Origin of the sequence: Shinella kummerowiae (genome assembly GCF_009827055.1) — a bacterium.
In the GTDB taxonomy this organism is placed as follows: domain Bacteria; phylum Pseudomonadota; class Alphaproteobacteria; order Rhizobiales; family Rhizobiaceae; genus Shinella; species Shinella kummerowiae.
Window position 1 is genome coordinate 1 of record NZ_WUMK01000001.1, and the last position, 456,795, is coordinate 456,795.

Sequence of the window (456,795 nt, forward strand, 5' to 3'; positions counted from 1 at the left end):
TACCCCGCCAAGGGGATTAAATTTGCATGCCGAAACACAGCGTATCCGCCGCTTATGCCGGTGATACCGATCTGGCGTGGCGTCCCGGTGACACGCTGCCATGCCCTCGATAAACCAGCCGTAGCAGTTCCACGACAGGCCGCTTTGGCCGGCAGCGTTTTCACCGAGGGCGCGACCACTCTGGACGCGGATCATTGCATCAACGTTGCCGTGGTGCACAAACCATGGCTCAATTCTCAATGGAAATTATGCGCCTAACCGGCGCAGTTCTGCGTGGAAACCAACAATTAATATACAAACGAGTGGTTCAAGATCCTCATACGACAACGCATTGCCTGCTCGATGAGTCGCTTTGGAAATGTCTGGGGCCACGCCGCATTGGAGAGCTACTGCTCATCATTGAAAATGATGAGAACTGCACGAAAGGTTAGCGCATGAAGAACGGCGCAAGAGCGGCATGACGGAGCTGGAGGAAGAGGGCCTGACAGGAGGTCAAGGCCCGGCGCTTTCAAAGCACCGCACAGGCACCGCCTACAGGGGGCATGCCAAGGACACCGAGAAGCGCGTTTTGAGGCAACCAAGTGTCGGTTTAGCCTTCAAGAGGGCGACGTAGGCGGAACTTCTTCGGAACAAGCGTTCAGAACAAAAAAAGGTTCGCCTTCAGAATGAAAGCTATTGCACACATCGTAGATTCGTTCTAAACGCCCGGCACCACTCGCTTTATAGCAAGACGGACGGCCTCGTGGCGGAGTGGTTACGCAGAGGACTGCAAATCCTTGCACCCCGGTTCGATTCCGGGCGAGGCCTCCAACTCTCCAAATAGATCCATACATTACGGTCATTTGCTCCAGCTCTTGCCTTTACGGCAGGCGCTCCTCTTACACGCATTTACGCGCGGACGCCCTAGCCGCCGCAGGCTTGGGGCAAGCCGATGGCATCAGGATGATCCCCGCGCGACTTGCGCGAGTCTTGCCCTTCTCGATCTCTTGGAAAGCCATCCGATGACCGAACCGAATACCGACCAACACGCTATGGCGCAGGCGCTGCTGTCTGCCGTCTATCAGGTCATTGCGCGCCCGCAAGGCGATGCGTTCAACCTTGATGTGATCGCCAAGCTCGCCGCCGGCATTTCATCCTCGCAATATCTCTACACCCGCATGATCGGCGCCAAGCGGACCGACAATGCGGGCGCGCTCATCGACTATGCCTGCTCGCAGGCGACCGTCGAAGGCTTGGTCGTCGAGTTCGGCGTCTTCTCCGGCCGCTCGATCAACCGCATCGCCCAGAACAAGCCGGGTCCGGTCTATGGCTTCGACAGTTTCGAGGGCCTGCCGGAATATTGGCGCGACGGCTACCAGAAAGGCGCCTTCGCGCGCCAGGACCTGCCGGCCGTGGCAGCGAATGTGGAACTGATCGTCGGCTGGTTCGACAGAACCCTGCCCAAGTTCCTCGATGAACATCCGGGCCCGGCCTCGTTGATCCATGTCGACTGCGATCTCTACAGCTCCACGCAGACGATTTTCACCCAGATGCGGGAGCGTATCGTGCCCGGCACGATCATCCTGTTCGACGAATATTTCAACTATCCGGGCTGGGAACTGCATGAGTTCAAAGCCTTCAAGGAGTTCGTCGAAAGCTGGGGCGTTCAGTACGAATATATCGGCCTGCACGCCAACCACCAGCAGGTCGCGGTGCGCGTGACGGGCATGTACAATCGATAAGGCAGCCATACTGCAAACAACAAGGCGGCCCGTCGGGCCGCCTCTACATGCCTGGAGAGCCGATTTAACAGGCTGTTTTCATTACAAAAATGTAATCTCTTATTCAGTTTTGGTTCATCAGGGCGACCCTAGATTCCTTGCATCAACAACGAGGAACTGCCATGAAACTCTTCACCAAAACCCTTCTTGCAGCCGTCGCCCTCTCCTTCGCTGCGGCGCCTATGGCACAGGCCCAGACCTATGGTCATGACCGCAAACCCGGCTACTCTTCGTCGTGGAAGAAGCACGACGCAAACAAGCGCCATCACTGGCGTCAGGGCGAACGCTTCTCCGACTGGAAACGCCGGCCGGCGGTGCGCGACTATCACCGCTACGGCCTGCGCAAGCCGGCCCGCGGCCAGCAATGGGTCAAGGTCGACAACAGCTATCTTCTGATGAGTATCGCCACCGGCATCATTCTTGGCGTGAATGCGGCCCGATAGAATGAATCGGACGCCACCACCGTCCCGTGGTGGCGTTTTCGCCCCCGGCGATCAGCGCATCAGCAAGGCCGTGCCGAAGAGGCCGAGCGCGAAGACCGTGTGCGAGACCAGGTTGAGAACACGCACCTTGTTGGCGTTCGGCAGTTTCGAGGCTGCCACACCGATGCCGAGGCCGGGCTGTAGCAGGAACCAGCCGGCGCCCACCGTGACGATGCCCAATATCCAGGCCGGCAGGAAGGTCGGCGCGGCAAACCAGCCGTCTCCCACGATCAGCGCCAGGATCACCCCATAGAGAATGCCGACGGCATAGTGGCTGAGCCAGCCGAGCGCCAGTTCATGGGCATAGGGTTCGGCCTTGCCGATATCATCGTGAAAAACGACGCCGTTCTTCAAATGCCAGAACCAGCGGCCGACCGGCGCCCAGTTCGGCCGGGATTGACCGAATGCCTTCCACAGAAGGATCGCCCAGACATCCATCAGAACCGTGGCGCCGAACCCCACGACGACACCCTTCACCAAAAGCCCCATAGTTTCCCCTCGCCCGAAAACACTGCCGGGCGGTTAGATCAGGTCCTGGAAGTCCGTGCAAGAATGGCGGCGGTCAGCGCGCATCGCGGCGCGCCTTGCGCGTAGCCCACCAGACGGAGAAGCGCCGGCGCAGGCGGCGAACGACATGGGAATCGTGTGACAGAACGAGAAGCCCCAGCGGAACCATCCAGAATCCCAGAATTGGAAGGAAGCCGAGAATGCCGCCGCAGACGAGCAGCACGCCGATCGTGGTGCGCAGCCAGCGCGATTCCGGCAGTTTCAAGCGGAAAGAGCCGATGACGATCTCCCGCGTACGAGGATCTATGCCGAAATGCATATTGTTTTTTCGCGTGGTCATTCACCGCTCGTTCTACTGAAAAGCCTGACTTTCCAAGGCTTGCCTCCTGCCCAAGTGGAGACTTCTCCACAATCAATCAAGCTTTGTGCATTTTTTTGTCAAAAATCGCTTGGCAAATCGATCAGGCATTTGTATTACGCGCTCACTCCGCAGCGAGCGGATGATCCCTGGTAGCTCAGCGGTAGAGCATTCGACTGTTAATCGACAGGTCGCCGGTTCGAATCCGGCCCGGGGAGCCAAATTCTTCAGCTAAGATGCTGATTTTATTTTAGGAGCCGGTTCTTGAATGAGCTGGCTCCTAATTTCTTTTCCGGATCTGCTTTCAAAAACGGTCTCCCGCTGCCTCCCAAGGAGGCCGGCCGCCATCATTTTAGCCGTTACCGCAGATTTTGCGGCGGGCGCTTGGTGGTCATCTGCAGCTCATGGCGGCTCGCGAAGCGACCGAACAGGAGAAGGAGCTTGCGCTCTTCCGCTTTGTCGAGCCCATTTTTGCGGCAGTGCTCGGCAACATCAAGAACGGTGCGGGTGTCCCGAGGGTTAAGCTGGCGGTCATTGACGTGATGGGTCATGGCGGGCTCCTCCGTTGCGCATGAGGAAAACACGCCGGGCAGCACTTTGTTCCCGGCGTTTCGCCTGTCAGGGCACCATGCCGGCGCCTGCCTGGCCGGCGACGCGCACCGCACCGTAATCCCGGTCATATGCCGTGCGGCGGAAGGACTGGCTGCGATCGCGCGGGCGGGCTGAAGGATCGTTCGGCAGCGTGCCGACCACGCCGTCTGCATAGGTGCCGGTGGCAGTATCGTCATCGTCGGTCGGATTGGCGTGAAAAAGCCCGAAAAACATCATGGTACCTCCAGTTTCCGTCCAAACGGCCAGCGGAAACCTTCGTTCCCGGCACCGCGCGCATAGACGCAAAATTAACCATGTTTGCTAACGCCGCGTTAAAGGCCGACCCTTTTGCAGCCGTCTCCCGCAAATTTCTAATCCCGACTGTCACGATTCACGTCTTGGCGTTCGAAACTATTGGCGTTAGCTTTCCGTTACGTCGGGTTGGCGCAGGGGCAATCGATGACGACTGAAATGATTTCAGAAAAAACCTATTCGGACCGTGACATCCTCACGGCAGGCAATTTCGCGGAGAGAACAAAGGGACTGCCGTTTCGCGCGCAGATGGTGTTGCGCGGCCTTCTCGGCCTCGAAATCGGTCTGCTGTCCCTGACCGTGCCAACGGGACAAACTTTCGTGATCGGCGGCAAGGCACCCGGCCCGCACGCTGTCGTAACCTTGCACAACTGGAGCCTGCTACATCGCGCCGTCAGCGAGGGGGCGCTCGGCGTGGGAGAGAGCTACATGGACGGCGACTGGGAAAGCCCGGATGCCGGCGCCTTCTTGGAACTCATCCTCGTCAACACGAATGTCGTGCGTGACTATGCGAACGGTCCGCGCGGCCTTTTCCTCCTCTTCGAGAAATTCCGCCACTGGCTGAACGCCAACACGAAGCGTGGCGCCCAACGCAACATTTCCGCCCATTACGATCTCGGAAACGCTTTCTATTCCGAATGGCTCGATCCAACGATGACCTATTCGTCGGCGCTCTATTCCCACGGTGCCAACGACCTCACCTCCGCGCAGGTGGCGAAATACCGCGCGCTCGCGGAAGCGACCGGAATCGGCCCCAACGATCATGTGCTGGAGATCGGCTGCGGCTGGGGTGGCTTTGCCGAATTTGCCGCAAGCGAGATCGGCTGCAAGGTCACAGGCCTGACGATCAGCCGCGAGCAATTGGCCTTTGCGCGCGAGCGCATGGCGAAAGCCAATCTCGCCGACCGCGTCGAACTGAAGTTCCAGGATTATCGCGACGAGACCGGCACCTATGACCGCATCGTCTCCATCGAGATGTTCGAAGCCGTGGGTGAAAAATATTGGCCGGCCTATTTTTCAAAGCTGCACGAATGTCTGAAACCCGGCGGGCGGGCGGGCCTGCAGGTCATCACCATCCTTCAGGAAGCCTATGTCGAATACCGGGCCAACCCTGATTTCATCCAGAAATATGTCTTCCCAGGCGGCATGCTGCCGACGCGCGAACACCTCATGTCGCTCGGCCACCAGTTCGGCTTCTCGACGGCATCCGACATGGGGTTTGGCCACGACTACGCCCGCACCCTCGCCGAATGGCGTCATCGCTTCTGGGGCGCATGGGAGCGTATAGTCCCCCTCGGATTCGACGAGCGTTTTCGAAAGCTCTGGGAGTTTTATTTCTACTATTGCGAAGCCGGTTTTCGGGCAAAGAACATCGATGTGCGGCAGGTGGTTTATACGCGGCCCCTCGCTTGACGTGCCATGGTAGAAAAAATCCCTCTGGAAGGCCTGTCTCGAGAAACAGCGTTTCTTGCAAAGCGACGCGTGCCGGCCGAAAAGACGCTTTCTACTCTAGGCACATAAAACGAGGCTCGTCCCCATGTCCATTCTCCCGTCCGTTCTGGATGCAATCGGCAACACGCCGCTGATCCGCCTCAAGGGCGCCTCGGAGGCGACGGGCTGCGAGATCCTCGGCAAGGCGGAATTTTTGAACCCCGGCCAGTCGGTCAAGGATCGCGCGGCGCTCTTTATCATCCGGGCGGCGGAACGCTCTGGCGCGCTCCGTCCCGGCGGCGTCATCGTCGAGGGCACGGCGGGCAACACCGGCATCGGCCTCGCGCTCGTCGCGCAGGCGCTCGGCTATCGCACCGTCATCGTCATCCCGGAAACCCAGAGCCAGGAAAAGAAGGACGCGCTGCGCCTGCTTGGCGCCGAGCTCGTCGAAGTGCCTGCCGTTCCCTACAAGAACCCGAACAACTACGTAAAACTCTCCGGCCGCCTTGCCGAACAGCTCGCCAAAACCGAGCCGAACGGCGCGATCTGGGCAAACCAGTTCGACAATGTCGCCAACCGCGATGCGCATATCGAGACCACCGCCCCGGAAATCTGGCGCGATACGGGCGGCAAGGTGGACGGCTTCGTCTCCGCCGTCGGTTCCGGCGGCACGCTGGCCGGCGTGGCAGCGGGCCTGCGCGCCAAAAATCCGAATATCAAGATCGCCCTTGCCGATCCGGATGGCGCAGCGCTCTACAACTATTATGCTCATGGCGAACTGAAATCCTCGGGCGGGTCGATCACCGAAGGCATCGGCCAGGGCCGCATCACAGCGAACCTGGAAGGTTTTACGCCGGACTACTCCTACAACATCCCGGATTCCGAAGCCGTTCCGCTGGTCTTCGACCTTATCGAGAACGAAGGCATCGCTGTCGGCGGCTCGTCGGGCATCAACATTGCCGGTGCAATCCGGCTGGCGAAGGACCTCGGCCCCGGCCACACGATCGTGACGATCCTCTGCGACTATGCTAACCGCTATCAGTCCAAACTCTTCAACGCGGACTTCCTCGATTCGAAGGGCCTGCCGGTTCCAGGCTGGCTGAAGGCGAAATCGGGGATCAAGGTCCCCTATCAGCCGGTCGAATAGGTCTCATGTCCCTTCCCACCACTGCCCTCTTTCGCGACGATTTTTATCTTTCGACAAACGAGGCGGTGGTGACGGCGGTGCACGAAGACGGCGGCATCGAGCTCGACCAGACCTGTTTCTACGCCACGTCCGGCGGCCAGCCAGGCGATACGGGCTTCCTCGAGCGTGCGGACGGCAGCCGTATCGCGCTTGGTCCGGCCGTAACGGGCGCGACCAAAGAGATCGTCATTCACCGTCCGCTGGAGGGCGAGACCTCGCCGATCGTCGGCGAGACCGTCGTTGCCCATATCGACTGGGCGCGGCGCTACAAGCTGATGCGCATGCATACGGCCTGCCACCTGCTCTCCGTCGTCTGCCCCTTCCCGATCACAGGTGCTGCCGTCGGCGAAGACGACAGCCGCGTCGATTTCGACATGACGGAGACCATCGACAAGGACGATGTGACGGCGAAGCTGATGAAGCTCGTTTCGGAAAACCATCCGATCTTCGTGCAGTGGATCACCGACGAAGAGCTTGCAGCCAACCCCGGCATCGTCAAATCGAAGAACGTGCGCCCGCCCATGGGGCTTGGTCGCGTCAGCCTCGTCTGCATCGGTGAGAACTCGTCGATCGACAGCCAGCCCTGCGGCGGCACGCACGTCTCCGAAACGCAGGAAGTCGGCGCCATCCACATCGCCAAGATCGAGAAGAAGGGCAAAGAGAACCGCCGGTTCCGCATCCGTTTCGGTGCGCCGGGGTCGGAAGGCTGAAGCTGTTTTTATTGCGCGATTCGCGGCACGCAAACGGCTGCGCACGTTTGCCGGAATTGCTTTGAGGAGAATGTGATGTCCAACGACAAGAGCAGGTTCGTCGTCTCGGCGGATTGGGTGGAAAAGCAGCTCGGCGCGCCGGCGTTCCGTATCGTCGATGCCTCCTGGTATCTCCCCGCGCAGAACCGCAACGGTGCGGCCGAATATGCGAGCGGTCACGTTCCCGGCGCGGTTTTCTTCGATCAGGACGTGATCGCCGATCATTCAAGCGCGCTGCCGCACACCGTGCCCTCGCCGGCCTTCTTTGCCACGGAAGTCGGAAAGCTCGGCATTTCGGATACCGATACCATCGTCGTCTATGACGGCCCCGGCATTTTCACGGCACCGCGCGTCTGGTGGCTGTTCCGCACGATGGGCGCGAAGAACGTCTATGTCATGGATGGCGGCATCGACGGCTGGAGGAAGGAGGGGCGACCGCTCCAGACCGACCTGCCCGAACCGGCACCGGCCGTCTTTCATACCAACTTCAATCCCTACGCCGTCACTTCGTTCGAAGAGATGCGCGGCATCGTCTCGACCAAGTCCAGGCAGATCGCCGACGCCCGGGGGGCAGGCCGCTTCACCGGCGAGGAAGCCGAACCGCGCGCAGGCATGCGCTCCGGCCATATGCCGGGTGCAAAAAGCATGCCCTCCGGCACCTTCTCCGTCGACGGCAAGTTCAAGGATCTCGCAAGTTTGCGCCAGCATTTCGAGGATTCGGACATAGACCTTTCCAAGCCGGTCGTGACAAGCTGCGGCTCGGGTATCACGGCCGCGATCATCACGCTGGCGCTCGCGTCGCTCGGCCATGACAACAACACGCTCTATGACGGCTCCTGGTCGCAATGGGGTGGCCGGGACGATACGCCGGTCGTGACGGGAAAAGACTGATGGCGAAAAAAGTCCAGCCGGCACCGATCAAGGTGCACATTACCGCGCTTGAAATGACGAGTGCGCCGAAACAGAGCCTGCCGGTGCCGGTGAACGTGCATACCGCCATCCTCAGCGCGCCGGATATCCCGCTCGCCTTCTACCGTTTCCTCTACCGGCAGGTCGGCAGCCGCTGGCACTGGGTCGACCGCTTGCGGATGAATGACGAGACATTGACGAAAACGCTCCACGACAAGCGCAACAGCGTCACCGTGCTTTACGTCAACGGTGCTCCGGCGGGTTTCTTCGAACTGTTGCAGGTCGACGGGGATGTCATCGAGCTTTCCCATTTTGGCCTGCTCGAACGCGCCCTCGGCCTCGGCATCGGTAAATGGTTCCTGCTCCAGACCCTCTATGCCGCTTGGGCGCTCGGGCCGAAGCGTGTGACGGTCACCACAAATGATCTCGATCATCCCCGCGCCCTCCAGCTCTACCAGATGTTCGGCTTCTCGCCCGTCGGCACATCGGATGCGGAGGTCGTTCCCCTCTCCGACGCCGAATTGCTGGACCTAGCAAAGCGCGACTGCCTGATGCCCGTTGAGGGCCGTTAAACAGTCTGAACGACGCCCAACGGCCGGTTCATGTTTCCTTCAGATCGTTCGTGGCAGGTTCCGCACGAAAGACGAAACAGAAGGAAATATCGCCATGCAACGCCGCGCCTTTCTGACCGCGTTTGCCGCTGCCCTCGCCACCCCGGCTCTTTCCGGCCTTGCGCTTGCGCAGGAAACGCCGTCCGAAGACATGATCCTGCGCCGCCTCGACGCCGCCCCCGCGCGCCGCATGCCGGAGAACGAACGCGTGACGGTGCGCGAATTCAAGCGCCGCGCGGACCTGCGCCGCGCCGCGCCGTCGATCGACATCCAGTCGATCAACTTCGCCTTCGCCTCCGCTGACATCCCGCGCTCGGAATATCGCAAGGTGCGCCAGATCGCCCGCGCCATGGAGAGGATTCTCAGCCGTCGCCGCCGCGCCGTCTTCCTCATCGAGGGCCACACGGATGCTGTAGGCTCCGCCGCCTCCAACCAGGTTCTGTCCGAACGGCGCGCCGCGTCGTTGAAATGGGTGCTCGTCCAGGAGTTCGGCATCCCGTCGCGCGCACTGGAAACGGTCGGCTACGGCGAGGAATACCTGCTGGTACCGACCCAGAACGAGGAATGGCGCAATCGCCGCGTCACGCTCCGCCGCATCGACGAATTCGTGCGCTAGTCCCGCCAGCCAAGCCTTCGCCGCCGGCCTTGTGCCGGCGGTTTTGATTCGGGCGGCAAGAAACGGGTGTCGAAGACCGGCGAAATGAGGGATCGTCGCGGCATGACAAACGGAGCCAACGCCATGTCCATCCGCTTCCTGCCCATACCGATGGAAACCGCCACCGCTTACTGGAGCGGCGGCAACGATGCCTATGACATGACACCGGAGCGCCAAATCTCCGACGGCGACGGTGTGCCCTGCCGGCACTGCCTGCGGCTTGTCGGTGCGGGTGAGCCCTATTTCATCCTCGCCCATTGCCCCTTCCCGGCACTCCAGCCCTATGCGGAAACCGGACCGATCTTCCTCCATGCCGAGCCTTGTGACGCCCATCAGCCGTCAGAGGCCATGCCGCCCATGCTGACCAGCCGCGACTATATCGTGCGCGGCTATTCCGAAGGAAACCGCATCCTCTACGGCACCGGCGCGGTGGTTGCGAACGCGGACATTCCGGATTATGCGGCGAGCCTGCTGGCGCGTCCGGATGTCGCCTACCTGCACATCCGCTCCGCGCGCAACAACTGCTACCAGTGCCGCGTCGAGCGCGCATGAAAAAGGCCCGGATCGCTCCGGGTCCTTCCTGTCTGGTCCTGATCGATCAGGCGACGTTCAGCACCGCCTCCGGCGCGTAGGACTCGTAGCCAAGCGCCTCGGCGACCGGCCGGTTCGTCACACGGCCCTTGTGCACGTTGAGGCCAGCCCGCAGATGGCGATCCTCGGCAATTGCCTTCAGACCCTTGTCGGCAAGCTGGAGGCCATAGTGCAGCGTCGCGTTGTTCAGCGCGTGGGCGGAAGTAACCGGCACGGCGCCCGGCATGTTGGCGACGCAATAGTGCACCACGCCATCGACCTCGTAGGTCGGGTCGGAATGGGTGGTCGCATGCGAGGTCTCGAAGCAGCCGCCCTGGTCGATGGCAACGTCGACGATGACGGCGCCCTTCTTCATGCCGGAGAGCATTTCGCGGGTGACGAGCTTTGGTGCCGCAGCACCAGGGATCAGCACGGCGCCGATGACGAGATCGGCGGCAAAAACCTCCTCTTCCAGCGCATCGATCGTCGAATACCGCGTGTGGATACGACCGCCAAAAATATCGTCAAGCTGGCGCAGACGGGGGATCGAGCGGTCGAGGATGCAGACATCCGCGCCAAGACCGGCGGCCATCTTCGCCGCATGCAGGCCGACGACACCGCCACCGATGATGGCAACCTTGGCCGGCAGAACGCCCGGTACACCGCCGAGCAGGATGCCACGGCCGCCATTGGCCTTCTGGAGTGCGGTCGCACCGGCCTGAATGGAGAGACGACCGGCAACTTCGGACATCGGCGCCAGAAGCGGCAGGCCGCCGCGCTCGTCCGTCACCGTCTCATAAGCGATCGCCGTCACGCCGGAGGCGAGCAGGCCCTTGGTCTGCTCCGGATCGGGCGCCAGGTGCAGGTAGGTGTAAAGAATCTGTCCGTCGCGCAGTTGCGCCCATTCGGAGGGCTGCGGCTCCTTGACCTTCACCACCATGTCGGACTTCTGGAAGACGTCGGCGGCAGTGGCGACGATTTTTGCGCCAGCGGCGCGATAGCTGTCATCGTCCGCGCCGATGCCGGAACCGGCCTTGGTCTCGACGATGACCTCGTGGCCATGGGCCACATATTCCCGCACGGCACCCGGCGTCAAACCCACCCGGTATTCGTGATTCTTGATTTCCTTCGGACAACCGACACGCATTCGCGTTCCTTTCCCAGTGCTGTTCCCGTCTCTTTGCCGCCGCTCCCGGCGGGGAGCACCATGCAAGCAGAGGACACGTGCAATGTCCTTGCAAAGCCAGTTTGCGAAACGGGCGATTGTCGAATATTCTGCGAATATCAGCAGAAATTTCGAAGGAAATTCGAATGGGGCAAAGAGATGCAATCGATGCTGCGATCCTGAAGGCAGTTCAGCAGAACGGCCGAATCTCCAATGCGGACCTTGCCGAACGGGTCGGCCTGTCGCCGTCCGCCTGTTCGCGACGGCTCGACATCCTCGAAAAAAGTGGCGTCATCAACGGCTATTACGCCCGCGTGTCGCCCAAGGCACTCGACTACAAGATGATCGCCATCGTGCACATCTCGCTCTCGGGCCAGTTCGCCAAGACGCTCAACGAGTTCGAGTCCGCGGTGAAACTCTGCCCCAATGTTCTGGTCTGCTACCTGATGTCGGGCGAATACGACTACATCTTGCGCGTCGCAGCCAAGGACCTCGAGGACTATGAGCGCATCCACCGCGACTGGCTGTCGGCCCTGCCCCATGTGGTGAAGATCAATTCGAGTTTCGCACTGCGCGAAATCATCGATCGTCCGAATGTCGGCGTCTAGAAACGAAGGCTGATGCCGGCCCGGCGCAACAGCCAGTAGAACAGCGCGGTGGCCGCGACACCGAGCATCACGGCCCAGCCGAAACCGGACTCGCCGCGACTGAACGGCAAACCCGCGGTGTTCATGCCGAAGACCCCGACGACCAACGTGCCGGGCAAAAGCAAGGCGCTCATCACAGCCATCGCTTTCAGGCTGCGGTTGGATTCGTCCGCCAGCTCCGCCGCCATTTCCTCCTGCAGCAGTCGCGCGCGGTCATTGAGCATGACGATCTCGCGATCCAGCCTTTCGAGCCGTGTCGACAGGCGTTGCAGCGTGGCATGCGCCGTTTCCGACAGCATCCAGCCGTCGCGATCCTCTTCCTCGAACAGCGCCACCATTCCGCCAACGGGCCGGTGCAGCGAAACGGCCAGCCGCCGGATTTCCTTGAGGCTGCGGCGTTCGTCGCTCAACCGCTCGGTGACGAGGCGATCCTCCACCGCATCGAGAAGTGCCGCCGCCTCCTTGAGGCGCAGATTGGTGTTCTTGCAGAACGCCGCGACAATCGCCTCGAAAAGCTCGTAGGCCGTCGCCGGGCAGAAACCTTCCCCAAAGGATCGCCGCACCCTGTCCACGGCCGCCAGCGGATGCCGCCGGGCGGTGACGAGAAGCCGGTCGGTCACCGCGAAATGCAGCCGGCCGACCGCGGTGGACGTGCGCTCCATATCCTGCTGCAAATCGACGACGACGCCATGCGTCGTGCCGGCTTCATGGCCGAGAACAAGGCTTTCGTCATGCCCGTCAAGCACAGCGCGCGCAGCGACAGGAAGCGTGCACCGGCCGGTCAACCAGCCCTGCATGCGTTGATCGACCAGATCGACATGCAGCCAGACCCAGCCGTCTTCAGCCGCAAGGGCCTCGTCGATCTGCGCCGGTGGAACAAGTTTTACCCGCCCATCGGCAGTGCCCCGCCAGGCGCCGACGAGGCCTGGCGGATGTTCCCTGTCCAATTGCTCCAGCAGATTCAAATGCGCGACCAGCGTCAATAGACGTCCGGCACGTACATTTCATCCGGCGGCTCGTGGCGGATATAGTCGTCATTGCGAACACGCTGCGGCAGCTCGATCGGCGACTTCGGCACGTCCTCGTACGGCACCTGCGCCAGGAGATGGGCGATGCAGTTCAGCCGCGCCCTCTTCTTGTCGACGGCCTCGACGATCCACCATGGCGCCTCGGGAATATGAGTGCGCGCCAGCATCTCTTCCTTGGCCTTGGTATAGTCTTCCCAGTGAACGCGGCTTTCCAGGTCCATCGGCGAGAGCTTCCACTGCTTCAGCGGGTCGTGGATGCGCATGCGGAAGCGGAATTCCTGCTCGTCGTCGGTGATCGAGAACCAGTATTTGACGAGGATGATACCCGAGCGCACCAGCATGCGTTCAAATTCCGGCACCGAGCGGAAGAACTCTTCCAGTTCGTCCGGCGTGCAGAAACCCATGACGCGCTCCACGCCCGCCCGGTTATACCAGGAGCGATCGAACAGCACCATTTCGCCGGCCGTCGGGAGCTGCGATACGTAGCGCTGGAAATACCATTGATTGCGCTCGCGCTCGGTCGGTGCCGGAAGGGCGACGACGCGGCAGACGCGCGGATTGAGGCGCTGGGTCACGCGCTTGATAGCGCCGCCCTTGCCCGCGGAATCGCGCCCCTCGAACAGCACGACCATCTTGAGCTTCTTGTGCTGCACCCAGTCCTGCAGCTTCACCAGCTCATGCTGGAGACGGAACAGTTCGCGGAAATAGACCCGGCGCTCCAGCGTCTGCGGCGCAGGTTCCGACATGCCCTCTGCAACGAGGTCGTCGAGCCGCTCCTCTTCGATCTGCATTTCCAGCTCCTCGTCGAAGCTGTCGGCAATTTCCGCCTTGATGCGGTTCAGATGGGTGTCTTCGAACATGATCGATATCCGTCGATGGTGAGGATTGTACCCTGGCGATCTGTGCACCACCGGGCCCGTTGAATGCGTTCTCGCGCGTCAGGATGTCTGACACAGGATTGCGGGAAGGATGAGGCTGACGATATGCGCCGGCGTATCGGGAAGTACAGCGCGCCAGAGACAATGACAGCAGACGCGGAAGATGCGCGTTTCGGCGAAGAATAGCTCGTACGGCGGCGAGGTCGCTTGTAGCCTCTCCCATCGCACCACTCCTCATCGACTGTCTGCTAGATTGCCGGGACCGCCCTCGGATTCGTATAGGAAGCGCACATGAAACTTTTGTGACGGCTCGAATATAGACCGCGCATTTGGCAGCGGACGGCAGCAGGACTAGTCGAAAATCACGCGGTTGCGGCCGGCGTTCTTGGCGGCGTAGAGCCGGGCGTCGGCGGCCGACAGCAGGGCATTCAGCGTCGTGCCGTCGCTGTAACTGTTCGCAACGCCGATGCTGACCGTGACCGGCGCACTGTCTGGCCGCCGGATCTCCGCCTCCACGGTGCGGCGCAGCGCCTCCGCCCGCCCGGCACCGACCTCAGGAGCGATATCCTCGCAGATCACCACGAACTCCTCGCCACCGAAGCGAAAGACCTTGTCGTTGCCGCGGACGGACCGTTGCAGGCAGGCGGCGATGTCCTTGAGTACGCCATCGCCCGCCAGATGCCCGAAACGGTCATTGACGTCCTTGAAGTGATCCGCGTCAAGGATCATGAGAGCCAGCGGCTTGCCGTCCACCAGCATCGCCGACAGCATGCGCGGCGCCTCGAATTCCAGGCGGCTGCGATCGTAGACGCCGGTCAGTGCATCCCTGCCCGAGCGGTCGAGCAGGTCCTCGTAGCGTTCCCGGAAGGTGAGATCGGCAAAGATGTCCGAAATCGGCCGCGGCGAGACCGGAATGGCCGAGATGCGCGAATAGGAGAGATAGATCGTGATCAGCACCGCGTAGGCGCAGGCCGCCATCATCTTGGCAAGCCAGCCACCCCAGAAGACCGCGGTGGGCGCGCCGTTCAGGAAGTGCAGAGCGGCAAAGAAACCAATCTGGTCGAAGGTGAGGACCACGACCCCGGACACAAAGAAGCGCATGGCCGTGCTGTGTTTGAAGACCCGGCCGAGGCGTTCGTAGAGCAGGATGATCGCCAGCGAATCGATGTAGAGCAACGTCGTGCCCCACAGCATCAGCCAGCCCATCTCGTCGATGAAAGCGAGATCGGCAAGACGGCCGGGCACGGCGCTGACGGTCTGGTGGTGCCGCAGGAGAAAACCGAGGCCCACGGTCAGAAAATTACCGGCAAGCAGCCCGTAGATCGGCGCCCGCACAACCGCCGCATCCTCCTTCACGTAAAGGAGGAGGATCATCATCAGCTTGCCGGAAAAAAGCACGGACGAGCCCGGCGAAATGACGCCGAAGGGCAACTCGATGTAAAAAACCGCCGCCAGATAGGTCTCAAGGAAGTGCATCACCCCGAGTGCTGCGACGAAGACACCGATGCCCAATTGATGGCGAAGGTGCAGGATGCCCACCATGAAGACGAAATAGAATCCCGCCTCGACGAGGAGCAGGATCAGATTTTCAGTACCCATGATCGGTCCGCAGATTCTTCGACGTGCCGCCAGCTAACAATACCGGCACGGTCGCAACAAGTCGTTTCCTGCGGATACAGGCAAATGCGCCGGTTCTCCAGCGCCTTCATACGGTTTGTATGACTTTTCACAAAGCGAAGCGGCTTTTGCTTCGCTTCGCCTCAGACCTGCCGGCTCTCCACGCCGTCGCTGAAAAGCGACGCGCCATGCTGGTCCGCGATCTGCTTGGCTTTGCGGAAGGTCGAGGCAACGGTGTCGTCCCGCGAAGAAAAGAGATCGGCGCGGATGAAGCTGCGGGTCAATACCCGCTCGCCGTCCCGTTTCTCGATCCGCCCGGCAAGGCGGTACTGGCCGCCTTCCGCCATGGGGGCTGCCACCAGGGTAAGATCGTTATAGGCCTCGGTTTCCTCCGCGACTTTCGCCGGAGTTGCCGAGCCGCCGCTGCGACCGAAGAGTTTTGAAAAGAACGATGCCATGGCCGATTGCTAACACAGGCCGCCGCACCCTCCAAGAGGAGAGCGCGCGGCCCGGTTCTCCCTAGATGATGAGGTTTGCGAGAATTTCGTTCTCGGTGATGTCCTGATAGCGCATGCCGGCGCCGTCGAAGGCCTTCTTAAGGGCTGCAAAATTCTCCGGCGCCTTTGTTTCGATGCCGATGAGGATCGAGCCGAAGTTGCGGGCGGATTTTTTCAGATATTCGAAACGGGCGATGTCGTCGTCCGGGCCGAGCATGTTCAGGAAATCACGCAGCGCACCGGGGCGCTGGGCGAGGCGCAGGATGAAATATTTCTTCAAGCCGGCATGACGCATGGCGCGTTCCTTGACGTCCGGCAGGCGTTCGAAATCGAAATTGCCGCCGGAGACGACGGCGACCACCGTCTTGCCCTCTAGTGCCTCGCGGCCGAGCGCATCCAGCGCCGTGAGCGACAGCGCACCGGCCGGCTCCAGCACCACGCCCTCGACATTCAGCATATCGATCATCGTCACGCAGATCGCGTTTTCCGAAAGCAGCATGACCTGGTCGGCGGAAAACCGGCTGAGCGCTGCGAAATTCAGCGCGCCGATCTGCCCGACCGCGGCACCGTCGACAAAGTTGTCGACCTGGTCGAGCGTCACCACGGCGCCGCTTTCCAGGCTGCGCTTGAGGCTTGGTGCACCCGCCGGCTCGCAGAACAGGAAGCTGGACGGCCCCATCTTGTCGGCCAGATAGCCGGTCACGCCCGAGGCAAGGCCGCCACCGCCAACGGGGAGCACGACGAGGTCCGGCAGCTTGCCGTCGCCAAGTTGCTCGACGATTTCCGCCGCTACCGTCGCCTGTCCTTCGATGATGTCTTGGTGATCGAAGGGCGGCACCATCAGCGCACCGGTCGCCTCCGCGTGGTCGCGGGCCGCCTTGTAGCATTGGTCGAAGAAGTCGCCGACAAGCTTGATCGTCACGAATTCGCCGCCGAAAATACGCGTCTTGTCGATTTTCTGCTGCGGCGTCGTCACCGGCATGAACACCACGCCCGGCACGCCGAAATGGCGGCAGACGAAGGCGAAGCCTTGCGCATGGTTGCCTGCCGACGCGCAGACGAAGCTGCGCGCCCCGTCTTCTTTCGCGAGCACCTTGCGGAAGAAGTTGAACGCGCCCCTGATCTTGTAGGAGCGCACCGGCGAGAGATCCTCGCGCTTCAGGTAAATATCCGCGCCATAGCGGGCGGACAAATGTTCGTTGAGCTGGAGGGGTGTTTCGGGAAAAAGCCCGCGCAATGCGTCACGGGCTGCGTCGACGTCCGGTTTCATGCCGTTCGATGCCATCCTTGAGTTTGGACAATGCAAAGGCTATTGCATATCGCAGTGGCGGACACCACCCGTCCCGGCCGCGCGGCCTTTCGAGACTTGACCTTAGCCTACAGCGCCGCATCAGGACAGATTTCCCTTGAACGCCACGATCTACCGCTCAGCCATCAACATCGCAGCCACATGCGGGATGTATCTCGCAGCCGCCATGCTCGTGCCTGCCTTCGTCGATGTTTATTACGGGCACAAGGACTGGCAGGTCTTCCTCCTGTCATCGGCGCTCGTCGGGGGCCTGTCGATGATTACCGCAGCGGCGACCCGCGCCGGCCCGCCGCCGTTCAACAAGAAGATGGGCTTCCTGCTCGTCAACCTGCTGTGGCTGGTCTTCTCGCTGGTCGGCGCCGTGCCTTTCATGATGTCGTCGCTCGACATGGATTTTGCCAAGGCGCTGTTCGAATCGGTTTCGGCGATCACCACGACCGGCTCGACTGTCATTTCAGGATTGGACAACGCGCCGCCGGGCATTCTCCTCTGGCGTTCGCTGCTGCACTGGCTCGGCGGTATCGGCATCGTGGCGCTTGGTCTTTTCGTCATGCCCTACCTGCGCGTCGGCGGCATGTCCTTCTTCAAGATGGAATCTTCCGATACCAACGACAAGCCGTTTGCCCGCATCGCCAGCTTCACGCGCGCCTTCGTCCTGGTTTATGTCGGGATCACGGTGGTCTGCGCTATCACCTATGCCGCCCTCGGCATGAGTCGCTTCGACGCGGTCAACCATGCCATGGCGACGGTAGCGACCGGTGGCTTTTCGACTCATGATGCATCTTTCGGCTATTTCAACAGCCTTTCGCTGCTGTGGGCTGGCACCTTCTTCATGACGCTGTGCAGCCTGCCGTTCTCTATCCTGATCGTCTTCCTGGTGCGCGGCCGGTTGGACGCCCTGCGCGATCCGCAGATCGGCGTTTTCCTCAGCTATCTTGTGCTGTTTTCGATCGCGATGGCCATCTACCATCGTATGCAGAACGGCGTGCCGTTCCACGAGGCGCTCGCCCACGCATTCTTCACGGTTTCGACGATCCTCTCGACCACCGGCTTTGCCAGCGAAGACTATACGCTGTGGGGGCCGTTTGTCGTCGCCATGGCCTTCTTCATGACCTTCATGGGCGGGTGTTCGGGCTCGACGGCGGGCGGCATGAAGGCCTATCGTTTCATCATCATCTTCAATTCCATTCGCACCGGCCTTTACAAGCTCATCTATCCGAACGGCATTCACACCGTGCGCTACGGCCGGATGACCGTCGATCCGGACGTGCAGCGCACCGTCTTCCTGTTCTTCGCGACCTACCTCATGCTCTGGGTCTTCGGCAGCGTGGCGATGGCCGCCATGGGCTACGATCTTGTCACCTCGGTCTCGGCCGTCATCACGGCGCTCTCCAACGTCGGCCCAGGCGTGGGTCCCATCGTCGGCCCTGCCGGTAATTTCTCGACGATCTCCGATCCGGCGCTCTATCTTCTGTCGCTGATGATGCTGCTCGGCCGTCTCGAAGTGCTGACCGTGCTGGTGATCCTGACACCACTCTTCTGGAAGAGCTGATCCATCATCCTTGACTGTTGTCCCGCTTCTTCGCATCCTGCCGCCACCCGGCTGGAGGAAGACTGAATGTTCGTGTCGAAGTCCCTGTTGCGTTTGAGCTTTATCGGCGCGCTTCTGCCAACGCTCGCCTTCGCCGGTCCACTTCAGGACGCGGCAAAAAAGGCGGAAGAGCAGGCCGCCGCCGGCGACACGGTCGGCGCGCATAACACGATCCGCGATGCCTATGGTGCCTTCGCCGCCACCCTGCCCTTTTCCATCGGCAAATCCGTCTTCGTCTCCGCCCCGCCGGAAGGCTACGGCATGTACACGGCGCGGCCGGAATCAAGTTTCAAGGCTGGCGAGGCGCTGATCTCCTATGTCGAGCCGGTCGGCCTCACCTGGCGATCCTCTGACGGGGGGCTGCTGGAATCGCATTTCACGGTCGATCTCGAACTGCTCGATCCCAAGGGCACCAAGCTGGCGGAACAGAAGGCCTTCGGCTCCTTCGACTTCAAGGGCAGCGTGCGCAACCAGGAAGTCTTCGCAAAGCTGACGCTGAACCTCACCAGTCCGCCGCCGGGCGACTATGTGCTGCGCTATCGTTTCCGCGATGCGGCAAGCGGCGCCGTCGCCGTCAGCGAGCAGCCATTCAAGATCGTACCCTGATCCGCCACGGAGCTTATCCACAGGCCGGCAGAGAATTGTGACAAGCCGGAATCCGCGCTTTCCAGCGCGTTGACGGTCAATTATGACAGCCGCATGACAACCCCAGCCATGTAAGGGGCATCCATGCTCTCGCTGTTTCGCAAACTTATGCCGCGTGAAGATCGCTTCTTCGATTATTTCGAACAGCATTCCCGCACTGTCGTCGGCGCCGCCGAAGCCCTCCAGCAGGTACTCGCCGGCGGGCCGGACATGGACAAACACTGCGACCGCATCGTCGCGCTGGAAGACCAGGCCGACGACATCACCCGCGAAGTCCTGCTTGCCGTGCGCCGCAGTTTCATCACCCCCTTCGATCGCGGTGACATCAAGGATCTGATCCAGTCGATGGACGATGCCATCGACATGATGCACAAGACGGTGAAAACCATCCGCCTCTACGAGCAGACGAGCTTCGAGCCCGGCATGCGGGAAATGGGCGACGTCGTCGTCAAGGCTGCCCACCTCATCGCCGAAGCCATCCCGCTGCTCGACAAGGTGGGCGTGCATGCCGGTCGCCTCAGCGCCATCACCGAAGAGGTCACCCGCGTCGAGGGGCGTTCCGACGAACTGCATGACCAGGGCCTGAAAAACCTTTTCACGCAATATGGCAAGACCGACCCGATGGCCTACATCATCGGCAGCGAGATCTACGGCGAACTGGAAAAGGTGGTCGACCGCTTCGAGGACGTGGCGAATGAGATCAGCGGTATCGTGATCGAGAACGTCTGATGGACGCCACCCTCGCCTTTCCGCTGCTGATCGGCCTCGTCGGCATCGCGCTGCTCTTCGACTTCCTGAACGGCCTGCATGACGCGGCGAATTCCATCGCCACGATCGTCTCGACGCGCGTGCTGCGCCCGCAATATGCCGTCATGTGGGCGGCGTTCTTCAATTTCATCGCCTTCCTGTTCTTCGGCCTGCATGTTGCCGAAACGCTCGGCAAGGGCATCATCGATCCTGGCATCGTCAGCCCGCTCGTCATTTTCGCGGCGCTGATGGGTGCGATCATCTGGAACGTCGTCACCTGGATTTTCGGCATTCCGTCGTCTTCGTCGCATGCCCTCATCGGCGGCCTTGTGGGCGCCGGCCTCGCCAAGACCGGCTTCGACGCCGTCGTCTGGAGCGGCCTCATCAAGACGGCGAGCGCCATCTTCCTGTCACCGGCTATCGGCTTCCTGCTGGCGCTCGTGCTCGTCCTGATCGTCTCCTGGCTGTTCGTGCGCCAGACGCCGTTCGCCGTCGACCGCACCTTCCGCGTGATGCAGTTCATCTCTGCCTCGCTCTATTCGCTCGGCCATGGCGGCAACGACGCGCAAAAGACCATGGGCATCATCGCCGTGCTGCTCTATTCGCAAGGCTATCTCGGCGGCGAATTCTACGTGCCGTTCTGGGTGGTCATCACCTGCCAGGCGGCCATGGCGCTCGGCACGTTGATGGGCGGCTGGCGCATCGTGCACACGATGGGCTCGAAGATCACCCGCCTCAACCCGATGCAGGGTTTTTGCGCGGAAACCGGTGGCGCCATCACCCTCTTCGCCGCCACCTGGCTCGGCATTCCCGTCTCGACGACGCACACGATCACCGGCGCCATCATCGGCGTGGGTGCCGCCCGCCGCGTCACGGCGGTGCGCTGGGGCATCGCCGGCAACATCGTTTGGGCCTGGATCATCACGCTGCCATCAGCGGCGGCGATTTCGGCCCTGTTCTTCCTGACATTCAACGCTTTCTCGGGCTAAACCTGTCACTGCGACGGACCGGTCAGAAGAAGGCAAACGATTGACGAACCGGCGCATTGGGGTAAATGAGGTCTGGCTAACCCGTATGTTTCAGAATTGGCAGCGAACCCTATGAACAACAAAGTTTTTGACGCTTTGACCGGAATGTACTTCACCGTCGACGATCCCGATGGAAGTTACGGCACCGGCCAGGTTGTTCGCCTTGCGGCCGAGGGGGTCTATTTCATACGCTTCGACGGCAACGAAGTGACGCTGCCGCTCGAACTCGTCTCCATCGGCGAGATGCTGGAGACCACCGACGAGGAGTTCAAGCTCTGGCGCTTCTTCGACACGATCGAGGAGCGGGACAAGTGGATCGAATGGCTGGACGCGCCCTCCAAGCCGCGCGTCATCTCGCTCGTGCGGCCAACAAAGTAGGCCGGCCGCCCCTACCGAACAGAACGCAAACTGCGGGGAAGCAAGGTTTCACAAAACGCCGCCTTGACGAAACGGACTAACTCCCTGAAAAGCAAAGCCATGCGGGCGTGGCGAAACTGGTAGACGCAAGAGACTTAAAATCTCTCGGCCTTGGCTGTGCGGGTTCGATCCCCGCCGCCCGCACCACCTTCTTCAGACCTGGAAAAACAAAAGGGTGCGGCCCCGGACGGGACCGCACCCTCTTTTTCAGCAACGCTTCAGGAGAGCGTCAGGCCGAAAGCTTTCCGGCGATCTTGGCGACGTGGGCGCCCTGGAAGCGGGCGGCCTCCAGTTCGACTTCGGAAGGCTGGCGCGAGCCGTCACCGTCGGTGATGGTGGAGGCGCCATAGGGCGAGCCGCCCTTGACGGCTTCAACGCCCATCTGGCCCTGGAAGGCGTAAGGCAGGCCGGCGACGACGAGGCCGTGGTGGAGGAGCGTCGGGATGAAGCCGAGGATGGTCGATTCCTGACCGCCGTGCTGGGTTGCCGAAGACGTGAAGACCGAGCCGACCTTGCCGACCAGCTTGCCGCCGGCCCACAGGCCGCCCGTCTGATCCCAGAAATTGCGCATCTGCGAGGCGACCGTGCCGAAGCGCGTGCCGGCGCCGACGATGATCGCGTCGTAGTCGGCAAGTTCGCCGACGGTGGCGATTTCGGCCTTCTGGTCGAGCTTGAAGTGCGAGGACTTCGCGACCTCTTCCGGCACCAGTTCCGGTACCCGCTTCACGGTCACTTCGGCGCCGGCCGATTTCGCGCCTTCCGCCACGGCATAGGCCATGGCTTCGATGTGGCCGTAGGCCGAGTAGTAAAGAACCAGAACTTTTGCCATCGTCGTCTCCTGTGTGTCGAAGGGACCTTTCCGCTTGATCGCGGCGTCGGCTTGGATGTAGCACTTTGTGATGACGGCGACATGAGCCGCCCGGTCGACAGACTGTTCACCCGCCATTGACAATGCCGCACCTTCGGTCGGTATTTCTGTCCGAACTTCAGAGAGCGCCCATGAGTACCCGTCCCATCGCCACCGCCGCCATGCTCGCCATCGGCGACGAACTTCTGTCAGGGCGCACCAAGGACAAGAACATCGGCCAGCTCGCCGACGTGCTCTTCCTCGCCGGCATCGACCTCAAGGAGGTGCGCATCGTCGGCGATGACGAAGAGGCGATCGTCGAGGCGCTGAACGCGCTGCGCTCGCGCTACACCTACGTTTTCACCTCCGGCGGCATCGGCCCGACGCATGACGATATCACGGCGGATGCCATCTCCAAGGCATTCGGCGTTCCCTGTCTCCACGATCCGCTCGCCATGCAACTGCTTGGTGCCATGTACGAAAAGCGCGGCGTGGAGTTCAACGACGCCCGCAAGCGCATGGCCCGCATGCCCAAGGGTGCGGTGCATATCGAGAATGCCGTCTCCACCGCGCCGGGTTTCAACATCGGCAATGTCTATGTCATGGCCGGCGTGCCGCAGGTCTTCACCGCCATGCTGAGCACCGTGGTGCCGAAACTTGAAGGTGGCGTGCCGATGCTCTCGCGCTCCGTCGCCTCGCCCTTCGGCGAAGGCGATATCGGCAGCGCATTGGCCGAAATCCAGAAGAACCACCCTGAGACCAGCATCGGCTCCTATCCGCGCTTCAGCGAGAACCGGTTCTCGACGGAAATCGTCATCCGCAGCCGCGAGGATGCCCCGGCGGAAGCGGCAGAACGTGATATAATGGCGATGATCGCAGAAATCGCCGCGAGCAAGGCTGCGTCTTGATCCGGATCAAGGTTTTGGCGGCACGACGGGTAGATGTTTCGCGTAACGGAAACAGGAGGCCGAAATGACCTACAAGACCATCGTGGCGGTGTTGAGCGCCGCCGAGGACGCCGGAAAAGTGACGGACCATGCGCTCGTGCTTGCCCGCAAGACGGGCGGCCATGTCGTCGGCATTCATGCGGAATCGCCGGTCGTGGTCACGCTCATCGCGCCGATGGAATATCCCGATCCGAATGCCGTGCTGGATCTGCAGGAGCGCGCCCAGCGCCAGTCCCGCGAGGTTGAGCAGGCTTTCAAGAGCCGCTGCGAGCGCGATGACATCTCCTATGAATGGCGCCTCTTCACCGGCACGGCCGGCTACGCCTCGGCGGGCATCATCGACAGCGCCCGTGGGGCCGATCTCGTGCTTGCCGGCCAGTTCGATCCCTATCTCGACGGTCCCGCGAGGGAGGATATCGAGGACCTGCTCTACGAGAGCGGCCGGCCGGTCTATCTCGTCTCCAATGCACCGGCAGGCCCCGAACCGATCGAGCGGGTGCTGCTGGCCTGGAACGGCTCGCGCGAGTCGGCGCGCGCGGCCTTCGACGCCCTGCCCTTCCTGACGGCTGCGAAGGAGGTCGAGATCTACACCGTCGACCCGCCGGAAAATGCCATGCAATCGCGCGATTTCTGCGGCGCGGAGCTTGCGGCCACCCTCGCCCGCCACGGCATCAAGACGACGGTCGCCTCCGGCGCCTCGGATGGCCGTTCGGTGGCCGACGCTTTGAACCGCCGCGCGACCGAAATCGATGCCGGGCTCATCGTCATGGGCGCCTACAGCCATTCGCGGCTGCGCCAGCGCCTGTTCGGCGGCGTCACCAGCGCCATGATGCGCGGCGCAAGGGTGCCCGTGCTGATGTCACGCTAGGGCTCAGAGGTCTGTGGATCGCCCGGGCTGCGTGACCGGGCGACGATTTCCTTGGGCGGCAAACTGCATTAGAGAGAAGGAATCTGCTTTTTCCGCCTATCAGGAGCCCGTCATGTCGCTGCCCGACAAAGCCTTCCCCGTATCCTGGGACCAGTTCCACCGCGACGCACGCGCGCTTGCCTGGCGGCTGGCGGATGGCGGGCGTGAATGGCGCGCCATCGTCTGCATCACCCGCGGCGGCCTCGTGCCCGCCGCCATCGTGTCGCGCGAGCTCAACATCCGCGTCATCGAGACGGTCTGCGTCGCCTCCTATCACGACTATGTCTCGCAGGGCGAAATGCATGTGCTGAAGGGCATCTCGCCCGAACTGTCGCAAGAAGGCGGTGAAGGCATTCTCATCATCGACGACCTGACCGACACCGGCAAGACCGCGGCGGAAGTCCGCGCCATGCTGCCGAAGGCGCATTTCGCCGCCGTCTATGCCAAGCCGAAGGGCCGCCCGCTGGTCGACACCTTCGTCACCGAAGTCAGTCAGGACACCTGGATCTATTTCCCCTGGGACATGGGCTTCACCTACCAGGAGCCGATCGCCAAGGGCACGCAAGGCTAAGCCACACCACATTGATTTGACGGTTTCATCGTCCCAAGCCCGCGGATGCAAAATACGCCTCCGCGGGCTTAATCTTTCCGCAATTCCTGCAAAAGATAATGCTCATATTCACTGTATGACACCGGTGAAGGGAGGCAATGGCATTCATGCGTTCTGCAAGCCCGGCATTCGCGGCAACCCTCGTCGGCGCTCTGCTCTTCTGGATCCCGGCCAACGCGCAACCGGACATCCGCATCATGGCCGTCACGGAATTCATTGACGACAATGTTCGCCCGTGGCTGGCCGAACCGGTCATCCTCAACGCCATCATCGCGCAGAACGCAGCCCACGCCCAACTCAGCCAGGCCGCGATCGACGACCTCGACGCCCGCTGGCGCACGGAACTGACCCGCGCCGAAAGGTCGATGATCGAGGCACAGCTATCCAATCCCCTGTCGCTCTACCTCAAGGGCCAGCAGCGCGCGGCGGGAGGGCTGATCACCGAAATTTTCGTCATGGACAATCGCGGCCTCAATGTCGGCCAGAGCGACATCACCTCCGACTACTGGCAGGGCGACGAGACCAAGTGGCAGGCAAGCTTTCGTGAGGGCGTGCTTCATATCGAGGAGGCGGAGCGGGACGAATCCACGCAGCTCATGCAGACGCAGGCAAGCCTTCCGATCAGGGATCCGCGGAGCGGCGCCGTCATTGGCACGATCACCTTCGGCGTCAATCTCGACGCGCTTTGACGCTACGTCAGAGAATCACTTTATCCACGGATCACAAGTCGCCGCCGCTGGCTATTGGTTGATGTCGGGGTGCAAAAAAACTCCGTCTTTTCACCCGTGATTTTTTTCGTTTTTCCACAGCGACGCGCCACGCCACCTCACCTTTCGGCGCGAAGCCGCTGATTCTTCAGGCGTCCGGCGCTGTCCCCATTTTCCACAGGCAGCAGCCACAAGATATGGGGTTCAAACTTCGTTCACAAACCAGCCCTTGACGGGAATCGCCCGGATGAGGTTAATGAAATCCAAGTTGCGGCGGCGGCTGAACCGTATTGTTACGAGGTCGGTTCTCATCACGAAATCGCGTTCTCATGCGCATGTGGCCGGGTGGATGATCCGCTCGCCGCACGAGGGTATTTGCGCAGGATTTCGTGAATGGTCGCCACGATCATGGGGCTGGAAAAAAGAAGCTGTTGATACTATATTTAGTGTTTGCAGCTAAACTCCTCACAAGATACAGGATCCCGAGGTCAATCGGGTTTCCCGCACGAACTGAAGATTTGGGCTGGCTGCAAGGGCTTTGCGGCTGGACGGGAATAATTGCGCCCTGTTTTCAAGGCAGGTTGCGGCAGCAGAGGACAACGGACAATGCGCATAGAACGTCGCTTCACCAAACCCGGCCAGTCGGCCTATGCGGAGATCGAGTTCCGCAAGGCCATCAGCGAGATCAAGAACCCGGACGGCTCGATCGTCTTCCGGCTCGCCGACATTGACGTGCCGGCGCAGTTCTCCCAGGTCGCCGCCGACATCCTTGCCCAGAAATATTTCCGCAAGGCCGGCGTGCCCGCGCGCCTGAAGAAGGTCGAAGAGAACGACGTCCCCTCCTTCCTGTGGCGCTCCGTGCCCGATACCGACGCCCTGAAGGCGCTGCCGGAAAATGAGCGCTACGGCTCGGAAACCGATGCCCGCCAGGTCTTTGACCGCCTCGCCGGCACCTGGACCTACTGGGGCTGGAAGGGCAAGTATTTCGCTTCCGAAGAAGACGCTGCCGCCTTCAAGGACGAGCTTGCCTATATGCTAGCCACGCAGCGCGTTGCGCCCAACAGCCCGCAGTGGTTCAACACCGGCCTGCACTGGGCCTATGGCATCGACGGCCCCGGCCAGGGCCACTTCTATGTCGACCCCTTCACCGGCAAGCTGACCAAGTCCAAATCGTCCTACGAACATCCCCAGCCACATGCCTGCTTCATCCAGTCGGTCGAAGACGATCTCGTTAACGAGAACGGCATCATGGACCTGTGGGTGCGTGAAGCCCGCCTGTTCAAGTACGGTTCGGGCACCGGCTCCAACTTCTCCTATCTGCGCGGCGAAGGCGAAAAGCTTTCGGGCGGCGGCCGCTCCTCCGGCCTGATGAGCTTCCTGAAGATCGGTGACCGCGCCGCCGGCGCCATCAAGTCGGGCGGCACGACGCGCCGTGCGGCTAAGATGGTCGTGGTCGATATCGACCATCCGGATATCGAGGCCTACATCAACTGGAAGGTCAAGGAAGAGCAGAAAGTGGCGGCGCTTGTCACCGGCTCGAAGATCGTCGCCAACCACCTCAAGGCCATTATGAAGGCCTGCGTGAATTGCTCGGCCGACGGCGACAAGTGCTACGATCCGGCAGAAAACCCGGCCCTCAAGCGCGAAATCCGCGCTGCCAAGAAGAGCCAGGTTCCGGAAAACTACATCAAGCGCGTCATCCAGTTCGCCAAGCAGGGCTACAAGGACCTCGAGTTCAAGACCTACGACACGGACTGGGATTCGGAAGCCTACCTCACCGTCTCTGGCCAGAACTCCAACAACTCCGTCTCGCTGAAGGACGATTTCCTGCGCGCTGTCGAGAATGACGGCGACTGGAACCTGACCGCCCGCAAGGACGGCAAGGTCATGAAGACGCTGAAGGCCCGCGACCTCTGGGAGCAGATCTCCTATGCCGCCTGGGCATCGGCCGATCCGGGCCTGCACTTCAACACCACGATGAACGACTGGCACACCTCGCCGGCCGCGGGCCCGATCCGCGCCTCGAACCCGTGCTCGGAATACATGTTCCTCGACGACACGGCCTGCAACCTCGCCTCGCTGAACCTGCTTCAGTTCAAGGATGCGGCCACCAAGAACATCAACATCGCCGACTACGAACATGCCGTCCGCTTGTGGACAATCGTGCTCGAAGTCTCAGTGATGATGGCACAGTTCCCGTCGCGCCAGATTGCCGAGCGCTCCTACGAGTACCGCACGCTCGGTCTCGGCTACGCCAATATCGGCGGCCTGCTGATGTCGTCCGGCATCCCCTATGACTCGACGGAAGGCCGCGCCATCGCCGGCGCGCTGACCGCCATCATGACCGGCGTTTCCTACGCCACCTCGGCCGAAATGGCGGGCGAACTCGGTACGTTCCCGGGCTTTGGACCGAATCGCGACAACATGCTGCGCGTCATGCGCAACCATCGCCGCGCCGCCTATGGCGAAACCACCGGCTATGAAGCCCTCTCGGTCAACCCGGTTGCCCTCGTCCATGACGAATGCCCGGACCAGACGCTGATCGTCCATGCCAAGGCCGCCTGGGACAAGGCCGTCGCACTCGGCGAGAAACACGGCTACCGCAACGCCCAGACGACCGTCATCGCGCCGACCGGCACGATCGGCCTCGTCATGGACTGCGACACGACCGGCATCGAACCCGACTTCGCTCTGGTGAAGTTCAAGAAGCTCGCCGGCGGCGGCTACTTCAAGATCATCAACCGCGCAGTACCGGAAGCCCTTCGCACGCTCGGCTATTCGGAAAGCCAGATCGCCGAGATCGAGGCCTATGCCGTCGGCCACGGTAACTTCAACCAGGCGCCGGCCGTCAACCCCGGCTCGCTGAAGGCCAAGGGTTTTCCGGACGACAAGATCGAAGCCGTCAATGCCGGCCTGAAGTCCGCCTTCGACATCAAGTTCGCCTTCAACCAGTGGACGCTCGGCGCCGACTTCCTGAAGGACGTGCTGAAGGTCTCGGATGCGCAGCTCTCCGACATGTCCTTCAACCTGCTGGAGCATATCGGCTTCTCGAAGAAGGACATCGAGGCCGCCAACATCCACGTCTGCGGTGCGATGACGCTGGAAGGCGCGCCTTTCCTCAAGGCCGAACACCTGGCAGTGTTCGATTGCGCCAATCCCTGCGGCAAGATCGGCAAGCGCTACCTCTCGGTCGAAAGCCACATCCGCATGATGGCGGCCGCCCAGCCGTTCATCTCGGGCGCCATTTCCAAGACGATCAACATGCCAAACGAGGCGACCGTCGAGGATTGCAAGAACGCCTACATGCTCTCCTGGAAGCTCGCGCTGAAGGCCAACGCGCTTTACCGCGATGGCTCCAAGCTCTCCCAGCCGCTCAACGCCTCGCTGATCGAGGACGAAGAGGACGAGGATGATGCGATCGAAGCCCTGGTCGCAGCCCCCGCTGCCGCCCAGGCCGTCACGGTCACCGAAAAGATCGTCGAGCGCATCATCGAGCGTGTCATCCGCGACCGCGAAAAGCTGCCGAACCGCCGCCAGGGCTACACCCAGAAGGCCGTCGTCGGCGGGCACAAGGTGTATCTGCGCACCGGCGAATTCGGTGACGGCCGCCTCGGCGAGATCTTCATCGACATGCACAAGGAAGGCGCTGCCTTCCGTGCGATGATGAACAACTTCGCCATCGCCATCTCGCTCGGCCTGCAGTACGGCGTGCCGCTCGAAGAATATGTGGAGGCCTTCACCTTCACCAAGTTCGAGCCGGCCGGCATGGTCCAGGGCAACGACGCGATCAAGAACGCGACGTCGATCCTCGACTACGTCTTCCGCGAACTCGCCGTCTCCTATCTCGGCCGCCATGACCTCGCGCATGTCGACCAGTCGGACTTCTCCAACACGGCCCTCGGCAAGGGCATCCAGGAAGGCAAGACCAACCCGTTCTCGACCGGCTGGACGCGCGGCCACAAGCCGACGCTCATCCAGGGCGGCCAGGCCGGCGATCGCCAGCTCGGCGAGCCGAAGGGTGCGGCAACCGCCGCCCCCGCCAAGGCCTCGTCGACCGGCAACGTCACCTCCTTTGCCGGCAACGCTGCCCGCAAGCTGGAGCCGGCGACCGCCATCTCCACCCACGAAATCGTCGCCTTCAAGCGCGATTACGAGGAGCGCGCCGCCGAGCTTGCCGAGGAAATCGCTGACGAAGTGGCCGAGGACATTGCGGACGAAGGCGCCCAGAGCGTCACCGCCCTCTTCTCCGACAAGGCCGCCGCCGAAGCCGCCAGCGCCAAGGCAGATGCCAAGAAGCTCGAAGCCGAACGCCGCATGCGCTCGATCGCCCAGGGCTATACGGGCAACATGTGCTCCGAGTGCCAGAACTTCACGATGGTGCGCAACGGCACCTGCGAGAAGTGCGACACCTGCGGCGCCACGAGCGGGTGCAGCTAAGTCCTGACAACACTGTTTCGTGCTGAAACATGGATCCCGCCGATGTCCCAGACGTTGGCGGGATTTTCTTTTGACAGATGCTGGGGGGAATCATGCAAGTGAGGGCGGTCGGCCGAGTCGAGCGGTCTACCCTCTAGCCGACAAAAGAACCTGGATGCGGGAACGCTACGTTGTCACGTAGCTGGCGTGCGAAGGTTGGCGGCGGCCCGGGCGATCGTGTCTGCCAGTTCGTTGCCTTCGATGCCATCGTGCCCTCGGCACCATTCAACGCGAAGGCCGGGGTTGGCGCTGAGCTGGCGGTCGAGCTCCTGCCATAGGGCTACGTCCGGTATCGTCCGCTTCCTCTTCCGGAAATTCGGCTCGATCCGTCGCCAATCATTGTTTCGCCAGATCGGCCGGAAACGCCGACAGCCTTCTTCTGCCCGGCTGGAGTCGGTCCATATCGTGGCTGCTGCGCCACGCCACTCCGTGTTGATCCAGATCGCCGCGTTCAAAATGGCCAGCACTTCGAACGTGTTGTTCGAGCTTCCCGGCGCAGAGCCATGGGCGCGATGGACCTCCCGCCCTGCCTGAAACACCACGAAAGCCCATCCTCCGGCCAACCGTCGGGGGTTGAAAGAGCCATCGGCGAAGACCTCGATCAAATCTCGTTCCATGAGAGACTCAGTCCGACAGACGAGGATTGAGACAAAGCCTAGATCGGCTTGGATACGCCCGAGCTACACATCGCCTCAAGCGTCCAGCATCTCCCGCACCGCCTCGGCAAGCTGCTTCAGCGAGAACGGTTTCGGCAGGAAGCCGAATTTGGCGTCTGCGGGGAGGTTGCGGGCGAAGGCGTCTTCGGCATAGCCGGAGACGAAGATGAACTTCATATCGGGATAGGTTTTGCGCAGTTCGCGCAAGAGCGACGGGCCATCCATTTCGGGCATGACGACGTCGGAGACGACGATGTCGACGGCGCCATTCAGCTCTTCCATGATCTCGAGCGCTTCGACGCCGGAGCCGGCCTCGTGCACCGTGTAGCCGCGGGTCTCCAGCATGCGCTTGCCACCGCGGCGCACGGCCTCCTCGTCCTCGACAAGGAGCACCACGGCCGAGCCGCCGGTGAGGTCGCGCGGTTCCTTTTCCACGATCTGCGCGGCCGGCTGCTGCGTCGTATCGGCAACGGCTGCGACATCCACCGGCACGACGTCTTCGATATGCCGTGGCATGAGGATGCGGAATGTCGTGCCCTTGCCGACTTCGGAATCGAGATAGATATAGCCGCCGGTCTGCTTGACGATGCCATAGACCATGGAGAGGCCGAGGCCGGTGCCCTTGCCGACTTCCTTGGTCGTGAAGAACGGCTCAAAGATCTTGTCGATGATTTCCGGCGGGATGCCGGTGCCCTGGTCGGCGACTTCGATTTCCACATAGTCGCCCGGCGGCAGGTCGCGCAGGTTGCGCGCGGCCGCCTCCTCCGCTTCGACATTGCGGGTGCGGAAGGTTATGGTGCCGCCATCCGGCATGGCGTCGCGGGCATTGACGGCGAGGTTGATCAGCACCTGCTCGAACTGGCCGAGATCGGTCTTCACCGGCCACAGATCCCGGCCATAGGCGACATCGATCTTGACGTTGGTGCCCGTCATGCGGTCGACGAGCATGCGCAGGTCGCCGATGACATCGGTCATGTTCAGCACCGTCGGGCGCATGGTCTGCTTGCGCGAGAAGGCGAGCAATTGGCGCACCAGCACGGCTGCACGGTTGGCGTTGCGCTTGATCTCCATGAGATCGGCAAAACTTGCATCGGCAGGACGCGCCGACAACAGCAGATGGTCGGAGGACAGCAGGATCGCCGTCAGCACGTTGTTGAAGTCGTGCGCGATGCCCCCGGCGAGCGTGCCGACCGCATTCATCTTCTGCGTCTGCGCCATCTGCGTCTCGAGCGCCCGCTGCTCGGTTATCTCGACGGCGTAGACGATGGCAGCCTCTTCCGGCGCTTCGTCGCTCTGGTCGATGACAGCGTTCACGTAGAAGCGGAAATGCCGGCCGTCATCGGCCGGATGCAGTGAATCGAGCGGTGGAATATCGCCCTGGCGATCCTTGGCCGCATCGAGCGCGGATTGCAGGCGCAGGCGATCCGTGTCGTGCACGATGGTTTCGAGTTTCGCGCCGCGGTCGATGTCGTCGCGCGACACGACCCCGGAAAACAGCTTCAGGAAGGGCGCATTGGTGCGCAGGATACGGCCGTTGCCGTCGACGGAAGCGATCGCCATCGGCGTGTTGTTGAAGAAGCGCGTGAAACGCATGGAGGCGATCGACGCGGACTGATCGCTGTCGCCACCCTCCTCCCGCGCCAGAACGATGGTGCGGCTTTCGCCGGGCGCCCCGTCGCGCATGGAAGAGACGCGGTGCACCATGCGCACCGGCAGGCTCTGGCCGTTCGTCTTGCGCAGGTCAAGATCCAGCGTCTCGGTGCGCTTCTGCCCCGGCTCCGCCTGGACAGACTGGATGAGGGAAAGCCCCTCGCCCGCCACGACATCGGCAATCGACAGCGACCCAGGCTGGAACTTGGCGAGATCGATGCCGAGCCATTCGGCGAGCGTGGCGTTGAGATAGACGATCTCGCCCTTGCGGCCGGCGGAAAAGAAGCCGGCCGGCGCGTGGTCGAGATAGTCGATCGCGTTCTGCAGCTCCTTGAAGAAGCGCTCCTGGTCGTCCCGTTCGGAGGTGATGTTGGAAATCTGCCAGATATAGAGCGGCTGCTTGGCGTTCTCGCGGTTCGGTAGAATGCGCGCCTTGAGGCGATACCACTGGGCGCCCGAGCCGTTGGCGCCGGATGCGTTGAGCGGCTTCTGGACCCGGAATTCCTCCGCCCCTTCCTTGCCCTCGTGCAGGCCGTTCGTCAGGCGATAGACCGATTCGGTGGCGTCGCGGTTGCGCGAGAGCAATGTCTCCAGCGTCTGCACTTCCGCATTGCCTTGTGCGCCCGTCAGCGCCCCGTAGGCGGTGTTGGCATAGACGATGCGGCCCTTGCGGTCCGTCACGACGGTTCCATCCGGGTGGGAATCGAGAAACGAACGCGCGAGATCGTCGGATCCCGTCGCCTGCGGCATGAATTCGACGAGGCCGATGAGTGCGGACACGACGAAGAAGATACCGGCCATGGCCAGCACGCCGAGCACGCCGAGCACGAGTTCGTTGTCGAGCTGGTTCTTGAAGACGATGAAGGCACCTGCAGAGGCCGCAAGCACAACGGCAAGCAGCACGACGCGAAACGCGACCGCCGGCCGCACGCCACGCTCCACGATCGGCCCATTGTCCTCGCCCGGTCGCTTCATCGTCGTCATCAATCCCTCATCTGCAACGGTCCGGCCTTGCGCTTCGCCCGCACCCGATGCCAGAATCATGTTTATCCGCCCGAGGGAAGCGCAGAAAGCCATCGAGGGAAAGCAAGATCGCGAATTCACAGGGAATATTCCGCCTGAACCATCGCAATTTCCATAGGCTGCCATAGTTAGGCGACGATGACGGCGGCAATAGGTGCTGGACAAGCGCGGCAAAGCGCTTGTACCACCCCAGGAAAAGCCGTCAAATGCAGCCGGCTTGGCGAAAAGCCAATCTGCAGAAAAGGAGTGAGCGCGCCATGTTCCAGGAGATTCTCACGGAGAACGGCACGAAGTTCGTCATCGCCGCGGTGGTGGTGCTGCTCGGTCTTCTCTGCCTCGCGCTGGTACTCTGGATCATCCGCGGCCGCCCCTCCTCGCCATTCATTCGCGGCGGGAGAAACCGCGCACCGCGCCTTGCCGTGCTTGATGCGGCCGCCATCGACACCCGCCGCCGGCTCGTGCTGGTGCGCCGGGACGATGTCGAACACCTCATCATGATCGGCGGCCCGACCGACATCGTCATCGAGACCCGCATCGCCATCCCCTCGGCAGAAAACGCCCAGCCCGCCGAAAAACCCGTCCAGAAGGTGGAGCGGGCCGAGCCGACGCCTGCGCTGCAGGAAACGCCTGCCAAAGTGGCAGCGGAAGCGGTTTCAGCAGCACGCCCGGCGACCGTGACCGTGACCGCCACGGAGCGTCGCCCGACCACCACGCAGGAAGGGGTCTCCGCCATGGCGAAGGTGCTCTATGCCGGCGACGATGGCGGCACCGCCGCACGCGCCGTGCCGACGCGCACCGCCACGCAGCCCGTCGTGACAAACCAGCAGCCCCAGACGAGCGTCCAGCAACGCACGCCCGAACACCGTATCGAGGATGTTCTGGAGCAAAGCCGTCAGCGTGTGCTGACACAACAGCCGGCAGCAACGACAACGCAGGCAGCGATCGGGCAGACCGTACAGCGCCCGGTGACGGCACAACCCCTCGCCAAACCGGTTGCCGCAGTCGACAATCCGGCGCTCGTCAGCGAATTCGAGAAGATTCTCGAAGCGGAAATCACCGGCGGCGGTGCCACGCCCGCCAGCCGTACGACCGCGCAGGCGACGTCAGGGCAGACGACCACCAATCCCACCCAGACTGCCAGTACGCTCGGGCAGGCACAGCCTGTTGCCAAGAGCCGTGAAGAAACCGAAGCGGAAATGGCCCGCCTGCTTGGCGAGATTGCGGCGAGCAGGAAAGCATAGCGCCAGACGCGCCGAGACGGGCGCGGACTTGCCCGTCCTTTGCGAACGGCTCAATGACCTCACAAAAGCGTAGAAACCCCATAAAAAAGCCGCCGGAAACATCGTTCCGGCGGCTTTAGCTGCTCAAGTCTCTGCGTCTCGTATTCCGCAACCGGCCGGCACCGGGATATCCGATGCTGGAGATCACGTCCTTTTCTGCCGGCCCTCTTCAAACCGGCAGAAACGGCTACTCGTCGCGATACACCTTTTCCCGACGCTCGTGGCGCTCCTGCGCCTCGATCGAAAGCGTTGCGATCGGGCGGGCGTCGAGACGCTTGAGACCGATCGGTTCACCTGTTTCCTCGCAGTAGCCGTAGGTGCCTTCGTCGAGACGCTGCAACGCCGCATCGATCTTGGAGATCAGCTTGCGTTGACGGTCACGTGCCCGAAGTTCGATGGCACGGTCGGTTTCGGAAGAAGCCCGGTCCGCGAGGTCCGGATGGTTAGCGCTTTCTTCCGCGAGATGGCCAAGGGTTTCACGCGCTTCGCGCAGAATGTCGTTTTTCCAGGCGTTCAACTTCGCTCGAAAGTAAGCCCGCTGGTTTGCACTCATGAATTCATCGCCCTCATCGAGGACGAAATTGCTAAGATCGATCTTCTCACTCAACGCGATTCTCCTGAAGAACATCTCAAGGCGCGCTGTATATCCCTACAGGTAAGCTGATTCAAGCCTGTTGGAACTTACCCACGGTTTTCGCGTCTGCCTCTATTTTGAACCATGCCAGACTAATATTTCATCAAGATTACAACGGGATGGAGAAACCTGCCTGCGGGCACCCCATCGCACACCACCCGCCGCCGGGCCCTGTGCCTGTCCGCCGTGTCGCTCTGCCCCAAATATAGGCACCGAGATTCCCGACTGTAATGGACGCTAAACCGATTTTCTTTCGCGAAACTGTCCCATCGGGCGATTCAGACTTATTTTAGCAACTCGTGCTTCTCTTCCTCCAGGCAGGAGCGCGCATTGAATGTTCAGCAGGGCGAAAGCTATTCTCACGATCGAATCCGGTAATCCGGAGCTCGTCCAGGCGCAGCTTGCCGCTTTTACCAAGCAGGTGCCGCTGCTCTACTTCATGCTGGTAACGAATACGGTTGCCCTCACCGTCACGCATTTCAACGCCGCTCCCCTCTATCTGACGCTGTACATTCCTTCGGCGCTCTATGCCGTCAGCCTTACCCGGCTGGTCCATTGGTGGTTCAGCCGCAACCGGCGCTACACGCATGACGAGGCGGTCGGCCGGCTTCGCTCGACCTATCGCCTGACGGCTCTCCTCGGCGCTGGCTTCTGCGCCTGGTCGCTCAGCCTGTTCTCCTACGGCGACGCCTACCAGCAGTCCCATGTCGCCTTCTACATTGCCAATACGGTGATCGGCTGCATCTTCTGCCTCATGCATCTGCGCGCTGCCGCCCTGGCGCTGACCGCAATCGTGCTTGGACCGTTCACCGTGTTCTTTGCCGCATCGGGCAACCCGGTCTTCACGGCACTCGCGCTCAATGTCGCGCTCGTGACCATGGCCATGGTCTTCATCCTGCTCACCTACTACCGGGATTTCGGCGCCCTGATACAATCGCAGAAGGAACTGACCGTCCGCCAGGCGGAAACCCAGCGACTGAGTGACGAGAACCATCGTCTCGCCAATCTCGACAGCCTCACCAACCTGCCGAACCGCCGCCAGTTCCGCGCCGAACTCGAAAGGCACATCATCGAGGCGGAGAAGAACGGAACCGGCCTGGCCCTCGGCCTCATCGATCTCGACGGCTTCAAGCCGGTGAACGACACCTTCGGTCACGGCATCGGCGACAAGTTGCTCATCGAGGTCGGCGAACGGCTCTCCGCCTTTGCCGGCCGGGGCCTGTTCCCGGCGCGTCTCGGCGGCGACGAGTTCGGCATCGTTTTCGAAGGCACGCCCTGCCCGGACAGGCTGCGGCTGCTCGGTGAGGAAATCTGCACCGCACTCCAGGAGCCTTACATCTTCAACGGGCAGACACCACGTGTTTCCGGCTCGCTCGGCATCTCCATCCTTGGCGATGCCGGCACGACCGCCGACCGGCTGTTCGACCGGGCCGATTTCGCGCTCTATCTTGCCAAGCAGAATTTCCGCGGCACGACGGTCGTCTTCTCCGCCGAACACGAGGCCGAGATCAACGAACAGGGGCGTATCCAGCAGGCCTTGCTGGGGGCCGATTTCGAAAGCGAAATGCATCTCGTCTTCCAGCCGATGGTCGACGCGGACACCAATGGCATTTCGGCCTATGAGGCGCTCGCTCGCTGGGAAAGCCCTACCCTCGGCCCCGTTCCGCCCGGCATATTCATCCGTGCTGCCGAACGCGCGGGCATCATCGGGCGGCTGACCGAAGTGCTGATGCGCAAGGCGCTGGAAGCGGCGCAGACCTGGCCCGCCCATATCCGTCTTTCCATCAATCTCTCGACCCGTGATGTGGTCTCCAACAAGACCGTCGATGCGCTTCTCGACATCATCGCCGGCAGCGGTGTCGACCCCAAACGCCTCGATGTCGAGGTGACGGAAACGGCGGTCATGCGCAACTTCGCGCTCGCCGCCGACAATATCCGCCGTTTCGCAGACCACGGCATCGGCATTGCCCTCGACGATTTCGGCACGGGCCATTCCAGCCTCAGCTACGTGCACAAGCTGCCGCTCACCAAGATCAAGATCGACCGCGGTTTCATCGTCGACATCACGACGAACGACCTCAGCCGCAGCATCGTCAAGACGATCGTCGACCTGTCGCGCAATATCGGCTGCGTCTGCGTGGTCGAGGGCATGGAAACGCAGGAGCAGGTGGTGGCGCTGCGCGCGCTCGGCTGCCGCATGATGCAGGGCTACTATTTCGCGCGGCCTCAGAAGCTCGAGGATACGCTCGCCTATCAGGTGGTATCCGACAGCATCGTGAACGCGCCCATTCGCAAAACCGGTTGATCTTTCCGGCAAGGAAAGACATGACAGGGGCAGCGGCAGATTTGCGGCCGCAGGCGAATGGAGGACAGACTTGGCATCTCTCGGCACGCCGGCCTTCCGGCTTTACATCCTTCGCCACGCCCGCGCCGCCTGGGCCCAGCCCGGCCAGTCTGACTTCGATCGCGCCCTCGATGACGACGGTTTTGCCGAAGCTGAGGTCATCGCCGAGGAAGCAGCCGACCAGGGCTACAAGCCGGCGCTCATCATTTCATCGACGGCCGTGCGCTGCCGACAGACGGCTGAACCGTTCCACCGCACCGTCAGCCAGGAATTGGCGATCGACTATGTCGATTCCCTTTATTCCGGCACCATCGACACCTACGCAGAACTGGCCTTCGCGAACCGGGCGGAAACCTCCGTGATGATCGTCGGTCACAACCCGATGATCGAGGAGTTCTTTCACCGCCTCGTCGGCAAGGAAATCGCCGAAACGGCCGTGCCTTTCGGCTTCCCGACGGCAGGTCTTGCCATCCTCGATTTCGACGAGCGTCCGACGCAGGAGAATTACGGCGGTGCCTGCCTGGCCGGCTTCATAGCGCCGCGCCCGGCCCACTGAGGAAACGGCAGCGCTCTTTTCTTGCCGGATTTCGTTTCCTATATCGTCATCGACGCTGGAAAGAGACCCTTGCCGCCTAGCCTGACCACCCTCACCGATGAAGCCCTGCTCGCGCTCGACGCGTTGACCGGCCGTGCCACCAATCTCGTCAATCCGTCGATCCGCCTCGGCGTGACGGGCCTGTCGCGCGCCGGCAAGACGGTTTTCATCTCCTCGCTGGTGCACAACCTGCTGAATGGCGGCCGCCTGCCCCTGTTCGAGGCCGGCCGCTCCGGCCGCGTCTCGAAAATCCGGCTGGAACCACAGCCGGACGACGCCGTGCCACGCTTCCAATACGAGGACCATATCCGCGCGCTCGTCGCCGATCGCCTCTGGCCGGATTCGACACGCGCCATCTCGCAGCTGCGCATCACGCTCGACTATGAAAGCGCGTCCGGCTGGGGCCGCCTGTTTTCGCCAGGGAAACTCGCAATCGACATCGTCGATTATCCCGGCGAATGGCTGCTCGACCTGCCGCTGCTCGCGCAGGATTTCCGAACCTTCAGCGCAAATACCGTGGCACTCGCCCAATCGGGCATCCGCGCCGAACTTGCGCGGGAATGGCTGGCATTGTCCAACACGGTCGATCCCGCCGCGACAGCGCAGGAGGCGACCGCCCGTTCGCTCGCCGACGCCTTCACCGCCTACCTCAAGGCCTGCAAGTCCGACGAACGTTCGCTTTCCACCCTGCCGCCCGGCCGTTTCCTCATGCCCGGTGACCTTGAAGGTTCGCCCGCGTTGACCTTCGCCCCCCTGCCGAACCTGCGCGACGGGCGCCCGGAACGAGGCTCGCTGCATGCGATGATGGAGCGGCGCTACGAGGCCTACAAGAGCCATGTGGTGCGCCCCTTCTTCCGCGAGCACTTCGCCCGCCTCGATCGGCAGATCGTGCTCATCGACGCGTTGCAGGCCATCAATCGCGGCGCCGAGGCGGTGCATGACCTCGAACGCGCCCTCGGCGACGTGCTCGATTGTTTCCGCGCCGGCCAGAACAGTTTTCTCTCCTCCTTCGTGACGCGCCGCATCGACCGCATCGTGATTGCCGCCACCAAGGCCGATCACCTGCACCACGAGAGCCACCCCCGCCTGGAGGCCGTCACCCGCCGGCTCGTCGAGCGCGCCATCGAGCGCATCGGCATGAGCGGCGCGGGCATCGAGGTGATGGCGCTCGCCTCCGTGCGCGCCACCCGCGAGGCTACCGTCAAACACGACGGCGAGGACCTGCCGGTCATCGTCGGAGTGCCGATGGCTGGCGAGAAGATCAATGGCGAGGTCTTTGACGGCGAACGGAAAACAGCGATATTTCCCGGGGACTTGCCAGCAAACCCGGATTCACTTTTCGAAGCGCTTGAATCGCATTCCGAAGGCCTGCTCAATTTCGTGCGCTTCCGTCCGCCGCATATTGAGGAGACCGGCGGCGGCCTGAAACTGTCCGTGCCGCACATCCGTCTCGACCGCGCGCTGCAATATCTGATTGGAGACCGGCTGGCATGACCGACCGTCCGCGCAAACCCGCCGCCTTCTCGCTCCCCCCGGATCCGGCCGCAAAACAGCCCGAGCGCGCCGCGCCACGCGCACCCGCCGCCTTCGATGATGCGATCACGCTGACGCCCGACGCCGACGATCCCTTCATCGCCACGACAGCCGACCTACCGGACCTCCTGCCGCCGGTCGCAACACCCCGACCGCGCCGCATCACGCTCGGCCGCATCGCCTTCGGCGCGCTCGGCCTGCTCCTGTCGCTCGCCATCGGCCTGTGGGTCGATGCCTTGATCCGCGACCTCTTCAACCGCAACGACTGGCTCGGTTATCTCGCCATCGCCGCCGCGGGTATCGCCGTGCTCGCCCTCCTCGGCATGGTCCTGCGCGAACTGATCGGCCTTCGCCGGCTCGCCGCCGTTCAGGATATCAAACACGACGTTGCCGAAGCCGCTCTATCGCCGACACCGGCGGTTGGCCGGAGTATTGTCGCCCGCCTCATGCACCTGCTCACCGCCCGGCCCCAGACGGCGCGCGGGCGGGCACGGCTCGCTGAAACCGAGGGCGAAATCATCGACGCCGCCCATCTCATCGACCTTGCCGAGCGGGAGCTTATGGCACCGCTCGACCGCGAGGCGCGCGCCCTCATTCTCGGCGCCGCCAAGCGCGTCTCCATCGTCACGGCGGTCAGCCCGCGCGCCTTGGTCGATCTCGGCTATGTCATCTATGAAAGCAGCCGGCTGGTGCGCAGCATGGCGGAACTCTATGGCGGCCGTCCGGGCAAGATCGGCATGCTGCGCCTGATGCGGGACGTCATCGCCCATCTCGCCGTCACCGGCTCGATTGCCATGGGCGACAGTCTCGTGCAGCAGGTGCTCGGCCACGGGCTTGCGTCCAAACTCTCCGCACGGCTGGGCGAAGGCGTCATCAACGGCCTGATGACGGCTCGAATCGGTATCGCCGCCATGGACCTGTGCCGCCCCATGCCTTTCCGTTCGCTGAAGCGGCCCGGCATCGGCGATTTCATCAGCGACCTGACACCCGGCACCTCGGGACGTCGCCGCGACGAAGCGTGACCGGCAAGCAACACCCCGGTTTCCCGGATGGACAAACCTGTCAAATGATAGGGGGCAAGGCCCCTGGAAACCGTCCATTAACCATTTTCGCGCAAATCTCGTGACACCAAAGCAGGCCAAAAGGCCGTCGCCTATCAAGGATCGTTCATGTACTCGCGCACCTCTTTGATCGCCCGCGCCTCCGTAGCGGCCTTTCTCGCAGCCACCACCCTCGCCTTGCCAGCCTCCGCCGGATCGCGCGACAAGGCATTTTTCGAGCAGGTCACCGGCAACTGGCAGGGCAAGGGCGAAATCGTCGCCGGCAAGTACAAGGGGACGAAATTCTCCTGCGACCTGACGGGTGATACCGCGCCGGCCAAGAGCGCCGGTATCCAGCTCGACGGCTTCTGCCGTGTCGGCGTCTTCAAGCAGCCGATGTCGGCGCTCATCACCAAGACGGGCAGCAGCTATACTGGAAAGTTTCTGGATGGCGCCTCCGGCAAGGGCCTCGACATCACCTCCGGCCAGGTCAATGGCAACAAGGTCGTCGTCGGCATCAACCGCCAGAAGCTGAACGGCGCGATGATCGCCCGCCTCGAGAGCGACAACAAGCTCAACATCACCATTTCGGTGAAGGTCGAGAACAGGATGATCCCAGTCATCGGCGTATCGCTCGACCGCAATCTCGACGACATCGCCGTCGGCTCGATCAAATAGCCATCTTCCACCATTCCGAGCCGGCGCTCGCCGGCTCAATGCCGGCAATATCAGCGTCTCCCAGCCAGGACTCCACGGTGCGTCCCAGCACGTCCAGTGTCGGCGCCATGTCGGCGAGCGGCATCAGCACGAAGCCGCGCCCCGTCATGCGCGGATGCGGCAATTCCAGCCGTCCGCCAGCCTGTTCCACACCCTCATAGGTCAACACATCGATATCGATGGTGCGCGGCCCCCAGCGCTCCTTGCGTTCACGCTTCATGTTGCGCTCGATGGCAAGGCAGGTGTCCAGCAGCGGCTCTGGCCCGAGCGCCGTTTCAATCAGCGCACAGGCGTTGAAAAACCATTCCTGGTCCGTCTTGCCCCATGGCGGCGTCCGATAGAGCCGCGATACGGCGACGACCCGGCAATCCGGCCGCGCGTCGAGCGCCCGCAAAGCCTCGGCCATTGCGCGGACGGGATCACCGATATTGCCGCCGAGGCCGAGCGTGGCCCGACGGAAAGTCTCAGACGACATGATCGACCGTGACCTGGACATAATCGAGCACGCCGGGCACCGGTGCATTCGGCTTTCTGACGGTGATCCGCGCGCGGGAAATCTGCGGGAAGCGGGCACAGAGAACGGTGGCGATCTCCTGGGCTAACGCCTCGATGAGATAACGGCGCTGGCCGGTGACGATCTTTTCGATCTCCTGGAACGCGACGCCATAATCGACGGTCGATTCGATCGCATCGTCCGAAAGCGGCTGCAGCGGCCGTACGTCGAGTTCGGCATCGACGAAGAAGCGTTGGCCGAGAAACTCCTCCGCGTCGTGCAGGCCGTGACGGGCGAAGAAGGCGCAGTTCTTGAGCGTGATCGTGTAGCTGGTGGTCATGATTTCATCCTGTCTGGCCGGGTATCAGGCGCGCTCCTCGCGCGCCCTCACCCTGCGCTCCGCGGCAAGCATAGCATCCGCCATGACAAGCGCATCCCTGTTGATTGCGACATCATGCACCCTGAACACCGCCGCGCCGGCGATACGCAAAAGCGCCGTCGTCGCGGCGGTGCCGACGTCGCGGTCCGCCGCCTCCCGCCCTGTGACGGCGCCGACGAAACGCTTGCGCGAGGTGCCGGCGAGAATGGGCAATTCGAAACCGTAAAGCTCGCCGAAGCGCGCCATCAGCTCGAGATTTTCATCGGTATCCTTGGCAAAGCCGAATCCCGGATCGAGCACCATGGCAGCGCGGGCAACGCCCGCCTCGCCGGCGATCTCAAGCGAGCGGCCGAGGAAGAGATACTGGTCTTCCACCACGTCCGGCCGTTTCTCACGGTCACGCCCCGTATGCATGATGCAAAGTCCCGCCCCCGTCTCCGCGGCAACGCGGGCGATAGCCGGCTCGCGTTGCAGACCGTGCACGTCGTTGACGATATGAGCGCCGGCGGCAACGGCAAGCCGGGCGGTTTCGGCACGATAGGTATCGACGGAGATGATGGCGTCGGTCGTGCCGACTAGCGCCTCGATGACGGGAAGGATGCGGTCCTGCTCCTCGGCCGCCGTCACGGATGCGGCACCCGGACGGGTCGATTCCCCGCCGATATCGACGATCTCCGCGCCCTGTTCCAGACAGAGGATCGCCTGCGCCACCGCCGCGTCAGCGCTGTCGAACCGGCCGCCATCGGAAAAGGAATCGGGCGTCACATTGACGATCGCCATGAGGATGCCGCGCGGTCCGAGCTCCAGATGCCGGCCATGGGCAAGCGCCCAGCGGAAGGGATCGAACGGCGAGAACATGGCGGTTTCCTCGGCAGTTAAGAAGCGCGCGGACGTGCGAAAAACGCCGTAGCACCTTGAATCTGGTGAGCAACCTTAGTTCTTAATCAACCGATCTGAAACTAGGGTTCCCCAGCGGCGCCCGGAAAGGGTGTTGCGCTTGCGGAGCCTATGCCCCAAGCTTAGAGGAAGTTCAACCGGTCCTTTGGCTGGCACACCATCGGGGAAACCCGATGGCGAAAGGAATGCTGATCCGAATGAAGACCATCGCCCGCCTGATGGCCCTTGCCGCCGTCGTCTGCCTCTCTGTCCAGCCGGCCGGCGCCGAGACGATCACATCGAAAACCTTCGCATATTTCTCCGTCGGCGGACGCACGGCAGCCGAACTCGACGAAGAACTGTCCAAGCGCGGCCCGATGATGAAACACAGCGGCTCACGCCACCCCGGTGCGACAAAGATCAAGTGGGGCGGCTCGGTCACCTATGTGCGCCGTGGCGACCGCTGCGCCGTCGGCGAGGCGAAAGTGACGCTGTCGACCCAGATCATCCTTCCCCGCTGGAAGAACCGCAAGCGCGCCACCGCATCGCTCGCCCTGATCTGGGACACGCTGGCGAGCGACATCAAGCGCCATGAGGAACGCCACGCCGAAATCGCCCGCACCCATGCCCGCACCCTGCAACGCACCTTGAAAACCCTGCGCCCGGAGGCCGACTGCGAACGCATGCAGGCCCGCGTCGATCGCGTGACGGCCGACGCCGTTTCCAAGCACGACGCCGACCAGGCCCGCTTCGACCGCGTCGAGTCCAAGAACTTCAACGACCGCATGATGCGGCTTTTGACGCATCGCCTGAAGAGCAGACTTCAGTAAAGGCCAAGCGGCCATTCATGTATTTCTGGAAAGAGCTTCAGTGCTTTCGGACCGGCGCAAGGCCTGGGCCTTCTGTATCCATGAAATGACTGGTTAGTTTTAGCGATAGCGCAATTCCGCAAATCACCGTATCTTCATTTCAACAGTGAACGGGAAGAGGGTTTTTCCTTCCCGCAGTAGCATGAAACAGTTTGTAACAGGTTCTCCTGGCGCGTCCCATTGAAGCAGCAGGTGTCTCCTCCCTCTCCTGTTGCGATGCGCCCTACTGGCCTCGCTCGTCCTGATCGACCGGCGAGGCTCTTTTTTTCCCCATCTATTCTTTGGCGGAACTTGCGCCTTCAATTCTCTTCTTCAGGCGTGAAGACGAGGTCGTGTATTCCAGCGTCGAGCGTCCGCCCGGTAAGCAGATGCGTCGCACCGCCTGCGTCATCAGCGCCACCTCGTGAAAGCCGGACAGGATAAGCCGCAGCTTCCCCGGATAATGGCAGGCATCACCGATGGCGAAGACACCCGGCTGCGATGTCTCGAAACGCTCCGGATCCACGATGAAGGCATCGCCCGAGCGTTCCAGCGGCCAGGCCGGCGCCGGGCCGGCCTCCAGCGACGGTTCCCCCGCACCGGGCACGAAGGTGCCAAGACCGGTGGCGACGACCACGACCCTGGCACCAAGCGACGCACCGTCGTTCAAAGCGACCTGAAAGCGCCCATCCGGCTGCTGCGCGAAACCGACAACGGTTGATGCAAACTGAAACCGGGGCGAAAAAGGCGCGATCTGCGCAAGCAGGCGATCGGTCAGCTCCAGCCCGTCGATCTTCGGGAAACCCGGCACGTCATAGATCGGCTTGTCTGGATACAGTACGGCGCACTGGCCGCCGGCGCGGTCGAGGCTATCGACCAGCGTGCATGTCAGCCCGTACAGCCCGAGCTGGAAGACGGCGAAAAGCGCGACGGGGCCGGCGCCGACCACAACCACATCGGTATCGGCGGCGAGCTCCATTCAACGCTCCGAAAAAGGATGATGTCAGGCCTGACGTTCCGGCACGTGAACCACGAGCCCGTCGAGCGCATCCGACATCTTGATCTGACAGGAAAGCCGCGAGGTCGGGCGGACGTCATAGGCGAAGTCCAGCATGTCCTCTTCCATCGCTTCCGGCGGGCCGACCGTCGCGCTCCAGGCATCGTCGACATAGACGTGGCAGGTCGCGCAGGCACAGGCACCGCCGCATTCCGCCTCGATGCCGGGCACGGAATTGCGCACGGCGTTTTCCATGACCGTGGAGCCGTTGGCGACATCCAGTTCGTGGCGTGTGCCATCGAAGGCGACGATGGTGAGTTTGCTCATGATGGGTTCCGGATCCTCAAGGCTGCCCGGAGCGGGCGAATGGCTGGCCGGCGGAGGGACGATACCGCCGGCTTTCGGCGGACGTTTCCAACAAAACCCATCCCCAGTCAACATCGCCCGCCCGCCCGGCTCTTCACTGGTCCGGGCGCGGCATCGGCTTTTCCCGCCGCGCCAGTCGATTGGCGGCGGGCCTGCGACGATCAGCGGCAGAGCTTGAGGATGAAGTTTTCCGCCTCGACGACGGCCGCAGTCACGCTGGCAAGGGCAATGGCATTGGCGGGGTTCTGCTCCAGCGCCTCGGCTGCCTTGCTGACGGCCGTGGCGCCGACGGATTGGGCCGAGCCCTTCAGCCGATGCGCGACGGCCGCGCGGGCAGCCCCTTCAGAGCCTACGATTTCCTTCATGCTTTCACGGGCCTGCCGCGCAAACATCTGCAGCACTTCCAGTTCCAGCGCCTTGTCGCCCATGGTCTGGCGGGCAAGGTGTATCAGATCGATCGGTCGTCCATTTGAGGGACACATGCCGCCTGCATTGTCGGGCGCCTCGAATGCGATGTTGAGCGCTGCCATTTGCCAATATCCTTATATACGCTACGTACGCTTGTTTCATTGTGATGCACGCAGATGCCGATGCGGGCCCGGTGTTTTCACCACGCTTCCGCAAGGACATGGGACAGCCATTCTGCGTCGCCGGCGCGCCTATCCGATTAAAAGACGGCGCAAAATGGGCATGAATCGCAAACTATGGTTAACGGCTGAAAATTCGCCATTTTCGCAAGTTTTCCATTGCGATACAGATTCGCCGAATCTTAACTTCCTGTTAAGTTTCGGGCGAAGGGAGATGGCAATGAATTGTGTGATACAGGCTAATGTGTCACTACGATACGACCGGATAATCCCGGTGGATAAACCGTGGGCGGAGTACACCATTTCGTCCTTCGGGGTTATCGAGCGAATTTGAAATGAACGGGGGCCTGGACGCTGCTTGCCATGAGGGTATGCAGCAAGACCGGCCACCAACCGGACGGTTCGAATGCGCCTGAGCAGCGGCAGCGCGCATGAAGCCCAATCCTGGACATGGTAACGAGGCGTATCCGCATGGCGACGAACAAGTCTATCGAGTCGATCGACGAAAAGGCCTTCCAGGCGCTCGAAGAAGCACTGAAAATCGACTTTGACGATCTCACGCCCGAGACACCTTCGAAGCAGGACGCTTCGGAGACCCATGCGTCTGAGCCAGCAAGCCGCACCGCGAACAAGATCCAGGACAAGACTGCAAGCCGCCCCACATCGGGCGAGACAGCGCGCAACCTGAGCCCCGAGCCCGCCCCGAAGGCACCGGCCTTCACCCCCGCCAATGACGGCTCGCGCAAGACGCCTGCTGCCATCCTGAAATCGCTCGACGTACGCTCGGGCCGCGCACCGATCCGCATGGCGGTCCTCGCCTCCATCCTCTGGGTCATCGGCGGCATTGGCGTCGCGAACCTGCTTTATGCACCGCAGATCTGGCAGATCCGGTCCATCGCCGATCTCGTGGCGCTGCCCGGCGCCATTGGCATGGTCGTCGCCATCGTCATGCCGATCATGCTGTTCTTCGCTTTCGCGATCATGATCGCGCGTGCCCACGAACTGCGCAACGCCGCCCGCTCGATGGCCGAAGTTGCCCTGCGCCTCTCCGATCCGGAAACGGTCGCATCCGACCGCATCATGTCGGTCGGCCAGGCCGTTCGCCGCGAAGTGTCGGCGATGAACGAAGGCATCGAGCGCACGATCGCCCGCGCGACCGAGCTCGAAACCCTCGTTCATTCCGAGGTCAACGCGCTCGAACGCAGCTATTCCGACAATGAAATGCGCGTGCGCACGCTTGTGCAGGAACTCGGCTCGGAACGCGAGGCGATCGTCAGCCACGCCGAGCGTGTCCGCTCCTCGATTTCCGGTGCGCACGAACAGCTCAAGGACGAGCTGGCGAGCGCCGGCGAGAGCATCACGCAGCGCCTTGCCACCTCGGGTGAGGCTTTCGCCTCCATGCTCGACACCCGCGCGGCGATGCTGATGGAAAAATCCGACAGCGCCACGCAGACGATCGGCGCCATGCTGTCGGCCCGCACGGACAGCCTGCTGTCGACGCTCAGCTCGTCAGGCCTCGCTCTCGCCAATGAATTCGACACCCGCCTCGACCAGCTCACCAAGAACCTCGATTCGCGCGGTCGCGATCTGCTTCAGCAGTTCGAAACCCGCGCAAGCTCGCTCGATACCAACACGGAAAAGCTGAACGCCGCGCTCAACGACCGCGCCAAGCAGCTCAACGAGACGCTGATCGCCCGCACCCGCGAGATCAGCGAAAGCCTGTCCGTTGGTCAGCACGCCGTCACCAGCGGGCTCGATCATGTCATCCAGTCGATGAACGCCGCGCTTGACGAAAAGGGCGCGCAGTTCCGCCAAAGCCTGAAGAACGCAGCCGACGACACCGTCATGGATCTCGACCTGCGCACGGGCTTCTTCGACGAGCGCATGCAGGCGACGGTCGGCCAGATCGCCGGCTCCTTCGACCAGCGCGTGGAAGAATTCACCCAGGCGTTCGACCAGCGTGCCGGTTCACTCGATTCCAAGCTGATGGAGAGCCTTGCCCGCATCAACGAGACGGTGGCAAGCGGCCGCGACTCGATCGATGGCATCCTGACCTCCAGCATCGAGCGTCTCGACAACACGCTGACCGACCAGTCCTTCGCGCTCGCCACCAGCCTCGGCACCAGCCAGGAGCTGTTCGAGAGCGCCGTCACCGGCCATGCCGACGCGATCAGCAATGCGGCAAGCAGCGCCCATGAGCGCATGACGTCCATTCTCTCGGAAAAGTCCTCGACGCTTCTCGGCGGTCTCGCCGACGTCCAGAACCGCATCGAAAGCGGTTTTGGCGTCCGCGCCGATGCGCTGGCTGAGAGCATTTCGGGCAGCGAACGCCGCCTGACGGAAGCGCTCGATTCCCGCGGCACGGCCATCGCCACCGATATCGAATCCGCACAGGCGCGCATGGAAGAGGCGCTTGGCGCCCGCAGCCAGGCCTTGGTCGAAAGCATCTCCGGCAGCGAACGCCGCCTGACGCAGGCGCTGGATTCCCGCGGTGCGACGATCGCCGACGATATCCAGGCCGCACAGGCCCGCATGGAAGAGACGCTCGGCGCGCGCGCCGACGAGATCACCTCGACGATTGCCGCAAGCCACAACCGCATCGACAGCGCGCTGTCCGAACGCACCGCGGCCCTGTCGTCGATGCTGAACGAGACCGGCAGCCAGTTGGAACAGTCGGTCGGCTCGGCCGCGAACCGCGTCGAGACCGCGCTGACTGGCGCTGCCCGCCAGATCGACGAAGTCATCACCGGCCGCACGGCAAACCTCGCCTCGGTGCTCTCCAACAGCGCCGGCTCCATGCAGTCGGCCATCGACACCGCAGCGGACCGTGTCGAAAACGTGCTTACCGAAGGCAGCCAGCAGCTCGGTGGCGTCCTGCACGGTCAGGCCACGGAATTCGCCGATGCGTTCTCCGGCCGCGCCGCCGAGATCGCCGAAGCCCTGTCCGGCCGCGCCTCGGAACTCGCCGGCTCGCTCGTCTCCACCCACGAGCAGATCCGCGCCACGCTCGACGACCGCATCAACGCCATCAACCTGGCGATCACCGACGGCCGCAACCAGCTGACCGAAACGCTCAACGATCAGGCGACCAATATCGGCACGTCGATCGCCACCAGCGCCGGCATGCTGGAATTGACGCTGGAGCAGCATGAAGAAACGCTGCGCCGCACGATCGACGGCAGTGCTGCCCTGCTCGACCACCGCGTGCGGGAAAGCGCCGGTGCCGTGGCCGAACGTCTCGGCGAGACCACCTCCAAGATCGCCGAGGCTGCCAATGCCTTCGGCGCACGCATGGAACAGACGGTCGACAGTGTTGCGACCCGCTTCGACACGACGGGCAGCAAGCTCGAAGAAAACCTCGGCAAGCTGGAAGCCCGCATCGAACACAGTGTCGAGAACGTTTCCGGTATCGTCGACACCGCCGCCGCCCGCATCTCCGACACCCTGGCCGACCGGCTTGCCGACCTTGATCGCGTAGGCAGCGACGTGTCGCTGCGCGTCTCCGACGCCCTCTCCCGCCCGATCGCCGAAGTCGACCGTATCGGTGACGAGACGACGGCCCGTATCGCTGCAACGCTTGCCGGCCGTGTCGGCGACATCGAGCGTGTCAGCGCGGATGCGGCCGAACGTATCGAAGGCGCGCTTTCCGGCCGCGTCTCGGATATCGAGCGCGTCAGCACCAGCGCCGCGGACCGCATCGAGGGCGCCCTCTCCGGCCGCCTCGACGATATCGAGCGGGTGACGGGCGAAGCCGCCCAGCGCATCGATGGTACGCTCGCCGAACGCGCCACGCAGATCGAACGCATTGCCAGCGAGGCTGCCGAACGCATCGACGGCACGCTCGCCAAGCGCGCCGGCCAGATCGCCCGTGTTACCGGTGAAGCCGCAGAACGCATCGACGGCACCCTCACGGAGCATGCCGGCCAGATTACCCGCATCTCCGGCGAAGCCGCTGAGCGTATCGGTGGCACCCTCTCGGAGCACGCCGGCCAGTTCGCCCGTATCTCCGGCGAAGCCGCGGAACGCATCGACACCACCCTTACCGAACACGCGAGCCACATCACCCGCGTCACCGGTGAGGCCGCAGACCGCATCGATGGAACGCTTGTCAGCCGGGCCAGCGATATCGAGCGCATTTCCGGCGAAGCCGCCGACCGCATCGCCACGACCATCGACGAGAAGACCGGTCGCATCGAGGAACGCCTCGGCACCATGGACCGGGCGCTCACCATCGGCCTCGACAGCGTCAACCGCACCATCGACGGCAAGGCTGCCGGGCTCGCCCAGACGCTGCGCGATGCCGTCACGCAGGCCGCCCAGGACATGGACGCCGAAGCAATCCGCTCGGCCCAGTCGCTCGCCAAGACCGGCGAGGAATTCGCCCATCTCAGCGCGTCGCTCCGGGGCGCCGTTTCCCGTGCGGCACAGGACATGGGTGCGGAAGCCCAGCGTACCGCCGACAACATCGCCCGCACCGGCGAGGAGTTCGCCGATAACCTGTCCGCCCGCAACGAAGCCTTTGCCCGCGCCGTCGAGGAAACCACCACCTCCGCCGTCGCCCGCTTCGCGGAAACGGAAGACCGTATTGCCAACCAGGCGCAGTCGCTGCGCGCGGGCCTGGGCGATGTCGAAAAGGCTCTGGAAACGCGTGGCGCCTCCATCCGCTCGACGCTCGACGATCGTACCCGCGAACTCAACTCCATGCTGGCCAGCCGCACGGAGGAACTGTCGCGCCTGATCAACGAGGAAGCCCGCCCGGTCATCGACGACTATGCGGCTGCCGGACGCGAAGCTGCCGAGCGCATCAGCGGCGTCGCCCGCGAAAGCGCCGATCGCCTGCGCAACGAGAACGCGGCATTGATCAATGCGATCTCGGCCCGCACCTCCGATACGCTCGCTGCAATCTCCGCCCGCACGGAAGAAGCCGCTGGCTCGATGCGCGCAATCGAAGACGGCCTTCAGGCAAATGTCGAAAGCCTGATCGCTCGCCTTTCGGAAAGCAACGGTGCAATCTCCGGCCTGGTCGATGCCGCCAGCCAGACGCTCGGCGCCATCGACGGGCGCCTGACGAACACGGCCGAACGCTTCAATGCCTCCGCCGAGCGCGCCTCCGACATGGTCTCCACTACGTCTCGCCTGCTGGAAGGCAAGGTCGATCGCCTCTCCGATATTTCGGCCGGCACGCTCTCGCAGATCGGCGGCATCGTCGGGCGCTTCGAGGATCATTCGAAGATCCTGTCCCAGGCCTCCGACCTGCTCGCCGCCGCCCAGTCGAACCTCGTCTCGACGCTGGAAGAGCGCCAGGATGCGCTGCGCTCGCTGTCCATCGGCCTGGTGCAGCGTTCGGAAGAGATCGAGAAGACGATGCAGTCGCTTGAAGGCATGGTCGAGGGCGCCTTCGGCCGCGCCGAAGAGCGCGCGAACCTGATCGCCGGCAATCTGCGCGGCGGCATCCAGACCTCGTTCGCGGAAGTCGGCCGCATCCTCGGTGAGACTGAAAAGCGCGCCGAATCCGCCGCGAACACGCTGCGCGACTCTCTGGTCAAGGCCGGTGAAGAAGCGGGCCAGTCCGTCGAAGGCGCCTTCGTACGCGCCGAGGAGCGGACGAAGGAAGTGGCAAACCGCCTGCGCGGTAGCGTCGGCGCCTCGCTCTCCGATGTCGATCGCCTGCTTACCGAATCCGGCAAGAAGTCCGAGACCGCCACGGCCGTCATGCGTGATGCGATGCGCGAAGCGGTCGAGGAAGCCGTCGGAAAGTTCTCCGGGGCGACCGAGGAGATCCGTCGCGCCGCCACCGAAATCCGCAAGGAACTCGACCAGACCCGCGGCGAACTGAAGCGCGGTGCCTTCGACCTTCCGGAAGAAGCCAAGGAAAACGCCGCCCAGATGCGCCGCGCCGTCAGCGAGCAGATCAAGGCCCTGCAGGATCTGTCCGACATCATCGGCAAGTCCTCCTCTGCGCTGGAAGTCTCCCGCCCGGCCGTGCAGGCAACCGTTGTCCAGCAGCCGGTGCAGCAGGCCCGCGTAGAGCCTGTCCGCGAAGAAGCGACGCCGCCGCTGCGTGGCAGCCTCGGCCTGGAGCGCGCGGCAACAGCAACTGTGCCGCAGCGCGCACAGCCCGTGCCCGCCGAAGCCGACAGCAAGGCGGCCGGCGAAGGCGGCTGGATGCGCGACCTCCTGCGCGGCGCCGTCTCGCGTGAGGAAGCCCAATTCGCCCAGCCGCGCGGCGACGGCCAGGCAGCCCGCCCGGCCGACAACCGCAATCCGCGTCACGTCGTCGAATCGCTGAACTCGCTCTCGGTCGATATCGCCCGCGCCATCGATCACGATGCTTCCGTCGACCTGTGGCGGCGCTATCAGCGCGGCGAGCGCGACGTCTTCACCCGCCGCCTCTACACGCTGAAGGGCCAGCAGACGTTTGACGAGATCAAGCGCAAGTACGAACGCGAGCCGGAATTCCGGACCGCCGTCGACCGCTACATTTCGGACTTCGAAAAGCTGCTCGCCGACGTTGCCCGCAACGACCGCGACAAGGCGATGACGCAGACCTACCTCACCTCGGATACCGGCAAGGTCTACACCATGCTGGCCCATGCCGCGGGCCGCTTCAGCTAAGCGGACCTGAAATCGAACAGAAGACGGCCGCCGACGAGGCGGCCGTTTTGTTTATGGGTTTGCCAGCGAACCGCGCCGTTGCGGGGCCAATCCCGCCGGGACGTGGCGCACATTGTCCCACTTTCCTCTTTTCCACGACGCAAACCTTATAATCCGCCCCCTCACCCTCTATATGCGGTTCGATATGCCGGAACGCGCATGGGAGAGAGTGAAGAAAATGATGTTGATACAGGGATTTGGACGCGGGCTGGCAATGCTGGCAATGGCGCTGATGGTGATGATGACGCTGGTGGACGTGGCCGAAGCCCGCCGCGCCGGCAGTGGTTTCGGCAGCCGGGGAACCCGCACCTTCTCCACGCCGTCGACCACCCGCACCTCGCCGACCGACGCCCAGCCGATCGACCGTACGATGACGCGCCAGCAGTCGGCTCAGCCTTCCGCAGGCCGCAACACCACTGCCACCAATCCGCGTCCGGGAATGTTCAGCGGCTTCGGCGGCAGGCTTCTCGGCGGCCTGATGCTCGGCGGCCTCGTCGGCATGCTGCTCGGCTCCGGTCTCGGCGGCGGTATCGGCTTCCTCGGCCTGATCCTGCAGGTCCTGCTGATCGCCGGCGCCTTCCTGTTCCTGCGCCGCATGTTCGCGCAGAGAAACGCGCCCGCCTATGCCGGCGCCGGCGCCCAGCGCAACGTCCATCCGCAGAATGGTGGTCCGGGCTTCGAAATCCCGCGCATCGGCGGCGGCAGCCGGCAGGCTGCGCCGCAGCCAAAGGCCGGTGACGAGATCGGCGTCAAGCAGGCCGATCTCGAGCAGTTCGAAAGCATGCTCAGGGAAGTGCAGGCAGCCTATGCGGCGGAAGATTTTGCGACGCTGCGCCAGATCACCACGCCGGAGGCCATGTCCTATCTCGCAGAAGAGATCGGCGACAACGCCACGCAGGGCCTGCGCAACGACGTGCGCGACATTCACCTCGTGCAGGGTGACGTCGCCGAGGCCTGGCGCGAGGGTGCCGACGAATACGCCACCGTCGCCATGCGCTACGAAAGCATCGACGTGATGCGCGACCGTGCCACCGGCCAGGTCGTTTCCGGCGACCCGGACAATCTCACGGAAGCCGTCGAAATCTGGACCTTCGTGCGCCGAGACGGCGGCCAATGGAAGGTTTCGGCCATCCAGGGCGTACAGAACGCCTGATACGACAAGGCCGTGCGCTGCAACAGCGGCGCACGGCCTTAGAGCATTTCCAGCCGAAGCGGCATGGCTTCGGCGTAGAACAATGCAGCTAAAACAAAAAACCTGAGCTTTGCTTGATCAGATCGAGCTCAGCGTCCAGCCGACGATATCGGCCGTGACGGCGGCAAAGGCCGCATCCAGCCCCTTCACAAATGCCGTACTGCCGGATCCATTCACCGGCACCGTCGCGCGAAACACCTTTTGCGCCCGCACCGTGCCATTGCGGTCGTTCAGCAGCTTTGCGGAAATTTCCACCACGGCCGTATTTCCGCCGGAGGTCTGCACCTCGAAGGAACGGATGTCGGTGGCGATCTGGTAGTCGATCGCCAGCCCCTCACCCGGTCGTCCCACGCCGCCGACGCGCCCGGTATTCTCGAACGCTTGAACCAGCTTGGCCTGAACCATCTTGCTCAGGCTGTCGCTCCATTGCGCCTGGGCGAGATACTGAATCTCCGAAGGCGACGGACGGATGACGATCTGTTCGCTGTCGAGCGCCTTCAGCGCCGAGGGTTGCGGCACAAGGATCTGCCGGTTCTTGGCAGACGGTCCTTCGACGGACGCCACGGTCGACAGGCTGAACGTGTCATTCTTCGCCTGCGTGCTCCCGCATGCGGCAAGCGTTGCTGCCAGGACGGCAATGAACGCGGCACGCGCCGCAGTCCCGTTCCGCAACAACTCCATACCCGATACCGTCATGTCGTCCTCAAACCCTTGTGCCCAGATGTGTAGCAGCGGCATGGCATGCTGTCACGGTTGCAGGATCGGACAAAGTCACGTCCGCCCATCAGCCGTTAACCATTGTGGAGATAGGGCCACACTTCCCGGCGCAATCAGCGGCGGGTGCGGCCGTCATACTGCTTGACCGTGTCGCCGCCGAACAGCAGACGTTGCGGATTGCGCTCGAAACCGGAGATCGCACTGTCGAGATTCTGGATCGTGCGGCGGGTATCGAGCACCAAGGCCTCGACATCCCGCAGGCCGGAGCCGGAGAATCGCTGAATCCCGTCGGCAATCGGTCCGATTCGGCCATTCAGCGTGTCGGCCGCTTGCTTGATCGATTGCAGCGTCGCCTTGGCCTCGGCGAACAGCGATTCGGAATCGCCCTCACCCAGGAAGCCATCGAGCTTTGCCAGTACGCCATCGACCCGCGACGACGCAGCGTTCAGCTTGTTGCTCATCTGCTGCACGTCGGTGATGATCTGGTCGATATCCTCTTTGCGCTGGCCGATGCGATCGGCAACGCCGGTGACGGAGGCAATCGCCTTGCGCGCATCCGCCGTCGCCACGGAAATGTTGTCGATCGCTCCGCCCACCTTCTGCGTATCGACGGCCGCGACAAGGCTGTCCACCTTGTCGAGCGTTGCCGTTGCCCGCTTGCCGAAAGTGTCGAACGTCTCGGCTGTCTTGCGAAAGCCCTCGACGGTCGTCTTGATGTCGCCCGAGGCTGCAGCGATGTCCTTGCTGACCTTGTCGACATTGCCGACGAAATCCTCGACCTTCTTCGGATCGACCGCCTTGATGAGATCATCGACTGACGCGAGCACCGTGTCCAGGCGGCTCGACAGATTCGTGAAGGTCTCAGACAGGCCGCCGACGCTTTGCAGGAATTCGTCGATTTTCTCGCCGTTGCGGGCAAGCGAACCGGAAAACTGATCGGCGTTGCGGATCGTGTTGGTGAGCGGGCCGCGGGCGTCGGCGACAAAGCCCTGGATATCGGTGATCGCCGTGTCGGCCCGCTTCAAAATCTTGTCGGCGGTGGAAAGGATGTTCGTCACGCTGGACTGCTCGGCCTGAAGCACGGCCGGCGTTTCGGTATCGAAGGCCTGGCGCAGGATGTTCTGGTCGGCCGCCGTGCCACCGGAGAGCTCGATATAGGCAGCCCCTGTCAGGCCCTGCACTTCCAGTACCGCCTTGGTGGACTGCTTGACCGGAGCGGAGGTCGAAACCTCCGTCATGGCGACGGAGAAGAGCGGATCCTTGGCGTCAATGGCAAGGCTGCGCACCGAGCCAACGGGGATGCCGTTGAAGCGCACCGGCGAGCCGACGGAAAGGCCGTTCGCCGAACCGGGAATGCGGATGGCAAGCTGCGCCATCTCGCCGCCGCGGCCATATTGCGACATCCAGTAGACGAAGGCGAAGGCGGCGGCCATGACCAGCACGGTGAAGAAACCGACGAGGGCGTAATTGGCTTTCGTTTCCATGCTTCAGGCTATCCTGCTCGCAGTTCCATCCGCCGGGACCAAAAAGGCCCGGTGCTCCTTATGTCTTCCGCACGATCGACCGTGCACGCTTGCCCCGGAAATAGGACTGCACCCACGAATCGTCAAAGGCCAGCATGTCCTCGATCGTGCCTTCAACCAGAACCTTCTTCTGCCCGAGAACGGCGATGCGGTCGCATACCGAAAACAGGCTGTCGAGGTCGTGAGTCACCATATACACGGTCAGTCCAAGGGTGTCGCGCAGTTTGGCGATCAACTCATCGAATTCGGCCGCACCGATAGGGTCGAGACCCGAGGTCGGTTCGTCGAGGAAGACCAGCGCCGGATCCAGCGCCAGCGCGCGGGCCAGCGCCGCACGCTTGATCATGCCGCCCGAAAGTTCTGACGGAAACTTGTCCGCCGCTTCCGGCGCGAGGCCCACAAGCTCGATCTTCAGGCGGGCCAGTTCGTCCATCATCGCTTGCGGCAGGTCGAGATACTCGCGCATCGGCACCTGGATGTTTTCCTTGACCGTCAGCGCCGAAAACAGCGCGCCGTGCTGGAAAAGCACGCCGAGCTTCATGTCGAGCGCCAGGCGCTGCGCCTCGGTCGCCTTGTCGAAATCCGTGTCGAAGATGCGGATCGTGCCGGAGCGGCGCGACAGAAGCCGCAGCACCGTGCGCATCAGCACCGACTTGCCGGTGCCCGACGCGCCGACGAAGCCGAGGATCTCGCCGCGATAGATATCGAGGTTGAGCTTGTCGAGCACGATGTTGCTGCCGAAGCCGACGGTCAGATCCTTGACCGAGAGCACCACATTATCCTGTTTTGCCGAAGTCGAATCCATGAATGTCCCTAGAAGTCGATTGCGGCATAGAACATGGCGAAGAGACCATCGACGAGAATGACGACGAAGATCGACTTCACAACGGAGGCCGTAACGTGGCGGCCGAGTGATTCGGCGCTGCCGCCGACCTTCAGCCCCTCCACGGAGGCGACAATGCCGATGATCAGCGCCATGAACGGCGCCTTGATCATGCCCGAAACGATCGTCGACAGGTCGATCGCCTCGCGAAGCCGCGACAGGAACGTGTCGAAGGTGATGCCGGAATAGGACCAGGCAACGAAGGCCGCGCCGAACAGTGCTGCAAAGTTGGCAATGATCGTGAGCAGCGGCAGCGCCACGGTGAGCGCCACGAGGCGCGGAAACACCAGCACGCCGATCGGGCTCAACCCCATGACCTTCAGCGCGTCGATCTCCTCGCGCATCTTCATAGAGCCGATTTCGGCCGTGATTGCGCTGCCCGAGCGGCCGGCGATCATGATGGCGGTCAGGAGCACGCCGATTTCGCGGAGCTGGAGAATGCCGACGAGGTCGACGACAAAAACCTCGGCGCCGAAATAACGAAGCTGGAAGGCACCCTGCTGGGCGATGATTGCGCCGATCAGGAAGGACATCAGAAGAATGATTGGCACGGCGCGCACGCCCATGCGGTCGATCTGGTGTACGATGGCTGCGGGCGAAAGGCCACTCTGGCGCCCGAGCTTCAGTTGAGCCCCGCGCACCGCCGAGCCGAGAATGAACATGGCGGCGACCGCGTCGTCCCAGACGTCCACCATAGCACGGCCGATCGGCGTGAAGATCCGCTCGAAGCGCGAGGCCGGCGGCCCCTTCTCCTCACGCGGTTCGGCAAGCTTTTCGGGCAGCGCGGAGATAAGGTCGGCATAGTGCGCGCCCTGGCGGTCGGTGACGCTTACCTCGCCACCGCCGGCCTGCCGCTCGGTGATCGCCCGGCGCAAAAGCCAGGCGCCGGCCGTATCCATTTCGGCGACACCGGTGAGGTCGATTTCGAGGGCTGATCCGGTTTTTCCGGCGATCTCGGCCAGCCGCTTGGCGGCGGCGACCGCGGTCATGTTCACCCAGTGGCCGGAGAGACGCCAGATCTCCCCGTCCTTGCCCGACAGGCTTTCGGTCACGATTTCGGCTGAGGGGCTGGCGGCGGTCAAATCTCTTGCATCTTCCCGTGCTTGGGACAACATGCGCCTGTCTTACCGGCTCGCTGGCCATCTGTCACCGAACGAACCGGTAAAAGCCCCGTCCCGCCTCGATTTTTTCAGGCCCGCCAGGATCGACATGATGCACCGACGCCTTCTTGCCGCCACCGAGAGCTTCCCGATTGCCGGCGCTTTCACCATTTCACGCGGCGCGAAGACGACGGCCGAGGTGGTGACCTGCACAATCGGCGCTTCGGGCCTGACGGGACGCGGCGAATGCGTGCCCTACGGCCGTTACGGCGAATCGGTCGCCAGCGTGCTGGCCGCGATCGAGGAGATGCGCGGCGCCATCGAAGACGGCATGGGCCGTGAGGACCTTGCCAACGTGATGCCGGCCGGCGCGGCGCGCAACGCGCTCGATTGCGCGCTCTGGGATCTCGAAGCCAAACTCTCCGGCGTGCCGACCTGGCAGGTGATCAATACCGCCGCGCCGCAACAGCTCGTCACCGCCTACACGCTTTCGCTCGGCGAACCGGAGGCGATGCAGCGCCAGGCGACGGAGCATGCCTGGCGTCCGCTGCTGAAGGTCAAGGTCGGCACGACCGACGATGCCGAACGCATCCGTGCGGTTCGCGCCGGAGCGCCCGAAAGCGCCATCATTCTTGATGCCAATGAGGGCTGGACGCCGGAAAACCTCGCCTACCATTTCTCGATCTGCGCCGAGGCGCGCATCGCGCTGGTGGAGCAACCGCTTCCGGCCGGCAATGATTCGGCGCTGCGCGATCACGCCCGCCCCATCCTTGTGTGCGCTGACGAGAGCGTGCACCGGACGGCGGATGTGGCAAAACTCGCCGACCGTTATGACGCGATCAACATCAAGCTCGACAAGGCAGGCGGCCTCACGGAAGCGCTGATGCTGCGCGAGATGGCCAAGGAGCACGACCTGAAGATCATGGTGGGCTGCATGGTCGGCACCTCGCTCGGCATGGCGCCGGCCGTGCTGCTCGCGCAGGGCGCCGATTTCGTCGATCTCGACGGGCCGCTGCTACTTGCCCGCGACCGGGAGCCGGGCCTGCGCTACGACGGTTCGGACGTCTACCCGCCGGAAGCCGCCCTTTGGGGCTGAGCGCGGGGCGCGACAAGCCGGCCGGCAATGATGGCGACGAGGCCGGCCGCGGCGACGAGCGACATCAGGTAAAAACCCTGAACGCCGTACCAGCTGAACGTATAGCCGGAGACGAACGTCGCAATCGCGGTGAACATGCCGGTGTAGAAGAAGTAGAGCCCCTGCGCGGCCGCCTCCTGCTCTTCTGCCACACGCTCCACGAGCCGGCTCTGCGCACTCATGTGGATGAGCGCGTAGGTGAAGGCATGCAGGCATTGCAGCACAAAGTAGCCAGCGAAAGACATCTCCATCGGGAAGAGGATCCAGCGCGCGACGGCCACCCCGCCACCGACGATCATCATCGACCACAGATTGAAGCGCTGCCTCAACTGGACGGCAAAGAGGAAGAACACCACCTCCGCAAGCACGCCCGCACTCCACAGGATGCCGACATCCACGCCGCTGAAACCCATCTTCTGCCAGTAGATCGCCGAGAAGGCGAAAAGCATGGCATGGCTGGCGTTGACGAGGGAGACACCGATCAGCATGAGCTGCACATCCCACTGGCGCAGCGTGCTTTTCGTTGGCATCGTCGCGATCGCCGATATCGGGGAAGGCCGGCGCGGCTTGCCGATCCGGGGCGCGATCATCGCGCCGAGCACCGTCAACACGAAGGCAGCCGCCATCGCCGGCAGCACCATGTCGCCGCCATAGAGGCCGGCAAGCCAGCCGCCGGTCATCGTCGCCAGAATGAAAGCGAGCGAGCCCCAGAGGCGCATCCTGCCATAATCGAAATTCCAGCGGCGCACACCGGAAAGCATAATCGCTTCGGTGATCGGGACGTAGGGCGAATAGACCGCACCCTGCAGGGTATAGAGCAGCAGAACGGGCCAGAAAGACCCCGTCGCAAACAGTGCCACCGCCGTCAGCAGAGACAGCAACCCCGACCAGATGAGCACGATCGACCGCTCGCCGATCCGGTCAGCCACCACGCCGGCAATGGGTGCGGTGAAGATGCGCACGAACATCGGCACGGCGAGCACGATACCGATCTGGAAATCGCTCATCTTCAGCGTTTCCAGCCAGATCGGGAAAAACGGCAGCGCAATGCCGTTGACCATCATCGGCGCGCAAAAAACGAGGGCAATGCGCGCGGCGAAGAACGGCGGCGCGCCGGTGGTCACGGAAAACCCGGAAGGGGCGGTCATTGGCGGGGAACCTGCGTTGGAACGCCCTCGGCTCTAGCACGCCGATGTACGTACGCCAATCCGCTATTTCTGCCCTTTGCCGACAATGCCCAATTTGTGAAAGCCGGCTATGCGGCTTCCGACTCGCGGGCCCCGATGGCCAGCATCTGACGCGACACCGGCACCACCTCCGCAGGCGTCGTCGCGAGCTTCTGCCAGGTGATCAGTTCCATCTCGCCGTCATGGTGCTCGGCAATCGCCGTGCAGCTCTCCACCCAATCGCCGCTGTTGATGTAGCGGATGCCGTCGATCTCGGTGATGATCGCGTGGTGGATATGGCCGCAGATGACACCGTCAGCCTCGTTGCGCCGCGCCTCTTCGACGACGACTTTCTGGAACTCGCCGATGAAGTTCACGGCCGATTTCACCTGCTGCTTGGCCCAGGACGAGAAGGACCAGTATGGCAGGCCGAGCCGGCGGCGGATGGCGGCGAAGACGACATTGATGGCGATCGCCGCATCATAGGCCCAGTCGCCGAGATAGGCGACGACGCGGGCATGGCGCACGACGACGTCGAATTCGTCGCCATGCAGCACGAGGTAGCGCTTGCCGTCGGCCGCTTCATGGATGATGCGCTCCGCCACCTCGACACCACCGAAATGGGTGCCGGGAAACTCGCGCAGGAATTCGTCATGGTTGCCGGGAATGTAGATGATACGCGTGCCCTTGCGGGCCTTACGCAGCAGCTTCTGCGTCACGTCGTTGAAGGCCTGTGGCCAGTACCAGTTGCGCTTGAGGCGCCAGCCGTCGACGATGTCGCCGACGAGCACGATCGTCTCCGCTTCATGATGCCGCAGGAAGTCGATCAGGAAGTCCGCCTTGGCTGCCTTCGATCCCAGATGCACGTCCGAGATGAACAGCGTACGGAAGTAGCGAATGTTCGGGTCAGCGGGGGTCACAGTCATGCGTGTTTCTCCGGGTGGCCGGCCGCCGCGAACATCGTCATAAAGGGCGGCTTTGATACTGTTGAAAACCAGACTCCTGTTTCAGATTGATGACACACCTATGCCTTTTCGATGCACAAATAGGCATTGCACAGGTCGATGAATGCGGCTTTATGGAAGGTTCCGAAAACTTCACGTAGCGGCGGTTTCATGTCAGGAATGGCCGCAACGAAAACAGCATATGACAGGGAGCACCATGAGCACGGGTGATAAATCGAGGACGCAGGACGGTCCGGTAAGCGGCGACATCGACCAACAGGCCCTCTTCTTCCACCGTTACCCCCGCCCCGGCAAGCTCGAGATCACCGCCACCAAGCCGCTCGGCAACCAGCGCGACCTGGCGCTTGCCTATTCGCCGGGCGTCGCCGCGCCGTGCCTTGCCATCCGCGACGATCCGAACACGGCCGCCGACTACACGGCGCGCGCCAATCTGGTTGCCGTCGTGTCGAACGGAACGGCCGTTCTCGGCCTCGGCAATATCGGCCCGCTGGCCTCCAAGCCGGTGATGGAAGGCAAGGCCGTCCTCTTCAAGAAATTTGCCGGCATCGATGTCTTCGACATCGAGATCGACGCGCCGACCGTCGACGAGATGGTCAACGTCGTCTCCGCGCTGGAGCCGACCTTTGGCGGCATCAACCTGGAAGACATCAAGGCGCCGGAATGTTTTGAAGTCGAACGCCAGCTGCGCGAGAAGATGGATATCCCCGTCTTCCACGACGACCAGCATGGCACGGCGATCATCGTCGCGGCGGCGGTGCTGAACGGCCTGGAACTGGCTGGAAAGTCCCTGCATGAAGCCAAGATCGTCGCTTCGGGTGCCGGTGCCGCAGCGCTTGCCTGCCTCAACCAGCTCGTCTCACTCGGCGCAAAGGTCGAGAACATCTGGGTGCACGATCTCGAAGGCCTCGTCTACAAGGGCCGCAAAGTGCTGATGGACCGCTGGAAGGACGTCTATGCCCAGGAGACGGACAAGCGCCAGCTCTCTGAAAGCATCGACGGCGCCGACGTCTTCCTCGGCCTCTCGGCCGCCGGCGTGCTGAAGCCGGAACTGCTCGCCCGGATGGCGGAAAAGCCGTTGATCATGGCGCTCGCCAACCCGACGCCGGAAATCATGCCGGAAGAAGCGCGCGCCGCCCGCCCGGACGCAATGATCTGCACCGGCCGCTCGGATTTCCCCAACCAGGTCAACAACGTCCTCTGCTTCCCCTACATCTTCCGCGGCGCGCTCGATTGCGGCGCGCGCACGATCAACGAAGAGATGAAGATGGCTGCGGTCCGGGCGATCGCAGCGCTTGCCCGCGAGGAAGTGTCGGACGTTGCGGCCCGCGCCTATTCCGGCGACACGCCGAGTTTTGGCCCGAACTACCTGATCCCCTCGCCCTTCGACCAGCGCCTCATCCTGCGCATTGCGCCGGCCGTCGCCCGCGCTGCGGCCGAGACCGGCGTGGCGCTGCGCCCGATCACCGATTTCGACGCCTATCTCGACCAGCTCAACCGCTTCGTCTGGCGCTCCGGCTTCATCATGAAGCCGATCTTCGCCGCCGCGAAGAAGGCCGAGAAGAAGCGCGTGATCTTCGCCGAAGGTGAAGATGAGCGCGTGCTGCGCGCTGCCCAGATCCTGCTGGAGGAAAACACCGCCCTGCCGATCCTCATCGGCCGTCCGCAGATCATCGAAACGCGCCTCAAGCGTTATGGCCTGCGTGTGCGCCCGAATGTCGATTTCGAGGTGGTGAACCCGGAAGACGATCCGCGCTACCGCGACTATGTCGAGGATTATCTGCGCTTCGTTGGCCGCAAGGGCGTCAACCCGGAAGCCGCCCGCACCATCGTGCGCACGAACCAGACCGTCATCGGCGCACTGGCCGTCAAGCGCGGCGATGCCGATGCCCTGATCTGCGGTGTCGAAGGCCGCTATGCACGTCATCTGCGCGATGTGAGCCAGATCATCGGCAAGAAGCCCGGCGTGCTCGATTTCTCCGGCCTCAGCCTGTTGATCTCGCAGCGCGGTGCGACCTTCTTCACCGACACCTACGTGACCATGGACCCGACGGCCGAGGAAGTGGCCGAGATGACCATCATGGCCGCACAGGAAATCCGCCGCTTCGGCATCACGCCGCGCGCCGCCCTGGTGTCCCATTCGAACTTCGGTTCGCGCGACAGTGATAGCGCCCTCAAGATGCGCCGGGCGATGGAGCTTGTGCGCGAACAGGATCCGGATCTCGAAGCCGATGGCGAAATGCACGGCGACGCCGCGATTTCCGAGGCGCTGCGCCAGCGCGTCATGCCGGACTCCACGCTGACGGGCGAAGCGAACCTGCTCGTCTTCCCGAATCTCGACGCCGCCAACATCACGCTCGGCGTGGTCAAGACGATGACGGACAGCCTGCATGTCGGCCCGATCCTGCTCGGTGCTGCGCTCCCCGCCCACATCCTGTCGCCGTCCGCCACCTCGCGCGGCGTCGTCAACATGGCCGCCCTTGCCGTGGTCGAAGCCTCCTACCCGGACGGTTCGATCTGATCGGAAAGATCTGCCTTACGAAACGGCCGCCGCTTCGGCGGCCGTTTTCGTTTTCGGCGCCGGGCGCGCTGCGTCATGCGCCTCCCACCAGTCGCCCAGCGCATCGATCAGCGGCATCACGGTGAGGCCCGCGGGCGTCAGGTCGTATTCGACGCGCAGCGGATAACCGTCGAAGACGGTGCGCTCGACAAGGCCCGCCTTTTCCAGCTTGCGCAGTTCCAGCGTGAGGATGCGATGCGAGACCGTCGGATTGTCGCGCCGCAGGTCGCTGAAACGCTTGGTGCCGTCCTTCAGATAGTAGATCAGCAGCGTCGGCCAGCGACCGCCCAGCACCTGCATGACCTCCTCGATCGGGCAACGGGAAACGAGATCCTTCATAGCGGGCTCCGGCGTGGTGACAAAAATGTGCGTAATTTACATGGGGGCGGGCAAGGCTTAGGTCCAGTGTCGCTGCGCAGCGTGGTCAAACGAAATCACGGAGAAGAACATTGGAACCGATCCTCATCTACGGCTTCCCAGCCGGAAGCTCCATGGGCCTCGTCGCAGCGCTGGAATGGCTCGGCAGGCCCTACAGGCTCTGCCGCGTGGATATGCTGGACGAGATGCGCGACCCCGCCTATGCCCGCATCAACGCCCGGCACGAGACACCCGCTCTCGTCACCGACGACGGCCGCGTCATCACCGAAACCATGGCAATCGCCCACTGGCTTGCCGCGCGCGATACGGAACGGCGCATCAGCTTCGATACCACCACGCCCGAGGCCGATCGCATGGTCCAGTTGATGGCCTATCTCAACACCGGTTTCACCGGCGCCTTCAGCCCGCTCTGGTCGGCGCTGGAGATGGAAACACCGGACCCGGTGCTGCAGCAGTCTTTGCGGACCTACGGACGTGACGCTGTCGTCGACCGGCACGACAAGCTGGAGGCCATGCTCGGCGACACACCCTATCTCGTCGGCGATCATCCCACGCTGGCGGACGGCGTGCTAATCGGCGTCGCCCGCTGGCTCGACTATCACGAGGTGGCGCCGGCAAGCCGCTGGCCACGCATCGAGAAGGTCCGCCGCCTGTTGGAAGCAAACCCCGCCGTTGCCTTCGCGACCGCACTGGAAGCCGGCGAGACGCCTGCCGGCGCAGGCGCCTTCAAGGGCCATGTCCCGCTCGCCGACGTGATCGAGCGTTTCGGCCGCGGCTGACAACGGAAGGCCGGGCCAAAGCCCGGCCTTCTCCTCAAAGGGGCACGAGTTCCAGTCGACGCGTGATGCCGATTGCCGCCAGAAAGGGCTCGTCATGGCTGACCACGAGGAGCGCACCGTCATAAGCCCGCAGCCCCGCCTCCACCGCCTCGATCGAATCGATGTCCAGATGGTTCGTCGGCTCGTCGAGGATCAGCAGCGGAGGCGGCGTGCCGCCGCCGAGCACACAGGCAAGGCCGGCACGCAGAAGCTGCCCGCCGCTCAGACTGCCGACGATCTGCAAGGCGGCATCGGCGCGAAACATGAAACGCGCGAGCGCCGCGCGGCAGGTGTTTTCATCCGCGCCGGGATTGAGCTGCCGGAAATTGTCGCGGATCGACAGGGACGGATCGAGCAGGCTCACGCGCTGGTCGAGCATGGCGACATTCGTGAAAACCCGCACGCTCCCCTGCGTGGACTGCAACTGACCGGTGACGAGGGCAAGCAGCGTCGTCTTGCCGGAACCGTTCGGTCCCGTCACCGCGATCCTTTCGGGCCCGGTCATCACCAGGGACAGGTCGCGCAACACCGGCTGGTCCGGCACATATCCGGCCGTCACGTTTTCGATCTTTAACACCGTCTTGCCAGCGGCCAGATGGGTCGACGGCACGGAAACGGTGAGTGGTTGAAGGATTTCGATGCGCTCCCGCGCCGCCGTCACTGCCTCGACCGCCTGGCCCTGCCGGCTTTCGGCAAGCCGGGCATTGGCAGCGCTCGTGAGCTCGCTGCGTTCCTTCATGGCGCCGAGCATGATGCGGGGAATATCGCCCCGTGCCCTCTTCCGGCGGCCCGTGCTGTCCTTGCGCGCCTTGCGCTCGGCAATCGCCTGCATGGTCCGCGCCACCTCCGCGGCCTGCTTTTCGGCGTCCGCCAGGTCGCGGTGCGCGGCCGCGAGCTCCAGCGCCTTGCGGGCGCGATAGGCGCTCCAGTTGCCGCCGTAGCGGGTCGCACCCAGCGTTGTCACTTCGACAATGGCATCCATAGCGTCCAGCAGTTCCCGATCATGGCTGACGACGATCGCACCGGCTCGCCAGCCCGCGAGCAGGTCGATGACCGCGAGGCGCCCTTCCCGGTCGAGATTGTTGGTCGGCTCGTCGAGCAGCAGGAAATCCGGCTCGCTGAAGATGAGGGCCGCAAGCGCCGCGCGCGTGCGCTGCCCGCCGGAAAGTGCCGTCAATGGCGTGCCCGGCTCAGCGGACAGCCCGACCCGGGCGAGTGCTGCGGCAAGCCGCGTCTCCAGCGTCCAGTCCGCGCTGGCCAGAGCGTCGGCGTCCGCTTCGCCGCGCGCCGCGCGGTCAAGCAGGTCGAGGGCCTCGACGATGCCGAAGAGACTTGCGACGGTTTCATCCGCCGCGACCTGCACGCTCTGGCGCAACAGGCCGAGCGTGCCGTCCACCGTGACAGTGCCGGCCTGTGGCGCAAGATCACCGGTGACGAGCTTCAGCAATGTCGTCTTGCCGACGCCATTGCGGCCGACAAGGCCGGCGCGTTCGGCACCGAAACTCAGGTCGAGGTTGGAAAGAAGGGTGTGGCCGTCAGGCGTGGACCACGTGATTTTGGAAAGTGTGATGGAAGCAGGCATGGCAATCCCCGAGAACAAAACGAAGTCGATTTGTGTTCGGGTTGAATTCCATGATGCACCAGCCGGTCAGCATTGACGATGCCGGAGATGTAGGGCCGAACCGGCCGGCTTGCAAGCCCAGGGCCGGTTCGGCGGTTTGAACGGCCTACTGCGCCGGCGGCTGATCCAGCCGCTTCGACCACTCGTCTGCCTTGCCGTTGCCGGCGGGACGCCAGGGCGATCCCTTGAGGCCGAGCTTGCCGCGCAGGCCCATTGCCGAGATGATCAGCCGGTTCATGCCCGACGCGATGAAGGGCAGCGAGGCAAGGTGCAGGCCGGTGAACGGCAGGAAGGGATTGCGGCGCAGCGAGCCGTAGATCTCGATGCGCGTCGTCGTCTTGTAGCTCGGGCTGCGCGCGTGAAAACCATGCGTATCGGCAACGATCAGCGTATTGGCCTTGACGGTCATCTTGACCGGCTGGCCATAACCGAGCGCACCAAGCTCATCCGGCATGATGCGCAGCGAGCCACGGGCGGAGTAAACGTTTTCGATAGCGTCGGCATTCTCGCTGATGCGGCGCTCCCAGGCCATGCGCTGCGGCGTCATCTCATGCGAGCCGGGCACGTAGGCAAACGGGCCGTCCTCCTCCTCGACATCGCGCAGGAAGAGCCAGGCCTTGGCCGTCGGTTGAAACGTATCGCTGTGCAGGGCAGTCTGCGGATCGGTCGAGCCCTTGGCGATGACCGACGGCAGTGCCATCACCACCTGGACAACCAGCAGCGGCTGGCCGGCATGGGACGACACATAACGCAGCAGGTTGGTGAGCCGCGGATCGTTGCGCGCAGCCTTGAAGCCGGGCAGGCTTTCGAGGTCGGTGTCGTCGATGATCGCGCGACGGGTGACCGTGGCACCCTGCTTCATGTCGTAGCGCTCGAAATCGCGCTCGGCGAGTTCGCGCGTCACCGCGGCAAAATTCTCGGCAGACAGGAAGTTCTCGATCTTCACGAAGCCATTCTCGGCATATTGCCGGCGATATTCCGGCGCGACCGTCGTTTCCAGCTTGGTCCGGCGCCAGGCGGCCATGCGCATGGCGAGCGAAACGCGCTTTTCGTGCAGGCCCTTCCTGTTCAGCCATTTGCTGCCGATGATCGGATTGTCGGCAAAGGATTTGGCGCCCGAGGCGAGCTGAAGCGCGTAGAGAGGACTGAGCAAGACTGAGGAAATCCGCATGTGCACCTGCCTGCAAGGGGGCCGGCTTCGCCTTGAGGGCGACTGCGCGAGAGGCGCGCAAACCGGCTGTTGTATGTGCCGAGAGTGCTACACCAAGCCCCGGAGGAGATCAATTACACAGCCCGAAGAAGAAGCTGAGTTGTGAAATCATATTTCCCCTTGCGCGTTAATCACAAATGCGGGAGCGCGTTGCGCTTCCCCTCCGGTAGCCTATGATAAGGGACGCATATGCGGCGGAATTGCCGCTCTGACGCACGTTCACGGGATCTTCGACTTGAAAAGACGCGCCAGTCTTCTTTTTGCCGTTGCAACCGGTCTGCCGCTGTTTTTCTTCGGCGGCACGGCGGCCGCGAACGTGTGTGAGCGTATCCAGGCCGAGCTTGCCAACCTGCCCCGGGTGCTGGTCGATACATCTAGCGCCCGCAAATATGCCGGCGCCATCGCACGCCAGAACATTCAGCTGCGCAAAGCCAAGGGCGACCAGCGCCGCCTCGGCTGTTCGGGCGGCAGTATCATCGTCGTCGGCGGGCCGAATGCGGAAGCATGCGACACGCTCAGCACGGTCATCGGCAAGATGGAGCGCAATCTCCAGATTCTCGACAGGAAGCGCCGCGAATTCGCGGGCGGCACCTCCACCGACGGCAAGCGCAAGCGCCTGCTCGCCTCGTTCGAGACGAACGGCTGCAACGACGAGGCGAAAGTCATGCCGGTGGCGGCGACCGAGACGCTGCGCACGCCCGATGACACGCGCAGCCTGCCGCTCGGCACCATGCCGGATGGCAGTGGGCGGCTGGAACTGCGATCACTTGGCGGCAGCAACGGCCATGGCAATTTGCGCACGGTCTGCGTGCGCACCTGCGACGGCGGCTTCTTCCCGATTTCCTCCGGTGCTACGCCGCTTGATTTCCGCCGCGACCAGCAGGTCTGCACCATGATGTGCCCGCAGACGGAAACCGAACTGTTCTACCAGTCGATGACCAACGGGCAGGAAACCGACCAGATGACCTCGACGGTCACCGGCCGCCCCTATTACGAACTGCAGAACGCCTTCGCCTACCGCACGCGCGACCTTTCCAAGCCCGGCGCCTGCGGCTGCAATCTCTCGGCCTATTACCAGGAGATGATCAAGCGCGAAAAGGCGCTGAAGGGCGACCCCGGACAGGCTGCAAACGATGGCGACGCCGGTTCGATCACGAGGATCGACACGCTGCCGAAAAAGGTGGAAACAGCGGTCAAGACGCCGGTGAAAATCGGGGAACGCGACTACGATCCGGCGACCAGCAAGGTGCGCACGGTCGGCCCGGTCTTCCTGCCGGCAAACCAATCCGCCATAGACCTCGGCCGCCCGACAGACGCCGGCGTCAACTGACACCGCTGTCCGGCCAGCGCTCCTCAAACACGAGCTCCTCCAGTGGCAGGCGCTGACGCCAGCCTTTCACCGCAAGCTCCGGCTCCGCATAGAGTTGATCGACAAAACCAACGCAAAGCCAGGCGACGATCTCGATATGCTCGGGGATACCGAGGATGTCGCGGACATCGCTGTCGTGAAAGATGCTGACCCAGCCAACACCCACCCCCTCCGCCCGCGCGGCAAGCCAGAGGTTCTGTACGGCGCAGACCGTCGAATAGACATCCATGCGCGGATTGTGCGTGCGCCCAAGCACCACCGTCCCGCCGCGCGTCGGATCACAGGTCACGCAGATCGAGAGCGGCGCTTTGAGGATCCCTTCGAGCTTCAGGGCGCGATACTGGCCCTGCCGTTCGCCTTCGAACATTGCCGCCGCTTCGGCATTGGCCGTCTCAAACGCGGCATGCACCCGACGCCGGGTCGCTTCGCTGCGCACCGTCAGAAAATTCCACGGCTGCATGAAGCCGACCGACGGCGCGCTGTGCGCGGCATGCAGGAGGCGGCCGACGAGATCGTCCGGCAACGGATCCGGCAGGAACTGGTCACGCACGTCGCGACGCGTTTCGATGGCACGGTAGACGGCTTGCCTGTCCTCGCAAGAAAAGGCGCCCGCCCGGACCAGAGGGTCCCACGGTTCGGTTCGCATCGTCTTCTCCCCAACAATGCGTACAACCTGCCGCCGTCCACGCGGTTCGGTCTATCTTGCCAGGCCGGTCTTCTGACTTCGGGTCACGCAGCACGCGCCTGCCTTCCCGGTTGAACAACCAGTGGCAAAAGCCTGAATCGATTCAAGCTTTTATGGCGCACGCCATCCCCGTCACAGCGTTGGGCACGTTCCGGACCTGGGTTTTTTCAAACCCGCACCGGATTCCCGATTCTCCCGCGCGATGCGGGCACCTGACGGAGGTGATATGCGCACGAGCCGACCCTGCGATCAAGCCCGCTTGCGCCGCAAACCGGTCCACCTGCGGCTCGCTAGGCGGCACGGATCTCGCCCGCCTCCGCGATCTCTTCGCTGCCCATATCGCCAGCATGGATGGCACGGTTGCGGCCGCCGTTCTTGGCCGCATAGAGCGCGGCATCGGCCATGACCATGACGTCGTGCACGGTCTTGCCATGGTGCGGGAACTGGGCGATGCCGGCGCTGCCGCCAATCAGCAGAAGCTGCCCGTCATAGGCGATCGGGATCTGCGTATCCAACACGAGACTGGCGGCAAGCTCCACCATATGGTCGCGGCTATGCTCGCCCGTCAGCAGGACGGAAAATTCGTCACCACCCAGGCGGGCGACGCAACCGTACCGGCCGATACGCTCGGAGAACCGCCGGGCGACGGCCTGGAGCACCGCATCTCCCGCCGCATGTCCGTGCCGGTCGTTGACCGCCTTGAACCTGTCGAGGTCGAGCGTGAGGATCGTAAACGGCCGATTTTCTCCCTTTCTGATGGCGCGCGACACTTCCTCGTCGAAACCGCTGCGGTTCTTGAGCCCGGTCAGCGGATCGTGCCGGGCGAGGAAGGCATTTTTCGTCTCGCTGCGCTGGAGTGCCCTGACCAGAGCGGAAAAGCGCAGCGTGACGAACAGCATGACGCCGGCGAAGACCAGCACGAACAGTGCGATCTGCGGCAGCGCCCAGCGCCAAACGAAGGAGCCGGGCATGTTGGGCCGCCAGGAGGTGACCATCGGATTGTAGGTATCGCCACCGACCGGCGTCATCAGCAGCCCCGGTTCCTGCGTCACGATCGGCGTGAAGCCGAGATCGCGCACGCCAAGGCGCCGCTCGGTATTCGCCAGCATCTTTTGCGAGACGGGTTTGACGGTGATCAGCAGCGTCGGCTCTAGCCGGCTCGCCGGGATGTAAAGCGTCTTGGGAATAACCGCCTGCACCACGACGATGCTCATCACCCGGTCGATCAACCGCATGCCGGAAACATGGATTTCAGGCAATGCCGGTGTCAGCAGGTCGGGATCCGCCTTGCCACCGGCGACCTGCCAGCCACCGCGATCGGGCGAGAGCGCCTCGCGGTAGGCGCGTTCGGCCTTGCGGGTAAGATCGCTCACCCAGTGCAGCTTTTCGCGGGCCTTGCGTTCGGGAACCTTTTCACCCCGGTGCACGCCAAGCACCTTCTCGCCATCCGGCGAGGTGAAGATCATCCAGGAAAAGCCGAAATCGGACCACATCCAGTCGCGCATCTGGTCGCGCACGAACGTATCGTCCGGCATGCCGTTCGCCAGTTCGTCGAACGTCTTGTCCCAGAAGGACAGTTGGCTCTGGTACTGCACGACCTGGTCGATCTGGTGGCTGAATTCGTTGCGCACCAGCGTGCGCTCGGTCTCGGCGACAAAACTGTCGGCCCGCTCGATCGCATAGTCCAGCACGAGATAGTTGGCGGCTCCGAACAGCAGGATGATCATCAAGGCTGCCGCCCGGATCGCCCAACCTACACCGCGCCGCCGCGTCGTGTGGCCCTCTTCAGCCTTGCCCGTCATCATGTCCCTGCCTGTCCCCCACCCTTTCCGGGCATTGTTCAAAGCAGGCTAACCGACAGTCGGCAAAATTCGCTTAAACGGGCTGGTGAGCGAAAACTTAACGTGCGCCCGCTGGATCGGGCAATCAGGCGGGCGGCGCGTAGCGCACGAAGGCGAATTCCGCACCGTCCGGCGACCAGTTCGGCACGTTCATCGTGCCCTGCCCACCGAAAAGTTCAAACAGAATCCGTGCGTTGCCGCCGTCCATGTCCATCAGGCGCAGGCGCACATCGAGATCACGCGGGTGATCGAAAACCTCGCCATCATAAGAAAGCACGAGCAGGTGCCGGCCGTCGGGCGAAGGATGCGGGAACCAGTCGCCATAGGGGCTGTCGGTGATGCGCGTCGGCTCGCTGCCATCCGGACGGACCCGCCAGATCTGCATGCGTCCGGTGCGGCTGGAATTGAAGTAGATCCAGTCTCCATCCGCGGAATAATCCGGCCCGTCATTGCGCCCTTCACCGAAGGTCAGGCGCCGCTCCTTACCACCGGCGACCGGGATGGTGTAGATGTCGAAGACATTGTCGCGAATGCCGCAATAGGCGAATGTTTCACCATCCGGCGACCAGCCGTGCCAGTAGGACGGCAGGTTCGGCGTTACCAGCCGCGGCGTGCCGCCCCCGGCCGGCAGCACGTAGATCGCAGACTTGCCGAATTCGACCTTGTCGCTGATGGCGAGCAGCCGGCCATCCGGGGAAAGCCCGTGGTCGTTGTTGCAAAGGGTCGCAAAGCCCGTGTCGATCTGCACGGGTTCGCCGCCATCGAGTGAAAGGCGATAGAGCAGCCCGCCACCGTTGATGACGAGGAAACGCCCATCGCGTGAAAAATTCGGCGCCTCGACGAGCCGCTCCGTCTGCCACACGACCCGTGTCTCGCGTGTAACGATATTGTAGATCTCGACGGAACTGCGCATGCCTTCTCCTGTCGTTACTGTCGTTACTGTCGCTCGTCGACCGTCGGCAACAGCTTCCGACAGATCGATTGCATCATCACGAAATTGCTGTGGTCACGCCAAGTCGAAACGAAACCCCAGGCCAGCAACAAAAGCATGCAGATGAAGGCCACGCCGGTGATGACGAGGCTGCCGGTCGCAAGCCCGTAGGCGCCGAACACTGCCGGCGTCGCGAAATAGGCGACCTGCGCCGAAACCTGCCGGCCCGCCGATACGTCGCTCAGCGACCACAAGCGGATGAGCCTGATTTCCTCCGGTGTGAACTCCGGGCGGTTTTCGCCACCGCCCGGCTCGCCGGCGCGCGCCTCCATATCCTACCCCCGATCCCGGAACCGGTTGGTGATCGGATAGCGGCGATCACGGCCAAAGTTCTTCTTGGTGATTTTGACGCCCGGCGCCGATTGCCGGCGCTTGTATTCCGCGATGTAGAGCAGGTGCTCGATGCGGTGCACGGTCGCCTCGCCATGGCCACGCGCGACGATTTCCTCCGTGCTCATCTCCTTTTCGACGAGGCATTCGAGAATGTCGTCGAGCACCGGATAGGGCGGCAGCGAATCCTGGTCGGTCTGGTTGGGACGAAGCTCGGCCGATGGCGCCTTGTCGATGATGTTTTTCGGGATCACCTCGCCCGTCGGGCCGAGTGCGCCCGGCGGCGTGTGTTCGTTGCGCCAGCGCGACAGCGCATAGACCTGCATCTTGTAGAGGTCCTTGATCGGGTTGAAGCCGCCGTTCATGTCGCCGTAGAGCGTGGCGTAACCGACCGACATTTCCGACTTGTTGCCGGTGGTGACGACCATCGAGCCGAACTTGTTGGAAATGGCCATGAGGATCGTGCCGCGCGTGCGGCTCTGCAGGTTTTCTTCCGTGATGCCTTCTTCCGTTCCTTCGAAGGTTTCCGAAAGCGCAGAGAGGAAACCCGCCACCGGCGCCTCGATCGGCACGATGTCGTAGCGGCAGCCGAGCAGCTTGGCGCAATCCGCCGCGTCCTTCAGCGAATCCTTCGAGGTATAGCGGTAAGGCAGCATCACGCAGCGCACCCGCTCCTCGCCCAGCGCATCGACGGCGATCGCCGCGCAGATCGCCGAATCGATACCGCCCGACAGGCCGAGCACGACGTTCTTGAAACCGTTCTTGTTGACGTAGTCGCGGAAGCCGAGCAGGCAGGCGCGGTAATCCGCCTCCTCCTTCTCCGGAATGCGCGACATCGGCCCACCGTCGCAAACCCAGCCATCACTGTGTTTTTTCCAGGTGGTGAGGGCAATCGTCTCCTCGAACTGGCTCATCTGAAAGGCCAGCGCCTTGTCGGCGTTGAAAGCAAAGCTCGCGCCGTCGAAGACGAGTTCGTCCTGGCCGCCGAGCTGGTTGGCGTAGAGCAGCGGCAGGCCGGTCTCGATGACCTGCTTCAGCGCCACCTGATGGCGGATATCGACCTTGCCGCGATAATAGGGCGAGCCGTTCGGCGAGAGCAGGATTTCCGCCCCGCTTTCCGCCAGAGTCTCGCAGACGCCAAGGTCACCCCAGATGTCCTCGCAGATCGGAATGCCGAGGCGGACGCCGCGGAAATTCACCGGACCGGGCATCGCGCCCTGGTCGAAGACGCGCTTTTCGTCGAACTCACCGTAATTCGGCAGATCCACCTTGTCGCGCACGGCAATCACCTTGCCGCCATCGAGCACGGCGACGGCATTGTAGCGCCCCGACTCATCCTGCCGTGGAAAGCCGATGATGACGCCGGGGCCACCGTCGGCCGTGTCTGCGGCGAGGTCGTCGATGGCGCGCCGGCAGGTGTTCAGGAACGCGGGCTTCAGCACCAGATCCTCCGGCGGATAGCCGGAGACGAAGAGTTCCGTCAGGAGAAGCAGGTCGGCACCTTGCCGGGCCGCGTCCTCGCGGGCGGCACGCGCCTTGGCGAGGTTGCCGGCGACGTCGCCGACGGTCGGGTTCAATTGCGCGACGGCGATGCGCAGTGTTGCCTTTTCAGTCTGGGAAGTCATGTCTGCGGACCCGTTTCCTTCAGAGCAATTCCAGCAAAACTGTTGGGCGGCTTTGCATCCGGAGTTGCGTAAAAACATCGAGACAGGGCGTTTCCGCGCTTCAGGGAAAGCGGAAAATGCCCTGGTGTCCGATCCTGCTGCCGCGCGTGGCTGCCGCACTCTCGAACGGTCGAGAAGCTGTTTAGAACATCACAAGCGCTTTGGGAATGAACCGCGACGCCGTTTGCGCGCGCATCGGCGCAAAACCCTCATTTTTCAGGAGGTTCCGTTGACCATTGCGGCAGTGCAACAGAGGGAACCAAAGCACCGGGAGAACGTTGCAGAAACCGTTCATCTCCTGTTCAAGATGACATCCGTATGACAGATAAACGAAACTTTTATGAAATCTGGAGACGGCCTTGGCCCTGTTCACCCCCGCAGCCGTGGCGGTCAATACCACAGAAGGCCTGGCCGTCGAGGCCGGCTTTTTCGCGCGCCACATCAAGGCGCTCGCCGTATTGCGTTCGCTTGCCGTTTCCGGGCTTCTGGCGCTCCTGACCGTCATCGTCATCGAGTTGATTACGCGCAGCTCAATCGCGCAGACGTGGATCTATTTCACCAATCTCGAACAGCCCGCCTGGACGACAACCGGCGTGTTCTTCCTGCTTTATCTCGCCATTGATGCGCTGATCGGTCGGCAGCACAAGGCCGTCCTGCTGGTATCTCCGCTTGTCATGCTGATGGGCGTCATTTCGCAGCAGAAGCAGGTTTTCCTCACCGATCCGCTCTACCCGACCGATCTGCTTTTCGGCCGGCAGATCATGGAACTGATGCCGGTGCTGGTGCAGGACCGACCATGGACCGCCGTGGGCCTCGCCCTTGCCGTCCTCGCTTCGGTCGTCGGCCTCATCAGCCTGTGGGTCTTCGCCTGGCGCCGCTTCCGTCCGCTGACCAGGAAAGAGCGCCTGACGCGGCTTGCCGTCGCGCTGCCGCTGCTCGCCGGCTTCGTCTCGATCATGGACTACAACGAATTCTCCTGGGTCCGTGACCGGCTCAAGGTGTTCCCGATCATGTGGGACCAGGCGGAAAACTATCGCCACAACGGCTTCACGATGGCCTTTGCCATCAACCTGCCGATGGCCAACGTGCAGGCGCCCTCCGGCTACATGATCGACGCGATCGACAAGATTCCGTCAAAGCCCATGCCGGTCGGCACGACGCACCGCTCCAAGCCCGATGTCATCGTCGTCATGAGCGAATCGCTCTGGGACCCGACGCGCCTTGAGACGGTAAAGCTCTCGGCCGATCCGATGCCGGTGATCCGCGAAAACCAGAGCGGCGGCGTGTTCTCGCCGGAGTTCGGCGGCCTGACGGCAAACGTCGAGTTCGAGGCGCTGACGGGCTTTTCCAACGCCTTCCTGCCGACAGGCAGCATTCCCTACCAGCAATATGTGCGCAAGCCGATCCCGTCGCTTGCCACCTTCTTCCGGGCGGAAGGCTATACGGCGCGCGCCATCCATCCATTCTCCGGCTGGTTCTGGAACCGCTCGAGTGTCTACAAGGCCTTTGGTTTCCAGACCTTCAAGGACGTCGACAAGATGCCGCCGCTGGCAAAACGCGGCAACTTCACCTCGGACGAGGCGCTGACCAAGGAGATCATTCGCCAGGCCGATATGCAGGAAGATCCGTTCTTCTTCTTCACCGTGACGCTGCAGGGCCATGGCCCCTATGACGACGGCCGCTACGCGAAGACCGACATCGACGTCGAAAGCAAGCTGGATGCACGCGATACCCGCATGCTCGCGAGCTATGCACAGGGCGTGAAGGAAGCGGACAGCAGCCTGAAAATGCTGATGGACTGGGCGAAGGAACGCGACCGCGAAACGATCATCGTCGTTTTCGGCGACCACCTGCCGCCGCTCAACACGGTCTACCAGAATTCCGGCTACATGCAGGGCATCACCGCCTCGCGCAAGGGCACGCCCGAGCAGATGCAGAAGGAGCACGAGACGCCGCTCGTCATCTGGTCGAACAAGACCGGCGTGGAAAAGGACGTCGGCACGATCAGCCCGGCCTTCCTTTCCTATTTCATCCTCAAGGAAGCCGGCTTCGAACATCCCTACTACACCGGCTTCCTGGGTGCTGTGCACGACAAGCTGCGCGTTATCGACCGCTACATGCTGATCGACGCCAAGGGCAACGGCACGGCCGGCTGGGCCCGCAAGAAGACCATCGACCCGCTGGTACGCGACTTCCGTTTCCTGCAGCACGACATCATGTTCGGCAAACAATACGGCCTGGAACGTTTCTTCAATTCCCATGCGGAACTGATGGCGGCGGGCTTCTGACAAACGGCCCAACCGCGCTAGGCTAGGGCTCCGATTCCCTTTCCGGAGCCCCGGCCATGAGACCTTTCGACGACGCTGCGCAAATCCTCTTCGGCAAACCCGCCGACGACCTCGACGAGACTGAACGCGACGTCCTTCTCCACTCCCGGGAGGGGCGAATCCTGTCGCAGGACAGGAACGTCGCATACCAATCGAAACAGTCGGTCGGTGAGCGCATTGCCGACGGCATTGCCCGCGTCGGCGGCTCATGGGCGTTCATCATCGGCTTCCTGGTGTTTCTCGTCCTGTGGACGGTCGTGAACACAATCGTGCTTTCGCGCGAAGCCTTCGACCCCTACCCCTTCATCTTCCTCAATCTCGTGCTGTCCATGCTCGCCGCCCTCCAGGCGCCCATCATCATGATGTCGCAGAACCGCCAGGCCGCACGCGACCGTTTCGAAGCCTCCAAGGATTACGAAGTCAATCTGAAGGCTGAGATCGAGCTGATGGCGCTGCATCACAAGATCGACACGCATTTCCTCGACGAGATCGCCGCGTTGAAGTCGGAGGTTTTGCGCCTCCAGGATGTACTTCGGCAAAATTGAATATTTCACCGACACAACTTTCGCTATACGCTACTTTCGGCTGAGCAATCTATAGAAGAAATTAAGATTCGGGGCGCACGATAAAAGTGCATCCACAACCTGGATGCGGGAAAACATTGCCGTCAGACAATCCCAAGGAGGAGATGTCATGCACGCCCTGTCCCGTCTGTCTAAGGATCGTGCCGGAACTTCGGCATTGGAATTCGCGATTATCGCGCCCCTGTTCTTCCTCGCGCTCTTCACCCTGATCGCCTATGGGGTCTATCTGAGCGTCACCCATTCGGTGCAGCAGATCGCCGCCGATGCCGCCCGAACGGCGGTCGCGGGCCTCAACCCCGCCGAGCGCGTCACGCTCGTCAACCGCTACCTCACTGCCTCCCAGCTCGACTACTCCTTCATCAACCGCAGGAAGATAAAGGTCCTGGTCACTGAGGACCCCAACAATCCGGACCAGTTCACCGTCACGATCTCCTATGATTCGAGCGATCTGCCGATCTGGAAGCTTTTCACCTTCGCGTTGCCGCAGGAGAAGATAGAGCGTTACGCCACCGTGCGCGTGGGAGGGTACTGATCATGAAGCGCCCACAAGACCTTATCACCAACCGCTCCGGCAACATCGCCACGCTCGCCGCCCTCAGCCTGCCGTTGATCATCTTCTCGACGGCCATTGGCGTCGATTACGGCTACCTCACGGTGCAGCAGCGCCAGTTGCAGGCAACGGCCGATCTCGCCGCCATCGCCGCCGCCGCCAATGTCGTCGAAGCGGAAAAGGCGGCTGCGACCTATTTCGCACTCAACAACCTCTCCGTATCCGTCACCGGCAAGGACGGCCTCGTCATTCCACCGGCAACGTCGGTGACGACGAAGTCCACGCAGGCGGCCGCCAAGGTTGAGCGCGGCCGCTACACGGCCGACCCCGATATCGCCCCCGAAGACCGCTTCAAGCCCGCCAGCACGGACGCCGATGCCGCCCGCGTGGTGCTGACGCGTCCCGGGGATCTCTTCCTCGCGTCAATGTTCGTGCCCAAACTGCCCGTGCTGACGGCGACCGGTTCGGCCTCGCGCACGAAGATCGCCGCCTTCTCGGTCGGCACACGGCTCGCCAGCCTGAATGATGGCATCCTGAACGCGCTGCTCGGCAAACTTCTCGGCACCAACCTGTCGCTCAAGGTGATGGACTACCGCGCGCTGGTCGATGCCGACATTTCCATCCAGCCGTTCCTCAAGGCTATTGCAACCCAACTCAACCTCACAACCGCGACCTATGAAGAGGTGCTGAATGCCGGCGTTACCATGCCGCAGCTTCTCGCCTCCATGCGCGCCGTGCATGGCCTCTCCGGCACGCTCAATTCGGCGCTGCGGTCGATCGAACAGGCGACTGCCAGCAGCAAGGTGAAACTGCCGCTCGCGCGCATCCTCAATCTCGATCCGAAAAAAGGGCTTACGGTTGCAACCGGCGGCGATTGGGAAATGTCGATCAATGCGATGCAGATGATCTCGACAGCCGCGGCCCTCGCCAACGGCAAGAACCAGGTCGCCCTCAATGTCGGTGCGGCCATTCCCGGCCTCTCCACGGTCACCGTCAATCTGGCGATTGGCGAGCCGCCGGTCGAGACACCGGCCCATCGCCTTGGCGCGCCGGGCAGCGCCGTGCGCAGCGCCCAGACGAGGCTCGCCGTCGAAGTGAACATCGACGGCCTTTCTGCCCTTGCCGGCCTGAAGATAAAGCTGCCGCTCTATGTCGAGGTCGCCGCTTCCGAGGCGAAGCTTGCCGATATCCGCTGCCTCGGCGGCACGGCCGTCAATGCCAATGTCTCGGTCGATGCAGTTCCGGGCGTCGCGGAAATCGCGGTCGGCAAGGTCGATCCCAGCGTTCTCTCCGACTTTTCCGATGAGGCGCGCGTGGAAAAGGCCCGCATCATCGATTCCGGCGTGCTACGCATCGATGCAATCGCCCATGTCGAGGCTAAGAACCTCAGCAAAAGCCACCTCGCCTTCACCCCGACGGAAATTGCCGCCCGCACGGTCAAGACCGTATCGACGCGCGACACGCTGACCGCGACCACCAAGACGCTGCTGGAGAATCTCGATGTCGACATCCAGCTTCTCTTCCTCACTCTCGGCACGCCGAAGGTGATCACCGCCGCACTTGCCACGACGCTCGGCACGGTCACGCCAGCTATAGACGAGTTGCTCTACAACCTGCTGCTGGTCGTCGGCGTCAGGATCGGCGAGGCCGATATCCGCGTCACGGGCGTACGCTGCCAGCGCCCTGCCCTCGTGCAGTGAACGCGCCGGCGCGCCTTACCGGTTCTGGGCTAGCTGCGGCGCGTCGTCATCGATCTCGTAGTAGTCGCCCTTGTCGGCGCAGAAGATGTGCACGCCGATCTTCAGCCCGGTCGGCTGGTCGAAGGTGCCGGCCATGAGCGACGTGTGGCGCGAACCGTCGCCCTTCCAGAACAAGGCGGAGCCGCAGGTACGGCAGAAGCCCCGACCGGCGCTGTCGCTCGCCCTGTACCAGGTGACGTTCTCCCCGCCTTCTACGGTCAGGTCCTTATCGAGCACATCGATCGCGGCATAAAAATGCCCCGTCTGCCGGCGGCACTGGCTGCAATGACAAGCGACAACCTCACGCAGCTCGCCGGACGTGCGAAACCGCACCGCGCCGCACAGGCAATGTCCCGTCCGTTCCTCGCCCATACTTTTCCCTCCCCAAACGAAAACCGGGCCAGCTTTGCCAGCCGGCCCGGTCCTGTCAAATTCACATTCCTGAATGCTTGCATCAGCTCCGCTAATTTACGGAGACGAAGCATGAACGGAAAGAGATCAACCGTTCACAACCATCCGCTTTTCGTCGCGGCCGCCCTTCATGCGCTCGGCAAGAAGGAAGGCAAGTTCGAGCGCCTGGTCGGCATTGAGGCGCGGATCGCAATGCGTGTGGTAACGATCGGCAAGGTCGTCGCCAGACAATGCGCGCGCACCGCCCGTGCATTCCGTCACGTCGTTGCCGGTCATCTCGACATGGATGCCGCCCGGATGGGTGCCTTCCGAACGGTGGATCTGGAAGAAGCTTTCGACTTCCGACAGGATCCGCTCGAAGGGGCGGGTCTTGTAGTTGTTGAGCGTGATCGTGTTGCCATGCATCGGGTCGCAGGACCAGACGACCTTCTTGCCTTCGCGTTCAACGGCGCGGATCAGGCGCGGCAGGTTTTCCGCAACCTTGTCGTGGCCGAAGCGGCAGATCAGCGTCAGACGACCGGCCTCGTTCTGCGGATTCAAGAGATCGATCAGCTCGAGCAGGCCATCACCGGTGAGCGACGGGCCGCACTTGAGACCGAGCGGGTTCTTGATGCCGCGGCAATATTCGATATGCGCATGGTCGGGCTGGCGTGTGCGGTCGCCGATCCAGATCATGTGGCCGGAGGTCGCATACCAGTCGCCGGAGGTCGAATCGACGCGGGTCAGCGCCTGCTCGTAGCCGAGCAGCAGTGCCTCGTGGCTGGTGAAGAAATCGGTCTCGCGCAGGTTCGGATGGTTTTCCGACGTGATGCCGATGGCCTTCATGAAGTCCATCGTCTCGGAAATCCGGTCGGCGAGCTTGCGGTAGCGCTCGGCCTGCGGCGAATCCTTGATGAAGCCGAGCATCCACTGGTGAACGTTGTCGAGATTGGCGTAGCCTCCCATCGCGAAGGCACGCAACAGGTTCAGCGTCGCAGCCGACTGACGGTAGGCCATGAGCTGGCGTTCCGGGTTCGGAATGCGGGCGTCTTCCGTGAACTCGATGCCGTTGATGATGTCGCCGCGGTAGGACGGCAGCGACACGTCACCCTGCTTCTCGATGTTCGAGGAGCGCGGCTTGGCGAACTGGCCGGCAATACGGCCGACCTTGACCACCGGCTGCTGGGCGCCGAACGTCAGCACCACAGCCATCTGGAGGAAGGCGCGGAAGAAGTCGCGGATCGTATCGGCACCGTGTTCGGCGAAGCTCTCGGCGCAATCGCCGCCCTGCAGCAGGAAGCCCTTGCCTTCAGCCACGTTGGCAAGCGCCGACTTCAGTCGACGCGCTTCACCGGCGAAGACGAGCGGCGGAAACTTCGCGAGGCGCTCTTCGGTCGCCGCCAATGCGGCGAGATCCGGATAATCCGGAACCTGCTGGATGGGCTTCTGCCGCCAGCTGGTCGGGGTCCAATTCTGTGCCATGATACTCACCTGTCCTGACGCGCCCGCGAAAGCCTGCGAACGCCCCTCCGTTTTGAAGATGCGGGCTTATAAACCGTTAGATGGTTCTTGCATAGCCGAACTTCCAGCGGCGGCGACGCATTTGCCACGGTTGACGCTCCCGCGCCTGACAGGCTGTAAAGCATGCCTTGGCCGGCCGTTCTGGCCTAGAAGCGGCGCGAGGCCATCCCCTGCGCGCAACTCCAGTCGGCAACCACGCGACGGGGCCGCGCTGCCGGCCTTTGTGTGCATCGGTTCAACAGCCATGCGGCAAGGCTGCCCACCCATTCCAGGCCGCGCCATTCGTCCCGTTCCAGCGGGTCGGACAGCGGCCCTGCTTCCCGCCGGTGGCCGCCCGACCGTTTCATCTTGTCGATGGCAATCATCCATTCCGGGCTCATGACAGAACTCCTTGTTTTCCGGTGTCCGGCATGAGGTAGCGCGTGCGCCCTTTCGATCGTAGAGGCGCAAATGAAACGCCCGTTTCACGGTTGAATGATGCGGGCAGCCAGGTTTTGCGTTATGGAAAGGGATCGAACGAGGATCCAGCAATGCCGGAAGTCGACTGGAGCGACCTGCAGCTTTTCTTCCATGTAGCCTCTGAGGGAGGTCTCGCCGGAGCCTCGTCCATCACCGGCATCAGTGCACCCACCATCGGTCGCCGCATGCTGGCGCTGGAGCGCAGCATGGGCCGCACGCTGTTCATCCGCAGCCAGCAGGGCTATCGACTGGCCGCCGACGGCATGGTTCTATACGAGCACGTGCAGACCATGCGACGCACCACCGCCGACATTACCCGATGGCACGGCGATGCGTTCACATTGCCGATCGTCTCCCTTGCCGGCGACATCTGGATGACCGGTTTCATTGCGGAAAACACACGCGAGCTGCGGGGCGTGACCGACAGTTTTCGCCTATGCTGCAAACAGCTCATGCCGGGCGAGGACCTGACCTATCGCCACGGCATGATCGCCTTGTTTCAAAGCGCACCAACGACCGGCAATGTCGCGGTTCGAAAGTCGGTGGACGTTGCCTACGCGATCTATCGCGCGGCGGACCTCGCATTCGAGGAGAGCTTGCCCTGGGTGTCAATCGGCACGGAGGTCGCCATGTCCGACGCCGAAAAATGGGTGTTCCGCAACCATGAACAGCATATCCACACCTGGACGAACGCGCCCGACGTGCTCGCACGGCTGATCACCGGCGGTGCAGGGCGCGGTGTCCTGCCGACATTTGTCGGCGATGCGATACCGGGACTGATGCGCGAAGGAGAGCCCCTTCCGGAACTCAGCCATTCGCTGTGGATCGCAGCCAATGACGACGATCGTCACCGCCCGGAAATGCGGGTGGTGATCGATCGCCTTTCGGCCCTGTTCAAGCGGAACGAGGACCGCTTCGCCGGACGTCTGCCGACATCAGACCGGCCACCTGTCAGATCCGCTGCCCGTTCCTGACGCGGTAGCTCGGCTGATACATGGTCACCAGCTCCTCCGACGCCGTCGGATGCACCGCCATGGTACGGTCGAAATCGTCCTTGGTGACGCCGGCCTTCAGCGAAATCCCCAGAAGCTGCGCCATCTCGCCGGCCTCGTGGCCCAGAATGTGCGCGCCGAGCACCTTGCGGTCGGCGGCATTGACGACGAGTTTCATGATGGTCTTTTCCTGCCGGCCGGACAGCGTCGCCTTCATGGGGCGGAACTCGGCGCGGTAGATTTCGAGATCGTCGAAAGCCTTTGCCGCCTCCTCCTCGCTCATGCCCACGGTGCCGATTTCCGGCTGCGAAAAGACGGCCGTGGCGATCATATCATGATCCGGCGACACCGGATTGCCGCGGAACTCCGTCTCGATGAAGCACATCGCCTCGTGGATCGCGACAGGCGTGAGCTGCACGCGGTCCGTCACGTCACCGAGTGCGAAAATGCCGGGCACGTTGGTGCGCGAATAGTCGTCGACGATGATCGCGCCCCTTGCATCCACAGCCACGCCCGCTGTCTCCAATCCAAGGCTGCCCGTATTCGGTACGCGGCCGAGCGCCAGCATCACCTGGTCGACGGTGAGCACCTCACCCGCCTTGGTCGTGACGGTACGGCGCCCACCTTCGCCTTCGGCAACGCCCGTGATGATGTCCTCGCAGATAACGCGGATGCCCTTGGCGATCATCGCGGCCTGCAGGCCCTGGCGCATATCCTGGTCGAAGCGCGACAAGATCTGCTTGCCGCGGTAGATCAGGGTCGTCTCGACGCCGAGCCCGTGGAAGATATTGGCGAATTCAACAGCAATATAGCCGCCGCCGGAAATCACAATGGATTTCGGCAGTTCCGGCAGGTCGAACGCCTCATTCGAGCTAATGCAAAGCTCATGACCGGGAAGGTCGACATGCGGCGTCGGATGGCCGCCAACAGCAATCAGGATGCGCTCGGCTGTCACCAGTTCGTCGGTCGCGGTGAGGCGGATCGTGTTCGGACCGACCAGCACGGCGCGGGTTGCCAGGATCGTGGCAGCGGAGTTCTCCAGCCCCTTGCGGTAGAGCCCTTCCAGCCGGGTGATCTCCTTTTCCTTGGCGGCCACGAGCGCCGGCCAATCGAAGCGCGTTTCGCCGACCTGCCAGCCGAAGCCGGCGGCATCCTCGAAATGCTTATGGAACTGCGAGGCATAGACATAGAGCTTCTTCGGCACGCAGCCGCGGATGACGCAGGTGCCCCCAAAACGAAACTCTTCCGCGATCGCCACCTTCTTGCCCATGCTGGCGGCCAAGCGCGCGCTGCGCACGCCACCGGAGCCCCCGCCGATGACGAAGAGGTCGTAGTCGAATGTCGGCATGGTGATCTCCTGCGGGCAAGCCTGGCCGGTCGGCCGTCTGACGGGTGTGCGGCTGGCGAATCCGCCGCCGGGTGCAACACATATAGGAACAGCGCAGGCAAAAGGAAAAGGCCGCTTTGCCACACGCGCAGGAACCCTTTTCGCTGCCTTCGGCGGTTTTCGGCCGTTCCTCCCATTTTTGGTAAGTGGGGAGTGACAAATCCCGTTTACCAAAGCAGGCAACAATCCTACGAATCCATCGCCCGCTTGTGGGCTAACTGGATGATCAATATGCACAAATTGAAATTCTTCGCGGCCAGCGCCGCGACACTCGTTCTGCTTGCAGGCCCGACCATGGCGGAAGACCTCGTCTTCCAGCTCAAGAACGGCACCGGTTCTGTGCTGACACGCTTCCACACCTCGCCGGTCGGCGTGGACCAATGGGAAGACGATGTTTTCGGTGAGCAGGTCCTGAACCCGGGTGAGACGATCGAAATCACCATCGGCGATGGCCGCAACGTCTGCAATTATGACATGCGCTTCGAGTTTTCCGAAGAATCCGACCTCGACACGACCACCGACACGCAGAATCTCTGCGAGCTCAGCACCTACACCATTCACGAATAGACTGGTTGGACGCGGCGGCTTTCCGGGGGTGGGAAGCCTGCCAGTGCTTCGAGAGAAGCGGACGGAATACGAAAAGGGCGGCTCACGCCGCCCTTTTGGAGATGATTACTGCTGCGGTTGCACCGTGCCATTTTCCAGCGTCACCGCTGGTGCGGCGTCGAAGATCGGATCGAGCTTCTTGCCGCTTTCCGTTTTCAGGTCGCGATCAACACCGACGGCCCAAATTTGCGCCGCCTTCGCGACCTCCCGAATTGCGATCGGTCCGTCGGAGAGCAGCTTCTTGCCGACCGGAGAATTATAGAAATCCGCAATTGCCTTCAGTTCTTCCTGCGTGAAGGTCTTTGCGTAGATCGTCGCGGCCTCACGCTCGAGATCAGCACGACGCGGGGCAAGTGCAAGCGCCTGCTCGTCGACAACCTTATTGATATCCGCCTCATGATTCGGCGACGACTGCACGAGCACACCCTTGGTGCGCTCGGCGAGGCTCGGAAGAATGTTGTCGAAGTTGGTTGTCGCACCGAGTGCATCGATCGCTGCCCGCGCGGCCTTGATCTGATCTTCCGTCACATCCTGCGCCTTGACGGCGCCGGCAAGGCTTGCCGAAAGGATGAGGCTCGCCACAAGGGCGCGGCCGAAACCAGCAAATTTGATCATGTCGGTCAGTGCTCCTGTCTATTCTTTCGCCGTCAGCGTGCGCGCACCCGCGGGTCCCGCGATGATGGCAAGCGACGCCATGTTGATGAAGAGTCCGTGTTCAACGACTCCCGGTATGTCATTGAGGTTGCTTGCGAGCGCATCTGCATCAGGAATGCGGCCAAAAGATGCGTCGAGAATATAGTGACCGCCATCCGTCATGAACGTGCCGTCACCAGAGGTACGCAACGCAATGCCGCCGGAAAGGCCGAGTCGGGCGGCCGTTTTTTCGATGGCGATGCGCGTCGAGACGAGGCCGAACGGGTTGACCTCAATGGGCAGCTTGAAGGCGCCGAGCGTCTCCACCACCTTGCTCTCGTCGGCGATGACGATCATGCGCGTGGAGGCGCTGGCGACGATCTTCTCGCGCAGCAACGCGCCGCCTCCGCCCTTGATGAGCCGGAGCCGGCCATCGACTTCGTCAGCGCCGTCAATGGTGAGGTCGAGTTCCGGCAACTCGTCGAGGGACTTCAGCGGCACGCCGAGTTCGACGCAGAGCCGCGCTGTCCGCTCGGACGTAGGCACGCCTTCAACCTTGAGGCCGCCAGCCACTTTCTCCGCCAGCAGCCGCACGAATTCTTCCGCAGTCGATCCTGTGCCGATCCCCAGGCGCATACCGTCTTCGACATGGGCGAGCGCGACCGCAGCGGCCTTGATCTTCATTTCCCGGGCGTCCATGCCCCTAAACTCCATAAACAATTCTGAGCCGGCGCACCGCAGGCGGCCGGAATTCCGGTGAGACACTTACACGCCCTGAATGGCAAACGAAAGCCAAAATCGCCGCACGCCGCACGGCCAACAAGGCGATTGCAAATACCCGCGCCTTCGCATACCGGAAAGACCGTCCCTCCCCGCCTCCCACAAGGTGCCCTCCATGTCCGCTTCTCTTGTTGTCTTCGATCTCGACGGTACACTCATCGATACGGCGCACGATCTCGTCGCAAGCCTCAACCACACGATCGGCCTCGAAGGCCTGGAACCGGTCGGTTACGGCGACCTGACCTATCTCGTCGGCCATGGCGGCCAGGTGATGATCAAGCGCGCCTTCTCGCTGCGAGGACGGGAGATTTCCGATGAAGCGCTGCAGCGCATGCTCGCAGTCTTCGTCGAGCACTATGCCGCTGCGATGCCGGGCGTCTCCGTTCCCTATCCCGGCCTCATCGACGCGATGGATCGTCTTGCCAGCGCCGGACACCGGCTCGCCGTCTGCACCAACAAGATGGAAGGCCTCGCGCGGCGCCTGGTCGACGGCCTCGGTCTCACCTCACGGTTCGCGGCGATTACCGGAGGCGACACGTTTGCGGTGCGCAAGCCGGACGCCGAGCACCTGCTAGGCACCATCCGCCTTGCGGAAGCCGATCCGATGCGCACGGTGATGATTGGCGACAGCCTCAACGACATGCTCGTTGCGCGCAATGCCGGTGTGCCGTCCATCGGCGTTCCCTTCGGCTACTCCGACGTACCGGTCGCCGAGCTTGAGCCGACGCATGTCATCACCCATTTCGATGAACTGACGCCCGATCTCGTCGCGCGTTTGCTTGCCCGCTGAGATCGTTTGCGAAAACCGAAAACGCTTCGCCGCCAAAAAAAAGAGGCGCCCGACGGGGCGCCTCGCATTCTCTCTAGGACCGGAACACTGACCTGGGGCTGACCGATCAGCCCTGGATTTCGCGCGCCTTCTGCGTGGCGGCAAACGCCTTGCGAATATAGTCGTCGCGGCCATAGACGTCGTCGAAATATTCGACCTTGCCATCCTTGTTCGGCCAGGCGGTAAAGTAGGCGACGTAGATCGGGATATCCGCCTTGACGCTGAGCGCCTTGTTGCGGCCGGCAGCAATCTCCTTGCCCACCTCGTCCTCGCTCACGCCCAGCACGGCGGCCGCCATCTTGCGAGGCTCGGCAAGACGCACGCAGCCATGGCTGAGGGCGCGCATATCCTTCTTGAAGAAGCTCTTCGACGGCGTGTCGTGCATGTAGATGGCATGGCTGTTCGGGAAGAGGATTTTCAGCTCACCCAGCGCATTGTCGCCGCTCGGCGGCTGGCGAACGGAAACGCCCGCCGTCGACCCGTACCAGTTGACCGAAGAAGACGGGACGGCCCGGCCACCCACGGCAACCTCGTATCCCATACGGTCGAGATAGGATGGATCATTCCTGAGCTTCGGCAGCATCTCGTTGACGATGATCGACTGCGGCACGCCCCAGTACGGGTTGACCTCGACGGTCTGCACCTGATCCTGGAAGAAATAGGTCTGGTTCGCCTTGGAACCGACGACCGTGCGCATCGAGAATTTTTCGGCACCGTCTTCGTAGTAGTAAACCTGGAAGGCCGGCTGGTTGATGAAGACGTGACGGGCGCCGAGATCGACAGGCAGCCAGCGCGCCTGCTCCAACGCCACTTCGAGCTTGCCGACCTTGTCGGCAACGGAATCGCCGCCGGTCATCTTGCGGATCGAGGCCTTGCCGACGACGCCATCCGGTTTCAGACCGTTTTCCTTCTGGAAGGCTTCGACGAGGGCGACCAGCTCCGGCGTGTAGTCCGGCGTGCCGGAATAGGTGGCGATCGCCACCGAATGATCGGTCTTCAAGGCATCGGAGCTGTGCTTGACGATGCCCTTGACGATGTTGGCGAGTTCCGGATTGCTCTGGCCCGGCTTCAAAAGCGTGCCTTCGGCAATCACCACACGGTCCTCGCCCTCGCTCTCCATCCGGAGCTTGGCAAGTTCGGCCTTCAGCGCCTGGAAATCGGCGCTCGCGGGCGAACGGCTTTCCAGGTAGCCCTTGATATTGTTGCTCATCGCCACGTTCTTCAGTGCTGCGACGAGATTGACGTCCTTGCGCTTGAAATCGTGATAGCCGGAAATGCGGTTCGGATCGATGCGGCCACGCACGGCGTCCTGCACATAGGTCGCGATGGCCGAGGACAGGGCGACTTCGAAAGTGGCAAGCTCGCTGTAGCGCGCATTCATGTCGGCGCTGTCGAAACTGTCCGACGGAATCTTCACCGCGTAGTCCCAGGGCGCGAGGCCGACGGACGCCGCATCCGCCAGCACCGCGATGGCCGCCTTCGCCTTGTCGTTGATGCCGGTGCCATCGATCCAGACGAATTTCTTCTGGGAACCATAGAAGGTCTCGACCGCCTTGGCCGCATCCGGCGTCGTGCGCACGTTCACTGTGGAGAAGGCGGCGCGGATGCCTGCATCACCTGCCGGCGGAACCTCTGCGGAAATCGAGCTGGTAACGACCGGATCGGCCAGCTTGTCGACGGCGACACGCGTCAGGGCGTCGGCCTTGTAGGTGTAGTAGCGCGGGCCGGTGACACGCGGCAGAGGCTTTGCCTCGCGCTTCACCTCGGCGCCGGGAAGCACGGTTCCGGAGGACACGCCGGGAAGCGGCTCGTACTTCGGTTCCTTTTTCTTGCCGCCGCGGATGATATCCATCAGCGTCAGGGCATTTGCGGGCGCGGCATTGAGCGTGACGGTGGCACAGGAAAGCGCCAGCGCGGCAGCCAGCAGGGCAGTCTTTGTAAGCTTCATCTGTATTCCATTCCCCGAATGACCCGCATGTCGCGGTCTCTGGCGGTGCCCGAACCAGCAGGCCGGTAAGTTATAGGAAAGGATGGTGAATGAAAAGGAAACGCCCTCCCCGCCAAACCCGCCAAACCGCACGAATCCGTTAAGTCCGCACCCGGCAAACCAGACGGATCAGGACGCGTAAAAATTTGAATTGGCGGCGAAATTTCCGAGAAACGTCGAAAAACGAACCTCCACCGATAAAAAAGTGCGAAAAAACAAGCGAGCGATTGTGATGGAAAAAGCACAGCCCTCGCAAGGGCCGGTCGACCCTCTTCGCCACGTGTCGCGGCCTAATCGATTTTAACCGAAAGTCTTGTCCTTGCGGGCAATCGGCCCCTTGCAACCCGGTCGCAGATGGGCCAGAGAATTGCGCGATTTCGCGCCAGCGCGGGCCTCCCCGGATTGCCCCCGCTCGCCCGGCCTGCCGCGCCCCATGCGGCGGCATCGCCGGCGGCAGGACGCAACGCATGGGCTTTAAGCGGGAAGCACAATGACATCGACGCGCACGGAAACGGATACATTCGGCCCCATCGAAGTGGACAACAGCCGCTATTGGGGCGCGCAGGCCCAGCGCTCGCTCGGCAATTTCAAGATCGGCTGGGAAAAGCAGCCGCTTTCGGTCGTGCGTGCGCTTGGCATCGTCAAGCAGGCCGCCGCCCGCGCCAATGCCGAACTCGGCCGCCTCGATCCGGCGCTGGCCAAGGCCATCACCGAAGCCGCGCAGGAAGTCATCGACGGCAAGCTCAACGACCATTTCCCGCTCGTCGTCTGGCAGACAGGCTCGGGCACCCAGTCCAACATGAACGCCAATGAAGTGATCTCCAACCGGGCGATCGAAATGCTCGGCGGCGTCATGGGCTCGAAGAAGCCAGTGCATCCGAACGACCACGTCAACATGAGCCAGTCGTCGAACGACACCTATCCGACGGCCATGCACATCGCCTGCGCCGAGCGTATCGTGCACGACCTGCTGCCGGCGCTGAAGCACCTGCATGCCGCCCTCGAAGCCAAGGTGAAGGCCTTCGATCACATCATCAAGATCGGCCGCACGCACACGCAGGACGCGACGCCCCTCACCCTCGGCCAGGAATTTTCCGGTTACGCCGCGCAGGTCGGCTCGGCGATCAAGCGCATCGAACTGACGCTGCCGGGCCTGTGCGAACTCGCCCAGGGCGGCACCGCCGTCGGCACCGGCCTCAACGCCCCGGTCGGCTTTGCCGAAAAGGTCGCGGACCATATCGCAAAAATCACCGGCATCGACTTCAAGACGGCACCGAACAAGTTCGAGGCGCTGGCCGCCCACGACTCGATGGTGTTCTCGCATGGCGCCATCAACGCCGCCGCCGCCGCCCTCTTCAAGATCGCCAACGACATCCGCTTCCTCGGCTCCGGTCCGCGCTCCGGCCTCGGTGAACTGGCGCTGCCGGAAAACGAGCCGGGCTCGTCCATCATGCCGGGCAAGGTCAACCCGACCCAGTGCGAGGCCCTCACCCAGGTCTGCGCCCAGGTCTTCGGCAACCACGCCTCGCTCACCTTTGCCGGCAGTCAGGGACATTTCGAACTCAACGTCTTCAACCCGCTGATGGCCTACAATTTCCTGCAGTCCGTCCAGTTGTTGTCGGATGCGGCGATCTCGTTCACCGACAATTGCGTGGTCGGCATCGAGGCGCGCGAGGACAACATCAAGGCGGCGCTCGACCGTTCGCTGATGCTCGTCACGGCGCTCGCCCCGAAGATCGGCTACGACAATGCCGCCAAGATCGCCAAAACCGCACACAAGAACGGCACGACGCTGCGTGAAGAGGCCGTCGGCGGTGGCTATGTGACGAATGAGGAATTCGACGAAGTTGTACGCCCGGAAAAAATGATTATGCCGGGTTGAAGAAGAAATTTCGAATATTCTCCTGACAAAGGCCGCAGATCATTGTATTTGCGGCCTTTTTTGTTTCTGGTCTGTGGCTACGGAACCTGCAACCGTTAATCATTCCCAAAGCATTTGCGCATTATTTTGCGGGTCGGGAGCCAACAGGTTGAAATCAGGAGCAGCCGAAATGAACACGGCCGTTGCGCAGAAGGTCCAAGTGCCGGATATCGCCGCACAGGTGACCTATGCCATGCGCGTGATGGGTATCGCGCCAATTCCGCGGAACTACGAGCTGTTCTATGAGGCCTATATTGGGTCGAACCCCAAGCTGACCCGCGAACTTGCAGCCCTTGGCAGCAAAGCCTCGCAGGAGGAGCTGGACGAGATCGGCACGCAATATTTCGGCCATCATCACGGCGCGACCGCCATCGACGGCGTACACTCGAAAATCGTCGGCGAACTGGAAGGCCTGCTTCGCCTGCTCAAGCAGGAACAGACCTCGCTCGAAAGCTACAACAAGCTGCTCGACGAGACGTACGGCCGCATCACCGGCAAGAATGCCGCCAGCGTCGACATCATCAAGAACGTCATCGGCGTGCTCACGCAGGCGACAGGTGACACCATCAGCCAGGGCAAGGAGATGGTGGAGAATGTCGCGCAGAAATCCATCGAGATGGACAATGTGCGCAAGGAACTCGATGAGTACAAGCGCATCGCCAACACGGATTCGCTGACGCAACTCTCCAACCGCCGCGCCTTCGACGACAAGCTTTCCGCCATCTACAATTCATCGATGGCGCACAATGTCACCGCGCTGATCCTCGCCGATATCGACCATTTCAAGAAGATCAACGACACCTATGGCCACCCGGTCGGCGACAAGATCCTCGCCTCCGTCGGCAGCCTCATCCGCGCTAATGTGCGCAAGGACATTCTCGTCGCCCGCACCGGCGGCGAGGAATTCGCGATGATCGTCGAGGGCAACACCGAGGAAGAGGCGATGGCGATCGCCGAGCGCATCCGCATCGCGCTCGAACACACGCCGTTCAAGAATTCCAAGACCGGCGTCAACTATGGCCCGATCACCATTTCGCTCGGCTTCTGCATGGCATCCTGGGCGGATGGTCCGGGCGAACTCTATTCGAAGGCCGATATCGCGCTCTATTGCGCCAAGAACGGCGGCCGCAACCGCACCATGGCGTTCGAGGACGGCATGAAGAAGGATTTTGCCAAGAGCTGGCTGATCTACCGCAAGTAAGCCGCCTCCTCTTATTTTTTTCAGACACGGCGCCCTCGGGCGCCGTTTTTCGTTTGCGGCGGAACCGTGGCGACCGTCGCGCGTTTTCGCGGCACGGGAGGAACGTGCCATGCAAACCGGATTTCTGGAAATAACGATGATCGCCGCCCTGATGCTGAGCAGCCTCGTCTGGATGCAGCCCTTCTAAAGGCGCGCGAACGGCCGGGGGGCGCCTGTTCCCCCCGGAACATCCCGCCAGACGGCGATGTCCTAGAACGTCCCCATCAGAGAACACCGAGCCGGGCATCAATGCACCGGCCGCTCCAGACAGGGACCAGGACAATGAAAAAGCTCGCTATCGCCCTCCTCGCAGGCTTTCTTTCCACCGCAGGCGGCGCGTTTGCCGCCGAAAACGCCATCGATCCGATCGAGGTCGCCTCGCTCTCTTCCTCCACACAGAAGACCGGCTGGCTGCAGGTGCTGTCCGGCGGCAAGCCGGTCGCATCGGAAAAGAAGATCGCCGCCGTTTCCCGCGCACCGATCGCCCGCGAACTCGTTGCCTTCGATGAGAAGGTCGCGCCGGGCACGATCATCGTCGACAATTCCGAACGGCGCCTCTACCACGTGCTCGGCGACGGCATCGCCATGAAATACGCCGTCAGCGTCGGCCGTGACGGTTTCATCTGGACCGGTTCGGAAAAGGTCACGCGCAAGACCGAATGGCCGACCTGGACGCCGCCGGAAGACATGCGCGCCCGTGAAGCCAAGAAGGGCAAGATCCTGCCAGTCTCGATGAAGGGTGGCCTCGACAACCCGCTCGGCTCGCGCGCCATCTATCTCGGCTCGACCATCTACCGCATTCACGGCACCAACCAGCCGTCCTCGCTCGGCAAGGCACAATCCTCCGGCTGCATCCGCATGGCGAACGAAGACGTCGAGCACCTCTATGCCCAGGTCACGAAGGGCGCGACCGTCATCGTTCGCGACTGACCTCGCTATCAGCGGCAGGCGGAAGCGCCCGCCGCTTTCGCTATGGCGATCAGGTCGGGCCGATACTCGAAATGCATCGTGTCGTAGTGATACCAGCGCCCGCCCCAGATGAAGCCGTGTTTCTCGAAGATCGCGACGATCTCCAGCGGGTATTTGTTGGCATAGTTCGGCACCTTGCCCGGCTTGCCGCCGGACCAGACCCAATAATCCGCAAACTTCGTATTGAGATCGAGCGCCGCGCCGAAGCTGTGCACCGACATGTTCTGCGCGCCGGAAACCTTGCGCCAGTTGAATGTCCCGGCGGAGGGCGTGAGGTAGCGCTTCAGCTCCGGCTTTGCCGCAAGCGCGTCGCGCACTTTCTCCAGCGCCGCGGCAGCACCCTGCCGCTTCGTCACACGCAGCGTTTCGCCGAACCATTTGACCGGAACGAGGTCGGCCTGAACGGCCTTCGCCGATTGGCCGTAGAGGCGCATCATCAGCGGGTCACTGCGGATGCGGCCGGGGTCGAAATCGACCACCGGCTTGGCCTCGCAGGCTCCAAGCGGATAGACCTGCCGAAGGCTGTCCTCGACGTCACCCTTGGCAAGCGCCGTCTGATGATCCTTCGTCTTGCCGTCGTCGATTTCGAGCGGCGGACCGCCGTCCTTGAAGACGAGCCTATTGCCGTCGATGCCAGCGAGACTTTCCGGATAGGCCTCCACCAGCAGCTTGAGGCGGCTCGCAGGATCAGGCTCCGCCGCGCCCGCAGCGGAGACAGTCACAAGGCAAGCGGCGAAGGCTGCAAGCAGGCCGCTAGTCGACAGAGATATTGATATAGTCGCCTCCCGCGCCGCGCCAGATTTCGACCTGGATGCGCACATCGCCACCCAGCAGGCGGCGCGCGGCCGCGCCCTCGATGCGGCCGCTGCGAAGCATGCGTTCGGCAAGCTCCCGGTTGCGCGCCGAAGCGAAGAAGCCGTCGACGTCATCGCCAGGCTGACGCACGCCGAAGCGGTGGACATTGGCGCGGTCTTGCCGGATGACTTGCCAGGGCTGCGTCAGGCGCTCGTTGCTGGAATTGTAGAGATCGTCCTGGCCGATATAGGCGCCGTAGCTTTCGATCAGCTCATCCGCTTTGGCAACGCCACTCGACACCGCAAGCCCTACGGCAACGGCCGCCGCAAAAAATCCTGTCCGCATTCCCTACTCCGCTCTGGGCTTTCACTGTTTACAATCAAGGACAAGACGGGCCGAGGCGCAGAAATATTCAGATCCGCCTACCACATGCTCTTGGCGGCCCGACCCGGCCATTCCCGATCATAGGCAACTCCATCGAACCCCTTCTTGGCCGAAGCGAGCATTTGCCCGACGGTCGGCAGGCAAGCGGTATCGCGAAACTTCTCCGGGTTCCAGAGGTCGGCGCGCAGCACCGCGCGGGCGCATTGCGAATAGACTTCCTCGATGGTGATCACAATGACGGAGCGCGGATGCCGGCCGTCCATCTCAAAGCGCCCGGTGATCGCCTCATCAATGCGCACCACCGCGCGGCCGTTGAGACGCATGGTCGTGTTCGAGCCGGGAATGAGGAACATCAGGGCGACACGCGGATCGCGCACGATGTTGGAGAGCGAATCGATGCGATTGTTGCCGCGCCAGTCGGGCAGCATCAGCGTGCGCTCATCCTCGATATGGATGACGGAGCCGGCATCGCCGCGCGGTGAGCAGTCGAGCCCTTCCGGTCCGACGGTGGCAAGCGCCATGAAGGGCGAGGCCTCGATCATTGCGCGGTATTCCGGCAGCAGGAAATTCGTCACCTTGACGAGCGAAGCCTCGCCCGGCTCACCGTAAAGCGCGTTCAACTGGTCGACCGAGGTGACGATGGTCATGCGTTTCTCCCGTGCTCTGCTCCCTGCGGCGCATCGCACCCTCGCATGACAGGTTCATGACGGAAAGCCCGTCAGGCCGCGATGCGCCGCCCGTCCTGCGAAAAGAAATCGACGATGCGATCGATCACCGGCTCGGCGGAAACGATGCGGCGATGACCAAGACCATTCGCCCATTCCAGCGTGACGTTCGAGCCGGCGGCGGCATAGCGGCGCGCATGCATGGCCGGCACTTCCTTGTCATCTTCCGCATGGATGACAAGCATGGGTGTGTTGAGACGCCCTGCCCCGTTTGCTGCATCGAAGGCCGAGAGCGGTGCGCCGGCGATACGCTCGACGTGATCTTCCAGCGCGACCTGGGCCTTGGCGCCGAGTTTCAGGTAGCGGCCGAGATCCTTGAACAGCCACGACATTTCGCTCGGCGAGCCGATCGTCACCAACCGGCGCGGCCGGTGCGCCGGCACGGACGGCACAAGGCCGCTTGCGGCACAGGCGAGCGACGCGCCGCCGAAGGAATGGCCGCAGAAATAGTCGAAGCCACCGAACCGCTGCCAGGCGGCGTCGATCGCCCGGACCGCCATCGGCAATGTCAGGGTCCGCCCCCGCGATGCGCCATGGCCCGGTAGATCGAGCGCCACGACTTCATGCCCGGCCGCAACAAGACCTTCCGTCAACGCGGAAAGATAGGCCGCCTGCGAGCCCCAGCCATGCACGACGAGGACCCGCCCTGCAAATGCCTCGCAAGGGCGTGCCGCGAAACGATGGGCGACGGCCGTGCCACCGGCAAAGGAGAGCTCGACGCGTTGCGCCTGCCGCATCCACCCTTCGGAGCGGGAAAACAGTTCCTTCTCCTTGGCGGTGCGCGGTCTGCGGCCGGGCGTCGTCGCGAAGAGACGGAAAGCGGCACGGCCGGCCGCTGCGGGAGAGACGGCGGCAACGCTCGAAAGCGCGAGCCGGATGACCTTCAAGCCAAAGGATGCCATAGTGGGAATCCATCAAAAATGTTCAATGCTGAACAATAAAGTACAACGATGAACAAAAAGCAAGCCTTTCCCTGGGATCATCCGCGCTTTCGTAGCTGGATCGGCGTGGCGCGGGCCTGCCAGCTCATGCAGCAGGCTATGACCAAGGCGATCGCCGACCTCGACATCAAGACCCCGCATCTCGACATCATGATCAACCTTTACCGGTTCGACGGTATTTCCCAGCAGGAGCTTGCCAGAAAACTGCTTGTCGGCCGCTCGAACATGAGCATGCTGCTGCCGCAACTCGAAAAGCGCGGCCTGATCGAGCGCAGGCCCGATGCGAAGGACAAGCGTGTGCTGCGCCTCTCCCTGACGCAGACTGGCCGCAGCCTCACCGAGGATGCGATGACCATCCAGACGGGCCTCATCGACCGCATCCTCTCCCAGACACCGGCCGACCGATGCCTCCAGGTGGCCGAGGCCATGGAAGACCTGATCCATATCCTCCAGACGATGGAGCCTGAAAGCGAGGCGGACGCCCTCTAGACTTGCGCCAGATCGTCCGCCCGCGTCGACTTCAGCGACAGAAACTCCCATAGCGCAACGCCGAAGAGCACGACAGCGGCGGCCATGAAGAGCTGGTAGGGTTCGACGATGGGCACGATGATGGAGAGGCAGAGCAGCGCCGCAATGCCAACGAGATGCGACAGCGGCGAGCGCCCACGGATCGCCGCCTTGAACCAGATGTTGCCGGCAAGGAAGACGACCGGTCCGCCGATGATGGCGCTCGCCGTCTTGAAATCGACAGCGCCGTGCGGATGCGCCAGCGCGAATTCTTCGGCAACCGCCGACAACACGATGCCAGCGACGATGGGGATATGGGCGTAGGTGAAGGCCATGCGTGCGATACGGCCGGGCGTTGCCGAATGCTCGATCAGGTGCGCCGCCTCGCCATGGCCGAAACGGAAGTAGATCCACCACATCGTCGCCGTCGACAGGAAAGCCACCGCGAGCAGGATGATCGTAAAGCCATCGAGCAGCTCCATGCCGGCGACGGTGCGCCCGGTCACCAGAATGGTTTCACCAAGGCAGATGATGACGAAGAGCGCGCAGCGCTCTGCCATGTGCTCACCGGAAACCTCCCAATCGCTGACCGTCGAGCGTCCGAGACCCGGCACCGAAAAGCCGAGCGCCGGCGAGAGATAGTCTATCGCGAGAGCGACGAGCCAAAGCACCAGCCGCGCCTCGTGTTCGACGAAAGCGCCGGCAAGCCAGAACAGGGCGGAAAACACCGTCCATGCGGTGATGCGGGTGAAGTTGAGGCTGTTTTCCGGCCAGTCCCGTCGCATCACATAGGCGGTGAAGGCCGAGCGGCCGACCTGCATGGCGACGAAGGTCAGCGCGAAAAGAAGGCCGCCCTCGCCGAACGCCGTCGGAATGGCGATGGACAACATCAAGCCGAGGAACATCAGCACGAAGAGCAGGATTCGTACCGGCGCCTTGTCGGGGTCGAGCCAGTTGGTCGCCCAGGTTGTATAGATCCAAAGCCACCAGACCGCCAGCATCAGCACTGCCGCCTCGACAAGGCCGGTCGGCGAGTAGTGCGCCGCCAGCGAATGTGAAAGCTGGATGATCGTCAGCACGAAGACGAGGTCGAAGAAGAGCTCCGCAAAAGCCACCTTGCCTTCCCTCGCCGTGCCGCGGGCGCGCAGGCAGGCGGATTCGGCGAAACGTTCATCGTTCAGCGCCGTCATCGCGGCTCCTTTCGTATTGGGCCAAGGACGTCCAAGCCGCCGGTCGGCTAACCGCGGCAGATAGGCACGACAAAACACGACCCTGTCATAGCGGGAAGTCGGTTCATTAGAAATGGCGCATACCGAAGAGAGTGGCTACAGCAAATAGCGCGCCGTCAGCTTGCCTCTTCCTGCGTCTGGCGTTGCCGTTCCTCCGCCTCTGCCCGCTCCCGCGCCGTGCGGGCGGCGACCAGGTCGGCCGGCTGGGCGTTGCCGCGGATAAGCTGACGGCCGGCATAGATGCCGCCGATCGTTTCAAGCTCCAGCCGCTCGCGATCGACATCGCGGAACTCTTCCACTACTTCGGCGGCCAGATCCTCGTCTTCGCCGAGCGCTTTCAGCGTTTCACGGCTGAACACCATCGCCGATTCGAAGGTTTCGCGGATCTGGAAATCGACGCCGGCATGCACGAGGTCGATGGCATGGCCGCGGTCATAGGCGCGGGCAAGCAAGGGAACGAGCGGGAACTCGTCCTTCACCACCTCCGCGATCTTCACCGCGGCCGCCTTGTCGTCGAGGCAGATGAGGATTGCCTTGGCGGTCGCGGCACCGGCTGCGTGCAGGATGTCGATGCGCGCGCCGTCGCCGTAATAGACCTTGAAACCGAAATCCGCGGCGTCGCGCACGAATCCCGCGTCCTTGTCGATCATGGAAAGCGTGTAGCCGCGCGCCAGCAGCGGTTGGCTGACGATCTGGCCGAACCGGCCGAAGCCGATCATTAGCACCGTGCCCTCGACATTTTCCGGCAGCGTCAGGCCCTCGGTCGAGGGCTGCTGTATCGGCACGATGCGGTCATGCAGAATAACCATCAGCGGCGTCAGGACCATCGAGATGATGATCGTCGCCGTCAGGATGGCGTTTTCCTCGCCGTTGAGAATGCCGGCCGCAACCGCCGCCGCATACAGCACGAAGGCGAATTCGCCGCCCTGCGCCATCAGCACGGCGCGCTCCAGGCTTTCCGCATGGCAGGTGCCGAGCAGGCGGGCAACCACGTAGATCAGCAGCGTCTTGGCGACCATGTAGCCGATGACGCTCGCCACCACGAGCTGCCAGTTCGCGGCAATGACCGTGAGGTCGATCGCCATGCCGACGCCGAGGAAGAACAGGCCGAGCAGGATGCCGCGGAACGGCTCGATATCCGCTTCCAGCTGGTGGCGGAAAGACGATTCGGACAGCAGCACGCCGGCGAGGAAGGCGCCCATAGCCATCGACAGGCCCGAGACCTGCATGGCAAGCGCCGAGCCGAGCACGACGAGCAGCGCCGCCGCCGTCATCACCTCGCGGGCCCCGGAGGCGGCAAGGATGCGGAAGAGCGGATTGAGCAGATAGCGCCCTGCCAGCACCAGCGCCACGATCGCCCCGATGGCGATGCCGATTGAAAGCCAGCGATCGGACGCATCCGTCGCCGCAGCACCCGTGCCGAGCAAGGCAACGATGGCGAGCAGCGGCACGATGGCAAGATCCTCGAAAAGCAGGATCGCTACGATACGCTGGCCCTTCAGCGTGGACATCGTGCCCTTCTCCTGCAGCATCTGCATGACGATGGCCGTTGAGGTCAGCACGAAGCCGGTGCCGGCGACGAAGGACGGGATGAGCGGGAAACCGAAGGAAAGGCCAATGCCGGTCAGCGCCGCCATGGCCCCCATGACCTGGATCGCCCCGAGCCCGAAAATATCCTTCCGCATGCCCCAGAGCCGCGACGGCTGCATTTCAAGGCCGATGATGAACAGGAACATCACCACGCCAAGCTCGGCGACATGGATGATCGCTTGCGAATCGGCAAAGAAACCGAGCCCGAAGGGGCCGATCGCAAGCCCGGCCGCGAGATAGCCGAGAACGGAGCCGAGCCCGATCTTCTTGAAAACCGGCACCGCGGCGACACCGGCGGCCAGGAGCACGACAACCTGCGTCAGATCGTTTGCGTTCGCTTCTGCTGCCAAAGGGCATCTCCCGTTCGGTTCTGGGTGGACGCTACCTCGGCAGGCAGGCCAATCTGTTATCGTGGCTTTTCTGACATATCGCGGCTCATGCCCTTCTCCGCAAGCTCGCGCTCGTAGTCTGCGAAAAGGTCGGCCCCTTTTTCCCCGAGTTCCCGGAGATAGGACCATGTGAAGATGCCGGTATCATGAAAATCGTCGAAGCCGATGCGCACGGCGTAATTGCCCGTCGGCGTCATGGCGATGATTGCGACATTGCGCTTGCCCGGCACGGTCAGCTTCTGTCCCGGCCCGTGGCCCTGTACTTCTGCGGACGGCGACAGCACGCGCAGCATCTCGGCGGAAAGGTCGAAGCTCGCGCCGTCGTTGAAGGTCACGAGGAGGCGCTGGCGATCCTTCGAGACGCGCAGTTCGGTCGGCCAGAGGTCACTCATGCCATGCCCTTTCCCATAAGAATTCGCGAAGGACTATGCCGCAAGCCGGGGATGTGCAAGGCTGAAAATGCTGTCATAATCGCCGCATCGACTTGACGCTGACGCCTACGCGCACGACATGTCGATAAGGAGGACGTGGTTTGAACTCGTATGCAGGCCCCTGGAACGGTGCGAACGCCATCGCGCAATCCGACGCACCGATGATCGACCCCTTCGGGCGGGCGATCACCTATCTGCGCGTGTCGGTCACGGACCGCTGCGATTTCCGCTGCACCTATTGCATGGCGGAAAACATGACCTTCCTGCCGAAGAAGGATCTCCTGACGCTCGAAGAGCTCAACCGACTCTGTTCCACCTTCATCGCCAAGGGCGTCCGGAAACTGAGACTGACCGGCGGCGAGCCGCTGGTGCGCAAGAACATCATGTTTCTGGTGCGCGAACTCGGCCGCCATGTGCATGACGGACGGCTCGACGAACTGACGCTGACGACGAACGGCTCCCAGCTCGCAAAACATGCCACCGAACTTGCCGATTGCGGCGTGCGCCGCATCAACGTCTCCCTCGACACGCTCGACCCGCAGAAGTTCAAGACGATCACCCGCTGGGGCGAGCTTTCCAAGGTGATGGAAGGCATCGACGCCGCACAGGCAGCCGGCCTGAAGATCAAGATCAACGCGGTCGCCCTCAAGGATTTCAACGACGGGGAAATTCCCGATCTGATGCGCTGGGCACATGGTCGTGGCATGGACCTCACCCTCATCGAAACCATGCCGATGGGCGAGATTGAGGAAGACCGCACCGACCGCTACATGCCGCTGTCGGAAATGCGCGCTCGGCTTGCGGAAGAATTCACCCTCACCGAAAATGCCTACCGCACCGGCGGCCCGGCCCGGTACGTGACCGTCGAGGAAACCGGCGGCCGCCTCGGCCTCATCACGCCGATGACGCATAATTTCTGCGAAAGCTGCAATCGCGTTCGCCTCACCTGCACTGGCACGCTTTACATGTGCCTTGGCCAGAACGATGCAGCGGATCTCCGCCTGCCGCTGCGTGCCGCCGATGACGATGCCTTGCTCTCGCAGGCGATCGACGAGGCGATCGGCCGCAAGCCGAAGGGCCACGATTTCATCATCGACCGCCGCAACCGCCCGGCGGTCGCCCGCCATATGAGCGTCACCGGCGGCTGACCCGGTAAAAGCGAGGGTTCGGTGAAGTTTCTTCTGGCTGCGCTGCTTTGCTCCACCCTGCCCGCCACCACGATGGCGGCCGAGCGCCCCGCGGGCATTCCCGCGGCCGAGGCCGTCGCCAAGGCTGCCTTCGGCGCGGATTGCGACATGAATGGCATGCCGGAAGTGCCGATGGCCGAACCGGACGGCGAAGGGTACGGCCATTCGGTCTACAGCTTCTCCTACAAGCCCGACTACGACCCCAATGGTCCGGGCGTTCAGGTCGAAGTCTACCAACTCTTCTGCGGCTCCGGTGCCTACAACATCCGCCACGCCTTCGTGCTGAAGAAGAGCGACGATGAATCGCCGAAACTCGCCGCCTTCGCCACGCCAGACCTCGACTACAGCTACGCCGACGAGGAGATGAGCAAGCTGAAGGCAGACCCGAAGGTGCGCGGCTTCCGCGCCACCGGCCTGCTGGTGAACGCCACCTTTGACCTGGAGAAACGCACGATCACCAGCCACGCCGCCTGGCGTGGCATCGGCGATGCCTGGGACAGCGGCGAATGGGTGTTCCGCAACGGCGATTTCATCCTGACCCGCTTCGAGGTCGACCCGACCTACGGCGACCCGGACCCGGCGGCAGAGAGCTACGTCGTCTACGACGTCGCCAAATAGCGACATCTTTGGCGAAGAACGGTAACACATAGAAAAACGGCCGGGCTTTCACCCGGCCGTGGTGTTTTCAGGGGAAGATTCCGGCCTACGCCGCGTAGTGCTCTCCGTAGGAACCGTCCTGCCGCATATCGAGATCACGGGTCTTGAAGTGGTCGATCTTCTGGTTGAGGCCTTGCACCCGGCGGCGCAGGCCGTGGATTTCGGCGGTGTTTTCCTCCACCATCGCGGCATTCTGCTGGGTGATGAGTTCGACCTGATGCACCGCCTGGTTCACCTCGTTGATACCCTCGTACTGGGCGGCGGCTGCCGCCTCGATCTTGCCGACCAGCCCATGGATCGCCGAAATATGATCGTTGATCACCGAAAGCGCCTCGCCGGTCTCGGTGACGAGCGCCACACCGTTGCGCACCTGTGTCGAGCTGGCGGAGATCAGGCTCTTGATCTCGCGGGCAGCACCCGCGCAGCGCTGGGCAAGCTCCCGGACTTCCTGGGCGACGACCGCGAAACCGCGGCCCGCCTCACCGGCACGCGCGGCCTCGACACCGGCATTCAGCGCGAGCAGGTTGGTCTGGAAGGCGATCTCGTCAATGACGCCGATGATGGTGCTGATCTTTTCCGATGAGCGGTTGATCTCGCCCATGGCGTCGACCGCCTTCGCCACGACCTCGCCGGAGCGCTTGGCATAGCTGTGCGTCTCATCAACGGACACGGCGGTCTTCTGCGCACTTTCAGACGTCGAACGGACGATGTCGGTCAACTGGCGGAGCGCCCGCGAGCTTTCCTCAAGCGCTGCCGCCTGCTGTTCGGTGCGGCGGGCAAGATCATCCGCTGACGCGGCGAGATTGTCCGTGCCGCCGTTGATCTCCATCGTCGTGGCGCGAACGTCCGAAAGGGTCAGGCGCAGCGCCTCCACGGCATTGTTGTAGGTGCGGGCCATCGCGACATATTCGGCGGCCAGAGCCTCCGTCATGCTTTCTTCCAGATTGCCGGCAGCAAGCTGGCCAAGCACCTCGGAAAGCGCGGTGAGCGCCTCGGTCTGCTCCGCCTCGATGCGGGCGCGCTCGCTGGAGCGGCGAGCCTGCTCCTCGGCCGTCAACTGCCGCTGGGCTTCGGCCTCGTGCTCCAGTCGCACGTTTTCGCGCGCGGCGTCGCGGAAGACGGCAACCGAGCGCACCATGTCGCCGATTTCGTCACCACGGTTGCGGCCGTCGATGCTGATGTCCAGGTCGCCGCTGGCAAGCCGCGACATCGCCTCGGTCACGCGCTTCAGCGGACCGCGCAGGGTTTCCACGAGCATCAGACCGCCGATGATGGCAAGCAGCGTGCCGGCGACCATGGCGATGAGCGAGACGTTTGCGGAGCGCTGGCTGTCCTCCTTGCCCGCCTCCTGGGCACTGGAAACGAATTGTTCGAGCGTGTTGCTGGCATCCGCCACCGAGGCATAGGCGGCAGCGCGCGCGGCCTGCCATTTTTCCCCGACGGTGATGAGGTCCTGCGTGCCCTTCTCGATGCTGGCAAGCGATGGCGCGAGCTTTTGCGAGAGGTCGCGCAGCGCCGCATTCTTCGTACCGAGCTTGGCAAGCTCGGTCGCGCTGGTCGCCACAGCCTTCACGTCGGCCAGCACTGCGTCCCGGCTGTCCTGGTCGAGCTTGCGGTGCAGCTCACTGATATGCAGTCGGGTCTCGTCGATGCCCTTGAACGTATCGCCCATCAGGGTGATCAGCGTCTTGAGGAGACTGATCTCCGCATCCATGCCGACAAAGCGCTTGGCAGCGGTATCGGAGTTCTTGCCCGCTTCCTTCAGGAAGTCGGCATCGAATTTCGTCAGCTTGGAGAGCACCGACACGAATTTCGTCTTCTTGCTCTCCGCGTCGTCGGTGCCGGCAAGTATCTCCTTGATCTTGACGACCTCAATCTCGAACGGCTTGATCTGCCCGAGCGCCTTCGTCGAGGCAATCGCCTTGGATTCATCGAGCTGCTTCAGCAACTGCGGCAAGTAGGTTTCGGCCGCCTTCACCTTGTCTTCTGGCTTCATCGCCAGCGCGACCGGCTTGCGGAATTTGCCGATGCGTTCGGCAAGGCCCTGATAGGCGGCTGCATCGAAAAGCAGCGCCTTGGCAAAGGCTTCCTTTTCGCCCGATTCACTGCGGATGACGCCGATCTGCTTTTCGGCAAATGCGCCATCCTTGGCCATCGCCGCCAGCGCGCCTTCAAGTGCTGCCGTCACGGCGTGACGCTCCTGGTCGATTGCCCAGAGCGTTTCGGCCTGGCCGCGCATCGTGCCGGCCAGCGCCACGACCGAGGCGATCTTGGCTTTTTCGCCGACATCCGGCAGCAGGGCGTCGAGATCCTGGATCCCCGCCTCCTGCTCGTCGATCCGAGCGCCCAGCGCGTCGCGGGTGTCCTGACCCGGCCGGTCAGCAAAATCCTGCAATCCGGTGCGCAGGTTCTGGAAGTGCGACAGGCTGTTGATCGTCTCGCGGGTGACCGTCATGTGGCCGTTCAGCGTGCTCGCGGTGAAATAACCGACAAGGCCGATGCCGGCAATCAGCACGACGAGAGGGATGACGAACAGCAGCACCTTGGTGACGATGCGACGCTGCTGGAGCAGGCGATCAATGAAGGACATGGGTTCCCCGACGTTTTTTGACGACCAAGATCCCTGCGGGTGTTCCTCAAAGCCGAAGCGGCCGCTGGCTCGTCGTTGCGAGCGCGGCCGGCCAGATGGCATGTCGGGGCTTCGGCCGATCTCACACCGGGCGGCCTGCCCTCACCCGTCGCATCATGCGATCGTTCATTGGGATAACACAACGATAGGTGGGGAAACTTAAGGAAGTCCTTCGGCAAAACGGCAGAAACCCAGCGTGTTGCGCCGAAATTTCAGGGCTTCCTGCCCAATATTCGCCCATCCGCCCTTTCCTTCGGCACCACCCCTGTTTGTTCCAATAGCCTGCAGCACACAATCAGCCTATTAGAGTGCATACAGGTTTGGAATCAGCCGCATGAATCTCTCCGGAAATGCTAGGGGTGCCCTGTTCATGGCCGTCGCCATGGCGGGCTTCACCTGCAACGATGCCCTCGTCAAATCCGTCACCGCGGCGATGAACACCGGCCAGATCCTCTTCGTGCGCGGCCTGATGACAACGATGCTCGTGGTGGCTATCGCCCACTGGATGGGCGCGCTGCGCTCCTGGCGGGTGATCCTGCAACCGGCGGTCATGCTGCGGCTTGTGGCCGAAATCTTCGCGTCGATCGCCTATGTTTCCGCACTCGGAGCCATGCCACTCGCCAACACCGCGGCGATCCTCCAGGCGCTGCCGCTTGCCGTCACGCTGGGTGCCGCGCTGTTTCTCGGGGAGAAAGTCGGCTGGCGGCGCTGGCTTGCCATCACGGCGGGCTTCGCCGGCGTCCTCATCGTCATTCGACCGGGTCCGGAGGGATTTTCGCTGGCTGCCGCCTATGTGATCGCTTCGGTCGTCGGCGCGACGGCGCGCGATCTTGCAACGCGGCAGATCAGCAGCGACGTGCCGTCCCTTTTTGTCAGCGCCGTTACCTCCGCCACCATCACGCTTACCGGTGCGGCCCTGATCGAGCCATTGGGCGGCTGGCAGCCGATGTCTGCGGAGACATTCGGCCGGTTGGTTGTGGCAAGCGCCCTACTTCTGATCGGCTATCAGGGAATAGTCAGCGCGATGCGCTCCGGCGAAATCTCCTTCATCGCCCCCTTCCGCTACACGGGCCTCCTGTGGGCGATTACCATCGGCTTCCTGTTCTTCGGCGAGTTGCCGGACCTCTGGATGACCGTCGGGGTCGCGATCATCGTCGCGTCGGGCCTCTACACCTTCTACCGCGAAAACCGCCACAGCGCGGCGGCGGTCGCCCAAGAGTCCAAACCGGAATCGCCGTGATATCGGAAAGGGTTGCGACCGAAGCCTTCACCGACTAGACCGAATGGCAGGCAAACCGGCCGATAGGAATGAGATGGCACTGGCGCATGCGATACCGGGCGTGATCCTCGCCGGAGGCCTCTCCTCCCGCATGGGGCAGGACAAATCACGCATCCGCCTCGGCGGCACCGCCCTCATCGACCGTGCCGCCCGGCGGCTTCGCCCGCAGGTTTCCGCCGTCGCCGTCAATGCCAATGGCCCCGTCCTCTTCGAGCGCGGCGAGGAGCTTCCGGTCTTCGCCGACCTCGATGCAGCCCGCGCAGGCCCCCTCGGCGGCGTGCTGGCTGCACTCGACTATGCACGCCGCGATCACCCGCACGCCAGCCACATCGCGACCGTTCCGACGGACAGCCCCTTTTTCCCGACCGACCTCGTCGCACGGTTTTCCCGCGTCATTGACGCGCCGGACCGCATCGCCGTCGCGCGCTCGGCAAGCGGCCTTCACCCCGTCTTCGCCCTGTGGCCGGTCGCGCTCGCCGCCGATCTCGCCGACTGGCTCGCGGGCGGCGGCGCCCTGCGCGTGCGCAGTTATCTCGAGCGCCATCAGGCGCGTGAAGTCACCTTCCCGCTGATCGAGACAGCGCGCGGCGATTTCGACCCCTTCTTCAACATCAACACGCCGGACGATCTCGACGAGGCGGAAAACTGGCTCTGGGTGCTGGAACGATGACACGACCGAAAATTTTCGGCATCGCCGGATGGAAGAATTCCGGCAAGACCGGCCTTGCCGTCCGACTGGTGACGGAACTGGTTGCACGCGGCTACCGCGTCTCCACGATCAAGCACGCCCATCACGACTTCGACATCGACAAGATCGGCGCCGACAGCTACCGCCATCGTCAGGCCGGCGCCCATGAGGTGACCATCGTCTCTGGCACGCGCTATGCCATCATGCACGAACTGCGTGGTGCCGCCGAACCGTCCTTCGAGGAAATCCTCGCCCGCCTCGCACCCTGCGACCTCGTGCTGATCGAAGGCTACAAACGCGAACCGATCCCGAAGATCGAGGCCCGGCGCCTTGAAGCCGCCAATCGCACGCCCCTCGCTCCCGAAGATCCCCATATCGCCGCTATTGCCGCCGACCATCCGGTGACGGACACGGCGCTCCCTGTCTTCGACCTAGACGACACAAAAACCATCGCCGATTTCGTCGTCAGCGTCACGGGTCTGGAGATGAAAGAGGACTGAGGGCCCTGCAGGCGGTTTTTCTGCCACATGACGGCATTGCCAGACACAAAGGGCCGCGGGATTTCTCCCGCGGCCCTTTTCATTCAAAGTGTCCTTCCTCACTCGGCCATTGCGACCGGCTTTACCAGCGGCGTCACGCGGCGGATGGTGACGCGACGGTTGAGCTGTTCCGGGCCATCCGTCTCGATCTTCAGGTAGCGTTCGCCATAGCCCTGCGTCGCAAGGTTTTCCGGCGCGATGTCGTAGACGTCGCTCAGGACGTTGGCGACCGCTTCGGCACGCTCGTCGGAAAGCACGAGGTTCGATTCGTCCGAACCGACGGCATCCGTATGGCCCTCGATGAGGAAGGTCTCGCCCGGATCCTTGTCGAGGATCTCGTTGATCGCTTCCGCCACCTTGCGCAGCGACGACGCCTGGTTCATCGAAATTTCCGACGAGCCGGTCGCAAAGGTGATCGTATCGAGGTCGATACGGCGCACCTTGTCGCGGATACGCGCGGAATACTTGACTTCGTCAAGCGTGTAGACCCGTTCCACCGGCTCCACCGGCGGCCGGTCGAGGAAGTCGCGATAATCGTGACGATCCTCGGCCGATGTATCGATGATGTAGTCATCAACAGGGATGGTCAGACGCATCGGTGGCAAGCGTTCACCCGGATCGACGAAAGTCGGCCGGCTGTCGCGGTCGATTTCCGGCGCATAGAACATCACATATTCCCGGCCTTCGCGATTGATGCGCGACCGCTGGATGATTTCGCCGTAGCGGTTGCGGATCGTCACCACACGGTCGCCGTTCGGCCGTATGACGACTTCGCGAACGCGACCGTTCGGAAGGTCTTCATAGTAGGTTTCCGTCGCGCGGCGTGACAGGCGGCGTCCATCGTCCGAACGCACGATGACGCGGTCGCCGAAGTTGATCACGAAGCGGTCTTCCACCTCGCGCTCGACGCGCCAGCCATCCCGATCGGCATAACGCGGGCGACGCTCACGGCGTTCACCTCGCTCACGCTCGGCCGGCTCATACCGAATACGGTCACGATCCTTCCAGCCGATCTGCGCATCCCGGTCGGATTCAGGAACGCGAACATCGACATTCCGCCGCTCTTCCGCGCGCTTGCGCCGACGTTCTTCGCGGGTTGAATCCCGGCGTCTGTCGGCGTCCTTGTCGCTGTCGAGCACAGCCGCACCATCGATGAACGGCAGTTCGATCGTGTCGGTCGTCTTGGAGGGATCCCTGGCAATGCGTTCACGGGCCTCATCGCGCTTGCGGCGCCGCTCTTCGCGCACCTTCTCACGGGCTTCCTGCTGTTGCTGATCGGCCTCGGCGTCACGCATCTTCTGACGGCGCTCTTCACGGGCCTTCAACCGCTCTTCCTGTTGCTGCTGCTCGCCTTCAGCCTCACGCTGCTTCTGGCGGCGTTCTTCGCGCGCCTTCAGCCGCTCTTCCTGCTGCTGCTGTTCGCCTTCAGCCTCGCGCTGCTTCTGGCGACGCTCCTCGCGGGCCTTCAGCCGCTCCTCCTGCTGCTGCTGTTCGCCTTCAGCCTCACGCTGTTTCTGGCGACGTTCTTCGCGCGCCTTCAGCCGCTCTTCCTGTTGCTGCTGTTCGCCTTCAGCCTCACGCTGTTTCTGGCGACGCTCTTCGCGCGCCTTCTGGCGATCCTGCTGTTGTTGCTGCTCGCCCTCGGCCTCGCGCTGCTTCTGGCGGCGCTCTTCACGCGCCTTCAACCGCTCTTCCTGTTGCTGCTGTTCGCCTTCAGCCTCACGCTGTTTCTGGCGACGCTCTTCACGCGCCTTCTGGCGATCCTGCTGTTGTTGCTGCTCGCCCTCAGCCTCGCGCTGCTTCTGGCGGCGCTCCTCGCGAGCCTTCTGGCGATCCTGCTGCTGCTCGCCCTCAGCCTCCTGCTGCCGCTGGCGACGCTCCTCACGGGCCTTCTGACGATCCTGCTGTTGTCCTTCGTCGCCCTGCTGCTCACGCGCCTGTTTGCGTTCGCGGCGCAAGCGGCGGATTTCTTCCTCCGAAAGATCACCTTCTGCCTGGACGGTCATGACGTGCGGCACGCCTTCGGAGACGGATGCAGGACGCATCACCGCCGCGTTCACCGGTTGCCAGACCAGCGACACGATCGGCAAAGCCACCGTTGCCAGAAGTGTTGTTCTCTTACCCATTGGCGTTTCCTCGTTGCCAGTCGTGCCGGCGTTGAATCAAGATTTGCAGGCGAATTTGTGTTGTCGCCACGCTAATCCACCGCAGATGAATCCGCGCTGAACAGAACAGGCCGCCGGTTGTACCGGCGGCCATGGTGAAACGCGCGAAGAGGCGATCAGTTCGCTTTCGCCATCGGACGCACCAGCGTCGTGACGCGGCGAATGGTGACACGGCGGTTCTGCTGTTCGGCCGTATCGGTGCGCACTTTCAGGAATCGCTCACCATATCCCTGCGTCTGGAGGTTCTCCGGCGGAACGCCGTAAACCTCGGTCAGCAGGCTCGCAACCGATTCGGCGCGCTCGTCGGACAGCACCAGGTTCGGCTTGTCGGCGCCGACGGCGTCGGTATGCCCCTCGATCAGGAAGGTTTCACCCGGGTCCTTGTCGAGCACCTTCTGCATGGCCTCCGCCACGCTGCGCAGCGTGCGCGCCTGCGACATCGGCACTTCGGCACTGCCCGTCGCGAAGGTAATCGTATCGAGGTCGATGCGGCGCACCTTGTCGCGCAGACGCGCCGAGTGCTTCACCTCATCGATCGAGTAGACCCGCTCCACGCGCTCGACCGGCGGCTCGGACAGGAATTCGTAGAAGTCGCGGTCCGGTTCGCTCGATGTGTCGATGATATAGTCGCTGACGGGGATGCGCAGGCGCATCGGCGGCAGTTCGTAGCCGACATCGACCAGACCGGGGCGCGGCGCATCGCCTTCAAGTTCCGGCGCGTAGACGAGAATATATTCCCGGCCATCCCGGCCGACGCGCGAGCGCTGGATGATGTCGCCGTAACGATTGTAGATCGTCACGATCCGCACACCGCCGGGACGCGTGATCGTCTCGCGGACGCGGTCGCGGGCAAGGTTATCGTAGAAAACCTCTTCCGAATCGCGGCGCAGGCGCGGCCGGTCGTCGCCGCGCACGATCAACTGGTCGCCGACTTCGAGCACCGTGCGGTTTTCGACCTGCTCGACCACATTGACCTCGGTGACGCTGTTGTCGATCGTCGTGTTGTTGACGGTGTTGTTGTTGACGATCGTATTGTTGATCACCGTGTTGTTGATGATGTTCGTCGTCTCGGGCACGGCGAAATCCGGTGCCTTCTCGACCCGCTCGCCCTCCTCCTTAATCGCCGCCTCGATCTTGCCGGGAACGGCCTCGCGAACCTCTTCGGAGATGTCGGCCTGCGCGGAATCGTCCGTTTCCGGCACTGGCACCGCCTCCTCCTGCGCCCGCAGCTCCTCGCGCTGCTTGCGGCGATCCTCACGGCCCTTCCGGCCGCCGGCCTTGTCGGCGTCCTTGTCGCTGTCGAGCACCGCGGCACCGTTTTCGACCGGCAGTACGACCGTCTCGTCCGTCTTCGACGGATCTTCGGCGATTTCCTGCTTCTGTTCTTCGGTCAGCGTCTCTACGACCGGCTCGCCAGCGGGCGCTTTGCCGGTCTCGGCGGTGGCAGGCTGATCCATACCGGTTTCGGCCGGCGTTTCCTCACCGGCAACGGCCGGCTTCTCGCCCTCCTCTATCGACGGTTGTTCGCTGGTCGTGGTTTCTTCCGCGCTGCCCTCCTGCTGCTGCACAGGCTGCTCCGCCTGCTGATCTTCGGCTGGCTTTTGTTCCTCGGCAGCCTTCTGCTCGGAAGCGGCTTTCTCGGCGTCCTCCGCGGCCTTCTGTTCGTCGGCCTGGCGCTGCTGCTCTTCGCCGGCAGCGCGCTGGGCTTCCTCTTCGGCGGCCTTCTGCTCGGATGCAGCCTTCTCGGCGTCCTCGGCGGCCTTCTGTTCGTCAGTCCGGCGCTGCTGCTCTTCACCGGCAGCACGTTGGGCCTCTTCTTCGGCAGCTTTCTGCTCGGAAGCGGCCTTCTCGGCATCCTCCGCGGCCTTCTGTTCGTCAGCCTGGCGCTGCTGCTCTTCACCGGCAGCGCGCTGGGCCTCCTCTTCGGCAGCCTTCTGCTCGGAAGCAGCCTTCTCGGCGTCCTCGGCGGCTTTCTGTTCGTCGGCCTGGCGCTGCTGTTCTTCACCGGCAGCGCGTTGAGCCTCCTCTTCCGCGGCCTTCTGTTCCGATGCCGCCTTCTCGGCGTCCTCGGCGGCGCGCTGGGCATCGTCCTGCTGTTGCTGCTGCTGTTGCAGGAGCAATTCTTCCTCGCTCGGCTGCCCTTCGCCGGTGTTCTCCTGCGCAACCTCGAACGGTTTCGTCAGGGCGTCTGCGAGCGTCGGCGTCGCAATCAGCACCGTCGACAGGACGGGCAGCGCAACGGTTGCAAAAAGTCTGGAGCGGAAAGTCATCGTTTTATCCTCACGGTGTCCCGTCTTTTCATTTGCGGCCCACGCGGCTCTTCCGGCCGGTGCGCGAACCCGTCACAATCCACCCAAGGCCTAGCCAGGAGCGTATTAACCGCGCCTGAATGGCTTGGATGAGGCACCAGATAGGTCGCCGCCTTACCCCGGCCAGAGGCGGGGCGTGAAATTGTCGGGGAAACCCGGCGGAAAAACGGCGCGAAACCAGTTGATTTTTGGGCGAAAAACGGTCGATTATCCGGCCCAAGCGGGCAGGCCTGCCCGCTTCACATCAAGGCCCGGACAACAAGAAAAACCGGAGAGCCTTCACAAAGAGAGGATCACAATGCGTATTTCCAAACGTTTCACGCTCGCAGCCTCGGCTGCTGTCATCGCCCTCTTCGCGTCTTCCGCGATGGCTGAAGGCGAGAAGATCGTGATCGGCACGGAAGGCGCCTACCCGCCCTTCAACAATCTCGAATCCGACGGCACGCTGACGGGCTTCGACGTCGACATCGCCAAGGCGCTGTGCGAGGAAATGAAGGCCGAGTGCACTTTCGTCACGCAGGACTGGGACGGCATCATCCCGGCGCTCATCGGCAAGAAGTTCGACGCCATCGTCGCCTCCATGTCGATCACCGCCGAGCGCAAGGAGAAGGTCGACTTCTCCAAGAAGTACTACAACACGCCGCCGGCCATCATCGTGCCGAAGGATTCCGAGATCAAGGAAGCAACACCCGAAGCGCTCGCCGGCAAGGCGCTCGGCGCACAGGGTTCGACGACGCACTCCAACTATGCGCAGGCGCATATGAAGGATGCCGACATCAAGATGTATCCGACGGCTGACGAGTACAAGCTCGACATCGCCAACGGCCGCATCGATGCCGCCATCGACGACGTGGTGGTGCTGTCCGAATGGCTGAAGACCGAAGCCGGCGCCTGCTGCAAGCTGCTCGGCACGCTGCCGATCGACCCGGTCATCAACGGCGAAGGCGCCGGCATCGCTGTCCGCAAGGGCGAAACCGCACTTGCCGACAAGTTCACCGCGGCGATCGCGGCAATCCGTGCCAGCGGCAAGTACCAGGAAATCAACGCCAAGTACTTCCCGTTTGACGTTTACGGCGACTGACACACGGCCGCATCTGTGTCATGCGGGTTTTTTCTGACCCCATCACCAGAATGCACGGGCGGGAGGGCTTGCTCTCCCGCTTCTTTTGTTTGAGAAGTTGCGAATAAGAAAAAGCAGGCGCGTTAAGCGCTTTAACAACAAGCGCAAAGCGCATCGGGGGTTTTTCTGGCATGAGCGGGTTTCTCACCGCCATCGTCGAGGCGGTAACCGCGTTTATCGGGATCATCGATCCCTTTTGCGGGCCGGTCGGCATCTTCAATCTTTTCCTGGGCAAGACGCTCCTGGCGTGTGGCGCCGCCGGTTGGGGCGACGAGATCGCCTTCGGGTTCCTGGTGACGGCAAGCCTCGCCATCGCGACCCTGCCCGTCGGCCTGCTGATGGGCTTCTTCATCGCGCTGGCAAAGCAGTCGGAAGAAAAGTCGCTCAGGCTCTCGGCCAACATCTATACCACGCTGTTCCGCGGCCTGCCGGAACTGCTGACGCTCTTCATCGTCTATTACGGCATGCAGATCCTCGTGCAGAACCTTGTCGCCGCGATGGGCTATGATGGCACGATCGAGATCAATGCCTTCTTCGCCGGCATGTTCGCACTCGGCCTGGTCTTCTCCGCCTATTGTTCGGAAGTGCTGCTTTCCGCGTTCAAGGCAATTCCGCGCGGCCAGTACGAGGCGGGTTACGCGCTCGGCCTGCACCATGGCCGTACCATGCAGCTCATCGTGCTGCCGCAGTTGATCCGCGTTGCCCTGCCCGGCCTCGGAAACCTGTGGATGGCGCTCCTGAAGGATACCGCACTCGTCTCCGTCATCGGCCTGCCGGACATCCTGCGCCAGACGGGCATCGCGGCGCGCGTCACCAAGGAAGCCTTCCAGTTCTACACCGTCGCCTGCCTGCTCTTCCTCGTCCTTGCTTTCCTCTCGTCTCTGGTCTTTTCCAGCATCGAGAGCTGGGCCAAGCGTTCGGAGGTCGCGCGATGAGCTACGTCACCACCCTCATCCCGCCGCAGGCCCCGCCCCCGGCCCCGCCGAAACCGTTCACCGCCGGCCGCTTCTTCGGCAATATCTTCATGGGCGTATGGCTGGCGCTCGCCGTCGGCATCTTCCTGATGATCACCGGCGGCTGGGATCCGGAAAAATTCGCGAAATACGGCCCGAACTACCGTTCCGGCCTCGGCGTGACGCTGCTTTTGGTGAGCCTTTCCGTCGTGCTCGGCGGTCTCATCTCTCTACCGCTCGCCTTCGCGCGCATGTCGAAGAACCCGGTTCTCTCCTGGTTTTCCTACGGCTATGTCTATTTCTTCCGCGGCACGCCGCTGCTGACGCAGCTCTTCCTCATCTATTACGGCCTCGGCAGCTTCTCTGCCGAGCTCAAGGCCTGGGGTCTGTGGTGGTTCTTCCGCGACGCATGGAACTGCGCGCTGCTGACCTTCACGCTCAACACCGCCGCTTACCAAGCTGAAATCCTGCGCGGCGCCATCGAGAGCGTGGCGCGCGGCCAGCACGAGGGTGCAGCCGCCCTCGGCCTGCCGAAAAAGGTCGCCTTCTTCAAGGTCATCCTGCCGCAGGCGCTGATCGTGGCCTTGCGCCCCTACGGCAACGAGATCATCCTGATGATCAAAGGCTCCGCCATCGTCGCCATCGTCACGGTCCTCGACCTGATGGGCGAAACCCGCCTCGCCTTCTCGCGCACCTTCGACCCGCAGGCCTATCTGTGGGCCGCGCTGATGTATCTCCTCATGGTGGAGCTGCTGCGCAATCTATGGGCCTGGCTGGAAACCCGCCTGACGCGCCATCTGAAGCGCTGAAATCCCTGGCAGCACTCACGTACGAGTGCTGCCAACTATCTGATTTCACGCAAATATTGTTACAGCGGATCAGAAGTTAACGTTTCATTCACCCTGCGAGCGCTCAATTATAGGGACCATCATTCACCACGCAATGAGGTCGCTATGACAAACGACATGGCAATGCAGCTCAAGGGCTACGGCGTCACCACAGCCCAGATCCTCTATCGCATGCCGGATCATCAACAGTTCCTGCAAGCCTATATCTGGCAGCACTACGATCTCGCCCCGGACTTCCCGGAGATGAAGAGTTTCCTGAAATTCTGGCAGGAGAAGCTGGACGGCCCGATCCACTCGGTGCGCTACGTCCACCGCCGGCTGATCTCGGCGACGGAATGGCGGGCACTCAAGGGCGAGTTCATCCTCAACTGACGGGAAGCGCCATGGCTACACGTGAACCGAGCCGTGCGCCAACTCGGTATCGGACATGTCCACCTTGAGGGAAAAGTAGGCGACGGCGGCATAGAAAACCGCCAGAAAGCCGAGCACAAAGCCACCAGGGATGGGCCCGAGCGCCGCTTTGGCGACCACATGCTCGAAGGCAAGCGCGATGTCCTTGCCCGTTCCCGTCTGACCTTGCATCGTCGACGACGAGATTTTCAGCCCCCAGGCAAGCAGCAGGATGAGATACATCCAGCAGTAATTCCGTCGCAGCCGCCGACAGGCCGCGTCACGGTAGCTGATCAGGAACTCCGGCTTGCGCAGACTTTTGGCGATCGGCGCTGCCCAATCGTCGGCAAGCTGCCCGCGAGGATTGAGGATTTCGGCAAAATAGAACCGCTCGAGCTGCCGCACCCGCGCCCGGTAGACATCGAAGAAACGATAGCGCCGCGCCTCGATCATCAACAGCAATGTCACCAGCAGCATCGCGAAAAGCAGCACGCCGTGATGCGAAGTCGGTGTCGACAACGAAACGGACAGCAGCGCCGCCACCACGGTGATTGCCCAGTTCGTCGTGCGGTCGATCCGGTCACGCCAGCCGGCCATGCGACCGAGCTCGCCACGATAGTAGTGCACCATCGTGTTGATCGTCTCCATCGGCGTCGCCGGCAGGGCGGGACTACCGCTCCGTCTGCCATCTACGGACAACGGCAGTGGGGACATATCGCCAGGCATGTCATTCCTCCGAAAGGTCTTTTTGGTCTTGCGAGGATCATGCGCCTCTTTCGGCGATTGATAAACGGCTATTTGCGGCCTATGAGACGCCCCATGACCAAGATCGACGAAGATGCGCTCGCGGAAGCCTATAACCGCGCCCTTTCGCTGGAAAAATCCGGCGATTTCGATGCTGCCGCCAAGGCCTATGCCGAAGTGCTGGCGCTCGATCCCGAGGACCATGGCGGCGCTGCCGTGCGCCTTGCCTCGATGGGCCGCGGCGAGACGCCGGAAAAGGCGCCGGACGCCTATGTCACCACCCTCTTCGACCAGCACGCCGAGGTTTTCGACAACGTGCTCGTCGACCAGCTCGGCTATTGCGTGCCGCTGCTCGTGCGCCAACGGTTCCAAGCGCTCGGCATGGGTCCGTTCAAGCGCGTGCTCGATCTGGGTTGCGGCACCGGGCTGACCGGCGGCGCGCTGCGCGACATGGCCGACGACATCACCGGCGTCGACCTCTCGGAAAACATGGTCGAGATCGCGCACGAAAAGGATCTGTACGAGACCCTTTACGTCGCCGAGGCTGTCGATTTCCTCGACGACAACGATGACGAGCCTTTCGACGTCATCACCGCGACGGACGTCCTGCCCTATCTCGGCGCGCTCGAACCGCTGTTCTTCGGCGCTGCAGAAAATCTCGTGGCCGGCGGTCACTTCATTTTCTCCTCCGAAACGCTTCCGGAAGAAACCTTTGCCAGCCGCCCCTTCATGGTCGGCCCGCACCAGCGCTTCGCCCATGCCGCCGATTATGTCAGGCAGCGCCTCGCCGAGACCGGCTTCGACATCGTCGAGATCACCGACATCACCGTGCGCATGGAAGAAGGCGAGCCGATCGCCGGCCACCTGGTTCTGGCGAAATATCGCGGCTGAGGACCAAACCGGTCGCGCTCAGGCGAAGCTTTTCTTGCGGGGCGCGACGGCCGGCGTGTCGCTGACGGCAGGTAGGCTCTGGAGCACGCGCTTGGCCGGCAGGATGGCGATCGCCTCGGTACCCTCGCGCAGCTTGGATTTCAGGATGAATTCGCCATTGTGCTTGGCAAGAATGGCCTGAACGATCGGCAGGCCAAGGCCGGTGCCCTGCTCGGCGCTCTTGATGGCGATGGAGCCCTGACCGAAGGCGGAAAGCACGATGGGGATTTCCTCTTCGGGAATGCCCGGGCCGTTGTCCTTGATCGAGACGTATTGGCCGCCACCGGCGGTCCACCCCGCCTTGACGATGATTTCGCCCCCCTGGGAGGTGAACTTCACGGCATTCGACAAAAGGTTCAGAATGACCTGGCGCAGCGCTTTCTCATCCGCCCAGACCGCCGGCATGCCGGCTTCGACCTGCTCGGCAATGGTGATGTTCTTGGCCCGGGCGCGCAACTGCACCATGCCGATGCAGTCTTCCGCAATATCCACCAGATGCACAGAGTCCTCGGAAAGGTCGTATTTGCCCGCCTCGATGCGCGACAGGTCGAGAATCTCGTTGATAAGGTTCAGCAGGTGCTGCCCGGAGCGGTGGATGTCGGACGTATATTCCTTGTAGACGGGATTGTTGAGCGGCCCGAGCACCTCGGTCGACATGACCTCGGAAAAGCCGAGAATGGCGTTCAGCGGCGTGCGCAGTTCATGCGACATGGAGGCCAGGAAGCGGGACTTGGCGAGGTTCGCCTCCTCCGCCCGGCGGCGCGCCTCATCCGACATTGATTTTGCCACTTCCAGTTCGGCGATCAGGTCATCCTTTTCCGACTGGGAGGAAAGCAGTTGTGCGCTGGTGTGGCGCAGACGATGCGTCATGAACACCAGGAAAACCATGGCCGACGCGATGATCCCGACCGTGCCGATGGTCGCCGAATCCGGACGCAGCGCCGCCGAGATACTGAGGGCGACAATGGTCGGCGTGAAGGCATAGAGAACCGCATGGCGCAGCATGAGCGTGCTCATGGCCGTCGCCGCAAGCGCGACAAGCAGCGCTGTTCCCTTGTAGAAATCAAACGTCACGCCGCCGCACTGACCGCAGGACTGCAAGGCGAAGGCCGCCCAGGCAAATCCCATGAAAACCTGCGCGATGAGGAAGCGCCGCTGCCAGCGGCGAACGGTTTCCGCGGTAATTTCCCGCCCACGCGCGCGCCGCGCGACGATCATGCCCAGCGCATGCATGCTCAAGGCCAGCACCGCCCAGGCGATGAGGCCGATTTCCCCGGTCAGGTAGATCCCGCCGGCTGCAATCAGCACAACGACAATGGGCACAGCAAGTGCGCTCTGCACGGTAGAAGCGATGTGGAGTTGCAGCATCTCGCGCTCGAAGCCCGGAGACAGGCCCGTCGCCGTCTGCAACCGTTCACGAGTCGCGCGGACAGCCCGCGAAACAGCCTTGTTTCGGTGGCTACGCGACTTGTCGACGATGATCTTGTCGGTCGATGTGCTGACGCCGGTACTCATCACAAATGCAACTGTTGCGGACAGCGTTGAATTCTAGGCTGGAATCCTTAAGAAGATGCTGCCGCGCATAAACCATTTGCGAACCATTCCGACATTTTCCGTAACGTGAACTCGGAAGCGTTCCGGCATATGACGGACATCAAGACTCTGGTTTAAGGAACGGGTTGCATGGGGCTTTCCAGGCGGGCGCGCGATCTCGGCGTCGCGGTGGCGATTCTGGCGCTGACGGCGCTGGTCGTGGCACGCGTCAGCGGCGAAAGCGGCGAGACGATAACCGGTACGGCACGGGCAGCGGACGGTGACACGCTGACACTCGACGGCCACCGCATTCGTCTTGTCGGCATGGACACGCCGGAAATGATGCAGATCTGCAAGCGTGACGGCGAGGATTGGCGATGCGGCGTCGCCGCGCGGTCCCGGCTTGCGGAGTTCCTGCGGGCGGGCGCCGTGACCTGCCGGACCCAGGGGACCGACAAATACAATCGCTGGCTGGCGCGCTGCGAAACCACTGATGGCGACCTCGGCGCGCGCATGGTGCGGGAGGGCCTGGCCGTCGCCTATGGCGGTTACGAGGGCGAGGAGCAGTTCGCCAAGGCCGAACGCAAGGGGCTGTGGGGAACGGAGTTCGACATGCCGCAGCAATGGCGCCGGATGAATGGCCGCCCGCAGGAAGAGGCACACCAGGCGGAACCCGGTATTCTCGGCGGCGTTCTGGCGACATTCGGCCTGAACTGAACGGACGGCGCGATGGATGACGAAAGACCAGCCCGAGACGTGGCGGCGCTGCGCGCGGCGATCGGCGCTTGTCGGCTCTGTCGCGACGCTCCGGCAAAGCCGGGCGATTTCCTGCCGCACGAGCCGCGCCCCGTCACCGTCATTTCCGAGGACGCCCGCATTCTCATCGCCGGGCAGGCGCCCGGACTGCGCGTGCACGAGAGCGGCCTGCCGTTCAACGATGCCTCCGGCGACCGGTTGCGGACCTGGCTCGGCGTGCCGCGCGAGGCATTCTACGATCCGGCGAAGTTTGCGATCGTGCCGATGGGTTTCTGCTTTCCCGGCTACGACGCGCACGGCAGCGACCTGCCGCCCCGGCGGGAATGTGCGCCGCTCTGGCGCGCCGAGGTGATTGCGGCCATGCCGCAGGTCGAACTGGTGCTGGCAATCGGCCAATATGCGCAGGCCTGGCATCTCGGTGCGGCAAAGGCCGCGAGCATGACGGAAACGGTCCGCGACTGGCGCTGGCATCTGGGTCGCAACGAGAAACCCGCCGTCCTGCCGCTACCGCACCCAAGCTGGCGGAATACCGGTTGGCTGAAGCGCAATCCCTGGTTCGAGGCCGATGTTCTGCCGGAATTGCGAAAGCGGGTGAAAACCCTTACGGAATGAAATGACATTCTTTCAATTTACCGATATCCCGGTATATGAGGGAATTAAATTTCACTGGAGAAGACAATGGATCGTCTGGACCGCAAAATTCTGCGCCTCTTGCAGGAAGATTCCACGCTCGCGGTGGCCGACCTCGCCAAGAAGGTCGGACTCTCCACCACGCCCTGCTGGCGGCGCATCCAGAAGATGGAAGAGGATGGCGTCATCCGCAAGCGCGTTGCGCTGCTCGATCCCGCCAAGATCAACACCAAGGTCACCGTCTTCGTCTCGATCCGCACCAATTCGCATTCCACGGAATGGCTGAAGCGTTTCTCCGAAGTCATCGTCGAGTTCCCGGAAGTCGTCGAGTTCTATCGCATGAGCGGTGACGTGGATTATCTCCTGCGCGTCGTCGTGCCTGATATCGCCGCCTACGACGCCTTCTACAAGCGCATGATCGCCCGCATCGAGATTCGCGACGTTTCCTCGGCCTTTGCGATGGAGCAGATCAAGTACACGACCGAACTGCCGCTCGACTACATGACGGTCGACAACCAGAAGAACGGCGACGACTGATCAGCGGCTGATCCGGGCGAGTGTGTTTTCCGCCGTCAGTTCGCGCACACAATCCTTGCCGTTCCACCGTTCCGTGCGATCGGCGCTTGCGGCAAGTTTTTGCGCAAGCGCCAGCGCCGGCCCATGGCAGGCGCGGCTTCGCTTGCCGATGCTCCTCAACGACCAATTGACCGCCTTCTTCACGAAATTGCGCGGGTCGGTGGCGTGGCTTTCGATGAGGCCGAGCCAGGCGATGACCGTCACGCCCGGCTCCTGCTTGAGATGAACGGCCGCGCCGGCAATCATGGCAAAGGCGGCGCGGCGCACGAATTCCCGCTCATCGGCGGCAAATTCCTCGACAAGAGTGAGAAGCCCGGCCTCGACAAACAAATCGGCGGCGGCATCGACGATTTCCCAGGATGCGAAATCCCCGGCCAGGCGGCGAGCTTCAACTGCCGTCAGCCTCGTGGGCTCCATGGTGAAGAGCGCCAGCAGACGGGCTTCCCGGATGCCGCTGTCCCACAGGGCAAAGGCGCGGACATGGTCCTTTCCGGCCGCCCGCGCGATTTTCCGCAAAACGGGATTGGAAATGCCGAGTGCCGCGTCGGTCACGATGCCATAGCGGGCAATCCCCTCAAGGCTCTCCTCGGACCGCAGCGTGTGCAGGTGGTCAATCAGATCGGCGGTCGAGGCGCGCTTGCCGATCATTTTTTCCCGAGCCGGGCAAGCAGCGAGGACGTGTCCCAGCGATTGCCGCCCATTTCCTGCACATCGGCGTAGAACTGGTCGATGAGGGCGGTGACCGGGAGCTTTGCGCCGTTGCGGCGGGCTTCCGACAGAACGATATCGAGATCCTTGCGCATCCAGTCGACGGCGAAGCCAAAATCGTATTTGCCGGCGATCATCGTCTTGTGGCGGTTGTCCATCTGCCAGGACCCGGCAGCACCCTTCGAAATGACCTCGATGACCGCTTCCATGTCCAGCCCGGCCTTCGTGCCGAAATGAATCGCTTCGGCCAGGCCCTGCACGACGCCGGCCACGCAGATCTGGTTGACCATCTTGGCAAGCTGGCCCGCGCCCGTCGATCCCATCAGGCCGACCATGCGTGCATAGGCTTCCATGACCGGCTTCGCCGTCTCAAAACTCTCCGCATCGCCGCCGCACATGATGGTGAGCACGCCATTCTCCGCGCCCGCCTGGCCGCCCGAGACGGGTGCGTCGACGAAGCCGAAACCCTTGTTTCTGGCGGCGGCGTCGAGTTCGCGGGCGACTTCGGCCGAGGCTGTGGTGTGATCGACGAGGATTGCGCCGGGCTTCATGCCATCCAGCACACCGTCCGCGGCGATCGTGACGGAGCGCAGGTCGTCGTCGTTCCCGACGCAGGTGAAGACGAGATCGACGCCGTTTGCCGCCTCGGCGGGCGTGCGAAACGCCGTGCCGCCGAATTCAGCAGCCCACTTTTCCGCCTTGGCGAAGGTGCGGTTGTACACCGACACCTCGTGGCCGCCCTTGACCTTCAGGTGGCCTGCCATGGGATAGCCCATGACGCCGAGACCGATGAACGCAACCTTTGCCATGCCGTAACCTCCTGCAATCTTTGGCAGGAGGTTTAGCGGATGATCGGTTTTGGTGAAAGTGTTTCTCGCTCAGCGGATAGAAAGGTGGAAAAATCCGACCGTATCAAACGAACTGGGAAATCAGCACATAACCGGCATAGACGGCGTTCGAGATGATCAGACAAAACACGGCGAAGGAGCCGAGATCCTTTGAGTGCTTGCCCATTTCGGAAATCTCCGGCGAGACGCGGTCGACGATCTCCTCGATTGCCGTATTGAGCGCCTCGAAGGCGACCATCAGCAGGAAGAGGATCGCCATCGCCACATATTGAAAGAAGGATGCCCCGACGACGGTGAACAGCACCATCGCCACACCAAAGGCAATCAACTCATGCCGAAAGGCCGATTCGCTCAGCAGCCGGCGCGCACCAGCTGCCGAATAGGTTGCCGCCGCGATCAGGTGGCTGAAGCCTGTCTTTTTCTCGATTGGTGCCTGACCCATTCCAAAATCCTGATTCTGCCGCGCCCATAAAACATGCCCGCATGACGGGAATGTCTTGGGTCTCCAATTCACACCCTTTGGGGCTTTTTGCCGACCGCCCTCTAGGAACGGTTGCTGACACCCGCCTGAACGAAGGTCGCCATGCCGGAATGGCAGGCCGCGGCCGCCTTGACGATGCCGGCGGCCAGCGCCGCACCCGTGCCCTCGCCAAGACGCATGCCGAGCGCCAGAAGCGGCGTCTTGCCGAGCTTCTCGATCGCCTTCATATGCGCCGGCTCCGCCGAGACGTGCCCGATGAGGCAATGGTCCAGTGCAGATGGATTGGCGGCGCGAAGGACCGCGCCGGCAACCGTTGCGACATAGCCATCGAGGACGACCGGGATCTTCTGCATGCGTGCGGCAAGGATTGCCCCCGCCATGGCGGCGACCTCGCGTCCGCCGAGACGGCGCAGCACTTCAAGCGGATCGGACAGATGGGCGCGGTGCAGGTCGACCGCCTTCTTCACGGCCGCGATCTTGCGCTGCAGGACCTCGCCTTCCGAGCCGGTGCCGGGACCGACCCACTCTTCCGCCGTGCCGCCATAGAGCGCAAGGTTGATCGCGGCGGCAATCGTCGTGTTGCCGATGCCCATTTCGCCGATGCACAGCAGGTCTGTCCCGCCGGCGACGGCCTCCATGCCGAAGGCCATGGTGGCCGCGCAGTCGCGCTCGGAAAGGGCGGCTTCCTCGGTGATGTCGGCAGTCGGATAGTCGAGCGCGAGGTCGAAGACCTTGAGGCCGAGATCATGCGTCACGCAGATCTGGTTGATCGCCGCGCCGCCGGCCGCGAAATTCTCGACCATCTGCGCCGTGACCGATGACGGATAAGGCGTGATGCCCTGCTTGGTGACGCCGTGGTTGCCGGCAAAGATGGCGACGAGCGGACGGGTCACGGCCGGCGGACGGCCGGTCCAGGCGGCAAGCCAGAAGGCGATTTCCTCGAGACGGCCAAGCGCACCCGGCGGCTTCGTCAGTTGTGCATCGCGTTCGCGCGCAGCCACGAGTGCTGCCGAATCCGGGCCGGGCAGATTGCGCAACAATTCACGAAAATCATCGAACGGCAGGCCGCTGGCACTCATCTTGGGGAATTCCTTGCTTGGGGCTTTCAAAGGCCGGTGTTTGGTGTCTCCTAATAGAGGCAGGGCGCGAATCCGACAACCGCATTTGCGGCGACCTTCATCGCCTTTTGCGCCTTAACAGCAGGGGCTCCTTCAACGTGACCATCCAGGACTATATCGACGACGTCGCCCGCTCGGTCGCCTTCCTGTCGCGCGTGCCGGTGCCGCAGCGCCACTTCATAGGCCATGACGGGCGGCTTTCGCGCGCCGTGCGCGCCTTTCCGGTCGCCGGCGTGCTGATCGTGCTGCCCGCAGCCGCCCTTGCGGCTGTCCTTTCTGCACTCGGCGCCCCGCCGCTTCTCAACGCCTTCGCCACGCTCGCCCTGCAGGTGCTGATCACCGGCGCGCTGCACGAGGACGGCCTATCCGACAGCGCCGACGGCATCGGCGGTGGGAAGGACCGGGAAAGCGCGCTCGCCATCATGAAGGACAGCCGGATCGGCTCCTACGGTGCGGTCGCGCTCATCCTGTCCTTCGGGCTGCGTGCTGCGGCGACAGCAGCACTCGCCACCGTCCTCACGCCCTCCGGCCTCGGCATGGCCCTGCTCGCCGTCGCTGCTGCCAGCCGCACGGCGATGGTCTGGCACTGGTCTCTACTGCCGCCCGCGCGCCGCGACGGCGTCGCCGCCTCAGTCGGCGAGCCCGACAGCAGCGCCACCATCACCGCGCTGGCGAGCGGCATGCTGATCGCCACGCTGCTGCTCTTGCCACATGGCACGGTGCTTTCCCTGGTCTTGATACTTGCCGCAGCCGCCCTCTCCGTCCTCGCGTTCAACCGTATCGCGATGCGCAAGATCGGCGGGCACACCGGCGACACGATCGGGGCAACGCAGCAGCTCGCGGAAATGTCAGTGCTGTTCGCCCTTGCCTTGGCGCTCTGAGCTGCCGATATAGGAGAAAACGTCCGCTGGAGCCGCGATGGAATCGCCCTGTATTCTCGTCTGTTCGATCGACATGGTGACCGGCTACTGTTTCGGCTGCGGTCGCACCCGCGACGAGATCGGCGCCTGGACGCTCTACACCTCCGAACAGCGCCGCGTGATCATGGCCGAACTGCCCGCCCGCCTTGACACCGTCGAACGCAAGCCGCGGCGCGAGACCCGCCGCACGCGCATGGCGCGGGAGCGCGGCGAAGCATGAGGCTCTACGTTCTTCTCGGCATCCTCGCCATCGGCCTTGCCCTGTTGATCCTGAACCATGACGGCGGGCGCACGATGGGCATGGACAACAACGATTTCGGCCGCCTCGTCACACTTTCGGCGATCGCCACGATGATGGCGGCCGGTGTGCTCGCCGGCAGGCGGCAGTTCGGCGAGAGCGTGCGTCAGGCCGGTATCTGGCTGCTGCTCATCCTCGTGCTGGTCACAGGCTATCTCTATCGTTTCGATTTGCAGGATTTCGGCAATCGTCTGACCGCCGGCCTCATTCCCGGCCGTGCGGTCGTCACGACAAGCGCCAGCGGCGAACAAATCCTGGTGATCAACAAGGGTATTTCCGGCCATTTCGAGACGGATGTGACGATCGACGGCACGCCGATCCGCATGATGGTCGATACCGGCGCCAGCTCCGTCGTGCTCTCCTATGAAGACGCGATGCGTCTCGGCATCAACCCGGACAATCTGGTCTTCTCCATCGACGTTTCCACCGCCAACGGGCGTGCGCGCGCCGCCCCCGTGACGCTCAGGGAAGTCGTGATCGGCCCCATTATGCGCGGCGCCATCCGCGGCATGGTCACCGAAGAGGGCCGTCTCGACCAGAGCCTGCTCGGCATGAGTTTTCTGGAAACGCTCGGGTCGATCGAAATCACGCGGGATGAGCTGCGGCTGAAGGACTGAGCCTTACTCCGCCGCCTCGCCCTTGATCACTTCCACAGCAGCGGCAAGCTCGTAGGAATAGCCTTCCAGCATGGCATAGGCCTGCTCGATGACCGCAATCTGGCCCTCAGCATTGCGGATCGCCTCCGCGATGGACTGCGAGCGGGCGCGCAGCATGGAGCCCAGAAAATCCGTGCCGGCCTTGCGGCCCAGGCGGTCGATGTGCTGGCGCACGCGATTGCGGTGGCGCTCCAGTTCGAGGATGTGGAACCGGCTTTTGACGATGTCGTCGGAGAGTTTTCGCCGCATCGCCGCCAGCGGATCGAAGGAACCGGGTTCACGCTCGTCGAGAATGACATCATTGACCAGCGGCTCGAGCAGCATCAGGCCCTTGAGGTCGCGTGGATCGGCAAGCTGCGGATCGAAACCGGTATCGTCAAAGACCTTGCGACGAATGGGATCGCGCAGAAGGTCGTAGCAGGTCTGAAGGCGGGCGAACTGGTCCGCATCGCCCCCCGAATCGGGGTGCATGCCCTTGGCGGCCCTGCGGTAGGCAGCCTTCACCGCGTTATCGTTGGCATCGCGCTCTATTCCGAGCATGGCGTAGGGATCGATCACGCGGTCACCTGTCCGTCTTTGTCATTTTCACGCAAGTCGCGGCAAGCAAAACCGTTGCGCGCTGTTGTCGGCCTTGCCATTTCGAGTTTACACCTAGCCCCGCCCCGCCACGCCATCAAGGGCGAAGCAGGCGAAGTTTCCAACTCGGAGAGGACGAAATTGTGGTCGCCGCGCGGCGATGCACAGAAAGCACTACTCCGCCGCCGTAGCCGCCGGCTCCCGAACGGAAAGCACCGCCGCAAAGGCCGCCTCGATTACCTCCGGCCCCGCTCCCGGCTTCGTCGCATCCGTCGACAAGATCTGGCGGTAGCGGCGCACACCCGGAAATCCCTGGAACAGGCCGACCATGTGGCGGGTCACATGCGCCACCCGTCCGCCCCGCGCCAAAACGCCGGCAGCATATACCATCATCGCGTCGCGAACACGCTCCCAATAGTCGATGGGAAAGCCCTGTGGAGAAACTGCTGCTCCGGAAGAAGCCCATGTTTCCTGCGAAAGTGGGTGCGGGAAAAGATCGTCGACGCCCGTCAGCACACCGCTATCCTGATAGGCCGCCCGTCCGAGCATGGCGCCATCGAGACCGTCGATTTCCTGCACAGCCTGACTCAATGTGTGAAGCCCACCGTTGAGACCGATGAAAAGATTCGGGTTTTCCGCCTTCAGCCGGCGCACCAGCCCGTAGTCGAGCGGCGGGATGTCCCGGTTTTCCTTCGGTGACAAACCTTGCAGCCAGGCCTTTCGCGCATGGACCCAGACGGCATCCGTGCCGGCGGCCGTGATGCGCGCGACGAGATCACGCAGCGCCACCTCGGGATCCTGGTCGTCGACGCCGATGCGGCACTTGACCGTCACCGGAATGGCAACCGCCGCCTTCATCGCCGCCACGCAATCGGCCACAAGCTGCGGCTCGCGCATCAGGCAGGCGCCAAACGTGCCGGATTGCACACGGTCGGAGGGGCAGCCGACATTGAGGTTGATTTCGGCGTATCCGAACCCCTCGCCGATCCGCGCCGCCTCCGCGAGCTTCCGCGGATCATTGCCGCCAAGCTGCAGCGCCACGGGATGCTCCACGGCATCGAAACCGAGCAGCCGGTCCGTGTTGCCGCGCAGAATGGCATCGGCAACGATCATTTCCGTGAAGAGCAGCGCGTTCTTCGTCATCTGCCGCGCGAACACGCGGTAGTGCCGGTCCGACCAGTCGATCATCGGGGCGGTGGCGAAAATCTTCGCCCCCGAGCGCACGGCCTGCTGGTAGAATGTGCCTGTAGTCGTCATGATCGGCCTCATACTCCATACACGGCAGAAAAACCACCCTTCGGCCTTTTCGACACCTGGCGGGCGGATGCTAGAGCACGTCCAGTTTAATCCGATTCATATCCTGCTGCCCTGAAGTAGTTTGCGCATTCGGCGGCGGTGAAGAGCTCAACGACGGAACTGACGCCGCTCCAGAGGGCGGATATGTTTCGTTCAGCCCTTGCCCGCATCAACGCCTTGAGCTTTGCGAATGCGTTTTCGATGAGATTAAAGTCGGGACGGTAAGGTGGCAGGTAGCGCAGGCTCGCGCCTGCCGCTTCGATGGCGTCGCGCATACCGGTGGCCTTGTGGGCGGGCAGATTATCCATGATGACGACGTCGCCGTGCGCAAGAGACGGAGCCAACACCTGCTCGACATAGGCGCGGAACACGTTGCCGTTCATTGCACTGTCGTAGACGAACGGCGCGGTCATGCCGGTCAGTCTGAGTGCGCCGGTGAAGGTGGTGGTTTTCCAGTGGCCGTGCAGCACACCGGCCCGACAGCGCTCACCGCAGGGCGCACGACCGCGCAAGCGCACCATCTTGGTCGACAGGTCGGTCTCATAAATAAAGACAAACTTGGCCGGATCGAGATCGGGTTGGCTGTCGAACCAGGCGCGACGGCGCTTCAGGATATCGGGGCGGTCCTCCTCCAGTGCATGTGCGGAGTTTTTTTGAACGTCCACCCGTGCCCGCTAAGCCAGTCGCTCAAGGCGCTTCAGCCGATGCGCATAGAGCGTTACGTATCGAGGCGCTCGACCATCTCGTTTAACATGATGTCCGGGTAAACTTCAATCATCCTGACGATGAAGTCTGCATGGCCGTCGAGGCGGGAGCCGCGACGACGCCCTTGGGCGCGCGGCGTCAGTTCGCCGATCTTCGCCCGTGCTATCCAGCGGATCGCACTCGGTATTCCAACGCCAAATCGGGCTGCCGCCTGCCGAGGCGATACCCCTTCACCCGTCGCTTTCAAGACACGCAACCGCAAATCTTCGCCGAGTGCTCTAGCCATAACCAACCTCCGTCAAAGCGGATGCTAAAGCAACAATGAGCCAGCGCGTCACATCTCAATCGATTCATCGATACCCGAACGGGCTCTAGAGTGGCGCCGGACGCGAACGTCATCGGCAAGGTGATCCTGGGCGATGATGTCGGCATCTGGGTTCGGCGCGACGCTGCGCGGCGACAACGAGCCGATCAATCCCGCACTGCCCGGAAGGCTAACAAATGAACACTGCATTTTTACTTATGGCCCAGTATGAAGGTTGGGCAATCGTGCCCTTGGAGGTGGTTCGCGCGGATTACTTCCCACATTTAACCACGGCAAAATTCCTAAGGAAGATTGCTTGCGCCGAAATCAAACTGCCGGTTGTCAGAATAGAGCTAGGCCAAAAATCTGCACGCGGTATATACCTGCAAGACCTCGCGGATTACTTGGGTCACGACGGGAAGCCGCTAAGCGCGAACTGATGCAGATGTCTTAGAACGCCTGTGCAGCCAGCTTCTCGGAGAATACACAAACATGACCTAGCCGATCACGCAAAACAACCAACTGTTCGCGAGTGACCTCGATGTTTGCAAACTGACCGGCGCCGAAGATTTTCAAGACTTTCGCGCGATCAGCATATTCCGCCAAGAGCTTCCCGACATTGTCAATGCTGTCGTCTGCCAACGCGCTCTTCAGGCTAACAGTGACAATCATAGCGATTCCAATCTCAATTCTAGTACCATCATACTGCATCACCACCTTTAAGGGTAGGTAAACCACACCCTTGCCGCAGAGGGTGAAGCCCTAGGTCGATGCATAGATTCCGGAACAGGTCCGTAGCGTAGAGCCATCGCGCCACACCGAAGACGTGTCGGTATGCCCGATCTTTGGCCAACGCGCAAGCCAACACCGCTGCGGCGATGGGTGAAGCAAAAGATGTCCCCTCGTACTCAATAACAGCATCGCCCTCTTCAAACTGAAGAAAAAGCCCTATTCCGGGCCCCACAGCGTCGAGTCCTTCGCCGGAACACGTCGATACGCAATGAAAATACCTCTCGGGTGAATCTGGCGGTGATATCCCACCTTCTTCATCTTCTGCAGCGAGTCTGCTCTTACCGAACCTGCTGTTTTCAGGTGCTACTCCGTCCAATCCCACCGCGCCAACGCCGACAACATCTGGTAGGCATGCCGGTGAGGCAGGTCGCTTATTTGAGTGGTTTCCAACAGCGGCAAACACCACCACCCCTTTGGATGCCGCGTATTGAACTTTATCTTCTATAACGTCGTAAGGCGTGCCGGCATCATCAATGCTCTTGCGGTAAGCTCCGCCGGAAATATTCACGATATCAACTTGATGGTGCTTCACCAGAGTGAGAATTGCGGCGCCGATTTTCGTGTAGTCCCACTGCGTTGGATCATCATCCTCAGAAACATCAACGAGAATAATCTCAGAGCCCGTCGCGACACCCTCCTGCCATATCTCCTGCCCCCTTTCGCCAACAAACCGGCAAACGCGGTGACCATGTGAAGCGGTTGGTAAGCTGCTCGGGTCAAGACGATTTCCATCAACGTCAAATACCTGCACATGCCCCAGGGTTCCGCTTGGCGCAAAAGCCAGGTCAATCACTCCGATCCGGACACCCATGCCGGCTTTGGGCTCCGACGTATCTCGGCCAATCACCTTTCTCCACCAAAGGAACGCATCAGGGACTGTGATCGAATTGAGCAGATGCGGCTTTTTATCTTCCCTCGGATTGGTGATGCCCAGATTCCAATGGCCTTGGAACGATCGAATGAGTGCGTAATTGGGCAACATACCGCTGATGGATGCAATTTCGAAACACCCATAATCATCACCAAACAGCGATGTTCGTGTATCTTCACCGTCGATGACGAAATGATACTCCGCGGCCCCCTTCACCGGTCTACCTAGTTCATCGACACAAATAAGTTGCATTCCTTGATTCCTTCGATTTTATTAAAAGAAAGCTAGAGGGCGAATAATGCAACTGTCAATCGAGCAAATAGATGCACTGCAAGGCCTTGGTTCCGAGCTGGAAAATGCTGGTTGGGAACCACGAATTCCGCTCGCCGAAGGTTTCGAAACTGGCTCGGCTGATCCTAACAAGAACCGGGTGCGCATCGCTCTTGTTTATCTCAGAGAGATCCACACCCGTATACATCCGGTCATCTGCGACGGAACGCAGTGCAGGCAAGAGATCCAGAGCAGCGCAGACGTCATTGCCACGATCGCGGATTCAATTCAGGCATTGGGTGGTTTTCCCGTGCCGACCTATACAATAGCGAAGACGATCGTGATGTACGGTGCGGCCCGGTATTGCAAACTGGTCCCCCAGTGACCACGAGTTTTCCTTAGCTGATGGTGGTCGATGCCTGCCCTCGAAGAAGGGCGGATGCTAGCATGGCAATGTGAGCCGAAATTCTCAATTGTTGATATCACCAAGCATAACGTTGTACTCAGCGGCACAACATAACAATTAAAACACCATTATCTATCGGAAATTATTATCAATTTTCGATCTTTGGCGTAGTCGATCATCGGGGCGGCGGCGAAAATCTTCGCCCCCGAGCGCACGGCCTGCTGGTAGAATGTGCCTGTATTCGTCATGATCGGCCTCATACTCCATACACGGCAGAAAAACCACCCTTCGGCCTTTTCGACACCTGGCGGGCGGATGCTAGAGTGGTGCCGAGGAATCAAACCACCGGAGGATCCCATGCCGCTCTACGCCCTTGACGACCGGACGCCCACGCTGCCCGCGGCGGATCGCTACTGGGTGGCGCCGGACGCAAACGTCATCGGCAAGGTGATCCTCGGCGAGGATGTCGGCATCTGGTTCGGCGCAACATTGCGCGGCGACAATGAGCCGATCATCATCGGCGCGCGCACGAATATCCAGGAAGGGGTCGTCGTGCACACGGATCCCGCAAAGCCGGTCGTCATCGGCGAAGACTGCACGATCGGCCACCGCGCCATCATCCATGGCTGCACCATCGGCAACAACTCCCTGATCGGCATGGGCGCAACCGTGCTGAATGGCGCCGTGATCGGCAACAACTGCCTCGTCGGCGCCAATGCACTGGTAACGGAAGGCAAGGTTTTTCCGGACAATTCGCTGATCGTCGGCTCGCCCGCCAAGGTTGCCCGCACGCTGGACGACGCCGCCATCGAAGGCCTGAAACGTTCGGCAGCAAGCTACGTCCGCAACTGGCAGCGCTTCAAGAAGGGGCTGAAGCTGATCGGCTGACGCCGATCAGGGCGCATTCTTGTTACGCACAACCCGCGCAGGTGCCGCGGATTTCGATCGTCGTCTTGCCAGTCTTGAAGTTGCGATCCTTGGCAAAACCTTTCAGGCGATCCTCGATCATGTGATCGTGGAATTCGGTTACCTGGCCGCAGGTCTCGCAGATCGTGAAGGCCGTGAGGCCATGGGCGTGGCAGCCTTCATCCGGATGGGCGCAGGCGACGAAGGCGTTGATGCTTTCAAGCCGGTGCACGAGGCCGAATTCCAACAGCTTGTCGAGCGCCCGATAGACCTGCAAAGGCGCGCGAAAGCCGTCGTCGCGCAGCTTGTCGAGAATGGAATAGGCGCTGAGCGGGCTACCTGCATGCGACAACACGTCGAAGACGAGGCCCTGGTTGCGCGTCAATGATTGCGTGGTCATGCCCGACCTCCCTGGCTCGCCGCCGAATGATCCGCTCCGCCCGTCCTCTGTTTTGTCAGCAGGCTCAGAACGAACAGGCCAAGGGCTGCCACGACGATCGAGGGACCGGAGGGTGTGTCGAATTTCAAGGACCCGAAAAGCCCGCCGACCACGGCCAGCGCGCCGATGACCGAGGCGAGCACGGCCATGATTTCCGGGCTGGTGGAAAAGCGCCGCGCCGTCGCAGCCGGGATGATCAGCAACGAGGTGATCAACAGGATGCCAACGATCTTCATGGCGATGGCAATGACCAGCGCCATCAGCAGCATGAAGGCCAGCCGCGCCCTTTCCGGCTGCAGGCCTTCGGCCTCCGCCAGTTCCGGGTTGACGGTGGAGGCGATGAGAGGGCGCCACATCCAGACGATGGCGAAGGTGACGAGAATGCCGCCGCCCCAGACGAGATCGACATCGGCACGCGAGACGGCGAGAATATCGCCGAACAGAAAGCCGACGAGGTCGATGCGCACCCAGGTCATGAACGACACCAGGACGAGCCCGATCGCCAGCGTGGCATGCGAGAGAATGCCGAGCAGAGCGTCGGTGGACAGCGTGCCACGCTTTTGCAGCACCAGAAGCAGCATAGAAATGGCCGCAGCGACGATGAAGACGCTGAGCAGGAGATTGAAATCCATCAGCAGCGACAGCGCCACGCCAAGCAGCGCCGAATGGGCCATCGTATCACCGAAATAGGCCATACGCCGCCAGACGACAAAGCAGCCGAGCGGCCCGGCGGTGATGGCGAGCCCCACGCCGGCGACGAGCGCACGCATGAAGAAATCGTCAAGCATCGCGCCGCTCCCCTTTACTGCCTACCGGCGCCGCGCTGTGATCATGGTCGCAGCCGCAGTTTGGCCCGTGCGTGTGCACGATGCGCATCGGCCCCGCCTTTCCGCCGGTCGGCAGGATTTCGACGTGATGACCGTCGTCCGGGCGGCAATCGTCGGTGATCGAACCGTCGGCATGCTGCACGCGGCCGTCCGGCAGGTGCGTATGGTCGTGATTGTGGTTGTAGAAGGCGAGCGTCTGGCCGGCCCGTGCGCCAAAAAGCTTCAGATATTCCGGGCTCTGGCTCACGATTTCCGGCGTGCCACGGCAACAGACATGGCCGTTGAGGCAGATCACGGTATCCGTCTCGGCCATCACGACATGCAGATCGTGCGAGATCAAAAGGATGCCGCAGCCTGTCGTGTTGCGGATGGTCTTGATGAGATCGTAGAGCGCGATCTCACCGGAAAAATCGACGCCCTGCACCGGTTCGTCGAGCACCAGCAAATCCGGCTTGCGGGCAATGGCACGGGCGAGCAGCGCGCGCTGGAATTCACCGCCGGAAAGATGCTGCACCTCGGCGCGCGCGAGATGGCGGATACCCGTCGCCTCCAATGCCGCGTCGATCTCGGCGCCCTTCAGCGGCGAGGTCAGCGTCATCAGTCGATCGACGGTGAGCGGCATAGTCCAGTCGACGGCGAGTTTCTGCGGCACATAACCGACCTTCAGGCCGGCCTTGCGCTCCACCGTGCCCTCATCCGCCTTCAGCACGCCGATCGCCGCTTTCGCAGTCGTCGACTTGCCCGAGCCGTTCGGGCCGATCAGCGTGACGATCTCGCCCGGCGCGATCGAAAATTCAACACCGCGCACGAGCCAGCGGCCCTGGCGGCGCACACCAACACCCGCAAGCGAAACGAGCGGCTGGACGGTCTTGGTCGGGGTTTGCAGCATCATTTTTCCAAAAAGCCTGTTGCCACCGGATATGGCACACGTTATAGCATAACGCAATTGATGTAATAACATTACATTCACATTCAAGACGGAGTTTTTGATGCAAAAGGCTGTACGCACCCTCCTCCTCTCCACCGCCATCCTAGCCGCCGGCGCCTCAATCGCGCGGGCCGAAACCCCAAGCGTGGTGGTGTCGATCAAGCCGATCCACTCGCTCGTTTCCACGATCATGCAGGGTGTCGGCGAACCCGGCCTGATCGTCGAGGGCGCAGCCTCGCCGCATACCTACTCCCTCAAGCCGTCGAATGCCGCAGCCCTGCAGGATGCGGACGTCGTCTTCTGGGTCGGCCACGGGCTGGAAGCCTTCCTGGCAAAGCCGCTGGAATCGTTGGGCGGCAAGGCAACCGTCGTCGAACTCGAAGACGCGCCCGGCCTCGAAAAGCTGCAGTTCCGCGAAGGTGGCCCATTCGAGGCGCATAGCCACGAGGGTGAAGAGGCTCACGAAGGCCACTCCCATGAGGAGGACGGTCACGATCACGCCAAGAAGGCCGAAGAGGGCCACGAACATGCCGGCGAAGAAGCCGGCCATGAGGGGCATGAACACGGCGAGTTCGACATGCATCTCTGGCTGAGCCCCGACAATGCGCGCGCCATCGCCACGGAGGTCGCGAAGGTGCTGGCGGAAAAGGACCCGGCCAATGCGGAGACCTACAACAAAAACCTTGCCACGCTGAACGACAAGCTCGCCGCTCTCGACAAGGAAATCGCCGAAACCATTGCACCGGTGAAGGAAAAGCCCTTCATCGTCTTCCACGACGCCTATCAGTACTTTGAACATCACTACGGCGTGCAAGCCGCCGGCTCGATCACCGTCAGCCCGGAAACCCTGCCCGGCGCCGAGCGCCTGACGCAGATCCGCGACAAGGTGAAGACGCTTGGCGCAACCTGCGTCTTCGCCGAACCGCAGTTCGAACCGAAGCTGGTGAATGTGGTGATCGAGGGTACCCCGGCCAAATCCGGCACGCTCGACCCGGAAGCCGCCACGCTGGAGCCCGGCCCGGACCTCTACTTCACCTTGATGAAGAGCATCGCTACGTCGCTGCGCGATTGCCTCGGCCAGCCAAGCTGAGCGGCGGCATTCCGGCTTGAAGCCGCAAGGGCGAACAACGTCGCAAGGAACGAGGCGGGGTCATCCCGCCTTTTTCAGCAAATGCATTGTAATATCATAACATAAAAGGCAATTCGCATGGATAACCGCCTCCCCGTCACCGTGCTCTCCGGCTTCCTCGGCGCCGGCAAAACGACGCTGCTCAATCATGTGCTGAACAATCGCAGCGGCCTGCGCGTGGCCGTCATCGTCAACGACATGAGCGAGGTCAACATCGATGCCGCCCTCATCCGCGATGGCGGCGCGGACCTGTCCCGCACGGACGAACAGCTTGTCGAGATGACGAACGGCTGCATCTGTTGCACGCTGCGCGACGACCTGCTCGCCGAAGTCCGCCGCCTCGCGGAGATGGGACGTTTCGACTACCTGCTGATCGAATCCAGCGGCATTTCGGAACCGCTACCCGTCGCCACGACCTTCGATTTCCGCGACGAGGCCGGCTGGAGCCTGTCCGACGTTGCCCGGCTCGACACGATGGTGACGGTGGTCGACGCCGTGAACCTTCTGAAGGACTATGGCTCCCAGGACTTTCTGGCCGAGCGCGGCACGACGGCCGGTGAAGGCGATACGCGCACACTGGTGGAATTGCTGGTCGAGCAGATCGAGTTCGCCGATGTGGTCGTGCTCAACAAGGCGGGCATGGCGCCCATCGAAGACCTCATTGCCGCCCGCCAGATCGTCGGTGGCCTCAATGCCTCGGCACATATTATCGAGACCGACTTCGGCCGCGTCGCGCTGACCGACATCCTCGGCACCGGTCGTTTCGATTTCGAGAAGGCGAGCCAGCATCCGCTATGGTTCAAGGAGCTTTACGGCTTCAAGGACCATGTGCCGGAAACCGAGGAATACGGCATCCGCTCCTTTGTCTATCGGGCACAGAAACCCTTCCACCCCGCCCGCCTCAAGGCCTTCTTCGATGAAAGCTGGCCGGGCGTCATCAGGGCCAAGGGCTTCTTCTGGTTGGCCACCCGGCCGCACCATGTCGGCGAGATGAGCCAGGCGGGCGCGCTCGTCCGGAGCGGCCGGCTCGGCCTGTGGTGGGCATCCGTGCCACGCCAGCACTGGCCGCAGGACAAGGCTGCACTCGACGCCATTGCCCGCTATTCCGATCCCGTCTGGGGTGACCGGCGGCAGGAACTCGTCTTCATCGGTGCGGACCCGATGGATGAAGCCGATATCCGCCGCCGGCTCGACGCCTGCCTCGTCGATGCCGATGCCTTCGAACCGGCACGCTGGTCGAACCTGCCGGACCCCTTCCCGCTCTGGATCCGCGAGGCAAGCTGATCAGGAGAGAGGTGTGTAGCTGAATCGCTCGAAATCCGCAGGCATCGCCCGCCCGGTGATGTCGAAGGCGAACAGACCGATGAAGGCACCGGTGAAGGAGCCGTGCTCTCCCCGCCCGCCCTCATCGGAAACGACGCCGGCATCGAGCACCGGGCCAATCGCCGCCCACACCTCCGCTCCGGCCGGACGCCAGAAGAACTGGAGGTCGTTGCCGCGCACCTCGCCCGCCAGTTCCAGAGCGCAGTCGCCAACCGCCACGCCGCTGCCGACCGGAAAGGTCAGGCTGCCGTTCGGATAGTCGCCGGGGCAGGACAGGATGGTCAGCACACGGCCGAGCGTCTCGTGCATCGTCAGGCCGAGCGCGTGGAACTTGTACCGGTTGTAGTAGTGCGTCAGCCCGGCGACCTGCTGGTAGACATCCGGCACCGCCTCGATCAGCGTTTCGGCGCGAAAGTCATGATGCTCCTGCCGCCGCGCCACCAGCGCCTGCTCGAACCAGCTGCCGATGCTTTCACGCCCGAAGAGCCGCAGGTGACCGGGCCGGGCGGAGAGCGAAAAGATCCGCTCCGGCTCCGGCGTTCGCAGCCACTGGAAATCCGCAGGCAATTCCCGTTGCGAGAAATCGTAGGAAACGCTTTCCGGCTTCTGGATGGCCACAGCTTCCCTCGGCGCCGGCACCTCAACGACCGGCACCGGCGCCCCATGCTCCAGGTAGAGCCAATCATCCTCGCGCCAGACGCATTTCTGCAGCGCCGTCTCGCGCCCCAGTGTGCAGCGACGCAAGGGCGCCAGCGGCCGGCCGCAGAGATGCGTATGATAGGCCTCCCCATCCGGTGTCTCGACATACTGCCCATGCCCTGCCCGTTGGAGCGGCGCCTCGGGATGGTCCTTGACGGTGATCAGATAGATATCCGGATGCGTCTCATAGGGACCAACGATCGTTCTGGAGCGCGCCATTGTCACGGTATGGTCATAGCCCGTGCCGCCTTCCGCCGTCGTGAGATAGTACCAGCCGTTGCGCCGGAAGAGATGCGGCGCCTCCACCAGGCCCTGCCGGCTGCCGGAGAAGATGTTCGTCACCGGCCCGACCAGCTGCCGTGTCGCAGCGTCCCATTCCTGAAGCAGAATGCCGTCGAAGGCATTGTGCGCAGCACCCGTATGGTTTTCCGGGCGATGGTTCCACTGCATGTTGACGAACCATTTTCGACCGTCCGCGTCATGGAAGAGCGACGGATCGAAGCCCGAGGAATTGACGTAGACCGGGTCCGACCACTCGCCCTCCACCGACGCGGCGGTGACGATATAGTTGTGCGCATCCTTGAAGTTGCCGTCGAAGCGTTTGACGTCGGTATAGACCAGCCAGAACAGCCCGTCGGCATAGGACAGGCACGGTGCCCAGACGCCGCAGCTGTCGGGATTGCCGCGCATGTCGAGCTGACTTTTCCGCTCCAGCGGTCGCCTGACGAGCGTCCAGTTCACCAGATCGCGCGAATGATGGATCTGCACGCCCGGATACCATTCGAAGGTGGAGGTCGCGATGTAGTAGTCCTCCCCTACGCGGCAGATCGAGGGGTCCGGGTTGAAGCCCGGCAAGATCGGGTTGCGGATCATCGTTTCCTCCCAAATGATGTACGTACGTCAGATCATAGTCGAAATAAGCCGCCCGGTTTTGCCGGGCGGCCGGACCTATTAGTCGATTTCCGCGGAGCTCTTCCAGAGATTGACGTCAGCGCCGTTGGAATAGGTCTCGATCTCGGCGAGCTCGGCGGCCGAAAATTCGAGATTGTCCAATGCCTTGACGCAATCGACGATCTGCGACGAGCGGCTGGCGCCGATCAGTGCGGAGGTGATACGCCCGCCGCGCAGCACCCAGGCAATCGCCATCTGCGCCAGCGTCTGGCCGCGCTTCTCGGCGATCCCGTTGAGCTTGCGGATATTGTCGAGGATTTCCGGGCGGATGGACTCAGACTTCAGGAAGTGGTTCAGCGCCGCGCGGCTGTCGCTCGGAATGCCACCGAGATATTTCGCCGTCAGCAGGCCCTGCGCCAGCGGCGTGAAGACGATGGAGCCGATGCCGAGTTCCTCGAGTGTATCGACGAGACCGTCCTCCTCGATCCAGCGGTTGAGCATGGAATAGCTCGGCTGGTGGATGATGCAGGGCGTGCCGAGGTCCTTCAGGATCGCCGCGGCCTCGCGGGTGCGCTGCGAATTGTAGGAGGAAATGCCGACATAGAGCGCGCGGCCGGAGCGCACGATGTGATCGAGCGCGCCGCAGGTCTCTTCCAGCGGCGTATCCGGATCGAAGCGGTGCGAATAGAAGATATCGACATAGTCGAGACCCATGCGCTTCAGGCTCTGGTCGCAGGAGGCGATCAGGTACTTGCGACTGCCCCACTCGCCGTAGGGACCCGGCCACATGTCATAGCCGGCCTTGGAGGAGATGATCAGCTCGTCGCGCAGGGGCTTGAAATCGGTGCGCAGGATTTCGCCGAAGGCAATTTCGGCGCTGCCTGCCGGCGGGCCGTAATTGTTGGCGAGGTCGAAATGGGTGATGCCGAGGTCGAAGGCGGTGCGGCACATGTCGACCTTGCGGTCATGCGGCGTGTCGTCGCCGAAATTGTGCCACAGGCCGAGCGACACCGCCGGCAGCTTCAGGCCGGAGCGTCCGAGGCGGTTGTAGATCATCTTGTCGTAACGGTTGTCCGCCGGCTGCCAGGCCATGAGCATGTTCCTTTGTCTGAATCGGACTACCTGCTTACTCCAACGCGGACCGCACGGACAAGGCACCCCCCTCTGCCCTGCCGGGCATCTCCCCCACAAGGGGGGAGATTGGATGGGGTGACGTTGTGCCTCTCTTCGACGCTGAAATTTAAGCGATGATCCCGCCTCTTGCCGGTCTCCCCCCTTGTGGGGGAGATGCCCGACAGGGCAGAGGGGGGTATCCCCGATATATCGCCTACCGCAGCAACGCCCGCGCCTCCTCTATGCCGAGCGCTTCCGGCTGGGTGCAGGTCGTCACGATATCGATGGCCCGCCCCTCGTCCGCCGAGCGCAGGATCGCCGTCAGAACATCGATCGTGTGCAGCGAGCGGTCGAGCGAGCAGCGATAGTCGCGGCCGGTCGTCACCGCCTCCATCATGTCGGCCAGGCCGATGCCGCGATAGTTGGCCTGTGTGCCCCAATCGAACTGGTAGTTCTGGGCGGTCAACGGATGATCCCAGACGTTCACCTCCTTCGACTCGCGGTCGTTGCCGGCCACTTCCACCTTGCCGCCGAAGAAGTTCGGGTCGGGCACGAAGACGGCGCCGTCGGTACCGTAGAGCTCCATGTTCTGGTGGCGGTGCGCCCAGACGTCCCAACTCGCCATCAGCGCGATCTGCGCGCCGCTCTCGAATTCCAAGATGGCGTGGATGTTGGTCGCGACGATCACCGGCACCTTTTCGCCAAGGCGCGGACCGTTGCCGATGACACGCTCCTCGCGCGCCCGGTTGGCGAGCGCCACCACGCGCTTCACGGGACCGACGAGATTGACCAGATTGTTGACGTAGTAGGGACCGAGATCGAGGATCGGCCCGCCACCTGGGGCGAAGAAGAAATCCGGGTTCGGATGCCAGCTCTCCATGCCGGGCGAGAGCACATGCGCCGTGCCCGACATGATCTTGCCGACCTGCCCGCTGTCGATGATGTGGCGCGCGAACTGGTGCGAGCCGCCGAGATAGGTATCAGGTGCCGAACCGACTTTGAGGCCCTTGGCGTCGGCGATGCGGCGCAGGTCCTCGCCCTGTTCGATGGAGAGAACGAAGGGCTTTTCCGAATAGACGTGTTTTCCCGCCTCCAGCGCCGCTTTCGAGACGGGGTAATGCGCCTCCGGCACCGTCAGGTTGACGATGACGTCGACCGCCGGATTGGCGAGCAGCGCGTCGATTGCCTGCGCCTCCACGCCGAACTCTTCCGAACGCGCCCTGGACGCGGCAGCGTTGATATCGGCGCAGGCGACAAGCTTCAGGTTCCTGAACATCGGGATCAGCTTGAAGTAAGCGCCCGAAATGTTGCCGCAGCCGATGATGCCGACTCCGTATTCCTTGCTCATGATGGTCAGTCCTCAGAATGCCTTGATGGTCTTGATCGAGCGCGTGGCAAGACGGGTGATGTCCTTGGGATTGTCATGCTCGACGATGAAGTGTTTGGCCGGCGTACCGGCGAGCGCCTTGGCGAGATCGCCCCAGGCAACCGTGCCGTGGCCGACATCCGCCCAGCCGTCCTCGTCCGTATTCTCACCCTCCGGCGCGATGTCCTTGACGTGCACGGCGGTGATGCGGTTGCCGTATTTCTGGATCCAGGCGAAAGGATCGGCCCCGCCGCGGATGATCCAGGCGATATCCGCTTCCCAGGTCAGATCCGGCCCGCCGGCAAAGATATGATCCTGCGGAACCGAACCGTCCGGCAACGCGAAGAACTCGAAATCATGGTTGTGCCAACCGAAGGTCAGGCCCGCCTTGCGGATCGGCGCGCCGGCCTTCTGCAGGCGCTCGCCGAAGGCATGCCAGCCGGCGGCATCCGTCGGGCGTTGCTCCGGCAGGAGATAGGGGCAATAGACCGCCTCAATGCCGAGCGTACGGCAAATTTCCAGCACGCGCTCCGGCTCCGCCTCCAGCATGTCGAGGCCGAAATGGGCGGTCGGCATGCTGAGGCCGTTTTTATCGAGATCGGCCTTCACTTGCTGGATGGCCGCATCGTCGAGCGAAGCATAGAGCGCGCCATAACCCTCAACCTGTTTGTAGCCGGCATCGGCAAGGATGCGGAACACTTCGGCGAAGGGCTGGAAATTGCGGGCGCTGTAAAGCTGGAAGCTGACGGTCTGCATGAATGTCTCCTCGTATCAGTCTTGGGAAGTGCATAAGTCTGGGGACGTCTGGCAGGAATGAAGATCGAGCCAATGGAATTCGGGCACCGCGCCGCTTTCTGCAGGCGTGAAGATCACGGTCTTCCGGTCGCCGGCGGTCAGATCGAAGGCATTGTCCGACCACCGGCCGGCAACGTCCGCTTCAAGCATCACGTGCAGCGCAAGCCTGGCCGCGGAGGCCGTGACGGCAAAGGTGCCGTCGTCGCGCGGCGCGACGTCGAGCGTCAGACCCGAGGCTTCGAGATCCAGCGCCTTGTAGTTGACCGCGACATGGTGCCCCTCGCCTTTCATGCCGTTCGACGCTTCGAAGGACCAGAAAAGCAACATGTCTTCCGGGAGGTCCGCGGCGAAGACCGAGAACAGCATCTCCGCCTTGTCCGGCCCGCACCGGCCTTCCGTGCCGCGATAGGGCTGACGCTCGCCGGCAAGCGAAACGAGCCAGGTGTCGAGCTTCACCGTCACCGTTTCCGCCGTGTCGTTGACGACGGAGAAGCCGATGGTCTCGCCGTCCTTCGACGGGATAGCGGCGACGGCGACAGGCTGGAAGAAGCGGCGCACCATATAGTGCATGGCCTTCCAGCTGCCGCCGTAGTCGAGGCTCGACCAGGAGGCAACCGGCCAGGTGTCGTTGAGCTGCCAGTAGAGCGTGCCCATGCAATGGGGTTTGAGCGAGCGCCAGTATTCGACGGCACTGCGGATGGCCAGCCCCTGCTGGATCTGGCTCAGATAGACGAAGCTCGCAAAATCCTTGGGGAAGCGGAAATAGCGGAACATCGTGCCGGCGATACGCTCGTTGCCGCCGGCATTCTTCTGGTGGCTCTCCATCACCGGCGAGGCGATGTTCATGTCCTTCGTGTCCGCGAAGGTCTTCATGACCGGCATGGAGGTGTAGGACTGGAAGCCGAATTCCGAGCAAAAGCGCGGGCGCACGGTGCGGTAATTGTCGAAGGATTTGTTCTCGTGCCAGACGGACCAGTAATGCATGTCGCCGGAACCGTCGGCATGCCAGGCGTCGCCGAAATCGAGATAGCCGGAAGCCGGGCTCGACGGCCACCAGATCGCGCCGGGCGCGGCCTTTTTCATCGCCACTTCGATGGTGCGGTTGAGGCGGTCGTAGGAAACGAGGTAGCGGTCGCGGTTCTCTCGGCTGGCATCGAACCAGGTCAGCGCGCCGACCAGTTCATTGTCACCGCACCACAGAACGATCGAGGGATGCGAGGCGAGGCGCTTGACCTGATAGTCCACCTCGGCGGCCACGTTGTCGAGGAAATCGACGGTCGAGGGATAGAGGTTGCAGGCGAACATGAAGTCCTGCCAGACCATCAGGCCGAGCTCGTCGCAGAGATCGTAGAACCAGTCCGGCTCGTAGAAACCGCCGCCCCAGACGCGCAGCATGTTCATGTTGGCATCGACGGCCGATTGCAGGAGATCGCGCACCGCGACGGGATTGATGCGCGACGGCAGCGCGTCGGCCGGAATCCAGTTAGCACCACGGCAGAAGATTTCGCGGCCGTTGACCTTGAGCGCAAAGCGGCTGCCCGGCTCGTCCTTGTCGATCAAAAGTTCGACCTGGCGCAGGCCGATGCGGCGCACCACGCTCTCCGTCGGCGTCTCGACGCGCGCGGCATAGATCGTCTGCTCGCCATGCCCCGCCGGCCACCACAATGCCGGCTTCTCGATGCGGAACATGTGTGTCAGCAGCGTCTCGCCGGCACTGACACCGATATCGAGCCGCACCCGCTCCTCGCCGAGGGCAAAATGCACCGGCAGGATACCCGGCGCCTCGGCGTGGAGGGTGGCGGTGACGTAAAGATCGACGGCCCCGTCGGCATGATGGAACTGCCGCGTTGTGACATGCTCGATGCGCGCGGCCTCGAGCTTGCGCAGGACGATCTCGCCGTAGATGCCGAGCGGCGCAATCGCGATGTTCCAGTCCCAGCCGAAATGGCATTGCGGCTTGCGCAGCATGTTGCCGTTCGGGATCGGCGAATTGCCCGTCGACCACGGAATGAAGAAAGGCTGATCCGCCTGGCGCGCGGCGCCGGCTGCGATGCTCGAATGGATCAGCACCTTCAGCGTGTTCTCGCCAATCTTGAGCGCATCGGTGACATCAGGCCGATAGCGCCGGAAGCAATTGTCGGTATCGAGCACCAGCACACCGTTCACATAGACGGAAGCGACGGTGTCGATGCTGCCGATATCGAGATACCAGTCGCCCTCCAGCATGCCCGGCGAGACGTCAAAGGTGCGCTCGAGCGCCCATTCCTTCTCTGCCACCCACTGCACGTCCCGCTCGTTGCGGCCGGTATAGGGATCAGGGATGAGGCCGGCTGCAAGCAGCGCGCTGTGCACGTCGCCCGGCACGCGCATCGGCGCCGCATGGGTGGCATCGACGCTGGCAAGCTGCCAGGTGCCGGAAAGGTCTATGGCGGTGATGGTGGATGTCTTGGTCATGACGGTATCTCTGACATTCGTGGGCGGGGCAAAGTGCCCCTCACCTGCCTATGGGGAGACGGTGGCCGGCTGGCCGGATGAGGAGCAGCGGGCTCTAGATCCGCTCTTCCGTGCCCGCATCGAACAGCGACGCCAGGCCCATATCGAAGGAGAGCCGCACCGCCGTGCCCGGCGCGAAACGCCGCGCGCCAGCGACACGAACGGACATGCTGTGGCCGGCATGTTTCAACCAGAGCAGGTTGTCGGCACCCATCGGCTCCTCGATGTCGACCGTGGCCTGATGTGCCTCCGCCCCGGCACTGTCCTCATTGACCTTCACATGTTCCGGCCGGACACCCAGCACGACCTTGCGGCCGGCCTGCAGCGGTTCGGCAGCGCTGTAGCCGTCGAGCGAGAAATCCACGCCGTTCGTATGGAAGACTGGCTTGCCGTCCTTCTCGACGATTTCTCCGCGCAGGAAGGTCATGGACGGCGAGCCTATGAAGCCCGCGACGAACATGTTCTTCGGCGCATTGTAGATCGTGTTCGGATCGGCAAGCTGCTGGATGACACCGCTCTTCATGATGGCGATGCGATCGGCGAGCGTCAGTGCCTCGATCTGGTCGTGGGTGACATAGATCATCGTGTTCTTCAGCGATTGGTGCAGCCGCTTGATTTCCACGCGCAACTCCGAGCGCAGCTTGGCATCGAGGTTGGAAAGCGGTTCGTCGAACAGGAAGACGTCCACATCGCGCACCAGTGCCCGGCCGATCGCCACACGCTGGCGCTGGCCGCCGGAAAGCTCCGAAGGCTTGCGCTTCAGGAGCGGGCCGATCTGCAAAATTTCGGCGGCCCGCTGGATGCGCTTCTCGATCTCCGGCTTCGGCATCTTGGCGACCTGCAGGCCGAACGACAGGTTCTTCTCCACCGTCATCTGCGGATAGAGCGCATAGGACTGGAACACCATGCCGATGCCGCGGTCCTTGGGCTCCTCCCAGGTGACGTTCTTGTCCTTGATGAAGATTTGCCCACCGGTCGGCTCCAAGAGGCCGGCGATGCAGTTGAGCAGCGTCGACTTCCCGCAGCCGGACGAACCGAGCAGCACGAGGAATTCACCATTGCCGATATCGAGATTGAGGTTTTCCAGCACGTTGACCGCGCCGAAACTCAAAGACAGGTCCCTGATGGATACGGAGTTCTGCATGGCTTAACCCTTGACTGCGCCGGCGGCGATGCCGCGGACGAACAGCCGTCCCGACACGAAATAGACGATGAGCGGAACCGCACCGGTGAGCAGGGTCGCGGCCATGTTGACGTTGTATTCCTTCACCCCCTGAACGGAGTTGACGATGTTGTTGAGCTGCACCGTCATCGGGTAATATTCCGGCCGCGTGAACACGACGCCGAACAGGAAATCGTTCCAGATGCCGGTGATCTGCAGGATCATCGCCACGACGAAGATCGGCAGCGACATCGGCAGCATGATGCGGAAGTAGATTTGCCAGAACCCGGCGCCATCGATGCGCGCCGCCTTGAACAGTTCTTCTGGCAACGACGAGAAGTAGTTGCGGAACAGCAGCGTCAGGATCGGCATGCCAAAGATGGTGTGCACGATGACGAGGCCGGTCAGCGTGCCGTAGATGCCCATTTCGCGCAGCACGATGACGATCGGGTAGATCATCACCTGATAGGGAATGAAGGCACCGACGATGAGGATGGTGAAGAACAGGTCGGCGCCCTTGAACTTCCAGTTGGCCAGCGCATAGCCGTTGACCGAGGCGACGAGGATCGAGATCAGCGTCGAGGGAACGGTGATGCGCACCGAATTCCAGAAGCCGCGCGAAAGACCGTCGCAGTTGAGGCCCGTGCAGGCCTGCGCCCACGCCTTCACCCAAGGCTCGAAGGTTACTTCCAGCGGCGGAGAGAAAATGTTGCCGAGACGGATTTCCGGCATGCCCTTCATGGACGTGACGACCATCACATAAAGCGGCAGCAGGTAGTAGAGCGCTGCCACGGCAAGCGTGCCGTAGAGCATGATGTTGCGGCCGGAGAGCGCGCGACGGGGTTTGGCGCCGCGTGGTTCGACGCCTGCCCTGGTGGCGGCGGCGAGTGCTGGGCCTGGGTTGAGGGCGACGGTATCAGACACGCTTGCGTCCTCCGAATTCGAGATAGGCCCAGGGCACGATGATGATGGCGACGGTGACGAGCATCATGGTGGAGGCGGCAAAGCCCTGCCCCAGATTCTGCGCCTGGAACATGTAGTCATAGACGTATTTTGCCGGCACTTCGGAGGCGATCCCCGGCCCGCCGCTGGTCTGCGCCACCACGAGATCGTAGACCTTGACGATGCCGCTCGCGATGATGACCAGCGTCGTGATGAAGACCGGGCGCATCATGGGAATGACGATGAAGAGATAGGTCTTCCACATCGGGATCCCGTCGACGCGGGACGCCTTCCAGATGTCCTCGTCGATACCGCGCAACCCCGCGAGCAGCAGGCACATGACGAGACCCGTGCCCTGCCAGAGCCCGGCGATCAGCACGCCGTAAATGACGATGTCGGCATTGTAGAGCGGATCGAAGGTGAAGCTCGTCCAGCCGAGCGAGCGCACCACCGACTGGACGCCGAACTCCGGATTGAGAATCCACTGCCAGACGAGGCCGGTGACGATGAAGGACAGCGCGAAGGGATAGAGGAAGATCGTGCGAAACGTGTTCTCGAAGCGGATCTTCTGGTCCATCAGCGCGGCCAGCAGGAAGCCGATCACCAGGCTGAACACCAGCGTGAAGGCGCCATAGATCGCAAGGTTCTGGATCGAGACGATCCAGCGCGGCGCATCCCACAGCCGCTCGTACTGGTCGAAACCGACGAACTTTGCGCGCGGCAGCAGTTTGGAATTGGTGAACGAATAGACGACCGTCCAGATCGTCCCGCCGAGAAAGATGACGACGGCGGTGAGCATCATCGGAATGGAAGCGATCTTGGAACTGAGATTGCGCAGCAGCTTGCTGGGGCGACCGGTGTGTGCCTGGCCCGTCATGGGTCACTCCTCCTTGGTCTCGATCAGGGGGATCGGCTGATGGCAGAACCACCAGCCGACATCACGCAGTCCTGATCACTCCGCCGAAGCGATGATATCGACAAAACGCTTCTGCGCGTCTTCCGGCGTCATCGAAGGGTTGGCGAAGAACTCGGAGAACAGGTCTTCCTTCTGCTTCTGGCTGTCGGCCGAAAGCAGCTGGTCGACCCACTGGATCACATTGCCCTTGGCCAGGATTTCCAGGCCTTTCTTCATGCAGTCGTTGGCGGCAGCCAGATCGACATCGCCGCGCACCGGAAGAGACCCCTTCTTCAGGTTGAAAGCCACCTGCACCGCCGGACTGACGAGCGTCGAGGCGAGCACCTCCTGCGCTTTCGACTTTTCCTCATCCTCGAGAAGCGGGAAATAGAATGCGTCGCCGCCCGTGGCGATGACTTCGGTCACACCGAGACCCGGCAGGCAGGTATAGTCCTTGCCCGCAACTTTGCCGGCGAGCGCGAATTCGCCCTGCGCCCAGTCGCCCATGATCTGGCCGCCGGCCTTTCCGGTGATGACCATGTTGGTCGCCTGGTTCCAATCCTGCACATTCGTGCCCTTGGACATGCGGCGGGCATCGTCGGCAGCCTTGAAGACCCTTGCGATGTCCGGACCGGCAGCGACCTCCTCGTCCTTGTCGCCAAAGACCTTCTGATAGACGTCCTTGCCGGCAATCGCCACCATCAGAACGTCGAAGGCCCCGGCGGCCTGCCACGGCTGGCCACCGACGGCGAGCGGAACGATGCCGGCCTTTTCGAGCGCTGGCGCGGCGGCAACGAATTCATCCCAGTTCTTCGGAACAGCAACGCCCGCCGTCTCGAAGGCGCCGTTGGACAGCCACAGCCACTGCCAGGAGTGAATATTGACCGGGGCGCAGTAGATCTTGCCGTCGATCGTGCAGCTATCGAGCAGGCTCGCCGGCTTGATGATGTCCTTCCAGTTTTCGCGCGTCGCGACATCGGTCAGGTCGCGCATCAGGCCGGCCTCGACCAGCTCCTCGGCCTGACGGCCGTGGTTGAACTGCGTGGCGGCCATCGGGTCGCCGCCAGTGATGCGGCTGACCATGATCGGCCGTGCCGTGCCGCCGGAGCCGGCGATGGCGCCGTCCACCCATTTGCTGCCCGTCGCGTCGAAGGCCTTTGCCAGCTCGGCGACCGCAGCGGCCTCCCCGCCGGACGTCCACCAATGGGTTACTTCCAGATCGGTCGCATTGGCTGCGGCGAACGGCAGAACCACTGTCGCTGCCAAGATAGCAGCCATAGAGCGAATTTTCATGAGTCTCCTCCCTCACTGAAACGTTGCAGTAAAAAGCTAACCCAATCGATTTAATCGCGCAACAGGGTCGACGCACAAATGTTGATTCCCACCCAACGACGAACGCGTTCCTGCCGTTAAAGGCTACGCAGCACACCGCATCGCGGCCTTCAAATAGACGACTAAAATATTGTATTAATACAATAATTTTTGAAGCAATCGAGAAAACCAACGAGAGAAATTTCGCTGTCGCACAAATTACGACTTTGCGGTGCAACGCCGGATTTCACGCACAAACGCACGTAAAACGCCCAATTTTCCTCTCGACAAAGAAACTGCATCGTTACAGATTTAAGGGATCGCAGGTGAGGAGTGGCGGCCGGTGCCAAAAAATGTATAACCGGGCGCTAATACGGAAGAGTGGCAGGCAGGGGATGAGCAAGAAGACAAGCGGGGGGCAGATAGCGTCACTTTCGCCGGGCAGCGAACGGCCGACGCTGAAGACGATCGCCTTCATGACCGGCCTCGGCATCACCACGGTGTCACGCGCGCTCAAGGATGCCCCCGACATCAGCAGCGAGACGAAGGAGCGCGTGCGCCTCGTCGCCCGCCAGATCGGCTACCAGCCCAACCGCGCCGGCGTGCGCCTGCGCACCGGCAAGACCAACGTCATCTGCCTGATCCTGAGCCTCGAGGAAGAGATCATGGGCCTCTCGAGCCCGATGGTCGTCGGCATTTCGGAAGTCCTCGCCTCAACGCAGTATCACCTCGTGGTGACGCCCTATCGCACGCAGGGCAACGCCCTCGATCCCGTGCGCTACGTCCTGGAAACCGGGGCGGCCGATGGCGTGATCATTTCGCGCACGGAACCCAAGGATCCGCGTGTCGCGCTGATGATGGAGCGCAACTTTCCCTTCGCCACCCACGGACGGACGGAAATGGGGCTCATCCACCCCTACCATGACTTCGACAACGAACGGTTCGCCTATGAGGGGGTCCGCAAGCTCGTCGAGCGCGGCCGCAAGCGTCTCGCCCTGCTCCAGCCGCCGCCATACCTGACCTTCCATCTGCACATGCAGGCGGGCTTCGAAAAGGGCATCCGCGATTTTGGCGCGACGGCCGTTCCGTTCAGCCAGGTCAACCTCGATTCCAGCCTCCTCGATATCCGCAAGGCGAGCGAAGCGCTTTTCAGCACACCCGACGCTCCCGACGGCATCGTCGCCGGCAGCGGCTCCGGTGCCATCGCCATTGTTGCGGCGCTCGAGGCCGTCGGTCGCAGGCTCGGCCACGATATCGACCTAGTCTCCAAGGAATCGCACATGCTCTTGCAATGGCTGCGGCCCGAGGTCGTGACCATGCGCGAAGACATCCGCCTTGCCGGCCGCGAACTGGCGAAAGCCGTCATCGCCCGCATCGAGGGCATTGCGCCGGAAGACCTGCAGACACTGAGTTACCCGATCTCGGTCGACGAGCGCTGACGCATCTGGCGTGGTGATTTGTGGCCGTTGCAGGTTGCCCATTTTTGCGGCATCGCAGTGCCATCGCATGAATCGGACGGTTCGTGACGAGCAGGCGAGACGCAACGGAGCGGCCGGGATGGAACACGAAAAGCAGAGATTGAATTATGTGCTGTTCCTCGTCGCCGGAGCAGGCTTTGTGAATGTCGCGCGGGCGATGACGCTGTCGTTCCTCGCCATCAAGCTGCAGCAATCCTTCGGCCTCGGGCCGGCCATGATCGGCGTTCTTCTGGGGATCGGCCCTCTGGTGGGGGCGATCGCCGCGCCGTTCGCAGGCTCTCTGTCCGACAAGGTCGGGCGCAAGACCGTCCTGACGCTCACCCTGCTTTCGATGGCGCTTGCCATGGTAGGAATGGGATTTGCCGAAACGGTTCTCGCCTTCTGCCTTGCCCAGATCGTCGCGGCCGTCGCCGTCGCAATCAACGAGCCGGTTTCACGCGCCCTGATGAGCGACGTCTGCCCCGAGCCGATGCGCCTCAAATATTTCTCCTGGCGTTATGCAGCGATCAATTTCGGCTTTGCCGTCGGTCCGTTGATCGGCATCGCCGCGGGTGCGGCGTCGACGATGCTTTTCGTCATTGCGGGCGTTGTCTACGCGCTGTTTGCGCTTGCCCTGTATCTGCTGAAAGTCCCTGTACATCAGGGTAATGAGGAAACCGCCTCCGCGACCAGGATCTCCATCCTGCAAAGCATCAAGACCGCGGTCCGCGACCCTCGCCTGGCCTTCTTCGTCGGTGGTGGCACCCTGCTGGTCGCCGTCTATGGCCAGTGGTCGGCGACGCTCGCGCCTTATCTCGCCGGCAACATCTCCGGCGGCGTGGAAATCTTCGCCTATATCGTCTCCATCAACGGTGCCGTCGTCCTGCTGGGCAACCCGTTAGCACGCCGCTTCATCGAGCGTGTCGGCGCGCGCAATGCAATGGTGATCGGTTGTCTGCTGTTTCTCGCCGGCGAACTCGGCTTCCTGGCGTCCAGCGGCCTCTGGAGCCTTGCGCTCTCGATGGCGATTTTCACGATCGGGGAAATCCTCGTCGTGCCGTCGGAATACATGCTGGTCGACGGCATTGCGAACGACCGCAACCGGGGCAGCTATTTCGGCGCGCATTCCTTCTCGACCGTCGGCAATTTCGTCGGGCCGACGCTTGGCGGCCTCATGCTTGGCGCGTTCGGCGGTCCCGGCATGTTCCTGCTTTTTGCCGCCTTTGCCGTCGGCAGTGCCGTGCTTTTTGCCATCGGCACGAGAATGCCGCCACCCAAGGCATCGGTCGAACTTGCCCCGGCTGCCGCATCGGAGGGTGTCGCCGGCCCTCACCTTCGCGGCCACTACGCCTGACACTGTTGGAAACGCTGATAAGAAAAAGGCCCGGTCTCACGACCGGGCCTTTGCTATTTTCAGGCGTTGAGGCCGCTGCCCCAAGGGCCGTGATGGCTATCCGCGCCATCGACGCGGTCAAAACCATGGGCGCCGAAGAAGTCACGCTGGGCCTGGATGACATTCGCCGTGCCGCGGGCGCGGCGGTAGCTGTCGAAATAGCCGAGCGCCGAAGCGAGTGCCGGAACCGGCAGGCCATGAAGCGCTGCGGTGGAGACGACGCGGCGCAGCGCGCCATCGGTGTCCTTCACCATCGTGGCGAAGGCCGGTGTGACGATGAGGTTTGCCGCATCCGGTGCCTTGGTGAAGGCGCTGGTGATCTCGTCGAGGAACTGCGAACGGATGATGCAGCCGGCGCGCCAGATCTTGGCGATCGTCGGCATCGGCAGGTTCCAGTTATATTCCTTCGAGGCAGCCGACATGACGGCAAAGCCCTGCGCATAGGCGCCGATCTTGCCGGCGAGCAGCGCGCTTTCGAGATCCTTGATGAAGGCGGCCTTGTCGGCCACCTGGAGGGCCGGCACATCCGGCAGGCCGAGGATCTTTTCGGCAGCTTCACGCTCCGTCTTGAAGGACGAAATGGAGCGGGCGGCGACGGCGGCCTCGATACCGGTCGCCGGCACGCCCATATTCTGCGCTTCGATGGCAGACCATTTGCCCGTACCCTTCTGGCCGGCCTTGTCGAGGATCATGTCGACGATCGGGTTGCCGCTGATCGGATCCTTGGCGGCCAGCACCGTTGCCGAAATCTCGATCAGATAGGATTCGAGGCGACCCTTGTTCCACTCGGCAAAGACGTCGGCGATCTCGGGGGCGGTCATCTTCAGACCGTCGCGCAGGATGCCGTAGATTTCGGCGATCATCTGCATGTCGGCATACTCGATGCCATTGTGGATGGTCTTGACGAAGTGGCCGGCGCCGTTTTCGCCGAGCCAGGCAACGCAGGGCTCGTCCTTGTACTTTGCGGCAATCGAGGTCAGCACTTTTTCGACACGCTTCCAGCTATCTTCCTTGCCGCCGACCATGATGGACGGGCCATGGCGCGCGCCCTCTTCACCGCCGGAAACGCCCATGCCGATGAAGGTGAGGCCGGAATCCTGCAGCGCATCGAAGCGGCGCATCGTATCGCGGAAGTTCGCGTTGCCGGCATCGATCATGATGTCGTTCTTCTCGAGATACGGACGCAGCAGTTCCATCTGCTGGTCGACCGCAGCACCCGCCTGGATCATGATGATAATCGGCCGTGGCGGACGGATGGCCGCGACAAATTCCTCAATCGTCTCGCAGGGCACGATCTGGCCCTGGAGCGCGCCGGCTTCCTCGTAGAACTCCTTCGTGCGCGCCACCGTGCGGTTGAAGACCGCGATCTTGTTGCCCTTCTCGGCAATGTTGAGCGCGAGATTCGATCCCATAACACCGAGACCGATAAGCCCGATTTCCGCCTGTGCCACGTTCATACCTCCGTAGGGTGGCGCGGCGTGGGATTTGTCCGGACCCATGCCGGAGACGCCGCGCAAAAAGAGAGTTTGGAGCCTCGGCTCCAGCCGTGGTGTTTTGGCATTCAAATCGATTTACGACAAGCAATTGTTTGCTTGAAGTACGACTTTAGAACCACTCGAAGCTACCGCCCGGGCTTGTCCTCGCCATCATCGAGAACACGCCAGGCGGCCCCCTCGACATCGTCGTACTGGCCGCTCTTCAGCGACCACAGGAAGGCGGCAAGCCCCAATCCGCCAAGGAAGAGCGCAATGGGAATGAGAAATATCAGCGTGTTCATGCGGCTTGTACCACAGGTGTCGTCAGGCGGGCTTCGTCCGTCGCACGCGTCGCGAAGGCCGGCAGTTCTCCGCGCAGGCGAAGCGAGTTCAGCACCACGATGATCGACGACGTGGACATGGCAATGGCAGCGATCAGCGGCGTCGCGTGGCCGAGAATAGCGACAGGCACGGCGATGACGTTGTAGCCGACGGCGAGCGCGAAATTCTGCCGGATCAGCCGGTCAGCGCGCCGCGCGGTCTCGAAAGCGAAGGGTATGGCTTCGAGACTTTCATGCAGGAATACGAAATCCGCCGCCTGCCGGCCGACATCCGCCGCCGTCGCGGGGGCAATCGAGACATGGGCGGCGGCCAGCGCCGGCGCATCGTTGATGCCGTCGCCGACCATAAGCACGCGGCGCCCTGCCGCGGTACGCTCGGCAACCTCCTCCGTCTTTTCGCGCGGCGACAGGGCAGCGCGCCAATGGCCGATACCGAGCATGCCGGCAACGCGCGAAACGGCCGGCGCACGGTCGCCGGAGAGAATTGCCATCTCGATCCGCTCGCGCTTGAGGGCGGTTATGGCCTCGGCCGCGCCGGTGCGAAGCGCATCCTCGAAGCGGAACGTCTCAAGCACCACGCCGTCACGCCACAACACCACCTCGGAAAGCCCATGCGCCTCCTCGCCCACCACGGCTTTGCCGCAGGCGAAGGCACGGCTGCCGAGACGAAGCATACCTTGCGACGTCGCGGCTTCGAGGCCGCCGCCGGCAATCTCGCCGACCGTTTCGATGACGGGCATCGGGCCGGCATTGGCAGCCGCCAGCGCCATCGAGAGCGGATGCCGTGAATGCGCGGCGAGCGCCGCGGCAAGGGCAAGATGGGAACGGTTCACCGCCTCCCGGTCTACGAGGCGCGGCTTGCCGAGCGTCAGCGTGCCGGTCTTGTCGAAGACAGCGGTGTCGATTTCGGCAAGGCGCTCCATGGCGGAACCGTCCTTCACCATGACGCCGCCGGCAAAAAGCCGCCCCGCGGCCACCACCTGCACCACCGGGACGGCAAGGCCGAGCGCGCAGGGGCAGGTGATGATCAGAACCGCGATGGCAACCAGCATGGCATGCTTCCAGTCGCCATCATAAAAACCCCAGCCGAGGAAGGAGACGAGCGCCAGAAAATGCACGACCGGCGAATAGATCTGCGCGGCGCGGTCGGCGATGCGGCGATAGCGCGCCCGGCCGCCTTCAGCGGCCTCCATGAGGCCGATGACCTCCGAGAGGAACGAATTGCGCGCGGTGGCGACAGCCTCCACCAGCAGCGAACCGGTAAGGTTCATCGCCCCCGCTTCCAGCTGGGTGCCGGGCCCCGCCGCCAGCGGATCGCTCTCGCCGTTGACGATCGAGCGGTCGACGTCGCTGGCGCCCGAAAGCACGCGGCAATCGACGGGAATGCGCTCGCCGGCGGAAATGGAGAGGTGCTCGCCCACCGCGATCTCCTCGACCGGGCGATAGTCGCGGGTGCCATCCGGCCGCACCACCATCGCACCGCGCGGGGAAAGACGCGCAAGACCGGTTATCGCCGAGCGCGCGCGGTCGCGCATGATATGGTCCAGCGCGCGGCCGATCAACAGGAAGAAGAGCAGGCTGACCGTCGCGTCGAACCAGACATGTTCGGCGCTGTGCAGGGTTTCCCAAAGCGAGACCGTGTAGGACAGCGTGATGGCGAGCGCGATCGGCACGTCCATGTTGGTGCGGCCGTGGCGCAGCGCATTCCAGGCCGACTGGTAGAAAAAACGACCGGCATAGATCAGCGTCGGGCCGGCGATGAAGGCGGAGATCCAGTGGAACAGGTCGCGGGTCGCAGCCTCCGCACCCGACCACACAGAAACCGACAGCAGCATGATGTTCGTCGCGGCAAAACCGGCAACGGCGACCGCGCGGATCAACTGGTTGCGCAGCGCGTCGTCCCCCTCCGTCGTGAGCGAGAAGAGATGCGTATCGTAGCCGGTGGCGCGAATGGCGGCGGCAAAGGCCTGCGGATCGGTGCGCAGGCCATCCATATCCTCCATCCAGACCACCGAGACCCGGCGGGTGGACAGGTTGACGCGCGCACGCACCACGGCCGGCAATGCTTTCAACGCTCCCTCGACAGCGGTGATGCAGGCGCCGCAATGCACGCCCGGCACGCTCAGCTCGCTCTGCCGCAGCCCCTCGCCCACCGAACGGCTGGCAAGCAGCAACTCTTCCGACGACGGCAAGGCGTGCGCCAGACGCGCCACCTCGGCGGCGCCTTCCGTGCCCGGTGCGCAGCAGCTCATTTCGCCCCTCCCGCGACAATGGTCCGGAGGGTCTGGTGGAACACCTTCGCGCCGTCCTGTTTCGTGCTGATATCAACGATCCACTGGCCGACGGGAACATCGCGTTCGGCAACGAACAGCCCCGGCCCATCCGGCTCCAGCGCAAGCGTGAAATCTTCGCGCTCATCGACCGGACGCTTGAAGGTGGCAGCAACCTCGGTGGCGACAACCGGCGCGCCCTTGGCGTCGACGACACGATAGGCGATGCGTCCGTTCTCGATCACGAGACTACCCTCGATGCCGCTCGCGGCATGCGCCTTGGCCTCGGCCACCTTGCCATTGAATTGCTGACTGGCGACATAGGTGTTCTGCACGACAAGGCCGCTCCAGCTGTTGGAGGCGTTCCACGCCATGATCATGTTGACAGTGATGATGGTGCCGAAAAACAGCACCATGATACCGAGCATGTGCCAGCCGGTGAAGACGAAACCCTGCTGCCTGTTTTGCATAACCATCACTTTGCTCCCGGCGTGTTGAAGTTGGCGGAATAGGTGTCGCGCTCGTGGCCCTGCCGGTCCTCGGCGACGATGCGGAAGCCTTCGGCCGCCTCCGCGAGATGGTCCTTCGGCAGGGTGACGAAAACGCGCAGCGCCGTCACCTTGTCCGGATCGACCGGCACATCGATGCTACGGCCGGCCGCACCGGCATGACCTGCGATCTTCATGGTGGCGCCGGGCATGCCCTCGATCGATACGGTGATGACACGCGGCTCCGGGATCATGTTGAGCAGTTTCACGGCATAGCCGTTGCGGATCGACCCGTCGGATTCGACGACGAACTGGGGATTGCGGTCGTGGATGACGTTCAGGTCGAGCCGATCACGCGACAGCAGTGCATAAAGCAGCACCAGCCCGGCCAGCGACCAGATACCGAAATAGAGCAGCGTGCGCGGGCGGAAGATGATGCGCCAGTTGAAGTGACGGATTTTTCCGTCGAAGCGGCCGTCGGCATCACGCACGCGCTTGGGATCGACCGGCACCGTACCACCCGCCGTGGCGAGCGCCATGTTGGCCGCATAGTCCGACAGGGTGGCATAGGCGATGAGGCCGCGCTCCTTGCCGATCTTGTCCATCACATTGTCGCAGGCATCGATGCAGAGCGCGCAGGTGATGCACTCCATCTGCTGGCCGTCACGGATATCGATGCCCATGGGACAGACGACGACGCAGGCATTGCAATCGACGCAGTCGCCGACGTTCTCGCCGGCGGCGGCCGCCTTCTTGGCGTGTCGGGTGCGCGGCTCGCCACGCCAATCATTGTAGGTGACGACAAGCGAGCTTTCATCTAGCATCGCCGCCTGGATGCGCGGCCACGGGCACATATAGGTGCAGACCTGCTCGCGCATCAGCCCGCCGAAAATGTAGGTGGTCGCGGTCAGGATCGCGACGGTGATGTAGGCAACGGGCGGGGCCTGCAAGGTCGCGAAACTGACGAGCAGTGTCGGCGCATCGGCGAAATAGAAGATCCAGGCACCGCCGGTCGCAACCGCAATCACCAGCCAGATTGTATGTTTGCTGACGCGCTTCCACACCTTGTCGAAGGTCCACGGACCCGTATCGAGCTTGATGCGCGCATTGCGGTCGCCCTCGATCGCCCGCTCGACGACGAGGAACAGGTCGACCCAGACGGTCTGCGGACAGGCATAGCCACACCAGGCACGCCCGACGGCTGATGTGACGAGGAAGAGCCCGAACCCCGCCATGACGAGCAGGCCCGCGACGAAGAAGAATTCCTGCGGCCATATCTCGATGAAGAAGAAGTAGAAGCGACGGCCGGCAAGATCGACAAGCACCGCCTGGTCGGGCGCATGCGGTCCACGGTCCCAGCGGATCCATGGCGTCAGGTAGTAGATGCCAAGCGTCACCAGCATGACCAGCCATTTGAACTGCCGGAAACGACCCTCCGCGCGTTTTGGAAAGATCTTCTTGCGCTTTTCGTAGAGCGGCTTGCGAACCTTCGCCGAATTGACGGGCTCCGCCTCATGGCGCTCGATGGACGTGTAGATCGTGGTGGTATTCTTTTGCATGGGACTCGGCCGCACCTGTCGTTGTGCCGCCACCATGACGCTAACAACCGCCGCCATCGTTGATCTACGTCAAGTTTCGCGCACACGGCGGCGTGGCGGGTTGCCGCATCACAGTCGAACGCGCATCGGTTTCGTACGCAACGAACGATGATATGTTCACTTTTCGTTCGACATTTGCCCGCCTTTTCCTCTATTCTCCGGACAGAGGAGACAGCGATGACCACCGTTCCCGCCCGCATCATCCACCGAACCATCGCGCGCGACTGGCGCACGGTCTACGCCTTTGCCGCCCGGCCGGAGGCGATGCCGCTCTGGGCCTCCGGCTTGGCCGCGGGCCTGACGCGGGACGGCGAGGAGTGGGTCGCCGATGGCGGGCCGATCGGCGATGTGCGTGTGCGCTTCGCACCGCCGAACGATTTTGGTGTGATTGACCACAAGGTAACGCTACCGAACGGCATCGTCGTCGACAATGCCCTGCGCGTCGTGCCAAACGGCGATGGCGCGGAGGTCATGTTCACGCTGTTGCGCCAACCGGGTATGGACGATGCGGCCTTCGAAGCGGATGCGGCGCATATCGCCCGCGATCTCGATGCGCTGAAAAGATTGATGGAAGACAAGGAGACCCCGCGATGAGTGGCAAGGGCACGGATCGCAAGATCGACTATATCGAATTCAATGTCACCGACATCACCCGGAGCAAATCCTTCTACGGCGGCGCCTTCGGCTGGACGTTCACGGACTACGGTCCTGAATACTGCGAATTTCAGGATGGCCGCCTCACTGGAGGTTTCACGACGCTCGCGCCGGTCTCGGCCAAGGGGGGACCGCTTGTCATCCTCTTTGCCGACGATCTCGAAGACGCGCTCGGCCGGGTGGAAAAGGCGGGCGGAACGATCATGAAACCCATCTTCGCCTTCCCCGGCGGCCGACGTTTCCAGTTCGCGGATCCAGATGGCTACGAGCTTGCGGTCTGGTCCGACCGGTAACCGACCTTCCGCAACGTCAATGTGATTGCCCTGACGACTTTTAGCGAAGGAATTCAGGCTTTTTCAATCAGACGCTCATAGGCAAGGCCTGCGATCAAACGAACGCGGGGCCGTTTCATGTACAAAATCCTCGGCAAGACACTGGCGGTCGCCGTGCTCTCCATGCTGGCGTCGCTGCTCATCAGCTTCGCCTTCGTGCCGCTGATGGGCGGTCAGGTTGCCGGCGCAGGTCTCGTCATGACGATCGTCTGTCCCATCGTCATCTCCATCCCGGCCTCGCTTGTGCATTTCTATCGTGGAGAGAAGCTGCGCTCGACCAATGCAGCACTCGCGGCGGCGCGGGACGAGCTGACGGAGGCCTACACCCGGCTACAACACCAGGCGCGACGGGATGCACTGACCGGCCTGCTTAACCGCGCCACATTCATCGCCGAGCTGGGGTCCGCAAGCCAGGCCGGCGCGCGTGGCGGACTGCTGTTCCTTGATGTGGATCATTTCAAGTCGGTCAACGACCGCTTCGGACATGCGACAGGCGACGAGGCTCTCGAACGTGTGGGCAGTACCCTCTCAGCGCTGACGTCGGAAGGTGATCTGGTCGGCCGGCTCGGCGGCGAGGAGTTCGCGATCTTCCTGCACGGTGCATCGCCCGAACGCATGCTCGACCATTCGCAGGCGGTGCGCGAGGCTGTGAGGGCCATCGAGCTGCTCTCTCCGACAGGACACCGTGTCCCGCTCGGCATCAGCATCGGCGCCTTCCACTGCGCGCCGCGCTTCGACCCGGCGGAAGCGCTTGCGGCCTCCGATCGCAATCTCTACCGGGCAAAATCGGCCGGCCGCAACACCGTCGTCGCATGAAAAAGGCCGCGGAGACCGCGGCCTTCTTACTTGAAAGTGTCCAGTGTTTACTCGCCGCCGCCCAGCGAATGGACGAAGACGGCGAGCTGCTTGACCGCAGGGTCGCCGAGACGCGGCAACCAGGCAGGCATGACACCATGCTTCGGCGACTTGATTTGCGTGGCGATGGCAGCCTCCCCCTCGCCTTTCAGCCAGATGGCGTCGGCAAGGTTCGGGGCGCCCATCTCGCGGTTGCCACTGGCGTCTTCGCCATGGCAGGCGGCGCAGTTGTCGGCAAAGATCTGCTTGCCGGGCTCGACCATGCCGGCATCCGCCGGCGTGCCCGTCAGGTTGACGACGAAGGCCGCGACCTGCTTGATTTCCTCCGGCTGGAGAATGTCGCCATAAGCGGGCATTTCGGAGACGCGGGTCTCGTCGTCACCCGGATGGCGGATGCCGTGGGCGATCGTCTGGTAGATGTCATCCGCCGTTCCACCCCAGACCCAGTCGTCGTCGTTGAGATTCGGGAAGCCGACGAAGCCGGCGGCACCCGAACCATGGCATTGCGCGCAGTTGACCTTGAAGGCCGAGGCGCCGCCAGCAATGGCGAATTGCGAGAGCTGCGGATCGGCCATGATCTCCTGCAGCGACGACTTGGCGATGCGGTCGACCATCCCGGCCTGTGCCTGCTTGGCGCTGGCAAGCTCGGTCGCGATATTGGCGCGGCTCGACCAGCCGAGCATGCCGGTCGTCGCATCGGAGATCAGCGGCCAGGCTGGAAACGCGATCGTGTAGCCGATCGCCCAGAGGATCGTGGCGTAGAACGTCCAGACCCACCAGCGCGGCATCGGATTGTTGAGTTCGCGGATACCGTCCCATTCGTGGCCGGTGGTTTCGACGCCCGAGATTTCGTCGATGTGTTTCTCGGCCATGATCAGTCCTCCTTGAGAGGGATTTCAGCAGCCCGTTCCGCGGCCTTGCGGGCGCCGGGGCGGAAGACGAAGGCGACGACGGCCAGGAAGAACAGCGTCATGGCGAGAAGCGCCCAGCTGTCGGCGAAGTGGCGCATGGCGGTATAGGTTTCCATGGGCCCCTCCTCAGCGGTAACCGGCGGCGTCGTCATAGGTGGAGAAGTCCACCAGCGTGCCGAGCATCTGCAGATAGGCGACGAGCGCATCCATTTCGGTGAGCTTGGCCGGGTTGCCGTCGAAATCGCCAAGCTTGGCCTTCGGGTAACGGGCCTCGATGCCGGACGTGTCGGCATTCGGGTCGGCCTGCGCCTTCATGTCGGCCACGGCGTTTTCCAGCATCTCGTCCGTATAGGGCACGCCGACGGCGCGGTTGGCCGACAGGTGCATCGAGATGGTCTTCACCTCGATGGGTGTCTCCTTGAGGAAGGCATAGCTTGGCATCACCGATTCCGGCACGACCGAGCGCGGCTCGATCAGGTGCTGGACGTGCCACTCGTTCGAGTATCGGTCGCCGACGCGGGCGAGGTCCGGCCCCGTGCGCTTCGAGCCCCACTGGAACGGATGATCGTACATCGATTCCGCGGCAAGCGAGTAATGCCCGTAGCGCTCCACCTCGTCGCGGAACGGCCGGATCATCTGGCTATGACAGGTGTAGCAGCCCTCGCGGACGTAGATGCCGCGGCCCGCAAGCTCCAGCGGCGAATAAGGCCGTACGCCCTCCACCTTCTCGATGGTGTTTTCGAGGTAGAAAAGCGGAGCGATCTCGACGATGCCGCCGATGGAGACGACGAGCAGCGAGCCGACGAGGAGAAGCGTCGCGTTGCGTTCGAGGATGGCGTGTTTATCAAGAATGGACATCGTGTCCCCTCCTATTCGGCCGGCTGGAGCGCAGGCGTGGCACCCGGGATCGGGGCCTCGTCACGCTGGTAGCCGAGGATTGTCATGGTCACGTTGTAGGCCATGATGAGCGCCCCCAAGAGGAACAGCCCACCGCCAACGGCCCGCAGCACGTAGTAGGGGAACATGGCGGCGATCGTTTCGGCGAACGAGTAGACCAGGAAGCCCTGCTCGTCGTATTCGCGCCACATCAGGCCCTGCTGGATGCCGGCGACCCACATGACGGCCGCGTAGATGACGATGCCGAGGGTCGCCAGCCAGAAGTGCCAGTTGACCATGCGGATCGAGTAGAGCCGCTCGCGGTTCCACAGTTTCGGCACGAGGAAGTAGACCGCGCCGAAGGTGATCAGGCCGTTCCAGCCGAGCGCACCCGAATGCACGTGGCCGATCGTCCAGTCCGTATAGTGGCTGAGCGAGTTGACCGACTTGATCGACATCATCGGACCTTCGAAGGTCGCCATGCCGTAGAAGGCGATGGCCATGACCATCATGCGCACGATCGGGTCGGTGCGGATCTTGTCCCAGGCGCCCTGAAGCGTCATCAGGCCGTTGATCATGCCGCCCCACGAGGGCATCCAGAGCATGATCGAGAAGACCATGCCGAGCGTCTGCGCCCAGTCCGGCAGCGCCGTATAGTGCAGGTGGTGCGGGCCGGCCCAGATATACATGAAGATCAGGGCCCAGAAGTGGATGATCGACAGGCGGTAGGAATAGACCGGCCGGTTCACCTGCTTGGGCACGAAGTAGTACATCATGCCGAGGAAGCCGGCCGTCAGGAAGAAGCCGACGGCATTATGGCCGTACCACCACTGGGTCAACGCGTCCTGCACGCCCGAGAAGGCCGAATAGCTCTTCACACCAAGGAACGAGACCGGGACGGCCAGGTTATTGACGATATGCAGCATGGCGACGGTGACGATGAAGGCGAGAAAGAACCAGTTGGCCACATAGATGTGCGGTTCCTTGCGGGTCAGGATCGTGCCGAGGAAGGCGATCAGATAGGCGACCCACACGACGGTCAGCCAGATATCGACATACCATTCCGGCTCGGCATACTCCCTGCCCTGCGTGATGCCGAGCAGATAGCCGGTTGCGGCCATGACGATGAAGAGCTGATAGCCCCAGAACACGAACCAGCCGAGATTGCCGCCGAAAAGACGGGCGCGCGAGGTGCGCTGCACGACATAGAACGAGGTCGCGATCAGCGCATTGCCGCAGAAGGCGAAAATGACCGCCGAGGTATGCAGCGGCCGCACACGGCCGAAGTTGAGCCATGGCTCGATATTGAGATCGGGGAAGGCAAGCTGCGCGGCGACAACGACGCCGACCAGAAAGCCGACGACGCCCCAGAACACCGTGGCGATGACGCCGTAGCGGATAACCTCGTCGAAATAGCCGTCGTCGTGCTCCGACGACCTGCTGGCGATCACCGGCGCAAAGGAGATGCGCCGGATCATGAAGAGCGTGCTGGCGAGCAGCACGAAGAAGAGAACCCACATATGGGCCTCGAAGAGCCTGTCCTGGGCGAATGCCGCGCCGAGCAGCGCGATGAACGCGCCGACGGCCAGGACGATCGTTTCCGTTACATATTTCATCGTTGGCATCCCCCAACTCGTCAATTTCTCGCTCGGACCGGTTCCCGCACGGAATCGGCCTTTGCGCTCGATTGAGGCTTCGCAGATGCGCACGGAAGCATCCTTGACATGGATCAAGGCGGGGACCGGAAGCGGACGGCATCAAAGGGACAGGTTGACGCAGCCGCGCGTCGAAACACCCGCGGCTCTTCCCAAACGAGGAAGCACGACATGACAGACTATGCAGATATCGCCCGGCTGCTATCCGATCGCCCGACGGACGCCGTCTCGCTCGACTGGCTGAAGAAAGCCCATGACACGCAGCTGACGCTTTGCACGGCGCTGGAGGAAATCGCCGACAGCCTCCCGGCGAACATCAACCGGCAAAAATGCATCTATGCCGCCAAGTCCCTGATTCCACTGGTCAACGGTGTGCACCGCTATGAGGAGGAAGCCCTGTTTCCGCTGCTGGAAAGCAAAGGCGCCGGCGACCCGGAACTGGCAGACTCCATCGCCCGGCTGAAATTCGAACATGTCGAGGACGAGTGCTTCGCCGAAGAGTTGACCGACACGCTGACGCGCCTCGGCAGCGGCGACGGCACCGTCAACGCAGAAGCCGCGGGCTACATGCTCCGCGGCTTCTTCGAATCGATCCGGCGCCATATCGCTTTCGAACAGCAATTCATGCTGCGCGGCGGTCTCGCCGCATGATGGCTCAGGCTGCCATCGGGTCGCGCACTTCGTGCAGTTCCTGAAGCACGAGGATGGCGCCGAGCGCGTTTCCGGCAGCCGACATGCAAGGCGTCATCCGGCAACGGATCATCGCATTGCCACGACGCGAGGAAAGATAGTCGTATTCGACCATCTCTCCCGCAAAACAGCGGTCCAGATGGCGCTTCACACGGCTTTCAAAGCGCTGCACACCGATGAACTCCACGACATGCCGCCCCACGAGATCAATGGGTTTCTCGCTAAAGCGCTCGGCATTGAGCGGGTTGGAATAGATATAACGGTAGTCCGTCGCAATGACGGCAACCCGGTCCGGCAAACTGTCGAGGATCGCCTCGTTGAGCAGCCCGTCCTCCACCACCCGCGGCACTGTCATGGGGCGCGCGACCTCCGGCAGTTTCAACCCGAACGGTGTTCCAGCCTCTTCGGTGCCGAAATAGCGGTCCAGCAAAACCTTGAAACTATGCGCCTGCCGGAGCACGCAGGCCCTGTCTTCCGACTCCTCCCGAAGAAGGTCCACCACGAACTGGAACTGCGACCGCAGCTCGGAAGCGTCATTGGCTTCCCTGTTCAACACAGCCGCCAGAGCGGGCTCTATTTCCCTGTCCAGCATGGAAATGAGTCTCTCATTTCCCGTCCTCACTGCATGCTGGAGTTGAGAATACTTAAACCAGAACAACTCTACAAGAGCTTTCAATTCATGCTCCCTGAATTGCTGAAATCTACAGCAATTGCATCACTACATTATTCAAACTGTCCAGAAATGAGATGCAGCTTTGATCTTACCTCCCCCAAATATGCTATCCAAAGCGCTTACATTAGCAAAATGGTAACAGCGAACAGAAGGATGTCAAACCCGAATTAGCCAAAAGTCGCATAAATCGGCAAACTGAACGTATTCAAAATTAGAATGCAAAGAAAAAAATGTAAGCACTCAAGTAATAAGGCTACGCTTGATATTCCACCGATCGTGATACCAAAGCCATTGGCCGGGATATTCCCGCACCCATTGTTCCACCTTGTCGTTGAGCATCTGCGCGGTCGCATCGACGTCAACAGCACCATTCTCCTTGCGGGGAACCTGCATTGCCGGTTCCAGCTCCAGGCGGTAGCGATTGCCGGGCAGACGAATGCACCGGGCCGGATAGACCTCGCAATCGAACTGGCGGACGAGCTTGGCGAGCAGCGGATTGGTCTGCACGTCGCGGCCGAAGAATTTCGTGTGCAGTCCCTTGTTGAACTTCTGATCGACCAGCACGCCAACCGGACCGCCCGCCTCGAGCTTGCGGGCAAGCGTGAAGGAAGATCCGGCGTGGGACGGCACGAGATTGCCCATGCGGGCACGACGGAATTCGAACACCTTGTCGGCAACATAGGGATTGTTCGGCGGCCGGAACAGCACCGTCACATCAAGCCCGAAGGACGCCCCGGCCACCGGCAGCAGCTCGAAATTGCCGGTATGCGCCGTGAAGACGATGAAGGGGCGCGGATTGTCGCGCAGGTCGAGGAACAGCGGAATGCCCGACACCTCGATCCGCCCCGGCGCAGTTCGCGAAGGGTCGAAATCGAACAACCGGTCGAGGAAGACATATTCGGCGGCAAGCCGGCCCATATTGCCCCAAGCGTCAAGCGCAATGGTCTCGATCTCCGCCTCCGGCTTTTCCGGAAAGGCGTTGCGCAGATTGGTCAGCGTCAGCGTATGCCGGCTCGTCTTCGGGCCGATCCAGCGTGCCGCGCGGTCGGCAAAGTTGATTGCCCGGTCGGCCGGCAGCAGCTTCAGAAGGTTGAGCAGGCCGAAGGCGAATTGCGCCACCAGCCATTGCTGTGTGTTCCGGAGCGCCAGGACAAGGCGTGCGACGAGCATTTTCACAAATATCAGTCCAGCTTCAGGACGATCTTGCCGAAGATCTGGCGTGATTCCATGCGTTCAAGCGCGGTTGCGATACCGTCGAAAGTGACTTCCGTATCGATGACCGGATGAACGACGCCGCGCGCCATCTTCTGCATGGCATTCGCCATGTTCTCCATGCGGCAGCCAAACGAGCCGAGCAGCTTCAACTGCTGCTGAAACAGCATCATCAGATTGAGATCGGTCGATACACCGGATGTGGAGCCGCAGGTGACGAGACGGCCGCCGCGCTTCATGCACAGCATGGAGCCGGCCCAGGTGTCCTTGCCGACATGTTCGAAGACGACGTCGACGCCCTTCTTCTTGGTCAGCTTGCGCACCACACCTTCGAAACGGTCTTCGCGGTAGTTGATGACGTGGTCGGCGCCGAGCGCCTTGGCCTTCTCGATCTTGTCGTTCGAGCCGACGGTGGTGATGACGGTGCAGCCGGTCTTCTTGGCGAGCTGGATCGCCGCCGTGCCGATGCCGGAGCCGCCGGCATGGACGAGGATCGTTTCACCGGGCTCGAGCTTGGCGTTGTCAAACAGCATGTGCTCGACCGTGCCGAAGGTCACGGGGGCCAGCGCCGCGCCAACGGCATCGACGCCAGGCGGTGCCGGCACCAACAGACGGGCCGGGAGATTGACCTTCTCCTGCGCAAAACCGTCAAGATGGAAGCCGTGCACACCACCGACATGTTCGCAGAGATTGTCGCGGCCTTCGCGGCAGGGCTTGCAGAGGCCGCAGGTGCGCGCGCCGTAGATGGAGACAAGCTGTCCGGGCAGAACATTGGAAACGCCCGGGCCGAGCGTCTCGACGACGCCGGCCGCTTCGGCACCGATAACCAGCGGCATCTTGCGCTTGGCGAAGGCCATGCCGCGCCAGCCCCAGACATCGATATGGTTGAGGGCGACGGCCTTCACGCGCAGCGTCACCTCGCCCGGGCCGGGAGCGTCCGGTTCCGGGATATCGGTCAGTTCGAGCTTGCGGTCGTCGAGAAGCTGGAGGGCACGCATTGTCTTGTTCCTATCAGGCCGGTTCGGCCGTCATGACGAGGCTGGCGTTCTGGCCGCCGAAACCGAAGGAGTTCGAAAGCACGGCAGTCACCTGCTTGTCGCGCTTCACGTTCGGCACGACGTCGAGCACGATTGCCGGGTCGGGATTCTGGTAGTTGATGGTCGGCGGCAGGGTGCCGGTCAGCATGGTCTGGATCGAGAACACCGCTTCGACCGCACCGGCGGCCGTCAGCGTGTGGCCGATCATCGACTTGTTGGACGAAACCGGAATGGCCGCCAGCTTTTCGCCGAAGACGGTCGACATGGAAAGATACTCCATCTTGTCGTTTTCCGGCGTCGAGGTGCCATGGGCATTGATATAGCCGATGCCGCTCTCGTCGATGCCGGCGTCTTCCAGCGCGGCACGGATCGTCGCGATGGCCGGGCCGCCATCCGGTGAAGACCGCGTGCGGTGGAAATGATCCGCCTTCTCGCCGCAGCCCTTGAGGATGCCGAGCACTTTCGCGCCGCGGGCGATGGCGGATTCGAGCGATTCCAGCACGAGCGTCGCAGCGCCTTCGGCGATGACGAAACCGTCGCGGTCCTTGCTGAACGGCTTCGACGCCTTGGTCGGCGGGTCGTTCTGCGTCGAGAGTGCGGAGAGCAGCGCGAAGCGGATCAGCGCTTCGGCGGTCACCGAACCGTCGGTGCCGACGGTGAGCGCCCGGTCGGTGCGGCCCTGGCGGATCGCCTCGACGCCGAGCTGGATCGCCGTGGCGCCCGAGGCGCAGGCGGTCGACAGCGTCACCGGCAGGCCGCGTGTGCCGTAGCGGTCGGCAAGGCGTTCGGAGATCGCGCCGAACGCCCAAGCCTCATGCAAGGCCGGCTCGGCCTTGTCCCGCAAGACGGCGAGGAAACGATCATAGGCATCGCCCGGACGCTGCGACGGCGGCGCGCGGTCAGCGAGCGCAAAACGGTCGCGCCAGTCGGGCTCGATCGGCGGGGCGGCCAGGAAGAGCGGACCGCCGAATTCGCCGGAAAGGCCGGCCTGCGCCAGCGCCTCGTCCGTCGTTTCGCGCGCATAGGCATAGGAGCGCTCGACCGGGTTTTCGACCGGCAGGTCGATGAAATCGACCGTACCGGAAATACGGGTGTTCAGGCCATCGACCGGAAAGCGGGTGATGTCGTGGATGCCGGACACACCGCCGGTAAGCGCGGTCCAGTTGTCCTTCAGCCCCTGCCCCAGCGAGGTGATGACGCCCATGCCCGTGACGGCGACGATCGGGCGACCGAGGTGATCCCTGTAAGCGGCGTTCATCATGGCCGGAACCTCATTTTTCTGCCGAAAGGATTGCGACACCTTCGCCGCGCGAATGGCCAACCGTCGTCACGACGGCGGTCGCGGCAGGCGCGGTCATGGCTGTTTCCACCGCCGTGTCGAACGGAGCGACCGTCGCGCCAGCGCCGAGGGTCAGCGCGGCAAGCGCCAGACCAAGCGGGAACTGGGCTTCGAGCGACTGGCCGATCACGGCGCTGTAGCCACGCACGGCACTGCCGGAAAAGCGCTTGCCGAGCCAGGCCTTCTCGCGCGTCGTCGCATCATGTGCACCGGATGCGCCGGAAAAGACCACCGTCTCGCCCCCTGCGGACGCGCCTTCCGCGAGTCGCTCAAGCCGCGCTTCCAACCGGCCCTCGTCGCGCGAACCACGGTCGCCGCCGATGGCGTCGATCGTCGCATAGATGCGCGCGCCGCGGGCTTCCGCATGCGCACGCGATTCAAGGATGAGGAACGCGGCAGCCGAACCGGTGATGATACCGCCACCGGCGTTTCCATCGCGTGACCACAACGGCGTCCAGCCACCGGTCGCATGCGCGCCGATGGCTTCATAAAGCAGGATGACGTCCTGTCGCTCGGCAACCAGCGCACTGCCAACGAGCGTATGCGTCGACTGACCGGCGCGAATGCGGTGGAAGGCCGTTTCGACGGCACTGATGCCGGCGGCTTCCTCACCCATGAAGGTGCGGGACGAACCGGTCACCTTGTGCACGATGGAAATATTGCCGGCGAGCAGATTGGAGAGCTGGGCAAGGAAGAGCGTCGGGCGCAGCTCCGTCGTCAACTTCTCGTTCAGAAGGTGTTCGCGGTCATTGCGCTTCAAGCCTTCGTCGACGATCAGCGAATCCACGGCAATGTCGCGCTCGCCACCACCGGCAGCCACGATCATGTCCATCGTGCCGCAGGCTTCCGCATTGTCCTTCAGCCCGGCGTCGTCCAGCGCGAGGCCGGCGGTGAAGACGCCGAGGCGTTGCCAGTTTTCCATCTGGCGCTGGTCGCCGCGCTTGGCGATCTGCTGGTTCCAATCGATTTCCGGCATGGGATGCACCGGATAGGGCGCAAAGCGCTCCGTCTCGATCTTCAGCTCCGGCGCCTTCGCGCCACCGAGGATTTCCACATGGGCCTCAGCTCCGACACCATGACAGGTGACGATGCCGACGCCCGTGATCACCACATCGTTGTTCGCCTTGGCCATGCTCATTTCCCTTCCGCCGACGCCGCGAGCGCCTCGAACAAACCCACCTCTTCCGCACGCTTGCGCACGATATCCGCGAGCGGCACTTCGGCAAACGGCATGGTGCGCAGCTTGAGCTGCGCATCGCACACCTTCTTGCCGGCGGAGGAGATCTTCGCCTTGGTCACGGCATAACCCGATCCGTCGTGTTCCAGCACGGCCTCGATGTCGAGCACCGCATCGGGCTCGACGAAGGTGCGCATCTTGGCGCCATCGACGGTCATCAGGAAGGGCATGGCAGCAAAATCGGACGCCGCAAGCACCAAGAAGCCCGACGCCTGCGCCATGGTCTCGATCAGGAGCACGCCCGGAACGAGCGGCATGCCGGGAAAATGACCCTCGAAAACCGGGCTCTTCGACGGCACGACCGAGCGGGCCTTCAGCACGCGACGCGCGCCGTCAACCGTCTCTACCCGGTCGATCATCTGAAAATATTCTAACAACATCGCTTATGCCTCCGGCGGGTTCCGGAAATCGAAAGGCCTGCCGAAGACGGCAGGCCGCAAGCCAAAGGCGCCGGGAACCCGGCGCAAAGCCGCAAAACGCAGCCGGTTGCCGTGGCCTCAGGCCTTGGCAGCCCGCAATTCGTCGATCTTGGCGCAGAGGTTCTTCAGGACGAAATACTCTTCCGTCGCGACCTTGCCCTCGTTGACGTCCTGCGTCCACTTTTCCAGCGGGATCTTGATGCCGAATTCCTTGTCGATCGCAAAGACGATGTCGAGGAAGTCCAGGCTGTCGATCCCGAGATCGTCGATGGTGTGGCTGTCCGGCGTGATCGTCTCGCGATCGATTTCGCTCGTCTCAGCAATGATGTCGGCAACCTTGTCAAATGTAGCAGTCACGCCCATACCTCATGAATCTATAGTTGGGCGATCCTATATGGAAATCCGACGCAATTGCCAATGGGCTTGATGAGGGCCCTGCATAGCCGGCAAAGCTGTGTTGCGCAAACGACATGCCCATGACGGCCGGTCAGACCGCGACGGAATGCCGGCCGCGGCCGCTGGCAAGATGCGCATCGAAGACGGCGGCGACCGTGCGAGCGAAGGGGCGACCTGTCGCGGTCAACATGAAACGACCCCCTTCAATCCGGGTAAGGCCATCCTTGTCCGACGCGACAAACTGGAGGGCTTCCGACCGGATGGTGCCGGCCAACTCCGGATACCGAGCGGTGATATCGACGAAGGAAAAGCCGAAATCGCACATGACGCGCTCGATGACCCAGGCGCGGCCGCGGTCCTCCGCCGTAAAGGAATAGCCGCGAACCGCGGCGAGGCCGCCCTCGCCCACCCGCCGCAGATAGTCGCCCGTCGCGGGCATGTTCTGGATGTAGCCCTGCGGCAACTGTCCGATGGACGACGCCCCCAGCCCGATCAGTGCATCCGCCGCGTCATCCGTATAACCCTGGAAATTGCGACGTAGCGTGCCGTTCCGGGCCGCGATCGCCAACCGGTCGGTCGGCAAGGCGAAATGATCGATGCCGATCGCCTCGTAGCCGGCGCCGACCAGCATCTCCGCCGCCATCTGCATCTGGTCGAAGCGCGCGACGACACCCGGCAAGGCTGCCTCGTCGATCATCGTCTGGTGCTTCTTCATCCACGGCACATGGGCGTAGCCGAAAAGCGCGATGCGATCGGGCGCAAGCGAAATAACGGCCAGGACGGTCTGCGCGAGCGTCTCCACCGTCTGATGCGGCAGGCCATAGAGAATGTCGCAATTCACGGAGCGCACGCCCCTTGCCCGCGCCGCCTCCACTACGCCGCGGGTCTGCTCGAACGTCTGGATGCGGTTGATGGTCTTCTGCACCGACGGATCGAAATCCTGGATACCGAGGCTCGCACGCGTCATGCCGATTTCCGCGAGCGCATCGTGCCGGGCGTCGTCGAGATCGTTGGGGTCCATCTCTACGGAGATTTCGGCACCGGCTGAGAAGGCGAAGTTTTCCGCAAGACAGGCTTTCAGGGCGACCATGTCATCGGGCCGCAGCAGGGTCGGCGAGCCGCCCCCGAAATGCAGCGCCGTCACCGGTACGTCCCGAGACACGCGACCGCCGATGGCGGCGATCTCCGCAGAGAGCCCCTTCAAATAGGCGGCGACCGGCTCGTAGCGCAGCGTCTGCTTCGTGTGACAGGCACAGAACCAGCAAAGCCGGTCGCAATAGGGAACATGCACGTAAAGCGAGAGGCGATTCTTCGCATCCAACGCGCCGAGCCAGCGCGCATAGACGTCCGCATCGATGCTTTCGTTGAAATGCGGCGCGGTGGGATAGCTCGTATATCGCGGCACCGGCGCCGAAAGGCGCTCCACGAGGGCGTCATGCATGGTCAATCTCCTTGCTCGCGAAGGAAATAAACCGGAAAGAGCCGCCGCCATTTGATTTTGATCAAGTGAAAGCGGGAAGGACTGGGCTAGGATTTGACAATAGTCAGGAAGCGCTATTTTGCCGCTGGGCGGCACGCTTTATGTTCGGGTCTGTGTGCGGTAGCACGGCAGCGTTGTGCCGCTCGACCGCCGGGCGAAAGGAAAAGCCGAAATGGAAGTTCGCCGCCGAGATATCCACAATTCCGATATCCCCATCGTGTGCCGCGCCTGCGAGGCACGCCACGGCGGCGTCTGCGGCACGCTCACCCCAGAACAGCTGACCGAACTCAACAAGCACTCCACCCGCCATCGCCTCGAAACCGGAGCCGAAGTGATCGGCCAGGGCGAGACCATCGTGAACTATTCCAACATCATGCGCGGCGTGGTGAAGCTGACCAAGGTGATGGCCGACGGCCGCCAGCAGATCGTCGGCCTGCAGTTCGCGCCCGATTTCCTCGGCCGCCCCTTCCTGGAGGAAAGCGCGATCACCGCGGAGGCTGCGACCGAAAGCGAAGTCTGCAACTTCCCGCGCCCCGTGCTCGACCGGCTGATGAAGAAGACGCCGGAACTGGAACACAAGCTGCACCGTCAGGCCTTGAAGGAACTGGACGAGGCACGCGACTGGATGCTGACGCTCGGCCGCAAGACGGCGCAGGAGAAAGTGGCAAGCTTCCTCTATCTCATCGCCACCCATATCGATCCAGAAAGCGTCGATATGTCGACCTTCGACCTGCCGCTGTCGCGCGCCGACATCGCCGACTTCCTTGGACTGACGATCGAGACCGTCAGCCGGCAGTTCACCAAACTGCGCAAGGAAAACGTGATCCGCATCGAGAACAACCGGCACGTGATCGTTCCCGACATGGACCGCCTGATGCGCTACGCCAGCGCCGACTGAGTTCCAGCGTTAGCGCGTGATCACGATGCGGGTCTTGGATAGCCCGTTGCTCTTGGCCATCTGGAAGAATGTCGCCGCATTGCTCGGATGCAGGCGCACGCAGCCATGCGACGCAGGGCGTCCGAGACGCTTCGTCTCGTAGGTCGCATGCACCGCATAGCCGCCCTTGAAGAACACTGCATAGGGCATCGGCGCGTTGTTGTACTTGCGCGAACGATGGTTTCGCGAGGTCCACTTCGCCGACCACGCGCCCGTCGGCGTGCCAAAACCCTTGCGGCCGGTCGACACCCGCCAGCGATATTTTACGATACCGTTCTGAGTAACGACCATGGTCTGCGAAGCAAGGCTGACCTGGGCGACAAGATTGGCGGAAAGAGCAGTTTGGGTTTGAAACAGTACAAGAAGGAATGCGACTGAAATCGCAAACAAGGTACGCATGACTTCCCCTCTACACGATTTGGGTATGGCTTCAACGCCATGTCTCACAGCGAGACAGAATATAGACGTTTCAGCCTTCCGCAATATTGACGAGGGTAACGAAAAGAAAACGAAGTTAAGGCGTAAAATTTTACGGAATGCAGGTTCCGGCGCTCAAAACAACAGAGCAAGAAAGAGTGCGAGCGCGACGGAACCGGCAAGTGCAGCGCAGGCAAACGAGAAAATCCGCAAGGAAAGATCGATATCCGCCGCCGTTGCCACGGTGCGGCCACTGGCATTCATCATCGGCTCGTCAACACGCGTGCCGCCATAGATACGCGGTCCGGCTAGGCCGATGCCAAGCGCTCCGGCCATCGCCGCCTCCGGCCAGCCGGAATTGGGCGAACGGTGCAGTCCGGCATCCCTCAGTGCCGTGCCGACTGCCGCGCGGGCGGCGCGCCTGCCCTTCGCCACGAAGGCCCCGGCAGCGATAGAAAAGATCGAGAGCCGCGCGGCCGGCCAGTTGGCGAGGTCGTCCAGCCGGGCGGAAGCCCAGCCGAAATCGAGATATTTCGCATTCTTGTGGCCGATCATCGAATCGGCCGTGTTCAGCATCTTGTAGGCAAACAGGCCCGGCAGGCCGAGAAGCGCATACCAGAGCGCCGGTGCTACGACGCCATCGGAAAAATTCTCCGCCAGGCTCTCGATGCCGGCACGGCAGACGGCCGGCTCGTCGAGTGTTGCCGGATCACGCCCGACAATCATCGACACCGCATGACGGCCACCGTCGAGCCCGCCGTTTTTGAGGCCGCTGGAAACGGCACGAACGTGGTCGTGCAGGCTCTTCTGGGCCAGAAAGATCGCGACGACGACGATCTCGACGACAACACCAAGAACGCCGAGCGGTACCAGCAGCCGGTGCAACAGGAAGCCAAGGAAAAGGCTGGTGGCAAGCAGCACGGCGATGCCAGCTGCGCCATTGAAGCGCTTCGTCTGCGCGGTCAGGCGCTTGCCGTTGAAGAGCGTGTCCATCAGGCCGATCGCCCGGCCGAAAAGCACGACCGGATGCGGCACACGGCGCCAGATCCTGTCCGGATCGCCGACGAGGCGGTCCAGCACGAGCGCGAAGAACAGGACGAGCAATGTTTCCGCCATCGTTCAGCCGATCACATCTGTCAGCGCCGCGGCAAGCCGGGCATCCGCCACGCTATCCGGCGCCAGGCCGAAGCGGAGCCAACGCGGATTGTAGTCGAAAGGACGAACAAGGATATGATGCCGGCAAAGTCCCTCGTGAAGCGTTCCCGCATCCGCATGGTCCACCAGAGAAAAAAGACCGGTGCCGCCGACGATCTCGAGACCGGCGCCGGAGAGTGTCACATCGAGCGAGGCTTTCCGCGCATCGATGCTTAGGCGGATGGCGGACGTATCGGAGGTCATGAGTTTTGTCGCTATCGTCAGCGCCGGCCCCGATACCGCCCAGGGTCCGAGCCCGTCCTCGATGCGGTCGAGAACCGCCGTCTCGCCGATGACGAAACCGAGGCGCAGGCCTGCCAGGCCGAAGAACTTGCCGAAGGAGCGGAAAACCAGGAGGCCGGGCGTCTCGTCACCCGCCAGCGGCGAAAGGCAGGTCTCTGGCCCCATGTCCCCGAAGGCTTCGTCGACGACGAGCAACCCGCCCGTGCGGGCAACACGGGCATGAAGATCGAGCAAGGTCGCGCGGGAAAACAGGCGACCGTCCGGGTTGTTGGGGTTGACGACGACCACGAGGCCATACGCATCGGAAACGGCATCGAGGTCCGTTATACGGTCCACCGGCAGGCCGGCATTTTCCAGCACGCGCGCATATTCGCCATAGGTTGGCGAAAGCACCGCGGCACGACGCCCGGCCGCGACAAATCGTGGGAGCAACTGGATGACGGACTGCGTGCCGGGCACGGGCAATGGCAGGGCATTCGCGGTGGAATAGTACTGGGCAGCAGCTAAGCGCGCCGCATCCTGCCGTTGCCGGTCCGGCAGGCGATGCCACGCCGCAATGTCCACATCCGGCAGGATGGCGGGAATGGGATTGATGCCCGTCGACAGGTCGAGCCAATCCTCCGGCCGGCCGCCAAAGCGCGCGGCAGCCGCGGCAATGCCGCCACCATGGGCGATGCGCGGCGCGGTCATACGGCCTCCGGCGCCAGATCGACGAGATGCATGTAGGAGCCGCTGACATTGCCGCGGCGCAGGCCGGTCCAGCCGAGATCCTCGCCCATCGCATCCGCAACGGCAAAGAGACGATCCGCCTCGCCCTCCTGCTGCACGGTCGAGTAGTGGAATTCATGGGCGGTCATCGGCGCGTCGAAGCCCGAGCCCGCAAGCGGCGTGACACGGCGATAGCCGAGATGACGGCGGCGTTCGGCAAAGCTGGTAACGAGCGGCAGCAGGCCCAGCATGCCGTGGCGTGAGCCATCCGCTGCAACCAGTGCTTCCCCCAGAGTCATGTAGCCCCCGCATTCACCATAGATGCGTGCGCCCCGGCGCGCCGCGTCCTGCATGCCTAGGCGGAAATGCTCGGCATTGGCAAGGGTTGCCGCGTGGAGTTCGGGATAACCACCGGGTAGATAGACGGCATCGGCATCGGCGGCCGGCGCTTCATCCGCCAGGGGCGAGAAGAAGGAAAGGCTCGCCCCCGCCTGCCGCCAGCCCATCATGAGATGCTCATAGGTGAAGGCGAAGGCGGTGTCGCGCGCAATGGCGATGCGCTGGCCAAACGGCGGCAGGCGCGAGACGGTCAGCCCGGCGGGCTGTACGACCCGTGTCGCCGCAAGCGCGACTAGGCGGTCGAGATCGCAGCACCGTGAGACGACCGCTGCCGCATGGGCGATGAAGGTTTCCAGCATCCCGTGTTCGCCCGCCTGCACGAGGCCCAGATGGCGTTCCGGCAAAACGAGTGCCGGGTCACGTTCGAGCACGCCGAAAATATCGACACCGCTCGCCTCGAGAGCACCGCGCAGCATCGCTTCGTGCCGGGCGCTGCCGACCTTGTTCAGAATGACGCCGGCCACGCGGATATCGCGGCGAAAATCCTGATAGCCCTTCACCATAGCGGCAACGGATTGCGACAGGCGGCTGCAGTCGACGACGAGCACGACGGGCAGGTCGAGCGTCACAGCCAAGTCGGCCGGCGCGCCCGTGCCATCGGCGGCACCGTCGAACAGCCCCATCATCGCCTCGATGAGCAGGAAATCCCCCTCACCGGTCTGAGCGGCGGCATTGGCGCGGATAAGGTCGGGGCGCATGGCCCAGGGGTCGTAGTTGAGGCAGGGTCTGCGGCTGGCGGCGGCATGAAAGGCCGGGTCGATATAATCCGGCCCCGCCTTGCCGGAAACGAGACGCACACCGGCATCGGCGAGCGCGCGCGCCAAGCCGAGTGTCACGGTCGTCTTGCCGGAGCCGGACGCGGGCGCGGCGATGAGCAGACCGCTCATGCCGGATCCTTGAGCCCGCGGGAACCGAACGGGTCGGGCAAAAGCGTGCGGCCCTGCGTCAAGGCGCCGAGCCAGTCGAGCGACGCGCGCAGGCGCACGACCTCGCCGACGACGACGATAGCAGGCGGCTCGATGCCGGCAGCCTGCACATCGGCTTCGGCACGGGCGAGCGTCGTTTCCAGCACCTGCTGTTCGGCGGTCGCGGCATTGCAGACGAAGGCGACGGGCTCGTCCGGCGCGCGGCCGCCGGCGATGAGGTTGGCGGCGATCTGGCCGATATGTTTCATCGCCATGTACATGACGATGACCGGCGAGCCTTTGGCGATGCCGTCCCAATTGATGCGGTCCGGCACGAGGCCGGACGAATCGTGGCCGGTCAGGAACGTCACCGCGTGATTGACCTCGCGGTGCGTCACCGGAATGCCGGCATAGGCAAGACCGCCGATACCCGCCGTGATACCCGGCACGATGCGGAAGGGAATCCCGTGCTCGATCAGCGTCAACGCCTCCTCGCCTCCCCGGCCGAAGACGAAGGGATCGCCGCCTTTCAGCCGCAGCACGCGGTGGCCCGCGCGGGCGAGTTCGACGAGCCTGAGCGAAATATCCCGCTGCTTGTGCGACGGCTTGCCACCGCGTTTTCCGGCGAATTCCAACAGCGCTCCGGGATGGGCAAGCGACAGGCAGTCGGCGTTGACCAGCGCATCATGCACGATGACATCGGCCTGCTGGAGGGCATTGGCGGCGTGCAGGGACAGAAGACCCGGATCGCCCGGGCCGGCCCCGACGAGCCAGACGCTGCCTTTCTCCATCGACGGCAGGGCCGAGAACAGGGCGTGCATCAGGCATACTCCCGGTTAGAATCAAAATGCGAGGGAGCGGATTCGGTCTCTGAACAAGCCACCGCAAAGCCTTGAAACGATTCGGCGACGGCGACAGTGGCATGGGCGGATTTCGTCTTCTCCACGAGCAGTCGCGCGTCCGGCCCCGCCTGCGCCAGCGCCGCCGCTTCGGCAACACCGTGGCAGCCCGTATGGGCGAAGACCAGGTCGGAAGGATTGGCAAGCCGTGACGTTTCAGCTTCAAGACGCGCGGCCGGAAAGGTCACGAGCGGCACGGAAAAATGCCGGGCGACGGCGAGCATGGCCGGTTCTCCTGCGCGCACGTCCAGCGTCGCGATGGCGACGATCTGCTCCGGGCAGGCAATGACGGAGGCGGCAAGGTCGATGAGTTCGGCAGGCGGTGTTCCGCGTTCGCAGCCGAGGCCGAGGACGAGCGATCGTCGTCCAGTATCCGGTGATGGGGCCTCAGGGCGCATAGCGGTCTCTCGCAAAATTCCACGCGAAAGGCCCGGCATCGCCGTCATCCGACAGTTCCGGATGAAGCCCCTCTGGGTCAGCCGCACCGGACACCGCTCGGCCCACCCGCGGGCACCGTCGCCCCTTCTTAGTATCGGAGGGCGGCAAGCCGGTCAAACCGGTTTGCGGCACCGGACACACCGGATGCGGCATGCCTCAGACCGAACGCAGATTGGCGAGAACGATCTCCCGCCAGATGCGCGTCGGCGACACCCAGCCATCCGGCGCATTGTAGGCGCCGGAATAGATGACACAGGCAATCCCCAGTTCCGGCATCAACCAGAGCCGCTGTCCGCCATTGCCGAAGCCGGCAACCCAATGCTTCGGCAGCCCAAGGACCGGCGCCTCGTCGTGAAACCAGAAACAGCCGTAGCGCAACCCGTCCCCGGTCGCGACCGAGGGCTTGAGCGACATCTCGATCCAGCGCTGCGAAACGATATGCCGATCATCCACACAGCCACCATCCAGCACGAGCTGACCGATCCGCAGGAGATCGCGCGCATTCAGCCGAAGTCCGGATGCAGGCGAGGCAATACCATCCCGCCCGCTCATCCATTCGAAATGCGCAATGCCGAGCGGTTCGAACAACGCCTCGCGCGCAAAATCCTCGATGCGGCGGCCGGTGCCGCGCTCGATGATGGCACCGACCAGCGCCGTCGCGCCGCCGGAATACACCCAGTTCGTGCCGGGCGCGTGAATGACCGCCTGCTCGAGCACGAAACGATAGCGGTCCGGCGCGTTCTCCATGGCGATCTCGCTGTTCAGCGGATCGGCATAGGAACGGTATTCGTCCCAATCGAGGCCCAGCGTCATGTTGAGCGCATGGCCGATGGTGAGGCCCACCCGCGCCGGATCGGCGGCAAGATCGGGATATTCGGGAAACTGCACCAGCAGGGGCGCCTCCGGCGGCGGGACGAGACCACGATCGAGCGCCATGCCATAGAGGAGGCTCACGACGCTTTTCGTCACAGATCGCAGATCATGCAGCGTGTGCGCATCGAAGGCGACGGTGCCGAGCGGCCTGCCCCAGCTCTCATCCGGCGCGTCGCGATAGTGCTCCAGCACCAGGTGTCCACCACGGCTGACGAGCACCGCATGCACATCACGCAGAAGGCCGGCTTCGATGCCGGCGAGAAGCTTGCGCTTCATTCCAGGGTCAAAGCCCATATCCGCCGCTGATTGCTTTTCGTCACCCATGGCCACCATCACTCGCCTCTTTCTCCACCATAGCCTACCCGCCGGCTACCCTGCCGTTTGATCCGTATTGCGCACATCACACAAGCGCTTTCCACGCGCAGCCATTGCGGGCTTTGCTTTTCACCGTGCAGTCTGACAGAAGATCAGCCAAATCTCCTCATCGATCTCCGAGTCCCGCCTTGGCCGATATCGCCCTCCACGTTCTTTTCTTCCTCTTCCTTGCCGCTTTCCTCGCAGGCTTCATCGATTCCATCGCCGGCGGCGGCGGCATGATCACCATTCCGGCCATGCTGCTCGCCGGCATTCCGCCGCTCGAGACGCTGGGCACCAACAAGCTGCAATCGCTGTTCGGCTCGGGGTCGGCGACAATGGCCTATGCCCGCGCCGGCCATGTCAAACTCAGCGAGCAATTGCCGATGGCCGCGGTCTCGGCGTTCGGCTCGGTGTTCGGCGCCCTGCTGGCGACCGTCGTGCCCGGCGATGTGCTGAAAGGCGTGCTCCCCTTCCTGCTGGTGGCCATCGCCGTCTATTTTGGCCTGAAACCGAATATCGGCGATGTCGACAAACACCGCCGCATGAGCGTCTTCCTGTTCACCGCCACCATCGTGCCGCTGATCGGCTTCTACGACGGCGTGTTCGGACCGGGCACCGGCTCGTTCTTCATGCTCGCCTTCGTGACACTTGCCGGCTTCGGCATCCTGAAGGCGACGGCACATACCAAGCTTCTGAACTTCGGCTCCAATCTCGGTGCCTTCGTCGTCTTCATTCTCTACGGCGTCGTGCTGTGGAAGGTTGGCCTTGTCATGGGCGCTGGCCAGTTCCTCGGTGCGCAGGCGGGCTCGCGAGTTGCGATGAAGAGCGGTGCAAAGATCATCAAGCCGCTCCTCGTCGTCACCTCGGTGGCGCTTGCCATCCGCCTGATGGCCGATCCGAGCCACCCGATCCGCGTGTGGCTCGGCTGGTAAGGGTCAGTATTCGACGCCCTGCTGCGCCTTGATGCCCGAGCGGAACGGATGCTTCAGAAGCTCCATTTCGGTCGCGAGGTCGGCGATCTCGATCAGCTCTTCCTTGGCGTTACGGCCGGTCAGCACGACATGGGTCATGTGCGGCTTCTCGGTCTTCAGGAACGCGATCACCTCGTTGACGTCGAGATAGTCGTAGCGCAGCGCGATGTTGATTTCATCGAGCAGCACCATGGAATTGCGCTCGTCACGGATCAGCTCCTTCGCCTTTTCCCAGGCCTTTTCAGCCATCGCCACGTCGCGGGCGCGGTCCTGCGTTTCCCAGGTAAAACCCTCGCCGAGCGTATAGAACTGGCAGATGTCGGAGAAATGCGTCTCGATCAGCTCGCGCTCGCCCGTCAGCATCGCCCCCTTGATGAACTGCACGACGGCGCACGGCTTCTTGTGCGCGATGTGACGGAAGATCATGCCGAAGCCGGCCGTCGACTTGCCCTTGCCCTTGCCGGTATGGACGATGACGAGGCCCTTCTCGTCGGTCTTCGTCGCCATGATCTTTTCGCGCGCCTGCTTTTTCTTCGCCATCTTCTCCGAGTGGCGGGCAAGCTCGGCTTCGGTCATGCCGGCGGTTTCGTCATGGTTTTCGGTCATGTCTCGTCCCTTCAGTCTTGATCTGTCGTCATGAGGCCATGCGGCGGCCGAGCCTATTGAGTTCGAAACGCGCGGAATTGGAACGCGGCGTCCAGAGTTTCCGGTCGATCGCCTCGGCAAAGCGCGCCGCCATTTCGGCAAGTGCGGCCGGGTTCTTCTGCGTGAGGAAATCACGCACGCGCTCGTCCAGCACATAGGCCTGATAGGCGGCCTCGAAATGATGATCCTTCACCGCCCCGGTCGTCGCGGCGAAGGCGAACATGAAATCCACCGTCGCGGCGATCTCGAAAGCGCCCTTGTAGCCGTGGCGCATGACGCCGTCGATCCATTTGGGATTGACCACGCGAGCGCGCACGACACGGCCGATCTCGTCCTCCAGCGTCCGCACGACGGGCTTTTCCGGCCGCGATAGGTCGTTGTGGTAGACGACGGGCTGCTGGCCGGACAGGTGTTCCACCGCGGCGGCCATGCCGCCCTCGAACTGGTAATATTCGTCGCTGTCGAGCAAGTCGTGCTCGCGGCTGTCCTGGTTCTGCACGACGGCTTGCAGGCTTTTCATGCGCGCCTCAAGGCGCTCGCGCATCGGCACGCTGTCGCCTTCGCCGTCATAGGCATGCGCACCCCAGGCAAGCCAGGCTTCGGCGAGGTCGCCGCGCTCGGTCCACAGGCCTTCATCCATCATCGTTTGCAGGCCGGCGCCATAACCGCCGGATTTCGCGCCGAAAATGCGGAACCCAGCCTGCTTCATCGCCTCCCCCTCGGCTACGCCCTTGGCAGCCAGTGCCGCAGCCTCGGCCCGCATGCGGGCGGCGATCGGGTTGTCCGAATCGTCCTCCTCAAGTGCCCCGACGGCGCGCACGGCGCGGTCGAAGAGCGCGATCTGTTCGGGGAAGGCATCGCGGAAGAAGCCGGAGATGCGCAGCGTCACGTCGACACGCGGGTGACGAAGCACGGCGGACGGAATGATCTCGAAGCCGGTGACGCGGCGCGATGCCATGTCCCAGGTCGGCTTGACGCCGATCAGCGCCATCGCCTGTGCGATGTCGTCGCCACCGGTGCGCATGTTGGATGTGCCCCAGGCGGTGATGCCGAAGGAGGTCGGCCATTCGCCGTGGTCCTGCGCATAACGGGTGACGAGCAGTTCCGCGGATTTTTTGCCCAGTTCCCAGGCCGCCGGTGTCGGCACGGCGCGGCTGTCGACGGAATAGAAGTTACGCCCCGTCGGCAACACATCCGGCCGTCCGCGAGTCGGGGCGCCGGAAGGGCCGGGCTCGATGAAACGCCCATCGAGGCCACGCATCAGGGCCGCAATCTCAGCCGGTCCACAAGCGGCAATGGCGGGACGGATGGTGCTGTCGATCACCGAAAGCACCGTGTTTGTCGCATGCCAGTCTTCCGGGCAAACAAGCGTACCATCCACCAAACGCGCTGCGAGAAGCTCGATGCGCTCCACCGTGTCGCCATTGCTGCGCCAGGGCGCATCGGTCTGCTGCACAAGGATTTCCGGGCGCGGACCGTTCCATGGGTCGGAGGCAACGCAGTCGAGCGGATCGAACGCCGCCCCATGCAACGCATCCGCCGCAATCGCCCGCTGCAAGCTCGCCTCGCCGCCCTCGCCAAGACCGCGCGGCACACGGGCGAGCGCGACGGTCAGATCGGTCAGCAACCGCCCTTCCGGCGAAACGCCGAAGACATGCAAGCCGTCGCGGATCTGCATTTCCTTGAGATCGCAGAGATAGGCGTCGAGCTTCTGCAACGCCGTCTCCTCGCCATCGGACTTGGCGATGCCAGCATCCCGATCGAGACCGATATCGCGCACCAGGTCGAGGATCTGCCGGGTGAGCAGCTTGATACGGCGCGGGTCGCCGCCGGAAGCCTCGTAATATTCATCCACCAGCGCTTCCAGATCCTTGAGGGGGCCATAGGTGTCGGCCCGCGTCAGCGGTGGCGTCAGGTGGTCGATGATGACGGCGGCGGAGCGGCGTTTCGCCTGCGTGCCCTCGCCCGGATCGTTGACGATGAAGGGGTAGAGGTGCGGCACCGGGCCGAGCACGGCTTCCGGATAACACGCTTCGGAAAGCGCCAGCGCCTTGCCCGGCAGCCATTCGAGGTTGCCGTGTTTGCCCATATGCACGATGGCATGGGCACCGTAATGCTGCCGCAGGAAGGCATAGAAAGCGAGATAACCGTGCGGCGGCACGAGATCCGGCGAATGATAGGTGTCCTTCGGGTCGATATTGTAGCCACGCGCCGGCTGGATGCCGACCAGCGTCTGGCCGAAACGCGCGAGTGGCAGGGCGAAGACGTCCCCCGTGACAAAGGGATCGTCTTCCGGCGCACCCCATCGGGCCGTCATCTCGGCTTGAATCGACACGGGAAGCCCGGCGAAGAACGCCCTGTAATGATTCAAGGAAAGCGTTTCGCGGATTTCGCGGCCGTCCTTTGCCGCGTTGGTCGGGCCGGCCATCAGGTGGGCGATCAGTGCGTCACCATCGGCCGGCAGATCGGCCACCGCGTAACCCTCTGCCGCCATGGCGCGCAGCACTTCCATCGTGCCGGCAGGCGTATCCAGACCCACGCCATTGCCGAGACGACCGTCGCGGTTCGGATAGTTCGCCATGACGATGGCGACGCGCCGTTCCGCCGGTGTCGTGCGCCGCAGCCGCGCCCAGCCGGCGGCAAGTTTTGCGACGAAGCGAATCCGGTCCTCGACCGGATCGAGGCTGACGATATTCGTCTCGACGCGCTCATCGTAGCGCGCGGCCGCCTTGAAGGAGATGACGCGCGACAGCACCCGACCATCGACCTCGGGCAGCGAAACGTTCATGCCGAGATCGCGCGCCGTCAGCCCCTGCCCCGATGCCTCCCAGGCCTCGCGCGACGAGCCGGAGAAGATCGCCTGCAGAACAGGCGCGCCGGTCTCGTCGAGTACGGTCGGTTTCCGGCCGGCACCCGGCGCGGAAACCGCAAAACTCGTGGCGTTCAGCACGACCTCCGGCCGGATATCGGCAAAGGTAGCACGCACCGTTTCGATGGAAACGGGTTCCTTCAGGCTGGAAACGAAGATCGGCAAAGCGCGAACGCCCTCGGCGGCAAGCGCTTCGATCAGCATTTCGACCGGACGGGTTTCGCCGCTCTGGACGTAGGCGCGGTAGAACGAGATTGCGGCGGTCGGAGGTTCGAATCCCTCCAGCTTAGGGACGCCCTTGGACTCCTCCCGCCACGTCTCGATATCGATAACACCCTTCCCCGGCCACCAGATTCCGGCCTTTTCCAGAGGCGTTGCCGGTTCCGGTTTCCCTCCGCCGAAAAGCAACGCATCCGCATAGGCGAGGAAGCGCTCCGCATTGTCGGCGCCGCCCTCGTTCAGATAGGCCCAGAGGCTCTGGCGGTCCTCGGCATCGATGCGGTTGAAGGGAACCAGGCCCTCATCCGGCCGGTCATCGCCGGGCAGCGCCACGAGCGTGATGCCATTGGCAACCGCCGTCGCCAGCAGCGCTTCCAGCACGTAGCGGAAATAGCTGGCGCCACCGAGCGCACGGATGACGATGAGCTTGGCGTGACGGGCCGTGCGCTCGATATAGGTATCGACCGACATCGGATGCGACAGCGGGGCAAGGCTGGCAAGGCGCAGCCGTGTCTCTGACGCCCGCGCGCGGTGCGCCGCTGCGATCGAGGCAAGTTCCGTATCGGCGGCGGAAAGAAAGAGCACATCGCCCGGCGTCTGGCCAAGGTCGATCGCCTCCTTGCCGTCAGCGATGGTGCCCTTCTGGGCTAGCAGGAGATGCATGCAGCGCCTCCTGTTGGCTGGCGTACCGTACCGATGGATCCTCGGGTCAAGCCCGAGGATGACGGAGGGTGTGGGTATGAAGCATCCCAAAACAGCCGTTTTCGCTGCCGGCATCTGACATGCTGAAAGGGTTGCCTCAAAAGACCAGGCGCACGATCAACCGGCAACCTCCCCTCCCCACCATCATCCTCGGGCATGCCCCGAGGATCCACCGGCACGCCGCGCCATGAATGGCCATGTCGCACCAGAAACGCCGAAGGGAGGGACTGCCGCATGCTCATGCCGAAATCAAACCGCAGCAGCGATGGCGGCTCGCACGGCCGCTTCGTCCATGTCGTGCAGGCCGATGACGACGAGGCGGGTGCCGCGGGTTTCGCCCGGGGCCCAGGCGCGTTCGAAATAGGTGTCGATGCGGCTGCCGACGGCCTGGATGAGCAGGCGCAGCGGCTTGCCCGGCACGTCGGCAAAGCCCTTGAGGCGCAGCACGTCGTGCTCGGCGATCACGCCCTTGAGGCGCTCCGTGAAGGCAGCCGGATCGGCGATGGCGCCGAGTTCCACGACGAAGCTGTCGAACTCGTCATGGTCATGCTCCTCGCCGTTTTCGTGCTCCAGCTCGTGGTGCGACTTGCGGTTGGCAATGTCGTCTTCGGTGCCGACGCCGAGGCCGAGCAGCACGGCGGCCGCAACTTCACCGTTCCTCGCCTCGATCATCGAAGGCTTGCGGGCGGTACGGGATGCAACTTCGTCACGCACGGCCTGGAGACCGCTTGCATCGATCAGGTCGGCCTTGTTGAGTACGATCAGATCGGCAGCGGTGAGCTGGTCTTCGAAGAGCTCTTCCAGCGGGCTTTCATGGTCGAGATTGTCGTCCTCGACGCGCAGCGCATCGACCTTGTCGTGGTCATCGGCGAAACGGCCGGCGGCGACGGCGGCACTGTCCACCACCGTGACGACGCCGTCGACGGTCACCTGCGTCTTGATTTCCGGCCAGTTGAAGGCGGCGATGAGCGGCTGCGGCAAGGCGAGGCCCGAGGTCTCGATGACGATGTGGTCCGGGCGGTTTTCCCGCTCCAGCAGCTTCGTCATGGTGGGGATGAAATCGTCGGCAACGGTGCAGCAGATGCAGCCATTGGTGAGTTCGATAATGTCGTCCTCGGTGCAGGCCTCTGCGCCACAGCCCTTCAGCACGTCGCCATCGACGCCGAGGTCGCCGAACTCGTTGATGATGAGCGCGATGCGCTTGCCGCCGGCATTCTGCAGCAGGTTGCGGATCAGCGTCGTCTTGCCGGCGCCAAGAAAGCCGGTGATGACGGTGGTGGGGATTTTCTGTTGCAGCATAGGTTCAACCCTTCATTTTCAGCGGCAGTCCGGCCGCAACGAAATAGACTTCTGGCACGAGGGCGGCGAGCCTTTGGTGCAGCCGCCCGGCATGGTCGCGAAAATCGCGCGCCATGCGGTTTTCCGGCACGATGCCGAGGCCGACTTCGTTCGACACGAAGACCAGCCGACCCGGCATCGTCGCGATGGCCTCGACGAGGCCGGCAAATTCGGCGGCGATGTCCCGCTCCTCCAGCATCAGGTTGGTGACCCAGAGCGTCAGGCAATCGACGAGCACCGCCCGGTCCTCGCGCGCCACATCGTTCAGACGCGCGGCGAGTTCTAGCGGCTCTTCATGGGTTTCCCACCCCTCGCCACGGTCTTCCCGGTGTCTGGCGATGCGCTGCCGCATCTCCTCATCCCAGGCGCGGCCGGTGGCGATATAATGACGCGAAAGGCCGGTCTCGGTGACCAGCCTCTCGGCAAAAGCGGATTTTCCGGAACGCGCACCGCCCAGAACCAGGACGGCTCCGGGCGATTTTTGCATCATATCAGGCAGCTTTGGCGACTTTCTCGTTGGCAAAACCCAGCGCGAGGCCGAGCACGATCCAGAAGAACAGCGTCGTGGCGAGAGCCGCAACCGCGAACTCGGCACCGAGAACGGCCGGAACGTTGCTGGAAATGTCGCTCGGCTGCGGCGCACCGTAAACCTGCGGCGCCGCAATCAGCACGATACCGGCGATCTTGGCGACGATGCCCGGCTTCAGGAACAGGAGATAAAGTCCCCCGGCCGAAAGCAGGACGGTCGCAACCCACCAGATCTGGCGTTGGGTGAGATCGGCAGCCGGGAAACCCGGAAGTTCCGGCGGCAGGCCGATGGCCGGCAGCATATGCACGGCAAGCCAGCCGGCCGCCCCCCAGAGCGCACCATTGGCAACGGTGATCGGGTGGCCGGAAACCAGGCTGAAGCCCGCCAGCAGAAGCGCAAAGCCGGTGCCGGTGACGAGGTTGGCCAAAAGCGTACCCGAGAAGCGGCTCATGCCGAACATGATGCCACCTTCCTCGTGCGCCTCGCCCTCATGGGCATAGGCGACGGAGACCGGCGACAGGTACGATGCGACGTCGAGAAGCACGGCGCCGAACGAGGAATGCTCCTGCGTCGTCGCAGCGCCACCCGTCGTGGGTGTCGTGCCGTCGGTTGCAGGTGCGGTTTCTTCGCCGCCCTCGAATTCTTCTGCATGAAGAATGAGCGGCACGACTCGCGCCTCCTGGGCGGCCGTCATCAGCGCACCGGAGAACAGCCCGGCCACCAGGGCAGCCAGGAGATAACGAACGATCATGTCAAAACTCCTTAGTGGCAGGGAAAGCCGTAGGAGTGACGCGTGTCGTGCGCCGTATCGTGCAGCACGGCCGAATTCGCGAGGCCAGCGCCGAATACGAGGAAGGCACCGAGCAGCAGCGCAAAAACACCGGCAACAAGGCGGTCGTTTGCGGAAAGGGTAACAGAAGACGTAGTAGAAACAGCCATGACAACCTCCGTGCAGGCGTTGGGGAAGTCCCTCCCCAGGTCGGGCGATATGCCCTCATCGGCTGGCAGGTCTCCTGGCTCGTGGCGTCCGGCGTTTTCACGCCTGCGGAACACTCTCGCCTTCCCGGGTTATCAGCATCGCGAAAGGTGGACGATTCGTAGAAAAGAGGCGTCCGTGCCTTGGCTTATCGCGATGCCACCCAGTGGCTTTTCCGGTTGGTTTTCTCGGTGCGGCCGGAGCACCATTGCCCCATATCCACACAAATCCTCCCCGCCGGATGAACGTTCCTCGCCACTCTACAGTCGCGGGGTCGGCCGTGATTGCAGCGCCCTATTTGGGTCCGCCGCGTCACATTCCCATTTACTCCCCGATCCGTTTCCGGATCCGGGAACCATCCAATACTGCGGATGATTATGCTTCCCGCCCCCTGGAGTCAATCGACCGGCAGCGCCATCACCTGTGCTGAAACCGCCGTCCGGCCGTCGCAATCTCAATAGCCGGGGATGATCACCATGCCGCCGCCATTGTTGTAGTAGCCGTCATCGCCATTGTAGCGCTCGTAGTAACCATCGACCGGGCCTTCCAGCACGTCGTAGTCCTGCTGATACTGACGCTGCTGGTACTGGCGCTGTTGATATTGACGCTGGCGATTCTGGCGCGCCTGAGCATATTGCGCGGCCTGCCGGAGTTCGCGGAACTGCGCACGCGACAGGTAGCCGTCGGCCCGATAGCCGGACGAGCCCTGCCAGGACGCGATCGCCGAGCGGGTGCGCGGGCCGAACACGCCGTCCGCACCGTAGGTGTTAAAGCCGAGAATGCTCAGCCAGCGCTGCGCCTGAACGCGGGTCGAGCGCTGCATATAGGCTTCGCGCGGATCGATGACCGGCTCCTCGACCGTCTTGCGCTCGGTTTCCGTGGTCGCAGTCTCCTGCTTCGGCTTGGTTTCCTGCGTTTGCTGGCGCGCGGTATCGGCGAGCGTCGCAAGCCGTTCACGGGCGTCCGCGAGGAATCGGCCATTCGGATAGATCCTCAGATAGTCACGGAACGCATCTGCCGAACCGTCGAGCACGGCTTCGCGGAAGATCTTCTCCTCGCGCTTCGCCGCATCGGCCGACTGCTCCACCGCAAGGCCCCGGTCCTTCGTCTCAGTGCCCTGCGCTTCACCTTCGCGGGCCGCCGTCGCGGCGCCGTCGTCCTCAGCCTGCTTCTTTGCCGCCGCAGCCTCTTCAGCGCGTTTATTCGCCTCTTCGGCAAGACGAGCCGCTTCCGTGGCCTTCGCCTCGGCATCCGCCGCAGCCTTGGCGGCCTCGGCCTTCAGCTTCTCCACCTCGGCCGCCTTCTCTTCCGCGAGCTTGCGGGCAGCGGCCGCCTCTTCCTCGATCCGGGCCTTTTCAGCAGCAGCGGCCTTTTCAACCTCGACGCGCTTGGCCTCGGCCTCGCGACGGGCGGTGGCCTCTTCTTCGGCGCGCACCTTTTCCGCAGCCGCGGCCTCTTCGGCCTTCACGCGCTCAGCCTCGGCCTCCAGTCGCGCAGCCTCTTCCGCCTTTGCCTTGTCCGCGGCGGCCTGTGCCTCGGCCTTCAGACGCTCGGCCTCGGCCGACTTTTCATCGGCAAGCTTGCGGGCGGCAGCTTCCCTCTCATCCGCTTCCGCCTTCAGACGGGCCGCGTCCTCGGCGCGGGCCTTCTCAGCGGCCGCAGCCTCTGCCCTTGCCTTCTCCTCGGCCGCCGCTTTTTCCTCGGCGAGCTTTTGGGCGGCCGCTTCCTCTTCCGCCTTCTTCGCCTCGGCTTCGGCCTGCAAGCGCGCGGCTTCCGCTTCGGCCTTGGCCTTTTCCGCTTCGGCAACCTTGCGCGCTTCTTCTTCGGCCTGCTTCGCCTCGGCCTCGGCCTTCAGGCGCGCCGCTTCCGCGTCGGCTTTCGCCTTCTCCGCTTCGGCGACCTTGCGCGCTTCTTCTTCCGCCTGCTTCGCCTCGGCCTCCGCCTTCAGGCGTGCCGCTTCCGCGTCGGCTTTCGCCTTTTCCGCTTCGGCAACCTTGCGCGCTTCTTCTTCGGCCTGCTTCGCCTCGGCTTCCGCCTTCAGGCGTGCGGCTTCCGCATCGGCCTTGGCCTTTTCCGCGTCTGCAGCCTGCTGGGCTTCCGCCTCGGCCTTTTTGGCTTCGGCGGCTGCGCGTTCGGCTTCGTCGGCCTTCGCCTTTTCGGCCGCCGCCGCCTCGTCCGCCTTCGCCTTGGCACCGGCCTGCTCAGAATTCCCGGTTGCCGGCTTGACCTTCGTGCTGGCCTGCAATTCGGCGATGCGCAGGCGCGCCATCGAGGCGAAGGTGCCGTTCGGATATGTCTTCAGATATCCTTCGTACTGCGTGACGTCGCTGCCGGCGGAAACCTTCTGCCAGAGGGCGAATTCCTCCTCCCAGCGTTTTCCCGCACTCGTCGTTTCCTTGGCCGTCGTCTGCGCGAAAGCGATCACCGGCAGGCCAGAGAGCGACAGCCCGACAAGGCTTGCAAAGCCGCATCTCACCAGAACGGAGCGTGCGAGAGGTCCAGAACCCATATATCTCACCCTTTCGGAGCGCGCGAAGGCTTAAAGCCCGATGACCGGGCGGATTTTCGTCAGTCCTCGCACCGAATTCTGGCGCAACTTTGGTGCGGCAGACCGGTGGCGAAGGAACCCGATGGCTCTACGTTTCAGAAGGGTAGTTTAATCAGCGCCGCCTAAAAGGCCATCGAGCCAGGCGCGATCGAGAACCGCCTCCAGCTCCGCCGCGACACCATCCAACGCCTCGTCGACACTCCTGCGATAGTCGAACCCGCCGCCCGCGATGCCGAAATCGGCAAGCAATTTGGCCCGGTAGGCGTCGCTGGAGAGGAGCCCGTGCAGGTAGGTGCCCATCACCCGGCCATCCGCCGAAACGGCACCATCGGCGCGCCCGTCGATACTGACCGAAGGGCGCAGCGTATCCGGCCCCGTCGTCTTGCCGAGATGGATTTCATAGCCTTCCAGCGGCACATCATATTGCAGCGAATGCGCCGTGCTGTTGCGCACGGTCTTTTCCGGCGCCATCTCCGTCTCGACCGCGAGCAGGCCAAGGCCTTCGACCTCCCGCTCATTGCCTTCGATGCCAAGCGGATCGCTCACCCGGTGACCAAGCATCTGGTATCCGCCGCAAATGCCGATGACACGGCCACCGCGACGCATATGCAGGGCAAGGTCCCTGTCCCAGCCCGCGGCCCGAAAATCACCAAGGTCGGCGATCGTCGATTTCGAGCCGGGCAGCACGACGAGGCCGGCATCGGCCGGAATGGGTTCGCCGGGGCGCACGAAGACAAGATCCACCTGCGGCTCGGCCTTGAGCGGATCGAGATCGTCGAAATTGGCAATGCGCGACAGGACGGGCACCGCCACTTTCAGCGCCCCCCCGCCCCCTTTGGCGAGACGCTCCAGCACGACGGAATCCTCCGCCGGCAATCGTGCCGCCTGCTTCAGCCAGGGCACGACGCCAAAACATGGCCAGCCGGTAAAGCGGTCAATCTCGGCGATGCCGCTATCGAACAGCGTGACATCGCCGCGGAACTTGTTGATGAGATACCCGGTGACCATGCGACGGTCTTCCTCCGGCAGGATGGCGTGGGTGCCGACCAGCGAGGCGATGACGCCGCCGCGGTCTATGTCGCCGACCAGCACGACGGGCACGCCGGCGCGCGTCGCAAACCCCATATTGGCGATATCCCCTGCCCGGAGATTGATTTCCGCCGGCGAGCCCGCCCCCTCGACGACGACCAGGTCGGCGCCGGTAGATATCGTCTCGAAACTCTCCAGCACGGCGCCCATCAATTTCGGTTTCAGCGCCTGGTAGTCCCGCCCCTTCGCCTGGCCAAACACCTTGCCCTGCACGATGATCTGGCTGCCGACATCGGATTGCGGCTTCAGCAGCACAGGGTTCATGTGCACGGAGGACGGCACGCGGGCGGCGAGCGATTGCAGCCATTGGGCGCGACCGATCTCGCCGCCATCGGCCGAAACGGCGGCATTGTTGGACATGTTCTGCGGCTTGAAGGGACGCACCTTCAAGCCGCGATTTGCGGCGATGCGGCAAAGGCCCGCCACCAATACCGTTTTTCCGACATCCGAGCCGGTGCCCTGAAGCATGATCGTTCTTGTCATGCGCCTCAACTAGCATTCACACCCGCCGCCGAAAAGCCCTGATTTACCGCAATTCCGCCCCAATTTCGCGCGGCGCGCAGATGCATTTTCGCAACAGCGCGCCATGCAATGCGGGCATGGCAGATTTGCTATTCATTTTGCGACATTTTGCGCCGTGAACGATCGTGACTTTCGGCCCGGACGCGCCTATATCCACGTCATCAAGCAGCCGGGGCATGTGGCTCCGGGTTTCAAGGACAAAGACAATGCTGTTCATCTTCAGCAAGCCGAACTTCGTACAGATCGCCTGGAACGGCGAAGCCCCCAAGAGCCAGTCCCGCGTGCGCAACACCGTCATGGACGCGCCGCTCGGCCCGCTCGGCTTCATCCGCACACGCTCCGTCGGCTAACTTTCGAGCGCGACGTCAGGTCCGCTCGCATGCAGCGTCGCCTCTCTCCGGGAGGCGGCGTTTTTTATTGCCTGTACGCTGCCCCTGAAACGGCGAAAGCCGCGCATCCCTTTCGGTGATGCACGGCTTGCCAAAAAACGCATGGCGGCTTCCGACAAAAACGCATCGGAGCCCAGGCACCCCGGTACGCAATACCTTTCCGGAGCGGGCGGCGGTGTCCCCCGCCGTGATGAAAGCAATAGCGGCACATCCTTACCGGACCGTTATTGAGACCTTAAGCAAAGGTGAATCGCGATTTTTTTTGAAAAATTGCGAAATATTTTTCGGACGTCGGAAGCGACGCATTCGGAACAGGATATGTCCGCAATCAACGACCATGCATCTTTCCTGATAAATCGGGCTGTGAACATTTGCCCGGATGCGAGCAAACGCCCAATTTTTCCACCGACAGGTTGCCGGATTTTCAGCACCTTACCCGCCCGGTACATCGTTTGCGACGCAGGAATGCCGCGCAGGAGGTTGATTTCTCTATGAGAACCCGTAGGCTGCTTCTTGTGACGCACGAGGATACATCGCCGGTGACAGGGTTCCGCCGGCAGATCAGAAAAAAGGCTCGGCGTCGTTGCAGCAGGGAGATTGGCTCGCCTCACCTGGCATCGAACCTCCATGGCTGCCGTAAAACTTTCGGGCAGACGGGACACCGCAGTAACCTGCGCTGCCTTCCGGGTTGATCGCTGCATCTAAGACTGGGAGGTCTTAATCTATGAAGAAGCTCCTTGCTTCCACTATCCTCGCTGCCGGCCTCTATGGCTTTGCCGGTTCTGCCCAGGCGGCAGACTGCGGTGAAGTCTCGATTGCCGAAATGAACTGGGCCTCTGCCGGCGTTGCCGCGCATGTCGACAAGCTCATCCTCGAAAATGGCTATGGCTGCACCGTCACGCTGGTGACCGGCGACACCATGCCGACCTTCACCTCCATGAACGAAAAGGGCGAACCGGACGTCGCGCCCGAAATGTGGGTGAACGCCGTGCGCACGCCGCTCGACGCGGCCATTGCCGAAGGTCGCCTGATCCAGCTCGCCCCCCTCCTCTCGGAAGGCGGCGTGGAAGGCTGGTGGGTGCCGAAATTCTTCGCCGACGCCCACCCGGACATCAAGACGGTGCAGGACGCGCTGAAACATCCGGACCTCTTCCCCGCTCCGGAAGATGCCTCCAAGGGCGCTGTGCACAACTGCCCGTCGGGCTGGAACTGCCAGGTCTCGACCGCCAATCTCTACAAGGCGCTCAAGGCCGACGACATGAACTTCACACTCGTCGACACGGGCTCGGCCGCCGGCCTTGACGGCTCGATCGCCAATGCCTTCGAGAAGAAGGCCGGCTGGCTCGGTTACTACTGGGCACCGACCGCCATTCTCGGCAAGTACGAGATGACGCGCCTGTCCTTCGGTGTCGAGCACAACAAGGCCGACTGGGACGCCTGCACCGCCGTGCCGGACTGCCCGGAGCCGAAGGTCAACTCCTACCCGACTTCGGACGTCTTCACCGTGGTGACCAAATCCTTCTCCGAGAAGGCCGGCGTCGCCATGGACTACATGAAGACCCGCCAGTGGGACAACGGCACGGTCGGCAAGGTTCTCGCCTGGATGACCGACAACCAGGGCACCAACGAAGACGCCGCAAAGCACTTCCTGGAAACCTATCCGGAGATGTGGACCAAGTGGGTTGCTCCGGACGTTGCAGAGAAGGTCAAGGCCGCTCTCTAACAAGCCTATCGCCGGCAGCCTTCCCCGGCTGCCGGCCTCTCGCGACCTGAACGAGGGTGCTGGCATTTTGCCTGACGCCCGCCCAAGAAACTGCAGAGGTCGCAAACAGCACAGTATCAAGCGGCAGTTCGTGCGAATACGAACTGCAAGCCGGGAACCAGAACAAGAATATCCCTGTGCGCATCGTTCCGTTCGCAATTGCAAACTCGTTTTATTGCGATGCGGGACAATAACTTCCGGTAGAAAGAGGGGAAAAGGATGGCAGGCATATGCGAATTGTTGCCAGGCTTTCTATGCAAGTTTCCGGCCTTCAGTGACGCCAGCGTCCGCGGCGCACGAAAAGTCATCGACGACGGCTTCAAGGGCCTCGTCCGAGAATATGTCAACCTTATCGACGCAATGGTCCAGCCATTGCAATGGTTCCTGAACTATCTCGAGCGGCTGTTTGTCAGTTCACCTTGGCCGATCATCCTGATCATCATGGTGGCGATCGTCTATTTCGGCAGCCGAAACATGAAGATTACCATCGGCACCGCGCTCTCCATGTTCGCCATCGGCCTTCTGGGTCTCTGGAACGACACGATGGTGACGCTTGCCATGGTGACGGTTTGTACGATGATCGCGATCGTCGTCGGCATTCCGATCGGCATTCTCATGGCGCGCTCCGATCGCGTGCAGGGCATCATCAACCCGATCCTCGACGTGATGCAGACGATGCCGAGCTTCGTCTATCTCATTCCCGTCGTCATGATCTTCGGCATCGGCAAGGTGCCGGGCCTGATCGCGGTCGTCATCTATGCCGTGCCGCCGATGATCCGTCTCACCAATCTCGGCATCCGGCTTGTCGACAAGGAAGTGCTGGAAGCCGCCGACGCCTTCGGCTCCTCCGGCTGGCAGAAACTGAAGAACGTGCAGATGCCGCTGGCCTTGCCCACCATCATGGCCGGCATCAACCAGACCATCATGATGTCGCTCGCCATGGTCGTCGTCGCCTCCATGGTCGGCGTCGGCGGTCTCGGCAAGAACGTGCTGCAGGCCATCAACAACCAGTTCTTCACGGTCGGGTTCCTCAATGGGTTCGCGCTCGTGGCCATCGCCATCATTTTCGACCGTACGAGCCAGGCCTATGGCAAGCGGCTGCAGAAGCATTCGGAGGTAATTCATGGTTAGTCATGCAATCGAGGTCCGCAATCTTTACAAGATTTTCGGACCTCGCGGCGGCGACTATGTCGATCAAGTCAAGAACGGCCTCGGCAAGGCGGAACTGAACGAGAAATACGGCCACGTTCTCGGTCTGCGCGACATCAACATCTCCATGCCGGCCGGCGGCATCATGGTGGTGATGGGTCTCTCCGGCTCCGGCAAGTCGACATTGATCCGCCATATCAACCGGCTGATCGACCCGACCGCCGGCGAAGTGCTCTATGACGGCGTTGACGTCTGCAAGATGAACGAGAACGATCTGCGCGAATTCCGCCGCCACAAGACGGCGATGGTGTTCCAGAAATTCGCGCTGCTGCCGCACCGCACGGTTCTGGAAAACACCGTCTACGGCTTGGAAATCCAGGGCGTCGGCCAGGAGGAGCGGGAGAAGCGCGCCAGGCAGTGGATCGCCCGTGTCGGTCTATCCGGCTTCGAGAACCACTACCCGAACCAGCTTTCGGGCGGCATGCAGCAGCGCGTGGGCCTTGCCCGGGCGCTGACCAACGACGCCGACATCCTGCTGATGGACGAAGCCTATTCGGCGCTCGATCCGCTTATCCGCGTCGACATGCAGACCGTGCTTCTCGATCTCCAGAAGGAGCTCAAGAAGACCGTCGTCTTCATCACGCACGATCTCGACGAGGCGCTGCGTCTCGGCGACAAGATCGCCATCCTGCGCGACGGCATGGTCGTGCAGCAGGGCACCGGCCAGGAAATCGTGCTGAACCCGGCGGACGAATACATCACCGCCTTCGTCAAGGAAGTGAATCGTGGCCGCGTCGTCAATGTCGAGACGATCATGGCGCCGCTGTCCGGCAACCCGGAAGGCATGCCGATCGCCAAGGGCACCGTGCTGGAAGTGGCCGCCCGCGCCATGACCGCGGTGAACCAGACACTCGCCCATGTCGTGGACGAGACGGGCAAGCCCGTCGGCGCCATCAGCCTCAGCGCCATCATCTCCAGCATGGTGACGCCGACGAGCCACGAGGCGAAGGCGGCCTAAAGTTCGATATCATGCAATTGAAGAGGGCGCCTAGGCGCCCTCTTTTGATTTGGGGCAGTCCTTCTCCTCCGTCATGGTCGGGCTCGACCCGAGGATCCACACATCACGGCACGCCCTATCCTTGTGGCATGGATACTTGGGTCGAGCCCGAGGATGACGCTAGAGAGCGTTGTAGCCTCCCCCGGGCGGCACGCGTCGTTTCCCTCAAAGCAGCGTTGCAATCACATAAAGAAATCTTTATATGATGTGGCAAACAGAAGGATACCTCCATGACCGCGACGAACCCGCTTGCTGAGCTTCTTGCCGAAAAGCCCTTCCTGCTTGCCGATGGCGCAACCGGGACCTCGCTCTTCGCCATGGGCCTGGAGGCTGGTGAAGCGCCGGAACTGTGGAACGAAGCCAAGCCGGAAAACATCACCAAGCTCCACCAGGATTTTGTCGATGCCGGCGCGGATATCATCCTCACCAACACCTTCGGCGGCACCCGTCATCGCCTGAAGCTACATCACGCGCAGGATCGCGTTCACGCGCTGAACAAGGCGGCTGCGGAAATCGCCCGCGCCGTCGCCGACAAGGCTGAGCGCAAAGTCATTGTCGCCGGCTCCGTCGGCCCGACGGGCGAACTGCTCATCCCGCTCGGCGCGCTGACCTATGACGACGCTGTCGCCGCCTTCGCCGAGCAGATCGAAGGCCTCAAGGCTGGTGGCGCGGATGTCGCCTGGATCGAGACCATGTCCTCGCCGGAGGAAATCCGCGCGGCTGCGGAAGCGGCCACCAAGGTCGGCATGCCCTTCGTCTATACCGGCTCGTTCGATACCGCCGGCAAGACCATGATGGGCCTGCATCCGCGCGACATCCACGGCGTTGCCGGCGATATCGGCGCAGGTCCGCTTGCGGTGGGCGCCAATTGCGGCGTCGGCGCGTCCGACATTCTCTCCTCGCTGCTCGACATGACCGGCGCCGACCCGTCGGCCACCGTCGTCGTCAAGGGCAATTGCGGCATTCCGGAATTTCGCGGCTCGGAAATCTACTATTCCGGCACGCCGCCGCTGATGGCCGAATATGCCCGCCTCGCCCGCGATGCCGGCGCCCGCATCATCGGCGGCTGCTGCGGCACCTCCTGTGAGCACCTCGCCGCCATGCGCGTGGCGCTCGATGCGCACGAGCCCCGCGAACGCCCCGCCCTTGTCGAGATCATCGAAAAGATCGGCCCGTTGCGTAACAAGACCGCCGATGAGAGCGCCGCCCAGCCAACCCGCGAACGCGGCAGCCGCCGCCGGAGCTGATATTCGCCCCTGTGGCGACAGATCAGCCGCCCCGGCCAGCGCCGCGGGCGGCTTTTTGTTGCGCGTAGGGATCGGCATTACCTGCAAGGTAATCGATCTGCTGCATCGGTCGTCATAGGGTCCTGTCAACGCCAACACCGACAGGAAGAAACCAATGACCACCTACGCCATCGCTCACCTTCGCAACGTCACACTCGGGCCCGAAATCATTGCCTATCTGGAAGCCATCGACGCGACCCTGGCGCCCTTCGGCGGCAAGTTCGTGCTGCATGGCGCAGGCAACAGACGCATGCTGGAAGGCACGTTCCCAAGCGACATCATCATGCTGTCGTTTCCCAACCGCACGGCGGCAGAAGACTGGTATGCCTCGCCGGCCTACCAGGCCATCCTGCCGCTGCGCACCCGCAACTCCGATGGCGACGTCCTGTTGATCGACGGCGTCGATGACGACCACAAGGCGACCGATATCCTGCGAAATGGGTAGGTCACGATACAAGGAGAAGAGAGATGGACTGGATCGACATGGGCGGCACAAAGGTGCTTTTGCTGCCGGTGAAGGGACCGCAGATCACAACGGAAGCCGATGGCAACGATGTCATCGGCGAAGCTTTCTCGGTCGAGGCGGAGCTTATCGCCATCCCGGTGGAACGCCTTGGATCCAGCTTTCTGCGGCTTGAGACCCGTCTCGCCGGCACGATCTTCCAGAAGTTCGTCAACTATCACCTGCGCTGCGCCATCATTGGCGACATCGCCCCGCTGCTGGAAGGCAGCAAGGCGTTGCGTGATTTCGTACGGGAGACGAACAAGGGACGATCGATCTGGTTCGTGGACGATCTCGACGGCCTGCGGGCGAAACTTGCCCGCGAAAAAGCCTGACACCTACACCGCCGCCAGAAGCGTCCGCCACGCCGCAAGCCCCGCATCCATGTTGCTCCGGCCGAATCCGACACGGAAGCGATCAACCGGCACCGGCAGCAGGTCCGACACGTAGAGGCTGGAGGGCAGCAGCAGCACGCCCTTCTCCTCGACCAACCGACGGCAATGTTCTTCCACGCCGTCATTGCCCAGATAGCGCGGGAAAGCGACGCAGCCGCCATCCGGCTCGGCCCATTCGTAGAGATGCGGATAGTCCGCAAAAAAGGCGCCGAGCTTCGCCAGGTTTTCCGCGCAAAGGGCGCGGTTGCGGGCGAAGATGGTCTCTCGCGCCTTGAGCGCGATGCCGGCCAGCACTTCCGAGGGCCGTGCGTTGCAGATGGAAAGGTAGTGTTTCATCTTCTCCATGCGCGCCAGCAGCGCATGGTCGCGGCTGGCGATCCAGCCGATGCGCAGGCCCGGCAGGCCATAGGCCTTGGACATGACATTGAGCGACACGCCCTTGTCGAACAGGTCGGCGGCCTGCGGCAGGCGTTTCGCGCCATCGATCTCCAGCCCGCGATAGACTTCATCGGAAAATAGATGGATGCCCCTCTCGACGCAGAGATCGACAAGGCCGCGGAAAACATCCTGATCGGCGATGACACCCGTCGGATTGTTCGGGAAATTGACGGCGATGAGCCTGGTCTCCGGCCGAAGGGCTGCCCGCACATCGTCGAGATCGAGTTGCCAGCGGTTCTCCGGCCGAAGCGCGATCCCCGTGACATTGCCGGTGATGGTGACCGGCAGGGTCTCCATCGACTGGTAGTTCGGTACGGTGACGATGGCGTGATCGCCCGGCCCGAGCAGCGCCAGCATCGCGCAATACAACCCCTCCTCCGCGCCGGCAAAGGTCAGGATATCGGCGCCGGAAAGCGTGTCGTAGGTCGAGGCGATGGTTTCGCGCAGCGCCGGCGCACCCCAGGTCTCGGTATAGCCGAGCGAGACGCGATCCCAAGCCTCGCGATCCTCCGGGTCGGCAAGGGCCAGGAGGTCGGACATGGTCATGGTTTCGGCGTCGCTCGCCGTCATGTGATGGCGCGCCTTGAACTCCCAGCGCGAGAAATGGGTTTCGAGGCGAAAATCCGGAAGCGTGGTCACGATGGCCTGTCCTTCTGGCTCTGGCGCCGGGCATCGGCGAGATAGTTGTAGATCGAGGCGCGCGAGGCGCCGATGAGGGAGGCCAGGTGGTCGACGGCGTTACGCGTCTGGAACAGGCCGCGTTCGTCGAGGGCGGCAACGAGCGCCACCCGGTCGCCCTTCTTGAGGGCCGTCAGCGCCAGGCCGCGCGTGCGCAGCCAGTCGTGCAGCGCGGTGTTGATTTCCTCCCGCCAGTCGCCGGCAAAGAGCGATGGAGGCCGCGGGGCCGCGACACCGGTGAAGCCGGAAAGCAGCCTGGCCGCCGCGTCGAAATGCGAGACGTCCATGTTGATACAGAGCAGGCCAAGTGCCTGGCCGTGGTCGTCCTGCAGCACGGCAGTCACCGATTTCAGCCGTCGCCCGTCCTCGCCGGTCTTTTCATAGGGACCGTAGACACCCGCCTCGCCGGCTTCCGCCAATTCGTTTTCGACAAGCGATTCCATGCCTGCTTTGCGGCCGGAAAAGGCGTTCCAGATGCCGGCAATGAGGCCCGTTTCGAGATCGTGCAGCACGACCTCGGCATGGGGATAGAGCAGGGTCGAGATGGCCGCGGCCGTCGCGGCGTGCTGGCGAAGCAGCAGATCGGCGTTTGATGAGTCGAACATGGCGACAAACAATCCAATAATAGACTTTTTGTCAATATTGGATTTTCAGTCCAAACATTTCCCGCAGACTTGCGAGGCCTTTTTCCGCGTCCTATCCAAGGACAGGACGATTCTCAGGGGGACGATCATGAGCGCGGATCTTGCAGCCTTTCCGGACCGGGACACCGTGGCCGACAAGCTCGCCGCCCTCGGCGAGGCCGAGCAGGCCTATCTCCGCCTGTTGATGGAAAACGCCAAGCAGGACGAGAACCTGCTGGAAGGTCTCGACCTCTATCTCAACCGGGCCGCCGGCGCCCGGTTCCTCAATTCGCTGAAGCTGGAAAAACTCGGCGAGTGGCTGGGCAACACGGCGCCCGCCCGCTTGCAGATGCGACTGGTCGAAACCGCCCGCTCCAGCCAGCACGCGGCCTTCGCCGCCTTCCGCACCGGGCTGACGCGCTCCGGCGGCCTTGACCGCGCTTACCCGAAAGCCTGATCCGTCATCGCCGCCAGCGGCCCGAAGGATTTGCGGATCAGGTCCGCCATGCCGTCGATCGCCGGCCCGCCGCGCCGCGGATTGCGCTTCAGCACGACGCGCGAGGAATCGACGGTTGGAAATCCGTCCGCAAGGGTGAGCTCCCGCGCACCCGGCGGAATGTTGCTGCGGGCGAGCGGCGCGATGGAAAGCCCGCTCGCAACGGCCGAACGCAGGCCGCTGCTCGTATCACTGGTATAGGCGACGCGGTACGGGATCGCGTAGCGCTCCAGCGAGCGTTGCGCAAATTCCCGGCACCAGACCGACCGCCGGTAGAAGGCGACCGGCACCGGGCGCTCCAGATGCAGGTTATGCGCACTGGACGCCACCCAGACGGTCGGGTCGATTGCCAGAAGCTCACCGGAAATTCCACCGTCCCATTCGAAGATGACCGCCAGATCGAGTTCGTCCGCGTCCAGGGCCTCCATCTGCTGGGCCGTATAGCCGCAGAACACCGTCACCTCGGCACCCGGATGGGTCTCCGCGAAGGCGGCAAGCGCATTGGGCAGGACCGTCTGGTTGTATTCCTCCGGAATGCCGACCCGCACCGGCCCGTCCAGCGGCAGGGTTCGCATCGCCGCCGTCGTCTCGTCGACCAGCCCGACGATGCGCTTGGCATAGGGCAGCAGCCGCTTGCCCTCCACGGTAAGCGCAACGCCGCGCGGGCCACGCTCGAACAGCGTGACGCCGACGGATTCCTCGAGTTTGCGCACCTGCATGCTGACCGCGGATTGGGTGCGTCCGAGCCTGTCTGCCGCATGCGTAACATTGCCGGCATCGGACACGGTGACGAAAATTCTGAGCAGATCGCTTTCAAGAGGAGGATACATGTGGCGCCATCGCTTTTCCTGATGCCTGCCATAATCGCTATTCGTTTGTGAAATGTCTACGCCTTTGCTTGGCTACTTCTCAGCAAGGGAAGGCAAGGCCATGGGAATTTTCGGAAAACTGATGGAAATGGTGGAACGCTATCGTCAGGCGCGGGCCGAACGGGAGGCTTTGCGACTGCTCATCGCGCGCAAGGACGCACGCTTGCTGCGCGATGCCGGGCTGGCACTGCCCGAAGACGGCGAGCCTCGGTGCACGCCGCTGCCGCAAACGAAGGAAAGGCGCTGGACAGCGCCTCTCTTCCGCCTGCCCGCACCGTCTCCCCGCAGGTGGAGCGATGGCGATGGAGCACCATCCTCCTCAAGCATTGCAATCGCAGGAAGACCATCCTGGCATTTCCCTTCTCCCCGGCCACGGGGAGAAGGTCGCCGGCGGGCCGGATAAAGCCGGACTGCCCTACTCCGCCTTCTCGCCGGAAAGACCGCCGGCAAGCTGGACGAGTTTGAGGAACTCCGCCCGGTAGCCGAACGGGTCGTTGCCCTTGGCGGCCTCGGCAAGGCCGAGGATCGACCCATAGGCGTAGTCCTGCAGGGCGGAAACACCCTTCAGCTTCTGCCCGAAGGCGGCGACCGCGACGGAGAAGCGGACATCCGCCGAGGCCGCGTTCACGTCGGTAACCGCATTGGCGTCCGTCACCGGCAGGGTGACGAGTTCGCTGGTGTCGCTATCCGGCTTCTTCCAGCGCATTTTCAGGAAGGCGAGTTCGGACGTGTTCCCGGCAGAGGGCGCCGTCGCCGCCTCTTCCTTGCCATAGCGTAGCGGGTCGTTCAGCACGGCCGGACTGCCCTTCGGCGTCACCTCATAGATCGCCGTCACCCGGTGGCCGGAACCGATGTCGCCGGCATCCACCTTGTCATTGTTGAAATCCTCGCGATTGAGCACGCGGGTCTCATAGCCGACCAGGCGGTACTCGGCGATGCGCTCGGGGTTGAACTCGATCTGGAACTTGACGTCCTTGGCGATCGGGAAGAGCGAGGACCCAGCCTCCTCCACCAGCGTCTTCTGCGCTTCGGCGAGCGTATCGATGTAAGCGGCGGTGCCGTTGCCGTTCTGCGCCAGCGTCTGCATCATGCCGTCATTGTAATTGCCGCGGCCGAAGCCGAGCACGGAGAGGAAGATGCCGCTCTTGCGGCGCTCCTCGATGACACGCTTCAGCTCTTCATCGCTTGCAGGCCCTACATTGAAGTCACCGTCCGTCGCCAGCATGACGCGGTTGACGCCATCCTTCTTGAACGCCTTCTGCGCCAGCCGGTAGGCCGCCTCGATGCCTTCGGCACCAGCCGTCGAACCGCCCGGCTGGAGATTGTCGATGGCGGAAAGGATCGTGTCCCGCTCCTTTGCCTGCGTCGGCTCCAGCACCACGCCGGCATTGCCGGCATAGGTGACGATCGACACCGTATCCGTATCCTTCAGCTTGCCGACAAGCAGGCGGAAGGCGCTCTTGAGCAGCGGCAGCTTGGCCGGCTCGTCCATCGAGCCGGAGACGTCGATGAGGAAGACGAGGTTGGCGGCGGGCTGCTCGGTCGCCACGGTCTCAAAACCCTTGATGCCGATATGGAGCAGCTCCGTGTTCTTGTTCCACGGCGTCGGCATGACGGTGACGGTGGCATTGAACGGCGTCTCCGCCGTCTCGGGCCCCTTCCAGTCATAGGGGAAGTAGTTGACCAGTTCCTCGACACGCACGGCTTCGGCATCCGGCAGGCTGCCGCCGAGCAACGAACCGCGCACATAGGAGTAGGACGCGGTGTCGACATCGGCGGAGAAGGTCGACACCGGATCGGTGGAAACGCTCTTTACCGGGTTCGGATCGGCGGAGGCGAAGCGCTCGCGATCTTCCGGGAGCATGACAATCGCGTCCGCAGTCGCCGAAGGCTGTACGATCGTGCGGCTGAGTGATTGCAAATTGGCGGCCCCGCCGACGGCAAGCGATTCCGACATGACGGCGGCGGCCTTTTCATCATCGCTTTCGGCAAGCGGCGCAGGCTCGGCGGCAAGCATGTCCGTGGCCTGGCCGCTATCCGCGTCCGCAGCGCTGTTGGCCTCCGCAGCCGCCTTCGATTTGGCTGTCGCGCCTCCGAGGTCTTCCGGACGGCTCACGATAACAGCGGTTTCCTCAGCGGTGATGTCGTTCTTCTTTGCCTCCTGCTTGCGGGCGCGAACATCCTGATTGACGGGCTTCGCCGCAATCTCCGTCTCCGCGGTCAGCGGGACGGTGCCGTTGCGCACCAGTTCATAGGTCACGAGGCCGGCGACGGGCACGGCGAGAAGCGTGGCAAGGGCCGAGCCGGCGAGAAGTCTGCGGTTCATGATGGGGCTCCATATCCAGTTGAACATGGAGCTTCGACGCCCGCCGTCGGTCGATCCTTGGGGAGCGGTCGCAATTTTTTCATCGCCGTCAAAAGCCTGCATCGCGGCGGCAAGCGCTTGCCCGCGCGCCGCAGGATCAGCGGCCGGCGGTGTGCGGCGGGCGAGTTTGTCCAGGTCGAGATCGGTCATCGTCTATCCTTCCGTCACGCGGCGGCATCGCGCAAAAGCACCTTCAGGCGCTTGCGGGCCTCGTGCACATGCCAGGAAATCGTCGTTTCGGCGCAGCCCAGCACCTCGGCCGCGGCGGCATGGTTCAGGCCTTCGCCGTAAATGAGCAGCACGGCGTCGCGCTGCTTGTCGGGAAGCTGGCGCACGGCCTGCCACAGGTCTTCGCTGCCGTCGTCACCGGGGCTGTTCTCTTGTACCGCCTGATCACGCAGATACGCCGCATCGCGCCATTCGGCCCGGCGGCGCTTGCGCATCTGGTCGCGCGCAGCATTCAGCGTCACGGAATAGAGCCAGGTGCCGAAACGGCTCGCCCCCTTGAAACCGCGGATGGCGCCGGCGAGGCGTATGCACACCTCCTGCGCCACATCCTCGGCATCCTGCCGGTCGCCGCACCATCGCCAGGCGACAGCATGGATGAAATCATATCGGCTTTCGATCAGCGCGGCGAAGGCCTGCCGATCTCCCAATGCCGCCTTTTCGACGAGTTCTGTTTCCACGGGTCCATCCCGATTGCAGTGCACTAACCTCTACGACGTCCGTCAGGCGGCAATCCTTGGGTGGCGGCGAAGATTTTTCTCAGCCCGGCAGATTTTTCACGACGGCGATGATCGTGCCCATCCTGGCATCACGGTCATGGCGCCGGATTTCCGGGGAGTAGAGACTGGAAATACTGCCATCGAGAAACAGCGCATTCTGGCATTGCAGCCGGTCGCGGAAGAGCGTCGCGAAATCGTGGAACCGTACCGGGTCGTTCGAGATTGCGAAGGCAACGCGGCCATCCGGCAGGATGCCGACGCCGTTGCGGATCTGCAGGCTCGTGCCGTCCGCCAGAAACCGTGGGTGGATTGCGCCATCGACGAGCAGCATCGGCCCGGATTGCGTCGCGTCTCGCGGCGAAAGCCCCGCCTTCGCATAGGCCTCCGTCTCCATCACGCCGGCCTTGCCGTCATGCACCCAGAACACACCATTCGGCTTGAGGAAGAAATTGCCGAATGCATCGCCCCTGTTGAGCGCGCCCGTTTCCCGGCCATGCTCGACCAGCAGCCCGACCGGGCCGTAATCCGCATGGTACATGCCGCCATTCATGGCAAAGCTCATATGCTGCCGGTTCCGCAGGAGATATGTGTTCAACTGGTCATAGCTCGCGCCGCCAGCCCCCAGCGTTGCCGCACCGTAAAGCCGGATCGTCGCCTTCGCCGGATCGAAGGTGCACACGGTATAGCGGCCGGAAAGATGCTCGATCGCGGCACAGTTCGGCGGCTCGGCCATGGCAGTGCTCCGCAAGGCTAAAGTGGCAAAGAAAAAGACGAAAAACAGAAGAACACGCATGCCTCTTGGCTCGTCTGCCAATGCGGCGAATTTAGCGACGCGGTTGTGCGAAAGATCACAGCGACAGCGCCGCCATATGAAAACGAAGCTGATCGCTATTGTAGCGGTAGGCTGCACCGACCGGACAGGCGGCACGGGCGAGACAGCCCGACCCCATGCAGCCTCCCTGCCCTTCCGGCGATCGCAAATGCCCGCGACAGGCCGGTACGTCAAAGACAGCCGGGCGCACCGCGCCGGCGGGACAGGTGGCGAGGCATGGTTTGTCGGGACAGTGCTCACAGGGATGCGGTGCCCCTGCTGCCGGGACATGGTCGACCCGGTCCGCAAAACCGAGCGCACCCCGATAGCCATGCCAGAGCCCATAGACGGGGTGAATGAGGATGCCAAGCGGCGAGGCTTTCAGGCCCTCCGCACGCATTGCCCATTGCTGGAACGGTTGCCAGGGTGGATCGGAGGGGAACCAGGGCGTGGCATTCGCTGTATCGGCGACGGCCCGGATGACGTCCTTCGACCAAGTATCAAGGGGGTCGCTGCCGCCCCGATCCGGCCTCTGCCCCTGCCAGCGCGAAAAGGCCGGCCAAAGCGAACTGCCGATATTGCCGATGAGCACGACGCTCGCCGCAGGGCTGCCATCCGACAGCGTCGGCACGGCCTCCCCTTCGGAAAAATTGACGCTACCGCGCAAAAAAAGACCGTGCGGCTCGAGAGCCGCACGGATCGTGTCGAGATCGGGGCGACGCGCCCTCACTTGGTCACGTCTCCCTTGAGTTCATAGTGCGGGCGCCAGACTTCCTTCTGGATCATGTCTGCCACCCGTGTCGCTCCGCCTTGCTCCCTGGCGCGATCGGGACCCTTTCAGGTGAAGGCGTCCGGCATCGAGTTCTTGCGGTTCGCGACATAGGCGAGCAGCGCATCGTCTATCGCCGGATCGAGATAGGGCGCCTCGAAGCTTTCCAGCCAGGTGCGGCAGAGCGCATTGGCCCGCTCTTCGATACGCTTCTGGCCTTCGATTTCCCACTGCTCGAACGAGTTGTTGTCGGCGAGCGGCGAGCGGTAGAAAGCGGTCTGGAAGTTGGCCTGGGTATGGGCGCAGCCAAGATAGTGGCTGCCCGGGCCGACTTCGCGGATAGCATCGAGCGCCTGCGCGTTTTCGGAAAGGTCCACGCCCTCGGCCAGCTTCTGCATCATGCCGAGCTGGTCCTGGTCGATCATGAACTTTTCATAGGACGAGACGAGACCGCCTTCGAGCCAGCCGGCCGCATGCAGCACGAAATTCGTGCCGGCGAGCAGCGTCATGTTGATCGTGTTGGCCGATTCGTGGGCCGCCTGCGCATCCGGAACCTTGGAACCGCAGAGCGAGCCGCCGGTGCGGAACGGAATACCCAGACGACGGGCAAGCTGGGCCGCGCCATAGGAGACGAGCGATGGCTCCGGCGAACCGAAGGTCGGTGCACCCGACTGCATGGAAATCGACGCCGCAAAGGTGCCGAACAGCACCGGCGCACCCTTGCGGATGAGCTGGGTGAAGGCGGCACCGGCGAGAACCTCGGCGAGAATCTGCGTCAGCGTACCGGCGACCGTGACCGGGCTCATGGCGCCCGACAGGATGAACGGCGAGACGACACAGGCCTGGTTGTGACGGGCATAGACCTTCAGCGCACCGACCATGGTCTCGTCGAAAACCATCGGCGAGTTGGCGTTGATGAGGTTCAGCGTCACGCAATTGTTCTCGACGAACTCGTCGCCGAAGACGAGCTTCGCCATGGCGATCGTATCTTCCGCGCGTTCCGGCGCGGTGACCGAGCCCATGAACGGCTTGTCGGAATATTTGATGTGGCTGTAGACCATGTCCAGGTGACGCTTGTTCACCGGAACGTCGACCGGCTCGCAGACGGTGCCGCCGGACGAGTGGATGGACGGCGCCATATAGGCAAGCTTCACGAAATTGCGGAAATCCTCGATCGTCGCATAACGACGGTTGCCCTCGAGGTCGCGCACGAAGGGCGGGCCGTAGACGGGAGCGAAAACGGTCGCCTTGCCGCCGATCTGCACGTTGCGCTCGGGATTGCGCGCATGCCAGGTGAAGCTGGACGGTGCCGTCTTCAGGAGTTCACGGCAGAGACCCTTCGGAAAATGCACGCGCTCGCCGCGCACGTCCGCGCCGGCTTCCCTCCAGAGCTGAAGCGCTTCCGGATCTTCGCGGAACTCGATGCCGATCTCTTCAAGAATGAGGTCGGCATTCGCCTCGATCAGCGCCAGGCCGTCCTCGTCGAGGACCTCGTATTCCTTGATCTTGCGGGTGATGTAGGGCAGCGACGGGCCAGGACCGCCCCCCGTGCGCGACGCACGCCGCGCGGCAGCACCACGACCCTCGCGCGAGCGGCGACCGCCGCCCTCTCCCTGTCCGGCTGCCATTTGAGATGTGTCGTCCATGTCAATTCCTCTCAAGCACGCCACCCTGGCGGCCCTGTAACCGCTTCGATCCTAAACAATGCCGCAAAAGGGACATTCCTAAAAGCGCCACGGGCGTCCCTGATAACGAAAAGCAGCCCGGCGCGGAATGGCGAAAGACCTGCCCGTTCAAAAACAGTGCTGGATAAAGGAGTGAGCGCTCAGCGGACGGCACGCAAGGTGCGCTTCTCGACCGGCAGGGGCTTGCCGAGCAGGAATGGCAACAACAGAAGCGGCTTCATCGGGCGGGCAAAATGGTAGCCCTGCGCGAACGGAATGCCGAGGCTTTGAAGAGCGGCAAACTGCTCCGCCGTTTCCACCCCCTCCGCAACCACATCCATGCCGAGATCCGCGGCCATGCGGCCGATCCCGCGCACGATGTCGACGGTGCGCGCCGAACTCGTCACGTTGTCGATCAACGACTTGTCGAGTTTGACGCGGCGAAACTCCAGGCCTGCCAGGCGCCCGAGATTGGAGTAGCCGCGCCCGAAATCGTCCACGGCGAAGTCGATGCCGCCGTCGCGCAGATGTTCGATGTTGCGTAGAACCGTCTCGCTTTCGTCCATCATCGCATCTTCGGTCAGCTCCAGCAGCAGGCCGCCCCTCTGAACGGCATGCCGGTGCACGACGTCGATCACCGCGTCCGAAAACCGTTCGAGCGTGAGAAGACGCGGTGAAACGTTGACGGCAACCTGAAGGTCGCGGCCACAGGCTCCGAGCGTGCTGCGGATATTGCAGGCCCGCTCGATGACGAACAATGTCAGCGGCAGGATTTCACTCGCTTGCTCCGCCGCGACGACGAGTTCATGAGGGTCGATCAGGCCGAGATCCGGATGCTCCCAGCGAACCAGCGCTTCAAGGCTGGTGACGCGCCCATCGGCGAGCGAAACGATCGGCTGGAATGCGACATCGATCTGCCCCGTCTCGATCGCGGAGCGGATCTCCACCTGGAGGGCCTGCTTGCGGTGGCTCATGGCCATGATGTCGGGCGTGGTAAAACGGATGCAGTTGCGACCGGCCGCCTTTGCGACATAGAGCGCGGCATCCGCATCCCTCATCATCTGCTCGGGCGTGGCGCCCATGCGGGCGTCGTCGATATGGGCGATGCCGAGACTGGCGGAAATGCGCACGGGCTTGCCATCGAAGAAACAGCCGGTGGAGACGCGCGCCACGGCCGCCTCCGCATAGTGGCGCGCCCGCTCCCGCGATCCGTCGAGCAGAATGGCGAACTCGTCGCCGCCGAGTCGAGAGACGATATCCCCCTCCAGGCGCAGGCTATCGAGAATTTCGGCGACCGCCTTCAGCACATGATCGCCGGCCGCATGGCCGAGCGTGTCGTTGACGCCCTTGAAACCGTCGAGATCGACGAGCACGACGGCAAAACTCCCCTGCATGGATTGTTCGGCGAGCGCCTCCTCGAAATGGCGGCGGTTCGCGATGCCGGTCAGATGATCCGACGCGAGCAGGCGCCGCTTGTCTTCAAGCGCCACCTTCAGGCGGCGATTGATCCGCCGAGACAGGGACAGTTCCACCAGGACGTAGATGAGCACGAGACAGGAAAGGCCGACGAACTCGATCTGTATCGACCGGAGATCGTCGAGGCTTTGTCTTTCCTTTTCCACCAGTTCCCGAAGCTGATTGCGCCGCGCGGTATACGAGCGATCGCTGTATTCCAGAAGCGGCGCCTGAAACTCCATGGCAAAGTCGCCGACCTGCTTGTAGCTCGCCGGATTTCCGGCTTCCAGGGCAAGAACCGCCGCGTCCAGCCTGGGAAGGCTCGCGAAGACGCGCGAAACGATCGCGGTCTCGCGCACCTCGCCGCTGGCCAGCGCATCCCTGTAGCTCGCGGTCCGCAGCGTATCCATCCGCGACCAGAAGATATCGAGCGCGAACCGCACATCCTCCCGGCTGACGGTGCCGTCGCCCTGGGTGAAGCGGTAAGCCTTGTTGAGAAGGTCGTTGAACTCCATCTCCGACCGCGTCGCTTCTTCAAAGCGCGCCGAGTTGAACAGCCGGAGATTGATGCCGTCCGCGACCTTCTTGACGCCGTCCTGCCCGACAACAAGCATCACCGCGAGAAGGCCAAGCATGGCGGGGAAGCGAATCCAGAGGAGGCCCGACGCGTTGAGCCGCGGAATTTTCATTTTACGACAAGGTCCTTAAGCTGCCAGATGCTGCGTGCCTCGTAGACCGGATCCTTCTGGAGCTCGGTATGCTTGCCGGTCGGATAAATGATCCAGGCAGGCCCCTTGCTCCGGACCGTGAGCCGCTCCCCGTCCATCTCGATCGCGGCGATCACGTCGAGCGTGGTGAAATCGGCCATTGGGATCTCGACCTCATATTTGTCGAGCGCAACAGCGGCAGCGGTCGTGCCCTCTACGCCCGCCGCCTTTAGGACGTCGCGTATCAGCGGCCCGCGCACCTGATGCAACGCATCGTCCATGCCGGGCGCCAGCGCCTTGTAGGTGACGGTGCCCAATTTCTCGACCACCGCTTCGGTCACCGGAAAATCCCCTTTGGCGCTTCGGACGGTAAACAGCACATCGTCAGCATGGGCGAACGGCGCACTTACGAGGAGTGTGGCAAGAACGAGCAGGTGTTGCAGGATGGAGCGCATGGGAGGATCCTTCGGTGTCATCCCATCAAATATTCATGAAGCCTTAAAAAGCGGTTATTACAATTATTAATACAGCAGAAGCTGGTCGGCGCCCCGGGCGCCGGTCGACGAAACTGCCGCTTCGCCAACTGACGAAAATGCGACATCGTCGCAATTCGCCCAGCACGGCGTCGCAATCGAAAACGCTTTGCAATGCAATGACGCTAACTGTATTCAACGATAGAACCCCGAAAGCACGCGTATCGCTTTCAATATGTGAGGATTGCCATGTCTGACGACGAAATCATTCTTGCCGATCTCTCCGACGAAGAACTTGTGCAGCAGATGCACGACGACCTCTACGACGGCTTGAAAGAGGAAATCGAAGAGGGCACGAACATCCTGCTCGAGCGCGGCTGGGCGCCCTACGACGTCCTGACCCAGGCGCTCGTCGAAGGCATGCGTATCGTCGGCGTCGACTTCCGCGACGGCATTCTCTTCGTTCCGGAAGTTCTGCTTTCGGCCAACGCCATGAAGGCCGGCATGCATATCCTTCGTCCGCTGCTCGCCGCCACCGGTGCGCCGAAGCAGGGCAAGATGGTGATCGGCACCGTCAAGGGCGACATCCACGACATCGGCAAGAACCTCGTCGGCATGATGATGGAAGGCGCCGGCTTCGACGTTATCGACCTCGGCATCAACAACCCGGTCGAAAACTATCTCGAAGCCATCGAGCGCGAGCAGCCGGATATCCTCGGCATGTCGGCGCTTTTGACCACCACCATGCCCTACATGAAGGTCGTCATCGACACGATGAAGGAAAAGGGCCTGCGCGACGACTACGTCGTGCTTGTCGGCGGCGCGCCGCTGAACGAGGAATTCGGCAAGGCCGTCGGCGCTGACGCCTACTGCCGTGACGCCGCGGTGGCTGTCGAAACGGCCAAGGAATTCATGAAACGCAAGCACAACATGCTTGCCGGCTGAGCCCAGACGTTAAATTCCGGACGGCGCCGCCTTGAAACGGCGCCGTTCGTTGACGACTTTTAGTTTGCGGCGTTTTCTACGCTTCGGCCGGCGTCCTGTGTCGCATCCACGGCATTGGCCGTATCCCGTCCCATGCCGCGAATGGTGTTGCCGCAGGCGCTGAGTGCCAGAAGTGCGGCGAGAACGATGCTGATGCGGGTCATATTTGTCCCAGTCATGGTCGGGGTCCCTCTACATGGATGTGGTTGACACAGAACTTCAGTTCGGAAGTCCGACGCAGGAACGCACGAACGCGAAAAAAGTTCGCGTGATCGCCTGCGGTGCGATCGCCCGCGAGATTCTGGCCATTCGCGACGCCAACGCACTCGATCATATCGACCTTCTCTGTCTTCCCGCCATCTGGCATGCCCATCCGGAAAAGATCGCCCCCGGCGTTGAAAAGGCCGTCGAAGAGGCCCGCGCCGAAGGCTTTGAGCGCATCTTCGTCGGCTATGCCGATTGCGGCACCGGCGGCCTGCTCGATAAGGTGTGCGAGCGGCTCGGCGTCGAGCGCATCGCCGGACCGCACTGTTATTCCTTCTTCGCCGGCAACGAGGCCTTCGCCGCGACGGATGACGACGTCACCGCATTCTTCCTCACTGATTTCCTCGCCCGCCAGTTCCGCGCCTTCGTCATCGAGCCGCTTGGCCTCGATCGCCACCCGCAACTGAAAGACATGTATTTCGGCAACTACACCAAGGTCGTCTATCTCTCGCAGATCGAGGACGAGGCGTTGCAGAAGAAGGCGAAGGAGGCCGCAGACTATCTTGGCCTCGCCTACGAATACCGCTTCACCGGCTATGGCGACCTGACGGGCGAACTCCTGCGGGCCCGCTAACCATTCCTTAGCCCTGCACTGTAAATCCGCCATCGCAGTTACCCCTTCCTAAGCCCTGCCTAAGATGATGCGCGCCCAAAGACATGGGCGAGGCAAGGACATGGCGGAACGCGACATACGGACGGAAACGGTGGCGGTGCTCATCCAGCCCGGCCCGAATCCGGAAACCGTCGTTAACGCCGTAAAGACCGTCTTCCCAAACCTCGTCGTCATCGAGGAGCAGCCGGAATCGAAAAAGCTGTTCATCAGGCGGCGCGCACGAAAGCTCGGCTGGGTGCAAACACTCGGCCAGCTCGCCACCATGATCGTGTCGAAATACGGAAAACGCTTCACGACCAAACGCGCGGCAGAAATCCTTGAGGAATTCGGCGCAAACCCTCTCGTCGACTCGACAATCCGCCGTGTGGCCGTTCCGTCTGCCGACAGCCCGGACTTTCTGAAGGTCCTTGCGGACATCCAGCCGGCGGTCCTGCTGCTTGTCAGCACCCGTATGCTGAAGGCGGGGACGCTGGATGCGATCTCCTGCCCGGTTCTCAATTTCCATGCAGGCATCAACCCGCAATATCGCGGTCTCCAGGGTGGGTACTGGTCGCTTGTCATGGCGGACGCGGAGAATTTCGGCGCCACGGTGCATCTCGTCGATGCTGGCGTGGACACCGGCGGCGTGCTCTACCAGCAGCGAATTCGCCCCTCCAAACGCGACACGATGCAGACCTATCCGCTACTCCAGACGGCGGCCTCTACGGGCATCATTCTCGACGCCTTGCAGGACGCCGTGACCGGCAACCTCAAGCCTTTGAAAATAGCGGCACCCTCGCGGCAATGGTATCATCCGCCGATCTGGACGTGGCTCTGGAACGGCGTGACGCGCGGCATCTGGTAAATCCCCGGGGACAGGGAAATCCCGCGTCGTTTTTGAGCATGGGGCAGTCGTGGCGAGTGAAGCCCGCGACGCGGCCACACAGCATTGTCAGCACGAGGAGAATTTTCGACATGGCAGACCGCATCATCGTCTACTGGCGTGACATCCCCGCCCAGGTCATCATCAAGAAGGGCCGCACGACGGCCAAGCGCGAACTGTCGCTACGCTTCACAGAGGCAATCGACATGTGCGCAATGCGCACGGGTGCCGCCGAAACCGACGATTACCTCGCCGAATGGCGCAAGGCTGATCCGGTGCAAGTTTCCGACGACCTCGAAGCCGAAGCTGACAAGGCCGCCGCCGAATTCGAGGAAGCCTACGACCGCGAACGCCTCGTCAGCCTGGTCAAATCCGGAGGCCGCGAGAATGGCTGACCCGAAACCCGGCAATGCCGCGCCTGCCTCGAAGGCCGCCACAGGCGCCTTCACACCGGCTGGCGTGTCGCCGAGCCGCCGCGCGCGCCGCAAATATACGGTCCGCCTCTGGGCCGTGCGCAATTCCCGTTTCCTGGAATGGTTCTACCACCGTTTCGCCGACGTCTTCCTGCTGCTGCATCCGGTGTGGAAACTCTTCGGCTACCAGCGCGTTGAACGGCCGATCACCTTCGTCGAAAAGCACGTGAAGGGTTTCCTCTTCGACTGTCGCATGTGCGGGCAGTGCGCACTGTCGTCCACGGGCATGTCCTGCCCGATGAACTGTCCCAAGCAGCTTCGCAACGGCCCGTGCGGCGGCGTTCGCGCCAATGGCAATTGCGAAGTGGAGCCGGATATGCCCTGCGTCTGGGTCCAGGCCTGGAAGGGCTCGCAGAACATGACCAAGGGGAATGCCATCATGAACGTGCAGAAGCCGGTGAACCAGTCGCTGCGCGAAACCTCCTCCTGGCTGCGCGTGACGGCCGAAGCCGCCGCGGCGCGTGAAGCCGCGGCAGCGGCCGGAAAGGACGCCTGATCCATGGCGCATATCGACGAGAACCCGCTGGGTGCCCACCTGCCGCTCGATCCCCTGCCCGGCCACTCCTCGCTTGGCCGGTTGGAACGCGTTCTGCGGCGCGGCGAGTTCGCGGTCACCACCGAACTCAACCCGCCGGACAGCGCCAATCCGGAAGACGTCTACGAACGCGCCGCGATCTTCGACGGCTGGGTGGACGGCATCAACGCCGTCGATGCGTCGGGCGCCAATTGCCACATGTCTTCCGTCGGCATCTGCGCACTGCTCACCCGCATGGGCTATGCGCCAATCATGCAGATCGCCTGCCGCGACAAGAACCGCATCGCCATCCAGGGCGACGTTCTCGGTGGTGCGGCCATGGGCGTGACGAACATGATGTGCCTGACCGGCGATGGCGTTCAGGCCGGCGACCAGCCGGGAGCAAAACCCGTCTTCGACCTCGACTGCATGTCCTTGCTCGAAACCGTGCGCATCATGCGCGACAACGGAAAATTCCTGTCGGGCCGCAAGCTGACCACACCGCCGAAGGTTTTTCTCGGCGCTGCCATCAATCCCTTCGCCCCACCTTACGATTTCCGCCCGTACCGCCTCGGCAAGAAGATCGAAGCCGGCGCGCAGTTCGTGCAGAGCCAATATTGCTTCGACGTACCGATGTTCCGCGAATACATGAAGAAGGTTCGCGACCTCGGCCTGCACGAAAAGTGCTTCATCCTCGTCGGCGTCGGCCCCATGGCGTCGGCCAAGACGGCAAAGTGGATCCGCTCCAACGTGCCCGGCATCCACATCCCCGATTCCGTCATCACGCGTCTGGAAGGCGCGCAGGACCAGAAAAAGGAAGGCAAACAGCTCTGCATCGACATCATCAACGAGGTGAAGGAGATCGAGGGCGTTTCCGGCGTGCACGTCATGGCCTACCGCCAGGAAGAATATGTCGCAGAGATCGTGCATGATTCCGGCGTGCTGAAGGGTCGCAAGCCCTGGAAGCGCGAACCGAACCCCGTCGACCAGCTTGTGGCCGAGCGCATCGAGAGAACACGCGAAGGCGTCGAACAGAACCAGCAGCAGATGGCGGAAAAAGCCGCCCATCACCCCCATTGATCGCGCGCCGGCCACAAGCCGGAACGCCGCTTGTAACACCGGAAATCGCGCGCTAGACGTGGTCGAGCGCCCCGCCCCAGAGGACACTAAATGACACGCACCATCGTCGCCTCGGCCACCCGCGAAATCATCATCGGTTTCGACCAGCCCTTCTGCGTCATCGGCGAACGCATCAACCCGACCGGCCGCAAGAAGCTCGCCGCCGAGATGATCGTGGGCAACTTCGACACCGTCATCAAGGACGCGCTGGAACAGGTCGCCGCCGGCGCGACGATGCTCGACATCAATGCGGGCGTCACCTCGGTCAACCCGAACGAGACCGAGCCGGGCCTGCTCGTCCAGACGCTGGAAATCGTCCAGGGCCTCGTCGATATTCCGCTCGCCATCGACAGTTCGGTCACCGCCGCCATCGAGGCCGGCCTCAAGGTCGCCAAGGGCCGCCCGCTGGTCAACTCCGTCACGGGTGAGGAAGAGAAGCTCGAAGCGATCCTGCCGCTCGTCAAGAAATACGACGTTCCGGTCGTTGCCATCTCGAACGACGAGACGGGCATCTCGATGGATCCGGACGTGCGCTTCGCCGTCGCCAAGAAGATCGTCGAGCGCGCCATGGATCATGGCATCAAGCCGCACGACATCGTCGTCGACCCGCTGGTCATGCCGATCGGAGCGCTCGGTGATGCCGGCCGCCAGGTCTTCCAGCTGCTCTATCGCCTGCGCAACGAGCTGAAGGTCAACACGACCTGCGGCCTTTCCAACATCTCCTTCGGCCTGCCGCACCGTCACGGCATCAATGCCGGCTTCATCCCGATGGTCATCGGCGCCGGCATGACGTCGGCCATCATGAACCCCTGCCGTCCGCAGGAAATGGAGGCCGTGCGCGCCGCCAACGTGCTCAACGGCACCGATGCGAATTGCTCCAACTGGATCATGACCTACCGCGATCACAAGCCAGCGGAAGGCGGTGCCGTTGCAGCAGCGTCTGCAAGCCCGGCGGCCGGCGGTCGCCGTGGTGGTCGTGCTGCCCGCGCCGGCGCCGGCGCGGCACGAGAATAACATGGCGAGCGGGCGGCAGTTTCCTCGCGATGCCTTCAGCCTCTGGCTGCAGGCCCCCCTCGTCATCGCCATGCGCTGCCACGAGATGCAGATGGCGGCGCTGACGGGCTCGAAGCAGGATACGGCCGAGATGAGCCGGATGATCACCGAGAAGATGGCTGCCGCGACGGAAAGCGTCGTGGCGGCCAATTTTGCAGTTGCAAAGGCCATGATGACGGCGGCTTCGCCCTCCGCCACGGCCCGCGCCGTGTCCGAAGCCGCGATCAAGCCCTATGGCAAGCGCGTGCGCCGGAACGTGCGGCGGCTCGCCGCCAAGAAGGGTTGACGGGTTCTACCCCACAGGAAAGTACGATCGATGCGCTACGAAGGTGAGAACGAGACCATCATGACCGAAGTTTCGGCAAAAGAACCACTGGTCCTCTTCATGCCCTCCGGCAAACGCGGCCGCTTCCCGATCGGTACGCCGGTGCTCGAAGCCGCGCGAAAACTCGGCGTCTATGTCGAGAGCGTCTGTGGTGGGCGTGCCACTTGCGGACGCTGTCAGATCGAGGTGCAGGAAGGCAATTTCGCCAAGCACAAGATCGTCTCCTCGCTCGACCACATCTCGGAAAAAGGCCCGAAGGAAGAGCGCTACGAAAAGATCCGCGGCCTGCCGGATGGCCGCCGCCTCTCCTGTTCCGCCCTCATCCTCGGCGACCTCGTCGTCGACGTGCCGCAGGACACCGTCATCAACGCGCAGGTCGTGCGCAAGGCCGCGACCGACCGTGTCATCGAGCGCAACGCCGCCGTCCAGCTGTGTTATGTCGAGGTGGACGAACCCGACATGCACAAGCCGCTCGGCGATCTCGATCGCCTGAAGGTGATGCTCGAGAAGGACTGGGGCTGGAAGGACCTGCTGATCGCGCCGCACCTCATTCCGCAGGTGCAGTCGATCCTGCGCAAGGGCAACTGGGGCGTCACCGCCGCCATCCACCGCGACATGGACTCATCGCGCCCCTTCATCGCCAGCCTGTGGCCGGGCCTCAAGAACGAGGCCTATGGCATCGCCTGCGATATCGGCTCGACGACCATCGCCATGCATCTCGTCTCGCTGCTCTCCGGCCGCATCGTCGCCTCCTCCGGCACGTCGAACCCGCAGATCCGCTTCGGCGAAGACCTGATGAGCCGCGTCTCCTACGTCATGATGAACCCGGACGGCCGCGAGGCCATGACCAAGGCGGTGCGCGAAGCCGTCAACGGTCTCATCGGCAAGGTCTGCGAAGAGGGCCAGGTCGACCGGCACGACATTCTCGACATGGTGTTCGTCGCCAACCCGATCATGCATCACCTCTTCCTCGGCATCGACCCGACGGAACTCGGCCAGGCGCCGTTTGCGCTCGCCGTCTCCGGCGCCCTGCAATATTGGGCACATGAACTGGATATCGACGTCAACCGCGGCGCCCGGCTCTACACGCTACCCTGCATTGCCGGCCATGTCGGCGCGGATGCGGCGGGCGCGACGCTCTCCGAAGGCCCCTACCGGCAGGATCGCATGATGCTGCTCGTCGATGTCGGCACCAATGCGGAAATCGTGCTCGGCAACCGCCAGCGCGTCGTCGCCGCCTCCTCACCGACAGGCCCGGCCTTCGAGGGCGCAGAAATCTCCTCCGGCCAGCGTGCGGCCCCCGGCGCCATCGAGCGCGTGCGCATCGACGCGCAGACGCTGGAACCCAAATTCCGCGTCATCGGCGTGGAAAAATGGTCGGACGAAGAAGGCTTTGCCGAGGCTGCGGCAAGCGTCGGCGTCACCGGCATCTGCGGCTCTGCCATCATCGAGGTCGTCGCGGAAATGTACCTTTCCGGCATCATCTCCGAGGATGGCGTCGTGGATGGCACGATGGCGGAAAAGAGCCCGCGCATCCTGCAGAACGGCCGCACCTTCTCCTACCTGCTGCATGACGGCGAACAGCGCATCACGGTGACGCAGAACGATATCCGCGCCATCCAGCTTGCCAAGTCCGCACTCTATGCCGGCATCAAGCTTCTGATGGAAAAGCAGGGTGTCGATCATGTCGATACGATCCGCTTTGCCGGCGCCTTCGGCTCGTTCATCGATCCGAAATACGCCATGGTGCTCGGCCTCATCCCGGATTGCGACCTCAACGAGGTGAAGGCGGTCGGCAATGCCGCCGGCACGGGCGCGCTGATGGCGCTGCTCAACCGCGATCACCGCCGCGAGATCGAAAAGACGGTCAATCACATCGAGAAGATCGAGACAGCGCTGGAGCCGAATTTCCAGCAGCTTTTCGTCAACGCCATGGCTCTGCCGAACAAGGTTGATGCCTTCCCGGAACTGGCGAAAGTCGTGATGCTGCCGGAGCGCAAGGTTCTGTCCGACGACGGCGGTGGTGAAGGTGGCGGACGCCGCAGACGCCGCAGCCGCGAGTAACCGCACCACGCTGGCGCGGTTACCATATCGATAAACCAATCCGACAAAATTCGCTTTGTTTTCGGCAGTTTATCGCCATGGTGCGAGAATAGGGCAAGGCGCTCGCGCGTTGATGAGGATATCGACGGCGTGATCCCTCGCCGTCCTCCAGCGCACGAAAGCCCGCCCATGTCGCTTGCACGCCTTGCCGCCGCCAGCCTCCTCCTTCTTGCCATAAGCGGCATTGCGCGGGCGCAGGAGGACTATGCCTTCACCGGCGAATGGGAGTGCGACGGCGCGCCCTTCGTCTTCAGCTCCACGGTGTACAGCATCGGGGACGACAGCTATGACATTCAGGAGGTCCAGGAAGGCTCCGACGGCTCCTACACGCTGTTCCTGTCGGACGAGGTCTACATCACTCTCTCCGAGATCACCTCGGACACCCTGGATTTTTCCTCGTCCGAGAGCAGCCGGACCATGAATTGCCGCAGATATTGACGTGCCGATAACAACGAAAGACTTTTCCATGACGAAAGCACGCCTGCTTGCCCTCGCCCTCTCCGTGACCATCGCCTCGCCTGCCCTCGCCGACACCTATGCGGCGATCAGCAACACGGCGATGGCGATCACCGGCGACATCGAGTTCGACGATTTCGGCATCACCTTCGAAAATGGCGAGCAGATCACCTTCGACGAGCTTATCGGCGATACGTTCGTGGTGGATGGCAAGACGGTGAATGGCTCTGTCTATAGCATTGCCGAACCAAAGGATCCGGTTCTTCTCAATGGCAACCGGCTGTGCGGCCAGCCCGTGACCTATGTCGCCTCCTGGGGCGATGCCGACACCACGACCGTTGCTGTCTTCTCGACGGACGATGTTCCGACAAGCAACGCGGAAATGTGCGCGTCCTACTCCTACGAATAGGCAGAAAGGCCGGGCTCACGCCCGGCCTTCAATGTCAGCAGGCAACCTGCAGCATATCCATCGGCCGGCGCTCGATGCGGGCGAAGGCCGCGCGGATATAGTCCGCCACGGCCAGTGCCGGCGTATCGGCGTCTTCGTTGACCACGAGGCCGATGAGGTAGTGGCCGAGATCCGGCAATCCGTCCTTCTCACCGAGCGCCACCATGTCGTCGCCGACGAGGAAGCGGGCGAGCGGCGCGACGGCAAGGTCGGCGCGGATCGCCGCACGCTGGCCCATATGGTGGGCGCAGAAATAGGCGACGCGGAAATCACGGCCCGAGCGGCTGAGTTCCTCGAGCGCCCGTGCACGCCAGATGCAGCCTTCCTCCCAGACGGAAACCGGCAGCGGGTTCTTCAGATGCGCATTGCCGCAATTCTTGCCCGCCCAGACAAGCTGCTCCTTCAGAAGAACCTCCCCCGGCACCGGCATCGTGCCATCGGCCGAGTTGAAGATGGCGAGGTCGAGCCGGCGTTCGGCAACGGCGCGGCGCAGGCTGCTGCTCGTCTCGATGGAAACATTGACCGCGATTGACGGATAGGTCTCGGCAAACCGTCGCAACACCTCCGGCAGGATAAGTTCGCCCACATCATCGGGCGCGCCGAGCCGCACCACACCATTCATCTCCGGCATCATGAAGCGCGATACCGCTTCGTTGCTGAGCGCAATCAGCCGGCGCGCATAGGAGAGCAGCACCTCGCCGTGATGGGTCAGCACGACCGAGCGCGCATCGCGACGGAAAAGCGAGCAACCGAGCAGCTCTTCCAGCTTCTTGATCTGCATGGAAACGGCCGACGGCGTACGGTGCACCGTCTCGGCGGCGGTGGTGAAGTTGCCGGTCTCGGCAATCGCCACGAAGGTCTTCAGGATATCGAGCTCCAGCAGGGGGAGCGTCTGGCGCATCAGCAGATTCATGCTTGCCTCCATGGATCAGAATTTCTGAAGCATAACGTCACTTCATTTCGTTTGATTGAAAACCGAGATGGGCGGATAGTCAACCTACAGAGACACCGAAGGAAAGGAAAAACGCCATGAAAACGCAAAAATCGTACGCAGCCGGCGCTGATCTTGCCGTTCGTGCCCGCGGAAACGGATTCTACTACGCAATACGGCGCTTCGTGGGCGACGCCATCGAGGCGCGCCGCAGGCGCAACACCGCCCGCCATACGGCTGAGGAACTGGAGCAACTGCCTGACTATCTGAAGCAGGACATCAATTGGCCGACCATCGTCAACCATGAGGAACGCTGATCTATCCAATCAAATATATTCGTTGGATTGATGTATGAGGTTGCGGCATAGTGACAATCAAGGTCGCGACCTTTCGAAACCTCCCAAGCTCGAAAGGAACCCTGAAAATGGCAATAGCATTGGAACATCGTCCGGTACGGCGTGCATCGAGCACCCGCGATGCCGGCAGCCTGTCGCATATCGTGCGTGAATTCGTCGAACGGACCGTAACCGCCTGGCAGCGCCATCGCGCCGAGCGCGAACAGGAAAGCATGCCCTATGATCTCCGCAAGGACATCGGCTACCGCTCCTGGGACAAGACCACACGATGACGGATGATTGTTGCGGCAATCCGCCGAAAGACGACGACGCCAAGCACCGCCGGAGCTGACCTTCAAAAGTCTCTCCGGCGGTTTTCTTTATGGGCGAATGACCGGCACGGTCGGCGCTGCGGTTTCCGGCAGCACACCCGTCAGCCGCGGATCGTCGAACACCTCTATCTGTCGCTTCACCGGCGTGAAGCCCGAGCGGATATAGAAACCCAGGGCCTGCGCCGAATCGAGCGTACAGGTATGCACCCAGAAGCGCTGGATGGGCGCATGTCCTTGCCGCGACCACGCCTGGCTGATCGCCCTGTTCATCAGCCACCGCCCCGTGCCGTTGCCGATCGTTGCCGGCGTCAGGCCGAAGAAGGCGAGTTCGCAGGTGCCCTCCTCCCGGAAATCGAGTTCCAGCAACCCCTCGGCGCGCCCATCCTTCATTACCGCATAGACCTCGACATCGGGATGATGGAGGATCGCAGCGAGATCGCCTTCAGCCAGGGCGAGGCGCGAGGCCCAGAGCCATTCGGTGCCGATACGGCTGTAGAGGTCGCGATACCAGGCGACATCCGGCCGCTCGATGCGATCCAGCGTGATTCCAAGCTGCTCGGGGTCTTTGCGCCCGGGTGGCGGCGCCTGCATTTCGAGGCACGTCACGACCGCGGCAAGCTTTCCCGCAGGCACGTCCGAATATCCGTCTGGCAGCATCTTCTCATCCCTCTGAAATCCGCTTCGTATTTGGCCGGAGCGCCCCTCATTGTCAAACCGGAACGGGCGGCAATGGCGGCCGGATTGGGCCTGTCGCAATCGGACAACGCATCCGCAGGGGTCGCAAATGTGCAAGCGCGAACAAAATGTCATAATTCCGCCCGAACGCCCTGACATTTCAACGATACGCGACGCAGCGCAGTCGTAACCATCCTTTTCTGTGTCGCAAAAATACTAGCATGGCGGCCATTCTCCCTGCGACCATTGCGACATCGTGCCTCCAGTATGGACACTCTGATGAACAAGCAGAACGTCAAGAAGCGCTCCCTCGTTTTTTTCCTCGTGCCCAACTTCTCCATGCTGCCCTTCTCGGCGGCGATCGAGACCTTGCGCATTGCCAACCGCATGCTCGGCTACGAGGCCTATACCTGGCGGCTTTCGTCGACGGACGGCCAGCAGGTGCTGTCCTCCAGCGGCATCGGCATCGAAGTGAACTCGTCGCTTGCCGACGAGCGTAAATATCTCGGCGGTGAGAACCGCCCCTCCATGGTGCTGGTCTGTTCCGGCATCTATGTCGAGGATTTCTCCAACAAGTCGGTGAATGCCTGGCTGCGCGAGGTCTATAACCGCGGCCTTGCGGTCGGCTCGCTCTGTACCGGCGCCCATGTGCTCGCGCAGGCAGGCCTGCTCTCGGGCAAGCGCTGCGCCATCCACTGGGAGAACCTGCCGGGCTTTGCCGAAGCCTTCCCGCAGGCCGACGTCTATGCCGATCTCTACGAAATCGACGGCAACATCTATACCTGCGCCGGCGGCACCGCCTCGCTCGACATGATGCTGAACCTGATCGACCAGGATTTTGGCGAGAACCTCGTCAACCGTGTCTGCGAACAGGCACTGACCGACCGCGTGCGCGGCCCGCATGATCGCCAGCGCCTGCCCCTGCGCGCCCGTCTCGGCGTGCAGAACGCCAAGGTGCTGTCGATCATCGAGTTGATGGAGAAGAACCTCTCCGAGCCGCTTTCCCTGCTGGAAATCGCCGACGACGCCGATCTGTCACGACGCCAGATCGAACGCCTGTTCCGGCAGGAAATGGGCCGCTCGCCGGCCCGCTACTATCTCGAAATCCGGCTCGATCGCGCGCGCCACCTCCTCGTGCAGTCGTCCATGCCGGTGGTGGAAGTGGCCGTTGCCTGCGGCTTCGTCTCCGCCTCGCACTTTTCCAAGTGCTACCGCGAACTCTACAACCGCTCGCCCCAGCAGGAGCGCGCCGAACGTAAGTTGACGCTGTCGGCCATCGCCCGCTGATCGAAGGAAAAAGACAAGAACCCCGTCCCCGTGGCGGGGTTTTCAGCTCGCGAGCGCGCTCATCAGGGAAAGTTCGGAGAAGACCCGGTTCCGGCCGGCGTGTTTTGCCATGTAGAGGAACTGGTCCGCGGCGTTCAGATAGTTGTCGAAGGTTTCCCGGCCGGAAATGGCCGCAAGGCCCGCCGAAACCGTGATCGTTACCGCCTCGCCATCCGCTTCGATCGGCTGGGCCGCCAATTCCAGACGCAGCCGCTCGCAGTAATCCAGCGCCTCTTCAAGCCCCAGACCACTGAAGATGATGCCGAACTCCTCGCCGCCGAGCCGGGCGAGCAGATGTCGGTCGTTGATCCGGTGTTTCAGCCGACGCGACACAGCCTTCAGAACGATGTCGCCGACCTCATGGCCGTAGGTATCGTTGAGCCGCTTGAAATGGTCGATATCGAGGATGGCAATCGACGCGAGTTCGCCGCGCCGCAGCGCCTGATCGACAAGCCGTGGGCCGGTCTCGAAGAAGTAGCGGCGGTTATAGATATCGGTGAGATAGTCGCGCGCGGCAATGCGATGCAGCGACTGAACGCGCTTCTGGATTGCGGCAACATGGAAGACGCGGCTGTTGAACTCTTCGACCAAGAAGGGTTTCTGGATATATTCATCGCCGCCGGCCCGCAGGAAGCGCGCCGCGACCATGCGGTCTTCCGATTTGCACAGACCGACCACCCGGACCGTGTCGTCGCCATGCCGCTGGCGGATCTCGGCGAGCAGCGCAAAACCATCCATGTCGGCAAGATCGAGGTCTGCAACCACCATATCGATATCGCCGCGGGTATCGAGCACGTCGAGGGCAGCGGCGCCCGTTTCGACCGCGATGATCTGAAAGCGTTGCTTTGCAATCAGGCTCACCTGCCGCTGCAAGCTCTCCGGATCCGAATCGACGACGAGAACCTGGGTCTTTCCGCTGGTGAGGATACGGTCGACGGCCAGGACGAGTTGCTGGATCGCCGCCGGATTGTCCTTGACGACATAGTCGAGCACGTTCTTGGCGAGGATCTGGTCACGGGTGGCATCGCTGAAGGATCCGGTGAAGACCAGCGGCGCAATGCCCTTGGAAATCACATAGTCCAGCGCCTCGCAGTTCGGCGCGTCAGGCAGGTTCAGGTCGAGAACGGCTAGCGCGAATTCCGGCGCCTCTCCTTGGAGGGTGCCTCGCAGCGCAGCCATGCTGGAGCAATGCGTGACGCAAAGCCCGAGCTCCTTCTCCAGCCGGTACTTGAGCGCCGTGGAGAACATGCGCGAGTCTTCCACGAGCAATACCTGCTGCCCCGAATGGCGCAGAAATGCAGGTCCTCGCTGCGGATTTGAATCCACTCCCACGTCGTCCAGTACCCTAGATGAAGTTCCGTCTGGCAAGCATTACAAACCACTGGTTTTACCAAGTGGTTAATACGTCGGCAAATATCTCACGCTACGTTAGGGACATATCCGGGTGCATTGCAGAAATTGCCGGAATTTCAGGCCGATAGCCGTTGCTGAGCCGTCTTGATCTGGGTCAGTGTGTCAAGATTCTGGTTCACCCGGCAGTAGAATTCCTCGTCGATAAACGGCCGCATGATGAAGTCGTTGCCGCCGGCCTTGAGGAAGCGCGCGGACAGCAGGCGATCCGTGGAGGAGGACACGCCGATGATACGCAACTGGTGCGATCCGATGGACCCGCGGATGCGCCGCGTCAATTCGAAGCCATCGATATCCGGCATGTTGTAGTCGGTGATCATCAGGCCGATATCCGGATTGGCCTTCAGCAGCGCCAGCGCACTGGCGCCATTGTCAGCAATACTGACACGGAAATTGAAGCGCTTGAGGCGGGTGGAAAGAAGGGCCCTCGCCGTCGCGCTGTCATCGACGATCAGCACATGATGCTGGTGATTGGTCAGGAAACGGCAGACCGATTCCGCAAGCATGTCGACGGCAAAGATGTTGTCCTTGAGGATGTAATCGACGATTTCCTTGGAGAGCAGCTGATCGCGCGTCTTCTGCTGGAATGTGCCGGTAAAGACAATCGTCGGAATACTCAGATCGACCAGGTAGTTCAGCGCCTCGCCATTCTCGGCACCGGGAAGATTGATGTTGGATATTGCCAGTGTAACCTTGTCACTGGACTTGTCATAGGCAAGTTCCAGATCCTCGAAGTTGCGGCAGATTTCGACATCGATGTCGAAAAGCTCCTTCAGGCGCTTTGAGATCATGGAGGTGAAGACATTCGAGTCTTCTGCGACGAGAATACGGTGGTGCGAAAGAGACGCGCCGGAATACTGCATCCCGGATATGCCGATAAACGCCATGACATGCCTTCGTAATTTGGATGTTCCCCAATCTATGGGTATCCGGCAACCCTTTGCGAAAGCGTTAAATTTAGAGGGCATGAAAACGCGTGAGGCCATGCGTTGCCGCAGGTCGGCAAACACAAAGAACGGCGCGGTTTTTCTTCCGCGCCGTTCTTCGTGTCCTTGAGAAATTACTTGACGGAGGCGGAGCCGCCCTGGATTTCGACCTCTTCACCGCCATTCAGCGCGATACGGTCACCGTTCGGCAGCGTGACGAAACAGCCGGAGGGGCAGATGGTTTCCGTGGCGCCGGGTTCCAGCGCGACTTCCACGCGGCTGCCGTCCTCGACGATGACGAGGACCTGCGTGTCGCCATCCTTGTTGGTCACCGAGGCAGCCACGGCCGGAGCGGACAGAACGGCCGACACCACCAGCATCATGATCATTCGCTTCATTTTCGCCCGGCGCCAAGCGCCGCCCCTGTTCAACAAGCCCGAAGGAACACTATCGTTCCTCGACCGGATTTGCATCACGTTTTATGCGGGGACGGCTGAATGCAGCGTGAATACGGCGTTCATGCGCCGGAAATCAGGCAGCCGGCTCGGCGTCCGGCCCTTCGTTTGCCGTCTTGCGGCGCCGACCAGCGGCAGGGGCACGCAGCTTCTCCGTCGCCTGATCGAGGAGCGCCGTGATAAGTTCAGCGCCCTCCGGCGAGATCTTGATCGGCACTTCCGGCGCCGCAGGCCCGCCAAGCGGGATTTCCTCTGCGCGAAACCGTTCCAAGATGGCGGCGCGCAGCTCCGATTTCACACCGGTGCCGTTGAGAATATCCGCAAGGAACGCGCGGATCTCGAAGTCGAGCGTGGTCGACGAGAACGCCTGAAAGACCACCATGGGCTCGGGGTTGCGCAGCAGCCCCTGCTGCGCCCGCACAACCTCCGTCAGGATGTCCTGCACACGGCGCGGATCGTTGCCGGCGTGAACACTGAGGGCCACCTCGATGCGGCCAAGCTTGTTGCGATGCGTCCAGTTGCCGACCTGGCCGTTGATCAGCACGGAGTTCGGCACGATCACCGTCTGGCGCTGGAACGTCTCGATCTCCGTGGCGCGCACGGAGATACGGCGCACAAACCCTTCCGTCGTGCCGGCAACCACCCAGTCGCCCACCTTGAACGGACGTTCGGCGAGCAGGATGAGGCCGGAGACGAAGTTCGATACGATGTTCTGGAGACCGAAACCGATACCGAGCGAGAGGGCACCGGCGACGACGGCAAGGCTGGAAAGATTGATGCCGGCCGCCGACAGGCCGATGAGGCCCGCAAGCGCCACGCCAGCATAACTGACCGCCGTGCGCACGGAGTTTCGCACCCCGACATCCACCTGGCTGCGGGCCAGCACATTGCCATCCACCCACTTCTGAAACCAGCGCGTGACGACAAGGCCGACGACGAAAAGCAGGATGCCGACCAGGATGCCGACCAGGGAAATCGTGATGCTGCCGATGCGGATTTCCGTGAAGAAACGATAGGCCCAGGATTCGATGTCGGCGACCTGGAAGCCCCATTGCAGCAGGATCAGCGGAATGAACAGGATGAAGATCAAGAGATAGATGCTGAGACCGGCGGCGAGCCCCACCTGATCAAGCGCGACCTGCCCGAGACCGAAACGCTCCTCGAGACGCTTGCCCACCGCCGTTTCGGCAAATGCGCTCGGGGCCGAGACGGCGCGCCCGGAGAGGAAGCCGATATACATCGTGACGATCACCGCGCCCGTAACGATGATCTGCGTCGCGATGAAACGCGCCATGCCGACGTAACCGAGCAAGGGCGCGAAGATGAGCACGAGACCCGTCAGGATCAGCAGGACGAAAATCGACCGTGGCCAGGGTCGGCCCTGCGAATCCGGCGCTTCGCCCTTGGACAATACCGGCTTGATGAAGGCCGTGACGAGGAGCAGCCCGCCGATGATGAGCGAGGCGAAGAAGCTTTTCACGACGGTCAGAACCACCGGCGAGCCTAGGACTTCGCTGATCGTTCCCAGAAAATAGTCGGCACCGTTGACGAGCGCCATGCTGCAGATCAGCAGCCACAAGAGCTGCGCGCCACGGTCGGAAACCCGCACCAGACGCCAATGGCCGTCGCTCGGCGACAGCACCGCATTGGCAAGCTGCGCCATGAAGTAGACCGCGACGGCCACCGCAAGCCCGATCGAAATGATCGGCGCGATGTCGGTGCGCAACACCTTGAACGCATCCAGGAAGAAATAGCTGGCCCCGGCAAAGGCGGCCGCGGCCATGGTCGGCAGCACCGTCGACCAGAAGGCGACTGACAGGCGCGTGATGTAGTGCGGTTTATCATGCCGCGCCGCGCGGGTGATGAGCGGTGCAAACAGCCGATAGCTGCCGGAGAGCAGGACAAGCGCCGCCAGCAGCGAGAGCGCGACAGCACCAAAAAGCTGCATCCGCTTGAATTTCCAGACGAACTGCATCCACGCCGTCACAGTGCGGTTAAGCGTCTGCGCTTCCTTCGTGATTGCCCCGGAAGCCTCCATGAACAGATCCGCGTTCACGTCGGTGCGTTTGAGGATCGCCTCGCTGAACAGTTGCCGGCGCATTTCAGTGATGCGGTTGGAAAGCTTGGTCGCTTCGATCGAGAGATTTTCCGCCTCGCCGGTCAGCGCATTGATCTCATTGCGTTCGGCGGCAAGTTTCTTGCGCTCCTCGACGACAACGGCCGCTTCCGCCGGAGCCCCCTCGCCCGGCGGATCGCCGAGTTCGGCCTGGCGGGCCTTGATGGCCTCCAGCCGGGGGCGCGTCGCAATCGAGATCGAGAGAATCGAGCGGTTGAGTGCCTCAGCCGCGACCTTCAGGTCGACGAGTTGCGCATCATCGTCCTTGTAGCGTTCGACCTGATCGCGGATGGTGTTGAGCTGCCCGCCCGCGCGGTCGAGATCGGTGCTCGCCTGCTCAAGCTGTGTCGTCGTCGTATCAGTGGCAGGCGCTGCCGCGGTCTGTGCGACGGCAGGCGCTGCGGCAAACGAGAGAACCGTCAGCAGGACGAACAGAAGGCGGGACATTGGCAAAAGGCCATCCTCGTTGGACAGGAAAAGACGACGCAGCGAAACCATGCGATTCCGCATCCTTCTAGCCATGATTGCGGCCATTTTAAACCATGCCGCCTGCGCGACTAGAATCCTGCCCCCGGTTTGGTGAGATAGGCCTCTTCCTCCGGTGTCGAAACACGGCCGAGGAAGGCGTTGCGATGCGGAAAACGGCCGTATTGGGCGATCACCTCATGGTGTCGCTGCGCATAGTCGAGATACATCTCATCGCCGTGTGCCTCGAAAAGAGCGATAGAGAGATCCTGGTCGGCAAGCACTTCCGAATGCTCGAACGGCATGTAGAAGAAATGCCGTCGATCAAAACCAACCAGCTTGTCCGCACCCGCGTCCAGCGCGAGCCGCGCCTCGCGCCGGGCGATCCAGTCCGTCGCAAACGCCATGGGAGAGGCGCGGTACATGTTGCGGGGAAACTGGTCGAGCACGATAATGGCCGCCAGCCGCGCCTCCGGGCTCGCCCGCCACGGCGGCGTCACGCCGCGCGAGAGCGCCAGGTGCGTTGCGGCAAACCGTTCGGTGACATGCACATCGAGAGCGGGCGCCGATTGCCACCAGTCCTTCGCCGTCAGCGTCTCGCACCAATAGGCAACCACCTCGTCCGGCGTTTCGATCGCCTCGTCGTTCATGTCCATCGCTCCTTTTGCTTCAAGGGCAATATGGCGGCGTTCGGGCCCATGACAAGAGGCAAAAAAGTGAGGCGCGACCATGCGCCGAATCGCATAAACCGGCAGCAAATCATTGTTTTGTCAGAAAAATAGACGAGAGTCGGCGGCAGGCATGTGCCTGTCGCCGCACCATAGATGCTTGAAGGGCCAGGGGCTTTTGCCTCTATGCGGCTTCTGGCGAGCTCGGCCGGCCTCACCCTGAGGCTGCAAGAAAGATAGGCTCCACGCACGAACCAAGAGGATTGCCTGCGAGGCAACCCACTTCTATCCATGTCATTCGACTAGGCGCGACGCCCAGCGTCCAAATGTGGAGTTTGCTGTGGATCAGCAGGAAATCGGCGAGGTCGTGGACTGGCTCGTGCAACTCGGTCTCGACGGGCTGGACGAAGCCGAGATGGTTGCTTCCTTCTGCCGTAAGGTGCGTTCCCTGGGTATCGAGCTGGAACAGGTTGCGGTCTTCCTCGATACGCTGCATCCGGCGCTGGAGGCCCAAGGCTACTACTGGGACGTTCACGACGAGGCCGGAACGGCACGAAGGGACTTTCTACGACTGCAAGCCGCAGACAATCTGCACCAATGGCGCAGCAGTCCGTTTCACTACATGCTGGAAAACGCGCTTGGTGAATTGCGCGTGTTGTTGTCGGACGGCGAGGAACAACCGTTTGACATTCTGAACGACCTTCGGCTGGCCGGGCACAGCGACTACTTCGTCCAGGTCCATCGATTGGGAAACGGAAACATCATCGGCGACGTCGACAACCTGTTTTCACGGTGGTCGACAAAACGCACAGGGGGTTTTTCCGAAGCGGACCTGGACTGCCTGCGGCGAACGGTGCCTGCGCTCGCGCTCGCCATAAAGTCAGCGGCGTTGCGCCGGATTGCCGGCTCGCTCGCCGAGGTCTATCTGGGGCGCGATGCCGCAAACCGGGTTCTGCGCGGCCGCATCGAGCGCGGCAAGGTCGATAGCATCCAGACAGTGCTCTGGTTTTCCGACATGCGGAACTACACGTCGCTTTCCGAAAAGCTGCATGGCAGCGACCTCATCGCCATGCTGGGCGGCTACGCCGAGGCGATCATTTCCGCCGTCCATAGCGCGGGCGGCGATGTGCTCAAGCTGATCGGCGACGGCACGCTGGCCATCTTCAACGATACGGACCCGCAGCAAGCAGCCTCCGCCAGCCTGAACGCCTGGCGCGACCTTGCGCAGCGCGTGGAGACGCTCAACCTGGAACGCCAGGAGAAAGGGCTCGCCACCACCACCGTGCATGTCGGGCTGCATGTCGGCGAGGTGTTCTACGGCAACATCGGCAGCGACGAGAGGCTGGACTTCACCGTCATCGGGCCGGCTGTCAACGAGGCATCGCGCATCGTCGCCACCAGCCGGAAGCTCAACCGCCCCCTCTTGATCTCGCAGGAGCTGTTGGAACTGCTCACGGCCATGGAAGCAGCGACCTTCGAGGACCTCGGGTCCTTCCGGCTGCGGGGCGTACAGCGCAAGAAGCGGCTGCACGCCCCGCGACACCCATGAGACCGCCGAGCCGTATGTCCGAGCTCGCCGGACGCCATCAGCGTGATCGCGTTGCAGGTCCACCCCGTCCCATCCGCTGCGAAGACACGCAAGGTCTACACCCAAAAAGCTTCCGCGAGGCAGCGCGTCAGGGGGCGCCATACCCATTTTTTCGCTCGAAGCTGCTTGCCCAACAACATTAGTGAACAACGCAGGACAGCAAAGGGGACTATGATGCAGCGGCGCCCATCCGAACCGATCAAGCGCGTGGTCTCGGCCTGAACGAAATCGGCGCCTTCCTGTCGTACTACCGCGCCGGCACGCTTTCCCAAGTGGGCCTCGTGGCCCTGGTCGTAGATCAACGAGAATGTCCGCTGGTCAGCTCGACCGAATCTATCAAACTTGCTGATCTCCTTGCGGCCAAGATCTTCTGGATCGAAACGAGCGAGACTAGCGACAATCCTGCTCATCGCCTACACGCATAGTCGAGGCATCAACGGCCGCGAGTGTCACTGCTGTCGCCTCATCGAGAGGCGTGCGCGTTTTCGCACCGATCACGGTTGTCGCGCCCGCCGTGGCACGCCACAAACCATCACCGTGCTCGCCTGCCACTACCTCCTCGGCCACAATGCGGAAAAGCCACGAGTCGCTCGATCTTCAACTGGCCGATATCATCCTTGTCGTTGAACGGATTGAGGGAGCTGGGCTGCGGACCGAGATCTTGTATCAGCACGATCACAACGCCAGACAAACCCTGGCGGTGGCGCCGGTCCGTCTCCATGGCACGCTGCCATTTCTCCTCGCTGCCACTGAAAATACCAACAGTGAAGCGCCCTGCGTTCTCGCCGCTATTGATGCGATACCTCACGCCGATCGCATCTCGTGTCCGCAAAACCAGGTTGGGCCGCTCGCAGCGACGATGTGGCTCAACCCTGCCTGCTTCATGCCTCTCGGCATGTGGCCTTCGCTTGGCTGACGGACTAAGGTGGCCGCCGGAGCGGGTCGGATAGGCTGAGTAATGAGAGACAAGTCTGACAATCCGGTTCGTGACCCCGCATCCGTGGTGATCGGCGCAATCGCCTTCCACATGATCGGCGGGGTCGTCGTCCAGATGTCGCCTTTTGTCGTGGCCGGACTGATGGCGGGGCTTTCGTTGTCCGAGCGCGATGCGGGTATCGTCGCCTCTGTCGAACTCTTTGCGCTTGGGGCGACAGCCATCGCCATCGCGCCGTTTCTGTCGCGGCTTGCCACCCGTCGCACCGGCCTTCTTGCGCTTCTCGTGACTTTGATTGCCCAAGCCGCGTCGATTTCGGACACGACATGGACGGTTCTGGTTCTATTGCGGGGCCTCGCGGGTATCGGAGAAGGCGTGCTCTATGCCATTTCCCTCAGCATCGTTGCCTCCCGATGCGGCAACCCCGAAAAAGTCTTCGGCTACTTCCAGTTCGCGTGCGCGATCGCCAGTGTTGTGCTTTTCAGCGTCGGCGGTGAGGTTACCGCCACGTTTGCGCATCGCGGCATCTTCGCTCTCCTTGCCGTGGTCATGCTGGTCTTTGCACCGCTTCTCTTCCTCGTGCCCAACACCCCCAAGGCCGAAGAAAACGACGTATCTAGCGATACCGGATCGCCTGCGTTCCTCGGTTTTTTGCTTTTTATCGCCATCGTCCTCTACGTGACGGTCTCGGCAGGGCTGTTCGCCTTCAGCGGGCCGCTGGGGCAACGGGTCGGCCTGAGCACCAGTGCCGTCGGATATATCCTGACGATTTCCGCCCTCGTGGGTCTCATCGGGGCGGGAGCGGCCACTGTTCTGAACGTGCAGTGGGGGAGAACATTGCCTATTTCGGCGTTCTGCTTCGGGTATGGGGTCGTTGTGCTTGTGCTGTGCCTGTGGCGCGATCCGCTGGCTTATGGAGTCGCGGTCGTCGCCTCGGCTATCCTCTATTATTTTTCGCTTCCCTATCTGTTCGGCCTGGCTGCCACCCTGGACCGCAGCGGGCGATGGGCTGCGGCGGCCGGGTCGGCGCATCTGCTTGGATTCGCTATCGGGCCCATATTTGCCGGCACCGTGATCGCTGAGACCGGATATGCACGCTTGGCGGCGTTCTCCGTGGCAATGACGATGACCGCCTGGGGGCTTGCGATGGTTGTGCTCAGCGGCGGCTTCGTTAGAAAGCACCGGACCGATCGGTATCCGGACGCAACGACCTAGACGTCCGCCGTTCCATACTCCGCCGACGCGGCAGGCAGGGTGAATGCGACCGTCGCGCCAGCCACCTCGTTGTTCGCCACCCAGAGCTTGCCTCCGTGCGATTCGACAATCGAACGGCAGATCGGAAGCCCCATGCCCATTCCGTTACTCTTGGTCGTGAAAAAGGGCTCGAAGACACGATTGGGATCGGCAAAACCGCCTCCGGTGTCCCGAACCTCGACACGGACGCCATCGGGATCGCTTGGATATGACGTGATGCTGAGTGAACGCAGCGGATTTGTACTGTCCATGGCCTGGATGGCGTTTCGGATCAGGTTTACGAGAACCTGCTGCACCTGCACGCGGTCGATTGGAATCTGCGGCAGGTTCACGGCAAGATCGGTATCGACGCGGGTCGACGTTCCGGCAATCTCGTCAGACATCAGGTCAAGGACTTCGACGACGAGTTGGTTCATGTCTTCGATCAGCCGCGGCTGCGGCTTGCGCTGAAAGAGCGCCCGAATTCGGCCAACGACGTCGACCGCCGCCAAGGCGTCTTGCGCGATGCGTTTCGCGGTGAATTTTCCCCGCTCGATGTTCGGCGGATCGGCCGCAAGCCATCGCTGGCATGCGTCGGAATTGGTGATGATCGCCGCCAGCGGCTGGTAGATCTCGTGTGCGATCGACGCGGAAAGCTGCGACAGGTTGGCCGCCTGACTGGCCAGGGCGAGTTTGCTGGCGGAACGGCGCAGCGCGGCGGCGGCCTGCATTTCGTCCTCTATGTCGTGGCAAAGTCCGAACCACGCAGTGATACTTCCACCCTGGTCGCGCATGGGCTCCGCACGGCCGGACATCCAGCGATACATGCCGTCCGCCCGCAGCAGCCTGTACCGCATCGAGAATCGTTCACCCGTGGCAAGACAGCGGCCCAGCTCCGTCTCCACAACGTCTGCATCCTCTGGATGAAAGATCGTATCCATCACGGATTCGATACTGCTCTTGTCGGAGAGATCCCGACCAAGAAAGTCCGCCATACGCTTGTTGACCAGCGTGGTTGTGCCGTCCGGCGTCAACCGCCACAGGTGGCTCGGAACCATGTCGATGAGCACGGACAGTTCCACCGAACGGTCGCGCAATTCCTCCTCGGCTTTCTTCTGGTCCTCGATGTCGATCGTCTGGCCGTGCCATGCCTCGATGACTCCATGGCTGTCACGAAAAGGGCGGCTCGACGTGCGAAACCACCGATAGGCACCATCTCCGCCGCATGTGCGGTGCTCGCTGGCGAACGGATCACCGATCGCAAGACTATGCTGCCATCCGGCAGCAACATGGTGGCGATCCACGGGATGAACACGCTGCAACCAGTCTTCCATCGTCCCCAGGCCATTGTCCGGTGTGCCGCCGAAAAATGCCCGCATGCTGGAATTCACATAGGTGAAACGCCCGTCGAGATCCGTCGACCAAACATGCCCCGGTATATTTTCGATGAGTTGCAACGCCAAAGATTCAGTGTTGGACACCAGTCACCCCCCGGTGAAATGCGATAGGACAAGGACGAGAAAACGGAGAACGAGGACGTGCGTGGCGCAGCGATCTCGTCGCAAGTTGTGCAAGTGACAATTCCATCGCGAGCGTTGTGCCGCAAGCCGTGATATTCGACATTCGCCGGCGCCGACTTGCGCACCGGCCGCTGCAGCAAACGGCCGACGGTGTCATGTCGTGGTGCCAATGCATACCTTCGTACAGTGATGCGCAGAGGCGTTCTTGCGTATGGTGCCCCTCATCACCACTTCCCGCCTCCCCTCCAAAGTGGTGACATGGCCTCGCGGCTGCCCCATCCCCGCGATGCGCCAACAGGCATGACCCGCTTGAACGGGCCGTCGGTTTCCCCTCGCCAGACGGCCCGTTTTTTTGGCGAACCGTCACCGTGGAGGAGACCTAAGCCGCTGCAACATGCGGCGCGGTCGAGGATGCGCCGAGCGGCAGAACAAAGACGAACGTGGTTCCATGGGGATCGTTCTGCTTCGCGAACAGGCGCCCGGCATGCGCGTCGGCGATCGTGCGGCAGATGGCAAGCCCCATGCCCATGCCCTGAAACTTCGTCGAGAAGAAGGGTTGGAAGATCTTGTCGGGGTGTTCCAGCCCGACACCACAGTCGCTGATGGCGATCTGAAGCGTGTCTCCGCAGCGCTCGACGGCGATTTTCAGGGTCCGGTCGCGTGCGACGAACTCCATCGCCTCCAACCCGTTGCGGATGAGATTGACCAGAACCTGCCGGATCTGGATGCGATCGACCGCAACAGGCGGTAGATCGGGCTCCACGTCGAGATCAAGCCGTACAAAATACCGCGACGCCTCCTCGGCCATGAGGTCGCGTGCTTCCGCGACAAGGTCCCCGACTGCGGCGGGTTCCCGCGTCTCGCCGGGCCGCCGCGACAGAACGCGGATGTGGTTCACCACCTCGCAGGCGGTATTCGCCGCCCGTGTGATGCGTTTCACGGCGATCAGCGCGCGTTCGATATTGGGCGGGTCTGCCGTCAGCCATCGTTCGCAGGCGTTCGAGGACGCCAGAACCGCCGTCAAGGGGTTGCTTACCTCATGGGCGATCGATGCGGACAGTTCGGCAAGATTTGCAACACGGCGCGCACGACCCAAATCGGCCGATGGATCGCCACGCCTTCTCTTGGATTTCACCATCTTGGTCTCCGGTAATGTCCGTTACCATTGACGCCTACGGTAATTGTGATTACCGGTCAAGCGGGATCATTGTCAGAGGAGGCGACAAACCTTGGTAAAAGTCAGTCTGGTGAAACCCGGCGCGCGCCGCGAAGCTCTCCTTCAAGCGGCGGCCGACGTGTTTTTCGAGCAAGGTTACGCTGCCACGAGCATCGATGCGATCATCGAACGGGCCGGCGGATCGAAGCGCAACATCTACAATGCGTTCGGAAACAAAGAAGGGCTGTTTGCAGCCATCGTCTACGAAAACGCAAGCAAGTTGCTGTCAACGCTGGATGTCGGGCTGATTGAAGGACATGACCTGGAGGAGATGCTGACGACGTTCGGAAAACGTCTTCTTGACCTCTACACGTCGCCCAACCTCATGGGCCTCTATCGTATTGTCGTTTGCGAGGCCCATCGCTTTCCAGGACTCGTGAAGGTGTTCCACGATCAAGGGCCTGGCCGCGCGACACAGCGGCTGGCCGAAGTCCTGGAAGCCGCCAAGGAGCGCGGCGAAATCCACACGCAGGACTGCCTGCAGGTTTCCCGGCATTTTGTCGGCATGATCCGCGACAATCTTCTTCAGGCGCTTGTCGGCGTCCATCCTGACCCAAAGCAAACCGTTGCTTCCGCCGTTGAACTCGTCCTGAATGGCATTCGCATTCGACGGGAGAGCTGACCGAAACCATCGGCGCGCCATGATGCGGGAACGTTCGGCAATCACCTCGACGGCATCGGCGTCGCCTTGGCGCGAGGTTTCCCGAGAGACAAAAGGGCGGCGCACCCCTGCGACGGGAGGGCGCAGCTACGCCCTCATGCCAGCCTCGTCCCTCCTCTCATGCGCGCTGCGCTCCACCGGGAGCACAGGCTGCCCTATCCTCGGGGCGTAGGCTTCCCTCTCCCCCAATGCGGTCGACCCTCCGCACGCTCCAACCTAGTGTCAACAGCGAGACCCCTCTCGATCCCACACACAGGAGCGCATCATGTCACAGGCAGAAGCAAAACCGCGCATGAATGGCCAACAGGAGGCAGCCGCCTCCGGCAAGCCTGACGAACTGGTTCCCTCGCGTTATCCGCTGCAGATCGGCGATATCGACGTGCTGATCGTCAGCGACGGCGTGCTGCCCCTTCCCACCGCCATGCTGGCCCATAACATCGACCCGTCCGAACGGGCCAAGTGGCTGAAAGACATGTTCCTGCCGCCGGACGCCTACGACTGGGCGCTGAACGTGGTGGTGGTGCGCAGCGGCGAACAGACCATTCTCGTCGACGCCGGTCTGGGGCTGGATCCAGACCTGAACCTGCCGCGCGCCGGGCAGTTGATCAAACGCCTGGCGTCCGCCGGCGTGGATCTCGCCTCCGTCACCGATGTGGTGCTGACCCATATGCATATGGACCATATCGGCGGACTGCTCATCGACGGCGTCAAGGAGCAGCTGCGTCCGGACCTGCGCATCCATCTGGCCGCCGCCGAAGTGGACTTCTGGCAGAAGCCCGACTTTTCTCATGTCTCGATGCCGCCCGGCTTCCCGGACGCGCTGCGCTCGGCCGCCAAGCGGTTCATGAAGGAATATGCCAGCCACCTGCGACCATTTGAAGATCGGTGCGACATCGCACCGGGCGTCATCGCCCAGCGCACCGGCGGCCACACGCCCGGACATTGCGTGGTCCGCGTGGCATCAGGCAACGACAAGCTGACATTCGCCGGCGATCTGGTCTTCGCGGTCGGCTTCGAACATCCCGAATGGTACAACGGCTTCGAACACGACCCCGAGGAAGCCGCCCGCGTCCGCATCCGTCTGCTGAAGGAACTGGCGGGAACCACCGAATACCTGGTGGCGACGCACTTGCCGTTCCCGTCTATTGGTCATGTCGCGGCCGATGGCGCCGCCTTCCGCTGGGTCCCGACCTTCTGGGATTACTGATCGCAGGTAGAGGCATTGCGTGGGCGGCTCCCGAGCGCAGGGTGCCGCCCATGTCAAACCCGGTCGGTCGCAGCCTTGTCCAATATCGGATGGGCTGCGATCGGCTTAAACGTCGTGCTGCCAGTCGGCTGGTGTTTGTTTGGCGATCATGGCCTTCAGGATGCCGGCGCCCCTTCGATGGGCAGGGTGAAGATGAAGATCGCTCCTTGCGGTTCGTTCGCCTCCGCCCACAACCGTCCGCCGTGGGACTCGACAATCGAACGACAGATCGCAAGCCCCATGCCCATGCCATGCGCCTTCGTGGTGAAGAAGGGCTCGAATACCTTCTCCGGATGTTCGATGCCCGGACCGTGATCGCTGATCTCGGTCTGGACGACGCCTCCCAACCGGCGCATTCGGATCCCGATGGTCCTGTCACCCGTGATCGCCTCCACAGCATCCATGCCGTTGCGCAGGAGGTTGATCAACACCTGCTGGATCTGCACGCGATCCAGGGAAACGGGCGGAAGATCACGTTCGACATCGGCGGTCACACGGACGCGCCGACGCGCCGCCTCCTCGGCCATGAGATTGTGTGCCTCCGTGATGACGCTGGCAGGCATCGTGCTCGTCCGCGTGCTGGCGGTGCGCCGGAACAAGGCGCGGGTGTGGCGCACGATGTCCGTCGCCGAATTGGCCGCCCGGACGATGAGCCCCAGCGTCTTCTGCGCCTTTTCGAGATGAGGCGGCTCGGCCGAAAGCCAGCGTTGGCAGGCGAGCGAATTCGCCACGACAGCCGTCAGTGGCTGGTTAACCTCATGGGCTATCGAGGCGGAAAGTTCGGCAAGGCTCGCCGCCCGGCTCGCGATGGCAAGGTTCTCCTGGGCGAGGCTCAGTTCCTCGCGCGAGCGCACCTGGTCGTCGATGTCGAGGGAAACGGCGTACCATTGCACGATCTCTCCGTGCTCGTCCCGCACCGCTTCCCCGCGGCCGTCGACCCAACGATAGGTGCCGTCCGCGTGCAGCATGCGATATTTCAGGGAGAACGGCTCGCCGGTCGCGACCGCCTTATGCACGGTCGCGAGCAGCTTGCCGGCATCCTCGGGGTGGACGAGCGCCTCGATCGCCGCCGTCAACCGGCTCAAGCCGGGCTTGTCCAGTTCCGATACGGAATCCAGGCCGAAGAAGTCCAGCAGGCGTTTGTTGAAGAAGGTCGGGTTGCCCTCCGGCGTCAGTCGCCGAATGTGAACCGGAACCATCTCCACAAGCTGCGAGAGTTCCCGCTCGCGCTCCCGCAAGGCCTCCTGCGCCTTCATCATGTCCTCGATATCGACAGATACGCCATACCACTGGACGATCGCGCCGGTCTCGTCGCGCAGCGCCTCCGCGCGGCTTTCCACCCACCGGTGGGGACCGTTGGCACGGCGCTGGCGATATCGCCACAGGAGGGGCTCACCCGTTTCAAAGGCGTGCGCATAGGCCTTTTCCGCGGCATCCCGGTCTTCCGGATGGACGATCGTCAATGACCGCGATCCATCGGGCGCAAGCAGGTCCTTGACGGTCGCGCCGATCACATCCATGGCCCGCTTGTTGAGGTAACACGGCACGCCCTCCGGCGTCGCACACCAGATGAGCGTCGGGACGGCGTCGATAAGCTGCTGGAGCTGCCGTTCGCTTTCGCGCAGGGTCAGCAGCGCACGCTGGTACTGCCGGGATATTGCGGCAACGATGAGCGCCGAGAACGCCGAAATGACCAGAAAAAGCTGCAGCATGATCTGTTTGTGCCGCTGGGATTCGGGGTCGCCGGCAAACTGGCTGACGCCGGACACCGTGAAAGCCGCGGTGATCAGCGCGAGAAGAGCGAGCGTGATGACCGCGCCCTTGAACTCGAAGCGCACCGCCGCCCAAAGAAGGGGCGGCATGATGATATAGGCGAAAGGCAGGTAGCCGCTCAGGGAAAGGCCGGCGACGGCAAGGAAGATCATCCCCAGTATGCCGGCTTCCGTCCACCGCGCAGCCGAGAGCCGGGCATCGCCGCGCCAGCTCTGAAAGACGACCAGCGCCAGCGGGGCGACGATCAGCACGCCCGTGGCGTCACCGATCCACCACAACGGCCAGGCCCGGGTAAAGGGCTGCATGCCGAACCAGGCGAGCGTCGCGCTGCCCATCGTCGCGCTGATGATCGGCGCGGCACCGGCGCCCATCACGATCAGGGCGACGACCTCCTGCACGGTTTCCATCCGGACGGGCCGCCCGCAGGTCCGCTTCACAAGCCATGCGCCGACCATCGCCTCCAGGGCATTGCCGGTATAGATCAGCACGGCGACCGGCAGCGGATTGTGGAACCAGAGGACGTTGGCCGAAAACTCCCCCAGGGAGCCCGCCAGCACCCACCATGGCCAACTCGGCGGCGTTGCGAGGATGAGTGTGGCAACGAAAAGCCCGCTCGGTGGCCAGATCGAAATGCCCGTTCCCGGCACGATGGCGAGCAGTTGCGCGAAGCCCGCGGCAAGCACATAGGTCACACCGAACAGCGCCAGATGGAGAAGCGAAGGGCGGTGCAACCAGACACTCGTCATCGGCGGCTCCTGCCCCAGGGGAAAGCCGGAGAGCCGTCAGCGCTTCGTGTCGCATGTGTCTGGGCAGGCAACATTGTCCCCTGGTCCCTGCGAGTCCGCTCCGCGCCTCATGGAAACCGGGATGGCGCCGGTGCACCACGAACGCCCTCTCGCAGGCAGCGCCGGAACGACGTCTGTAACCTGAAAGAACGCTCCCGCCTGCGGTGGGTCTCTGCGAATGTCGATGTTGGGTTGTGACAGCAAACCATCGAGAAACCGTTCTCGACTCGCGAGACGGGCGGGCCCTCTATCGCTTGCGGATTTCAACCACAGTGAGAGTAGCCGCTTGCATGAGCGCCACCACCGACTTCAAGTTGAAATATAAGAACATCCTTTTAAACGCCAGAAGTGAGTACGGGCTCCTGTTTCCCGGACGGGCCGCTCGCCATACCCATACTCATGGTTAACTACCGCCATTCCCGGTTTCGCGTCAGAAACATGCGGGGCGGGCAGTCGCAACATTCGCGCACCCACCAATCCCAAGGAGAATGACATGACCATCAACGCCACCCCCACCCCCGGCTCATTGCTTGTCACGCCCGGGGACCATGCCCTGATCATGATCGACTTCCAGTCGCAGATGTCCTTTGCGACGAAATCGATCGATGCCGTGAACCTGCGCAACAACGCAGCACTCGTTGCCCATGCGGCCGCCGGTTTTGGCGTCTCGACCATTCTGACCACGGTAGCCGAAAAGACCTTTTCCGGCCCGATGTTCTCCGAGATCACCGAAGCTTTCCCCGGTCAGGCGCTTCTCGACCGCACCTCGATGAACACCTGGGAGGATGCCGCCGTCATCAAGGAGGTCAACCGCATCGGCAAGAAGCGCCTTGTCATGTGCGGTCTCTGGACCTCCGTCTGTATCGTCGGCCCGTCGCTCTCGGCGCTCGACCAGGGCTTTGAGGTGTATGTCATCGCTGACGCCTGCGGCGACATCTCCACAGAGGCACATGACCGGGCCATGGACCGCATGGTGCAGGCCGGCGTCAAGCCGATGACTTCGCTGCAATACCTGCTGGAACTCCAGCGCGACTGGGCGCGCAGCGAAACCTACGAGATGACGACCGGCATCGCGAAAAAGTTCGGCGGCGCCTATGGCCTCGGCCTTGTCTACGCCAAGTCGATGTTCGGGGCCTCCGAAGGTCATTGAGGCGGTAGATCATTAGCCCCGACACCGCTTACGACGGGACCGGCGGTCCCCTCGCGCCCGCCCGCCGTGCCGCCCGTCCGCAATCCGCCTGCGGACGGGCGTTCGATCAGACTGAAGGGACGCCGCGATGAAACTCTATCTTCTCTCGCTCGGTGCCGGCCTTTTGGTGGGCGCCATCTATTCGTTCCTTGATATCCGCTCGCCCGCCCCACCCGTCGTGGCGCTGATCGGCCTGCTCGGCATCCTGATCGGTGAGCAATCGGTTCCGCTGGCGAGGCAGGTCCTGTCGGGTGAACCGATCAATCTCGGTTGGTTCCACCGGCACTGCAAGCCGCACATGTTCGGCCATCTTCCCGGCTGCACCCGGGCGGAGACCGTCAAGGCGAAGGACGCGGATAGCCACGGCCCGAAGGCCTGATGATCCGACCCCGAAGGTCGCCCCCGTTGCATTGGTAGGGCGCACTGGCGGAAGGTCTAGGGCCACCTAAGCCTTTGTCGAACGCGACCGCCGGTTCGCACGATAGCGACCACACCGCCGTTGCGCCATTCTTCCCACGAGGTGAGAACAACACGTCGAAGGAATCCAGCCATGAAGATCGTGGTCATTGGCGGCACGAGCCAACTGGGCTCGAAGGTCGTCACCATTCTGAAGCGCAACACTCCCCGCAAGATAAAGGCCGCACAGGACAGGAACGTCGATACGGTTTCGCACGATTGTCCCTCGGAGCGGGCCGGTATCACCGGAGATGCCGGCAAGCTAGGCTCCAGTGGTCCGGGATGCAGCGGCAAGGACTGCGCGCGCTGCTCGTCCTGCGCCGCCATCGCCAGGCTGACGATCGCAGATCCGGAGATTCACCGCCCCAACGAACCGGTTGCACGCGACTGCGACGACGATCCCGAGGCACGCTATTACGGCATTCGATTGGCCGACTTGCGGCTGCTGCCGGACTATCGGTCCATACGCGATGCGGCCCCCTGCGCCGGATGGCCCGCGTCCCTCCCCTCGCCGCGCGAAACATAGCTTTCGACCCGCGCACGAGAACACATGCGGGAGCGCCGTTCCCGATCCGGCAAATACGCTCGATTTGCGGCTGTCTCCGGACAATCCGCCAGACGATCTTCACCTGAAGCGCAAAGGAAACCACGATGAAATCCATGCTCCGCATCCTGCTCGTATCGGCCGCCTTCGGCATGGGCATCCTGCCCGCCGCCGCCGAAGACGGCGCGAAGGTCACGCCCGTGATGTCCAAGGACCTGCAGGACTATCCCGGCAAGGAAGCGCTGATGCTGTCGGTCGAGTATGAGCCCGGCGCGTCCTCCCCCAGCCATCGGCACGATGCCCACGCCTTCGTCTATGTGCTGGAGGGCGCGATCGTCATGCAGGTCGAGGGCGGCGAAGAGGTCACCGTCGGACCCGGCGAAACCTACTACGAGAACCCGTCGGACATTCATCTGGTGAGCCGCAATGCGAGCACGACGGACCGCGCCAAATTCGTGGTGGTCCTGCTCAAGAACAAGGACGTTCCGGCCGTCATCCCACTGAAGTGAACACGGCCTGATCAGCGGGAGGGAAACCGCCGGGTGCATTCCAACCTCCTCGGCCTCAACATAGCGGCCTGGGATGAGCGAGGGGGCGCAACTGACCTACCATTTCCTCAACTATGCCCTCGCCACGCTTCTGGGGCGCCATTGCCGGATTGTTGCTGGTGAGCCTCATGCGGGCCGCGCCGCCGGGACCCTGACGCCCGGCGGAATGCGCGTCAGAGCCACGCACGATACCGGCCGGGTCCGAATTGAGAAGGGTAGTGTTTTATGAGCGCGTACCACACCATGAACCCGACACCTGCCGACTATGGATCCTTCGACCTTCCGCGCAGGAGCGACTTCCCGGCCGCCCTGCTCGCCATGGCCGGACACGACTTGCGCCAGCCGTTGCAGGTGATCCAAAGCGCTTATGAATGGCTGGAGTACCGTCTCGCCCATGCGTCGGAGAAGGTCCAGCTCGCAAGGGCCGAGCGGGCGATCGGCAGACTGGCCGAGCAGCTCGACCGGCTGACCGGCGCGCTTCTGGTCTACGAGCAAAGCCAGAGGATCGAGCTTTCGCCCATCCCGCTGGCACCGCTTTTCCGGCGCATCGCCGCCGAAAACGAAGGCAGCGCCCGGGAAAAAGGCGTCGAAATCCGCGTCCATGTCACGCGCGGCCTGGTGGTCAGCAATCCCGTGCTGCTCGATAGCATACTGCGCAATCTGGTGCGCAACGCCGTCAAATATACCAGGCCGGGCGGGCGCATCCTCATCGGTTGCCGCCGCGCGGGGGAAAACGTCCGCATAGATGTCTGCGACACCGGCATCGGTATTGCGTCCGAGCATCTGTCACAGATCTTCGAGGCCTTCCGTCGGCTCGACGAGGCCGGTGCGGAGGGGCTCGGCATCGGCCTGTTCGTGGTGCGGCGGGCCGCCGAACTGCTCGGCCACGGCATCGAGGTGCGCTCGCGGGCTGGAGAGGGATCGCGGTTTTCGGTGCTGGCGCGCGCCGGCGAGTAGAATGTCGACGCGACCGCGCGACCTATACGAACGCATAGGCTCCTCGGGGCCTCTTTTGCATTATGTCTGTATCCCGCACGACAGGGCGACGTCCGATGATGCGATTGATGTATTGCACGTTGAAAACCTTCACAAAAACGCGGCTTTTCCGGTTCGCGTTTCTGGTGTTCCTGTTGCCTTGCCTTCTCCTGCCGCCGGCGTGTTCCTATTCAACGGAAACAGTCGGCAAACATCTCGCCGCGGGCGACACGTCCAAGGCCCATGTCGAACAGGATACGTCCTTCGACATCCTTTATGTGACCAACCGGGCGCCTTCCACCTCGGTCGAGGAAAAACTCTCCTACGGCGCAACTCGCGGCCATTCCATGGCCTACGGTTCGGTGACGCTCGCCCATCGGGGAGTGTCGGTGGAAGTCGTGCGCATCAGCAAACACGGCGAATTTCCGCAGTCGCCCTATCCCATCGAACTCACCGATCGCGGCCCACGCCGGGTGCCCGCCGTGGTCGACGCGCATCTGAGCGCAACCGCGGCCTTGCAGGGTGAGGTGAGCCGGCGCCTTGCGAAGGCGAAACGCAAGGAGGTGGTCGTTTTCATCCATGGCTACAACAACAGTTTCGACGACGCCGCGAAAGCCACCGGAAAGATATGCAACACGCTGTCGGCGGACTTTGTCTGCGTGTCGCTGTCATGGCCCGCCGGCGGGTCGGGCGGCGCATTCTACGGCTATAATATCGACCGGGAATCCGGCGAATTCGCCGTCCTCGATTTGAAGAAGGCCATTCGCACCCTCGCCACTGCCGATGGCGTCGAACGTCTCCACCTCATCGCGCACAGCCGCGGTGCGGATGTCCTGCTTTCCGCGCTCCATCAACTCGGGATGGAGAGCTACATGACCCGCACGTCCATCAGCGAACGCTACAAGATCAACAATGTCGTGCTGTTCGCCCCCGACGTCGATCTGGACGTCGCCACCACGAAATTGTTCGGCTTCGTGTCTGATCCGGATGCCCCCTTCGGAACGCGGGCCAGCCCCTACGGTCTCCTGCCGCCGGTGGGTTCGCTGCACCTGACCGTCTATTCATCCCCCAACAACCAGGCACTCGCGCTGTCGAGCGCGCTGTTTGGAAGCGTTATCCGGCTTGGGCGTTTGACGAGCGCCAGCATCGATTCCAAAGCGGCAAGCGCAAATGCGCTGTGGAACAACACGCAGATATCGGGGGTCGCCGACTTCGTCGAATATCAAGGAAATGCGAGCTTTACAGGCCACAGCTATTTCCTCGACGACCCAGCGGTTCAAAAGGATCTGGACGCCCTGCTGAGGGGGCACCTCAAGGCCGGTAACCCCGGTCGGCCATTGATCGAAATAAAGCGCCCGTTCTGGAAGATTATAGGCCGTACCAGCCAGATCAAGAGAGATTGAGGACCTGCCTTCCTGAGCCGAAAGACCCTTCTACGACGCGCTGCGGGCACACGGTCGAACCCGCAACCGGACACCGTATCCCTCGGCGCCATCGAGACGATGCGACCCGGACTTCCGACGCCTTGCCTATAGGCCGGCGTCAGGCGCCCTGCCCCAAAAGGTGCCGCGCGCTAGACCATCGGATAGTGTTGAAGCCGGCCGCCGTCTGAGACAATTCCTGCGAAAAATCAGAGGCCTGAAACGCGAGCAGCGAATCGAAGATCGCGACGCGCTTTGAGGGAGGGTGAGATGTTTATGGCACGCAAGCACCAGACCGCGCCGTCGGAAGAACAGGCCGTCGTCGTCATCGATGACGATGTGGACATCAGGTCCGGTATCGCCGACTTGCTTCAATCGGCAGGCATTGCGGCATCGTGCTTCCATGACACACTGGATTTTGTCGAGAACGGTTGCCTGTCCATGCCGGGCTGCATCGTTCTGGACGTGCATCTGCCCGGAATGAGCGGCATCGAGTTCCAGTCCCGGCTGGACGATCTCGGGTGCCATATCCCTGTTGTCTTCGTGACAGGCCATGGCGACGTGCCGATGAGTGTCGCAGCCATGAAGGCGGGCGCGGTGGATTTCCTGCTGAAGCCGTTTAGCAGAAAGGCCCTGCTCGGCGCGGTCGAAAGGGCATTCGAGACCGACCGGTTCCGGCGACAGGATGCGGTCGTGCGAGAAACCATCCGGCAGAAAGCCTCGACGCTCACCCCTCGGGAGCGGGAGGTGATGCAGCATGTAACCGATGGCCTCCTGAACAAACAGGTCGCCTACCAGCTCGGCATCAGCGAGATCATGGTCAAAATCCACAGGGCCAGTGTCATGCGCAAGATGGAGGCTCGCTCCCTTGCCGATCTCGTGAAGAAATCGGGATTCGTCTACGCCTAGCGCCGGTCTGCCGTCCCTCAACCGACCGGAAGGCTGACGGTGACGATCGCGCCGCCTCCGGGCGCATTTTCCGCCCAGATGCCGCCGCCGTGGGTTTCCAGGATCGAGTGGCAGATCGACAGCCCCATTCCCATTCCTTCCTTCTTGGTCGTGTAGAAGGGGTCGAAGATCCGCGCGACGTCGTCGATACCGCCTCCCTGATCGTGGAACTCGATCACCACCATGTCGCTGCCCCGCCGCCGCGACGCGATCTTGAGGGTCTTGCGGGATGCGTCTGTCTTCTGCATCGACTCGATCCCGTTGCGCAAAAGGTTGAGCACCACCTGTTCGATCTGGGTGCGGTCGGCAATGATCGAAGGCAAATCCGGGTCGAGATCCAGATGGAGTTTGATGGCGTTCAGCGACAGTTTGTCGGCCATCAGGCCGCAGACTTCCTTGACGACGGTCTCGACGTTGAGGGCTTGGCGTTGCGCCCCGTCCTGGCTGAACAGGGAGCGAATCCGGCTAACGACCTGCGCCGCCGCATCGGCGTTCCGGACGATCGATTCGGAGCTTCGGTTGGCACGCTCGAGATTGGGCGGATCGGTGGCCAGCCAGCGTTGCACCGCGTTTGCGTTGGAAACCATGGCCTGAAGGGGCTGGTTGAGCTGGTGCGCGATGGAGACCGAGAGTTCGGCAAGGCTCGCCGCGCGTGAGGCGCGCGCCAAACGTTCGTCCGCCAGGCGCAGCGATTCGTGTGCGCGCACTTCGTCGTCGATATCGAGGTTAACCCCGTACCACTGCACGATCACACCCTCGTCATCGCGGAACGGTTCGCTGCGGCCCTCGACCCAGCGATAGACTCCGTCCGAACGGCGCTGACGGTAACGCATCGAAAAGGACTGCCCGGCCCTGTGGCAATGGGCGAGCCTTTCGGCAACCGCATCCCGATCATCCGGATGCACGAGATCGCGAATGGCCTGCCCCGGCTCTGATCCGTGATATTCCATCAGCCGCTTGTTGACGTAGATCGGCTCTCCCTCGGGATCGGACAACAAAATCCCGACCGGCACCGTATCGATGAGATGTTGCAGATAACGCTGGCTCTCCCGCAACGCGTTCTGCGCCCGCACCTCTTCCTCGATGACGAAGGAGACGCCATACCAGCGGATGATGTTGCCCCTGTAATCCCGCAGGGGCTCGACGCGGGAATCGACCCAGCGATACTGGCCATCCCTGCGGCGAAGCCGCCCCTTGATGTGAAGCGGCTGGCCAGTCGCGAAGGCATCCTGGAAAGCGGCGGCCACCCGCGACCGGTCATCGGGATGGATCAGCTCGATATGGGTGCTCTGCCCCTCTCCGGCTGCAAGGTCTTCATCCCGCAGCTCGACACCGCTCCAATCGACAAAACGCTTGTTGAAGTAGTGCGGGATCCCGCTGGGGGTAATCAGCCAGATCAGGGCGGGAACCGTATCGACCAGCACGCGCAGCTCCCGCTCGCGGACCTGGACGGCCTGGTGCGCTTCGACCTCCTCGCTGATGTCGAGGCAGACACCGTACCATTGCAGGATGCTGTCGTCGGCGTCGCGCAGCGGTTCCGCCTTGCCGTCGATCCAGCGATAGACGCCATCGGCCCGTCGCTGACGGTATTTATGGGCGAACGGTTCACCGGTGGAAAAGGCGCTCGCCAGCGCTTCCACCAGCACATCTCGATCGTCGGGATGCACCGTGTCGATGATAATCGATGCCGGCCCATCCTCTATGCCGGGCTTGATCTCGTCGAGCGACAGGCCGGACCAGCTTGCCAGCGTCTTGTTGACGTAAGACGGCTTGCCATTGGGATCGGCGCACCAGATGAGGGCGGGCACCGTGTCGATCAGCCGGCGAAGCTGTTCCTCGCTGGCGCGCAGCGCAGCCTCGGCGCGTCTCTGGTCGTCGATATCGACCGTGGTGCCGTACCAGCCAGTGACGTTGCCGCGCTCGTCGCGCGATGCCACGGCGGAGTCGCGAAACCATCGATACGTGCCGTCGTGCCGGCGCACACGCTGTTCGTCGATCAGGGGTTCGCCGGTCCGCAAGCTGTAACGCCAGCGCTCGATGCTGCGGTCTATATCATCGGGATGAACGAAATGCCGCCACCACGCATGTTGGTCCTCGTCCATGATCCGGCGCATTTCCTCAGTGCTGATGCCGATGAAATCAAGCGCCGCCGGATTGACGAACCGCATGCGTCCATCCGGGTAGGTCGACCAGCCGAGCCCCGGAATATCCTCGATGGTCGGCTGGCTGACCCGATGCACCTGGTCGAAGAAGTTGACAGAGCGGAAGGTCTGCAACAGCAGCCAGAGCCCGAAGGCCGAAAGCGCAAACACGGCGATCCGAACGGTGCCCTCGTCCAGGGTGGTCGGCAATGGCAAGGTGGGCGCCGGCGAATGGAGGATGGCCGCAAAAACCAGGCTCGCCGCCGCGACCGCCGCAAGACCCGCCCGCCAACCAATAGACATCCACACCGCGGCCACGGCGATCAGCAAACTCGCCGGCTCGTGCGACAGCCAGGCCAACAACACACCGGCAGCGCCGGTCAAAGCGGCGAGCAGCGTGCGTTTGCCTTTCGATGTCGCCTCCATCGGACGTCCTTCATGGTGTTCCGTGCCGGCTTGGCGCTCCAGGAATTCGCAACGTCACGATGAAAAAAGCGCTAGTCGTCGTTCGCTTTCAGTTCATCGGGAAGCATGTTCCAGGCACTGATCAGTTGAGGGACCGAATTGGCTTGCATCTTCTTCATCATGCCGCTGCGATGCAGCTTGACCGTGACTTCGCTGATGCCCAGTTCGAAAGCAATCTGCTTGTTGAGAGCGCCGGCCACGACGAGCCGCATGACCTGTCGCTCGCGCGTGGTCAGCGATTTGTAGCGGCCGGTGTGAAGCCGCGACGTCGCTGCCTGCTCCCGGCGCGTGCAATCCGTTGCGATCGCCTTGAGGACGGCGTCGAGAAAGGTCTGGTCGCGAACCGGCTTGGTGAGGAAATCCAGCGCGCCGGCCTTCATCGCTTCGACGCTCATCGCAATGTCGCCATGCGCGGTGAGGAACACGACGGGCGTGTTGATGCCCTTGCTGGCCAGATGATGTTGCAGGTCGAGGCCGCTCAGCCCCGGCATCCGGACGTCGAGAACGAAGCAACCGGGTCGGTCGGGCAGTTTCGCGTTGAGGAACTCCTGGGCCGAGGCAAAGGCCATGGTTTCTATGCCGACGGAGTCCAGCAGGTTGCCCATGGCATCCCGCACATCGGAATCGTCATCCACAAGGGTCACGATCGGGACCGTCGAATGTTCTGAGACTGACGCCTTCATCCTCGCCTCCGATTGGGACTGCATGTCGCCTCCGCGCCCCTGTGGATCGTGCGAACCATTGCCGCCCCATACTAGAGCACCGTCCATCCCTGGTGAAGTCCTTGGGGCATGGCCGCACTGCATTTCTGGCGCGGATTGTTCAAGCTTTCTCGCCTTCTAAGGCTAGGTTTTTGTTGGAAGCAGGCCGGATTGGCGCCTCGCCATCAGCAGGACAAACGACATGCGGAGCAGTTGCGGCGATCACAGTGCGACGCGGTCCCCTGCCAGGCTTTGGACCTGCGTTTTGGGCGCGATACTTGGCGCGTGGGTCGTCGTCCTGCCGGTGCACGCGCAGGAGGTTCTGAGAATTCCGCTCTTTGGAGACATCGGCACTTTCGATCCGGACAACGGGTTCGAAATCGCAGGCATCGGCGTGATCAACAGTGTCTATGAAGGTCTGGTCGAATACGAACCGGGTTCCACCCGGATCGTCGGATCGCTCGCCAGGACATGGGACATTTCCGAGGACGGATTGACCTATACTTTCCACCTCGTCGAAGGCGTCAGGTTTCACGATGGAACGCCGCTCACCGCTGCCGCGGTGGTAAAATCCTTCGAGCGTCGCCGGGACCGGGGCCTGGTGCTCAGCTACTTCCTCAACAATGTGAAGGAAATCCGGGCGCCGGACGACGACACGATCGTACTCATCCTCCATGCGCCACAGGCCTCGCTGCTTGATTCCCTTGCCAGTCCCTGGGGCCCGAAAATCATCAGCCCCACCGCGCTTGACGCCCATGACGGCGGGAATGCCGCAACCGAATGGCTGAACGACCACGCCGCCGGCACCGGGCCCTTCAAGCTCGGAGAATTCCGGCCGGCCGAGCGCTACACGCTGGAACGGTCCGACGACTACTGGGGGCAGGAACCGTTCTTCAGCCGGGTGGAAATATCCGTCGTCCCCGACCTCAGCCAGCAGATCCTGAAACTCAAGGCGGGCGAGATCGACGCGGTGCCGAAAAACTATCCGATCGCACAGCTCTTCAGTCTGCCGCAGGACCTGGAGATAACGGCGCAGCCGAGCATGATGCAGTTCAGCCTCTTCACCAAACCGGGGTCGCCGCTCGACAATCCCGAAATCCGCGGCGCGGTTTTGACCGCCATCAATCCCGCGCTCTGGATCAAGGATGCCTTTGGCAAATATGCCAGCATTTCACAGTCTCCCTATCAGAACATGATGTTCAAGCCGAAGCAGCCAATCGCCTTTCCAACCGACGTCGCGGCCGCGAAAGCGGCGATCGCAAGGCATGGCGAGGTCACCCTGACGATCGGCCTGTTCAGCGCCGCTCCCAGCTACGGCCGGATATCCGACCTGATGATGGCGCAGCTTGCGGAAATCGGCGTGAAGGCCACGTCGCGCGTCCTGCCGCAAGGCGCCGCCTTCGCTTTAAAAGGCAAGGCCGACGCTCCCGATCTCCTGCTGACGATTTCGTCGCCGGATGCCGCCGATCCCGACAATCAGGCGGGCGTCTTCTTCATCAAGGACGCGCCGGGCAATTTTTATGGCCGCGTTCTCCCGCAGGCCGATGCCCTCGTCAAAAAGGCCAGCGGGCTGAAGGACGCCGCGGCACGCACTGCGCTCTACGAGGAATCGGGCCACATGTACTTCGACGCCGGCTATTTCATACCGCTCGTCGATGCGAATGACGTCGTTGTCCACGTCAAGGGCCTGAAGGACCTGGGCCTGCGGCCCGTCTACCCACCCGGTAACATTGATTTCGCCACCGTTCGCAAATGAGCGTGCGGGCGCCGGTCGAGGATGTTGCGATGCGCGAACCCGTTCTGACCATCGAGGGTCTCTCCGTCGTGCTGCACCGTGATGGTCATGCCAATACGGTTCTCGACAATATCGGCTTCGACGTCGCGCCGGGCGAGATCATCGCCATTGTCGGCGAAAGTGGTTCCGGCAAGTCGACGCTCGGGCTGGCGGTCCAAGGTCTCTTGCCGCGCGAACACCGGCCGTGGATACGTGGATCGATCCGGTTGGACGGCACAGAAATCGTCGGCGCGCCTGCACATTCACTTCAGGCCGCCCGCCGCTCCCTGGTGCGCGCCATCTCGCAGGATCCGATGGGTGCGCTCAATCCGACCATGACGATCCGCAACCAGTTGCGGGAATCGGCAGATAACACGGACGATGTGATGTTCGACTGGCTGCGCCGCACCGGCCTTGCGGACCCAGAGCGCATCGCGGCCTCCTTTCCCCATCGCCTCTCGGGAGGACAGCGCCAGAGGGTTCTGATCGCCATGGCGATGATGGCCCGGCCGAAAGTGCTCATTGCCGACGAGCCGACAACCGCACTCGACGCTTCTATCCAGGCCCAGATCCTCGCGCTTCTGCAGGATTTCGCCCGCGAGCAAGACACGGCGATCGTGTTCATCACCCATGACCTCGGGATCGCCGCGGCTTTCGCCGACCGCCTGATCGTGCTGCATAGCGGACGGCTCGTGGAAATCGGCGCAACCGGTGACGTCATCGAAAAACCGGGTCATCCCTATACCGCCGGCCTGCTTGCCGCGCGTTTCGACCTCACCACCGATCGGCATCGCCCCCTGCCGACGCTTCCCGCCGCCAGACGGCCCATCGGTGGGATGTCGCAGGGCTGCAATTACGCGTCACGCTGTCCGATAGCGACGGAAGACTGCAAGGTCCGGGTGCCGCCGCTGCAGCCACAGCACGCGCATTCGGGAGCGGTCGCCTGTTTTCGTGCCGCACAGATGCCCCCGCCCGATCGGCATCTCGCAACGCCCTGGCCCGTGCGGTCAACCATCCGGAACGATATCGCGCTGCAACTCTCGCAGGTCCGAAAGCGCTATCCCGTCGGCCCACGCGGTTTGCGGGCTGCGCGCTACCGAGACGTGCTGACATCGGTCGACCTATCGGTCGACCACGGCGAATGCGTGGCTCTTCTCGGAGAGAGTGGTGCGGGCAAATCCACGCTTCTTCGCATTGCCGCCGGGTTGCTTGCCCCTGATATCGGCGCGGTGTTCCGCAGCGATAACACGCCGCAAGTAATCTTCCAGGACGCCGTGTCTTCCCTTACACCCTGGCTGACCATAGGAGAGCAGGTCGGCGAGCGCCTCCGCCGCTCCGATATCTGCGCACGGCAGCACGCCCGCCGGATCGATGAGACGCTGGAACTGGTCGAACTCGATGCTGCCCTCAAAAATGCCCTTCCGGCGGAATTGTCCGTCGGCCAGTGCCAGCGGGCGGTGATCGCCCGCGCGGTGGCGGTTCCGCCGAAGCTTTTGCTCTGTGACGAACCGATCAGCGCGATGGACGTATCACTCGCTGCGGCAATCTTGAACCTCTTCGGGCGCCTTCGCCGGCGGCTCGACATGGCGATGCTCTTCGTGACGCACGAACAGGCTGCCGCGAGAATCGTCGCCGACAGGATTGCCGTCCTGAAGGACGGCGTCATCGTCATGGACAACGATCCAGACCACCTCATCGTGGCTGTACCAGCCCCGCTTGCAGCTCCGCGGCAATCGCAGGCACAAGGAGGCGTCCGGTGACGAGCATCCACGACCTTGCCGCTTTTTTCGCAGGCCCTGGCGCGCCTTGGCTGGCCCGTTTTGGCAGGATAGGAAGACTGGAGAGGGCCAGCATCGTCGGCCTGCTGCTGATCACGCTGATTGCCATCGGTGCGCCCTGGCTGACACCCTACGACCCGAACCTGCGTGTCGGCGACGGCTACCAGCCGCCATCCGGCGCATTCTGGTTCGGAACGGATGAAATTGGCCGCGACCTGTTTTCGCGCATCGTCATCGGCGTTCGGTATACCTGGCTTCCGGCGCTGGCTCTCGTCCTGTTCAGCCTCGTTCTCGGTTCGGCTATCGGCCTCGTTTCCGGCACCGCCGGCAGAAAGACCGACATGCTCATTCAGCGGCTCACCGACCTCGTCCTCATCTTGCCCGCGACGCTCATCGCGCTTGCGGTGATTGCGTCGCTCGGCCCCGGCCTTGCCAACACCATGATCGCGATCGCAATCGTCTGGTGGCCCTGGTACGCTCGCCTCAGCCGCGACGAGGTCCGCCGTCTGGTCGCCCGACCCCATGTCGAGGCTGCCCGTATTGCCGGCGCGCGCGGTTCCCGGCTCATGCTGCGCTACCTGCTGCCGGGTGTCGTGCCTTCCCTTATCGTGGCCGCTACCCTCGACATGGCCAATGTCGTCCTGACCGTTTCGCTTCTGTCGTTCCTCGGCCTCGGCCAGGCCGCGCCTGCCCCGGAGCTCGGCTCGATGACGGCCCGCTCGCTGGACAGCCTGACGGTTTTCTGGTGGCTGCCGATCCTTCCGGGCGCAGCGATCTTCCTCTTGTGTTTCTGTGCTAACCTCGCCGGCGATGGCCTGCGCGCCGCCTTGCGGGGGCGCTGACCGTGCGCCTTTATATGTTCAAGCACCTCGCCGGCCTCGTCGTTGTTGTTCTGGCGATGAGTTTCTTCGTGTTCTGCCTGCAAAGCATTCTTCCCGCCGATCCTGCCCGCGCCGTTGCAGGTCCGACCGCGCCGGTGGCCACCGTTGAAGCGGTCCGTGAGCGATTGGGGCTCGACCAACCGGTCATCGTGCAATACGGGCGCTTCCTGCTGCGTCTCGCAAAGGGCGATCTCGGCACCTCGTTCCGGACCCGCCAGCCGGTCACCGCCGATATCGGCAAACATCTGCCGGCAACATTGGAGCTTATGAGCGTCGCCGTCTTTCTCGGGGTCGTGCCCGCGGTCGCGCTGGCGCTGCTTCAGGCCTCGTTTCCCCGGCCCGGCCTTGCGCGCGTCGCCCTGATCGGGCTCGGATCGATGCCCATCTTCCTCACCGCCCTGTTGCTGGTCTATCTCTTCTGGTTCAAGCTCGCCTGGCTGCCGGGCAGCGGGCGCCTTGGCCTCACCGATTTCTCAGGCCCCACGGGCTTCAACCTCCTCGACGGTTTCCTCACCGGCCGGCCGGGCGTGAGCGTCGATGCCTTCGCCCATATCCTCCTGCCTTCGATCGCACTGGCGTTGCCGATTGCCGTTGCGATCGGCCGAACGATGAGCAGCGCCCTGCATGAGGTCATGCAGCAGGCCTATATCAGGACGGCACGCGGCAAGGGGATCGGCGAAGCGCGCCTCGTCTTCGCCCACGGCCTCCGGAATGCCGCCACCGCGCCGCTCGCCATGGTCGGCCTGCAGGTTCGCCTGCTCTTCGGCAATCTCTTGATCGTCGAACGGATTTTTGGCTGGCCCGGGCTCGGCAACTACATGGTTCAATCCCTTGCCAGCTCGGATCTTCCGGCCGTGCTCGGCGTCTCCATGGTCTTCGGCGTCCTCTATATTATCGTCAATATAGCCGTCGAACTCTGCCAGTCGCTGGCCGATCCCCGTATCGATCTCTGACGCGCGCCGCCCCAGACAGCCGGATAGGCGGATTACGCCTTTCGTATAGGTCCCGCATACGGCGGTGCGATGGATTTCGGGGGGCGCTTGCCGCTTACTCGGGATCGCCAGAGCCATTCGCGAGGATATGATGCCACCAGACGCCGGAGCGATCGACCAAAATGGCGTGATACCATCCGCCAGCACGCGTCTCTCCTACCGCGACAGGGCGGGTCTGTGTGACTGGCAGTTCAAGCGCGTCATGGCATACCTTTCCATCCGCATCGACTCCGCCGTGCGGGTGAGCGATCTCGCGGCAGAAGTGAAGCTGAGCCCGAGCCATTTCGCCCGCGCCTTCACCATCCGGCTTGGGCTTTCCCCCTACTCCTTCATCATGAAACTGCGCATCGAGCGCGCGAGCGCCCTGCTGCTCAACTCGGACAAGTCCTTGACCGAAATCGCCTTCAACTGCGGCCTGTCCGATCAGGCGCATTTCAGTCGGCTCTTTCGCCGTTTCGTGGGCATGACACCGACCCAATGGCGCCGGAAACACCTGACGGCGCGCGCCCGGCTGTCATCCCAGAACGACAACATGGGCCACGGCGAGCAGGATTTGCTCCGGATCAGCGCCTGATCCTGCTCACCCCGCGTTGCACATACCGGGTCAGAACCTTTGTGAGCGGACGCTGCGTTGTGACCGTATTTATGCGCCCGGCACCGACAACAGGATGGCATCCTTGGCCCCGTTCTGCGGGCGGACGTCCGTGCCGGATTGCTCGTCGGACGCCACCGTCGCGGGCATCAGAAGGCTTTCGTGGAATGGCGCTGCAAGCACATAAGAACCGGGCGGGAGGCCGAGCGCGACACCATTTGCCTTGCAATAGCGATAGACCGCGTCGATGACCTCGTTGCTGGCCGCAATGCGCTGGGCCGGGCTGGGAACATGGAAAAGCAACTCGACGTCCATCCCCAGACCATCCAGGTGTTTGAGCGACACGGCCGGCGGCATCACCTTGGAAACAGAGCCGCAGCTTTCGAGCGCCTGACGCAGAACCTCGATGGACCGTGCCGGCGGCTGCGTTGATGCAATCCTGATCGGCAGCTTGATCTGGTGTGTCTCTGTCGGGCGGCTGAAATTCGTCAATCCCAATTTTGCGAGAACACTGTTGGGAAGCACGACGAGATTGTTGGCCGGCGTGAGGATGCAGGTCGCCCGCCAGTTGCTGGCAACGACCCGGCCTTCCGTACCGTCGCCGAGGAAAATCCAGTCACCGATGACATAAGGACGGCCGATCGTCAGCGCGATGCCGGAAAACACGTCGGAGAGCGTATTCTGCGAGGCAAGACCCAGCATGATCGCGACGATCCCCGACGTGGCCATCAGCGTGCCAATCGGAACGCCGAAGACGAAGGCCATGATGGACAGCGAGATACCGAGATAGACGACCGCAACCACGAGATCCTGAAGGAGGCGCGCCTCCTTCGGTCGTTTCTCGAGGACAATGTAGATGCGCGTGAAGCCGATCAGAGCCCAGGCAAGATGGGTCCACCAGAGGACCTTGCCGCAGTCGACAAGAAACCGCGTGCTCGCGTCCGCGCCAGACCTCTCATACCGGAAGGGCACGATATGCGCCGCCAAAAGAGCCACCGTCATCGCCGCGAAAAACACGATCTGCACGATAAGCCGGGCGGTAGGGCGTCCCCGCCCCTGCAAAACCCAGACGGTGATGCCGGCCAGTCCGAGCACGTTCAACATTACGATGGACACGGCAGAAAGGGTCGTCGCCATGAGGTGCTCCGAAGATGTGTCTAGCCAGCATTGCGTGAAGGAGACCGGCCGAACCGGCGCCGTCCCGACCGACGATCTTAATCACGGGCCATGCGCTTCGAAACCTAACCGAGCGTATAGCTTGCGGAGAGAAACGGCGATGGCAGGGCGGCCGGTTGCCGATCGGCCGCCCTGCCCCCAGCTTACTCCAGACCGGCCTTGTCGAGACCGAACATCTTGTCGGCGGAGCCCGGCACGGCCTTCACGGAAAGGCTGACGCGATTCCATGCATTGACCGTCACGATCTGGAACGACAGGTCGGAAACCTCTTTCTCCGACAAATGTCCGCGAACCCTTTCGTAGAGTTCATCCGCAACACCGCCGTCCGAAAGCTTCGTCAGCGCTTCGGTCCATGCGAGGGCTGCGCGCTCGCGCGGCGTGAAGAGGGTCGAGTCCCGCCAGGCGGCGATATGGTGAAGGCGAAGCGGGCGCTCGCCGTGCAGCGTCGCTTCCTTGCAATGCATATCGAGGCAGAAGGCGCAGGCGTTCATTTGCGATGCGCGAATGCTGACCAGATCGAGGATCGTCTGTTCGATTGCGCTGTTCTGCACTTCCGCGCTCAGGGCCATCAAAGCCTTGAAGTGTTCCGGCGAGAGGTGGGCGTAGTTGAGCCTTTGGGCCATTGTCTGTCATCCAGTGATAATGGGTGGGATTGGCCAAGCGGAAGCGATCTCCGCTCGGCGCGCAGTCGGGTCGGGACGCCGCATGTTCGGCCAAGGAAAAGAGGCGCCGGCGGCGGCGCTCTTCAACCCGCGATGAAGTCGAGCAGGTCTTTGTTGAGCGTGTCGGCATGCGTTGTCGCCATGCCGTGGGGAAGCCCCTTGTAGACCTTGAGCACGGCATTCTTCAGGAGCTTTGCCGAAAGCAGGGCGGAATCGGCGATCGGCACGATCTGGTCGTCGTCTCCGTGCAGGACGAGAGTCGGCACGTCGATCATCTTCAAATCTTCCGTGAAATCCGTCTCGGAGAAGGCCTTGATGCCGAGATAGTGGGCGTTCGCCGCTCCAGCCATGCCCTGCCGCCACCAGTTCTGCACGACCGCGTCGGACCGCTTCACGCCTTCGCGATTGAACCCGTAGAAGGGCCCACCGGCGAGATCGAAATAGAACTGCGACCGGTTGGCCGCCAGCGCGGCGCGCAGGCCGTCGAAGACCGAGACGGGAAGACCGCCGGGATTGGCCGCCGTTTTGACCATGATCGGCGGCACCGCGCCGATGAGAACGAGTTTGGCAACGCGCCCCTGTCCATGGCGGGCGACATAGCGCGCCGCCTCGCCGCCACCGGTGGAATGGCCGATATGAACGGCATCGGCGAGCCCAAGATGCTGCACGACCGCGGCGACATCGGCCGCATAATGATCCATGTCATGCCCGTCGCTGACCTGAGCGGAGCGACCATGTCCGCGGCGGTCATGCGCGATGACGCGAAACCCCTTGCCGAGGAAGAAGAGCATCTGGGTGTCCCAGTCGTCACCGCTGAGCGGCCATCCATGATGGAAGACGATCGGCTGCGCGCTCTTGGGACCCCAGTCCTTGTAGAAGATCGCCGTGCCGTCCTTTGATTTGACATAGCCGCCGGACGACCGGTCTCCGGCCTCCATTGCTGTTTCCTCGGCCCGCGCCGCACTGGCGCCGGCCACCGCCGCCGTTGCGGCAGCAAGCCCCAATGTTCCCGTCATCATGTTTCGCCGTGTCGGCGTGATGGATTCCAGGTGCATATCTTTCTCCTGTTCGAAGAGTTTTATAGAAAATCTGACGCAGACTTCGAAATACCGTGACGGTATATACGCAATTTCTGCTCTACAACTCTATCGATGAGAGTACCGTTTTATAGCTATACGTTCGGTTGGTATAACTAAATCACCCATATATATTTTCCATCCTGCCGAACCGCAGGAATTTAAACATAATAATGACCAGTTCGGATCGACGTTATTTTTCAGCACAGGTCTTCGTCCTGTGAGCACCTGGCGATCAAGCCGCCCGCTTAGGCATTGCCCACGGCCGGCTCGAACCCGCGCATGACACGGCGACGACGGCGCCCTCCAGTTGAAGCCATGTCTACCACGGAACAGGTCGCCCACTCCGCTACACCTTTGTCTGCGCGACCTATACGCCGGGGCATGTCGGTCGAGCATCTCGTCGTGATCGGCCCCCTTGGTGCTGCGGTTCGTTCAACAACGCCGAGGAGGTCCAGAAGCGGTTCACGCACCTCCATCATCGGCGACAGACGCGACTGGCTCGGCTGCAGCCCTTCTGCCCGCGCGGGCTAAACCCGTTCAACTCGACCATTCGGCGTGGACCGGCAGGCACCAAAGGCCTCAGCTTCACCGGGATTTGCGATCTCCGCCCGCTCTCCGGACAGAGTAACCTGAACCTTCGCATAGGATGCCTCGGCCCCGCTTTCACGATAGAAAAAGCGTCAAGAGAATCCGCCGATCGGCTGGGGAGAAGACAGGGCTGAAACCAGAAAAGCCCCCCTCAAAAACCGATCCGATGACTGCCTGAAAGATCGACGGGCATATCGGGCGACGGAGATCGCCCTTGCCGATCGAACGCCTCGGCGAACCCGCGAGCATGCTTGCGGGCGTGAACACGCGTGTCGACGAAAATCGCCAACTTCGCTTCACAACTGTCTTCAACCAACGACCAGGAGAAAGAACATGTCCAGGAATATCGTGATCATCGGTTCCGGCTTTGCCGGGACGATGGCGGCGTTGGGCGCCTCGCGGCTGCGCCACGAAAAGGGCGTCTCGCCGGAAGAATTGACGATCACCGTGGTGTCGCCCACGCCGGAAATGGTCATCCGCCCGCGGCTCTATGAACGCAACCCCGAACAGATGGTCGCGCCGCTCAGCGAATTGTTCGCCGCCACCGACATCCGCTATCATCAGGGCAGCGTCGAGACGATCGACAACGCCACCTCGACGATCACGGTTGCCAGGGGAAACGGAACGTCGGCCACCCTGCCCTATGACCGGCTGGTTCTTGCGGCCGGAAGCGATGGCTTTGCGCCGCCGATCCCCGGTCTTGCCGAATTCGGCTTTGCCGCCACCCAGCTCGACGAAGCGGTGGCGTTGGATCGCCATCTCCATGCTCTTGCGCAAAAACCCGCATCGGCTGCGCGCAACACGGTGGTGGTCGGCGGCGCCGGCTTCACCGGGCTGGAGGTCGCCACCGAGATGCCGGGACGGCTGCGCGAGATCCTAGGCGAAGATGCGGATATCCGCGTCATCATCGTCGATCGCTCGGAACATGTCGCGCCGGCAATGGGCGCCGACCCGCGCCCCTTCATCGAGGCGCGGCTGCGCGCACTGGGCATCGAGACGCGCATGAATGTCGGCATCGCGGCACTCGACGACAAGGGCGTGACACTGGGCAGTGGCGAACGCATCGAGACCATGACCGTGATCTGGTCCGCCGGCATGCGTGCGTCGCCGCTGACCGCGCAACTGCCCGCCGAGCGCGACAATCTGGGCCGGCTCATCGTGGAACCCGACCTGCGCGTACCGGGAGGCAGCCGCATCTTCGCGACCGGCGACACCGCCAAGGCGCGGACCGACAGCGTGGGCAACTACGCCGCCATGTCCTGCCAGCATGCCCGCCGCCTGGGTTCCTTTGCCGGGCACAACGCCGCAGCGGACCTGCTCGGAGAGCCGACGCTTCCCTATGACCAGCCCATCTATGTGACCTGCCTCGACCTCGGCCCCGACAACGCGATTTTCACGCGCGGCTGGGACTCCAAGGTGGAGATCACCGGTGCACAGGCCAAGGCGGTCAAGAAGGAGATCAACGAGGTCTGGATCTATCCCCCGGCCGCCGAACGCACAGCCGCCTATGAAAATGTGCTCTACGCACGTACCGCCGATTTTTAGTATTGTCGTTACATGATCAAGCAAATCTGGCAGCGGGGAAGCCCGCTGCCATTTCAGTTTTGGGAAGGGAGAGCCTGACCTTCCGGCAAATCCAGCAGCTGAGGACCGCACACCGCGTCGATCTACGATCCCCGGCATGGCAGAGCCGCGACGGGTTCCACCGCCCGTAATGGCAACAAACCGGGGTGCACCCCTTCCCGAAGAGTGGCGTGCAGCGAAGCCCCGGCCGAGCTTTCGCCGGGAGGGCTTCAGCCTCAATCCGCCGCCTTGCTTTTCCGTCAACGCGTTTTCTGCGTGCAGTCGCGACGGACAATCTCGATCACCGTTTCGGTGGTGCGGTCGAGATAGCTGCGCCCGTCGGCAAGCCGTGCCGTTGGGCTGATATAGCTCTGCGGGCCGACATGGGTTGCCGGATCGAGCCTTTCCACCGTGATCTTGCCGGCAGCGAGCGCGCGGTTCCAGGCGCTTGTCCGCCACAGGCGCCAGCGCTGGGCAAAGAGACGGGTGCCCATCCGCTCGATCTGGTCGTTTGCGCTGGTGAGCTGGTATAAGTGCAGCGCATGCGTGAGGTCGTTGGCGCCATTGTGGAAGCCGCCGAGCGTGATCAGCCACAGCGGAGCACGCAACTGGTTGAACAGTTCCTCGACGGCGCCTGTCGCCACCTGGGCGCCACCGCTGTAGGAGAGCAGGACGATGGGTATGCCGCTGGCCGGGTCGTAGCCGGCCAGCCGGAGCTGATCGGCAATCTGGGCGCCGACCGCCCGGTTGTAGAGCGGGCGATACCGGCGGTCAGCGGCCACGAAGGTCTGCATGACGTTGTGCAGAAACAAGGTGATACCGATGTGCCGCCGGAGCCAGTCCCAGACCGGGCGTCCGGCCAGCGGGTCCGCCAGAGGCGAATAGGGCTGAATCTGGCCCAGCACGCGCAATTCCGGCGCACCGGCGAGGATGGCCTTGACGAGCTGGCCGCCGTCGCGCGTATCGGTGAAGCGCCGCTTGCCGATCCCGTCCAGGTAGACCAGATAGGCGTCCGGCGGCCTCGCCGGATCGGCCCCTCTGGCAAAGGGCATCTCCGGCGGCAACGTGGCGGCCGGTGCGCGCCGGCCGAGGGCGTAGACCATCAGCTCGTAGCGGGCGAGCAGGCCCTCGGCGAGCAGGACGGGGCCGAGCGCTAAAAGAGCTACAATCAACAGAAGTTCGCTCAAACCACCGCCTCCCGCTCGCGCGCACCGGCCATGATCCGCGCGATCAATCGCCGGACCACCTCAACGGTGGCGGCAAGCCCGATCCCCGCGACGGCGATGCACCCGACGGCAGACCACCAGCCCAGTCCCGACGCCGCCGCGAGCGGACCTGCCAGCCCTGCTCCGACACCGGCTACAAGCAGGGTATGAAGGAGCGGCCCGAGCAGCGGGAACGCCAGGATCGCGGCCAGCAGCAGCGGGGCGATCAGCACGGGCGTCCAGACCAGTCCGGCCGTGCCGGGCAGCGGGGCTGCGTCAGGCGCCACAAGCGGCTGCATCAGGTCGGCAACGGCCCACGCGGCGACAGGCCACAGCGCAATCACCGTGCCCTCGACAACGGTGCCGGTCACCATCAGTCCGGCAACGAGCGGTGGGGATAGCTTCGGCCGGCGCGCCACGAGCGGCAGCACCCGTCCGGCGCTCTCCGACAATCCGGCGAGAACCAGCAGGATGACGACGGTCACCGACATGGTTCACCGTCCCCGCGCGCGATCTGTCGCCGCGCCACCGGGTGAATTGTTTAGGTAACGCTCCAGCTCATCGACGGCACGCCGGGCACCGCCAGCCTCTTCCTGGGCTGCGCGCTGCGCGGCTGCCGCCGCACGGAAGCGCGGGTCCTCCAGCAGCCGTCGGGCAAGCGCGTGCACCGTCTCCTCTGTGGCGTCTTCCGTGCGAAGCGAAAGTCCGGCGCCGAGCTCGACAACCCGGCGGGCCACCATGGGCTGATCCGCACCCTGCGGCACGACGAGCGCCGGCACGCCGGCCCGCATCGCCTCGTTGACACTGTTCATGCCGCCATGCGTCACGAAGAGCGCCGCGCGCTCCAGCACCTGCAACTGCGGCACGGATCGGCGGGCCAGCACGTTGGCGGGCAGCGGCCCCAGATCCGCCGGATCCTCCTGCCCGGTCGACACGACAACGGTGCCGCCCAGCGGGGCGAGCGCGGTCGCGAAGGTCCGCAGCAGGGCCGGCCCCGCGTCGAACACCGTGCCCAGCGATGCGTAGAGCACGGGGTCCTGCAACTGGACGGCGTCGAATGCCGGATCGGTCAGGCGGGACCCGACGCTCGCCCCGACGAATCGGTAGGAGCGGTCGAACGCATCGGCTCCAGGCTGGAACGCGCCGGACGTGAAGACCAGGTTCAGCGGCTCGGGCGCGTTCATCAGGTCGATCAGCGGCCCGCCGCGACCGTAAGCGCGGTGCAAAGCCCAGCGCGCGCGGGCAAAGCCCCAACCGATGCGCGGATATTTCATCGCGGCGGCCACCAGTGTGCGGGAGAAACCGGTGGGGCTGGGCACCTGTTTGTTGAAGGCAAAGGTCGTGAACGTCGCCGCCGCAGGCACGCCGAGCGCGCGCGCCGCCACAGCACCCCATGGACAGGCCGCCCCATGCACGATGAGGTCGGGGCGGATGCCGCGGAGATCCGAGAGCACGTCCGGTAGCAGGCCGAGGGTGGTCCGCGCCAGCTCTTCCAGCAACGCAAGGGGGATCGGCGGATCCGGCACGGGCATGTCGCCGCCGGGATAAAGCAGGACCTTAGCACCGGCGGCCTCGATCTGGGCCGCGAACGCCGGGAACGTGTGGTAGGTGACCGAGTGGCCACGCCGGACGAGTTCTGCGACGATCGGCAGCGTCGGGTTGATATAGCCGTGCATGCCGATGTTGAGGAACGAGACGGTGCTCATCGACGGCCTCCGGGTGCCGTTACCGCTGGCTCACCCTGGCAAAGGCCCGGGCCGGCTTTGGTGATGAGGACCATTGCCCGCGGGGCGTCTTCCATCTGCTGCATTCTCCTGCTCGGGGTGATGGCGTACTCGGGCGAGAGCCACAGGTCTGATAGACCTCTTCGAGAATGCTCCACTGCGGCGGGCGAAACTATCAAACGCTGGTTTGGGTTGGGCGATGCCAAAGTATAGGGCGATCTGAACCGCCTAGGGCGCTAAACAACGAGCGCGCGCATCGCCCCAACGGGCGTCTCCGCGTATCACTCCCCATATACCTCGATACAGTTTCGCCTGCCTGTTTTGCCCCCTACTATCAGGTCGCTGGTGCCGCAGGCGCGACACATGCGGATGAAACGAGGTACTCGTGATGTCGTCACATGAAGTCAGATTTCCACCCCAGCCCGACGTACGACCCGTATTGGATGTGTCGGAATATTGCAGGCGCAGCGGTGTCAGCGAGGCCGAGGAGAAACGGTTGATCACATTGCTCGGCCGCTATGCCTCCCGGCATGAGCTGGAGATGAACATGGTTCGCTGGCCTTTGCGGACCCGCTAGAGCGACCAGTGCCGCAAATCATTGTTCTTGCTCGTGTTCTTCAGCGACGCTACGGTCGTCAAACACCGCTCACGCCGCGTTTCGGGTTGCCACAGAATACCCCTCGCCGATGGGCTATACCGTCACCTGGACGTCGTGCACCGAGGCTGGCAGCGTTTCCCATGCGCGGATCAAGGCGCTGATCGAGGCCACCTGCATCTTACGCATGGCATTGCCGCGATGCAGCTTGACCGTGACCTCACTAATGCCGAGGTCGAAGGCGATCTGCTTGTTGAAACGCCCGCGCGCGACCTCGGACAAGACCTGACGCTCCCGCTGCGTCAACCCGGCAAACAGCTCGACATTGCGTTTGACGGCAGCAGCCGCGGCACGCCGCGTCGCGTCGATCGCGATGCCCGCGGCCACGGCATCCAGCAAGGTCTGGTCGCGGACCGGCTTGGTGAGGAAATCGACGGCGCCGGCCTTCATCGCCTGGACGGACATCGGAATGTCGCCGTGTCCGGTAAGAAAAACGATCGGCTTGGGATTGCCCGTTTGCGCGAGATGGCTTTGCAGGTCGAGGCCGCTCGCGCCCGGCATACGCACGTCGAGGATCAGACAGCCCGGGCGATCCAGGGCGTCGGCGTCGAGCAATTCGCGGATCGAGGCGAAGGTGACCGGTCGCAGGCCCGCCGAGAGCATCAGTTCGGCAAGCGCTTCGCGAACGGAAGCGTCGTCGTCGACGATGATGACAATGGGTTGCTCCGGCTCGCTTCCCCGCCGGGGCATCGAAGGGATCGACGTTCGCAGAAAATGCTGTTCAGCTTTCATCATCGTTCTCCATTTGCTCCATCCGAGGCAGCGTCGCCGACGGCTGCAAGAAGCGCCGACCCGTCAAACGGTTTGCAGAAAAGCCTGGCCACGCCGCCGGCGCGAAGCCGGTCCGCGATTTCATGGCGACCGGTGATCAGGATGACGGGGAGATCCGGGCGCACCTTCCCCACCAGATCGCGAAGCTCAAGGCCACTGAGCCCGGGCATGCCGATGTCGGTGATAAGGACGGTCAGATCCGACAGCCCTTCGGCAAGCAGCGCCTCCGCCGACGAAAAGCTGCGGACGGCGTGTCCGTCCGACTCCAGAAGCTCCTCGAGCGACTCGAGCAGCCGTGGATCGTCGTCGACAATGGCCACGACAGGGATTTGTTTGCTCATGATCCATGCCCTCCCGTCCTGCGCGAATGGGTAATCGGAATTTCCAGCCGCTCGGCTATGCGCACGAGATCGGCGAAGGAGGCCGCCGCCATTTTCTGCATCACGTTTCTTCTGTGAATTTCCAGGGTAACCTCGCTGATCCCCAGTTCGGCGGCAGCCTGCTTGTTGAGCAGGCCGCTCACGACCAGAGGCAGCACCTCGCGTTCCCGCTGGGTGAGCTCGAGATAACGGCGCTTGAGGGCGTTGATATCCGCGCGCTCCGACCGCGTTTTCCAGTCCTGGGCAAGCGCCATCCGGATCGCCGCCATAAGGTCCGCCTCGCTGAAGGGCTTGGTCAGGAAATCAACCGCGCCGCGCTTGATTGCCTTCACGGACGACGGAATGTCGCCGTGCCCCGTTATGAAAACGATCGGCGGATGGTCTCCCTCGGCAATCTGCCGCTGCAGATCGAGGCCGTTGATATCCGGCAGCTCGACGTCGAGGATAAGGCAGGCGGGCGCGTCCGGTTTTTCGGCGCTGATATAGTCACCCGCCGATCCGAACGCCTCGACGCGAATCCCATGAGAAGACAGGAGCTCGATCAGGGCCTCGCGAATCCGGCGATCGTCATCGACGATGAAGACGATGTGGTCCTTTGTCATGGCGCACCCTTCGTTTCTACAGGCAGGGTAAAGATGAACTTCGCACCGTGCGGTTCGTTCCTCTCCGCCCAAAGCCGTCCATGATGCGCCTCAACGATGGAGCGGCACACCGCCAGCCCCATGCCCATGCCATGCTCCTTGGTCGTGAAGAAGGGCTCGAATATCTTCTCGGGAAACGCGATGCCCGGGCCGCGATCGGTGACCTCCATCTGGATCACGTCTCCCGCAAGGCGAAGACGCAGGCGCAGCACTTTCGCGTCCGTTGTGGATTCCATCGCCTCGATAGCGTTGCGCATCAGGTTGACAAGCACCTGCAGGATCTGCACCCGATCGACCGAGACGAGCGGAAGGCCGCTCTCGATGTCCGTGCTGATGCGCACGCGTCGCCGCACCGCCTCGTCGGCGATCAGACCTAATCCCTCGGCCACGACAGTGTCCAGTTCGACGAGGCCTCTCGCATCCGCCGAGCGTTTGAACAGCGCACGGATGCGGCTCACGACATCGGCGGCCGAATTGGCGTCGCGAATGATCCGCTCGGCAACGATTTTTGCACGCTCGAGGTTCGGGGGTGTCACCGACAGCCAGCGATGGCAGGCGTTGGAATTGGCAACGATCGCCGCCAGAGGCTGGTTCACCTCATGGGCGATGGACGCCGACAGTTCGGCAAGGCTCGCCGCCTGGCTCGCACGCGAAAGGCGCTCCTGCTCCTGTCGCAGTTCTTCCTGCGCCCGGACCTCGCCGTCGATGTCGAGGCAGACGACGTTCCACTGCACCGTCGCGCCTTCCGTGTTGTGCATGGGGGCCGCGCGCGTCTCAACCCAGCGATACTCGCCGTCGAAGCGGCGCAAACGGTGCCGGCGCGCATAGGGTTCACCGGTCGACAACGAATGGGCGTACGCCGTCTTGACGCCTTCCAGTTCGTCGGGATGGACGCCGGCATCGAGCGTGCCGGCAAGCCGGGATTTTCCGGTGCCATCCAGGGCATCGAGATCGTATCCCAGAAATTCACGAAGCCGCTGGTTGCGATAGATCGGCTCGCCGTCCTGCGCTGCGCAATCGACCATCGCCGGCAGCGTCTCGACGACCTGCCAGACGAAACGCTCCCGCTCGCTGAGGGCTTCCTGCGACGCGACGAAATCGTCGATATCGACATTCGCGCCGTACCACCGGATGATGCCGCCGCTCTCGTCGCGCAACGGCTCCGCCCGCCCTTCCGTCCAGCGGTAGACGCCGTCCCACCGCCGGTTGCGGAACTTCAACGCGAAGGGCTCACCGGTTTCGAAGGAGTGCCGCAGGGTATTTTGCAACAGCGCCCTGTCGTCGGGATGCACGATGGTTTCAATCGCGCTCGGCAGCCCGCCTTCCGCGTCGAAGTCTTCCAGCTTGAGGCCGATATAGTCGATCATGGTCCGGTTGATATAGGCCGGGTCCCCGCCGGGCGTGACGCACCAGATCTGCACCGGCACCGTATCGACCAGCTGCTGAAGCTGCAATTGGCTCCGCCGGAGCGCCTCTTCGGCACCCGACCGTTCGGCTTCCACGCGTTTGCGTTCCGTCAGATCGAGAATATATGCGACCCCTTGATCAGGCTGCCCCTCGAAGCAGACAGCCCCGATCAGGACAGGCACCCGGGTGCCGTCCTTTCGGAAGAATTCCTTCTCACGGGCCTGCATCTTGCCCGTTTCCCTGAGTTCGGCCGCCTCATCGCGGGCGTACACTTCCTGCCACTCCGGCGGCGTCATATCGAGCCATCCGGGTCCGGCCTGCAGATCTTCACGCTCGTATTGGACCATGCGAAGAAACGCGTCATTGGCCTCGAGAATCCGTCCATCCAGATCCCAGAAGACAATCCCGATAATATCCGAATCGACCAGCCGCCGGATCTTACCTTCCCGCTCCTCAAGCTCCTTGTACAGGCGCACCTGGTCGTCGATGTCGATGGACACGGAATACCATTGCGCGATCGTTCCATCCGGGTTGCGCAGCGGCTCGGCGCGCGTCTCGATCCATCGATACACCCCTTCGTGACCGCGCATGCGATACTTCATGGTGTACGCTTCACCCGTCGCAATGGCGTGGTGGATGGCATCGACAACGGCTACGGATTCGTCAGGATGGACATAGTTCCCGACGGCGGGCTCGAGCAGGCTCGCACCGGTCGCGTTTATGTCCTCCAGCTTCGTGCCGATGAAGTCGGTCAGCCGCTTGTTGAAGAAGGTGGGCTCCCCTTCGGGCGTCAGGCGCCGGATATAGACGGGAAGCATGTCGATGAGTTGCAACAGCTCCTGCTCGCGCTGGCCCAAAGCGCGCAGTGCCAACTGGTTTTGCCGGGATATGGCGGCCACGACGAGCGCGGAAAAAGCCGAAACAGCCAGAAACAGATAGAGCATGATCTGCTTCACGCCATGGGAACCCGCATCGTCCGCAAACGGACTGTCACCGGATATTGCAAACATCACCGCAATCAGGGCCAGCAGGACGAGGCTGACGGCTGCGCCTCGGAACTCGAACCGCACCGCAGCCCACAGCAGCGGCGGCATGATCAGGTAGGCAAAGGCAAAGTAGTCGCTGAGGGAGAAGCCGGCGACACCCAGGAACACCAGCCCCACCGCGGAGGCTTCGAACCAGCGGGCCTTCGGAAGACCCGCCCTGTCATGCCAATCCTGTAAGAGGACCAGCACAAGCGGCGCCACGATCAGGACCCCGGTTGCGTTTCCGAGCCAGAACAGCGGCCATGCCGTCGCGAAGGGCTGCATGCCGAACGCCGCAAGCGTTGCACTCCCGACTGTCGCACTGACGACGGGGGCAATTCCGGCGCCAAGCACGGTCAGCCCGAGCACTTCCTGCAAGGATTCCAGCCGGGCCGGCCTGCCGAAACGGGTGACAAGCCAGGCGCCGGTCATGGCTTCGAGAGCGTTACCGGAAAAGATCAGGACCGCGACCGGCAGCGGATTGTGGAACCATAGGATGTTACCGGACAATTCCGCAAGAAAGCCGGCCATCACCCACCACGGCCAGCTTCGTCTCGCTGCAAAGGCGAGCGTTGCCAGGAACAGTCCACTTGGAGGCCAGATCGAAATGCCCGTGCCGGGAACGATTGCCAGCGCCTGGGCGAAACCACCGCCTAGCAGGTAGACGATAAAGAACATCGCCAGATGCAGGAGTTCGGGACGATGGGGCCAAACGCGCGTCATGGGTTTCTCCTACCGAATATCGGCAATCTACGGACTGTTCGCGCGTGGTCTAGCATCCGCCATCGATATCCGGGTTGGTGAACGCATCCATTCTAGCAACGGCAATGCCCCGCCGCATCTTATGGAAATCCATGAGATGCGGCGGGGTCGGGGTTTGCGGCGCCCTGATGAAGCTCGCTTTCGCCTGGAGACGAGGGAGGAGCGCCGCGCCTCTGCCGGGCTTCGCGAAGGATCTGCCGTATGTCATCGGCGACGATCTTGTCGCTTTTCATCACGAGTTGGACGACGGGATCGGCCAGCATCTCCTCGACCGTCAACTCCACGATGGCAGGGTTCATGGCTCCGGCTGTGCCCTGTGGGCGCGTTTGGCAAGCGTGATCTTGATGGCGACCAGTACGGGCGCGGCGAAGAGGAAGAGAAGAGCAACGGCAAAAAAGGCCGTGTCGAAGGCGATCACCGTCGACTGGCCGCTCACCGTCCGGCCGAGAAGGCTGGTCGCCGCTCGACCGGCAGCAGCCGGGTCGAGACCCTTTGCACTGAACAGGGCCGTCGTGGCGGCCAGCCGCTCGACGACCGCCGGCGTTCCCGCCGTGACGCTGGCGCCGATGACGGCGGTGTTCGACACCATACCGTGGTCGATGAGCGTCTGGAGCCCGGCGACGCCCATCAACCCGCCAAGCTGGCGGCCGCTGTTGAAGAGGCCGATCCCGGCGGCAAGATTGCGTTTATCGAGCCCGCCGAACGCGATCAGGGTGATCGACAGGAACAGGAAACCCAGGCCGAAGCCGCGCAGCAGGATCGCCGCCATCATGTCCGGCGCGCCGCTTTCACCGCTCGAACCCGACAGCATCCACATCGAAGCCATGATCATCAGGATGCCGAAGGGCACGGTCGCGAAGGGAGCAACGCCCCGCCCCTGTACGAGGAAGGCGGTGACGAGCAATGCGGCAACGAACAGCACGCCGCTCGGCAGGAGCAGCAGGCCGGCATCGGTGGGCGTGAAGGCCAGCACCGAGACGGCGAAGGACGGGATCAGGAACGCACTGCCGAACAGCGCGGCACCGGCCACGAAACTGACGATGAAGGCAAAGGTGAAATCCGCCGACGCGAACAGGGTGGCATCGATGAGCCCGCGGCCACCGGCCAGCACCTGCCGGCCGAGAAACGTCAACAGGGCGGCGGCGCCAATCACCGCCAGCCACAGGAGATGCGGCGCCTCGAACCAGTCCCAGCGGCTGCCCTGGCTGAAAACATATGTGGCGCAGAGCAGCATGATGGCGAGGAGCACGAAGCTGGCCCAGTCGAACGGGCGCTGCGCCGTCCTTTCGAGGATCGGATCGTCCGCGGCGATCAAAAGCCCGGCCGCTGCCAGAGCGACGGGAACGACGCTGAAGAAGATCCACGTCCAGGAATGGCTATCGAGCAGCCAGCCCTCCAGCGCCGGCGCGATCGTCGCGGGGGCGACGACGGCGGCGATGGCGAACAGGCATTGCAGGAACGGCTGGCGGGATGCCGGATAGGCAAGGAAGATCGCCGCCTGCCCCGTCACCAGCAGGACGCCGCCTGAAAAGCCCTGCACGAACCGCAGGACGATCAGCAGGTCGAGGCGCGCCGTGACGGCGGCGATCGCACAGGCGCCCCCCATCACGAGGGTCGCGCCGAGGATCAGGTTGCGCGGCTTGAAACGGGCCATCAGCCCGGCCGCGGCCATGAAGCCGATCAGTTTGAGCGCGGTATAGCCGATATCCAGCCAGGCGAACTCATCGGGCGTCGCATAGGTGTCGCCGATCATATCGGCACGCCCGAGCGCGAGGATGGTGCTGGCGATCGCCTCCGTCAGCGCCGCCAGCATGATGCCGCTGACAAACAGCGGCCCTGCCATCGACCGCCCGCGCGGCGGCGCGTCTGCGATGATGACGGTCATGGCCGGTCTCCAAGATCGACCGAAACGCGGGCGGACAGGCCGGGCACCAGGCGGCCCGGCAGCGGATTGCCGGCAAAGCGGATCTTGACGGGAACGCGCTGCACGACGCGGACGAAGTTTCCGGTCGCATTGTCGGCGGGAAGCAGGCTGAAGGCAGAGCCGCTGCCCGGCGCGAAACTGTCGACCACACCCTCCAGCGCCTCGTCCGGATAACCGTCGATGGTGATGCGGACGCGCTGGCCCGGCTGGATATGCTCGAGCTGGGTTTCCTTGAAGTTCGCCACCACCCAGACGTCATGCACCGGAACGATATCGAGCAGCGAAACGCCGGGGGCGACCAGCCGGCCGACACGAACCTGGCGGTTGCCGACGACGCCATCGACCGGCGCGCGCACGACGGTGCTGTCGAGGTCGATCTCCGCGAGGTCGCGCGCGGCCTTCGCCTGCGCCACCGCCGCGACGGCGGCTTCGCGCTGGGCGGCCAGCACGGCGGTGCGTTGCTGCTGGGCCTCGACGGTTGCGGTGGCCGCGGCAAGGCTCGCCTCCGCACGCGCCCGCGCGGAATCGCTTTCATCCACCCGGGCCTGGCTGACGGCGCTGCTGCGGATGAGCCCGCGCTGGCGGTCGGACGCCTTGGTCGCAAGATCCAGTTCGGCGACCGCCGCCCGACGCTGCGCATCGGCCTGCCGGATCAGCGTGGCCTGAAGCCGGACTTCCGCATCGACATTGGCAAGCCGGGCGTCAGCCGCATCGACATTGGCCATCGCCTGGGCGAGCCGCGCGCGATAATCCCGGTCGTCGATCCGGAACAGCACGTCGCCGGCCGCGACCGCCTGGTTGTCCTTCACCTCCACCTGCATGACATAGCCGGAAATCTTCGGCGCAAGCGAGGTGACGTCGCCGCGCACATAGGCGTTGTCGGTCGAGGCCGCATCGCCCGAGCGGGCAAAAGCCCAGCCGCCGGCGCCGATCGCCGCGGCAGCCAGGCACAGCATCAGGCCAGCGATCTTCCGGCCCTTCCCGGGCTTCGCCGCCGGGGCGGCGGCAGACTCTTCCTGAAGCGGTTCCGTCATCTCAGTTCCCTCCGGCCTGCTGGCCAAGCCAGTCTGTGAAGCCGATCGTGCCAAGGCGCGGGTTCTTGCCGGGCGTCAGCGCGCGATCGTCGAGAATGGAGCCGAAATACCGCGCCCGGATATCGGCGATGACCTTGCGCCTGTCACCCGTCGCCTGCACGAAGCCGCGCACCGCTTCGTCCAGCGGAAGGGGCTGCGGGCCGGCAACCTCGACCGTGCCGTTCACTGGCGGTGCCAGCGCAAGGTCGGTAAGCGCGGCGACGACATCGTCCGATGCGACGGGCTGGAACAGCGCCGGCGACACGCGGATCTCCTCAGCGCCGGCGGTGGACTGCGCGATACCACCAACGAACTCGAAGAACTGGGTGGCGCGCAGGATCGTGTAGGCGATGCCGGAGGCCTTGATGAGGTTTTCCTGCGCGACCTTCGCCCGGAAATAGCCGTTGCCCGGCAGCCGTTCACTGCCGACGATAGACAGGGCGACGTGATGACGAACTCCGGCGGCGGCCTCCGCGGCGAGCAGGTTGCGCCCCGAGGTCTCGAAGAAGTCGAGCACGGCCGCATCGTCCCAAAGCGGCGCATTCGCCACGTCGATGACGACGTCTGCACCGTCAAGCGCTTCGGCAAGCCCCTTGCGGGTGATGGTATCGACGCCGGTTCTCGGCGAAGCGGCCAGCGTCTCGTGGCCGCGGTCGCTGAGGACCTTGACGAGTTTCGATCCGATGAGGCCGGTGCCTCCGATCACAACGATCTTCATGGTTTCTCTCCACATTTGCCGACCGCAGAATTGCCGTCGAAGTAACAAAACAATGCCTGCCGACCGCCTCGAAGTCCTTGGCGCGAGCTTGAATTCCTCTTGAAGAAGTCTTGGTTATTCGTCCAAAGGTGCGGCGGTGCTCGCTGCCCCTTGCCGGACCCGCACCGGAGTCTAGGCGTGGCTTCCACCGTCCGCCATCACACGGACGGATAGGATTCCCACGCCTACCGAATGACGCCGGCCAACTGCGGGCCTGTCAGGATGATGGTCGGCACGGCGGTAAGCGCGGGCGCTGTGCCCGTCGGCCCCCTCGCCCAAGATCCTCCGAGATGGGCTCTTCGGCGTTTGCGAGGAACACCTGTACGCGCAACGAGCCAAGCATAGACCCCGGCAGTGCCGGACCAACACCTCCGCTCAATGGCGATGGCAGGCGCAGCGGCCCAATCTGCCCATAGCCGTCGATTGTCAGTCCTTGGAGGCGCGTTCCAATCCAGGGGGCAGCGGCGGAGCAGAAACAGTCTGATCAAAGGAGATAGACATGGGTCAGGAACAGGCAGTGAAGAGCTCGGACACCGCAGCGCGCGCCGGCCAGTCGAGGCCGGACGAGCTGGTCCCGTCGCGCTATGCGGTGCGGGTCGGCGATATCGATGTGCTGGTGATCAGCGATGGCGTTCTGGAGCCGCCGGCCGAGTCGATGGCCACCAATGCCGATCCGGCCACCCGGGACGCTTGGCTGGACACCATGTTCCTGCCGCATGACACATTCGACTGGGCGCTGAACGCCGTCGTGGTGCGCAGCGGCAGCCAGACCATCCTCATCGACAGCGGCATCGGCGGAGAGGTTCCGGACTTTCCACGCGCCGGGCAGTTCGGCCATCGACTGGCCGCCGCCGGCGTCGATCTCGAAACGGTGACCGACGTGGTGCTGACCCATATGCATTTCGACCATGTCGGCGGGCTGCTTGTCGACGGGGTGAAGGAACGGCTGCGGCCGGACCTGCGGATCCACGTGTCTGCCGCGGAGGCGACGTTCTGGGAGGCGCCCGACTTCTCCCGCACCGGCATGCCACCCGCGCTCGCTGAGGTGGCGCGCAGCGCCGCCACGCGGTTCCTGAAGGAATACCGTCACCAGTTGCAGACCTTCGAGACGGAACAGGAGGTGGCGCCGGGCGTGGTTGTCGCGCGCACAGGTGGCCACACCCCGGGACACAGCGTCGTTCGCATAACCTCCGGCAAGGATCGCCTGATGTTCGGCGGCGATGCGATCTTCCCGGTCTCGTTCGACCATCCGGAATGGCACAACGGCTTCGAACACGATCCCGAGGAAGCGACCCGCGTTCGCCTGCGTTTGATGCGGGAACTGACGGAGACCGGCGCATGGCTGGTGTCGACGCACATGCCCTTCCCGTCCGTCGGCCGCGTGGCCGCCTCCGGCGACCTCTTCCGGTGGGTGCCCGCCTGGTGGGACTACTGACCGCACAACGGTTCACGTCCGGCAACGAAAGCCTCCCGACTCGATCGGGAGGCGACAGAATTTCACGCGTTGACGTTGATCGGCTTCGTCGGCATCTATCTCGCGCTCAGACAAGCGCCGCGCGGTGCACGTCAGGCTTTATCAGGAAAAGAGGAAATCAGCGTAAACCATTCATCTCAAAGAGAAAAATGGTGGGTGATCACGGGCTCGAACCGTGGACCCGCTGATTAAGAGTCAGCTGCTCTACCAACTGAGCTAATCACCCACACAACCGTTTCAGCGGTCTGGAGGGGCGTATAAAGGCCTTCGCCGGGGTTGTCCATACCGCGTCCGGAAAAAAATGCGTGGGCGCATGATTTTCTTTTGCAGCGCAAAACAAGTGTCACAAATCCAGCGTTCCGGACGCGATGCGCACGGCCTCGCCGCCGATGCGGGCACTGGCGATCGCCCCGCCCGACACATCGAGATGCAGATGAATATGCGACGGGCGCCCCATTTCGACGCCTTGTTCAATTAGATACGGATGGTGACCGTCCACCGGCTTGTCGAAAAAATGGATGGCGCCGGACAGGGCGGCGACCGCAGCCCCCGTCGCCGGGTCTTCGGCTATGCCCATGTCGGGCGCAAACATCCGGGTGTGGAAACGGGCATTGTGGTTCACGCCGCCGCGACAGTAGAGATAGGCCGAGGCAAGCCGCCCCTCGGCAAAGGGCGCGCAGCGCTCCCAGAGCATCGGATCGAATTCCACCGCGCTTGCGGCGGCAAGGTCATGCACCGGGATCATCACGAAGGCGACGCCAGCGCTCCAGAGCGAGGGCACATGGTTCTCGAAACCGATCTGGCCGGGTTTCAGGCTGAAGGCATCGGCGAGCGTCTGCCTGTCGAAGGTCGCATCGAGACGGGTGGATTTGCGCGGCACGTCGAATTCGGCAAAGGCCGCATTGCGGTCGCCGAGCCGCACGGCACAGCGCACCGGCCCGACATTTTCCTCCAGCACGCTCACCAGGTCGCGCGGCCCTACCCTGTCGCTTTCGCCCGCTTCGGCGATCGCCACCGCAGCACCCACCGTCGGGTGGCCGGCAAAGGGCAATTCGCGGCCGGGTGTGAAGATGCGCAGGCGCGCGCTGTGTGCCGGGTTTTCCGGCCTCTTCACGAAGACGGTTTCGGACAGGTTGAACTCGCCTGCAATGCGCTGCATCGTGCTGTCGTCGAGATCGTCAGCATCGAAGACGACGGCCAGCGGATTGCCGGCAAGCCGCGTATCGGTGAAGACGTCATAGATGGCATAGCGACGGGACAAGGCATTCTCCGTATTCCATTTTTGCCGCGCGGGCATTTCCTAAACGTGCCCGAGCCCTCCGCCATCGGCAAGCGGAAATGACTGAAAGCCTAGAGGTCGAGCGTCATGACCACCGGGCAGTGATCGGACGCCTTCGGCCGGTCCCAGCCGACACGCGGATAGCGCTCCACCTCCTGCCCCGGCGGAAAGATCGTGCGAAACGGCTGGCCGGCGCGAATGATTTCGGGAACATGCAGCGCATTGCGCTCGGCCAGCGACGGCGACAGCCAGATATAGTCGAGCTGGCACAGATGACGCTCCTCCGGCCCGCGGCTATGGTAGAGCGTCCAGCGATCCTCGACCGGCCGGCGCAGCACGGGATTGACCGCGAAACCATCGGCGCTGAAGACATCGAGCGCGCTGACCGCCTCGTCCTTCGGCACGAAACGATAGCCGGTACGCCGGTCCCCTTCGATCGCCAGCTTCGCCTGATAATCGTTCATATCGCCACAGATCGCGAAGGCCTTGCCTGCGGTCTGGCCGACGCCAAACCGGTTCTCGATGATCCGGCGCACCGCGCGGGCTTCCGCCGTGCGCACCGGCATGGTGGACTGGCGGCCATCCATGCCCTCCCGTCCCGGCCCCATCGACTTGAAATGCACGACATAGAGCGTCAGCGGACGACCGCCGATGCGCAGGTCCATCTCCAGGCAATCGCGTTTGAAAATCCTGTCGTCCGGCTTGAGACCCTGCCCGAGATCCGGTGTGTAGAGGTCGAAGTCGCGATAGGTGACGGAGGCATGGCTGCGGATGTCGACGCATTCGATGCGCTGGCCGTCACGCGTCTCCTCGCGCATCAGCACCGAGACGTCGATGCCGCGGCTGTCATTGCCTTCGATCAGATACTTCTGGCGGTAGCCGTTGCCGACCATGCGGAAGAGATAGCCGTATTCGAAGGCCTGCAGCGCCGCCATATTGTCGGTTTCCTGCAGGCAGAGGATGTCGGCATCCGCATCGGCAATGGCAAGCGCGGAATGCTGGCGGGCATCGTCGGTGTAGGCGATAGCGCGCGCCTCCTCCAGCCGCTGATATTCCGCCTCGTTACGGATATCGAACAGGCGCAGCACACGATCCTGGCGAACCTGGTTGCGGAAACCCGTGAAGTCGAAACGGGTCATGAGGTTTTCGATGTTGAATGTGGCGAGGCGTAGAGACATGAGGTCCTTCCGGGTATGCCGGCGGAGTGTAACCGGCTGTCCGGCAATGGAAAGTGCCTTTTCTTGGGAACACTCCCGCTGCTGGAATAAACCGGCTTGCAACGCCGTTACCCAGCACGGATGATGCGCATTCCGGTGGCAGACGGAGGAAATGCTCATGGGACGTCTATCCAGCGCGGTACGGGCATTGCTGGCGGCCTGGCTGGTCTTCCTGTTCTTCGCCGGCCTGCCGGCCCGCGCTGCCGAAAACTATATCACCGCGCCGGGCGAAGCGGCCCGGGCGGTCGGGCGTATCGTCGGGGAACTGCGCCGGACGCCCGAGGTGCACACGATCCGGATAACCGACAAGTCCGTTTCCGTTCTGCTCGGCGGGTCTCGTCCGGGCGACGTGGAGGAATGGCAGGTCCGGCAGGCATCCCGCCTCATCTTCTTCGAGACCGAAGTCATCGCCGGCCCCGCGGCACGCCCGGCACCCGCCATGGTGTCCGACCTTGCCAGCGGCCTGTTCTCCCTCGAGGCGATCGCGATCGGCGAGACCGATGATGTTGCACGGCGCGCCGTGGCCTATGCCAAGCTGGAGGGCGGCGGAAACGTCCAGTCGATCGAAATCGCCAGGCGCGTAAGCCTGCTGCCGACGCCCTCGTACGGCGATATCCGCTGGTCGATCTATGTCGCCTCGCCACGGGAAAGCGCGACGGTCTATGCGGATGCAGAGGGCGCGATCATCGGCGGTGACCTTTCCAATACCGCGCGCGCCCGAACCATGCATTTCATCAACGACGAGGATTGGCCCAAGGAAGCGGCGATCGAAAGCCTGACCGGGGTCATCGGCGGCAAACCGGTCATCCGCGATATCACGATCTATCCGAAATCCGTGCAGGTGAAGGCCGACCATCCGTCGCTCAAGGAAACCACTGTCGGCTATTCCTGGGACATATCCGGCGTGACGCGCTCGCCGATTGCCTCGCCGATGTTTCCGGGTACGGCGGCGGAGCCGGCCTTTTCGCTGGCCGATGTCGACCTCCGGCAACTGGGGAAAATTCGCGATGCCGCGAAAAAGGCATGGGGCAACGAAAAATCGACGATGAACTACATGATGCTTCGGCTTTTCTCCGGCGGCCCCGGCAAACCGGAACTGCGCTGGACCGTCCACTTCACCGATTGGACGCAGACCGGCGAGATCGCGATGTTTTCCAACAGCGGAACCATCGAACTGACCGCCGACGGCACGGTGCGCGCTGCCAATCTACCGGCGGCACGCCAGCCGAAGCGCAACTGGCTCGACCCGAAGACGACACATGACACGCTCGCCGTGATCAGCGAGCAGTTCGGCAAGAACGCGCGCTTCGCCGAACTCAACATCAGCCACGATTCGATGCAGATCCTTGCCGAAGTGCCGGATGCGCCGGGCAAGATGCGCAGCTACACCGCCAACGACCGCGGCATCACCGCCATGACGATGATGATGCCCTGGGATTCGGAATTCCGCCCGGAGCGGCTATACAGGATGAGCGACCTTGCCTTTTTCTCACCCGAAAAGCTCAACGAACTGACGGCGCGGACATTCTCCCGGCTACAAGTCGGCTCGGAGATGGCACTGTCGCGCTACACGTTCTCGATCGGCCAGTTGATGAGCCCGGACGGCAGCTTCATGGTGCCCTCGCCGGATGGCAAGGTGACGCTGGAAATCCGCCTCGAAAGCCCGGACGGCTGGAAGGGCGGCCGCGTCACCTATTCCTCGACGGGCGAGGAAATCGACATCGTGATGCCCTGACCTACAACGTGGTCAGCAACAGGCTGGTTTCGGATTTCGATACCCCGTCCATGGCGCGAATCCCGCGCAGCACCCGTTCGAACTCGACGAGATTGTCCGCCTGAATTTCGGCAACGAGATCCCAGGCGCCGTTCGTCGTGTGCAGCGCGCGGATTTCGGGGATGCCGCGCAGCGCCTTTATGGCGGAGAGCGTCTTCTGGCCGGTGATCTCGATCATCATGACGGCACGAACGGCATGCGGATCGTCGGCCGCCGTCACCCGCACGGTAAAGCCGGCAATGACACCGTCGCGCGTCAGCCGCTCGATGCGGTTCTGCACCGTGCCGCGCGAAACGTTCAAATCGGCGGCCAGCGCAGAGAGCGAAGCACGGCCATCCTTGCGAAGAAGGGCGAGGAGTTTTCGATCGATCGTGTCCATGCCTGCTACCGGAATGCCAGATAAGCGTGACAAAACGGCAATTCCGATAGCAATTTTCTCAGAAAATTACCATTTCGCTTGCCGTTCTCCTTGGCTAGCCTAGCGACAATCTCGACGCAACCGCTTCCGACAGGCCGCTTCCCATGACCGATGAAACCACGCTCTCCACCGCAGCCTTGCGCGCCAAAAACCTCTCGCTGCTGATGACCCGCTGGCCGAGCGTCACCGGCTCGCCGGACGAAGCCAGCTTCTCCGAAAAGCTGCGGGCGCATCTTGCTGAAACACCCTATTTCCAGCGCCATCCCCAGCAACTTTTCACCGTGGACAGCCACGGCGAGCCGATGACGCAGAACGTGGTGGCGCTGGTGCGCGGCAGCGGGCGGCGCACGGTGGTGCTGGCCGGCCATTTCGACACCGTCTCCATCGCAAATTACGGCACGCTTGCGCCGCTCGCCTGCGATCCCGAACCGTTGACGGAGGCACTCCTCAAGGAGCTTCGCAGCCGCCCGCTGAACGGCGCGGAGGCGAAGGCGCTCAAGGATTTCGAGAGCGGCGACTTCATTGCCGGGCGCGGCCTGCTCGACATGAAGAGCGGCCTTGCCGCCGGCATCGCGGCGCTGGAGCGTTTTGCGGAACTGACGGCGCCCGAGGGCAACATCCTGTTCGTCGCGACACCGGACGAGGAAAACCGCTCGCGCGGCATGCACAGCCTGCGCAACGCGCTGCCGGAGATCGCCCGTCGCTTCAGCCTCGATATTGTCGGCGGCATCAATCTCGATGCGTCGAGTTGCGAGCGCGACGGTGAAGAAGGCCGCGCGATCTATCTCGGCTCGATCGGCAAGTTCGCCCCCTTCGCCCTCGTCATCGGCCGCCCGACCCATGCCGGCTATCCGTTCAACGGCACGAGCGCCCACCGCATCAGCGCCGAGATCATCCGCGCGATGGACACCGTGCCGGAACTCAGCGACGAGGCGTTCGGCGAACGCTCCCCGCCGCCGGTGTGCCTGGAAGCCCGCGATATCAGGGACGGCTATGACGTGACGACGCCGGATCGTGTGTGGCTGTCTTTCAACTGGCTGACACACCGCCGCAGCGCTGCCGACATTCTCGGCGACTTCCGCACCCTGGTGAACGGCGCGCTGAACGCTGCGCTCGAAACGCAGGACGCGCATCAAGCGCGTTATCGGGCCACCTCGAAAGCGAAGACGCAAGGCACTGTGCTGACCTATGCCGAACTTCTCGAGCGGCTGAAGACGCGCGGCGGCGACGCGCTCGATCGCCTCTCCGCGCTCGACCGATCCCTCTCCGGCGGCACCGATCCCCTGAAGGTGAGCCGCGAGATCGTCGCGGCCGCAGCGACGGAAGCGGGCATCGAAGGCCCGGCCGTTATCATCGGCTTCGGCAGCCTGCATTATCCGCTGGTTCATCTGGAACGCGCGGGCGAAACGGGACGCACGATGCACGACCGGCTTCAGGCGGTCATGCAGGACGCCGCACGGCGGCATGGCACGTCGATCAAGTTCAAGCAGATTTTCGCCGGCATTTCCGACATGAGTTTCTTCGGTCACCGGCCGGACGCAGGAGAGACTGGCCTTCTCGCCGCCAACACACCGTCAGCGGCTTTCACGGACGATGCGCCGGAAGGGTTGCTGTCCTTCCCGACGGTCAATATCGGGCCGTGGGGACGCGACTATCACCAGAAGTGGGAGCGTGTGCATGCTCCCTATACATTCGAAGTGCTGCCGGATCTGGTCTTCGAATCTGCCGTGGCGTGCCTTGCGGACTAAACCATGTCGGGCAAATCGCGGTGCTTTTTAGGCGAATGCCCCCCTCATCCGCCTGCCGGCACCGTCTCCCGCAAGCGGGGCGAAGGGGTATGCCGCACCGGCTTCCTCAAGCAATACCCGTTCGTGGGGTAAGTGCCCTCTCCCCGCTTGCGGGGAGAGGGTTAGGGTGAGGGGCAGGCCCACCCACAATCAAATCAGGCGGCAAGACGCTCGTTGGTGAGCAGCCGGCCGAGGCGGGAGATGCCCTCCTCGATGGTTGCAGCGTCGGCGCAGGAGAAGCTGAGGCGCAGCGTGTTGGCACCGCTGCCATCGGCATGGAAAGCCTGGCCGGGCACGAAGGCGACCTTTTCCGTCTCGATGGAGCGGGCAAGCAGCGTCGCGCCGTCCATGCCGGCGGGTAGCGTGACCCAGACGAACATGCCGCCCTCGGGTTTCGTCCAGGTAACGCCGTCCGGCATATATTTCTGCAGCGCCGCCAGCATGGCGTTGCGGCGGGTGCTGTAGGCGGCACGGATCTTTGCCACCTGCGCATCGAAACCACGCTCGGCGACATGCGCGACGGCCATCTGGTTGATGGTCGAGGAATGCAGATCCGCCGCCTGCTTCATCAGCACGAGCTTGCGGATGACGGGGGCTGCCGCGACGATGTAGCCGACACGTAGGCCCGGGGCGAGCGTCTTGGAGAAACTGCCGCAATAGATGGTGCGCGCCGCGTCGATACTGCCCTTCTGGGCGATTTCCAGCGCCAGGATCGGCGGCACGGCCTCGCCGTCATAGCGCAGCGACTGATAGGCGGCGTCTTCGATGACAGGGATATCCAGCTCTTCCGCCAGCTCGAGCAGCTTTTCGCGGCCGACGCGGTCGACGGTTTCGCCGGTCGGATTGGCGAAGTCCGCCGAAAGATAGGCAAACTTGACGCGCCCGCCCGCTTCCGTCGCCGTTGCGCGGTAAGCGTCGGGCGTGCGGTTGCCGGAAAGGTTCAGCCGGTCATAGGTCGGCTCATAGGCGTTGAAGGCCTGGAGCGCGCCGAGATAGGTCGGCCAGGTGACCAGCGCCGTATCCTTCGGCGACAGGAAGAGTTTTCCGAGATAGTCGAGGCCCTGCTGCGAGCCGGAGACGATGAAGACGTTTTCAGCCGAACAGGCAATATCGAGCTTGGCCATTTCGCCGGCGAGCCATTCGCGCAGCGGCTTGTAGCCTTCGCTGACCGAATATTGCAGACCGGCAGCAGCGCCCTCACCGGCGAGGATATCGGCATAGGCGGCGGCAAAGTCTTCTTTCGGGAACAGCGCCGGATCGGGAATGCCGCCTGCGAACGAGATGATGTCGGGCCGTTCCAGCAGTTTCAGCAATTCACGGATTTCGGACGCCTTCATCCGCGACGCGCGTGTCGCGAAGGCCTGTTCCCATTTGAACATCGGGGTTTCCTCGGGCTTGTTGTTTGAACGCACCTCATCATGGCACGGTTTTTATGTCAATAATGCTGACCTAAATATTCGCGCCAAGACAAAGTACGCACGACCCAAGATTTCGTGCGAATTTATTCTCGTCGGAGCGGCTACGCTCCGACGGCCATTTCAGGCGCCTGCCACAATCAGGTGGCGCGGTCGCCGTAAAGGCTGAGCAGCACAAGCATGGCGATACTGCCCAGGATAAAAAGATCGAACCAGGCGAAGTATTGGACAATGGTGGTCATTGCACGATCCTCCTGACAACTGAACGAAACACTTGCGTATTTTGTTCCTGTTTGCCACGTCAGGCAAGCGTATTACTTGCTGCACCGCAGTAGGGAGCAAGGATGCAATGCATTATTTCAGGATCTCTGAAATAAAAGGCCAGACGGAAAGCCGCCCGGCCTGTCGCTCTGCAGGAAATGCAGGAGCGATTAGTTGACGGCCTTGTCGACCAGCTTGTTCTTGCCGATCCACGGCATCATGCCACGCAGCTTCGCACCGACTTCTTCGATCTGGTGCGAGTCGTTGTTGCGGCGGATGCCCTTGAAGCGTGCGCCGCCGGCTTTCCATTCCTGCATCCACTCGGAGGTGAACTTGCCGGTCTGGATGTCGGCCAGGACGCGCTTCATTTCAGCCTTGGTCTCGGCGGTGATGATGCGCGGGCCGGTGACGTATTCGCCCCACTCTGCGGTGTTGGAGATCGAGTAGTTCATGTTGGCGATGCCGCCTTCATAGATCAGGTCGACGATCAGCTTCACTTCGTGCAGGCACTCGAAATAGGCCATTTCCGGCGCATAGCCGCCTTCGACCAGCGTTTCGAAGCCGGCGCGGATCAGTTCCACGAGACCGCCGCACAGAACGACCTGTTCGCCGAAGAGGTCGGTTTCGCACTCTTCCTTGAAGTTGGTCTCGATGATGCCCGAACGGCCGCCGCCAACGCCGCAGGCGTAGGAGAGCGCCAGGTCAAGCGCGTTGCCCGAAGCGTTCTGGTGAACGGCAACGAGGCAGGGAACGCCGCCGCCCTTCTGGTATTCGCCGCGAACCGTGTGGCCCGGGCCCTTCGGCGCGATCATGACGACGTCGACCGAAGCCTTCGGCTCGATAAGGCCGAAGTGAACGTTGAGACCGTGAGCGAAGGCAATCGCTGCGCCGTCGCGGATGTTACCGGCGATTTCGGCCTTGTAGATGTCGGCCTGGAGTTCGTCCGGGGTCGCCATCATCAGGAGGTCGGCCCACTTGGCGGCTTCGGCAACGGTCATGACCTTGAAGCCATCGGCTTCGGCCTTCTTGATGGTCGGCGAACCGGCCTTGAGCGCGATCACGACGCCCTTGGCGCCGGAATCCTTGAGGTTGAGGGCGTGGGCACGGCCCTGCGAGCCATAGCCGACGATGGCGACATTCTTCGCCTTGATGAGGTTGAGATCGGCATCACGATCGTAATAGACGCGCATCGATGGTTCCTTCCCTTGCTGTCTGTTTAACCTGAACCGGCGGCTTGACCGCCGGCCTTACCCTTTCGCGCCGTGAAGCGTCAGGAAGGCATCCACTGCCTTCTCCGCGCGTGGCGAGAATTCCTTTTTCAGCCCTGCGGCATCTTCCCCAAGCAGCATGCGCAGATGCATGTCGGAGACGATCAGGCCGTAGAGCGTGCCGTATGCCTCGTCGGCACTGTCGAATGCAAGCAGCTTCGCCTTGCGGCCGGCCTCAAGCAGTACGGCGGCGCGCTTGCCGATCTGCCGGCGCCCGCGCTCCTGCAACAGGCGGCCGAGGCCTGCGCCCTCGCGGCTCGCCTGGCCGATCGCCAGACGGTTCAGCGCAAGCGACACGTCGCCGGACAGCACATCGATCAGGTCGCGCGCAAACGCCAGAAGATGTTTGCGCAGCGTCTCGGTGGTCAGAGCCCCCGCCGCAACCTCGACCGTGCGCACCTTGCCGGCCTGGTAGGTGATCATCGCCGAAATCAGCCCGTCGCGATCGCCGAACCACTTATACAGGCTTTCCTTCGAACAGTTCGCCGCACGCGCCACGCCGGCGGTCGTCAGCGCCCGTTCGCCGCCCTCGACGAGCAAGCCAAGCGCACGCTCCAGCACCGCGCCCTGACGTTCCGTCAGTCCACCTGCTGCACCTGCCCTGCTCTGCTCCGCGATCTGCAAGATGTCCACCCGTTGAATTTGCGTACCGTACCGTACGGTTCGGCATTTTCTAGCGATGTCTGGCTTTGTGGTCAACACCCTTCTTGCAAAGCAGGCAAATCAACTGATTTGCCCGACCAGATCGCGGCCCAATCGCCTGTTGCGTCACACAATTATGACCGCAACGCACAACGAAGCAGAAATTTTCTTTCCGCTATCCCGCTGATTTGAAACAGAAGTCCCCAGAAACCAACAAGTCAGTGCGGTCTGAACAAAATTTTTCGCTTCCCAAGACGTTTCCTGTTGTTAAGATTTGTGAGACCTGCGGTGCAGCAGACCGTTCACATTGCGAACGACAGCCGGCATCGAGGCCTCAGTACCGGAGTACGAAAGAGAAACGCCCTTACGCCAAGGAGACAGAAAATGTTGAATTTCCTGCCAGACCTTCACGAAGGACATGCTCCCATCACTCTGCAGCAAGCGTTCGGTGATGCCCTGGAAGCCTTTGACGCCTGGGAAGACGAACGCGCCGAACCGATGGTGATCTACGACGACAAGATCGTTCCCATCGGCATTGTTTTTGAACGCATGCGCGACTGCACCGATATCCTGCCACGCACCATGGCGGATCTCGTTGCCGATGCGCTTGCCCGCAATCCGGCAGCCGCGGCCGCGCAAATCGCCACCTTCGGTGATGCCGCCCGCCTAGCCACAGCCCTTGTCGAGCAGCGCCGCCTCTACGGCGAAACGGCCATCGCGACCTTCCTTGACCACCACCGCGTGGACAAGCGGCGCCCTGCCTGAGACATGACAATGAGGAGGCCCCGGTTTTCGGGGCCTTTTTGCGTCCGGTCCCCTGGCACACAAACCCACCGCCACTACGACGATCGCTTGCCGATCGAAATCAAATCACCTGTCCAGGATTGGCACAGAGCCCGGCGACGTTGCCGGACCCTTTACCATCGCGCGAGAATAAGCCGCCTCCATCAACCGTTCTCTGCTGGTACATTTCCATGTAATCTACGCGCTCCAGCACGGGACATCCGCCGCCATGCTTCGTCTCCTCGCAGCTCTCGTCGTCTCCACCCTGCCCGCGCACGCCGCCGAGGAACCACCCTATATCGGCACCTGGGATTGCGAGGTCTCGACCTTCACCTTCACCGCCGAGACGTATGATTCCGGCGAAGGACCGATGCCGATCCTCAAGAGCGAGAAGGACGGCAGCGCCTACATCCTGACCTTTGCCGACGACTATCGTATCGGCCTGGCCAACATCACCGACACGGACATGGACTGGGCCTCGGAAACAAGCGGCGACACATTCCACTGCAAGAAAACCGGCATGTGAGGGCACAATATGAAAAAACTGCTGGTATGCGCCCTTCTCGCCCTCGCCGCCACCGGCGCCGATGCCGCCGAAACCCGTTGCGGCTGGCTGCAGAACCCGACGCCCGCCAACTGGTGGCTGGATGACAGCGAGGGCACCTGGACGATCATGACGCAGGGCGGCGGCCAGGAACCGGACGGCATGGAGGCCATTCCCGACATCTCCGAGGGTGACTATGTGCGCACCAACGGCAACTACGGTTATGCCTGCGCCTGCATGACGGTGGAGACCGACGCCGGAGAGGGCCGCATTCTGGCGATCCACGCGTTCCGCCAGTTGCCGATCGCCCAGTGCGAGAACGACTCAGCACTTTCCGCACCGCAATAAAGACCTTTAATCGTCGTATTGGGCCATCTTGACCGAGGCCGACGAACCTCTTATTTCTCCCGCATCGAGATTTGAACGTTGACTTCCGCATTTGCAGGCCCTGTGCCTGCAGTTACGAACCTACCCTTCAAATTCGACCTACCATGGTTGCCGCTGTTGGCAGCCCAAGATTGATTTGACGGCTTAGGAAAGGTTTCGTCATGGCAACTGGTACCGTAAAATGGTTCAACACCACCAAGGGCTACGGCTTCATTCAGCAGGACAGCGGTGAGCCGGACGTATTCGTCCACATCTCCGCCGTTCAGCGCGCCGGCCTCGCTGGTCTGGACGAAGGTCAGAAGGTCAGCTTCGAGCTGATCCGTGACCGCAAGTCCGGCAAGATGTCGGCCGATCAGCTCGTCGCAGCCTGATCCGCCGCTTACGGCAAAACGAGAAAGGCCGGTTTCGACCGGCCTTTTTTGTGCCCGCGGTCACCGGACTTCGCTATTCCGCGTGCTCCACCGGCAAGCGTGACCCGCTTTTCAGCACTTCCATCGAGATGGACGCGGACACGTCGAAAAGCTCGACCTTGCGCACGATGCGCTTGTAGACCACGTCGTAGTGCTCGACCCGAGGCAGCACGATCTTCAAAATATAGTCATAGTTGCCGGTCAGCCGGTGCGCCTCGACGACCTCGGGAATATCCGCGATGGCGCGCGAAAACAGGTCGATCCAGTCGTCGCTGTGATGCGCTGTCTTGATGAGCGCGAAAACAGTCGTCGGCACGCCCATCTTCCTGCTGTCGAGCAGCGCGACCTTTCCGGCGATATAGCCGCTTTCCTCAAGCCTCTGGATCCGCCGCGCGCACGCCGACAGCGACAGATTCACTTTTTCCGCGAGCGTAGCGACAGGCGCCCCCGCATCCTCCTGGAGCAGCGCCAGCAATTTCCTGTCCCGCTCATCCAGCACGCCGAGATTCCCCTTCGATTTTTATCTATGCGCAAGAAAAGCGCGCGAAGTCATCAATACACGAGAAAGATCCTCTCGGCGTTGTAAAAATGCTCGAAACTTTGCGAACAATCACCGCCACACTCGCGGCATTCTGGTTGTCATCGAAACAATCACCGGGGAAACGACATGAAGACGATCGGCCTTATCGGCGGCATGAGCTTCGAAAGCACGGCGGTCTATTACCGTATGATCAACGAGGCAGTGCGCGCGCGGCTCGGAGGCCTTCATTCGGCGGAGGTCCTGGTGCATTCGGTCGATTTCCAGTCCATCGTCGACCTTCAGAAGGCTGGCCGCTGGGATGCCGCCGGTGAACGCCTCGGCGCGGTTGCCGCAGGCCTTGAAAAGAGCGGCGCCGAATGCGTCCTGATCTGCACCAACACCATGCATCTCGTCGCCGATGCCGTTCAGGACGCCGTCAAGGCGCCGTTGCTCAACATCATCGACGAGACCGCACGCGAAATCTTCGCGGCCGGCAAGCGCCGTCCCCTGCTGCTTGCCACGCGCTACACGATGGAGCACGGCTTTTATGCGGACCGCATGAAGACGGCCGGCCTCGACGTCATGGTGCCGGATGATGCCGGACGGACGCTGACCCACGACGTCATCTTCAACGAACTCTGCCAGGGCAAAGTGCTTGAGAGCTCGCGTCAGGGCGTTCTCGCGCTTATCGAGGCCGCACGCGCTGGCGGCGCAGACTGCGTTATCCTCGGCTGCACGGAAATCTGCCTGCTGCTCGATCCGGATGCACTTCCGCTGCCCGGCTTCGATTCGACAGCCATTCACGCCAAGGTCGCCGTCGATTTCGCCCTCGGCCCGATGGTCGTCAGCGAAGCCGCCTAAAAATAGTTGACTCAGTCCAATAAATTGCAATCATTGTGATCGAAGGAGATCACCATGATTGCAATGCCTGCCGGACAAGACGGCGCGGACACGATCGAAACCGTCCGCGCCTTCAACCGCTTCTACACCAACCGCATCGGCGTGCTCGACCGCGCCTATCTCGACACGCCCTACACGCTGACCGAAGCGCGCGTCATCTACGAACTCGCCGCCCGCGGTTCCACCTCCGCATCGCAGCTCACCGAAGAACTGTCGCTGGACCCGGCCTATCTCAGCCGCATGCTGAAAGCCTTTGCTGGCAAGGGCATGGTCGATGCCGCAAAGGATCCGGCGGATGGTCGCGGACGGCTTCTCAGCCTCACGGAAAACGGCCGCGCGGTCGCCGCGGATCTTGCAACCCGCTCCCGCGAAAGCATCTCGACCCTTATTGCGCCGCTCGACGAAACCGAGCGCCTTGCGCTCGGCGCGTCTCTTGGCAAGGCCACCAGATTGCTCGGTGGCGGCGAAAGCAGCCCTGCGATCCTGCTGCGAGATCACCGCGCCGGCGACATGGGCCGGGTCATTGCCAGCCAGGCGAAAAGCTATGTTGAAACCTATGGCTGGAACGCGGAATACGAGGCGCTCGTCGCCGAAATCTGCGCAAACTTCCTGCGCAATTTCGACCCCTCCCGCGAACGCTGCTGGATCGCCGAACAGCATGGCGACCTCGTCGGCAGCATCTTTCTGGTCAAGGGCGGCGAGAGCACCGCGAAGCTGCGCCTGCTGCATGTCGATGCGGCCGCTCGGGGCCACGGTCTCGGCACGCGGCTGGTGACGGAGTGCATTCGCTTCGCGCAAGAGGCGGGCTACGGGCGGCTGGAACTCTGGACGAACGACATCCTGACAGCCGCGCGCCGCATCTACCAGTCCGCCGGCTTCAGGCTGGAGAAGGAAGAAGCCCATCACAGCTTCGGCCAGGATCTCGTCGGCCAGATCTGGGCGCTGGACCTCGAGGGCTGGCAGGCGCCGGTCAGGCTTCCCGAAGCGCTGTCTCCGGCCAGCGGCACTCCTGCAACCCAGCCGGCGTGAAGGGATCGGCAAGCGTGCCGGAAACAATGGCGGCGAGTATTTGTGGTGCCGGCGGAATTTTCGCGACGGTCGCCACCAGCCGGTCGCGCAACCAGGCGATCGATCGGGAATCGGACTGGTAGAACGGTGTGAAGACGTAGGACAGCAGCTGGAACAGCCGCACATGACGGCGGCGGGCCGCAGCGTAGGCGGCCAGCGCCTCCTCCACGGAAGCCGCCGACGAAAGCGCATGCGCCAGCGTCGCCGCATCGAGCAACGCCATGTTCGCCCCCTGCCCGAGTTGCGGGCTGGTGGAATGGGCGCTGTCGCCGATGAAGGCAATTCCGTCTGCATAGGGCGGCAGCGTGGTGCGGTGGGCATAACGGGCGAGTGTCAATTGCTCCCAATCGGTAATCTGCGCAAGAAAGGGCGCCGTCTCCGGCCAATGGCCGGTGATGTCGGCCTTCCATCGCTCAAGGCCGGCGCGCTTCACGGTGTCGGCATCCGCCGTCTTGAGGCTCCAGAAGAAGGCGGCCTTGCGGCCCTCGCCCGGATGTGCCCGGCCGACCGGCAAGATGCCGATCATGACTTTCGCGGCATCGTAGCGCTGAACGAGGGCCCGACCGTCATGCGCGATGCCGTCGCAATCCAGCGTCGCCCAGAAGGCGCCCCAGGGCAGTTCCGTCACCTTCGGTGCGACCACGGACGCAGCAGCGAGCTGCGAGCGCGCGCCGGTCGCATCGATCACGAGATCATAGTCGCCAACGATCTCGCCGTCCGGATCGTGCAGCGCCGTGCGGGCCTGCCGGGTTTCGGCTTTCGCCAACGTGATCCCGGTGCGGATCGGCAATCCTTCCGCCACCACGGCATCATGCAATGTGGAAAACAGCGCCGCACGATGCACCGCCAGCCCATAACGGCCGCCGGCCAGCGCGTCGTAACGCACGTCGAGAACGGTGCGCCCGCTACGCGCATCCGCACCGTGCAGCCGGTCGATGCGGTTGCCAAGTGCGTGGATCGCTCGGGAAAGCCCCAGCGCATCGAGCACGGTGAGCCCGGTCGGCTGCATCAGCAGGCCGGAGCCGACGGGCGATGGTTGGTCGAACCGTTCAATGAGGTCCACGCGATGACCGGCGCGCGCAAGAAACAGTGCTGCTGCGAGCCCCGCAGGCCCCGCGCCGGCAATACCGATATCCAGTGGCTTCATGCCCTTCCCCGAAACGACCCGAAGGCCGGATTGTCAGTGCGCTTCTGCGTCGTAGACCGACCGGGCGGCCCGGATCGCAGCGTGGTTTTCGGTAGACCAGTGCACCAGGGAGCGCAGGAGCGCAAGGAAGGATTGACCGAGCGGCGTCAGCCGATATTCCACGCTCGGCGGCTGGGTGGGATAGACGGTGCGTGTGATGTAGCCATCGCGCTGCAGGTCGCGCAACGTCTGGGTCAACATGCGCTGCGAAATATCCGGGATGAAGCGGCGCAACTGCGAGAAGCGGCGCGGCCCGTCGGCAAGGCCGAGGATCATCAGCGAGGTCCACTTCCCGCCGACGCTGTCCAGCACGTCGCGCACGGGACAATCGTCCATCGACATGGCAACGCCGTCGATCATGATGACCCGCTCGCCTTCGGCCCGGTCGACCATCTTGTTCATAGTCGGTTCCCTTCAGGTAACCACCGCAGAAAAAACTGCCTCCTTTACAGCTCCTATCAGATTACCAGATAAGAGCAAGTCTCAATAAGAGACCAACGCCGCAGGATGGCAGGCGCCTCCCCGCCGCCCCTGCCCGAAAGGCCCCTGAAAGGCCCGAACAAAGGTAAAGACATGACCGACACAGTTCTCGTTACCGGCGCCTCCGGCCAGCTTGGCCGCCTTGTCCTCGATACGCTGCTCGCCTCCGGCAAGGTTGCGCCGGAAAACCTCATCGCCACCACCCGCGACACCGCGAAACTCGCCGACTATGCCGCCAGGGGCGTTTCCGTGCGCGCTGCAGACTTCGACGACCCGGCCTCGCTCGACGCCGCCTTCGCCGGCGCCGGCAAGGTGCTGATCATCTCCACCGACGCGCTCGACGCGCCCGGAAAGCGCCTCGCCCAGCACAAGGCGGCCGTCGCCGCCGCCAGCAAGGCCGGCGCTCGCCACATCCTCTACACATCCATGCCGCAGCCGGACGATTCGCGCGTCACCTTCGCACCGGATCATCTCGGCACCGAGCAAGCCATCAAGGCGACCGGCATTCCCTATACGATCCTGCGCGATGGCTGGTATGCGGAGAACCTCTTCATGTCGCTGCCGCACGCGCTTCAAACCGGCTCCTGGTATACCTCGACCGGCGAAGGCAAGATCGCCCACATCACGCGCGCCGACACCGCCGCCGCCCTCGCCGGCGCCGTCCTGAAGGTCGGCGACGAGAGCAGGACCTACACGCTGACCGGCACGAAGAGCCGCACGGCCGAAGAGATCGCGGCGATCGTTTCTGCCGCAACCGGCAAGCCGCTCGCGGTCGTCCATGTCACGGATACGCAGTTGACCGAAGGCTTGAAGGCGGCCGGCCTGCCGGAAGGCTTTGTACCGACCATCGTCTCCTTCGACGCTAATACGCGGGAAGGCAAGATCGCCATGGTCACCAGCGACGCCGAAACGCTCGCGGGTCGCCCCCTGACGGCGTTCGAAGACTTCGTTGCCGCCAACAAGGCAGCCTTTCTGGGTTGAGGAAAACGACGCGGCGCTCCTTCGGGGGCGCCGTCTCGTCAGACGTCCTGGCCGCAGGCGCGGCGGAAGCGGCGCACCGTCTCCGCCATGCCGTATTGCAGCGCATCCGACGTCAGCCCATGGCCTATCGAGACTTCCGCGAGCCGCGGGATGCGCGCGACGAGCGCCGGCAGGTTGGCAACCGTCAGGTCATGGCCGGCATTGACATCAAGGCCGAGATCGTGGGCGATGTCCGCTGTCTCGCCCAACAGCTCGACAAGGCGCGCGCCCTCCGCAGGATCGTCGTAGCAGCCACCATAGGGGCCGGTATAGAGCTCGATCCGGTCTGCACCGATATCCTTCGCGATGGCCAGCGCCTCGCGGTCCGGATCGCCATCGGCGAAGACCGAGACACGCAGGCCGAGCTTCTTCAGCCGGCCGACGACATTTCCAAGCAGGTTGTGGCTCTTGCGGAAATCCCAGCCGTGATCGGACGTCGCCTGGGCCGGATCGTCCGGCACGAGCGTTACCTGTTCCGGGCGATGCTCCTCGACGAGGCGCATGAAGCTCTCTTCCGGAAAACCTTCGATGTTGAATTCGGTGCTGGAAAACTCTGTGTCGATCAGCGCACGGATCGGCGCGAGGTCGCTGAAACGCACATGGCGCTGGTCCGGCCGCGGATGCACGGTCAGGCCGCTGGCACCGGCCTCGAGCGCGATCCGGCCAAGGTCGGTGACGCTCGGCCAGGGCAGGTCCCGGCGATTGCGCAGCATGGCGATGGCGTTGAGATTGACCGACAATTTCGCAGGCATGACGCGGCTCACTCCTTTTGCTGTGCACAGGTCTAGCCTGTTGTTTCCACAAGGGCAATCGCTGTGCGCCAGCGCTTGGCGATGCCAGCGCGCTATTTGTCTGGAGTACCGGTCTCGCCCCTTGCTCATGATCAAGAATCACCGGTAAACTCCCCCTGATTTTTGGGGATGCCGCGCCGTGGCGCCTCTTGTGGGAATGGAAGGAAATCGGACAGCGACGATGGCCCCCTCTGTGGCAACACCATGAGCAGGACCGACAGGCCGGCGTGCGATATCGTGCGGCGCGCCCTTCACGCCGTCATCGCCAGCGAGACCTTCGCCCGCTCCGAGCGCCTGCGTTCCTTTCTCTCCTATGTCGTCGAATGTGACCTTTCCGGCCGGGCGGCCCACTTGAAGGGCTACAGCATCGGCATCGATGTTTTCGGCCGGCCGCCGGGTTTTGATGCCGGCAACGATCCGCTGGTCCGCGTGCAGGCTGGCAAGTTGAGAAAACTCCTCGACCTGTACTACGAAACGGAAGGCGCATCAGATCCCCTGCGCATCCGCGTTCCGCTGGGCAGCTATGTTCCGGACTATGCCTTCACCGCAGCCCAGCCGCCGGAAGCCGACCCCGACGACGCGCCTCCGCCCCTCGATCCGGCCCGGCAAAAACCTGGACCGCGCCGGTCGTGGCTGCCGGCACCGATCTCCTCACCGATCGCGCTGTTCTCGCTGCTGCCGCTGTTCTTCCTGGCGCCCTCGGTCTACCCGGACACGACCAATGCGGCGATTGCCAAGGCGCAACTCGTTCTCTCGGTGCAGACCAGGTTCGCCGCCCAGACCCAGGCCTTGCCGAGCCTGTATGTCCAGCAATGCTGGCCGACAGGCGGCGAATGCAGCGCATTCGCCCGCGCTGTCACGAATTCCGCCGGCTATCACAGGACAGTGCATCTCACCGATTCCCGCAGAGCGGATTCATTGCACCCTCTCTCCTATGCCATTCGCATCGAGAATCGCGCCGATGGGCGCGGCATCTACGCCCGGCTGATCCACGAACAGTCGGGCGCCACGATCTATGTGCGGCACTTCTCGCGCGAACAACTTCGCAGCGAGGCCGGCATCGCTTTCGAGGCCGTCAATTTTGCCGCCCGTACGCTTTCGGCCAGCGGCGTGCTCTATCGCCACACGATGCAGATCGGCACGGCAAGCCGCATCATGCAATGTCTCGCACAGGCAGAGCGGCGCCAGGGCACACCCCGGGCCGGGCAGCGCGTGACCTGCAGTGTGCAGTCTCCCGCCCTTGCCGAAGCGGCGGCACCTGGCGAGGCCGACACCGTGGTGACGCGCTGATCCCGTCCACCGGGCAGACACAGAAAATACATCCCTAGATATAACGATAGGCACGATCCCCCCTTCGGTTTATTTTATGAACCTGGGCGGATTGGTAGTGTGTGCCGCCTCGGTTCGGAATCCGGAACATTTTTGTCAAGAAACGGATCGAGAATCTTCGCGCGATTGCATACAGTTTCTTCGGTCTGCACAGCCGATGGAACGGTGACAGGGCACTATCCATCGATTCAACATCCCGCCTTCACGGTGAAGCTGGTGTTGCGTCGGTGACCGGGGGTATTCACATGATCATTCTTCTTTTTTGCGAGCCGCTTTCATGATGACCAATGAGTCCAAGAAAGCGGACGGCCGGAGCGGCGCACGCAAGACCATCCGTTTCCTGCCCGTGGCACCGCTGCCGGAAAACCTGCCGGAAGGGCGTCTGGCCATTGCGGACATGGCGAACGCCTTCGGCGTGACCCATCGCACCCTGCATTTCTACGAGGAAAAAGGCCTGTTGCGGGCAGCCCGCGTCGGACCGATGCGCGTCTATGGACCGGAAGAGATCCAGCAGATGGCCGTCGTCAACACCTGCCGCGAGACCGGCATGCCCGTTGCGGTGATCCAGGAATTGCTCGATCAGCTTTCCGCCGCCGGCAGCCAGGATGAGGCCGATGTCATCTTCCGCACCGCCATGACCGCGCGCAAGCGGGAACTCGCGGCCCAGCAATCGACGATCCGCCGCCAGATGCAGCAGATCAACGAGTTGCTGGACTTCAGCGCCTCGCACGAGATCGAAACGAACGACAACGCACCGCCAGCCAGCTTCTCGCAGGTGGAGCTACGCTGCCTCACATTGATGGCGGAAGGCTACCCGACGAGCCGCATCGCGCGCGCGCTCGAAGTCGAGCCGGGCGAAATACAGGTGATGGAAAAGACCATCATCGCCAAGTTCAACAGCAACAACCGTTTTCAGGCCGTCGCCAAGGCGGTCATGCTCGGGATCGTCGGTCATTAAGACCGTCGTAAGCGGCCGGACATGATGATCGGCCCTTCCATCCGCTTCCTGGAAGCGGTCTATCGTACGGGTCCTGACTATCGTACGATGGTGAGCGTTTCCGCGGCGCGCGTAATGGCAGTGTAAAGCCAGCGTTCACGCGTGTCGCGGAAAGCAAAACTCTCATCGAACAACACGACATTGTTCCACTGCGAACCCTGCGCCTTGTGCACGGTCAGCGCATAACCGAAATCGAACTCGTCGTAGCGCTTGCGCGTCGACCACGGAATTTCCTCTTCGAGATTCTCGAAGGCGGCCTTGAGCAGTTTGATCTTGGCCGCGCCGCGGTCCATGTCGTCGTCTTCGGGCCGGATCATCAGGTTGATGCCGGGCTTCACCGTTTCCTTGGACGAACTCATCACCTGCCATAGCGATCCGTTGAGCAGCCCCTTGGCCGGATCGTTGCGCAGGCACACCAGCTTGTCGCCGGATTGCGGGTATTCGGTCGTAAAACCCTTCAACTCGCGCAGGCGCTGGTTGTAGCGCCGGCGCGTGCGATTGGTGCCGACCAGCACCTGATCAGCCTCGAGCACGAGTTCCTGATCCACCTCGTTGCGCCCGATGACGCGGGCCGCACCGTATTCGCCATAGCCGATATCCTTGCCTTCGCGCACCTGCATGGCGAGATGGATGATCGGATTGTCGCGCGCCTGCCGGTGGATATCGGTCAGCAGGTAATCCGGCTCCTGGTTGGTGAAATAGCCGCCGCCGGAAACGGGAGGAAGCTGACCGGGATCGCCCAGCACGAGGATCGGCGTGCCGAAACTCATCAAATCCTTGCCGAGCGCCTCGTCGACCATCGAGCATTCATCGACGACAACGAGTGCAGCCTTGGCGACCGGGCTCTGGCGGTTGATGGAGAACATCGGCGAGATCGAGGTTTTTCCCGTCTCCTCGTCCGACACCTCCTCCTCGCCACGCGGGCGATAGATCAGCGAATGGATGGTTCTTGCATTCGACGCCCCCTTGGAGCGCAGCACCTGTGCCGCTTTGCCGGTGAAGGCCGCGAACAGAACATCGCCATCGACATTCTCGGCGAAATGGCGTGCAAGCGTCGTCTTGCCGGTGCCGGCATAACCGAACAGCCGGAACAACGGGTGCCGCCCGTCCTTCAGCCACTGTGAAACGGCCTTGAGCGCTTCATCCTGTTGGGGTGCGAATTCCATCGTCGGACTTGGCAGGATTCGCACGGCCGAAGCAAGGGGCAGAGCGGGAAGTACACAAGGCTTGCGGTGGAACCGACCCTCCCCTGATTTGGCCCTGTTCCCCGGCTGCGCCGCGTTGTATGCAGTGCACACCCTCCCGGAGCCTTGATGTGTCCCCCGCCTCTTCAAATCCGAACGAGACCACACCAACCGGCACCGGCAAATTGCCGGCCTGGCTGCAATGGTGCCTTGTCGGCTGTCTCTCCGTCGCAACGACAGTGCCGCTCGAAATCGCGGGTTTCCCCGCAGCTCTCCTCATGGGGCCGATGATCGCTGGTATCATCGTGGCGCTCAGCGGCGGCACCATCCGCCTGCCGCGCATCTTCTTCTTCGGCGTGCAGGTCGTGCTTGCGCTGATGATCGCCACCATGATCTCACAGGATTTTCTCGGCACCTTCGCCGAAAACTGGCTGCTCATGCTGTTCGTCGTGGTCTCGGTGATCGGCGTCAGCACGCTCTCTGGCTGGATGATCGCGCGTACCGGCGTCCTGCCCGGCACGACGGCGATCTGGGGATCCTCCGCCGGCGCGGCCTCCACCATGATGATCATGGCCGAAGCTTACGGCGCTGACGCCCGCCTCGTCGCCTTCATGCAATATCTGCGCGTCGTCTTCGTCGCGACCTGTGCCACGCTCGTCGCCCATTTCGGCGGCCATGACGGCGCGGCGGTGCCGCCGCATGCCTGGTTCGAGCCGGTGCCGATGCTGCCCCTCATCGCCATGCTCGGCATCGGTATTCTCGCCGGCCTTCTCGGCCAGAAGCTGCGCGTGCCGGCCGGCGCCTTCCTGGTGCCGTTTGCGCTTGCCGCGGTGTTGAACTCGTCCGGCACGGTGGAGATCGCGCTGCCGCAATGGCTGCTCGTCATATCCTTCACGCTGCTCGGCTGGAACATCGGCCTCGGCTTCACGCGCGCCATTCTTTTGCATGCGCGCCGCGCCCTGCTACCGACCGTGGCTTCGATCATCGTCCTGATCAGCTTCTCCGGCCTGCTCGCCGGGCTGCTGATCCTCGTCCTCGGCATCGATCCGTTGACCGCCTATCTCGCGACCAGCCCTGGCGGCCTCGATTCCATCGCCATCATCGCCGCATCGAGCAATGTGAACGTCGCCTTCATCATGACGCTCCAGACGGCACGGCTGATCCTCGTGACCATCCTCGGGCCATGGCTTGCCCGCTTCATGGCGGACCGCGCCTAGAGTTAGTTAGGGAAAAGTGGAGCCCGGTTTTCCCGAAAAGACAAACGAAAACAAAAGATTCTAGCGCAGCATCGGCCAGAGGCTGGCGACAAGCAGCAACGCCATCGTGATGTTGAACCATTTCAGCCGAACCGGATCGGACAGCCACTGGCGCAGCGCAGAGCCAAAGCCGGCCCAGGTGGAGACACTCGGGAAATTGACGATCGCAAAGGCGACGCCGACGATGAGCACGCTCATCGTATAGTTCGCCGAATTGGTGTAGGTTGCCATGGCGGAGACGGCCATGACCCAAGCCTTCGGGTTGACCCACTGGAAGGCTGCGGCGGCGAAGAAACCCATCGGCTGCGCGCCGGTCTTGCCCTCGCCTAGCGTGCGCGAGGTGCCGATCTTCCAGGCGATCCACAAGAGATAGGCACCGCCCGCGAACTTCAGCACCGTATAGACCAGCGGCACGGCCTCTAGCAGCGCGCCAAGACCGAAGCCGACGGCCAGCAGCAGCACAAGGAAGCCGACCCCGATGCCGCACATATGCGGGATCGTGCGCACGAAACCGAAATTCACGCCGGAGGCAAACAGCATCATGTTGTTCGGGCCGGGCGTGATGGAGGTCGTGAAGGCGAAGACCAGCAGCGCCAGAAAGATTTCAATCTGCATGGTGGCTCTTGTTATCCGGATTGTTTTTTCCGATTGATAAGCCATCTCTTGGCAACGACCAGCCAATTCTTGTCATGCATGCAATTCCGATTGTGATGCATGCGGTTGAACATGGAGCGCAGCATGAAAGCGGAACTACCGGCAGTCACCCTTCCCGGCGGGCGGCAGATCCCGGCGCTGGGCCTCGGCACCTGGCACATGGGCGAGAACGGCGCCTCGGCAGCCGACGAGGCCGCAAGCCTGCGCGCCGGGCTCGACCTCGGCATGACGGTGATCGACACGGCGGAGATGTATGCCGATGGCGGCGCGGAAACCGTGGTCGGCGAGGCGATCAAGGGCCGCCGCGAGGAGGTGTTCCTGGTCAGCAAGGTCCTGCCCTACAATGCCAGCCGCGCCGGCACCATCGCCGCCTGCGAGGCCAGCCTGAAGCGGCTCGGCACGGACCATATCGAACTCTACCTGCTGCACTGGCGCGGCCAACACCCGCTCGCTGAAACCGTCGAGGCGTTCGAAACCCTGAAGGCGCAGGGCAAGATCGGCGCCTGGGGCGTTTCCAATTTCGACGGCAGCGACATGCGCGAACTGCTCGACGTGGCCGAGCCAGCGCGCCCGATCGCCAACCAGGTGCTCTATAACCTCGCCCGGCGCGGGATCGAATATGACCTGCTGCGCTGGAGCCAGGTGCAGGGCATCCCGATCATGGCCTATTCGCCGCTCGACGAGGGCCGTCTCATCGGCCATCCGGTGCTGGAAGAAATCGGCCGCATCCACCATGCCAGCTCGGCCCAGGTCGCACTGGCCTTCCTGCTGACGAAGCCGGGCGTCATCGCCATCCCGAAATCCGGCTCGCCGGAGCGCGTGCGCGAAAATTACCGCGCGGCGGAAATCCGCCTGACATCCGAGGATATGAACCTGCTGGACGAAGCCTTCCCGCCACCGACCCGCAAGCAGCCGCTGGAGATGATCTGAAACGAAAATGGAGCCTTCCACATCGGCGGAAGGCTCCATCAAAGCTTGGATGTTTTGCCGCGGCGGCTTACATGCCCTGTGGGCCGCGGTTCATCGCGGCAATGCCCGTGCGACACACTTCGGAGAGACCGAGCGGCTTCATGACGGCCACGAACTGGTCGACCTTGGACGACTTGCCGGTGATCTCGAAGATGAAGTGATCGACCGTCGCATCGACCACCTTGGCGTGGAAGGCGTCGGCCAGGCGCAACGTTTCCGCCCGCATCTCGCCCGAACCAGTGACCTTGACCAGCGCCACTTCGCGCTCAATCGGCCGCTCCTGCCCCATGGCCTTGGCGCGAACCGTGAGGTCGACGACGCGGTGGACGGGCACGATGCGCTCAAGCTGCGACTTGATCTGCTCGAGCACGCCCGGCGTGCCGCGCGTCACGATGGTGATGCGCGACAGGTGCGCCTCATGCTCGGTCTCCGAAACCGTGAGGCTTTCGATGTTGTAGCCGCGGCCGGAAAACAGACCGATGACGCGCGCAAGCACGCCCGGCTCATTGTCCACGAGAATGGAGAGCGTGTGGCTTTCCGCGACCTGGGTTTCCTTGGCGATGAAATAGGCAGAGCCGGTGGGCTGAAGGTGTGCGTTCATTGTCTGGTTCTACCTTTATCAAACGAGCTGGCGGCCCTTGGCGTCGATCGCATTGGCAACGGCTTCATCCGTGGCCTCGTCGGGCAACAGCATTTCGTTATGCGCCTTGCCGGACGGAATCATCGGGAAGCAGTTGGCGAGGTTCGCGACGCGGCAGTCGAAGATGACCGGACGCTTGACGTCGATCATCTCCTGGATCGCTGCGTCGAGGTCGCCCGGCTTGTCGCAGGCAATGCCGACGCCGCCATAGGCTTCCGCGAGCTTGACGAAGTCCGGCATCGCTTCCGTGTAGGAGTTCGACAGGCGGTTGCCGTGCAGCAGCTGCTGCCACTGGCGCACCATGCCCATGTACTGGTTGTTCAGGATGAAGATCTTGACCGGTAGATTATACTGGACCGCACAGCTCATTTCCTGGATGCACATCTGGATCGAGGCGTCGCCGGCGATGTCGATGACAAGGCTGTCGCGATGTGCGACCTGCACGCCGATCGCCGCCGGGAACCCGTAGCCCATCGTGCCGAGGCCACCGGACGTCATCCAGCGGTTCGGCTGCTCGAAGCCGTAGAACTGTGCTGCCCACATCTGGTGCTGGCCGACTTCCGTCGTGATGTAGGTGTCGCGGTCCTTGGTCAGCTCGTAGAGTCGCTGGATCGCGTATTGCGGCATGATGACGTCGTTGCTCTGCTTGTAGGCAAAGGAATTGCGCGCGCGCCACTTGGTGATCGAGGTCCACCAGTCGGCCTGGACCGTCTTGTCATAGTCCTTGCTACCGGCCCGCCACAGACGAACCATGTCCTCGAGGACATTGCCGACATCGCCGAGGATCGGGATATCGACGCGGACGTTCTTGTTGATCGAGGACGGATCGATATCGATGTGGATCTTCTTGGAGTTCGGCGAAAAAGCGTTCAGGCGGCCGGTGATACGGTCGTCGAAACGCGCGCCGATGCAGACCATGACGTCGCAATCATGCATCGCCATGTTCGCCTCGTAGGAGCCGTGCATGCCGAGCATGCCCAGCCAGTTCTTGCCGGAATGCGGGTAGGCGCCGAGGCCCATCAGCGTGGAGGTGATCGGGAAACCGGTGATCTCGACCAGCTCACGCAGCAGTCGCGAGGCTTCCGGGCCGGAGTTCACGACACCGCCGCCGGAATAGATGATCGGCCGGCGCGCCGTCTTCATGAGCTGGACAGCCGCTTCGATCTGGCGAGCATCACCTTGCAGCTTCGGCTGGTAGCTCTTCTGGATGGGAGCGGCGGACGGCGGCGTATAGGTGCCGGTCGCAAACTGCACGTCCTTCGGGATGTCGACGACGACCGGGCCCGGACGGCCGGACTGGGCGACGCGGAAGGCCTCATGGATGATGCGGGCGAGTTCGTTGACGTCCTTGACCAGCCAGTTGTGCTTGGTGCAGGGCCGCGTGATGCCGACCGTGTCGCATTCCTGGAAGGCATCCGATCCGATGAGTGTGGTCGGAACCTGGCCGGTGAGGCAGACGAGCGGGATGGAGTCCATCAGCGCATCCTGCAAGGGCGTAACCGCATTGGTCGCGCCCGGGCCGGAGGTGACCAGCATGACGCCGACCTTGCCGGTGGAGCGGGCATAGCCTTCGGCCATGTGGCCGGCGCCCTGCTCGTGGCGCACCAGAATGTGCTCGATGTCGTCCTGCTGGAAGATCTCGTCATAGATCGGCAGGACGGCACCGCCCGGATAGCCGAAGATATGCTCTACGCCATTGTCTCGCAGCGCCTGCAAGACAATTTCGGCGCCCGTCATCTGGTTTTCTGTTCCGCTCATCGGATATTCCCGTCCGTCTCTTTAGTATTTCCGGTGTGATTATCGAATTTCTGGGCATAAAAAAAGGCCCCTTGGAGGAGCCTGCTTACCGCGCATGGGTGCTTTCGCCGGATGGTTACACCATCCTGCCCATGCGCGTTCCCACCACAAGAATGTTTGCCGTCAGATTTTTCATGGGGCGAAGTGTTAGCCACAAAGTATACGCACGTCAACGCTTTTCCCGTCGTGTCGAAACGGCACGGAATCCGGGGCATAGGGCAAAACGCGATCCAGAAGCGCGCCAGGCCGAAACGTCTTATTAAGCGGCGACGGCTAGAATTCTCCTTTGATGGCAAGGAGTGCCGTGATTGCTGAACAGTGATTTCCAGAGTTCCATCGTGGCAGGCGAACAGGATCGCCGGGACGATATGTCTTCGGGCAACCGCCTGATGGGCAGGGTCGTTGCCTGCAATGGTTCGCACGCCACCATCAGCGCCGTCGCCGAAAGCGGGCAGACGGCGATGACGGAACTGTGGTCGGTCGGCCGGCTCATCTCGATTTCCGTCGGCCGCAACCGCATCGTCGCCCTCGTCTACTCCATGGCCACCGACCAGCAGAGCTGGGTGGAAAATCACGACACGGTCTTCCGCATCGAAGTCGAACTTCTGGGCGAGGTCTATGTCAGCCCGGACGGACGCGAGGAATTCTCCGCAGGCATAACCGACTACCCTCACCTCGGCGCCATTGCCCACCGTATCCGCGCCTCGGACCTCGCCAGGGTCTACGACACGGGCAAGAGCGACGTCTGGGCTATCGGCAAGCTGACCCAGGATGAGAGCCTCGACGCGACGATCCACGTGCCCTCCATGCTGGAGAAGCACTTCGCCATCGTCGGCACCACGGGGGTCGGCAAATCGACGGCGGTCACCTTGCTCCTGCACAAGGCCATCCAGTCCGATCCGCGCCTGCGCGTATTGATCCTCGACCCGCACAACGAATTTGCCTCCGCCTTCGGCAGTCTCGCCGTCATCATCGACACGGATACGCTCGACCTGCCCTTCTGGCTGTTCCGCCTCGAAGAGTTGGCCGAGGTCATCTTCCGCGGCCGCCCGCCGGTGCCGGAGGAAATGGATATTCTGCGCGACCTGATCCCGGAGGCCAAACGCGCCTTCCGTGGCACAAGCGACAACGGCCTGATGCGCCGCACCAGTGAGAAAAGCTCGGTGACGGCCGATACGCCGGTGCCGTTCCGCATCGCCGACCTGCTCGCCCTCATCGACGAACGCATCGGGCGCCTCGAAGGTCGTGCGGAGAAACCGCACCTGCGCTCGCTCAAGGTCAAGATCATGTCGGCGATCAACGACCCGCGCTATCACTTCATGTTCTCCTCGAACACCATCACCGACACCATTCTCGACACGATCGCCCGCATCTTCCGCATTCCGGGCGATGGCAAGCCGGTGACGACCTTCCAGCTCGCCGGCATCCCCTCGGAAGTCGTCAATTCGGTCGCCTCCGTGCTCTGCCGCATGGCCTTCGAAATCGGGCTGTGGAGCGGTGGCGGGGTCCATATGCTGGTCGTCTGCGAAGAAGCGCATCGTTATGTGCCGGCCGACCCGAAACTCGGTTTCACGCCGACGCGCCAGGCGATCGCCCGTATCGCCAAGGAGGGCCGCAAATACGGCGTTTCGCTCGGCATCATCACCCAGCGCCCCGGTGAACTCGACCCGACTATTCTTTCCCAGTGCTCGACGATCTTCGCGATGCGCCTTGCCAACGACCACGACCAGGAGATCATTCGTTCGGCGATCCCGAATTCCTCGTCCTCCACGACGAGCTTCATCTCGTCGATCGGAAACGGCGAGGCCATCGCCTTCGGCGAGGCCGTCGCCGTGCCAATGCGTATGCGTTTCTCGCGCGTCGAGGCCACCCGCCTGCCGAAGGCGAACGGCACCGGTGTGAAGATCACCGAGGAGACGCCGCAAAACGTCGATCTGCGGTCCATCGTCTCGCGCATGCGCGCGATTTCCGGACCGGATATTTCCGGCTTCCAGAGTTCCTACATCAGCGCCCAAGGGCAGAGTTCGCTGCCAACCGGCTACGAGGATGCGCCCTACGAGGACGAGGAAGACTATATCGATACCCTCCAGGCAGCGGCCACAGCAGCAGTCCCGGCACCACAGCCCTCCGCGCCGGAACCCTATCGGCCCGACATGCTGCCCGGCGCACAAGGCGCCTACGACCAGTCGCCACAGGAGCGCTTCGAGAGCATTCGCCGCGAGCTGACATCCGACCAGCAGCGGCCCGCTGCCGATCCCTACCGCCAGCCGACACGGCCGGCGCCGGCCTTCGGTGAACAGCAGGAGCCACGGCGCGAAGGATCCTCCATACGCGACCAGCTCCTCAAGAAACCGCTCAGCAGCCTCATCCGGCGCTAGAGGCCAGGGGATCGATCCGCGTCCAGCTCTCGTCGAGCTGGTTGCGGAACCAGGTCATCTGGCGCTTGGCATATTGGCGCGTCGCGGCGGCACTGCGCTCGATGACCGCCGCCTCGCTCATTTCGCCGGCAAACATCGCCGCAATCTGCGGCACGCCAATCGCCTTCATCACCGGCATGGCCGGGGAGAGATCGAGCGCCAGCAGTGCCTTCACCTCTTCCACTGCTCCGGATTTCAGCATCGCGGCGAAACGCCGGTTGATACGGGCGGCAAGCACCGTACGGTCGGGCAGCACCACAATTTTTTGCGCGCGATCGGGATCGATCACGGTCGGCCCGGTCGCCGTCTGGAACGCGGCAATCGACCGTCCTGCCGCCTCCAGCACTTCAAGGGCGCGGACGATGCGCTGGCTGTCGCCCGGCTTCAGGCGGCTGGCGACTTCCGGGTCCCGCTCGGCGAGTTCCCGATGCAAGGCCTCGGCGCCCTCGGCGACTAGTCGGCCGCGAACCCGCTCGCGAACCGCATCGGGAATGGTCGGCATGTCCGACAGCCCGCCCGTCAGCGCGCGAAAATAGAGACCCGTGCCGCCGACAAATACAGGCAGTTTGCCGCGCTCGCGCAAATGCGCCACGGTGCCGCTCGCCTCGCGCAGCCAGTCGCCGGTGGAATAGGCGCTGCCGGCCGGCACATGGCCGTAGAGCAGGTGCTCGATACCGCCCATATCGTCAGGCTGCGGGCGGGCGGTCAGGATATTCAGCGTGTCGTAAACCTGCATGCTGTCGGCATTGACCACCACGCCATCGTGCTCGGCCGCCAGTCGCACGGCAAGCGCGGACTTGCCGCTCGCCGTCGGGCCCGTTATCAGGATCGCGTCCTGCATTCGATCAAGGTTTCTCATCATGGCTTTCGTTGCCACGCTTGTCGCCAATCCGTCAAATCCTGTTCTGACGCCTGCCATCGCCGAAAAGGCCGCCGACCAGGTCCAGGCCGCCGGCCTCTACTGGCTCGCCGACGGCATCGCCTGTGACATTGCCCTGCGCGATGGCAGCGATATCCCCGCCGCCCGAGACACGATCCTCGCCGCAATCGGCGGCCAGCCGGTCGACGTCGCTGTTCAGGTGGCGGAAACGCGGCGTAAAAAGCTTTTGATCGCCGACATGGATTCGACGATGATCGGCCAGGAATGCATCGACGAGATCGCCGCCGAAGTCGGTCTCAAGGACAAGGTCGCGACGATCACCGCCCGCGCCATGAACGGCGAGATCGCCTTCGAACCCGCCTTGCGCGAGCGCGTCGCGCTGCTGAAGGGCCTGCCGGTCTCCGTCATCGACGAGGTCATTGCCAAGCGCATCACCCTGACGCCCGGCGGGCGTGAACTGATCGCGACGATGAAGGCCAAGGGCTACTACACCGCCCTCGTCTCGGGTGGCTTCACGGTCTTTACCAGCCGCATCGCCGCGACGCTCGGTTTCGACGAGAACCGTGCGAACCTGCTGCTCGACGCGGATGGCAAATTGACCGGCGAAGTGGCCGAACCGATCCTCGGTAAACAGGCGAAGGTCGATGCCCTCATCGAGATTTCCGAGCGCCTCGGCATCGCGCCGGAAGACGCCATGGCTGTCGGCGACGGCGCAAACGATCTCGGCATGCTGCATATCTCCGGCGCCGGCGTCGCCTTGCATGCCAAGCCCGCTGTCGCCGCGGAAGCGAAGATCCGCATCGACCATGGCGACCTCACGGCGCTGCTCTATTTGCAGGGTTATCGCAAATCGGATTTCGTCGTGACCTGATGATCATTGCCACCACAAAGCGCCTCTTGGTGCGAAACTGGGGAGAGAAGGATCGGGACCTCTTTCATGAGATCAATTCCGATCCCGTCGTGATGGAGTTCTTCCCGTTTCTGCGCACCCGCGCCCAGTCCGACGAACTCTTCGAGCGGCTCCGTGGCATCATCGCGGACACGGGCCTCGGCTTCTTCGCACTTGCCGATCGCGACACGGATTCGGCGATGGGGTTTTGCGGGCTTTCACACGTTACGAACCTCGAACCGCATCTGTCGGACGGCACGGTGGAAATCGGCTGGCGGCTGTCACGGCGATACTGGGGCCAAGGCTACATCACCGAGGCAGCGGAAAAGCTTCTGGAATTCGGCTTCGTGACACAGAATCTCGACGAGATCGTCTCGTTTGCGGTCGCCACCAATGAACGCTCCATCGCCGTCATGCAGCGCATCGGCATGATTGCCGCACCGCACCGCGATTTCGACATGCCGGGCATCGACGATGCCCGTGCCGAACTTCGCCCGCACTCACTCTACGCGATAGATCGGGCCACATGGCAAGCGAAAGGCCGCTGAAGCGACACTCCAACGGCCTGACTCAAACTCTCTACAGTGACCGGCAAGCCCCTGACGGGACTCGCCTTTCCGTCAGTCGATGCGCACGGTGATGTAACGCAGCGCGCCGGTGCGATTGGCGATCATCATGAGGACGTTGCGACGGTCTTCCGACTTCAGCTTGGTGATACGGATCTTCACCTCATCTGCCGTCGTGACGGCCTCCTGGCCGATTTCGACGATCACGTCGCCCGGCACGATGCCGCGCTCGGCCGCTGCTGAATCCGGCGCGACCTCGGTGATGACCACACCCTTGACGCTTTCGACGATCGAGAAGGTCTTGCGCGCGTCCTCGTCGAGGTCATCGATGCCCATGCCGAGAACGAGGTCGGCCTTTTCGGGTTCGGCCTGCGCGCCGGTGTCAGGCGTCGTCCCCTCGTCCTTCTTTCCCTCGTCCGGCGTCGCCGCGTCCTCGGCGTTCGCCTGCTCCTCGCCGTCCTCGAGCCGGCCGAGCGTCACCTTGACGGTCAACTCCTTGCCGTCGCGCAGCAGCACGACATCCACCGCCTTGCCGACCGGGCTTTCGGCCACGACACGCGGCAGGTCGCGCATTTCGTCGACATCCTTGCCGTCGAAGCGAATGATGACGTCGCCGGTCTCGATCGAACCGTTGTCGACCGGACCGCCCTTGATGATGCCGGCGACGAGCGCGCCCTTTGCTTCCGTCATGCCGAGGCTTTCGGAAATATCGTCCGTCACCGGCTGGATGCGCACGCCAAGCCAGCCGCGGCGCGTCTCGCCGAACTCGCGAAGCTGCGTGAAGATGTTTTGCGCCAGCTCCGTCGGCACAGAGAAGCCGATGCCGATCGAGCCGCCGGACGGCGAGATGATCGCCGTGTTGATGCCGATGACCTCGCCCTTCATGTTGAACAGCGGGCCGCCGGAATTGCCACGGTTGATGGCGGCGTCCGTCTGGATGAAGTTGTCGTAGGGACCGGCATTGATGTTGCGGCCGCGGGCCGAAATGATGCCGACCGTCACCGAGCCGCCGAGGCCGAACGGATTGCCGATCGCCATCACCCAGTCGCCGATGCGCATGGTGCGGGAATCGCCGAACGGCACGGCCTTGAGCGGCGCCTTCGGTTCCACCTTGAGAAGGGCAAGGTCGGTCTTCGGGTCGGTGCCGACGAGTTTGGCCTTCAGCTTTGAGCCGTTGGCGAAATTCACCTCGATATCATCGGCGCCTTCGATGACGTGGTTGTTCGTGGCGATGAAACCGGACGGATCGATGACGAAACCGGAACCGAGCGAATTGACCGTCTGCCCCTGGTTCGAACCCTCCCCGCCTTCGCCCTTGAAGAATTCGTCGAAGAAGTCCTGGAAGGGAGAGCCTTCCGGCACCTGCGGAATGGGCGCCTTGTCGTCGCTCTTGACGTTCTGCGAGGTGGAGATGTTCACCACCGCGTCGAGCAGGCCCTCAGCGAGATCGGCCACGGAATCAGGCCCCGCCGGCTGCACCTGTGCCGCCGCTGGCGCGGTAAACGGCATCGCGGTGGTCAGCGAAAAACTCACCGCCAGCGCAAGTGCCGCTTGCGCTGCACTGGACCTCGTCTTCAAAGCCATGTTCGGCATCCTCTTTGTCCTGATCATCGTGGTGAGTGTTTGCCGCGGATACGGCGAAAATCAGTCCGCCACGATGAATTGATGTGAACTCTTGCCCGTCTTCGCCGCCGGTCGCAAGGGCTGCGGCTCACGCACCCCGGATGAACCACACCATGGCTACACCGAGCGCCACGGCGACAAGCCCCGACACGCGCAACTGGCTTTCCGGAATCGTCGGCAGCATTTCCGCCATGCGCTTCAAAACCGAAGGGGCCAGTGCGTACACCAGCCCCTCGATGATCATGAAGAACGCGATTCCCGTGAGGAAATCGGCCACGGCCTCAGTTCGCCGTCGATGGCGTCGTTGCCGTGCCGTTCGTCGTTCCCGACGCAGCACCCGAGGAAGCCGGCGCAGTGCCCGCCGCATCCTCGAAGTAGCGGAAGAACTCCGACTGCGGCGACAGCACGAGTGTGGTGTCGGACGACGTCAGCGAGTTCCGGTAGGCGCTCATCGACCGGTAGAAGTCGAAGAAGGCCGGGTCCTGCGAGAAGGCCTGGCCGAACACGCGGTTGCGCTCGCCTTCACCCTCGCCTCGCAGGATTTCAGAATCACGCTGCGCAGCAGCCACGAATTCGACGACTTGGCGATCCGCGATGGCGCGGCGGCGCTGACCGGCTTCATTACCGCGGGCGCGGATGAGCTCGGCTTCGGCAAGGCGTTCGGCCTTCATGCGCTCGAAGGTTTGCTGCGAGACTTCCTGCGTCAGGTCCGTGCGACGGATACGCACGTCGGAGATCGTCAGGCCGAGGTTCGACGCATCGTTCGTCAGCTCGCCACGAACCTCGCGCATCATCGATGCACGCTCTTCGGACAGAGCGGATTCGAAGCCGCGCAGACCGTAGACGCGACGAAGAGCTGCGTCGAGACGCGTGCTCAGACGCGCTTCGGCCGATTCCCGGTCGCCCGAGACGGTTTCGCGGAAGCGACGGGCATCGGTGATCTTGTAGACCACGAAGGCATCGACTTCGTAGAACTTGCCGCCCGAAACCTGGACGCGGATGTTGTCGAGGTCGAAGCGCAGGGCCTGATCCTGGATGTACTGTACGCTGTCAGCATCCATGAAACCGAAGGGCAGCTTGAAGTACAGGCCCGGCTCGGTCTTGACGTCCTGAATCTGGCCGAAGCGGATGACGATCGCCTGCTGGCGCTCGTTAACGACGAAGACCGAGGAGTAGACGAGGAAAAGGAGAACGCCGACGGCGATCAGAATGGCTGGTATACGGTTGCCCATTACTGAGTGCCTCCCGTGCTCTGCTGCTGCTGGGTCGTTGCACGGCCGAGCTCATTGAGCGGCAGGAAGGGAACGACGCCCTGACCGCCCTGCTTCTCGTCGATGATGACCTTCTTCGAGTTCTTCATCACGCCTTCCATCGTTTCGAGGAAGAGGCGCTTGCGGGTCACGTCGGGTGCGACCTTGTACTGCTCGTAGATCGACAGGAAGCGTGCGGCTTCACCTTCCGCTTCCTTGACGACGCGGTCCTTGTAGGCGGCCGCCTCTTCGCGGATCTGCGCGGCCTGACCGCGCGCGCCACCCAGCTTCTGGTTGGCGTACTGGTTGGCTTCTTCGAGGAAGCGGTCTTCGTCCTGTTCGGCACGCTGCACTTCATCGAACGCATCGGCCACCTCGCGCGGCGGGGCCGCGTCTTCGATGGCGACCGTGTTGATCGAGATGCCGGCGCCGTAAGCGTCCATGGTTGCCTGGATCGTCGTCTTCACGCCCTCGGCAATCGCCTGACGGTTGTCGCGGAAGATGTCCTGTGCCGGGCGGCGGCCGACGACTTCGCGCATGGCGCTTTCGGAGACCTGCTGCAGCGTCTCGGCCGGATATTCGAGGTTGAAGAGGTAGGATTGCGGGTCGGTGACCGTGTAGAGTACCGAGAACTGCACGTTGACGATGTTCTGGTCGCCCGTCAGCATCAGGCTGGAATTGTCGGAGCTGGACGCAGCCGCGCGGCGGCCGATATTCTGCTGCTGCTCGGTGATCTTGACGAGTTCGACGGTTTCCAGCGGCCACAGGTGGAAATGCAGGCCGGGCATGGAGATTTCCTGCTTCGGCTTGCCGAAGCGCAGCTCGACGCCGCGCTCGTCCGGCTGGACGGTATAGATGGAGTTCATCAGCCAGAAGACGCCGACGAGCAGCAGCGCGATGACCACGACGCCGCCATTGATGCCACCGGGCATGACGTTCTTCAGCTGGTTCTGGCCGCGCCGGATGATTTCCTCAAGGTCGGGCGGGCCACCGTTGCCGCTGCCACCGCCGCCACCGCGGGGGCGGTTCGGTCCCTGCCCCCATGGTCCTTGATTGTTTCCGCCGCCGCCGCCCCAAGGGCCGCCGCCGCCATTTTGATTGCTCCAGGGCATCAATACCTCTTTCTTTCAAATCCCCAAGAAGCCCGTCCGTATTTCTCCGAAACGCGAACAGGCTCCAATTCCATGTTTCCGCACAGGTCGCGGATTGTTTCGCCGCGCTACGCAAGGTGAACCCGTTATAGGTATCCCCCGGGCACCTTTCAACAAATCCGCGAGGTCTAGCGCCCTTGTGCGGCAAAATAGTTCGTGATCGACGCGATTTATGGTTTACGCGGCCGTTTTCCGGCGCCAGGTGACGAAGCGCATGGCATGGCTGTCCTTCTCGCCCTGGGGAATGGGCTCTTCGACAAACTTCTCGAAAAGGGCAGGATCGATCTGCGGGAACCGGGTATCGCCGTCCACCTCGGCCTCGACATGGGTGACATGAAGCACATCCGCCCGGTCGAAGACCTGGGCGTAGATCTGCCCGCCGCCGATGACGCAGATTTCATCGACACCCAGCGCCTTCGCCTCACGCTGCGCAGCCGTAAGCCCTTCGTCCAGCGACGACACGACCTCTGCGCCCGGCGCGGAGAACGTCGCGTCACGGGTGATGACGATATTCGGACGCCCCGGCAGCGGCCTGCCGATCGACGCCCAGGTCTTGCGTCCCATCAGCACCGGCTTGCCGAGCGTCAGCTGCTTGAAGCGCTTGAGGTCCGATGGCAGGCGCCACGGCAGGTCGCCATCACGGCCGATGACGCCGTTCTTCGCCACGGCCACGACGAGGACGATCTTGGCTTCGCTCATGGTTCGGCTTTCCTGCAGATCAGACGGCGATCGGCGCCTTGATGGTTGAATCAGCTTCGTAGCCGATCAGGGTGAAGTCCTCGAATTTGAAGGAGAAAAGGTCTTTCACCTCCGGATTGAGCTTCATGAAGGGCAAGGGTTTCGGCCGGCGCGTCATCTGCGTGCGCACCTGCTCGAAATGGTTGGCATAGATATGCGCGTCGCCGAGCGTGTGCACGAAGTCGCCGGGCTGAAGCCCGCTCACCTGCGCCACCATCATGGTGAGCAGGGCATAGGAGGCGATGTTGAACGGCACGCCGAGAAAAATATCGGCCGAGCGCTGGTAGAGCTGGCAGGACAGCTTGCCGTTCGCCACGTAGAACTGGAACAGACAATGGCATGGCGGCAGCGCCATCTCGTCGACCAGCGCCGGATTCCACGCCGAAACAATGTGGCGGCGGGAGTTTGGGTTGCGCTTGATGCTGTCGAGGACGGCAACGATCTGGTCGAGATGCCGGCCGTCATGCGTCGGCCAGGAGCGCCACTGGTAGCCGTAGACCGGGCCCAATTCGCCAGCAGCGTCGGCCCATTCATCCCAGATGCTGACACCGTTTTCGTGCAGGTAGGCGATGTTGGTATCGCCTTTCAGGAACCACAGCAATTCATGGATGATCGAGCGCAGGTGCAGCTTCTTGGTGGTCAGCACCGGAAACCCTTCGGAAAGGTCGAAGCGCATCTGGTGACCGAAGACGCCGCGCGTGCCGGTGCCCGTGCGGTCACCCCGGTCAGTGCCGTTTTCCATCACATGGGCGAGAAGATCGAGATATTGCTGCATGGTCGCCGCCGATTCGTTGTTCAGCACAATATATAAGGGCGAGAGCGGCGGCGGCCAAAGCGTGAAATCGGGTTGTCCCGGTTTTCCTCAGGGCACCGCAGAAAGCTTTCCGAGTTCCTTGGCGGTGAGGTAGTAGAAGGTGACACGCGATTTCGTGCGGTCGTCGGCCACGGTCTGCTGCCTCCTGTGGGATTACGCGGCTGCCGTCGTCATCGCGGGCCTGCCGCAACGCCATGTCTTCCCATACATGGGGCAAGTCAAGCGCGAATGAGCGCCTCCCCGCAGAGGCCATGTCTTGCAGGACACCGACAGTCACCCGTCCTGGTTTCAAGAGACTGGCATTTTTGCACTTTCTGAAGGAATGTCCGGTAGGTTTGGCAATGCGGCTGGGCAACGCACCAGACGATAACGGACGGTCATCGCATGTGAAACAGGCTGAAGACTACTCGCACCGGTTCCGGCTTGCCTATGGCATGGCCGCGCTTGCAGTCGGCGCCCTGGCTGCAGGGTGGGCCATTGTCTTCGCTTTCATGCAGGCCTGGTCGCTGGTGGTGATGGACGGCGCCGTGGTGATGGTCGCGTTCATCAGCTTCGTCCTGGCACATCGCCATCAATTTTCCGCGGCACTGCTGTTCTCGCAGGCCTCGTTTTTCATCATAACCATCGTCTTCTGCCTGCTGTTCGATGTCCCGAGCGCTGCGGCCCCGCGGGTATCGCACCTTTTCCTGCTCGTCCTGGCACTGCTCGGCTACATCAACTACCGGCGCGAAAACTCCGGTCTTCAGCTTGGCATCGTCGGACTGTGCCTCGCCGCCTTCGTGATCTTCACCAGCACGAATGCCGTCCTGCCCTTCGCCGAGCCGATTGCCGATCACTTTCGCCTCTATGGCTCCTGGCTGAACACGATCATCGCCGTCATCATGCTGTGCGGCGGCGTCTATGTGATGCAGCGGGAATTTGCCCGCGACCTCGACCAGGCGCGCGAAATCAAGGCAGCGCTGACCAACCGCGAATTCGAGCTGTTCTACCAGCCGCAGGTCAATGAGACCGGCAGGCTCACGGGCGCCGAAGCGCTGTTGCGCTGGAAACGACCCGGTGGAACTTACACCTCGCCCGCCGACTTCATCCCCATTGCCGAACAGGCGGGGCTGATGCCCCGGATCGGCGGCTGGGTGCTCACCCAGGCCTGCAAGACGCTCGCAGCCTGGCAGCAGGAGGAGGCCACGCGCGGCCTGAAACTTGCGGTGAATGTCAGCGTCGACCAGTTCATGGAGGCGGATTTCGTCGATGCGGTGCTGAACCGCATCCGCACGCTGGAGATTAATCCGACCCTGCTCAAGCTGGAACTCACCGAAAGCATGATGGCGACGGATGTCGATGCGATTGTCGGCAAGATGCGGGCGCTGCGCGCCGCCGGCATCACCATCTCGCTCGATGATTTCGGCACCGGCTATTCCTCGCTCAGCCACCTGCGCCAGTTGCCGATCCACGAGATCAAGATCGACCGTTCCTTCGTGCAGGACGCACCCGGCAACAAGCGCAACCGCCTTCTCCTGAAAAGCATCTTCGACATCGCCAACATGCTGGAACTCTCGGTGGTCGCGGAGGGCATCGAGACGCAGGAGCAGCTCCTGCTGCTGAAATCCTTCGGCTGCACAGCGTTCCAGGGGTTCCATTTCGGCCGTCCCCTGCCCCTTGCCGAATTCCAGGCGCAATGGACGACCGACACATCGTCGCCCCTTGCCGAAACCGCCTGAACCGAATTGCGAATTCCTGTCACAAAGTCCTTTTCTTGGGCAGCGGGAATGCCTATATGTAGGTTGCTGCCTCGGCAGCTATGGCAATAAACGAGCGGTGTAATAAACCCATTGGACCCGGGGGCGGTACCCGGCGCCTCCACCAAAAACCGGTCAGGTCAACGGACCGGCTTTTGATGGGGGCGAAATAGGATCGACAAGGGCGTAAAGATCGACTTTTTGCTCGGCATTGTACCACCGTTATCGGGCTAAACTTGTAGTTGCAAACGACAACTATGCGGAAGCTCGTCTCGCTGCTTAATCGCGGTGTGACACTTCAAATCAAGTCCTAAGGGGTCGCACTCTTAGGCGGGGTCCGAAGGCACCTGGCAACAGAAGCCTTCACCTTCTCCAATCCCTTGAAATGGTCTATAGCTGTGCCAGATGACTCGTGCCGGAAGGCGTGAGACTGGAGCAATTCCGGCAAAGGTGCATAGCGATTTTGCCTCCGCGATTGCGTCGAAACAACGGATGAAGCATTTTGCGATTCGCAGAAATGCCCTAATACAATGCCTGAATACAAAGGCATGAAGAAAGACAGGAACGGATGGCGCAAGACCACATTCGATACGACATTCTCGCCCAGGACGCACTGCGGAGCGTCATTCGCAAGGTTTTGTCCGAAGTCGCGGTCACGGGGCATCTCCCCGGCGAGCATCATTTTTTCATCACCTTCCTGACCAATGCCCCCGGCGTGCGCATCTCGCAGCACCTCAAGGCAAAATATGCCGAACAGATGACCATCGTCGTCCAGCACCAGTTCTGGGACCTGAAGGTCACCGAAAGCCTGTTCGAGATCGGCCTGTCCTTCTCCGACACGCCGGAAAAGCTCGTCATTCCGTTCAATGCCATCCGCGGCTTCTATGATCCGTCGGTCAGCTTCGAACTGGAGTTCGACGTTCCGGCCGCAGAGGAAGAGGAAGAGCATTCCGCCGAGATCACCGCCTATCCGGCCGCCGCCGAAAAGACCGAGGATAGCAGCGAAGAGACGACGCCTCCGATCGATGGCGACGACAACAACAAAGGCGGCTCGGTCGTCTCGCTCGATTCCTTCCGCAAGAAGAACTGAGCCGTGCGATGAGCGGCGACGTCGTCAATCTCCGCCAGTTCCGCAAGCAGAAGGCGCGCTCCGAAAAAGAGGCGAAGGCCGAGCAGAACCGCGCCGCCTTCGGCCGCACCAAGGCGGAAAAGACGCTGACGCGCGCGTTGAACGAAAAAGCGCAAAAGACCCTCGACCAGGGCCGCCTGGAGCGGCCCGACGAGGATAAAGGCTGAATTTTCAAAGCCTTGCCGTAAAAATCCGATTCGATCTGCCAATCAACTGAATCAACGCTTAAAGATGGGCATGATCCGCAAATACTCCACCACGCTGCATGGCCACCGCACGAGCTTTTCGCTCGAACCTGCGTTTCACGACGAGCTGAAGACCATCGCCGAGGCACGCGGCATGCCGGTCGCAGCGCTCATTCGCGAAATCGACGACGCCCGCGGCGTCGATGGCAACCTCTCCTCCGCGCTCCGCCTCCATGTGCTCGATTGGCTGAAGCGGAAGGCTGGGGACGCCGTCGCTAATTGACGCCCGGCAGCGAGTCGAAATTCAGGGTCTGGCCGTCGCCGAGCGGCGGCAGTTCTCCGCCACGCTCAACGCCGTCCTCGGGCGACACCGGCAGCCGACGGCGCGTTGCCTCGTCTTCCGCTCTTTTGGCCTCTTCGGCGGCACGCTGCTCGGCAAGGCGACGGGCCTGTTCCTGTGCTTCCAGGAGAAGACGCGCATCGTCTGCAGCCTTGCGGCGGACCCGCTCGGCCTCTTCGGCGGCCGCGCGGGTCGTGCGCTCTTCGTCAGCCCGTTTGCGGGCTTCGACACGGCGGCGCTCTTCCTCTTCCATCTGAAGGCGCATCGCCTCGGCAAGCGCTGTCCGCGCCTCTGTTCGCGAACGGTAAAGCGCCGCTTCGCGCCGCAGCCGCTGCTTTTCGAGCACATTGGCCTGGAGCGTCTCCACGCGCCGGCGCTCCGTCTCGAAACGGCGAAGCGACAGATAGTTGGCGAGCGGCTGGACATCGAGTTCAACACCCGGCGCATCCATAGCGCCGCGATAGGAGAGCACGACCTCCGGCTCGGCCCCGGCAAGAGCCTCGTCGCCGGCCTTGTAGGTGACCGCAAGTTTTCCGGTCATCGTGTCATCGGCGAGGTCGATATCCGCATCGCCGACAAGCGACGCGCTTCTATCCTCTCCAGTGACGCTCTGGACGCGCAGCTTGCCGCCGGCTAGCGCGAAGGGAATACGCACCGCTCCCAGCGCAGCCTTGCCTTTCAAAACCGCATCCGATGCGAAATCCACCACGCGCTCCGCCGTGATATCGCCGTCGATGCGATCCGCTGCCGCCAGCAGCGCAGGCAATGCGCCCGTATCGAGCCCGTTCAAACTCAGGTCGGAGACCTGCACTCCGCCTGACCCGCTCGCCCCTTCAACCATGGCGCGCACGCTCTTGCCGGATGCGTCGATGGCAAGCGTCACATCCGCCTTGCCCGTGGCAACCGCGCCCTGCGGCCCGGCCCACACGACGTTCGAAAGGTCGGCACCGGAGAGCGTGGCGCGCGCCTCGAACAGCCCGTTCTCCTCCGCATTGGCGACCTTGATCCGGCCGGACAATTTTCCGCCCAGCCAGTCGCCGGCCATGTCGGTCAGCGTCAGTTCGGCACCCTTCCAGACAAGATTGCCCTTGAAAGCGTCCACTGCGCCATAAAGACCCGGCCAGAAGGAACCGGCCTCAAGGGTTATCGACATATCGGCGGTGTCCTGGAGCGGCTGCACAAGCGGTGCGGCATTCAACCCGCCCTCGACCATATCCGTCACCGGCCCTGCCACCGCCTCGGCGAGGAAGGCGAAGTCGACCGTATTGAAGCGCAACGCGCCGGTGCCCTTCAGCATCGCTGCCGTTCGATCGAGTGTCAGCGCGCCGGAAAAGCCGTTGCGGTCGGCCTCGCCGACAATATCGGTGATCGTGATGGCTTCGGCGCTGGTGGCCACGGCAGCCTGCAGGGTCAGCGGCAGGCCGGCGCCCACTTGCGGCAGGGCAATCGCATTCATCATCAGGTAGGGTTCGACATCATCGCTCTTGGCGGAAAGAACCAACGAACCGTTCAGGAAGTTTTCCGCGGACAACGCAGCCTTACCCTTCGCGGAAAACGAGGTGCTGCCGGCGGTGAAGGTGGCCGAAACATCGGCTGGCCCCTCTTCCGGCTGCGCGGCCCGGAAGGTTACGCTGGCATCCGGATCGGCATCGAACGGCAGCGGATCGAGCCCGATCTGCCCAGCCAGCACGACGGACTGCGGATTGAAGAGGCTGCCGTCCAGCTCGAAATTTCGGCCGCGCAGGAGATCGGCGAGTGTTTCGGCCGACAGTTTCAATTCGACCCGCCCCTCGTTGACCGGGCCATTCACCGCGATGGTCACCGGGTCACCCGCTTCGCCGGAGATTGAGGCGCGTACGGAAAGATCGGCATTGTCGTAATAGCCGGCATTGGCGGCAAAGCGGCCGAGCACGGGATGGGCGGGCAGATGCCGTGCCAGGAGATCCGCAACGGGCCGCATCGCAGCAGCCTTCACCGTCATGTCGAGCCCGGCACTCGGCGCGAGAAGCGTGCCTCCGAGCGTGCCGCTTGCCGACAGCTCTGCGCCCTCCAGCGCGGCGACCTTGAGCCGGTTCAATGTCAGCAGGCCGTCCTTGACCGAGAGAGCAGCGTTGACGCCCGCGGCAGTTTCACCAAAGGCGTTGAAATGATCGGCCCTGATATCCAGCGCAATCGAATGTTCGAGCACGGTCGAAAGCGACGCATCGCCTGCGAAGAGACCGACCAGGGCCTGAAGCGATTCCAGCTGGACCTCGTTGCCGTGCAGCTGGAGCGACAGGGTGGGCGACGCGTCTGAAGGGGATTCCCGTTCCAGCCGGCCCAGCAGCGACGCCTCGCCAATCGCGATCTCGAGATTTTCGAAGCGCTGCAACGCGTCCGTCAGATTCACCCGAGCAGAAAAGCCGGCCGTCTTCAGCTTGCGGATTTCCGGATCGACGGAACCGGCAAGCCAGGTCGCGAGCCCCGACGGCTGGTTTGAGGCAACCAGGAGATCGCCGACGAAGCCTCGGTTTTCCCTGAGCTTCAGCCGGCCCTTGGCTTCAAGTGCGGTGCGCCCGGGCAGAAGCGCATCCGCTCGGTCGATTTGCCAGCCATCTCCATCCGGCTTCACGTCGAGACGCACTTCCCGCACCGTCGTATCACCCACCACCACGGCGGGCAGGAAGAGGCTCGCGCGACCCGGCACCTGCGGGACGGGGATATCGGCGGCAATGGCGAGCAGCGCCTGGAGCCGCTGGCGCACGGTGACCTGCGGATTGCGGCCGGTCTTGCCCGCCTCGCCGCTATTGCCGATGCGGCTGACGTCGATCTGCTGGCCATCGGCGATCAGCAGGAATTCCGGCGCGCGCCCGGTATCGAGCGTCGCCTCGCCGGTGACGACATAGGGATCCTCCCGCGGCCCGGCTTCCAGGCGATATTCGGGGATGCGGATCCGCTCGTTGGAGAGTTCGAACTTGCCGGCAACGCGGATCGGATCAGCCGCCCCCTCGCCCTTCGGCCGCGGCTTTTCCGACAGGGTGAAAGCGCCGTCATAGAGCGGACGGAAATCGACCACCTTCACCGCCCCGTCGAGATCGGCGGTGAAGGAAAGCCGGTCGGGCACGACGCGGGCGCGCAGCGAGAGCGCCCCGTTCTCCAACTGTCCGCTCGAAAGCTGGAAAGCGCCGCTTTCGCCATCGAGCGCCGCGCGACCATCGATGCGCCACGGGCCGCCGAGCGACTTGGCCGAAACCTGTGCATCGAGCCCGGTAACATGGCGCGTACGGCCCGTCTGTTCGTCGATGAACTCTATCTCACCGCCGCTGATCGCGACATTTTCGAGGACGACGGTACGGGCCGGGATGTCGGATTTCCGGCCACGCGCCCAGTCCAGCGTGCCGTCCTGGAAGAGTTTGATACGCGCCTTCGGCCCCTCGATGCGCATGTCGAAGATCAGAGCCTCGCCAGACAGGAACGGCGCCAGTTCCGCATCCATGGAAAAGCGCGCGATTTCGACCAACGGCTTGCCCTCTTCTGGGGCGCCGACACGCACGTCGTTGAGCGTCACCGAGGGAAACGGGATCAGCCGCGCGTCGACGCTGCCATGCACGGTGACGGCACGCCCCATGATCTGGCTCGCCTCGCGTTCGAAATCCTGCCGAAAGCTGGTCCAGTCGACGAAAAGCGGCGCAAGCAGCGCCGCAAAGAGCGCCACGACCACCAAGCCGCCAACGAAGAGCATGATCCTAGATAGCACGCAGCCTGCCTTGAATTCCGTTTCGTTCCGTCAGGATAACGCGAACATCCGCTAGAGGGTCGAAAAAATCTTGCCCGGGTTGAGAATGTTGTCCGGATCGAGCGCCTGTTTGATCTGCCGCATCAGCAGCACCGAGCCGCCAAGCTCGCCCGGCAGGAAGGCTTGTTTGCCCTGCCCTACGCCATGTTCGCCGGTGCAGGTGCCGTCCATGGCCAGCGCTCGGGCATTGAGCCGGCCGACGAACGCCTCGACCTGCGCCACATGGGTCGGGTCCTTGTCGTCGAAGACGAGGCTGACATGGAAATTGCCGTCGCCGGCATGTCCGACGATCGGCGCCAGGAGCCCATGCTCCTCGATATCGGCTTCGGTTTGCGCCACGCAATCAGCGAGCCGTGAGATCGGCACGCAGACATCTGTCGCGATCGCCGCATAACCGGGGCGAAGCGCCTTGGCCGACCAGTAGACATTGTGCCTAGCCTTCCAGAGCTTTGCGCGCTCCTCCGCGTCCGCGCTCCACTGGAACGGGCCACCGCCGCACTCGGCGGCAATCTCCCCGAACTCATTCGATTGCAGATGCACACTCTCATCATTGCCGTGGAACTCGACGAAGAGCGTCGGCTGCTCGGGAAGCGTGAGGCCCGAATAGGCGTTGCAGGCCTTGATCTGCAACGTGTTGACCAGTTCGATCCGCGCGACCGGGATACCGAGTTGGATCGTCATGATCACGGCATCGCAGGCATCCTTCAAAGTCGGAAAACCGCAAATGCCGCCAGCGATCACCGAAGGAATGCCCTGAAGGCGCAGCGTGACGGAGGTCAAAACCCCGAGCGTGCCCTCGGCGCCGACAAAGAGGCGTGTCAGGTCATACCCCGCCGATGACTTGCGCGCCCGGCGGGCGGTGCGGATCTCCTCGCCGGTCGCCGTGACGGCGGTCACGGCCAGCACGTTGTCCTTCATCGTGCCGTAGCGCACGGCATTCGTGCCGGAGGCACGCGTGGAGGTCATGCCGCCGATCGAGGCGTTGGCGCCTGGATCGATCGGAAAGAAGAGGCCTGTATCGCGAAGGTAGGTATTCAGCTCCTCGCGGGTGATGCCCGGCTCGACCGTGCAATCGAGATCCTCGGCATTCACCTCCAGCACACGCTTCATATTGCTGAAATCGATGGAAATGCCACCCTGCGGCGCGTTCACCTGCCCCTCCAGCGAGGAACCGGTGCCGAACGGAATGACCGGGACCTTCAGCTCTGCGCAGAGGCCGACGATCGCCTTCACCTCGTCGGCAGTCTCGACGAAGACGACACCGTCGGGAAGCTGGGCGGGGATATAGGTGGTCGTGTGCGCATGCTGGGTGCGGATCGCCTCGCCGGTCTGGAACCGCGGGCCGAAACGCTCGGCCAGCCGCGGCAATATCTCGGTGATGCCCTGCTCGTTGCGCGCGCCACGCCTGATGTCCGCCAATGCCATCGTCTTACCCTCACTGCCTGTGGGGTTTACTCAGCAAATTGGCGCCCGGCTGTCCAGCAGCAATATCCGATCACCCGAATTTCCGCCGCACCTTGCCGGCCGTCACTCTGCCGGCTGCGGCAGGGCGTCGTCGCCGCGCTTGGCAAGGGTTTCGGCGTGTTGCAGCTCGGCGGCAAGGCGCCGTTCCTCGTCGGCATGCGGGCTCGTAAAGCGGGCGATCACCAGATAAGCAACCGGTGTGAGGTAGAGCGTGACGACCGTCGCAAGGCCGAGACCGCCGACGAGCACCCATCCGAGCGAGACACGCGCCTCCGCACCCGCCCCGCTTGCCAGCACCAGCGGCACGGCACCGACGACGGTGGCGATCATCGTCATCATGACCGGGCGCAGACGGATGTTCGAGGCATTTTCGATGGCGCTGCGGATATCCTGTCCGCGGTCGCGCAGCTGGTTGGCGAATTCGACGATCAGGATGCCGTTCTTCGCCATGATGCCGACGAGCAGGACGAGCCCGATCTGGCTGTAGATGTTGAGCGTCGTTCCCGTCAGGATCATCGCGAAGACGGCGCAGGCAAGCCCGAGCGGCACTGTCACCATGATGATGATGGCGCTGACGAAACTCTCGAACTGTGCGGCCAGCACGAGGAAGATGATGACGAGAGCAAAACCGAAGGTGACGGCAAGGCCGCTCGAATTTTCCTGCAGCGTTGCCGCTTCCGCCATCGGCATGATGCGCGAACCTTCCGGCAGCAGCGGTTCGGCCATCTCCTGCACCATTGCCAGCGCATCGCCAAGTGCCAGGCCATCCTTGAGGCCGGCCGACAGCGAGACGGCACGCAATTGCTGTTCACGCGAAAGCTGCGGCGCGACGGCCTTCTCTTCCAGCGAGGCGATGGAGGACATCGGCACGATCTTGCCGTCGCCGGTCTTCAGGAAAATGTTTTCCAGATCCGTCGGATCGTTGATCGGCTGGGTCGTCGAGGAGAGTTTGACGGGGTATGCCTGCCCTTCAACATAGATATCAACGACGCTCGTGCCTTCCAGCATCGCCTGCAAGGCGGTGGAAAGACCGGTAATGTCGATGCCGAGATCGGCGGCGCGTTCGCGATCGATCGTCACGGACAGTTGCGCCTGGTTGGCTTCATAATTCAGGCGCACGTTCTGGAAGCGGCCGCTATCCTCGATCTTGCGCACGAGTTCGGCCGCCGCATTGCCAAGCTTGGTATAGTCGTTGCCGACCAGCGCGACCTGGAGGCCGTTGCCGGCGCCGCGGATGCCGAGGCTGTTCGGCTGCATGGCGAAGGTGCGCACCGAAGGCACTGTCGCGACCGCCTGGTTGATATCCTGCACGATCTGCTGCTGGGCACGTTCGCGCTCGCTCCAGGGCGCCAGCGTCAGCACCATGAAGCCGCTGTTGGAGGATCCGCCCTGGCCGGAAATCGAGAAGACGTTGACGATCTCGCCGCTGTCGTAGAGCGGGCGGAGCTTGTTCTCGATCACTTTCATCTGGTCCTGCGCGTATTCGAGCGACACACCCTGCGGAGCGTTCACGCGCAGCATCACCATCGACCGGTCCTCGCTCGGCGTCAGTTCGGACTTGATGGTGAAGAAGGAGGTCGCGCCAGCCGCGGTGAACAGCAGCGCCACGATGAAGACGATGAAGGGCGCGCCAAGGCAGGCGCTCAGCGTCGAGCGATAGAAACGCGACGCCGCGCCCCCGATGCGGGCGAGCACGCCCGTGTGATCGTGCTTCACGTCCTTCGTCAGCATGCGGGAGGCGAGCATCGGGCACAGTGTCAGCGCGACGAACGAGGAGAGCAGAATGGCGAAGGCCAGCACGAAGCCGAACTCGCGGAAGAGCCGCCCTGCCTGACCCGGCAGGAAGGAGAGCGGGATGAAGACGGCGGCCAGCGTCGCCGTCGTCGCAATCACGGCGAAGAACACTTCGAGCGTGCCGAGGATCGCCGCCGCGCGCGGTTTCAGGCCCTCGGCCCGCCGCCGCACGATGTTTTCCAGGACCACGATCGCGTCGTCCACCACCAGGCCGGTCGCGAGAACGATGGCGAGAAGCGTCAGGATGTTGACGGAGAAGCCGGCCATGTAAATCGCGGCGATCGTCCCGATCAGCGCGATCGGCATGCTGATCGTCGGGATCAGCGTCGCCCGCCAGTCGAGCAGGAAGAGATAGATGACAAGCGTCACGATCAGCACGGCAACGACCAGCGCGATCTCGACTTCGTGGATCGCGCCCTCGATGAAGACGGCGTCGTCGCTGGTGATCTTGATCTCGGTGCCTTCCGGCAGGATGGTGCCGAACTGCGCCACCATCTGTTTCACGCCGGTGGAAATATCAAGCGTGTTCGATTGCGCCTGACGGATGATGCCGAGCCCGATGCCCTGCCGCCCGTTCGACCGCAACGCGGTGGAGCCTTCGTCCGGCCCGAGCGTCACCATAGCGATATCGCCGAGACGCACCCGGTTCTTGATCATCAGGTTTTCAAAGTCGGCCGGCGTGGTGAGGTCGGCCGTCGCCCGCACCGTGATATCCTGGCTCTGGCTCTTCAGCGAACCGGCGGGCACGTCAAAGGATGCGGTCGCCAGCGCGTTGCGCAGGTCCGCCACCGTGATACCGCGCGCCGCCAGCTTCGACTGGTCGACGTCGATGCGGAAAATCTTCTCTTGGTCGCCATAGACGACAACGTCGGCGACGCCCTCGACGGAGGCGAGCCTGTCGGTGATCTCGTTTTCGGCAAGCAGCGTCAGGTCTTCCAGCGACTGGCTGTCAGAAGTCAGCGCCAGGCGCATGATCGGCTGGCTGTCCGCATCCGCCTTGACGACGCGCGGCTCCTCGGCGCCGTCCGGGAGCTGGTTGGCCACGCGGCCAAGCGCATCGCGCACGTCGTTCGCCGCCTGGTTGACATCCGTCGTATCGGAAAATTGCAGGGTAACGCGGCTGCGGCCGAAGGAGGACTGCGAGGAAATGTCCTTGATGCCCTGCACGCGCGAGACGGCGCCCTCGACGATATCCGTCAGCTCGCGGTCGACCGTCTCGGGCGAAGCGCCCTCGAATTCCGTGGACACGCTGATCACCGGCTGGTCGACGGAAGGAAGTTCACGGATTTCGACGCCGTTGAAGGCGGCAAGCCCGGCGACGACGATCAGCGTGTTGAGCACGAGCGCGAAAATCGGCCGACGGATGAAAAGCGCGGTGAAGCCTGCCTTGCCGGAGGTGTCGAGCCCGTTCGCGTCCCCCGACATTACGAGCCCTCCGCCACGGCGGACGTCGCCTGCCGGTCCTGCTGCTCGGCGGTGCGCACCGCGCCACCGGGCCGCAGCGTCTGCACGCCTTCGGTCACGACCGCGTCACCCTCGGCAAGCGCAGCCTTGACCAAGACCTTGTCCGGATTGCGCTGGACGATATGGACCGGCACGCGCTCGACCTTCTCGCCATTCACGCGCCAGATGTAGGAACCGTCCGAACTCCACTGAACCGCGAGCGGATCGACGCTCGGATAAAAATCGCCGGCGAAGAGCATGTTGACCTGGAAGGACATGCCGGCACGCAGCACATCGTCGGGATTGTCGATGCGGGCGCGCACGCGCAGGGTCCGGCTTTCCTGGTCGATGCGGTTGTCGATCGCCTGCACTTCGCCCGTGAAGGTTTCGCCCGGCCGCGCGACGGCTGTCGCGGTGACATCGCCGCCGACACGCACGCTCGTTGCGAAACGCTCCGGCACCCAGAAATCGACGAGGATCTCCGAACGGTCGTCGATGACGGCAATCGGGCTCGACGTCGTGACATAATCCCCGGAATTGACCGAGATGATGCCGACCACGCCGCCATAGGGCGCGATGATATCGCGCCGGCGCAGCGTCAGTTCGGCATTCTGCAGCACCAGTTCGGCCGCCTTCAACGCGGTTTCGGCATCCTGCAACTCCGCAACACTCATGGAGGACTTGAGGTTCTGGATGCGCTTCAGCTTCTGATCCGCGCTCTCGCGCGCCACGCGCGCCTGGTCGGCGGCGATGCGCTGTTCGTCGCTGTCGAGACGGGCGATGACCTGCCCCTGCTCAACACGGTCGCCGGATTTGACCAGCACGTCCGTCAGGTTGCCGGTCGCATAGGGCGTCACCGTGACGGTGCGGATCGCCTCACCATTGCCAATCGCGTTGAGCCGGTCGTTGACCACGGCCATGGCGACAGGTTTCGTGGCAACGAGCACCGGCCCGCCACCAAAGCCGCCGCGCCGACCGCCCTGTTGTCCACCTTCCGCCTGCCCCTCGCTCGCAGGAGCGATCGCGGCAACGAGCGTGCCCGGCAGGCCTGCGGCCTTGAGCATGTCGTTTGCCCCAGGCACGAAGCGGCCCCAGAGCAAAACCCCGGCCGAAATAACGCCAAGGCTTATGAGGAGCTGTTTCCAAACCCGCATGCAATCTTTCTCCGATGAAAGCGAACCGACACCTGTCGAGATGCGGCATAGAGCAAGTATCCTGCTTTGGAAATGAACCGGCAATGAAAGAATCGGATCATTACCGAAATGTAAGATTGGCGGGCCGCTCTGTTACCGAAATGTAAGAAAACGTGGAGAAATCTTCTCTTCCCGCTCCTTTCGCGAGCATGGTCGTGACTGGACCATCCCTGCGCTTGTGGTACCGTTTCCATGGCCCGCGTGGCCAAGCCTATTTCAGTATTCTTTCATCAACGCATTGACCGACAGGGGGAAATCCATGTGTGACGTCTGCGTCATCGAATCCGTCAAGAACCGCATGCTTTCGAGAAGAAGCTTTTTCCGCGCCGCCGCCGCGGGGGCTGCAACCGTTGCCGCCGCAAGTTCGGGTGCACTAAGCCCGGCCTTGGCTCAGGCGCCCACGAAGGCGACAGACCTCACACACGAACTCTACGAAGAATTTCCGACCTTTTTCGGACAGCAGCAGTTCTGGCGCGAGCAGAAGTTCAATTACAAGGACCACAAGTTCAATCTGTTCGAACTGCGCGTCAACGAACACACCGGCACGCATCTCGATGCGCCGCTGCACTTTTCCGAAGACGGCAAGTCGGTTGCCGAAATCCCGGTCTCCGACCTCGTCGTGCCGCTCGCCATCATAGACATCCGCGCGAAGGCCGATGCCGATCCGGATGCGCAGCTGACGCCGGATGACATCAAGGCGTGGATTTCCGCCAATGGCGACCTGCCGGAAAAGGCCTGCGTGGCGCTCCTCTCCGGCTGGGGCAAGCACCTCGGCACGGACAAATTCCGCAATGCCGACGCCGAGGGCAAGATGCACTTTCCGGGCTTCCATGTCGAAGCCGTGCAGTATCTGGCGGAAAACTCGAGCGCCGTTGGCATCGCCGTCGATACGCTGTCGCTCGACTACGGCATCTCGCCGGACTTCGCCACGCACTATGCCTGGCTTGCCTCCGGTCATTGGGGACTTGAAGCTGCCGCCAATCTGGATGAGCTCCCGGCCAAGGGCGCGACACTCATCGTCGGCGCACCGAAGGTGCGGGGCGGCACGGGCGGCCCGTCCCGCGTCATCGCGCTGGTCTAAACGACATCGGCCGGCGGATTTTCCGCCGGCCTTTCCTCCAGGAGAAACCATGAGCACCGTCAAGCCCGCCGAAGACCTCGAAGCAGATCCGCGCGTCAAGGCGGTGTTCGACGACATCCGCACCACCCGCAAGTCGGATTTCGTCAACAATATGTGGCGCTACCTCGCCTTCGATCCGGCGCTTCTGGAGCGCACCTGGGCCGAGGTGAAGGCTGTCATGGCAACACCGTCCACACTCGATCCGCTGGTCAAGGAAATGCTCTACATCGCCGTCTCGGTGACAAACGGCTGCAGCTATTGCGTCCACTCCCACACCGCCGCCGCCAAGGCGAAGGGCATGACGGATGCGCAGTACGCCGAACTGCTCGCCGTCGTCTCGCTCGCCGGCAAGACGAACCAGCTTGCGACGGCCCTTCAACTGCCCGTGGACAATGTCTTCGATGCCGACCGTGCAAAGGCCTGAACGGGCGTCGCTTTCCACATTCTTTCGGGGTTTCCTTTCCTCGTAGGGAATAAAAGCAGAACAGAAAACTGGTCTTTCGAGCCCGAATCACTACATTGAGCCGCATGATCAGCGGTTACGACGACATTCCCTTCTTCGACGAAGACCCGCAGCTCGCCAGGAAACCCGCAGCGCCGGCGAAACCGGCCGGTGGCGGCATTGCTGCGCGCGCGATGGCGGCACGGGATTCCGGCCGGGCGCCGGACTATCTTTCCGGCCTCAATCCGGAGCAGCGCGAAGCGGTGGAGACGGTCGACGGCCCCGTTCTGGTGCTCGCCGGCGCCGGTACGGGCAAAACGCGCGTGCTGACGACGCGTATCGCCCATATTCTCGCCACCGGCCGCGCTTTCCCCAGCCAGTTGCTTGCCGTGACCTTCACCAACAAGGCCGCGCGCGAGATGAAGGAGCGCATCGGCCTCCTCGTCGGCGGCGCCGTCGAGGGCATGCCCTGGCTCGGCACGTTCCACTCCATCGGCGTGAAGCTGTTGCGCCGTCATGCCGAACTTGTCGGCCTGCGCTCGGATTTCTCGATCCTCGACACCGATGACGTGGTGCGCCTGATCAAGCAGATCCTCCAGGCCGAAGGCATCGACGACAAGCGCTGGCCGGCAAAACAGTTCGCCGGCATGATCGACGGCTGGAAGAACAAGGGCCTCGACCCGGCGCAGATCCCGGAGGGTGACGCCCGCGCCTTCGCCAATGGCAAGGGCCGCGAACTCTACAGCGCCTACCAGAATCGCCTGAAGACCCTGAACGCCTGCGACTTCGGCGACCTGCTCCTGCATCCGATCCGCCTGCTCCGCGCCAATCCGGACGTGCTGGCCGAATATCACCAGAAATTCCGCTATATCCTCGTCGACGAATACCAGGACACCAACACCGCCCAGTACATGTGGCTGCGCCTCCTGGCGCAACGCCCCAAGGGCACGCCGCAGAACGTCTGCTGCGTCGGTGACGACGACCAGTCGATCTATGGCTGGCGCGGCGCGGAAGTGGACAACATCCTGCGTTTCGAGAAGGATTTTCCGGGCGCGAAAGTCGTCAAGCTCGAGCGCAACTACCGCTCGACCGCCCATATTCTCGGCACCGCCGGCCACCTGATCGCGCACAACGAGGATCGTCTCGGCAAGACGCTCTTCACCGACCGCCACGATCCGGATGACGACAAGGTCGTGGTGCATGCGGCCTGGGATTCCGAAGAAGAAGCCCGCGCCGTCGGCGAGGAAATCGAGCAGCTCCAGCGCCAGAAACACAAGCTCAACGACATGGCGATCCTGGTGCGCGCCTCCTTCCAGATGCGCGAGTTCGAAGACCGCTTCGTCACGCTCGGCCTGAATTACCGCGTCATCGGCGGTCCGCGCTTCTATGAGCGGCTCGAAATCCGCGATGCCATGGCCTATCTGCGCCTTGTCAGCCAGCCGGCCGACGACCTCGCCTTCGAGCGTATCGTCAACACGCCGAAACGCGGCCTGGGCGACACGACGATCCGCAATCTGCACGACTATGCCCGCGCCCGCGACATACCGATGCTGGCCGCCGCCGCCGATATCATCGAGACCGACGAGTTGAAGCCGAAGGCGCGCAAGGCGCTGTTCGACGTCGTCACCGATTTCCGCCGCTGGCAATCGCTTCTGGAAACCATGCCGCATACCGAGCTTGCCGAGCAGATTCTCGACGAGAGCGGCTACACCGCCATGTGGCAGGCGGACAAATCGGCCGAAGCCCCGGGACGCCTTGAAAACCTGAAAGAACTCATCCGCTCGATGGAGGCCTTCGAGTCGCTGCGCGGCTTCCTGGATCACGTGTCGCTCGTCATGGATGCCGAGCAGAACGCAGACCTCGATGCCGTGTCGATCATGACGCTGCACTCGGCCAAGGGTCTCGAATTCGAAACGGTCTTCCTGCCCGGCTGGGAGGAAGGCCTGTTCCCGCACCAGCGCGCGCTTGACGAGGGCGGCCGCTCCGGTCTCGAAGAGGAACGCCGCCTCGCCTATGTCGGCATCACCCGCGCCAAACGGCGCTGCCACATCTGGTTCGTCTCGAACCGCCGCATCCACGGCCTCTGGCAATCGACGCTGCCATCGCGCTTCCTCGACGAATTGCCGGAAGCGCATGTCGAAGTGGCCGAGGTCGAGCAATCCTACGGTGGTTACGGCCGTGGCGGCTATGGTCAATCGCGCTTCGACAAGCAGGAGCCGTTCCAGAACAGCTATTCGACGCCTGGCTGGCGTCGTGCCCAGACGAACCGCACGGATGCGACCCGCGACAACTGGGGCTCCCGCTCCGGCCATGCGGTGGAACGCATCGGCTATGGTGAGTCCGGGCCGCGTTCGCGCACCATCGATGGCGAGCTGGTGGCAAAATCAACCACGACCGAGCCGTCGAGATTCTCCATCGGCGACCGCGTCTTTCACACCAAGTTCGGCAATGGCAATGTGGCGTCGATCGAGGGCAACAAGCTGACGATCGATTTCGACCGCGCCGGCCAAAAGCGCGTGCTGGACGGCTTCGTCGAAAAGGTCTGACGGGACCGCGAAAGCGGCCCCGTCGTCATCAAGGGTCTCAGGATGCCTTGCGCATCCCGCCGAGACGGACGGCGCGTTCCTCCGGCGTCCAGATTTCGCTTCCATCACGACGAAGGGCGCGGCGGTTGAGCTGGAAGCGGTTCACCAGCTCGCTCAGCGTTATCGCGCCTTCGGCAAGCGACTGGCTGGTGGTCGTGGTGTGCTCCACCATGGCAGCGTTTTCCTGCGTGATGCGATCCACGTCGCTCACGGCAGCACTGATTTCCTCCAGGCCACTCGCCTGCTCGGCAGCAGACGTCGCAATGGCGTCGACATTGTGGTCGATCTCTTCGACGAAACTGCCAATTTCACGCAATGCTCGACCGGTCTCGCCGACAAGGCGCACACCGTCCTGTACCTCGGCGCTGGAATTGGTGATCAGCGTCTTGATCTCGCGCGCGGCCTTGGCCGAGCGCTGCGCAAGCTCGCGCACCTCCTGAGCCACGACAGCAAAGCCACGCCCCGCCTCGCCCGCTCGTGCCGCCTCGACGCCGGCATTGAGCGCCAAGAGGTTGGTCTGGAAGGCGATTTCGTCGATGACGCCGATGATCTGGCTGATCTCGCTTGAGGCCGACTCGATCCGCTGCATGGCACTCACCGTGTCGTTCACGACATTGGCAGAGGTGTTGGCAGAGGCACGGGCATCCTGCACGAGCTTGCGGGTTTCCCGTGTGCGATCGGTCGAGGAGCGCACGGCGACGGTCGCCTGCGTCAGCGCCGCAGCCGTTTCTTCCAGCGCGACAGCCTGCCGGCGGGTTCGCTCGGAAAGATCTTCCGCTGCCTTGCGCATCTCCTGGCCGCTGCGGTTTTGCATATGCGTCTGGTCGAGCACCTGCGACAGGGTTTCCTGGAAGGCGCCGATCGAGTTGTTGAAGTCGCGGCGCAGCGGTTCGAATTCGGGCACGAACTGGTTATCGATCGTCATGCGGATATTGCATTCGGCAAGCCGGCCGAGGCCCGCGCCGATCTCCTCGATCGCCCGCACGCGCTGCGTCATGTCGGTGGCGAACTTCACCACCTTGAACACCTTGCCGTTGGCATCGAAGATCGGATTGTAGGAGGCCTGGATGTGGACCTTGCCGCCACCCTTGGCGATGCGGGTGAACTGGTCGGAAACAAAGTGGCCTTCGGCCAGTTGCTGCCAGAAGCGCTTGTATTCCGCACTCGCCACGTAGTCCGGCGCGCAGAACAGCGAATGGTGACGGCCGACGATCTCGGACAGGTCGTAGCCGAGCGCAGAGAGGAAGTTTTCGTTCGCCGTCAGGATGTCGCCTTTCGGCGTGAACTCGATAGTCGCCTGCGCGCGACCAAGTGCGGTGAGCTTGCCCTCGTCCTCCAGCACCTTCTGTTTCACAGCGGTGATATCGGTTGCGAATTTCACGATCTTGTAGGGCTTCCTGCCACGGAAGACGGGATTGTAGGACGCCTCGATCCAGATCTCACGGCCGCCCTTGGCGATACGCTTGTACTGGCGCTGGTCGAAGTGGCCTTCGGCAAGACGAGCCCAGAAAGCCGCATAGTTTGCAGAGCCTGCTTCTGCAGGTTCAACGAAGATGCGATGGTGCTGGCCAACAATCTCCCCCAGCTGGTAGCCGACGGCCTGCAGAAAATTCTCGTTGGCATGCAGGATCTTGCCTGTCAGGTCGAATTCGATGATCGCCTGCGAGCGGTTCATCGCGGCAAGCACGGCACGGGCATCCATTCCAAAATCGAAAGCGGTCACAGAAATCCCCAACATAAAGGCGGCTTTTCAAGCACACTGGAAGGCGTTGGCAAAATTTTCCCCAAATTTCTTAGAGATTTCTAAACCAAGCTATTCTTTCAAACGACATTCCAGAAAAATCCGCATACATGCCGATCAGGAGCCTGCGCAGGCTGTGGGAGAAGCCAAAAGCACAACTTATGAGATTGACGAAGCCGACAAGTCCGCCTTTCATACCGGATACTGACCAAAGGATCGGGGGGGCACGATGGTTCGGTTTCTGGAAATTCTCATCCTTGCCATTGTCATTCTCGTCCTGCCCGGGATCGCGGCGGCGAACATCCGGCAACTCGAAAGCTGCAAGCGCCCCATCATACCCGTCGACGATGTGTATGACGGAAAATGGGGTTTCAACGCCAATCTTGTCGCAACAGCGTTCGGCCCGTTCGCGGCGGCAAGTTTCGACGCTTATATGGACTACGAAAAGCAATTGTCGTTCCTCCCCGCCGACAAGCTTAAGCGCATCGGCTGGCACAGATTGCACTGGAACGCAGGAAGCCACCGGTTCAACGACGGGCTGACGGGACTGGTGTTCGACACCTATTACAAGAAAACGCGCCGCTGCACATTCGTCATCGTCGCGGTGCGCGGCACGGACGGACCGTCTCTACGCGATGCGTTCTCCAATGCCTATCTGATCACGCGCGCTCTGCCCGTACCCAATCAGTATCGCGCAATAAAAACGCAGTTCGCGAACGTGCGTGCGTTCGCTGAAAAAACCTTCGGCCGCGGGAAGGTCGTCTATGTCGCAACCGGCCACTCGCTTGGCGGTGGCCTCTCCATACAACTCGCGAAATGCTTCGATCGGGTGTCGGCCGTGGTGTTCGACAGTTCATTCGTCGAGGGCGACAGGTCCTGCCGGGGCTTCACCGGGACGACCGTGGTGGAAATTTACGACAAACACGAGATTCTCTCGCGCCTGCGCGCGTTCATGGGAAAATCGCGGGCCTCCCACGTCAACAATGCCAATCTCGCCACCTACGGGATAAATCCGTACGAACTCAAGGGTGGCCGCCCGATCGCCCAGCACGGGATTATCGGCATGGCGCTCGGTTTGCTACGTGCGCCGCTCGATTGCATGGCGAAGACCGCAAAGTGCGAGATCAAGGCCGCCTATAACGACCAGCGTTACGCCTACCAGCACATTCTCTTGTGTGACATCTATGCGAGGCGAACCGGAAAGGTCATCGCCTACGGGGATGTGTGCGTCGCGCCGAGGCCACTGGCCAGCAGACGATAGCGCCAACGCCCACCCGACGCCGTCAGGCGCCGGCCTTGCGGTAGAGGGCCGCGAGCCGTGTACGCGACGACGGCAGTTCCGGCACCACGACCATCATGGTGATGTGGCCACGCTTGAAGGCGTTCAGGAACGGTTCGTAGTTCTGGAAGGCGACGCAGCCGTGCGAGCCCTTCTGGCCACGCAGCAGATTGGTGTGCGTCAAAAGCCCCGTGCGGTTCTTCGGGTCGCGGCCGTCGATCGACGTCATGCGGATCGCCTCGACGCCGTGGAAGCGCCGTTCGCGCATTTTCAGGCGGTAGATGCCGGCCGGCGTCGGGCCCGTCATCTTGACGTGCTCATAGTCCGGATTGTCGCGCATCTTGCCGATGCCGGAATGGGCGCGCAGCTTCGTGCCGTCGGGCATGTAGACGGTCGCATTGGAGACGTCGTAGATCGCCACCTTCGTGCCCTTGCCCGGCCAACCCGTTGCGCTGCCCTTGCTCTTGAAGAAATCGTTGAAAAGTGAGCGCTCGGGCTTCGCAATGGCGACGTCTTCCTTGTCGTCCTGCTTGTCGCGCTTGGTACGGGCGACCGGCTTCTCTTCCACCGGCTTGCGCTCGATGGTGACGGTCTCAAGCGCAGGCTTGGCTTCCGGCAAGGGGATTTCGCTGAGGATACTCTCCTCTTCCGTCTCCGGCTTCTGCATGACGAGGCCGAAGGGCTGGATTTCCTTGCGAGCGGATTCGTCGGGAAGCAACGCCGTCACCATGGTGGGCTGGCCGGTAATCGCCTTTTCCTGCTCGACGGAGCGCTCGGCACGCGCAACGGCAGCCTCGATGAGGGCCGCCTTGGCCTTCTCCCGCTTGACGGCGGAGGCGAGCTGGATGGAAATCCGGCGCTGGTGCGCGATCTGGACCGCTTCGGCTGTCAGCTGCTTCTGGCGGCGTTCGCTTTCCGAAGGCTGGGAGAGCCGGGAGAATTTCGCGATCTTGATGGTGCGCTCGACACGCTCCCTCGCCGTCACCACGGACTTGTCGTGAAGGGAAGCGGCAATCGCCTTCTTACCTTCCGAAAGCGAGGATGCCGCTTCCTGCATCGCGCCGAGCGTCGAGACGATGGCCCAGGCGGATCCGGCGATGACGCCGCAGGCAAGCAATGCGCTGACAAGGATACCCCCGGAACGGACCCGACGGGATTTGGACGCGGAACGCGCGGACTCGTACACAGACGCCATGATACTCGTTACCCGAAACTCGTTACTCGACGCGGCCGCGGAGATGACACTCCGAGAGCCGTTACGCTGGCGGCGAGTGGCGCGACCTGCGCCGGACCTCTGCCGAACGAGCAAAGAATGACGAAATATGGTAAGCAATTCCTAAACGGCGCCTCGTGTTTTTGAAGGAGTCCGCCGGAAGGTCCTCAACATCCGGCAAGGCTGCCTGTCACGAGAATGCGGCGCTGGCGTGTCCGACCGCCTCGCCTCCCTAGAATTGGGGATGCCGGGCGAGCCAGTCTGTCGCCCTTTCGTAGCTTGCTGCCGCCGCGAGCACGTCTCGGTCGGCTCGTGCCCGGCCGATGATCTGGATACCCGCCGGCAACCCGTTCGTCCCGAAACCGGCCGGCATGGCGGCGACAGGAAGTCCCGCCAGCGTCGGCCCGATCACCACCTCCATCCAGCGGTGATAGGTATCCATCGCCCGCCCGTCGATGGCCTTCGGCCAGTCCAGCTCGGCGTCAAAGGGAAAGACCTGCGCCGAGGGCAGGATGAGGAAATCGTAGGTTTCGAAGAGCTCAGCGACATAGCGGTGCCAGTCGCTGCGGGCCAGCGAGGCGGCATAGACGTCCTTGGCGGAAAGCTGGTGGCCGTTCTCGATCTCCCAGATCATCTCCGGCTTCATGCGCGCCCGCCGTGCCGGATCGGCATAATCCGCCGCCTGACCGTTCGCGACGAGGAAGTGGCGAAGCGTGCGCCAGGTCTGCCACAGCCGCGCCATGTCGAAGCCGGGCGCAACCTCCTCGACCGTGCAGCCGAGCCCGCGGAAGACATCGAGCGAGGCGCGGCACAATTCCAGCACGCCGGGCTCGAAGGGCAGATAGCCGCCGAAATCGCCGAGCCAGCCGATGCGGACACCGGAAAGGTCGCGATGCGCATCCAGCGAAAGCGTTTCATCGGTCAACGACAGCGGATCGCGCGGATCGTGCCCCGCCTGCGTCGCGAACAATGCGGCGACATCGGCGACGGTTCGCCCCATCGGGCCGTTCACCGCGAGCTGGCCGAGGAAAAGCTCGTTGCCCAGCGATGGCACCCGGCCGAAGGACGGGCGGAAACCGACAACATTGTTGAAGCCGGCGGGATTGCGCAGCGATCCCATCATGTCGCTGCCATCGGCGACCGGCACCAGCCGTGCCGCAAGCGCTGCCGCTGCGCCACCAGAGGAACCACCGGCGCTCTTGCCCGTATCGTAGGGATTTCGGGTCACGCCGAAGACCGGGTTGTAGCTGTGCGAGCCGAGGCCCATTTCCGGCGCGTTGGTCTTGCCGATGATGATGGCGCCCGCCGCGCGGATGCGCTCGACATGAATGTCGTCATAGTCCGGCACGAAATCCGCATAGTTCGCCGAGCCGAAGGAGCAGAGGATACCCTTGGCCTCGGAGAGATCCTTCACCGCAAAAGGCATGCCGTGCAACCAGCCGCGATACTCCCCCGCCGCCAGTGCCCGGTCGGCTGCCTCCGCCTCGGCCAGCAATTCCTCTTCGGGACGAAGGCTGACAATGGCATTGATCTGTGGATTGATCGCCGCGATGCGGGAAAGGTAAGCCGCCATCACGCTGCGGCAGTCGAGCCGGCGTTCGGAAATGGCGGCGGAAAGGGCAAGGGCGGAAAGGGCGGTAATGTCCTGCAAGGTCGGCTCCGGCGTTCGTCTGACAGAAGAGCTAGCAGGCCCGACAGAATAGCGCCAGCCCGCCTCAAAGCCCCTGGCGGAAGGCCAGCGCGAAAAGCCCGACCGCGGCGAGCGAACCAAGCGTGCGCACATGGTTCCACATCGTCCAGACATCGAGATAGCGCTGCCAGAGGGCTGCCTGTTCGGCGCTGCCGGCGGGGGCTACGGCCAGCGCGTTGTTGAGCGGCACGTTGAAGACGATCGTGACGCCGATGACCGCGACGAGGAAGATGATACCGCCCGCCGCCGCCATCAGCCCGCCAGCCCCACCCTGCATGAAGCCGAGCACAGCCAGCACCAGCGACAGCAGCGCGCCGCCGAAGAAGGCAGAGAAGAACCAGGGGTTCTGAATGACGACATTGATGGCGTTCATCGCCGCCGCCCCCTCCGCCGGTGTCAGGCGCGCGAAGGCAGCCATGATGCAGACGGAGAAGATGAAGAACAGACCGGCATTCAGCGCCGTCGCGAGGATGGCGAGAAAGGTCAGGATGGGAAAGGCGCTTGCCATGATCAGGTCCTCCAGAAACGGGTTTCAGCAACGTCGCGGGCGAAATCTGCAAAATCGCGCGGCGGGCGGCCGAGCACACGCTCGATGTCACCGGTAAGCGTCTCGTTACGGCCGTCGAGCACCGAGCCGAACAGATAGGTGACGAGCCAGATGACATCCTCCGGCATCCGGGCCTCGCGCAGCGTGGCAGCATAGGCGTCGATCGTGACCGGCGTATAGGTCACCACGCGCCCGCCGGCCGCAGAAAATTCGGCAACCGCCTCACGGAAGGTCATCAGACGCGGGCCGGTCAATTCATAGGTCTTGCCGGCATGCCCCTCCTCCGTCAGCGCCGCCACAGCGACGTCGGCGATGTCGCGCGTATCGACAAAGGGTTCGCGCACGGTGCTGGAAGGCAACGTGAGGTCACCCGCAAGGATCGGCTCAGCAAACAGGCCTTCGCTGAAATTCTGGAAGAACCAGCTGCCGCGCAGGACCGTCCAGGCGATGCCGGCCTCCTTCATCGCTTCCTCGCTCACTTCCGCGGCATCCTCGCCACGGCCGGAAAGCAGCACGAGGCGCGTGACACCCGCTTTCGCGGCCAGGCGAGAGAGCCGGCGAATATCGTCGTCCGAGCCCGGCACGGCGAGGTCCGGCTGATAGGCGATGTAGACGGCCTCGACGCCCTCCAGTACCGCCGGCCAGCCGGAGGCGTCGCGCCAATCGAACGGGATCGCCGCCGAGCGCGAACCCATCCGCACCTCATGCCCCTTTTCGCGCAGCCGCTCGGCAATCGGTCGTCCCGTCTTGCCCTCGCCACCCAGAACCAGAATGCGTGTCATTTGCTTACCTCCAAAACATGAGTAATCCTCATGTTTGCAAAATGTGAGGAATCCTCGTATTTGTCAAGCAGATTTGAGTGGCCTTGGAGAAAGCGATGAACGACACACAGATGCGCCGCGCGCCGAGCCAGAAGCGCAGCCGCGAACGGGTGGACGCCATCCTTACCAATGCAACGCAGATCATTGCCGAAACGGGCAGCGATGCGCTGCGCATGAGCGAACTTGCCCAGCGCACGGGTATCTCGATCGGCTCGCTCTACCAGTATTTTCCGGACAAGAGCGCCGTGGTGCGGGCGCTGGCCGAACGCTGCAACGAGGACAGCCGCGCGTGCATCGCCGAAGGCCTCGCCACCGTGACCAGCATGGACGACCTCGCCACCGCCTTCGCCGCGCTGATCGACACCTACTACGCGATCTTCCTCGGCGAACCCGTCATTCGCGACATCTGGTCCGCCGTACAGGCGGACGGCGCATTGCGCGTCATGGAGGTGGAGGAAAGCCGTCGCAACGGCGCGCTGCTTGCCGATCGGTTGAAGGCACTGCAGCCGGCCGGCGATCCGCAGAAAATCGACGCAACGGCCCTGCTCGTCATGCATCTCGGCGAAGCGACGATGCGCCTTGCCGTCTCGGTCGCGCGGCCGGAGGGTGATGCACTGGTCGAAGCCTACAAGCGCATGGCGATCCGGCAATTGACGACGCCGTAGCGGACGCTTCGCCCGCAGCTAGCGTGGCTTTCGCCCTTTCAGAACCTCCGCCGCTTCAAGCAACGTGGCGAAGAGATAAGACATCTGGTCGCTGCGCGTTTCGCCATACCATATCTGCGGCACCATCACCCGAAACCGGGTTTCGAGCAGGTCGGCGAGCGCTTCGGTGTCGCCCATCCATTCCAGCGTGTCGGCATAGAGGTTCATTACGCTGGGTGCAGGAAAACGGTCGAGCAGGTCCTCGAAACCCTGTTTGACCAGGTCGGGATCGCACAACGTGTCGGCAAGCTCATGATCGCCGACATCGGTGTTCGCCTGCTGGATCAGCGCATAGAAGCCGAGGCCGAAACGGTCCTTCGTTCGCTCCGCGGCGCGGCGCGCAAAATCTTCGAGATCCTGCGCGTCACGGCCGAGCCAGCGCGGCATGATCATGCGGGCATGCGAGCGGCAAAGGTCTATGTTGTAGCGGTCGAGCAGCCAGGCCTGCTCGAAGCGCGCCTTGAATGTTTCGAAATCGCCCTCGTTGGCCGAGCGTCGATAGTCGCTGATCCGCCAGCTGAAATTCTCAGGATCGGCATGGCCGTCGAGCACGTCGTCGGCCTCCTTCAGCAAGGCCTCATAACCCTGCCATTGGTCGGCCCGCACATCGCGCCCCCAGCCGGTGCCACGCCGCACGAAGGCGGTGACGCGCAGGGCATCGGCATAGGTGGCGGCGGAAAAGGCCGAGGGGCTGCGATGGAAGAAATCCCGGAACGGTTTCAGCATGTCTTCATGCTCCGGCGCGGCCGCCTCATCATCCGGCAGCGCCATGAAGGGCTCGAGGAACCAGTCCTTGACGAGCAGATAGAGCGGCTTGCCGTTTTCCGCGATGATACCGCTTGCCCGTGCCGCCTCGAAAGCCCGCTGGTAGGCCTCGAAATCCCCCTTGCGCCAGGTCGCACGCATGCCATCCCGCTGCGGAATGAGGCTCGGCAACTCATCATGGAGATCGACCAGATAGAGGTCGTAGTCGCGGACCAATTGCTCTTCCGGGGAAAGCGGTGTCGCCGGTACGGCGCCCGCGCCGGAGATCCTGTTGCGAAACCGCGCGAAAATATCCTTGAAACCCATGTGACCCGTTCTCTGCCCGAAGCGGAAAGTCCTGTTCGACACCCGCAGCCGCGGGTCATGAGGCAACGGATGCGGCCCGCACGCTATTCGCCGGACATCACCGATTTTTGAAGACCGCATGCCCTTTTCAACCGTCCATCGTGCACCACTTATGGAATGGGTTGTGCACGGATGGGTGATGGTCATGCTGACGACGCTTACCTTGCTGATGAGCCTGACGGCGGGTGCCGAGATCGCCGCTGCTTCCGGAGAGGAGGTGGATGTCGAACTGGTGCTGGCAGTCGACGTCTCCGGCTCGATGGACCTCGAAGAAGCGCAGGTGCAGCGCGCCGGCTATGTGGACGCGTTGCGCCACCCCGATTTCGTAAATGCCGTGCGCGAGGGCCTGACCGGCCGCATCGCCATCAGCTATTTCGAATGGGCGGGCACGATTCAAGACAGTTCGCACCTGCCCTGGCAGATCATATCCGGCCCCGAGGAGGCCAATGCCTTCGCCGCACGGCTGGAGGCGCGCCCGATCGCCACGCGCCGCGGCACGTCGATCTCCGGGGCCATCGCCTATGGCGCAAAACTGTTCGATGCCAACAGCTATTCCGGCATGCGCCGCGTCATCGATGTTTCCGGCGACGGCCCCAATAATTTCGGCCCGCCGGTGACACCGGCACGGGATGCCGCGACCGCACTCGGCATCATCATCAACGGCCTCGCCATCATGATCCGCCCCTCGGCCGCCTACGGTTCGCTCGACGATTATTATTCCAACTGCGTCATCGGCGGACCCGGCGCCTTCGTGCTGCCGGTGCAGGAGCCCGAGGATTTCGCCATCGCTATCCGCCGCAAGCTGATCCTGGAAGTCTCCGGCGCCGAACCGCCCGCCCGCCTCATCCGCACCGCCGGAACCGACGCCGATTGTTTGATCGGCGAGAAACTGCGGCCGAGCAATATGGAGCGCTACTACCCCGAACTCGACCGGTAAGGCCTGTTCCACCCGAAACAGCGCCGCCCAGTCCCTCGTGCGACAGTGATCCTACGGATGAAATGGTTCATCCCTTCACTGGAAGAGAGGAGACTGAAATGCGCCAATTCCTCATGTCCGCCGTTGTCGCGACCATCGCAGCGGTATCCTTCGCAGCCCCGTCTCAGGCGAGCGGTTTCTACTTCGGCTTCGGTGGCGGCCACGGCTGGGGCGGCCATCACGGCGGCTATGTCAGCCACTATTACGGCCACCACCGCCATTGCTTCTGGAAGAAGATCAAGCGCTACGACCGGTGGGGCAACCTCATCGTCAAGCGTGTGAAGGTCTGCCGTTAAGCCCCGGCACCGCCGTGATTTTCCACCGGACATCCGGCCTGCCCCGGTCGCCCCGCGACCGGGGTTTTACCATTGCCGAAGCAGCGTTTTTTCTCAAGCTATTCCTTTTGCACGGAAATCGTGCTTATATTGAATGAACGTTCAGCAAAATAAGGGGAGCACCATGAACGAGATGATCCGCGATATCAGCGTTCCGAACGACTGGGACAGGAGCGGACTTCCGGGCTGGTGCTATCACAGCCCCGCCCTGCTGGAGCTCGAAAAGCAGCATGTCTTCCGCGAGCACTGGCAGATCGCCTGCCACGTCTCCGACATTCCCGAGCCCGGCAACTACCTCACCATGGATGTCGTCGGCGAACGCGCGCTCATTCTACGAGGACAGGATGGCGAGGTCCGTGCCTTCCACAATATCTGCCGCCATCGCGGCTCCCGCCTCGTCGCCGACGACAAGGGAACCTGCCGCAACGCGCTGGTCTGTCCCTTCCACGGCTGGGTCTACAATCTCGACGGCACGCTGCGCGGTGCCGCCCGCCCCCGCAGCTTCCCGCCGCTCGACAAGAATGAATTCGCGCTGAAATCGCTCGAATGCGAGATCTGGCAGGGTTTTGTCTTTGTCCGCTTTGCGCCCGGCCCGCAGCCCTCCGTCGCCGCGCTGATGAAACCCTTCGAGCAGGAGCTTTCCCATTACCGCTCCGAGGAGATGGCGCCGGCCGGCACGATCTGGACGCAGGAAACGCCGGTCAACTGGAAGTCGGTGCGCGACGTCGACAACGAGGGTTACCACGTCGCCATGGCCCATCCGGCTTTGCAGGACCTCTACGGCTCCACCTACTACGACGAGCCCTTCGTCAATGGACTTTGCCGCTCCTTCGCGACCTACAATCCCCATGCCGGTCGCCGTTGGAGCGTGCGCAACTATGTGAAGATATCGCCGGAGAACACGCACCTGCCAGAACAGCTGCGCAAGGCCTGGATCTATTTCGGCCTCTTCCCGAACTGCGTCATCGCGGTCACGCCGGAGACCGTGCAATTCTACCAGGAATTCCCGGTGGCTGTCGGCAGGACGATGCTGCGCGGCGGCATCTATCGCTACCGCGCGGAGGATCGTGCGCATCGTCTCGCCCGCTACCTCGCCTTCCGTATCGATCGCGATACCCAGGCCGAGGACGTGCAGCTCACCGTCTGGTCGAACGAGGCCATGACCTCAAACGCCTTTGCCGGCTTCTACCTCTCCGACCTCGAATATGGCGTGCGCACCCATCACGATCACCTGCGCAAGGTGCTGCCGGTGACGACTCTGAAGGACGCGCCAGAGGAAAAGGCGATGGCGGAAACCAATGCCGACCTGAAAAACCAGGGATAGGCTTTAGGAGGGCCGCGACTTCGGCAGCGGCACGTCTTCGAGAAGCTCGGTGGGCCAGGTGGCGATGGTGTGGACCTGTTCGGTTATCCGGTCCTTCAGATAGGTTTCCTGCCCCGGCAGGCCCATCGGATAAAGCGCATCGCGGCTGGCCTCATAGGCAGCACTCTTGTCGGTGCAGAGACGGATGCGCATGTCTTCCGGCGCCACGCCGGTTTGATTCTGCAGGCCCTCGACAGGCCCGGCACCGGTTGGCAGGCGGCCATCGAATGCCTGCGTCAGATACTGTGCAGAGCGCTCGTTGCGCTCGCGCTCCGTCGTCGCACCAAGCACGACCACCATCATGCGCCGTCCGTTGCGCGTCGCCAGCCCGACGATGTTTCGCCCCGACGCGCAGATGAAACCCGTCTTCATGCCGATCGTGCCGCTGAAGCGGGTCAGGAGCAGATTGTTGGACTTGATCTCCTTGCCATCGATCGTCACGGCAGACGCCTGGAAGAAGCGCCGGTATCCGGGAAATACCTGATCGACTTCCATGCCGAGGATCGCGAGATCGCGCGCGGTCGTATAATTCGTCTTGTCGAACAGGCCGTTCGGATTGGAATAATGGGTGCCGGTGAGGCCAAGGCGCGCCGCCGTCTTGTTCATCCGGGCAACGAAGGTTGCCTCGTCGGTCGCAACGGCTTCGGCAAGGGCGACGGCAACGTCATTGGCCGATGCGGTGATCACGGCATAGAGCGCGTCTTCGAGCGTCATCGTCCGCCCAAGCGTCAGGCCGGATTCCAGAAACGCCTGCTTTGTCGCATTGCGGGTCATCACTACCGGTGTCGACATGGTCACTTCACCGGCTTTCAGCGCCTCGAACACGACGAGCGCCGTCATCAGCTTGGTCGTGGAGGCCGGATACCAGGGCGCGCCGGCGTCTTCCTGGTAAAGCACCTGACGGCTGTCGGCATCGACGACGAGAACAGGCGTAGCATGGGCCGGTATCGCGGCGGCAAGCGGCGCCCACGCAAAAAGCGATGCGATAAGGGCCAGTCTCCTCCACGGCCGTCCTGCTGTTCTGTCTTTGCTCATGTCCATTCTCCGAAGAATGGTGCCCTAATGCCATCATGCGCCGCGTCTGCGCAAGCTTTTGCTGCGGCGACACGCTGGCGCAGACCGCCCGGCCGCCTCACGCCAACGGCGTAAATACAGGCGCATAAAAAGAGGCCCGCTTACGCGGGCCTCAACATGTTTGGACCGGGGAATGGTCGCTCCAAACAAGCCTTTTGAAAGACTTAGCCCCGCCAGAGCCCTTCCCGAACAAGGTCGTCCATGGTGAGTTCGATGCCGCGGCGCAGGATCGCCGTCATGTCGTCGATCTGTGCAAGCGAGATGGTGAGCGGTGGCGACATCACGCACATGTTAATGAGCGGGCGCACCAGGAGGCCGAGTTCCTGGCAATGTTTGTCGATGCGCTTGCCGACTTCGAGGTCGAGCGTCAAAGGGTTGTTGCTGGCGCGGTCGGCAACGCATTCCACGCAGGCCATCAGCCCGAGGCCGCGCACCTCGCCGACCAGCGGCAGATCCTCCAGCGCCTTCAGGCCTCTCTGGAAGTGGTCAGACACCGCCCGCGTGTGCTCGAGAAGCCCGCCTTCGAGAATATCGAGGTTCTTCAGCGCCACGGCGCAGCCGACTGGATGGCTGGAATAGGTGAGCCCATGCGCGAACATGGCTTCCGAGTGGTTCGAGCGGCGTAGCTCCTCGAAAAGCCGTCCGGCGATCATCACGCCGCCGAGCGGAAAATAACCCGACGTGACGCCCTTGGCGAAGGTGATCATGTCCGGCTCGATGTCGAACACATCCTTCGAGGCGAAGACATGGCCGAGCCGCCCGAAGGCCGTCACCACCTCGTCGGCGATGAACAGGATGTCGTTGGCACGGCAGAGCGCGTGCATGCGTTTCAGGTAACCGGGCGGCGGCACGATGACACCGCCGGAAGCCATGATCGGCTCGGCGATAAAGGCGCCGAGCCTGTCCGCGCCCCTCTCCTCGATGACCTGCCGGAACTCCTCGACGAGGAAATCGCAGAAGGCCTCGACGCTCATGCCCTCCGGCCGGCGGAAGGGGTTCGGGCAGGAAAGCTTCACCACGAGGTCGGACGCGCTGTCCATCCAGTCATGATCGCGCGGCCGGCCGTTGAGCGAGGCGGATAGATAGGTCGAGCCGTGATAGCCGCCCTGCCGGGACACGATCAGCTTCTTCTCCGGCCGCCCCTTCACATTGTTGGCGAATTGCATGAAGCGCAGCGCCGTCTCAACCGCCGAAGAACCGCCTGTCGTGTAGAAGACATGATCGACACCGTCAGGTGCATGCTCCGCCAATCGCGCCGAAAGCACCGCAGAGGGCGTGTTCGTCGTGTACCAGGGCGAATTGTAGGAAAGCTCCATGGCCTGCGATGCCATGACGTCGGCCAGTTCCTTGTTGCGATGGCCGGCATTGACGCACCACATGCCGGCAGGGCCGTCGATCAGTTTCCGGCCGGCAGCATCGGTCACATAGATGCCCTCCCCGGATTCGATCCGCCCACGCGCCTCCGCACCGATGGAGCCGGAAACCGGCCAGGGCTGCACCAGATGGCGCTCGGCAAGCCGGGTGACCTCGTCGCCGGCCGGCTCTTCGGGACGCATGCCTTCGTTCGCCGTCTTCGGAATTGCCGCCATCTCCCGCTCCATTGATTATTAACCAAAGAAAATCTGCGATCAACAATATGAAAGATTTTACATTTCCCGATCATATTGAATGTTCGTTCAATCAATATTGCAGAAACAGGGCTTGATTTCAACGGGGATTTGGGCGCATGTTGCTGCCAGGGAACACGAGAGGCCCCGACAGCGGCCCTCCTCAAGCCGAAAAGGCGCACACATGGGAATGGGAAGCCTCACACTCTATGAATGTTGCCACGACCGGAGTTCTGCCCGATGACGGCGGCGGCGTTCGGCGCGGTTGCTGAAACGCCCTCTCCGCCCAGGCGCCGGGCCTGGATGCGGAGCGAAGAGGCCCGCGGCCTCGCCATGGTATCGCCGACCTTCCTCTACGCGCTGGCGCTGCTTTTTCTCCCGGTCCTCATCGTCATCGCCTACAGTTTCTGGACACAGAACTATCTCGACATCGACCGCACCTTCACGCTGGAAAACTACCGACAGGCCCTCACCGAGCCGATCTACCGCGACCTCTTCGTCCGCTCTCTGTGGATATCCTTGACGGTCAGCATCGTCACCGTCGTCTTCTCCTACCCCGTCGCCTGGTTTATTTCCTTCCATGGCGGCGTGCACAAGAACCTCTGGCTCTTTCTCGTCACCGTGCCCTGCTGGACGAGCTACCTGCTGCGCGTCATGTCGTGGAAGATCATTCTCGGTTATGGCGGCGTCATGAACACCGGCCTCATCTCGATGGGCCTCATCGACAAGCCGGTCACCTCGCTGCTCTACAATTCCAATGCCGTCGTCATCACGCTGGTGCACAGTTGGGCGGCCTTCGCCATCCTGCCGATCTATGTGTCTCTGCAGAAGGTCGACCGCACCCTGATCGAAGCGGCGCGCGACCTTGGCGACAGCCGCGTGCGCGCCTTCTTCCGCGTCACCCTGCCGTTGTCGCTGCCGGGCGTCATCTCGGCCTTCCTGATCGTGATGATCCCGACGGTCGGCGACTACGTGACGCCGCGCCTCGTCGGCGGCAAGGACGGCGTGATGATCGCCACCGCCATCCAGGCGCAGTTCGGCAAGGGCGCGAACTGGCCGCTGGGCGCGGCTCTCTCGGTCACCACGATGATCCTCGTGTCGCTCGCAGCAGCAGCCGTGGTTCTCGCCCTGAAATTCACCGTGCGGAGGATCAAATGACCCTCTTCACGCAGCGGCTGCGCTTCATTCCCTGGCTGCCGGTCTATGTCGCGGTCTATTTCCTGTTCCTCTACCTGCCGATCCTGCTGTTGCCGGTCTTCTCCTTCAACAACGCGGCGACCACCACTTTCCCGCTCGCCGGCTTCACGACTAAGTGGTACGGCACGCTTGCCGGCAATTCGGTGATGATGGAGGCTGCTTGGAACAGCCTGATCGTCGGCATCTCGGTCTCGCTGCTGTCGACCATCCTCGGCATCTGTGCTGCCCGCGCGATCACGCGTTACCGTTTTCGCGGCCAGCGCGCGGCAACGGGCTTCATCATGGCGCCGCTTTTCCTGCCGGAAATCATCGTCGCCGTCTCGCTTCTGATGATCGTGCTGGCAATGGGCGTCGAACTGTCGCTCTTCACCGTCATCCTTGGCCAGACGGTGTTCTGCGTGCCCTATGCCATGTCGGTGCTGGTCTCCGGCTTCGAGGGCTTCGACCGCAGCCTGGAGGAAGCCTCCTACGATCTCGGCGAAACCGCCATCGGCACCTTCCGGCGCGTGACGCTGCCAGTGGTGGCGCCCGCCATCGTCTCCAGCCTGCTCGTCACCTTCACCATCTCGCTCGACGAATTCATCCTCGCCTTCTTCCTCTCCGGCACCGAACCGACGCTGCCGGTCTACATCTGGGGCCAGCTGCGCTTTGCCGCCAAACTGCCGGGCGTGCTGGCGCTCGGCACCATCATGCTCGTCGCCTCCATCCTCATGCTGACCCTCGCCGAAATCCTGCGCCGCCGCACGGAACGCCGCACGCAGATGGCGCACATGCTGCCCTAGGAGCCATCCATGTCCGACCGCGCGATGATCCAGATCGAAAAGGTGTCGAAATTCTACGGCATCTACATGGCGCTCGACGACGTGTCGCTGTCGATCGGCGAAGGCGAGTTCTTCTCGCTGCTCGGCCCGTCCGGCTGCGGCAAGACCACACTGCTGCGCTCGATCGCCGGCTTCGAAACACCGACGGCCGGCGAAATCTACATCGACGGCGTGCCGTCGCTGGCGCTGCCGCCGAACAAGCGGCCGACCAACATGGTGTTCCAGAGCTACGCCATCTTCCCGCATCTCGACGTGGCGGAAAACGTCGCCTACGGCCTGAAGCGGCTCAAGCTTTCACCCGAGGAAGAGAAGAAGCGCGTCGGCGATGCGCTCGATATGGTGCGCCTGTCAGGCCTCGGCCAGCGCAAGGCGCATGAACTCTCCGGCGGCCAGCGCCAGCGCGTGGCGCTCGCCCGTGCCCTCGTCATGCGCCCAAAGGTGCTGCTGCTCGACGAGCCGCTTTCCGCGCTCGACAAGAAGCTGCGCGAGGAAATGCAGGTGGAACTGCGCACGCTTCAAAAGGCCGTCGGCATCACCTTTATCCTCGTCACGCACGACCAGTACGAGGCCCTGGCGCTTTCCGACCGCATCGCCGTCATGTTCGGTGGCCGCATCGCCCAGATCGCCAGCCCCAAGGAAATCTACCAGCGCCCGCGCACCCGCAAGGTCGCGGACTTTCTCGGCGGCATGAACTTTTTGAACGCCAAGGTGCTCGGCGAACAGGCCAATGCGGTCTCCGTCGATGCCGCCCGCTTTGGCGCCGTCAATCTCGTCAAGCCGCAGGGCTTTGCCGCCGCCAGCGGCCACGTCACCGTCGGCATCCGCCCGGAACGCCTGCGCCTCCTCTGGGACGACGACCGTGCTCCGCACGAACTCACCGGCCGCATCGAGAACCGTGCCTATTTCGGCGAGGTCACCCACCTGACGGTCGGCATCGATGGGCTGGAACAGCCGCTCTCCATGGTCGAGACGAACAATTTTGGCGCGGACGACCTGCCTGTCGGCGCAGAAATCCGCCTCGCCTACGATCCGGATGCCTTCGTGCTTCTGGCGGAGGATCCGCCGGTTTCGCGGGTGTAATCGAAAGTCTACTTTTCGCGCACGAAAACGTCAGCCTCGACGGCGGCGGCGATGAAGGCGTTTCGCGCCTCGGACGGAGGCTTCTTGCCGTCAAGTACGGCTGCGCAGGTCTTTCGCGCCGCCTTGAGTTGCCGCCCCTTCTGGAGAGGCCAGTCGTTCACCAGCGCCCGCACCGCCTCCTGCGTGCTGACTATCGTTCTGTACTGGCCAAGATTCGGCGTCTCGAAGGTGATCGGTTTACTCCAGCGTTTCGGGTCCATGACACAATACCTCACGCGATACTGAACCGGACTCAACGCAAAACGCTCGCGGGTCGTTCCGCGAGCGGGAAACATGGATCCATGGCAGGGGCGAACAAAAGCCCTCAATAGCCCGATTTGATCTTCTCGAACTCGGCGATCATCTTCTGCCGAAGATCGGTCGGAATCGGTGCCTGGAACAGCGTGTTGGCGACGAAGGCGTCGACATCCGCATAGCCCTTGTCCTGGAGAATTTTCGGATCGACGGCGGCCATGCCCTTGGCGTTGGAATGGCCATATCCCCAACTCTCGACCATGTAGGCGGCGACGGCAGGGTCGGTGACGGCGTTCAGATAGTCATAGGCAAGATCGGGGCTGCCTTCGGCCCCCTTGAGCCGCGAGTAGCCGCAAACCCAGGTGGATAGCCCCTCCTTCGTGTCCTTCTTGATAGCGACCGGCTGGCTTTCCGCCTGCAACGTGGTCGCGGTCTCGTTCCAGGCCCAGGCGAGATCGACTTCGCCACTGGCGAGCGCCTGACTGAGATCCGTATTGTCGGTCCAGTAAAGCCGCACGTTCTTGTGCACCTCGCGCAGGAAGGCGGAAGCCTCCTGGAACTGCGCGTCCGTCATCGCCGTCAAGTCCTTGAGGCCGATGGCGAGGCCCGCCAGCGCATAGGCATCGTCGACATTGTCGCCGATCGACACGCGGTCCTTGAACTTCGGATCGGCGAAGGCTTTCAACGAGGCGATTTCTTCCGGCTTCACCGTATCCGTGCGGTAGGTGAGTACCGTGTTACCCCACTCGAAAGGAAGGAACCATGCGGTGCCGTCTTCCGACGTCATCAGATTCTTCATCGCCTTGAAATTGGGCAGCATGTCGTTCCAGGATGTCAGCTTCGACGTATCCAGCGGCTCCAACAGCCCAGCCTCGCGCCATTTCACGATGCTCTGCGCGCAGGGATGGGCGATATCGGCCTTGAAGCCGGACCGCAGCTTCTGGAACGCCTCTTCCTCGTCACCGAAGAAGGAGAAGTCCGGCGAGCCGCCGTGTTTTTCCGTATACTTGGGGTGGAAAGCGGGATCCTCGTAACCGGACCAGTCGAAGACGGTGAGCGTATCGGCGGCGAAGGCGGGAAGCGTGGTTCCGAGGGCGAGGAAGGCGGCCAATGCCGCTGTGGTGTGCCGCCTGGCCGTGTTTGTCGTCTTCATGCCGTGCTCCTTCCCCGTTTTCGGGTTCCCTATTGTGATTTTGGTCCTTGCAAAGTCAGATGGTTGGGGAAAACCGCGACGACGAAGGCGATCGCCGCCTCCAGCGCTTTTTCCCGCGTCGTGCCGTCACCCATCATCAGGCGCAGCCAAAGGCCTTCCAGCATGGCGCAAAGCGACAGCGCCATCGGCTCCGGCTCATAGGCATAGTTGCCCTCCGCCTTCAGTTCGGCGCAGAGCGCAATCACGGTTTCCTGGTATTTGACGTCGCGCGCGCCGCACAGCGCCTGGTAGGTCGGCCGCGATTTCGCCTCGCCCCAGAAGGCGCACCAGGCGGCAAGCTTGCGCTTGGTGCAGATCTTACGGTCGAAATCGGCATGCACGACGGCCCATATTCGGCTCGCCACGCTTGGCCCGGCTTTCTCCAGCGCCGAATTCCAGTGATCGCCATACTCTTCCGACATGAATTGCAGCGTGGCGATGAGCAGGTTTTCCTTGCTCTCGAAATGGAAGTTGACGATGCCGCGCGACAGGCCGGCGCCATCCGCCACGTCGGCGAGCGTCGTGTCGGAATAACCGCGCTTGGCAAGCGAATCGATCGTCGCCTCGATGAGCTGCTGCCGCCGCGTTTCCTTGGAGGCCTTGCGGCCCCGCTTCTCGCCGTCGCCCGAGCCCTGTTCAGCCCCGCCTGCCCGCATCTTCACCGTCACCTTGCCTTTGGGATTTTTCATGAGCACGGTCACAGGCGTTCTCCCGCGGCCGGCTTGTTTGCGCGCAGATGAGTGGGACAATGCTCCCCGCTGTCAAGAACCTTCTGCATGGCGGTCCAGGTGCGGATGTTCTTCTCCACATAGGCCGCGCCGACAGCCGCGACAGCCTCGTCATGGAGCGGACCTTTCAGGCGTGCCAGCTCGCCGCGCGCCACTTCGCGATACCAGCCGTTGCGGCTCTCGGCGGTGCAATCGACAAAGCCTGCCGCCGCCATGGCCCGCAGGTAACGGCGGGAGGATGCCATGCCGAAACTCAGGCCCTCGGCGGCGATGTAATCTTTCATATCGGGGCTCGGCTCACCGTCATGGCCGATCAGCCAGTCGGATGCAGCGAAGACGCCGCCGGGTTTCAACACACGGAAGAGTTCGGCAAAGAGCGCCTGCTTGTCCGACACATGGATCATCGCATCCTTGGAAAACACGACGTCGAATTGCTCATCGGCAAACGGCAGGCGTCCGGGCGGGCTCGACACGAACTGCGCGATGGAGGAAAGCCCCGCCGCAACGGCGGCCGCCCGCGCCCGGTCGATCACCGGCTGCTCGACATCGTAGCCGACGATGTCCGCCGACCTGTAGGTCTTTGCGATATGGAGCGTAATGCCGCCGGCGCCGCAGCCGAAATCGAGAACACGCTTCCCGCCAAGATCGACCCCTGCCAGCACACGATCGACCTCTGCCGGCCCGCCGGGCGAAAGATAGCCCTCGCCCCACAACACGCCGAGGAAGCGGATCGCCGCCTCGTCATATTCCGGCTCTGCCGCCGCGCCGTCCTCGTCTGTTGCCACCATGGCAATCCCTGCTCCAGCGGCCACAGAACCGGCGCGCTTGTCCATAGGTCGAAATTCTAGCGCATAATCAGGCGATTGCAAGATACTTGCTGAATGATCATTCAGAATATCTGGACAACATTTTGCTTTTGATGCAGCTTTTAGAAACAAGGGAGACATCAAAAATGCAAAAGTACGATGCCCTGATCGTCGGTGGCGGCCACAACGGGCTGGTCACGGCCTGTTATTTGCAGCGCGCCGGCCTGAACGTCGTCGTGGTGGAAAAGAACGGCTGGGTCGGCGGCGCCGCGACCAGCCGCGAACTGACCCCCGGCTTCCTCTATTCCAACTGTTCCTATGTCTGTTCGCTGTTCCGGCCGGAGATCATGCGCGATCTCGAACTGCCCAAACACGGCCTTCAGGTCATCGCCTATGAGGGCGGCGCGGTCTTCACCCGCGACGGCGATTATCTCGCCTCGTACCGCGACCACGACAGCCATCGCCGCGAATTCGCTCGCTACTCGAAACGCGACGCCGAAGCCTATGAGCGCTATGCCCGCGACGTGACGCGCCAGTGCCGCTTCATCCAACCGTTGCTCATGCGCACCGCGCCGGACCCGTTCGGCTTCCGCCCGCGCGACCTCTCGGAATTCCTCTACCTCGCCAAGAAATTCGGCGAGTTCAGCCCGCACGAAATGGCCGAGACGCTGCGCTTCTGGACCATGTCGATCTCCGATTTCCTCGACGAATATTTCGAGACCGACGTCATCAAGGCCTATCTGGCGCTCTCCGGCATCATCGGCACGGCGCTCGGTCCCATGTCGCCCGGCACGGCCTATGTGCTGCTGCATCACTATATGGGGGAAGTGGACGGCTCCGTCGGCGCCTGGGGCTATGCGCGCGGCGGTATGGGCGCGGTGACACAGGCGCTTGCCCGCTCCTTCGAAGCGGTGGGCGGCACGATCCGCACCGATGCCGAGGTGTCGAAAATTCTCACCCGCGGCGGACGAACCACCGGTGTCGTGCTGGCGAATGGTGATGAAATCCGCGCCGACCTCGTCGTCTCCAATGCCGACGTGAAGCGCACCTTCCTGAAACTCGTCGACGAGGACGCCCTGCCCGGCGACTTCGTACACCGGGTCAAACACTTCAAGATGCGCGGCTCCTCCGGCAAGGTGAACATCGCGCTCGACAGCCTGCCGGAATTCCCTGCTTTGCCGGAGGGCTCCTCCTGCCTGCGCGGCGACATGCATTTCACCGATTCCATCGAGCGCATGGAGCGCGCCTATGACGACTGGAAGGACGGACGATGGTCGGCCGACCCGTTCCTCGACATGGTGATCCCGACAACGCTCGACCCGACCATGGCCTCGCCCGGCAAACATTTCATGAGCTGCTTCGTGCAATATTGCCCGCCCAAGGTGGAGGGCCGCGACTGGACGGATGCCGACCGCGACGCCTTCGCCGAAACCGTCATCGGCCAGATCGCCGATTATTCACCCGGCTTCCGCGACCGCATCGTGCATATGGAAGTGCGCACGCCGCGCGAGATCGAAAACGAAGTGGGCCTCACCGAGGGCAACATTTTTCAAGGCGAGCTCACCTTCGACCAGCTTCTCTTCAACCGCCCGGTGCCAGGTTATGCGCAATACCGCAGCCCAATCCACGGCCTCTATATGTGCGGCTCCTCCACCCATCCGGGCGGCGGGGTGATGGGCGCGCCCGGCCGTAACGCCGCCGCCGAAATCCTGCGTGACCTGAAGCGCACCCCCGAACAGATGAGCAAAGCCCATGACGTCATTTGATGCGATCGTTATCGGCGCCGGCCACAACGGGCTCGCCGCCGCCGCCCGCCTCGCCAAGGGCGGCCGCAAGGTGCTGGTGCTGGAAGCGGCGCATGCGCCCGGCGGCGCAACGCGCGGGCACGAATTTGCCCCCGGCTTCCGCTCCGCCGGTCTTGCGCATCTGGTCAACCGGCTCGATGCGGACGTCGCCCGTGATATCGGCCTCGACCTGAGCGGCGAGGGGACGCTGCTGCCGACGACGGTGCTCGATGGCTCCGGCAAGGCCATCACGCTGCACGGCGCCTATGGCGAAAGCATCGCCGGTATCTCCGCGGAGGAAGAAGCCGCATTCGTTGCCCTGCGCAAAAAACTCATCTTCCAGGCCGGCATCCTGAAGCGTTTCCTGCGCCGACCGCCGCCGCAGATCGGCGCAATCTCGCTTGGCGACCTCTCCACATTCGCCGCCGCCGGCTTCGGGCTGATCCGCAAGGGCCGCAGCGAAGGCCGCGATTTCCTGCGCATGCTGCTGATGAACGTCGCTGACGTGTCGGACGAATATCTGAGCGACGACCGGTTGAAGGGCCTGCTCGCCTTCGACGCAACGCTCGGTATCCATCTCGGCCCCCGCTCGCCGACCTCGCTGCTCGGCCTCTATTATCGCCTCACAGGCGAGGTCGCCGGAAAGACCGGCGGCCAGTTCGTGCCGTCCGGCGGCATGGCAAGTGTCGCGCCGGCCTTTGTCCGCGCCGCGGAAAAGGCCGGCGTCACCATTCGCTGCGGCACACCAGTCGGCCGCATCCTGGCCGATCGCGGCAGGACGAGCGGCGTCGTCACCCGCGACGGCACGGAGATCACCGCCCCCATCGTCGTCTCGGCCATCCATCCGCAGACGACGTTCCTCAGCCTCGTAGATCCCGCCGAAAGCGGTACCGGTTTCGTGCGCTCGGTCAAGAACGTGCGCAGCTACGGCAATGTCGCAAAGCTCGATCTCGCGCTGGATCGCATCCCGACCTTCGAGGGCCTGCCGATAGAAAGCCGCCATGGCCGTATCGTGCTGGTACGATCGATGGAGCAGGTCGAACGCGCCTTCAACCCGGCGAAGTACGGCGAATTCTCCTCCGACCCGGTGATGGAAGTGACCCTGCCGAGCCTTGCCGACCCGTCGCTTGCGCCCGCGGGCGGCTGCACGCTTTCCGCGCTCGTCCAATACGCCCCCTATCGCCTCAAGGCGGGATGGGAGACCGGCAAGCCGGCGTTCCTCAAGATCATCCTGGAGACGCTGGAGCGCCACGCCCCCGGCATCGGCACGTCCGTCGTCGCGGCCAACCTGATGACGCCGGTCGACATCGAAGCGGAATACAATCTGCCGGGCGGCCATTGGCATCATGGCGAATTGCAGGCCGATCAGTTGCTCATCAACCGGCCGACAAGTGCTGCCTCCGGCTACACGACGCCGATCGAGGGCCTGTATCTGGCCAGCGCTGGCGCGCATCCGGGCGGCGGTATTTCCGGCCTGCCGGGCTGGAATGCGGCTCGCCACATCCTTTCGGCAGCAAGGCTATGAACGCCATGACGAAATCCGCCGCTGAGCTGCGCCGCGCCGCCCGTGACCATATCCTCGCACCACGCCTGGAAACGCCGTTTCACGACCGACTGATGGCACTCAGTGAAGTCAACGACTGGTACAATTGGGCCGGCTACAAGGCGCCCCACTCGCTGTTCGACAGCGAGCTCGAATATTTCGCCATCCGCTCCACCGCCGCGCTCTTCGACATCTCGCCGATGGTGAAGTACCGCATCGCCGGCCCGGATGCCGAGCGCTACCTCAACCGCCTGACGCTGCGCGACGTCATGAAGCTGGGCGTCAATCGCGTTCATTACACCGCCTGGTGCGACGACCATGGCCATGTGCTGGACGACGGTACGCTCTTCCGCCTCGGCGCACAGGAATTCCGCCTCTGCTGCCAGGAACGGCACCTCCCCTGGCTGCTCGACAGCGCCTTCGGCTTCACTGTCGATATCCGCGAGGAAACGGAGGAAATAGCAGGCCTCGCCTTGCAGGGGCCGACCAGCTACGCCGTGCTGCGCGATGCGGGCTTTGCGGATGTCGAAAAGCTGAAACCCTTCGATATCGCCGCCTTCCCGCATGAGGGCAGTGACGTGACGATCTCACGAACCGGATTCACCGGCGACCTCGGCTACGAACTCTTCGTGCAACGCGCCAAGGCGCTCTCGCTGTGGGATCGCTTGTGGGCCGCCGGGCAGCCGCACGCCATCCGCGCCATCGGCTATGGCGCGTTGAACCAGACACGCATCGAAGCCGGCTTCATCGTCGCCAATGCGGATTTCGTCACGGCCGAAGGCTCGCTGCGTGCCCTCCGCGTGCGCATGCCGGACGAAATCGGCCTCGACTGGCTGGTCGATCCGGACAAGCCCAACTTCAACGGGCGCAGGGCGATCCTTGATGCGCGGCGGAATCAAACTCTCAAGCACATCCTCGTCGGCCTTGAAATCGAAGGAAATATTCCCGCCGAGCATGCCATCGTCTACCATCGAAAAAAGCACGAGGCGGGGCTCGTCACCGCCGCGATCTGGTCGCCGACGGCCAAGCGCAACATCGCCATCGCCAGCCTCGAACGGCCCTATGGATCGAAGTTCACCGATGACCTCTGGGTGGAGATTTACGCGATGCGCGAGCTGAAATACCAGAAGATGATGAAGCGCGCGAAGATCGTGCCGCGGCCCTTCGTCAAGCTCGCACGCCGCACGGCGACACCGCCCGGCCTGACGTAACATGGACGAGGAAACCCGCCGCAACTGGGAGATCATTGCCCTGCCGCCCGGCGCCGAATGGTCCGGGCGCGCGCGCTATGCGGCAGCCATGTATTTCTGCCAGCGCGGCGAGATGGCGCCGGACGTACTGGAGATCTACCGCATCTGTTCGCGGCTTGATGCGGAAGATCCTGTCTCCGTGCTGAAGCGCTGGAAGCTCGGTGAAGAGTGGATCCTGCGCCTGAATGCCTTCCGCGGCGGATCAGGTTGATGGCGCGTGCGACCCATAGGTGGCGAACAGGCGACGCAAGGCGTCCTTGCCTTCGCTGGCGATATCGAACCGGCGGCCGAACAGCAGCCATTCCGCGCACAACCCCTTGATAACCCAACGCAGCATCGAGGCGGCCGACCGCGGCGTCCATGCGCCGCCGAGCTTGCCCTGCCCCTGCGCCTTCGCGAAGGCTGCTTCCAGCGCCTGCATATGTTCGTCGTCGAGGTCGTTCTGGCGCTCGGAGATGGCAGCAAACTCACCGGTATTGTCGCAGCGCAGAAGGATTGAGAGGATGCGCTGGCGGTGTTCGTCCGTCGCAAGCATGTCGAGCCATTCCCGGCCCACACGTTCGAGCACGCCGAAAACGTCGGCATTCTCGGCTTCCAGCTCGCGGGCAATCAGCTCTTCCTGCGGCATGGGCAGCGAATTGTAGAGTTCCAGCACCAGATCCGCCCGGTTGGCGAAGTGCCAGTAGATGGCGCCGCGGGTAACCCCCGCGGCGCGCGCCACATCCTCCATCGAGGCATGGGCGACACCCTTTTCGTAGAAGACCCGCTCGGCCGCCAGCAGGATCTGCTGGCGGGTTTCCTTGGCCTCTGCCTTGGTCCGGCGCATGGCGGCTACTCCGCCGGGCTTGCCGCCGGAGCCGGCTCCTCTTTCTTTTTCCCGTAGCCGAACAGCTTCATCACGAAGACGAAGAAGACCGGAACGAAGAAGATGGCGAGCACGGTGGCGGTGATCATGCCGCCCATCACGCCAGTACCGATGGCGCGCTGGCTGCCCGAGCTTGCACCCGTCGCGATCGCGAGCGGCAGAACGCCGAGCGTGAAGGCGAGCGAGGTCATCAGGATCGGCCGGAAGCGCAGGTGGCAGGCCTCGATCGTCGCCTCCATCAGCGACTTGCCGTCTTCCATCAGTTCCTTGGCGAACTCGATGATCAGGATCGCGTTCTTCGCCGACAGGCCGATGATCGCGATCAGGCCCACCTTGAAGTACACGTCGTTCGACATGTCGCGCATCGTCACCGCAAGCACGGCACCGATGACGCCGAGCGGCACGACGAGGATGACGGCGAACGGGATCGACCAGCTTTCATAGAGTGCTGCAAGGCACAGAAACACCAGGAGGATCGAAAGGCCGACCAGGATCGGCGCCTGCGAACCGGACTGGATTTCCTGCAACGACTGGCCGGTCCACTCATAGCCGAAGCCCGGCGGCAGCTGGGCGGCCAACCGCTGCATCTCGGCAATCGCATCACCGGATGAGAAGCCCGGCTTCGTATCGCCGCTGAAGCGAACGGACGGATAGCCGTTGTAGCCAACCGTCTGGGTCGGCGCCATCGTCCATTCCGCGGTTGCAAAGGCCGAGATCGGCACCATGCCACCGTTCGAGTTACGCACATTGAGGTTCAGCAGATCAGCCACCTGCATGCGTTCGTTCTGGTCCGCCTGGACCGTCACGCGCTGCATGCGCCCGGCATTCGGGAAGTCGTTGACATAGGTCGAGCCGAGATTGGTCGAGATGGTCGAGTTGATATCGGCAAAGGTCACGCCGAAGGTGTTGGCCTTCTCGCGGTCGATGAGAACATTGACCTGCGCCGCATCCGGCATGCCTTCGACGCGCACGCCCGCCACGACGCTGCTCTGGGCCGCGAGGCCGAGAAGCTGGCCGCTTGCGGCCGAAAGCGCCTGCTGGCCGAGGCCGGCGCGATCCTGCAGACGGAACGAAAAACCGCCCGTCGTGCCGAGACCCTGGATCGGCGGCGGCGACAGCGCGAAGCTGATCGCATCCTTGATCTGGCTCATCGCCATGCTGGCGCGCCCGGCAATCGCCTGCGCCGAGTTTTCCGGCCCGCGCTCGCTCCAGTCCTTCAGTGTCACGAAGGCAAGACCGGCGTTCTGGCCCGAACCGAAGAACGAGAAGCCGTTGATGCCGACGATCGTCTCCACGGCCGGTTCCTGGCCGAAGATGTGCTCGACCTGTGACAGCACCTCGTCCGTACGGTGACCCGTTGCCTCGGAGGGAAGCTGCATCATGACGATGGCGAAGCCCTGGTCTTCGTCCGGCAGGAACGAGGACGGCAGTTTCATGAACAGGTAGCCGAGGCCGACGAGGATGGCGAGGTAGATCACCATGACCCGGCCGGCGCGTCGGATCAGCCAGTCGACGCTGCCGCTATACTTCTTCGACGTCTTGTCGAAGCCGCGGTTGAACCAGCCGAAAAAGCCACGCTTGACGTGATGGTGCCCCTTGGGAACCTGCTTCAGGAAGCTGCCGGCAAGCGCTGGCGTCAGCGACAGCGCCAGGAAGGCCGAGAACAGGATCGAGACGACCATCGTCAGCGAGAACTGCTGGTAGATGACGCCGACGGCACCCGGGAAGAAGCCCATCGGGATGAACACCGAGGCAAGCACCAGCGTGATGCCGATGACGGCACCGGTGATCTGCTTCATCGCCTTGCGGGTCGCTTCCTTAGGAGGCAGGCCCTCTTCCGACATGATGCGCTCGACGTTCTCCACGACGATGATCGCATCGTCGACGAGAATGCCGATGGCGAGAACCATGGCGAACATGGTCAGCACGTTGATCGAGAAGCCCATGGCTAGCATGACGGCACAGGTGCCGAGAAGGGCAACGGGAACGACGAGCGTCGGGATGATCGTGTAGCGGATGTTCTGCAGGAACAGGAACATCACGAGGAACACGAGGCCGACGGCTTCGAGCAGCGTGTGCAGAACCTTCTCGATCGACACCTTGACGAAGGGCGAGGTGTCATAGGGCGTCGAATATTCGAGGCCTGGCGGGAAGAACTTCGACAGTTCCTCCATGCGCGCCTTGATCGCCTCGGACGTCGCCATGGCGTTGCCGGTCGGCGAAAGCTGCACGGCAACGGCGGCCGAAGGCTGGCCGTTGAGGCGCGTCGAGAACGAATAGCTCTCGCCGCCCACCTCGACGCGGGCAACGTCACGCAGCCGCACGGCCGAGCCGTCCGCATTGGCCCGCAGCACGATGGCGCCGAACTCTTCCGGCGTTGTCAGCTGGCCCTTGATGTTGACGGGAGCCGCGATCTGCTGGGTGATCGGGTTCGGCTGTGCGCCGATGCTGCCGGCAGCGATCTGGGCATTCTGGGCCTGGATGGCGGCATTGACGTCCGCAGCCGTCAGGTTGAGGCCGAGCATCTTGTCCGGATCGAGCCAGATGCGCATGGAACGCTGCGTGGCGAACAGCTGCGCACGGCCGACGCCCGGCACGCGCTGAACTTCACTGAGGATGTTGCGGTTGACATAGTCGCCGAGGCTGATGGCGTCCATCGAGCCGTCGGTGGAGGTCAGTGCCACGATCAGCAGGAAGCCGGAACCGGCCTCTTCGACCGTCACACCCTGGCGACGCACCGCATCGGGAAGACGCGGCTCGACGCGGCTGACGCGGTTCTGCACGTCGACCGACGCCTGGCTCGGATCGGTGCCGGGCGCGAAGGTGATGTTGATCTGCGCGGACCCTGCGGCATCCGAGGTCGACTCGAAATACAGCATGCCCTCGACACCGTTCAGCTCATCTTCGATGAGCTTGGTGACGCTCTGATAGGTGTCCTGCGAGGATGCACCGGAATAGGAGGTCGACACCGTGATTTGCGGCGGCGCGACGTCCGGGTACTGGGCAATCGGCAGAAGCGGAATGGCGATGGCGCCGGCGATCATGATGAAGATCGCGACCACCCAGGCGAAAATCGGCCTGTCGATGAAAAAACTGGGCATCGTTCAGATCCTTACTTCGCCTGTTCGGTCTGTTCGGTGTTCGCAGCACCCTCGCCGCCCGCTGCCTTGTCGGCCTCACCGGTCTTGGCAGCACCTTCACCGCCTTCGGTCTTACCCGCCTCGCCCTCGGCAGCCTTGGCCACCGCGTTCGGGTCCCACTCGGCCGGCACGACTTCACCGCCCGGCTGAACCTTCTGGAAGCCTTCGACGATGATCTTCTCGCCGTCCTTCAGGCCGTCCGTAATGACCCAGCGCGTGCCGGCCGCACGACCGACGCGAACGTTGCGGGTGCCGGCCTTGTTGTCGGCGGAAACCACGTAGACCAGCGCGCTGCCCGAAGCGTCACGCTGAACGGCCTGCTGCGGCACGAGCACCGCGTTCCGTTCCAGGCCCTGCACGATCTGCACGCGCACATACATGCCCGGCAGGAGATCGCCGTCCGGGTTCGGGAACTCGCCGCGCAGCGTCACCTGGCCAGTCGTCTCGTCGACGGCGGCTTCGGAGAACAACAGCTTGCCCGGATGCGGGTACTCCGAACCGTCGTCGAGCATCAGCTTGACGTCGGCGGAGTTGTTCTCGGCCATCAGGTCGCCGTCCTCGAGCGCCTTGCGCAGGCGCATCAGGTCGGTCGCCGACTGAGTGAAGTCGGCATAGACCGGATCGAGCTGCTGGATCGTCGCAAGGTTTTCCGTGCCATTGGCCGAAACCAGCGCGCCTTCGGTGATGAGCGCGCGGCCGATGCGACCGCTGATCGGCGCCTTCACGTCGGTATATTCCAGATTGAGCTTGGCGGTCGCAAGGCTGGCCTCGGCGATCGCGACATCGGCATCGGCCTGCGCGAGCTGGGCGACGGCATCGTCATAGGCCTGTGCAGACGCGACGTTCGACTTGCGCAGCTGTTCCTGACGGTCAGCGGTGGTGCGTGCTTGGGCCTGCACGGCCTTGGCGCGGCGCAACGTCGCCTCGGCGCTCGTGACCTGCACCTGGAACGAGGCGGGATCGATGCGATAGAGCACGTCGCCTTCCTTGACTTGCGAGCCCTGCTCGAAGATGCGCTCGATGATGATGCCGGTCGCCCGCGGACGGACTTCGGCGGTGCGGGTCGCAGCAATGCGGCCCGGCAGGTCGTTGGTGATCGGCACGTCCTCGGCCTTCACGGTCGTGACGGACACTTGCGGCGGCGGAAATGCAAAGCCCGCCTGCTGCGTCTGCTCATCCTGGCAGCCAGCGAGAATCAAAAGGGCGCCAAAGGTCGCAATCGAAATCGGTCTCGTAAAACGCATGGGTTCTTCCATAGGCAATGCCGGCCGGAATGGCGGCAGGGTGCAAAAAACGAGTCGATGCGGTGATCGAAAGACCACCGCATCGCAACATACAAACAAGGCTGTATGTTAGTTTCTGACGTTTGACAACCGTAGACGACAGTTCGATTTGTCGCAATCACGGACTTGTTATGAGGGGCCTCAACGTATCGCCCGGCCCTCTGCATCGAAGCGATGTGTCTGGCCGGCCGTCGGCGTGGCGAAAACGACGTCGTCCACCGCATAGTGATGTTCGCCGAACAGGCGAACGGTCAACAGGCCGACTTTTTCCGATTCGAGATAAACGATCGTGTCAGCGCCGAGATGCTCGACATGCACCACCTTGCCCTGCCAGTCACCGCTATCGCGCGACAGCGTGAGGTGCTCCGGCCGCACACCGATGGTCTTCGCGTCCGCGATGCCAAGACGGCTCGCCTCGACGAAGTTCATGCCAGGCGAACCGATGAAGCCGGCGACGAAGAGGTTGGCCGGACGGTTGTAAAGCTCCATCGGCGAGCCGACCTGCTGGATCACGCCGGCATCCAGCACGACGATCTTGTCCGCCAGCGTCATCGCCTCGACCTGGTCGTGCGTGACGTAGATCATGGTGGCCTTCAGCTCGCGGTGCAGCCGGGCGATCTCGAGGCGGGTGTTGACGCGAAGCGCCGCATCGAGATTGGACAGCGGCTCGTCGAACAGGAAGAGCTTCGGTTCGCGCACGATGGCGCGGCCGATCGCGACGCGCTGGCGCTGGCCGCCGGAAAGCTCGGCCGGACGACGGGCCAGGTATTTTTCCAGCGACAGCATGGCCGAGGCCTTGTCGACGCGCTGCTCGATCTCCGCCTTGGGCGTGCCCGCCTGCTTGAGGCCGAGGCCCATATTGTCCTTCACCGTCAGGTGCGGATAGAGCGCGTAGGACTGGAACACCATGGCGATGCCGCGCTTGGCCGGCGGCACGGTCACGACTTCCGCGCCATCGATGGTGATGGAACCGGAGGTCGCATCCTCGAGGCCGGCGATGATGCGCAGAAGCGTCGACTTCCCGCAGCCGGAGGGGCCGACGAAGATGACGAATTCGCCGTCTTTCACGTCGAGGTCGATGCCCTTGATCACGTCGACAGTGCCGAAGGACTTGCGTACGGATTTGAGTTGAAGAGAGCCCACCTGATTTCCCCTTAAAGCTTGACCGTTTGACCGGTTCTGACACTTTCATCGGCCGCGAGGCAGATCCTCAGCGACTGCACCGCATCGTCCATATGCCGCGTGAGGTCGATATCCTCGCGGATGGCTTTCAGCACGAAGGCCTGTTCGCGGTCGCAAAGCTCCTGATGGCCGGGTTCGCCCGCCATTTTCAGGTCCTCGTCCGCGGACAGGAACTTGCCGTCCGGCCCCGTCGCCGCGTTGTGCACGCGAATGACCGCCGTCTTGGTGTGCGTGTCGATATCGTCCGACTTGGCATTCGGATCCATCACGATGGAAACCGAGCCGTTCGGCGACATGACGTCCTTCACGAAGAAGGCCGTTTCGGAGATCATCGGTCCCCAGCCCGCCTCGTACCAGCCGAGCGAACCGTCGTCGAACAGCACCTGGAGATGGCCGTAATTGTACATGTCCGGCGCGATCTCGTTCGAGAGCCGAAGCCCCATGCCACGCACCTCGACGGGCTTGGCATCGGTGATCTGACACATCACGTCGACATAATGCACGCCGCAATCGACGATCGGCGGGGTGGTCTGCATCAGCGCCTTGTGCGTGGCCCAGGTCGGCCCGCTCGACTGCTGGTTCAGGTTCATGCGGAAGACGTAAGGACCGCCGAGCTTGCGAGCCTCCTCGATGAGCCGCACCCAGGACGGATGATGGCGCAGGATATAGCCGACGACGAGCTTGCGGCCGTTGGCCTTGGCGCAGGCCACGACCCGTTCGGCATCCGCCACCGTCGTCGCCAGCGGCTTTTCAAGGAAGACGTGCGCACCGGCTTCCAGTGCCATGATCGCATAGTCGGCATGGCTGTCCGAATAGGTGCTGATCGAGCAGAGTTCCGGCTTCAGCGCCTTCAGCGCGTCCGGAAAGGACGGATGGATCTCGTAGCCTTCCAGACCGGCCGGCACCGGAACCTTCGAGCGGTTGACGAGCCCGACGATCTCGAAACCCGGATTTTCGTGGTAGGCGAGCGCATGGCTCCGGCCCATATTGCCGAGACCGGCCGACATGACGCGGATGGGGGTATTGGCAGAACTCACTTGACTGCTCCCGAGGTGATGCCGCGGATCAGCTGCCGCGAGAAGATGAAGTACAGGATGAGCACGGGCAGGATCGCCAGTGACAGGGCGGCAAGCACCGCATTCCAGTTGGTGACGAACTGGCCGATGAAGATCTGCGAGCCGAGCGTCACCGTCTTGGTCGCCTCGCTCGGCGCCAGGATCAGCGGGAACCACAGGTCGTTCCAGATCGGGATCATGGTGAAGACCGCGACCGTCGCCATGGCCGGCCGCACCAGCGGCAGCACGAGGCGGAAGAAGATCGAATATTCCGAAAGCCCGTCGATGCGCCCGGCATTCTTGAGGTCGTCGGAGACCGTCCGCATGAATTCCGACAGGATGAAGACCGCGAGCGGAATGCCCTGCGCCGTGTAGACGAGCACCAGCGCCGTCAGCGTGTTGACGAGGCCCGTCGCCACCATGCCCTGCAGGATCGCCACCGTGCCGAGACGGATCGGGATCATGATGCCGATGGCAAGGTAGAGGCCCATCAGCGTGTTGCCACGGAACCGGTATTCAGAGAGCGCGAAGGCAGCCATGGCGCCGAACAGCAGCACCAGCGCGATGGAGACTACCGTGACGATAAAGCTGTTCTGGAAGTAGGTGGCGAAGTCCCCCTGCCCCAGCACTGTATAATAGCCGACGAGATCGAAGGTCTTCGGTGTCGGGATCTGCATCGGGTTGCGAAAGATCGCGTTGCGATCCTTCATCGAATTGATGAGCGTCAGGAACACCGGGAAGATCGAGATCACCGCATAGCTGATCAGCGCCAGGTGGACGAGTGACGTGCGGGTAAGCGAAGCGCGTGCTTTAGACATGTCGGCCCCTCCCGATCAGAACTGGTAGCGGCGGATGCGCCGCTGGATGACGAAGAGATACAGCGAGACGCCGGCGAGGATGATGAGGAACATGACCGTCGCGATCGTCGCCCCCATCGAACGGTCCCCGAGCTGGAGCTGGAAACCGAAGAAGGTGCGGTAGAGCAGCGTGCCAAGGATGTCCGTCGCCCCGTCCGGCCCGGCAAGCGCCCCTTGCACGGTGTAGACCAGGTCGAAGGCGTTGAAGTTGCCGACGAAGGTGAGGATGGAGATGATGCCGATGGCCGGCAGGATCAGCGGCAGCTTGATCTTCCAGAACTGGCTCCAGCCGGTAACGCCGTCGCATTCGGCCGCTTCGATCACCTCTTCCGGGATGTTAAGCAGCGCGGCGTAGATCAGCATCATCGGGATGCCGACATATTGCCAGACGGAGATCAGCGACACGGCGATCAGCGCCGAATTCGGCTTGCCGAGCCAGGGCGAGAAGAACGACTTCAGGCCGACGAGGTCCATGAGATAGGGCGAGACGCCCCAGATCGGCGACAGGATGAGCTTCCAGATGAAGCCGACGATCACGAAGGACAGCAGCGTCGGCAGGAAGATCGCCGTGCGATAGGCGGCAGCGAAGCGCAGCTTCGGCAGCGATAGCATGGCCGCGAGCGCCACCCCGATCGGGTTCTGCACCAGCATGTGGATGATGAAGAAGATGACGTTGTTCTTCAGCGCGTTCCAAAAATCGTCCGCCCAGCGTTCGTCGCCGAACAGCACCTGGAAATTGCCGAGGCCCACGAACGTCGACTGGCCGTCCACCGTGTTGAACAGCGACAGGCGCAACGTTTCGATAAGCGGCAGGATCATCACCGCCGAGTAGACGATAAAGGCCGGCAGCAGGAATACGCCGATATGCCAGCGTGTCGGGCGCTTGATCGGCCCCGTCGTATCATGGGTAGAAGGTGTGTCGCTCATGGCCCAGCTGCCCCTCTCGGTTGGTGTTCGTTGATTTTGCATGCGCAAATGCCTTGCGCGGCAGCCCCGCCGCACATGACAATTTCAGCATACACATTAGTAACGGGGCCGCGCCCCGAATTTGCCCATGGGCACCCTCTGTCCACCGGGACAAGGAGGGATACGGCATGCGCCGGTCATTTCGAGCCGCGCCGCCTAAAGTCCCTCCCCCCGGATTTTACGGGGAGAGGGCCGGAGCAGGGAAACCCCTGCACCTCAAGCAGAATTCAGCGACTGAGGCCGATGCTTACTTGGCCGGCTTGTACCAGCTGTCGAGGCCCTTCTGGAGCTTCTCGCCAGCCACTTCCGGCGTATCGGTGCCGTTGATGACGTTGGCGGATTCCGTCCAGGTCTCGTTTTCAAGGTTCGGCGTGCCGCGCGACAGGATCTGGTAGGTCGAGCGGATCGTCGGCTTGCACTTTTCACGCCAGGAAACGAATTCCTGCGCCAGCGGATCCGCCATCTTCACCGCCGTCGAGTTCAGGCTGAAGAAGCCCGGCAGCGAGTTGGCGTAAATGTCGGCGAATTCCGGCGAGGCAACGAAGGTCAGGAACTTCTTTGCCGCTTCCTGGTTCGCGCCCTTGGCATTGAGGCCAACGCCGATGTCGTTGTGGTCCGAGATATAGCAGCTGTCGCCGGCATTCTTGACCGGCGGCGGGAAGGCGCCCATCTTGAACTGGGCCTGCGTGTTGAACAGGCCGATTTCCCACGAGCCGGCCGGATAGATGGCGGCGCGGCCGAGCGTGAAGAGGTTCTGGCTGTCCGGATAGGTCTGGGCTTCGAAACCGTCGCCGAGATAGTCCTTCCACTTGGCGAGAACGCGGTAGGGTTCGACCCAGCCCTCGTCGGTCAGCTTCTGCTCGCCCTTGATCAGCGCCTTGCGGCCTTCCTCACCCTTCCAGTAGGTCGGGCCGATGTTCTGGTAGCCCATGGTCGCGGCTTCCCAGAGATCCTTCGTGCCCATCGCCATCGGGATGAAGCTGCCTTCGGCCTTGATCTTGTCGAGGGCTGCGAAGAATTCGGCTTCCGTCGCCGGAACCGTGATGCCGAGCTGGTCGAAGGCATCCTTGTTGTAGATGAAGCCGTGGATAACCGAAGCCATCGGCACGCAGAACGCCGTCGCGCCGTCGTCCGTCGTCCAGGCGGACTTGGCGACGTCGGAGAAGTTCTCCATGCCCGGCAGATCGTTCAGGCTGGCAAGATGACCCTTGTTGAAGAGTTCCAGCGACGCGTCGAACGGACGGCAGGTGATGAGATCGCCTGCGGAACCGGCATCGAGCTTGGCGTTGAGAGCCGCGTTGTATTCGGTCGGCGCGGTCGGCGCGAAGACGACCTTGATGCCGGGGTTCTTGGCTTCGAAGGCCGGAATGATCTTTTCCTGCCAGATGGCGAGGTCGTCATTGCGCCAGCTTTCGACGGTCAGCGTGACATCCTGTGCCTGGGCAAACCCGGCCGTGCCGAGGATGCTCGAAGCAAGGAGCAGGCCCTTGATTGCGTTGCGTGTCATTTCATTCTCCCCTTTTATGCGCCGCAGCGCGTTTTGAGACTGTTATCCGAGAGCCTTGAGGGCGCGCCGGAGACTTTGCCCCGACCGGTCCAGCACCTCCTGCGCGGCACCGGCATCCTGAGCTCCCGCAGCGAGCAGCACGGCCGCCTTGACCGACCCCTCGGAGCGCGCGAGAAGGCGCTCCGCCTCGTCGAGCCCGACACCGGAAATGTCGGAGACGATACGGCAGGCGCGCCCTTTCAATTTGATATTGTCGGCCTTGAGATTGACCATGTGCCCATCGTGCACATGGCCGAGATGGATGCCGACCAGCGTGGAAAACATGTTGAAGGCGATCTTCTGCGCCGTGCCGGCGCCCATGCGCGTCGAGCCGGAAATCACCTCCGGCGGCGTCTGCAACAGGATCGAGACATGGGCACCATCAAATAGCTGGGCACCGGGATTGTTGGCGAATGAAACGACATGCGCGCCCTTCTCCCTCGCGTAAGCCGCGATGGCGAGCGCATAGGGCGTGCTGCCGCTGGCGGAGACCGCAATCACGCAGTCGCCGGAGGCGATCTCGGCCATTGAGGCATCGGAGACCGCGAGATCACGATCATCTTCATACCCACCCGCAAGATCTTCAAGGCTCGCGCCGCCGCCGGCGAGCAGGATGACGATGCGGTCGCGGGAAATGCCGTAGGTACCGGGAAGTTCGAGCGCGTCGGCCATGGCCATCAGCCCAGAACTGCCGGCGCCGACATAGACAAGACGACCGCCGGAGAGCAGCGCATCGGCAGCAAGACGGGCCGCAGCGGCAATATCATCAAGCGCAGCATCGACCACGGCGGCCGCGGCCTTCTGCGCATCCGCAAGCACTTTCAGCACATCCACGGGCTGACGCTCGTCGAGCCCGCTTGCCTCATCGTGCCTGCCTTCCGTCTTGCCTGCGGCCATCATCATGTCTCCTCTGCCCGAAATTAATGCCAAAAAAATACCAATTGTCCATAGGAAATTAATTTTTGAGACCACTTTTTTGCAGTCCAATATTTTTATTATTTAAAATCAATAATATAGAAGAAAGCTTATTTTCGATACCACCATACCCCTTGGTTAATGGTATTTTTTTGGTATCGTTATTCATGGAGGTGCCCATGACGGACTACATTCTCGGTATCGACGGAGGGGGAACGAGTTGCCGTGCGGCGGTCGCAAGACCGGACGGCACTGTCCTCGGGCGTGGCAAGAGCGGTGCGGCCAATATCCTGACCGACCCCAACAATGCGATCATTTCGATTACGGAAGCCGCCAAGGCCGCCTATCGCGACGCCGGGCTCGACGAGGCAGGCATCAACGGTGCCTCCGCCTTCCTTGGTCTTGCCGGCACCAATGTCGGCGACCTCACCCGCTATGTGCACGACCGCCTGCCCTTCCAGCACACCGATATCGATTCGGATGGCCTGATCGCCCTTCAGGGCGCGATCGGCGACGAGGACGGCGCCGTCGCCATTCTCGGCACCGGCTCCATCTATATGGGACGCAAGAACGGCACGGTCCGCTATATCGGCGGCTGGGGCTTTACCGTCGGCGATCTCGGCGGCGGCGCACGCCTCGGGCATGCCCTGTTGCAGGAAGCCCTGCTTGCGCATGACGGCGTACATGCACGCTCGGCCGTCACCGACGCCGTGCTGGAGGAGTTCAAACACGACCCGCGCGGAATCGTCGAATTCGCCCGCCTTTCCAAGCCCGGCGATTTCGGCCGCTTCGCCCCCCTGCTCTTCGATCATGCGCGCCAGGGCGACCCGCAGGCCATCGCCATCGCCAAGGCGGGGGCTGCGACGGTCAACGAATCCCTCGACGCCATCATGGCGCTTGCCGGCGCACCGCGCCTCTGCCTGCTCGGCGGGCTGGCGCCGCTCTATCCGGATTGGCTGTCCGAACGGCACCGCTCCATTCTGATCGAGGCCCAGGCCGACGCCCTGACCGGCGCCGTGGCCCTTGCCGCCAACCGCCGCAAGGACCGAACGGGAGCGGCGGCATGACCACACCGCTCACGGCGATCCTCTCCCCCGAAAGCCTGCAGTCCGGCGTGCCCGGCCCGCTTTACGTCAAGTTGCGCCAGACGCTCGAGGAGGCGATCACCTCCGGCAAGCTCAATTACGGCGATGCCCTACCAGCCGAACGCGACCTTGCAGACCACGCCCATGTCAGCCGCGTCACCGTGCGCAAGGCGGTCGACGATCTCGTCAAGGATGGCCTGCTGGTGCGCAGGCACGGCTCCGGGACCTTCGTCGCCAAACCGGTTTCCAAGGTGCAGCAGTCGCTCTCCCGCTTGACCTCGTTCACCGAGGACATGGCACGGCGCGGCCTCACCACCCGCGCGGAGTGGCTCGATCGCGGCCTGTTTCACCCCTCGCCCGACGAGATGATGATGCTCGGCCTGCCGCCGGATGGGCTCGTCGCCCGGCTCGGCCGCCTGCGTGTTGCAGACGACATGCCGCTCGCCATCGAGCGCGCCTGCATATCTTCCGAATTCCTGCCGGATCCGATGCAGGTTCAGGGGTCGCTCTATGCGGCCCTGGAAAAACATGGCTGCCGGCCGGTACGCGCCGTGCAGCGCATCTCCGCCTACAACATGAAAGACCCGGACGCCGCCATGCTCGGCGTCCCCGCCGGCTCCGCCGGGCTCTCCATCGAGCGGGTATCCTATCTTCGCACCGGCCGGGTGGTGGAATTCACCCGCTCCATCTATCGCGGCGACGCCTATGACTTCGTCGCCGAACTCACGCTCTCCGAGACGTGAGCACCAACCATAAAGGGACGTCCATGCAGACCAACATGCGCCGAGAAATCAACGAGATCCCCGAAGCGGCCGAGCGCCTGCTGACAGGCTCGGCCAGCGCGATCGCCGCCGCCGGCAAGGCGCTGCGCGAGCGGGATCCGCAGTTCTTCGTCACGGTCGCGCGCGGTTCGTCCGATCATGCCGCACTCTTCCTGAAATACGCCATCGAACTGACCGCCGGCCGGCCGGTGGCCTCGCTCGGGCCTTCGCTCGCCTCGATCTACGGCGCCAAGCTGAAACTCGGCGGCGCTGCCGCCATCGCCATCTCCCAGTCCGGCAAGAGCCCTGATATCGTCGCCATGGCCGAAGGCGCGACGAAGGGCGGCGCGGTCTCGATTGCGCTCACCAACACCTTGCCCTCGCCGCTTTCCGAAGCCTGCTCGCATTCGCTCGACCTTTCCGCTGGCCCCGAGCTGAGCGTCGCCGCAACAAAATCCTACGTGAACTCCATCGTCGCCGGCCTCGCCGTGCTGGCGGAATGGACGGGCGATGACGCGCTCGACCGCGCGGTGAAAAATCTGCCGGAACAGTTCGCCAAGGCGGTGGCGCTCGACTGGTCCGAGCTTGCCGGCGATCTCAAGGACCCCCAGTCGCTTTACGTGCTCGGCCGCGGCCCGGGCCTCGCCATCGCCAGCGAGGCGGCGCTGAAATTCAAGGAAACCTCCGGCATGCACGCCGAGGCCTATTCCTCGGCCGAAGTGCTGCACGGCCCGGTCGCCCTCGTCGGCCCGTCCTTCCCGGTGATCGCGCTTGCCGCCCGGGATGCGGCGGAAGCCTCCGTCACCGGCATGGCCGACAGCCTGGCCGAGCGCGGCGCCTATGCCTGTGTCACCGGCGCCGGTGCGAAAAGCGCGCGAAAACTGCCCTTCGTCACCACCGGCCACCCGATCACCGATGCATTGGCCCTCATCGTGCCCTTCTACTGCTTTGTCGAAGCCTGGTCGCGCGGCAAGGGCCTCGATCCCGACAAGCCGGTCAACCTCAAGAAAGTGACGGAAACCCGATGACAGCGCTCACCGCCATTACCGGCGCCCGCATTTTCGACGGCGATCTCTGGCACGAGGGCAGCGCATTGCTGATCGATGACGGCAAGGTTGCCGCCATCGTGCCGCACCGCGAGGTGCCGGCCGATGTCCGCGCCGTGCCGATGGACGACCTCTCGCTCGTTCCCGGCTTCGTCGACCTGCAGGTCAATGGCGGTGGCGGCGTGCTGCTCAACGAGCAGCCCGACCTCGAAGGCATTCGTACCATCTGCGCCGCCCATGCCCGCTTCGGCACGACCGGACTGCTGCCGACGCTGATCACCGACAACCGCACGGTGACGACGCAGACTATCGCCGCCGGCCTCGCCGCACAGCAAGCGGCGGTTCCGGGTTTTCTCGGCCTCCATCTCGAAGGCCCGCATCTCTCCGTCGCCCGCAAGGGCGCACATGACCCGGCGCTCATCCGTCCGATGGAAGACGCCGACCTCGCCCGCACCATCGACGCCCGCAAGGGCCTCGATGCCCTGCTGATGACGCTTGCGCCGGAAAACGCCACCAATGCCCAGATCGCCGCCCTGCATGCGGCGGGCGTCACCGTCAGTCTCGGCCATTCCGATTGCGGCTACGACACCGCATCGGCCGCGGTCGAGGCCGGGGCGCGCATGATGACCCACCTGTTCAACGCCATGAGCCCGCTCGGCCACCGCGAACCCGGCATGGTCGGCGCCGCCCTCGATCTCGGCCACCTCAATGCAGGCCTCATCGCCGACGGTTTCCATGTGCATCCGGCCTCGATTGCCGCAGCGCTCCGGGCCAAGCGCGGCCCCGGCCGCATCTTCCTCGTCACCGATGCCATGTCGACCATCGGCACGGACATGAAGAGCTTCTTCCTCAACGGCCGCGAGATTTTCCGCGAGGGTGGGCGCCTGACACTCGCCGACGGCACGCTCGCCGGCGCCGATATCGATATGGCCTCCTGCATCCGCTACATGCGCGATCACGTCGGCATCGACCTGGAGGAAGCGCTGCGCATGGCGTCGCTCTATCCGGCCGAGGCGATCGGCATGACGGGCAGGAAGGGCCGCCTGACCCATGGCCACGATGCCGACTTCGCCGTCATCGACGGCAATATCGACGTCCTCTCCACCTGGATCGCCGGCACGCCGGTCTTCGCCGCCTGATGCGCCGTCGCGGTCCTTGCAGGCCGCGCCGGAATCGGCTCTACCGGCCGGGCAAGGATAGGAGCGGCACATGCAATTGATCTTCGACGGCCACAACGATGTTCTCCTGCGCCTGTGGGAACACGCGCAGAAAGGCGCCGACCCGATCGCCGAATTCGTGGACGGCACCGACCAGGGCCATATCGACGCCCCACGCGCCAAGAAGGGTGGGCTTGCCGGCGGTTTCTGCGCCATGTTCATCCCGCCGAACGAGGACTACCCCGCCCGGGAGGTCGACCAGAACGGTCACTACAACATCCCCATGGTCGGCCCGCTGGAGCAGCCCGCAGCCCTCAACACCGCCATCGGCATGGCCGCCATCGCCTTCCGCCTGGAACGTGCCGGCGCGTTGACGATCTGCCGCTCCACCGCGGGCATCCGCTCTGCCATGGCGGCCGGCCGCTTCGCCGCCGTCCTGCATATCGAAGGCTGCGAGCCGATTGCCGAAGACCTCTCCACCCTGGAAGCGTTTTACGCCGCCGGCCTGCGATCGCTCGGCCCGGTCTGGAGCCGTCACAATCGCTTCGGCCACGGCGTGCCCTTTGCATACCCCTCCTCACCCGATACCGGCCCCGGCCTCACCGATGCCGGCGTCGAACTCGTGAAGGCCTGCGATCGCCTCGGCATCATGATCGACCTCGCCCACATCACCGAACAGGGCTTCTGGGACGTCGCGAAAACCAGCACCCAGCCGCTTGTCGCCACCCATTCCAACGTCCATGCCCTGACGCCGATCTCGCGCAACCTGACCGATCGCCAGCTCGACGCGATCCGCGAGCGCAAGGGCATTGCCGGCCTCAACTACGCCACCACCATGCTACGCCCGGACGGGCTGGAAAACGCCGACACGCCGCTATCCGAGATGGTGCGCCACATCGACCACATGGTCGAGCGCATGGGCATTGACTGCGTGGCGCTCGGCTCGGATTTCGACGGCGCCACAATCCCCGCCGCCATCGGCGATGCCGCCGGCGGCCAGGCGCTGGTCGAGGCGCTGCGTTCTGCCGGCTACGGCGAAGATGATCTTGCAAAACTCTGCCGCGAAAACTGGCTGCGGCTCCTGAAATCCGTCTGGCGCGAAGCCTGACCAACTGCGGAAGCAATCATGACCAAGCCCCTCATCGAACTCTGCGTCGAAGGCGTCGACGGTTTCCTTGCCGCCCAGGAGGCAGGTGCCGACCGTGTCGAACTGTGCGCGAGCCTCGTCGAGGGCGGCCTGACGCCGAGCCTGGCGACGATCCGCGCCGCGGTGAAGGCGGCAAGTATCCCCGTGCACGTCATCATCCGCCCGCGCGGCGGCGACTTCCTCTATTCGGACACCGAGTTCGAAACGATGGTGGAGGACATCAAGGCGCTGCGTAACGAGGGTGTTTCCGGCGTCGTCATCGGCTGCCTGACGCCGGATGGCAGGATCGACGAGCTGCGCACAAAGGATCTGGTCGAAGCCGCGCGGCCGATGTCCGTCACCTGCCACCGGGCTTTCGACATGACGGCGGATGCCCGCGAGGCGCTGGAAGCGCTGATCCGCTGCGGCATGGATCGTGTGCTGACCTCCGGCCAGCGCGATACCGCGGTCGAAGGCACGGCGATCCTGAAAGCCGCCGTGGAACAGGCCGCCCGCCGCATCGTCATCATGGGCTGCGGCGCGCTCGATGCGGACAACATCCAGAAGGTCCGCGACGAGACGGGTCTTACTGAAATGCACTTCGCCGCGCTGACGACCGTGCCGAGCGGCATGACCTTCCGCAACCCGCATGTCGGCATGGGCGGCAGCGAGAAGGACCGGGAATACGAGCTGACCTTGACCGACCGGGACGCCGTGCGCGCAACCATCGCCGCCGCAAAATCCTGAGCGGCGTCTTGCAAGCGGCCGGCGGTCCCTTACGTGTAAGCGAAACAAGGAGACCCGCCATGCCGTTTACGCCTTCCGTTCCCCACCTGCGCACGCTCGCCACCGCTGGTCTTCTGGCGCTCGCCGCGATCCCCGCCGCTGCCGAAACCGTCGGCAAGGTCGGCGTCGACTGGATCGGCAACGATATCTACATCGACGCGGTGACCGACCCGGAGGTCTCCGGCGTCACCTGCCACGTCACCTATTTCGACCGCAGCGTCATCGATCGCCTGAAGAAGGGCAATTGGTTCGAGGACCCGTCGAACAACGCCATTTCCTGCCAGCAGACCGGCCCGATCACCATTGGCGACATCGACTTGGACCGCGAAGGCGAGGAAGTCTTCAAGTCCGGTCTTTCGCTGATCTGGAAATCGCTGATCGTCACGCGCATCTACGACAAGAAGAACGATACATTGATCTATCTTGCCCATTCACGCGAACTGACGGAAGGGTCTGCAAAAATGTCGATCTCCACCGTCCCGCTCTATGGCGAGACCGTCACCTGGAGCAACGGCAAACCGTGAAACGCCCCGGCGTAGAAAAGTCCGGGGCGTTTTCTTGCGGTGAATGACGGATTACTTGACGTAGACAATCTTTCCGCCCGTCGCAGACGTCTTGATTTCGACGACATTCTGCAACTGGACGTCCTTGGATGCCAAGGTCTCGAGCAGCGCCGGGTCTGACTGCAATTCAGCCTGGACCTTTTCCATCTGCGAAGGGTCGTTGGCCTTCAGTTTCAGGCGTTCGGCCTCGGCGGTCTCGGTCTTGTCATCCTCCAGGGTGGTAATCTGGACGATACTCACATCGGCGGCGGCGATCGATCCGGTCGCCACACCGTCGGAGGTCATGGGCGCCGTGGCATCCTGAGCATAGGCGACGCCAACGACCGGGGACACGGCAAGAAGCGACGCGAGAGCGATAGTAACAGTCTTCTTCATAACGTTTCTCCAATGTTTCTCTTTCGGGAAGCATGGATAAAACGGCAACCTCTTCGGTTGGTTCCTAATAAAATAATATGTCATCACGCATATGCGGTGCCGATATACGATATTGCCCCACAAAAGAGCTTCGGACAGCCGAAAGCGCCCGGCCGGAAAACGGCCAGGCGCTCAAACCCGAATTCCGTCCCTTCACCGCGAACTAGGCGGCCTGGGCAAGCTCGTCGGCGATGACCGTGTCGAGGTTGAGGAAGCAGACCATCGACTTTTCCAGCGCCACGATGCCGCGGCAGAAGGCGCGCTGGGCTTCCGGAATGATTTCCGGCGCCGGCTGCAGCGCCTCGCTCTTGATGGTCATCATATCGGACACCTGCTCGACCAGCAGGCCGACCAGCTTGCCGGCAATGTCGGTGACGATGATGGCGGAGCGCTCGGACGGCTCGGTCATCTTCATGCCGAGGCGGCAGGCCATGTCGATGACCGGGATCACCGCGCCGCGCAGGTTGATGAGACCGAGCACGTAGGGCGGCGTATGCGGCATCGGCGTCACCGGCGCCCAGCCGCGGATTTCGCGGATGGCCATGATGTCGATGCAGAATTCCTGCTCTCCAAGATGAAAGGAGACGATTTCGAGATAGGCGCCGGACTGCTTGATGGCGTTGGACATGTCAGAATTCTTCCCAGTTTTCTGCGGCGGCAAGGGCGTTGCCCTTCACCGCGGCATGGCTTTTGAATGCCCCGGCAACCTTGGAAACAAGGCCTCTTGCCGGAGACGGGGCGGGACGGGAGGCGGTGGAGGCCGCCCTCGGGGTACCGACGGGGGCGCGCACGCCCTCGTGGATCTGGAACTGGCCGACAAGACGGGTAAGGTTTTCCGCGTCCTGGGCCAGCGTATGGCTGACCGCATTGGATTCTTCGACCATTGCGGCGTTCTGCTGCGTCACCTGGTCCATCTGGTTGACGGCAACGTTGATTTCCTGGAGGCCGCTTGCCTGTTCACGGGCGGCGGTGACGATGGAGGCCATGTGTTCGTGGATACGCACCACGTCGCCGCCGATGCGGCCGAGCGACTGGCCCGTCGCCTGCACGAGGCGGGATCCGGTCTTCACCTCTTCCGACGAGCGGGTGATGAGGCCCTTGATGTCCTTGGCGGCGCCGGCGGCGCGCTGCGCAAGTTCGCGCACCTCCTGGGCGACGACCGCAAAGCCCTTGCCGGCCTCCCCTGCCCGTGCCGCTTCGACACCGGCGTTGAGCGCAAGCAGGTTTGTCTGGAAGGCGATCTCGTCGATGACGTTGATGATCTTGCCGATCTCGCTGGACGCACCCTCGATGCGCTCCATCGCCGACATGGCGTCGCTGACGATGCGCTCGGATTCCACGGCACTTGCCTTGGTGGAATCGATCATCTGGCCGGCTTCTTCGGCGCGCGCCGTTGCGGTGCGCACGGTTGTCATGATCTCCTCGAGGGCGGCGGAGGTCTCTTCAAGCGAGGCGGCCTGCTGTTCCGTGCGTTTGGCGAGATCGTCCGCGGCCGCGCGCATCTGGCCGCTGTTCGACTGGATCGAGCCGGTATTGTCCTTGACCTCGGTCATGACGTTGCGCAGGCGCTCGACCGTATTGTTGAAGTCGATGCGAAGCTTTTCGAGGTCGGCGCGGAACGGATCCAGCAACGCGACCGTCAGGTCGCCTTCGGACAGGCGATTGAGGCCGTGACCAAGCGCTTCGACGGCCACCCGCACCTGCCGTTCGTCCTCATGGGCGGCGGCCTCGCGACCGTGCCGTTCGGTTTCGATACGGGCGCGGCTGTCTTCGTTCGCCTGCTCCAGGTCGCGCTTTTCTATGGCCGCCCGGCGGAAGGCCTCTGCCGACCGCGCCATCTCGCCGATCTCGTCGCCGCGTTCGGTCGCCGCGACTGGCGTGGCCACGTCACCGGAAAGGATACGCTGCATGCTGTCGCGAACGGCGACAATGCCACCGCGCAGCTTGTTGCCGTGATAGATGATCAAACCGAGCAGCGTGATCATGCCGACAAGGCCGATGCCGATCTGATAGAGGATGGACTGGCTGGATGCGAGCTGCGCTTCCTGGACGCGCGCTTCGAGCAGAGCGGACCCTTCCTCGGCGAGCGCGCCCAGCGTTGCCGTTATCCGTTCCCCACCGCCGTCGATGGCGTCGTCGAGCGCGGCGAAGGCTTCGAACGGTGCGCCATCCTCGATCATTTTCTTGAGATCGACGGCAATCGCCTTCTCGACCTGCTGCAGATCACCTTCGAACGGATCGAGCATGGTCGGCTTGCCAAGTTCGGCGGCCAGCGCTTTGGCGGCGCCTGCGCCCTCCTTCAGCGTTTTCAGCGAGCCGTCGATGATCTTCAGCCGCTCCGGCTGGATGGCCTTTTCCTCGCGGTCGATGATGCTGTCCATCGCCACGAGCACGAGATCGACATTCGCCAGCCGCATGGCCTGAACGGTGTCGACCTTGTTCTGAATGCCGACGGCAGCCTCGGAGGCGTCGCGGATCGTCGTGCCGCCGTACCAGCCGGCCGCAAGCATTGTGCCGAAGCCGAGGAAAGCGGCAGCGCCAAGCGTTGCGAGGCGGGAACTGACGGAAAGGGTCCTGCGCTGTGCTGTAATTTCGTGAGACATGATGCGGTTCGCCCGATCGAGCCGGGCCCTCGCCGCGGCATCCCTTGTGGATCCTGGGTGAAATACGCTTCTCGCCGTCTCCCCCGGTCGGCGGACATCATGCCCGGTGAGCCGATTCCGGCCCTTTGCGCGTATTGGGACCGTGACAAAGAGAGATTAAACAAAACCTAAAGCGGGCACGCTGAAACGCGCATTTTAGCAAAATTTGATGAATTCCGCTGCGCCGGATTACCTGGCGTTGCGCGCGGCAGCCCCGGTTCCAAAACCAGCCGTTTCATGCTATGCTCGACGCATGGACAAACGCCGCCGATATACACCCTTGCTCGCCGCGCTGATTGCGCTCGGCCTCGGCGTTCTCGCCGCCAAAGCAGCCTTTGCCGGCTGGCTGGAGCACGGACCGGCGATCTTCCTAAGCCTTGCCGAATCCGGCATGTCCTGGTGCTTCTGATCACAATCCCGCGAGCCACCGCCCCGCACCCCCATTGCGGCAATTGGCGCGTTTGCGCGACCCGAAACGAAGGACTATGACACCGGCATGCTGCGACAAGCCGCACCGTGCTCTCGAAGGATCGCCATGAAGACCCTGCGCCTCGTACTCTGGATCGCCGTCGCCCTCGTTGCGGCCCTGCTTGGTTGGCTGACCCTGGAAGCGACCCGGACCAAGGACCAGGTCACCGGCGGCCCGTTCGGCGTCCCCTTCGAACTCGTCGCACAGGACGGCAAGCCGATCACCGAGAAGGCGTTTACCGGCAAGCCGACCGCCCTTTTCTTCGGCTTCACCCATTGCCCGGAAGTCTGCCCGACGACGCTGTTCGAACTCGACGGCTGGCTCGCCAAGGTCGATCCTGACGGCTCCAAGCTCCAGGCCTACTTCGTGACCGTCGACCCCGAACGCGACACGCCGGACATCATCGGCCAATATGTCGGCAACGTGTCGAAGCGCATCACCGGCATTTCCGGCGCGCCGGACAGGGTGTTGGAAATGGCCAAGGGTTTTCGCGTGTATTACCGCAAGGTGCCGCTCGACGAGAAGAAGCCCGACGGCGACTATACGATGGATCATTCGGCCTCCGTCCTCCTGCTCGACGCCGACGGCCGCTTCACCGGCACGATCGCCTATGGCGAGAACGCCGAGGTCGCCGAACAGAAGCTTGCCAACCTGATCAACAGATAAGCGCAACGGCGGGCGATCCGCCTTTGCCCTTGGCTTTCGGACATGCTAGGCGGACCTGAAACAACAGGAACCGAGCCGTGAGCGAAATCCGCCTCTATATCTCCACGACCGAGAAGCGCGCCGAGATCGCGCTTTCGCTGATGAGCGACGCCTTTGAAGACGAAGGCTACGCCATCGCGACGATGGAGATCGACGAGAAAAACGATATCTGGGAAGCCTCCGTCTACATGTTCCGCGAGGACGAGGCGGCGATCCACGATCGCTTCGCCGCCCTGCTCGCGGGCGATTTTCCCGAGGCGGTGATCCAGCGCGAGGTGCTGCCGGATATCGACTGGATCGCCAAGTCGCTGGAGGGGTTGAAGCCCGTGCGGGCCGGCCGTTTCATCGTGCATGGCTCGCATGACCGCGGCACCGCCCGCCCCGGTGAAATCGCCATAGAGATCGACGCCGGGCAGGCTTTCGGTACCGGCCATCACGGCACGACGGCGGGCTGCCTGGAGGTGATCTTCAACGTGATGCGGTCACGCAGAGTCAAGCGCGTGCTTGACCTTGGGACAGGCAGCGGCGTGCTGGCGATCGCCGCGCGCAAACTCGCGCCTGTCCGCGTTCTCGCGACAGATATCGACCCGATTGCCACCCGTGTCGCGCGCGAGAATGTGCGTATCAACGGCATTGCCTCCGGCGTCACGCTGGAAACCGCACCCGGTTTCCATTCCACCGCCTTCCGCCGCCACGGCCCGTTCGACCTCATCATCGCCAACATCCTCGCCCGCCCACTAATGCGCATGGCGCCGCAGCTTGCCGCCCAGCTCGCGCCGGGTGGCGGCGATGTCATCCTGTCGGGTATCCTCGCCTCGCAGCGCTGGAAGGTGTTGGCCGCCTATAACGGCGCGGGCCTGCGCCACGTGAGCACCATCTGGCGCAACGGCTGGGTGACGATCCACCTCGACAACAGACGATAAGAACAGCATTTCAGCGGGATGCTCACATCCCGCTGAAATGCATCAGAAAAACAGGCAAAATAAAAAGGCGGTGCCAGAGGCACCGCCTATAGTCGGCAAGCCGACCTGCCCGCGAGCTTGAGGAGGAGGAGCGCTCGAGCGGGCCTATGTGTTCCGAGCGCCTTCCCGGAGGAGGGAGGAGGAGTGACCGGCAAGACGCCTGATCGGAACACCTAGCTGTTTGCGACACGAAGGACTGGAGGAACTTTCACTTCGTTTCGCTTGAAGCGCGTTTTACGTTCGCTTCGTTGGCGCCGCTTATAATCGATTCCGAAATTCGAGAAAGCCCCCTGGGCACATGGGTGCCATGCGCAAGGCGCATAAGTCCAATCCCAGACCTCTTGAACCCCTTCCCGAGACGACTTGACCATGGCCGCGACCATCATCCCTCTCATCGCCTTAGCCGTCATCGTCTTCGTGCTCTGGACGGCCATTCGCGCCACGATCGCGTCAGGCAAGCCACCGCCTCACAGCGACAACACGACACGCTCGCTGGAAGAGCGCCACCGCGTCGCCCTTTCGCTGCGTGACCGGCTGAGCCGCAAGCCGCTTGGTACGCTGCTTGCCGAAGGCGTCTGGCGCAAGCTGCTCAACGAGGTCCCCGGCAAAGGTGTGATCTACGACCATCACCGGGATTTCTGCGGCCAGGGACTTATCCGCACCGAAAACGGTGTGATGCTCGCGGACGTGCAGGACGGTGGCCTCTATTTCGGCCCGCCGATCGCCGAATGGTCGACCGAAACGGATTTCGTCGCCTTCCTCGCCCGCCAGTCCGATTTTTCGATGAGCGGCTGGGAGGCGGCGGAGCCCTTCTTCTTCAGCGAGGACGACTGGCACCGCAACAATCAGCGCCTTACCCGCGCCGTGCTGGAACGCTATCTCTCCCGCCTTTGACCTGAAGGGCCAATGGGCTAGATTGCCGGCACGATTCATTGCCTTACCGAAAGCCTCGTCATGTTCCAGAGTTTCGACGTCAAATCCACGCCCCAGTTCGGCCGCAAGCGCGCAGATGCGCTGCGTGCCGCCTTCGATGCCCTCGGCATCGACGGCTTTCTCGTGCCGCGCGCCGATGAATATCAGGGAGAGTATGTGCCTGCCTCGGCCGAGCGCCTGTCCTGGCTCACCGGCTTTACCGGGTCGGCGGGCGTGGCGCTCGTCATGCGCAACCAGGCGATCGTTTTCGTCGATGGCCGCTACGTGACGCAATTGGCTGAGCAGGTCGACGGCAGCGTTTTCACCGGCGGCGACCTCGTCGGTGAGCCGCCGCATCTCTGGCTGCAAAACCACGCCCCGAAGGGTTTCAGGCTCGGCATCGACCCGTGGCTGCACACCGGCGCGGACGTGCGACGGCTGGAAAAGGCGCTGACCGGCACCGGTGGCGCGCTCGTCCTGCTGCCGCACAATCCGCTCGATCGTATCTGGACCGACCGCCCCGCCGAACCGCTCGGCCGCGTCACCATCCAGGCCATCGACCATGCGGGCGAACTTGCCAAAGACAAGCTGGTGCGCATGGCGGAAGCCACGGCTGCGGCCGGCGCCGATGTCCTCGCGGTCACCGACCCCTCCTCGATCGCCTGGATCTTCAACATCCGCGGCAGCGACGTGCCGCACACGCCGCATCCGCTCGCCCGCGCCATCATCCCGGCAAGCGGCCGCCCCCTCCTCTTCCTCGACAAACGCAAGACCAGTATCGAACCGGAAGCCTATCTCACCCAGCTTTCCGACCTCGTGCCGCCGTCGCAGTTCGACGAACGCATTGCCGCGCTGGCGGCCGAGGGCAAGCGCATCCTGATCGATCCCGACCAGGCCCCCTTCGCGCTCGCCGAGATCGTGCGCGCCAAGGGCGGCACGCTGGTCGAGGCGATCGATCCGGCCCGCCTGCCCCGTGCCTGCAAGAACGCCGTGGAGCTTCAGGGCTCGGCCCGCGCCCACCTGCAGGATGGTGCCGCCATGGTAGAGTTCCTCGCCTGGCTGGACAGCACCACACCCGGTTCGCAGACCGAGATCAGCGTGACGAAGAAGCTGGAGGATGTTCGCCGCAGCGTCGGCGAGCGCCAGCAGAACCCGCTGAAGGACGTGTCCTTCGACAGCATTGCCGGCGCCGGCGCGCATGCTGCCATCATGCATTATCGCGTGACGACCGACAGCGACGCGACCATCGAGCCCGGCACGATGTTCCTCATCGATTCCGGCGCGCAATATATCAACGGCACGACAGACATCACCCGCACGGTCGCCATCGGCGCAGTGCCGGAGGAAGAGAGACGCTTCTTCACGCTGGTATTGAAGGGCATGATCGCCATCAGCACGGCCCGTTTCCCCAAGGGCACGCGCGGCTGCGACCTCGATCCGCTCGCCCGCATCGCACTCTGGAAGGCAGGCGCCGACTACGCGCACGGCACCGGCCATGGCGTCGGCTCCTATCTGTCCGTGCATGAGGGCCCGCAGCGCATTTCGCGGCTTTCGACGCAGGAGCTGCTAGAAGGCATGATCCTCTCGAACGAGCCGGGCTACTACCGCCCGGGCGCCTTCGGCATTCGCATCGAGAACCTGATCCACGTCCTGCCGGCGGCCCCGGTAGAAGGTGGCGACCTTGACATGGCGAGCTTCGAAACGCTGACCTTCTGCCCGATCGACCGCCGCCTCATTCTGACAGCGCTGCTGACGGAGGAGGAGCTTGCCTGGCTCAACGCCTATCACGCGGAAACGCGCGAAAAGCTCCTGCCGCTGCTGTCGGATGACGCAACGAAAACCTGGCTCGAAAAGGCGACGGCGGCGATCAGCCGATAAGGTGACGCAAAGTCATGACGACGATCCAGCCGATGCCCAGCATCGGCAGGAGCGAGACGCGCAATCCGGCAAAGAAGGCGACCGCCATCGTCAGGCTCACGTCGAGTCCACCCGTTACGGCAGCCGGCGCCACCAGCGTGGTGAGCACGGCCGCCGGTACGGCGTTCAGCGCTGCTTCTGCGCGCGGCGGAATGCGTTTCATGCGCGTGATGAAGATGTAGCCGCCCACGCGGGTCAGGTATGTCGCGATCGCTCCGGCTGCGATGATCAGGAGCGTCTGCAGGTGGAACATGGTGTCCATTGTCACGCCTCCCCTTCCGCTGTCTTGCCGATCGCCACTTCGCTCTCCTTGCCGTCGAGCGGCATGAGCGCAGCCACCACGACGCCGGCAAGCGCGCCGAGGCTGACATGCCAGGGCGAACCGACAAAGTGCATGGCCAGAATTGAGCCTGCCCCTGACGCGAGCACCACCGGCAGCCAGTTTGCCCGGCTGCGAAAGCCAAGTACGAGGCCCATGAAATAGATCGGCAACAGCACATCGATGCCGATCGCCTTCGGGTCGCCGATCAGGTTGCCGAGGAAGCCGCCGACGATCGTCAGGCACAGCCACGGCACATAGACGCTGAGGCCGAGCACCATGGACCAGACATAGCTGACGCGGATGCCCGCATCGGCGCGGCGCTCGGTTTCGGCGAATTGCGGGTCGGTCAGCAGGAAGAGCGACGTCGCCTTCTGCCAGAAGGTCAGATGGCGGATATGGGCGGCAATCGCCGCCGAATAGAGCACGTGCCGGAAATTGACCGCGAAGATGGACAGCACCACCAGCCATGGCGCGACATTGTGGTTGAACAGCTCGACACCGACAAGCTGGCTCGCGCCGGCATAGAGCGTGGCGCTCATCAGCGCCGTCTCGGCGATGGTCAGCCCGTTGTCGACGGCAACGGCGCCGAACAGCACGGCAAACGGCGCGGCTGCAATCGCAACGGCAATGCCACGCCGGAAGGCGTCGCGGACTTCATCTTTGGTGGCGGGGGTCATGGGTCTGCTCTGTGTTGCAATGGCGCAGCCATAGAACAGCGACGCTCCACCAGCAAACCAATATACCTGATGGACCGTTCAGTTTCATTGATCGATCAGCGCCGGTCATCGCCTGGCGCTGATTGATGATCAGCCCTTCTTGAGCTGGAACGTGTGCTCCGGGCCCGGGAAGCTGCGTGCCTTCACCTCTTCGGCGTAGGTCGCGAAGGCTTCGCTCATCACCGGCGCCAGATTGGCGAAATGCTTGACGAAGCGCGGCTTGAAATCGGTGAAGATGCCCAGCACGTCGTCCACCACGAGCACCTGGCCGTCACAGGCCGGCGATGCGCCGATGCCGATGGTCGGCGCCTTGACCTTGCCGGTGATCTCGCGCGCCAGCGGTTCGACTGTGCCCTCGATGACGATGGCGAAGGCGCCGGCGTCGTCGATTGCGGCGGCGTCGCGGCGGATCTTTTCGACTTCCTTGTCATTGCGCCCGAGCGAGCGGTAACCGCCGGTCGTGTTGATGAGCTGCGGCATCAGACCGACATGGCCCAGAACCGGGATGCCGCGCTGGGTCAGGAAATCGACCGTCTCGGCCATTTCCGCCCCGCCTTCGAGCTTGATGGCAGAACAGCCGGTTTCCTTCAGCACACGGGCGGCGGTGGTGAACGCCTGCTCCTTCGATGTCTGGTAGGAGCCGAACGGCAGATCGACGACGACGCAGGCGTTGGACGAGCCGCGCATGACGGCCTGCCCGTGTGCGATCATCATCTCGATCGTCACGCCAACGGTGGAATCGAGGCCGTACAGCACCATGCCGAGGCTGTCGCCGACCAGCATGAAATCGACATGCGGGTCCATGAGCTTGGCAACCGGCGTCGTATAGGCGGTGAGGCTGACGATGGGACGTTCACCCTTGAGGGCCTTGATGTCGGACGGCGCCAGACGGCGTTTCGCAGTGTGTACGCTCATGTCACGCTACCTTTGCAGTTTTCACGTTTTTTGGGTCGATGACCCGGTTGTCGAGGAGTTTCGTGCCCCCAAAGCGCACGAAAAGCAACAAAAGAACCGGCTTTTCGCCGATCCTGTCGATTTCGGCCAGCGTTTCCGGATCGCGGATGGCGACCACTTCCGGCCTGGCCAGCGGCTCGGCGCGGAGGAAGGCGGTCACGCTCTCCTCCAGCGCCTTCGCGCCGGTCACGCCCGCCGCGATCAACCGTGCGGCCTCATCCAGCGCGCGCGGCACGATGGCGGCGGCAGCACGCTCTTCCGCCGAGAGATAGACATTGCGCGACGAATAGGCGAGCCCGTCCGCCTCGCGCACCGTCGGCACGCCGATTACCTCGACGGGCTGGGCAAGGTCCGCGACCATGCGACGGATGATGGTCAGCTGTTGAAAGTCCTTCTCGCCGAAGTACGCGCGATCCGGCCCGGCAATGTTGAAAAGCTTGGTGACGACCGTCGCGACGCCCGCAAAATGGCCGGGGCGCACGGAACCTTCCAGCTCGGCGCCCAGCGTCGGCACGTCGACCACGGTTTCCATCGGCCGCGGATACATGTCCGCGACGCCCGGCGCGAAGAGATAATGCACGCCTTCCGCTTCCAGCATCGCCTGGTCGCGGGCGAGATCGCGCGGATACCGCGCAAGATCCTCGTTCTGGCCGAACTGCAGCGGATTGACGAAAATGGTGGCGACGACGATGTCGTTGTCGGCGCGCGCCCGGCGGGCAAGCTCCATATGGCCGACATGAAGGTAGCCCATGGTGGGCACGAGGCCGATCGTGCGGCCGTCCAGCCGGTGCGGCGCCAACGCCGCGCGCAAATCCGCGATGGTGGTGAAAGTCTGCATCGACGGGCTCCTCCTTGCTCTCGCCCTCTCCCGCGGGCGATACCACCCGTACGACCTCTGCGGACCGCTTCAAGGGGCGCCGTTTTCTATCTTGTGCAGCGCAAAAAGACAATCGGCAAACGGTTTTGCGCCCCTTCGCTTAACCGGCTGGGCAGCTTTGCGTTTTGCGCACTGTACATTTCGCCCAATGCCGAGTAGAGAGCGCGTCAGCACGCCCGATATGAACGAGCGCAGAGTGCGGCGCCAGATCGCCGCGGAACCCGAATTCCGAAAGACCCCATATGACGAGTTTTGCAGGCCTCGCTCCGGCGATGGCAAAGGCGTTGGACAAACGCGGCTATACCACTTTGACCCCGGTGCAGGTCGCCGTCTCCGATCCGAAGATCGGCAACGCCGATGCGCTGGTATCCGCCCAGACCGGCTCCGGCAAGACCGTCGCCTTCGGTCTCGCCATCGCCCCGACGCTGCTTGACGGCGAGGAGCGCTTCGATCGCGCAGCAAGCCCGCTTGCGCTCGTCATCGCGCCGACCCGCGAGCTTGCCATGCAGGTCAAGCGCGAGCTTGAGTGGCTCTATGAGATGACCGGCGCCGTCATCGCCTCCTGCGTCGGCGGCATGGACGTGCGCAACGAGCGGCGCGCGCTGGAACGCGGCGCGCACATCATCGTCGGCACGCCGGGCCGTCTGCGCGACCACATCACCCGCGGCAATCTCGATCTCAGCGCCATTCGTGCCGTCGTGCTCGACGAGGCCGACGAGATGCTCGACCTCGGCTTCCGCGAAGACCTCGAATTCATTCTCGAAGCAGCACCGGAAGATCGCCGCACGCTGATGTTCTCGGCCACCGTGCCGAAGGAAATCGCAGCGCTCGCGAAAAATTACCAGCGCGATGCGATGCGCATCTCGACGGCTGCCGAACGCGAGCAGCATGTCGATATCGAGTACCGCGCGCTCGTCTGCACCCCCTCGGACCGCGAGAACGCCATCATCAACACGCTGCGCTTCTACGACGCGCAGACGGCCATCGTCTTCTGCTCCACCCGCGCGGCGGTGAACCACCTGACGGCCCGCTTCAACAATCGCGGTTTCTCGGTCGTTGCCCTTTCCGGCGAGCTCAGCCAGAACGAGCGCACCCACGCGCTCCAGGCGATGCGCGACGGTCGCGCCCGCGTCTGCATCGCCACCGACGTCGCCGCCCGCGGCATCGACCTGCCGAATTTGGAACTCGTGGTCCATGCGGACCTGCCGACCAATCCGGACACGCTGCTGCACCGCTCCGGCCGTACGGGCCGCGCCGGCCGCAAGGGCGTCAGCGCCCTCATCGTGCCGCTCAGCGCCCGCCGCAAGGCGGAACGCCTGCTCCAGATCGCAAACCTCAAGGCCGACTGGGCAAAGCCGCCGTCGGCCGAGGACATCCTGCGCCGTGACGACGAGCGCCTGCTCGCCGACCCGATGCTGACGGACACGATCAGCGAAGACGAGGGCGAAACCATCAACGCCCTGCTCGCGCGCTTCGATGCCAGGCAGCTCGCCGCCGCCGTCGCCCGTTTCTTCAAGGCCGGTCGTTCGGCGCCGGAAGACCTGGTCGAGGTCTCGCTCGAGCAGCGCAAGCCGCGCGAGCGCGGCAACGATTTCATTCCGGCGGAAACCAAGCGCCCGCGTGACAGTTTCGGCTCCAGCATCTGGGTCTCCATCTCCGTCGGCCGCAAGCAGCGTGCCGAGCCGCGCTGGCTGATCCCGATGCTCTGCCGCAATGGCAACATCACCAAGAACGAGATCGGCGCCATCAAGATGCAGCCGGAGGAGACCTATGTGGAAATCTCCGCCGATGCCGCCGATGGCTTCCTCGGCGCACTCGGCCCGGCCAGCATGCTGGAGCGCGGCATCCGCGTGACCCGGCTCGACGGCCAGCCCGATCTCACGCCGCAGGCCTATAGCCGCACGCCGGGCGAAAAGACCCAGCGCTACGACAAGCCGGCCCGCAGCGAGGAACGCCGCGCCGACTGGAAGCCCAGGGGCGAATTCGAGAAGAAGGGTGGTTTCGACAAGAAGCCCCGCTTCGAGAAGAAGCGTGACGGCGACCGGCCGGAAGGTGCGGCGGCAAAGCCGCACTGGAAGGACCGCGACGACGGCGCCAAGAAGCCCGCAAAACCCTTTGCCGGCGCAAAACCCTTCAAGGGCAAGCCGGGTGAAAAATTCGCCAAGCCGGAAGGCGGAGCGAAAAAGCCGAAGGGCAAGCCCGATCGCTTCTGACGACTGCAGTGGCGCGGAACTTTAGTCTCCGCGCCACGTTACCTTCGCGCTTTGCGCGGGGGATTTCATGGCACAAGATGCGGTAAACGCCGACGGCGACAGACCGGCCGATGGCGACAAGGACGAATTCAACCGCTTCGTGACCGGCCTCGGCCGCGGTGTCGGCGGCGCGCTCTTCCTGGCGCTGCCCATGCTGATGACCATGGAAATGTGGTATCTCGGCTTCTACATGGCGCGCGAACGCCTGCTGCTGCTTCTCCTCCTCAACATTCCACTGCTCATCCTGCTTGCCCACCGCATCGGCTTCGAGGAGACGTTTACCTGGCGAGAAGCGGTCCGCGACGCCGTCATTGCCTATGGCATCGGCATCATGACCAGCCTCGTGGTGCTGACCGCACTCGGTCTCCTGCGCGGCGGGATGCCGGCAAGCGAACTCGTCGGCAAGGTCGCGCTGCAATCGGTGCCGGCCAGTATCGGCGCCATGCTCGGCCGCAGCCAGCTCGGCCATGACGACCAAGATGGCGACGACACAAAGGAGACGCGCTATCACGGCGAACTGCTGATGATGGCCGCAGGCGCCCTCTTCCTCTCGCTCAACATCGCTCCGACCGACGAGATGATCGTGCTCGCCTACAGGATGACGATCTGGCATGCGCTTATCGTCGCCGTCTTGTCCATCGCGCTCATGCACGGCTTCGTCTACGCCGTTTCCTTCATCGGCGGACATGAGCTTTCGCCGGAAACACCCTGGTGGCATGCCTTCGTGCGCTTCACGCTGCCGGGCTACGTCATCGCCCTGTCGATCAGCATTTTCACCCTCTGGATCTTCGAGCGCCTTGGCGACAGTTCCGCATTGGAGATCATGCTCTCTGTCATCGTGCTCGGCTTTCCCGCCGCACTCGGCGCGGCTGCCGCGCGCCTGATCCTGTGAGGCAAGCATGACAAGATCCGAACAGGGCCGCCATCGCGAACGCCACGATCCGCACTGGGTCGAATGGCTGACGGGCATCGTTTCCGCCCTCCTCGTCGCCGGTCTGCTTGGCTGGATCGGCTGGGAAGCCTTTACGCGGGAGGCAACGCCGCCGGACCTCACGATCGCCGTGCTGACGACGGAGAAGACCGGCAACGGCTATCGCGTAGCCTTCGACATCCACAACGCCGCCACGACGACAGCCGCCTCCGTCACCGTCATCGGCCGGCTGATGGATGGCGACCGGGTGATCGAGGAAAACCACATCGTCTTCGACTATGTGGCAGCCGAATCCAAATCGACCGGTGCCATCCTTTTCCGGAACGAGCCGGCCGGCCGCAGGGTCGATATCCGCGCTGCGGGTTATACCGATCCCTAGAAACGACGGTAAGTTGTGGAGGATCCTCCAGAAAGCGGAACCAATTTCGCCGGCATGGGTTGAGCAAAGGTCAAATGCCCGTGTCCAGCGGTGAGGAAGGACATGGCTGATCCCGCAAGGTTCGAACCATGGACATGCCAATTCTCATCCTGTTGACGACCCAGATCCTCCTGCCGGCCTTCTTCCTGGTCTGGCTCTGGCTGCCACGCCCGGCCGACAGGCTGGCATGGGCGATGCGCGTGTTCTACGGCGCCTGCTACGTCGCCTTCATCTCCGTCATCGGCCGCTGGGACTTTTTGAGTTCTGCTCTGGCGGTCGCTCTGCCCATACTCTTCCTCGCCTGCGCTGCCCTCTCCTTTACGCGCGTCTACAATCGTGCGTGGGACACATCCACCTCAATGGTCCGCAGCCATGGGTTCACTGCAGCGATGGCCGTTTTCTTTCTGGCACTGACGGCGCGGGCGCTTTCGGGCTACGGCTATCAGGAAACAGCGGTGAACCTCGCCTTTCCCTTCGGTGCTGGCACCTACTACATCGGTCAGGGCGGTAGCACGACATCGATCAATCATCACCACGCCGACCAGAGCCAGCGCTTCGCGCTCGACATTGTCGCACTCAACGCTCTCGGCGCGCGGGCCAGCGGGCTCATGCCGAAGAACCTCTCCGACTATGTCGTCTATGATCGGGAGGTGAAGAGCCCCTGCACCGGCGTCGCCATCTCGACCCATGATGGCGTGGAAAACAACCGTATCTCACAGACGAATACAGAGGAGCCGCCCGGCAACTACATCATCCTCGCCTGCGGTACGGCACGCATCATGCTTGCCCATTTCGAGAAAGGCTCGATTGCCGTGACCGGCGGCGGGATCGTCACGCAGGGCCAAACATTGGGCCGCGTCGGCAATTCAGGCAACTCGACCGAACCTCATCTGCACATGCACGCCTATATCGGCGGCACGGTCGACTACAATGCCGGCCAGGGCGTCCCCATGACCTTCGACGGCCGCTTCCTCGTGCGCGGCTCGACCGTCACGATCCCTTGATGAGATCGAGCCAGCCGTCCTCGTCGATCACCTCGACATTGAACTCCTTCGCCTTGTCGAGCTTGGAGCCGGCCCCCGGTCCCGCCACCACGAGGTCCGTCTTCTTGGAAACCGAGCCTGCCACTTTCGCGCCCAGCCGCTCGGCCATGGCCTTCGCCTCGTCACGCGTCATCTTTTCCAGCGAGCCGGTGAACACCACCGTCTTGCCGACAACCGGGCTCGAGGTCACGACGACAGCCTCGGCGGCCTCGGGCGTCACTTCGTCCAGCAACCGGGCCATCACGTCGAGGTTTCTCGGCTCCTTGTAGAACTCCACCATCGCCCGGGCCACGACCTCGCCGATGCCGTCGATGCTGTTGAGCTCGGTCCACGCCTCGCCTGTCAGTGACGCGGAAGCCTTCATCGCCTCCTCAAACGCCGCGTAGGTGCCATAGGCACGCGCCAGAAGCTTGGCGTTCGTTTCACCGACATGGCGGATGCCGAGCGCGTAGATGAAACGGTTGAGCGCAATCGAGCGGCGGGCGTCGATGGCGTCATAAAGCTTCCGCACACTGACCTTGCCGAAACCGTCGATGTTTTCGAGCTTGGTCAGAGAATCGGCCTGCCGCTTCTCCAGCGTGAAAATGTCCGGTGCGGTGCGCACCGCAAGCGACGGATCCTCCGCCTCGAAGAAGAAGTCGATCTGCTTGGCGCCCAGTCCCTCGATGTCGAAGGCATTGCGCGAGACGAAGTGTTTCAGGTGCTCCACGGCCTGCGCCCGGCAGACGAAGCCGCCGGTGCAGCGCGTGACGGAATCGAGCCGGCCCGTCTTCTCGTTGCGCTCGCGCACGGCATGGCTGCCGCAGACCGGGCAGGTTTTCGGGAACTGGTAGCGCTCCGTCCCGGCCGGCCGCTTTTCCATCACCACATCCAGCACCTGCGGGATGACGTCACCGGCGCGCTGCACGATGATGGTGTCGCCAATGCGGATGTCATGGTCTTCCGCGCGAATGCGCTCGCCACTGTTGCCGATGCCTTCGATATAGTCGGCATTGTGCAGCGTCGCATTGGTGACGACCACGCCGCCGACCGTAACGGGGGTTAGGCGAGCGACGGGCGTCAGCGCACCGGTGCGCCCCACCTGGATGTCGATCTTCTCGACAGTGGTGAAGGCCTGTTCGGCCGGGAACTTGTGCGCCGTCGCCCAGCGTGGCGAACGGGAGCGGAAGCCCAGACGTTCCTGAAGCGCCAGTTCGTCGACCTTGTAGACGACGCCGTCGATATCGTAGTCGAGGTCCGGGCGGGCAAGGCCGATCTCGCGGTAATGCGCGATGATGTCATCGACGCGGGACAGCCGCTGCGTCATCGGATTGACGGGAAAACCCCAGGATTTCAGCACCTCGATCATGCCGTACTGCGTGTTCGCCGGCATTTCCGACATTTCGCCCCAGGCATAGGCGAAGAAGCGCAGCTTGCGGCTGGCCGTCACCGTTGCATCGAGTTGGCGCAGCGAGCCGGCGGCGGTGTTGCGCGGATTGACATAGGTCTGCTTGCCCTCCGCCGCCATCTTCTCGTTGAGCGCCAGAAAGTCGCTCTTGGCCATGTAGACTTCGCCGCGCACCTCGACGACGGCGGGCGCGCCGGCCGGCAGGCGGTTTGGTATCTCGCCGATCGTCTGCACATTGGCAGTGACGTTCTCACCCGTCGTGCCGTCGCCGCGCGTCGCGGCGCTGACAAGCCGTCCGTTTTCGTAGCGGATCGACATGGAGAGGCCGTCGATCTTCGGCTCGGCGGTAAACGCGATCGATTCGTCCGGCAGGCGGCCGAGGAAGCGGTAGACCGAATTGACGAAATCCCGCACGTCCTCGTCGGAAAAGGTGTTGTCGAGAGACAGCATCGGGCGGGAATGGGTGATCGGCGCGAAGGTCGGCAGCGGCGCCGAGCCCACCCGGCGCGACGGACTGTCGTCACGCACAAGGGCGGGAAACCGCGCCTCGACCGCCTCGTTGCGCCGCTTCAGCGCGTCGTAGTCGGCATCCGAAATCTCCGGCGCGTCCTGCCCGTGATAGAGGTCGTCATTGCGCGCGATCTCCGCCGCCAGAAAGGCAAGCTCCGCCGCGGCTTCGTCTTCGGTCAGGTTTTCGACAGGGGTTTTTGCGTTCGCCATGACGTGCTCCGGATTCGCATCAGGTTTTAGAGCAAAGCTGGCGAAAGAAAAGATGCGAGCGCCGCGCGACGCTCACAGACCGCCGGAAAGCAACCGCGCTGCCGCCGCACGCGCCTCATCCGTCACGGACGCGCCGGCGAGCATGCGGGCGATCTCTTCCGTGCGTGCGCTGTCGTCCATGCGGGCGACACGCGTGGCGACGGTCTCGCTGCCTTCGACCGGCCCCTTGGAAATCAGGAGATGGGTCGCGGCGCGCGCAGCCACCTGCGGCGCGTGGGTGACGGAAAGCACCTGCACGGTGGAGGACAGCCGCTTCAGGCGCTGGCCGATGGCATCAGCCACCGCGCCGCCGACGCCCGTGTCGATTTCGTCGAAAACCAGCGTGGGCGCCGAACCACGGTCGGCGAGCGCGACCTTCAGCGCCAGCAGGAAGCGCGACAGTTCCCCGCCGGAGGCCACTTTCATGATCGGGCCGGGACGCGTGCCGGGATTGGTCTGGACGTGGAACTCGACAGTGTCGATCCCCTCCTCCGCTCCGCCTTCCGGATCGGTGGTGATCTGGACGGTGAAGCGGGCGCGCTCCAGCTTCAACGCCGGCAGCTCCGCCATCACCGCAGCGGCAAGCGCATCGGCGGCGTGGTGGCGCTTTTCCGAAAGCGAACGAGCCGCCATCTCGAAGGCAAGGCGTGCCTCGCTGAGCCGGGCCTGAAGCTGCACCAGCTTTTCCTCGCCGGCGTCGAGATCGGCAAGGTCGGCGATCATCCGGGCGGCAAGTGCCGGCAGGCCGGTGACGGGAACGGAATATTTGCGGGCAGCGGCGCGGAGTGCAAACAGCCGTTCTTCCGTGCGCTCCAGCTCCTTGGGATCGTATTCCGTCTTGCGCAGCGCCGTCTCGACGGCCATCTGGGCGTTGGAAAGCTGGTTCAGCGCCTCGTCGAGCAGTTCGACCGTTTCCTCAAGGAGACCCGGGGCTTCATGGCTCTTGCGCTCCAGGCGGCGGACCAGCGCGGCGATGAGCGGCACCGGCGAGGCATGGCCGTTCAGGAACTCGCTCGCCTCGTTGATGTCGCCGGCGATGCGCTCGGCTTTCATCATGCGGGCGCGGGTTTCCGCAAGCGCGTCCTCCTCGCCATCCTGCGGCGAAAGAATTTCCAGCTCCTCGACCGAGGAACGCAGGTAGTCGGCCTCGCGGGCGGCAGCCTCCACCTTGTCGCGGTGGCGGCGCAACGTGCGGTCGGCGTCCTTCCACTGGTGATAGAGCGTGCCGACGTCCCCCGCCGCCTCGCCGAGACCACCGAAGGCGTCGAGCAGCAGGCGGTGCGCATCGGTATCGACGAGCGCGCGGTCGTCGTGCTGACCGTGGATTTCGACAAGAAACTGCCCGGCCTGCCGCATCAGCTGCACCGATACCGGCTGGTCGTTGACGAAGGCCTTGGTTCGACCGTCGGCAGATTGCTGGCGGCGGAAAATGAGATCACCGTCGTCATCGATGCCGTTGTCGCGCAACAGCGCACGGGCGGCATGGCTCAGCGGTACATCGAAGACGGCCGTCACCTGGCCGCGCTCCGTGCCATGCCGCACGAGAGACCCGTCGCCCCGCCCGCCAAGCGCCAGCGAAAGACTGTCGAGAAGAATGGACTTGCCAGCACCGGTCTCGCCGGTCAGCACGGAAAGGCCCGGCTCGAAAGCGAGATCGAGCCGTTCGATCAGGACGATATCGCGGATCGATAGCTGCGCCAGCATGGCCCTGTCATATCTCTTGCGTCAGGCGCCGAGCAGGCTCTTGCCAGCACGCGAAATCCAGGAACCCGAATTTTCACGCGGCTCGAGACCCTTCGACTGAAGGAGCTTGTAGCTGTCGGCATACCACTGGCTGTCGGGATAGTTATGGCCGAGCACCGCGGCGGCTGTCTGCGCTTCGGTGTCCACGCCCATGGCATAATAGGTCTCGACAAGACGGGCCAGCGCTTCCTCGATCTGGTTGGTCATCGGATACTTCTCGACGACAACGCGGAAACGGCTCGCAGCCGCGATGTATTCCTTGCGTTCCAGATAGTAGCGGCCGACCTGCATTTCCTTGCCGGCAAGCTGGTCGCGGGCAAAACGAATCTTCGTGTTTGCGTCCTCGACATATTCCGATTCGGGATATTTTTCGACGACGGCCTGCATGGCTTCCAGCGTCTGCTGCGAGGTGCGTTGGTCCTGCGTCACGCTGGGGATCTGCTTCCAGTAGGCAAGGCCGATAATATACTGCGCATAGGCAGCATCCGAGGAGCCCGGATAGAGATTGAGATAACGCTTGCCGGCCGTGATGGCCTCTTCGTTGCGGCCCTGGCGATAATTCGTGAAGGCCGACATGACGAGCGCCTTGCGTGCCTCTTCCGAGAACGGATGCTGACGATCGACGGCCTCGAACTTGCGGCTGGCTTCCGTGACCTTGCCGGAATTGAGGTTGGCGAGGCCTTGATTGTAAAGCACATCGGCGGATTCAGTCTCGCCGGCCAATTTCGAAATATCGATGTCCGGATCCGACTGGCATGCGGAAAGAACGACAGACGACGCCGTAGCGAAAAGCGTAAGATAGACAATGCGCGCCGTCTTCTTCACACCAACAGACCCTGCAACAACCATGTGATAATCCCAGTTCAACGGCGCCCCAAGCGGACGGGCCGCACACGCGCCCCGCGTTTTATCTCCAAATATGTGAAGACCGCAACGCCATGCCGGCGCATTAACGCATTTTTATGGCGGAGATGCCTGGAAAGAAGCAGGAGAAGCCATCCCACAGCGCCGCGCGCCCTTTATGACGCACAAGGAAGGACGCCGTCGCCTTTCTTGAAAGGCCTCAAAGAGACCAGGGCGCGAATTCCGGTGCGTTGACGGCGATCAGTTCGCGCTGGCCGGCGCGCGAGCGCGGTGCAGCGGCTTCGACGACTTCATAGGCCGTGCGGTCGCTCAGCAGTGCCTTGAGCGCATAGGCGTTCATCTTGTGGCCGCCGCGATAGGAACGGTAGCAGCCGATGAACTGCGCGCCGGCGAGCGCAAGGTCACCTACGGCATCGAGCGTCTTGTGGCGGGCGAACTCGTCCTTGGCGTAACGCAGACCTTCGACATTGATCACGGTGTTGTCATCGGAAATGACGACCGAGTTCTCCAGCGACGAACCGAGCGCAAGGCCGGCCGCCCAGAGCCGCTCGACGTCCCGCATGAAGCCGAACGTGCGGGCACGCGACAGTTCGCTGCGGAAGGTGGCGGGCGACAGGTCGCCCTTCCACGACTGACGGCCGATCAGCGGGCAATCGAAATCGATCTCGACTTCAAAGCGCGTGCCGTCATAGGGCGAGAATTCGGCCCAGGAGGCGCCTGCTTCGACGCGAACCGGCTTGATGATTCGGATGTAGCGACGCTTCACCTCGAGCGGGACAAGTCCCACCTCGTCGATGGCATCGATGAAGGGAGCAGCACTGCCGTCCATGATCGGCATTTCGGCGCCGTGCACTTCGATCAGCACATTGTCGAGGCCGAGCGCGTAAAGCGCGGCCATCACATGCTCGATCGTGGCGATCGACGTTGCCGGGTTGAAGCCGAGCACGGTGCAGAGGTCCGTATTGCCGACCTGCGAGGAGACCGCGCGGTATTCGCTGACGGTGCCGTCGTCGTGCTGGCGCTGGAAGACGATGCCGCTATCGGCTTCGGCCGGATTGAAGGTGATCGATACGGCCGCGCCGGAATGGACGCCCGTTCCGGCAATCGTCACCGGGCTGGAAATCGTCGTCTGGAAACCGAGCATACCGATCGTCATCTGCTTTTGCCTTGTCTTACTGTCGGCTCATTCTTCGCCAACATTCATAGTTCACGGCTCAACAGAGCCCTTGGCCGGACGCGCTGCATCCGCCGACAAAGTTCGCCCAAACGTCTGTGTGATTTGATGCTCCGGCGACGCCGGCGACCCGAATCCTGACTGGCTCCTGTGCCTAGCCTGAATGTAGTAGGTCCCTCAGTGTCATACAAATCACTGTTTCTTTCGCTTTGTTACGCTTTGAATCCTCAATAACCCGTTGAAAAGATGACAAAATAGAAAATGCCCGGACCGAGGTCCGGGCATCCTGTTACAATGCCATTCGCGTAGCGTCAGTTGGACTGGCGACGCAGGAAGGCCGGGATTTCCAGCTGGTCGTCCTCACCGAGCGAACGCGGCTGCGGGTTGGCGCGGCCGTGGTCGTCAAGCTGGCCACGGCGCGGTGCGTAGAGGCTGGCTTCCTGCGACAGCGGGCGGCGCTGCTGCTGGGCGACGGGGGCTGCTTCCTGGGCGACCGGTGCTTCTTCGTGACGGCCGAGCGACGAGGTCAGGCGCTTCAGAAGGCCCATCGGACCGCGCTCTTCCTGGTGTGCGACCGGCTGCGGAGCCGAACGGTGATCGATCTCCGCCTTCACGACCGGAGGAAAGTCCTCGATCTTCGGCATGCGCATGGTCTGCGGCTCCTGACGGATGACCGGAGCGGCAGGCTCGACGCGCTGCTGCATGACCGGAGCCGGCTGGGCCTGCGGCTGCACCGGAACCTGACGCTGGACCACCGGCGTTTCGGCCGGAGCCGAGAACAGGCGGTTCTGCAGGCGGGCTTCTTCCTGGACCTGCGCAACCGGCTGTACCGGAAGCGGACGGCTTACCGGAATGGCCAGCTCACGCTCGAGGTTTTCTTCCGAGGCGCGGATCGCTTCGGCAACCGGGTCGAAGGTCGGCTGCTGGACGATCGGCTGCTGCATGACGGGCTGCTGCTGCAGGACCGGCTGCGGAGCAGGCGCTACCGCCTGGACAGGAACGGCGGCGGACGGACGAACTACTGGCTTGCTCGGGCTGCGAAAGTCAGCATTACGTGCAGCCACCTCCGAGGCCGCGCGGTCGATACCGGTTGCAACAACGGAGACGCGGATCAAGCCTTCAAGCTCTTCGTCGAAGGTTGCGCCGAGAATGATGTTTGCGTCCGGATCGACTTCCTCGCGGATACGGGTTGCGGCTTCGTCGACTTCGAAGAGCGTGAGGTCACGGCCACCGGTGATCGAGATCAGCAGGCCCTGTGCGCCCTTCATCGAGGTTTCGTCGAGCAGCGGGTTGGCGATAGCGGCTTCTGCGGCGGCCATTGCGCGGCCTTCGCCCGAAGCTTCGCCCGTGCCCATCATGGCGCGGCCCATCTCGCGCATCACCGAGCGAACGTCGGCGAAGTCGAGGTTGATGAGGCCTTCCTTGACCATCAGGTCGGTGATGCAGGCAACACCCGAGTAGAGCACCTGGTCGGCCATCGCGAAGGCGTCGGCGAAGGTGGTCTTGTCATTGGCGATGCGGAAGAGGTTCTGGTTCGGGATGACGATCAGCGTATCGACCGACTTCTGCAACTCCAGGATACCCTCTTCGGCAAGGCGCATGCGGCGACCGCCTTCGAAGTGGAACGGCTTGGTGACGACACCGACGGTCAGGATGCCCTTGTTGCGGGCTGCCTGTGCGACGACCGGAGCAGCCCCCGTGCCCGTGCCGCCGCCCATGCCGGCGGTGACGAAGCACATATGTGTGCCGTTCAGGTGATCGATGATCTCGTCGATGCACTCTTCAGCGGCTGCACGCCCGACTTCCGGCTGCGAACCGGCGCCAAGACCTTCGGTTACCGCGACACCCATCTGGATGATCCGCGTTGCCTTGGTCATGGAAAGGGCCTGGGCATCAGTGTTGGCGACGACGAAATCAACGCCTTCGAGGCCAGCGGTGATCATGTTGTTGACAGCATTGCCGCCGCCGCCACCGACACCGAAGACGGTGATGCGGGGCTTCAGCTCAGTGATGTCCGGCTTCTGCAGCTTGATAGTCATTCCAGTGTTCCTTTCGTTTCCGGCCGCTTCGCCCAGCCGGTCTATTCACAAAACTCAGATGTCGGTCTCTTCCGGCCTGTCGCCGGAAAACCCGTCAGAAACTCTCCTTCAGCCACAGACCCATGCGGGCTATGCGGCCGTTGCCACCCGTCAGCTGCGAGAGCATGCCGCCCTGCACAGCGTGTTCTTCCAATTCCGCGACCTGCGGATAGATCATCAGGCCGACTGCCGTCGAAAAGGCCGGCCCCTTCGCCGCCGTCGGCAGGCCGGACACGCCAAGCGGGCGGCCGATGCGGACGTTGCGGGCGAGGATGCGGCGGGCGACTTCCGGCAGGCCGGTAAGCTGGCTGCCGCCGCCCGTCAGCACGATCCGCTTGCCGACGATCGGCGAGAAGCCGGAGCGCTGGATGCGGTCGCGAATGAGTTCGAGCGTCTCTTCGATGCGCGCCCGCACGATGCGGGACAGCAGCGCGCGCGGCACATGGGTCGGCTGGTCGCGGTCGTCCTCGCCGATCGGCGGGACGGTAACGATATCGCGCTCGTCGACAGCGTTCGGCAGCGCAGAACCATGCACGACCTTCAGGCGTTCGGCATCCTCGATGCGGGTCGAAAGACCACGCGCAAGGTCGGTGGTGACGTGGTGGCCGCCGAGCGAAATCGCATCGGAATGCACCAACTTGCCTTCCGCAAAGACCGAGATCGTCGTCGTGCCACCGCCCATGTCGATGCAGGCGCAGCCGAGTTCGACTTCGTCGTCAACAAGCGCCGACAGGCCGCTGGCATAGGGCGTCGCCACCATGCCCTCGACGGAGAGATGCGCACGGTTGATGCAGAGCTCGAGGTTCTTCAGCGAGGCCCGCTCGGCCGTCAGCACATGCATGTCAACGCCGAGCACGTCGCCGAACATCGAGAGCGGATCACGAATGCCGCGCTCGCCATCCAGCGAGAAGCCGGTCGGCAGCGAATGGAGGATCGCGCGGTCCTGGCGCAGCGACTGCTGTCCTGCGACGGCCAGCACCTTGCGCAGGTCGTTCGCATCGACTTCCTGGCCACCGAGATCGATAGTCGCGGTGTAGACGTCGCTTTGCAGGCGGCCGGCGGAAACGTTGACGATGAGGCTCTCGATGGTGAGGCCGGCCATGCGCTCGGCGGCATCGACGGCCAGGCGCACGACGCTTTCGACCGCATCGAGATCGGTGATGACGCCGTTCTTCACGCCGCGCGACTTCTGGTGACCGATGCCGATGACCTCGACATTGTGCGTGCGGCCCGGCAGGAGTTCACTCTCGGCACGCGGCGTCAGCCGGCCGATCATGCAGACGACCTTCGTCGAGCCGATGTCGAGGACCGAAACGACATGAGCCCGCTTGGAAGACAGCGGCTTCAGGCGGGGCAGACCGAAATGGGACGAACCGAAAATACTCATGTGCGCTTCGCTGCTTTCTTGAGGTCCTTTGCCCGTTGCTCGACCGCCGCATTGCGGCGTTCCAGCGCGCCTTCCGTCAGGCGGACCGTCGTACGGTCCTCCAGCCGGAGATCGACAGCCGCGACATCCCGTTCCAAGAGCCCCTGCTCCGCTTCCAGCGTCGCCAGCACGTCCATGGCGCGCGGTACGTTCATCTCCGGCAGCTTCACGACGATGCCATTGTCGAGGCGCAGGTCCCAGCGGCGTCCGGCGACCCGGATATAGGCCTTCACCCGCGACTTGATTTCCGGCCAATTGTCGAACTCGTCGGCAAAACCGGCGGCGGCGGTCTCGGCATCGCGACCAACAAACAGCGGCAGCTTGGAGAACTTGTTGTCACGTAGCGGCGCGATCACGCTGCCGTTCTTCTCGATGAGCGACAGGTCGGTACCATGCTGCCAGATGGCGAAGGCCTCGCGCTCCTTCAGCGCAATCTCGATCGTGCCCGGATAGATCTTGCGGACGGAGACGTCCTCGACCCAGGGAAGATCCGAAAGCTTCTGGCGCGCTTCCTTGACATCGAGGGCGACCAGCGAGGTCGTACCGTCGAGGCCGAGGCGTTCGAGGATATCGATCTCCGACGTCTCGCGGTTGCCGGAAACCTTTACGTCCTCGATGGCAAAGCCGATCGCCGTGGTCGAGGCCTGCGCGAAATCCTGCGAGTGGCCGCCAAGCGACATGCCATAGAGGCCTGTCGAGCCGAGAAAAAGCACGGTTGCCACGCTGCCCGAATGGCGCGGGATATGAACACGGCCAGCCGCAAGGCTGACCAGGAAGCGCACGATCCGGCGCAACGGGCGTGGCAGCACGCGGCCGGTTTCCGTGTCCGGAAGCCCGACGGGGCGCAGCCTGCTCTTCTTGGCGCTCAACGCAAACACGACGCGTCCTCCACCATCCACCTCAAGAATTCACCAAACGAATGGCCGGCATGGACGGCCATTTCGGGCACCAGGGAGGTAGGGGTCATGCCGGGCTGGGTGTTGACCTCCAGCCATACAAGCTCGCCAGTCTCGGAGAAACGATCGTCGTAGCGGAAGTCGGAACGGCTGACGCCACGGCACCCGATCGCTTGATGCGCCTTGAGGGAGAGTGTTTGTATTTTTTGGTAAATATTTGGTGAAATTTGCGCCGGAATGACGTGTTTCGAGCCGCCTTTCACGTATTTGGAATCATAGTCATAGAAGGCGTGTCCTTGCGGCACCACTTCCGTGACGCCGAGCGCCACGTCACCCATCACGCCGCAGGTGAGCTCACGCCCATAGATGTAGCGCTCGACCATGACGCTATCGCCATAGCGCCACTCCGAGGAGGTGATGATCTGCGGCGGATGCGACTGGTCTTCCTTGACCATGACGACGCCGAACGAGGAGCCCTCGCGGACCGGCTTCACCACATAGGGCGGCTTCATCGGATGCGCGGAGGTGAAGTCGAATCGGCTCATCAGGCGCTGTTCGGCGACGGGAATGCCCGCAGCCTTCGCGATGATCTTCGCCTGCGCCTTGTCCATGGCAAGCGCCGAGGCCAGCACGCCGGAATGAGTATAGGGGATTTCGAGAAATTCGAGGATGCCCTGGATCGTGCCGTCTTCACCGAAGGGGCCGTGCAGGGCATTGAAGGCGACATCCGGCTTCAGTTCGGCGAGCACGCTGGCAATGTCGTGGCCGACATCGACACGCGTGACCTGGTAGCCCTCGGCCTCAAGCGCGTCGGCGCAGGCATTCCCCGACGAAAGGCTCACCGGCCGTTCCGACGAAAAACCACCCATCAGCATCGCGACATGCTTTACGCTCATAGAACCCCCAACTGTATTCCGCACACTGCCCTCCGTCGCTTGCGCGGACCTGATTTGCTCGACCGGTCCGACTCGACGAGCGAGATGGGACCACTAGAGCGCCATTAAGGTTAACGAAGCGTTTACTTTCATTAACCTGACCCGGCTCAGGACAAATTTTCCTGTGTCGAATCAAAACTGCACTTCGATTCCTCTTCTGGAATCAGAGAGTTGCAACTGGCGCAAGAGCAGCGGTTAAATTCAGCACCTTCGAATACGCAATCCGGGCGGCAGCACCGGGGCGCAGCGTTCGTAAACGAAGGGCTTTGCAGCAAGCACGAAAAGTACGATTTTTCGGCCGCGAACGTACTTTAATTGTTTCATTGACCGATAGGTTGGCGTATCAGACCCCCGCTGCCTCCCAAGACGGCACAAGAAAATCAGAAAGGCACCCCCATGAGTGACACACTCGCTTCCGGGTCGCCGACCGCACCGCATGCCAACCGCGCCGGGCTCAATTCCCCGGCTCGCGTTCTCTTTGCAAGCCTGGTCGGTACGACCATCGAATTCTTCGATTTCTACGTCTACGCAACAGCCGCCGTGCTCGTTTTCCCGACGCTGTTTTTCCCGAACAGCGACCCGACGACGGCACTGCTGGCCTCCTTTGCAACCTTCTCCATCGCCTTCTTCGCCCGTCCGCTCGGCGCCATCGTGTTCGGCCACTATGGCGACCGTGTCGGCCGCAAGACGACACTTGTCGCGGCACTGCTGACCATGGGCGTCTCGACCGTGATCATCGGCCTCCTGCCCTCCTACGAAACCATTGGCGTGCTCGCGCCGCTGCTCTTGGCGCTTTGCCGCTTCGGTCAAGGTTTCGGTCTTGGCGGCGAATGGGGTGGCGCGGTCCTGCTCGCCACGGAAAATGCCCCGCCCGGCAAGCGTAGCTGGTACGGCATGTTCCCGCAGCTCGGCGCGCCCGTCGGCCTCTTCCTGTCTTCCGGCGTGTTCTGGCTGCTGCTGCATGTCATGCCGCAGGAATCGCTGCTGGCCTGGGGCTGGCGCGTGCCCTTCATCGCCTCGATCATCCTGATTGCGGTCGGCCTGTGGGTCCGCCTGTCGATCACCGAAACGCCGGCGTTCCAGAAGGCCATCGAAAAGCAGGAACGGGTCGACGTGCCGGTGGTCGAGCTCTTCCGCAACCACAAGCGCAGCCTCGTGCTTGGCACCTTTGTGGCGCTCGCGACCTTCGTGCTGTTCTATATCGGCTCGGCTTATCTGCTGTCCTACAACATCAAGGTTCTCGGCATCCCGTTCGTCGAGGCGCTCGAAGTCCAGCTCCTGGGTTCCGTGCTGTTCGGTATCTTCATCCCGATCGCCGGCAAGCTGGCGGAAAAATTCGGCCGCCGCGAGGTACTGATCGCCACCACGGTGCTGATCGGCATCTTCTCGTTCTTCCTGCCCGGCCTGATGACCAGCGGCGAGACCGCCATCTTCGTCTTCGTCATCCTCGCGATGGCGCTGATGGGCATGACCTACGGCCTGATCGGCACGGCGCTCGCCGCCCCCTTCCCCACCAAGGTGCGCTACACCGGCTCGTCGATCACCTTCAACTTCGCCGGCATCTTCGGTGCGTCGCTTGCACCGTACATCGCGACATGGCTGCAGGCGAACTACGGCATGACCTATGTCGGCTACTACCTCGGCATCGCCGCGCTCATCACGCTGGCGTGCATCCTGCTTTCGGGCAAGGAAGAGGTCTGAGCCGTAAAAGGCTCCAATAAAAAACCCGCCGTGTCGCCACGGCGGGTCTTTTTTATGGGCGGATCAGCCGATCAATCGTTTTCGCCGACGACCTTCCAGATCACCGCGCCAATGACGGCGCCGACGATCGGAGCAACCCAGAACAGCCATAGCTGCGAGAGCGCCGCCGTCTCGGCAAAGAACGCCACACCGGTCGAACGGGCCGGGTTCACCGACGTATTGGTGACCGGGATCGATACGAGATGGATCAGCGTCAGGCCGAGGCCGATGGCAATCGGCGCGAAGCCGACCGGGGCGCGGCCATGGGTGGAACCGAGGATGATGATGAGGAAGAATGCCGTCAGCACCACTTCGGCAACGAGCGCCGCGGTCAGCGAATAGCCACCCGGCGACAGGTCGCCATAACCATTCGAGGCAAAGCCGCCCGCCTGATAGCCTGCCTTGCCGGAGGCGATCAGATAGAGCACGGCAGCCGCCACAATCGCGCCGACGACCTGCGCCACGATATAGGGCACGAGGCTTGATGCCGGGAACTTCCCGGCAACCGTCAGGCCCACGGAAACGGCCGGATTGAAATGGCCACCGGAAATGCCGCCGACCGTATAGGCCATGGTGAGGACCGTGAGGCCGAAGGCGAAAGAGACCCCGACAAAACCGATCCCGAGTCCCGGAAAGCCGGCAGCGAGCACGGCACTGCCGCAACCACCGAAGACGAGCCAGAACGTACCGAGAAATTCGGCAGAAAGCTTTTTGAACATGAATGCCCCCTGATCAAAAACCCCGCTGGAGCGAGGCTGAGTCGCGCAACCATCGCGCGACCGAGCATACCATGCCCTAAACTTCCTTGAATGGAGGCTGAACGAAATTCGAAATTTGCGAAAACTCTAATTAAGCAGACAATTTCTTCGTCGCCGGCAGTCTCCTTCCCCTCCCGATCAATCGTTTTCGCCGACCACCTTCCAGATCAGCGCGCCGATGACGGCGCCGAGAATCGGGGCAAGCCAGAACAGCCAGAGCTGCGAGAGCGCCGCCGTCTCGGCAAAGAACGCGACACCCGTCGAGCGGGCCGGGTTCAACGACGTGTTCGTTATCGGGATCGAAACGAGAAGGATCACCGTCAGGCTGAGGCCGATGACGACGGGCGCAAAGTCCGTCGCGGCGCGCCGATGGGTCGAGCCGAGAATGATGAAGAGGAAGAGCGCCATCAACACCACTTCGGCGACAAAGCCCGCCGTCAGCGAATAGCCGCCGGGAGAGAGATCGCCATAGCCGTTCGACGCAAAGCCGCCCGCGTGGAAACTCGCCGTGCCGGACGCAATGAGATAAAGCACCGCTCCCGCCGCTGTCGCGCCCGCCACCTGCGCCGCCACATAGGCTGGGATATCTGCGGCAGGGAATTTTCCGGCAACCGCCAGGCCGACGGAAACGGCCGGGTTCATGTGCCCGCCGGAAATGCCGCCGATCGCATAGATCATGGCCATCAGCGCCAGCCCGGCGGCCAGTGACACACCCACAAGGCCGATGCCGATCTCCGGAAGGGTGGCCGCCAGCACACCGCTGCCGCAGCCGCAGAAGACAAGCCAGAACGTGCCAATGAACTCGGCGGAGAGTTTTTTGAACATGAATACCCCATCCACCCCGCACAGCGGGGTTCGTCGCGCGGCGAGCGCGCGATCTCACACAGTTTTTGAAAAACTTGCCTGATGGGGGAGAGGGAGTGGCGCGACGTCCGCAGACGCCCGCGAACTCCCCAGCAAGATGACGACGGATCAGGCCGTTGCGCGGCCGAGGAATTCCTTCACCTGGTAGCCCGGCATGAAATTGCCGAGGCGCTTGATTTCCCATTGCAACGCGATGCCGGAATGTTCCAGCACACGGCTGCGCACCGTCTCACCGAGATATTCGAGCTCATAGCCCGTTGCCTGCCCGGTGTTGATCATGAAATTGCAATGCATCGGCGACATCTGCGCGCCGCCGATCATCAGGCCGCGGCAGCCGGCCTCGTCGATCAGCTTCCAGGCGGAATGACCTTCCGGATTCTTGAAGGTCGAGCCGCCTGTCTTTTCCCGGATCGGCTGGACGGTTTCGCGGTGCTGACGCACCGCATCCATCCTGGCGCGGATCTCGGTCTTGTCGCCGGCCTGCCCCTGGAAGACGGCATGGGTGAAGATCAGGTCCTTGGCGGCCGTGGACTGGCGGTAGCTGTAGCCCATGTCCGCATTGGAGAGTACATGTTGGTTGCCCTTGCGGTCAACGGCATGCACCTCGACGACGAGGTCCTTGGTCTCGCCACCATTGGCGCCGGCATTCATGCGCAGCGCGCCGCCGATGGCCCCGGGAATGCCGTAGTAGAACTCGAAATCGGCAATGCCGTGATCAAGCGCCATGGCGGCGATGTTCTTGTCCGGGCAGATGCCGCCGGCCTTGATGCGGTTCTCACCGACGAGCTCGACATCGCCGAACCCCTTGGCCGACAGGCGGATCACGATACCCGGAATGCCACCGTCGCGAACAAGCAGGTTCGAGCCGACGCCGATGACGGTGAGCGGAACCTCTTCCGGTACGATTTTGAGGAAGGTGGCGAGGTCATCGACGTCATGCGGATGGAACATCAGCTCGGCAAGGCCACCGGCACGGAACCAGGTGACTCGATCCATCGGCGCATCAGGCGTCAGGCGCCCGCGGACCTGGCTGATCCCCTCACCCAACGACGCCAGAAGTTTCTCACCATCGACCTGCTTCATGCCACCTGCCCCGAAATGCCCGCCAGTTCCTTCGGCAGCGTCTGCGCCCAATACGTGATACTGCCAGCCCCCAAGAGAACCACAAAGTCACCCGGCTTTGCAATGCCGGCGACGATCCCGGCCAATGCTTCCGGCGACGGCAGCAAACGCGCGTCGCGATGACCGCCGGATTTGATGCGCGAAACCAGCTCTTCCGCCGTCACACCGTCGATCGGGTCCTCGCCCGCCGCATAGATCGGCGCGATCATGATCGTGTCGGCATCGTTGAAGCAGCCGGCGAATTCCTCAAACAGGCTCGCCACGCGGCTGTAGCGGTGCGGCTGGTGAACGGCGATGATCCGGCCAGAGCAGGCCTCACGCGCCGCGCGCAGCACAGCCTTGATCTCGACCGGGTGATGGCCGTAGTCGTCATAGACGCTGACGCCGTTCCAGGTGCCGGTCAGCGTGAAGCGGCGCTTGACACCACCGAAACCCGCCAGCCCCTTGGCGATCGCCTCCGGCGACATGCCGAGGCGCTGGGCGACGGCAATGGCGGCCGTCGCGTTGGAGACGTTGTGGCGGCCCGGCATCGGCAGGCGCAGGTCCTTCAGCGAAATCACCTGGCCGGTGCGGCGACGGCGGATTTCCACGTCGAAGACCGAGGTCGCGCCATCCATACGGATATTGGAAAAGCGCACGTCGGCCTGCGGGTTCTCGCCATAGGTGATGACCTTGCGGTCCTCAATGCGGCTGACCATGGCCTGCACTTCCGGATGGTCGAGGCACATCACGCCGAAACCATAGAACGGCACGTTCTCGACGAACTGGCGGAAGGCCGCGCGCACGGCGTCGAAATTGCCGTAGTGGTCGAGATGCTCAGGGTCGATGTTGGTGACGACGGCGATGTCGGCCGGCAGCTTCAGGAAGGTGCCGTCCGATTCGTCGGCCTCCACCACCATCCACTCGCCCGCGCCCATGCGGGCATTGGTGCCATAGGCATTGATGATGCCGCCATTGATGACGGTCGGGTCGAGCCCGCCCGCTTCGAGCAGCGTCGCGACCATCGAGGTGGTCGTCGTCTTGCCATGCGTGCCGCCGATGGCAATCGCATTGCGGAAGCGCATCAGTTCGGCCAGCATTTCGGCCCGCCGCACGACCGGCAGCAGCTTTTCGCGCGCCGCGATGAGTTCCGGGTTGCTCTTCTTGATGGCGGTCGAGACCACCACGACTTCGGCATCGCCCAGGTTTTCCGCCGCATGGCCGACGAAGACCTCGATGCCCTTTTCACGCAGCCGCTGCACATTGGCGCTGTCGGCCTGATCGGAGCCCTGAACCTTGTGGCCGAGATTGTGCAGCACTTCGGCAATACCGCTCATGCCGATGCCGCCAATGCCGATGAAATGAACGAGCCCTATGCTCTGCGGCATCTTCATGGCCGTTCTCCCTTGAATTGTGCGCCCTTAAACTGTGCAATGGGCTTTCCGCCCGCAATAGCCTCAACCATCAAGGCGAGCAAGCGCGCGGCATCCGGTTTGCCCGCCTTTCTGGCATTCGCGGCCATGGTCGCCATGCCGGCCGGGTCGTGCATCGCCTTGGAAACGATCTTGGCCAGGCGCTCCGTCGAAAGCTCCGCCTGCGGGATGACCTTTGCCCCGCCGCCGGATGCCAGTGCCGCGGCATTCGCCGCCTGGTCGTGATCCAGAGCATAGGGATAGGGCACGAGGATGGCCGGACGGCCGATCACCGAGACTTCTGAAACGGTCGAGGCGCCGGAACGGCTGATAACCAGATGGGCATGGCCGATGCGCGACGCCATGTCGGTGAAGAAGGGCGAAACGTCGGCGGGAATGCCGAGATCGGCATAGGTCCGAACGACCTCGTCGCTATCTTCCGGCCGCGCCTGCTGGGTGATCTTCAGCCGTGAACGGTCAGCGGGTTCCATCGCGGCAATCGCCGAGGGGATAGCCTTCGAAAAGAACTGCGCGCCCTGGCTGCCACCAAAGACGACGAGGCGGAATTCACCATCCGTCGAGGCTTCATAGGCAAGGGCCGCGGCCTCAAGCACGGCCGGACGCACCGGATTGCCCGTCGTCACGGTCTTTGCCGCATATTGCCCGCCGGTCTCCGGCAGGAAGCCGCCGGCAATCGCCTTGACGCGGTTGGCCAGCGCCTTGTTGGCGCGGCCCATTACGGCGTTCTGCTCGTGGATCATCGATGGAATGCCCATGCCGGTCGCGGCGAGAAGCGGCGGCACGGTCGGATAGCCGCCAAAGCCGACGACGACCTTCGGCTTCAGCCGCGCCATCAGCTTGCGGGCGACACGAATGCCTTTCCACAGCGTAAAAAGCGACCGCGCGACGCTGACCGGGTTCTTCGAGCCGATCGTCGCAGAGGGAACCACATGGATCTCATCCGCCGGGAATTTACCGGCAAATCGCTCGGCGCGGCTGTCGGTGACGAGATGCACGGACCAGCCGCCGGCCTTCAGCTCGTGCGCCAGCGCCTCTGCGGGAAAGAGATGGCCGCCGGTACCACCGGCGGCGAGAAGAACGATGCCTTTGTCCATTCGGACTCCTTATTCGGCAGGCGCGACGATACCACCGCGAAAGAGGCTGCGCTCCGAGGCGCGCTTTTCCGGGCGATGGCGGGTCAGCGCCAGGATGAAGCCGGCCGTCACGCAGATCGCGATCATCGACGAACCGCCGTACGAGATCAGCGGCAGCGTCATGCCCTTGGCCGGCAGAAGTTCGAGGTTCACACCGATATTGATCATCGACTGCGTGCCGAGCTGCAGCACGAGGCCCGCGACGGCGAAGCGCGTGAAATCGTTGCGCTCCTTGAAGGCGTGATTGAGGCCGCGCATCACCACGAAGGCGAAGATCATGACGATAACCATGCAGAAGAGGATGCCGAACTCTTCCGCCGCGACAGAGAAGATGAAGTCGGTATGGCTGTCCGGGATGATGCGCTTGACGGTGCCTTCACCGGGGCCCTGGCCGAACCAGTCGCCGCGGATGATGGCCTCGCGCGCCGTATCCATCTGGAACGTGTCGCCCTCGCCGGTCATGAACTTGTCGATACGCCCCGCCACGTGCGGCAGGAACGTATAGGCCGTCAGCAGGCCGCCGACGGCTGCACCTCCGAGCACGATGATCCAGAGCCACGGCATGCCGGCCATGAAGAACATGCCGCCCCAGACGGCCGCCGTAAGGATCGTCTGACCAAGGTCCGGCTGGGCCACCAACAGGGCCGCAACGATGCCGAACAGGATGATCGCAAAGAGGTTGCCGGGAATTTCCGGCTGGCGCGCATGCTCGGCAAACAGCCAGGCGCAGATGATCACGAAAGCCGGTTTCATGAACTCCGAGGGCTGGATGGAGAAGCTGCCGATCGAAATCCAGCGCCGCGAGCCCTTGACCTCGACGCCGAAGAACAGCGCGAGCACCATGGCCGCAAGCGAAATCACCAGAAGAATCATCGCCGCACGGCGTACCTGCCGCGGCGACATGAAGGAGATGCCGAACATCACCGCGATCGCCGGCAGCAGGAACACCGCATGGCGCTTCACAAAGTGAAAGCTGTCGAGGCCGAGACGCTCGGCCACCGGCGGGCTTGCCGCGAAGGACAACATGAAACCCAGCCCCATCAGCAGGATGAAGGCCGCGAGGAAGAACCGGTCTATCGTCCAGAACCAGTCCGCCAATGCACCACGTTCGGCACGACTAACCATGTCTCTTTCCTCTGTTTCCTTGCAGTTCCGAACGCAAACCGCCGCATGCGTCTGCCGGAACCGCTCTCGTCTAAACCTCGACCAGCATGGACACGCCGGGCAGCGCCGCGACATGTTTCACGAAGGCATCGCCTCTGACCTCAAAGTTCTTGTACTGGTCGAAGCTTGCGCAAGCCGGGGACAGCAGAACGGCGACGGGACCGGCGCCATCCTTTCCGGCATCCGCCGCCGCATCTTCCACAGCCCGCTCCAGCGTTCCCGACAGGACATGAGGCACCGCGGTCCCCAGCGTCGCCGCAAAGTCGGGCGCCGCCTGGCCGATGAGATAGGCCTTGGCGATCTTCGGGAAGAAGTCGCCGAGCGTCGAGATGCCACCTTCCTTCGGAACGCCGCCGGCGATCCAGTAGATGCGGTCGAAACTCGACAGCGCCGGTGCTGCGGCATCGGCATTGGTCGCCTTGGAATCGTTGACGAACAGCACCTCGCCCTTGCGGCCGACCGGCTGCATGCGATGCTTCAGGCCGGGGAACGAGGCAAGCCCGGCGCGGATGTCCGGCTCGCTGACGCCCACCGCAAGGCAGGCGCCGACAGCGGCTGCCGCGTTCTGGGCATTGTGACTGCCGCGCAAGGTCTGGATGGACGAAAGATCGGCGATTTCGCGCGCTGCCCCGGCCTGCGCCAGGATGAGGCGGGAACCATCCGCGTAAATACCGTCGGCGAGCACGTTGCGCTTCGAAATGCGCATGACCTTGGTGCCGGCCCGTTCGATGCGATCGGCGATCCGCTCGCAATAGCTGTCATCGACACCGACGATCGCTGTGCTGCTCGCCGCAACCAGCCGCTCCTTGACGTCGGCATAGTGCTCCATCGAGCCATGACGATCGAGATGGTCGGGTGTGAGGTTCAAGAGGATGCCGGCCGACGGGTTCAGCGTCGGCGCGAGATCGATCTGGTACGACGAGCACTCGACCACATAGAAGCGGCCGGCCTTCGGCGGATCGAGCGTCAAAACAGCCGTGCCGATATTGCCGCCGAGCTGCGTGTCGCGCCCGCTCGCCTTCAGGATATGGGCGATCAGCGCCGTGGTGGTCGACTTGCCGTTCGTGCCGGTAATGGCGATGAAGGGGCAATCGGGTGCATGCGCCCGACGTTCGCGCGCAAAAAGCTCGACATCGCCGATCACCTCGACGCCCGCGGCGCGCGCAAGATCGGCGCTCCAATGCGGCTTCGGATGGGTGAGCGGCACACCGGGCGACAACACCAGCGCATCGATGCCCGTCCAGTCGAGCGTGCGCAGGTCGCCGGTTTTCACACCTGCGGCAGCGGCGTTCTCGACGCTCGCAGCGCTGTCGTCCCAGGCAGTGACATCCGCACCGCCGGCGGCAAGCGCCATCGCCGTCGCAAGGCCTGAGCCGCCGAGCCCGAAGAGCGCGACGGTCTTTCCCTTGAAGGTGCTGACGGGGATCATGGTCGGCTCACCGCAGCTTCAGCGTGGAGAGGCCGACCAGCGCCAGCACGACGGCGATGATCCAGAAGCGCACGACGACCTGGCTTTCCGTCCAGCCCTTCTTTTCGAAATGGTGGTGGATCGGCGCCATCAGGAAGACGCGCTTGCCGGTGAGCTTGAACGAGCCGACCTGGATGATGACCGACAGCGTCTCGATCACGAAGAGACCGCCGATGATCGCCATGACGATTTCGTGCTTGGTCGCGACCGCAACCGTGCCGATCAGGCCACCGAGCGCCAGCGAGCCGGTATCGCCCATGAAGATGGCGGCCGGCGGCGCATTGAACCACAGGAAGCCGAGGCCGGCGCCGATGACTGCGCCAAGCACGACGGCAAGCTCGCCGGTGCCGGGCACGAAATGGATCTGCAGGTAGTTCGAGAAGACCGCGTTACCGGCGAGGTAGGCAATCACGCCGAACGAGGCGGCGGAAATCATCACCGGGACGGTGGCGAGGCCGTCGAGGCCATCCGTCAGGTTCACCGCGTTTCCGGCTGCGACGATGACGAAGCCGCCGAAAAACACGAAGAAGAAGCCGAGATTGAACAACAGGTCCTTGGCGAACGGAAAGGCGATCGAGGAACCGAAGGTCGAGCCGTGGGGTCCGGCCGAAAGCGAGGCGCGCATCATGAAGTAGGTCGCAGCACCCGCGATGAGAAATTCGAGGCCGAGGCGGGCCTTGCCGGAAAAGCCCTTGTCCGTCTGTTTCGTCACCTTGAGGTAGTCGTCGTAGAAGCCGATCGCACCAAAGCCGAGCGTCACGAGCAGCGTCGCGACGACATAGACGTTGGAGAGGTCAGCCCAGAGCAGCGCGCTGCCGACGATACCAGCGAGAATCATCAGGCCGCCCATGGTCGGCGTGCCGGCCTTCTTGAAATGGGTCTGCGGACCGTCCGCGCGGATCGGCTGGCCCTTGCCCTGGCGGATGCGCAGCGAGGCGATGATCATCGGCCCGAACAGGAAGACGATCGTTGCCGAGGTGAACAGCGCAGCGCCCGTCCGGAAGGTAATATAACGAAACAGGTTGAACACCTGAACGGTGTCAGCCAGCTCGACGAGCCAAAGCAGCATTGTCACCCTTTCCCCAAAAGGTTCCCCAAGTCATCCGCGGCGTGACGGGCCGACGGACAGAGAAGCAAATTCCATAAAAGAGAAGGTCCGGCGGACATCTGCCCGGCCGAACCCCTCTCAACTCTCGCGTTCCCTCTCCGAGAACGCCGGATATTTGTCAAGCAGGGCGGCCACGATGCGGCTGAATCCCGTGCCTTTCGACGATTTCACGACGACAACGTCACCCGCGCGCACCGCGCCAAGCGCAAAGGCGGCCAGCTCGTCCGCCGTCTCGCGATACTCCCGCTCAACGCCTTCCGGCAACGCATCCCTGAGCGCCGCCATATCGGGACCACCGAGCCAGACATCACCAATGCCCGCTTCGACAAGCGGCTCGGCAAGGCCGGCATGAACGGCCTGCGAATGCTCACCCATTTCCAGCATGTCGCCGAGCACCGCGATGCGCCGGCCGCCGTCCTGTGGTTCGGCATCGCGCAGAAGCGCGATCGCAGCCCGCATCGAGGCGGGGTTGGCATTGTAGCTTTCATCGATCAGTGTGAACCAGCCGCCATCCTTGGCCAGCCGGTAGCGCCGCCCCCGGCCCTTTTCCGCCTGCATGGTGGCAAGCCCGGCCATCGCCTTCTCGATGTCGCCACCGGCAAGGTGCACGGCACCCAGAACGGCAACGGCATTTTCGGCAATGTGCCGGCCGGGCGCGCCCATCGGCACTTCTAGCGTCTGCCCGCCGACTGCGGCTCTGAGCAGGCTGCCCTCGCCGTTCGCAATGAAATCGAGCAGTCGGAATTCGGCACTCGGATCAGCACCGAAACTGTGGATATGCGAGACGCCAGCCGCCTGTGCGGCCGCTTCAAGGAAAGCGAACTGTTCGTTGTCGCGGTTGAGAAGCGCATGGCCACCCGGCACGACACCTTCGAAAATCTCCGCCTTGGCAGCCGCGATTTCTTCCAGGTCGCGGAAGTTGCCGAGATGGGCCGGCGCGATCGTCGTGACGATCGCCACATGCGGACGCACCATGGCGACCAGCGGGCGGATCTCGTTGGCATGGTTCATGCCGATTTCGAAGATGCCGTAGTCGGTGGTTTCCGGCATGCGCGCGAGTGTCAGCGGCACGCCCCAATGGTTGTTGAAGGAGGCGACCGAGGCATGCACGCTGCCGGAGGGCGCAAGCGCCTGGCGCAGCATCTCCTTCGTCGTCGTCTTGCCGACGGAGCCGGTAACCGCGATGATTCGTGCCGCCGTGCGGTCACGCGCCGCGCAGCCGAGATCGACCAGCGCCTGAAGCACATCCGGCACCACGATCATCGGCGTGACGAGACGACCGAGCGCCGGCAGCTTGCCCTCGGCGACCACGAGCAGCCCCGCGCCATTGGCCACGGCAAAGCTCGCGAAATCATGGCCGTCGACGCGATCCCCCTTGATGGCGAAGAAGGCTTCGCCGGGCGCGATCGCCCGGCTGTCGATGGAAATGCCGGTGATGCCTTGCGGCAGGTTGCCGATGGGGCGGCCGTGCAGGGCCGCAACGAGATCAGCGCTGGTCCAGAGCCATTTCACCGGTCGAGTTCCTCCAGTGCCTTGCGCAGTTCGGCATGGTCGGAGAACGGCAACGTTACCGAGCCGACGGTCTGCCCCTCCTCATGCCCCTTGCCGGCGACGATCAGCGTATCACCGGACTGCAACATGCCGACGGCGCTGCGGATCGCCTCTGCGCGGTCGCCGATTTCGGTCGCGCCTTGTGCCGCAGCCATGATCTCCGAACGAATGACCTCAGGCACCTCGGAGCGCGGATTGTCGTCGGTGACGATGACCACATCGGCCAGCCGCGTGGCGATCTCGCCCATGATCGGCCGCTTGCCCTTGTCGCGATCGCCGCCGCAACCGAAGACCACGATGACACGGCCGGTCGTGAAGGGGCGCACCGAGGTCAGTACGTTTTCCAGCGCATCCGGCTTGTGGGCGTAGTCGACATAGGCGAGCGCGCCGTTCTTCGCGTGGCCGACCAGTTCAAGGCGGCCGGCGGCACCGATGAGCTTTTCAAGCGCGGCCATCGCGACAGCCGCGGGAACCCCGGTCGACATGGCAAGACCTGCCGCGACCAGCGCATTCGCCACCTGAAAATCGCCGGCGAGCGGAATGTGCACTTCAAAAATGTCGTCGCCGACATGGACCTCGGCCGTCTGCTTGTGGCGGAAATGCTCAACGCGCTTCAGTGCGAGATAATCGCCCTTGCGGCCGACCGTGCGCACGTCGAGCCCGGCCTTGCGCGCCGCATCGATGGCCACACCCGACCACTCGTCGTCGGCATAGATGACGGCCGGCGCGCCCTTCGGCAGCAGCGAATCGAACAGCCGCATCTTCGAGGCCATGTAGTGCTCGACCGTCGGATGGTAATCCATGTGGTCGCGGCCAAGATTGGTGAAGGCGGCCGCCGCAAGCTTCACGCCGTCGAGGCGCGATTGGTCGAGACCGTGGCTGGAGGCTTCCATGGCGGCGTGAGTAACGCCCGCATCGGCGAGTTCAGCCAGCAATTCATGCAGCGACACCGGATCGGGCGTCGTCAGCGAACCATAGTCGTTGCGGCCGGGCGCGACCACACCGGTGGTGCCGATCATCGCAGCCGCATGACCGGCATGCGCCCAGATCTGGCGGGTGAAGGAGGCGACGGAGGTCTTCCCGGCCGTGCCGGTGACGGCGACCATGGTTTCCGGCTGGCGGCCGTAGAAACGGGCAGCGGCCAGCGCCAGGAAGCGGCGCGGTTGCGCTACGGCAATGACCGGAACCGAGGCATCGACCGCAGCACCCTCGGCAACGACGACGGCGGCGGCACCACGGGAGACGGCATCGGCGACAAAGGCGCTACCATCGGCCTTGGTACCGGACAGAGCAACGAAAAGATCCCCCGGCCTCACCTTCCGGCTGTCACTCGCAATGCCGCTGACGTCTATCGTGGCTGCGGCGTTCGAGGGGTCGATGTCGGGTCCGGTGAGGTCGCTGATCTTCATTGTCGCTCTGCTGCTTTCTGTTGGCAGCCGGTTCGTTTCCGAATCGGCGTCCCGTCTTCTCCATTCAATAAGACACAAGCAAGGCGGACCCGTCCTCACCAAATTTCGGCTTTACACCAAGAAGGGATGCCGAACGGCGGATGATCTCGCCGACCATCGGCGCAGCGTTGAGGCCGGCGGTGCGGCCACCGCCCTCACCCGTCTGCGGCGCATCGATGAAGGTGAGGACCACGTATTTCGGATCGTCGATCGGGAAGGCGGACAGGAAGGCGTTGAAGTTCTGCGTGTTGGAATAGCGCCCGCCGACGACCTTGTTGGCCGTGCCCGTCTTGCCGCCGACATTGAAGCCAGGGACCAGCGCACGCCGCCCCGAACCGTCATTTGCGTTGAGCTTGAAGAGGTAGCGCATCTTATCGACCGTGTCGGGATTGACGACGACCTTGGCGATCTCGTTTGCTTCTTCCGCGGTGCGCGGCAGGAAGGTCGGGTTGATCAGCCGGCCGCCGTTCATCAGGGCGGCCGCGGCCACTGCCGTCTGCAGCGGCGTCGTCGAGACGCCGTGGCCGAAAGAGATGGTGATGGAGTTGATCTTCTTCCATTCGCGCGGCTGCGACGGCGTCTTCACTTCTGGAAGCTCGGTCTCCATGCGGGTCAGCAGGCCCAAACGGGTCAGGAATTCCTTGTGGCCGGCGATGCCGACGACATCGGCCATCTTGGCCGTGCCGATGTTCGACGAATACTGGAAGATTTCGGGCACGGTCAGCACACGGTGCTTGCCATGGAAGTCCTTGATGGTGAAGCCGCCAATGCGGATCGGCGCGCGCGCGTCAAAACTGTCGGTGATCTTCACCTTGCCCGAATCGAGCGCCATGGCGGTGGTGAAGCTCTTGAAGGTCGAGCCCATCTCGAACGTGCCGTTCGACATGCGGTTCATCCAGCCGTCCTTGGCGCCGGCGGCCGGATTGTTCGGATCGTAGTCCGGCACGGAGGCCATGGCGAGGATCTCGCCGGTGTTGACGTCCATCACGACGGCACCGGCGGCAAGCGCCTTGTACTTTTCCATGCCTGTCGCCACGACGTCTCGTACGATCGCCTGTACGCGAAGATCGATGGAAAGCCGCACCGGCTCCAGCTTGGCATCGCTCGTCATGCCGATCGCGGCAAGGTCGGCGAGCCCCTGGCTGTCGATATAGCGCTCCATGCCGGCAATGCCGCGGTTGTCGATATTGACGTGACCGACGACGTGCGAGGCGGTGACGCCGCCCGGATAGAAACGGCGCTTCTCCGGGCGGAAGCCGACGCCGGGAATGCCGAGCGCCAGGATGCGGCTCTGCTGCTTGGGGGTGAGCTGGCGCTTCAGCCACTGGAAGCGGGATTTCGAAGTGAGCTTGCGGTAGATGCCACGGCGGTCGAGGTCCGGCATCACTGTGGCGAGCATTTCAACGGCTTCGTCCGCGTCGACGATCTTGTGCGGCTCGGCATAGAGCGAAACGGTGCGGATGTCGGTGGCGAGGATTTCGCCGTTGCGATCGACGATATCGGGGCGCGAGGCCATCAGGTGGTCGGCCGGGCCGATCGAGGAGACCGTTTCCGGCGAGGCCATGCCATACTGCACGAGGCGACCACCGATAACCGCATAGACCATGCCGAAGCAGCAGATGATGACGGCGACGCGGCTGCGGGCCTGCGAGCCGGAGCGCTTGCGCGTGCCTTCGAAGACCTGCCGGTTGGCGCCGGTCCGGTTGTTGTTGCCGCCGGCGCTGAAATGCGCCTTGCTCTTGAGGTCCATGATGCGGGAGAGAAACGACATCAGTTTGCCACCGATCCAGTCTGGATTGCGTCCGTGCCCGAGGCCTTCTTCTTGTTCTTGGCGACCTTCTCGTCCTTCTTGCCGTCCTTTTCAGGCTCCAGCGCCGGCAGTTCGGCCATCGGCATCGGCAACTCGTTCGGCTGCGCAAGCTGGGTCGATTCGGTCGGCACGAGCTTCAGGTCGGTTTCGAAGGTCTTGACGAGACGGTTAAGGCGGTTCGGCTGGGTGAGAAGCGCCCAGTCGGCCTTGAGCAGGTCGATCGTGTCTTCCTCAAGCTTGATCTCGGCGTCGAGCTTGCGCACCTCTTCCAGCTTGTTCTCAGCCTGATGCTTGATCGAATAGGTGACGGTGGCTGCTGCGGTCATGACAGCGATCATCACGACATCAAGGGTACGGAACATCACTCAGCTTCCCATCTTCTCAAGGGCGGCAAGGTTGGGCAGGTTGAAAATGGACAGATCATCCGTCCCGGCAGGGGCGCTGGTGCGCTCGCCTGCCCTCAGCTTTGCGGATCGGGCACGTGGATTGATCGCACTCTCTTCGTCGCTGGCCGCCACCATAGGGCGCCCGACTGGTGCGAAGGTTGCGGCCTTGTCGTGAACTTCCGGCAGATGGCGCGATCCGGCGGCCTTTCCGGCACGATCCTGGAAGAATTTCTTGACGATGCGGTCTTCGAGCGAATGGAAGCTGACGATGACCAGGCGACCGCCCGGCTTCAGCGCACGCTCGGCGGCAAACAGCGCCTCGGCGAGTTCGCCGAGTTCGTCATTGACGAAAACGCGCAGCGCCTGGAAGACGCGCGTCGCCGGATGGATCTTGTCTTTCGCCTTGCGCGGCGTCGTCAACTCGATGAGGTTGGCAAGCTGGCGCGTCGTGGTGAAGGGTTCTTTCTCGCGCGCCTTCTCGATGGCGCGGGCGATGCGGCCGGCCTGCTTCTCTTCGCCGAGAAAACCGAAGATGCGGATAAGGTCGGAGACCTTTGCACGGTTGACCACGTCGGCTGCCGAAACGCCTGACGCGGACATGCGCATGTCAAGCGGGCCGTTCTTCTGGAACGAAAAACCGCGCCCGGCCTCGTCGATCTGCATGGAGGAAACGCCGATATCGAGCACGACGCCATCGAACCCGCCCGCGGGGGCATGCTCGGCAAGCGCGGAAAACCGCGATTGGATGAGCGTCAGACGCCCACCGGACGCTTCGACCAACGCCTGGCCGCCGGCAATGGCATTCGGATCACGGTCGAGCCCGATGACATTTGCGCCTTCGGCGAGGATGGCCGATGTATAGCCGCCCGCGCCAAACGTACCGTCGAGAATGACCTGGCCGGGTTTCGGCGCGAGCGCCGCGATGACCTCGGAGAGAAGAACCGGAATGTGACGGACCGGTCCGCCATCGGCATCAGAAAACCCTCCGCCAAGATCCGCCGTCATTCCGATTCTCCGTCTTACCCCGAGCCCAGACCTCGCAACCTGAACTCTTCCCGGGCCGCCGCCTGCGTGGCTTCGAATGCCTGCGGTGCCCAGAGCTGAAAATGATCCGCCCGACCGACAAAGGTCACGTCCGTGGTGATGCCCGTATAGTCCCGGATGAAATCCGTGACCGGCAGGCGCCCTTCCGAATCGAGCTTCATGAAGACCCCGCCCCCGTGAATGAGGAGCGACATCCGATTGGCTTTCGGCGAAAACGCATCCTCGCTGGCGATCTGGCGCTCGAAACGATCGAGCAGATCCAGTCCACCGACGCTGATCGCCGGAAACAAAAAATCCTGGAAGCAGTACAGCTCCCGGATGTCGCGGTGCGACAGGACGGATCGAAAAGCCGAAGGAACGGAAACCCTTCCCTTGGCATCGATCCTGTTCGTCGCATTCGACAGGAAGCGGTTCATGACACGATACAGCCGTTTCCCCTACCCCGACGCTGTGCATCCGCCCGGGCAAATCCAACACAACACAACGCGCACGAACCAGCCTTGATGCAGCGCGTTCGCGCCACACCGTCCCCAGCCGGCTTGCCTCAAAGCTTTGCGATGATCGGACGCTCATGCGTCCTCGTGCAGTGTGATTTTGGGATACCATGGGACCATATGGGCGTCAATGGGAAGAGACCTCATCCCCCGTGTTCAGACCGTCAAATGTTTATAAGGCGTTAAGTTTAACAAAAGGTTAGGAGAGACCTGCCAACGCCTTGTATTTGCAAAGCATGAAACACCATCCGCGTGCGTTTCGACGCGCAGCAAGGTATGCGCGAACCTCAAGGAATTCAGCGCATTAGCATGTCATAAAAAATCGTCTTCCGGAGAGAGATTTTTTGCCAGTTGGCCTGTAAGCCGGGTTCTGTATGGCCCCGGTTTGCACCGGAACGTGGCAGCCATTCATCTGGGACCGGACTTGCGCCCGGCCTCTTGCAACCCACCCGGATGACCGGCCCGGAAACGGGCTGAAACGCTTGCGCGTTTCGCGTCATCCCTATTCGGTTTTGCTCCCGGTGGGGTTTACCTTGCCAGCCCTGTTGCCAAGACCGCGGTGGGCTCTTACCCCACCCTTTCACCCTTACCTTCCAAGGAAGGCGGTTTGCTTTCTGTGGCACTTTCCCTGGGGTCGCCCCCGCCGGACGTTATCCGGCACCGTGTTTCCGTGGAGCCCGGACTTTCCTCACCTTGCGGCCTTTCGACCCTTGCAAAGCGCGGCTGCCCGGCCAACTGGCAGGCGCTGACTAGCCGATACCGGACCGAAAGACCAGAGATAAACGTGGCTTAACGGAAATGAACCGCAAAATCCGTCGCGTAGTCCGGCTCGTTGAGCCGGCCGCGAATCACCAGGTCGGCGCCGATGCGGCCGATCTCGTCGGAACTTTTCGCCGCCGCTCCGTTGCCGCCGGTCAAAAGCGCGATGCGATCGCTCTCGACGAAGCCTGCATAGGGATAGCCGTGCGGCGTATAGGACGTGACGCAGGGGATGGAAATCAGCCGCACCGGATCGAGATCCGGGATGGCGCGCGCCAGCAGATGCTTGAGATGCACGATCGCCTCCGACCGGCCCTCGCCGCGGAACCAGTCGCGGACAGCCTGCTCTTCCTCGATCTCGACCTCGGTCGGATCGCCGCCGATCTTGAGATAGGTCTGGCCATCCGGATAGACGATCGGCGGCAGGAAATAGAAATGGTCGGCGGGATCCGCACTCTCGTCGATCCACGACGGCATGTCGCGATAGGCCTCCGCCTGCGCCGGCGTCAGTTGCGCCAGCACGACGGTGCGCGCCTTTACGACGAGATCAGGTACCTTCGGCAACAACCCCGGCGCCCGCGAAAAGCCACCGGTCGCGACGAGGACACGTCCTCCGGTGACGGCGTCGCCAGACTTCAGCGTTACCGAAGCGCGGTCCCCCGCATCGGTGACCGAAACCACATCATCGAGGATGGAAATGCCGCCAGCTTTTTCCATGCAGACGACCTGCGCGGCGACCAGCTTGCGCGGATCGACATAACCCGCATTCCTCGCTTCGAAAACGCCCGCCGAGGTTTCCGGCAGGTCGAACCACGGAAAGCGGGCTTTGAGCGCAGCACGGTCGAGCAAGGGTGCATCCAGCGCATAGCGGCCAGCGACGGCCTCGACATTGCTAAGAAAGGCGCCGCCCGCCGCACCGGTGATCAGGCAGCCGGTCTCGCCATAGAAGGAAATACCGCTTTCCGCTTCTATGTCGCGGTAGCGGGCAATCGAGCGGTTGGCGAGCAAGGCCCAGTCCGGATTGCCGTCGATCGTGCGGGTAATGCGGCCGCTGTCGTAGTGGCTGGAAAAGACGCCGTCATGGGTCTTCCAGTCCGCCGGCTCTCCGCGCCCGACGAGCGCCATGGAGGCGCCCGTTTTTGCCAGGTGGCGCGCCGCCGCCGCCCCCATCATGCCCCTGCCTACAACGACGAAATCGAAATGCCGATCCATGCTTCATCCTCTTGCTCTACGGATGGATAGCATGGGCGCGGGCTGATTCCAGCCCGCGAAAAATCGCGCAGCGACGTGCTCAGTCGATGATGCTCTGGACCTTGCCGCAATAGCGCTTGGACACCGGGTTCATGCGCTTGGCGCCATGGCCGGCATTGTATTTCAGGATGGTGCCACAGGTCGTGCCGCCGGAAAGGTCATGCGCCATGGCGAGATACTTCATGCCGAACTTGATGTTGGTTTCCGGGTCGTACAGCCCCTTGGCACCACCGCGATAGCCCATCATGCGCGCTGTCGCCGGCTTGATCTGCATCAGGCCGATTTCGCCGGCACTGCCGCGGGCCCGCGGATTGAAGTTGCTCTCGACGCGAACGACGGCATGCGCGAGATCGACCGGAACGCCGTAGCTCTTGGCATAGGTCTGGATGAGGCTGGAATAGCTTGCCGCCTTCACACCTTCCGTCAGCGGGTTTTCCGCCTTGGGGTAGCCGGTCGTGCTCTTGAAGGTCTTCAGCTTGCCGACGACGACGCCGTTCTTGTTGACCACGGTCTTGCGCTTGTTGCGCTTGCTGGAAACCTTGCGGGGCTTTTCCTTGGCGGCAACGTCCTTCTTGGCGGAGGTCTCGAACAGATATCGTTTCTTGGCCGGGCCATTCTTGGCTTCGGCATGTGCCATACCGGCGGAAAATACAGACACACAAAGGCAGGCCGCGCTGATGGCAGCAAGAAGTCTTCTCATCTAGTTCCAGTCTCCAAAAGGCGCAAAGGCAGAGCCTTGGGCCGCGGCGGCATCCAGCCGCGCACCCTGCGCTGACGTCTCGATCCATGTTGATTGCGATCAGGCCCTGACCGCATGCTGCGCTGCAATGAACGCAGCCGGAAAAGACATGGCCAATCGGGTCAGGATGTGGCGAAGCGGTAAACTTCTGTTACAGACCGTAATATTCCAATATTCGGAAAGGCTGTCAGGCCGCCAAACGCGGCAGCGCGGAAAGCAGCCTGTGCAGGGTGTCTATGGTCGAAAAATCGGCGATGCCATCGACCCGATCCGGCCGGAAATGACGCTGGAAAGCGGCGACATCCCCTTCCGTTTTTTCCGAATAAAATCCATTGATTTCCGTGCCATAGCCGTAAAGCGACAGCATGGTCTGCAGCGCCTCCACCGGCTGCCCGGCATCCCCCCGCTGGAAGAAGCGCCCACCGGCAATCGGCGATGGCTCCACCCAGTGCCCGACACCCGCCGCGTGCAGGCGGCTCCATGGGAATTTTTCTCCCGGATCGACCTTGCGAATCGGGGCCACATCGGAGTGCGCAAGCACCCGCTCCGGGGCGATTTTCCACCTTCTGCCACAATCGAGACACAGTTCGACGACCGCATTCACCTGTATTTCAGGGAAATCCGGTAGTCCGCCGGGGTGGCCGGCATTGGCGATCTCGATGCCGATCGAGGCCGAGTTGATATCGACTTCGCCCTTCCAGGCGCTTTTCCCGGCGTGCCAGGCGCGGTCCGCCTCGCGCACGAGTTGCTCGATGCGGCCATCCTCATGCACGAAGTAGTGGCAGGAGACCTGGCTTTCTGGCGCACGAAGCCATTTCAGCGCCCCGTCCGCCGTTTCCATGCCGGTATAATGCAGGAGGATGATGTCTGGTTCCCGGCTGCCAGCGCGCTCGCCAAAATTCGGCGACGGCGCGGCGGTCGCACCGGAATAATCACATGTGAATGCGCTCATGCAGCGCAGCGTTCCTTCTCGATCGCCTCATAGGCAGCGTTGAGCGCGGCCATGCGGTCGTTCGCAATCTGCTGGAACTCGGCCGGCACGCCACGCGCCACCAGCCTATCAGGATGGTTCTCCGAGGCAAGCACGCGATAGCGCTTGCGGATCTCGGTGAAGTCGTCGCTCGGCTTCACGCCGAGCACCTTGTAGGGGTCGCGGCCGCTGACATGGACATGGCGCGCGGTAATCTGCTCGAAGCGCTCGTCGACCATACCGAAGATTTCCGCGACGCGGCCGAGGAAGGCCATTTCCTTGTCGTGGATCAGCCCGTCCGCCTTGGCGATATGGAACAGGCCGTCGACAATATCCTCGAGGATCGGGCAGTTCTTCTCGCAGGAGACGCAGAGCGCCATCATCTTTTCGGCATAGGCCTCGTAGCCGGCGACATCCTGGCGCGCGAGGTTATAGAGCCGCGCGACATTGGCCGCCTGGTTATCCGGGTATTTGAAGATGTCCTTGAAGGCATCGACTTCGGCAGTCGTGACGATGCCGTCGGCCTTCGCCATCTTGGCCGAAAGCGCGATCATCGCGACGGAAAACGCCACCTGCTTGCGGGTTTCCGGGTCGCCTTCGAACAAGGTGCGCACAGCCTCAACCACGCCGGACAGCACATTGCTGGCGGCATCGGAGACCATGCCGACGAGACGATCCCACACGGCACTGATGAAGCAACTGGGCGAATTCTGGAACATAAGGTGATTTTGATCAGACAATTGCAGGGAAAGCAAGGCATGAAGCCGCCATTTCGCCCCGAATGACAAAATTTTGATGGCCCTCATGAAGTGGCGCCATCGAAATATGATGCGATTGAATTTTCGCCTGCCGGGCACAGCAGACAATCCGTCATGGAATGCGGATAAGTTCGCCGCGCCGTTCCCCTTCAGGGGAATTTGCGCTACGAGCAACACCAGCAAAAGTGCGAAGCGGTTTTGCGTCCGGCGCTGCGGAAACAAAGACCGGAACGCCGACCATCGAGACTGCCGAAACCGAGGAGGAATTATGGCCAAGCAGAAAGTCGCAATGCTGACCGCCGGCGGGCTCGCGCCCTGTCTGTCGTCCGCTGTCGGAGGCCTCATCGAGCGTTACAGCGACGTCGCCCCGGATATCGAGCTCGTCGCCTATCGCTCCGGCTACCAGGGCCTGCTCCTTGCCGACCGTATCGAAATCACCAGGGACATGCGCGAGAAGGCGCCCCTCCTCCACCGTTATGGCGGCTCGCCGATCGGCAACAGCCGCGTGAAGCTCACCAACGCGGCCGACTGCGTGAAGCGCGGCCTCGTCAAGGAAGGCGAAAACCCGCTGCGCGTGGCGGCCGAGCGCCTCGCCAAGGACGGCATCACCATCCTGCACACGATCGGTGGTGACGACACCAACACGACGGCGGCCGACCTCGCCGCCTATCTCGGTGCCAACGGCTACAACCTCACCGTCGTCGGCCTGCCGAAGACCGTCGACAACGACGTCGTGCCGATCCGCCAGTCGCTCGGCGCCTGGACGGCCGCCGAAGTCGGCGCCGGTTTCTTCGACCATGTCAGCAACGAGCAGAGTGCCGCGCCGAAAACCCTCGTCGTGCACGAAGTGATGGGCCGCCATTGCGGCTGGCTCACCGCCGCCACGGCCCGCGCCTATATCCAGAAGACCAACGGCAACGAATATGTCGATGGCTTCATGATGAACAAGCAGCTGAAGAACATCGACGGTCTCTACCTGCCGGAACTGGACTTCAACCTGGAAAGCGAAGCCGAACGCCTGAAGTCGATCATGGACCGCGCCGGCTTCGTGACACTCTTCGTCTCGGAAGGCGCCTGCCTCGACGCCATCGTCGCCGACCGGGAAGCTGCTGGCGAAACCGTCAAGCGCGACGCCTTCGGCCATGTGAAGATCGACACAATCAATGTCGGCAACTGGTTCTCCAAGCAGTTTGCAACACTGCTTGGCGCCGAACGCGCCATGGTGCAGAAGTCGGGCTACTACGCCCGCTCCGCTCCGGCCAACCGTGATGACCTGCGCCTTATCCAGAGCATGACCGACCTTGCCGTCGAAAGCGCGCTGAACAAGGTGTCCGGCGTCACCGGCCACGACGAAGGCCAGGGCGGCAAGCTGCGCACCATCGAGTTCCCGCGCATCAAGGGCGGCAAGCACTTCGACACCTCGGCCAAATGGTTCGGCGACGTCATGGACGTCATCGGCCAGAAGTGGAAGCCTGCCGCTTAACGCACACCGCGCGATGTGCGTCGCGGTTTTGCGTGACACACGCGAATATCGGGCTTGACGACAAAAAATTGCAATGGCTTGCTCCCTGGATTGCACTCGATCCGGGGAGTTTTTCATGTCCTTCGAACATTGGCTTGCCTTTGCCGCCGCATCCGCCGTCATGCTCGCCATTCCAGGCCCGACGATCCTCCTCGTGATCTCCTATGCGCTCGGCCATGGCCGCCGTACGGCGGGCGCGACCGTCGCCGGCGTGGCGCTCGGCGATTTCACGGCCATGACCGCCTCGATGCTGGGCCTCGGCGCCCTGCTCGCCACCTCGGCAACGATCTTCACCGTCCTGAAATGGGTGGGGGCCGCCTATCTCATCTGGCTCGGCATCAAGCTGTGGCGCGCACCGGTCTCGGCTGGCACAGAAGGCGAGGCCCCGGCGGAGGAAAAATCCTTCCGCATCTTCGCCCACGCCTATGTGGTGACGGCGCTGAACCCGAAGAGCATCGTCTTCTTCGTCGCCTTCCTGCCGCAGTTCCTCGATCTGTCGCAGCCCATGCTGCCGCAGATGGTGATCTTCGAAATCACCTTCCTCGTGCTGGCGACGCTGAACGCCTTTTCCTATGCCCTGCTCGCCTCCGCCGCGCGCAAGACGATCCGCAAACCATCCGTCCAGAAGGCCGTCAACCGCACCGGCGGCACGCTTTTGATCGGCGCCGGATTGCTGACGGCGGGGCTCAAGCGAGCGACCGCCTGACGCATCGCGAGGCCTACGGGTTGCCGCGTCCCGTCCGATCGGTTAATGACGGGACACGGCCACGGCCGGTTGATTTGCAAAACGCCCGGGCGTTCCAGCGCCCAGCACCCCGGCAAAGCGAGAACGACGACCATGGCTGACACTTCCGCTCCCCGTCCGGCACGCTTTGCAGCGCTTGCCTGCGCAGGCCTTCTTGCAACGCTTGCAGGCTGCGCCAGCGTCGCCGACGATGCGACGACAGCGAAGGCCGTGAAGCCCACTACGGCGACGACAGACATTGCCGCGGCCGATGGCACGACGACCGAAGTCGCCTATGCCGCCATGCCTGCGGCAAAGCCCGGTACGGAAAACACGCCGGAAGCCTTGCCGACGCCGATCGTAGTGGCGGGCGAGATCGCCGGCGCCGCCGTTCCGGTCTCGGCGCTTGCCGAGGCGAAGCCGGTTACGGGCGCTGCCGCCGCCACCGCCGCCCTTGCCGGCAACACGGTTGAAACAGCCAGCGCGGCCGCCGGCATGCAGCAGGGTTATGATACCGTCATCGGCGTGTCTGTGATGGAGCCGGGCTTCGACAGCGGGGAGCCGGAAGGCCTCGAACAGCTCGTCGCCACCCGCAAGATCGTGCCGATGGCAAAACCCGCGCTGATCAGCAATGCGGTTCTGACCACCGAAACGCGCCTCATGGTTCCGCAGGCGGAGCAGCCATTCAAGAAATCCGGCACGCCGATCGACGCGCTGATCACCAAATATGCGGCCCTCTACGGCATTCCCGAATCGCTTTTGCATCGTGTCGTGAAGCGTGAAAGCACCTACAATCCGAGGGCTTACAATCGCGGCCACTATGGCCTGATGCAGATCAAGTACGCCACGGCGAAAAGCATGGGCTTCGACGGCCCGGCCGAAGGCCTGTTCGACGCCGAGACGAACATCAAATATGCCGGAAAATACTTACGCGGTGCCTGGATGGTGGCCGACGACAAGAATGACGGCGCCGTGCGCCTCTATGCGGCCGGCTACTACTACCACGCCAAGCGCAAGGGCCTGCTCGACGAGACCGGCCTGAGATAAGCCGGCCTCCCGGTCAGCGCGCCGGCTTCAGCCAGAACGACATCGGTTTTTCCGTTTCGTCCGCCTCACCGATATCCTGCCAGGCGAGCATCGTGCGCAAATCGTCGCGGTGCGCATAACCGCGCTTGCCCCAAAAGTCATCGAGCGGCACATAGTCCGCCGGGCGCAGCGAATGATCCTTCGGCCGTTCGACGGCACAGAATGCGCACCAGTCGAAACGCCCGAGGCGTCTTGCATAGCGCTCCCGTTCCTCGAAGAAGCGCACGCCGAGCCCCCTGCCCCGATAGCTCGAAAGCAGGACGGATTCACCGAAATAGAACACCGTCTCCGGCGCGATACCCGCCGTGACGAACGGCGCTCTGAAGACGTCCGAGGCATCCGTCATCGGCACGCCCGTCGAGGCGCCGACAATGCGCGCGCCATCGAGCGCCAGCACGAAAAGGCTTTCCGGTGACTGCGCATAGGTCGCAAGATAGGAGGCCTCATAATCCTCGCTCCCCTCGTAGAGATAGGGAAAGGCGCGAAAGACCTCGGTGCGCAGGCGCGCAAGATCCGCGATGTAGGGTGTCACCTCCTGGCCATGGACAATCTTGACCTGCATGATCCTTGAATGTTCCCAAAGGTTTGAGCAATGTTATAAGGCGATCGGGTTCGCCCGTGCGACAACACTATGAGGGATGGCATGCCAGCAAAAGAGACGATCCGCGCCTACTACGATGCTTTCAACAGGCAGGACATGGAAAGCTTCTTCGATCTCCTGCATGACGATGTCGTGCACGACATCAACCAGGGCGGACGCCAGGTCGGCAAGGCCGCCTTCCGCGATTTCATGGCGCACATGAACCGCAGCTACCGCGAGACGCTGACCGACATCGTGATCATGTCGAGCGAGGACGGCCGGCGTGGCGCTGCGGAATTCGTCGTCAACGGCCAGTATCTCGCCACCGACGAAGGCCTGCCGGAGGCAAACGGCCAGACCTATGTGCTGCCGGCCGGCGCCTTCTTCGAGATTCGCGACGGCAAGGTCGCACGCATCTCCAACACCTATAATCTCAATGACTGGATCGCTCAGGTCGGCGCCTGACCGGCCTGAAGGTCGCCCGACTCGATGAGGTCGAGGACGCGCTTGATCAACGGTTGGGGCTGGTAGCCGAGTTTCGACGGCGTCAGCCCCAGCCGGATCACCGCGAGCTTGCGTGACGGAATAATCGTCGCCGACTGGCCGTCATGCCCGCGCAGCCAGAACGTATCGGCCGGCAGACCATGCTCCGCATCGGTTTTCGGTCCCGGCCCGCGCAGCCAGGTTTGCATGCGGCTGTAGGTGCCGTTCGACGCTTTCGTCGGTGTCGCCATGGCCGTGACGAAACCGTCCGGCAGCAGCCGGTCTCCCTTCCACACACCATCGTTCAAAAGCAGGAGCGAGAACCGCGCCCAGTCGCGCGCCGTCGCATAGAGATAGGACGAGCCGGCGAAGATGCCGGTCTCATCCACTTCCATCACGGCGCTCGCCATGCCGAGCGGCATGAAAAGGGCACGCGACGGGAAGGACAGCGCCTGGCTTCGCCCGCCAAGCACGCCCATCCAGATCCGCGACAAGAGCACTGAGGTGCCGCTCGAATAATTGAACTTTTCGCCGCGATTGGCCTCGAGCGGTAACGACAGCACGAAGCGCGACATGTCCGGCTCGAGGAAGAGCATGCGGGTGACGTCCGTCACTTCGCCATAGTTCTCATTGAAGGCCAGCCCGCTCTCCATGGCGAGCAGATCGCCGAGCGTTATCTCCGCTCTCGCATCGCGGCGCCATTCAGGGAAAAACCCCTTCATGTCGGGCGAGAGCGCGCCCGCCTGCATCAGGCGGCCGATCAGCGCCGCGTTGACCGACTTGGTCATCGACCAGCCGAGCAGCGGCGTCGTTGCGGAAAACCCCGCCCCATACACTTCTGCAACGATACGACCATCGTGCACCACCACGATTGCCCGCATGCCCGGGCCCGTGAGCGCTCCATCGGCCAGGAGCGCCGAGAACCGCTCATCCGACGCCACAGCTTCACCATCGGGCCAGGCGACGGCGGGATCAGCCGGCGGGATTTTCGGAATCACCACGTCCGAAACGGCTTGCTGTGCCGCCCGGAAATCGCCATCCGGCACGCTGGCGCAGCCGAAACCGTCATGCCAGGCGGCATAACCCGGCGCGAAGAGACCGAGTAAATGAACCGTCACGGTCTTTTCGGAGAGATCGACATCCTGCCGCATGAGTTTCAGCAGCGGATGACCGGGGGCCTGAACGTCTTCGGCAAGCACCTGCTGCGCATCGCGGCCGGAAACGAAGACATTCGAGCAGACGATCTTGGCGGCATAACCGGATCCGACGCTCAGCAAGGCCGGCGGCGATACGATGAGCCAGCTCGCCCCCACGATGAGGGCAACAACAAGGACGGAAAGCGTCCAGGCGGCCAGCCTGTAGAATCGTCTCATAGCGGCCTCTCCTTCCACCCCGGAAGACAATCAGGATTTGACTGTCATGGAAAGGTTTTTCGCGCGTGTGACAGGCGTCACGCCGACAGCCGGTTTTCTTCTGGTGACAGGAAGCGCCCGACCTCCGACGCAGCCACCGGTGCGGAAATCAGATAACCCTGCGCCTCGGACGCGCCGCGCCGGCGGATAAAATCGAGCTGGCTCTCGCATTCGATGCCTTCGACAGTGGTCGTTACCTGGAATGTCTGGCCAAGCTTGAGGATGATATCGACAAGATCGGCGTCCCGCTGGCTCTCCATCATCGCCCTTGCGAAGGAACGGTCGATCTTCAATTGGTCGATCGGAAAGGCCCTGAGATTGTTGATCGAGGAAAAACCGATGCCAAAATCGTCGAGTGCCACACGCACGCCATGGCTGCGCAGGTCGCCGAGGCTTTCACGGATCACCGTTTCATCGACCGAGAAGACGGATTCCGTCACTTCGATCGTCAGCCGTCCCGGTGCCAGCCCGGCTTCGGCAAGGCACTGCTTCACATAGTCGACGAAATCGCGATCCTTGAACTGGTCGCCGACCACATTGACGGCAACACCGGCCGGCCCCGGCCACTTCGCCGCCTCGAGGCAGGCCGCACGCACCACCCATTTGCCGAGCGGCAGGATAAGGCCAGTTTTTTCCGCCACCGGTATGAACAGGTCCGGCATGATCCGGCCCTTCTCCGGATGCCGCCAGCGCAGCAGCGCCTCGAACGAACGCACGGTGCGGCTCTCCACGCCGACGATTGGCTGGTATTCGAGGAAGAATTCATCCGCCTTGATCGCCCGCGCAAGATCGTGCTCGATGGCGGTGCGTTCCTTCACGTCCGCGGCCAGAGCTGCATCGAAGAAGCGGAAGCCGCTGCCAGGCGTCTCTTTCGCCTCGTAGAGCGCGACATCGGCGCGCTTCAGAAGCTCCGACATCGAAATATCGTCCGCCTCCATGAAGGTGACGCCGATGCTGCAACCGCTGGTAATGCGGGTTCGCTTCAAGTCGAACGGGTCTTCGAAAAGGCCGCAGATCGTGCGGCAGACGTCCTCGACCTTGCCGGTGGAGGGGCGTCCGCAGATCGTGACGACGAACTCGTCGCCGCCGAGCCGGTAGACGCGGGCCGTTGCCGCAAGCCCGCGGCGCAGACGCTCGCCGATCGCCGTCAGCAATTCGTCGCCGGCATCATGGCCGAGGCTGTCATTGACGAACTTGAAGCGATCGAGATCGAGCAGCAGCAAAGCCGGCCGGTTGTCATCGTCCCGCGCCTCGACGACCGCCTGGATATCCCGCTCCAGGCAGAAGCGGTTTGCAAGCCCGGTCAGGCGGTCGTGATAGGCATCGTGCGTCAGCTGCTGCTCGGTCTGCCGGCGCTGGTTGAGCTCTGCGAGCAACTGCGCCTTCGAACGCCCGATCTGGTAGAACCCGACGCCGAAAAAGACGGGCATCAGCGCCAGCGCCGTCGCGGTGGGGGCGGAAAAACCGAAAAGACTCGCCTGTGCATTGTCCCGCACAAGTTGGTCGGCGGCGATGCAGATGGTCGGCAGGAAAGCTCCGAAAATCGATCCCGCCAGCGCGTAACGCTGCTCGGTCTTCGGCAATAAGGTCTTCAACATCATGTAACCCTAAACCGTTGTTATCATGACAACAGGGCGCACCGGCCGGATATCGGCCTGTCGATGTTCTAGAGGACAAAGAATGACAGAGTGTTAAGGGACAGTTCGCGTCCGCCCCCCAGATTCAACGGGATTTCTAGGCCCTGGAACCATGGCGCGGCTCAAACGTTGGAATTGATGTTGTCATTCGTGCGTGGGGCTTCGCGCGTGTAACGAGTGGGAAGGACCATCAGATGAAATCCATGCTTTTCGGTGCCGCCGGCATTCTCGTCACGGCCGGGACACTCCCTGCTTTTGCAGCGGACGTAGCCATCTCCGAGCCGCCGGTGGAGACGCCGATCGTCGAAACGGCGGCCGGCGTCTACGACTGGGGCGGCTTCTATGTCGGTGTGAACACCGGCTATGCCTGGACCAATGCCAGTTCCGACGGCCCCGCACCCGCAATCGACCAGAGCCTCGACGGCTTCGCGCTGGGTGCCTTTGCCGGCTACAACATCTACAACAATGGCTGGGTCTACGGTGTCGAAGCCGATATCAAGCACGACTTCAACAATGACCGGTTCTCGTCGGGCGGCACGGACTATGAGGCGGAGACGAACTGGGGCGGCTCGGTCCGCGCCCGTCTCGGTTATGCCTTCGACCGCACGCTGATCTACGCGACGGGCGGTTGGGCCTTCACGCGGGCCGAACTCGAGAACAAGGATACCGGTGTGCGCGAGAAGGATACCGCGCATGGCTGGACGATCGGCGCCGGTGTCGAGCAGGCCATTACCGATACGGTGGCCGGCCGTCTCGAGTACCGCTACACCGACTATCGCAACTCCGACATCTTCAACGCTGCGGGCCGCGATGGCGATCTTGATTCGCATTCCATCATGCTCGGCGTCAGCATGAAGTTCTGATGTTGAAGCCGGGCGGTTCCCCCCGCCCGGCTTAACCGGCCGCTAACCATAATTTTACGCAAATATGCGAAAGGTCGAGACCCTGTCTCGCGCGCTCCTCTTTACGGCCCGCCGTCTTCAAGGCAGGATTAGGAAACGCGCGAACAACGGGACCCCCATGCGTCGGCTCATTCTGGCTCTCCTGCCCCTCGCCCTTCTCGCCACGTCCTGTTCCACCACCGACTACGACCTCGTATCGACCGCATCGGTGCCACCGCGTTTCGAGGACAAGGACCCGCAGGATTTCGGCGCTCGCACGCCGCATCGCCACCAGGTGCACGGCATCGACGTTTCCAAGTGGAACGGCGATATCGACTGGCCGGCCGTCAAGCAGGGTGGCGTTTCCTTCGCCTTCCTGAAGGCGACCGAGGGCACCGACCGGCTGGACAGCCGCTTTGCCGAATATTGGCGCGGTGCGCGCACGGCCGGTGTCGCCCACGCGCCCTATCACTTCTATTATTTCTGCTCGACGGCGGATGCGCAGGCGGACTGGTTCATCGCCAATGTGCCGAAGGAGGCCGTACAGCTGCCGCCGGTGCTGGACGCCGAATGGAACCCCGCCTCGCCGACCTGCAAGCTGCGCCCGCCGGCCGACGAGGTGCGCACGGCGCTGCAGCGCTTCATGGACCGCCTCGAAAAACATTACGGCAAGCGGCCCATCATCTACACGACGGTCGATTTCCACCGCGACAACCTCGTCGGCCATTTCGAGGGCTATCATTTCTGGCTGCGCTCGGTAGCAAACCACCCGGAAAACATCTATTCGGCGCGTAAATGGGCCTTCTGGCAATATACGTCCACCGGCGTGGTACCGGGCATTTCGACGGATACCGACATCAACGTCTATGCCGGCTCGGCGAAGAACTGGAACACGTGGGTCGCCTCGGTTTCCCGCTGATTGCCACAACATTTGGTGAGAAAGGGCGACAGCACGCCGCGGTTGCTTTTTTCTTCTTGCTTCGGTCACATTCATCTGAGACAGCCGGGCTCAATCCGAGCATGTCGCACAAACCTGTGCAGCGGCGTTGCGATGACGGCATGCTGAACCCAAAGACGGCAGGGCAACGGCCCAAGGAGCACTCAAGATGCGGCAAAACCTGAAGACGACACTTGCGGCAGGCCTCGCGGCCTTTCTGCTGGCTGGCACCGTGCAGGCCCAGACGGCGCCGGCAGCGGCCTGCGGCGGCGACCTCGCTGCCTTTCTCCAGGGGGTGAAGGCCGAAGCGCTGACGCGCGGCGTATCCGCCGATGTCGCCGACCGGGCGCTTGCGGGTGCTGCGATCGACCAGAAGGTGCTGTCGCGTGACCGAGCCCAGGGCGTCTTCCGCCAGACCTTTCTTGAATTCTCCAAGCGCACGGTCAGCCAGTCGCGCCTCGATATCGGCCGCAAGAAACTGAAGGATCTCTCCTCCGTCTTCGCCCGCGCCGAGCAGGAATTCGGCGTCCCCGGCCCGATCATCGCCGCCTTCTGGGCAATGGAGACCGATTTCGGCGCCGTGCAGGGCGATTTCAACACCCGCAACGCGCTGGTGACGCTCTCGCATGACTGCCGCCGTCCGGAACTCTTCCGCCCGCAGCTGATCGCCGCCGTCGAAATGGTCGGTCATGGCGACCTCGATCCGAACGGCACGACGGGCGCCTGGGCGGGCGAGGTCGGCCAGGTGCAGATGCTGCCGAAGGATATCATCGAATTCGGCGTGGACGGCGATGGCGACAGCCATGTCGATGTCAAGAAAAGCGCTCCCGATGCGATCCTGACCGCCGCGAAGTTCATCCAGCATCTCGGCTTCACCAAGGGCCAGCCGTGGATCCAGGAAGTCTCGGTGCCGGATGTGCTGCCCTTCGAGAAGACCGGCCTGCAGCCGGGCATGAAGGCGGCCGACTGGTTTGCCCTTGGCGTCAAGCCGCGCGACGGCGACACTTCCTTCGGCAATCTCGAAGCGTCCCTGGTGATCCCGCAGGGCCGTAAGGGCCCCGCCTTCATCACCTACCCGAACTTCAACATCTATCTCGAATGGAACCAGTCCTTCATCTACACGACCTCGGCCGCCTATTTCGCGACCCGTCTTGCCGGTGCACCGCCCTATGAGCGTGGCACGCCGGAAGAAGGCCTTTCGGAAGACAGCATGAAGCAGCTTCAGACCAAGCTGCAGGGCCTTGGCCATGACGTCGGCAAGATCGACGGCATTCTCGGCTCTGGCACGCGCGCCGCGATCCAGAAGGAACAGCTCCGCCTTGGCCTCCCGGCGGACGGCTGGGCGACACAGGCCCTGCTTTCCGGTCTCTAACGGAAATCGGGTGGCTGAACGCCCCCCGGGTGCTATAGGCACAAAGAGACCCAGAGCGGCATGCCCCGGTCAGACCGGGCTTGCCGCTCTTTCTTTTTCCCCTGACGCCTTATTGGCGCAGGAGGCCTCGGGAGGACAGGATGGAGCAGACCGTACCGGCACCCACACGCATGAGCGCGCAGACCTGGGGCCTGCTCGCACTGCTCGGCATGATCTGGGGCGGCTCCTTCTTTTTTGCCCGCGTCGCCGTCGCCCATGTGCCGCCGGCGACACTCGTGCTGCTGCGCGTCGGTATCGCGGCGCTGGCGCTGCACATCTATATCGCCGGCCGTTTCGACATCTACCCGACGCTGCGCGCCCGCTGGCGGGAATTCCTGCTGCTCGGCCTCGTCAACAATGCCGTGCCACATATGCTGATCTTCCTCGGCCAGACCCAGATCGGCGCCGGCCTCGCCTCCATCCTCAACGCGACAACGCCGATCTTCACCGTGCTCATCGCCAACCAGATGACCGCGGATGAAAAGCTCTCCTCCAACAAGATCGCGGGCTGCCTCATCGGCCTTGCCGGCACCGCCGTGCTGATCGGCCCTCGAGCGCTGGCACCCTTCACCGGCGACGGCGGCCCGCCGCTCTGGGCGGTGATCCTGCCGGTGCTCGCGGCCGTCTCCTACGGTTTTGCCGCAACCTACGGCAAGCGCTTCCGCGGCATCGCGGCGCCGGTTACCGCCGCCGGTCAGCTCACCGCCTCGACGCTGCTGATGTTGCCTGTCTCCCTCGCCCTTGATGCGCCCTGGCAGCTTCCCCTGCCCCCGCTCAGCGCGATCCTCGCCGTGCTGGCCCTGGCGCTGCTCTCGACAGCCTACGGCTACATCCTGTTCTTCCGAATCATGGCGGCCGCCGGCGCGACCAACACCTCGCTCGTCACCCTGCTCGTGCCGCCGAGTGCCATTCTCGCCGGCATGCTCTTCCTCGGAGAGCAACTGACGCCGCTCGGCATGCTTGGCATGGCGCTGGTCCTGCTGGGTCTCGTGGTGCTCGATGGCCGTGTTTTCGCTCGTATCCGGGTCTCGTGAAAAGAATCGGGAACAAAATGCCTATCCGGTCGTTTCAAGACGATACGCCGTATTGCGGCGCCGACATTTCGCCACATTGGTAAATGCACACTGTCGGCATTCGTCATTCGGTAGGGATTGTGAATTTTTTGTGGCGTGCACAATAGCATAGGAAATTCAGTAGATTAGCACTGTGAATAACCATCCGGCAAAGACCGGATGTTGCAATGCAGCAACAAAATGCCTTTCCAACCCGCTTTTTTCGGTCGTAATATCCGACCGTCAACGCAAGGAGGTAAGCCGATGGGACTCACACATTCCTTGAATGTTCTGATGATCAGTGCAGCATTCCTCTTCGTCGCAACGATGATTTTCATCTAAAGGCGACCTAAGCGAAGCAGAGAGAGGCAAGGGACAAGATCAAGAAACCCTGCCGAAGCTCATTATAAGAATGCATGGCCCCGGAGACGGCGCCATGCATTTTTCATTTCCAACTGAAAGAATGCGAGATCAGGCGGCGGCGCCCGTCGCACGCTGGCGGTCGATCCGCGCAAAACCCACGCCATCGCAGACCGCCGAAACCATCGTTGCTCGGTTCATCGTGTAGAAGTGGAATTCGCTGATGCCGTGGGCGATGAGGTCGCTCACCTGGCGAATGGCCAGCTCCACCGCCACGGCGGCCCGCTCCTGCGGCCGGTCGTCGACCGGGCCGAGCCGATCGGCCAGCCAGCCGGGCACGGAGGCGCCACACAGGCCGGCGAACTTCTGCACCTGCGCGAGGTTGTGCACCGGCAGGATGCCCGGCACGACCGGAATGGTGATGCCCGCCTTGCGCACGCGCTCAAGGTAACGCTCAAAATCATCATTCTCGAAGAAGAACTGGGTCAGCGCGCGGGTAGCGCCCGCGTCCACCTTGCGCTTCAGCATGTCGATATCGGCCGCGACATCCGCGCTCTGCGGATGCTTTTCCGGATAGGCCGAAACGGAAATCTCGAAATCGGCCAAGCCATGCAGACCGGCGGTCAGCTCGGCTGCATTGGCGTAGCCGTCCGGATGCGGCTGGTAGGCAGCACCGACACCGCCCGGCGGGTCACCGCGCAGCGCCACGAAATGTTTGACCCCGACGGCCTGGAACTCGGCGACGACGGCATGAACCTCTTCCTTCGTCGCACCGACGCAGGTGAGATGCGAGGCGGCCGGCAGGCCCATTGTCAGGAGCTGGCGCACAGTCGCAAGCGTCGGCGCCTTGGTGGAACCACCGGCACCATAGGTGACCGACATGAAACCCGGCGCATAGGCCGAAAGTGCGATCGCCGTCTCCCAGAGCTGGCCTTCGGCCTCCGCCGATTTCGGCGGGAAGAATTCGAAAGACAGGCGGATGTCCTTGCGGCTCAAGCTTGCGGTCGCCGGGTTCATGTCAACTCCTCCTGCGGATTGCGATAGGGTCGGCCGCCTGTTCGCGTTGATCGCGGGCAAGCCAGATGGTGACGGTCAGCGCATCGGCGGTCGACGACGCGGGTTTGAGATCGACGATCTCCTCAACGGCCAGCCCCGCCTTCTCCAGCCATTCGGAGAGGGTCTGGTGCGAGAAGCCGAGGCGGATATGCGCGTGTTCGTCGCGCAGATGCTCCAGCGCATGCGGCGCAAGGTCGATGATCGCGAGCCGCCCGCCGGGCGCCAGCATGCGGGCCGCCTCGGCGACCGCCGCTTCCGGCTCCTCGAGGAAGTGCAGCACCTGGTGGATCGTCACCACGTCGAACTCGTCCCGCTCCAGCGGCAGGTTAAAAATGTCCCCGTGACGGATCGAGGCCTTGGTGATGCCGGCACGATCGAGATTGGCGCGGGCAACCGCCAGCATATCGCGGCTGGCATCGACGCCGACGCCGCGTCGGTAAAGCCCTTCGAACAGTTGGAGGATACGCCCCGTACCAGTGCCGAGATCGAGGAAAGCGTCGACCGGCGCGGTGCCGATCATCGCGGCGAGCTTCGCCTCCACCTCGGCCTCGCTGACATGCAGGCGGCGCATCGCATCCCAATCCGCCGCGTTGCGGCTGAAATAGGCCTGCGCCTTGTCGGAGCGGATTTTCTTGAGCGCGCGCAGCCGCTCGTCATCGCGGGCGAAAACGGCATCCGCCGGGTCGATGGCATCGAGACACTGGCGGACAAGCGCCACGGCCGGACCACCTTGGCTCAGCCGGAAGAACGCCCAGGCACCCTCCTGGTAGCGATCGACAAGCGTGGCTTCCGCAAGCAGCTTCAGATGGCGCGAGATGCGCGGCTGGGACTGGCCGAGGATATCCGTCAGGTCCGTCACGGTCAGGTCGCCGTGGAACAGGAGCGCGAGAAGGCGAAGACGCGTCGGCTCGCCCGCCGCCTTCAGGATCTCGACGATGTCATCCAGTTCAAGTTTCTGCGTGTCGCCCATGACCAATCCAATCAAGACATAAAGATATGTTTATGTGATTACCCAGCATCATGCAAGGGCAAATCCCTGTCACCGATCTTCCCATCAACAGGCCCAAAGAAAAACCCCGGCAAGCCGGGGTTTTTCAGAGGATGCGAATGAGCGCCGATCTATTTCGACGGCGTCAGAATGCTCAGCGCGTCAGGCGCTTGTAGGACTGGCTGCCGGGGTTGAGGGCGTCCGGCCCAAGGCGGCGAACCTTGTCCTCTTCGTAGTCCTCGAAGTTGCCTTCGAACCATTCGACATGGCCATCGCCTTCAAAGGCCAGGATATGCGTCGCCAGACGGTCGAGGAACATGCGATCGTGGCTAATGATGATGGCGCAGCCGGCAAAGTTTTCCAGCGCGCTTTCAAGAGCACCCAGCGTTTCCGTATCGAGGTCGTTGGTCGGTTCGTCGAGCAGCAGCACGTTGCCGCCGGCCTTCAGCATCTTGGCCAGATGCACGCGGTTGCGCTGACCACCCGAAAGATTGCCGACCTTCTGCTGCTGGTCGCCGCCCTTGAAGTTGAAGGCGCCGCAATAGGCGCGCGAATTCATTTCGAACTTTCCGAGCTTGACGACTTCCGCACCGCCGGAGATTTCCTCCCAGACGGTCTTATTGCCGTCGAGCGCGTCGCGGCTCTGGTCGACATAACCGAGATGCACGGTGTCGCCGATGCGGATCGAACCGGCATCCGGCTGTTCCTGACCGGTGATCATCTTGAACAGCGTCGACTTGCCGGCGCCGTTCGGGCCGATGATGCCGACGATACCACCCGGCGGCAGCTTGATCGACAGGTCGTTGATCAGCGTGCGGTCGTCAAAGCCCTTCTTGATGCCTTCCAGCTCGATGACGACGTTGCCGAGGCGTTCGGAGACCGGGATGATGATCTGCGCATCGCCGGGCCGGATGTTTTCGGCCGCATCGACCAGCTGCTCGTAAGCCTTGATACGCGCCTTGGACTTGGCCTGGCGGGCCTTCGGGCTGGAGGCGATCCATTCCTGTTCGCGCGACAGCGCCTTCTGGCGGCCAGCTTCTTCACGGCTTTCCTGCTGCATGCGCTTGGCCTTGGCCTGCAGGTAGGCGGAGTAGTTGCCTTCATAGGGGATGCCACGGCCACGGTCGAGCTCGAGAATCCAGCCCGTGACGTTGTCGAGGAAGTAGCGATCGTGGGTAATCATCATCACGGCGCCCGGATAATCGCGCAGGTGCTTTTCCAGCCAGGCGATGGTTTCGGCGTCGAGGTGGTTGGTCGGTTCGTCGAGCAAAAGCAGATCCGGCTGCGACAGCAGCAGGCGGCAAAGCGCGATACGGCGGCGTTCACCACCCGACAGCAGCGTGACGTCGGAATCCTTCGGCGGGCAGCGCAGGGCTTCCATTGCCATCTCGACCTGCTGTTCGAGATCCCAGAGGTTCTGGCTGTCGATGATGTCCTGGAGCTTGGCGCCCTCGTCCGCGGTCTCGTCGGAATAGTTCATCATCAGTTCGTTGTAGCGGTCGAGCACGGCCTGCTTGTCGGCCACGCCCTCCATGACGTTCTCGAACGCCGTCTTGGCCGGATCGAGCTTCGGCTCCTGTTCCAGATAGCCGACGGTCGCGCCTTCGGCGAGCCAGGCTTCACCGGTATATTCCTTGTCCTGGCCAGCGATGATGCGCAGCACGGTCGACTTACCGGCGCCGTTCGGGCCGAGGATACCGATCTTGGCGTCAGGATAGAAAGACAGGTTGACGTTTTCGAGGATTTTCTTGGCGCCATAGGACTTGTTGAGCCCCGACATGTGATAGATGAACTGACGTGCCATTAAGCGTGCTCCGCATGGAAATTTGCCCGCTATGTAGGCGAATTCTGCCGCCGCGGCAATCGTGGAAAGCCGCAGTTACACGAGGCCACCGGAATCTTTCCGCCTTACTGCCTGCCCCTATCGCAAGGCGGCGTGGTCGATGCGGAAGAGCTGAAAGTCGGATTCGTGCGGCGATTGCATGCGCACGAGGCCCGGCCAGTCCCGTCCCGCCGACAGGGCGGCATAGAGCGGCGCACGTTCCGCGTCGACTTTCAGTGGAGACCGGCACACCGCGACATAGTCGAACGGCGCCAGTGCTGCCCTGCGGGTGGCGGAATCGCTGGACAGAAACGCCTCGTACATCCGCTTCATGCCGGGCGAAGCCCGGTGGAACGGCAGCGCCGCGACCGAAAATCCATCCGGCGCGGAAAACAGGATCGACATGCCGACGCCATTCGGCGCGGCGATCCGCCCCGGCGTGGCGGTAGCAAGCACGGAAAAATCCTGCCCGGCGCATTGATCGCTCGCCATGTAGTCCACGACATCGGCCGCGGGCTGGAACGGCGGCACGACAAAGAACAATCCGGCCAAAATGGCCCAGCAAAGGGTTACGGCCGCAATGATCGCGCGGCTGCTGTACTTCCGCTCGGCACCATCAGACGCCCAGCCAAGCAAAACCGGCAGGAACAGCGGCGCGAGCGCAACGGGAAAGCGGATATAGCGCGTTTGCAGGATGGTCAGGACGAGAGCGAGCACGGCCAGGCCATAGACAACCAGCCACGGCGCAAAGGCGACACGGGCCTGCCGCACGGCCAGAGGCATGACGGCAAGCAGCGCCGCCGCCAGCAGGGCGAACAGCACGATGAGGCTATAGCGCTCGCCTGCATAGAAAGACAGGATGCTGTGCTCCTGCCATATCCTGTCGAACCAATAGGCCTGCGACAGCGGGTCGATCACGGCATAGGGGCCGGCAAGGCAGGCAGGGAAGCTGAAGCCGGTGGCGCCGAGAAGAGCAACAGACGGCACGGCCAAGGCAGCAAGGCGCACCAAGGCGTGACTGCGCACCAGAATGCAGCACAGTCCGAGAATGCCGGAAAAGCCGAGCATCAGGGCAATGTAGGGCGCCGAAAAGGCGTCGCATTGCACCGACAGCATGCCGGGACCACCGAGAAAGGCGACGGCACCGACCACCGTTGCGGCGAACATGGCAAGCGAGGCCGCCCACACCACCGCTCGCGCGCCGCGAACTTCAAGCACAAAGGCAATGACAAGTGCCGAATAGGCAAAAGCAACGAATGGCAGGCCTTCGAGGCCAACGATGAGAGACGCGGCGCTTGCAAGGCCGATCAGAACCCCACCCGTCCGGTCCCACCGGCAGAGACCGAGAGCCATCGCAAGCAGGCAGAGGATCTGCACATTGTGGTGATCGATGCGCCCAGGCACGAATTCCAGAACCGCGATCGCCATGAACATGGTCATCAGGGCGAGCGTGATCATCCGCGTGCGCTGCGGAAGCGCCGATCCACCGAACAGCCGCGTTGCAAGCGATGTCACAAGCAGGCTGAAAATCGCCAGCATGACCAGCGGCCAGATCCAGAAGGCCGCCTGCAGCGCCTGCCCCGCCGGCATCACAAGCGACAGGCCCTTGGCGATCACGACATAGGGAAGATCGACGAGGCGCGACCAGGGAGAGAGATAAGGATCCGGCATCGCGATAAAGGGCAGCGTCGGATCGTACCAACTGCCCTTTTCCGACAGCAGGAAGCGGATCTGCAATTCGCGAAGCTGGTCATCGACATCGACATTGAAGAGGCTGCCATCGGCGAAGTCAGCGAGCACGATCAGGAGGCTCGTTGCGAAGACGACACCGAAGGATCGCGTCGCGGAGACGGCATCCAGCGTGCCGGCCCCAATGTCCGCCTCGGAAACACCACCCGCCATCACCCTGCCCCGCATCTCTTGCGATCCGGACGATAGGGCGGGCCGGCTTAAAATTGCGTTGCAGGCTCCCATTCCTGCCGTCGAGGCCAAAAGCAACGGCGCCTTCGCGGAAACATAGACCCGGGCGGCGGCTAGCCCGCCTGCCCCATGCCCAGGTCCCCTTCGGTGCAACGCGACTTCGTCGGCGATGACCCATCGATCAACTGCGCAAGTTTACCCTCGCCCGCGGCAAGGCCGATCGTCAGGCCGACGATGAGCGTCTTGCCGTCGGCCTTGCGGCAGCTGAGCCGCACCCGTTCGCCAGCGCCGGCGCCGAAGGCCTGGTCGAAAGCCGCCCGGACCTGCGTAAGCGACAGGGTGCCGCCGGCCTTTTGCATGAACAGCGCCCGCACCGGCGAGGCATTCAGCTGGTCCATCAGGTCCAGCGAACGGCTGTAATAGACTTCTGCCGAGGCGGCGACGCAGCTGCCGCTTCTCAGCCATTGCTGACGGTCGAGGCCAAGGCGCGCGGCGGGCATGGCGGCCAGCAGGCGCTCTTTCGTGCCGGAGGCGAGCGTAATCTCCGGCAGATCCGTCCACTTGCCCTTGCGCGCCTTCTGCTTGAGGTCGGCTTCGATGCCGCAATAGCTCTTGCGCACCTGGAAGCGGCTGAGCAGCGACAGTTGCCGCGCGGACGCGGACGCCGCGGAAAAATCCGCACAGCCGCGGCTCTTCGGCCGTGCTGCGCAATAACCGGGCTGCCAGCTGACAACGAGGACCTCTCGTTGGCCGCCGCCTGCGGGCGCCGACTGGGCGACAGCGAGACCGGCGCCCGCGATAGAGAAGACACACACGACGCAAAACAACAAAACGGCGTTGAAAATCAGTGCAGCATTTGTCTTCATGACCAGCCCTCCGCACGAGAACAAAACAAGATCATATGCAACCAAAAATCAGGAAAATGCAACCAGGAATCTGAAAAATCGCGAAAAACGGGAGAGCTTCAAAAAATACACGTCGCATCCCATTGTCTTTGCACGGCAAATCGCGTTGAGCTTTGGCAAACGGGAGGAACAGCCGTGTTTTCAGAAGCCGAGACGCTCAAAAGCCCGAGCGGGGCGACGCTTGCGCTGCGGCACGAGGCAGCCCGTGGGGAGGCGCGCGGCATTCTCCTCATCAGCCATGGCCTTGCCGAGCACAGCGCACGCTACGCCCGGTTTGCGTCGCATATGGCCGCACAAGGTTTCCACGTCTATGCGCATGACCATCGCGGTCATGGCTTTACCACCGCACCGGATGCGCCCCTCGGGCAGTTCGCCCCACGAGACGGCCTAAGCCGCGTCATTGCCGACATGCATGCGGTGCGCGACCATGCGGCCAGCCGGCATCCGGGCCTGCCAATCGTGCTCTTCGGCCATTCGATGGGCGGACTGCTTGCCCTCGCCTTCGCCGAAGCCCACCCAAGCGACATCGATGCACTCGCCGTCTGGAACTCGAACCTGGAACCAGGGCTGGCGGGACGCATTGCACAAGCCGTGCTGGCGGCAGAGCGCATGCTGAAAGGCTCGGACGTTCCAAGCAGCGTGTTGCCGCGCCTTACCTTCGATGCCTGGGGCAAATCCATCATCGGGCGGCGCACGGCATTCGACTGGCTGTCGCACGACGCCGCCGAAGTCGACGCTTACATCGCCGATCCGCTCTGCGGCTTCGACGTCAATGTCTCGATGTGGATCGATATCTTCGCCGTCACCTTCGCCAACGCCTCCGCGGTGGGCCTCGCCCGCCTGCCCAAGCGATTGCCGATCCACCTCGTCGGCGGCGCCGAGGACCCCGCGACCAATCTCGGGCGCGCAACCCTGGCGTTCGCCGAGCGGCTGAAGAAATCGCGGCTTGAGGACGTCACGACGATCGTCTATCCCGGCATGCGCCACGAAACGCTGAATGAAAGCCCGGCGTTGCGCGACCCCGCCATCGAAGCCTTTGCCGGCTGGTGCCAGCGCGTCGCAGGCGAAAGGCCCCGAACCCCGGAACACGCATGACCCAATCCGCCATCACGCCGCTGCGCCACGAGATCGGTCTCGGGCTTTTCCTCATGGTGCTTTCGGTGCTGATCTCGCCGATCATCGACATTTTTGCCAAGCTCGCGGTCACCTCGGTCCCCGCAACCGAAATCACCTTCGTGCGCCTGCTCTTCCAGATGACAGTGCTGGGGCCGATCTGCCTGCTGCGCGGCACGCTTTTCGACGTGACCTGGAGGAAGATGGGCCTGCATGCCACGCGCGGCCTGCTGATGGCCATCACCATGATCACCTTCGTGACGCCGCTTGCCGTCATGGAGGTGGCCGATGCCATCGCCATCTTCTTCGTCGAACCGATCATCCTGACGATCCTCGGCTCGATCGTGCTGAAGGAAACCATCGGCTGGCGGCGCTACACGGCCTGCGGCGTGGGGTTTTTCGGCTCGCTGCTCGTCATCCAGCCGAGCCTGCAGGAAGTCGGCCCGATTGCGCTGCTGCCGGTCGTCTCGGCCTTCTCGCTTGCGCTCTTCTTCATGCTGACCCGCCTCGTCGCCCAGAAGGAGGATCCCTGGTCGATGCAGTTCTATGCGGGCCTGTGGGGCGGGCTTTTCTCGGGCCTGCTACTCCTCTTCGGCAACAGTGTCGGCATCCCGTTCCTGACCCCGGTCATGCCGGACACAACGAACACGCTCTATATTGCCGGTGCCGCCGTCGCCGCCACCATTGCCGGCGTGCTCGGCGTCTATGCCTATCGTTCGGCCCCCGCCTCCACGCTCGCCCCGCTGCAATATCTGGAGATCGTCTCGGCCACCATCCTGGGCTGGTGGGTGTTCGGTCACCTGCCGGACGCGGTGAAATGGCTCGGCATCGCGATCATCATCGCCTCCGGCCTCTATGTCATCTGGCGCGAGCGGCAACTGAACAAGATGGCGACGACACCACCCGTCTCCGCGCCGATCTGACGAAAACGCATGAGGCATCATGTCAGTCTCAGCCGTCATGATGTCCTGATCCCCTCCCGCTATCGTGCCCGCCGGCTTTTTGTTATCCAGAGTGAAAATGGGCGAAAAGCCCGGCGGCGTGCTGCGTCGCGGCCCCGTCGAGGAGGAGTGCACGATGGAGAAAACGAACCTGCCGCTTGCCGGCATCCGGGTTATCGAACTGGCGCGGGTTCTCGCAGGCCCCTGGGCCGGCCAGATGCTGGCCGATCTCGGCGCGGACGTCATCAAGATCGAAAACCCCGATGGCGGCGACGATACACGCGCCTGGGGGCCGCCCTTCGTGACGGGCAAGGACGGCGAAAACCTGTCCGCCGCCTACTACCACTCCACCAACCGCGGCAAGCGCTCCATCGCCGTCGATCTCAAGACGGAAGAAGGCCGGGATGTCGTCCACCGGCTGATTGCGACCGCCGATGTTGTCATCGAGAACTTCAAGGTGGGCGGCCTCGTGAAATACGGGCTCGACTACCGGAGCCTCGCGCAAAAGCACCCGAAACTCGTCTATTGCTCGATCACCGGCTTCGGCCAGGACGGTCCCTATGCGGCCCGCGCCGGCTACGACTACATCGTGCAGGGCATGTCCGGCTTCATGTCGGTGACGGGCGCGCCCGACGGCGAGCCGATGAAGGCAGGCGTCGCCATCGCCGACATCTTTACCGGCATCTATGCCGTCACCGCCATCCAGGCTGCCCTCATTCATGTCATGAAGACCGGTGAAGGCCAGCATGTCGACATGGCGCTGCTCGATGTGCAGTCGGCCGTCATGGCCAACCAGAACATGAATTTTCTCGCCTCCGGCACCGCGCCGAACCGGCTCGGCAATGCGCATCCGAACATCTCGCCCTACGAGGTCGTGCCGACATCCGACGGGCACATCATCCTCGCGGTCGGCAATGACGGGCAGTTCCGAAAGCTCTGCGGCATCCTGAAGCTCGATGGCGTGGGCGAGGACGAACGCTTTGCGACGAACCGCGCCCGTGTCGCCTACCGCAACGAGGTTCGCCGCCTCGTCACGGGCGCGACGGCCGGCATCACCAAGGCCGACCTGCTCGATGCCTGCGAGCGCGAGGGCGTGCCGGCGGGGCCGATCAACTCCATTGCCGAAACCTTCGACGATCCGCAGGTGAAGGCGCGCGGGCTGCGCGTCGATCTGCCGGATGCCGAGGGCAACCTCATCCCGGGTGTGCGCACACCCATCGTGTTTTCCGGCACACCGCTCGCCTACATCCGGCCGAGCCCGCGGCTTGGCGAACATACCGCTGCCGTCATGGCGGAGCTCAGCACTCTCGAAGCAGGAAAGAACAGCGCATGAAGACCGGTGGCCAGTTGATCGTCGACGCCCTCGTAGCCAACGGCGTCAAGCGTGTCGCCTGCGTGCCGGGCGAAAGCTACCTCGCGGTGCTCGATGCGCTGCACGATACAAATGTCGACGTGCTCGTCTGCCGCCAGGAAGGCGGCGCGGCGATGATGGCGGATTGCTGGGGCAGGCTCACCGGCGAGCCCGGCATCTGCATGGTCACGCGCGGCCCCGGCGCCACGAACGCATCGGCCGGCCTGCACATCGCGCGGCAGGATTCCATTCCGATGATCCTGTTCATCGGCCAGGTGCAGCGCGACGCGCGCGAGCGCGAAGCCTTCCAGGAGGTCGAGTACCGCCGCGCTTTCACCGAGGTCGCCAAATGGGTGGCGGAAATCGACGATGCACGCCGCATTCCGGAATTCGTCACCCGTGCCTTCGCTGTCGCCACCTCCGGCCGGCCCGGCCCCGTCGTGCTGGCACTGCCGGAAGACATGCTGACGGATACGGTCGAGACGGTCGCCGCGAAGCCCTATATGCCGGTCGAGGCGCATCCGGGCCGCAAGCAGATGGCGGAACTGGCAAGCCTGCTCGAAGCGTCCGAACGCCCTCTCGTCATCCTCGGCGGCACGCGCTGGTCGGAGGGAAGCGTTGCGGCCTTCACGGCCTTTGCCGAACGCTGGTCGCTGCCCGTCGCCTGTTCTTTCCGCCGGCAGATGCTGTTCGATCACCAGCACCCGAACTATGCGGGCGATTCCGGCATCGGCATCAATCCCGCGCTGGGCAAGGAGATCCGCGAGGCGGACCTCGTCGTCCTGCTCGGTGGCCGCTATTCCGAAATGCCGTCCTCCACCTACAGCCTGCTCAAAGTGCCCTACCCGCAGCAGAAGCTGGTGCATGTCTATCCCGATCCGTCGGAACTCGGCCGCGTCTATCGCCCCGATCTGGCGATCTGCGCCGCACCGGACGATTTCGTCGCAGCACTGGAAGGCCTCGCGCCGAAGATGGCACCGCGCTGGGCTGACCGCACCGCCGCCCTGCATGAAAGCTATCTCAAATGGTCGACCCCGCCGATGACCGGTCCGGGCGACGTGCAGATGGGGCCGATCATGGCCTGGCTGGAGAACAACACCGCGGAAGACACGATCTTCACCAACGGCGCCGGCAACTACGCCACCTGGGTGCACCGCTTCCACCGCTTCCGCCGCTTCGCCACGCAGGCCGCCCCGACCTCCGGTTCGATGGGCTACGGCCTGCCGGCCGCGGTCGCCGCCAAGCAGCTTCACCCCGATCGCGAGGTCATCTGCTTTGCCGGTGATGGCTGCTTCATGATGCACGGGCAGGAATTCGCGACCGCCGTGCGCTACAAGCTTCCGATCATCACCGTCATCGTCAACAACGGCATCTACGGCACGATCCGCATGCACCAGGAACGGGAATATCCAGGCCGGGTCAGCGCCACGGACCTCACCAACCCTGATTTCGCGGCACTCGCCATCGCCTATGGCGGCCATGGCGAGACGGTGGAAAAGACCGAGGATTTCGCGGCCGCGTTCCTGCGTGCCCGCGCCAGCGGCAAGCCGGCAATCATCGAGGTGAAACTCGATCCGGAAGCGATCACGCCGATGCGCACACTCTCGGATATTCGCAGCGGGAAGTAGGCTGGCGAGGGGTGTCAACGCCCCTCATCCGCCTGCCGGCACCTTCTCCCCGCAAGCGGGGCGAAGGGGTATGCCGGACCAAACATCATCCCATGAGTGAGACTGAGACAGTGCCCCATCTCCCTTCTCCCCACTTGCGGGGAGAAGGTCGCGGCAGCGGGATGAGGGACTAGCTAACCCTCAGTCGCGAAGGCGCTGGGCCTGCTCGTAGGTTTTCGTCGAGCGCATGCCGGAACGGCAATATCCGAGCATCGGGCGCGGCAGGTCATCCAGCGCGTCGACCATGCCGTTCACCGCTTCGGCGGTCACGCCCATCGGGCCGACGGGCACATGCGCCGTCCCGATGCCGAGTTCCTTGGCGCGGGCAGCAATCACCGAGAAATCCGGCTGGCCCGCTTCCTCGTGATCCGGGCGGTGGCAGACGATGGATTTGAAGCCCAAAGCGGCAACAGCGTCGAGATCTTCCACGGTGATCTGGCCGGAGACGGAATATTCGTCGTTGATCGCGCGGATATCCATGGGTGGGTCCTTTCGAAATGGGTGCGCTCACCGTTTAAGCGTGCACTGCCAGAGCGTCAATCGTGCGAAATCTAGCGGATCTCGAAGGCAAGGCCGTAGCTGGCACTTTCACCGGGATTGAAATCCGGTGCGTCCCCTGCTGCAATCAGCGCGTCGCGCGGCGCAAACCGGTGCGAGACCGGCTCGATACCCAGCACGGCCGAACCCGGCGACTGGTTTCGCCAGACCTGAAGATAAGGCAGGCTATCGGTACGGAAGCGGATATGGACGCTGCGCCCGTCCAGCGCGGCAATCGGCCCGACCGTGACTTCCGCCCAGCCATGCTCCGCTGTCTCGGCCGCCGGGACGCAGAATATCTGCGTATCGCCATCACCGAACCGCCACGGCTGGCTACCGCCCGGCAGCATGGTGCCTGTCAGCCGGGTGTTTTCGTCGAAGAGGCCAGTGCCGAAATTGATGTGATACATGGCGAAGCGCGGCCAGGACGTGTCCCCGGTGTTGCTGATGACGTCGTCGAGGGCAATGTGGCCAACGCGCCGGTCCGCACGCCAGCGGCGGGCAAGCGTGGCCGACCCGCCCTGCGCCACCGAAACCGCAACATGTCCCTCGCAGATCACCTCCCCCTCGTCCTCCTCGATCAGGATATCCTGCGCCGGGTTCGAGCACAGCGAGCCGTGCAGCGGGTAACGCCGCCCGTCGGATGCTCCCTCAATCGGCACGGGATGGCGGATATGATCCGGCCCGCAGGTGAACAGGAACCCTCGCAGCGCCTTGTCGATGCGCGGATCGCCATCCGTGGGAACGGTGGAGCCCGGCGAAAGATCGACACCGTGGAAAACCGCGCTTCCAATATCGAGCACCGATTGCGGCGTCAGGTCGATGCGAAACGATTGCTCGGGCGTGTCGGCAGTCAAGGCGAAGGTCATCCGGGGCTCCGGTGGAAAGCGGTGAGAGGCATGCATGCTAGTGGCAAGGCGTCCGCAAGACCATGGGTCGCGCCACCTCTGCCTCGATCTTTCCACGGAACCATCACGGCCGGTCACAAGTTTTTGCAGTCTATGTTGACGCAACGTTCACCATCGATTCAGTTTTTCCATATTAAGGTCTGAATTGAAGTGTTCCGTCCGCACGATACGTGCAAGCTGGCAGGTCAAGAGCCGTGAATTCTATTTTTAAAACAAGCGTTTCACTCCTCGCAGCGGCATCCATTCTGGGAATCGCCGCCATGCCCGCCTTTGCCCAGCAGCGCTATTCGTCAGCCGATACCGTGCTGATCACGCCGAATGGCGATATTCTGGACTATGTTCCCGACGCCGGTATGCGCGTGATGCGCGACAACCGCGGCCGCACGGTCTACGTCGACGACTGGGGCAATGTGGTTGCCACCGCCATGCCCGCCAACCGCTATTTCGCCCGTGGCGGTGATGACTATCGCCCACGCCGGGACCGTTACCGCGCGGTGCCCGGTTATCCCGAAACCAGCCCGGATTATTTCCCGCCAGCACCCGAATCCGACTATGGCGACGAACTGACGACCAGTTCCGTGCCGGAAATGCGCGAGGCCCTGCCGGGTGATATCGAACGCCAGACGCTGCCGGACGCCGATTTCGGCGGCTCGCAGCCCTTACCGGACCTCAACGGAAACGACGACAGCGCCGCCCTGCCCGAAAACGGCATCGATCCCAATGCCGAATACGTGCCCGGTCCGAAATTCGAGCCGGCGACGGCGCTCGGCAAGCTGTCCTCCGCGGAAATTACCGCCCTTCAGGTCTTTCTCGACCGCGAAGGCTTTTCGCCGGGCGTGATCGACGGCAAGAAGGGCTCCAACGTCATCAAGGCGATCGAGGCCTGGCAGAACAGCACTGGCGAAACGCTGGACCCGAACAATGCCGACGATATTCTGGAGCGCCTGCGCCTCTCCGGCGGCATGGCCTTCACCACCTACGAGATCAGCGCTGCTGACGCGGCCGGCCCCTACGTTGCTTCCATTCCGAGCGACTATGCGGAAAAGGCCGCGCTGCCGCACCTCTCCTTCACCTCGACGATCGAGATGCTGGCCGAAAAGTTCCATATGGACGAGGCCTATCTCAAGGATATCAACCCGGGCGTCGATTTCACGATCCCCGGCACGATCATCAAGGTCGTCGATACCGGCGAGAAGAAAACCGGCAAGGTCGCGAAGATCCTCGCCGACAAGGGCCGCAAGCAGGTGCTCGCCTATGATGAGAATGGCACGCTGATTGCCGCCTACCCGGCCAGCATCGGCTCCGCCGACACGCCGTCGCCCTCGGGCTTGGTGACGGTCGAGCGTATCGCGCTCAATCCCGGCTACACCTACAATCCGAAAATCAATTTCCAGCAGGGCGCCAACAACAAGGTGCTGACCCTGCAGCCCGGCCCGAACGGCCCGGTCGGCACGGTCTGGATCGCCCTTTCCAAGCCGACCTACGGTATCCACGGCACGCCGGACCCGTCGAAGATCGGCAAGACCCAGAGCCATGGCTGCATCCGCCTGACCAACTGGGATGCGACCGAACTTGCCAAGATGACAAGCGCCGGCGTCACGGTCGAATTCGTCGACTGACAGCGCCGGAAATGAACAGGCAAAGCCGGCTTTTCAGGGCCGGCTTTTGTTTTTCCGGTGGAAAATCCGCTTCCGCCATGATGCAAACCGGAAAACGCCCGTTTTGGCGGCGAAGCAGCGACGGCCACAAATGGCGTGGCCCCTCGCCTATCCCCGCTAATTCGGTATCCCATGCTGCAAAAATTCCGCTCCGCCGTCCTTTGCCTCGCGCTTGCCGGCGCGATGCCGCAGGCCGCCTCCGCTGCCGATCTCATGACCTTCTGGGACACGCCGCAAAGAGGCGGCAACAGCTTCAACGCCAGCGAACCGGACAAGGCCTACTTCGACGCGCTCGCCGCAACCGGCGCGACCTGGGTGCGCCTCACCTTCAGCAAATGGAAGGGCGAAGGCCGCGACACCCTGCTCGGCGATGCCGACCACTATAAGGGACTGCCACCGAAAGACCTCGCCAGGCTGCGCGAAACACTCGATGCCGCGCACGCAGCCGGCCTCAAGGTCGTGCTGACGCCGCTCAGCCTGCCCGGCGCGCGCTGGAAGCAGCAGAACGACGGCGCATTCGACGACCGGCTCTGGTCGGATCGAGCCTTCGCCGATCAGGCCGTAGAATTCTGGAGCGATCTCGCCACCGCGCTGAAGGACCACCCCGCCGTCGCCGGTTACAACCTCATCAACGAACCGGCACCGGAAAAGACGACGGGGCTTGCCGAAAACGGCACGATGGCCGACATCCGGGCCTGGCAGGAGAAGAATAGCGGCGGGCCGCGCGACCTGCCAAAACTCTATACGCGCATCATCAAGGCGATCCGCAAAGTCGATCCGGTCACGCCGGTGATGGTCGATGGCGGTTATTACGCCAATCCGCGCGCGCTCGCCGCCTGGCCGAAGCGGCTCGCCGATGACAAGGTGCTCTATGCCTTCCACATGTACGAGCCTTATAACGCGACGAGCGCGCCAAACATGAAACGCGAGACGCCGCTTCGGTATCCCGGCGCCACCACGAATTATGCTGGCGGCACCATGACGTGGGATCGCAATGCGGTCGCGGACCATATCAACACGGCCTTCGACTGGGCGAAGACGCAAGGCCTGCCGCCAACGCGCGTCGTCGCCGCTGAATTCGGCTGCATGCGGCTTTGGGCCGATTGCGGCACCTACCTCACCGACGTCATGGATGCCGTCGAGGCAAAGGGTGGACACTGGGCCTTCTATTCCTTCCGCGAAGACGAATGGGAAGGCATGGATTACGAGCTTTCGGCAAAAGTGAAGCCCGGCCAGTTCTACTGGCTCAAGGAACAGGGCAAGGCCGCTTCGCTGCCACGCGACGGCGCCCTGATGGACCTTCTGAAAACGCGGATGCAGAAATAACAAAGGCCGGGCAGCGTGGCGCTGCCCGGCCTTTTTGCGCCGTCCCAAGGGCTTAGGCGGCGCGGCTGTAACCTGAGCCGTGCGCGGGCTGCGCTGTACCGCCGGTGCGGAAAGCGCTGAGCTGGGCGGCGATGGAGGCCGCCTCCTGCGTCAGCGCCTGGCTCGCGGCATTGGCCTGTTCGACCATCGCGGCATTCTGCTGGGTGATCTGGTCCATCGCGTTCACCGCCTGATTGACCGCCTGGAGACCCGTTGCCTGCTCCGCGGTGCTGGAGCGGATGGTGTTGAAGACCGCGCTCACGTCCACGACCTGCGACACGATCTGGCGCAGCGACTGCGCAACCTCGTTGACCGAACGCACGCCGTCCTCGACCTGGCCATGCGACTTGGCAATGAGATCCTGGATGTCCTTTGCCGCATCGGCACACCGCTGGGCAAGCGCACGCACCTCCGACGCCACGACCGCAAAGCCGCGACCCGCCTCGCCCGCGCGTGCGGCCTCGATGCCGGCATTCAGCGCCAGGAGATTGGTCTGGAAAGCGATTTCGTCGATGACCTCGACGATGTTGGCGATGGCCGAGGACGAGGCCTGGATTTCGCCCATCGCGACAATCGCATGTTCAACGACTTCGCCGCCGCGCTGCGCATTGTCACGCGCCGCCATGACGAGCGCATTCGCCTCGTTGGCGCTCTGCGCCGTCTGGCGCACGGTGGTCGTCACCTCTTCGACGGCGGCCGCGGTTTCCTCGAGATTGGCGGCCTGCCGCTCCGTGCGCTTGGCGAGATCGTCGGAGGCGGCCGCGATCTCTTGCGCACTCAGGTGGATGGAGCCCGCGCCGACGCCAATGTTGCCGATGGCCTGCGAGAGCGTGGAAATGGCGTGGTTGAAATCCTCGCGCAACGTCTCATAGGCTTCCGGCAGCGGCCCGGTGATACGCGCCGTGAGGTCGCCATCCGAAATCCGCTTCAGCGCCGCACCGAAACTGTCGCCGACGATCTTGCGCTCCTCGGCAACGACCTGCGCCTGCACCGCCTTCTGCTTGGTGACGTCGGATGTGTCCATGTAGACGGAGATCGAGAGATCCATATCGAGGAACACGGCCTTGAGCAGGCTGGAAAACTTGGCGGCGAATTCCTCCGGCCCGATCTCCTGGCGGGCAAAAAACCCCGGCTTCGGCCAGAGCGACTTCGCCGCTTCGGCCAGCAGGTGTTCGACGATCAGCGCGTAGCCGCCGATATACCAGCGCGGCTCCAGGCCGATGCGCGCATGCACATGGCCGATCGTCTGCACCTTCGCGGCATAGTCATGGGTGAAGTCGCCGGCAGCGATATTTGCCCAGTGACCGAGCTGCGCAGTCTTCGCACGGTCGATATGCGCGTCGTTCGAAAAGAGGTGGCTGACTTCCGGGCTCTTGCGCACGATGGCGTAGAATTTGTCGAGCGCCGGACCGAGCTCCTTCTCGATGAAGGGCTTCAGGCTGCGCAACCGTTTCAGCGCCGGTTCGTCCAGGCCGAGATAGTCCAGACGGCGCGCGATATCGTGGTTTTGGCTGGCGGTTTGCGGGGCTGGCTTCATTCCGATTGGGTATCCTGGCAACACGAGAAACTGGGGAAAGCGACAACGCTCTATCGGGACGGCAATGCCAGATGGCTCGCTCGCGCCCGCGATCCCTCATGGATCACGCCGAAGACAAAGAGCCTTCGAGGACAGCTTTCAGACGCAATATCACTAGGTTGGGCATGGTAAATTGTTTCTTACCAGGCCTTGCATCGAATGGGGGCAACGGCTGCGCATTTGGTCGCAGCCGTTCCTGCCTTTCGTCAAATCTGCTGACTCAAGCCGCGCGCGAAATCGTGCGGAAGAAGCCGCGCGCCGGGGAAACCCGCGTGCGCGTCGGCATGAGGCGCTGCACTTCCTCGGCGAAGAGCCGGGCGTTTTCGCGGGCCTTATCGAGGTTGCTCACCCTGGCCGGATCCATCGAATACAGCGTGCCGCCACAGTCGAAAATATCGCGGAAAGCGGTACGCTCGCCGATCGGCGTGTCCAGCACGGCTACACCACGCGATGACAGCAATGCCTTGATGGCGGTCATGGCGCGTGTCGTCACCATCGAATTCATGCGGGTGAGCACGACCGAATGGCTGATGCGGATGCCCGCCTTCTCGTCCAGTTGCTTCAGCAGTTCGAGGATCTGTGCGGCACCGCGCGCATCCATCGCACAGCCCTGCACCGGGATCATCACATGATCCGAGAGACCAATGGCGGTGGCGACCAGCGCATCGCGGGCACCGGCGAGGTCGATGATGAAATAGTCGGTCGTGTCGCGATTCTCGCGGATATGGCACTGGATGGACGCCATCGAGACTTCCGAGATGACGGCGATGTTGTGCTGGCGGCCGGAAATCTCGTGCCAGTGGCTGATCCAGCGCTGCGGGTCCGCGTCGAGAATGGTGATGCGGTGGCCCTGGCTGGCAAGCTCTGTGGCCAGGATGAGGGCCGCGGTGGTCTTGCCCGCGCCGCCCTTGGCATTGGCAAATGTGATGACTGGCATGTCTTTCCCCGTGAATGCTGCGAGCGTGCTCATCGCTCTCGTCAGGCGACCCTGTGCAAATGGCGCCCGCTTACTTAAACCTTTCAAAACATGGTTAACGAAATGGAAATTTCCGCATCGCGAAGATTAATGAGACGAAGACCGACGCGTGCCGATTGCCGGAAGAAAGCCTGGAAAACCAGCGTTCTGCGCGCACGTGTCAATTGTTAACGGTAAGAAATCAGGGCGCTGCCGGCAGGCCCACCGGAGCCGGAGAAGGCAAACCGACGCGCGCCGGAGCGGCAGGAACCGCCCTCGCCCAGATCTTGCTCGCCTCCTCGACACCGACGAGACGCAGCACGTCATCGGCAAGAACCTGCATGTTGAGGATCGCCTTGTCGAGATTGCTCACCCGGCCACCATTCATCGAATAGAGCGTGCCGCCCGTCTCGAACATGTCGCGGAAGGCGCTGCGTTCGATGACAGGCGTGCCGACGACGGGAATTCGTGCCGCGTCCAGCACGGCCTTCACATTGCGCAAGGCGCGGGTGGTGACGAGCGGATTGACGCGCGACAGCACCACCGCCCGCTTGATCGGCACATGCGCATTGGCGCTGACGAGTTCGATCAACTCCAGCACATGCGCCGCGCCACGGCTGTCCATCGCACAGCCCTGCACAGGCACCAGCACGAGATCGGAAAGGCCGGCGGCAAACGCGACCAGAGCATCGCGCGCGCCCGAGAGGTCGATGATGACGTGGTCATGGCTGCTTCGCAAGGTTTTGAGATGAGCCGCAAGATTGAAGACGGCGACATTGTCCAGCAGCGTCAGCCCCTCGCCGAGCCTTGCGGCACGCACCCAGCTTGCCGCCAGCTTCAGTTCATCGCAATCGAGAAGCGCGGTGCGCAAACCGCGTTGCGCAAGTTCGGTGGCCAGCAGGACCGCCGCCGTCGTCTTGCCCGAACCGCCCTTGGCGTTCGCTATCGATATGACTGCCATGATCGTACCGCCGCATCAAACCGCCATGAGACGCCGGAGCGGCGCAGATCATGACGGTTGCATGACATTCTGATGACAATCATCATGCGGCGCAATTCGTAATAATTGTAATAAAAAATCGGGGTGGCGATCGGTTGATCGCCACCCCCGGTTTTAAAAGCGCTGTCCTCAGATGCACTCGGCGAACAGGCGCTTGGCCGCGTCGAGCGTCAGCTCCACCGGATTGCCGCCAGCCGTGGGGTCGACGATCGCCATTTCGGACATTTCATCGATCCGGTCCGTACCGACGCCGAGCGCCGACAGCTTGTCCGGCACGCCGAGCTCTTCGCGCAGGTGCAACACATAGTCGAAGAAGCCGTCGAAGCCGCCGGCAATCCCGAGATAGGCAGCTGCGCTGACGATCTTCGCCTCGATGGCCGGGCGGTTGAAGGTCAGGACCGGCGGCATCACGACGGCATTGGTCATGCCGTGATGCGTGTTGTAGATCGCGCCGACCGGGTGCGACAGCGAGTGGATGGCGCCAAGCCCCTTCTGGAAGGCGACGGCCCCCATGGCAGCGGCCGACATCATATGCGCGCGCGCCTCGATGTCCGTGCCGTCCTTGTAAGCGCGCGGCAAAAATTCCTTGACGAGGCGCATGCCCTCAAGGGCGATGCCCTGGCTCATCGGATGGTAGAACGGCGAGCAATAGGCTTCGAGGCAATGGGCAAATGCGTCCATGCCGGTGCCGGCCGTGATGACCTTCGGCATGCCGACCGTTAGTTCCGGGTCGCAAATCGTCACCGAAGGCAGGAACTTCGGATGGAAGATGACCTTCTTGGTGTGCGTCTCGGAGTTGGTGATGACCGAGGCGCGACCGACTTCCGAACCGGTGCCAGCCGTTGTCGGCACGGCGATGATCGGCGCGATGCCATCGGAATTGGCGCGGGTCCACCAGTCGCCGACGTCCTCGAAATCCCAGACCGGGCGGGTCTGCCCAGCCATGAAGGCGATCGCCTTGCCGAGATCGAGGCCCGAGCCGCCGCCGAAGGCGACGACGCCGTCATGGCCGCCATCCTTGAAGGCCTTGACGCCGGCCTCGAGGTTCTTGTCGTTCGGGTTGGGATCGACCTCCGCGAACATCGCACGGCCGAGGCCGGCTGCGGCGAGGATATCGAGCGCGCCCTGCGTGATCGGCATCGTCGAGAGGCCGCGGTCGGTGACGAGCAGCGGCTTCTTCATGCCGACCACCTTGCAGTGGTCGGCGAGTTCCTTGATGCGGCCCGCCCCGAACTTGATCGCGGTCGGGTAGCTCCAGTTGGCGGTGATAGTCATGCTCTTTAAGCTTTCCTGAAGTGATAGGATTTCGGTCGGGTGAGGTTGTGGAAACCGATGACGGAGAGCGAACCGCCACGGCCCGTTTCCTTCACGCCGGTCCAGCAGAGCGCCGGGTCGAGGTAGTCGGCGCGGTTCTGGAACACGGTGCCGGTTTCGAGATCACGGGCAATCGTCGCCGCGCGATCAGAATCCTTCGTCCAGAGCGAGACGGTGAGGCCGTATTTGCAGTCGTTCATCAGGGCGAGCGCTTCCGCGTCGTTCTTCACCTTCATGATGCCGACGGCCGGGCCAAAGGTCTCTTCCGTCATGAACTCCATCGAATGGTCGACATCGACGAGAACCTGCGGGGCGACATAGGCGCCGCCATCATCGGCCGGGAAGAGCTTGGGATCGATCAGCGCCCTGGCGCCCTTCGAAACCGCATCGGCGATCTGCGAGCGCACGGTCGCGGCAAAGCGCTTGTGCGCCATCGGGCCGAGTGTCGTTTCCGGATCGAGCGGATTGCCGAGCTTGTAGTTGGATATCCAGGCGACCGATTTCTCGACAAAGGCGTCGTAGAGCTTCTCGTTCACATAGACGCGCTCGATGCCGCAGCAGCATTGGCCCGAATTGTAGGTCGCGCCGTCCATCAGCGTGTCGACGGCGGCGTCGAGGTCCGCGTCCTCCATGACGTAGCCCGGGTCCTTGCCGCCGAGTTCCAGGCCGACCGGCGTGAAGGTGCCGGCAGCGGCGCGCTCGATCGAACGGCCGCCTTCGACGGAGCCGGTGAAGTTGACGAAATCGAACGCATTGCCGGCGATCAGCGCCGAGGTCGTATCATGGTCGAGGAAGACGTTCTGGAAGACGTCTTCCGGCACACCGGCTTCGGCAAAGGCGCGCACGAGGCGCTCGCCGACGAGCAGCGTCTGGGCCGCATGCTTGATGATGACGACATTGCCGGCCATCAGCGCCGGCGCGATCGTGTTGATCGCCGTCATGTAGGGATAATTCCACGGCGCGATAACGAAGACGACGCCGTGCGGCTCGCGCTCGATACGGCGCTCGAAGCGCTCGCTGTTCTCGATGACGATCGGCGCAAGCGACGAGCCGGCGATCTCGGCAACGTAGTTGGAGCGTTCGTTGAAGCCTTTGAACTCGCCGCCATAGCGGACCGGGCGGCCCATCTGCCAGGCGATTTCCGGCACGATCTCTTCGGCCATCTCGTTGACGCGGGCGACACCCTTCAGAACGAGCTGGATACGGTCTTCCAGCGGGCGTTTCGCCCAGGACTTCTGCGCCTTTTTGGCGCGAGCGACAGCCTCTTGCGCGGCGGCCAGCGGCATCGCCTCACGCTCAGCGTAAACCGAGCCGTCCACGGGGGATATGCATTTGATCACAGTCATGATCGATTTCCTGTTTCCGATATGAATTTTCGCGCCGGACAATAGCCGATCCGGCCACATGGCAAATATCCCTGGAGGCTTATTCGCCGGGGCCGGTTCAACCTTGACTGGCTTGAGCCTTACGCTCTCTCGAAGCCGCGCGCCACCTCCCAATCGGTGATGCGGCGGTCGTACTCTTCCTGCTCCCATTCGGCGGCGCGGACATAGTGGTCGATGACGTCATCACCGAAAGCTTCGCGCAACATCTTGGACTCGGTCAGTGCGGCCGTTGCGCCGCGCAGCGTCTTCGGGATCTCGCGGGCGTCCTTACCGCCATAGGCATCGCCGACGAAGGGTGCTTCAAGCTCCAGCTTCTCCTCGATGCCGGCAATGCCGGCCGCAAGCAGTGCAGCCATCGCGAGATAGGGATTGAGGTCGGAGCCGCCGACGCGGCACTCGATGCGGATGCCCTTGGTGCCCTCGCCGCACAGGCGGTAGCCGGCGGTGCGGTTGTCCTTGCTCCAGATCGCCTTGGTCGGCGCAAAGGTGCCAGCGACGAAGCGCTTGTAGGAATTGATATAGGGCGCGAGGAAGTAGGTGATCTCGCTTGCATGGGCGAGCAGGCCGGCGACATAGTTCCGCATCAGCTCCGACATGCCGTATTTGGCGTCCTTGTCGAAGAATTTTGCCTCCTTGCCGTCCAGGCTCCACAGCGACTGGTGGATATGCGAGGAGGAGCCGGCGGCGGTGTAGTTCCATTTGGCCAGGAAGGTCACGGACTTGCCGCGCTGCCAGGCGATTTCCTTGGTGGCATTCTTGATGATCGAATGCCGGTCGGCCATCGTCAACGCCTCGGCATAGCGCACGTTGATTTCCTCCTGGCCGGGCGAGGCCTCGCCCTTGGAGTTTTCCACCGGGATGCAGGCGCCCTGCAGGCCGTTGCGCAATGCGCGCATGACGTCCTCTTCCTTGGTGGTCTGGAAGATGTGGTAGTCCTCGTTGTAGCCCGAAGCGAGACGCAGGTCGCGGTAGCCGCTTTCGCGCGCATCGTCGAAGGACTGGTCGAAGAGGAAGAATTCAAGCTCGCTTGCCATGAAGGCCTTGAGGCCCAGGGCCTCCAGCCGCTTCACCTGCTTCTTCAGGATGGCGCGCGGCGAATGCGGCACTTCCGCATGTGTGTGATGATCGAGCACGTCGCAGAGCACCAGCGCCGTGCCTTCGAGCCAGGGCAGCTTGCGCAGCGTGGCGAGGTCCGGCTTCATCGTATAGTCGCCGTAGCCGGCGGCCCAGCTCGTCGACTTGTAGCCGGAGACGGTCTCCATCTCCATGTCGGTGGCGAGCAGGTAGTTGCAGCTATGCGTTTCCTCGTAGGCGCTTTCGACGAAATATTGCGCCTGGAAACGCTTGCCCATGAGGCGGCCCTGCATGTCGACGAGGCAGGCGAGAACGGTGTCGATGCGGCCCTCGGCAACATCCTTCTTCAGGTCATCGAATGTGTAGGTCATGCTCATGGTTCTTGGTCCCAGAAATGGTGCCCGGCAGTCGCCGCGCGTCGGTCGGAAATGAAAACGGGGGCCGCACGCGCGGCCCCCGCGCTGAAAATGATCAGACCTGGCCGACAGCCTTTTCGGCGGCGGCGATTTCGGCCTTGCGGCGGACGACTTCGTCGCCGATCGGCGGGCCCTTGAAGCGACGGCTTTCAAAGCCGAACCAGATGACCGCGGTCAGCACCAGGAAGCCCACGGTGATGTAGAGCGCCCAGTCGTTCGGCGGCTGGATGCCGAGGATGAAAATCAGCGCCATGGCGATGATCGACAGGATGGCAAACAGCTTGAAGACGCCTTCGCCGAGGTTCCACGGACCCATCTTGTCCCACTTCGAGGTGCCCCAGGCGAAGAGGCCGAGCGCGATCGGGATCGCGAACGAGAAGAACAGGAAGATGACCGTGCACGACACGACGACGGTGTAGA

Annotated in this window: 423 protein-coding genes, 4 tRNA genes, 2 other RNA genes, 2 pseudogenes and 2 riboswitches (1 of these 433 only partly in view); of the genes and pseudogenes, 188 read left to right on the forward strand and 243 right to left on the reverse strand. The window is 63.0% G+C overall.

The features are described from left to right. The 5 genes and pseudogenes from GR138_RS30420 to GR138_RS00015 all read left to right on the forward strand — a co-directional run. Positions 1 to 258 (forward strand): hypothetical protein (locus GR138_RS30420; protein ID WP_210253445.1); only part of this gene is annotated, 258 nt, incomplete at its 5' end. A gap of 33 nt (positions 259 to 291) precedes the next feature. Further along, positions 292 to 429: pseudogene (locus tag GR138_RS30445) on the forward strand (IS3 family transposase); the annotation flags it as partial. A 307-nt stretch (positions 430 to 736) separates the two neighbouring features. Further along, positions 737 to 810, forward strand: a tRNA-Cys gene (locus GR138_RS00005). 191 nt (positions 811 to 1,001) lie between these two features. Continuing rightward, positions 1,002 to 1,721, forward strand: coding sequence for a class I SAM-dependent methyltransferase (locus tag GR138_RS00010; RefSeq protein WP_160856574.1), 720 nt, complete (start codon positions 1,002 to 1,004; stop codon positions 1,719 to 1,721). A gap of 161 nt (positions 1,722 to 1,882) precedes the next feature. Beyond that, positions 1,883 to 2,203 (forward strand): RcnB family protein, encoded by a 321-nt coding sequence (locus GR138_RS00015; protein ID WP_160856575.1) that lies wholly within the window; start codon positions 1,883 to 1,885, stop codon positions 2,201 to 2,203. A 51-nt stretch (positions 2,204 to 2,254) separates the two neighbouring features. On the opposite strand, the gene GR138_RS00020 is transcribed toward GR138_RS00015, so the two are convergent. Together GR138_RS00020 and GR138_RS00025 are read right to left on the reverse strand one after the other, a co-directional pair. Then, positions 2,255 to 2,731 (reverse strand): DUF2938 domain-containing protein, encoded by a 477-nt coding sequence (locus GR138_RS00020; protein ID WP_160856576.1) that lies wholly within the window; start codon positions 2,729 to 2,731, stop codon positions 2,255 to 2,257. A gap of 73 nt (positions 2,732 to 2,804) precedes the next feature. Then, complete coding sequence (locus GR138_RS00025) at positions 2,805 to 3,089, reverse strand: hypothetical protein (protein ID WP_160856577.1); 285 nt, start codon at positions 3,087 to 3,089, stop codon at positions 2,805 to 2,807. Between the two features lie 164 nt (positions 3,090 to 3,253). Between GR138_RS00025 and GR138_RS00030 the strand changes: the two genes are divergently transcribed. Continuing rightward, positions 3,254 to 3,328, forward strand: a tRNA-Asn gene (locus GR138_RS00030). 138 nt (positions 3,329 to 3,466) lie between these two features. Here the strand turns inward: GR138_RS00030 and GR138_RS00035 are convergent. Together GR138_RS00035 and GR138_RS00040 are read right to left on the reverse strand one after the other, a co-directional pair. Then, a complete protein-coding gene (locus GR138_RS00035) occupies positions 3,467 to 3,658 on the reverse strand; it encodes a hypothetical protein (RefSeq protein ID WP_160856578.1) in 192 nt (63 codons plus the stop codon). 67 nt (positions 3,659 to 3,725) lie between these two features. Next, positions 3,726 to 3,935 carry a hypothetical protein gene (locus tag GR138_RS00040; RefSeq protein ID WP_160856579.1) on the reverse strand — a complete coding sequence of 70 codons (210 nt, stop codon included), beginning with the start codon at positions 3,933 to 3,935 and terminating at the stop codon, positions 3,726 to 3,728. Positions 3,936 to 4,157: 222 nt separating this feature from the next. On the opposite strand from GR138_RS00040, the gene GR138_RS00045 reads away from it, so the two are divergent. From GR138_RS00045 to GR138_RS00075, 7 genes are all read left to right on the forward strand, one after another. Beyond that, entirely contained in the window at positions 4,158 to 5,423 is a 1,266-nt protein-coding gene (locus GR138_RS00045) for an SAM-dependent methyltransferase (protein WP_160856580.1), read from the forward strand. Between the two features lie 124 nt (positions 5,424 to 5,547). After that, positions 5,548 to 6,588 carry a cysteine synthase A gene (locus GR138_RS00050; RefSeq protein WP_160856581.1) on the forward strand — a complete coding sequence of 347 codons (1,041 nt, stop codon included), beginning with the start codon at positions 5,548 to 5,550 and terminating at the stop codon, positions 6,586 to 6,588. Between the two features lie 5 nt (positions 6,589 to 6,593). Continuing rightward, positions 6,594 to 7,337 carry an alanyl-tRNA editing protein gene (locus tag GR138_RS00055; protein ID WP_160856582.1) on the forward strand — a complete coding sequence of 248 codons (744 nt, stop codon included), beginning with the start codon at positions 6,594 to 6,596 and terminating at the stop codon, positions 7,335 to 7,337. Positions 7,338 to 7,412: 75 nt separating this feature from the next. Further along, positions 7,413 to 8,267: a 3-mercaptopyruvate sulfurtransferase gene (sseA, locus tag GR138_RS00060; RefSeq protein WP_160856583.1), complete on the forward strand. Its 855-nt coding sequence runs from the start codon at positions 7,413 to 7,415 to the stop codon at positions 8,265 to 8,267. Then, positions 8,267 to 8,857, forward strand: coding sequence for a GNAT family N-acetyltransferase (locus GR138_RS00065; RefSeq protein WP_160856584.1), 591 nt, complete (start codon positions 8,267 to 8,269; stop codon positions 8,855 to 8,857). Before sseA ends, GR138_RS00065 begins: the two co-directional genes overlap by 1 nt. A gap of 94 nt (positions 8,858 to 8,951) precedes the next feature. Next, positions 8,952 to 9,512, forward strand: coding sequence for an OmpA family protein (locus GR138_RS00070; RefSeq protein WP_160856585.1), 561 nt, complete (start codon positions 8,952 to 8,954; stop codon positions 9,510 to 9,512). 102 nt (positions 9,513 to 9,614) lie between these two features. After that, a complete protein-coding gene (locus GR138_RS00075; RefSeq protein ID WP_420853597.1) occupies positions 9,615 to 10,103 on the forward strand; it encodes a DUF1203 domain-containing protein in 489 nt (162 codons plus the stop codon). Between the two features lie 46 nt (positions 10,104 to 10,149). Here the strand turns inward: GR138_RS00075 and ald are convergent, their stop codons facing one another. After that, positions 10,150 to 11,268, reverse strand: a complete 1,119-nt coding sequence (ald, locus tag GR138_RS00080; protein ID WP_160856586.1) for an alanine dehydrogenase — start codon at positions 11,266 to 11,268, stop codon at positions 10,150 to 10,152. 164 nt (positions 11,269 to 11,432) lie between these two features. Between ald and GR138_RS00085 the strand changes: the two genes are divergently transcribed. Continuing rightward, positions 11,433 to 11,894, forward strand: coding sequence for an Lrp/AsnC family transcriptional regulator (locus GR138_RS00085; RefSeq protein WP_160856587.1), 462 nt, complete (start codon positions 11,433 to 11,435; stop codon positions 11,892 to 11,894). Here GR138_RS00085 and GR138_RS00090 read toward each other — a convergent pair. The 5 genes from GR138_RS00090 to ilvA all read right to left on the reverse strand — a co-directional run bounded on the left by GR138_RS00090 (position 11,891) and on the right by ilvA (position 17,223). Continuing rightward, complete coding sequence (locus GR138_RS00090) at positions 11,891 to 12,880, reverse strand: CorA family divalent cation transporter (RefSeq protein ID WP_160856588.1); 990 nt, start codon at positions 12,878 to 12,880, stop codon at positions 11,891 to 11,893. The genes GR138_RS00085 and GR138_RS00090 overlap by 4 nt on opposite strands. 32 nt (positions 12,881 to 12,912) lie before the next feature. Further along, positions 12,913 to 13,821: a polyphosphate kinase 2 gene (gene ppk2 / locus GR138_RS00095; RefSeq protein ID WP_160856589.1), complete on the reverse strand. Its 909-nt coding sequence runs from the start codon at positions 13,819 to 13,821 to the stop codon at positions 12,913 to 12,915. Positions 13,822 to 14,190: 369 nt separating this feature from the next. Beyond that, a complete protein-coding gene (locus GR138_RS00100; protein WP_338091034.1) occupies positions 14,191 to 15,441 on the reverse strand; it encodes a GGDEF domain-containing protein in 1,251 nt (416 codons plus the stop codon). 158 nt (positions 15,442 to 15,599) lie between these two features. After that, entirely contained in the window at positions 15,600 to 15,914 is a 315-nt protein-coding gene (locus GR138_RS00105) for an HlyU family transcriptional regulator (protein ID WP_160856591.1), read from the reverse strand. A 61-nt stretch (positions 15,915 to 15,975) separates the two neighbouring features. Further along, entirely contained in the window at positions 15,976 to 17,223 is a 1,248-nt protein-coding gene (gene ilvA / locus GR138_RS00110; RefSeq protein WP_160856592.1) for a threonine ammonia-lyase, read from the reverse strand. Between the two features lie 136 nt (positions 17,224 to 17,359). On the opposite strand from ilvA, the gene GR138_RS00115 reads away from it, so the two are divergent. From GR138_RS00115 to GR138_RS00140, 6 genes are all read left to right on the forward strand, one after another. Continuing rightward, positions 17,360 to 18,814: a TrkH family potassium uptake protein gene (locus GR138_RS00115; protein ID WP_160856593.1), complete on the forward strand. Its 1,455-nt coding sequence runs from the start codon at positions 17,360 to 17,362 to the stop codon at positions 18,812 to 18,814. Between the two features lie 66 nt (positions 18,815 to 18,880). After that, positions 18,881 to 19,459 (forward strand): hypothetical protein, encoded by a 579-nt coding sequence (locus tag GR138_RS00120; RefSeq protein ID WP_160856594.1) that lies wholly within the window; start codon positions 18,881 to 18,883, stop codon positions 19,457 to 19,459. 123 nt (positions 19,460 to 19,582) lie between these two features. Further along, complete coding sequence (locus tag GR138_RS00125; RefSeq protein ID WP_160856595.1) at positions 19,583 to 20,227, forward strand: DUF47 domain-containing protein; 645 nt, start codon at positions 19,583 to 19,585, stop codon at positions 20,225 to 20,227. After that, the gene (locus GR138_RS00130) at positions 20,227 to 21,234 is read left to right on the forward strand and encodes an inorganic phosphate transporter (protein ID WP_160856596.1); all 1,008 of its coding nucleotides are present in this window, start codon (positions 20,227 to 20,229) and stop codon (positions 21,232 to 21,234) included. Before GR138_RS00125 ends, GR138_RS00130 begins: the two co-directional genes overlap by 1 nt. 111 nt (positions 21,235 to 21,345) lie before the next feature. Further along, on the forward strand, positions 21,346 to 21,651 hold the full coding sequence (locus GR138_RS00135) for a hypothetical protein (RefSeq protein WP_160856597.1): 306 nt from the start codon (positions 21,346 to 21,348) through the stop codon (positions 21,649 to 21,651). Between the two features lie 101 nt (positions 21,652 to 21,752). After that, positions 21,753 to 21,837, forward strand: a tRNA-Leu gene (locus tag GR138_RS00140). An 82-nt stretch (positions 21,838 to 21,919) separates the two neighbouring features. Here GR138_RS00140 and wrbA read toward each other — a convergent pair. Next, positions 21,920 to 22,519, reverse strand: coding sequence for an NAD(P)H:quinone oxidoreductase type IV (wrbA, locus tag GR138_RS00145; protein WP_160856598.1), 600 nt, complete (start codon positions 22,517 to 22,519; stop codon positions 21,920 to 21,922). Positions 22,520 to 22,689: 170 nt separating this feature from the next. On the opposite strand from wrbA, the gene GR138_RS00150 reads away from it, so the two are divergent. The 5 genes from GR138_RS00150 (at position 22,690) to GR138_RS00170 (ending at position 30,145) form a co-directional block, all read left to right on the forward strand. Continuing rightward, complete coding sequence (locus GR138_RS00150; RefSeq protein WP_160856599.1) at positions 22,690 to 23,445, forward strand: competence/damage-inducible protein A; 756 nt, start codon at positions 22,690 to 22,692, stop codon at positions 23,443 to 23,445. Positions 23,446 to 23,509: 64 nt separating this feature from the next. Continuing rightward, positions 23,510 to 24,352 (forward strand): universal stress protein, encoded by an 843-nt coding sequence (locus GR138_RS00155; RefSeq protein ID WP_160856600.1) that lies wholly within the window; start codon positions 23,510 to 23,512, stop codon positions 24,350 to 24,352. A gap of 112 nt (positions 24,353 to 24,464) precedes the next feature. Further along, complete coding sequence (gene gpt / locus GR138_RS00160) at positions 24,465 to 24,962, forward strand: xanthine phosphoribosyltransferase (protein WP_160856601.1); 498 nt, start codon at positions 24,465 to 24,467, stop codon at positions 24,960 to 24,962. Positions 24,963 to 25,108: 146 nt separating this feature from the next. Next, entirely contained in the window at positions 25,109 to 25,690 is a 582-nt protein-coding gene (locus GR138_RS00165; RefSeq protein ID WP_160856602.1) for a hypothetical protein, read from the forward strand. Between the two features lie 624 nt (positions 25,691 to 26,314). Further along, the gene (locus tag GR138_RS00170) at positions 26,315 to 30,145 is read left to right on the forward strand and encodes a vitamin B12-dependent ribonucleotide reductase (protein ID WP_160856603.1); all 3,831 of its coding nucleotides are present in this window, start codon (positions 26,315 to 26,317) and stop codon (positions 30,143 to 30,145) included. A gap of 173 nt (positions 30,146 to 30,318) precedes the next feature. Here the strand turns inward: GR138_RS00170 and GR138_RS00175 are convergent, their stop codons facing one another. Both GR138_RS00175 and cckA read right to left on the reverse strand, forming a co-directional pair. Continuing rightward, on the reverse strand, positions 30,319 to 30,801 hold the full coding sequence (locus GR138_RS00175) for an RNase H family protein (protein ID WP_160856604.1): 483 nt from the start codon (positions 30,799 to 30,801) through the stop codon (positions 30,319 to 30,321). A gap of 75 nt (positions 30,802 to 30,876) precedes the next feature. Then, positions 30,877 to 33,639 (reverse strand): cell cycle histidine kinase CckA, encoded by a 2,763-nt coding sequence (gene cckA, locus GR138_RS00180; protein WP_420853598.1) that lies wholly within the window; start codon positions 33,637 to 33,639, stop codon positions 30,877 to 30,879. A gap of 131 nt (positions 33,640 to 33,770) precedes the next feature. Between cckA and GR138_RS00185 the strand changes: the two genes are divergently transcribed. Next, positions 33,771 to 34,754, forward strand: a complete 984-nt coding sequence (locus GR138_RS00185) for a flagellar biosynthetic protein FliO (protein WP_160856606.1) — start codon at positions 33,771 to 33,773, stop codon at positions 34,752 to 34,754. A 226-nt stretch (positions 34,755 to 34,980) separates the two neighbouring features. Here the strand turns inward: GR138_RS00185 and dksA are convergent, their stop codons facing one another. Further along, positions 34,981 to 35,400 (reverse strand): RNA polymerase-binding protein DksA, encoded by a 420-nt coding sequence (gene dksA, locus GR138_RS00190; protein ID WP_069058579.1) that lies wholly within the window; start codon positions 35,398 to 35,400, stop codon positions 34,981 to 34,983. A 361-nt stretch (positions 35,401 to 35,761) separates the two neighbouring features. On the opposite strand from dksA, the gene GR138_RS00195 reads away from it, so the two are divergent. The 5 genes from GR138_RS00195 to GR138_RS00215 all read left to right on the forward strand — a co-directional run bounded on the left by GR138_RS00195 (position 35,762) and on the right by GR138_RS00215 (position 41,617). Then, a complete protein-coding gene (locus GR138_RS00195; RefSeq protein WP_160856607.1) occupies positions 35,762 to 37,732 on the forward strand; it encodes a putative bifunctional diguanylate cyclase/phosphodiesterase in 1,971 nt (656 codons plus the stop codon). 70 nt (positions 37,733 to 37,802) lie between these two features. Continuing rightward, positions 37,803 to 38,327 carry a SixA phosphatase family protein gene (locus GR138_RS00200; RefSeq protein WP_160856608.1) on the forward strand — a complete coding sequence of 175 codons (525 nt, stop codon included), beginning with the start codon at positions 37,803 to 37,805 and terminating at the stop codon, positions 38,325 to 38,327. A gap of 69 nt (positions 38,328 to 38,396) precedes the next feature. Continuing rightward, entirely contained in the window at positions 38,397 to 39,860 is a 1,464-nt protein-coding gene (locus GR138_RS00205; protein ID WP_160856609.1) for a YcjX family GTP-binding protein, read from the forward strand. After that, the gene (locus tag GR138_RS00210; protein WP_160856610.1) at positions 39,857 to 40,921 is read left to right on the forward strand and encodes a YcjF family protein; all 1,065 of its coding nucleotides are present in this window, start codon (positions 39,857 to 39,859) and stop codon (positions 40,919 to 40,921) included. Before GR138_RS00205 ends, GR138_RS00210 begins: the two co-directional genes overlap by 4 nt. Before the next feature lie 147 nt (positions 40,922 to 41,068). After that, on the forward strand, positions 41,069 to 41,617 hold the full coding sequence (locus tag GR138_RS00215) for a hypothetical protein (protein ID WP_160856611.1): 549 nt from the start codon (positions 41,069 to 41,071) through the stop codon (positions 41,615 to 41,617). On the opposite strand, the gene folK is transcribed toward GR138_RS00215, so the two are convergent. The 3 genes from folK to folP are packed head-to-tail and all read right to left on the reverse strand — an operon-like array spanning position 41,610 to position 43,386. After that, complete coding sequence (gene folK / locus GR138_RS00220; protein WP_160856612.1) at positions 41,610 to 42,131, reverse strand: 2-amino-4-hydroxy-6-hydroxymethyldihydropteridine diphosphokinase; 522 nt, start codon at positions 42,129 to 42,131, stop codon at positions 41,610 to 41,612. The two genes, GR138_RS00215 and folK, sit on opposite strands and share 8 nt — an antisense overlap. Then, positions 42,121 to 42,489 carry a dihydroneopterin aldolase gene (gene folB, locus GR138_RS00225; RefSeq protein ID WP_160856613.1) on the reverse strand — a complete coding sequence of 123 codons (369 nt, stop codon included), beginning with the start codon at positions 42,487 to 42,489 and terminating at the stop codon, positions 42,121 to 42,123. The genes folK and folB overlap by 11 nt, the downstream gene beginning before the upstream one ends. A gap of 24 nt (positions 42,490 to 42,513) precedes the next feature. Beyond that, a complete protein-coding gene (gene folP, locus GR138_RS00230) occupies positions 42,514 to 43,386 on the reverse strand; it encodes a dihydropteroate synthase (RefSeq protein ID WP_160856614.1) in 873 nt (290 codons plus the stop codon). Between the two features lie 227 nt (positions 43,387 to 43,613). Between folP and GR138_RS00235 the strand changes: the two genes are divergently transcribed. Beyond that, positions 43,614 to 44,234, forward strand: a complete 621-nt coding sequence (locus GR138_RS00235) for a DUF922 domain-containing Zn-dependent protease (RefSeq protein ID WP_420853607.1) — start codon at positions 43,614 to 43,616, stop codon at positions 44,232 to 44,234. A 313-nt stretch (positions 44,235 to 44,547) separates the two neighbouring features. Here the strand turns inward: GR138_RS00235 and GR138_RS00240 are convergent, their stop codons facing one another. From GR138_RS00240 to GR138_RS00250, 3 genes are all read right to left on the reverse strand, one after another. Next, positions 44,548 to 45,231, reverse strand: a complete 684-nt coding sequence (locus GR138_RS00240) for an NAD(P)/FAD-dependent oxidoreductase (RefSeq protein WP_160856615.1) — start codon at positions 45,229 to 45,231, stop codon at positions 44,548 to 44,550. Between the two features lie 24 nt (positions 45,232 to 45,255). Then, positions 45,256 to 45,576 carry a 2Fe-2S iron-sulfur cluster-binding protein gene (locus tag GR138_RS00245; RefSeq protein WP_160856616.1) on the reverse strand — a complete coding sequence of 107 codons (321 nt, stop codon included), beginning with the start codon at positions 45,574 to 45,576 and terminating at the stop codon, positions 45,256 to 45,258. Between the two features lie 200 nt (positions 45,577 to 45,776). Then, on the reverse strand, positions 45,777 to 46,145 hold the full coding sequence (locus GR138_RS00250; RefSeq protein ID WP_160856617.1) for an Hpt domain-containing protein: 369 nt from the start codon (positions 46,143 to 46,145) through the stop codon (positions 45,777 to 45,779). Between the two features lie 528 nt (positions 46,146 to 46,673). Here GR138_RS00250 and GR138_RS00255 point away from each other — a divergent pair. Together GR138_RS00255 and GR138_RS00260 are read left to right on the forward strand one after the other, a co-directional pair. After that, entirely contained in the window at positions 46,674 to 52,817 is a 6,144-nt protein-coding gene (locus GR138_RS00255) for an apolipoprotein A-IV repeat region-like domain-containing protein (RefSeq protein WP_160856618.1), read from the forward strand. A 220-nt stretch (positions 52,818 to 53,037) separates the two neighbouring features. After that, positions 53,038 to 54,009, forward strand: coding sequence for a Tim44 domain-containing protein (locus tag GR138_RS00260; protein WP_160857377.1), 972 nt, complete (start codon positions 53,038 to 53,040; stop codon positions 54,007 to 54,009). A gap of 117 nt (positions 54,010 to 54,126) precedes the next feature. Here the strand turns inward: GR138_RS00260 and GR138_RS00265 are convergent, their stop codons facing one another. The 4 genes from GR138_RS00265 to GR138_RS00280 all read right to left on the reverse strand — a co-directional run bounded on the left by GR138_RS00265 (position 54,127) and on the right by GR138_RS00280 (position 58,286). Further along, on the reverse strand, positions 54,127 to 54,744 hold the full coding sequence (locus GR138_RS00265) for an ABC-type transport auxiliary lipoprotein family protein (RefSeq protein WP_202402458.1): 618 nt from the start codon (positions 54,742 to 54,744) through the stop codon (positions 54,127 to 54,129). Between the two features lie 134 nt (positions 54,745 to 54,878). Next, positions 54,879 to 56,249, reverse strand: a complete 1,371-nt coding sequence (locus GR138_RS00270) for an MlaD family protein (protein WP_160856619.1) — start codon at positions 56,247 to 56,249, stop codon at positions 54,879 to 54,881. Between the two features lie 58 nt (positions 56,250 to 56,307). Beyond that, positions 56,308 to 57,093 (reverse strand): ABC transporter ATP-binding protein, encoded by a 786-nt coding sequence (locus GR138_RS00275; RefSeq protein WP_160856620.1) that lies wholly within the window; start codon positions 57,091 to 57,093, stop codon positions 56,308 to 56,310. Between the two features lie 8 nt (positions 57,094 to 57,101). Then, positions 57,102 to 58,286 (reverse strand): ABC transporter permease, encoded by a 1,185-nt coding sequence (locus GR138_RS00280; RefSeq protein WP_338091024.1) that lies wholly within the window; start codon positions 58,284 to 58,286, stop codon positions 57,102 to 57,104. 97 nt (positions 58,287 to 58,383) lie between these two features. Here GR138_RS00280 and dgcA point away from each other — a divergent pair, with 97 nt between their 5' ends. Next, entirely contained in the window at positions 58,384 to 59,367 is a 984-nt protein-coding gene (gene dgcA / locus GR138_RS00285; protein ID WP_160856621.1) for an N-acetyl-D-Glu racemase DgcA, read from the forward strand. Here dgcA and GR138_RS00290 read toward each other — a convergent pair. Together GR138_RS00290 and GR138_RS00295 are read right to left on the reverse strand one after the other, a co-directional pair. Further along, the gene (locus tag GR138_RS00290) at positions 59,337 to 60,554 is read right to left on the reverse strand and encodes an MFS transporter (RefSeq protein WP_160856622.1); all 1,218 of its coding nucleotides are present in this window, start codon (positions 60,552 to 60,554) and stop codon (positions 59,337 to 59,339) included. The genes dgcA and GR138_RS00290 overlap by 31 nt on opposite strands. A 107-nt stretch (positions 60,555 to 60,661) precedes the next feature. Further along, positions 60,662 to 61,498, reverse strand: a complete 837-nt coding sequence (locus GR138_RS00295; RefSeq protein WP_160856623.1) for a UDP-2,3-diacylglucosamine diphosphatase — start codon at positions 61,496 to 61,498, stop codon at positions 60,662 to 60,664. Between the two features lie 235 nt (positions 61,499 to 61,733). Here GR138_RS00295 and GR138_RS00300 point away from each other — a divergent pair, with 235 nt between their 5' ends. Then, a complete protein-coding gene (locus GR138_RS00300) occupies positions 61,734 to 64,055 on the forward strand; it encodes an NADP-dependent malic enzyme (RefSeq protein ID WP_160856624.1) in 2,322 nt (773 codons plus the stop codon). 15 nt (positions 64,056 to 64,070) lie between these two features. Here GR138_RS00300 and GR138_RS00305 read toward each other — a convergent pair whose 3' ends face one another. Further along, positions 64,071 to 64,433, reverse strand: coding sequence for a winged helix-turn-helix transcriptional regulator (locus GR138_RS00305; protein ID WP_160856625.1), 363 nt, complete (start codon positions 64,431 to 64,433; stop codon positions 64,071 to 64,073). Between the two features lie 110 nt (positions 64,434 to 64,543). Here GR138_RS00305 and GR138_RS00310 point away from each other — a divergent pair, with 110 nt between their 5' ends. Then, entirely contained in the window at positions 64,544 to 65,251 is a 708-nt protein-coding gene (locus GR138_RS00310; protein WP_160856626.1) for a glutathione S-transferase family protein, read from the forward strand. A gap of 34 nt (positions 65,252 to 65,285) precedes the next feature. Here GR138_RS00310 and GR138_RS00315 read toward each other — a convergent pair whose 3' ends face one another. Together GR138_RS00315 and GR138_RS00320 are read right to left on the reverse strand one after the other, a co-directional pair. Then, positions 65,286 to 66,872, reverse strand: coding sequence for an ABC-F family ATP-binding cassette domain-containing protein (locus tag GR138_RS00315; RefSeq protein ID WP_160856627.1), 1,587 nt, complete (start codon positions 66,870 to 66,872; stop codon positions 65,286 to 65,288). A gap of 145 nt (positions 66,873 to 67,017) precedes the next feature. Beyond that, positions 67,018 to 68,082, reverse strand: coding sequence for a phytanoyl-CoA dioxygenase family protein (locus GR138_RS00320; protein WP_160856628.1), 1,065 nt, complete (start codon positions 68,080 to 68,082; stop codon positions 67,018 to 67,020). 274 nt (positions 68,083 to 68,356) lie between these two features. Between GR138_RS00320 and GR138_RS00325 the strand changes: the two genes are divergently transcribed. Then, complete coding sequence (locus GR138_RS00325; RefSeq protein WP_160856629.1) at positions 68,357 to 69,451, forward strand: DUF2865 domain-containing protein; 1,095 nt, start codon at positions 68,357 to 68,359, stop codon at positions 69,449 to 69,451. Here GR138_RS00325 and bluB read toward each other — a convergent pair. The 5 genes from bluB to GR138_RS00350 form a co-directional block, all read right to left on the reverse strand. Next, a complete protein-coding gene (gene bluB, locus GR138_RS00330) occupies positions 69,444 to 70,136 on the reverse strand; it encodes a 5,6-dimethylbenzimidazole synthase (protein WP_160856630.1) in 693 nt (230 codons plus the stop codon). The genes GR138_RS00325 and bluB overlap by 8 nt on opposite strands. 45 nt (positions 70,137 to 70,181) lie before the next feature. Further along, positions 70,182 to 70,406: riboswitch (cobalamin riboswitch) on the reverse strand. 59 nt (positions 70,407 to 70,465) lie between these two features. Continuing rightward, positions 70,466 to 71,980, reverse strand: coding sequence for a diguanylate cyclase domain-containing protein (locus GR138_RS00335; protein WP_160856631.1), 1,515 nt, complete (start codon positions 71,978 to 71,980; stop codon positions 70,466 to 70,468). Between the two features lie 121 nt (positions 71,981 to 72,101). Beyond that, a complete protein-coding gene (locus GR138_RS00340; RefSeq protein WP_160856632.1) occupies positions 72,102 to 72,929 on the reverse strand; it encodes a TolB family protein in 828 nt (275 codons plus the stop codon). A gap of 23 nt (positions 72,930 to 72,952) precedes the next feature. Beyond that, on the reverse strand, positions 72,953 to 73,279 hold the full coding sequence (locus GR138_RS00345; RefSeq protein WP_160856633.1) for an ammonium transporter: 327 nt from the start codon (positions 73,277 to 73,279) through the stop codon (positions 72,953 to 72,955). Positions 73,280 to 73,282: 3 nt separating this feature from the next. Beyond that, entirely contained in the window at positions 73,283 to 74,962 is a 1,680-nt protein-coding gene (locus GR138_RS00350; RefSeq protein ID WP_160856634.1) for an NAD+ synthase, read from the reverse strand. Here GR138_RS00350 and GR138_RS00355 point away from each other — a divergent pair. The 5 genes from GR138_RS00355 (at position 74,961) to GR138_RS00375 (ending at position 80,162) form a co-directional block, all read left to right on the forward strand. After that, complete coding sequence (locus tag GR138_RS00355) at positions 74,961 to 75,323, forward strand: hypothetical protein (protein WP_160856635.1); 363 nt, start codon at positions 74,961 to 74,963, stop codon at positions 75,321 to 75,323. The genes GR138_RS00350 and GR138_RS00355 overlap by 2 nt on opposite strands. A gap of 37 nt (positions 75,324 to 75,360) precedes the next feature. Further along, a complete protein-coding gene (locus GR138_RS00360; protein ID WP_420853599.1) occupies positions 75,361 to 77,289 on the forward strand; it encodes an LTA synthase family protein in 1,929 nt (642 codons plus the stop codon). A gap of 56 nt (positions 77,290 to 77,345) precedes the next feature. Next, a complete protein-coding gene (locus GR138_RS00365; RefSeq protein ID WP_160856636.1) occupies positions 77,346 to 77,873 on the forward strand; it encodes a DUF1003 domain-containing protein in 528 nt (175 codons plus the stop codon). A gap of 148 nt (positions 77,874 to 78,021) precedes the next feature. Continuing rightward, the gene (locus tag GR138_RS00370; protein WP_160856637.1) at positions 78,022 to 78,444 is read left to right on the forward strand and encodes a TadE/TadG family type IV pilus assembly protein; all 423 of its coding nucleotides are present in this window, start codon (positions 78,022 to 78,024) and stop codon (positions 78,442 to 78,444) included. 2 nt (positions 78,445 to 78,446) lie between these two features. Continuing rightward, a complete protein-coding gene (locus GR138_RS00375; RefSeq protein ID WP_160856638.1) occupies positions 78,447 to 80,162 on the forward strand; it encodes a pilus assembly protein TadG-related protein in 1,716 nt (571 codons plus the stop codon). A gap of 15 nt (positions 80,163 to 80,177) precedes the next feature. On the opposite strand, the gene GR138_RS00380 is transcribed toward GR138_RS00375, so the two are convergent. From GR138_RS00380 to GR138_RS00390, 3 genes are all read right to left on the reverse strand, one after another. Beyond that, the gene (locus tag GR138_RS00380; protein ID WP_160856639.1) at positions 80,178 to 80,573 is read right to left on the reverse strand and encodes a GFA family protein; all 396 of its coding nucleotides are present in this window, start codon (positions 80,571 to 80,573) and stop codon (positions 80,178 to 80,180) included. Positions 80,574 to 80,699: 126 nt separating this feature from the next. Then, positions 80,700 to 82,073 (reverse strand): class II 3-deoxy-7-phosphoheptulonate synthase, encoded by a 1,374-nt coding sequence (locus tag GR138_RS00385; protein ID WP_160856640.1) that lies wholly within the window; start codon positions 82,071 to 82,073, stop codon positions 80,700 to 80,702. A 185-nt stretch (positions 82,074 to 82,258) separates the two neighbouring features. Further along, positions 82,259 to 82,492 (reverse strand): hypothetical protein, encoded by a 234-nt coding sequence (locus GR138_RS00390; RefSeq protein WP_160856641.1) that lies wholly within the window; start codon positions 82,490 to 82,492, stop codon positions 82,259 to 82,261. 150 nt (positions 82,493 to 82,642) lie between these two features. On the opposite strand from GR138_RS00390, the gene GR138_RS00395 reads away from it, so the two are divergent. Next, the gene (locus GR138_RS00395) at positions 82,643 to 83,545 is read left to right on the forward strand and encodes a LysR family transcriptional regulator (RefSeq protein ID WP_160856642.1); all 903 of its coding nucleotides are present in this window, start codon (positions 82,643 to 82,645) and stop codon (positions 83,543 to 83,545) included. Here the strand turns inward: GR138_RS00395 and gor are convergent. Continuing rightward, the gene (gene gor / locus GR138_RS00400) at positions 83,523 to 84,911 is read right to left on the reverse strand and encodes a glutathione-disulfide reductase (protein ID WP_160856643.1); all 1,389 of its coding nucleotides are present in this window, start codon (positions 84,909 to 84,911) and stop codon (positions 83,523 to 83,525) included. The genes GR138_RS00395 and gor overlap by 23 nt on opposite strands. 270 nt (positions 84,912 to 85,181) lie before the next feature. On the opposite strand from gor, the gene GR138_RS00405 reads away from it, so the two are divergent. Next, positions 85,182 to 85,517, forward strand: coding sequence for a hypothetical protein (locus GR138_RS00405; RefSeq protein WP_160856644.1), 336 nt, complete (start codon positions 85,182 to 85,184; stop codon positions 85,515 to 85,517). Between the two features lie 105 nt (positions 85,518 to 85,622). On the opposite strand, the gene GR138_RS00410 is transcribed toward GR138_RS00405, so the two are convergent. Both GR138_RS00410 and rpiA read right to left on the reverse strand, forming a co-directional pair. After that, entirely contained in the window at positions 85,623 to 86,171 is a 549-nt protein-coding gene (locus GR138_RS00410; RefSeq protein ID WP_160856645.1) for a DUF2059 domain-containing protein, read from the reverse strand. An 18-nt stretch (positions 86,172 to 86,189) separates the two neighbouring features. Beyond that, positions 86,190 to 86,888, reverse strand: coding sequence for a ribose-5-phosphate isomerase RpiA (gene rpiA / locus GR138_RS00415; protein ID WP_160856646.1), 699 nt, complete (start codon positions 86,886 to 86,888; stop codon positions 86,190 to 86,192). Positions 86,889 to 87,084: 196 nt separating this feature from the next. Here rpiA and GR138_RS00420 point away from each other — a divergent pair, with 196 nt between their 5' ends. Continuing rightward, the gene (locus tag GR138_RS00420) at positions 87,085 to 87,759 is read left to right on the forward strand and encodes an HAD family hydrolase (RefSeq protein ID WP_160856647.1); all 675 of its coding nucleotides are present in this window, start codon (positions 87,085 to 87,087) and stop codon (positions 87,757 to 87,759) included. Between the two features lie 106 nt (positions 87,760 to 87,865). Here GR138_RS00420 and GR138_RS00425 read toward each other — a convergent pair whose 3' ends face one another. Beyond that, entirely contained in the window at positions 87,866 to 89,746 is a 1,881-nt protein-coding gene (locus GR138_RS00425) for a L,D-transpeptidase family protein (protein ID WP_160856648.1), read from the reverse strand. A gap of 529 nt (positions 89,747 to 90,275) precedes the next feature. Between GR138_RS00425 and fumC the strand changes: the two genes are divergently transcribed. From fumC to GR138_RS00440, 3 genes are all read left to right on the forward strand, one after another. After that, the gene (fumC, locus tag GR138_RS00430; RefSeq protein ID WP_160856649.1) at positions 90,276 to 91,667 is read left to right on the forward strand and encodes a class II fumarate hydratase; all 1,392 of its coding nucleotides are present in this window, start codon (positions 90,276 to 90,278) and stop codon (positions 91,665 to 91,667) included. 169 nt (positions 91,668 to 91,836) lie between these two features. Beyond that, positions 91,837 to 92,907 (forward strand): GGDEF domain-containing protein, encoded by a 1,071-nt coding sequence (locus GR138_RS00435; RefSeq protein WP_160856650.1) that lies wholly within the window; start codon positions 91,837 to 91,839, stop codon positions 92,905 to 92,907. 321 nt (positions 92,908 to 93,228) lie between these two features. After that, entirely contained in the window at positions 93,229 to 93,876 is a 648-nt protein-coding gene (locus GR138_RS00440; RefSeq protein ID WP_160856651.1) for a L,D-transpeptidase, read from the forward strand. 8 nt (positions 93,877 to 93,884) lie between these two features. On the opposite strand, the gene GR138_RS00445 is transcribed toward GR138_RS00440, so the two are convergent. From GR138_RS00445 to GR138_RS00460, 4 genes are all read right to left on the reverse strand, one after another. Next, complete coding sequence (locus GR138_RS00445) at positions 93,885 to 94,637, reverse strand: M15 family metallopeptidase (protein WP_338091025.1); 753 nt, start codon at positions 94,635 to 94,637, stop codon at positions 93,885 to 93,887. Between the two features lie 31 nt (positions 94,638 to 94,668). After that, positions 94,669 to 95,055, reverse strand: coding sequence for a hypothetical protein (locus GR138_RS00450; RefSeq protein WP_160856653.1), 387 nt, complete (start codon positions 95,053 to 95,055; stop codon positions 94,669 to 94,671). A 77-nt stretch (positions 95,056 to 95,132) separates the two neighbouring features. Beyond that, positions 95,133 to 95,741 carry a pyridoxamine 5'-phosphate oxidase family protein gene (locus GR138_RS00455; RefSeq protein ID WP_160856654.1) on the reverse strand — a complete coding sequence of 203 codons (609 nt, stop codon included), beginning with the start codon at positions 95,739 to 95,741 and terminating at the stop codon, positions 95,133 to 95,135. Between the two features lie 71 nt (positions 95,742 to 95,812). After that, positions 95,813 to 96,721: an alpha/beta hydrolase gene (locus GR138_RS00460; RefSeq protein WP_160856655.1), complete on the reverse strand. Its 909-nt coding sequence runs from the start codon at positions 96,719 to 96,721 to the stop codon at positions 95,813 to 95,815. A gap of 48 nt (positions 96,722 to 96,769) precedes the next feature. On the opposite strand from GR138_RS00460, the gene GR138_RS00465 reads away from it, so the two are divergent. Beyond that, positions 96,770 to 97,249 carry a MarR family winged helix-turn-helix transcriptional regulator gene (locus GR138_RS00465; protein ID WP_160856656.1) on the forward strand — a complete coding sequence of 160 codons (480 nt, stop codon included), beginning with the start codon at positions 96,770 to 96,772 and terminating at the stop codon, positions 97,247 to 97,249. On the opposite strand, the gene GR138_RS00470 is transcribed toward GR138_RS00465, so the two are convergent. The 3 genes from GR138_RS00470 to GR138_RS00480 form a co-directional block, all read right to left on the reverse strand. Continuing rightward, positions 97,246 to 98,457 (reverse strand): low temperature requirement protein A, encoded by a 1,212-nt coding sequence (locus GR138_RS00470; RefSeq protein ID WP_160856657.1) that lies wholly within the window; start codon positions 98,455 to 98,457, stop codon positions 97,246 to 97,248. The two genes, GR138_RS00465 and GR138_RS00470, sit on opposite strands and share 4 nt — an antisense overlap. A gap of 155 nt (positions 98,458 to 98,612) precedes the next feature. Beyond that, the gene (locus GR138_RS00475; RefSeq protein WP_160856658.1) at positions 98,613 to 100,436 is read right to left on the reverse strand and encodes a monovalent cation:proton antiporter-2 (CPA2) family protein; all 1,824 of its coding nucleotides are present in this window, start codon (positions 100,434 to 100,436) and stop codon (positions 98,613 to 98,615) included. A gap of 56 nt (positions 100,437 to 100,492) precedes the next feature. Further along, the gene (locus GR138_RS00480) at positions 100,493 to 100,867 is read right to left on the reverse strand and encodes a gamma-butyrobetaine hydroxylase family protein (RefSeq protein WP_160856659.1); all 375 of its coding nucleotides are present in this window, start codon (positions 100,865 to 100,867) and stop codon (positions 100,493 to 100,495) included. 200 nt (positions 100,868 to 101,067) lie between these two features. Here GR138_RS00480 and moaA point away from each other — a divergent pair, with 200 nt between their 5' ends. Together moaA and GR138_RS00490 are read left to right on the forward strand one after the other, a co-directional pair. Beyond that, positions 101,068 to 102,054: a GTP 3',8-cyclase MoaA gene (gene moaA / locus GR138_RS00485; RefSeq protein WP_160857381.1), complete on the forward strand. Its 987-nt coding sequence runs from the start codon at positions 101,068 to 101,070 to the stop codon at positions 102,052 to 102,054. Between the two features lie 21 nt (positions 102,055 to 102,075). Next, positions 102,076 to 102,711 carry a DUF1176 domain-containing protein gene (locus GR138_RS00490; RefSeq protein WP_160856660.1) on the forward strand — a complete coding sequence of 212 codons (636 nt, stop codon included), beginning with the start codon at positions 102,076 to 102,078 and terminating at the stop codon, positions 102,709 to 102,711. An 85-nt stretch (positions 102,712 to 102,796) separates the two neighbouring features. Here GR138_RS00490 and GR138_RS00495 read toward each other — a convergent pair whose 3' ends face one another. Beyond that, complete coding sequence (locus tag GR138_RS00495; RefSeq protein ID WP_160856661.1) at positions 102,797 to 105,340, reverse strand: methyl-accepting chemotaxis protein; 2,544 nt, start codon at positions 105,338 to 105,340, stop codon at positions 102,797 to 102,799. A 373-nt stretch (positions 105,341 to 105,713) separates the two neighbouring features. Between GR138_RS00495 and GR138_RS00500 the strand changes: the two genes are divergently transcribed. From GR138_RS00500 to mobB, 3 genes are all read left to right on the forward strand, one after another. Beyond that, on the forward strand, positions 105,714 to 106,619 hold the full coding sequence (locus tag GR138_RS00500) for a DMT family transporter (RefSeq protein WP_160856662.1): 906 nt from the start codon (positions 105,714 to 105,716) through the stop codon (positions 106,617 to 106,619). 73 nt (positions 106,620 to 106,692) lie between these two features. After that, positions 106,693 to 107,328 (forward strand): molybdenum cofactor guanylyltransferase MobA, encoded by a 636-nt coding sequence (gene mobA, locus GR138_RS00505; RefSeq protein WP_202402459.1) that lies wholly within the window; start codon positions 106,693 to 106,695, stop codon positions 107,326 to 107,328. Next, complete coding sequence (mobB, locus tag GR138_RS00510; protein ID WP_160856664.1) at positions 107,325 to 107,846, forward strand: molybdopterin-guanine dinucleotide biosynthesis protein B; 522 nt, start codon at positions 107,325 to 107,327, stop codon at positions 107,844 to 107,846. Before mobA ends, mobB begins: the two co-directional genes overlap by 4 nt. A 98-nt stretch (positions 107,847 to 107,944) precedes the next feature. On the opposite strand, the gene GR138_RS00515 is transcribed toward mobB, so the two are convergent. Both GR138_RS00515 and GR138_RS00520 read right to left on the reverse strand, forming a co-directional pair. Continuing rightward, positions 107,945 to 110,011 carry an OmpA family protein gene (locus GR138_RS00515; protein WP_160856665.1) on the reverse strand — a complete coding sequence of 689 codons (2,067 nt, stop codon included), beginning with the start codon at positions 110,009 to 110,011 and terminating at the stop codon, positions 107,945 to 107,947. Between the two features lie 155 nt (positions 110,012 to 110,166). Then, complete coding sequence (locus GR138_RS00520) at positions 110,167 to 112,320, reverse strand: OmpA family protein (RefSeq protein ID WP_160856666.1); 2,154 nt, start codon at positions 112,318 to 112,320, stop codon at positions 110,167 to 110,169. Between the two features lie 337 nt (positions 112,321 to 112,657). Here GR138_RS00520 and GR138_RS00525 point away from each other — a divergent pair, with 337 nt between their 5' ends. The 4 genes from GR138_RS00525 (at position 112,658) to GR138_RS00540 (ending at position 115,652) form a co-directional block, all read left to right on the forward strand. Further along, positions 112,658 to 113,440 (forward strand): ABC transporter substrate-binding protein, encoded by a 783-nt coding sequence (locus GR138_RS00525; protein ID WP_160856667.1) that lies wholly within the window; start codon positions 112,658 to 112,660, stop codon positions 113,438 to 113,440. A 170-nt stretch (positions 113,441 to 113,610) separates the two neighbouring features. Then, positions 113,611 to 114,414: an ABC transporter permease gene (locus GR138_RS00530; protein ID WP_160856668.1), complete on the forward strand. Its 804-nt coding sequence runs from the start codon at positions 113,611 to 113,613 to the stop codon at positions 114,412 to 114,414. Then, the gene (locus GR138_RS00535; protein ID WP_160856669.1) at positions 114,411 to 115,241 is read left to right on the forward strand and encodes an ABC transporter permease; all 831 of its coding nucleotides are present in this window, start codon (positions 114,411 to 114,413) and stop codon (positions 115,239 to 115,241) included. The genes GR138_RS00530 and GR138_RS00535 overlap by 4 nt, the downstream gene beginning before the upstream one ends. Positions 115,242 to 115,385: 144 nt before the next feature. Continuing rightward, positions 115,386 to 115,652, forward strand: a complete 267-nt coding sequence (locus GR138_RS00540) for an usg protein (protein WP_069058520.1) — start codon at positions 115,386 to 115,388, stop codon at positions 115,650 to 115,652. A 15-nt stretch (positions 115,653 to 115,667) separates the two neighbouring features. Here the strand turns inward: GR138_RS00540 and GR138_RS00545 are convergent, their stop codons facing one another. Beyond that, on the reverse strand, positions 115,668 to 116,396 hold the full coding sequence (locus GR138_RS00545) for a DUF2270 domain-containing protein (protein WP_160856670.1): 729 nt from the start codon (positions 116,394 to 116,396) through the stop codon (positions 115,668 to 115,670). 93 nt (positions 116,397 to 116,489) lie between these two features. On the opposite strand from GR138_RS00545, the gene GR138_RS00550 reads away from it, so the two are divergent. Beyond that, positions 116,490 to 117,305: a class I SAM-dependent methyltransferase gene (locus GR138_RS00550; RefSeq protein WP_160856671.1), complete on the forward strand. Its 816-nt coding sequence runs from the start codon at positions 116,490 to 116,492 to the stop codon at positions 117,303 to 117,305. 18 nt (positions 117,306 to 117,323) lie between these two features. Here the strand turns inward: GR138_RS00550 and GR138_RS00555 are convergent, their stop codons facing one another. Then, complete coding sequence (locus GR138_RS00555) at positions 117,324 to 118,859, reverse strand: sensor histidine kinase (RefSeq protein WP_160856672.1); 1,536 nt, start codon at positions 118,857 to 118,859, stop codon at positions 117,324 to 117,326. 168 nt (positions 118,860 to 119,027) lie between these two features. On the opposite strand from GR138_RS00555, the gene GR138_RS00560 reads away from it, so the two are divergent. The 3 genes from GR138_RS00560 to GR138_RS00570 all read left to right on the forward strand — a co-directional run bounded on the left by GR138_RS00560 (position 119,028) and on the right by GR138_RS00570 (position 120,800). Continuing rightward, entirely contained in the window at positions 119,028 to 119,594 is a 567-nt protein-coding gene (locus GR138_RS00560) for a thermonuclease family protein (RefSeq protein ID WP_160856673.1), read from the forward strand. A gap of 12 nt (positions 119,595 to 119,606) precedes the next feature. Then, on the forward strand, positions 119,607 to 120,245 hold the full coding sequence (locus GR138_RS00565; protein WP_160856674.1) for a uracil-DNA glycosylase family protein: 639 nt from the start codon (positions 119,607 to 119,609) through the stop codon (positions 120,243 to 120,245). A 66-nt stretch (positions 120,246 to 120,311) separates the two neighbouring features. Further along, a complete protein-coding gene (locus tag GR138_RS00570) occupies positions 120,312 to 120,800 on the forward strand; it encodes an Lrp/AsnC family transcriptional regulator (protein WP_160856675.1) in 489 nt (162 codons plus the stop codon). Here GR138_RS00570 and GR138_RS00575 read toward each other — a convergent pair whose 3' ends face one another. The 4 genes from GR138_RS00575 to cobT all read right to left on the reverse strand — a co-directional run bounded on the left by GR138_RS00575 (position 120,801) and on the right by cobT (position 123,955). Further along, positions 120,801 to 121,487 (reverse strand): DNA alkylation repair protein, encoded by a 687-nt coding sequence (locus tag GR138_RS00575; protein WP_160856676.1) that lies wholly within the window; start codon positions 121,485 to 121,487, stop codon positions 120,801 to 120,803. It abuts the gene before it with no gap. Continuing rightward, on the reverse strand, positions 121,484 to 122,374 hold the full coding sequence (locus GR138_RS00580) for an NAD(P)-dependent oxidoreductase (RefSeq protein WP_338091035.1): 891 nt from the start codon (positions 122,372 to 122,374) through the stop codon (positions 121,484 to 121,486). Before GR138_RS00580 ends, GR138_RS00575 begins: the two co-directional genes overlap by 4 nt. An 85-nt stretch (positions 122,375 to 122,459) precedes the next feature. Continuing rightward, positions 122,460 to 122,837 (reverse strand): diacylglycerol kinase, encoded by a 378-nt coding sequence (locus GR138_RS00585; RefSeq protein WP_160856678.1) that lies wholly within the window; start codon positions 122,835 to 122,837, stop codon positions 122,460 to 122,462. Between the two features lie 101 nt (positions 122,838 to 122,938). Next, entirely contained in the window at positions 122,939 to 123,955 is a 1,017-nt protein-coding gene (cobT, locus tag GR138_RS00590; protein WP_160856679.1) for a nicotinate-nucleotide--dimethylbenzimidazole phosphoribosyltransferase, read from the reverse strand. A 137-nt stretch (positions 123,956 to 124,092) separates the two neighbouring features. Between cobT and GR138_RS00595 the strand changes: the two genes are divergently transcribed. Genes GR138_RS00595 through GR138_RS00605 form a run of 3 tightly spaced genes read left to right on the forward strand, consistent with a single transcriptional unit; the run spans position 124,093 to position 125,829 of the window. Continuing rightward, on the forward strand, positions 124,093 to 124,875 hold the full coding sequence (locus GR138_RS00595) for an adenosylcobinamide-GDP ribazoletransferase (protein WP_160856680.1): 783 nt from the start codon (positions 124,093 to 124,095) through the stop codon (positions 124,873 to 124,875). A 37-nt stretch (positions 124,876 to 124,912) separates the two neighbouring features. Further along, entirely contained in the window at positions 124,913 to 125,134 is a 222-nt protein-coding gene (locus tag GR138_RS00600; protein WP_160856681.1) for a DUF1289 domain-containing protein, read from the forward strand. Then, complete coding sequence (locus tag GR138_RS00605) at positions 125,131 to 125,829, forward strand: retropepsin-like aspartic protease family protein (protein ID WP_160856682.1); 699 nt, start codon at positions 125,131 to 125,133, stop codon at positions 125,827 to 125,829. The genes GR138_RS00600 and GR138_RS00605 overlap by 4 nt, the downstream gene beginning before the upstream one ends. A 3-nt stretch (positions 125,830 to 125,832) precedes the next feature. Here the strand turns inward: GR138_RS00605 and GR138_RS00610 are convergent, their stop codons facing one another. The 3 genes and pseudogenes from GR138_RS00610 to GR138_RS00620 form a co-directional block, all read right to left on the reverse strand. Beyond that, positions 125,833 to 126,408 (reverse strand): J domain-containing protein, encoded by a 576-nt coding sequence (locus GR138_RS00610; RefSeq protein WP_202402489.1) that lies wholly within the window; start codon positions 126,406 to 126,408, stop codon positions 125,833 to 125,835. Between the two features lie 210 nt (positions 126,409 to 126,618). Next, the gene (gene dusA / locus GR138_RS00615) at positions 126,619 to 127,701 is read right to left on the reverse strand and encodes a tRNA dihydrouridine(20/20a) synthase DusA (RefSeq protein ID WP_246200236.1); all 1,083 of its coding nucleotides are present in this window, start codon (positions 127,699 to 127,701) and stop codon (positions 126,619 to 126,621) included. An 86-nt stretch (positions 127,702 to 127,787) separates the two neighbouring features. Continuing rightward, positions 127,788 to 128,731 (reverse strand): annotated as a pseudogene (locus GR138_RS00620) (IS630 family transposase). Positions 128,732 to 128,967: 236 nt separating this feature from the next. Between GR138_RS00620 and GR138_RS00625 the strand changes: the two are divergent. Beyond that, positions 128,968 to 129,189 (forward strand): pyocin activator PrtN family protein, encoded by a 222-nt coding sequence (locus tag GR138_RS00625; RefSeq protein ID WP_420853608.1) that lies wholly within the window; start codon positions 128,968 to 128,970, stop codon positions 129,187 to 129,189. A 10-nt stretch (positions 129,190 to 129,199) separates the two neighbouring features. Here the strand turns inward: GR138_RS00625 and GR138_RS00630 are convergent, their stop codons facing one another. Both GR138_RS00630 and GR138_RS00635 read right to left on the reverse strand, forming a co-directional pair. After that, positions 129,200 to 129,421, reverse strand: coding sequence for a hypothetical protein (locus tag GR138_RS00630; protein WP_160856685.1), 222 nt, complete (start codon positions 129,419 to 129,421; stop codon positions 129,200 to 129,202). 28 nt (positions 129,422 to 129,449) lie between these two features. Further along, positions 129,450 to 130,664 carry a S8/S53 family peptidase gene (locus tag GR138_RS00635; protein ID WP_160856686.1) on the reverse strand — a complete coding sequence of 405 codons (1,215 nt, stop codon included), beginning with the start codon at positions 130,662 to 130,664 and terminating at the stop codon, positions 129,450 to 129,452. Between the two features lie 46 nt (positions 130,665 to 130,710). Here GR138_RS00635 and GR138_RS00640 point away from each other — a divergent pair, with 46 nt between their 5' ends. Both GR138_RS00640 and GR138_RS00645 read left to right on the forward strand, forming a co-directional pair. Continuing rightward, the gene (locus tag GR138_RS00640) at positions 130,711 to 131,067 is read left to right on the forward strand and encodes a hypothetical protein (protein WP_160856687.1); all 357 of its coding nucleotides are present in this window, start codon (positions 130,711 to 130,713) and stop codon (positions 131,065 to 131,067) included. 378 nt (positions 131,068 to 131,445) lie between these two features. Beyond that, on the forward strand, positions 131,446 to 131,976 hold the full coding sequence (locus GR138_RS00645) for a gamma carbonic anhydrase family protein (RefSeq protein ID WP_160856688.1): 531 nt from the start codon (positions 131,446 to 131,448) through the stop codon (positions 131,974 to 131,976). A 22-nt stretch (positions 131,977 to 131,998) separates the two neighbouring features. Here the strand turns inward: GR138_RS00645 and GR138_RS00650 are convergent, their stop codons facing one another. Genes GR138_RS00650 through GR138_RS00660 form a run of 3 tightly spaced genes read right to left on the reverse strand, consistent with a single transcriptional unit; the run spans position 131,999 to position 134,149 of the window. Continuing rightward, on the reverse strand, positions 131,999 to 132,394 hold the full coding sequence (locus GR138_RS00650; RefSeq protein WP_160856689.1) for a Fur family transcriptional regulator: 396 nt from the start codon (positions 132,392 to 132,394) through the stop codon (positions 131,999 to 132,001). Beyond that, positions 132,391 to 133,221, reverse strand: a complete 831-nt coding sequence (locus GR138_RS00655) for a metal ABC transporter permease (RefSeq protein WP_160856690.1) — start codon at positions 133,219 to 133,221, stop codon at positions 132,391 to 132,393. Before GR138_RS00655 ends, GR138_RS00650 begins: the two co-directional genes overlap by 4 nt. Then, a complete protein-coding gene (locus tag GR138_RS00660; protein ID WP_202402461.1) occupies positions 133,214 to 134,149 on the reverse strand; it encodes an ATP-binding cassette domain-containing protein in 936 nt (311 codons plus the stop codon). The genes GR138_RS00655 and GR138_RS00660 overlap by 8 nt, the downstream gene beginning before the upstream one ends. 100 nt (positions 134,150 to 134,249) lie before the next feature. Between GR138_RS00660 and znuA the strand changes: the two genes are divergently transcribed. Next, positions 134,250 to 135,278: a zinc ABC transporter substrate-binding protein ZnuA gene (gene znuA, locus GR138_RS00665; protein ID WP_160856692.1), complete on the forward strand. Its 1,029-nt coding sequence runs from the start codon at positions 134,250 to 134,252 to the stop codon at positions 135,276 to 135,278. A gap of 117 nt (positions 135,279 to 135,395) precedes the next feature. Continuing rightward, entirely contained in the window at positions 135,396 to 136,601 is a 1,206-nt protein-coding gene (locus GR138_RS00670; protein ID WP_160856693.1) for a GTP-binding protein, read from the forward strand. Here GR138_RS00670 and GR138_RS00675 read toward each other — a convergent pair whose 3' ends face one another. From GR138_RS00675 to GR138_RS00715, 9 genes are all read right to left on the reverse strand, one after another. Further along, a complete protein-coding gene (locus GR138_RS00675; RefSeq protein WP_160856694.1) occupies positions 136,602 to 138,212 on the reverse strand; it encodes a glycoside hydrolase family 43 protein in 1,611 nt (536 codons plus the stop codon). A gap of 78 nt (positions 138,213 to 138,290) precedes the next feature. Next, complete coding sequence (gene mgrA / locus GR138_RS00680; protein WP_160856695.1) at positions 138,291 to 139,322, reverse strand: L-glyceraldehyde 3-phosphate reductase; 1,032 nt, start codon at positions 139,320 to 139,322, stop codon at positions 138,291 to 138,293. A 235-nt stretch (positions 139,323 to 139,557) separates the two neighbouring features. Further along, a complete protein-coding gene (locus GR138_RS00685; RefSeq protein WP_160856696.1) occupies positions 139,558 to 140,691 on the reverse strand; it encodes a Gfo/Idh/MocA family protein in 1,134 nt (377 codons plus the stop codon). Between the two features lie 12 nt (positions 140,692 to 140,703). After that, positions 140,704 to 141,465 carry a sugar phosphate isomerase/epimerase family protein gene (locus tag GR138_RS00690; RefSeq protein WP_160856697.1) on the reverse strand — a complete coding sequence of 254 codons (762 nt, stop codon included), beginning with the start codon at positions 141,463 to 141,465 and terminating at the stop codon, positions 140,704 to 140,706. Positions 141,466 to 141,480: 15 nt separating this feature from the next. After that, complete coding sequence (locus GR138_RS00695; RefSeq protein ID WP_160856698.1) at positions 141,481 to 143,958, reverse strand: beta-mannosidase; 2,478 nt, start codon at positions 143,956 to 143,958, stop codon at positions 141,481 to 141,483. 94 nt (positions 143,959 to 144,052) lie between these two features. Then, positions 144,053 to 145,141: an ABC transporter ATP-binding protein gene (locus GR138_RS00700; protein WP_160856699.1), complete on the reverse strand. Its 1,089-nt coding sequence runs from the start codon at positions 145,139 to 145,141 to the stop codon at positions 144,053 to 144,055. 3 nt (positions 145,142 to 145,144) lie between these two features. After that, a complete protein-coding gene (locus GR138_RS00705) occupies positions 145,145 to 145,972 on the reverse strand; it encodes a carbohydrate ABC transporter permease (protein WP_202402490.1) in 828 nt (275 codons plus the stop codon). Positions 145,973 to 146,075: 103 nt separating this feature from the next. Continuing rightward, entirely contained in the window at positions 146,076 to 146,978 is a 903-nt protein-coding gene (locus tag GR138_RS00710; RefSeq protein ID WP_160856701.1) for a carbohydrate ABC transporter permease, read from the reverse strand. Between the two features lie 75 nt (positions 146,979 to 147,053). After that, positions 147,054 to 148,289, reverse strand: a complete 1,236-nt coding sequence (locus GR138_RS00715; RefSeq protein ID WP_160856702.1) for an ABC transporter substrate-binding protein — start codon at positions 148,287 to 148,289, stop codon at positions 147,054 to 147,056. A 413-nt stretch (positions 148,290 to 148,702) separates the two neighbouring features. Between GR138_RS00715 and GR138_RS00720 the strand changes: the two genes are divergently transcribed. Both GR138_RS00720 and GR138_RS00725 read left to right on the forward strand, forming a co-directional pair. Beyond that, positions 148,703 to 149,746, forward strand: coding sequence for a LacI family transcriptional regulator (locus GR138_RS00720; RefSeq protein WP_160856703.1), 1,044 nt, complete (start codon positions 148,703 to 148,705; stop codon positions 149,744 to 149,746). Positions 149,747 to 149,864: 118 nt separating this feature from the next. Next, positions 149,865 to 151,118, forward strand: a complete 1,254-nt coding sequence (locus tag GR138_RS00725) for an MFS transporter (RefSeq protein ID WP_160856704.1) — start codon at positions 149,865 to 149,867, stop codon at positions 151,116 to 151,118. Positions 151,119 to 151,177: 59 nt separating this feature from the next. Here GR138_RS00725 and gndA read toward each other — a convergent pair whose 3' ends face one another. The 5 genes from gndA to ccoG all read right to left on the reverse strand — a co-directional run bounded on the left by gndA (position 151,178) and on the right by ccoG (position 157,290). After that, positions 151,178 to 152,608, reverse strand: coding sequence for an NADP-dependent phosphogluconate dehydrogenase (gene gndA / locus GR138_RS00730; RefSeq protein WP_160856705.1), 1,431 nt, complete (start codon positions 152,606 to 152,608; stop codon positions 151,178 to 151,180). 170 nt (positions 152,609 to 152,778) lie between these two features. Then, a complete protein-coding gene (gene ccoS / locus GR138_RS00735) occupies positions 152,779 to 152,934 on the reverse strand; it encodes a cbb3-type cytochrome oxidase assembly protein CcoS (protein WP_160856706.1) in 156 nt (51 codons plus the stop codon). Next, positions 152,931 to 155,225, reverse strand: coding sequence for a heavy metal translocating P-type ATPase (locus GR138_RS00740; protein WP_160856707.1), 2,295 nt, complete (start codon positions 155,223 to 155,225; stop codon positions 152,931 to 152,933). The genes ccoS and GR138_RS00740 overlap by 4 nt, the downstream gene beginning before the upstream one ends. After that, on the reverse strand, positions 155,222 to 155,719 hold the full coding sequence (locus tag GR138_RS00745; RefSeq protein ID WP_160856708.1) for a FixH family protein: 498 nt from the start codon (positions 155,717 to 155,719) through the stop codon (positions 155,222 to 155,224). The genes GR138_RS00740 and GR138_RS00745 overlap by 4 nt, the downstream gene beginning before the upstream one ends. Next, positions 155,719 to 157,290, reverse strand: coding sequence for a cytochrome c oxidase accessory protein CcoG (gene ccoG / locus GR138_RS00750; protein ID WP_160856709.1), 1,572 nt, complete (start codon positions 157,288 to 157,290; stop codon positions 155,719 to 155,721). Before ccoG ends, GR138_RS00745 begins: the two co-directional genes overlap by 1 nt. A 216-nt stretch (positions 157,291 to 157,506) precedes the next feature. Between ccoG and GR138_RS00755 the strand changes: the two genes are divergently transcribed. The 3 genes from GR138_RS00755 to GR138_RS00765 all read left to right on the forward strand — a co-directional run bounded on the left by GR138_RS00755 (position 157,507) and on the right by GR138_RS00765 (position 159,131). Then, positions 157,507 to 157,923, forward strand: coding sequence for an SRPBCC family protein (locus tag GR138_RS00755; RefSeq protein WP_160856710.1), 417 nt, complete (start codon positions 157,507 to 157,509; stop codon positions 157,921 to 157,923). Continuing rightward, entirely contained in the window at positions 157,920 to 158,276 is a 357-nt protein-coding gene (locus GR138_RS00760) for a VOC family protein (protein WP_160856711.1), read from the forward strand. The genes GR138_RS00755 and GR138_RS00760 overlap by 4 nt, the downstream gene beginning before the upstream one ends. 117 nt (positions 158,277 to 158,393) lie before the next feature. Further along, positions 158,394 to 159,131 carry a GGDEF domain-containing protein gene (locus GR138_RS00765; protein ID WP_160856712.1) on the forward strand — a complete coding sequence of 246 codons (738 nt, stop codon included), beginning with the start codon at positions 158,394 to 158,396 and terminating at the stop codon, positions 159,129 to 159,131. Between the two features lie 47 nt (positions 159,132 to 159,178). On the opposite strand, the gene ccoP is transcribed toward GR138_RS00765, so the two are convergent. Genes ccoP through ccoN form a run of 4 tightly spaced genes read right to left on the reverse strand, consistent with a single transcriptional unit; the run spans position 159,179 to position 162,573 of the window. After that, a complete protein-coding gene (gene ccoP, locus GR138_RS00770) occupies positions 159,179 to 160,042 on the reverse strand; it encodes a cytochrome-c oxidase, cbb3-type subunit III (RefSeq protein WP_160856713.1) in 864 nt (287 codons plus the stop codon). Positions 160,043 to 160,044: 2 nt separating this feature from the next. Then, the gene (locus tag GR138_RS00775) at positions 160,045 to 160,197 is read right to left on the reverse strand and encodes a CcoQ/FixQ family Cbb3-type cytochrome c oxidase assembly chaperone (RefSeq protein ID WP_069058482.1); all 153 of its coding nucleotides are present in this window, start codon (positions 160,195 to 160,197) and stop codon (positions 160,045 to 160,047) included. Between the two features lie 10 nt (positions 160,198 to 160,207). Next, positions 160,208 to 160,939, reverse strand: a complete 732-nt coding sequence (gene ccoO / locus GR138_RS00780; RefSeq protein WP_160856714.1) for a cytochrome-c oxidase, cbb3-type subunit II — start codon at positions 160,937 to 160,939, stop codon at positions 160,208 to 160,210. An 11-nt stretch (positions 160,940 to 160,950) separates the two neighbouring features. After that, positions 160,951 to 162,573 (reverse strand): cytochrome-c oxidase, cbb3-type subunit I, encoded by a 1,623-nt coding sequence (ccoN, locus tag GR138_RS00785; protein WP_160856715.1) that lies wholly within the window; start codon positions 162,571 to 162,573, stop codon positions 160,951 to 160,953. A 210-nt stretch (positions 162,574 to 162,783) separates the two neighbouring features. Here ccoN and GR138_RS00790 point away from each other — a divergent pair, with 210 nt between their 5' ends. Next, on the forward strand, positions 162,784 to 163,263 hold the full coding sequence (locus GR138_RS00790) for a hemerythrin domain-containing protein (RefSeq protein ID WP_160856716.1): 480 nt from the start codon (positions 162,784 to 162,786) through the stop codon (positions 163,261 to 163,263). A 4-nt stretch (positions 163,264 to 163,267) separates the two neighbouring features. Here GR138_RS00790 and GR138_RS00795 read toward each other — a convergent pair whose 3' ends face one another. The 8 genes from GR138_RS00795 to hemN all read right to left on the reverse strand — a co-directional run bounded on the left by GR138_RS00795 (position 163,268) and on the right by hemN (position 171,056). After that, a complete protein-coding gene (locus GR138_RS00795) occupies positions 163,268 to 163,978 on the reverse strand; it encodes a PAS domain-containing protein (RefSeq protein WP_160856717.1) in 711 nt (236 codons plus the stop codon). A 237-nt stretch (positions 163,979 to 164,215) separates the two neighbouring features. Then, entirely contained in the window at positions 164,216 to 165,145 is a 930-nt protein-coding gene (locus tag GR138_RS00800; protein ID WP_160857382.1) for a lipid A biosynthesis lauroyl acyltransferase, read from the reverse strand. 11 nt (positions 165,146 to 165,156) lie between these two features. After that, complete coding sequence (locus tag GR138_RS00805) at positions 165,157 to 166,185, reverse strand: zinc-binding dehydrogenase (RefSeq protein WP_160856718.1); 1,029 nt, start codon at positions 166,183 to 166,185, stop codon at positions 165,157 to 165,159. A gap of 13 nt (positions 166,186 to 166,198) precedes the next feature. Beyond that, on the reverse strand, positions 166,199 to 167,485 hold the full coding sequence (locus tag GR138_RS00810) for a beta-ketoacyl-ACP synthase (RefSeq protein ID WP_160856719.1): 1,287 nt from the start codon (positions 167,483 to 167,485) through the stop codon (positions 166,199 to 166,201). A 10-nt stretch (positions 167,486 to 167,495) separates the two neighbouring features. Continuing rightward, positions 167,496 to 168,695 (reverse strand): beta-ketoacyl-ACP synthase, encoded by a 1,200-nt coding sequence (locus GR138_RS00815; protein WP_160856720.1) that lies wholly within the window; start codon positions 168,693 to 168,695, stop codon positions 167,496 to 167,498. A gap of 2 nt (positions 168,696 to 168,697) precedes the next feature. Then, positions 168,698 to 169,180, reverse strand: coding sequence for a 3-hydroxyacyl-ACP dehydratase FabZ family protein (locus GR138_RS00820; RefSeq protein WP_160856721.1), 483 nt, complete (start codon positions 169,178 to 169,180; stop codon positions 168,698 to 168,700). A 117-nt stretch (positions 169,181 to 169,297) separates the two neighbouring features. Further along, positions 169,298 to 169,582 carry an acyl carrier protein gene (locus GR138_RS00825; protein WP_150129872.1) on the reverse strand — a complete coding sequence of 95 codons (285 nt, stop codon included), beginning with the start codon at positions 169,580 to 169,582 and terminating at the stop codon, positions 169,298 to 169,300. 124 nt (positions 169,583 to 169,706) lie between these two features. Continuing rightward, a complete protein-coding gene (gene hemN / locus GR138_RS00830; protein ID WP_160856722.1) occupies positions 169,707 to 171,056 on the reverse strand; it encodes an oxygen-independent coproporphyrinogen III oxidase in 1,350 nt (449 codons plus the stop codon). 211 nt (positions 171,057 to 171,267) lie between these two features. Here hemN and GR138_RS00835 point away from each other — a divergent pair, with 211 nt between their 5' ends. Continuing rightward, the gene (locus GR138_RS00835) at positions 171,268 to 171,993 is read left to right on the forward strand and encodes a Crp/Fnr family transcriptional regulator (protein WP_160856723.1); all 726 of its coding nucleotides are present in this window, start codon (positions 171,268 to 171,270) and stop codon (positions 171,991 to 171,993) included. 9 nt (positions 171,994 to 172,002) lie between these two features. On the opposite strand, the gene GR138_RS00840 is transcribed toward GR138_RS00835, so the two are convergent. The 7 genes from GR138_RS00840 to GR138_RS00870 all read right to left on the reverse strand — a co-directional run bounded on the left by GR138_RS00840 (position 172,003) and on the right by GR138_RS00870 (position 178,384). Continuing rightward, a complete protein-coding gene (locus GR138_RS00840) occupies positions 172,003 to 172,431 on the reverse strand; it encodes a L,D-transpeptidase (protein ID WP_160856724.1) in 429 nt (142 codons plus the stop codon). 153 nt (positions 172,432 to 172,584) lie between these two features. Further along, a complete protein-coding gene (cbiB, locus tag GR138_RS00845; RefSeq protein ID WP_160856725.1) occupies positions 172,585 to 173,565 on the reverse strand; it encodes an adenosylcobinamide-phosphate synthase CbiB in 981 nt (326 codons plus the stop codon). Positions 173,566 to 173,568: 3 nt separating this feature from the next. Next, entirely contained in the window at positions 173,569 to 174,576 is a 1,008-nt protein-coding gene (gene cobD, locus GR138_RS00850; protein WP_160856726.1) for a threonine-phosphate decarboxylase CobD, read from the reverse strand. Continuing rightward, on the reverse strand, positions 174,573 to 175,880 hold the full coding sequence (locus GR138_RS00855; protein WP_160856727.1) for a cobyrinic acid a,c-diamide synthase CobB: 1,308 nt from the start codon (positions 175,878 to 175,880) through the stop codon (positions 174,573 to 174,575). The genes cobD and GR138_RS00855 overlap by 4 nt, the downstream gene beginning before the upstream one ends. Further along, on the reverse strand, positions 175,877 to 176,719 hold the full coding sequence (gene cobA, locus GR138_RS00860) for a uroporphyrinogen-III C-methyltransferase (RefSeq protein WP_160856728.1): 843 nt from the start codon (positions 176,717 to 176,719) through the stop codon (positions 175,877 to 175,879). The genes GR138_RS00855 and cobA overlap by 4 nt, the downstream gene beginning before the upstream one ends. Next, positions 176,719 to 177,195 (reverse strand): cobalamin biosynthesis protein, encoded by a 477-nt coding sequence (locus GR138_RS00865; protein WP_160856729.1) that lies wholly within the window; start codon positions 177,193 to 177,195, stop codon positions 176,719 to 176,721. Before GR138_RS00865 ends, cobA begins: the two co-directional genes overlap by 1 nt. A 196-nt stretch (positions 177,196 to 177,391) precedes the next feature. Continuing rightward, complete coding sequence (locus GR138_RS00870) at positions 177,392 to 178,384, reverse strand: serine hydrolase domain-containing protein (protein ID WP_246200237.1); 993 nt, start codon at positions 178,382 to 178,384, stop codon at positions 177,392 to 177,394. 227 nt (positions 178,385 to 178,611) lie between these two features. On the opposite strand from GR138_RS00870, the gene GR138_RS00875 reads away from it, so the two are divergent. Continuing rightward, the gene (locus tag GR138_RS00875; RefSeq protein ID WP_160856731.1) at positions 178,612 to 179,397 is read left to right on the forward strand and encodes a TSUP family transporter; all 786 of its coding nucleotides are present in this window, start codon (positions 178,612 to 178,614) and stop codon (positions 179,395 to 179,397) included. Between the two features lie 3 nt (positions 179,398 to 179,400). On the opposite strand, the gene cobO is transcribed toward GR138_RS00875, so the two are convergent. The 8 genes from cobO to GR138_RS00915 form a co-directional block, all read right to left on the reverse strand. Beyond that, positions 179,401 to 180,042, reverse strand: a complete 642-nt coding sequence (gene cobO / locus GR138_RS00880) for a cob(I)yrinic acid a,c-diamide adenosyltransferase (RefSeq protein ID WP_160856732.1) — start codon at positions 180,040 to 180,042, stop codon at positions 179,401 to 179,403. Positions 180,043 to 180,070: 28 nt separating this feature from the next. Further along, positions 180,071 to 183,832 (reverse strand): cobaltochelatase subunit CobN, encoded by a 3,762-nt coding sequence (gene cobN, locus GR138_RS00885; protein ID WP_160856733.1) that lies wholly within the window; start codon positions 183,830 to 183,832, stop codon positions 180,071 to 180,073. A 288-nt stretch (positions 183,833 to 184,120) separates the two neighbouring features. Beyond that, entirely contained in the window at positions 184,121 to 185,170 is a 1,050-nt protein-coding gene (cobW, locus tag GR138_RS00890; RefSeq protein ID WP_160856734.1) for a cobalamin biosynthesis protein CobW, read from the reverse strand. A 4-nt stretch (positions 185,171 to 185,174) separates the two neighbouring features. After that, positions 185,175 to 185,696 carry a bifunctional adenosylcobinamide kinase/adenosylcobinamide-phosphate guanylyltransferase gene (gene cobU / locus GR138_RS00895; protein ID WP_160857383.1) on the reverse strand — a complete coding sequence of 174 codons (522 nt, stop codon included), beginning with the start codon at positions 185,694 to 185,696 and terminating at the stop codon, positions 185,175 to 185,177. A 4-nt stretch (positions 185,697 to 185,700) separates the two neighbouring features. Continuing rightward, the gene (locus GR138_RS00900) at positions 185,701 to 186,489 is read right to left on the reverse strand and encodes a CbtA family protein (protein WP_160856735.1); all 789 of its coding nucleotides are present in this window, start codon (positions 186,487 to 186,489) and stop codon (positions 185,701 to 185,703) included. 11 nt (positions 186,490 to 186,500) lie between these two features. Beyond that, a complete protein-coding gene (locus GR138_RS00905; RefSeq protein ID WP_050743285.1) occupies positions 186,501 to 186,677 on the reverse strand; it encodes a CbtB domain-containing protein in 177 nt (58 codons plus the stop codon). Positions 186,678 to 186,724: 47 nt separating this feature from the next. Continuing rightward, positions 186,725 to 187,089: riboswitch (cobalamin riboswitch) on the reverse strand. Between the two features lie 79 nt (positions 187,090 to 187,168). Next, complete coding sequence (locus GR138_RS00910) at positions 187,169 to 189,223, reverse strand: peptidoglycan-binding domain-containing protein (RefSeq protein ID WP_160856736.1); 2,055 nt, start codon at positions 189,221 to 189,223, stop codon at positions 187,169 to 187,171. Positions 189,224 to 189,370: 147 nt separating this feature from the next. Further along, positions 189,371 to 190,834, reverse strand: coding sequence for a cobyric acid synthase (locus GR138_RS00915; RefSeq protein WP_160856737.1), 1,464 nt, complete (start codon positions 190,832 to 190,834; stop codon positions 189,371 to 189,373). Between the two features lie 245 nt (positions 190,835 to 191,079). Between GR138_RS00915 and GR138_RS30175 the strand changes: the two genes are divergently transcribed. From GR138_RS30175 to GR138_RS00945, 7 genes are all read left to right on the forward strand, one after another. Continuing rightward, the gene (locus GR138_RS30175) at positions 191,080 to 191,223 is read left to right on the forward strand and encodes a hypothetical protein (protein ID WP_202402463.1); all 144 of its coding nucleotides are present in this window, start codon (positions 191,080 to 191,082) and stop codon (positions 191,221 to 191,223) included. Between the two features lie 763 nt (positions 191,224 to 191,986). Next, complete coding sequence (locus tag GR138_RS00920; RefSeq protein ID WP_160856738.1) at positions 191,987 to 192,985, forward strand: ABC transporter substrate-binding protein; 999 nt, start codon at positions 191,987 to 191,989, stop codon at positions 192,983 to 192,985. 258 nt (positions 192,986 to 193,243) lie between these two features. After that, a complete protein-coding gene (locus tag GR138_RS00925) occupies positions 193,244 to 194,155 on the forward strand; it encodes an ABC transporter permease (RefSeq protein ID WP_160856739.1) in 912 nt (303 codons plus the stop codon). After that, positions 194,148 to 195,191, forward strand: coding sequence for a quaternary amine ABC transporter ATP-binding protein (locus tag GR138_RS00930; RefSeq protein WP_160856740.1), 1,044 nt, complete (start codon positions 194,148 to 194,150; stop codon positions 195,189 to 195,191). Before GR138_RS00925 ends, GR138_RS00930 begins: the two co-directional genes overlap by 8 nt. Before the next feature lie 269 nt (positions 195,192 to 195,460). Next, positions 195,461 to 196,477 carry a betaine--homocysteine S-methyltransferase gene (gene bmt, locus GR138_RS00935; RefSeq protein WP_160856741.1) on the forward strand — a complete coding sequence of 339 codons (1,017 nt, stop codon included), beginning with the start codon at positions 195,461 to 195,463 and terminating at the stop codon, positions 196,475 to 196,477. 154 nt (positions 196,478 to 196,631) lie between these two features. Next, positions 196,632 to 196,961, forward strand: a complete 330-nt coding sequence (locus tag GR138_RS00940) for a DUF1330 domain-containing protein (RefSeq protein ID WP_160856742.1) — start codon at positions 196,632 to 196,634, stop codon at positions 196,959 to 196,961. A gap of 23 nt (positions 196,962 to 196,984) precedes the next feature. Next, entirely contained in the window at positions 196,985 to 197,353 is a 369-nt protein-coding gene (locus tag GR138_RS00945) for a DUF4180 domain-containing protein (RefSeq protein WP_160856743.1), read from the forward strand. Positions 197,354 to 197,356: 3 nt separating this feature from the next. Here the strand turns inward: GR138_RS00945 and GR138_RS00950 are convergent, their stop codons facing one another. Both GR138_RS00950 and GR138_RS00955 read right to left on the reverse strand, forming a co-directional pair. Next, positions 197,357 to 198,490: an aminotransferase class I/II-fold pyridoxal phosphate-dependent enzyme gene (locus tag GR138_RS00950; RefSeq protein ID WP_160856744.1), complete on the reverse strand. Its 1,134-nt coding sequence runs from the start codon at positions 198,488 to 198,490 to the stop codon at positions 197,357 to 197,359. Further along, a complete protein-coding gene (locus tag GR138_RS00955; protein ID WP_160856745.1) occupies positions 198,487 to 199,134 on the reverse strand; it encodes a helix-turn-helix transcriptional regulator in 648 nt (215 codons plus the stop codon). The genes GR138_RS00950 and GR138_RS00955 overlap by 4 nt, the downstream gene beginning before the upstream one ends. 127 nt (positions 199,135 to 199,261) lie before the next feature. Between GR138_RS00955 and GR138_RS00960 the strand changes: the two genes are divergently transcribed. Continuing rightward, on the forward strand, positions 199,262 to 199,609 hold the full coding sequence (locus tag GR138_RS00960; RefSeq protein ID WP_160856746.1) for a hypothetical protein: 348 nt from the start codon (positions 199,262 to 199,264) through the stop codon (positions 199,607 to 199,609). On the opposite strand, the gene GR138_RS00965 is transcribed toward GR138_RS00960, so the two are convergent. The 8 genes from GR138_RS00965 to GR138_RS01000 all read right to left on the reverse strand — a co-directional run bounded on the left by GR138_RS00965 (position 199,594) and on the right by GR138_RS01000 (position 209,468). Next, positions 199,594 to 200,478, reverse strand: a complete 885-nt coding sequence (locus tag GR138_RS00965; RefSeq protein WP_160856747.1) for a LysR family transcriptional regulator — start codon at positions 200,476 to 200,478, stop codon at positions 199,594 to 199,596. The two genes, GR138_RS00960 and GR138_RS00965, sit on opposite strands and share 16 nt — an antisense overlap. A 454-nt stretch (positions 200,479 to 200,932) precedes the next feature. Beyond that, positions 200,933 to 203,032 carry a vWA domain-containing protein gene (locus GR138_RS00970; protein ID WP_160856748.1) on the reverse strand — a complete coding sequence of 700 codons (2,100 nt, stop codon included), beginning with the start codon at positions 203,030 to 203,032 and terminating at the stop codon, positions 200,933 to 200,935. Between the two features lie 14 nt (positions 203,033 to 203,046). Next, positions 203,047 to 203,568 carry a sigma-70 family RNA polymerase sigma factor gene (locus GR138_RS00975; RefSeq protein ID WP_160856749.1) on the reverse strand — a complete coding sequence of 174 codons (522 nt, stop codon included), beginning with the start codon at positions 203,566 to 203,568 and terminating at the stop codon, positions 203,047 to 203,049. Between the two features lie 79 nt (positions 203,569 to 203,647). Beyond that, positions 203,648 to 204,340, reverse strand: coding sequence for a phosphodiester glycosidase family protein (locus GR138_RS00980; RefSeq protein ID WP_246200238.1), 693 nt, complete (start codon positions 204,338 to 204,340; stop codon positions 203,648 to 203,650). Between the two features lie 115 nt (positions 204,341 to 204,455). After that, the gene (locus GR138_RS00985) at positions 204,456 to 205,148 is read right to left on the reverse strand and encodes a ferredoxin family protein (protein ID WP_160856751.1); all 693 of its coding nucleotides are present in this window, start codon (positions 205,146 to 205,148) and stop codon (positions 204,456 to 204,458) included. A gap of 107 nt (positions 205,149 to 205,255) precedes the next feature. Further along, positions 205,256 to 206,833, reverse strand: a complete 1,578-nt coding sequence (locus GR138_RS00990; protein WP_160856752.1) for a trimethylamine methyltransferase family protein — start codon at positions 206,831 to 206,833, stop codon at positions 205,256 to 205,258. A 179-nt stretch (positions 206,834 to 207,012) separates the two neighbouring features. Then, a complete protein-coding gene (locus GR138_RS00995; protein ID WP_160856753.1) occupies positions 207,013 to 208,995 on the reverse strand; it encodes a putative bifunctional diguanylate cyclase/phosphodiesterase in 1,983 nt (660 codons plus the stop codon). Continuing rightward, positions 208,992 to 209,468, reverse strand: a complete 477-nt coding sequence (locus tag GR138_RS01000; protein ID WP_160856754.1) for a putative pterin-binding protein — start codon at positions 209,466 to 209,468, stop codon at positions 208,992 to 208,994. The genes GR138_RS00995 and GR138_RS01000 overlap by 4 nt, the downstream gene beginning before the upstream one ends. A 267-nt stretch (positions 209,469 to 209,735) precedes the next feature. On the opposite strand from GR138_RS01000, the gene GR138_RS01005 reads away from it, so the two are divergent. Beyond that, positions 209,736 to 210,431 carry a corrinoid protein gene (locus GR138_RS01005; RefSeq protein WP_160856755.1) on the forward strand — a complete coding sequence of 232 codons (696 nt, stop codon included), beginning with the start codon at positions 209,736 to 209,738 and terminating at the stop codon, positions 210,429 to 210,431. 59 nt (positions 210,432 to 210,490) lie between these two features. On the opposite strand, the gene GR138_RS01010 is transcribed toward GR138_RS01005, so the two are convergent. Then, entirely contained in the window at positions 210,491 to 210,634 is a 144-nt protein-coding gene (locus GR138_RS01010; protein WP_246200275.1) for an entericidin domain-containing protein, read from the reverse strand. A gap of 32 nt (positions 210,635 to 210,666) precedes the next feature. Here GR138_RS01010 and GR138_RS01015 point away from each other — a divergent pair, with 32 nt between their 5' ends. The 10 genes from GR138_RS01015 to GR138_RS01060 all read left to right on the forward strand — a co-directional run bounded on the left by GR138_RS01015 (position 210,667) and on the right by GR138_RS01060 (position 218,661). After that, a complete protein-coding gene (locus tag GR138_RS01015; RefSeq protein ID WP_160856757.1) occupies positions 210,667 to 211,308 on the forward strand; it encodes a DUF1638 domain-containing protein in 642 nt (213 codons plus the stop codon). 100 nt (positions 211,309 to 211,408) lie between these two features. Then, positions 211,409 to 212,191, forward strand: coding sequence for a formyl transferase (locus GR138_RS01020; RefSeq protein ID WP_160856758.1), 783 nt, complete (start codon positions 211,409 to 211,411; stop codon positions 212,189 to 212,191). A 110-nt stretch (positions 212,192 to 212,301) separates the two neighbouring features. Then, the gene (locus tag GR138_RS01025; RefSeq protein WP_160856759.1) at positions 212,302 to 212,604 is read left to right on the forward strand and encodes a virulence factor; all 303 of its coding nucleotides are present in this window, start codon (positions 212,302 to 212,304) and stop codon (positions 212,602 to 212,604) included. Beyond that, complete coding sequence (locus GR138_RS01030; protein ID WP_160856760.1) at positions 212,597 to 213,178, forward strand: methylenetetrahydrofolate reductase C-terminal domain-containing protein; 582 nt, start codon at positions 212,597 to 212,599, stop codon at positions 213,176 to 213,178. Before GR138_RS01025 ends, GR138_RS01030 begins: the two co-directional genes overlap by 8 nt. 3 nt (positions 213,179 to 213,181) lie before the next feature. After that, positions 213,182 to 214,276: a methylenetetrahydrofolate reductase gene (locus GR138_RS01035; protein ID WP_160856761.1), complete on the forward strand. Its 1,095-nt coding sequence runs from the start codon at positions 213,182 to 213,184 to the stop codon at positions 214,274 to 214,276. A 90-nt stretch (positions 214,277 to 214,366) separates the two neighbouring features. Next, positions 214,367 to 215,329: a methyltetrahydrofolate cobalamin methyltransferase gene (locus GR138_RS01040; protein WP_160856762.1), complete on the forward strand. Its 963-nt coding sequence runs from the start codon at positions 214,367 to 214,369 to the stop codon at positions 215,327 to 215,329. Position 215,330: 1 nt separating this feature from the next. Beyond that, positions 215,331 to 215,654 carry a hypothetical protein gene (locus tag GR138_RS01045; protein ID WP_160856763.1) on the forward strand — a complete coding sequence of 108 codons (324 nt, stop codon included), beginning with the start codon at positions 215,331 to 215,333 and terminating at the stop codon, positions 215,652 to 215,654. A gap of 30 nt (positions 215,655 to 215,684) precedes the next feature. Beyond that, positions 215,685 to 217,757: an ASKHA domain-containing protein gene (locus tag GR138_RS01050; RefSeq protein ID WP_246200239.1), complete on the forward strand. Its 2,073-nt coding sequence runs from the start codon at positions 215,685 to 215,687 to the stop codon at positions 217,755 to 217,757. Between the two features lie 168 nt (positions 217,758 to 217,925). Further along, entirely contained in the window at positions 217,926 to 218,234 is a 309-nt protein-coding gene (locus tag GR138_RS01055; RefSeq protein ID WP_160856764.1) for a hypothetical protein, read from the forward strand. Between the two features lie 28 nt (positions 218,235 to 218,262). Continuing rightward, a complete protein-coding gene (locus GR138_RS01060; protein ID WP_246200240.1) occupies positions 218,263 to 218,661 on the forward strand; it encodes a hypothetical protein in 399 nt (132 codons plus the stop codon). A 34-nt stretch (positions 218,662 to 218,695) separates the two neighbouring features. Here the strand turns inward: GR138_RS01060 and GR138_RS01065 are convergent, their stop codons facing one another. After that, a complete protein-coding gene (locus GR138_RS01065; protein ID WP_160856765.1) occupies positions 218,696 to 219,613 on the reverse strand; it encodes a LysR family transcriptional regulator in 918 nt (305 codons plus the stop codon). A 116-nt stretch (positions 219,614 to 219,729) separates the two neighbouring features. On the opposite strand from GR138_RS01065, the gene GR138_RS01070 reads away from it, so the two are divergent. Next, a complete protein-coding gene (locus GR138_RS01070) occupies positions 219,730 to 219,948 on the forward strand; it encodes a hypothetical protein (protein ID WP_160856766.1) in 219 nt (72 codons plus the stop codon). A 107-nt stretch (positions 219,949 to 220,055) separates the two neighbouring features. Continuing rightward, the gene (locus tag GR138_RS30180) at positions 220,056 to 220,259 is read left to right on the forward strand and encodes a hypothetical protein (RefSeq protein ID WP_202402521.1); all 204 of its coding nucleotides are present in this window, start codon (positions 220,056 to 220,058) and stop codon (positions 220,257 to 220,259) included. 87 nt (positions 220,260 to 220,346) lie between these two features. On the opposite strand, the gene GR138_RS01075 is transcribed toward GR138_RS30180, so the two are convergent. Beyond that, positions 220,347 to 220,955 (reverse strand): GNAT family N-acetyltransferase, encoded by a 609-nt coding sequence (locus GR138_RS01075; protein ID WP_160856767.1) that lies wholly within the window; start codon positions 220,953 to 220,955, stop codon positions 220,347 to 220,349. Positions 220,956 to 221,252: 297 nt separating this feature from the next. Between GR138_RS01075 and GR138_RS01080 the strand changes: the two genes are divergently transcribed. Next, positions 221,253 to 222,260: a GlxA family transcriptional regulator gene (locus tag GR138_RS01080; RefSeq protein WP_160856768.1), complete on the forward strand. Its 1,008-nt coding sequence runs from the start codon at positions 221,253 to 221,255 to the stop codon at positions 222,258 to 222,260. A gap of 42 nt (positions 222,261 to 222,302) precedes the next feature. Here the strand turns inward: GR138_RS01080 and GR138_RS01085 are convergent, their stop codons facing one another. From GR138_RS01085 to GR138_RS01105, 5 genes are all read right to left on the reverse strand, one after another. Beyond that, positions 222,303 to 223,547 carry a GGDEF domain-containing response regulator gene (locus GR138_RS01085; RefSeq protein WP_160856769.1) on the reverse strand — a complete coding sequence of 415 codons (1,245 nt, stop codon included), beginning with the start codon at positions 223,545 to 223,547 and terminating at the stop codon, positions 222,303 to 222,305. Between the two features lie 221 nt (positions 223,548 to 223,768). Then, entirely contained in the window at positions 223,769 to 224,596 is an 828-nt protein-coding gene (locus tag GR138_RS01090; protein ID WP_160856770.1) for a response regulator, read from the reverse strand. A gap of 173 nt (positions 224,597 to 224,769) precedes the next feature. Further along, the gene (locus GR138_RS01095) at positions 224,770 to 225,033 is read right to left on the reverse strand and encodes a hypothetical protein (protein WP_069058423.1); all 264 of its coding nucleotides are present in this window, start codon (positions 225,031 to 225,033) and stop codon (positions 224,770 to 224,772) included. 133 nt (positions 225,034 to 225,166) lie between these two features. Further along, positions 225,167 to 227,653 carry a mechanosensitive ion channel family protein gene (locus tag GR138_RS01100; RefSeq protein ID WP_246200241.1) on the reverse strand — a complete coding sequence of 829 codons (2,487 nt, stop codon included), beginning with the start codon at positions 227,651 to 227,653 and terminating at the stop codon, positions 225,167 to 225,169. A gap of 110 nt (positions 227,654 to 227,763) precedes the next feature. Further along, positions 227,764 to 228,321 carry a DUF924 family protein gene (locus GR138_RS01105; RefSeq protein WP_160856772.1) on the reverse strand — a complete coding sequence of 186 codons (558 nt, stop codon included), beginning with the start codon at positions 228,319 to 228,321 and terminating at the stop codon, positions 227,764 to 227,766. 358 nt (positions 228,322 to 228,679) lie between these two features. On the opposite strand from GR138_RS01105, the gene GR138_RS30770 reads away from it, so the two are divergent. Continuing rightward, a complete protein-coding gene (locus tag GR138_RS30770; RefSeq protein ID WP_160856773.1) occupies positions 228,680 to 229,888 on the forward strand; it encodes an adenylate/guanylate cyclase domain-containing protein in 1,209 nt (402 codons plus the stop codon). Positions 229,889 to 230,459: 571 nt separating this feature from the next. On the opposite strand, the gene GR138_RS30425 is transcribed toward GR138_RS30770, so the two are convergent. Continuing rightward, the gene (locus tag GR138_RS30425) at positions 230,460 to 230,735 is read right to left on the reverse strand and encodes a hypothetical protein (RefSeq protein ID WP_210253446.1); all 276 of its coding nucleotides are present in this window, start codon (positions 230,733 to 230,735) and stop codon (positions 230,460 to 230,462) included. A 150-nt stretch (positions 230,736 to 230,885) separates the two neighbouring features. Between GR138_RS30425 and GR138_RS01120 the strand changes: the two genes are divergently transcribed. Beyond that, positions 230,886 to 232,076, forward strand: coding sequence for an MFS transporter (locus GR138_RS01120; RefSeq protein WP_160856775.1), 1,191 nt, complete (start codon positions 230,886 to 230,888; stop codon positions 232,074 to 232,076). On the opposite strand, the gene GR138_RS01125 is transcribed toward GR138_RS01120, so the two are convergent. After that, positions 232,073 to 233,575, reverse strand: a complete 1,503-nt coding sequence (locus tag GR138_RS01125; protein ID WP_338091026.1) for a sensor histidine kinase — start codon at positions 233,573 to 233,575, stop codon at positions 232,073 to 232,075. The genes GR138_RS01120 and GR138_RS01125 overlap by 4 nt on opposite strands. Positions 233,576 to 233,993: 418 nt before the next feature. Beyond that, positions 233,994 to 234,752 (reverse strand): sensor histidine kinase, encoded by a 759-nt coding sequence (locus tag GR138_RS01130; protein WP_160856776.1) that lies wholly within the window; start codon positions 234,750 to 234,752, stop codon positions 233,994 to 233,996. A gap of 91 nt (positions 234,753 to 234,843) precedes the next feature. Between GR138_RS01130 and GR138_RS01135 the strand changes: the two genes are divergently transcribed. Then, positions 234,844 to 235,452, forward strand: a complete 609-nt coding sequence (locus GR138_RS01135; RefSeq protein WP_160856777.1) for a TetR/AcrR family transcriptional regulator — start codon at positions 234,844 to 234,846, stop codon at positions 235,450 to 235,452. Positions 235,453 to 235,783: 331 nt separating this feature from the next. Then, positions 235,784 to 236,698 carry an MBL fold metallo-hydrolase gene (locus tag GR138_RS01140; protein WP_246200278.1) on the forward strand — a complete coding sequence of 305 codons (915 nt, stop codon included), beginning with the start codon at positions 235,784 to 235,786 and terminating at the stop codon, positions 236,696 to 236,698. A gap of 155 nt (positions 236,699 to 236,853) precedes the next feature. On the opposite strand, the gene GR138_RS01145 is transcribed toward GR138_RS01140, so the two are convergent. Continuing rightward, positions 236,854 to 239,256 carry an MASE1 domain-containing protein gene (locus tag GR138_RS01145; protein WP_160856779.1) on the reverse strand — a complete coding sequence of 801 codons (2,403 nt, stop codon included), beginning with the start codon at positions 239,254 to 239,256 and terminating at the stop codon, positions 236,854 to 236,856. A 538-nt stretch (positions 239,257 to 239,794) separates the two neighbouring features. On the opposite strand from GR138_RS01145, the gene GR138_RS01150 reads away from it, so the two are divergent. The 7 genes from GR138_RS01150 to GR138_RS01180 all read left to right on the forward strand — a co-directional run bounded on the left by GR138_RS01150 (position 239,795) and on the right by GR138_RS01180 (position 245,337). Continuing rightward, on the forward strand, positions 239,795 to 240,445 hold the full coding sequence (locus tag GR138_RS01150) for a hydrolase (RefSeq protein WP_338091036.1): 651 nt from the start codon (positions 239,795 to 239,797) through the stop codon (positions 240,443 to 240,445). 127 nt (positions 240,446 to 240,572) lie between these two features. Then, positions 240,573 to 240,863 (forward strand): XapX domain-containing protein, encoded by a 291-nt coding sequence (locus GR138_RS01155; RefSeq protein ID WP_160856781.1) that lies wholly within the window; start codon positions 240,573 to 240,575, stop codon positions 240,861 to 240,863. A 171-nt stretch (positions 240,864 to 241,034) separates the two neighbouring features. Continuing rightward, a complete protein-coding gene (locus GR138_RS01160) occupies positions 241,035 to 241,466 on the forward strand; it encodes a hypothetical protein (RefSeq protein ID WP_160856782.1) in 432 nt (143 codons plus the stop codon). Between the two features lie 125 nt (positions 241,467 to 241,591). Continuing rightward, positions 241,592 to 241,993 (forward strand): cupin domain-containing protein, encoded by a 402-nt coding sequence (locus tag GR138_RS01165; RefSeq protein WP_160856783.1) that lies wholly within the window; start codon positions 241,592 to 241,594, stop codon positions 241,991 to 241,993. A 264-nt stretch (positions 241,994 to 242,257) separates the two neighbouring features. Then, positions 242,258 to 242,989, forward strand: a complete 732-nt coding sequence (locus GR138_RS01170; RefSeq protein ID WP_160856784.1) for a sensor histidine kinase — start codon at positions 242,258 to 242,260, stop codon at positions 242,987 to 242,989. A 119-nt stretch (positions 242,990 to 243,108) separates the two neighbouring features. After that, positions 243,109 to 244,410, forward strand: coding sequence for an alpha/beta hydrolase (locus tag GR138_RS01175; protein WP_246200242.1), 1,302 nt, complete (start codon positions 243,109 to 243,111; stop codon positions 244,408 to 244,410). A 288-nt stretch (positions 244,411 to 244,698) separates the two neighbouring features. Further along, entirely contained in the window at positions 244,699 to 245,337 is a 639-nt protein-coding gene (locus GR138_RS01180) for a response regulator transcription factor (RefSeq protein WP_160856785.1), read from the forward strand. A 17-nt stretch (positions 245,338 to 245,354) separates the two neighbouring features. Here the strand turns inward: GR138_RS01180 and GR138_RS01185 are convergent, their stop codons facing one another. Both GR138_RS01185 and GR138_RS01190 read right to left on the reverse strand, forming a co-directional pair. Then, complete coding sequence (locus GR138_RS01185; RefSeq protein ID WP_160856786.1) at positions 245,355 to 247,943, reverse strand: PAS domain-containing protein; 2,589 nt, start codon at positions 247,941 to 247,943, stop codon at positions 245,355 to 245,357. Positions 247,944 to 248,014: 71 nt separating this feature from the next. Then, positions 248,015 to 248,689, reverse strand: coding sequence for a response regulator transcription factor (locus tag GR138_RS01190; protein WP_246200243.1), 675 nt, complete (start codon positions 248,687 to 248,689; stop codon positions 248,015 to 248,017). 259 nt (positions 248,690 to 248,948) lie between these two features. Here GR138_RS01190 and GR138_RS01195 point away from each other — a divergent pair, with 259 nt between their 5' ends. The 5 genes from GR138_RS01195 to GR138_RS01215 all read left to right on the forward strand — a co-directional run bounded on the left by GR138_RS01195 (position 248,949) and on the right by GR138_RS01215 (position 254,682). Beyond that, positions 248,949 to 250,439 (forward strand): ABC transporter substrate-binding protein, encoded by a 1,491-nt coding sequence (locus GR138_RS01195; protein WP_246200244.1) that lies wholly within the window; start codon positions 248,949 to 248,951, stop codon positions 250,437 to 250,439. A 29-nt stretch (positions 250,440 to 250,468) separates the two neighbouring features. After that, a complete protein-coding gene (locus tag GR138_RS01200) occupies positions 250,469 to 252,217 on the forward strand; it encodes an oligopeptide/dipeptide ABC transporter ATP-binding protein (RefSeq protein WP_246200245.1) in 1,749 nt (582 codons plus the stop codon). Continuing rightward, on the forward strand, positions 252,214 to 253,077 hold the full coding sequence (locus GR138_RS01205) for an ABC transporter permease (RefSeq protein ID WP_338091027.1): 864 nt from the start codon (positions 252,214 to 252,216) through the stop codon (positions 253,075 to 253,077). Before GR138_RS01200 ends, GR138_RS01205 begins: the two co-directional genes overlap by 4 nt. Before the next feature lie 2 nt (positions 253,078 to 253,079). Continuing rightward, positions 253,080 to 254,069: an ABC transporter permease subunit gene (locus GR138_RS01210; protein WP_160856789.1), complete on the forward strand. Its 990-nt coding sequence runs from the start codon at positions 253,080 to 253,082 to the stop codon at positions 254,067 to 254,069. Positions 254,070 to 254,199: 130 nt separating this feature from the next. Further along, a complete protein-coding gene (locus GR138_RS01215; RefSeq protein WP_160856790.1) occupies positions 254,200 to 254,682 on the forward strand; it encodes a helix-turn-helix domain-containing protein in 483 nt (160 codons plus the stop codon). A gap of 69 nt (positions 254,683 to 254,751) precedes the next feature. On the opposite strand, the gene GR138_RS01220 is transcribed toward GR138_RS01215, so the two are convergent. The 3 genes from GR138_RS01220 to GR138_RS01230 all read right to left on the reverse strand — a co-directional run bounded on the left by GR138_RS01220 (position 254,752) and on the right by GR138_RS01230 (position 257,476). Then, positions 254,752 to 255,837: a mechanosensitive ion channel family protein gene (locus GR138_RS01220; protein WP_160856791.1), complete on the reverse strand. Its 1,086-nt coding sequence runs from the start codon at positions 255,835 to 255,837 to the stop codon at positions 254,752 to 254,754. 182 nt (positions 255,838 to 256,019) lie between these two features. Beyond that, positions 256,020 to 256,499 (reverse strand): carboxymuconolactone decarboxylase family protein, encoded by a 480-nt coding sequence (locus GR138_RS01225; protein ID WP_160856792.1) that lies wholly within the window; start codon positions 256,497 to 256,499, stop codon positions 256,020 to 256,022. 122 nt (positions 256,500 to 256,621) lie between these two features. Beyond that, on the reverse strand, positions 256,622 to 257,476 hold the full coding sequence (locus GR138_RS01230; RefSeq protein WP_420853609.1) for an alpha/beta fold hydrolase: 855 nt from the start codon (positions 257,474 to 257,476) through the stop codon (positions 256,622 to 256,624). A gap of 1,062 nt (positions 257,477 to 258,538) precedes the next feature. Here GR138_RS01230 and GR138_RS01235 point away from each other — a divergent pair. After that, positions 258,539 to 259,750 carry an NAD(P)/FAD-dependent oxidoreductase gene (locus GR138_RS01235; protein ID WP_160856794.1) on the forward strand — a complete coding sequence of 404 codons (1,212 nt, stop codon included), beginning with the start codon at positions 258,539 to 258,541 and terminating at the stop codon, positions 259,748 to 259,750. Positions 259,751 to 260,028: 278 nt separating this feature from the next. Here GR138_RS01235 and GR138_RS30455 read toward each other — a convergent pair whose 3' ends face one another. The 3 genes from GR138_RS30455 to GR138_RS01250 are packed head-to-tail and all read right to left on the reverse strand — an operon-like array spanning position 260,029 to position 262,679. After that, complete coding sequence (locus GR138_RS30455) at positions 260,029 to 260,955, reverse strand: hypothetical protein (protein ID WP_160856795.1); 927 nt, start codon at positions 260,953 to 260,955, stop codon at positions 260,029 to 260,031. Beyond that, on the reverse strand, positions 260,952 to 261,464 hold the full coding sequence (locus GR138_RS01245; RefSeq protein WP_160856796.1) for a hypothetical protein: 513 nt from the start codon (positions 261,462 to 261,464) through the stop codon (positions 260,952 to 260,954). Before GR138_RS01245 ends, GR138_RS30455 begins: the two co-directional genes overlap by 4 nt. Positions 261,465 to 261,467: 3 nt before the next feature. Then, positions 261,468 to 262,679, reverse strand: a complete 1,212-nt coding sequence (locus GR138_RS01250) for a macrolide family glycosyltransferase (RefSeq protein WP_160856797.1) — start codon at positions 262,677 to 262,679, stop codon at positions 261,468 to 261,470. 406 nt (positions 262,680 to 263,085) lie between these two features. Here GR138_RS01250 and GR138_RS30460 point away from each other — a divergent pair, with 406 nt between their 5' ends. Next, a complete protein-coding gene (locus tag GR138_RS30460; RefSeq protein WP_246200246.1) occupies positions 263,086 to 263,274 on the forward strand; it encodes a hypothetical protein in 189 nt (62 codons plus the stop codon). A 114-nt stretch (positions 263,275 to 263,388) separates the two neighbouring features. On the opposite strand, the gene GR138_RS01255 is transcribed toward GR138_RS30460, so the two are convergent. From GR138_RS01255 to GR138_RS01290, 8 genes are all read right to left on the reverse strand, one after another. Beyond that, complete coding sequence (locus GR138_RS01255) at positions 263,389 to 264,084, reverse strand: response regulator transcription factor (protein WP_160856798.1); 696 nt, start codon at positions 264,082 to 264,084, stop codon at positions 263,389 to 263,391. Beyond that, the gene (locus tag GR138_RS01260) at positions 264,084 to 264,464 is read right to left on the reverse strand and encodes a response regulator (RefSeq protein WP_160856799.1); all 381 of its coding nucleotides are present in this window, start codon (positions 264,462 to 264,464) and stop codon (positions 264,084 to 264,086) included. Before GR138_RS01260 ends, GR138_RS01255 begins: the two co-directional genes overlap by 1 nt. Further along, positions 264,461 to 265,105, reverse strand: coding sequence for a response regulator transcription factor (locus GR138_RS01265; protein WP_160856800.1), 645 nt, complete (start codon positions 265,103 to 265,105; stop codon positions 264,461 to 264,463). Before GR138_RS01265 ends, GR138_RS01260 begins: the two co-directional genes overlap by 4 nt. Continuing rightward, positions 265,102 to 268,299, reverse strand: a complete 3,198-nt coding sequence (locus GR138_RS01270; protein ID WP_160856801.1) for an MASE1 domain-containing protein — start codon at positions 268,297 to 268,299, stop codon at positions 265,102 to 265,104. Before GR138_RS01270 ends, GR138_RS01265 begins: the two co-directional genes overlap by 4 nt. Before the next feature lie 119 nt (positions 268,300 to 268,418). After that, the gene (locus GR138_RS01275; protein ID WP_160856802.1) at positions 268,419 to 268,637 is read right to left on the reverse strand and encodes a hypothetical protein; all 219 of its coding nucleotides are present in this window, start codon (positions 268,635 to 268,637) and stop codon (positions 268,419 to 268,421) included. After that, positions 268,634 to 270,223, reverse strand: coding sequence for an MFS transporter (locus tag GR138_RS01280; RefSeq protein WP_160856803.1), 1,590 nt, complete (start codon positions 270,221 to 270,223; stop codon positions 268,634 to 268,636). The genes GR138_RS01275 and GR138_RS01280 overlap by 4 nt, the downstream gene beginning before the upstream one ends. Continuing rightward, the gene (locus GR138_RS01285) at positions 270,220 to 271,296 is read right to left on the reverse strand and encodes an HlyD family secretion protein (protein WP_160856804.1); all 1,077 of its coding nucleotides are present in this window, start codon (positions 271,294 to 271,296) and stop codon (positions 270,220 to 270,222) included. The genes GR138_RS01280 and GR138_RS01285 overlap by 4 nt, the downstream gene beginning before the upstream one ends. 1 nt (position 271,297) lies before the next feature. Continuing rightward, a complete protein-coding gene (locus GR138_RS01290; RefSeq protein ID WP_160856805.1) occupies positions 271,298 to 272,053 on the reverse strand; it encodes an SDR family oxidoreductase in 756 nt (251 codons plus the stop codon). 538 nt (positions 272,054 to 272,591) lie between these two features. Between GR138_RS01290 and GR138_RS01295 the strand changes: the two genes are divergently transcribed. Next, a complete protein-coding gene (locus tag GR138_RS01295; RefSeq protein ID WP_160856806.1) occupies positions 272,592 to 273,527 on the forward strand; it encodes an MBL fold metallo-hydrolase in 936 nt (311 codons plus the stop codon). A 189-nt stretch (positions 273,528 to 273,716) separates the two neighbouring features. Here GR138_RS01295 and GR138_RS01300 read toward each other — a convergent pair. The 3 genes from GR138_RS01300 to GR138_RS01310 form a co-directional block, all read right to left on the reverse strand. Next, positions 273,717 to 273,792 (reverse strand) — tRNA-Lys (locus GR138_RS01300). Positions 273,793 to 273,909: 117 nt separating this feature from the next. Beyond that, positions 273,910 to 274,827 (reverse strand): PhzF family phenazine biosynthesis protein, encoded by a 918-nt coding sequence (locus GR138_RS01305; protein WP_160856807.1) that lies wholly within the window; start codon positions 274,825 to 274,827, stop codon positions 273,910 to 273,912. Positions 274,828 to 274,916: 89 nt separating this feature from the next. Beyond that, entirely contained in the window at positions 274,917 to 276,023 is a 1,107-nt protein-coding gene (locus GR138_RS01310) for an endonuclease/exonuclease/phosphatase family protein (RefSeq protein WP_160856808.1), read from the reverse strand. A gap of 157 nt (positions 276,024 to 276,180) precedes the next feature. On the opposite strand from GR138_RS01310, the gene GR138_RS01315 reads away from it, so the two are divergent. Beyond that, entirely contained in the window at positions 276,181 to 277,797 is a 1,617-nt protein-coding gene (locus GR138_RS01315) for a hypothetical protein (protein WP_160856809.1), read from the forward strand. A gap of 1 nt (position 277,798) precedes the next feature. Here the strand turns inward: GR138_RS01315 and GR138_RS01320 are convergent, their stop codons facing one another. Further along, positions 277,799 to 278,215: an Lrp/AsnC family transcriptional regulator gene (locus GR138_RS01320; protein ID WP_160856810.1), complete on the reverse strand. Its 417-nt coding sequence runs from the start codon at positions 278,213 to 278,215 to the stop codon at positions 277,799 to 277,801. Positions 278,216 to 278,358: 143 nt separating this feature from the next. Here GR138_RS01320 and GR138_RS01325 point away from each other — a divergent pair, with 143 nt between their 5' ends. Continuing rightward, entirely contained in the window at positions 278,359 to 280,002 is a 1,644-nt protein-coding gene (locus GR138_RS01325; RefSeq protein WP_246200247.1) for a M20/M25/M40 family metallo-hydrolase, read from the forward strand. 194 nt (positions 280,003 to 280,196) lie between these two features. Here the strand turns inward: GR138_RS01325 and GR138_RS01330 are convergent, their stop codons facing one another. From GR138_RS01330 to GR138_RS01340, 3 genes are all read right to left on the reverse strand, one after another. Then, a complete protein-coding gene (locus GR138_RS01330) occupies positions 280,197 to 281,420 on the reverse strand; it encodes an aminotransferase-like domain-containing protein (protein ID WP_160856811.1) in 1,224 nt (407 codons plus the stop codon). 467 nt (positions 281,421 to 281,887) lie between these two features. Then, on the reverse strand, positions 281,888 to 282,907 hold the full coding sequence (gene ilvC / locus GR138_RS01335) for a ketol-acid reductoisomerase (RefSeq protein WP_160856812.1): 1,020 nt from the start codon (positions 282,905 to 282,907) through the stop codon (positions 281,888 to 281,890). Positions 282,908 to 282,964: 57 nt separating this feature from the next. Continuing rightward, the gene (locus tag GR138_RS01340; protein WP_160856813.1) at positions 282,965 to 283,609 is read right to left on the reverse strand and encodes a TetR/AcrR family transcriptional regulator; all 645 of its coding nucleotides are present in this window, start codon (positions 283,607 to 283,609) and stop codon (positions 282,965 to 282,967) included. A gap of 402 nt (positions 283,610 to 284,011) precedes the next feature. Here GR138_RS01340 and GR138_RS01345 point away from each other — a divergent pair, with 402 nt between their 5' ends. The 4 genes from GR138_RS01345 to GR138_RS01360 all read left to right on the forward strand — a co-directional run bounded on the left by GR138_RS01345 (position 284,012) and on the right by GR138_RS01360 (position 285,712). Next, complete coding sequence (locus GR138_RS01345) at positions 284,012 to 284,392, forward strand: BRA0787 family protein (RefSeq protein WP_160856814.1); 381 nt, start codon at positions 284,012 to 284,014, stop codon at positions 284,390 to 284,392. Between the two features lie 247 nt (positions 284,393 to 284,639). Further along, on the forward strand, positions 284,640 to 284,936 hold the full coding sequence (locus GR138_RS01350; RefSeq protein ID WP_160856815.1) for a hypothetical protein: 297 nt from the start codon (positions 284,640 to 284,642) through the stop codon (positions 284,934 to 284,936). A gap of 9 nt (positions 284,937 to 284,945) precedes the next feature. Beyond that, a complete protein-coding gene (locus GR138_RS01355; protein WP_160856816.1) occupies positions 284,946 to 285,302 on the forward strand; it encodes a DUF4087 domain-containing protein in 357 nt (118 codons plus the stop codon). A gap of 200 nt (positions 285,303 to 285,502) precedes the next feature. Further along, the gene (locus tag GR138_RS01360) at positions 285,503 to 285,712 is read left to right on the forward strand and encodes a cold-shock protein (RefSeq protein WP_069058409.1); all 210 of its coding nucleotides are present in this window, start codon (positions 285,503 to 285,505) and stop codon (positions 285,710 to 285,712) included. Between the two features lie 73 nt (positions 285,713 to 285,785). Here the strand turns inward: GR138_RS01360 and GR138_RS01365 are convergent, their stop codons facing one another. Then, positions 285,786 to 286,250 (reverse strand): winged helix-turn-helix transcriptional regulator, encoded by a 465-nt coding sequence (locus tag GR138_RS01365; protein WP_160856817.1) that lies wholly within the window; start codon positions 286,248 to 286,250, stop codon positions 285,786 to 285,788. 168 nt (positions 286,251 to 286,418) lie between these two features. Here GR138_RS01365 and GR138_RS01370 point away from each other — a divergent pair, with 168 nt between their 5' ends. Further along, positions 286,419 to 287,132 carry an aspartate/glutamate racemase family protein gene (locus GR138_RS01370; protein ID WP_160856818.1) on the forward strand — a complete coding sequence of 238 codons (714 nt, stop codon included), beginning with the start codon at positions 286,419 to 286,421 and terminating at the stop codon, positions 287,130 to 287,132. Between the two features lie 54 nt (positions 287,133 to 287,186). After that, positions 287,187 to 288,200, forward strand: coding sequence for a bifunctional helix-turn-helix transcriptional regulator/GNAT family N-acetyltransferase (locus GR138_RS01375; protein WP_246200249.1), 1,014 nt, complete (start codon positions 287,187 to 287,189; stop codon positions 288,198 to 288,200). Here the strand turns inward: GR138_RS01375 and GR138_RS01380 are convergent. Both GR138_RS01380 and GR138_RS01385 read right to left on the reverse strand, forming a co-directional pair. Then, positions 288,142 to 289,386 (reverse strand): FAD-dependent oxidoreductase, encoded by a 1,245-nt coding sequence (locus tag GR138_RS01380; RefSeq protein ID WP_160856819.1) that lies wholly within the window; start codon positions 289,384 to 289,386, stop codon positions 288,142 to 288,144. The two genes, GR138_RS01375 and GR138_RS01380, sit on opposite strands and share 59 nt — an antisense overlap. Positions 289,387 to 289,419: 33 nt before the next feature. Then, on the reverse strand, positions 289,420 to 289,827 hold the full coding sequence (locus GR138_RS01385; protein ID WP_160856820.1) for a winged helix-turn-helix transcriptional regulator: 408 nt from the start codon (positions 289,825 to 289,827) through the stop codon (positions 289,420 to 289,422). A 171-nt stretch (positions 289,828 to 289,998) separates the two neighbouring features. Here GR138_RS01385 and GR138_RS01390 point away from each other — a divergent pair, with 171 nt between their 5' ends. Beyond that, positions 289,999 to 290,886: an SDR family oxidoreductase gene (locus tag GR138_RS01390; protein ID WP_160856821.1), complete on the forward strand. Its 888-nt coding sequence runs from the start codon at positions 289,999 to 290,001 to the stop codon at positions 290,884 to 290,886. Positions 290,887 to 290,924: 38 nt separating this feature from the next. Here the strand turns inward: GR138_RS01390 and GR138_RS01395 are convergent, their stop codons facing one another. After that, complete coding sequence (locus GR138_RS01395; protein WP_160856822.1) at positions 290,925 to 291,677, reverse strand: pyridoxine 5'-phosphate synthase; 753 nt, start codon at positions 291,675 to 291,677, stop codon at positions 290,925 to 290,927. Positions 291,678 to 291,920: 243 nt separating this feature from the next. Here GR138_RS01395 and GR138_RS01400 point away from each other — a divergent pair, with 243 nt between their 5' ends. After that, on the forward strand, positions 291,921 to 293,006 hold the full coding sequence (locus GR138_RS01400) for a hypothetical protein (protein ID WP_160856823.1): 1,086 nt from the start codon (positions 291,921 to 291,923) through the stop codon (positions 293,004 to 293,006). Positions 293,007 to 293,325: 319 nt separating this feature from the next. Further along, positions 293,326 to 294,003: a MerR family transcriptional regulator gene (locus tag GR138_RS01405; protein WP_160857391.1), complete on the forward strand. Its 678-nt coding sequence runs from the start codon at positions 293,326 to 293,328 to the stop codon at positions 294,001 to 294,003. A gap of 77 nt (positions 294,004 to 294,080) precedes the next feature. Here the strand turns inward: GR138_RS01405 and GR138_RS01410 are convergent, their stop codons facing one another. Beyond that, complete coding sequence (locus GR138_RS01410) at positions 294,081 to 295,208, reverse strand: ATP-dependent DNA helicase (RefSeq protein WP_160856824.1); 1,128 nt, start codon at positions 295,206 to 295,208, stop codon at positions 294,081 to 294,083. A gap of 149 nt (positions 295,209 to 295,357) precedes the next feature. On the opposite strand from GR138_RS01410, the gene GR138_RS01415 reads away from it, so the two are divergent. After that, positions 295,358 to 296,443, forward strand: a complete 1,086-nt coding sequence (locus GR138_RS01415) for an AbrB family transcriptional regulator (protein WP_338091028.1) — start codon at positions 295,358 to 295,360, stop codon at positions 296,441 to 296,443. A gap of 60 nt (positions 296,444 to 296,503) precedes the next feature. Here the strand turns inward: GR138_RS01415 and GR138_RS01420 are convergent, their stop codons facing one another. Further along, positions 296,504 to 297,097, reverse strand: coding sequence for a LysE family translocator (locus tag GR138_RS01420; protein ID WP_160856826.1), 594 nt, complete (start codon positions 297,095 to 297,097; stop codon positions 296,504 to 296,506). A gap of 123 nt (positions 297,098 to 297,220) precedes the next feature. On the opposite strand from GR138_RS01420, the gene GR138_RS01425 reads away from it, so the two are divergent. Continuing rightward, entirely contained in the window at positions 297,221 to 298,066 is an 846-nt protein-coding gene (locus tag GR138_RS01425; protein WP_160856827.1) for an aldo/keto reductase, read from the forward strand. A gap of 67 nt (positions 298,067 to 298,133) precedes the next feature. Here the strand turns inward: GR138_RS01425 and ilvN are convergent, their stop codons facing one another. After that, entirely contained in the window at positions 298,134 to 298,706 is a 573-nt protein-coding gene (gene ilvN, locus GR138_RS01430; RefSeq protein WP_160856828.1) for an acetolactate synthase small subunit, read from the reverse strand. Between the two features lie 18 nt (positions 298,707 to 298,724). Continuing rightward, on the reverse strand, positions 298,725 to 300,503 hold the full coding sequence (locus tag GR138_RS01435; RefSeq protein ID WP_160856829.1) for an acetolactate synthase 3 large subunit: 1,779 nt from the start codon (positions 300,501 to 300,503) through the stop codon (positions 298,725 to 298,727). A gap of 407 nt (positions 300,504 to 300,910) precedes the next feature. On the opposite strand from GR138_RS01435, the gene GR138_RS01440 reads away from it, so the two are divergent. Next, entirely contained in the window at positions 300,911 to 302,920 is a 2,010-nt protein-coding gene (locus GR138_RS01440; protein WP_160857392.1) for an ATP-binding protein, read from the forward strand. Here GR138_RS01440 and miaA read toward each other — a convergent pair. Continuing rightward, positions 302,907 to 303,821 carry a tRNA (adenosine(37)-N6)-dimethylallyltransferase MiaA gene (gene miaA / locus GR138_RS01445; protein ID WP_202402465.1) on the reverse strand — a complete coding sequence of 305 codons (915 nt, stop codon included), beginning with the start codon at positions 303,819 to 303,821 and terminating at the stop codon, positions 302,907 to 302,909. The genes GR138_RS01440 and miaA overlap by 14 nt on opposite strands. Between miaA and serB the strand changes: the two genes are divergently transcribed. Both serB and GR138_RS01455 read left to right on the forward strand, forming a co-directional pair. Further along, the gene (gene serB, locus GR138_RS01450) at positions 303,820 to 304,710 is read left to right on the forward strand and encodes a phosphoserine phosphatase SerB (protein WP_160856831.1); all 891 of its coding nucleotides are present in this window, start codon (positions 303,820 to 303,822) and stop codon (positions 304,708 to 304,710) included. The genes miaA and serB overlap by 2 nt on opposite strands. After that, on the forward strand, positions 304,710 to 305,276 hold the full coding sequence (locus GR138_RS01455) for a GNAT family N-acetyltransferase (protein ID WP_160856832.1): 567 nt from the start codon (positions 304,710 to 304,712) through the stop codon (positions 305,274 to 305,276). Before serB ends, GR138_RS01455 begins: the two co-directional genes overlap by 1 nt. 72 nt (positions 305,277 to 305,348) lie before the next feature. On the opposite strand, the gene GR138_RS01460 is transcribed toward GR138_RS01455, so the two are convergent. The 6 genes from GR138_RS01460 to GR138_RS01485 form a co-directional block, all read right to left on the reverse strand. Then, positions 305,349 to 306,803, reverse strand: a complete 1,455-nt coding sequence (locus GR138_RS01460; protein WP_246200281.1) for a DegQ family serine endoprotease — start codon at positions 306,801 to 306,803, stop codon at positions 305,349 to 305,351. Between the two features lie 202 nt (positions 306,804 to 307,005). After that, entirely contained in the window at positions 307,006 to 307,194 is a 189-nt protein-coding gene (locus tag GR138_RS30465; protein ID WP_160856834.1) for a DUF2065 family protein, read from the reverse strand. Between the two features lie 4 nt (positions 307,195 to 307,198). Further along, on the reverse strand, positions 307,199 to 308,149 hold the full coding sequence (gene hflC / locus GR138_RS01470) for a protease modulator HflC (protein WP_160856835.1): 951 nt from the start codon (positions 308,147 to 308,149) through the stop codon (positions 307,199 to 307,201). Next, positions 308,149 to 309,279 carry an FtsH protease activity modulator HflK gene (gene hflK, locus GR138_RS01475; protein ID WP_160856836.1) on the reverse strand — a complete coding sequence of 377 codons (1,131 nt, stop codon included), beginning with the start codon at positions 309,277 to 309,279 and terminating at the stop codon, positions 308,149 to 308,151. The genes hflC and hflK overlap by 1 nt, the downstream gene beginning before the upstream one ends. 216 nt (positions 309,280 to 309,495) lie before the next feature. Next, a complete protein-coding gene (locus tag GR138_RS01480; protein WP_160856837.1) occupies positions 309,496 to 310,017 on the reverse strand; it encodes a dihydrofolate reductase in 522 nt (173 codons plus the stop codon). Between the two features lie 19 nt (positions 310,018 to 310,036). Continuing rightward, positions 310,037 to 310,831, reverse strand: a complete 795-nt coding sequence (locus tag GR138_RS01485; RefSeq protein WP_160856838.1) for a thymidylate synthase — start codon at positions 310,829 to 310,831, stop codon at positions 310,037 to 310,039. Between the two features lie 139 nt (positions 310,832 to 310,970). On the opposite strand from GR138_RS01485, the gene GR138_RS30775 reads away from it, so the two are divergent. The 6 genes from GR138_RS30775 to GR138_RS01510 all read left to right on the forward strand — a co-directional run bounded on the left by GR138_RS30775 (position 310,971) and on the right by GR138_RS01510 (position 314,203). Further along, a complete protein-coding gene (locus GR138_RS30775; protein ID WP_276508763.1) occupies positions 310,971 to 311,102 on the forward strand; it encodes a hypothetical protein in 132 nt (43 codons plus the stop codon). Between the two features lie 154 nt (positions 311,103 to 311,256). Further along, entirely contained in the window at positions 311,257 to 312,588 is a 1,332-nt protein-coding gene (locus tag GR138_RS30875; protein WP_160856839.1) for an EAL domain-containing protein, read from the forward strand. 26 nt (positions 312,589 to 312,614) lie between these two features. Next, positions 312,615 to 312,974: a transfer-messenger RNA gene (ssrA, locus tag GR138_RS01495) on the forward strand. Positions 312,975 to 313,174: 200 nt separating this feature from the next. Further along, positions 313,175 to 313,696: an SspB family protein gene (locus GR138_RS01500; RefSeq protein ID WP_160856840.1), complete on the forward strand. Its 522-nt coding sequence runs from the start codon at positions 313,175 to 313,177 to the stop codon at positions 313,694 to 313,696. Positions 313,697 to 313,704: 8 nt separating this feature from the next. Then, a complete protein-coding gene (locus tag GR138_RS01505; RefSeq protein ID WP_160856841.1) occupies positions 313,705 to 313,902 on the forward strand; it encodes a DUF4169 family protein in 198 nt (65 codons plus the stop codon). A gap of 70 nt (positions 313,903 to 313,972) precedes the next feature. Beyond that, a complete protein-coding gene (locus GR138_RS01510) occupies positions 313,973 to 314,203 on the forward strand; it encodes a ribbon-helix-helix domain-containing protein (RefSeq protein ID WP_160856842.1) in 231 nt (76 codons plus the stop codon). Here GR138_RS01510 and GR138_RS01515 read toward each other — a convergent pair. From GR138_RS01515 to GR138_RS01530, 4 genes are all read right to left on the reverse strand, one after another. Further along, positions 314,196 to 317,981 (reverse strand): AsmA family protein, encoded by a 3,786-nt coding sequence (locus GR138_RS01515; RefSeq protein ID WP_160856843.1) that lies wholly within the window; start codon positions 317,979 to 317,981, stop codon positions 314,196 to 314,198. The two genes, GR138_RS01510 and GR138_RS01515, sit on opposite strands and share 8 nt — an antisense overlap. A gap of 66 nt (positions 317,982 to 318,047) precedes the next feature. Beyond that, entirely contained in the window at positions 318,048 to 319,460 is a 1,413-nt protein-coding gene (locus GR138_RS01520) for an FAD-binding oxidoreductase (RefSeq protein WP_160856844.1), read from the reverse strand. Between the two features lie 102 nt (positions 319,461 to 319,562). Further along, a complete protein-coding gene (locus GR138_RS01525; protein WP_160856845.1) occupies positions 319,563 to 322,718 on the reverse strand; it encodes an efflux RND transporter permease subunit in 3,156 nt (1,051 codons plus the stop codon). After that, the gene (locus tag GR138_RS01530) at positions 322,718 to 323,890 is read right to left on the reverse strand and encodes an efflux RND transporter periplasmic adaptor subunit (protein ID WP_160856846.1); all 1,173 of its coding nucleotides are present in this window, start codon (positions 323,888 to 323,890) and stop codon (positions 322,718 to 322,720) included. The genes GR138_RS01525 and GR138_RS01530 overlap by 1 nt, the downstream gene beginning before the upstream one ends. A 298-nt stretch (positions 323,891 to 324,188) precedes the next feature. On the opposite strand from GR138_RS01530, the gene GR138_RS01535 reads away from it, so the two are divergent. From GR138_RS01535 to GR138_RS01545, 3 genes are all read left to right on the forward strand, one after another. Further along, positions 324,189 to 325,010 carry a cyclase family protein gene (locus tag GR138_RS01535; RefSeq protein WP_160856847.1) on the forward strand — a complete coding sequence of 274 codons (822 nt, stop codon included), beginning with the start codon at positions 324,189 to 324,191 and terminating at the stop codon, positions 325,008 to 325,010. Between the two features lie 49 nt (positions 325,011 to 325,059). After that, positions 325,060 to 325,473, forward strand: coding sequence for a carboxymuconolactone decarboxylase family protein (locus GR138_RS01540; RefSeq protein ID WP_160856848.1), 414 nt, complete (start codon positions 325,060 to 325,062; stop codon positions 325,471 to 325,473). Positions 325,474 to 325,577: 104 nt separating this feature from the next. Then, positions 325,578 to 328,037 carry an ATP-dependent helicase gene (locus tag GR138_RS01545; RefSeq protein WP_160856849.1) on the forward strand — a complete coding sequence of 820 codons (2,460 nt, stop codon included), beginning with the start codon at positions 325,578 to 325,580 and terminating at the stop codon, positions 328,035 to 328,037. A gap of 37 nt (positions 328,038 to 328,074) precedes the next feature. Here the strand turns inward: GR138_RS01545 and GR138_RS01550 are convergent, their stop codons facing one another. After that, entirely contained in the window at positions 328,075 to 329,778 is a 1,704-nt protein-coding gene (locus GR138_RS01550; RefSeq protein WP_246200284.1) for a methyl-accepting chemotaxis protein, read from the reverse strand. A gap of 268 nt (positions 329,779 to 330,046) precedes the next feature. On the opposite strand from GR138_RS01550, the gene GR138_RS01555 reads away from it, so the two are divergent. Beyond that, positions 330,047 to 331,078 (forward strand): alpha/beta hydrolase family protein, encoded by a 1,032-nt coding sequence (locus GR138_RS01555; RefSeq protein ID WP_160856851.1) that lies wholly within the window; start codon positions 330,047 to 330,049, stop codon positions 331,076 to 331,078. A 22-nt stretch (positions 331,079 to 331,100) separates the two neighbouring features. Here the strand turns inward: GR138_RS01555 and GR138_RS01560 are convergent, their stop codons facing one another. The 4 genes from GR138_RS01560 to GR138_RS01575 form a co-directional block, all read right to left on the reverse strand. Next, a complete protein-coding gene (locus tag GR138_RS01560; RefSeq protein WP_160856852.1) occupies positions 331,101 to 332,291 on the reverse strand; it encodes a tlde1 domain-containing protein in 1,191 nt (396 codons plus the stop codon). Positions 332,292 to 332,541: 250 nt separating this feature from the next. Continuing rightward, positions 332,542 to 333,960, reverse strand: coding sequence for an amidase (locus tag GR138_RS01565; protein WP_246200251.1), 1,419 nt, complete (start codon positions 333,958 to 333,960; stop codon positions 332,542 to 332,544). Between the two features lie 64 nt (positions 333,961 to 334,024). Further along, on the reverse strand, positions 334,025 to 334,507 hold the full coding sequence (locus GR138_RS01570; RefSeq protein ID WP_160856854.1) for an anthrone oxygenase family protein: 483 nt from the start codon (positions 334,505 to 334,507) through the stop codon (positions 334,025 to 334,027). Positions 334,508 to 334,509: 2 nt separating this feature from the next. Further along, the gene (locus GR138_RS01575) at positions 334,510 to 335,328 is read right to left on the reverse strand and encodes a Rossmann-fold NAD(P)-binding domain-containing protein (protein ID WP_160856855.1); all 819 of its coding nucleotides are present in this window, start codon (positions 335,326 to 335,328) and stop codon (positions 334,510 to 334,512) included. 95 nt (positions 335,329 to 335,423) lie between these two features. On the opposite strand from GR138_RS01575, the gene GR138_RS01580 reads away from it, so the two are divergent. After that, positions 335,424 to 336,032 carry a TetR/AcrR family transcriptional regulator gene (locus GR138_RS01580; protein ID WP_160856856.1) on the forward strand — a complete coding sequence of 203 codons (609 nt, stop codon included), beginning with the start codon at positions 335,424 to 335,426 and terminating at the stop codon, positions 336,030 to 336,032. An 18-nt stretch (positions 336,033 to 336,050) separates the two neighbouring features. On the opposite strand, the gene GR138_RS01585 is transcribed toward GR138_RS01580, so the two are convergent. Then, positions 336,051 to 337,142, reverse strand: coding sequence for a hypothetical protein (locus GR138_RS01585; protein ID WP_160856857.1), 1,092 nt, complete (start codon positions 337,140 to 337,142; stop codon positions 336,051 to 336,053). Between the two features lie 184 nt (positions 337,143 to 337,326). On the opposite strand from GR138_RS01585, the gene GR138_RS01590 reads away from it, so the two are divergent. From GR138_RS01590 to GR138_RS01600, 3 genes are all read left to right on the forward strand, one after another. Then, positions 337,327 to 338,118: a DUF1194 domain-containing protein gene (locus GR138_RS01590; RefSeq protein WP_160856858.1), complete on the forward strand. Its 792-nt coding sequence runs from the start codon at positions 337,327 to 337,329 to the stop codon at positions 338,116 to 338,118. 98 nt (positions 338,119 to 338,216) lie between these two features. Then, positions 338,217 to 338,453, forward strand: a complete 237-nt coding sequence (locus GR138_RS01595; protein WP_160856859.1) for a hypothetical protein — start codon at positions 338,217 to 338,219, stop codon at positions 338,451 to 338,453. A gap of 163 nt (positions 338,454 to 338,616) precedes the next feature. Next, positions 338,617 to 339,816, forward strand: a complete 1,200-nt coding sequence (locus GR138_RS01600) for an aromatic ring-hydroxylating oxygenase subunit alpha (protein ID WP_160856860.1) — start codon at positions 338,617 to 338,619, stop codon at positions 339,814 to 339,816. 3 nt (positions 339,817 to 339,819) lie between these two features. Here GR138_RS01600 and GR138_RS01605 read toward each other — a convergent pair whose 3' ends face one another. Further along, positions 339,820 to 340,890 carry a D-alanyl-D-alanine carboxypeptidase family protein gene (locus tag GR138_RS01605; protein ID WP_160856861.1) on the reverse strand — a complete coding sequence of 357 codons (1,071 nt, stop codon included), beginning with the start codon at positions 340,888 to 340,890 and terminating at the stop codon, positions 339,820 to 339,822. A 203-nt stretch (positions 340,891 to 341,093) separates the two neighbouring features. Next, positions 341,094 to 342,485 (reverse strand): aminotransferase, encoded by a 1,392-nt coding sequence (locus GR138_RS01610; protein ID WP_160857393.1) that lies wholly within the window; start codon positions 342,483 to 342,485, stop codon positions 341,094 to 341,096. A 291-nt stretch (positions 342,486 to 342,776) separates the two neighbouring features. Here GR138_RS01610 and GR138_RS01615 point away from each other — a divergent pair, with 291 nt between their 5' ends. The 3 genes from GR138_RS01615 to GR138_RS01625 are packed head-to-tail and all read left to right on the forward strand — an operon-like array spanning position 342,777 to position 345,634. Beyond that, positions 342,777 to 343,694 carry an ABC transporter permease gene (locus tag GR138_RS01615; protein WP_160856862.1) on the forward strand — a complete coding sequence of 306 codons (918 nt, stop codon included), beginning with the start codon at positions 342,777 to 342,779 and terminating at the stop codon, positions 343,692 to 343,694. Further along, positions 343,691 to 344,515, forward strand: coding sequence for an ABC transporter permease (locus GR138_RS01620; RefSeq protein ID WP_160856863.1), 825 nt, complete (start codon positions 343,691 to 343,693; stop codon positions 344,513 to 344,515). Before GR138_RS01615 ends, GR138_RS01620 begins: the two co-directional genes overlap by 4 nt. A gap of 24 nt (positions 344,516 to 344,539) precedes the next feature. Beyond that, a complete protein-coding gene (locus tag GR138_RS01625) occupies positions 344,540 to 345,634 on the forward strand; it encodes an ABC transporter ATP-binding protein (RefSeq protein WP_160857394.1) in 1,095 nt (364 codons plus the stop codon). A gap of 8 nt (positions 345,635 to 345,642) precedes the next feature. On the opposite strand, the gene GR138_RS01630 is transcribed toward GR138_RS01625, so the two are convergent. From GR138_RS01630 to GR138_RS01645, 4 genes are all read right to left on the reverse strand, one after another. Beyond that, positions 345,643 to 345,894, reverse strand: coding sequence for a DUF982 domain-containing protein (locus tag GR138_RS01630; RefSeq protein WP_160856864.1), 252 nt, complete (start codon positions 345,892 to 345,894; stop codon positions 345,643 to 345,645). A 104-nt stretch (positions 345,895 to 345,998) separates the two neighbouring features. After that, the gene (locus GR138_RS01635) at positions 345,999 to 347,081 is read right to left on the reverse strand and encodes an ABC transporter substrate-binding protein (protein ID WP_160856865.1); all 1,083 of its coding nucleotides are present in this window, start codon (positions 347,079 to 347,081) and stop codon (positions 345,999 to 346,001) included. A 29-nt stretch (positions 347,082 to 347,110) separates the two neighbouring features. Continuing rightward, the gene (locus GR138_RS01640; protein WP_160857395.1) at positions 347,111 to 347,776 is read right to left on the reverse strand and encodes a TetR family transcriptional regulator C-terminal domain-containing protein; all 666 of its coding nucleotides are present in this window, start codon (positions 347,774 to 347,776) and stop codon (positions 347,111 to 347,113) included. A gap of 41 nt (positions 347,777 to 347,817) precedes the next feature. Beyond that, on the reverse strand, positions 347,818 to 348,636 hold the full coding sequence (locus tag GR138_RS01645; RefSeq protein ID WP_160856866.1) for a methyltransferase domain-containing protein: 819 nt from the start codon (positions 348,634 to 348,636) through the stop codon (positions 347,818 to 347,820). A 164-nt stretch (positions 348,637 to 348,800) separates the two neighbouring features. Here GR138_RS01645 and GR138_RS01650 point away from each other — a divergent pair, with 164 nt between their 5' ends. From GR138_RS01650 to GR138_RS01665, 4 genes are read left to right on the forward strand one after another with little or no spacing between them, the layout of a single operon-like run. Beyond that, a complete protein-coding gene (locus GR138_RS01650; protein WP_160856867.1) occupies positions 348,801 to 350,420 on the forward strand; it encodes a phytoene desaturase family protein in 1,620 nt (539 codons plus the stop codon). Continuing rightward, the gene (locus GR138_RS01655; RefSeq protein ID WP_160856868.1) at positions 350,407 to 351,963 is read left to right on the forward strand and encodes a phytoene desaturase family protein; all 1,557 of its coding nucleotides are present in this window, start codon (positions 350,407 to 350,409) and stop codon (positions 351,961 to 351,963) included. Before GR138_RS01650 ends, GR138_RS01655 begins: the two co-directional genes overlap by 14 nt. A 5-nt stretch (positions 351,964 to 351,968) precedes the next feature. Beyond that, the gene (locus GR138_RS01660; protein WP_202402467.1) at positions 351,969 to 353,192 is read left to right on the forward strand and encodes an aminomethyl transferase family protein; all 1,224 of its coding nucleotides are present in this window, start codon (positions 351,969 to 351,971) and stop codon (positions 353,190 to 353,192) included. Position 353,193: 1 nt separating this feature from the next. Then, positions 353,194 to 353,442, forward strand: a complete 249-nt coding sequence (locus tag GR138_RS01665; RefSeq protein WP_160856870.1) for an aminopeptidase — start codon at positions 353,194 to 353,196, stop codon at positions 353,440 to 353,442. Here the strand turns inward: GR138_RS01665 and GR138_RS01670 are convergent. From GR138_RS01670 to GR138_RS30780, 10 genes are all read right to left on the reverse strand, one after another. Next, entirely contained in the window at positions 353,434 to 354,057 is a 624-nt protein-coding gene (locus tag GR138_RS01670) for a TetR family transcriptional regulator (protein WP_160856871.1), read from the reverse strand. The genes GR138_RS01665 and GR138_RS01670 overlap by 9 nt on opposite strands. A gap of 5 nt (positions 354,058 to 354,062) precedes the next feature. Continuing rightward, a complete protein-coding gene (locus GR138_RS01675) occupies positions 354,063 to 357,197 on the reverse strand; it encodes an efflux RND transporter permease subunit (RefSeq protein WP_160856872.1) in 3,135 nt (1,044 codons plus the stop codon). 11 nt (positions 357,198 to 357,208) lie between these two features. Then, a complete protein-coding gene (locus GR138_RS01680; RefSeq protein ID WP_476749636.1) occupies positions 357,209 to 358,480 on the reverse strand; it encodes an efflux RND transporter periplasmic adaptor subunit in 1,272 nt (423 codons plus the stop codon). Positions 358,481 to 358,660: 180 nt separating this feature from the next. Then, positions 358,661 to 359,662, reverse strand: coding sequence for a sn-glycerol-3-phosphate ABC transporter ATP-binding protein UgpC (locus GR138_RS01685; protein ID WP_160856874.1), 1,002 nt, complete (start codon positions 359,660 to 359,662; stop codon positions 358,661 to 358,663). Between the two features lie 11 nt (positions 359,663 to 359,673). After that, positions 359,674 to 360,708: a Gfo/Idh/MocA family protein gene (locus tag GR138_RS01690; RefSeq protein ID WP_202402497.1), complete on the reverse strand. Its 1,035-nt coding sequence runs from the start codon at positions 360,706 to 360,708 to the stop codon at positions 359,674 to 359,676. A 26-nt stretch (positions 360,709 to 360,734) separates the two neighbouring features. Beyond that, complete coding sequence (locus GR138_RS01695) at positions 360,735 to 361,574, reverse strand: carbohydrate ABC transporter permease (RefSeq protein WP_160856876.1); 840 nt, start codon at positions 361,572 to 361,574, stop codon at positions 360,735 to 360,737. A 15-nt stretch (positions 361,575 to 361,589) separates the two neighbouring features. Beyond that, entirely contained in the window at positions 361,590 to 362,540 is a 951-nt protein-coding gene (locus GR138_RS01700; protein ID WP_160856877.1) for a carbohydrate ABC transporter permease, read from the reverse strand. Between the two features lie 286 nt (positions 362,541 to 362,826). Then, the gene (locus GR138_RS01705) at positions 362,827 to 364,086 is read right to left on the reverse strand and encodes an ABC transporter substrate-binding protein (protein WP_160856878.1); all 1,260 of its coding nucleotides are present in this window, start codon (positions 364,084 to 364,086) and stop codon (positions 362,827 to 362,829) included. A 42-nt stretch (positions 364,087 to 364,128) separates the two neighbouring features. Then, positions 364,129 to 365,022 carry an N-acetylmuramic acid 6-phosphate etherase gene (locus tag GR138_RS01710; RefSeq protein WP_160857396.1) on the reverse strand — a complete coding sequence of 298 codons (894 nt, stop codon included), beginning with the start codon at positions 365,020 to 365,022 and terminating at the stop codon, positions 364,129 to 364,131. A 58-nt stretch (positions 365,023 to 365,080) separates the two neighbouring features. Beyond that, positions 365,081 to 365,209 carry a hypothetical protein gene (locus GR138_RS30780; protein ID WP_276508764.1) on the reverse strand — a complete coding sequence of 43 codons (129 nt, stop codon included), beginning with the start codon at positions 365,207 to 365,209 and terminating at the stop codon, positions 365,081 to 365,083. A 10-nt stretch (positions 365,210 to 365,219) separates the two neighbouring features. On the opposite strand from GR138_RS30780, the gene GR138_RS01715 reads away from it, so the two are divergent. From GR138_RS01715 to GR138_RS01745, 7 genes are all read left to right on the forward strand, one after another. After that, positions 365,220 to 366,107: a glucosamine kinase nucleotide-binding domain-containing protein gene (locus tag GR138_RS01715; protein WP_160856879.1), complete on the forward strand. Its 888-nt coding sequence runs from the start codon at positions 365,220 to 365,222 to the stop codon at positions 366,105 to 366,107. Further along, the gene (locus GR138_RS01720) at positions 366,104 to 366,868 is read left to right on the forward strand and encodes a GntR family transcriptional regulator (RefSeq protein ID WP_160856880.1); all 765 of its coding nucleotides are present in this window, start codon (positions 366,104 to 366,106) and stop codon (positions 366,866 to 366,868) included. Before GR138_RS01715 ends, GR138_RS01720 begins: the two co-directional genes overlap by 4 nt. 23 nt (positions 366,869 to 366,891) lie before the next feature. Beyond that, positions 366,892 to 367,914, forward strand: a complete 1,023-nt coding sequence (locus GR138_RS01725) for an SIS domain-containing protein (RefSeq protein ID WP_160856881.1) — start codon at positions 366,892 to 366,894, stop codon at positions 367,912 to 367,914. Continuing rightward, a complete protein-coding gene (nagA, locus tag GR138_RS01730; protein WP_160856882.1) occupies positions 367,911 to 369,071 on the forward strand; it encodes an N-acetylglucosamine-6-phosphate deacetylase in 1,161 nt (386 codons plus the stop codon). The genes GR138_RS01725 and nagA overlap by 4 nt, the downstream gene beginning before the upstream one ends. 70 nt (positions 369,072 to 369,141) lie before the next feature. Further along, the gene (locus GR138_RS01735; RefSeq protein WP_160856883.1) at positions 369,142 to 370,197 is read left to right on the forward strand and encodes a dipeptidase; all 1,056 of its coding nucleotides are present in this window, start codon (positions 369,142 to 369,144) and stop codon (positions 370,195 to 370,197) included. Positions 370,198 to 370,215: 18 nt separating this feature from the next. Next, entirely contained in the window at positions 370,216 to 370,962 is a 747-nt protein-coding gene (locus GR138_RS01740; RefSeq protein ID WP_160856884.1) for a copper homeostasis protein CutC, read from the forward strand. Positions 370,963 to 371,021: 59 nt separating this feature from the next. After that, on the forward strand, positions 371,022 to 371,525 hold the full coding sequence (locus tag GR138_RS01745) for a CreA family protein (RefSeq protein WP_160856885.1): 504 nt from the start codon (positions 371,022 to 371,024) through the stop codon (positions 371,523 to 371,525). A 51-nt stretch (positions 371,526 to 371,576) separates the two neighbouring features. Here the strand turns inward: GR138_RS01745 and GR138_RS01750 are convergent, their stop codons facing one another. The 3 genes from GR138_RS01750 to GR138_RS01760 form a co-directional block, all read right to left on the reverse strand. Continuing rightward, complete coding sequence (locus tag GR138_RS01750; protein ID WP_160856886.1) at positions 371,577 to 371,939, reverse strand: hypothetical protein; 363 nt, start codon at positions 371,937 to 371,939, stop codon at positions 371,577 to 371,579. A 202-nt stretch (positions 371,940 to 372,141) separates the two neighbouring features. Next, on the reverse strand, positions 372,142 to 372,606 hold the full coding sequence (locus GR138_RS01755) for a chemotaxis protein CheW (RefSeq protein ID WP_117366518.1): 465 nt from the start codon (positions 372,604 to 372,606) through the stop codon (positions 372,142 to 372,144). Position 372,607: 1 nt separating this feature from the next. Continuing rightward, positions 372,608 to 374,581, reverse strand: a complete 1,974-nt coding sequence (locus GR138_RS01760; RefSeq protein WP_160856887.1) for a methyl-accepting chemotaxis protein — start codon at positions 374,579 to 374,581, stop codon at positions 372,608 to 372,610. Between the two features lie 292 nt (positions 374,582 to 374,873). On the opposite strand from GR138_RS01760, the gene GR138_RS30190 reads away from it, so the two are divergent. From GR138_RS30190 to GR138_RS01780, 5 genes are all read left to right on the forward strand, one after another. Then, positions 374,874 to 375,029 carry a hypothetical protein gene (locus GR138_RS30190; RefSeq protein ID WP_202402468.1) on the forward strand — a complete coding sequence of 52 codons (156 nt, stop codon included), beginning with the start codon at positions 374,874 to 374,876 and terminating at the stop codon, positions 375,027 to 375,029. A gap of 126 nt (positions 375,030 to 375,155) precedes the next feature. Next, a complete protein-coding gene (locus GR138_RS01765) occupies positions 375,156 to 375,755 on the forward strand; it encodes an SCO family protein (RefSeq protein ID WP_160856888.1) in 600 nt (199 codons plus the stop codon). Between the two features lie 77 nt (positions 375,756 to 375,832). Then, positions 375,833 to 376,717 (forward strand): 50S ribosomal protein L11 methyltransferase, encoded by an 885-nt coding sequence (locus GR138_RS01770; protein WP_160856889.1) that lies wholly within the window; start codon positions 375,833 to 375,835, stop codon positions 376,715 to 376,717. 408 nt (positions 376,718 to 377,125) lie between these two features. Further along, a complete protein-coding gene (locus tag GR138_RS01775; RefSeq protein WP_160856890.1) occupies positions 377,126 to 377,650 on the forward strand; it encodes a hypothetical protein in 525 nt (174 codons plus the stop codon). 60 nt (positions 377,651 to 377,710) lie between these two features. Further along, a complete protein-coding gene (locus GR138_RS01780) occupies positions 377,711 to 379,546 on the forward strand; it encodes an aminopeptidase P family protein (RefSeq protein ID WP_160856891.1) in 1,836 nt (611 codons plus the stop codon). On the opposite strand, the gene GR138_RS01785 is transcribed toward GR138_RS01780, so the two are convergent. The 4 genes from GR138_RS01785 to panC all read right to left on the reverse strand — a co-directional run bounded on the left by GR138_RS01785 (position 379,536) and on the right by panC (position 382,415). Continuing rightward, positions 379,536 to 379,847, reverse strand: coding sequence for an AzlD family protein (locus tag GR138_RS01785; protein WP_160856892.1), 312 nt, complete (start codon positions 379,845 to 379,847; stop codon positions 379,536 to 379,538). The genes GR138_RS01780 and GR138_RS01785 overlap by 11 nt on opposite strands. A 2-nt stretch (positions 379,848 to 379,849) precedes the next feature. Continuing rightward, complete coding sequence (locus GR138_RS01790) at positions 379,850 to 380,584, reverse strand: AzlC family ABC transporter permease (protein ID WP_160856893.1); 735 nt, start codon at positions 380,582 to 380,584, stop codon at positions 379,850 to 379,852. A gap of 129 nt (positions 380,585 to 380,713) precedes the next feature. Next, entirely contained in the window at positions 380,714 to 381,538 is an 825-nt protein-coding gene (gene panB / locus GR138_RS01795; RefSeq protein WP_160856894.1) for a 3-methyl-2-oxobutanoate hydroxymethyltransferase, read from the reverse strand. 1 nt (position 381,539) lies between these two features. Further along, positions 381,540 to 382,415, reverse strand: coding sequence for a pantoate--beta-alanine ligase (gene panC, locus GR138_RS01800; protein ID WP_160856895.1), 876 nt, complete (start codon positions 382,413 to 382,415; stop codon positions 381,540 to 381,542). Between the two features lie 281 nt (positions 382,416 to 382,696). Here panC and GR138_RS01805 point away from each other — a divergent pair, with 281 nt between their 5' ends. The 4 genes from GR138_RS01805 to GR138_RS01820 all read left to right on the forward strand — a co-directional run bounded on the left by GR138_RS01805 (position 382,697) and on the right by GR138_RS01820 (position 387,059). Further along, positions 382,697 to 384,667 carry a DEAD/DEAH box helicase gene (locus GR138_RS01805; RefSeq protein WP_160856896.1) on the forward strand — a complete coding sequence of 657 codons (1,971 nt, stop codon included), beginning with the start codon at positions 382,697 to 382,699 and terminating at the stop codon, positions 384,665 to 384,667. Between the two features lie 67 nt (positions 384,668 to 384,734). Then, the gene (locus GR138_RS01810; RefSeq protein WP_160856897.1) at positions 384,735 to 385,598 is read left to right on the forward strand and encodes a TIGR02587 family membrane protein; all 864 of its coding nucleotides are present in this window, start codon (positions 384,735 to 384,737) and stop codon (positions 385,596 to 385,598) included. A 7-nt stretch (positions 385,599 to 385,605) separates the two neighbouring features. Then, positions 385,606 to 386,016, forward strand: coding sequence for a TIGR02588 family protein (locus tag GR138_RS01815; protein WP_160856898.1), 411 nt, complete (start codon positions 385,606 to 385,608; stop codon positions 386,014 to 386,016). A 128-nt stretch (positions 386,017 to 386,144) separates the two neighbouring features. Continuing rightward, a complete protein-coding gene (locus GR138_RS01820; protein ID WP_160856899.1) occupies positions 386,145 to 387,059 on the forward strand; it encodes a M23 family metallopeptidase in 915 nt (304 codons plus the stop codon). On the opposite strand, the gene ligA is transcribed toward GR138_RS01820, so the two are convergent. The 8 genes from ligA to GR138_RS01860 all read right to left on the reverse strand — a co-directional run bounded on the left by ligA (position 387,046) and on the right by GR138_RS01860 (position 398,321). Beyond that, positions 387,046 to 389,205, reverse strand: coding sequence for an NAD-dependent DNA ligase LigA (ligA, locus tag GR138_RS01825; protein ID WP_160856900.1), 2,160 nt, complete (start codon positions 389,203 to 389,205; stop codon positions 387,046 to 387,048). The genes GR138_RS01820 and ligA overlap by 14 nt on opposite strands. 72 nt (positions 389,206 to 389,277) lie before the next feature. Further along, on the reverse strand, positions 389,278 to 390,948 hold the full coding sequence (recN, locus tag GR138_RS01830; RefSeq protein WP_160856901.1) for a DNA repair protein RecN: 1,671 nt from the start codon (positions 390,946 to 390,948) through the stop codon (positions 389,278 to 389,280). 21 nt (positions 390,949 to 390,969) lie between these two features. Next, a complete protein-coding gene (locus GR138_RS01835; RefSeq protein WP_160856902.1) occupies positions 390,970 to 391,836 on the reverse strand; it encodes an outer membrane protein assembly factor BamD in 867 nt (288 codons plus the stop codon). A 214-nt stretch (positions 391,837 to 392,050) separates the two neighbouring features. After that, positions 392,051 to 393,007, reverse strand: coding sequence for a UDP-3-O-acyl-N-acetylglucosamine deacetylase (gene lpxC / locus GR138_RS01840; protein WP_160856903.1), 957 nt, complete (start codon positions 393,005 to 393,007; stop codon positions 392,051 to 392,053). Between the two features lie 329 nt (positions 393,008 to 393,336). Beyond that, positions 393,337 to 395,064, reverse strand: coding sequence for a cell division protein FtsZ (gene ftsZ / locus GR138_RS01845; RefSeq protein WP_160856904.1), 1,728 nt, complete (start codon positions 395,062 to 395,064; stop codon positions 393,337 to 393,339). A gap of 94 nt (positions 395,065 to 395,158) precedes the next feature. After that, entirely contained in the window at positions 395,159 to 396,490 is a 1,332-nt protein-coding gene (ftsA, locus tag GR138_RS01850) for a cell division protein FtsA (protein WP_160856905.1), read from the reverse strand. Continuing rightward, positions 396,487 to 397,407 carry a cell division protein FtsQ/DivIB gene (locus tag GR138_RS01855; RefSeq protein ID WP_160856906.1) on the reverse strand — a complete coding sequence of 307 codons (921 nt, stop codon included), beginning with the start codon at positions 397,405 to 397,407 and terminating at the stop codon, positions 396,487 to 396,489. The genes ftsA and GR138_RS01855 overlap by 4 nt, the downstream gene beginning before the upstream one ends. Further along, positions 397,395 to 398,321 (reverse strand): D-alanine--D-alanine ligase, encoded by a 927-nt coding sequence (locus tag GR138_RS01860; protein WP_160856907.1) that lies wholly within the window; start codon positions 398,319 to 398,321, stop codon positions 397,395 to 397,397. Before GR138_RS01860 ends, GR138_RS01855 begins: the two co-directional genes overlap by 13 nt. A 435-nt stretch (positions 398,322 to 398,756) precedes the next feature. Between GR138_RS01860 and GR138_RS01865 the strand changes: the two genes are divergently transcribed. Beyond that, positions 398,757 to 400,061: an MFS transporter gene (locus GR138_RS01865; protein ID WP_160856908.1), complete on the forward strand. Its 1,305-nt coding sequence runs from the start codon at positions 398,757 to 398,759 to the stop codon at positions 400,059 to 400,061. A gap of 71 nt (positions 400,062 to 400,132) precedes the next feature. Here the strand turns inward: GR138_RS01865 and aqpZ (GR138_RS01870) are convergent, their stop codons facing one another. The 19 genes from aqpZ (GR138_RS01870) to GR138_RS01960 all read right to left on the reverse strand — a co-directional run bounded on the left by aqpZ (GR138_RS01870) (position 400,133) and on the right by GR138_RS01960 (position 420,300). Further along, on the reverse strand, positions 400,133 to 400,819 hold the full coding sequence (gene aqpZ / locus GR138_RS01870; RefSeq protein WP_160856909.1) for an aquaporin Z: 687 nt from the start codon (positions 400,817 to 400,819) through the stop codon (positions 400,133 to 400,135). Positions 400,820 to 400,996: 177 nt separating this feature from the next. After that, the gene (aqpZ, locus tag GR138_RS01875; protein ID WP_160856910.1) at positions 400,997 to 401,683 is read right to left on the reverse strand and encodes an aquaporin Z; all 687 of its coding nucleotides are present in this window, start codon (positions 401,681 to 401,683) and stop codon (positions 400,997 to 400,999) included. A gap of 147 nt (positions 401,684 to 401,830) precedes the next feature. After that, positions 401,831 to 402,805 (reverse strand): UDP-N-acetylmuramate dehydrogenase, encoded by a 975-nt coding sequence (murB, locus tag GR138_RS01880; protein WP_160856911.1) that lies wholly within the window; start codon positions 402,803 to 402,805, stop codon positions 401,831 to 401,833. Beyond that, the gene (gene murC / locus GR138_RS01885; RefSeq protein WP_160856912.1) at positions 402,802 to 404,217 is read right to left on the reverse strand and encodes a UDP-N-acetylmuramate--L-alanine ligase; all 1,416 of its coding nucleotides are present in this window, start codon (positions 404,215 to 404,217) and stop codon (positions 402,802 to 402,804) included. Before murC ends, murB begins: the two co-directional genes overlap by 4 nt. Then, a complete protein-coding gene (gene murG, locus GR138_RS01890) occupies positions 404,214 to 405,350 on the reverse strand; it encodes an undecaprenyldiphospho-muramoylpentapeptide beta-N-acetylglucosaminyltransferase (protein ID WP_160856913.1) in 1,137 nt (378 codons plus the stop codon). Before murG ends, murC begins: the two co-directional genes overlap by 4 nt. Positions 405,351 to 405,359: 9 nt before the next feature. Next, on the reverse strand, positions 405,360 to 406,514 hold the full coding sequence (ftsW, locus tag GR138_RS01895) for a putative lipid II flippase FtsW (RefSeq protein WP_160856914.1): 1,155 nt from the start codon (positions 406,512 to 406,514) through the stop codon (positions 405,360 to 405,362). Between the two features lie 70 nt (positions 406,515 to 406,584). Continuing rightward, a complete protein-coding gene (gene murD, locus GR138_RS01900) occupies positions 406,585 to 407,982 on the reverse strand; it encodes a UDP-N-acetylmuramoyl-L-alanine--D-glutamate ligase (protein WP_160856915.1) in 1,398 nt (465 codons plus the stop codon). 7 nt (positions 407,983 to 407,989) lie between these two features. Continuing rightward, positions 407,990 to 409,090, reverse strand: a complete 1,101-nt coding sequence (gene mraY / locus GR138_RS01905) for a phospho-N-acetylmuramoyl-pentapeptide-transferase (protein WP_160856916.1) — start codon at positions 409,088 to 409,090, stop codon at positions 407,990 to 407,992. Between the two features lie 117 nt (positions 409,091 to 409,207). Continuing rightward, the gene (locus GR138_RS01910) at positions 409,208 to 410,641 is read right to left on the reverse strand and encodes a UDP-N-acetylmuramoylalanyl-D-glutamyl-2,6-diaminopimelate--D-alanyl-D-alanine ligase (protein WP_160856917.1); all 1,434 of its coding nucleotides are present in this window, start codon (positions 410,639 to 410,641) and stop codon (positions 409,208 to 409,210) included. Further along, positions 410,638 to 412,089, reverse strand: coding sequence for a UDP-N-acetylmuramoyl-L-alanyl-D-glutamate--2,6-diaminopimelate ligase (locus tag GR138_RS01915; RefSeq protein ID WP_160856918.1), 1,452 nt, complete (start codon positions 412,087 to 412,089; stop codon positions 410,638 to 410,640). Before GR138_RS01915 ends, GR138_RS01910 begins: the two co-directional genes overlap by 4 nt. A 64-nt stretch (positions 412,090 to 412,153) precedes the next feature. Beyond that, complete coding sequence (locus tag GR138_RS01920; protein ID WP_160856919.1) at positions 412,154 to 413,899, reverse strand: peptidoglycan D,D-transpeptidase FtsI family protein; 1,746 nt, start codon at positions 413,897 to 413,899, stop codon at positions 412,154 to 412,156. Then, on the reverse strand, positions 413,899 to 414,300 hold the full coding sequence (ftsL, locus tag GR138_RS01925; protein ID WP_160856920.1) for a cell division protein FtsL: 402 nt from the start codon (positions 414,298 to 414,300) through the stop codon (positions 413,899 to 413,901). Before ftsL ends, GR138_RS01920 begins: the two co-directional genes overlap by 1 nt. Positions 414,301 to 414,303: 3 nt before the next feature. Continuing rightward, the gene (gene rsmH / locus GR138_RS01930; RefSeq protein ID WP_160856921.1) at positions 414,304 to 415,329 is read right to left on the reverse strand and encodes a 16S rRNA (cytosine(1402)-N(4))-methyltransferase RsmH; all 1,026 of its coding nucleotides are present in this window, start codon (positions 415,327 to 415,329) and stop codon (positions 414,304 to 414,306) included. 14 nt (positions 415,330 to 415,343) lie between these two features. Further along, positions 415,344 to 415,784, reverse strand: a complete 441-nt coding sequence (mraZ, locus tag GR138_RS01935; RefSeq protein ID WP_160856922.1) for a division/cell wall cluster transcriptional repressor MraZ — start codon at positions 415,782 to 415,784, stop codon at positions 415,344 to 415,346. A gap of 421 nt (positions 415,785 to 416,205) precedes the next feature. After that, positions 416,206 to 416,601, reverse strand: an RNA gene (rnpB, locus tag GR138_RS01940) — RNase P RNA component class A. A 50-nt stretch (positions 416,602 to 416,651) separates the two neighbouring features. Next, positions 416,652 to 417,833, reverse strand: coding sequence for an NAD(P)/FAD-dependent oxidoreductase (locus tag GR138_RS01945; RefSeq protein ID WP_160856923.1), 1,182 nt, complete (start codon positions 417,831 to 417,833; stop codon positions 416,652 to 416,654). A 79-nt stretch (positions 417,834 to 417,912) separates the two neighbouring features. Further along, entirely contained in the window at positions 417,913 to 418,572 is a 660-nt protein-coding gene (locus tag GR138_RS01950; RefSeq protein ID WP_246200252.1) for a lytic transglycosylase domain-containing protein, read from the reverse strand. A 226-nt stretch (positions 418,573 to 418,798) separates the two neighbouring features. Beyond that, positions 418,799 to 419,563 (reverse strand): N-acetylmuramoyl-L-alanine amidase, encoded by a 765-nt coding sequence (locus GR138_RS01955; protein ID WP_160856924.1) that lies wholly within the window; start codon positions 419,561 to 419,563, stop codon positions 418,799 to 418,801. Next, entirely contained in the window at positions 419,560 to 420,300 is a 741-nt protein-coding gene (locus GR138_RS01960) for a J domain-containing protein (protein ID WP_160856925.1), read from the reverse strand. The genes GR138_RS01955 and GR138_RS01960 overlap by 4 nt, the downstream gene beginning before the upstream one ends. Before the next feature lie 307 nt (positions 420,301 to 420,607). Between GR138_RS01960 and GR138_RS01965 the strand changes: the two genes are divergently transcribed. The 3 genes from GR138_RS01965 to GR138_RS01975 all read left to right on the forward strand — a co-directional run bounded on the left by GR138_RS01965 (position 420,608) and on the right by GR138_RS01975 (position 423,632). After that, positions 420,608 to 421,822, forward strand: coding sequence for a pyrophosphate--fructose-6-phosphate 1-phosphotransferase (locus tag GR138_RS01965; protein ID WP_160856926.1), 1,215 nt, complete (start codon positions 420,608 to 420,610; stop codon positions 421,820 to 421,822). 115 nt (positions 421,823 to 421,937) lie between these two features. Next, on the forward strand, positions 421,938 to 422,567 hold the full coding sequence (locus tag GR138_RS01970) for a LysE family translocator (RefSeq protein WP_160856927.1): 630 nt from the start codon (positions 421,938 to 421,940) through the stop codon (positions 422,565 to 422,567). 132 nt (positions 422,568 to 422,699) lie between these two features. Further along, positions 422,700 to 423,632, forward strand: coding sequence for a lytic transglycosylase domain-containing protein (locus GR138_RS01975; protein ID WP_160856928.1), 933 nt, complete (start codon positions 422,700 to 422,702; stop codon positions 423,630 to 423,632). A gap of 13 nt (positions 423,633 to 423,645) precedes the next feature. On the opposite strand, the gene GR138_RS01980 is transcribed toward GR138_RS01975, so the two are convergent. After that, complete coding sequence (locus GR138_RS01980; RefSeq protein WP_160856929.1) at positions 423,646 to 424,233, reverse strand: GNAT family N-acetyltransferase; 588 nt, start codon at positions 424,231 to 424,233, stop codon at positions 423,646 to 423,648. A gap of 81 nt (positions 424,234 to 424,314) precedes the next feature. On the opposite strand from GR138_RS01980, the gene GR138_RS01985 reads away from it, so the two are divergent. Then, positions 424,315 to 424,716 carry a ketosteroid isomerase-related protein gene (locus tag GR138_RS01985; protein WP_160856930.1) on the forward strand — a complete coding sequence of 134 codons (402 nt, stop codon included), beginning with the start codon at positions 424,315 to 424,317 and terminating at the stop codon, positions 424,714 to 424,716. Here GR138_RS01985 and GR138_RS01990 read toward each other — a convergent pair. Continuing rightward, positions 424,701 to 426,107, reverse strand: a complete 1,407-nt coding sequence (locus GR138_RS01990; RefSeq protein WP_160856931.1) for a serine hydrolase domain-containing protein — start codon at positions 426,105 to 426,107, stop codon at positions 424,701 to 424,703. The two genes, GR138_RS01985 and GR138_RS01990, sit on opposite strands and share 16 nt — an antisense overlap. Before the next feature lie 77 nt (positions 426,108 to 426,184). After that, positions 426,185 to 427,744, reverse strand: coding sequence for a putative bifunctional diguanylate cyclase/phosphodiesterase (locus GR138_RS01995; protein ID WP_160856932.1), 1,560 nt, complete (start codon positions 427,742 to 427,744; stop codon positions 426,185 to 426,187). A gap of 233 nt (positions 427,745 to 427,977) precedes the next feature. Here GR138_RS01995 and GR138_RS02000 point away from each other — a divergent pair, with 233 nt between their 5' ends. The 4 genes from GR138_RS02000 (at position 427,978) to GR138_RS02015 (ending at position 432,046) form a co-directional block, all read left to right on the forward strand. Next, a complete protein-coding gene (locus GR138_RS02000; protein WP_160856933.1) occupies positions 427,978 to 428,646 on the forward strand; it encodes an outer membrane protein in 669 nt (222 codons plus the stop codon). Positions 428,647 to 428,803: 157 nt separating this feature from the next. Beyond that, a complete protein-coding gene (locus GR138_RS02005) occupies positions 428,804 to 429,583 on the forward strand; it encodes a glycoside hydrolase family 25 protein (RefSeq protein ID WP_160856934.1) in 780 nt (259 codons plus the stop codon). A gap of 187 nt (positions 429,584 to 429,770) precedes the next feature. Further along, a complete protein-coding gene (locus tag GR138_RS02010; RefSeq protein WP_160856935.1) occupies positions 429,771 to 430,973 on the forward strand; it encodes a lytic murein transglycosylase in 1,203 nt (400 codons plus the stop codon). Between the two features lie 140 nt (positions 430,974 to 431,113). Further along, complete coding sequence (locus tag GR138_RS02015) at positions 431,114 to 432,046, forward strand: DMT family transporter (RefSeq protein ID WP_246200253.1); 933 nt, start codon at positions 431,114 to 431,116, stop codon at positions 432,044 to 432,046. A gap of 489 nt (positions 432,047 to 432,535) precedes the next feature. On the opposite strand, the gene metF is transcribed toward GR138_RS02015, so the two are convergent. From metF to GR138_RS02040, 5 genes are all read right to left on the reverse strand, one after another. After that, positions 432,536 to 433,441 (reverse strand): methylenetetrahydrofolate reductase [NAD(P)H], encoded by a 906-nt coding sequence (metF, locus tag GR138_RS02020; protein WP_160856936.1) that lies wholly within the window; start codon positions 433,439 to 433,441, stop codon positions 432,536 to 432,538. Between the two features lies 1 nt (position 433,442). Next, on the reverse strand, positions 433,443 to 434,450 hold the full coding sequence (locus tag GR138_RS02025) for an ArsR/SmtB family transcription factor (RefSeq protein ID WP_160856937.1): 1,008 nt from the start codon (positions 434,448 to 434,450) through the stop codon (positions 433,443 to 433,445). A gap of 172 nt (positions 434,451 to 434,622) precedes the next feature. Continuing rightward, complete coding sequence (gene ettA, locus GR138_RS02030) at positions 434,623 to 436,272, reverse strand: energy-dependent translational throttle protein EttA (RefSeq protein WP_160856938.1); 1,650 nt, start codon at positions 436,270 to 436,272, stop codon at positions 434,623 to 434,625. A 117-nt stretch (positions 436,273 to 436,389) separates the two neighbouring features. Continuing rightward, positions 436,390 to 438,207 carry a hypothetical protein gene (locus tag GR138_RS02035; protein WP_246200254.1) on the reverse strand — a complete coding sequence of 606 codons (1,818 nt, stop codon included), beginning with the start codon at positions 438,205 to 438,207 and terminating at the stop codon, positions 436,390 to 436,392. 116 nt (positions 438,208 to 438,323) lie between these two features. Further along, complete coding sequence (locus GR138_RS02040; RefSeq protein WP_160856939.1) at positions 438,324 to 439,076, reverse strand: ribonuclease T2 family protein; 753 nt, start codon at positions 439,074 to 439,076, stop codon at positions 438,324 to 438,326. Positions 439,077 to 439,250: 174 nt separating this feature from the next. On the opposite strand from GR138_RS02040, the gene GR138_RS02045 reads away from it, so the two are divergent. The 4 genes from GR138_RS02045 to GR138_RS02060 all read left to right on the forward strand — a co-directional run bounded on the left by GR138_RS02045 (position 439,251) and on the right by GR138_RS02060 (position 444,148). Beyond that, positions 439,251 to 440,210: an alpha/beta fold hydrolase gene (locus GR138_RS02045; protein WP_160856940.1), complete on the forward strand. Its 960-nt coding sequence runs from the start codon at positions 439,251 to 439,253 to the stop codon at positions 440,208 to 440,210. Then, positions 440,207 to 441,151 (forward strand): DMT family transporter, encoded by a 945-nt coding sequence (locus GR138_RS02050; RefSeq protein WP_160856941.1) that lies wholly within the window; start codon positions 440,207 to 440,209, stop codon positions 441,149 to 441,151. Before GR138_RS02045 ends, GR138_RS02050 begins: the two co-directional genes overlap by 4 nt. 97 nt (positions 441,152 to 441,248) lie before the next feature. Beyond that, on the forward strand, positions 441,249 to 442,502 hold the full coding sequence (caiB, locus tag GR138_RS02055) for a succinate--glutarate CoA-transferase (protein WP_476749637.1): 1,254 nt from the start codon (positions 441,249 to 441,251) through the stop codon (positions 442,500 to 442,502). Then, positions 442,499 to 444,148 (forward strand): thiamine pyrophosphate-binding protein, encoded by a 1,650-nt coding sequence (locus GR138_RS02060; RefSeq protein ID WP_160856942.1) that lies wholly within the window; start codon positions 442,499 to 442,501, stop codon positions 444,146 to 444,148. The genes caiB and GR138_RS02060 overlap by 4 nt, the downstream gene beginning before the upstream one ends. A gap of 180 nt (positions 444,149 to 444,328) precedes the next feature. Here the strand turns inward: GR138_RS02060 and GR138_RS02065 are convergent, their stop codons facing one another. Together GR138_RS02065 and GR138_RS02070 are read right to left on the reverse strand one after the other, a co-directional pair. Continuing rightward, positions 444,329 to 444,667 (reverse strand): protein tyrosine phosphatase family protein, encoded by a 339-nt coding sequence (locus tag GR138_RS02065; protein WP_160856943.1) that lies wholly within the window; start codon positions 444,665 to 444,667, stop codon positions 444,329 to 444,331. Positions 444,668 to 444,738: 71 nt separating this feature from the next. Continuing rightward, positions 444,739 to 445,593 carry a DUF4432 family protein gene (locus GR138_RS02070; RefSeq protein ID WP_160856944.1) on the reverse strand — a complete coding sequence of 285 codons (855 nt, stop codon included), beginning with the start codon at positions 445,591 to 445,593 and terminating at the stop codon, positions 444,739 to 444,741. 299 nt (positions 445,594 to 445,892) lie between these two features. On the opposite strand from GR138_RS02070, the gene GR138_RS02075 reads away from it, so the two are divergent. Beyond that, complete coding sequence (locus GR138_RS02075; protein ID WP_160856945.1) at positions 445,893 to 447,251, forward strand: L,D-transpeptidase family protein; 1,359 nt, start codon at positions 445,893 to 445,895, stop codon at positions 447,249 to 447,251. 171 nt (positions 447,252 to 447,422) lie between these two features. Next, the gene (locus GR138_RS02080; RefSeq protein WP_160856946.1) at positions 447,423 to 448,616 is read left to right on the forward strand and encodes a glycoside hydrolase family 5 protein; all 1,194 of its coding nucleotides are present in this window, start codon (positions 447,423 to 447,425) and stop codon (positions 448,614 to 448,616) included. A 52-nt stretch (positions 448,617 to 448,668) separates the two neighbouring features. Here the strand turns inward: GR138_RS02080 and GR138_RS02085 are convergent, their stop codons facing one another. The 7 genes from GR138_RS02085 to GR138_RS02115 form a co-directional block, all read right to left on the reverse strand. Continuing rightward, the gene (locus GR138_RS02085; protein WP_160856947.1) at positions 448,669 to 450,192 is read right to left on the reverse strand and encodes a globin-coupled sensor protein; all 1,524 of its coding nucleotides are present in this window, start codon (positions 450,190 to 450,192) and stop codon (positions 448,669 to 448,671) included. A 259-nt stretch (positions 450,193 to 450,451) separates the two neighbouring features. Continuing rightward, complete coding sequence (locus GR138_RS02090; protein ID WP_160856948.1) at positions 450,452 to 451,168, reverse strand: ParA family protein; 717 nt, start codon at positions 451,166 to 451,168, stop codon at positions 450,452 to 450,454. 220 nt (positions 451,169 to 451,388) lie between these two features. Next, complete coding sequence (locus GR138_RS02095) at positions 451,389 to 452,147, reverse strand: ParA family protein (RefSeq protein WP_160856949.1); 759 nt, start codon at positions 452,145 to 452,147, stop codon at positions 451,389 to 451,391. Positions 452,148 to 452,315: 168 nt separating this feature from the next. Further along, on the reverse strand, positions 452,316 to 453,461 hold the full coding sequence (locus GR138_RS02100; RefSeq protein ID WP_160856950.1) for an iron-containing alcohol dehydrogenase: 1,146 nt from the start codon (positions 453,459 to 453,461) through the stop codon (positions 452,316 to 452,318). Between the two features lie 5 nt (positions 453,462 to 453,466). Continuing rightward, a complete protein-coding gene (locus tag GR138_RS02105; RefSeq protein ID WP_160856951.1) occupies positions 453,467 to 454,846 on the reverse strand; it encodes an aldehyde dehydrogenase family protein in 1,380 nt (459 codons plus the stop codon). A gap of 119 nt (positions 454,847 to 454,965) precedes the next feature. Then, the gene (locus GR138_RS02110) at positions 454,966 to 456,330 is read right to left on the reverse strand and encodes a glutamine synthetase family protein (RefSeq protein ID WP_202402501.1); all 1,365 of its coding nucleotides are present in this window, start codon (positions 456,328 to 456,330) and stop codon (positions 454,966 to 454,968) included. A gap of 100 nt (positions 456,331 to 456,430) precedes the next feature. Beyond that, positions 456,431 to 456,795 carry the final stretch of an amino acid permease gene (locus GR138_RS02115; RefSeq protein ID WP_160856953.1) on the reverse strand. 1,219 nt of this gene lie beyond the right edge of the window, so only the last 365 of its 1,584 coding nucleotides appear in the window; its start codon lies beyond the right edge, outside the window; its stop codon occupies positions 456,431 to 456,433.

Bases quoted from the DNA above. Each gene is read 5' to 3' on its own strand.
- GR138_RS00650 (WP_160856689.1), bottom strand. From the start codon at position 132,394: ATGACCACGCAATCATTGACGCGCAACCAGGGCCTCGTCTTCGACGTG.
- GR138_RS01575 (WP_160856855.1), bottom strand. From the start codon at position 335,328: ATGACACGCATTCTGGTTCTGGGTGGCGAGGGCAAGACGGGACGACCG.
- ppk2 (WP_160856589.1), bottom strand. From the start codon at position 13,821: ATGTTCGAAGACACCCATCTGAACCGCATCAAGGCGGAAATTGCCGAC.
- GR138_RS01350 (WP_160856815.1), top strand. From the start codon at position 284,640: ATGCTTCGTCTCCTCGCAGCTCTCGTCGTCTCCACCCTGCCCGCGCAC.
- GR138_RS01605 (WP_160856861.1), bottom strand. From the start codon at position 340,890: ATGAGCAAAGACAGAACAGCAGGACGGCCGTGGAGGAGACTGGCCCTT.
- GR138_RS01635 (WP_160856865.1), bottom strand. From the start codon at position 347,081: ATGAAGACGACAAACACGGCCAGGCGGCACACCACAGCGGCATTGGCC.
- GR138_RS01190 (WP_246200243.1), bottom strand. From the start codon at position 248,689: ATGCAGTCCCAATCGGAGGCGAGGATGAAGGCGTCAGTCTCAGAACAT.
- GR138_RS01545 (WP_160856849.1), top strand. From the start codon at position 325,578: ATGATCAGCGGTTACGACGACATTCCCTTCTTCGACGAAGACCCGCAG.
- GR138_RS00520 (WP_160856666.1), bottom strand. From the start codon at position 112,320: ATGACTTTCCGCTCCAGACTTTTTGCAACCGTTGCGCTGCCCGTCCTG.
- GR138_RS02010 (WP_160856935.1), top strand. From the start codon at position 429,771: ATGCGGCAAAACCTGAAGACGACACTTGCGGCAGGCCTCGCGGCCTTT.
- GR138_RS01010 (WP_246200275.1), bottom strand. From the start codon at position 210,634: ATGACCCGCATCAGCATCGTTCTCGCCGCACTTCTGGCACTCAGCGCC.
- GR138_RS01120 (WP_160856775.1), top strand. From the start codon at position 230,886: ATGAGAGACAAGTCTGACAATCCGGTTCGTGACCCCGCATCCGTGGTG.
- GR138_RS00660 (WP_202402461.1), bottom strand. From the start codon at position 134,149: ATGCTGCAAACCCCGACCAAGACCGTCCAGCCGCTCGTTTCGCTTGCG.
- murC (WP_160856912.1), bottom strand. From the start codon at position 404,217: ATGAAGATGCCGCAGAGCATAGGGCTCGTTCATTTCATCGGCATTGGC.
- GR138_RS01775 (WP_160856890.1), top strand. From the start codon at position 377,126: ATGGCCGCGACCATCATCCCTCTCATCGCCTTAGCCGTCATCGTCTTC.
- GR138_RS01950 (WP_246200252.1), bottom strand. From the start codon at position 418,572: ATGAGAAGACTTCTTGCTGCCATCAGCGCGGCCTGCCTTTGTGTGTCT.
- GR138_RS00165 (WP_160856602.1), top strand. From the start codon at position 25,109: ATGCGTTCTGCAAGCCCGGCATTCGCGGCAACCCTCGTCGGCGCTCTG.
- ccoN (WP_160856715.1), bottom strand. From the start codon at position 162,573: ATGAAATATGTAACGGAAACGATCGTCCTGGCCGTCGGCGCGTTCATC.
- GR138_RS01420 (WP_160856826.1), bottom strand. From the start codon at position 297,097: ATGCAGATTGAAATCTTTCTGGCGCTGCTGGTCTTCGCCTTCACGACC.
- mgrA (WP_160856695.1), bottom strand. From the start codon at position 139,322: ATGGCCTGGCAGCCGGCGGACAACCGTTACGACAAGATGATCTACAAC.
- GR138_RS00960 (WP_160856746.1), top strand. From the start codon at position 199,262: ATGAGCGCGGATCTTGCAGCCTTTCCGGACCGGGACACCGTGGCCGAC.
- GR138_RS01080 (WP_160856768.1), top strand. From the start codon at position 221,253: ATGAACAAGCAGAACGTCAAGAAGCGCTCCCTCGTTTTTTTCCTCGTG.
- GR138_RS01920 (WP_160856919.1), bottom strand. From the start codon at position 413,899: ATGTCGTTTCTCTCCCGCATCATGGACCTCAAGAGCAAGGCGCATTTC.
- folP (WP_160856614.1), bottom strand. From the start codon at position 43,386: ATGTTCTCGCCGTTCGATCCCTTCCGCTGGGCGCTTGCCCATGGCCGG.
- GR138_RS01665 (WP_160856870.1), top strand. From the start codon at position 353,194: ATGGACGAGGAAACCCGCCGCAACTGGGAGATCATTGCCCTGCCGCCC.
- GR138_RS01385 (WP_160856820.1), bottom strand. From the start codon at position 289,827: ATGAACAAGATGGTCGACCGGGCCGAAGGCGAGCGGGTCATCATGATC.
- GR138_RS00805 (WP_160856718.1), bottom strand. From the start codon at position 166,185: ATGCGTGCCCTCCAGCTTCTCGACGACCGCAAGCTCGAACTGACCGAT.
- GR138_RS00290 (WP_160856622.1), bottom strand. From the start codon at position 60,554: ATGACCGCCCCTTCCGGGTTTTCCGTGACCACCGGCGCGCCGCCGTTC.
- GR138_RS00260 (WP_160857377.1), top strand. From the start codon at position 53,038: ATGTTGATACAGGGATTTGGACGCGGGCTGGCAATGCTGGCAATGGCG.
- GR138_RS01075 (WP_160856767.1), bottom strand. From the start codon at position 220,955: ATGCTGCCAGACGGATATTCGGACGTGCCTGCGGGAAAGCTTGCCGCG.
- GR138_RS00955 (WP_160856745.1), bottom strand. From the start codon at position 199,134: ATGTTCGACTCATCAAACGCCGATCTGCTGCTTCGCCAGCACGCCGCG.
- GR138_RS00395 (WP_160856642.1), top strand. From the start codon at position 82,643: ATGCCGGAAGTCGACTGGAGCGACCTGCAGCTTTTCTTCCATGTAGCC.
- GR138_RS02090 (WP_160856948.1), bottom strand. From the start codon at position 451,168: ATGCCAGTCATCACATTTGCCAATGCCAAGGGCGGCGCGGGCAAGACC.
- aqpZ (WP_160856910.1), bottom strand. From the start codon at position 401,683: ATGTTCAAAAAACTCTCCGCCGAGTTCATTGGCACGTTCTGGCTTGTC.
- GR138_RS00355 (WP_160856635.1), top strand. From the start codon at position 74,961: ATGTCTGCGGACCCGTTTCCTTCAGAGCAATTCCAGCAAAACTGTTGG.
- GR138_RS00135 (WP_160856597.1), top strand. From the start codon at position 21,346: ATGAACAACAAAGTTTTTGACGCTTTGACCGGAATGTACTTCACCGTC.
- GR138_RS00280 (WP_338091024.1), bottom strand. From the start codon at position 58,286: ATGTTGTCCCAAGCACGGGAAGATGCAAGAGATTTGACCGCCGCCAGC.
- GR138_RS01285 (WP_160856804.1), bottom strand. From the start codon at position 271,296: ATGACGGAACCGCTTCAGGAAGAGTCTGCCGCCGCCCCGGCGGCGAAG.
- GR138_RS01425 (WP_160856827.1), top strand. From the start codon at position 297,221: ATGAAAGCGGAACTACCGGCAGTCACCCTTCCCGGCGGGCGGCAGATC.
- GR138_RS00020 (WP_160856576.1), bottom strand. From the start codon at position 2,731: ATGGGGCTTTTGGTGAAGGGTGTCGTCGTGGGGTTCGGCGCCACGGTT.
- GR138_RS01070 (WP_160856766.1), top strand. From the start codon at position 219,730: ATGAAAACGCAAAAATCGTACGCAGCCGGCGCTGATCTTGCCGTTCGT.
- GR138_RS00270 (WP_160856619.1), bottom strand. From the start codon at position 56,249: ATGGAAACGAAAGCCAATTACGCCCTCGTCGGTTTCTTCACCGTGCTG.
- GR138_RS01945 (WP_160856923.1), bottom strand. From the start codon at position 417,833: ATGGATCGGCATTTCGATTTCGTCGTTGTAGGCAGGGGCATGATGGGG.
- miaA (WP_202402465.1), bottom strand. From the start codon at position 303,821: ATGATGAGAAACCTTGATCGAATGCAGGACGCGATCCTGATAACGGGC.
- GR138_RS01675 (WP_160856872.1), bottom strand. From the start codon at position 357,197: ATGCCCAGTTTTTTCATCGACAGGCCGATTTTCGCCTGGGTGGTCGCG.
- GR138_RS01595 (WP_160856859.1), top strand. From the start codon at position 338,217: ATGCGCCAATTCCTCATGTCCGCCGTTGTCGCGACCATCGCAGCGGTA.
- GR138_RS01820 (WP_160856899.1), top strand. From the start codon at position 386,145: ATGGACATGCCAATTCTCATCCTGTTGACGACCCAGATCCTCCTGCCG.
- GR138_RS00340 (WP_160856632.1), bottom strand. From the start codon at position 72,929: ATGCGCAGTTCCGTCGAGATCTACAATATCGTTACACGCGAGACACGG.
- recN (WP_160856901.1), bottom strand. From the start codon at position 390,948: ATGCTGGCGCAGCTATCGATCCGCGATATCGTCCTGATCGAACGGCTC.
- GR138_RS00675 (WP_160856694.1), bottom strand. From the start codon at position 138,212: ATGATCCGCAACCCGATCTTGCCGGGCTTCAACCCGGACCCCTCGATC.
- GR138_RS00685 (WP_160856696.1), bottom strand. From the start codon at position 140,691: ATGAGCAAGGAATACGGAGTCGGCATCATCGGCTGCGGCAACATTTCG.
- GR138_RS01610 (WP_160857393.1), bottom strand. From the start codon at position 342,485: ATGCGTCCCGAAGAGCCGGCCGGCGACGAGGTCACCCGGCTTGCCGAG.
- GR138_RS01745 (WP_160856885.1), top strand. From the start codon at position 371,022: ATGCCGTTTACGCCTTCCGTTCCCCACCTGCGCACGCTCGCCACCGCT.
- GR138_RS00555 (WP_160856672.1), bottom strand. From the start codon at position 118,859: ATGAGTACCGGCGTCAGCACATCGACCGACAAGATCATCGTCGACAAG.
- GR138_RS00840 (WP_160856724.1), bottom strand. From the start codon at position 172,431: ATGCGTACCTTGTTTGCGATTTCAGTCGCATTCCTTCTTGTACTGTTT.
- znuA (WP_160856692.1), top strand. From the start codon at position 134,250: ATGCAAAAGGCTGTACGCACCCTCCTCCTCTCCACCGCCATCCTAGCC.
- GR138_RS01740 (WP_160856884.1), top strand. From the start codon at position 370,216: ATGACCAAGCCCCTCATCGAACTCTGCGTCGAAGGCGTCGACGGTTTC.
- mobA (WP_202402459.1), top strand. From the start codon at position 106,693: ATGGCACTGGCGCATGCGATACCGGGCGTGATCCTCGCCGGAGGCCTC.
- GR138_RS00440 (WP_160856651.1), top strand. From the start codon at position 93,229: ATGAAAAAGCTCGCTATCGCCCTCCTCGCAGGCTTTCTTTCCACCGCA.
- ilvA (WP_160856592.1), bottom strand. From the start codon at position 17,223: ATGAAACCGGACGTCGACGCAGCCCGTGACGCATTGCGCGGGCTTTTT.
- GR138_RS01630 (WP_160856864.1), bottom strand. From the start codon at position 345,894: ATGGACCCGAAACGCTGGAGTAAACCGATCACCTTCGAGACGCCGAAT.
- GR138_RS00300 (WP_160856624.1), top strand. From the start codon at position 61,734: ATGAGCACGGGTGATAAATCGAGGACGCAGGACGGTCCGGTAAGCGGC.
- GR138_RS01780 (WP_160856891.1), top strand. From the start codon at position 377,711: ATGTTCCAGAGTTTCGACGTCAAATCCACGCCCCAGTTCGGCCGCAAG.
- GR138_RS00965 (WP_160856747.1), bottom strand. From the start codon at position 200,478: ATGTATCCTCCTCTTGAAAGCGATCTGCTCAGAATTTTCGTCACCGTG.
- mobB (WP_160856664.1), top strand. From the start codon at position 107,325: ATGACACGACCGAAAATTTTCGGCATCGCCGGATGGAAGAATTCCGGC.
- GR138_RS01290 (WP_160856805.1), bottom strand. From the start codon at position 272,053: ATGAAGATCGTTGTGATCGGAGGCACCGGCCTCATCGGATCGAAACTC.
- GR138_RS00120 (WP_160856594.1), top strand. From the start codon at position 18,881: ATGTTCGTGTCGAAGTCCCTGTTGCGTTTGAGCTTTATCGGCGCGCTT.
- GR138_RS01990 (WP_160856931.1), bottom strand. From the start codon at position 426,107: ATGAGACGATTCTACAGGCTGGCCGCCTGGACGCTTTCCGTCCTTGTT.
- GR138_RS01560 (WP_160856852.1), bottom strand. From the start codon at position 332,291: ATGGCGTCTGTGTACGAGTCCGCGCGTTCCGCGTCCAAATCCCGTCGG.
- GR138_RS01390 (WP_160856821.1), top strand. From the start codon at position 289,999: ATGACCGACACAGTTCTCGTTACCGGCGCCTCCGGCCAGCTTGGCCGC.
- GR138_RS00015 (WP_160856575.1), top strand. From the start codon at position 1,883: ATGAAACTCTTCACCAAAACCCTTCTTGCAGCCGTCGCCCTCTCCTTC.
- aqpZ (WP_160856909.1), bottom strand. From the start codon at position 400,819: ATGTTCAAAAAGCTTTCTGCCGAATTTCTCGGTACGTTCTGGCTCGTC.
- bluB (WP_160856630.1), bottom strand. From the start codon at position 70,136: ATGCGAACCGAACCGTGGGACCCTCTGGTCCGGGCGGGCGCCTTTTCT.
- GR138_RS00825 (WP_150129872.1), bottom strand. From the start codon at position 169,582: ATGGGCGTGACTGCTACATTTGACAAGGTTGCCGACATCATTGCTGAG.
- GR138_RS01980 (WP_160856929.1), bottom strand. From the start codon at position 424,233: ATGCAGGTCAAGATTGTCCATGGCCAGGAGGTGACACCCTACATCGCG.
- GR138_RS00870 (WP_246200237.1), bottom strand. From the start codon at position 178,384: ATGAAGCGCAAGCTTCTCGCCGGCATCGAAGCCGGCCTTCTGCGTGAT.
- murG (WP_160856913.1), bottom strand. From the start codon at position 405,350: ATGGACAAAGGCATCGTTCTTCTCGCCGCCGGTGGTACCGGCGGCCAT.
- cobO (WP_160856732.1), bottom strand. From the start codon at position 180,042: ATGACCGAAAACCATGACGAAACCGCCGGCATGACCGAAGCCGAGCTT.
- GR138_RS02025 (WP_160856937.1), bottom strand. From the start codon at position 434,450: ATGGGCGACACGCAGAAACTTGAACTGGATGACATCGTCGAGATCCTG.
- GR138_RS00575 (WP_160856676.1), bottom strand. From the start codon at position 121,487: ATGATCGGCAAGCGCGCCTCGACCGCCGATCTGATTGACCACCTGCAC.
- GR138_RS02040 (WP_160856939.1), bottom strand. From the start codon at position 439,076: ATGAAGACAAATGCTGCACTGATTTTCAACGCCGTTTTGTTGTTTTGC.
- ligA (WP_160856900.1), bottom strand. From the start codon at position 389,205: ATGGCGAACGCAAAAACCCCTGTCGAAAACCTGACCGAAGACGAAGCC.
- GR138_RS01095 (WP_069058423.1), bottom strand. From the start codon at position 225,033: ATGAAGCGAATGATCATGATGCTGGTGGTGTCGGCCGTTCTGTCCGCT.
- GR138_RS01260 (WP_160856799.1), bottom strand. From the start codon at position 264,464: ATGAGCAAACAAATCCCTGTCGTGGCCATTGTCGACGACGATCCACGG.
- GR138_RS00275 (WP_160856620.1), bottom strand. From the start codon at position 57,093: ATGGATTCGACTTCGGCAAAACAGGATAATGTGGTGCTCTCGGTCAAG.
- GR138_RS00700 (WP_160856699.1), bottom strand. From the start codon at position 145,141: ATGCAGAACTCCGTATCCATCAGGGACCTGTCTTTGAGTTTCGGCGCG.
- GR138_RS00480 (WP_160856659.1), bottom strand. From the start codon at position 100,867: ATGAGTGACCTCTGGCCGACCGAACTGCGCGTCTCGAAGGATCGCCAG.
- GR138_RS01455 (WP_160856832.1), top strand. From the start codon at position 304,710: ATGATCATTGCCACCACAAAGCGCCTCTTGGTGCGAAACTGGGGAGAG.
- GR138_RS00105 (WP_160856591.1), bottom strand. From the start codon at position 15,914: ATGGCATCGTTCTTTTCAAAACTCTTCGGTCGCAGCGGCGGCTCGGCA.
- GR138_RS01835 (WP_160856902.1), bottom strand. From the start codon at position 391,836: ATGGTTGTTGCAGGGTCTGTTGGTGTGAAGAAGACGGCGCGCATTGTC.
- GR138_RS00715 (WP_160856702.1), bottom strand. From the start codon at position 148,289: ATGAAAATTCGCTCTATGGCTGCTATCTTGGCAGCGACAGTGGTTCTG.
- mraY (WP_160856916.1), bottom strand. From the start codon at position 409,090: ATGCTGCTTTGGCTCGTCGAGCTGGCTGACACCGTTCAGGTGTTCAAC.
- GR138_RS00800 (WP_160857382.1), bottom strand. From the start codon at position 165,145: ATGCTCGTCGCACGCCTTGTCCTGGCGCTCCGGAACACACAGCAATGG.
- GR138_RS01670 (WP_160856871.1), bottom strand. From the start codon at position 354,057: ATGCGCCGGACCAAGGCAGAGGCCAAGGAAACCCGCCAGCAGATCCTG.
- GR138_RS00250 (WP_160856617.1), bottom strand. From the start codon at position 46,145: ATGGCAGCGCTCAACATCGCATTCGAGGCGCCCGACAATGCAGGCGGC.
- GR138_RS02060 (WP_160856942.1), top strand. From the start codon at position 442,499: ATGAAGACCGGTGGCCAGTTGATCGTCGACGCCCTCGTAGCCAACGGC.
- GR138_RS01310 (WP_160856808.1), bottom strand. From the start codon at position 276,023: ATGTCTCTACGCCTCGCCACATTCAACATCGAAAACCTCATGACCCGT.
- GR138_RS01965 (WP_160856926.1), top strand. From the start codon at position 420,608: ATGGCCAAGCAGAAAGTCGCAATGCTGACCGCCGGCGGGCTCGCGCCC.
- GR138_RS01650 (WP_160856867.1), top strand. From the start codon at position 348,801: ATGCAAAAGTACGATGCCCTGATCGTCGGTGGCGGCCACAACGGGCTG.
- GR138_RS00460 (WP_160856655.1), bottom strand. From the start codon at position 96,721: ATGGCATCCTTTGGCTTGAAGGTCATCCGGCTCGCGCTTTCGAGCGTT.
- GR138_RS01955 (WP_160856924.1), bottom strand. From the start codon at position 419,563: ATGAGCGCATTCACATGTGATTATTCCGGTGCGACCGCCGCGCCGTCG.
- GR138_RS00405 (WP_160856644.1), top strand. From the start codon at position 85,182: ATGCACAAATTGAAATTCTTCGCGGCCAGCGCCGCGACACTCGTTCTG.
- cbiB (WP_160856725.1), bottom strand. From the start codon at position 173,565: ATGGCGGAAACATTGCTCGTCCTGTTCTTCGCGCTCGTGCTGGACCGC.
- GR138_RS01690 (WP_202402497.1), bottom strand. From the start codon at position 360,708: ATGTCGGCCGGTCTCGGCAATATGGGCCGGAGCCATGCGCTCGCCTAC.
- ilvC (WP_160856812.1), bottom strand. From the start codon at position 282,907: ATGCGCGTCTATTACGATCGTGATGCCGATCTCAACCTCATCAAGGCG.
- dgcA (WP_160856621.1), top strand. From the start codon at position 58,384: ATGCACCGACGCCTTCTTGCCGCCACCGAGAGCTTCCCGATTGCCGGC.
- ilvN (WP_160856828.1), bottom strand. From the start codon at position 298,706: ATGAACGCACACCTTCAGCCCACCGGCTCTGCCTATTTCATCGCCAAG.
- GR138_RS00010 (WP_160856574.1), top strand. From the start codon at position 1,002: ATGACCGAACCGAATACCGACCAACACGCTATGGCGCAGGCGCTGCTG.
- GR138_RS01580 (WP_160856856.1), top strand. From the start codon at position 335,424: ATGAACGACACACAGATGCGCCGCGCGCCGAGCCAGAAGCGCAGCCGC.
- GR138_RS01960 (WP_160856925.1), bottom strand. From the start codon at position 420,300: ATGTTCCAGAATTCGCCCAGTTGCTTCATCAGTGCCGTGTGGGATCGT.
- GR138_RS00050 (WP_160856581.1), top strand. From the start codon at position 5,548: ATGTCCATTCTCCCGTCCGTTCTGGATGCAATCGGCAACACGCCGCTG.
- GR138_RS00865 (WP_160856729.1), bottom strand. From the start codon at position 177,195: ATGCGCCCTGAGGCCCCATCACCGGATACTGGACGACGATCGCTCGTC.
- cobN (WP_160856733.1), bottom strand. From the start codon at position 183,832: ATGCATCTCCTGCTAGCCCAGAAGGGCACCATCGCTGACGGCAAGGAG.
- folK (WP_160856612.1), bottom strand. From the start codon at position 42,131: ATGTCGTCTGAGACTTTCCGTCGGGCCACGCTCGGCCTCGGCGGCAAT.
- ettA (WP_160856938.1), bottom strand. From the start codon at position 436,272: ATGGCACGTCAGTTCATCTATCACATGTCGGGGCTCAACAAGTCCTAT.
- GR138_RS01170 (WP_160856784.1), top strand. From the start codon at position 242,258: ATGAGCGCGTACCACACCATGAACCCGACACCTGCCGACTATGGATCC.
- GR138_RS01680 (WP_476749636.1), bottom strand. From the start codon at position 358,480: ATGCGTTTTACGAGACCGATTTCGATTGCGACCTTTGGCGCCCTTTTG.
- GR138_RS01975 (WP_160856928.1), top strand. From the start codon at position 422,700: ATGGCTGACACTTCCGCTCCCCGTCCGGCACGCTTTGCAGCGCTTGCC.
- GR138_RS00625 (WP_420853608.1), top strand. From the start codon at position 128,968: ATGGCCCAGTATGAAGGTTGGGCAATCGTGCCCTTGGAGGTGGTTCGC.
- GR138_RS00535 (WP_160856669.1), top strand. From the start codon at position 114,411: ATGAGCTACGTCACCACCCTCATCCCGCCGCAGGCCCCGCCCCCGGCC.
- GR138_RS00195 (WP_160856607.1), top strand. From the start codon at position 35,762: ATGTTCAGCAGGGCGAAAGCTATTCTCACGATCGAATCCGGTAATCCG.
- GR138_RS01915 (WP_160856918.1), bottom strand. From the start codon at position 412,089: ATGAAGATCAGCGACCTCACCGGACCCGACATCGACCCCTCGAACGCC.
- GR138_RS00940 (WP_160856742.1), top strand. From the start codon at position 196,632: ATGACCACCTACGCCATCGCTCACCTTCGCAACGTCACACTCGGGCCC.
- GR138_RS01590 (WP_160856858.1), top strand. From the start codon at position 337,327: ATGCTGACGACGCTTACCTTGCTGATGAGCCTGACGGCGGGTGCCGAG.
- GR138_RS00930 (WP_160856740.1), top strand. From the start codon at position 194,148: ATGGTTAGTCATGCAATCGAGGTCCGCAATCTTTACAAGATTTTCGGA.
- GR138_RS01410 (WP_160856824.1), bottom strand. From the start codon at position 295,208: ATGGAATTCGCACCCCAACAGGATGAAGCGCTCAAGGCCGTTTCACAG.
- GR138_RS01620 (WP_160856863.1), top strand. From the start codon at position 343,691: ATGACCCTCTTCACGCAGCGGCTGCGCTTCATTCCCTGGCTGCCGGTC.
- GR138_RS00710 (WP_160856701.1), bottom strand. From the start codon at position 146,978: ATGACGGGCCAGGCACACACCGGTCGCCCCAGCAAGCTGCTGCGCAAT.
- GR138_RS01735 (WP_160856883.1), top strand. From the start codon at position 369,142: ATGCAATTGATCTTCGACGGCCACAACGATGTTCTCCTGCGCCTGTGG.
- GR138_RS00550 (WP_160856671.1), top strand. From the start codon at position 116,490: ATGACCAAGATCGACGAAGATGCGCTCGCGGAAGCCTATAACCGCGCC.
- GR138_RS02005 (WP_160856934.1), top strand. From the start codon at position 428,804: ATGCGTCGGCTCATTCTGGCTCTCCTGCCCCTCGCCCTTCTCGCCACG.
- GR138_RS00130 (WP_160856596.1), top strand. From the start codon at position 20,227: ATGGACGCCACCCTCGCCTTTCCGCTGCTGATCGGCCTCGTCGGCATC.
- GR138_RS00055 (WP_160856582.1), top strand. From the start codon at position 6,594: ATGTCCCTTCCCACCACTGCCCTCTTTCGCGACGATTTTTATCTTTCG.
- GR138_RS00815 (WP_160856720.1), bottom strand. From the start codon at position 168,695: ATGGCCAAGGCGAACAACGATGTGGTGATCACGGGCGTCGGCATCGTC.
- ccoP (WP_160856713.1), bottom strand. From the start codon at position 160,042: ATGGCCGAGAAACACATCGACGAAATCTCGGGCGTCGAAACCACCGGC.
- GR138_RS00045 (WP_160856580.1), top strand. From the start codon at position 4,158: ATGACGACTGAAATGATTTCAGAAAAAACCTATTCGGACCGTGACATC.
- GR138_RS00380 (WP_160856639.1), bottom strand. From the start codon at position 80,573: ATGGGCGAGGAACGGACGGGACATTGCCTGTGCGGCGCGGTGCGGTTT.
- GR138_RS00745 (WP_160856708.1), bottom strand. From the start codon at position 155,719: ATGGTTATGCAAAACAGGCAGCAGGGTTTCGTCTTCACCGGCTGGCAC.
- fumC (WP_160856649.1), top strand. From the start codon at position 90,276: ATGACATCGACGCGCACGGAAACGGATACATTCGGCCCCATCGAAGTG.
- GR138_RS00900 (WP_160856735.1), bottom strand. From the start codon at position 186,489: ATGATCGTTCGTTATCTCCTGGCTGCCCTGGTGGCCGGGCTGTTCTCC.
- GR138_RS01815 (WP_160856898.1), top strand. From the start codon at position 385,606: ATGACAAGATCCGAACAGGGCCGCCATCGCGAACGCCACGATCCGCAC.
- GR138_RS01530 (WP_160856846.1), bottom strand. From the start codon at position 323,890: ATGCGGGTTTGGAAACAGCTCCTCATAAGCCTTGGCGTTATTTCGGCC.
- GR138_RS00365 (WP_160856636.1), top strand. From the start codon at position 77,346: ATGAGACCTTTCGACGACGCTGCGCAAATCCTCTTCGGCAAACCCGCC.
- GR138_RS00690 (WP_160856697.1), bottom strand. From the start codon at position 141,465: ATGCAGACCGTCAGCTTCCAGCTTTACAGCGCCCGCAATTTCCAGCCC.
- GR138_RS01145 (WP_160856779.1), bottom strand. From the start codon at position 239,256: ATGACGAGTGTCTGGTTGCACCGCCCTTCGCTTCTCCATCTGGCGCTG.
- GR138_RS00175 (WP_160856604.1), bottom strand. From the start codon at position 30,801: ATGGAACGAGATTTGATCGAGGTCTTCGCCGATGGCTCTTTCAACCCC.
- GR138_RS00370 (WP_160856637.1), top strand. From the start codon at position 78,022: ATGCACGCCCTGTCCCGTCTGTCTAAGGATCGTGCCGGAACTTCGGCA.
- GR138_RS00320 (WP_160856628.1), bottom strand. From the start codon at position 68,082: ATGCGGATTTCCTCAGTCTTGCTCAGTCCTCTCTACGCGCTTCAGCTC.
- GR138_RS01485 (WP_160856838.1), bottom strand. From the start codon at position 310,831: ATGCAGCAATATCTCGATCTTCTCGCCCATGTGATGGAAAACGGCACT.
- GR138_RS00410 (WP_160856645.1), bottom strand. From the start codon at position 86,171: ATGATCAAATTTGCTGGTTTCGGCCGCGCCCTTGTGGCGAGCCTCATC.
- GR138_RS01400 (WP_160856823.1), top strand. From the start codon at position 291,921: ATGAGCAGGACCGACAGGCCGGCGTGCGATATCGTGCGGCGCGCCCTT.
- GR138_RS01345 (WP_160856814.1), top strand. From the start codon at position 284,012: ATGTTGAATTTCCTGCCAGACCTTCACGAAGGACATGCTCCCATCACT.
- hflK (WP_160856836.1), bottom strand. From the start codon at position 309,279: ATGCCCTGGAGCAATCAAAATGGCGGCGGCGGCCCTTGGGGCGGCGGC.
- GR138_RS01865 (WP_160856908.1), top strand. From the start codon at position 398,757: ATGAGTGACACACTCGCTTCCGGGTCGCCGACCGCACCGCATGCCAAC.
- GR138_RS01255 (WP_160856798.1), bottom strand. From the start codon at position 264,084: ATGAAAGCTGAACAGCATTTTCTGCGAACGTCGATCCCTTCGATGCCC.
- GR138_RS00295 (WP_160856623.1), bottom strand. From the start codon at position 61,498: ATGACTGTGACCCCCGCTGACCCGAACATTCGCTACTTCCGTACGCTG.
- cobD (WP_160856726.1), bottom strand. From the start codon at position 174,576: ATGACCGCGCCGCGCATCGCCCATGGTGGCGGCATTGCCGCGGCTGCC.
- GR138_RS00515 (WP_160856665.1), bottom strand. From the start codon at position 110,011: ATGGGTAAGAGAACAACACTTCTGGCAACGGTGGCTTTGCCGATCGTG.
- GR138_RS01535 (WP_160856847.1), top strand. From the start codon at position 324,189: ATGTGTGACGTCTGCGTCATCGAATCCGTCAAGAACCGCATGCTTTCG.
- GR138_RS01200 (WP_246200245.1), top strand. From the start codon at position 250,469: ATGCGCGAACCCGTTCTGACCATCGAGGGTCTCTCCGTCGTGCTGCAC.
- GR138_RS01810 (WP_160856897.1), top strand. From the start codon at position 384,735: ATGGCACAAGATGCGGTAAACGCCGACGGCGACAGACCGGCCGATGGC.
- GR138_RS00775 (WP_069058482.1), bottom strand. From the start codon at position 160,197: ATGGAAACCTATACCGCCATGCGCCACTTCGCCGACAGCTGGGCGCTT.
- GR138_RS02080 (WP_160856946.1), top strand. From the start codon at position 447,423: ATGCTGCAAAAATTCCGCTCCGCCGTCCTTTGCCTCGCGCTTGCCGGC.
- GR138_RS01725 (WP_160856881.1), top strand. From the start codon at position 366,892: ATGCAGACCAACATGCGCCGAGAAATCAACGAGATCCCCGAAGCGGCC.
- GR138_RS00335 (WP_160856631.1), bottom strand. From the start codon at position 71,980: ATGATGACGGGCAAGGCTGAAGAGGGCCACACGACGCGGCGGCGCGGT.
- caiB (WP_476749637.1), top strand. From the start codon at position 441,249: ATGGGCGAAAAGCCCGGCGGCGTGCTGCGTCGCGGCCCCGTCGAGGAG.
- GR138_RS00565 (WP_160856674.1), top strand. From the start codon at position 119,607: ATGGATGACGAAAGACCAGCCCGAGACGTGGCGGCGCTGCGCGCGGCG.
- GR138_RS00920 (WP_160856738.1), top strand. From the start codon at position 191,987: ATGAAGAAGCTCCTTGCTTCCACTATCCTCGCTGCCGGCCTCTATGGC.
- GR138_RS01375 (WP_246200249.1), top strand. From the start codon at position 287,187: ATGATTGCAATGCCTGCCGGACAAGACGGCGCGGACACGATCGAAACC.
- GR138_RS01525 (WP_160856845.1), bottom strand. From the start codon at position 322,718: ATGTCGGGGGACGCGAACGGGCTCGACACCTCCGGCAAGGCAGGCTTC.
- GR138_RS01355 (WP_160856816.1), top strand. From the start codon at position 284,946: ATGAAAAAACTGCTGGTATGCGCCCTTCTCGCCCTCGCCGCCACCGGC.
- panC (WP_160856895.1), bottom strand. From the start codon at position 382,415: ATGCAGACTTTCACCACCATCGCGGATTTGCGCGCGGCGTTGGCGCCG.
- GR138_RS00765 (WP_160856712.1), top strand. From the start codon at position 158,394: ATGTACAAAATCCTCGGCAAGACACTGGCGGTCGCCGTGCTCTCCATG.
- GR138_RS30190 (WP_202402468.1), top strand. From the start codon at position 374,874: ATGGACAAACGCCGCCGATATACACCCTTGCTCGCCGCGCTGATTGCG.
- GR138_RS01395 (WP_160856822.1), bottom strand. From the start codon at position 291,677: ATGCCTGCGAAATTGTCGGTCAATCTCAACGCCATCGCCATGCTGCGC.
- dusA (WP_246200236.1), bottom strand. From the start codon at position 127,701: ATGACGACTACAGGCACATTCTACCAGCAGGCCGTGCGCTCGGGGGCG.
- GR138_RS00835 (WP_160856723.1), top strand. From the start codon at position 171,268: ATGGAAGTTCGCCGCCGAGATATCCACAATTCCGATATCCCCATCGTG.
- GR138_RS01570 (WP_160856854.1), bottom strand. From the start codon at position 334,507: ATGGCAAGCGCCTTTCCCATCCTGACCTTTCTCGCCATCCTCGCGACG.
- GR138_RS00585 (WP_160856678.1), bottom strand. From the start codon at position 122,837: ATGGGTCAGGCACCAATCGAGAAAAAGACAGGCTTCAGCCACCTGATC.
- GR138_RS00450 (WP_160856653.1), bottom strand. From the start codon at position 95,055: ATGCGGACAGGATTTTTTGCGGCGGCCGTTGCCGTAGGGCTTGCGGTG.
- GR138_RS00640 (WP_160856687.1), top strand. From the start codon at position 130,711: ATGCAACTGTCAATCGAGCAAATAGATGCACTGCAAGGCCTTGGTTCC.
- serB (WP_160856831.1), top strand. From the start codon at position 303,820: ATGGCTTTCGTTGCCACGCTTGTCGCCAATCCGTCAAATCCTGTTCTG.
- GR138_RS01720 (WP_160856880.1), top strand. From the start codon at position 366,104: ATGACCACACCGCTCACGGCGATCCTCTCCCCCGAAAGCCTGCAGTCC.
- GR138_RS01550 (WP_246200284.1), bottom strand. From the start codon at position 329,778: ATGGATGCCCGTGCCGTGCTTGCCGCGATGAACCGCTCGCAGGCGATC.
- GR138_RS01100 (WP_246200241.1), bottom strand. From the start codon at position 227,653: ATGTCCCGCCTTCTGTTCGTCCTGCTGACGGTTCTCTCGTTTGCCGCA.
- GR138_RS01440 (WP_160857392.1), top strand. From the start codon at position 300,911: ATGTCTTCGGGCAACCGCCTGATGGGCAGGGTCGTTGCCTGCAATGGT.
- GR138_RS01970 (WP_160856927.1), top strand. From the start codon at position 421,938: ATGTCCTTCGAACATTGGCTTGCCTTTGCCGCCGCATCCGCCGTCATG.
- cckA (WP_420853598.1), bottom strand. From the start codon at position 33,639: ATGGCAGCCTATGGAAATTGCGATGGTTCAGGCGGAATATTCCCTGTG.
- murB (WP_160856911.1), bottom strand. From the start codon at position 402,805: ATGAAGCAGGTCGATGGTGAGAAACTTCTGGCGTCGTTGGGTGAGGGG.
- GR138_RS01005 (WP_160856755.1), top strand. From the start codon at position 209,736: ATGTCTGACGACGAAATCATTCTTGCCGATCTCTCCGACGAAGAACTT.
- GR138_RS01155 (WP_160856781.1), top strand. From the start codon at position 240,573: ATGAAACTCTATCTTCTCTCGCTCGGTGCCGGCCTTTTGGTGGGCGCC.
- GR138_RS01055 (WP_160856764.1), top strand. From the start codon at position 217,926: ATGTCGCTTGCACGCCTTGCCGCCGCCAGCCTCCTCCTTCTTGCCATA.
- GR138_RS00530 (WP_160856668.1), top strand. From the start codon at position 113,611: ATGAGCGGGTTTCTCACCGCCATCGTCGAGGCGGTAACCGCGTTTATC.
- GR138_RS01225 (WP_160856792.1), bottom strand. From the start codon at position 256,499: ATGGCCCAAAGGCTCAACTACGCCCACCTCTCGCCGGAACACTTCAAG.
- GR138_RS01000 (WP_160856754.1), bottom strand. From the start codon at position 209,468: ATGCGCTCCATCCTGCAACACCTGCTCGTTCTTGCCACACTCCTCGTA.
- GR138_RS00315 (WP_160856627.1), bottom strand. From the start codon at position 66,872: ATGCCTGCTTCCATCACACTTTCCAAAATCACGTGGTCCACGCCTGAC.
- GR138_RS01050 (WP_246200239.1), top strand. From the start codon at position 215,685: ATGCGCTACGAAGGTGAGAACGAGACCATCATGACCGAAGTTTCGGCA.
- GR138_RS00970 (WP_160856748.1), bottom strand. From the start codon at position 203,032: ATGACCGATCTCGACCTGGACAAACTCGCCCGCCGCACACCGCCGGCC.
- GR138_RS01160 (WP_160856782.1), top strand. From the start codon at position 241,035: ATGAAGATCGTGGTCATTGGCGGCACGAGCCAACTGGGCTCGAAGGTC.
- rpiA (WP_160856646.1), bottom strand. From the start codon at position 86,888: ATGGACGCCCGGGAAATGAAGATCAAGGCCGCTGCGGTCGCGCTCGCC.
- GR138_RS00390 (WP_160856641.1), bottom strand. From the start codon at position 82,492: ATGAGCCCGGAATGGATGATTGCCATCGACAAGATGAAACGGTCGGGC.
- GR138_RS01520 (WP_160856844.1), bottom strand. From the start codon at position 319,460: ATGGCATTGGCGGACATCAGGCGTGGCGCGCGCAACGAGCAGGGCATC.
- GR138_RS01505 (WP_160856841.1), top strand. From the start codon at position 313,705: ATGAGCGGCGACGTCGTCAATCTCCGCCAGTTCCGCAAGCAGAAGGCG.
- nagA (WP_160856882.1), top strand. From the start codon at position 367,911: ATGACAGCGCTCACCGCCATTACCGGCGCCCGCATTTTCGACGGCGAT.
- GR138_RS01500 (WP_160856840.1), top strand. From the start codon at position 313,175: ATGGCGCAAGACCACATTCGATACGACATTCTCGCCCAGGACGCACTG.
- GR138_RS01460 (WP_246200281.1), bottom strand. From the start codon at position 306,803: ATGCCGTTTACCGCGCCAGCGGCGGCACAGGTGCAGCCGGCGGGGCCT.
- lpxC (WP_160856903.1), bottom strand. From the start codon at position 393,007: ATGACGATCGGTATGCTCGGTTTCCAGACGACGATTTCCAGCCCGGTG.
- GR138_RS00155 (WP_160856600.1), top strand. From the start codon at position 23,510: ATGACCTACAAGACCATCGTGGCGGTGTTGAGCGCCGCCGAGGACGCC.
- GR138_RS01380 (WP_160856819.1), bottom strand. From the start codon at position 289,386: ATGAAGCCACTGGATATCGGTATTGCCGGCGCGGGGCCTGCGGGGCTC.
- GR138_RS01370 (WP_160856818.1), top strand. From the start codon at position 286,419: ATGAAGACGATCGGCCTTATCGGCGGCATGAGCTTCGAAAGCACGGCG.
- GR138_RS00305 (WP_160856625.1), bottom strand. From the start codon at position 64,433: ATGAAGGATCTCGTTTCCCGTTGCCCGATCGAGGAGGTCATGCAGGTG.
- GR138_RS00705 (WP_202402490.1), bottom strand. From the start codon at position 145,972: ATGCTCTACGGCACGCTTGCCGTGGCAGCGCTCTACTACCTGCTGCCG.
- GR138_RS00605 (WP_160856682.1), top strand. From the start codon at position 125,131: ATGAGGCTCTACGTTCTTCTCGGCATCCTCGCCATCGGCCTTGCCCTG.
- murD (WP_160856915.1), bottom strand. From the start codon at position 407,982: ATGATCCCCGTCAGCACCTTCAAGGGAAAGACCGTCGCGCTCTTCGGG.
- GR138_RS01995 (WP_160856932.1), bottom strand. From the start codon at position 427,744: ATGTTGAAGACCTTATTGCCGAAGACCGAGCAGCGTTACGCGCTGGCG.
- panB (WP_160856894.1), bottom strand. From the start codon at position 381,538: ATGAGCGTACACACTGCGAAACGCCGTCTGGCGCCGTCCGACATCAAG.
- GR138_RS01510 (WP_160856842.1), top strand. From the start codon at position 313,973: ATGATCCGCAAATACTCCACCACGCTGCATGGCCACCGCACGAGCTTT.
- GR138_RS00990 (WP_160856752.1), bottom strand. From the start codon at position 206,833: ATGGACGACACATCTCAAATGGCAGCCGGACAGGGAGAGGGCGGCGGT.
- GR138_RS01040 (WP_160856762.1), top strand. From the start codon at position 214,367: ATGACACGCACCATCGTCGCCTCGGCCACCCGCGAAATCATCATCGGT.
- GR138_RS01435 (WP_160856829.1), bottom strand. From the start codon at position 300,503: ATGAGCGGAACAGAAAACCAGATGACGGGCGCCGAAATTGTCTTGCAG.
- GR138_RS01540 (WP_160856848.1), top strand. From the start codon at position 325,060: ATGAGCACCGTCAAGCCCGCCGAAGACCTCGAAGCAGATCCGCGCGTC.
- GR138_RS00760 (WP_160856711.1), top strand. From the start codon at position 157,920: ATGAGTGGCAAGGGCACGGATCGCAAGATCGACTATATCGAATTCAAT.
- GR138_RS00740 (WP_160856707.1), bottom strand. From the start codon at position 155,225: ATGAGCTGCTGCGCACCGGGCACGGAAGGCGCCGCCGAGGTGGCGCGT.
- GR138_RS00545 (WP_160856670.1), bottom strand. From the start codon at position 116,396: ATGCCTGGCGATATGTCCCCACTGCCGTTGTCCGTAGATGGCAGACGG.
- metF (WP_160856936.1), bottom strand. From the start codon at position 433,441: ATGAACCCGGCGACCGCAAGCTTGAGCCGCAAGGACATCCGCCTGTCT.
- GR138_RS00540 (WP_069058520.1), top strand. From the start codon at position 115,386: ATGACAAACGACATGGCAATGCAGCTCAAGGGCTACGGCGTCACCACA.
- GR138_RS00755 (WP_160856710.1), top strand. From the start codon at position 157,507: ATGACCACCGTTCCCGCCCGCATCATCCACCGAACCATCGCGCGCGAC.
- GR138_RS00345 (WP_160856633.1), bottom strand. From the start codon at position 73,279: ATGGAGGCGCGCGCCGGCGAGCCGGGCGGTGGCGAAAACCGCCCGGAG.
- GR138_RS00455 (WP_160856654.1), bottom strand. From the start codon at position 95,741: ATGACCATCGTCACCTCGGTCGACCAGTTGAACGCGCTTTACGGTGAG.
- GR138_RS00040 (WP_160856579.1), bottom strand. From the start codon at position 3,935: ATGATGTTTTTCGGGCTTTTTCACGCCAATCCGACCGACGATGACGAT.
- GR138_RS01220 (WP_160856791.1), bottom strand. From the start codon at position 255,837: ATGGCGACGACCCTTTCTGCCGTGTCCATCGTAATGTTGAACGTGCTC.
- GR138_RS01790 (WP_160856893.1), bottom strand. From the start codon at position 380,584: ATGACCCCCGCCACCAAAGATGAAGTCCGCGACGCCTTCCGGCGTGGC.
- GR138_RS01330 (WP_160856811.1), bottom strand. From the start codon at position 281,420: ATGTTCAAATGGGAACAGGCCTTCGCGACACGCGCGTCGCGGATGAAG.
- GR138_RS01805 (WP_160856896.1), top strand. From the start codon at position 382,697: ATGACGAGTTTTGCAGGCCTCGCTCCGGCGATGGCAAAGGCGTTGGAC.
- GR138_RS00425 (WP_160856648.1), bottom strand. From the start codon at position 89,746: ATGAAGCTTACAAAGACTGCCCTGCTGGCTGCCGCGCTGGCGCTTTCC.
- GR138_RS30180 (WP_202402521.1), top strand. From the start codon at position 220,056: ATGGCAATAGCATTGGAACATCGTCCGGTACGGCGTGCATCGAGCACC.
- GR138_RS01660 (WP_202402467.1), top strand. From the start codon at position 351,969: ATGACGAAATCCGCCGCTGAGCTGCGCCGCGCCGCCCGTGACCATATC.
- cobU (WP_160857383.1), bottom strand. From the start codon at position 185,696: ATGCAAAAATCGCCCGGAGCCGTCCTGGTTCTGGGCGGTGCGCGTTCC.
- GR138_RS00150 (WP_160856599.1), top strand. From the start codon at position 22,690: ATGAGTACCCGTCCCATCGCCACCGCCGCCATGCTCGCCATCGGCGAC.
- GR138_RS01015 (WP_160856757.1), top strand. From the start codon at position 210,667: ATGGATGTGGTTGACACAGAACTTCAGTTCGGAAGTCCGACGCAGGAA.
- GR138_RS00995 (WP_160856753.1), bottom strand. From the start codon at position 208,995: ATGAAAATTCCGCGGCTCAACGCGTCGGGCCTCCTCTGGATTCGCTTC.
- cobA (WP_160856728.1), bottom strand. From the start codon at position 176,719: ATGCACGCCCTGTTCTCGGCCCTGCCGTCGATGGAGAAAGGCAGCGTC.
- ccoO (WP_160856714.1), bottom strand. From the start codon at position 160,939: ATGTCCATTCTTGATAAACACGCCATCCTCGAACGCAACGCGACGCTT.
- GR138_RS00495 (WP_160856661.1), bottom strand. From the start codon at position 105,340: ATGTCCTTCATTGATCGCCTGCTCCAGCAGCGTCGCATCGTCACCAAG.
- GR138_RS01035 (WP_160856761.1), top strand. From the start codon at position 213,182: ATGGCGCATATCGACGAGAACCCGCTGGGTGCCCACCTGCCGCTCGAT.
- gpt (WP_160856601.1), top strand. From the start codon at position 24,465: ATGTCGCTGCCCGACAAAGCCTTCCCCGTATCCTGGGACCAGTTCCAC.
- GR138_RS01985 (WP_160856930.1), top strand. From the start codon at position 424,315: ATGCCAGCAAAAGAGACGATCCGCGCCTACTACGATGCTTTCAACAGG.
- GR138_RS02035 (WP_246200254.1), bottom strand. From the start codon at position 438,207: ATGCGGGGCAGGGTGATGGCGGGTGGTGTTTCCGAGGCGGACATTGGG.
- GR138_RS00265 (WP_202402458.1), bottom strand. From the start codon at position 54,744: ATGACGGTATCGGGTATGGAGTTGTTGCGGAACGGGACTGCGGCGCGT.
- GR138_RS00600 (WP_160856681.1), top strand. From the start codon at position 124,913: ATGGAATCGCCCTGTATTCTCGTCTGTTCGATCGACATGGTGACCGGC.
- cobW (WP_160856734.1), bottom strand. From the start codon at position 185,170: ATGCTGCAACAGAAAATCCCCACCACCGTCATCACCGGCTTTCTTGGC.
- GR138_RS00255 (WP_160856618.1), top strand. From the start codon at position 46,674: ATGGCGACGAACAAGTCTATCGAGTCGATCGACGAAAAGGCCTTCCAG.
- GR138_RS00420 (WP_160856647.1), top strand. From the start codon at position 87,085: ATGTCCGCTTCTCTTGTTGTCTTCGATCTCGACGGTACACTCATCGAT.
- GR138_RS00385 (WP_160856640.1), bottom strand. From the start codon at position 82,073: ATGGCACAGAATTGGACCCCGACCAGCTGGCGGCAGAAGCCCATCCAG.
- GR138_RS02015 (WP_246200253.1), top strand. From the start codon at position 431,114: ATGGAGCAGACCGTACCGGCACCCACACGCATGAGCGCGCAGACCTGG.
- hemN (WP_160856722.1), bottom strand. From the start codon at position 171,056: ATGCATGACGCCCTCGTGGAGCGCCTTTCGGCGCCGGTGCCGCGATAT.
- ald (WP_160856586.1), bottom strand. From the start codon at position 11,268: ATGCGTGTCGGTTGTCCGAAGGAAATCAAGAATCACGAATACCGGGTG.
- GR138_RS02000 (WP_160856933.1), top strand. From the start codon at position 427,978: ATGAAATCCATGCTTTTCGGTGCCGCCGGCATTCTCGTCACGGCCGGG.
- GR138_RS01230 (WP_420853609.1), bottom strand. From the start codon at position 257,476: ATGGAGGCCGGAGACCGGTCGTCCGGCGGCTATGTCAAATCAAAGGAC.
- GR138_RS01645 (WP_160856866.1), bottom strand. From the start codon at position 348,636: ATGGTGGCAACAGACGAGGACGGCGCGGCGGCAGAGCCGGAATATGAC.
- GR138_RS02100 (WP_160856950.1), bottom strand. From the start codon at position 453,461: ATGACTATCACCGCCAACTGGAGCTACCCGACCGCGATCAAGTTCGGG.
- GR138_RS00035 (WP_160856578.1), bottom strand. From the start codon at position 3,658: ATGACCCATCACGTCAATGACCGCCAGCTTAACCCTCGGGACACCCGC.
- GR138_RS01860 (WP_160856907.1), bottom strand. From the start codon at position 398,321: ATGAGCGTAAAGCATGTCGCGATGCTGATGGGTGGTTTTTCGTCGGAA.
- GR138_RS00725 (WP_160856704.1), top strand. From the start codon at position 149,865: ATGGAACACGAAAAGCAGAGATTGAATTATGTGCTGTTCCTCGTCGCC.
- GR138_RS01320 (WP_160856810.1), bottom strand. From the start codon at position 278,215: ATGGACACGATCGATCGAAAACTCCTCGCCCTTCTTCGCAAGGATGGC.
- GR138_RS00070 (WP_160856585.1), top strand. From the start codon at position 8,952: ATGCAACGCCGCGCCTTTCTGACCGCGTTTGCCGCTGCCCTCGCCACC.
- GR138_RS30460 (WP_246200246.1), top strand. From the start codon at position 263,086: ATGTCGTCACATGAAGTCAGATTTCCACCCCAGCCCGACGTACGACCC.
- GR138_RS00655 (WP_160856690.1), bottom strand. From the start codon at position 133,221: ATGCTTGACGATTTCTTCATGCGTGCGCTCGTCGCCGGCGTGGGGCTC.
- folB (WP_160856613.1), bottom strand. From the start codon at position 42,489: ATGACCACCAGCTACACGATCACGCTCAAGAACTGCGCCTTCTTCGCC.
- rsmH (WP_160856921.1), bottom strand. From the start codon at position 415,329: ATGACGGCGGATCTTGGCGGAGGGTTTTCTGATGCCGATGGCGGACCG.
- ftsW (WP_160856914.1), bottom strand. From the start codon at position 406,514: ATGGTTAGTCGTGCCGAACGTGGTGCATTGGCGGACTGGTTCTGGACG.
- GR138_RS00810 (WP_160856719.1), bottom strand. From the start codon at position 167,485: ATGATGAACGCCGCTTACAGGGATCACCTCGGTCGCCCGATCGTCGCC.
- GR138_RS01105 (WP_160856772.1), bottom strand. From the start codon at position 228,321: ATGAACGACGAGGCGATCGAAACGCCGGACGAGGTGGTTGCCTATTGG.
- GR138_RS00925 (WP_160856739.1), top strand. From the start codon at position 193,244: ATGGCAGGCATATGCGAATTGTTGCCAGGCTTTCTATGCAAGTTTCCG.
- GR138_RS01065 (WP_160856765.1), bottom strand. From the start codon at position 219,613: ATGAATCTGCTGATGCGCCAGACGCTCCCCCTGCTGGAGCTCGATATC.
- GR138_RS01020 (WP_160856758.1), top strand. From the start codon at position 211,409: ATGGCGGAACGCGACATACGGACGGAAACGGTGGCGGTGCTCATCCAG.
- GR138_RS01600 (WP_160856860.1), top strand. From the start codon at position 338,617: ATGAACGAGATGATCCGCGATATCAGCGTTCCGAACGACTGGGACAGG.
- GR138_RS01275 (WP_160856802.1), bottom strand. From the start codon at position 268,637: ATGAACCCTGCCATCGTGGAGTTGACGGTCGAGGAGATGCTGGCCGAT.
- GR138_RS01405 (WP_160857391.1), top strand. From the start codon at position 293,326: ATGACCAATGAGTCCAAGAAAGCGGACGGCCGGAGCGGCGCACGCAAG.
- GR138_RS01765 (WP_160856888.1), top strand. From the start codon at position 375,156: ATGAAGACCCTGCGCCTCGTACTCTGGATCGCCGTCGCCCTCGTTGCG.
- GR138_RS00910 (WP_160856736.1), bottom strand. From the start codon at position 189,223: ATGGGTTCTGGACCTCTCGCACGCTCCGTTCTGGTGAGATGCGGCTTT.
- GR138_RS01785 (WP_160856892.1), bottom strand. From the start codon at position 379,847: ATGGACACCATGTTCCACCTGCAGACGCTCCTGATCATCGCAGCCGGA.
- GR138_RS01090 (WP_160856770.1), bottom strand. From the start codon at position 224,596: ATGGCGTTTATCGGCATATCCGGGATGCAGTATTCCGGCGCGTCTCTT.
- GR138_RS00790 (WP_160856716.1), top strand. From the start codon at position 162,784: ATGACAGACTATGCAGATATCGCCCGGCTGCTATCCGATCGCCCGACG.
- GR138_RS30175 (WP_202402463.1), top strand. From the start codon at position 191,080: ATGCTGTTCATCTTCAGCAAGCCGAACTTCGTACAGATCGCCTGGAAC.
- GR138_RS00635 (WP_160856686.1), bottom strand. From the start codon at position 130,664: ATGCAACTTATTTGTGTCGATGAACTAGGTAGACCGGTGAAGGGGGCC.
- GR138_RS01705 (WP_160856878.1), bottom strand. From the start codon at position 364,086: ATGACACGCAACGCAATCAAGGGCCTGCTCCTTGCTTCGAGCATCCTC.
- mraZ (WP_160856922.1), bottom strand. From the start codon at position 415,784: ATGAACCGCTTCCTGTCGAATGCGACGAACAGGATCGATGCCAAGGGA.
- GR138_RS00125 (WP_160856595.1), top strand. From the start codon at position 19,583: ATGCTCTCGCTGTTTCGCAAACTTATGCCGCGTGAAGATCGCTTCTTC.
- GR138_RS01060 (WP_246200240.1), top strand. From the start codon at position 218,263: ATGACGAAAGCACGCCTGCTTGCCCTCGCCCTCTCCGTGACCATCGCC.
- GR138_RS01085 (WP_160856769.1), bottom strand. From the start codon at position 223,547: ATGTTCTCCACGGCGCTCAAGTACCGGCTGGAGAAGGAGCTCGGGCTT.
- GR138_RS00210 (WP_160856610.1), top strand. From the start codon at position 39,857: ATGACCGACCGTCCGCGCAAACCCGCCGCCTTCTCGCTCCCCCCGGAT.
- GR138_RS01315 (WP_160856809.1), top strand. From the start codon at position 276,181: ATGGGACGTCTATCCAGCGCGGTACGGGCATTGCTGGCGGCCTGGCTG.
- sseA (WP_160856583.1), top strand. From the start codon at position 7,413: ATGTCCAACGACAAGAGCAGGTTCGTCGTCTCGGCGGATTGGGTGGAA.
- GR138_RS00905 (WP_050743285.1), bottom strand. From the start codon at position 186,677: ATGGCTGTTTCTACTACGTCTTCTGTTACCCTTTCCGCAAACGACCGC.
- ftsZ (WP_160856904.1), bottom strand. From the start codon at position 395,064: ATGACTATCAAGCTGCAGAAGCCGGACATCACTGAGCTGAAGCCCCGC.
- GR138_RS01760 (WP_160856887.1), bottom strand. From the start codon at position 374,581: ATGTCTCACGAAATTACAGCACAGCGCAGGACCCTTTCCGTCAGTTCC.
- wrbA (WP_160856598.1), bottom strand. From the start codon at position 22,519: ATGGCAAAAGTTCTGGTTCTTTACTACTCGGCCTACGGCCACATCGAA.
- GR138_RS02105 (WP_160856951.1), bottom strand. From the start codon at position 454,846: ATGACTGTGATCAAATGCATATCCCCCGTGGACGGCTCGGTTTACGCT.
- bmt (WP_160856741.1), top strand. From the start codon at position 195,461: ATGACCGCGACGAACCCGCTTGCTGAGCTTCTTGCCGAAAAGCCCTTC.
- GR138_RS00245 (WP_160856616.1), bottom strand. From the start codon at position 45,576: ATGAGCAAACTCACCATCGTCGCCTTCGATGGCACACGCCACGAACTG.
- GR138_RS01555 (WP_160856851.1), top strand. From the start codon at position 330,047: ATGGTTCGGTTTCTGGAAATTCTCATCCTTGCCATTGTCATTCTCGTC.
- GR138_RS00470 (WP_160856657.1), bottom strand. From the start codon at position 98,457: ATGACGGCGCTGAACGATGAACGTTTCGCCGAATCCGCCTGCCTGCGC.
- GR138_RS02050 (WP_160856941.1), top strand. From the start codon at position 440,207: ATGACCCAATCCGCCATCACGCCGCTGCGCCACGAGATCGGTCTCGGG.
- gor (WP_160856643.1), bottom strand. From the start codon at position 84,911: ATGCCGACATTCGACTACGACCTCTTCGTCATCGGCGGGGGCTCCGGT.
- GR138_RS01180 (WP_160856785.1), top strand. From the start codon at position 244,699: ATGTTTATGGCACGCAAGCACCAGACCGCGCCGTCGGAAGAACAGGCC.
- GR138_RS01750 (WP_160856886.1), bottom strand. From the start codon at position 371,939: ATGAAGAAGACTGTTACTATCGCTCTCGCGTCGCTTCTTGCCGTGTCC.
- GR138_RS02065 (WP_160856943.1), bottom strand. From the start codon at position 444,667: ATGGATATCCGCGCGATCAACGACGAATATTCCGTCTCCGGCCAGATC.
- GR138_RS00350 (WP_160856634.1), bottom strand. From the start codon at position 74,962: ATGACTTCCCAGACTGAAAAGGCAACACTGCGCATCGCCGTCGCGCAA.
- GR138_RS00240 (WP_160856615.1), bottom strand. From the start codon at position 45,231: ATGGAGCTCGCCGCCGATACCGATGTGGTTGTGGTCGGCGCCGGCCCC.
- GR138_RS00500 (WP_160856662.1), top strand. From the start codon at position 105,714: ATGAATCTCTCCGGAAATGCTAGGGGTGCCCTGTTCATGGCCGTCGCC.
- GR138_RS01755 (WP_117366518.1), bottom strand. From the start codon at position 372,606: ATGTCCAACGCCATCAAGCAGTCCGGCGCCTATCTCGAAATCGTCTCC.
- GR138_RS00945 (WP_160856743.1), top strand. From the start codon at position 196,985: ATGGACTGGATCGACATGGGCGGCACAAAGGTGCTTTTGCTGCCGGTG.
- GR138_RS30780 (WP_276508764.1), bottom strand. From the start codon at position 365,209: ATGAATAACGATACCAAAAAAATACCATTAACCAAGGGGTATGGTGGT.
- GR138_RS01480 (WP_160856837.1), bottom strand. From the start codon at position 310,017: ATGAGCGAAGCCAAGATCGTCCTCGTCGTGGCCGTGGCGAAGAACGGC.
- GR138_RS02095 (WP_160856949.1), bottom strand. From the start codon at position 452,147: ATGGCAGTCATATCGATAGCGAACGCCAAGGGCGGTTCGGGCAAGACG.
- GR138_RS01140 (WP_246200278.1), top strand. From the start codon at position 235,784: ATGAATGGCCAACAGGAGGCAGCCGCCTCCGGCAAGCCTGACGAACTG.
- GR138_RS01640 (WP_160857395.1), bottom strand. From the start codon at position 347,776: ATGCGGGCAGGCGGGGCTGAACAGGGCTCGGGCGACGGCGAGAAGCGG.
- GR138_RS00525 (WP_160856667.1), top strand. From the start codon at position 112,658: ATGCGTATTTCCAAACGTTTCACGCTCGCAGCCTCGGCTGCTGTCATC.
- GR138_RS01585 (WP_160856857.1), bottom strand. From the start codon at position 337,142: ATGGGTTTCAAGGATATTTTCGCGCGGTTTCGCAACAGGATCTCCGGC.
- GR138_RS01185 (WP_160856786.1), bottom strand. From the start codon at position 247,943: ATGGAGGCGACATCGAAAGGCAAACGCACGCTGCTCGCCGCTTTGACC.
- GR138_RS01700 (WP_160856877.1), bottom strand. From the start codon at position 362,540: ATGAGCGACACACCTTCTACCCATGATACGACGGGGCCGATCAAGCGC.
- GR138_RS02085 (WP_160856947.1), bottom strand. From the start codon at position 450,192: ATGAAGCCAGCCCCGCAAACCGCCAGCCAAAACCACGATATCGCGCGC.
- ftsA (WP_160856905.1), bottom strand. From the start codon at position 396,490: ATGAGTATTTTCGGTTCGTCCCATTTCGGTCTGCCCCGCCTGAAGCCG.
- GR138_RS01280 (WP_160856803.1), bottom strand. From the start codon at position 270,223: ATGACCGTCATCATCGCAGACGCGCCGCCGCGCGGGCGGTCGATGGCA.
- GR138_RS01130 (WP_160856776.1), bottom strand. From the start codon at position 234,752: ATGGTGAAATCCAAGAGAAGGCGTGGCGATCCATCGGCCGATTTGGGT.
- GR138_RS00570 (WP_160856675.1), top strand. From the start codon at position 120,312: ATGGATCGTCTGGACCGCAAAATTCTGCGCCTCTTGCAGGAAGATTCC.
- GR138_RS01655 (WP_160856868.1), top strand. From the start codon at position 350,407: ATGACGTCATTTGATGCGATCGTTATCGGCGCCGGCCACAACGGGCTC.
- GR138_RS01025 (WP_160856759.1), top strand. From the start codon at position 212,302: ATGGCAGACCGCATCATCGTCTACTGGCGTGACATCCCCGCCCAGGTC.
- ftsL (WP_160856920.1), bottom strand. From the start codon at position 414,300: ATGTTCCGTACCCTTGATGTCGTGATGATCGCTGTCATGACCGCAGCA.
- GR138_RS02110 (WP_202402501.1), bottom strand. From the start codon at position 456,330: ATGACCTACACATTCGATGACCTGAAGAAGGATGTTGCCGAGGGCCGC.
- GR138_RS00185 (WP_160856606.1), top strand. From the start codon at position 33,771: ATGTTCCAGGAGATTCTCACGGAGAACGGCACGAAGTTCGTCATCGCC.
- GR138_RS01250 (WP_160856797.1), bottom strand. From the start codon at position 262,679: ATGAGCACCGTCTCGTTCCTCAACATCGGCATGCACGGCTATATCAAC.
- GR138_RS00375 (WP_160856638.1), top strand. From the start codon at position 78,447: ATGAAGCGCCCACAAGACCTTATCACCAACCGCTCCGGCAACATCGCC.
- GR138_RS01215 (WP_160856790.1), top strand. From the start codon at position 254,200: ATGCCACCAGACGCCGGAGCGATCGACCAAAATGGCGTGATACCATCC.
- GR138_RS01295 (WP_160856806.1), top strand. From the start codon at position 272,592: ATGGGTCAGGAACAGGCAGTGAAGAGCTCGGACACCGCAGCGCGCGCC.
- hflC (WP_160856835.1), bottom strand. From the start codon at position 308,149: ATGGGCAACCGTATACCAGCCATTCTGATCGCCGTCGGCGTTCTCCTT.
- GR138_RS01695 (WP_160856876.1), bottom strand. From the start codon at position 361,574: ATGTCTAAAGCACGCGCTTCGCTTACCCGCACGTCACTCGTCCACCTG.
- GR138_RS02070 (WP_160856944.1), bottom strand. From the start codon at position 445,593: ATGACCTTCGCCTTGACTGCCGACACGCCCGAGCAATCGTTTCGCATC.
- GR138_RS01715 (WP_160856879.1), top strand. From the start codon at position 365,220: ATGACGGACTACATTCTCGGTATCGACGGAGGGGGAACGAGTTGCCGT.
- GR138_RS00670 (WP_160856693.1), top strand. From the start codon at position 135,396: ATGGATAACCGCCTCCCCGTCACCGTGCTCTCCGGCTTCCTCGGCGCC.
- GR138_RS00915 (WP_160856737.1), bottom strand. From the start codon at position 190,834: ATGACAAGAACGATCATGCTTCAGGGCACCGGCTCGGATGTCGGAAAA.
- GR138_RS01235 (WP_160856794.1), top strand. From the start codon at position 258,539: ATGTCCAGGAATATCGTGATCATCGGTTCCGGCTTTGCCGGGACGATG.
- GR138_RS00695 (WP_160856698.1), bottom strand. From the start codon at position 143,958: ATGACCAAGACATCCACCATCACCGCCATAGACCTTTCCGGCACCTGG.
- GR138_RS01045 (WP_160856763.1), top strand. From the start codon at position 215,331: ATGGCGAGCGGGCGGCAGTTTCCTCGCGATGCCTTCAGCCTCTGGCTG.
- GR138_RS01710 (WP_160857396.1), bottom strand. From the start codon at position 365,022: ATGGCCGCAGGCAAGACGGAAGGCAGGCACGATGAGGCAAGCGGGCTC.
- GR138_RS00980 (WP_246200238.1), bottom strand. From the start codon at position 204,340: ATGGCCGAGCCGCCGAACTGTGCCGCGATCGAGCATCTTTCCGGCCGC.
- GR138_RS01030 (WP_160856760.1), top strand. From the start codon at position 212,597: ATGGCTGACCCGAAACCCGGCAATGCCGCGCCTGCCTCGAAGGCCGCC.
- GR138_RS00855 (WP_160856727.1), bottom strand. From the start codon at position 175,880: ATGAGCGGTCTGCTCATCGCCGCGCCCGCGTCCGGCTCCGGCAAGACG.
- GR138_RS00630 (WP_160856685.1), bottom strand. From the start codon at position 129,421: ATGATTGTCACTGTTAGCCTGAAGAGCGCGTTGGCAGACGACAGCATT.
- GR138_RS01270 (WP_160856801.1), bottom strand. From the start codon at position 268,299: ATGACGCGCGTTTGGCCCCATCGTCCCGAACTCCTGCATCTGGCGATG.
- GR138_RS01165 (WP_160856783.1), top strand. From the start codon at position 241,592: ATGAAATCCATGCTCCGCATCCTGCTCGTATCGGCCGCCTTCGGCATG.
- GR138_RS00215 (WP_160856611.1), top strand. From the start codon at position 41,069: ATGTACTCGCGCACCTCTTTGATCGCCCGCGCCTCCGTAGCGGCCTTT.
- GR138_RS00820 (WP_160856721.1), bottom strand. From the start codon at position 169,180: ATGTTGTTAGAATATTTTCAGATGATCGACCGGGTAGAGACGGTTGAC.
- GR138_RS00560 (WP_160856673.1), top strand. From the start codon at position 119,028: ATGGGGCTTTCCAGGCGGGCGCGCGATCTCGGCGTCGCGGTGGCGATT.
- GR138_RS00465 (WP_160856656.1), top strand. From the start codon at position 96,770: ATGAACAAAAAGCAAGCCTTTCCCTGGGATCATCCGCGCTTTCGTAGC.
- GR138_RS01245 (WP_160856796.1), bottom strand. From the start codon at position 261,464: ATGTCGGTGACCGTCGTCATCCTGCTGGTTCTCGCCGGATTGTCGGAG.
- moaA (WP_160857381.1), top strand. From the start codon at position 101,068: ATGATCGACCCCTTCGGGCGGGCGATCACCTATCTGCGCGTGTCGGTC.
- GR138_RS00720 (WP_160856703.1), top strand. From the start codon at position 148,703: ATGAGCAAGAAGACAAGCGGGGGGCAGATAGCGTCACTTTCGCCGGGC.
- GR138_RS00075 (WP_420853597.1), top strand. From the start codon at position 9,615: ATGACAAACGGAGCCAACGCCATGTCCATCCGCTTCCTGCCCATACCG.
- GR138_RS01515 (WP_160856843.1), bottom strand. From the start codon at position 317,981: ATGCTCTTCGTTGGCGGCTTGGTGGTCGTGGCGCTCTTTGCGGCGCTG.
- GR138_RS00610 (WP_202402489.1), bottom strand. From the start codon at position 126,408: ATGCTCGGAATAGAGCGCGATGCCAACGATAACGCGGTGAAGGCTGCC.
- ccoS (WP_160856706.1), bottom strand. From the start codon at position 152,934: ATGAACACGCTGATATTTCTCATTCCCATTGCGCTCTTCCTTGGCGGA.
- GR138_RS00025 (WP_160856577.1), bottom strand. From the start codon at position 3,089: ATGACCACGCGAAAAAACAATATGCATTTCGGCATAGATCCTCGTACG.
- ccoG (WP_160856709.1), bottom strand. From the start codon at position 157,290: ATGCAAAAGAATACCACCACGATCTACACGTCCATCGAGCGCCATGAG.
- GR138_RS01615 (WP_160856862.1), top strand. From the start codon at position 342,777: ATGACGGCGGCGGCGTTCGGCGCGGTTGCTGAAACGCCCTCTCCGCCC.
- GR138_RS00170 (WP_160856603.1), top strand. From the start codon at position 26,315: ATGCGCATAGAACGTCGCTTCACCAAACCCGGCCAGTCGGCCTATGCG.
- GR138_RS01360 (WP_069058409.1), top strand. From the start codon at position 285,503: ATGGCAACTGGTACCGTAAAATGGTTCAACACCACCAAGGGCTACGGC.
- GR138_RS00645 (WP_160856688.1), top strand. From the start codon at position 131,446: ATGCCGCTCTACGCCCTTGACGACCGGACGCCCACGCTGCCCGCGGCG.
- GR138_RS01265 (WP_160856800.1), bottom strand. From the start codon at position 265,105: ATGACAAAGGACCACATCGTCTTCATCGTCGATGACGATCGCCGGATT.
- GR138_RS00065 (WP_160856584.1), top strand. From the start codon at position 8,267: ATGGCGAAAAAAGTCCAGCCGGCACCGATCAAGGTGCACATTACCGCG.
- GR138_RS01325 (WP_246200247.1), top strand. From the start codon at position 278,359: ATGACCGATGAAACCACGCTCTCCACCGCAGCCTTGCGCGCCAAAAAC.
- GR138_RS00435 (WP_160856650.1), top strand. From the start codon at position 91,837: ATGAACACGGCCGTTGCGCAGAAGGTCCAAGTGCCGGATATCGCCGCA.
- GR138_RS00085 (WP_160856587.1), top strand. From the start codon at position 11,433: ATGGGGCAAAGAGATGCAATCGATGCTGCGATCCTGAAGGCAGTTCAG.
- cobT (WP_160856679.1), bottom strand. From the start codon at position 123,955: ATGAGTGCCAGCGGCCTGCCGTTCGATGATTTTCGTGAATTGTTGCGC.
- GR138_RS01625 (WP_160857394.1), top strand. From the start codon at position 344,540: ATGATCCAGATCGAAAAGGTGTCGAAATTCTACGGCATCTACATGGCG.
- GR138_RS02075 (WP_160856945.1), top strand. From the start codon at position 445,893: ATGCCCGCCTTTGCCCAGCAGCGCTATTCGTCAGCCGATACCGTGCTG.